Source organism: Devosia sp. UYZn731 (assembly GCF_040546795.1).
GTDB lineage: Bacteria > Pseudomonadota > Alphaproteobacteria > Rhizobiales > Devosiaceae > Devosia.
This window is the reverse complement of the sequence record NZ_JBEPOL010000001.1, coordinates 173,015-634,387: the sequence shown is the minus strand read 5'-3', so window position 1 is coordinate 634,387 and position 461,373 is coordinate 173,015. Positions and strand designations below refer to the sequence as shown.

Annotated in this window: 416 protein-coding genes, 8 tRNA genes and 5 pseudogenes (2 of these 429 only partly in view); 236 read left to right on the top strand and 193 right to left on the bottom strand. The window is 62.5% G+C overall.

Features of this window, described 5'->3' with window-relative positions:
* Positions 1–1,430: the 3' portion of an ABCB family ABC transporter ATP-binding protein/permease gene (locus ABIB57_RS02930; RefSeq protein WP_354038335.1), read on the top strand. 469 nt of this gene lie to the left of the window's left edge; 1,430 of the gene's 1,899 nt are visible here — the last part of the coding sequence; the start codon falls outside the window, past its left edge; it ends in the stop codon at positions 1,428–1,430.
* A 954-nt stretch (positions 1,431–2,384) separates the two neighbouring features.
* Here the strand turns inward: ABIB57_RS02930 and ABIB57_RS02925 are convergent.
* The 11 genes from ABIB57_RS02925 to ABIB57_RS02875 all read right to left on the bottom strand — a co-directional run bounded on the left by ABIB57_RS02925 (position 2,385) and on the right by ABIB57_RS02875 (position 20,606).
* Entirely contained in the window at positions 2,385–2,660 is a 276-nt protein-coding gene (locus ABIB57_RS02925; RefSeq protein WP_354038334.1) for a type II toxin-antitoxin system Phd/YefM family antitoxin, read from the bottom strand.
* Between the two features lie 90 nt (positions 2,661–2,750).
* Positions 2,751–6,116: an efflux RND transporter permease subunit gene (locus tag ABIB57_RS02920; protein ID WP_354038333.1), complete on the bottom strand. Its 3,366-nt coding sequence runs from the start codon at positions 6,114–6,116 to the stop codon at positions 2,751–2,753.
* On the bottom strand, positions 6,113–7,387 hold the full coding sequence (locus tag ABIB57_RS02915) for an efflux RND transporter periplasmic adaptor subunit (RefSeq protein WP_354038332.1): 1,275 nt from the start codon (positions 7,385–7,387) through the stop codon (positions 6,113–6,115). Before ABIB57_RS02915 ends, ABIB57_RS02920 begins: the two co-directional genes overlap by 4 nt.
* A 14-nt stretch (positions 7,388–7,401) precedes the next feature.
* Positions 7,402–7,953 carry a PadR family transcriptional regulator gene (locus tag ABIB57_RS02910; protein ID WP_354038331.1) on the bottom strand — a complete coding sequence of 184 codons (552 nt, stop codon included), beginning with the start codon at positions 7,951–7,953 and terminating at the stop codon, positions 7,402–7,404.
* A gap of 134 nt (positions 7,954–8,087) precedes the next feature.
* Complete coding sequence (cysQ, locus tag ABIB57_RS02905) at positions 8,088–8,927, bottom strand: 3'(2'),5'-bisphosphate nucleotidase CysQ (protein WP_354038330.1); 840 nt, start codon at positions 8,925–8,927, stop codon at positions 8,088–8,090.
* Positions 8,928–8,930: 3 nt separating this feature from the next.
* Positions 8,931–9,803, bottom strand: coding sequence for a carboxylating nicotinate-nucleotide diphosphorylase (nadC, locus tag ABIB57_RS02900; RefSeq protein ID WP_354038329.1), 873 nt, complete (start codon positions 9,801–9,803; stop codon positions 8,931–8,933).
* A 242-nt stretch (positions 9,804–10,045) separates the two neighbouring features.
* Positions 10,046–10,831: an SDR family oxidoreductase gene (locus tag ABIB57_RS02895; protein WP_354038328.1), complete on the bottom strand. Its 786-nt coding sequence runs from the start codon at positions 10,829–10,831 to the stop codon at positions 10,046–10,048.
* 54 nt (positions 10,832–10,885) lie between these two features.
* Positions 10,886–12,148, bottom strand: a complete 1,263-nt coding sequence (locus ABIB57_RS02890; protein WP_354038327.1) for an AGE family epimerase/isomerase — start codon at positions 12,146–12,148, stop codon at positions 10,886–10,888.
* 350 nt (positions 12,149–12,498) lie between these two features.
* Positions 12,499–13,473 carry a class 1 fructose-bisphosphatase gene (locus ABIB57_RS02885; RefSeq protein ID WP_354038326.1) on the bottom strand — a complete coding sequence of 325 codons (975 nt, stop codon included), beginning with the start codon at positions 13,471–13,473 and terminating at the stop codon, positions 12,499–12,501.
* 69 nt (positions 13,474–13,542) lie between these two features.
* Positions 13,543–15,612: an ATP-dependent helicase gene (locus ABIB57_RS02880; protein ID WP_354038325.1), complete on the bottom strand. Its 2,070-nt coding sequence runs from the start codon at positions 15,610–15,612 to the stop codon at positions 13,543–13,545.
* Positions 15,613–15,938: 326 nt separating this feature from the next.
* The gene (locus ABIB57_RS02875) at positions 15,939–20,606 is read right to left on the bottom strand and encodes an NAD-glutamate dehydrogenase (RefSeq protein ID WP_354038324.1); all 4,668 of its coding nucleotides are present in this window, start codon (positions 20,604–20,606) and stop codon (positions 15,939–15,941) included.
* A 423-nt stretch (positions 20,607–21,029) separates the two neighbouring features.
* Here ABIB57_RS02875 and ABIB57_RS02870 point away from each other — a divergent pair, with 423 nt between their 5' ends.
* The 4 genes from ABIB57_RS02870 to ABIB57_RS02855 are packed head-to-tail and all read left to right on the top strand — an operon-like array spanning position 21,030 to position 24,803.
* On the top strand, positions 21,030–22,007 hold the full coding sequence (locus tag ABIB57_RS02870; RefSeq protein ID WP_354038755.1) for a sulfate ABC transporter substrate-binding protein: 978 nt from the start codon (positions 21,030–21,032) through the stop codon (positions 22,005–22,007).
* 3 nt (positions 22,008–22,010) lie between these two features.
* A complete protein-coding gene (gene cysT, locus ABIB57_RS02865; RefSeq protein WP_354038323.1) occupies positions 22,011–22,865 on the top strand; it encodes a sulfate ABC transporter permease subunit CysT in 855 nt (284 codons plus the stop codon).
* The gene (gene cysW / locus ABIB57_RS02860; protein ID WP_299726031.1) at positions 22,855–23,727 is read left to right on the top strand and encodes a sulfate ABC transporter permease subunit CysW; all 873 of its coding nucleotides are present in this window, start codon (positions 22,855–22,857) and stop codon (positions 23,725–23,727) included. The genes cysT and cysW overlap by 11 nt, the downstream gene beginning before the upstream one ends.
* A 47-nt stretch (positions 23,728–23,774) precedes the next feature.
* Entirely contained in the window at positions 23,775–24,803 is a 1,029-nt protein-coding gene (locus tag ABIB57_RS02855; protein ID WP_354038322.1) for a sulfate/molybdate ABC transporter ATP-binding protein, read from the top strand.
* A 291-nt stretch (positions 24,804–25,094) separates the two neighbouring features.
* Here the strand turns inward: ABIB57_RS02855 and ABIB57_RS02850 are convergent, their stop codons facing one another.
* The 3 genes from ABIB57_RS02850 to ABIB57_RS02840 all read right to left on the bottom strand — a co-directional run bounded on the left by ABIB57_RS02850 (position 25,095) and on the right by ABIB57_RS02840 (position 26,605).
* A complete protein-coding gene (locus tag ABIB57_RS02850; protein WP_354038321.1) occupies positions 25,095–25,379 on the bottom strand; it encodes a DUF6894 family protein in 285 nt (94 codons plus the stop codon).
* A 70-nt stretch (positions 25,380–25,449) separates the two neighbouring features.
* Positions 25,450–25,989 (bottom strand): flavin reductase family protein, encoded by a 540-nt coding sequence (locus ABIB57_RS02845; protein ID WP_354038320.1) that lies wholly within the window; start codon positions 25,987–25,989, stop codon positions 25,450–25,452.
* Between the two features lie 10 nt (positions 25,990–25,999).
* Positions 26,000–26,605 carry a superoxide dismutase gene (locus ABIB57_RS02840; protein ID WP_354038319.1) on the bottom strand — a complete coding sequence of 202 codons (606 nt, stop codon included), beginning with the start codon at positions 26,603–26,605 and terminating at the stop codon, positions 26,000–26,002.
* A 157-nt stretch (positions 26,606–26,762) separates the two neighbouring features.
* On the opposite strand from ABIB57_RS02840, the gene ABIB57_RS02835 reads away from it, so the two are divergent.
* The 3 genes from ABIB57_RS02835 to ABIB57_RS02825 all read left to right on the top strand — a co-directional run bounded on the left by ABIB57_RS02835 (position 26,763) and on the right by ABIB57_RS02825 (position 29,063).
* The gene (locus tag ABIB57_RS02835) at positions 26,763–27,371 is read left to right on the top strand and encodes a helix-turn-helix transcriptional regulator (RefSeq protein ID WP_354038318.1); all 609 of its coding nucleotides are present in this window, start codon (positions 26,763–26,765) and stop codon (positions 27,369–27,371) included.
* Positions 27,364–27,828, top strand: a complete 465-nt coding sequence (locus ABIB57_RS02830; protein ID WP_354038317.1) for a group III truncated hemoglobin — start codon at positions 27,364–27,366, stop codon at positions 27,826–27,828. Before ABIB57_RS02835 ends, ABIB57_RS02830 begins: the two co-directional genes overlap by 8 nt.
* A 128-nt stretch (positions 27,829–27,956) precedes the next feature.
* On the top strand, positions 27,957–29,063 hold the full coding sequence (locus ABIB57_RS02825; RefSeq protein WP_354038754.1) for a TRAP transporter substrate-binding protein: 1,107 nt from the start codon (positions 27,957–27,959) through the stop codon (positions 29,061–29,063).
* A 187-nt stretch (positions 29,064–29,250) separates the two neighbouring features.
* Here the strand turns inward: ABIB57_RS02825 and ABIB57_RS02820 are convergent, their stop codons facing one another.
* The 3 genes from ABIB57_RS02820 to ABIB57_RS02810 form a co-directional block, all read right to left on the bottom strand.
* Positions 29,251–30,693 (bottom strand): TRAP transporter large permease, encoded by a 1,443-nt coding sequence (locus ABIB57_RS02820; RefSeq protein ID WP_354038316.1) that lies wholly within the window; start codon positions 30,691–30,693, stop codon positions 29,251–29,253.
* Positions 30,690–31,295, bottom strand: coding sequence for a TRAP transporter small permease subunit (locus tag ABIB57_RS02815; RefSeq protein ID WP_354038315.1), 606 nt, complete (start codon positions 31,293–31,295; stop codon positions 30,690–30,692). Before ABIB57_RS02815 ends, ABIB57_RS02820 begins: the two co-directional genes overlap by 4 nt.
* A 160-nt stretch (positions 31,296–31,455) precedes the next feature.
* A complete protein-coding gene (locus ABIB57_RS02810) occupies positions 31,456–31,896 on the bottom strand; it encodes a hypothetical protein (RefSeq protein ID WP_354038314.1) in 441 nt (146 codons plus the stop codon).
* A 147-nt stretch (positions 31,897–32,043) separates the two neighbouring features.
* On the opposite strand from ABIB57_RS02810, the gene ABIB57_RS02805 reads away from it, so the two are divergent.
* The 4 genes from ABIB57_RS02805 to ABIB57_RS02790 all read left to right on the top strand — a co-directional run bounded on the left by ABIB57_RS02805 (position 32,044) and on the right by ABIB57_RS02790 (position 35,888).
* A complete protein-coding gene (locus ABIB57_RS02805; protein ID WP_354038313.1) occupies positions 32,044–32,616 on the top strand; it encodes an SH3 domain-containing protein in 573 nt (190 codons plus the stop codon).
* Positions 32,607–33,839: a hypothetical protein gene (locus ABIB57_RS02800; RefSeq protein WP_354038312.1), complete on the top strand. Its 1,233-nt coding sequence runs from the start codon at positions 32,607–32,609 to the stop codon at positions 33,837–33,839. Before ABIB57_RS02805 ends, ABIB57_RS02800 begins: the two co-directional genes overlap by 10 nt.
* A gap of 107 nt (positions 33,840–33,946) precedes the next feature.
* A complete protein-coding gene (locus ABIB57_RS02795) occupies positions 33,947–34,714 on the top strand; it encodes a pyrroline-5-carboxylate reductase (RefSeq protein WP_354038311.1) in 768 nt (255 codons plus the stop codon).
* Positions 34,715–34,820: 106 nt separating this feature from the next.
* On the top strand, positions 34,821–35,888 hold the full coding sequence (locus ABIB57_RS02790) for an ABC transporter ATP-binding protein (RefSeq protein ID WP_354038310.1): 1,068 nt from the start codon (positions 34,821–34,823) through the stop codon (positions 35,886–35,888).
* Positions 35,889–36,232: 344 nt separating this feature from the next.
* Here ABIB57_RS02790 and ABIB57_RS02785 read toward each other — a convergent pair whose 3' ends face one another.
* The 3 genes from ABIB57_RS02785 to ABIB57_RS02775 form a co-directional block, all read right to left on the bottom strand.
* Positions 36,233–37,111, bottom strand: a complete 879-nt coding sequence (locus ABIB57_RS02785) for a carbohydrate ABC transporter permease (protein ID WP_354038309.1) — start codon at positions 37,109–37,111, stop codon at positions 36,233–36,235.
* The gene (locus ABIB57_RS02780) at positions 37,104–38,045 is read right to left on the bottom strand and encodes a carbohydrate ABC transporter permease (RefSeq protein WP_502914336.1); all 942 of its coding nucleotides are present in this window, start codon (positions 38,043–38,045) and stop codon (positions 37,104–37,106) included. The genes ABIB57_RS02785 and ABIB57_RS02780 overlap by 8 nt, the downstream gene beginning before the upstream one ends.
* A gap of 72 nt (positions 38,046–38,117) precedes the next feature.
* Positions 38,118–39,413 (bottom strand): extracellular solute-binding protein, encoded by a 1,296-nt coding sequence (locus ABIB57_RS02775; protein ID WP_354038308.1) that lies wholly within the window; start codon positions 39,411–39,413, stop codon positions 38,118–38,120.
* A 232-nt stretch (positions 39,414–39,645) separates the two neighbouring features.
* On the opposite strand from ABIB57_RS02775, the gene ABIB57_RS02770 reads away from it, so the two are divergent.
* The 5 genes from ABIB57_RS02770 to ABIB57_RS02750 all read left to right on the top strand — a co-directional run bounded on the left by ABIB57_RS02770 (position 39,646) and on the right by ABIB57_RS02750 (position 44,624).
* The gene (locus ABIB57_RS02770; protein WP_354038307.1) at positions 39,646–40,875 is read left to right on the top strand and encodes an ROK family protein; all 1,230 of its coding nucleotides are present in this window, start codon (positions 39,646–39,648) and stop codon (positions 40,873–40,875) included.
* A gap of 15 nt (positions 40,876–40,890) precedes the next feature.
* Complete coding sequence (locus tag ABIB57_RS02765) at positions 40,891–41,991, top strand: Gfo/Idh/MocA family protein (protein ID WP_354038306.1); 1,101 nt, start codon at positions 40,891–40,893, stop codon at positions 41,989–41,991.
* Between the two features lie 21 nt (positions 41,992–42,012).
* Positions 42,013–42,654, top strand: coding sequence for a ThuA domain-containing protein (locus tag ABIB57_RS02760; RefSeq protein ID WP_354038305.1), 642 nt, complete (start codon positions 42,013–42,015; stop codon positions 42,652–42,654).
* Positions 42,655–42,886: 232 nt separating this feature from the next.
* Positions 42,887–43,873, top strand: a complete 987-nt coding sequence (locus tag ABIB57_RS02755; protein ID WP_354038304.1) for an oxidoreductase — start codon at positions 42,887–42,889, stop codon at positions 43,871–43,873.
* Between the two features lie 205 nt (positions 43,874–44,078).
* Positions 44,079–44,624, top strand: coding sequence for a flavin reductase family protein (locus tag ABIB57_RS02750; RefSeq protein ID WP_354038303.1), 546 nt, complete (start codon positions 44,079–44,081; stop codon positions 44,622–44,624).
* Positions 44,625–44,648: 24 nt separating this feature from the next.
* On the opposite strand, the gene ABIB57_RS02745 is transcribed toward ABIB57_RS02750, so the two are convergent.
* The 6 genes from ABIB57_RS02745 to ABIB57_RS02720 are packed head-to-tail and all read right to left on the bottom strand — an operon-like array spanning position 44,649 to position 50,291.
* Positions 44,649–45,440, bottom strand: coding sequence for a DUF1684 domain-containing protein (locus ABIB57_RS02745; protein ID WP_354038302.1), 792 nt, complete (start codon positions 45,438–45,440; stop codon positions 44,649–44,651).
* A gap of 15 nt (positions 45,441–45,455) precedes the next feature.
* Positions 45,456–46,199 carry an ABC transporter ATP-binding protein gene (locus tag ABIB57_RS02740; protein ID WP_354038301.1) on the bottom strand — a complete coding sequence of 248 codons (744 nt, stop codon included), beginning with the start codon at positions 46,197–46,199 and terminating at the stop codon, positions 45,456–45,458.
* A complete protein-coding gene (locus tag ABIB57_RS02735) occupies positions 46,196–46,996 on the bottom strand; it encodes an ATP-binding cassette domain-containing protein (RefSeq protein ID WP_354038300.1) in 801 nt (266 codons plus the stop codon). Before ABIB57_RS02735 ends, ABIB57_RS02740 begins: the two co-directional genes overlap by 4 nt.
* The gene (locus tag ABIB57_RS02730; protein ID WP_354038299.1) at positions 46,993–47,841 is read right to left on the bottom strand and encodes an ABC transporter permease; all 849 of its coding nucleotides are present in this window, start codon (positions 47,839–47,841) and stop codon (positions 46,993–46,995) included. The genes ABIB57_RS02735 and ABIB57_RS02730 overlap by 4 nt, the downstream gene beginning before the upstream one ends.
* Positions 47,838–48,785 (bottom strand): ABC transporter permease, encoded by a 948-nt coding sequence (locus ABIB57_RS02725; protein ID WP_354038752.1) that lies wholly within the window; start codon positions 48,783–48,785, stop codon positions 47,838–47,840. Before ABIB57_RS02725 ends, ABIB57_RS02730 begins: the two co-directional genes overlap by 4 nt.
* A 45-nt stretch (positions 48,786–48,830) precedes the next feature.
* A complete protein-coding gene (locus ABIB57_RS02720) occupies positions 48,831–50,291 on the bottom strand; it encodes an ABC transporter substrate-binding protein (protein WP_354038750.1) in 1,461 nt (486 codons plus the stop codon).
* Between the two features lie 367 nt (positions 50,292–50,658).
* Here ABIB57_RS02720 and ABIB57_RS02715 point away from each other — a divergent pair, with 367 nt between their 5' ends.
* From ABIB57_RS02715 to ABIB57_RS02705, 3 genes are all read left to right on the top strand, one after another.
* Positions 50,659–51,084 carry an OsmC family protein gene (locus ABIB57_RS02715; RefSeq protein ID WP_354038298.1) on the top strand — a complete coding sequence of 142 codons (426 nt, stop codon included), beginning with the start codon at positions 50,659–50,661 and terminating at the stop codon, positions 51,082–51,084.
* 1 nt (position 51,085) lies between these two features.
* Positions 51,086–51,613 carry a carboxymuconolactone decarboxylase family protein gene (locus tag ABIB57_RS02710; protein WP_354038297.1) on the top strand — a complete coding sequence of 176 codons (528 nt, stop codon included), beginning with the start codon at positions 51,086–51,088 and terminating at the stop codon, positions 51,611–51,613.
* A 238-nt stretch (positions 51,614–51,851) separates the two neighbouring features.
* A complete protein-coding gene (locus ABIB57_RS02705) occupies positions 51,852–53,684 on the top strand; it encodes a putative bifunctional diguanylate cyclase/phosphodiesterase (RefSeq protein WP_354038296.1) in 1,833 nt (610 codons plus the stop codon).
* A gap of 179 nt (positions 53,685–53,863) precedes the next feature.
* On the opposite strand, the gene ABIB57_RS02695 is transcribed toward ABIB57_RS02705, so the two are convergent.
* The 6 genes from ABIB57_RS02695 to ABIB57_RS02670 are packed head-to-tail and all read right to left on the bottom strand — an operon-like array spanning position 53,864 to position 59,987.
* On the bottom strand, positions 53,864–54,970 hold the full coding sequence (locus tag ABIB57_RS02695; RefSeq protein WP_354038295.1) for a pyridoxal-phosphate-dependent aminotransferase family protein: 1,107 nt from the start codon (positions 54,968–54,970) through the stop codon (positions 53,864–53,866).
* 2 nt (positions 54,971–54,972) lie between these two features.
* Positions 54,973–55,752 (bottom strand): ATP-binding cassette domain-containing protein, encoded by a 780-nt coding sequence (locus tag ABIB57_RS02690; protein ID WP_354038294.1) that lies wholly within the window; start codon positions 55,750–55,752, stop codon positions 54,973–54,975.
* Positions 55,749–56,531 carry an ATP-binding cassette domain-containing protein gene (locus ABIB57_RS02685; RefSeq protein ID WP_354038293.1) on the bottom strand — a complete coding sequence of 261 codons (783 nt, stop codon included), beginning with the start codon at positions 56,529–56,531 and terminating at the stop codon, positions 55,749–55,751. Before ABIB57_RS02685 ends, ABIB57_RS02690 begins: the two co-directional genes overlap by 4 nt.
* On the bottom strand, positions 56,528–57,358 hold the full coding sequence (locus ABIB57_RS02680; protein WP_354038292.1) for an ABC transporter permease: 831 nt from the start codon (positions 57,356–57,358) through the stop codon (positions 56,528–56,530). Before ABIB57_RS02680 ends, ABIB57_RS02685 begins: the two co-directional genes overlap by 4 nt.
* Positions 57,355–58,344 (bottom strand): ABC transporter permease, encoded by a 990-nt coding sequence (locus tag ABIB57_RS02675; RefSeq protein WP_354038291.1) that lies wholly within the window; start codon positions 58,342–58,344, stop codon positions 57,355–57,357. Before ABIB57_RS02675 ends, ABIB57_RS02680 begins: the two co-directional genes overlap by 4 nt.
* 32 nt (positions 58,345–58,376) lie before the next feature.
* A complete protein-coding gene (locus ABIB57_RS02670; protein ID WP_354038290.1) occupies positions 58,377–59,987 on the bottom strand; it encodes an ABC transporter substrate-binding protein in 1,611 nt (536 codons plus the stop codon).
* 157 nt (positions 59,988–60,144) lie between these two features.
* Here ABIB57_RS02670 and pdxY point away from each other — a divergent pair, with 157 nt between their 5' ends.
* From pdxY to ABIB57_RS26810, 3 genes and pseudogenes are all read left to right on the top strand, one after another.
* A complete protein-coding gene (gene pdxY, locus ABIB57_RS02665; protein WP_354038289.1) occupies positions 60,145–60,987 on the top strand; it encodes a pyridoxal kinase in 843 nt (280 codons plus the stop codon).
* 126 nt (positions 60,988–61,113) lie between these two features.
* Positions 61,114–62,184, top strand: coding sequence for an LLM class flavin-dependent oxidoreductase (locus ABIB57_RS02660; protein ID WP_354038288.1), 1,071 nt, complete (start codon positions 61,114–61,116; stop codon positions 62,182–62,184).
* Between the two features lie 78 nt (positions 62,185–62,262).
* Positions 62,263–62,388, top strand: a pseudogene (locus ABIB57_RS26810) (alkanesulfonate monooxygenase); the annotation flags it as partial.
* Positions 62,389–62,508: 120 nt separating this feature from the next.
* On the opposite strand, the gene ABIB57_RS02655 reads toward ABIB57_RS26810, so the two are convergent.
* A complete protein-coding gene (locus ABIB57_RS02655; protein ID WP_354038287.1) occupies positions 62,509–63,750 on the bottom strand; it encodes an acyl-CoA dehydrogenase family protein in 1,242 nt (413 codons plus the stop codon).
* A gap of 203 nt (positions 63,751–63,953) precedes the next feature.
* Between ABIB57_RS02655 and ABIB57_RS02650 the strand changes: the two genes are divergently transcribed.
* Together ABIB57_RS02650 and ABIB57_RS02645 are read left to right on the top strand one after the other, a co-directional pair.
* Positions 63,954–64,328 carry a LysR family transcriptional regulator gene (locus ABIB57_RS02650; protein ID WP_354038286.1) on the top strand — a complete coding sequence of 125 codons (375 nt, stop codon included), beginning with the start codon at positions 63,954–63,956 and terminating at the stop codon, positions 64,326–64,328.
* A complete protein-coding gene (locus ABIB57_RS02645) occupies positions 64,318–64,818 on the top strand; it encodes a LysR substrate-binding domain-containing protein (RefSeq protein ID WP_354038285.1) in 501 nt (166 codons plus the stop codon). The genes ABIB57_RS02650 and ABIB57_RS02645 overlap by 11 nt, the downstream gene beginning before the upstream one ends.
* Before the next feature lie 58 nt (positions 64,819–64,876).
* Here the strand turns inward: ABIB57_RS02645 and ABIB57_RS02640 are convergent, their stop codons facing one another.
* A complete protein-coding gene (locus ABIB57_RS02640; protein ID WP_354038284.1) occupies positions 64,877–65,527 on the bottom strand; it encodes a GntR family transcriptional regulator in 651 nt (216 codons plus the stop codon).
* A 232-nt stretch (positions 65,528–65,759) separates the two neighbouring features.
* On the opposite strand from ABIB57_RS02640, the gene ABIB57_RS02635 reads away from it, so the two are divergent.
* From ABIB57_RS02635 to ABIB57_RS02555, 17 genes are all read left to right on the top strand, one after another.
* Positions 65,760–67,082, top strand: a complete 1,323-nt coding sequence (locus ABIB57_RS02635) for an ABC transporter substrate-binding protein (RefSeq protein ID WP_354038283.1) — start codon at positions 65,760–65,762, stop codon at positions 67,080–67,082.
* Between the two features lie 63 nt (positions 67,083–67,145).
* On the top strand, positions 67,146–68,066 hold the full coding sequence (locus ABIB57_RS02630; RefSeq protein WP_354038282.1) for a carbohydrate ABC transporter permease: 921 nt from the start codon (positions 67,146–67,148) through the stop codon (positions 68,064–68,066).
* Complete coding sequence (locus tag ABIB57_RS02625; protein ID WP_354038281.1) at positions 68,066–68,950, top strand: carbohydrate ABC transporter permease; 885 nt, start codon at positions 68,066–68,068, stop codon at positions 68,948–68,950. Before ABIB57_RS02630 ends, ABIB57_RS02625 begins: the two co-directional genes overlap by 1 nt.
* A 27-nt stretch (positions 68,951–68,977) precedes the next feature.
* Positions 68,978–70,027 (top strand): mannonate dehydratase, encoded by a 1,050-nt coding sequence (locus tag ABIB57_RS02620; protein ID WP_354038280.1) that lies wholly within the window; start codon positions 68,978–68,980, stop codon positions 70,025–70,027.
* A 58-nt stretch (positions 70,028–70,085) separates the two neighbouring features.
* Positions 70,086–71,198 carry a lactonase family protein gene (locus tag ABIB57_RS02615; RefSeq protein ID WP_354038279.1) on the top strand — a complete coding sequence of 371 codons (1,113 nt, stop codon included), beginning with the start codon at positions 70,086–70,088 and terminating at the stop codon, positions 71,196–71,198.
* A 21-nt stretch (positions 71,199–71,219) separates the two neighbouring features.
* A complete protein-coding gene (manD, locus tag ABIB57_RS02610; protein ID WP_354038278.1) occupies positions 71,220–72,431 on the top strand; it encodes a D-mannonate dehydratase ManD in 1,212 nt (403 codons plus the stop codon).
* A 10-nt stretch (positions 72,432–72,441) separates the two neighbouring features.
* Entirely contained in the window at positions 72,442–73,599 is a 1,158-nt protein-coding gene (locus tag ABIB57_RS02605; RefSeq protein WP_354038277.1) for a mandelate racemase/muconate lactonizing enzyme family protein, read from the top strand.
* A 49-nt stretch (positions 73,600–73,648) separates the two neighbouring features.
* Positions 73,649–74,371 (top strand): PQQ-dependent sugar dehydrogenase, encoded by a 723-nt coding sequence (locus ABIB57_RS02600; protein WP_354038276.1) that lies wholly within the window; start codon positions 73,649–73,651, stop codon positions 74,369–74,371.
* On the top strand, positions 74,326–75,501 hold the full coding sequence (locus tag ABIB57_RS02595; RefSeq protein WP_354038275.1) for a PQQ-dependent sugar dehydrogenase: 1,176 nt from the start codon (positions 74,326–74,328) through the stop codon (positions 75,499–75,501). Before ABIB57_RS02600 ends, ABIB57_RS02595 begins: the two co-directional genes overlap by 46 nt.
* A complete protein-coding gene (locus tag ABIB57_RS02590) occupies positions 75,498–76,469 on the top strand; it encodes a hypothetical protein (RefSeq protein ID WP_354038274.1) in 972 nt (323 codons plus the stop codon). Before ABIB57_RS02595 ends, ABIB57_RS02590 begins: the two co-directional genes overlap by 4 nt.
* Positions 76,470–76,946: 477 nt before the next feature.
* A complete protein-coding gene (locus tag ABIB57_RS02585) occupies positions 76,947–78,737 on the top strand; it encodes an ABC transporter substrate-binding protein (RefSeq protein WP_354038273.1) in 1,791 nt (596 codons plus the stop codon).
* A gap of 72 nt (positions 78,738–78,809) precedes the next feature.
* Positions 78,810–79,808 (top strand): ABC transporter permease, encoded by a 999-nt coding sequence (locus ABIB57_RS02580; RefSeq protein ID WP_354038272.1) that lies wholly within the window; start codon positions 78,810–78,812, stop codon positions 79,806–79,808.
* 9 nt (positions 79,809–79,817) lie between these two features.
* Positions 79,818–80,723, top strand: coding sequence for an ABC transporter permease (locus tag ABIB57_RS02575; RefSeq protein ID WP_354038271.1), 906 nt, complete (start codon positions 79,818–79,820; stop codon positions 80,721–80,723).
* A 5-nt stretch (positions 80,724–80,728) separates the two neighbouring features.
* Positions 80,729–81,778: an ABC transporter ATP-binding protein gene (locus ABIB57_RS02570; protein WP_354038270.1), complete on the top strand. Its 1,050-nt coding sequence runs from the start codon at positions 80,729–80,731 to the stop codon at positions 81,776–81,778.
* Positions 81,771–82,775: an ABC transporter ATP-binding protein gene (locus ABIB57_RS02565; RefSeq protein WP_354038269.1), complete on the top strand. Its 1,005-nt coding sequence runs from the start codon at positions 81,771–81,773 to the stop codon at positions 82,773–82,775. The genes ABIB57_RS02570 and ABIB57_RS02565 overlap by 8 nt, the downstream gene beginning before the upstream one ends.
* 66 nt (positions 82,776–82,841) lie before the next feature.
* Positions 82,842–83,813, top strand: a complete 972-nt coding sequence (locus ABIB57_RS02560; protein WP_354038268.1) for a mannonate dehydratase — start codon at positions 82,842–82,844, stop codon at positions 83,811–83,813.
* Positions 83,810–84,652 (top strand): NAD-dependent epimerase/dehydratase family protein, encoded by an 843-nt coding sequence (locus ABIB57_RS02555; protein ID WP_354038267.1) that lies wholly within the window; start codon positions 83,810–83,812, stop codon positions 84,650–84,652. Before ABIB57_RS02560 ends, ABIB57_RS02555 begins: the two co-directional genes overlap by 4 nt.
* Before the next feature lie 65 nt (positions 84,653–84,717).
* Here the strand turns inward: ABIB57_RS02555 and ABIB57_RS02550 are convergent, their stop codons facing one another.
* The 8 genes from ABIB57_RS02550 to ABIB57_RS02515 form a co-directional block, all read right to left on the bottom strand.
* Positions 84,718–86,823 (bottom strand): beta-galactosidase, encoded by a 2,106-nt coding sequence (locus ABIB57_RS02550; protein WP_354038266.1) that lies wholly within the window; start codon positions 86,821–86,823, stop codon positions 84,718–84,720.
* Positions 86,824–86,901: 78 nt separating this feature from the next.
* Entirely contained in the window at positions 86,902–87,777 is an 876-nt protein-coding gene (locus ABIB57_RS02545; protein WP_354038265.1) for a 2-hydroxy-3-oxopropionate reductase, read from the bottom strand.
* Between the two features lie 10 nt (positions 87,778–87,787).
* Positions 87,788–88,564, bottom strand: a complete 777-nt coding sequence (gene hyi, locus ABIB57_RS02540) for a hydroxypyruvate isomerase (RefSeq protein WP_354038264.1) — start codon at positions 88,562–88,564, stop codon at positions 87,788–87,790.
* Positions 88,565–88,575: 11 nt separating this feature from the next.
* Positions 88,576–90,315 (bottom strand): dipeptide ABC transporter ATP-binding protein, encoded by a 1,740-nt coding sequence (locus ABIB57_RS02535; protein WP_354038263.1) that lies wholly within the window; start codon positions 90,313–90,315, stop codon positions 88,576–88,578.
* Between the two features lie 4 nt (positions 90,316–90,319).
* Positions 90,320–91,492: an ABC transporter permease gene (locus tag ABIB57_RS02530; protein WP_354038262.1), complete on the bottom strand. Its 1,173-nt coding sequence runs from the start codon at positions 91,490–91,492 to the stop codon at positions 90,320–90,322.
* Positions 91,492–92,478, bottom strand: a complete 987-nt coding sequence (locus ABIB57_RS02525; protein WP_354038261.1) for an ABC transporter permease — start codon at positions 92,476–92,478, stop codon at positions 91,492–91,494. Before ABIB57_RS02525 ends, ABIB57_RS02530 begins: the two co-directional genes overlap by 1 nt.
* An 11-nt stretch (positions 92,479–92,489) precedes the next feature.
* On the bottom strand, positions 92,490–94,598 hold the full coding sequence (locus tag ABIB57_RS02520) for a family 10 glycosylhydrolase (RefSeq protein ID WP_354038260.1): 2,109 nt from the start codon (positions 94,596–94,598) through the stop codon (positions 92,490–92,492).
* 78 nt (positions 94,599–94,676) lie between these two features.
* Positions 94,677–96,599 (bottom strand): ABC transporter substrate-binding protein, encoded by a 1,923-nt coding sequence (locus ABIB57_RS02515; RefSeq protein WP_354038259.1) that lies wholly within the window; start codon positions 96,597–96,599, stop codon positions 94,677–94,679.
* A gap of 167 nt (positions 96,600–96,766) precedes the next feature.
* Between ABIB57_RS02515 and ABIB57_RS02510 the strand changes: the two genes are divergently transcribed.
* A complete protein-coding gene (locus tag ABIB57_RS02510; protein ID WP_354038258.1) occupies positions 96,767–97,771 on the top strand; it encodes a LacI family DNA-binding transcriptional regulator in 1,005 nt (334 codons plus the stop codon).
* Positions 97,772–97,786: 15 nt separating this feature from the next.
* Here the strand turns inward: ABIB57_RS02510 and ABIB57_RS02505 are convergent, their stop codons facing one another.
* The 7 genes from ABIB57_RS02505 to ABIB57_RS02475 form a co-directional block, all read right to left on the bottom strand.
* A complete protein-coding gene (locus ABIB57_RS02505) occupies positions 97,787–98,473 on the bottom strand; it encodes a hypothetical protein (protein WP_354038257.1) in 687 nt (228 codons plus the stop codon).
* Positions 98,473–99,516 carry an ABC transporter ATP-binding protein gene (locus ABIB57_RS02500; protein ID WP_354038256.1) on the bottom strand — a complete coding sequence of 348 codons (1,044 nt, stop codon included), beginning with the start codon at positions 99,514–99,516 and terminating at the stop codon, positions 98,473–98,475. The genes ABIB57_RS02505 and ABIB57_RS02500 overlap by 1 nt, the downstream gene beginning before the upstream one ends.
* An 11-nt stretch (positions 99,517–99,527) precedes the next feature.
* Positions 99,528–100,370: a carbohydrate ABC transporter permease gene (locus ABIB57_RS02495; RefSeq protein ID WP_354038255.1), complete on the bottom strand. Its 843-nt coding sequence runs from the start codon at positions 100,368–100,370 to the stop codon at positions 99,528–99,530.
* Entirely contained in the window at positions 100,360–101,268 is a 909-nt protein-coding gene (locus tag ABIB57_RS02490; protein ID WP_354038254.1) for a carbohydrate ABC transporter permease, read from the bottom strand. Before ABIB57_RS02490 ends, ABIB57_RS02495 begins: the two co-directional genes overlap by 11 nt.
* Positions 101,269–101,544: 276 nt before the next feature.
* The gene (locus tag ABIB57_RS02485) at positions 101,545–102,780 is read right to left on the bottom strand and encodes an ABC transporter substrate-binding protein (RefSeq protein ID WP_354038749.1); all 1,236 of its coding nucleotides are present in this window, start codon (positions 102,778–102,780) and stop codon (positions 101,545–101,547) included.
* 66 nt (positions 102,781–102,846) lie between these two features.
* Positions 102,847–104,463 carry an FAD-dependent oxidoreductase gene (locus ABIB57_RS02480; protein ID WP_354038253.1) on the bottom strand — a complete coding sequence of 539 codons (1,617 nt, stop codon included), beginning with the start codon at positions 104,461–104,463 and terminating at the stop codon, positions 102,847–102,849.
* Positions 104,460–105,503, bottom strand: coding sequence for a LacI family DNA-binding transcriptional regulator (locus ABIB57_RS02475; RefSeq protein WP_354038252.1), 1,044 nt, complete (start codon positions 105,501–105,503; stop codon positions 104,460–104,462). The genes ABIB57_RS02480 and ABIB57_RS02475 overlap by 4 nt, the downstream gene beginning before the upstream one ends.
* A gap of 105 nt (positions 105,504–105,608) precedes the next feature.
* Between ABIB57_RS02475 and ABIB57_RS02470 the strand changes: the two genes are divergently transcribed.
* Complete coding sequence (locus ABIB57_RS02470) at positions 105,609–106,316, top strand: SGNH/GDSL hydrolase family protein (RefSeq protein WP_354038251.1); 708 nt, start codon at positions 105,609–105,611, stop codon at positions 106,314–106,316.
* On the opposite strand, the gene ABIB57_RS02465 is transcribed toward ABIB57_RS02470, so the two are convergent.
* The 3 genes from ABIB57_RS02465 to ABIB57_RS02455 form a co-directional block, all read right to left on the bottom strand.
* Complete coding sequence (locus ABIB57_RS02465) at positions 106,270–107,232, bottom strand: ABC transporter permease (protein WP_354038250.1); 963 nt, start codon at positions 107,230–107,232, stop codon at positions 106,270–106,272. The two genes, ABIB57_RS02470 and ABIB57_RS02465, sit on opposite strands and share 47 nt — an antisense overlap.
* Positions 107,233–107,243: 11 nt before the next feature.
* Positions 107,244–108,746 (bottom strand): sugar ABC transporter ATP-binding protein, encoded by a 1,503-nt coding sequence (locus ABIB57_RS02460; protein ID WP_354038249.1) that lies wholly within the window; start codon positions 108,744–108,746, stop codon positions 107,244–107,246.
* A 170-nt stretch (positions 108,747–108,916) separates the two neighbouring features.
* Positions 108,917–109,855 carry a substrate-binding domain-containing protein gene (locus ABIB57_RS02455; protein ID WP_354038248.1) on the bottom strand — a complete coding sequence of 313 codons (939 nt, stop codon included), beginning with the start codon at positions 109,853–109,855 and terminating at the stop codon, positions 108,917–108,919.
* Between the two features lie 114 nt (positions 109,856–109,969).
* Here ABIB57_RS02455 and ABIB57_RS02450 point away from each other — a divergent pair, with 114 nt between their 5' ends.
* Entirely contained in the window at positions 109,970–111,415 is a 1,446-nt protein-coding gene (locus ABIB57_RS02450) for a xylulokinase (protein ID WP_354038247.1), read from the top strand.
* A gap of 101 nt (positions 111,416–111,516) precedes the next feature.
* Here ABIB57_RS02450 and ABIB57_RS02445 read toward each other — a convergent pair whose 3' ends face one another.
* A complete protein-coding gene (locus ABIB57_RS02445; RefSeq protein WP_354038246.1) occupies positions 111,517–112,221 on the bottom strand; it encodes a GntR family transcriptional regulator in 705 nt (234 codons plus the stop codon).
* A gap of 76 nt (positions 112,222–112,297) precedes the next feature.
* Between ABIB57_RS02445 and ABIB57_RS02440 the strand changes: the two genes are divergently transcribed.
* From ABIB57_RS02440 to ABIB57_RS02415, 6 genes are all read left to right on the top strand, one after another.
* Complete coding sequence (locus ABIB57_RS02440) at positions 112,298–112,780, top strand: Ldh family oxidoreductase (protein WP_354038245.1); 483 nt, start codon at positions 112,298–112,300, stop codon at positions 112,778–112,780.
* Positions 112,777–114,024, top strand: coding sequence for an iron-containing alcohol dehydrogenase (locus ABIB57_RS02435; protein ID WP_354038244.1), 1,248 nt, complete (start codon positions 112,777–112,779; stop codon positions 114,022–114,024). The genes ABIB57_RS02440 and ABIB57_RS02435 overlap by 4 nt, the downstream gene beginning before the upstream one ends.
* The gene (locus ABIB57_RS02430) at positions 114,021–115,496 is read left to right on the top strand and encodes an NAD-dependent succinate-semialdehyde dehydrogenase (RefSeq protein ID WP_354038243.1); all 1,476 of its coding nucleotides are present in this window, start codon (positions 114,021–114,023) and stop codon (positions 115,494–115,496) included. The genes ABIB57_RS02435 and ABIB57_RS02430 overlap by 4 nt, the downstream gene beginning before the upstream one ends.
* A 67-nt stretch (positions 115,497–115,563) precedes the next feature.
* Positions 115,564–115,758 (top strand): hypothetical protein, encoded by a 195-nt coding sequence (locus tag ABIB57_RS02425; protein WP_354038242.1) that lies wholly within the window; start codon positions 115,564–115,566, stop codon positions 115,756–115,758.
* Positions 115,749–115,994 (top strand): hypothetical protein, encoded by a 246-nt coding sequence (locus ABIB57_RS02420; RefSeq protein WP_354038241.1) that lies wholly within the window; start codon positions 115,749–115,751, stop codon positions 115,992–115,994. Before ABIB57_RS02425 ends, ABIB57_RS02420 begins: the two co-directional genes overlap by 10 nt.
* 242 nt (positions 115,995–116,236) lie before the next feature.
* Entirely contained in the window at positions 116,237–117,199 is a 963-nt protein-coding gene (locus tag ABIB57_RS02415) for an AraC family transcriptional regulator (protein WP_354038240.1), read from the top strand.
* A 186-nt stretch (positions 117,200–117,385) separates the two neighbouring features.
* On the opposite strand, the gene ABIB57_RS02410 is transcribed toward ABIB57_RS02415, so the two are convergent.
* The gene (locus ABIB57_RS02410; RefSeq protein WP_354038239.1) at positions 117,386–117,826 is read right to left on the bottom strand and encodes a hypothetical protein; all 441 of its coding nucleotides are present in this window, start codon (positions 117,824–117,826) and stop codon (positions 117,386–117,388) included.
* Positions 117,827–117,842: 16 nt separating this feature from the next.
* Entirely contained in the window at positions 117,843–118,736 is an 894-nt protein-coding gene (locus tag ABIB57_RS02405) for a hypothetical protein (RefSeq protein WP_354038238.1), read from the bottom strand.
* A gap of 735 nt (positions 118,737–119,471) precedes the next feature.
* Here ABIB57_RS02405 and ABIB57_RS02400 point away from each other — a divergent pair.
* Together ABIB57_RS02400 and ABIB57_RS02395 are read left to right on the top strand one after the other, a co-directional pair.
* Positions 119,472–119,834: pseudogene (locus tag ABIB57_RS02400) on the top strand (hypothetical protein).
* Complete coding sequence (locus ABIB57_RS02395) at positions 119,794–120,525, top strand: phosphotransferase enzyme family protein (RefSeq protein ID WP_354038237.1); 732 nt, start codon at positions 119,794–119,796, stop codon at positions 120,523–120,525. The pseudogene ABIB57_RS02400 and the gene ABIB57_RS02395 overlap by 41 nt, the downstream one beginning before the upstream one ends.
* Before the next feature lie 152 nt (positions 120,526–120,677).
* Here the strand turns inward: ABIB57_RS02395 and ABIB57_RS02390 are convergent, their stop codons facing one another.
* The 3 genes from ABIB57_RS02390 to ABIB57_RS02380 are packed head-to-tail and all read right to left on the bottom strand — an operon-like array spanning position 120,678 to position 122,858.
* On the bottom strand, positions 120,678–121,277 hold the full coding sequence (locus tag ABIB57_RS02390; protein WP_502914335.1) for an NADPH-dependent F420 reductase: 600 nt from the start codon (positions 121,275–121,277) through the stop codon (positions 120,678–120,680).
* A gap of 28 nt (positions 121,278–121,305) precedes the next feature.
* Positions 121,306–122,073, bottom strand: coding sequence for an SDR family NAD(P)-dependent oxidoreductase (locus tag ABIB57_RS02385; protein WP_354038235.1), 768 nt, complete (start codon positions 122,071–122,073; stop codon positions 121,306–121,308).
* Between the two features lie 50 nt (positions 122,074–122,123).
* Positions 122,124–122,858, bottom strand: coding sequence for an SDR family NAD(P)-dependent oxidoreductase (locus tag ABIB57_RS02380; RefSeq protein WP_354038234.1), 735 nt, complete (start codon positions 122,856–122,858; stop codon positions 122,124–122,126).
* Positions 122,859–123,069: 211 nt separating this feature from the next.
* Here ABIB57_RS02380 and ABIB57_RS02375 point away from each other — a divergent pair, with 211 nt between their 5' ends.
* The 3 genes from ABIB57_RS02375 to ABIB57_RS02365 all read left to right on the top strand — a co-directional run bounded on the left by ABIB57_RS02375 (position 123,070) and on the right by ABIB57_RS02365 (position 125,561).
* Complete coding sequence (locus ABIB57_RS02375; RefSeq protein WP_354038233.1) at positions 123,070–123,954, top strand: LysR family transcriptional regulator; 885 nt, start codon at positions 123,070–123,072, stop codon at positions 123,952–123,954.
* 187 nt (positions 123,955–124,141) lie between these two features.
* On the top strand, positions 124,142–124,711 hold the full coding sequence (locus tag ABIB57_RS02370; protein WP_354038232.1) for a carboxymuconolactone decarboxylase family protein: 570 nt from the start codon (positions 124,142–124,144) through the stop codon (positions 124,709–124,711).
* A 4-nt stretch (positions 124,712–124,715) separates the two neighbouring features.
* A complete protein-coding gene (locus ABIB57_RS02365; protein ID WP_354038231.1) occupies positions 124,716–125,561 on the top strand; it encodes a helix-turn-helix domain-containing protein in 846 nt (281 codons plus the stop codon).
* 536 nt (positions 125,562–126,097) lie between these two features.
* On the opposite strand, the gene ABIB57_RS02360 is transcribed toward ABIB57_RS02365, so the two are convergent.
* Positions 126,098–126,589, bottom strand: coding sequence for a cupin domain-containing protein (locus tag ABIB57_RS02360; RefSeq protein ID WP_354038230.1), 492 nt, complete (start codon positions 126,587–126,589; stop codon positions 126,098–126,100).
* Between the two features lie 105 nt (positions 126,590–126,694).
* Between ABIB57_RS02360 and ABIB57_RS02355 the strand changes: the two genes are divergently transcribed.
* Positions 126,695–128,233, top strand: a complete 1,539-nt coding sequence (locus tag ABIB57_RS02355) for a winged helix-turn-helix domain-containing protein (RefSeq protein ID WP_354038229.1) — start codon at positions 126,695–126,697, stop codon at positions 128,231–128,233.
* A 69-nt stretch (positions 128,234–128,302) separates the two neighbouring features.
* Here ABIB57_RS02355 and ABIB57_RS02350 read toward each other — a convergent pair whose 3' ends face one another.
* Entirely contained in the window at positions 128,303–129,196 is an 894-nt protein-coding gene (locus ABIB57_RS02350; RefSeq protein WP_354038228.1) for a LysR family transcriptional regulator, read from the bottom strand.
* 123 nt (positions 129,197–129,319) lie between these two features.
* Here ABIB57_RS02350 and ABIB57_RS02345 point away from each other — a divergent pair, with 123 nt between their 5' ends.
* From ABIB57_RS02345 to ABIB57_RS02330, 4 genes are all read left to right on the top strand, one after another.
* On the top strand, positions 129,320–129,715 hold the full coding sequence (locus ABIB57_RS02345) for a (R)-mandelonitrile lyase (protein WP_354038227.1): 396 nt from the start codon (positions 129,320–129,322) through the stop codon (positions 129,713–129,715).
* A gap of 44 nt (positions 129,716–129,759) precedes the next feature.
* Positions 129,760–130,086, top strand: a complete 327-nt coding sequence (locus ABIB57_RS02340) for a carboxymuconolactone decarboxylase family protein (protein WP_354038226.1) — start codon at positions 129,760–129,762, stop codon at positions 130,084–130,086.
* A 239-nt stretch (positions 130,087–130,325) separates the two neighbouring features.
* Positions 130,326–131,318, top strand: coding sequence for an aldo/keto reductase (locus ABIB57_RS02335; RefSeq protein ID WP_354038225.1), 993 nt, complete (start codon positions 130,326–130,328; stop codon positions 131,316–131,318).
* A 140-nt stretch (positions 131,319–131,458) separates the two neighbouring features.
* Positions 131,459–131,728, top strand: coding sequence for a DUF2312 domain-containing protein (locus tag ABIB57_RS02330; RefSeq protein WP_354038224.1), 270 nt, complete (start codon positions 131,459–131,461; stop codon positions 131,726–131,728).
* 700 nt (positions 131,729–132,428) lie between these two features.
* Here the strand turns inward: ABIB57_RS02330 and ABIB57_RS02325 are convergent.
* Positions 132,429–132,502, bottom strand: a tRNA-Gln gene (locus ABIB57_RS02325).
* A 309-nt stretch (positions 132,503–132,811) separates the two neighbouring features.
* Between ABIB57_RS02325 and ABIB57_RS02320 the strand changes: the two genes are divergently transcribed.
* A complete protein-coding gene (locus ABIB57_RS02320) occupies positions 132,812–134,005 on the top strand; it encodes a Ppx/GppA phosphatase family protein (protein ID WP_354038223.1) in 1,194 nt (397 codons plus the stop codon).
* Positions 133,998–134,735 carry an RlmE family RNA methyltransferase gene (locus tag ABIB57_RS02315; RefSeq protein WP_354038222.1) on the top strand — a complete coding sequence of 246 codons (738 nt, stop codon included), beginning with the start codon at positions 133,998–134,000 and terminating at the stop codon, positions 134,733–134,735. Before ABIB57_RS02320 ends, ABIB57_RS02315 begins: the two co-directional genes overlap by 8 nt.
* Before the next feature lie 170 nt (positions 134,736–134,905).
* Here the strand turns inward: ABIB57_RS02315 and ABIB57_RS02310 are convergent, their stop codons facing one another.
* Positions 134,906–136,357 (bottom strand): MDR family MFS transporter, encoded by a 1,452-nt coding sequence (locus ABIB57_RS02310; protein WP_354038221.1) that lies wholly within the window; start codon positions 136,355–136,357, stop codon positions 134,906–134,908.
* 4 nt (positions 136,358–136,361) lie between these two features.
* A complete protein-coding gene (locus ABIB57_RS02305; protein ID WP_354038220.1) occupies positions 136,362–137,777 on the bottom strand; it encodes an MFS transporter in 1,416 nt (471 codons plus the stop codon).
* A 303-nt stretch (positions 137,778–138,080) separates the two neighbouring features.
* Between ABIB57_RS02305 and guaB the strand changes: the two genes are divergently transcribed.
* The 5 genes from guaB (at position 138,081) to ABIB57_RS02280 (ending at position 143,292) form a co-directional block, all read left to right on the top strand.
* Positions 138,081–139,583 carry an IMP dehydrogenase gene (guaB, locus tag ABIB57_RS02300; RefSeq protein ID WP_354038219.1) on the top strand — a complete coding sequence of 501 codons (1,503 nt, stop codon included), beginning with the start codon at positions 138,081–138,083 and terminating at the stop codon, positions 139,581–139,583.
* Positions 139,584–139,683: 100 nt separating this feature from the next.
* Positions 139,684–140,745 carry a DMT family transporter gene (locus tag ABIB57_RS02295; protein ID WP_354038218.1) on the top strand — a complete coding sequence of 354 codons (1,062 nt, stop codon included), beginning with the start codon at positions 139,684–139,686 and terminating at the stop codon, positions 140,743–140,745.
* A 109-nt stretch (positions 140,746–140,854) separates the two neighbouring features.
* Positions 140,855–141,292 carry an MAPEG family protein gene (locus tag ABIB57_RS02290; RefSeq protein WP_354038217.1) on the top strand — a complete coding sequence of 146 codons (438 nt, stop codon included), beginning with the start codon at positions 140,855–140,857 and terminating at the stop codon, positions 141,290–141,292.
* Positions 141,293–141,439: 147 nt separating this feature from the next.
* Positions 141,440–142,732 (top strand): RsmB/NOP family class I SAM-dependent RNA methyltransferase, encoded by a 1,293-nt coding sequence (locus ABIB57_RS02285; RefSeq protein WP_354038216.1) that lies wholly within the window; start codon positions 141,440–141,442, stop codon positions 142,730–142,732.
* Positions 142,733–142,806: 74 nt separating this feature from the next.
* A complete protein-coding gene (locus ABIB57_RS02280; protein ID WP_354038215.1) occupies positions 142,807–143,292 on the top strand; it encodes a TspO/MBR family protein in 486 nt (161 codons plus the stop codon).
* A 3-nt stretch (positions 143,293–143,295) separates the two neighbouring features.
* Here ABIB57_RS02280 and ABIB57_RS02275 read toward each other — a convergent pair whose 3' ends face one another.
* The gene (locus ABIB57_RS02275; RefSeq protein WP_354038214.1) at positions 143,296–144,525 is read right to left on the bottom strand and encodes an acyltransferase family protein; all 1,230 of its coding nucleotides are present in this window, start codon (positions 144,523–144,525) and stop codon (positions 143,296–143,298) included.
* A 120-nt stretch (positions 144,526–144,645) separates the two neighbouring features.
* Between ABIB57_RS02275 and guaA the strand changes: the two genes are divergently transcribed.
* From guaA to ABIB57_RS02250, 5 genes are all read left to right on the top strand, one after another.
* Positions 144,646–146,223: a glutamine-hydrolyzing GMP synthase gene (gene guaA, locus ABIB57_RS02270; RefSeq protein ID WP_354038213.1), complete on the top strand. Its 1,578-nt coding sequence runs from the start codon at positions 144,646–144,648 to the stop codon at positions 146,221–146,223.
* A gap of 144 nt (positions 146,224–146,367) precedes the next feature.
* Positions 146,368–147,030 carry a 2'-5' RNA ligase family protein gene (locus ABIB57_RS02265; protein ID WP_354038212.1) on the top strand — a complete coding sequence of 221 codons (663 nt, stop codon included), beginning with the start codon at positions 146,368–146,370 and terminating at the stop codon, positions 147,028–147,030.
* A gap of 137 nt (positions 147,031–147,167) precedes the next feature.
* Positions 147,168–148,172 carry a tetratricopeptide repeat protein gene (locus ABIB57_RS02260; protein WP_354038211.1) on the top strand — a complete coding sequence of 335 codons (1,005 nt, stop codon included), beginning with the start codon at positions 147,168–147,170 and terminating at the stop codon, positions 148,170–148,172.
* A 36-nt stretch (positions 148,173–148,208) separates the two neighbouring features.
* A complete protein-coding gene (der, locus tag ABIB57_RS02255) occupies positions 148,209–149,660 on the top strand; it encodes a ribosome biogenesis GTPase Der (protein WP_354038210.1) in 1,452 nt (483 codons plus the stop codon).
* 276 nt (positions 149,661–149,936) lie between these two features.
* The gene (locus ABIB57_RS02250; protein WP_354038747.1) at positions 149,937–151,199 is read left to right on the top strand and encodes a hemolysin family protein; all 1,263 of its coding nucleotides are present in this window, start codon (positions 149,937–149,939) and stop codon (positions 151,197–151,199) included.
* A gap of 225 nt (positions 151,200–151,424) precedes the next feature.
* Here the strand turns inward: ABIB57_RS02250 and ABIB57_RS02245 are convergent, their stop codons facing one another.
* From ABIB57_RS02245 to ABIB57_RS02210, 8 genes are all read right to left on the bottom strand, one after another.
* Positions 151,425–152,030, bottom strand: coding sequence for a GNAT family N-acetyltransferase (locus tag ABIB57_RS02245; protein ID WP_354038209.1), 606 nt, complete (start codon positions 152,028–152,030; stop codon positions 151,425–151,427).
* Positions 152,031–152,049: 19 nt separating this feature from the next.
* The gene (locus ABIB57_RS02240) at positions 152,050–152,784 is read right to left on the bottom strand and encodes an SDR family NAD(P)-dependent oxidoreductase (RefSeq protein ID WP_354038208.1); all 735 of its coding nucleotides are present in this window, start codon (positions 152,782–152,784) and stop codon (positions 152,050–152,052) included.
* Complete coding sequence (gene purF / locus ABIB57_RS02235; protein WP_502914334.1) at positions 152,784–154,274, bottom strand: amidophosphoribosyltransferase; 1,491 nt, start codon at positions 154,272–154,274, stop codon at positions 152,784–152,786. Before purF ends, ABIB57_RS02240 begins: the two co-directional genes overlap by 1 nt.
* A 166-nt stretch (positions 154,275–154,440) precedes the next feature.
* Complete coding sequence (locus tag ABIB57_RS02230; RefSeq protein WP_354038206.1) at positions 154,441–155,091, bottom strand: CvpA family protein; 651 nt, start codon at positions 155,089–155,091, stop codon at positions 154,441–154,443.
* 133 nt (positions 155,092–155,224) lie between these two features.
* Positions 155,225–156,628 (bottom strand): DNA repair protein RadA, encoded by a 1,404-nt coding sequence (gene radA, locus ABIB57_RS02225; RefSeq protein WP_354038205.1) that lies wholly within the window; start codon positions 156,626–156,628, stop codon positions 155,225–155,227.
* 165 nt (positions 156,629–156,793) lie between these two features.
* Positions 156,794–157,918: an alanine racemase gene (alr, locus tag ABIB57_RS02220; protein WP_354038204.1), complete on the bottom strand. Its 1,125-nt coding sequence runs from the start codon at positions 157,916–157,918 to the stop codon at positions 156,794–156,796.
* A gap of 1 nt (position 157,919) precedes the next feature.
* Positions 157,920–159,404, bottom strand: coding sequence for a replicative DNA helicase (locus ABIB57_RS02215; RefSeq protein ID WP_354038203.1), 1,485 nt, complete (start codon positions 159,402–159,404; stop codon positions 157,920–157,922).
* Between the two features lie 175 nt (positions 159,405–159,579).
* Positions 159,580–160,344, bottom strand: coding sequence for a TetR/AcrR family transcriptional regulator (locus ABIB57_RS02210; protein ID WP_354038202.1), 765 nt, complete (start codon positions 160,342–160,344; stop codon positions 159,580–159,582).
* Between the two features lie 117 nt (positions 160,345–160,461).
* Here ABIB57_RS02210 and ABIB57_RS02205 point away from each other — a divergent pair, with 117 nt between their 5' ends.
* Positions 160,462–160,956: an SRPBCC family protein gene (locus tag ABIB57_RS02205; RefSeq protein WP_354038201.1), complete on the top strand. Its 495-nt coding sequence runs from the start codon at positions 160,462–160,464 to the stop codon at positions 160,954–160,956.
* 54 nt (positions 160,957–161,010) lie between these two features.
* On the opposite strand, the gene rplI is transcribed toward ABIB57_RS02205, so the two are convergent.
* The 5 genes from rplI to ABIB57_RS02180 all read right to left on the bottom strand — a co-directional run bounded on the left by rplI (position 161,011) and on the right by ABIB57_RS02180 (position 163,267).
* Positions 161,011–161,583 (bottom strand): 50S ribosomal protein L9, encoded by a 573-nt coding sequence (gene rplI, locus ABIB57_RS02200; RefSeq protein WP_299723272.1) that lies wholly within the window; start codon positions 161,581–161,583, stop codon positions 161,011–161,013.
* Between the two features lie 228 nt (positions 161,584–161,811).
* Positions 161,812–162,066 carry a 30S ribosomal protein S18 gene (gene rpsR / locus ABIB57_RS02195; protein WP_375451642.1) on the bottom strand — a complete coding sequence of 85 codons (255 nt, stop codon included), beginning with the start codon at positions 162,064–162,066 and terminating at the stop codon, positions 161,812–161,814.
* A 17-nt stretch (positions 162,067–162,083) separates the two neighbouring features.
* A complete protein-coding gene (rpsF, locus tag ABIB57_RS02190; protein WP_299752869.1) occupies positions 162,084–162,491 on the bottom strand; it encodes a 30S ribosomal protein S6 in 408 nt (135 codons plus the stop codon).
* Positions 162,492–162,713: 222 nt separating this feature from the next.
* Positions 162,714–163,073 carry a type II toxin-antitoxin system VapC family toxin gene (locus tag ABIB57_RS02185; protein ID WP_354038200.1) on the bottom strand — a complete coding sequence of 120 codons (360 nt, stop codon included), beginning with the start codon at positions 163,071–163,073 and terminating at the stop codon, positions 162,714–162,716.
* Positions 163,070–163,267, bottom strand: coding sequence for a type II toxin-antitoxin system VapB family antitoxin (locus tag ABIB57_RS02180; protein WP_354038199.1), 198 nt, complete (start codon positions 163,265–163,267; stop codon positions 163,070–163,072). Before ABIB57_RS02180 ends, ABIB57_RS02185 begins: the two co-directional genes overlap by 4 nt.
* Before the next feature lie 194 nt (positions 163,268–163,461).
* Here ABIB57_RS02180 and ABIB57_RS02175 point away from each other — a divergent pair, with 194 nt between their 5' ends.
* Positions 163,462–163,818 (top strand): hypothetical protein, encoded by a 357-nt coding sequence (locus tag ABIB57_RS02175; protein WP_354038198.1) that lies wholly within the window; start codon positions 163,462–163,464, stop codon positions 163,816–163,818.
* 122 nt (positions 163,819–163,940) lie between these two features.
* On the opposite strand, the gene ABIB57_RS02170 is transcribed toward ABIB57_RS02175, so the two are convergent.
* Positions 163,941–164,321: a VOC family protein gene (locus ABIB57_RS02170; protein WP_354038197.1), complete on the bottom strand. Its 381-nt coding sequence runs from the start codon at positions 164,319–164,321 to the stop codon at positions 163,941–163,943.
* A 362-nt stretch (positions 164,322–164,683) separates the two neighbouring features.
* Between ABIB57_RS02170 and fabD the strand changes: the two genes are divergently transcribed.
* The 6 genes from fabD to gmk all read left to right on the top strand — a co-directional run bounded on the left by fabD (position 164,684) and on the right by gmk (position 170,294).
* Positions 164,684–165,634, top strand: coding sequence for an ACP S-malonyltransferase (gene fabD / locus ABIB57_RS02165; RefSeq protein WP_354038196.1), 951 nt, complete (start codon positions 164,684–164,686; stop codon positions 165,632–165,634).
* 47 nt (positions 165,635–165,681) lie between these two features.
* Positions 165,682–166,419, top strand: coding sequence for a 3-oxoacyl-[acyl-carrier-protein] reductase (gene fabG / locus ABIB57_RS02160; RefSeq protein ID WP_354038195.1), 738 nt, complete (start codon positions 165,682–165,684; stop codon positions 166,417–166,419).
* A 197-nt stretch (positions 166,420–166,616) separates the two neighbouring features.
* Positions 166,617–166,853 carry an acyl carrier protein gene (locus ABIB57_RS02155; RefSeq protein ID WP_035100440.1) on the top strand — a complete coding sequence of 79 codons (237 nt, stop codon included), beginning with the start codon at positions 166,617–166,619 and terminating at the stop codon, positions 166,851–166,853.
* 37 nt (positions 166,854–166,890) lie between these two features.
* Complete coding sequence (fabF, locus tag ABIB57_RS02150; RefSeq protein ID WP_354038746.1) at positions 166,891–168,153, top strand: beta-ketoacyl-ACP synthase II; 1,263 nt, start codon at positions 166,891–166,893, stop codon at positions 168,151–168,153.
* A 254-nt stretch (positions 168,154–168,407) separates the two neighbouring features.
* Positions 168,408–169,523: an endolytic transglycosylase MltG gene (gene mltG / locus ABIB57_RS02145; RefSeq protein WP_354038194.1), complete on the top strand. Its 1,116-nt coding sequence runs from the start codon at positions 168,408–168,410 to the stop codon at positions 169,521–169,523.
* Positions 169,524–169,652: 129 nt separating this feature from the next.
* On the top strand, positions 169,653–170,294 hold the full coding sequence (gene gmk / locus ABIB57_RS02140; protein ID WP_354038193.1) for a guanylate kinase: 642 nt from the start codon (positions 169,653–169,655) through the stop codon (positions 170,292–170,294).
* 149 nt (positions 170,295–170,443) lie between these two features.
* Here the strand turns inward: gmk and rsmA are convergent, their stop codons facing one another.
* The 6 genes from rsmA to ABIB57_RS02110 all read right to left on the bottom strand — a co-directional run bounded on the left by rsmA (position 170,444) and on the right by ABIB57_RS02110 (position 177,769).
* On the bottom strand, positions 170,444–171,292 hold the full coding sequence (rsmA, locus tag ABIB57_RS02135; RefSeq protein WP_354038192.1) for a 16S rRNA (adenine(1518)-N(6)/adenine(1519)-N(6))-dimethyltransferase RsmA: 849 nt from the start codon (positions 171,290–171,292) through the stop codon (positions 170,444–170,446).
* Positions 171,289–172,296, bottom strand: coding sequence for a 4-hydroxythreonine-4-phosphate dehydrogenase PdxA (pdxA, locus tag ABIB57_RS02130; protein WP_354038191.1), 1,008 nt, complete (start codon positions 172,294–172,296; stop codon positions 171,289–171,291). Before pdxA ends, rsmA begins: the two co-directional genes overlap by 4 nt.
* 49 nt (positions 172,297–172,345) lie before the next feature.
* Positions 172,346–173,260, bottom strand: a complete 915-nt coding sequence (locus ABIB57_RS02125) for a peptidylprolyl isomerase (protein ID WP_354038190.1) — start codon at positions 173,258–173,260, stop codon at positions 172,346–172,348.
* Positions 173,261–173,331: 71 nt separating this feature from the next.
* On the bottom strand, positions 173,332–175,632 hold the full coding sequence (locus ABIB57_RS02120; RefSeq protein WP_354038189.1) for an LPS-assembly protein LptD: 2,301 nt from the start codon (positions 175,630–175,632) through the stop codon (positions 173,332–173,334).
* Entirely contained in the window at positions 175,629–176,699 is a 1,071-nt protein-coding gene (locus tag ABIB57_RS02115) for an LptF/LptG family permease (RefSeq protein WP_354038188.1), read from the bottom strand. The genes ABIB57_RS02120 and ABIB57_RS02115 overlap by 4 nt, the downstream gene beginning before the upstream one ends.
* Complete coding sequence (locus ABIB57_RS02110; RefSeq protein WP_354038187.1) at positions 176,696–177,769, bottom strand: LptF/LptG family permease; 1,074 nt, start codon at positions 177,767–177,769, stop codon at positions 176,696–176,698. Before ABIB57_RS02110 ends, ABIB57_RS02115 begins: the two co-directional genes overlap by 4 nt.
* A 184-nt stretch (positions 177,770–177,953) precedes the next feature.
* Between ABIB57_RS02110 and ABIB57_RS02105 the strand changes: the two genes are divergently transcribed.
* A complete protein-coding gene (locus ABIB57_RS02105) occupies positions 177,954–179,444 on the top strand; it encodes a leucyl aminopeptidase (protein WP_354038186.1) in 1,491 nt (496 codons plus the stop codon).
* 216 nt (positions 179,445–179,660) lie between these two features.
* A complete protein-coding gene (locus ABIB57_RS02100) occupies positions 179,661–180,107 on the top strand; it encodes a DNA polymerase III subunit chi (protein ID WP_354038185.1) in 447 nt (148 codons plus the stop codon).
* A gap of 13 nt (positions 180,108–180,120) precedes the next feature.
* Here ABIB57_RS02100 and ABIB57_RS02095 read toward each other — a convergent pair whose 3' ends face one another.
* From ABIB57_RS02095 to ABIB57_RS02080, 4 genes are all read right to left on the bottom strand, one after another.
* On the bottom strand, positions 180,121–180,993 hold the full coding sequence (locus tag ABIB57_RS02095; protein ID WP_354038184.1) for a DUF4344 domain-containing metallopeptidase: 873 nt from the start codon (positions 180,991–180,993) through the stop codon (positions 180,121–180,123).
* A 41-nt stretch (positions 180,994–181,034) separates the two neighbouring features.
* Complete coding sequence (locus ABIB57_RS02090) at positions 181,035–181,928, bottom strand: DUF4344 domain-containing metallopeptidase (protein WP_354038183.1); 894 nt, start codon at positions 181,926–181,928, stop codon at positions 181,035–181,037.
* A gap of 140 nt (positions 181,929–182,068) precedes the next feature.
* Positions 182,069–183,928: an ABC-F family ATP-binding cassette domain-containing protein gene (locus ABIB57_RS02085; RefSeq protein WP_354038182.1), complete on the bottom strand. Its 1,860-nt coding sequence runs from the start codon at positions 183,926–183,928 to the stop codon at positions 182,069–182,071.
* A gap of 169 nt (positions 183,929–184,097) precedes the next feature.
* The gene (locus ABIB57_RS02080) at positions 184,098–184,913 is read right to left on the bottom strand and encodes a hypothetical protein (RefSeq protein ID WP_354038181.1); all 816 of its coding nucleotides are present in this window, start codon (positions 184,911–184,913) and stop codon (positions 184,098–184,100) included.
* Between the two features lie 200 nt (positions 184,914–185,113).
* Here ABIB57_RS02080 and ndk point away from each other — a divergent pair, with 200 nt between their 5' ends.
* The 4 genes from ndk to ABIB57_RS02060 all read left to right on the top strand — a co-directional run bounded on the left by ndk (position 185,114) and on the right by ABIB57_RS02060 (position 188,464).
* Complete coding sequence (ndk, locus tag ABIB57_RS02075; protein ID WP_354038180.1) at positions 185,114–185,536, top strand: nucleoside-diphosphate kinase; 423 nt, start codon at positions 185,114–185,116, stop codon at positions 185,534–185,536.
* A 2-nt stretch (positions 185,537–185,538) separates the two neighbouring features.
* Positions 185,539–185,745: a tautomerase family protein gene (locus ABIB57_RS02070; RefSeq protein ID WP_354038179.1), complete on the top strand. Its 207-nt coding sequence runs from the start codon at positions 185,539–185,541 to the stop codon at positions 185,743–185,745.
* A 302-nt stretch (positions 185,746–186,047) separates the two neighbouring features.
* Positions 186,048–188,027, top strand: a complete 1,980-nt coding sequence (locus ABIB57_RS02065; protein WP_354038178.1) for a DEAD/DEAH box helicase — start codon at positions 186,048–186,050, stop codon at positions 188,025–188,027.
* Positions 188,028–188,095: 68 nt separating this feature from the next.
* On the top strand, positions 188,096–188,464 hold the full coding sequence (locus ABIB57_RS02060; protein WP_354038177.1) for a pentapeptide repeat-containing protein: 369 nt from the start codon (positions 188,096–188,098) through the stop codon (positions 188,462–188,464).
* Positions 188,465–188,479: 15 nt separating this feature from the next.
* On the opposite strand, the gene ABIB57_RS02055 is transcribed toward ABIB57_RS02060, so the two are convergent.
* On the bottom strand, positions 188,480–188,875 hold the full coding sequence (locus ABIB57_RS02055) for a DUF1801 domain-containing protein (RefSeq protein WP_354038176.1): 396 nt from the start codon (positions 188,873–188,875) through the stop codon (positions 188,480–188,482).
* Positions 188,876–189,123: 248 nt separating this feature from the next.
* Here ABIB57_RS02055 and sugE point away from each other — a divergent pair, with 248 nt between their 5' ends.
* The 3 genes from sugE to ABIB57_RS02040 all read left to right on the top strand — a co-directional run bounded on the left by sugE (position 189,124) and on the right by ABIB57_RS02040 (position 192,742).
* Complete coding sequence (sugE, locus tag ABIB57_RS02050) at positions 189,124–189,438, top strand: quaternary ammonium compound efflux SMR transporter SugE (RefSeq protein WP_354038175.1); 315 nt, start codon at positions 189,124–189,126, stop codon at positions 189,436–189,438.
* Between the two features lie 224 nt (positions 189,439–189,662).
* A complete protein-coding gene (locus ABIB57_RS02045) occupies positions 189,663–190,286 on the top strand; it encodes a hypothetical protein (RefSeq protein ID WP_354038174.1) in 624 nt (207 codons plus the stop codon).
* A 362-nt stretch (positions 190,287–190,648) separates the two neighbouring features.
* Positions 190,649–192,742: a molybdopterin-dependent oxidoreductase gene (locus tag ABIB57_RS02040; RefSeq protein ID WP_354038173.1), complete on the top strand. Its 2,094-nt coding sequence runs from the start codon at positions 190,649–190,651 to the stop codon at positions 192,740–192,742.
* Between the two features lie 240 nt (positions 192,743–192,982).
* On the opposite strand, the gene ABIB57_RS02035 is transcribed toward ABIB57_RS02040, so the two are convergent.
* Positions 192,983–193,747 (bottom strand): sulfite exporter TauE/SafE family protein, encoded by a 765-nt coding sequence (locus ABIB57_RS02035; protein ID WP_354038172.1) that lies wholly within the window; start codon positions 193,745–193,747, stop codon positions 192,983–192,985.
* 406 nt (positions 193,748–194,153) lie between these two features.
* Here ABIB57_RS02035 and ABIB57_RS02030 point away from each other — a divergent pair, with 406 nt between their 5' ends.
* On the top strand, positions 194,154–194,594 hold the full coding sequence (locus tag ABIB57_RS02030) for a glyoxalase superfamily protein (protein WP_354038171.1): 441 nt from the start codon (positions 194,154–194,156) through the stop codon (positions 194,592–194,594).
* An 84-nt stretch (positions 194,595–194,678) separates the two neighbouring features.
* Positions 194,679–195,383 (top strand): glutathione S-transferase N-terminal domain-containing protein, encoded by a 705-nt coding sequence (locus ABIB57_RS02025; RefSeq protein WP_354038170.1) that lies wholly within the window; start codon positions 194,679–194,681, stop codon positions 195,381–195,383.
* A 30-nt stretch (positions 195,384–195,413) separates the two neighbouring features.
* Here ABIB57_RS02025 and ABIB57_RS02020 read toward each other — a convergent pair whose 3' ends face one another.
* Positions 195,414–195,944, bottom strand: a complete 531-nt coding sequence (locus tag ABIB57_RS02020) for a DUF2147 domain-containing protein (RefSeq protein ID WP_354038169.1) — start codon at positions 195,942–195,944, stop codon at positions 195,414–195,416.
* A 239-nt stretch (positions 195,945–196,183) separates the two neighbouring features.
* On the opposite strand from ABIB57_RS02020, the gene ABIB57_RS02015 reads away from it, so the two are divergent.
* A tRNA-Ser gene (locus tag ABIB57_RS02015) sits at positions 196,184–196,276 on the top strand.
* Positions 196,277–196,403: 127 nt separating this feature from the next.
* Here ABIB57_RS02015 and ABIB57_RS02010 read toward each other — a convergent pair.
* The 3 genes from ABIB57_RS02010 to ABIB57_RS02000 all read right to left on the bottom strand — a co-directional run bounded on the left by ABIB57_RS02010 (position 196,404) and on the right by ABIB57_RS02000 (position 199,598).
* Positions 196,404–196,874 carry an SRPBCC family protein gene (locus ABIB57_RS02010; RefSeq protein WP_354038168.1) on the bottom strand — a complete coding sequence of 157 codons (471 nt, stop codon included), beginning with the start codon at positions 196,872–196,874 and terminating at the stop codon, positions 196,404–196,406.
* A gap of 93 nt (positions 196,875–196,967) precedes the next feature.
* Entirely contained in the window at positions 196,968–198,404 is a 1,437-nt protein-coding gene (locus ABIB57_RS02005) for a M81 family metallopeptidase (protein WP_354038167.1), read from the bottom strand.
* A complete protein-coding gene (locus ABIB57_RS02000) occupies positions 198,405–199,598 on the bottom strand; it encodes an MFS transporter (RefSeq protein WP_502914333.1) in 1,194 nt (397 codons plus the stop codon).
* Positions 199,599–200,042: 444 nt separating this feature from the next.
* On the opposite strand from ABIB57_RS02000, the gene ABIB57_RS01995 reads away from it, so the two are divergent.
* From ABIB57_RS01995 to ABIB57_RS01965, 7 genes are all read left to right on the top strand, one after another.
* The gene (locus ABIB57_RS01995) at positions 200,043–201,197 is read left to right on the top strand and encodes a Gfo/Idh/MocA family protein (RefSeq protein WP_354038166.1); all 1,155 of its coding nucleotides are present in this window, start codon (positions 200,043–200,045) and stop codon (positions 201,195–201,197) included.
* An 11-nt stretch (positions 201,198–201,208) separates the two neighbouring features.
* The gene (locus ABIB57_RS01990; RefSeq protein WP_354038165.1) at positions 201,209–202,093 is read left to right on the top strand and encodes a carbohydrate ABC transporter permease; all 885 of its coding nucleotides are present in this window, start codon (positions 201,209–201,211) and stop codon (positions 202,091–202,093) included.
* Between the two features lie 101 nt (positions 202,094–202,194).
* Positions 202,195–203,037 carry a carbohydrate ABC transporter permease gene (locus tag ABIB57_RS01985; protein WP_299727750.1) on the top strand — a complete coding sequence of 281 codons (843 nt, stop codon included), beginning with the start codon at positions 202,195–202,197 and terminating at the stop codon, positions 203,035–203,037.
* A 74-nt stretch (positions 203,038–203,111) separates the two neighbouring features.
* Positions 203,112–204,326 carry an extracellular solute-binding protein gene (locus ABIB57_RS01980; protein ID WP_354038164.1) on the top strand — a complete coding sequence of 405 codons (1,215 nt, stop codon included), beginning with the start codon at positions 203,112–203,114 and terminating at the stop codon, positions 204,324–204,326.
* 83 nt (positions 204,327–204,409) lie between these two features.
* A complete protein-coding gene (locus tag ABIB57_RS01975; RefSeq protein WP_354038163.1) occupies positions 204,410–205,486 on the top strand; it encodes an ABC transporter ATP-binding protein in 1,077 nt (358 codons plus the stop codon).
* A gap of 126 nt (positions 205,487–205,612) precedes the next feature.
* Entirely contained in the window at positions 205,613–206,479 is an 867-nt protein-coding gene (locus ABIB57_RS01970) for a MurR/RpiR family transcriptional regulator (RefSeq protein ID WP_354038162.1), read from the top strand.
* Between the two features lie 280 nt (positions 206,480–206,759).
* A complete protein-coding gene (locus ABIB57_RS01965; RefSeq protein WP_354038161.1) occupies positions 206,760–208,772 on the top strand; it encodes a beta-N-acetylhexosaminidase in 2,013 nt (670 codons plus the stop codon).
* A gap of 160 nt (positions 208,773–208,932) precedes the next feature.
* Here the strand turns inward: ABIB57_RS01965 and ABIB57_RS01960 are convergent, their stop codons facing one another.
* Complete coding sequence (locus tag ABIB57_RS01960) at positions 208,933–210,396, bottom strand: M81 family metallopeptidase (protein WP_354038160.1); 1,464 nt, start codon at positions 210,394–210,396, stop codon at positions 208,933–208,935.
* A gap of 193 nt (positions 210,397–210,589) precedes the next feature.
* Here ABIB57_RS01960 and ABIB57_RS01955 point away from each other — a divergent pair, with 193 nt between their 5' ends.
* The 4 genes from ABIB57_RS01955 to ABIB57_RS01940 are packed head-to-tail and all read left to right on the top strand — an operon-like array spanning position 210,590 to position 213,472.
* A complete protein-coding gene (locus tag ABIB57_RS01955) occupies positions 210,590–210,973 on the top strand; it encodes a RidA family protein (protein WP_354038159.1) in 384 nt (127 codons plus the stop codon).
* Between the two features lies 1 nt (position 210,974).
* Positions 210,975–211,751: an SDR family oxidoreductase gene (locus ABIB57_RS01950; RefSeq protein ID WP_354038158.1), complete on the top strand. Its 777-nt coding sequence runs from the start codon at positions 210,975–210,977 to the stop codon at positions 211,749–211,751.
* Complete coding sequence (locus tag ABIB57_RS01945) at positions 211,748–212,809, top strand: D-TA family PLP-dependent enzyme (RefSeq protein WP_354038157.1); 1,062 nt, start codon at positions 211,748–211,750, stop codon at positions 212,807–212,809. The genes ABIB57_RS01950 and ABIB57_RS01945 overlap by 4 nt, the downstream gene beginning before the upstream one ends.
* 45 nt (positions 212,810–212,854) lie before the next feature.
* On the top strand, positions 212,855–213,472 hold the full coding sequence (locus ABIB57_RS01940) for a hypothetical protein (protein WP_354038156.1): 618 nt from the start codon (positions 212,855–212,857) through the stop codon (positions 213,470–213,472).
* Here the strand turns inward: ABIB57_RS01940 and ABIB57_RS01935 are convergent.
* Positions 213,469–214,374, bottom strand: a complete 906-nt coding sequence (locus tag ABIB57_RS01935) for an N-acetylmuramic acid 6-phosphate etherase (RefSeq protein WP_354038155.1) — start codon at positions 214,372–214,374, stop codon at positions 213,469–213,471. The two genes, ABIB57_RS01940 and ABIB57_RS01935, sit on opposite strands and share 4 nt — an antisense overlap.
* A 260-nt stretch (positions 214,375–214,634) precedes the next feature.
* On the opposite strand from ABIB57_RS01935, the gene ABIB57_RS01930 reads away from it, so the two are divergent.
* The 3 genes from ABIB57_RS01930 to nagA are packed head-to-tail and all read left to right on the top strand — an operon-like array spanning position 214,635 to position 217,605.
* A complete protein-coding gene (locus ABIB57_RS01930) occupies positions 214,635–215,417 on the top strand; it encodes a GntR family transcriptional regulator (protein WP_354038154.1) in 783 nt (260 codons plus the stop codon).
* Between the two features lie 20 nt (positions 215,418–215,437).
* Complete coding sequence (locus ABIB57_RS01925) at positions 215,438–216,448, top strand: SIS domain-containing protein (RefSeq protein ID WP_354038744.1); 1,011 nt, start codon at positions 215,438–215,440, stop codon at positions 216,446–216,448.
* Complete coding sequence (nagA, locus tag ABIB57_RS01920) at positions 216,445–217,605, top strand: N-acetylglucosamine-6-phosphate deacetylase (RefSeq protein ID WP_354038153.1); 1,161 nt, start codon at positions 216,445–216,447, stop codon at positions 217,603–217,605. Before ABIB57_RS01925 ends, nagA begins: the two co-directional genes overlap by 4 nt.
* A gap of 132 nt (positions 217,606–217,737) precedes the next feature.
* On the opposite strand, the gene ABIB57_RS01915 is transcribed toward nagA, so the two are convergent.
* Positions 217,738–218,478 (bottom strand): SDR family oxidoreductase, encoded by a 741-nt coding sequence (locus ABIB57_RS01915; protein WP_354038152.1) that lies wholly within the window; start codon positions 218,476–218,478, stop codon positions 217,738–217,740.
* Between the two features lie 439 nt (positions 218,479–218,917).
* On the opposite strand from ABIB57_RS01915, the gene ABIB57_RS01910 reads away from it, so the two are divergent.
* Positions 218,918–220,396, top strand: coding sequence for a hypothetical protein (locus ABIB57_RS01910; RefSeq protein ID WP_354038151.1), 1,479 nt, complete (start codon positions 218,918–218,920; stop codon positions 220,394–220,396).
* A 294-nt stretch (positions 220,397–220,690) separates the two neighbouring features.
* Complete coding sequence (locus ABIB57_RS01905) at positions 220,691–222,514, top strand: OmpA family protein (protein ID WP_354038150.1); 1,824 nt, start codon at positions 220,691–220,693, stop codon at positions 222,512–222,514.
* 20 nt (positions 222,515–222,534) lie between these two features.
* Here the strand turns inward: ABIB57_RS01905 and ABIB57_RS01900 are convergent, their stop codons facing one another.
* Positions 222,535–223,476, bottom strand: coding sequence for an alpha/beta hydrolase (locus ABIB57_RS01900; protein WP_354038149.1), 942 nt, complete (start codon positions 223,474–223,476; stop codon positions 222,535–222,537).
* Positions 223,477–223,720: 244 nt separating this feature from the next.
* Positions 223,721–225,742 (bottom strand): lytic transglycosylase domain-containing protein, encoded by a 2,022-nt coding sequence (locus tag ABIB57_RS01895; RefSeq protein ID WP_354038148.1) that lies wholly within the window; start codon positions 225,740–225,742, stop codon positions 223,721–223,723.
* Positions 225,743–225,988: 246 nt separating this feature from the next.
* Here ABIB57_RS01895 and dapA point away from each other — a divergent pair, with 246 nt between their 5' ends.
* Positions 225,989–226,864, top strand: a complete 876-nt coding sequence (gene dapA, locus ABIB57_RS01890) for a 4-hydroxy-tetrahydrodipicolinate synthase (RefSeq protein ID WP_354038147.1) — start codon at positions 225,989–225,991, stop codon at positions 226,862–226,864.
* A gap of 7 nt (positions 226,865–226,871) precedes the next feature.
* On the top strand, positions 226,872–227,372 hold the full coding sequence (gene smpB, locus ABIB57_RS01885; protein ID WP_354038146.1) for an SsrA-binding protein SmpB: 501 nt from the start codon (positions 226,872–226,874) through the stop codon (positions 227,370–227,372).
* A 220-nt stretch (positions 227,373–227,592) separates the two neighbouring features.
* Here smpB and ABIB57_RS01880 read toward each other — a convergent pair whose 3' ends face one another.
* Positions 227,593–228,180 (bottom strand): LabA-like NYN domain-containing protein, encoded by a 588-nt coding sequence (locus tag ABIB57_RS01880; RefSeq protein WP_354038145.1) that lies wholly within the window; start codon positions 228,178–228,180, stop codon positions 227,593–227,595.
* A gap of 254 nt (positions 228,181–228,434) precedes the next feature.
* Between ABIB57_RS01880 and rpoZ the strand changes: the two genes are divergently transcribed.
* The 11 genes from rpoZ (at position 228,435) to ABIB57_RS01825 (ending at position 239,299) form a co-directional block, all read left to right on the top strand.
* On the top strand, positions 228,435–228,803 hold the full coding sequence (gene rpoZ / locus ABIB57_RS01875; protein WP_299727592.1) for a DNA-directed RNA polymerase subunit omega: 369 nt from the start codon (positions 228,435–228,437) through the stop codon (positions 228,801–228,803).
* Between the two features lie 304 nt (positions 228,804–229,107).
* A complete protein-coding gene (locus ABIB57_RS01870; protein WP_354038144.1) occupies positions 229,108–231,384 on the top strand; it encodes a RelA/SpoT family protein in 2,277 nt (758 codons plus the stop codon).
* Positions 231,377–231,967, top strand: a complete 591-nt coding sequence (gene pyrE / locus ABIB57_RS01865) for an orotate phosphoribosyltransferase (protein ID WP_354038143.1) — start codon at positions 231,377–231,379, stop codon at positions 231,965–231,967. The genes ABIB57_RS01870 and pyrE overlap by 8 nt, the downstream gene beginning before the upstream one ends.
* Positions 231,968–232,121: 154 nt before the next feature.
* Complete coding sequence (gene acpS / locus ABIB57_RS01860; protein ID WP_354038142.1) at positions 232,122–232,550, top strand: holo-ACP synthase; 429 nt, start codon at positions 232,122–232,124, stop codon at positions 232,548–232,550.
* A 30-nt stretch (positions 232,551–232,580) separates the two neighbouring features.
* Positions 232,581–233,399 carry a signal peptidase I gene (gene lepB / locus ABIB57_RS01855; RefSeq protein ID WP_354038141.1) on the top strand — a complete coding sequence of 273 codons (819 nt, stop codon included), beginning with the start codon at positions 232,581–232,583 and terminating at the stop codon, positions 233,397–233,399.
* A complete protein-coding gene (gene rnc, locus ABIB57_RS01850) occupies positions 233,396–234,103 on the top strand; it encodes a ribonuclease III (protein ID WP_354038140.1) in 708 nt (235 codons plus the stop codon). Before lepB ends, rnc begins: the two co-directional genes overlap by 4 nt.
* Positions 234,100–235,026 carry a GTPase Era gene (gene era / locus ABIB57_RS01845; RefSeq protein ID WP_354038139.1) on the top strand — a complete coding sequence of 309 codons (927 nt, stop codon included), beginning with the start codon at positions 234,100–234,102 and terminating at the stop codon, positions 235,024–235,026. Before rnc ends, era begins: the two co-directional genes overlap by 4 nt.
* Before the next feature lie 4 nt (positions 235,027–235,030).
* Positions 235,031–235,414, top strand: coding sequence for a YkvA family protein (locus tag ABIB57_RS01840; protein ID WP_354038138.1), 384 nt, complete (start codon positions 235,031–235,033; stop codon positions 235,412–235,414).
* Between the two features lie 7 nt (positions 235,415–235,421).
* Complete coding sequence (gene recO / locus ABIB57_RS01835; RefSeq protein ID WP_354038137.1) at positions 235,422–236,132, top strand: DNA repair protein RecO; 711 nt, start codon at positions 235,422–235,424, stop codon at positions 236,130–236,132.
* Between the two features lie 546 nt (positions 236,133–236,678).
* Positions 236,679–238,976, top strand: coding sequence for a DNA topoisomerase IV subunit A (gene parC, locus ABIB57_RS01830; protein WP_354038136.1), 2,298 nt, complete (start codon positions 236,679–236,681; stop codon positions 238,974–238,976).
* Between the two features lie 14 nt (positions 238,977–238,990).
* The gene (locus ABIB57_RS01825) at positions 238,991–239,299 is read left to right on the top strand and encodes a Dabb family protein (protein ID WP_354038135.1); all 309 of its coding nucleotides are present in this window, start codon (positions 238,991–238,993) and stop codon (positions 239,297–239,299) included.
* A gap of 177 nt (positions 239,300–239,476) precedes the next feature.
* Here the strand turns inward: ABIB57_RS01825 and ABIB57_RS01820 are convergent, their stop codons facing one another.
* Genes ABIB57_RS01820 through hemB form a run of 3 tightly spaced genes read right to left on the bottom strand, consistent with a single transcriptional unit; the run spans position 239,477 to position 241,848 of the window.
* Positions 239,477–240,205: an arginyltransferase gene (locus ABIB57_RS01820; RefSeq protein WP_354038134.1), complete on the bottom strand. Its 729-nt coding sequence runs from the start codon at positions 240,203–240,205 to the stop codon at positions 239,477–239,479.
* A 59-nt stretch (positions 240,206–240,264) separates the two neighbouring features.
* Positions 240,265–240,777, bottom strand: a complete 513-nt coding sequence (locus ABIB57_RS01815; RefSeq protein WP_354038133.1) for an RDD family protein — start codon at positions 240,775–240,777, stop codon at positions 240,265–240,267.
* A 57-nt stretch (positions 240,778–240,834) separates the two neighbouring features.
* On the bottom strand, positions 240,835–241,848 hold the full coding sequence (gene hemB / locus ABIB57_RS01810; RefSeq protein ID WP_354038132.1) for a porphobilinogen synthase: 1,014 nt from the start codon (positions 241,846–241,848) through the stop codon (positions 240,835–240,837).
* 97 nt (positions 241,849–241,945) lie between these two features.
* Between hemB and ABIB57_RS01805 the strand changes: the two genes are divergently transcribed.
* The 4 genes from ABIB57_RS01805 (at position 241,946) to ABIB57_RS01790 (ending at position 244,967) form a co-directional block, all read left to right on the top strand.
* Positions 241,946–242,335, top strand: coding sequence for a DUF6163 family protein (locus ABIB57_RS01805; protein WP_299727765.1), 390 nt, complete (start codon positions 241,946–241,948; stop codon positions 242,333–242,335).
* 199 nt (positions 242,336–242,534) lie between these two features.
* Positions 242,535–243,044 carry a transcriptional regulator LdtR gene (gene ldtR / locus ABIB57_RS01800; protein ID WP_299752654.1) on the top strand — a complete coding sequence of 170 codons (510 nt, stop codon included), beginning with the start codon at positions 242,535–242,537 and terminating at the stop codon, positions 243,042–243,044.
* 413 nt (positions 243,045–243,457) lie between these two features.
* On the top strand, positions 243,458–244,663 hold the full coding sequence (locus ABIB57_RS01795) for a L,D-transpeptidase family protein (RefSeq protein ID WP_299727770.1): 1,206 nt from the start codon (positions 243,458–243,460) through the stop codon (positions 244,661–244,663).
* 100 nt (positions 244,664–244,763) lie between these two features.
* Positions 244,764–244,967: a DUF6898 family protein gene (locus tag ABIB57_RS01790; RefSeq protein ID WP_354038131.1), complete on the top strand. Its 204-nt coding sequence runs from the start codon at positions 244,764–244,766 to the stop codon at positions 244,965–244,967.
* A 104-nt stretch (positions 244,968–245,071) separates the two neighbouring features.
* On the opposite strand, the gene ABIB57_RS01785 is transcribed toward ABIB57_RS01790, so the two are convergent.
* On the bottom strand, positions 245,072–245,527 hold the full coding sequence (locus ABIB57_RS01785) for a BA14K family protein (protein WP_354038130.1): 456 nt from the start codon (positions 245,525–245,527) through the stop codon (positions 245,072–245,074).
* Between the two features lie 197 nt (positions 245,528–245,724).
* Between ABIB57_RS01785 and glyA the strand changes: the two genes are divergently transcribed.
* The 4 genes from glyA to nusB all read left to right on the top strand — a co-directional run bounded on the left by glyA (position 245,725) and on the right by nusB (position 248,640).
* On the top strand, positions 245,725–247,029 hold the full coding sequence (gene glyA, locus ABIB57_RS01780; RefSeq protein WP_354038129.1) for a serine hydroxymethyltransferase: 1,305 nt from the start codon (positions 245,725–245,727) through the stop codon (positions 247,027–247,029).
* Positions 247,030–247,037: 8 nt separating this feature from the next.
* Positions 247,038–247,517 carry a transcriptional regulator NrdR gene (gene nrdR / locus ABIB57_RS01775; RefSeq protein WP_299727782.1) on the top strand — a complete coding sequence of 160 codons (480 nt, stop codon included), beginning with the start codon at positions 247,038–247,040 and terminating at the stop codon, positions 247,515–247,517.
* A gap of 96 nt (positions 247,518–247,613) precedes the next feature.
* Positions 247,614–248,087: a 6,7-dimethyl-8-ribityllumazine synthase gene (locus ABIB57_RS01770; RefSeq protein ID WP_354038128.1), complete on the top strand. Its 474-nt coding sequence runs from the start codon at positions 247,614–247,616 to the stop codon at positions 248,085–248,087.
* Positions 248,088–248,145: 58 nt separating this feature from the next.
* On the top strand, positions 248,146–248,640 hold the full coding sequence (nusB, locus tag ABIB57_RS01765; protein WP_354038127.1) for a transcription antitermination factor NusB: 495 nt from the start codon (positions 248,146–248,148) through the stop codon (positions 248,638–248,640).
* 246 nt (positions 248,641–248,886) lie between these two features.
* On the opposite strand, the gene ABIB57_RS01760 is transcribed toward nusB, so the two are convergent.
* The gene (locus tag ABIB57_RS01760) at positions 248,887–249,336 is read right to left on the bottom strand and encodes an outer membrane protein assembly factor BamE (RefSeq protein ID WP_354038126.1); all 450 of its coding nucleotides are present in this window, start codon (positions 249,334–249,336) and stop codon (positions 248,887–248,889) included.
* Positions 249,337–249,492: 156 nt separating this feature from the next.
* Here ABIB57_RS01760 and ABIB57_RS01755 point away from each other — a divergent pair, with 156 nt between their 5' ends.
* The 6 genes from ABIB57_RS01755 to ABIB57_RS01730 all read left to right on the top strand — a co-directional run bounded on the left by ABIB57_RS01755 (position 249,493) and on the right by ABIB57_RS01730 (position 253,919).
* Positions 249,493–250,020 carry a ubiquinol-cytochrome C chaperone family protein gene (locus ABIB57_RS01755; protein ID WP_354038125.1) on the top strand — a complete coding sequence of 176 codons (528 nt, stop codon included), beginning with the start codon at positions 249,493–249,495 and terminating at the stop codon, positions 250,018–250,020.
* Positions 250,017–250,574, top strand: coding sequence for a YceD family protein (locus tag ABIB57_RS01750; RefSeq protein WP_354038124.1), 558 nt, complete (start codon positions 250,017–250,019; stop codon positions 250,572–250,574). The genes ABIB57_RS01755 and ABIB57_RS01750 overlap by 4 nt, the downstream gene beginning before the upstream one ends.
* Before the next feature lie 162 nt (positions 250,575–250,736).
* The gene (gene plsX, locus ABIB57_RS01745) at positions 250,737–251,804 is read left to right on the top strand and encodes a phosphate acyltransferase PlsX (protein ID WP_354038123.1); all 1,068 of its coding nucleotides are present in this window, start codon (positions 250,737–250,739) and stop codon (positions 251,802–251,804) included.
* Positions 251,801–252,778, top strand: a complete 978-nt coding sequence (locus ABIB57_RS01740) for a beta-ketoacyl-ACP synthase III (protein WP_354038122.1) — start codon at positions 251,801–251,803, stop codon at positions 252,776–252,778. Before plsX ends, ABIB57_RS01740 begins: the two co-directional genes overlap by 4 nt.
* A 249-nt stretch (positions 252,779–253,027) precedes the next feature.
* Positions 253,028–253,339 (top strand): integration host factor subunit alpha, encoded by a 312-nt coding sequence (locus ABIB57_RS01735; RefSeq protein WP_299727806.1) that lies wholly within the window; start codon positions 253,028–253,030, stop codon positions 253,337–253,339.
* A gap of 124 nt (positions 253,340–253,463) precedes the next feature.
* Positions 253,464–253,919 carry a MerR family transcriptional regulator gene (locus ABIB57_RS01730; protein WP_299727832.1) on the top strand — a complete coding sequence of 152 codons (456 nt, stop codon included), beginning with the start codon at positions 253,464–253,466 and terminating at the stop codon, positions 253,917–253,919.
* A gap of 188 nt (positions 253,920–254,107) precedes the next feature.
* Here the strand turns inward: ABIB57_RS01730 and ABIB57_RS01725 are convergent, their stop codons facing one another.
* Both ABIB57_RS01725 and ABIB57_RS01720 read right to left on the bottom strand, forming a co-directional pair.
* On the bottom strand, positions 254,108–255,139 hold the full coding sequence (locus ABIB57_RS01725) for a Gfo/Idh/MocA family protein (protein ID WP_354038121.1): 1,032 nt from the start codon (positions 255,137–255,139) through the stop codon (positions 254,108–254,110).
* A 61-nt stretch (positions 255,140–255,200) separates the two neighbouring features.
* Positions 255,201–256,727 carry an MDR family MFS transporter gene (locus tag ABIB57_RS01720; protein WP_354038120.1) on the bottom strand — a complete coding sequence of 509 codons (1,527 nt, stop codon included), beginning with the start codon at positions 256,725–256,727 and terminating at the stop codon, positions 255,201–255,203.
* Positions 256,728–256,848: 121 nt separating this feature from the next.
* Here ABIB57_RS01720 and ABIB57_RS01715 point away from each other — a divergent pair, with 121 nt between their 5' ends.
* Positions 256,849–257,415: a MarR family winged helix-turn-helix transcriptional regulator gene (locus ABIB57_RS01715; RefSeq protein WP_354038119.1), complete on the top strand. Its 567-nt coding sequence runs from the start codon at positions 256,849–256,851 to the stop codon at positions 257,413–257,415.
* A gap of 149 nt (positions 257,416–257,564) precedes the next feature.
* Here ABIB57_RS01715 and purU read toward each other — a convergent pair whose 3' ends face one another.
* From purU to ABIB57_RS01690, 5 genes are all read right to left on the bottom strand, one after another.
* Positions 257,565–258,464, bottom strand: coding sequence for a formyltetrahydrofolate deformylase (gene purU, locus ABIB57_RS01710; protein WP_354038118.1), 900 nt, complete (start codon positions 258,462–258,464; stop codon positions 257,565–257,567).
* 14 nt (positions 258,465–258,478) lie between these two features.
* On the bottom strand, positions 258,479–259,273 hold the full coding sequence (locus ABIB57_RS01705) for a 3-methyl-2-oxobutanoate hydroxymethyltransferase (RefSeq protein ID WP_354038117.1): 795 nt from the start codon (positions 259,271–259,273) through the stop codon (positions 258,479–258,481).
* A 165-nt stretch (positions 259,274–259,438) separates the two neighbouring features.
* Complete coding sequence (locus ABIB57_RS01700; protein ID WP_354038116.1) at positions 259,439–260,662, bottom strand: NAD(P)/FAD-dependent oxidoreductase; 1,224 nt, start codon at positions 260,660–260,662, stop codon at positions 259,439–259,441.
* An 8-nt stretch (positions 260,663–260,670) separates the two neighbouring features.
* The gene (locus ABIB57_RS01695; RefSeq protein ID WP_354038115.1) at positions 260,671–260,982 is read right to left on the bottom strand and encodes a MocE family 2Fe-2S type ferredoxin; all 312 of its coding nucleotides are present in this window, start codon (positions 260,980–260,982) and stop codon (positions 260,671–260,673) included.
* 110 nt (positions 260,983–261,092) lie between these two features.
* A complete protein-coding gene (locus ABIB57_RS01690; RefSeq protein WP_354038114.1) occupies positions 261,093–262,172 on the bottom strand; it encodes a fatty acid desaturase family protein in 1,080 nt (359 codons plus the stop codon).
* 143 nt (positions 262,173–262,315) lie between these two features.
* Between ABIB57_RS01690 and ABIB57_RS01685 the strand changes: the two genes are divergently transcribed.
* The 6 genes from ABIB57_RS01685 (at position 262,316) to iolG (ending at position 269,415) form a co-directional block, all read left to right on the top strand.
* Positions 262,316–263,344 (top strand): LacI family DNA-binding transcriptional regulator, encoded by a 1,029-nt coding sequence (locus ABIB57_RS01685; RefSeq protein WP_354038113.1) that lies wholly within the window; start codon positions 262,316–262,318, stop codon positions 263,342–263,344.
* A 207-nt stretch (positions 263,345–263,551) separates the two neighbouring features.
* Positions 263,552–264,349 (top strand): TIM barrel protein, encoded by a 798-nt coding sequence (locus ABIB57_RS01680; RefSeq protein ID WP_354038742.1) that lies wholly within the window; start codon positions 263,552–263,554, stop codon positions 264,347–264,349.
* 81 nt (positions 264,350–264,430) lie between these two features.
* On the top strand, positions 264,431–265,372 hold the full coding sequence (locus ABIB57_RS01675) for a sugar ABC transporter substrate-binding protein (protein WP_354038112.1): 942 nt from the start codon (positions 264,431–264,433) through the stop codon (positions 265,370–265,372).
* Between the two features lie 82 nt (positions 265,373–265,454).
* Complete coding sequence (locus ABIB57_RS01670) at positions 265,455–266,993, top strand: sugar ABC transporter ATP-binding protein (RefSeq protein WP_354038111.1); 1,539 nt, start codon at positions 265,455–265,457, stop codon at positions 266,991–266,993.
* A 190-nt stretch (positions 266,994–267,183) separates the two neighbouring features.
* A complete protein-coding gene (locus ABIB57_RS01665) occupies positions 267,184–268,200 on the top strand; it encodes an ABC transporter permease (protein ID WP_354038110.1) in 1,017 nt (338 codons plus the stop codon).
* 177 nt (positions 268,201–268,377) lie between these two features.
* The gene (iolG, locus tag ABIB57_RS01660) at positions 268,378–269,415 is read left to right on the top strand and encodes an inositol 2-dehydrogenase (RefSeq protein ID WP_354038109.1); all 1,038 of its coding nucleotides are present in this window, start codon (positions 268,378–268,380) and stop codon (positions 269,413–269,415) included.
* A 147-nt stretch (positions 269,416–269,562) separates the two neighbouring features.
* On the opposite strand, the gene iolB is transcribed toward iolG, so the two are convergent.
* From iolB to ABIB57_RS01630, 6 genes are all read right to left on the bottom strand, one after another.
* Entirely contained in the window at positions 269,563–270,366 is an 804-nt protein-coding gene (gene iolB / locus ABIB57_RS01655) for a 5-deoxy-glucuronate isomerase (RefSeq protein WP_354038108.1), read from the bottom strand.
* A complete protein-coding gene (locus tag ABIB57_RS01650; RefSeq protein WP_354038107.1) occupies positions 270,326–270,562 on the bottom strand; it encodes a hypothetical protein in 237 nt (78 codons plus the stop codon). The genes iolB and ABIB57_RS01650 overlap by 41 nt, the downstream gene beginning before the upstream one ends.
* A 53-nt stretch (positions 270,563–270,615) precedes the next feature.
* Positions 270,616–271,533 carry a myo-inosose-2 dehydratase gene (iolE, locus tag ABIB57_RS01645; protein ID WP_354038106.1) on the bottom strand — a complete coding sequence of 306 codons (918 nt, stop codon included), beginning with the start codon at positions 271,531–271,533 and terminating at the stop codon, positions 270,616–270,618.
* A gap of 188 nt (positions 271,534–271,721) precedes the next feature.
* Positions 271,722–273,569 carry a 3D-(3,5/4)-trihydroxycyclohexane-1,2-dione acylhydrolase (decyclizing) gene (gene iolD / locus ABIB57_RS01640; RefSeq protein WP_354038105.1) on the bottom strand — a complete coding sequence of 616 codons (1,848 nt, stop codon included), beginning with the start codon at positions 273,567–273,569 and terminating at the stop codon, positions 271,722–271,724.
* 181 nt (positions 273,570–273,750) lie between these two features.
* Positions 273,751–275,676 (bottom strand): bifunctional 5-dehydro-2-deoxygluconokinase/5-dehydro-2-deoxyphosphogluconate aldolase, encoded by a 1,926-nt coding sequence (locus tag ABIB57_RS01635; RefSeq protein WP_354038104.1) that lies wholly within the window; start codon positions 275,674–275,676, stop codon positions 273,751–273,753.
* A 137-nt stretch (positions 275,677–275,813) separates the two neighbouring features.
* Complete coding sequence (locus tag ABIB57_RS01630; protein WP_354038741.1) at positions 275,814–276,659, bottom strand: MurR/RpiR family transcriptional regulator; 846 nt, start codon at positions 276,657–276,659, stop codon at positions 275,814–275,816.
* Between the two features lie 130 nt (positions 276,660–276,789).
* Between ABIB57_RS01630 and ABIB57_RS01625 the strand changes: the two genes are divergently transcribed.
* Positions 276,790–277,905: a Gfo/Idh/MocA family protein gene (locus tag ABIB57_RS01625; protein WP_354038103.1), complete on the top strand. Its 1,116-nt coding sequence runs from the start codon at positions 276,790–276,792 to the stop codon at positions 277,903–277,905.
* On the opposite strand, the gene ABIB57_RS01620 is transcribed toward ABIB57_RS01625, so the two are convergent.
* From ABIB57_RS01620 to ABIB57_RS01595, 6 genes are all read right to left on the bottom strand, one after another.
* A complete protein-coding gene (locus tag ABIB57_RS01620) occupies positions 277,902–278,885 on the bottom strand; it encodes a DMT family transporter (RefSeq protein ID WP_354038102.1) in 984 nt (327 codons plus the stop codon). The two genes, ABIB57_RS01625 and ABIB57_RS01620, sit on opposite strands and share 4 nt — an antisense overlap.
* A 1,349-nt stretch (positions 278,886–280,234) precedes the next feature.
* Positions 280,235–282,247 carry an aldo/keto reductase gene (locus ABIB57_RS01615; protein WP_354038101.1) on the bottom strand — a complete coding sequence of 671 codons (2,013 nt, stop codon included), beginning with the start codon at positions 282,245–282,247 and terminating at the stop codon, positions 280,235–280,237.
* A 166-nt stretch (positions 282,248–282,413) separates the two neighbouring features.
* Positions 282,414–283,499, bottom strand: a complete 1,086-nt coding sequence (locus tag ABIB57_RS01610; RefSeq protein WP_354038100.1) for an ABC transporter ATP-binding protein — start codon at positions 283,497–283,499, stop codon at positions 282,414–282,416.
* Between the two features lie 11 nt (positions 283,500–283,510).
* Positions 283,511–284,392, bottom strand: a complete 882-nt coding sequence (locus ABIB57_RS01605; protein WP_354038099.1) for a carbohydrate ABC transporter permease — start codon at positions 284,390–284,392, stop codon at positions 283,511–283,513.
* Positions 284,389–285,285 (bottom strand): carbohydrate ABC transporter permease, encoded by an 897-nt coding sequence (locus tag ABIB57_RS01600; RefSeq protein ID WP_354038098.1) that lies wholly within the window; start codon positions 285,283–285,285, stop codon positions 284,389–284,391. The genes ABIB57_RS01605 and ABIB57_RS01600 overlap by 4 nt, the downstream gene beginning before the upstream one ends.
* A 103-nt stretch (positions 285,286–285,388) precedes the next feature.
* Positions 285,389–286,663 carry an ABC transporter substrate-binding protein gene (locus tag ABIB57_RS01595; protein ID WP_354038097.1) on the bottom strand — a complete coding sequence of 425 codons (1,275 nt, stop codon included), beginning with the start codon at positions 286,661–286,663 and terminating at the stop codon, positions 285,389–285,391.
* Positions 286,664–286,768: 105 nt separating this feature from the next.
* On the opposite strand from ABIB57_RS01595, the gene ABIB57_RS01590 reads away from it, so the two are divergent.
* The 8 genes from ABIB57_RS01590 to ABIB57_RS01555 all read left to right on the top strand — a co-directional run bounded on the left by ABIB57_RS01590 (position 286,769) and on the right by ABIB57_RS01555 (position 296,844).
* Positions 286,769–287,683 carry a helix-turn-helix domain-containing protein gene (locus ABIB57_RS01590; protein ID WP_354038096.1) on the top strand — a complete coding sequence of 305 codons (915 nt, stop codon included), beginning with the start codon at positions 286,769–286,771 and terminating at the stop codon, positions 287,681–287,683.
* Positions 287,684–287,709: 26 nt separating this feature from the next.
* Entirely contained in the window at positions 287,710–289,812 is a 2,103-nt protein-coding gene (locus ABIB57_RS01585) for a CHASE2 domain-containing protein (protein WP_354038095.1), read from the top strand.
* Between the two features lie 10 nt (positions 289,813–289,822).
* A complete protein-coding gene (gene hyi / locus ABIB57_RS01580; RefSeq protein WP_354038094.1) occupies positions 289,823–290,599 on the top strand; it encodes a hydroxypyruvate isomerase in 777 nt (258 codons plus the stop codon).
* Positions 290,600–290,759: 160 nt separating this feature from the next.
* The gene (locus ABIB57_RS01575) at positions 290,760–291,779 is read left to right on the top strand and encodes a LacI family DNA-binding transcriptional regulator (RefSeq protein WP_354038093.1); all 1,020 of its coding nucleotides are present in this window, start codon (positions 290,760–290,762) and stop codon (positions 291,777–291,779) included.
* A gap of 50 nt (positions 291,780–291,829) precedes the next feature.
* Positions 291,830–293,068, top strand: coding sequence for an ABC transporter substrate-binding protein (locus ABIB57_RS01570; protein WP_354038092.1), 1,239 nt, complete (start codon positions 291,830–291,832; stop codon positions 293,066–293,068).
* Between the two features lie 53 nt (positions 293,069–293,121).
* Positions 293,122–294,045: a carbohydrate ABC transporter permease gene (locus tag ABIB57_RS01565; RefSeq protein ID WP_354038091.1), complete on the top strand. Its 924-nt coding sequence runs from the start codon at positions 293,122–293,124 to the stop codon at positions 294,043–294,045.
* Entirely contained in the window at positions 294,042–294,905 is an 864-nt protein-coding gene (locus tag ABIB57_RS01560) for a carbohydrate ABC transporter permease (RefSeq protein ID WP_354038090.1), read from the top strand. Before ABIB57_RS01565 ends, ABIB57_RS01560 begins: the two co-directional genes overlap by 4 nt.
* 22 nt (positions 294,906–294,927) lie before the next feature.
* Positions 294,928–296,844 (top strand): glycoside hydrolase family 127 protein, encoded by a 1,917-nt coding sequence (locus ABIB57_RS01555; protein ID WP_354038089.1) that lies wholly within the window; start codon positions 294,928–294,930, stop codon positions 296,842–296,844.
* An 85-nt stretch (positions 296,845–296,929) separates the two neighbouring features.
* Here the strand turns inward: ABIB57_RS01555 and ABIB57_RS01550 are convergent, their stop codons facing one another.
* The 5 genes from ABIB57_RS01550 to ABIB57_RS01530 all read right to left on the bottom strand — a co-directional run bounded on the left by ABIB57_RS01550 (position 296,930) and on the right by ABIB57_RS01530 (position 302,060).
* Positions 296,930–297,685 (bottom strand): ABC transporter ATP-binding protein, encoded by a 756-nt coding sequence (locus tag ABIB57_RS01550; RefSeq protein WP_354038740.1) that lies wholly within the window; start codon positions 297,683–297,685, stop codon positions 296,930–296,932.
* Positions 297,686–297,696: 11 nt separating this feature from the next.
* Positions 297,697–298,464 carry an ABC transporter ATP-binding protein gene (locus tag ABIB57_RS01545; RefSeq protein ID WP_354038088.1) on the bottom strand — a complete coding sequence of 256 codons (768 nt, stop codon included), beginning with the start codon at positions 298,462–298,464 and terminating at the stop codon, positions 297,697–297,699.
* Between the two features lie 10 nt (positions 298,465–298,474).
* On the bottom strand, positions 298,475–299,623 hold the full coding sequence (locus tag ABIB57_RS01540; RefSeq protein WP_354038087.1) for a branched-chain amino acid ABC transporter permease: 1,149 nt from the start codon (positions 299,621–299,623) through the stop codon (positions 298,475–298,477).
* 1 nt (position 299,624) lies between these two features.
* Entirely contained in the window at positions 299,625–300,653 is a 1,029-nt protein-coding gene (locus ABIB57_RS01535; protein ID WP_354038086.1) for a branched-chain amino acid ABC transporter permease, read from the bottom strand.
* Between the two features lie 66 nt (positions 300,654–300,719).
* Entirely contained in the window at positions 300,720–302,060 is a 1,341-nt protein-coding gene (locus tag ABIB57_RS01530) for a substrate-binding protein (RefSeq protein WP_354038085.1), read from the bottom strand.
* Positions 302,061–302,248: 188 nt separating this feature from the next.
* Here ABIB57_RS01530 and ABIB57_RS01525 point away from each other — a divergent pair, with 188 nt between their 5' ends.
* The 4 genes from ABIB57_RS01525 to ABIB57_RS01510 are packed head-to-tail and all read left to right on the top strand — an operon-like array spanning position 302,249 to position 307,236.
* Positions 302,249–303,877, top strand: a complete 1,629-nt coding sequence (locus tag ABIB57_RS01525; protein WP_354038084.1) for a helix-turn-helix domain-containing protein — start codon at positions 302,249–302,251, stop codon at positions 303,875–303,877.
* A 56-nt stretch (positions 303,878–303,933) separates the two neighbouring features.
* On the top strand, positions 303,934–304,317 hold the full coding sequence (locus tag ABIB57_RS01520) for a response regulator transcription factor (protein ID WP_354038083.1): 384 nt from the start codon (positions 303,934–303,936) through the stop codon (positions 304,315–304,317).
* A complete protein-coding gene (locus ABIB57_RS01515; protein WP_354038082.1) occupies positions 304,301–304,534 on the top strand; it encodes a hypothetical protein in 234 nt (77 codons plus the stop codon). The genes ABIB57_RS01520 and ABIB57_RS01515 overlap by 17 nt, the downstream gene beginning before the upstream one ends.
* Entirely contained in the window at positions 304,534–307,236 is a 2,703-nt protein-coding gene (locus ABIB57_RS01510; RefSeq protein WP_354038081.1) for an ATP-binding protein, read from the top strand. The genes ABIB57_RS01515 and ABIB57_RS01510 overlap by 1 nt, the downstream gene beginning before the upstream one ends.
* Before the next feature lie 113 nt (positions 307,237–307,349).
* Here the strand turns inward: ABIB57_RS01510 and ABIB57_RS01505 are convergent, their stop codons facing one another.
* On the bottom strand, positions 307,350–308,930 hold the full coding sequence (locus tag ABIB57_RS01505) for a DHA2 family efflux MFS transporter permease subunit (RefSeq protein ID WP_354038080.1): 1,581 nt from the start codon (positions 308,928–308,930) through the stop codon (positions 307,350–307,352).
* Between the two features lie 23 nt (positions 308,931–308,953).
* Complete coding sequence (locus tag ABIB57_RS01500; RefSeq protein ID WP_354038079.1) at positions 308,954–310,162, bottom strand: HlyD family secretion protein; 1,209 nt, start codon at positions 310,160–310,162, stop codon at positions 308,954–308,956.
* A gap of 130 nt (positions 310,163–310,292) precedes the next feature.
* Here ABIB57_RS01500 and ABIB57_RS01495 point away from each other — a divergent pair, with 130 nt between their 5' ends.
* Positions 310,293–310,955, top strand: coding sequence for a TetR/AcrR family transcriptional regulator (locus ABIB57_RS01495; RefSeq protein ID WP_354038078.1), 663 nt, complete (start codon positions 310,293–310,295; stop codon positions 310,953–310,955).
* A 50-nt stretch (positions 310,956–311,005) separates the two neighbouring features.
* On the opposite strand, the gene ABIB57_RS01490 is transcribed toward ABIB57_RS01495, so the two are convergent.
* The 5 genes from ABIB57_RS01490 to ABIB57_RS01470 form a co-directional block, all read right to left on the bottom strand.
* A complete protein-coding gene (locus tag ABIB57_RS01490; protein ID WP_354038077.1) occupies positions 311,006–311,992 on the bottom strand; it encodes an ABC transporter permease in 987 nt (328 codons plus the stop codon).
* Positions 311,989–312,963: an ABC transporter permease gene (locus tag ABIB57_RS01485; protein ID WP_354038076.1), complete on the bottom strand. Its 975-nt coding sequence runs from the start codon at positions 312,961–312,963 to the stop codon at positions 311,989–311,991. Before ABIB57_RS01485 ends, ABIB57_RS01490 begins: the two co-directional genes overlap by 4 nt.
* Positions 312,960–314,492, bottom strand: coding sequence for a sugar ABC transporter ATP-binding protein (locus ABIB57_RS01480; protein WP_354038739.1), 1,533 nt, complete (start codon positions 314,490–314,492; stop codon positions 312,960–312,962). The genes ABIB57_RS01485 and ABIB57_RS01480 overlap by 4 nt, the downstream gene beginning before the upstream one ends.
* 88 nt (positions 314,493–314,580) lie before the next feature.
* Positions 314,581–315,618 (bottom strand): substrate-binding domain-containing protein, encoded by a 1,038-nt coding sequence (locus tag ABIB57_RS01475; RefSeq protein ID WP_354038075.1) that lies wholly within the window; start codon positions 315,616–315,618, stop codon positions 314,581–314,583.
* Between the two features lie 72 nt (positions 315,619–315,690).
* A complete protein-coding gene (locus ABIB57_RS01470) occupies positions 315,691–316,605 on the bottom strand; it encodes a sugar phosphate isomerase/epimerase family protein (protein ID WP_354038074.1) in 915 nt (304 codons plus the stop codon).
* A gap of 256 nt (positions 316,606–316,861) precedes the next feature.
* Between ABIB57_RS01470 and ABIB57_RS01465 the strand changes: the two genes are divergently transcribed.
* The 3 genes from ABIB57_RS01465 to ABIB57_RS01455 are packed head-to-tail and all read left to right on the top strand — an operon-like array spanning position 316,862 to position 320,374.
* Entirely contained in the window at positions 316,862–317,656 is a 795-nt protein-coding gene (locus ABIB57_RS01465; RefSeq protein WP_354038073.1) for an SDR family oxidoreductase, read from the top strand.
* On the top strand, positions 317,653–319,173 hold the full coding sequence (locus ABIB57_RS01460) for a mannitol dehydrogenase family protein (RefSeq protein WP_354038072.1): 1,521 nt from the start codon (positions 317,653–317,655) through the stop codon (positions 319,171–319,173). Before ABIB57_RS01465 ends, ABIB57_RS01460 begins: the two co-directional genes overlap by 4 nt.
* Positions 319,174–319,204: 31 nt before the next feature.
* Entirely contained in the window at positions 319,205–320,374 is a 1,170-nt protein-coding gene (locus tag ABIB57_RS01455) for a Gfo/Idh/MocA family protein (protein WP_354038071.1), read from the top strand.
* Positions 320,375–320,382: 8 nt separating this feature from the next.
* Here ABIB57_RS01455 and ABIB57_RS01450 read toward each other — a convergent pair whose 3' ends face one another.
* Positions 320,383–321,195, bottom strand: a complete 813-nt coding sequence (locus ABIB57_RS01450; RefSeq protein ID WP_354038070.1) for a MurR/RpiR family transcriptional regulator — start codon at positions 321,193–321,195, stop codon at positions 320,383–320,385.
* Positions 321,196–321,527: 332 nt separating this feature from the next.
* On the opposite strand from ABIB57_RS01450, the gene ABIB57_RS01445 reads away from it, so the two are divergent.
* The 12 genes and pseudogenes from ABIB57_RS01445 (at position 321,528) to ABIB57_RS01390 (ending at position 335,059) form a co-directional block, all read left to right on the top strand.
* Positions 321,528–322,319 carry a GntR family transcriptional regulator gene (locus ABIB57_RS01445; RefSeq protein WP_354038069.1) on the top strand — a complete coding sequence of 264 codons (792 nt, stop codon included), beginning with the start codon at positions 321,528–321,530 and terminating at the stop codon, positions 322,317–322,319.
* Positions 322,320–322,361: 42 nt separating this feature from the next.
* Positions 322,362–323,465 (top strand): ABC transporter ATP-binding protein, encoded by a 1,104-nt coding sequence (locus ABIB57_RS01440; protein ID WP_354038068.1) that lies wholly within the window; start codon positions 322,362–322,364, stop codon positions 323,463–323,465.
* 9 nt (positions 323,466–323,474) lie between these two features.
* Entirely contained in the window at positions 323,475–324,404 is a 930-nt protein-coding gene (locus tag ABIB57_RS01435; protein ID WP_354038067.1) for an ABC transporter permease, read from the top strand.
* Positions 324,405–324,415: 11 nt separating this feature from the next.
* Positions 324,416–325,296, top strand: a pseudogene (locus ABIB57_RS01430) (carbohydrate ABC transporter permease).
* Between the two features lie 55 nt (positions 325,297–325,351).
* Entirely contained in the window at positions 325,352–326,905 is a 1,554-nt protein-coding gene (locus ABIB57_RS01425; protein ID WP_354038737.1) for an extracellular solute-binding protein, read from the top strand.
* Between the two features lie 73 nt (positions 326,906–326,978).
* A complete protein-coding gene (locus ABIB57_RS01420; RefSeq protein WP_354038066.1) occupies positions 326,979–329,309 on the top strand; it encodes a heparinase II/III domain-containing protein in 2,331 nt (776 codons plus the stop codon).
* A 15-nt stretch (positions 329,310–329,324) separates the two neighbouring features.
* On the top strand, positions 329,325–330,074 hold the full coding sequence (locus ABIB57_RS01415; protein ID WP_354038065.1) for an SDR family NAD(P)-dependent oxidoreductase: 750 nt from the start codon (positions 329,325–329,327) through the stop codon (positions 330,072–330,074).
* A 7-nt stretch (positions 330,075–330,081) separates the two neighbouring features.
* Positions 330,082–331,248, top strand: coding sequence for an SGNH/GDSL hydrolase family protein (locus tag ABIB57_RS01410; protein WP_354038064.1), 1,167 nt, complete (start codon positions 330,082–330,084; stop codon positions 331,246–331,248).
* The gene (locus ABIB57_RS01405) at positions 331,245–332,267 is read left to right on the top strand and encodes a hydroxyacid dehydrogenase (RefSeq protein ID WP_354038063.1); all 1,023 of its coding nucleotides are present in this window, start codon (positions 331,245–331,247) and stop codon (positions 332,265–332,267) included. The genes ABIB57_RS01410 and ABIB57_RS01405 overlap by 4 nt, the downstream gene beginning before the upstream one ends.
* Positions 332,264–333,043 carry a sugar phosphate isomerase/epimerase family protein gene (locus tag ABIB57_RS01400; RefSeq protein ID WP_354038062.1) on the top strand — a complete coding sequence of 260 codons (780 nt, stop codon included), beginning with the start codon at positions 332,264–332,266 and terminating at the stop codon, positions 333,041–333,043. Before ABIB57_RS01405 ends, ABIB57_RS01400 begins: the two co-directional genes overlap by 4 nt.
* Before the next feature lie 14 nt (positions 333,044–333,057).
* A complete protein-coding gene (locus tag ABIB57_RS01395) occupies positions 333,058–334,305 on the top strand; it encodes a glucarate dehydratase family protein (RefSeq protein ID WP_354038061.1) in 1,248 nt (415 codons plus the stop codon).
* A 16-nt stretch (positions 334,306–334,321) separates the two neighbouring features.
* Positions 334,322–335,059, top strand: a complete 738-nt coding sequence (locus tag ABIB57_RS01390) for a ribonuclease activity regulator RraA (protein ID WP_354038060.1) — start codon at positions 334,322–334,324, stop codon at positions 335,057–335,059.
* 99 nt (positions 335,060–335,158) lie between these two features.
* Here ABIB57_RS01390 and ABIB57_RS01385 read toward each other — a convergent pair whose 3' ends face one another.
* The 5 genes from ABIB57_RS01385 to ABIB57_RS01365 all read right to left on the bottom strand — a co-directional run bounded on the left by ABIB57_RS01385 (position 335,159) and on the right by ABIB57_RS01365 (position 342,053).
* Positions 335,159–336,262 carry an ABC transporter ATP-binding protein gene (locus ABIB57_RS01385; protein WP_354038059.1) on the bottom strand — a complete coding sequence of 368 codons (1,104 nt, stop codon included), beginning with the start codon at positions 336,260–336,262 and terminating at the stop codon, positions 335,159–335,161.
* Positions 336,262–338,853, bottom strand: coding sequence for a GH116 family glycosyl-hydrolase (locus ABIB57_RS01380; RefSeq protein ID WP_354038058.1), 2,592 nt, complete (start codon positions 338,851–338,853; stop codon positions 336,262–336,264). Before ABIB57_RS01380 ends, ABIB57_RS01385 begins: the two co-directional genes overlap by 1 nt.
* A 20-nt stretch (positions 338,854–338,873) precedes the next feature.
* Positions 338,874–339,722 (bottom strand): carbohydrate ABC transporter permease, encoded by an 849-nt coding sequence (locus ABIB57_RS01375; protein WP_354038057.1) that lies wholly within the window; start codon positions 339,720–339,722, stop codon positions 338,874–338,876.
* Positions 339,719–340,621, bottom strand: coding sequence for a carbohydrate ABC transporter permease (locus ABIB57_RS01370; RefSeq protein WP_354038056.1), 903 nt, complete (start codon positions 340,619–340,621; stop codon positions 339,719–339,721). The genes ABIB57_RS01375 and ABIB57_RS01370 overlap by 4 nt, the downstream gene beginning before the upstream one ends.
* A 148-nt stretch (positions 340,622–340,769) precedes the next feature.
* Positions 340,770–342,053, bottom strand: a complete 1,284-nt coding sequence (locus ABIB57_RS01365) for an ABC transporter substrate-binding protein (RefSeq protein WP_354038055.1) — start codon at positions 342,051–342,053, stop codon at positions 340,770–340,772.
* 204 nt (positions 342,054–342,257) lie between these two features.
* Between ABIB57_RS01365 and ABIB57_RS01360 the strand changes: the two genes are divergently transcribed.
* Positions 342,258–343,262, top strand: a complete 1,005-nt coding sequence (locus ABIB57_RS01360) for a LacI family DNA-binding transcriptional regulator (RefSeq protein ID WP_354038054.1) — start codon at positions 342,258–342,260, stop codon at positions 343,260–343,262.
* Between the two features lie 114 nt (positions 343,263–343,376).
* On the opposite strand, the gene ugpC is transcribed toward ABIB57_RS01360, so the two are convergent.
* The 6 genes from ugpC to ABIB57_RS01330 form a co-directional block, all read right to left on the bottom strand.
* A complete protein-coding gene (ugpC, locus tag ABIB57_RS01355; RefSeq protein ID WP_354038053.1) occupies positions 343,377–344,498 on the bottom strand; it encodes a sn-glycerol-3-phosphate ABC transporter ATP-binding protein UgpC in 1,122 nt (373 codons plus the stop codon).
* Entirely contained in the window at positions 344,498–345,238 is a 741-nt protein-coding gene (locus tag ABIB57_RS01350; RefSeq protein ID WP_354038052.1) for a tyrosine-protein phosphatase, read from the bottom strand. Before ABIB57_RS01350 ends, ugpC begins: the two co-directional genes overlap by 1 nt.
* Complete coding sequence (locus tag ABIB57_RS01345; RefSeq protein ID WP_354038051.1) at positions 345,238–346,116, bottom strand: carbohydrate ABC transporter permease; 879 nt, start codon at positions 346,114–346,116, stop codon at positions 345,238–345,240. Before ABIB57_RS01345 ends, ABIB57_RS01350 begins: the two co-directional genes overlap by 1 nt.
* A complete protein-coding gene (locus tag ABIB57_RS01340; protein WP_354038050.1) occupies positions 346,106–347,038 on the bottom strand; it encodes a carbohydrate ABC transporter permease in 933 nt (310 codons plus the stop codon). The genes ABIB57_RS01345 and ABIB57_RS01340 overlap by 11 nt, the downstream gene beginning before the upstream one ends.
* Before the next feature lie 62 nt (positions 347,039–347,100).
* A complete protein-coding gene (locus ABIB57_RS01335) occupies positions 347,101–348,399 on the bottom strand; it encodes an ABC transporter substrate-binding protein (protein WP_354038049.1) in 1,299 nt (432 codons plus the stop codon).
* Positions 348,400–348,420: 21 nt separating this feature from the next.
* Positions 348,421–349,305 (bottom strand): metallophosphoesterase, encoded by an 885-nt coding sequence (locus ABIB57_RS01330; protein WP_354038048.1) that lies wholly within the window; start codon positions 349,303–349,305, stop codon positions 348,421–348,423.
* A gap of 156 nt (positions 349,306–349,461) precedes the next feature.
* Between ABIB57_RS01330 and ABIB57_RS01325 the strand changes: the two genes are divergently transcribed.
* From ABIB57_RS01325 to ABIB57_RS01290, 6 genes and pseudogenes are all read left to right on the top strand, one after another.
* Positions 349,462–350,031, top strand: coding sequence for a TetR/AcrR family transcriptional regulator (locus ABIB57_RS01325; RefSeq protein ID WP_354038047.1), 570 nt, complete (start codon positions 349,462–349,464; stop codon positions 350,029–350,031).
* Between the two features lie 1,037 nt (positions 350,032–351,068).
* Positions 351,069–352,082: a glycosyltransferase gene (locus ABIB57_RS01320; protein WP_354038736.1), complete on the top strand. Its 1,014-nt coding sequence runs from the start codon at positions 351,069–351,071 to the stop codon at positions 352,080–352,082.
* 94 nt (positions 352,083–352,176) lie between these two features.
* Positions 352,177–354,387: a UDP-galactopyranose mutase gene (glf, locus tag ABIB57_RS01315; protein WP_354038735.1), complete on the top strand. Its 2,211-nt coding sequence runs from the start codon at positions 352,177–352,179 to the stop codon at positions 354,385–354,387.
* Positions 354,388–354,443: 56 nt separating this feature from the next.
* Positions 354,444–357,561, top strand: a pseudogene (locus tag ABIB57_RS26805) (glycosyltransferase).
* The gene (locus ABIB57_RS01295) at positions 357,558–359,819 is read left to right on the top strand and encodes a glycosyltransferase family 4 protein (protein WP_354038043.1); all 2,262 of its coding nucleotides are present in this window, start codon (positions 357,558–357,560) and stop codon (positions 359,817–359,819) included. Before ABIB57_RS26805 ends, ABIB57_RS01295 begins: the two are co-directional and overlap by 4 nt.
* A 105-nt stretch (positions 359,820–359,924) precedes the next feature.
* A complete protein-coding gene (locus ABIB57_RS01290; protein WP_354038042.1) occupies positions 359,925–360,464 on the top strand; it encodes a biliverdin-producing heme oxygenase in 540 nt (179 codons plus the stop codon).
* Positions 360,465–360,469: 5 nt separating this feature from the next.
* On the opposite strand, the gene ABIB57_RS01285 is transcribed toward ABIB57_RS01290, so the two are convergent.
* Positions 360,470–362,647: a histidine kinase dimerization/phosphoacceptor domain -containing protein gene (locus ABIB57_RS01285; RefSeq protein WP_354038041.1), complete on the bottom strand. Its 2,178-nt coding sequence runs from the start codon at positions 362,645–362,647 to the stop codon at positions 360,470–360,472.
* Between the two features lie 317 nt (positions 362,648–362,964).
* On the opposite strand from ABIB57_RS01285, the gene ABIB57_RS01280 reads away from it, so the two are divergent.
* Together ABIB57_RS01280 and ABIB57_RS01275 are read left to right on the top strand one after the other, a co-directional pair.
* Positions 362,965–364,365: a DUF1800 domain-containing protein gene (locus ABIB57_RS01280; protein WP_354038040.1), complete on the top strand. Its 1,401-nt coding sequence runs from the start codon at positions 362,965–362,967 to the stop codon at positions 364,363–364,365.
* Positions 364,366–364,367: 2 nt separating this feature from the next.
* Positions 364,368–365,594 (top strand): DUF1501 domain-containing protein, encoded by a 1,227-nt coding sequence (locus tag ABIB57_RS01275; RefSeq protein ID WP_354038039.1) that lies wholly within the window; start codon positions 364,368–364,370, stop codon positions 365,592–365,594.
* Between the two features lie 141 nt (positions 365,595–365,735).
* Here the strand turns inward: ABIB57_RS01275 and ABIB57_RS01270 are convergent, their stop codons facing one another.
* Positions 365,736–367,502 carry an SLC13 family permease gene (locus ABIB57_RS01270; protein ID WP_354038038.1) on the bottom strand — a complete coding sequence of 589 codons (1,767 nt, stop codon included), beginning with the start codon at positions 367,500–367,502 and terminating at the stop codon, positions 365,736–365,738.
* Positions 367,503–367,707: 205 nt separating this feature from the next.
* Between ABIB57_RS01270 and ABIB57_RS01265 the strand changes: the two genes are divergently transcribed.
* Positions 367,708–368,394 (top strand): DUF2270 domain-containing protein, encoded by a 687-nt coding sequence (locus tag ABIB57_RS01265; RefSeq protein ID WP_354038037.1) that lies wholly within the window; start codon positions 367,708–367,710, stop codon positions 368,392–368,394.
* Between the two features lie 179 nt (positions 368,395–368,573).
* Here ABIB57_RS01265 and ABIB57_RS01260 read toward each other — a convergent pair whose 3' ends face one another.
* The 3 genes from ABIB57_RS01260 to pdxR form a co-directional block, all read right to left on the bottom strand.
* The gene (locus tag ABIB57_RS01260; RefSeq protein WP_354038036.1) at positions 368,574–368,894 is read right to left on the bottom strand and encodes a DMT family transporter; all 321 of its coding nucleotides are present in this window, start codon (positions 368,892–368,894) and stop codon (positions 368,574–368,576) included.
* Between the two features lie 55 nt (positions 368,895–368,949).
* Positions 368,950–369,405 carry a carboxymuconolactone decarboxylase family protein gene (locus tag ABIB57_RS01255; RefSeq protein WP_354038035.1) on the bottom strand — a complete coding sequence of 152 codons (456 nt, stop codon included), beginning with the start codon at positions 369,403–369,405 and terminating at the stop codon, positions 368,950–368,952.
* Positions 369,406–369,504: 99 nt separating this feature from the next.
* Positions 369,505–370,926, bottom strand: a complete 1,422-nt coding sequence (gene pdxR, locus ABIB57_RS01250) for a MocR-like pyridoxine biosynthesis transcription factor PdxR (protein ID WP_354038034.1) — start codon at positions 370,924–370,926, stop codon at positions 369,505–369,507.
* 110 nt (positions 370,927–371,036) lie between these two features.
* On the opposite strand from pdxR, the gene ABIB57_RS01245 reads away from it, so the two are divergent.
* Positions 371,037–371,657 carry an FMN-dependent NADH-azoreductase gene (locus tag ABIB57_RS01245; RefSeq protein ID WP_354038033.1) on the top strand — a complete coding sequence of 207 codons (621 nt, stop codon included), beginning with the start codon at positions 371,037–371,039 and terminating at the stop codon, positions 371,655–371,657.
* Between the two features lie 237 nt (positions 371,658–371,894).
* Here the strand turns inward: ABIB57_RS01245 and ABIB57_RS01240 are convergent, their stop codons facing one another.
* Together ABIB57_RS01240 and ABIB57_RS01235 are read right to left on the bottom strand one after the other, a co-directional pair.
* A complete protein-coding gene (locus ABIB57_RS01240) occupies positions 371,895–372,428 on the bottom strand; it encodes an invasion associated locus B family protein (RefSeq protein ID WP_354038032.1) in 534 nt (177 codons plus the stop codon).
* A 198-nt stretch (positions 372,429–372,626) separates the two neighbouring features.
* Positions 372,627–373,511 carry an AraC family transcriptional regulator gene (locus tag ABIB57_RS01235; protein ID WP_354038031.1) on the bottom strand — a complete coding sequence of 295 codons (885 nt, stop codon included), beginning with the start codon at positions 373,509–373,511 and terminating at the stop codon, positions 372,627–372,629.
* Positions 373,512–373,769: 258 nt separating this feature from the next.
* Between ABIB57_RS01235 and ABIB57_RS01230 the strand changes: the two genes are divergently transcribed.
* From ABIB57_RS01230 to ABIB57_RS01215, 4 genes are read left to right on the top strand one after another with little or no spacing between them, the layout of a single operon-like run.
* Entirely contained in the window at positions 373,770–374,360 is a 591-nt protein-coding gene (locus tag ABIB57_RS01230) for a TetR/AcrR family transcriptional regulator (RefSeq protein ID WP_354038030.1), read from the top strand.
* Complete coding sequence (locus ABIB57_RS01225) at positions 374,357–374,749, top strand: VOC family protein (RefSeq protein WP_354038029.1); 393 nt, start codon at positions 374,357–374,359, stop codon at positions 374,747–374,749. Before ABIB57_RS01230 ends, ABIB57_RS01225 begins: the two co-directional genes overlap by 4 nt.
* A gap of 32 nt (positions 374,750–374,781) precedes the next feature.
* The gene (locus ABIB57_RS01220; RefSeq protein WP_354038028.1) at positions 374,782–375,594 is read left to right on the top strand and encodes an alpha/beta fold hydrolase; all 813 of its coding nucleotides are present in this window, start codon (positions 374,782–374,784) and stop codon (positions 375,592–375,594) included.
* Positions 375,591–375,812, top strand: a complete 222-nt coding sequence (locus tag ABIB57_RS01215) for a DUF4287 domain-containing protein (RefSeq protein ID WP_354038027.1) — start codon at positions 375,591–375,593, stop codon at positions 375,810–375,812. The genes ABIB57_RS01220 and ABIB57_RS01215 overlap by 4 nt, the downstream gene beginning before the upstream one ends.
* Before the next feature lie 583 nt (positions 375,813–376,395).
* Here ABIB57_RS01215 and ABIB57_RS01210 read toward each other — a convergent pair.
* On the bottom strand, positions 376,396–377,400 hold the full coding sequence (locus ABIB57_RS01210) for an isopenicillin N synthase family dioxygenase (protein WP_354038026.1): 1,005 nt from the start codon (positions 377,398–377,400) through the stop codon (positions 376,396–376,398).
* A gap of 197 nt (positions 377,401–377,597) precedes the next feature.
* Here ABIB57_RS01210 and ABIB57_RS01205 point away from each other — a divergent pair, with 197 nt between their 5' ends.
* A complete protein-coding gene (locus tag ABIB57_RS01205) occupies positions 377,598–378,350 on the top strand; it encodes a GntR family transcriptional regulator (RefSeq protein WP_354038025.1) in 753 nt (250 codons plus the stop codon).
* Here ABIB57_RS01205 and ABIB57_RS01200 read toward each other — a convergent pair.
* Positions 378,347–379,060, bottom strand: coding sequence for a GntR family transcriptional regulator (locus ABIB57_RS01200; protein WP_354038024.1), 714 nt, complete (start codon positions 379,058–379,060; stop codon positions 378,347–378,349). The two genes, ABIB57_RS01205 and ABIB57_RS01200, sit on opposite strands and share 4 nt — an antisense overlap.
* 202 nt (positions 379,061–379,262) lie before the next feature.
* Between ABIB57_RS01200 and ABIB57_RS01195 the strand changes: the two genes are divergently transcribed.
* The 7 genes from ABIB57_RS01195 to ABIB57_RS01165 all read left to right on the top strand — a co-directional run bounded on the left by ABIB57_RS01195 (position 379,263) and on the right by ABIB57_RS01165 (position 386,155).
* A complete protein-coding gene (locus tag ABIB57_RS01195; RefSeq protein ID WP_354038023.1) occupies positions 379,263–380,249 on the top strand; it encodes an isopenicillin N synthase family dioxygenase in 987 nt (328 codons plus the stop codon).
* Positions 380,250–380,265: 16 nt separating this feature from the next.
* Complete coding sequence (locus ABIB57_RS01190; protein WP_354038022.1) at positions 380,266–381,327, top strand: CapA family protein; 1,062 nt, start codon at positions 380,266–380,268, stop codon at positions 381,325–381,327.
* An 86-nt stretch (positions 381,328–381,413) separates the two neighbouring features.
* Positions 381,414–382,397, top strand: a complete 984-nt coding sequence (locus ABIB57_RS01185; RefSeq protein ID WP_354038021.1) for a sugar ABC transporter substrate-binding protein — start codon at positions 381,414–381,416, stop codon at positions 382,395–382,397.
* Between the two features lie 59 nt (positions 382,398–382,456).
* Positions 382,457–383,941 (top strand): sugar ABC transporter ATP-binding protein, encoded by a 1,485-nt coding sequence (locus tag ABIB57_RS01180; RefSeq protein ID WP_354038020.1) that lies wholly within the window; start codon positions 382,457–382,459, stop codon positions 383,939–383,941.
* A gap of 20 nt (positions 383,942–383,961) precedes the next feature.
* Positions 383,962–384,996, top strand: coding sequence for an ABC transporter permease (locus tag ABIB57_RS01175; RefSeq protein ID WP_354038019.1), 1,035 nt, complete (start codon positions 383,962–383,964; stop codon positions 384,994–384,996).
* Position 384,997: 1 nt separating this feature from the next.
* Entirely contained in the window at positions 384,998–385,225 is a 228-nt protein-coding gene (locus ABIB57_RS01170; RefSeq protein ID WP_354038018.1) for a hypothetical protein, read from the top strand.
* A 111-nt stretch (positions 385,226–385,336) separates the two neighbouring features.
* Positions 385,337–386,155: an alpha/beta hydrolase gene (locus ABIB57_RS01165; protein WP_354038017.1), complete on the top strand. Its 819-nt coding sequence runs from the start codon at positions 385,337–385,339 to the stop codon at positions 386,153–386,155.
* Between the two features lie 152 nt (positions 386,156–386,307).
* Here the strand turns inward: ABIB57_RS01165 and ABIB57_RS01160 are convergent, their stop codons facing one another.
* Positions 386,308–388,566, bottom strand: coding sequence for a putative bifunctional diguanylate cyclase/phosphodiesterase (locus tag ABIB57_RS01160; protein WP_354038016.1), 2,259 nt, complete (start codon positions 388,564–388,566; stop codon positions 386,308–386,310).
* A gap of 253 nt (positions 388,567–388,819) precedes the next feature.
* Here ABIB57_RS01160 and ABIB57_RS01155 point away from each other — a divergent pair, with 253 nt between their 5' ends.
* From ABIB57_RS01155 to ABIB57_RS01140, 4 genes are all read left to right on the top strand, one after another.
* Positions 388,820–389,581, top strand: coding sequence for an ABC transporter substrate-binding protein (locus ABIB57_RS01155; protein ID WP_354038734.1), 762 nt, complete (start codon positions 388,820–388,822; stop codon positions 389,579–389,581).
* A gap of 545 nt (positions 389,582–390,126) precedes the next feature.
* Complete coding sequence (locus ABIB57_RS01150) at positions 390,127–391,074, top strand: sugar-binding protein (RefSeq protein ID WP_354038015.1); 948 nt, start codon at positions 390,127–390,129, stop codon at positions 391,072–391,074.
* A 94-nt stretch (positions 391,075–391,168) separates the two neighbouring features.
* Entirely contained in the window at positions 391,169–392,704 is a 1,536-nt protein-coding gene (locus ABIB57_RS01145; protein ID WP_354038014.1) for a sugar ABC transporter ATP-binding protein, read from the top strand.
* Positions 392,705–392,741: 37 nt separating this feature from the next.
* On the top strand, positions 392,742–393,734 hold the full coding sequence (locus ABIB57_RS01140) for an ABC transporter permease (protein WP_354038013.1): 993 nt from the start codon (positions 392,742–392,744) through the stop codon (positions 393,732–393,734).
* Positions 393,735–394,411: 677 nt separating this feature from the next.
* Here ABIB57_RS01140 and ABIB57_RS01135 read toward each other — a convergent pair.
* Genes ABIB57_RS01135 through ABIB57_RS01125 form a run of 3 tightly spaced genes read right to left on the bottom strand, consistent with a single transcriptional unit; the run spans position 394,412 to position 396,659 of the window.
* Entirely contained in the window at positions 394,412–394,795 is a 384-nt protein-coding gene (locus ABIB57_RS01135; protein WP_354038012.1) for a hypothetical protein, read from the bottom strand.
* Between the two features lie 2 nt (positions 394,796–394,797).
* On the bottom strand, positions 394,798–395,745 hold the full coding sequence (locus tag ABIB57_RS01130) for an alpha/beta hydrolase (protein ID WP_354038011.1): 948 nt from the start codon (positions 395,743–395,745) through the stop codon (positions 394,798–394,800).
* Positions 395,746–395,780: 35 nt separating this feature from the next.
* Complete coding sequence (locus ABIB57_RS01125) at positions 395,781–396,659, bottom strand: NmrA/HSCARG family protein (protein WP_354038010.1); 879 nt, start codon at positions 396,657–396,659, stop codon at positions 395,781–395,783.
* A 117-nt stretch (positions 396,660–396,776) separates the two neighbouring features.
* Between ABIB57_RS01125 and ABIB57_RS01120 the strand changes: the two genes are divergently transcribed.
* On the top strand, positions 396,777–397,676 hold the full coding sequence (locus tag ABIB57_RS01120; protein ID WP_354038733.1) for a LysR family transcriptional regulator: 900 nt from the start codon (positions 396,777–396,779) through the stop codon (positions 397,674–397,676).
* A gap of 110 nt (positions 397,677–397,786) precedes the next feature.
* On the opposite strand, the pseudogene ABIB57_RS01115 reads toward ABIB57_RS01120, so the two are convergent.
* A pseudogene (locus ABIB57_RS01115) lies at positions 397,787–398,119 on the bottom strand (NmrA family NAD(P)-binding protein); the annotation flags it as partial.
* Positions 398,120–398,237: 118 nt separating this feature from the next.
* Here ABIB57_RS01115 and ABIB57_RS01110 point away from each other — a divergent pair.
* On the top strand, positions 398,238–399,170 hold the full coding sequence (locus ABIB57_RS01110) for a LysR family transcriptional regulator (RefSeq protein WP_354038009.1): 933 nt from the start codon (positions 398,238–398,240) through the stop codon (positions 399,168–399,170).
* Positions 399,171–399,278: 108 nt separating this feature from the next.
* On the opposite strand, the gene ABIB57_RS01105 is transcribed toward ABIB57_RS01110, so the two are convergent.
* Positions 399,279–400,250 carry an SDR family NAD(P)-dependent oxidoreductase gene (locus tag ABIB57_RS01105; RefSeq protein WP_354038008.1) on the bottom strand — a complete coding sequence of 324 codons (972 nt, stop codon included), beginning with the start codon at positions 400,248–400,250 and terminating at the stop codon, positions 399,279–399,281.
* 63 nt (positions 400,251–400,313) lie between these two features.
* On the opposite strand from ABIB57_RS01105, the gene ABIB57_RS01100 reads away from it, so the two are divergent.
* The 3 genes from ABIB57_RS01100 (at position 400,314) to ABIB57_RS01090 (ending at position 402,222) form a co-directional block, all read left to right on the top strand.
* The gene (locus ABIB57_RS01100; protein WP_354038007.1) at positions 400,314–400,895 is read left to right on the top strand and encodes a TetR/AcrR family transcriptional regulator; all 582 of its coding nucleotides are present in this window, start codon (positions 400,314–400,316) and stop codon (positions 400,893–400,895) included.
* Positions 400,896–401,069: 174 nt separating this feature from the next.
* A tRNA-Pro gene (locus ABIB57_RS01095) sits at positions 401,070–401,146 on the top strand.
* A gap of 104 nt (positions 401,147–401,250) precedes the next feature.
* Positions 401,251–402,222 carry a phosphotransferase enzyme family protein gene (locus ABIB57_RS01090; protein ID WP_354038006.1) on the top strand — a complete coding sequence of 324 codons (972 nt, stop codon included), beginning with the start codon at positions 401,251–401,253 and terminating at the stop codon, positions 402,220–402,222.
* Here the strand turns inward: ABIB57_RS01090 and ABIB57_RS01085 are convergent.
* The 4 genes from ABIB57_RS01085 to ABIB57_RS01070 all read right to left on the bottom strand — a co-directional run bounded on the left by ABIB57_RS01085 (position 402,215) and on the right by ABIB57_RS01070 (position 406,777).
* Positions 402,215–403,501 carry an O-antigen ligase family protein gene (locus tag ABIB57_RS01085; protein ID WP_354038005.1) on the bottom strand — a complete coding sequence of 429 codons (1,287 nt, stop codon included), beginning with the start codon at positions 403,499–403,501 and terminating at the stop codon, positions 402,215–402,217. The genes ABIB57_RS01090 and ABIB57_RS01085 overlap by 8 nt on opposite strands.
* Entirely contained in the window at positions 403,498–405,021 is a 1,524-nt protein-coding gene (locus ABIB57_RS01080) for an undecaprenyl-phosphate glucose phosphotransferase (RefSeq protein ID WP_354038004.1), read from the bottom strand. The genes ABIB57_RS01085 and ABIB57_RS01080 overlap by 4 nt, the downstream gene beginning before the upstream one ends.
* A gap of 76 nt (positions 405,022–405,097) precedes the next feature.
* Positions 405,098–406,225, bottom strand: coding sequence for a glycosyltransferase family 4 protein (locus ABIB57_RS01075; protein ID WP_354038003.1), 1,128 nt, complete (start codon positions 406,223–406,225; stop codon positions 405,098–405,100).
* 3 nt (positions 406,226–406,228) lie between these two features.
* Positions 406,229–406,777: a polysaccharide biosynthesis/export family protein gene (locus ABIB57_RS01070; protein WP_354038002.1), complete on the bottom strand. Its 549-nt coding sequence runs from the start codon at positions 406,775–406,777 to the stop codon at positions 406,229–406,231.
* A gap of 152 nt (positions 406,778–406,929) precedes the next feature.
* Between ABIB57_RS01070 and ABIB57_RS01065 the strand changes: the two genes are divergently transcribed.
* Entirely contained in the window at positions 406,930–409,305 is a 2,376-nt protein-coding gene (locus tag ABIB57_RS01065; RefSeq protein WP_354038001.1) for a GumC family protein, read from the top strand.
* An 18-nt stretch (positions 409,306–409,323) separates the two neighbouring features.
* Positions 409,324–410,358 (top strand): polysaccharide deacetylase family protein, encoded by a 1,035-nt coding sequence (locus ABIB57_RS01060; RefSeq protein WP_354038000.1) that lies wholly within the window; start codon positions 409,324–409,326, stop codon positions 410,356–410,358.
* Here the strand turns inward: ABIB57_RS01060 and ABIB57_RS01055 are convergent.
* On the bottom strand, positions 410,355–410,570 hold the full coding sequence (locus tag ABIB57_RS01055; RefSeq protein ID WP_354037999.1) for a DUF2842 domain-containing protein: 216 nt from the start codon (positions 410,568–410,570) through the stop codon (positions 410,355–410,357). The genes ABIB57_RS01060 and ABIB57_RS01055 overlap by 4 nt on opposite strands.
* A 79-nt stretch (positions 410,571–410,649) precedes the next feature.
* Here ABIB57_RS01055 and ABIB57_RS01050 point away from each other — a divergent pair, with 79 nt between their 5' ends.
* From ABIB57_RS01050 to ABIB57_RS01030, 5 genes are all read left to right on the top strand, one after another.
* Positions 410,650–411,714: a COX15/CtaA family protein gene (locus ABIB57_RS01050; RefSeq protein ID WP_354037998.1), complete on the top strand. Its 1,065-nt coding sequence runs from the start codon at positions 410,650–410,652 to the stop codon at positions 411,712–411,714.
* 149 nt (positions 411,715–411,863) lie between these two features.
* Complete coding sequence (rplM, locus tag ABIB57_RS01045) at positions 411,864–412,328, top strand: 50S ribosomal protein L13 (protein WP_299728107.1); 465 nt, start codon at positions 411,864–411,866, stop codon at positions 412,326–412,328.
* Position 412,329: 1 nt separating this feature from the next.
* Complete coding sequence (rpsI, locus tag ABIB57_RS01040; protein WP_299728110.1) at positions 412,330–412,812, top strand: 30S ribosomal protein S9; 483 nt, start codon at positions 412,330–412,332, stop codon at positions 412,810–412,812.
* Between the two features lie 92 nt (positions 412,813–412,904).
* Positions 412,905–413,537, top strand: coding sequence for an SdpI family protein (locus tag ABIB57_RS01035; RefSeq protein ID WP_354037997.1), 633 nt, complete (start codon positions 412,905–412,907; stop codon positions 413,535–413,537).
* 177 nt (positions 413,538–413,714) lie between these two features.
* Positions 413,715–415,094 (top strand): dicarboxylate/amino acid:cation symporter, encoded by a 1,380-nt coding sequence (locus tag ABIB57_RS01030; RefSeq protein WP_354037996.1) that lies wholly within the window; start codon positions 413,715–413,717, stop codon positions 415,092–415,094.
* 222 nt (positions 415,095–415,316) lie between these two features.
* Here the strand turns inward: ABIB57_RS01030 and ABIB57_RS01025 are convergent, their stop codons facing one another.
* Positions 415,317–416,630: a glycosyltransferase gene (locus ABIB57_RS01025; protein ID WP_354037995.1), complete on the bottom strand. Its 1,314-nt coding sequence runs from the start codon at positions 416,628–416,630 to the stop codon at positions 415,317–415,319.
* Between the two features lie 424 nt (positions 416,631–417,054).
* Between ABIB57_RS01025 and ABIB57_RS01020 the strand changes: the two genes are divergently transcribed.
* From ABIB57_RS01020 to ABIB57_RS00995, 6 genes are all read left to right on the top strand, one after another.
* On the top strand, positions 417,055–418,269 hold the full coding sequence (locus tag ABIB57_RS01020) for an LL-diaminopimelate aminotransferase (protein ID WP_354037994.1): 1,215 nt from the start codon (positions 417,055–417,057) through the stop codon (positions 418,267–418,269).
* Between the two features lie 317 nt (positions 418,270–418,586).
* A complete protein-coding gene (locus ABIB57_RS01015; RefSeq protein ID WP_299728160.1) occupies positions 418,587–419,927 on the top strand; it encodes a homoserine dehydrogenase in 1,341 nt (446 codons plus the stop codon).
* Between the two features lie 30 nt (positions 419,928–419,957).
* Positions 419,958–420,944, top strand: a complete 987-nt coding sequence (glpX, locus tag ABIB57_RS01010; protein ID WP_354037993.1) for a class II fructose-bisphosphatase — start codon at positions 419,958–419,960, stop codon at positions 420,942–420,944.
* Positions 420,945–420,995: 51 nt separating this feature from the next.
* A complete protein-coding gene (locus ABIB57_RS01005; RefSeq protein WP_354037992.1) occupies positions 420,996–421,457 on the top strand; it encodes a cupin domain-containing protein in 462 nt (153 codons plus the stop codon).
* Positions 421,458–421,505: 48 nt separating this feature from the next.
* Positions 421,506–423,296, top strand: coding sequence for a single-stranded-DNA-specific exonuclease RecJ (gene recJ / locus ABIB57_RS01000; RefSeq protein ID WP_354037991.1), 1,791 nt, complete (start codon positions 421,506–421,508; stop codon positions 423,294–423,296).
* Between the two features lie 205 nt (positions 423,297–423,501).
* The gene (locus tag ABIB57_RS00995; RefSeq protein ID WP_354037990.1) at positions 423,502–424,737 is read left to right on the top strand and encodes a class I SAM-dependent methyltransferase; all 1,236 of its coding nucleotides are present in this window, start codon (positions 423,502–423,504) and stop codon (positions 424,735–424,737) included.
* A gap of 116 nt (positions 424,738–424,853) precedes the next feature.
* Here the strand turns inward: ABIB57_RS00995 and ABIB57_RS00990 are convergent.
* The 4 genes from ABIB57_RS00990 to ABIB57_RS00975 all read right to left on the bottom strand — a co-directional run bounded on the left by ABIB57_RS00990 (position 424,854) and on the right by ABIB57_RS00975 (position 426,175).
* Positions 424,854–424,928, bottom strand: a tRNA-Glu gene (locus ABIB57_RS00990).
* Between the two features lie 71 nt (positions 424,929–424,999).
* A tRNA-Glu gene (locus tag ABIB57_RS00985) sits at positions 425,000–425,074 on the bottom strand.
* 71 nt (positions 425,075–425,145) lie between these two features.
* Positions 425,146–425,610 (bottom strand): YcbK family protein, encoded by a 465-nt coding sequence (locus ABIB57_RS00980; RefSeq protein WP_354037989.1) that lies wholly within the window; start codon positions 425,608–425,610, stop codon positions 425,146–425,148.
* A 148-nt stretch (positions 425,611–425,758) separates the two neighbouring features.
* Positions 425,759–426,175: a VOC family protein gene (locus ABIB57_RS00975; RefSeq protein WP_354037988.1), complete on the bottom strand. Its 417-nt coding sequence runs from the start codon at positions 426,173–426,175 to the stop codon at positions 425,759–425,761.
* Between the two features lie 180 nt (positions 426,176–426,355).
* Between ABIB57_RS00975 and ABIB57_RS00970 the strand changes: the two genes are divergently transcribed.
* Both ABIB57_RS00970 and ABIB57_RS00965 read left to right on the top strand, forming a co-directional pair.
* Positions 426,356–426,967: a cold-shock protein gene (locus ABIB57_RS00970; RefSeq protein ID WP_502914332.1), complete on the top strand. Its 612-nt coding sequence runs from the start codon at positions 426,356–426,358 to the stop codon at positions 426,965–426,967.
* 12 nt (positions 426,968–426,979) lie between these two features.
* Positions 426,980–427,468, top strand: a complete 489-nt coding sequence (locus tag ABIB57_RS00965) for a DUF192 domain-containing protein (protein WP_354037986.1) — start codon at positions 426,980–426,982, stop codon at positions 427,466–427,468.
* A gap of 7 nt (positions 427,469–427,475) precedes the next feature.
* On the opposite strand, the gene trhA is transcribed toward ABIB57_RS00965, so the two are convergent.
* From trhA to ABIB57_RS00940, 5 genes are all read right to left on the bottom strand, one after another.
* Positions 427,476–428,162: a PAQR family membrane homeostasis protein TrhA gene (gene trhA, locus ABIB57_RS00960; protein WP_354037985.1), complete on the bottom strand. Its 687-nt coding sequence runs from the start codon at positions 428,160–428,162 to the stop codon at positions 427,476–427,478.
* Between the two features lie 142 nt (positions 428,163–428,304).
* Positions 428,305–428,610: a hypothetical protein gene (locus ABIB57_RS00955; protein WP_354037984.1), complete on the bottom strand. Its 306-nt coding sequence runs from the start codon at positions 428,608–428,610 to the stop codon at positions 428,305–428,307.
* A 48-nt stretch (positions 428,611–428,658) separates the two neighbouring features.
* Complete coding sequence (locus tag ABIB57_RS00950; RefSeq protein WP_354037983.1) at positions 428,659–429,096, bottom strand: VOC family protein; 438 nt, start codon at positions 429,094–429,096, stop codon at positions 428,659–428,661.
* 54 nt (positions 429,097–429,150) lie between these two features.
* A tRNA-Arg gene (locus tag ABIB57_RS00945) sits at positions 429,151–429,227 on the bottom strand.
* Between the two features lie 129 nt (positions 429,228–429,356).
* On the bottom strand, positions 429,357–430,400 hold the full coding sequence (locus tag ABIB57_RS00940; protein ID WP_354037982.1) for a LacI family DNA-binding transcriptional regulator: 1,044 nt from the start codon (positions 430,398–430,400) through the stop codon (positions 429,357–429,359).
* Between the two features lie 226 nt (positions 430,401–430,626).
* On the opposite strand from ABIB57_RS00940, the gene ABIB57_RS00935 reads away from it, so the two are divergent.
* The 9 genes from ABIB57_RS00935 to ABIB57_RS00895 all read left to right on the top strand — a co-directional run bounded on the left by ABIB57_RS00935 (position 430,627) and on the right by ABIB57_RS00895 (position 440,221).
* Positions 430,627–431,862: an ABC transporter substrate-binding protein gene (locus ABIB57_RS00935; protein WP_354037981.1), complete on the top strand. Its 1,236-nt coding sequence runs from the start codon at positions 430,627–430,629 to the stop codon at positions 431,860–431,862.
* 93 nt (positions 431,863–431,955) lie between these two features.
* Positions 431,956–432,888 carry a carbohydrate ABC transporter permease gene (locus tag ABIB57_RS00930; RefSeq protein ID WP_502914331.1) on the top strand — a complete coding sequence of 311 codons (933 nt, stop codon included), beginning with the start codon at positions 431,956–431,958 and terminating at the stop codon, positions 432,886–432,888.
* A 58-nt stretch (positions 432,889–432,946) separates the two neighbouring features.
* Positions 432,947–433,810, top strand: a complete 864-nt coding sequence (locus ABIB57_RS00925) for a carbohydrate ABC transporter permease (protein ID WP_299730962.1) — start codon at positions 432,947–432,949, stop codon at positions 433,808–433,810.
* A 6-nt stretch (positions 433,811–433,816) separates the two neighbouring features.
* A complete protein-coding gene (locus ABIB57_RS00920) occupies positions 433,817–434,905 on the top strand; it encodes an ABC transporter ATP-binding protein (protein ID WP_354037980.1) in 1,089 nt (362 codons plus the stop codon).
* Positions 434,906–435,080: 175 nt separating this feature from the next.
* Complete coding sequence (locus tag ABIB57_RS00915; protein WP_354037979.1) at positions 435,081–435,830, top strand: sugar phosphate isomerase/epimerase family protein; 750 nt, start codon at positions 435,081–435,083, stop codon at positions 435,828–435,830.
* A 102-nt stretch (positions 435,831–435,932) separates the two neighbouring features.
* Positions 435,933–436,718: a sugar phosphate isomerase/epimerase family protein gene (locus ABIB57_RS00910; RefSeq protein WP_354038731.1), complete on the top strand. Its 786-nt coding sequence runs from the start codon at positions 435,933–435,935 to the stop codon at positions 436,716–436,718.
* A gap of 1 nt (position 436,719) precedes the next feature.
* Positions 436,720–437,865: a Gfo/Idh/MocA family protein gene (locus tag ABIB57_RS00905; protein ID WP_354037978.1), complete on the top strand. Its 1,146-nt coding sequence runs from the start codon at positions 436,720–436,722 to the stop codon at positions 437,863–437,865.
* 140 nt (positions 437,866–438,005) lie between these two features.
* A complete protein-coding gene (locus ABIB57_RS00900) occupies positions 438,006–439,058 on the top strand; it encodes a sugar phosphate isomerase/epimerase family protein (RefSeq protein WP_354037977.1) in 1,053 nt (350 codons plus the stop codon).
* Between the two features lie 11 nt (positions 439,059–439,069).
* Complete coding sequence (locus ABIB57_RS00895) at positions 439,070–440,221, top strand: Gfo/Idh/MocA family protein (protein WP_354037976.1); 1,152 nt, start codon at positions 439,070–439,072, stop codon at positions 440,219–440,221.
* Positions 440,222–440,267: 46 nt separating this feature from the next.
* On the opposite strand, the gene ABIB57_RS00890 is transcribed toward ABIB57_RS00895, so the two are convergent.
* The 4 genes from ABIB57_RS00890 to ABIB57_RS00875 all read right to left on the bottom strand — a co-directional run bounded on the left by ABIB57_RS00890 (position 440,268) and on the right by ABIB57_RS00875 (position 442,477).
* Entirely contained in the window at positions 440,268–441,134 is an 867-nt protein-coding gene (locus ABIB57_RS00890) for a TraB/GumN family protein (protein ID WP_354037975.1), read from the bottom strand.
* A gap of 73 nt (positions 441,135–441,207) precedes the next feature.
* Positions 441,208–441,951 (bottom strand): sulfite exporter TauE/SafE family protein, encoded by a 744-nt coding sequence (locus tag ABIB57_RS00885; RefSeq protein WP_354037974.1) that lies wholly within the window; start codon positions 441,949–441,951, stop codon positions 441,208–441,210.
* An 81-nt stretch (positions 441,952–442,032) separates the two neighbouring features.
* Positions 442,033–442,338 carry an ETC complex I subunit gene (locus tag ABIB57_RS00880; protein WP_354037973.1) on the bottom strand — a complete coding sequence of 102 codons (306 nt, stop codon included), beginning with the start codon at positions 442,336–442,338 and terminating at the stop codon, positions 442,033–442,035.
* A gap of 62 nt (positions 442,339–442,400) precedes the next feature.
* Positions 442,401–442,477: transfer RNA gene (locus tag ABIB57_RS00875), tRNA-Pro, on the bottom strand.
* Positions 442,478–442,545: 68 nt separating this feature from the next.
* On the opposite strand from ABIB57_RS00875, the gene ABIB57_RS00870 reads away from it, so the two are divergent.
* Entirely contained in the window at positions 442,546–443,319 is a 774-nt protein-coding gene (locus tag ABIB57_RS00870) for a phosphatase PAP2 family protein (RefSeq protein WP_354037972.1), read from the top strand.
* On the opposite strand, the gene metC is transcribed toward ABIB57_RS00870, so the two are convergent.
* The gene (gene metC, locus ABIB57_RS00865) at positions 443,301–444,449 is read right to left on the bottom strand and encodes a cystathionine beta-lyase (protein ID WP_354037971.1); all 1,149 of its coding nucleotides are present in this window, start codon (positions 444,447–444,449) and stop codon (positions 443,301–443,303) included. The two genes, ABIB57_RS00870 and metC, sit on opposite strands and share 19 nt — an antisense overlap.
* A 254-nt stretch (positions 444,450–444,703) precedes the next feature.
* On the opposite strand from metC, the gene ABIB57_RS00860 reads away from it, so the two are divergent.
* From ABIB57_RS00860 to ABIB57_RS00840, 5 genes are all read left to right on the top strand, one after another.
* Positions 444,704–445,720 (top strand): amino acid ABC transporter substrate-binding protein, encoded by a 1,017-nt coding sequence (locus tag ABIB57_RS00860; RefSeq protein WP_354037970.1) that lies wholly within the window; start codon positions 444,704–444,706, stop codon positions 445,718–445,720.
* A gap of 101 nt (positions 445,721–445,821) precedes the next feature.
* Entirely contained in the window at positions 445,822–447,012 is a 1,191-nt protein-coding gene (locus tag ABIB57_RS00855) for an amino acid ABC transporter permease (protein WP_354037969.1), read from the top strand.
* A gap of 40 nt (positions 447,013–447,052) precedes the next feature.
* The gene (locus ABIB57_RS00850; protein ID WP_354038730.1) at positions 447,053–448,147 is read left to right on the top strand and encodes an amino acid ABC transporter permease; all 1,095 of its coding nucleotides are present in this window, start codon (positions 447,053–447,055) and stop codon (positions 448,145–448,147) included.
* Between the two features lie 3 nt (positions 448,148–448,150).
* The gene (locus ABIB57_RS00845) at positions 448,151–448,951 is read left to right on the top strand and encodes an amino acid ABC transporter ATP-binding protein (protein WP_354037968.1); all 801 of its coding nucleotides are present in this window, start codon (positions 448,151–448,153) and stop codon (positions 448,949–448,951) included.
* 127 nt (positions 448,952–449,078) lie between these two features.
* Positions 449,079–450,104 carry an amino acid ABC transporter substrate-binding protein gene (locus tag ABIB57_RS00840; RefSeq protein ID WP_354037967.1) on the top strand — a complete coding sequence of 342 codons (1,026 nt, stop codon included), beginning with the start codon at positions 449,079–449,081 and terminating at the stop codon, positions 450,102–450,104.
* 18 nt (positions 450,105–450,122) lie between these two features.
* Here ABIB57_RS00840 and ABIB57_RS00835 read toward each other — a convergent pair whose 3' ends face one another.
* From ABIB57_RS00835 to ABIB57_RS00800, 8 genes are all read right to left on the bottom strand, one after another.
* Entirely contained in the window at positions 450,123–450,839 is a 717-nt protein-coding gene (locus tag ABIB57_RS00835) for an alanyl-tRNA editing protein (protein ID WP_354037966.1), read from the bottom strand.
* A 14-nt stretch (positions 450,840–450,853) separates the two neighbouring features.
* The gene (gene cls / locus ABIB57_RS00830) at positions 450,854–452,305 is read right to left on the bottom strand and encodes a cardiolipin synthase (RefSeq protein ID WP_354037965.1); all 1,452 of its coding nucleotides are present in this window, start codon (positions 452,303–452,305) and stop codon (positions 450,854–450,856) included.
* A 619-nt stretch (positions 452,306–452,924) separates the two neighbouring features.
* Positions 452,925–453,968, bottom strand: coding sequence for a cysteine synthase A (locus tag ABIB57_RS00825; protein ID WP_354037964.1), 1,044 nt, complete (start codon positions 453,966–453,968; stop codon positions 452,925–452,927).
* Between the two features lie 152 nt (positions 453,969–454,120).
* The gene (locus ABIB57_RS00820) at positions 454,121–455,530 is read right to left on the bottom strand and encodes a cryptochrome/photolyase family protein (RefSeq protein ID WP_354037963.1); all 1,410 of its coding nucleotides are present in this window, start codon (positions 455,528–455,530) and stop codon (positions 454,121–454,123) included.
* Positions 455,531–455,576: 46 nt separating this feature from the next.
* Positions 455,577–456,035: an SRPBCC family protein gene (locus ABIB57_RS00815; protein WP_354037962.1), complete on the bottom strand. Its 459-nt coding sequence runs from the start codon at positions 456,033–456,035 to the stop codon at positions 455,577–455,579.
* Between the two features lie 114 nt (positions 456,036–456,149).
* Positions 456,150–456,224: transfer RNA gene (locus ABIB57_RS00810), tRNA-Asn, on the bottom strand.
* Between the two features lie 98 nt (positions 456,225–456,322).
* Positions 456,323–456,940 carry a molybdenum cofactor guanylyltransferase gene (gene mobA, locus ABIB57_RS00805; RefSeq protein WP_354037961.1) on the bottom strand — a complete coding sequence of 206 codons (618 nt, stop codon included), beginning with the start codon at positions 456,938–456,940 and terminating at the stop codon, positions 456,323–456,325.
* Positions 456,937–458,124, bottom strand: coding sequence for a benzoate/H(+) symporter BenE family transporter (locus ABIB57_RS00800; protein WP_354037960.1), 1,188 nt, complete (start codon positions 458,122–458,124; stop codon positions 456,937–456,939). The genes mobA and ABIB57_RS00800 overlap by 4 nt, the downstream gene beginning before the upstream one ends.
* 184 nt (positions 458,125–458,308) lie before the next feature.
* Between ABIB57_RS00800 and ABIB57_RS00795 the strand changes: the two genes are divergently transcribed.
* Positions 458,309–458,506 carry a DUF2934 domain-containing protein gene (locus ABIB57_RS00795; RefSeq protein WP_354037959.1) on the top strand — a complete coding sequence of 66 codons (198 nt, stop codon included), beginning with the start codon at positions 458,309–458,311 and terminating at the stop codon, positions 458,504–458,506.
* A gap of 62 nt (positions 458,507–458,568) precedes the next feature.
* Here the strand turns inward: ABIB57_RS00795 and ABIB57_RS00790 are convergent, their stop codons facing one another.
* Together ABIB57_RS00790 and ABIB57_RS00785 are read right to left on the bottom strand one after the other, a co-directional pair.
* Complete coding sequence (locus ABIB57_RS00790; protein WP_354037958.1) at positions 458,569–459,396, bottom strand: metallophosphoesterase family protein; 828 nt, start codon at positions 459,394–459,396, stop codon at positions 458,569–458,571.
* The gene (locus ABIB57_RS00785) at positions 459,393–460,337 is read right to left on the bottom strand and encodes a diacylglycerol/lipid kinase family protein (protein ID WP_354037957.1); all 945 of its coding nucleotides are present in this window, start codon (positions 460,335–460,337) and stop codon (positions 459,393–459,395) included. Before ABIB57_RS00785 ends, ABIB57_RS00790 begins: the two co-directional genes overlap by 4 nt.
* 178 nt (positions 460,338–460,515) lie before the next feature.
* Between ABIB57_RS00785 and ABIB57_RS00780 the strand changes: the two genes are divergently transcribed.
* A protein-coding gene (locus tag ABIB57_RS00780; protein WP_354037956.1) for a Tim44 domain-containing protein crosses the window boundary here: on the top strand, positions 460,516–461,373 show its 5' portion. 105 nt of this gene lie beyond the right edge of the window; 858 of the gene's 963 nt are visible here — the first part of the coding sequence; its start codon is at positions 460,516–460,518; its stop codon lies beyond the right edge, outside the window.

The window sequence follows — 461,373 nt, the reverse complement described above, 5'->3', positions numbered from 1 at the left end:
GCATCGAGACCATCGTGCGGTTCACGATGCTCAACATCGCCCCGACGATCGTCGAGTTCATCATCACGGCGGTGATCTTCATCACCATGTTCGGCATCACCTATCTGGGCGTGCTGGTGCTGACGATCTGGGTGTATCTGCATTTCACCATCAAGGCCTCGAACTGGCGCATCGGCATTCGCCGCGATATGAATGCCAGCGATACCGACGCCAATTCCAAGGCCATCGACAGCCTGCTGAACTTCGAGACGGTGAAGTATTTCGCCAACGAGAAAATGGAGGCCGAGCGCTTCGACAAGGCCATGGCCGGCTACGAACGCTCCGCCATCCGCATCTGGACGTCGCTGGGCTTCCTGAACTTCGGCCAAGCCGTGATCTTTTATGCCGGCTTCCTGATCATCGGCGTGCTGGCCGTGCTCGGCGTCATGAACAAGACGCTGACGCTGGGTGATTTCGTGCTGCTCAACACTTTTTTGATGCAGATCTATCGGCCGCTCAATTTCATCGGCTTCGTCTATCGCGAACTCCGCCAGGGGCTGACCGATATCGAGGAAATGTTCAAGCTGCTCGACCAGAAGCCGGAGATTGTTGACAAGGCCGGCGCCAAGCCGCTGGCGGTCACGGGACCGGTCATTCGCTTCGACAATGTCCATTTCCATTATGATCCGGATCGGCCAATCCTCAAGGGCGTCAGCTTCGAAGTGCCAGCCGGCAAGACCGTCGCCATTGTGGGGCCGACCGGGGCGGGCAAGTCGACGATTTCGCGGCTGCTGTACCGGTTTTATGACGTGACCGAAGGCGCGATCACCATTGACGGGCAGGACCTGCGCGACATTACGCAGGAAAGCTTGCGCGCGGCCATCGGCATGGTGCCGCAGGACACGGTGCTGTTCAATGATAGCATCGGCTACAATATCGAATATGGCCGCCCCGGCGCGACGCCGGAGGAAGTCCACAGTGCCGCCGCCATGGCGCAGGTCGGCCCGTTCATCGAGACGCTGCCCAAGGGCTATGACACGCCGGTGGGCGAGCGTGGCCTCAAGCTGTCGGGCGGCGAGAAGCAGCGCGTGGCGATTGCCCGCACCATCCTCAAGGCACCGGCGATCCTGATCCTGGATGAAGCGACCTCGGCGCTCGATACCAAGACCGAGCGCGATATCCAGTCGGCGCTCGACATCGTCTCGGCCAACCGCACCACGGTGGTCATCGCTCATCGGCTGTCGACGGTGATCAATGCCGACGAAATCCTGGTGCTGCGCGACGGGCTGGTGGCTGAGCGTGGCAATCATATCGTGCTGCTGCAGAAGGCGGGGCTTTACGCGCAGATGTGGGACCGTCAACGCGAGGCCACCGAGGCCGAAGAGCAATTGCTGCGCACGGCCAACGACCCCGATGGTTTCGTCAAGCGCGGGCTGCCGGCGGCGGAGTAGGGGCGTCCCGCGCGGCAGCTTTCGGGCCGTCGCGTGCCATCCGGCCATGGGACGATGTGCTCCTCTGATCGGTTGTTCCGCAGGCGGAACGTGTCAAAGCGCCGTGCGGCTGGCCGGCCCACGGTTTTTGCGAAGACTGCGGCATGCGGCGAGACGTGCCTCATGGTTTTGGTAGTAAGCGAGACAGCGCCTCGCCGCATGCGATGGGGTTTCTGGCCGCTCGAACGTGGCCTCCATTGTTTCAGGAGACGAACGTCGCGCAGGCCCAGGGATCGCGCGACCGCATTCCCCTCCCACCAAACTCTCCACGGCCGTTCGTCGCGAACCCGCAGCCATTGTGGAGATATCGAGGGTGATTATGCCGGAGGATTTTGGGATGGGGGAAAACGGGAGGAAGCAGGATAGATCGGGGCCAAACGACACCCCCTCCCAACCTCCCCCGTCAAGGGGGAGGTGCCTCTACACTCCTGGGGCCAGATCGAGTTTAAGTTATCTGACTAACCACTCGATCCAATTCAACCCACCGGCAGACACCTCCCCGTTGATGGGCAGGGTGGGAGGGGGTGACGGAGCCACTATGTTGCGGTGTGCGGCCACCTGCGGTCGCGGCTAAATCTTGGGATGGGTATACCGGCATCCGCCGGGTGTGGGGAGGCGTTGTGCCCGGCAAGGCGGGGGCAAAGAGATGGATCACCGGGACAAGCCCGGCGATGATGGGTGGAGAGGGGTATGTTTGACAGGGGGCCTTCGGACCTTGGCGCAATCTGTCGAGCGGTGGCTCCAGCACTAAGCTCATCTCTCACTCGGTCGTCCCGCGGGCTTGACCCGCGCGGCACTATCGGTTCGCACCGAATTCAGCGGGAAGGTGAGAGGCCCGCGGGTCAAGCCCGCGGGAAGGACGGTGGGTGGGGTAACACGCTGCACGACGCAATCGGCCGACGACACTGCATCGAGCTAGCCTGAAGAACCGTCTTCCGGGTGTTCGGCCTCGTATCTGGCGAGGGCTTCATAAACGGCACGGCGTTTCTGGACGCTGGCCGCCAAAAGTTTCTTGACGATGGGGCGGACATGCTCGGGGTTCGGCATGCCCACCAACGCTTCATACTGCGCGATGGACAAAACAACCGCTACGTCTTTGCCGTTGTCTTGAATGTGCAATGGCGCCTGCTGGGCAAACTCAAGCACGCGGTCAAATGCACCTGGAGCGTCTTTACCGTCGATTGTTTTCATCACGAGCTCCGGCAAGACAATACGGCTCACGACGCCATAAAAAAAGGCCCGCATTGCTGCGGGCCTCAGACTGCTTGGAGGAGCAGTAACTTATTCGGCGGCTTCGGGGCGGCTGACGACGGTGACGCCGTTGCTTTCCTTTTCCACCAGCCCGGCATCCGAGCTGACGATGTAGCGCTTGGTGCCATCTGCATCGGCCGGGATTTCCACGGCCATGCCGTCGAAGCCTGCCGGGATCGCAGCCGCGGTACGGCGGCGGAACGGGCTGGCGATCCAGTTACCGACGCGGTCGAAGTGGTGCGCGACCCACTTGATCTGACGCCACATCACGGTGGGGGCGGTGACCATCACCGGCACCATGATCAGCGTCAGGGCAGTGGAGACGAACAGGCCCGAGACCAAAGCTGCCGACAGGTGGATGAACCACGAACCCGCAATGCCACCCACCACCACTTCGCGGCGGATGAAGTCGAACTCCACGTTGAACGCCATCGGGATAACACCCAATGCGGTCACCGTGGCGGTGAGCAACACCGGCCGCACGCGTTGCGCGGCGGTTATCAGCATCGCCTTGACCGGCTCGACCTTTTCGTCGCGGTTGTAGTGATTGTAGGTGTCGATCAGCACGATGCCGTTCTTCACCACGATGCCCGCCAGAGCCACGATGCCGAGGCCTGTCATGATCGCCGAGAAGCTCATGCCCGTAATGGTCATGCCCAACAGCACACCCGCCAGCGACATGATCACCGTCGAGAGGGTGACCAGCACCTGGTAGAAGCTGTTGTACTCCAGCAGCAGGATCAGGAAGATCAGGAACATCGCCGCGCCGAACGCCGACACGATGAAGGCGTTGGTATCGTCAACCTGCTCGGCCGCACCACCGTAGACGAGCTTGACAGTGGCTGGGAATTCCTGCGTCGCCTGCCACTTCTTGAGCTCGGCGACCTTTGCGTCCGTCGTCACGGGCTCGCCGGCCGCATTGGTCGGGTTGAGGTTGGCCATGACGTTCATCGCATAGACGCCATTGCGCCGCGAAATATTGGCAACCTTGGGCACCGCGGTCCGCTTGATGAAATTGCTGACCGGCACCAAGCCCTGGGCGGTGACGATCCGCATTGAATCAAGCGCGTCGAAGGTGCGCTCTCCTTCCGGCAGGCGGACACGGATATCGAGTTCGTCAGTGCCGTCATCGGGACGATAGCTGCCGAGCTTGACGCCCGAAGTCACGAGCTGGACGTATGGCGACAGTTCGCGCACGCCGATGCCGTATTTGGCGGCTTCGACGCGATCGATGGTCACTTCCCAGTCGATGCCGGGGGAGGGGCGGCCATCTTCGACGTCGATGGTGTCGCCGAGGTCGTTTTGGACATAGTCGCGGATCTTGGCGACGGCGGGGGCCAGGTCGTCATAGACCGTGCTCTCTACGCGCAGATTGATCGCCTTGCCGGCCGGAGGACCGTTTTCCTGCGCCGCGATCTGCACCTGCAGGCCCGAAATGGGCGCGACGCGGGTGCGGATCTCCTGGAAGATCTGCTCGGCCTTGACGCGTTCATTATAGGGCTGCAGCTGCAGGTTGAACGAACCGATGGTGTCGGCGGGAGAAGCGCTGCCCAAACCGCCGCCGTTCTGGCCACCCGCGAAGGTCATGATGACATCCTGGATGCCCTGCACCTGCAGCAGCTGGTTTTCGACTTCGACCATGAAGTTACGAATCTCGATCGGCGAGTAATTGCCGCGCGCGATCACGTTCACCGTGCCGTATTCCGGCTCGGAGGCCGGGAAGGCCTCGGTGCCGGTCGGGTGGGAGATGTAGCTGTAGAACATCAGCACCACGAGGCCGAACCCGACCGCCAGGGTGATCAGCGGCTGGTGCAGCAGATGCTCCAGCGTGCGCACATAAACGCCGGTGACGCCCTTGACCTTCTTGGGGTCGAACTTGTCCGCGTACATGACGATGTCCGCAGCTTCCTTGTGATGCGGGTCGATCTTGGTCGAGGCGATGATCGCGCCGATGATCGGCATGAAGATCAGGGCGGACACGAGGGAGGCGCACATCACCACGATGACGATGATCGGCAGGTAGCTCATGAACTTGCCGATAATACCCGGCCAGAACAGCAGGGGCACGAAGGCGCCCAGCGTGGTGAAGGTAGCCGAAACCACCGGCACGAACATTTTCCGCGCGGCCATGATGAAGGCCTCCCGCTTGGGGACGCCCTCCATCAGCTTTCGCTCGGCATATTCCACCACCACAATCGGGTCGTCGACGAGCACCCCCACGGCCAGCACCAGCCCGAACATGATCATCATGTTGATGGTCATGCCCAGCATCTGCACCACGAGGAAGGCGATCATGAACGAGATCGGGATCGACATGCCGATCATGATGGCCGGGCGCAGGCCCAGGGTGGCGACGCAGGTGATCAGCACCAGCGCCACGGCGGTCAGAACGGCCGCTTCCAGCGAACGGAACAGGCCCTTGGTCGAGTCAGCCTGATCGACCAGGAAGCTGGTCTGGATGCTGGTCGGCCAATCCTTGGTAAACTCGGAGGTGACGCGGCGCACTTCGTCGGACACGGTGATGACGTTGGTGCCCAGCTTTTTGGCCACGCCCAGGGTGATGGCCGGCTGGCCGTTCACATGGGCGTACTGCGTCGCATCCTCGAACGTGCGGGTGATGGTCGCCACGTCGCCGAAAGTGACGACGGTGTCGCCGCTGGTCTTGAGCGGCAGCGAATAAATGTCCGCGGCATTATTGATCAGGCCGGGAACCTCGACGTTGAACGAGCCCTGGCCGGTATCCAGCGTGCCGCCGGGCACGACCATGTTGTTCTTGGCCAGCGCGTCGAACAGTTGCGCCGCCGTCAGGTCATAGGCTTCGAGCTTGTTCAGGTCGATGGTGACGGCCAGCATTTCATCGCGCGAACCTGAAATGGTCACGCTCTGTACGTCGGGCAGGGCCTCTAGTGCGTCCTGCAGGTCCTTGGCGTTCTTCGCCATCAGGCGCTCGGGCGCATCGCCATAGATGGCAACCGAAATAACCGGCTGGTCGGTGAACGAAATCTCGTTGACGGTCGGCACGGTAGCGTCGTCGGGCAGGTCGCCCACGATGCCGTCCATGGCGGCCCGGATATCGGTCAGCGCCTTGTCTTTGTTGGCATTGACGTTGAATTCAAGGAACACCGAAGCGTGGCCGGTCGTCGAGGTGGTGGAATAGTTCTCCAGCCCGTCGACATCCTTGACACGATCTTCGATCGGCTTGGCCAGCAGGCGTTCCGCATCGCGAGGCGACACGCCGGTCTGGCTTACGGACACGTAGAAATACGGGATATCGATTGCCGGGAAGCTTTCCTTGGGCAATGAGACATAGGCGGCCACGCCGGCCCCGAGCAGCAAGACCATGACGGTCAAGACCACTCGCGGCATACGCAGGATGCGTTCGAGGAAGTTCATCATGATGCTGTACCCTCAGCAGCGGCGACGTTGGTGGCAGTGACGGCCTGGCCGTCATTTACGAATTCCTGGCCGACGGTGATGATGTCGACCTTGGCAGGCAGGCCCAGCACCCACACACCCTGGCGGGTGTCGCTGGCGATCTGCACCGGATAGAACTTGGCCTTGCTGTCCTCTACGGCCCGCACGCCCAGTTCACCGGCGTCATTCAGCGTCAGCACCGACTGCGGCACCAGATGGGCCGGCGCGGTGCCAAGATTGACGGTGGCGGTTGCCGTGAGGCCGTCGCGCAAGGCGCCGTCCTTGTTGGGGATCTCGATTTCGATCGGGAACGAACGGGTTGCCGGATCGGCGGTTTCGGAGATGAAGCTCACCTTGCCGTCGACGGTCTGGCCGGTCACCGTAGTGATCGAGGCGTCGAGGCCCGTCTTGGCCAGGCCAATGCGGCTCTCCGGAACCTGGGCGATGAACACCATCGGATCAAGCTGGACGATGCTGGCGCAGGGCGAACCCATGGCGAGCATCGATCCGGCAGTGGCCAGCGGGTCCTGCACCACGCCGGCGACCTTGGCGACGATCTCGGTGCGATCGAGTTCGGCCTTGGCATTGTCCACGGCGGCTTGGGCCGCAGTTACGGAAGCCTTGGCGGAGGTCAGGGCGACTTCCAGCGGGCGGCTGGTATTGGCGGCTGCCAGACCCTTCTTGCGCAGGTCGGCATTGGTGTCGAAATCAAGCTGTGCCTGAACCTGGCCAGCATTGGCCTGGGCCAATCCGGCATCGGCCTGGGTCACCGCGGCCTGACGCGTGCCCTGGTCGAGCGTGCACAGCAGGTCACCAACGGCAACCTTCTGGCCCTTGGTGACGGCGACGGTATCGATGATGCCGGCGGTTTCGGCAACGGCGCTGACCGAGGACTTGGCCTGGGTGCGACCGCGCAGCGGCACCATGATCGGCATGGCCTGCGCGTTATAGGTGACGGTGCGAACCGACTGCGCCGGCACGGCGGCGCCGGTGGCTTCCTCATTGCGCTGGGCAATGGTCAGGTGGGGATCGATATGGGTGGTGGCCTCCTCGCTCGGAGGGGGCGCCAGCACGCCGGCATCGGCCAGTTGATTGTGGATCGGACCGTCGGCCTTGCCTTCAACCACCGAAATGATCGGGGTTTCGCCCTTGCCGGGGCCGTTTCCGCCAACGACCAACGTGCCGGTGCCGAGCCAAACGCCCGCAACAACCAGGAACACGAAAGCCAAGCCGTAAGATAAAAGTGCACGCATACCCAATTCGCCCCTTATTCAGCCGCGTCTTTTTTTGCCGGTTCGGCTCGCGCTAATGTGATCAAGTCAGTCATGTGGTTGCGCATATGACGTTCCGCAACCTCCATAATCGACAATCCGTAGTTGATAACCCACCTGTCCGATGCACTGACCGTCTCGTCGTTCAGCACGTCGTTGAGTTTTTTCTTGGAATCGAGGGTCCGTTGCAGTTGTTCATGCAACCGATCTTCGACCAGTCCCGCCGGCAACAGATGCGCGAAACGCGCAAACAGCAGGAAGGGACTGCGGAACACTTCTTCGCCCAGAGGTTCGAACAGCGCCTGCGTAAACGCGGTGCGGCCGGCCTCGGTGATGGAATAGATTTTTTTCGACGGCTTGCCGTCCTGCTGCTCGACATGGCTGCTGACAAGGCCGTCATCCTCGAGCTTGGCCAGCGCGGGATAGATCGAGCCGAAACTGGCCTCGACGAAATACGAGCACTCGCCCTCGACACACAACCGCCGGATTTCGTATCCCGTGGCGTCGCCATCATGTAGGATAGACAGGCAAACCGTTCTGACATTCATACAGCAGCACTCCGCCAGACATATGCCGGGCCGTTATATGCTCGTTCTGTATATGTTGGATACCCATCGCGCAAGCGTGTGAGCCATGCGTGTAAAGGACATCGGTTAAGCGAGTGTTGCAGAAACGCTGCCGTTTAACCGACCAGCGCCTGCATTTCCAGCGCCGCCCGAGCGGCCAGATCGCGGCTCGATGCGGCCACGAAATACGGGTTGAGGAAGCGCGTCATCGACTTGCCGTAAGTGAGCCTCTGACCGTCAAGCGTCAAAACGGCACCGCCCGCTGCTTCCAGAACGGCCTGTCCGGCCGCCGTATCCCACTCGCATGTAGGGGTAAACCGCGGATACAGTTGGGCATCGCCCCGGGCCAGCAGGCAAAATTTGAGCGAGGAGCCGACCGAAACATCGCTGCCGATCTGCATCGTGTCGCACAGCGCCGCGAGCGCCGCATGACCGTGCGAGCGGCTGGCCACGATGCGCAGCGGATCGGCGGAGCGCGTCGAAATGGCGTGCTTTTCCACGGCTATGCCGCTCAGGGCGTTGCATTCATAGGCGCCGTGCCGGTCCCCCACAAAGGCCGCGCCAGTCGTTGGCGCCAGCACCACGCCGAGCACTGGCACGCCATGCTCGACCAACGCGATATTGACGGTGAACTCGCCATTGCGCTTGATGAATTCCTTGGTGCCATCGAGCGGATCGACCACGAAATAGCGCTCGCCCAGGATCGGGATATGCCCGGCGGCGGCGCTTTCCTCGGCCAGCACCGGAATGCCGGTGGCGCGCAGGTAATCGAGGATCACCGCTTCGGCGGCCGCATCGGCCTCGGTGACCGGGGAACCATCGGCCTTGTCGACTGCCGCGAAGGGTCGCGCATAGACGTCGGTGATGACCCGGGCCGCAGCGATCGAGGCAGCAAGGCACAGATCGGTCAGCTCTCGCGTGGTGGCGGCTTGGGCGGGGGCGGTCAAAGTGGTCATGGCTCAGCCCCCGATCGTCACATCGAGGCCCAGATCGAGTGGCTTGGCACCCATGGTGATCTGGCTGGTGGAGATGAAATCGACGCCGGTCTCGGCAATCGAGCGCACCCGGTCGAGCTTGACGTTGCCGGAAGCTTCCAGGCGGGCGCGGCCGGCATTAAGGGCGACGGCGTCGGCCAATGTGGCATTGTCCATATTGTCGAGCAGCACGATGCGAGCGCCGGCAGCAAGCGCCTCGTCAAGTTCGGCCAGCGACGTGACCTCGATCTCGATGGCGACGAGATGGCCCGCAAACGTGGCAGCCGCCTGATAGGCGGCGGTGACGCTGCCGGCGACGGCGATGTGGTTGTCCTTGATCAGGATAGCGTCGTCGAGCGAGTAGCGGTGATTGGAGCCGCCGCCGCAACGCACGGCGTATTTCTGGAATGCCCGCATGCCGGGAATGGTTTTCCGCGTGTCGCAGATGCGGGCATTGGTGCCCTCGACGGCGTCCGCATAGGTCCGCGTCAGCGTGGCGATGCCGCTGAGATGGTTGAGGAAATTCAGCGCCACGCGCTCGGCCGACATCACCAGGCGGGCAGGGCCAGCCACCGTGGCGACCACGCCGCCGGCAGCGATGCGCGACCCATCGGTGACTTGCGCCGTGAAGGTGACGCCCGCGCCCACCAGCCGGAAGGCGGCAGCGGCCAGGTCGAGGCCCGCAATGATGCCGGGTTCACGGGCCGACAGTATTGCGGTGGCGGTGGCGCTGAGTGAAAGCGTCGCCTGGCTGGTCAGGTCGCCGGCCAGACCCAGATCCTCGTCCAGCGCCGCCGTAACGGCACGCTCCACCAGGAGGTGGGGAAGTTGGGCAGGAAAGCTGGTCGGGCGGGGCATGGCAATTCTCGGGAACACGCCGCTGATGTACGCGCGGCAAGGGTCGGTTGCAACTGGCGAGGAGGATTGAGGTTGACTGGACCGAACTTCGCCCGAAGCCACACTGCTTCAGCCACGAGCGACATTGTTCTCCGCAGGGTCATTCCCGCGAAAGCGGGAACCCACTCTTACTGGATGTTTGCAGACAGAAGGGGTACCGCTTTCGCGGGAATGACGCCGTGGTTTAAGGCGCGTCCGGAAACCTAGCGCAGCAAACTCTGCCCGCCATCGATCCAGATCGGCGTTCCGGTAATATGACGCGAGGCGTTCGACGCCAGAAACAACACCGCGTCGGCAACATCCTGCGCCTTGCCCTTCGCTCCGTCCGTCAGCGGAATATCCCCGTCGGGAAATTCCACCGGCACTTCGGTGAGCTCTTTGCCGCGCTGCTCGGTATTGTCGGAAATCTCCGACTCGATCGCGCCGGGACATAGCGCGTTGATGCGGATTTTGCGGTCGCCCAGCTCCAGCGCTAGTTGTTGTACCAGCGCCAACTGACCGGCCTTGGTGACCGAATAGGCGCTGGCGCCCGGCGTGGTGAAGGTGCGCGTGCCATTGATCGAGGACACCACGATGATCGAGCCGCCGCCAGCGCGCACCAGATGCGGCACGGCGTGATGAATGGTCAGGTAGGTGCCGCGCAGGTTGACCGCGATGGTTTTGTCCCATTCCTCGGGCTTGAGGCTTTCGATCGGCGCCCAGACGCCATTGATGCCCGCATTGACGACCACGATGTCGAGGCGACCGTAATGGCTGACGGTGCGATTGATCAGTTCGCCCATCGCAGCGTCGTCCGACGTATCGGCGCTTAGCGCCAGCGACTCGCCGCCGGCACTGCGTATTTCGCTGGCGGTCTGGTCGACTTCGGAGGCGGTACGGCTCATCACCACCACATTGGCGCCGGCTTTGCCCAGGGTCAGGGCCGCGGCCTTGCCGATGCCCGAACCCGCGCCGGTCACCAGCGCTACTTTGCCTGTCAGATCGGTCATTGTGCTCTCCGTTTCCGACACTCAACGCGTGAGCGCCGGAAACGTGGCACGGGCTCAGTGCTTGGAGTGATCGGCTTCGATGATCGCCGAGGTCAGTCCGGCCGTGGTCGGATAGAGCGGGATCAGGCAGGCCTGCAGCGCGTGGTAGATGTCGGGCTTGCCGGTGAACAGGCGCGACGCGGGCGTCAGGTCCTCGGCCAGCTCGGAGCGCCAGCCGCCGCGTACATGATCGATCAGGTGGTTGGCGGCAAAATCCCAAAGGCGGCGATACCAGACCTGGAAATACGGATCGCGGTCATGATCGGCCAGGAACGCCGCCGCGCCGATCGCCTCGCTGACCGGCCACCACAGCTTTTCGCGCATCAGCGGCTTGTCGTCCCAATCCAGGTTATAGAAAAACCCGCCATGCTGGGTATCCCAGCCCAGCGCCACAGCTTGGCGGAACAGGTTGCGAGCCGCGTCGGGTAGCCAGGAATATTGCTTCTCAGTCATCAGCCAAAGCTGGAACAGCAGTCGCGACCATTCCAGCCAGTGACCCGGAGTCGTGCCGGCCGGGCGGAACATCTCGGAGCCGAGGTAATTCTTGTCCAACTCCCACTTGTCGTTGAAATGCTCGGCGACGCGGTGGCCACGCGGGACGGCATTTTTGCCGATAATGTGCGCCGCGATGCGCTCGGCCTTGGCCAGATAGGCCTTGTCGCCGGTCGCCTCATAGGCGGCCATCAGCGCTTCGGTCATGTGCATGTTGGAATTCTGGCCGCGATAGTCGCTGATCGGCGACCAATCTCGGTTGTATTCCTCAGATACCGCGCCGATCTTCTCGTCCCAGAACCGCTCATTGATGACCTTGGTCACGTCGGCGATCATCTGGTCGGCCAGCGGATGGCCCGCGAGCTTGGCGCTCGAGGCAGCGAGCAGCACGAAGGCGTGGCCATAGGCCTGCTTCTTGTCGTCGGTGAAGCCGCTGTCGTCGTGGCCCCAAACGTAGCCGCCATATTTGGCGTCGCGGTGCTTGTCCCACAGGTCGCGCATGCCGTGATCGACGATCTCGTCCGAGCCCGGCCGGCCGATCAGGCTGCCAATGGCGAAGCAATGCACCATGCGGGCGGTCACATGAATCTGGCGGATATCGTTGTCGGTATTGAGCGCGTGGCCGTCATCATCCAATTCGTGAAAGCCGCCCTTGGGATTGATCGACGCCTTCTGAAAGAAATCGAACAGCCGATTGGCTTGTCGCGCAAGGAATTGACGATGGAATGGGCGGGCACTCCATGGGCTGGAATTGGTGGCGGGCAGCGGAAATATCTCGTTGGTCATTATGGCTCCCGATCGGCGAAGAGCCGCCGATCCCTGTTTTGACTTCGGTTATAAGGGGCGCGTCGCAACGTTGCAATTTAGGTTCGTTGCTCGCGCTTGCACGCACCGTGTTTTCCCCATCCACCGGGCTTCCCACAACCACCGCATTTCGTTTCCCGCACCCACCGCGTTGCCTTTCCCATTCGCTGCGCTTCGCTTCCCCCAACCGCCGCACTTCCCGCGGACTTGGTCCGCGGGCCGCTCGCCGCATGTGCCGGGTCGAGAGTGACCCGCGGGTCAAGCCCGCGGGAAGGACGGAGGGTGGGGAGGGACGGTGGTCCAGTGGGACAGTGCGTGGGCCGGGAAGGAGACTATCCTTGATGCGAATAAAGCGCGTTGACCCGCTCGACCTCATCCTTGGAGCCGACGATCACGGGGATGCGCTGGTGGATCGCCTTGGGCTGAACCTCGAGAATGCGGCCGTGGCCGGTGGTGGCGCCGCCACCAGCGGCCTCCATGATCAGGGCCATCGGATTGGCCTCGTAGAGCAGGCGCAGGCGGCCGCCCTTGTCGGTGGTCTCGCTATCGAGGGGGTACAGGAAAATGCCGCCGCGCATGAGGATGCGGTGAATATCGGCGACCATCGAGCCGATCCAGCGCATGTTGTAGCGCTTGCCCGCGGGGCCGGTTTCGCCGGCGACGTTCTGGCTGACATAGGCCTTTGTGGCCTCATCCCAAAACCGTTCGCGGGCAGTGTTGATGGCAAATTCGCCGGAGGCGGCGGGGACGGTAATGTTGTCCTGCGACAGCACGAACTGGCCGTTTTCATCCAGCGTGAAGCAGACGACGGCGGTGCCGAAGGTCAAAACCAGGCTGGTGGACGGGCCATAAGCCGCATAGCCGGCGGCAAGCTGTTTGGTGCCGGGCTGGAGTAGGTCGGGACTGCCGGGATCGACGGCGAGGATGGAAAAAATTGAGCCGACAGTGACGTTTACGTCGAGATTCGAAGAGCCGTCCAACGGGTCGCAGGCGACGGCGAAGGCGCCGTGATTCTCCAGGTGAAGGGCTTCATCCAGCTCTTCGGAGACCAGAATCGAAATATCGGCATTTTTGCGCAAGTGCTTGATGAATATGTCGTTTGAAATGACATCGAGTTCTTTTTGCGCCTCGCCCTGCACATTGGTGTGGCCGGCGAGCCCGGTCTGGCCCGCGATGGGCGCCAGCCGCAATACCCCGGCCAATTCGGCGCAGGCGGCGGCAATGGTTTCCAGCACGCCGGATAGCTTGAGGTCCACGCCGTCATTGGCGACAGCGGCGGCGAGCCAGTGGTGCAGGGGCTGGGTCATGAAAGTACTCGCGGGGAAAGATGGCGCCAGTGTCGCGATCATCGCGGCGCTGGCAAGGCCGACTTTCGCCTACTTGGCCCACATGGTGCGGAGCTGCGCGCCGATATCGATTCGGGCTGGCTGCGGCGAGATGCCGGAAATCGAGGCCGGCGTCACCGCGGGCCAGAAGATGTCCTCGAACAGCGCCGTCATGACGCGCGGGATGAAGCGGGTGCGCTGGGCATAGATGTGGCGGTCGCCATGCTTGGCCTGCTGGGTGACGAAGAAGCGCTGGGGCACGATCAGGTGCAGCTCGTCCATGGCGCGGGTCATCGCCACGTAGAGCAGGCGGCGCTCCTCCTCCAGCTCATGGGTCGAGCCGGTGCCGAGGTCAGAAGGAATGGCGCCATCCACGACATTGAGGACGTGCACCGATTTCCACTCCTGCCCTTTGGAGGAGTGGATGGTGGAGAGGATCAGGTAATCTTCGTCGAGCGACGGAACGCCGGCCTGGTCGGAGGTCGCATCGGGCGGATCGAGTGTCAGCTCGGTCAGGAATTTTTCCCGCGACGCATAGCCGGCGGCGATCTGTTCGAGCTGCAGGATATCGGCCTGACGGATCACGGCATCCTCATAGGCGCGCTCCAGGAGCGGCTCATACCAGAGGCGGGCATAGCCCAGTTCCACCGGCCAGCCCGTGTCGCGCTTGGAAAGGCGGCGCATCAGTTCGACAAGTTCGGTCCAGCCCTCCTCGGCGCGCGGGGGCGTGGGGATTTCGCCCAAGGCCCAGATCGGATCGGCGCCGGTCGCCATGGCATCGAGGACGCGGCCGGCGGTGCCGGGGCCGATGCCCGGCAGCAATTGCAGCACGCGGAAGCCGGCGACCCGGTCGCGCGGGTTTTCGGCCCAGCGCAGGATCGCCAGCAGGTCCTTGATGTGGGCGGCGTCGAGGAATTTGAGACCGCCGAATTTGACGAAGGGAATATTGCGCCGCGTCAGCTCGATCTCGAGCGGTCCGGAATGGCTCGAGGTGCGGAACAGCACGGCCTGCGACTTCAGCGTCGCGCCACCTTCGCGGGCTTCGAGAATACGGGTGACCACATAACGCGCCTGATCGGCTTCGTCGCGCACCGTGACCAGATAGGGCTTGGCGCTGGATTGGCGATCGGTCCACAGGTTCTTGGTGAAGCGCTCGCTGGCGAGATCGATCACCGCATTGGCAGCGGCGAGTATGGGTTGGGTCGAGCGATAATTGCGGTCCAGCGTGACGATATCGGCGGGGGGCGTGAACGCCATGGGGAAATCGAGGATGTTGCGCACGGTGGCGGCGCGGAACGAATAGATCGACTGGGCATCGTCACCGACGACGGTCAGGCCGTGGCCCTGCGGCTTGAGGGCAAGCAGCACCGAGGACTGTAGCCGGTTGGTATCCTGGTATTCATCGACCAGAACGTGGTCGAACTTGCCGGAAATACTGGTGGCAATGTCGGCATTGGCCATCATCATCGCCCAATAGAGCAGCAGGTCGTCGTAATCGAGCACGTTCTGGCGCTGTTTTGCCTCCACATAGGCGCCGAACAAAGCGCGCAACTGATCGCCCCACATGGCGCACCATGGGAATGTGGTTTTCAGCACCTCATCGAGATCGCCTTGGGCATTGACCACGCGCGAATAGATGGTGATGCAGGTGCCCTTGGTGGGGAAGCGGCTCTTGGCATCGGTCAGGCCGAGTTCGTGGCGGACCAGGTTCATCAGGTCGGCGGAATCTTCGCGGTCATGGATGGTGAAATCGGGGGTGAGCCCGATTTCGGTGGCGTGCTCGCGCAGGATGCGGGCGCCGATGGCGTGGAACGTGCCAGCCCAGCTCAGTGCGTCGGTCATCACGCCCGAGCCTGAGCCCATCACCTGCGCGGCGATACGTTCGACGCGGCGACGCATCTCGCTGGCGGCGCGGCGCGAGAAAGTCATCAACAGGATACGGCGCGGATCGGCGCCACTGACGATCAGATGGGCCACGCGGTGGGCCAGGGTGTTGGTTTTGCCGGAACCGGCGCCAGCGATGACCAGCAGGGGGCCGGGCGTCGGGTTGCCAATACCATGCTCGACCGCGCGGCGCTGCTCGGGGTTGAGCTTATCGAGATAGGCAGGACTGGCGAGCACGAATCGGACCTGTGGGTGCAAGAGGCCAGATGAGACTATTCCCGTTTTGTTCGCAATGGGTGAAAGGGTGCAGGGGAGCGGCAGCACTTTCGCTGTCGACCATGGATGTCATGTACCGGTTTGCACTGCATATTGCACCTCCACGATCGACGCCTCCCCCTCGAGTGGGAGGTTGGGTGGGGGTGAGGTTTGGCCCCGATATCGCGGCCCGCACACCCCCACCTTGATCCTCCCCCTTGAGGGGGAGGTGTCGACTGACGCATTTCGTCCGTCCCCCCACCCTCATTCCCTCCCCACCAGGGGGAGGGAGGCTCATTCGGCGTTCGTTACGAGGCCTGCGCAATGTCCGCAAGGAGACCCGCAGCCACGGACAGCCGCGATACCGTCAGTGTGCCTTGCGTCAGCTCGCCGACCGATTGTGCCGAGCGGTCGACGGCTGGGGTGCTAGCCTTCCACGCTGCAATCCGCTCGGCGATGCTCCCCTTGCCGGCGGCCAATACGTCGGCGGTGAGGTCGCGCTGCGCGCGCAGCAGGTTGGCCAGAGCGCGATCCAGCGCCATACGTTCGAAACGGTCGGACAGCACCAAAGTCCGGCCCTGCTCGATGACCGGCCAGAGCGAGAATTGCGCCAGCACGGCGAAGAAGGCTTCGGCGGCGTCGGCGACCGGGACATTGCTGCGCTCGCTGACCAGGGCGATATCACTGGCGAAGGACAGCACGCCGAGTTCGGCGATGCGCTGGGCGATGGCGGCGGGGACACCGCTGTTCACCAAAGCCTGCGCGGTGTTGCCGACGGCGGTAGCCAACGGTGCGGGCAGGGCGGTGGCCAGCAGGGTCTTGAGACTGGCGACGGCATCGGCATGGCGCGAGACCAGCGCGGCGAGGCCCTTGGTGACATCGGCGTTGCGCAGGAACCAGAGGGTTTCCTGCCGCAACAGCGCTTCGACGGCGGCGTAGAGCGAGAGCTGGACTTCGCCGCCCACCGCGCCATCGAGACTGTCGATCGCGGTGTTGATCTCGGTCAGGCCATAGATATCGCGGGTGGCGGCATAGGCCAGGGCGATTTCGCCGGCGCTGGCGCTGGTGGCTGAGGTAAGCTCGGTGACAAAGGCGGGGCCGCCGCGGTTGATCATGGCATTGGCCAGCACCGTGGCGATGACTTCGCGGCGCAGGCGATGGGTTTCGACTGCGTGCGGATAGGTTTTGTGCAGCGTTTCGGGGAAATAGCGGAATAACTCGCCCGCCAGATAGGCGTCGTCCAGCTCGCCATCGTTGAGCAGGTCGGCATAGAGCGTCAGCTTGGCATAGGCGAGGAGGACCGCCAGCTCGGGCCGGGTCAGGGCCTTGCCATTGGCGGCGCGGGCATCGAGCGCGGCGTCGGTGGGCAGGAATTCGACGGCGCGGTCGAGCAGGCCACGCGCTTCGAGACGGGCCATCAATTCGCGATGGTCCGGCAATTCGGCGAGGCCGGCGCGTTCGGCCAGCGAGATGGCCAGCGGTTGCAGGTAGTTGTTACGCAGGCAAAGGGCGGCGACTTCCTCGGTCATCGAGGCGAGGAAGGCATTGCGCTGTTCTTGCGTGAAGGTGCCGTCGGCCAGGAGGGGCTGAAGGGCGATCTTGATGTTGACCTCAAGGTCGGAAGAATTCACGCCGGCCGAATTGTCGATGGCGTCCGAATTGATGCGGCCACCGGCCAGCGCATATTCGACGCGGGCCAGCTGGGTGGTGCCGAGATTGGCGCCTTCGCCGACAACCTTGGCGCGGAGCTGGCTGGCGGCGACGCGAACTGCATCATTGGCGCGGTCGCCCACTGAGAGATTGGACTCGCTGCTGGCGCGCACATAAGTGCCGATGCCGCCGAACCACAGCAGGTCCACATCAGCCTTGAGAATGGCAGAGATGACCTCAGCGGGTGTGGCGTGGGCACCGGCCAGACCGAGCAGGGACTGCATTTGCGGGCTGAGCGGAATAGACTTGAGGCTGCGCGGGAAAATCCCGCCGCCTTCGGAAATCGGCGCCTTGTAATCCTGCCAGCTGGAACGGGGCAGCTCGAACAGCCGATGGCGTTCGGCCATGCTCGCCACGAGGTCGGGATTGGGATCGATGAAGATATCGCGGTGATCGAAGGCCGCCAGCAGGCGGATTTCGGGCGACAGCAGCATGCCATTGCCGAACACGTCGCCGCTCATGTCGCCGACGCCGACGACGGTGAAGGGCTGATTCTGGGTGTCGCGATCCATTTCGCGGAAGTGGCGCTTGACCGCTTCCCAGCCGCCGCGCGCGGTGATGCCCATTTCCTTGTGGTCGTAGCCGGCCGAGCCGCCTGATGCAAAGGCATCGCCGAGCCAGTAGCCGCGCTCGACGGCGATGGCATTGGCGGTGTTGGAGAAGCTGGCGGTGCCCTTGTCAGCGGCGACGACGAGATAGGGATCGTTGCCGTCCACGCGCACGGTGTCTTGGGGCGGCACCACATCATTGCCGACCAGATTGTCGGTGATATCGAGCAGGGCGCCGATGAAAATCTTGTAGCTGGCGACGCCCTCGGCGGCGAACGCCTCCCGGGCCATGCCCGCAACCAGGTGCTTGGGCACGAAGCCGCCTTTGGCGCCGACCGGCACGATGACGGCATTCTTGACCTGCTGCGCCTTGACCAGGCCCAGCACTTCGGTGCGGAAATCCTCGGGCCGATCCGACCAGCGGATGCCGCCGCGGGCGATGGCGCCGAAGCGCATGTGAATGCCCTCGACGCGCGGCGAATAGACAAAGATTTCGCGGAACGGGCGCGGGGCGACCATGGCGTCGACCTTGGCGCTGTCGAACTTGATCGAGAGGGCCGGTCGGGCGCTCCCCTCGGCGTCGCGCTGCCAGATATTGGTGCGCAGCGCGCTTTCCACGAGGTTGAGAAAGCGGCGGATGATGGTGTCTTCATCGAGCGACGCCATGGCTTCGAGGGCGGTATCGATCTCGGCGCGGGCGGCGTCGGCATCGCCGGTCTGGCCCGGATTGAGGCGGGCATCGAACAGGGCGATGAGCGCGGCGGCGGCGGATGACTGCGTCACCAGCACCTGAGCGATATAGCGCTGCGAGTAGGAAATGCCGATCTGGCGCAGGTAACGCGACAGGGCGCGGAGCAGGGCGGCATCGTGCCAGCCCAGGCCCGCGGTCAGCACCAGCGCGTTGAGGCCGTCGCTTTCGGCGCGGCCCTCCCAGACGGCGAGCAGACCGGTTTCGACGGCGGGGCCGAGCGCGGCCATGTCGAAGGTCTTGCCATCGGCACGGGCGAGCACGAGATCGTGGATGTAGCGCTCGGTGCCGTCGCGCGGGGTGAGCGTATAGGTGCGCTCGTCGATGACGCGGAAGCCAAAGGCCTCGAGCATGGGGACGCGATCGCTGAGCGGGATGGCGCTGCCGTGGTGGTAGAATTTGAGGCCGAGCGCGCCGTCGCCGCCGGTGCGGTTGTGCAGCTTGATGGCGATGCGGGCGCCATCGGCGAGGGTGCGCAGGATCGCGATGTCTTCGAGCGCCTCGGCGCTGCCGTGGCGGGACTGGTAGGCCTGCGAGAAGGCGTTGCGATAATCGCTGACCGTGGCCGGATCGGCGGCGGCGGCCACCAGCATGTCGCCAAATGTGGCGGTCAGTTCTTCGACACGCGTCTCAAGCTCGGCGCGGCTCGGGCGCGGCGTCGCCCCGGCCACACGGCCGATGATGACGTGCAGGCGCACTAGGTCGCCTTCGGGGAAATGCGGGTAATAGGCCGAAATGCGGCCGTCATATTGCTGGGCGAGGTATTGCGCGATGCGCGAGCGGGCGGCGCTGTCATAGCGGTCGCGCGGCACGAAGACGAGGATGGAGACGAAATTGTCGAAGCGGTCGATGCGCGGCAGCACGCGGACGCGGGGGCGATCGTAGAGCCCGGCAATGGCGGTGGTGAATTCGAGCAACTCGTCGGTGGTGACCTGGAACAGCTCGTCGCGCGGATAGCTGTCGAGGGCACTGAGCAGTGCGCGGCCGTCATGGCCCTGTGGATCGACGCCGGAGCGGCGCATCACTTCGCCCAGCTTGCGGCGGATGATCGGCACTTCGCTGTGCGGGGTCGCCATGGCTTGGGAGGTGAACAGGCCGACAATGCGGAGTTCGCCGGTGGCCTTGCCGTCGGCGCCGTAGAGTTTGACCCCGACATAATCGAGATGCTGGCGGCGATGGACGCGGGCGCGGATATTGGCCTTGGTGATCAGCAGCGGCTCGGCCGAGGCCATGAAATCGGCATGGGCGGGGGTGGATTCGACGAATTCGGCGCCACTGCGCAGCACTTTGAGCGCCGGGTCAGCCATGATGCCGAGGCCGGTTTCGGGCAGGGGCGCTAATTGCGCGCCATCAAGGCGATATTGGCGGGCGCCCAGGAAGGTGAAATTGTTCTCGGCCAGCCAGTCGAGGAACAGCACCGCCTCGTCGCGGGTCTTGGCCGGGGACGCGCTCAGTTCCTTGGCGGCGGCGCGAACGCGCTCCAGCATGTTCTGCCAATCGGCGACGGCGCGGCCGACATCGGCCATGGTGCCGTCCAGCTCGGCCTTCATCACGCCGAGATCGGCGACCTGATCGCTATGGATGTGCAGCACGCTGAGGGCCCGGCCATCGTGGTGGATGACCGGATGGGCGAACAGCCGGATCGTGCCGCCAACGGCGCGGACTGCCGCCAGTGCGCTATCGACGATGAACGGCATGTCCGGCGAGATGATATCGATCACCAGCGGCGCCGACGTGGTCTCCGGCGGCGTCAGGATGACGCTGCTGGCGGCACCGGTGTAGTTGGAGACATGAGCATAGGTGCGCCGCAGCACGGCCTCGAACCAATCGGGGGACAGCCCGGCCAGATCCTCGGCGGCGCTGGCAAGTGTGGCGGTCTTGAGAAACCGGGCGAAGTCCGGCTCAAGGGAGGACAGCGCCTCGGCGCGGCTCAGCACCGCATCGCGGACGGAATGGATAGTCGCCTGCACCGTGATTCTCCCCTTATCATTGCGACGAGTTTGGCGCAGTGACCGCCTGATGTCGCGTGACTTCGTGAGGTAGCCACTTCAGTCGATAGTCTGATGACAGGGCCGGCGCCGCGCCATCTGGAACCGGCCGCGATCCCGCTCGTTGCCAGTTTGGAAATGCCGTGCCGGCGGCAATTAGCCCACTGTTAAGATTTGAAATGAAATTGCGCCGGAATGGTCGAATTGGCCCTCGCGGCGATCATTTTCTGCGGCTGGAGCTGTTTTTGGCAAAGCATTTTCTGCGGAGGGGGATTTGGGGCAGGGGCTGCGCCTTGTAATACCCCACTGTTCAAGTAGTGTTTAGTCATCGGTTTATGGGGAGCTATAGATATGAAAAGCGCTACCAGAATATTCGCCTATGTCGCGCTGGCGGCATCGCTGTCGATGGGCTTTGCCGTCACGGCGCATGCCCAGGAACGCAGCATCATCAACGCCTCCTACGACCCCACCCGCGAGCTCTATGCCGCCTATAACGAGGCCTTCGTCAAGCATTGGCAGGAGCTCAAGGGCGAGACCATCACGGTTGAAGCCACCCATGGCGGCTCCGGCGCCCAGGCGCGTACCGTGATCGACGGCCTTGAAGCCGATGTCGTTACCCTGGCGCTGGAAAGCGACATCGACGCCATTGCCAATTCGCCCGGCGCGCTGATCAAGAAGGACTGGAAGGGCACATTCGAAAACAACAACGCGCCTTACACCTCCACAATCGTGTTCCTGGTCCGCAAGGGCAATCCCAAGGCCATCAAGGACTGGGGCGATCTGGTCAAGGACGGCGTCGAGGTGATCACGCCCAACCCCAAGACTTCTGGCGGCGCCCGCTGGAACCTGCTCGCAGCCTGGGCCTGGGCCAAGGCACAGCCGGGCGGCAGCGATGCCACGGCGCAGGAATTCGTCGCCAGTCTCTATAAGCACGTGCCCGTGCTCGATACCGGCGCGCGTGGTTCGACCACCACTTTCGTGCAGCGCGGCATCGGCGACGTGCTGCTGGCCTGGGAAAACGAAGCCTATCTGGCGCTCGACGAACTTGGCCCCGACGCCTTCGAAATCGTCAATCCGTCGCTCTCCATCCTGGCCGTGCCGCCGGTTGCCGTGGTCGATGTCAATGTCGACAAGAAGGGCACCCGCGATATCGCCGAGGAATATCTGAAGTATCTCTATTCGGCCGAAGGCCAGACCATCGCGGCCGCCAACTACTACCGTCCGTTCCATCCTGAACTGGCAAAGCCCGAGGATATTGCGCGCTTCCCGGACATCAAACTGTCCACCATCGAGGATTTCGGTGGATGGAAAGAAGCCCAGCCCAAATTCTTCGGCGATGGTGGTATATTCGACCAGATCTACACACCAGTCGCGGGCCAGTAGCATATGACATCAACCACCCCGACACGGGATGGTTGGCGATTGAAACAGCCGAGCGTCATACCGGGTTTCGGTTTGACGCTCGGCTTTACGCTCGCCTACTTCTCTCTGATTGTGTTCATCCCCATGGTCGCGCTCGGCATTCGCAGTGCCGGGCTCGGCTTTGACGGGTTCTGGAAGGCCGCGACCGATCCGCGAGTGCTTGGCGCCCTGCGGGTCAGCTTCGTCACGGCGCTGATCGCTGCCGGCGTCAATGTCATCTTCGGCACGCTGATCGCCTGGGTGCTGGTGCGCTATCGCTTTCCCGGCCGGCGCATTTTCGATGCGGTGGTCGACCTGCCGTTTGCGCTGCCCACGGCGGTCGCGGGCATTGCGCTGACCGCCATCTACGCACCCAACGGTATCGTGGGGCAGTGGTTTCCGTTCCGCATCGCCTACACGCCGATCGGCATCGTCATCGCCATGATCTTCATTGGCCTGCCGTTCGTGGTGCGCACCATCCAGCCCATTCTCGAAGAGGTCAGCCGCGAGGTCGAGGAAGCCAGCGCCACGCTCGGCGCGACGCGTTTCCAGACCATTACACGCGTCATCCTGCCAAGCCTGACCCCCGCCATCTTGACCGGGTTTGCGCTGGCCTTCGCCCGTGGCGTCGGTGAATACGGCTCGGTGATCTTCATCGCCGGCAATATCCCCTTCGTGTCGGAAATCGCCCCGCTGCTGATTTATATCCGGCTGCAAGAATTCAACTATGTCGGTGCCACGGTGATCGCCGCGGTGATGCTCATCATCTCGTTCGCGATGCTGTTCTTCATCAACCTGATCCAGGCCTGGAGCCGCAAGAGGTTTGGCTATGGCAACTAAGATCAGACATCTTCACCGCCATCACACCTCCCCGGTCAGCGAAAGCCGGACGGTCCAGGTGATCGCGATCTTCCTGTGCCTGCTGTTCATGGCGCTGTTCCTCATCCTGCCGCTCTGGTCGGTCTTCATCGAAGCCTTTGCCAAGGGCGTCGGGGCGTATTTTTCGGCCTTGGTCAACAAGGACGCCCAGAGCGCCATTCGCCTGACCCTGCTGGTGGCGGCGGTTGCGGTGCCGCTGAACGTCGTCTTCGGCGTCTGCGCCTCCTGGGCCATTGCCAAATTCGAGTTCAAGGGCAAGGCCTTCCTGATCACGCTGATCGACCTGCCGTTTTCGGTGTCGCCGGTGATTTCGGGCATGGTCTATGTCCTGCTGTTCGGAGCTGGCAGCTTCCTGGGCCCATGGCTCAAATCCTATGGCATCGAGGTGTTGTTCGCGCTGCCGGGCATTATCCTCGCCACCATCTTCGTCACCTTCCCCTTCGTCGCCCGCGAACTGATCCCGCTGATGCAGGACCAAGGCACCGGTGACGAGGAGGCGGCGCTGTCGCTCGGCGCCAACGGCTGGCAGACCTTCTGGCGCGTCACGGTGCCTAATATCCGCTGGGGCCTGCTCTATGGGGTGCTGCTGTGCAATGCCCGCGCCATGGGCGAGTTCGGCGCGGTGGCGGTGGTTTCCGGCAAAATCCGGGGCAAGACCACGACGATCCCGCTGCAGGTGGAAATCCTCTACAATGAGTATAATGGCGCCGCCGCCTTTGCTCTGGCGTCGCTCTTGGCCATGCTGGCCCTGTTGACACTGGTGCTGAAGTCGTTTCTGGAATGGCGCTTCGGCGATGAACTCGCGGCCACCGGCCGCCACTAGATGCACACGCGGCCACGGCCGCCACCAGACTTGGGACCAGTCTTTATATGCAAGTTCGCATTGCCAATGTGCGCAAGGAATTCGACCGATTTCCCGCGCTGCACGATGTCTCGCTCGATATCCATTCGGGCGAGCTGATCGCGTTGCTGGGGCCGTCCGGTTCCGGCAAGACCACGCTGCTGCGGCTGATCGCCGGCCTGGAGACGCCGACCGACGGCAAGGTGTTCTTCGGCGATATCGACGCCTCGGAAAAGACCGTACAGGAGCGCAATATCGGCTTCGTGTTCCAGCACTATGCGCTGTTCCGGCACATGACCATTCTGGAAAACGTGTCCTTTGGCCTGAGCGTGCGCCCGCGCGCCACGCGGCCGCCGTCCGGCGAAATCCGCGGCCGGGCCATGGAACTGCTCGATCTGGTGCAGCTTTCGGGGCTGGAGAAGCGCTATCCGAACCAGCTTTCGGGTGGTCAGCGGCAACGCGTGGCGCTGGCGCGGGCCCTGGCGATCGAGCCGGGCGTGCTGTTGCTTGACGAACCCTTCGGCGCGCTCGACGCCCAAGTGCGCCGCGAGCTGCGCAAATGGCTGCGTGAAATGCATGACCGGACGGGGCACACGACGGTGTTCGTCACCCATGATCAGGAAGAAGCGCTCGAACTGGCCGACCGGCTCTGCGTCATGAGCCAGGGCAAGATCGAGCAGGTTGGCTCGCCCGACACGGTCTATGACAATCCCACGTCGCCGTTCGTCTTCGGCTTTATCGGGGAATCCAGCGAGCTACCGGTGACGGTGGAGAATGGCGAACTGTGGTCCGGCGGTCGCGCCATCGGCGTGCCCGCGCCTGATAGCAAGACCGGCGAGGCCCGCCTGTTCTTTCGCCCGCATGATGTCGAACTGGTCGAGCACGAGGCATCGCTGGCGGGGGTGGTGACATCATCGCGCCGCGTCGGCGGCACGCGCCGGGTGGAACTCGAAATCGGTGGTGATGGCCACAAGGTCGAGATCGATTTGCCGTTCGATCATCCGGCTGGGGAGAAGACGCGATTGGCGTTTAGGCCCAAGCGCTGGCGGTTGTTTTAGCTCTCACTTCTCTCTTTGGGGGAGAGGTCGACCGTCTTCGGTCGGGTGAGGGGGCCTTTACTTGGCTCGGTGCTTGGGGAAGGCCCCCTCACCCGACGCTGCGCGCCGACCTCTCCCCCAAGGGAGAGGTGAAAAAGGCCGCCTGTCGGCCCGCTAGACGGCCCAAACCCCCCTTCTATACTTCCCGCGGCTTGATCCGCGGGCCTCTATCAACCCGGCACAAGCGGACAAAGGCCCGCGGATCAAGTCCGCGGGAAGACCGGTGGGTGGGATAATTCGTGTTCCCAGATTCTAGTGCAGCGTCACCGGCTCCACCACCGTCCCAGCCTTGCCCTTGTCCACCGGCTCGGGGCTGGCCCAGAACACCACGTAGAGCAGTTCTTCGCCGCCCTCGTCGGTGATCTCGATGGAGCGGGGCGCCTTGGGGTCGTCGCCTTCGCCCAGCGCGCGGCCGATGATGGCCTGGCCAAGTTCGGCGGCGTGGCGTTCGGCCGCGTCGAGGTCTTCGAGCTCGTCGCCCTTATCGTCGCGGACGACGCCGTCATCGGTGCGGTAGTGGAAATAGTATTTCGGCACGGTAAGCTTCCTGGGAGGAAGGGAAAGCCGCAACGCGAGGGATGGTTGCAACCGGGCCAGTGTGCTCGCCTCAAACCTGATCCGTCAATGTCCGATAGCGGTGGCGATGCCAGATCAGTGGCTCAAGCTGCGGCGAAATCTCGCTATGCACGATGGCGCCGGCGAACAGCACATGCGTGCCGGTCTCGATACTGCCGATCAATTCGCAATCCAGCGTGGCGACGGCGCCCATCAGCATCGGATTGCCCGACGGCCAATTGCCCCATTCGCCATAGGTGAAGCGATCATCGCCCAGCTTGCCCGCAAAGGCATCGCCGATCAGCTCCTGCCCCTGGGCCAGCATGGCCATGGAGAAGCCGCGCGACATCAGGATGAGATCAGCGAGGCGCGCGGTGATGTCGATGGAAACGAGGACTGAGGGCGGCGTGGCGCCCAGCGACAGGGCGGCGGTGACCGTCCTGCCAATGGTTTCGCGTGCATGGGTCGTGGTGATGACGCTGACGGTCGCCGCCATCGACCCCATGGTTTCGCGAAACTCGGCGAGGCGAACCGGCGGGTGGGCCGGTTCGCGCAGGCGCATTTCGGTCAGCGCGAAACCATCCTCGGGCAACACTTGTGCTTTAGGCCTTGAGGTTGGCTTCGGCGAATTCGTAATTGGCCAGCTTGTCGAGGAAGTTGGTCACGTAGTCGGGACGGCGATTGCGGAAATCGACGTAGTAGCTGTGCTCCCACACGTCGAGGCCGAGCAGCGGCTTGCCTTCGCCGGTGGCGAGGGGATTGGAGCCGTTCGGGGTCTTGGCAGTCTTGAGCTTGCCATCCGAGGCCAGCACCAGCCAGGCCCAGCCCGAACCGAACTGCGTGGTCGCGGCGGTCTTGAACGCGTCCTTGAACGCATCGACACTGCCGAAATCGGCGACGATCTTGGTTTCGAGCGAACCGCCCAGCTTGCCACCGGTGGGGCTCAGCGCGTTCCAGAAGTGGATGTGGTTCCAATGCTGGCCGGCATTGTTGAACACGGGCGCCAGATCAGCCTTGCCATTGGCGAAGGCGATGATTTCCTCGAGGCTCTTGCCCTGCAGGTCGGGGTTCTTTTCCACGAAGCCGTTGAGCGCGGTCACGTAAGCTTGGTGGTGCTTGTCGTGGTGCAGCTCAAGGGTTTCCTGGCTCATGCCTTTGTCGGCAAGGGCGGAATGCGCGTAGGTCAGGTTCGGAAGGGTGAAGGCCATGGTGGGCTCCTCTTTTCGTTACGCGGCGAATCTTGCAATTCCCCGCCGGGACGTATAATTCCAAGCCATGGCTTTGAAAACCATCGACACGCCTAAGTCAAGTCAGGGAATGCAAAACACCGCCTGGTCGCCACGCGATCCGGCGGAACGAATTCTCATGGCCCTGAAAATGCATGGCGCGCTGTCTTCGGCACGGCTTGGCGAGATGCTGGGCACGACCGGCGAAGCGGCGCGGCAGCAATTGGTCAAACTCGCCAAAGACGGTCTGGTTGCGGCGAGCGATCAGCCCGGTCCTGTCGGGCGGCCGCTGCAGATTTGGCGGCTGACGGCGCAGGCAGCGACGCGGTTTCCCGATACGCATGCGGCGCTGACGGTGCAGATGCTCGATATCGTGCGCAATACGCTGGGGGAGGGTGCGCTCGATGCCATCGTCGCCGCCCGCGAAACCCAGACGCTGGCCAGCTACGGCGCGGCGATGGAAGACCGCATTAGCCTGCGCGACAAGGTGGCGGCGCTTGCCGATATCCGCTCTGCCGAAGGCTATATGGCGGAATGGCGCGAGGAGCCGGACGGCACGCTAGTGCTGATGGAAAACCACTGCCCCATCTGCGCGGCCGCCGCTGTCTGCCAGGGCTTTTGTCGGGCGGAGCTGGAAGTGTTCCAGACCGTCCTGGGCGCCGAGGTGCGCCGCAATGAGCATATGCTCGCGGGCGCGCGCCGCTGTGCCTATACGATCACGCCGGGCAAGGACGACACGCATGAATGATCCCGTGCGTCCGCCTGTCGGCACGCGGCTGACCCGCACTGGCTGGGAGATTCCCGAGGCGCTGGACGAGCCCATGGTCCGCGCGGTGGTGGATAGTTTTTATGCCAAGGCGCGAAAAGACGATGTGATCGGCCCGGTGTTCAACCGCGTCATCGCCGAGGCGGACTGGCCCGAGCACATCGACAAGATTACCAGCTTCTGGTCGTCCATGCTGCTTGGCACCGGCACCTATGGCGGCCGGCCGATGCCCAAGCACATGGCGATCCCGGAGCTTTCCGACGCGCATTTCTCGCGCTGGCTGGCGCTGTTTCGCCAGACCGCGCTGGAGCTGTGCCCGCCCGATGTCGCCGAGCTGTTTATCGAGCGTTCAGAAAGGGTTGGCCAGAGTTTCAGACTCAATATTGCAGTGCGGCGCGGTGAGGATGTGACCCGCATGGGCCGGTTGCCGCGCGAATAGGCCACTTCGGCAAGAGCCCTCAAGCCACTGTCGTCCTTAAAGATTACCTTGCTGGACAGGATCACGCTGCCGTGTATTCTTTCCCGATCGCCGAGGCGAACGCGCCCGGCAACAAGGGAGGGTTTGTTTTGGATCGTCGCTCGTTTTTCACCAAGGCCGGTGTCGCCGGTGCCGGCGCAGTTGCCGCCACCACCTTCGCCGCGCCCGCCATTGCGCAGAGCCAGCCCAAGGTCTCGTGGCGCCTGGCGTCGTCGTTTCCGCCCAGCCTCGACACCATTTATGGGGGCGCCGAGACGCTTTCGAAATACCTCTCCGAAGCCACTGACGGCAATTTCACCATCGATGTGTTCGGTGCCGGCGAGCTGGTTCCGCCCCTTGAGGTGGCCGATGCCGTGGCGGCTGGCACGGTGGAAATGGCCCATAGCGTCGCCTATTATTTCTGGGGCAAGGACCCGACCTGGGCGCTGTTCGCCTCGGTGCCGTTCTCACTCAATGCCCGCGGCATGAACGCCTGGTACTATTATGGCGGCGGGCTGGAGCTCTCCAACGACTTCTTCGCGCAGCAGGGCATCGTCGCGTTCCCCTGCGGCAATACGGCAGCCCAGATGGGTGGCTGGTTCCGCAAGGAAATCAACACCGTGGCCGATCTTGAAGGCCTCAAATTCCGCGTTGGCGGCTTTGCCGGCTCCGTGTTGCAGAAGCTCGGGGTGATCCCCCAGCAATTGGCCGGTGGCGAGATCTATCAGGCGCTGGAAAAGGGCACGATCGACGCCGCCGAATGGGTTGGCCCCTATGACGACGAAAAGCTCGGCTTCCAGAAGGTCGCGCCCTATTATTACTATCCCGGCTGGTGGGAAGGCGGCCCGACCGTGCACGCCATGATCAACAAGGCCAAATGGGACGAGCTGACCCCCGCCTATCAGTCCCTGTTCAAGACCGCCTCGCAGGCGGTCAGCGCCGACATGCTGGCCAAATACGACTTCGTCAACCCGACCGCGATCAAGAAACTGGTCGGCGCCGGCGCGCAATTGCGTCCGTTCAGCCAGGACATCATGGAAGCCAGCTTCAAGGCGGCCAACGAGGTCTATGCCGAAATGTCCGGCAGCAATCCCGGCTTCAAGAAAGTCTGGGACTCCATCACCGCGTTCCGCAAGGACCACTATTTGTGGGAACAGATCGCGGAGTACAATTATGATCAGTTCATGATGACCCAGCAGCGGGCGGGGACGCTTTAGGGTTCAGGTGGATTGAGGAATTCGGGCCAGTGTGAACAGCGCCGGGCTTCTTCATTTGGCAGGATAGCTCCTCCCCACCATTCTTCCCGCGGGCTTGACCCGCGGGCCATTGGCCGCTTGTGCCATGCCGACGGAGGCCCGCGGATCAAGTCCGCGGGAAGTGCGGTGAATGGGGAGCGAATAGGCGCTAGTTAAAACTCGGCGGCGCGCTCATGTCGAACTTGGGCGGTGGCGTGGTCCCCTCACCTTGTTGGGGCAGAGTGATGTGGATCGTATCCAGATCTACCGCCGGACCATCATTGAGAAACGCTGTCACGAGCCCCGGCCAGACGATCAAAATCGCCACCAGGATCAGTTGCAGCACCAGCCACGGTATCGCCCCGAGATAGATATCGCGGGTCTTGACCGTCTCTCTCGGGGCGATGCTGCGCAGGTAGAACAGCGCGAAGCCGAAGGGCGGGTGCATGAAGCTGGTCTGCATATTGGCGCAGATCATCACGCCGAACCAGACGAGGTTGATGCCGAGCGCCTCGGCCACCGGCGCCACCAGCGGGATGACGATGAAGGCGATCTCGAAGAAATCGAGGAAGAACGCCAGAACGAAGACGAAGAGGTTGACCACGACCAGGAAGCCGATCACGCCGCCGGGCAGGTTGGCCAACATGGCCTCGATCCAGTGGCCGCCGCCGACGCCTTGGAACACGAGGCTGAACACTCGCGAACCGAGCAGGATGAACACCACCATTGCGGTCAGCCGCATGGTGGATTGCATGCCCGACCAAACCAGCTTCCAGCTCATCTTGCCGTTCATCCAGGCCAGCAGCATCGAGCCGGCCACGCCCATGGCGCCGGCTTCGGTGGGTGTCGCCAGCCCGAGGAAGATCGTACCCAGCACGATGAAGATCAGCGCCAACGACGGAATGATGCCGCGCGCTACCTTCTTGGCCAAAGCCCAGCCGTGCAGCGTGCGCGCTTCGGGCGGCAAAGCCGGAACATCCTGCGGGCGGATGATCGACAGCAGCAGCACCCAGCCGGCAAACAGCAGCACTTGCACGATCGAAGCCCCGGTGGCCCCGATATACATTTCGCCCGGCGACACCTGCAATTGCGCGGCCAGCACGATCAGCACCAGCGAGGGCGGGATCAGTTGCGTGATGGTGCCCGAGGCGGCAATGACGCCGGTAGCGTGGCGGACATTATAGCCGTAACGGGCCATGATCGGCAGCGAGATCAGCCCCATGGCGATGACCGAGGCGGCTACCGTCCCGGTAATGGCGCCCAGCACCGCGCCCACCAGGATCACCGCATAGCTGAGCCCGCCGCGCACCCCGCCGAACAATTGTCCGAACCCCTCGAGCAGATCTTCGGCCAGCCCTGATTTTTCCAGGATCACGCCCATGAAGGTGAAAAACGGAATGGCCAGCAGCAGCTCGTTGGAGAGCACGCCGAACAATTGGTATGTCAGGTTGCCGAGGAAGTTGGGCGCGATCAGGCCGAGTTCGATCGCGCCCAGCCCGAAGAACAGGCCGACGGCGGCGAGCGCGAAGGCGGCGGGGTAGCCGGTGACCATAAACAGCACGAGGCCGCCGAACATGAGCGGCGCCATATTGGCGCGGATGAAATCGATCATTGCAGCGGCTTCTCGTAGGCGAATTCGCGCACATAATCTGTGGTCAACGCCATGATGCATTTGATGATTTCGGATATGCCCTGCAGGCCGAGCACCGCAAAGCCCAATGGGATCATCAGCTTGGCCGGCCAGCGGATCAACCCGCCGGCGTTCAGCGAGCCCTCATGGGTGACGTAGGACTGCACGAACCACGGCCAGGTGAAATAGATCATCAGCACGCAGAGCGGCATCAGGAAGAACAGCCCGCCCAGCAGGTCTATCCAGGTGCGCGCCCTCTCGCTGATGGCGCCATAGATCAGGTCGACCCGGACATGCTCGTTCATCTTGAGCGCCCAGGCGCCGCCCAGCATCACCATGGCGGCGAACATGTACCAGACGGACTCTGAAAGCGTGTTGGAATTGGTGCTGTAGAGCTTGAGTAGCCAGCCAAACACACCGCCCCCATAGGTGCGCTCGAACCACAGCATGGCGCCGGTGGAATAGCGGAACAGCGCATTGATGGCGCTGACCGCCGCCGAGAGCAGCACCATCCAGATCGCCACCAGCCCGACCAGGCGGCTGATTTCGTCGATGATGCGGGTAATGCGCAGGGCGAATGCCACGCGATCGTCCTCCCTGATCTCCCTTGGGGTCTATCGCCCCTTGCGGGCAGACTGCCATGGCTGGGGAGAAATGCAAACCGCGATGGCGGATTGTGAACGGCTAAGTGGTCGAGGGCACGTCGATTTCAAACACCGCTTCGCCGTCGCTTTGAGGCGATTGTCAGTCGGCTGAACAGATCACTTCGCCATCGATCTCGACCGGGCCGTCGCGATAGAGGCTGACGTGATAACGGCCGGGGAAGAAGCCGTCTTGTTCCGCATCGGCCTGCGTGGTGATCAGCAATTCGGACGACGAAAAGGCGCCGCTATTGTCTTCGGTATAAAAGCGCAGGTTCAGCACGTTCTCGTCGTACCAATATTGCGTCAGCATCGCATCGGTGAAGACCACGACCGGCTGATCCGCCGCCGGCCCATCAAGGCCCGCCCGCAGTTCGGTGCGCAATTGCAGCAGCGGATCGCCCGAACCATGCGGCACCACGCCCATGATGTCGAAGGCGACATGCTGATCTTGGACGCTGCAGGATAGAGTTCCCGTGGCGGCCGCAGGCAGGATACCGGCCAGCAGCATGACAGCGCTCAAAGCGATAGGGGGCAGATACATGGCGAGGGCCTTCGGTGATGATATCTTGAGCGCCCCTATAATGGGCTCAGGTTGAACCGCCGACACGCCGCTCATTCAGCCTGGGTTCACCCGCAGAGGGCGATGACGAGGACAGTCCCGCCGCACCAGTTTTCGAATAGAGCATTCATGCCCAAGCGTTCTGCCTCCGTCACCGCGCTGCTCGCCGCCATGCTGGTGCTGGCAACAAGCCTTCCCGCTTTCGCCGCCAGCAATATCTGCGACTTCAAGGCGTATGCCGATGGCAGCGACCCGGCCGGTACCAATGTGCGCAGTGGACCCGGTACCGATCACGGCATCATCGGCGTGCTCAAGGCCTATGGCGAAGCAGGCTATGAATGGACCCCGGGGTTCCAAGTTACCAAGTTCGAGAATGGCTGGTTCCAGATCGGCGATGCGCTTGTTGGCCAGTATGGCGACGGCCTGGAGGAAACGGTGTTTAAGGGTCCCGGTTGGGTTTCGGCCAAGCTCGTGGATTTTGACATTCAGGACTGGCGGCTGCGCGACGCACCATCAATTGATGCCCAGGTGACGCTGGAGATGAACTCCGGCACGCCGTGGAGCCTGGATGATGTGCACATCGCCACGGTTCATGCCTGCGAAGGCCGATTTCTTGAGGTGACGCTGGCCAATCCAGCCGGCCAGACCAAGCGTGGCTGGATCACCGACCTCTGCGGAAATCAGGTGACCACATGTTCATGAGGTCCGTCGCCCTTGCTGCCGTAATCATCGGCTTCGCAGCCGCCCCCGCTTTCGCCGCGGCCGTGACTTACGCGGGAACGCGCGGCGACCAGAACATCATCCTCGAACTCACCGAGCCCGAGGATGGTCCAGTGCTCGGCCGCTATACACAGCTATCCGACGGCGCGGACGTGCCGCTGCATTTCGTTGCATTGGGCAAGGACGGGTTTGAGCTGGCCGAGGAAAAGCGGTGTACGCCCCAAATCTGCGTGGTGCCGGAGGACGGCGACTACAGCGCCGCGCCGCTGGGGGCGCACTGGATTCTCCATTATGCGGCCGACCGCTCGACGCTGACCGGCTTCTGGCATGCCGAACCGCCCGGCGCCGCCGTGGTCGCGGTGACGCTGAAGCGCGTCGGCCAGCGGGTCTACGACCGCGAGGACGGCTTCTCCTACGATTATTTCCTTTGGAACGACTATGATGGCGCCCCGATCACGCCCGAAACCACACCCTACGATTATGCCAAGATGCAGGTGGCGCTGACTGAAGGTCCGCTCCAGACCATGAACGGCGCGACCTATCGCGACGTGGTCGATCCGCGCACCAAGTTCACCTTTCCCCGCGTCGTGTCGCTGCCGGGCGGTGGCGATATCGCTCCGGTCAACACCATGCTTGACCAGCAGCGTTGGGCCACCAGTTTCGTCGGCCTGCAATGCCTGGGCCAGGACTATCTCAGCGGTGGCTGGGATACCCGGCGCGTCGGCAATGGCTATAGCCCGCTGGGCGACGTCGACCAGGAAGGCATTTCGGTCGACTATATCAGCGACACCGTCATGAGCATCAGCCAGGGCGGTAGCCTCTATTGCGGCGGCGCCTCGCCCCACAATCACATCGATTATTACACCTACGATGTCCGTGCCGGTGGCGCGCTGGATCTGAGCCGGATTTTAAAGGACTGGGACGCAGCCAGCAACGATCCGACCCAGGCATTGGCGGATTGGGTCATTGCGGCCTATCCGAAGACATCTGATTATGATGCCGATTATGCGGCCGAATGCGAGATCAACGAGAACATCGCCAAGCATCTCGATATCAGCTTTGCCTCGGACGACACCGCTGTGTTCCTGATCGGCGGCATCGACCAGGCCGCCTGCATGGGCGCCATCGTCACCATGCCGCTCGCCCAGATCAGGGACCTGCTGACCGATACGGCGTCCGACTATTTTCCGTCGCTGAACGCCTGAGGAACGAGCCGAACCGTGCGGCATTGCGCATTGAGGAGAACACCGCCAGGCTTGTGAGATTGATTTCAGCACGCATTAAATCCCTGTATTTTTGTAGGAATTTGCCGATGACACTGGGTTTTGTTGGGACAGGTACGATCACCGCTGCAATCGTGCGGGGACTGCGGCGGGACGGGGACGATCGGCCGATCGTGCTGTCGCCGCGCAATGCGGAACTGGCTGCCGCGCTGGCTGCCGGCTTTCCCAATGTGCAGATCGCCGCCTCCAACCAGGATGTGCTTGACCAATGCGATACAGTGTTCATCGCCGTCACGCCGCAGGTCGTCGCCGAGGTGATGGCGGACTTGCGCTTCGAGCCGCGTCACCGCGTCATCAGCCTCGTTGCCACCGTTTCGATGCGCCGCCTGTCGGAATTGGTTGAACCGGCCGGGCGATTGCGCCGCGCAGTGCCGCTGCCCTTCGTCGCCAGTGGGCTGGGGGGCACTTTGCTTTACCCGGCGGACCCGGAGATCGAAGCGCTGTTCGACCGGCTTGGCCGCGCCATCACGCTGGCCAGCGAGGACGATATCGATGTGCTGACCATCGCCAGCGCCACCATGAGCGCCCACTTCGCCATCATGGCCAATATCGACAGCTGGTTGGTGGCAAAGGGCATTCCGCCGGAACAATCGCGGGCCTACCTGACCCAGCTTGGGGTGGGGCTCGCCGCCGCGGCCGCAGCCAATCCCGAAGTGGGCTATGCTCAACTGGTGCGCGACTACGCCACGCCGGGAGGGCTCAACGAGCAGCTACGCCGGCATCTGGATGAAACCGGCGCGCAGCAGAGCTACACCGAGGGGCTGGACGGGCTGTTTGCCCGCGTCAAAGGCCGATGAGGCGAATTAGACGATAGGCTGGTGACTACGCCGTTGATTTTCTGCGTAATCCAAATAATATCTCACCCAATAGACTGGTAATGGCCAGCAGGGCGGAGACGGTTCAATGGCATCTTTGGATTTGCGCAATATCGAAAAGGGCTACGGCACCGTTTCGGTTATCAAGGGCATCGACCTGCATGTCGACGAGGGCGAATTCGTCGCCTTGGTTGGCCCCTCGGGCTGCGGCAAGTCCACCATTCTGCGCATGATCGCCGGGCTTGAAGACATCACCGGCGGCGAGATTGCTATCGGCGATCAGGTCGTCAACGACCTCACCCCGCGCGAGCGCAATATCGCCATGGTGTTCCAGTCCTACGCGCTTTATCCGCACATGACCGTGTCGCGCAATATGAGCTTCAATCTCGAGCTTTCCGGCAAGCCCAAGGCCGAAATCGCCAAGCGCGTCGCCAACGCCGCTCGCATGCTGGAACTGGAACCGCTGCTCGACCGCAAACCCAGCCAGCTCTCGGGCGGCCAGCGCCAGCGCGTCGCCATGGGCCGCGCCATCGTGCGCGATCCCTCCGTGTTCCTGTTCGACGAGCCGCTGTCCAACCTCGATGCCAAGCTGCGCGTGCAGATGCGCGGCGAAATCAAGGCGCTGCACAAGAAGGTCGGCGTGACCTCGATTTACGTCACCCACGACCAGGTCGAGGCCATGACCCTGGCCGACCGTGTCGTGGTGCTCGATAAGGGCGTGATCCAGCAATCGGGCACGCCGATGGAGCTGTATCGACACCCGGCTAATGTGTTTGTCGCCGGCTTTATCGGCTCGCCGTCGATGAACTTCCTCGATGCCAGCATCGTCGGTCCGGGTCAGGCGAAAACACCCGAAGGGGTTGTGTTCGATTTCGTACCGGGCGGGGCGGTGTCAGCGGGGCAGGCGGTCATCATCGGCCTGCGGCCCGAGCATTTGCTGCTGGATGGTCCGGGCACGGTGATCGAGGGCGATGTCGACTATGTCGAGCCCACCGGTGGGCAGACTTTTGTGAATTTGCAGATCGGGGGCCGTGCGATCACCGTAGTGGTCAGCGGCGCCGTGGACGTAGACGCCGGCAGCCGCCTGAGCGTCCGCGCCGGCCGCGAACAGGTGCATGTGTTTGATGCGGCGAGCGGTATGCGGGTCAGCGCTTAAAGCCGCGGCAGGCAGCGCTACGGCACTGCCTTCGCTTCTTCCCCTCCCTTTCTTCCCGCGGACTTGATCCGCGGGCCGTTCACAACACGGCATGCGCTTTGGGAGGCCCGCGGATCAAGTCTGCGGGAAGGACCGTGGTTGGGGCATCGATGCCGCTCACTCGACGAGTCGTCGACGGCAGCAACGTTTCCGAACCCACGGTGTCATTCCGGCGCAGGCCGGAACTATCCAAGATATTTTAGTAGCCGCGAGGTCGCCGAACGAAAGCTCGCGCGTAGTCCTACACCTCGGGATGGGCCCCGGCCTGCGCCGGGGTGACACCGAGATTGGGGCGGCTCTCAAGCCTACTTCACCGCCCCCGCCGTCAGCCCCGCGATGATGTGCTTCTGCGCGGCGAAGAACACGATCACGGTGGGCAGGATCGTCAGCGTGATAAACGCCAGGATCAACTGCCAGTCCGTCGCGAACTCGCCCTTGTAGACCATGATGCCCAGCGGCCAGGGATACTTGCTTTCCGAGTTCAGCATGATCAGCGGCAGGATATAGCTGTTCCAGCTCCCCACGAACGAGATGATCCCAACCGTGGCGATGATTGGTCGGCTCAGCGGCAGCGAAATGTGCCAGAAAAACCGGAAATAGCCCGCGCCATCGACAAACGCCGCGTCGAACAATTCGGTGGGCAGGTTGCGGAAATAGTTGCGGAACAGCAAAATGCTCATGCCCAGCCCGAACGCCACCTGCGGCAGCACCACGCCCCAATAGGTATCGAGCAGGCCAAGGTCGCGGATGCGGATGAACAGCGGCAGGATGGCGGTGGCGGCGGGGAACATCAGCCCCACCAGGAAGTAGTTCAGTAAAAAGTCCGAGCCGAAGAATTTCACATGCGCGAAGGTGAAGGCCGCCATGGCTGCCAACATCAGCGTCAGGAAAACGGTCAGCGCTGCGATCAGCAGCGAATTGCCCATTTGCAGCCAGTAGCGCTGACTGAACAGGATGTCGCCATAGTTGGACCAGATCCATTCCTTCGGGATGCCAAAGGCATTGCCGCGCAGGTCGCCGATAGTGCGGAAGCCACCAAAGGCCGTGGTGAGCAGGGGCACGACGACGATTGCCGCGACGACGATCAGGCAGGCGTAGAGATAGGATTGCGTCTTGGCATTGAGCCGGCGGCCGCCAGTGGGGGCGGTCGCGGCGTCGATCGGTTGTGCGGTCAGCTCAGTCATTTTTCATGAAAACCCGCTTGTAGCTGAACGCCAGGGTGACGCAGATGATGAACAGGATCACGCCCACGGCCGAGCCGAAGCCGACCTGCATGCGCATCACGCCGAACGAGAACAGGAAGGTCACCAGCGTCTGCGTGGAGTTGGACGGACCGCCGCCGGTGAGCGGCATGATCATGTCGAACAATTGCAGCGAGCCGACCACGGCAAAGAAGATCGACAGCCGAACCGTCGAGCCGAGCAGGGGCAGGGTGACGCGATGGAATTTCTGCCAGCCGGTGGCGCCATCGATATCGGCAGCCTCCAGCACGCTCTTGTCGAGCGACTGCAGCCCGGCGATAAACAGCATCATGTGGAAGCCGAAATACTTCCAGACGATGACGGCGAGCACCGCGTAAAACGCCACCTGCTTGTCGGCCAGCCAGAAGGGCGGCGTTTGCCCGAAGGCGCGCGCGATATTGGCCACGAGGCCGAATTCGCCATCATAGACGAAGCGCCAGATCAGGCCCGCGGCCACGTCGGCGAGCACATAGGGCAGGAAAAAGATCAGGCGGAAAAACGTCGCGCCCTTGATGTTTCTGGTGACCATGGTGGCCAGCCACATGGCCAGCGGCACCTGGATACAGATCGAAATCAGGATGATCAGGCCGTTATTGACCAGCGCGTTGCGGAACGCACTCTGCTTGAACACCAGCTCGTAATTCTTCCAGCCGATCCACTGGGTCGGCAGGCCATAGCCGTTCCAGTTGAAGAAGGAATACCATGCGGCTTCCCCCATCGGCAGGATGACGAAGACGGTGAACAGCAATAGCGCCGGCGGCAGGAACAGCACCAGCACCGGCCATTTGCCGCGCATCTGCGAACGCCGGCGGCGGCTAAGCCCGAGAAAGCTGAAGGGACGCGCTGACACGCCGCTCGCGGTAGTGATCTGGCTCATTGCGGCCGGTCGCTCCTGCATAAAACGAAAAACCCGCCGCGCCATCCGAAGACGGCGCGGCGGTGTTCGGGATTACATTTCCATCGAGAATGCGTCTTGGATCTGCTGCAGGGCATCCTCGGGCGAGACTTCGCCCGAGACGATGCCAACGGACATGTCGTTGACGACGCGGCCGACATTGGGGCCCAGGTCCTGGTCCAGGAAGTTCTGATGCCAGGTGGCCTTGGCCATCTGCGCTGCGCTATCGGCCAGCGCCGCATCCTTGACGCCGACATCCGCACCCAGCGTGGTGGGAAGTGTGCCGTTCTTCTCGGCCATCATGCTCATGTTATCCACGTTCGTGAAGAACTTGAGGAAGTCCTCGGTTTCCGGCGGCGCCGCTGTGGACACAACCCAGCCATTGAGGCCGCCGAAGTCGTCGGTGATCACTCCGGCGCCTCCCTCAACGAGGGGGAAGGCAAATCGACCGAGATTTTCGGGTGGCTGGCCCTTGCCATCGGTCGCGGCGTTAGCCTGGGTCTGGGGGGTGGGGGTATCCTGGAAACCCAACAGGATTGCCGCGCGGCCATCAGCGAACACGGCCTGCGTATCGTTCCAGTTGGCGCCAAGATAACCGTCCTGGAAGGGTTCCATTTTGCCCAGGTCCGCCATCAACTGGCTGGCCTTGAGAAAAGCCTCGCCCTGGAAACCTTCGCCACCCTTCGCCGCGTCGAACCCGGCTTTGCCGGCCTCGCGCATAGCGAGGTAGCTCCAATAGAAGTGGAGCGGCCACTTGTCGCCACCACCACCGGCAATCGGCGTGATGCCAGCATCCTTGAGCTTCTGAACGGCGGCCGTGAAATCGGCCCAGGTTGCGATCGTGGTCGCGTCGATCCCGGCTTTTTCGAACAGGGCTTTGCTGTAGAAGAACGACACCAAGCCCGACTGGAACGGCGCAGCATAGACCTTGCCGTCGACCGAGAGGCCATCCACCGCAGCCGGCGAGATGGAATTGCGCCAAGCGCCGCCATCGGCATCCATCGCGGCGGTTATATCGCGAATCTTACCGGTTTCGGACTGCTCCTTCAGCACGCCGCCGCCCCAGGTGTAAAAGATCGACGGCGCATCGTCCGACTGCAGCAGCGTCGGCAGCTTGGCCTTGAAGGCCTCGTTTTCGAGGAACTGGAACTCGATCTTGACGTCCGGATGGCTGGCTTCATAGGCTGCCGCAATATCCTGCCAGGTCTTGAGGCGTTCGGGGTTCTGCTCCAGATGCATCCACTTGATGGTGCTTTCCGCATAGGATGCGGACACACCGGCGGTCAGTGCGATCGCACTCAGCGCGACCATAAACGTACGCCGCGTGGCGCGGCCAAAATGCAATTTCATGGTAATCCTCCCGCATGGACATATTTGTCCTTGATGCGCATTAAATAGGGCGCGGCTTTGTCGATCTGTCAAGGCCCCGCTCGAAACGGTGCGGCATCTGCCGACGAAATTGCCGGATATTGGGCGTTTTGCTCTTGCGTCCCGGCCAAACCCACGGCTACAACCACCGCACTTAATTCGCGTCGCGTTGTAATTGCGGCTGCGAGGGGACGAACCGAGTTATTGCCGCCCGATGAAGACCGCCGACCCCGAATTGATGCGGGCGATCAACCGCTTCCACGTTCTCGATACCATTCGGCGGTTCGGGGCGATTTCGCGCGTCGAGATCGGCGAGCGCACCGTGCTTTCGGCCACCACCGTCTCCGCCATCACCGCCTCGCTGCTCGATGATGGGTTGATTTCCACCCGCCACGAGGGTGACCTGCGCAATAGCGGCAATCGCGGCCGGCCGCGTGTCATGCTGACGCTCAACCCCGAAGCGGCCCGGGTCGTCGGCGCCAAGATCGCCTCCAACCGGCTGGTGTTCTGCGTCACCAATTTCCAGGGCGACGTATTGGCCAGCCTGACTTTGCCGGTGCGTGTGGATCGCTTGCCGGTCGAGGTCATTGCCGATCTGGTCGAGGATGGCGTGCGCCGCTGCGTCATGGACGCGGGTCTGGCGCTCAACGAAATCAAGACCGTAGCTCTGTCGCTGCCGGGCATTATCGAACATGGCACCGGGCGCGTGCGCTCAAGCGCCATATTCCGCGATCCCAACGTGTCGCTCAAGGAAGCCATCCACAAACGGCTCGATATCGACACCATCGTCGAAAGCGACGCCAACGCCATCACCATGGCCGAGCACTGGTTCGGCCGCGGCCGCGACTGCGACGATTTCGTACTGGTGGCCATCGAGGAGAGCCTCGGCCTCGGCGTGCTGCATGGCGGCCAACTGTTCCGCGGCGCCCGCGAACTCAGCCTGACGCTGGGCGACATGATCATGGGCTCGGACCCCGAACACGCCATCAAACTCTCCGAACTCGCCAGTGAGCGCGCCATTCTCGATGGCGACCACGGCGACTCGCGGGTCCGCGACGCCATTCGGCTGGGGCAGGGTATGGGGCGCGTGCGTGGCCTGATCGAAGAGGGCGATAACGAATTGCGCATCGCGGCGGCCCGGGCCGGCTCGGCTTTGGGTATCGCCATCGCCAACCTCGTCGCACTGTTCGCGCCGCCACGCGTGATCCTCGTCGGCTCAACTTTAGCGCTCGGCGATTACCTGCTGGATTCGCTGCGGATCGCCTTCGCCAAGGCTATTCCCGAACCACTCAAGAACGTCGCCCAGATCGTCATCGACGAGGTCAGCGACGAGCTGTGGGCGCGCGGCGCGGCAGCGGTGGCGCTGGGCGAACTTTATGGCTCGCCCTGGGGCACAACCGGCCCGGCGCGGCGCAGCACTGCAATCGAATTCTCAGAAAAATAAGTGGGGAGATCACTCATGGATAAAGTTGGTATCGGCATTATCGGCCTGGGCAATATTTCGGCGGCCTACCTCAAGGCCAGCAAGGATTTCCCCATTCTCGATATCCGCGCCGTCGCGGACATGAACCCGGCGGCCGCCAAGGCGCGGGCCGACGAATTCGGCCTCAAGGCGGTTGGTCTCGACGATATCTTCACCGATCCGTCGATCGATATCATTCTCAACCTGACCATCCCCAATGCGCATGTCGATGTTGGCCTGCGCGCCATCGCGGCCGGCAAGCACGTCTATTCGGAAAAGCCGCTCGGCGTGGTGTTCTCCGAGGGCCAGAAATTGCTCGCCGCCGCCAAGGCCAAGGGCCTGCGCGTCGGTTCGGCGCCAGACACCTTCCTCGGCGGCGCCCACCAGACCTCGCGCCGCATCGTCGATGAAGGCACGCTGGGCCAGCCGGTCGGCGGCACCGCCTATTTCATGTGCCCCGGCCATGAGCGTTGGCACCCCAACCCGGCGTTTTACTACGAAGCCGGTGGGGGCCCGATGCTTGACATGGGTCCCTATTACATCACCGATCTGGTGAACCTGCTCGGCCCCGTCGCCAAGGTCTCGGGCTTTGGCACCATGGTGCGTCCGACCCGCACCATCACCTCCAAGGAACGCAACGGCGAGGTCATCCCCTCCCATGTGCCAACCCATGTTTCGGGCACGCTCGTGTTCGTCAACGGCGCCGTGGTACAGGTGACGATGAGCTTCGACGTCGCCGCCCACAAGCATGTGCCGCTGGAAATCTACGGCACCGAAGGCACGCTGATCGTGCCCGATCCCAACCATTTCGGCGGCCAGATCGAGCTGCTGAAAAAGGGCGGCGAATGGGCCAATGTCGACACCGACATGCCCTATGCGGGCGAGGGCAATTACCGCTCGATCGGGCTGGCCGACATGGCGCACGCCATCGTCTCCAATCGCCCGCACCGGGCCAGTGGAGACTTGGCGCTGCACGTGCTCGAAGTGATGGAAGCGTTCGAGACCTCGTCGCAATCGGGCCGGGTCGTCGACATCACCACGCCGGTCACCCGCCCGGCGCCGCTATCGGAATCGCTGGTCAACGGCCGGCTGGGCTAAGAATATTCTGAGGAGAAGACTATGCGCGAAGCACTGATCGTCTGGGGTGGCTGGAGCGGGCATGAGCCCGAACAATGCGCCGCCATCATCAAGTCCATGCTCGAAGAAGACGGCTTCAAGGTCTATGTGGAAAACACCACCGAGGCTTTTGCCGATCCCTCGATCAAGGACTTGAGCCTGATCGTGCCGATCTTCACCATGAGCAAGATCGAGAAGGAGGAGGTGTCCAACCTCGTCGCCGCGGTGCAGGGCGGGGTGGGTCTCGCCGGCTATCACGGCGGCATGGGCGATGCCTTCCGCGACGCTGTTGATTATCAGTTCATGGTTGGCGGCCAGTGGGTGGCTCACCCCGGCAACATCATCGACTACCGCGTCGATGTCACCCGCTCGGACGACCCGGTCATGGCCGGCATCGAGAGCTTCGCCTATCATTCCGAGCAGTACTATATGCATGTCGACCCCTCCAACGAGGTGCTGGCGACCACGACCTTCAATGGCGATCACGCCTATTGGATCAACGGCGTCACCATGCCGGTGGTGTGGAAGCGCAAGCATGGCGAGGGCCGCGTGTTCTATTCCTCGCTCGGCCACGTCTCTAGCGAATTCAAGGTGCCGCAGATGAACACGATTCTGCGTCGCGGCATGAACTGGGCAGCTCGGTAGAACAATCGTCGAGGGCCCTTCACCTCTCCCTTGGGGAGAGGTCGACCCGCTTGGGTCGGGTGAGGGGGCCTTTACTGGGTGAGGTACCTGGGGAAGGCCCCCTCACCCGGATCGCTTCGCTCTCCGACCTCTCCCCCGAAGGGAGAGGTGCTTCGCCAAAAAACCGGTTCCCTCCCCCTTGTGGGCAGCGCTAGGGTGGGGCTCTGAAGCCGCCCCGCGAGCCCAAATCCCCATGCCCTTCCAAGCCCTCCTCACCGAAAAATCCGATACCGGCGCCATCACCTCCAGCGTCCAGACGCTGGACGAATTTCGCCTGCCGGACGGCAATGTGACGATCTCGGTCGACTGGTCCGGTCTCAACTACAAAGACGGACTGGCGCTGACCGGCGGTGGGGGCATCGTTCGCGCTTACCCCCACGTCGGCGGTATCGACGCCTCGGGCACCGTGCTCGACAGCGCTGACCCCCGTTATGCCCGCGGCGACCAGGTCATCCTCACCGGTTGGCGCGTCGGGGAAACCCGCTGGGGCGGCTATGCGCAAAAATTGCGGCTTGAGTCCGACTGGCTGGTGCCGCTGCCCAAGGGCATGTCCACCCGCACCGCCATGGTGCTGGGCACTGCAGGGTTCACCGCCATGCGCGCCATCGAGCGGCTCGAGGCCAGTGGTCTCACCCCCGGCGATGGCGAAGTGCTGGTGACCGGGGCAGGGGGCGGCACCGGTTCGATCGCAGTGCACCTCCTCGGCAAGCTCGGCTATCAGGTCGTCGCGGTCTCCGGCCGCCCGCACCTGGCGGAGGGCCTGCGGCAGCTCGGCGCGACCACGGTCGTTGGCCGCGACGACGTGATGGGCACGCCGGACAAGCCGCTCGAAAGCGCGCGCTGGGCGGGTGTGGTCGATACGGTCGGCGGCGCCATGCTGGGCAAAGTGCTCAAGCAGGTCAAAACCCACGGCGCCGTTGCTGCCTTTGGCAATGCCGGTGGCATTGAGCTCAACACCACGGTGCTCCCCTTCATCCTGCGGGGCGTCGCGCTGCTCGGCATCGATAGCGTCATGCAACCCTATGCCACGCGCGTCCCGGCTTGGGCCCGTCTCGCCGCGCTCTTCGACCCCACAGCTTTCGAACCCTTCGTCCACGAAATTGGCTTGGCCGAATTGCCCCAGGCCGCGCGCAATATCCTGGCGGGACAGGTGCAGGGGCGGACCTTGGTAAAGCCCTGATGCGCCGGTGCGCCGCAATGTCTATATTCTACTAAAAACATAGACATTGTCGTTTTGTAGATTTCAATTCTAGTGGTCCTCCCCTCTGGGCAAGAGATTTGTCCCAGTCGCGGAGCATTCGCAAAGCGTGCTCTCGCGCGAGACGGGCCCGACGTGGTCGTATTGCCATGTCGCCGCTATGCCTGTTCGAAGGGAAGAAAACTCTATGTCCGTGCTTGATCTGGCTGCCCTGACGCCCTCTTTTGATCCCGGTCTGCTGTCCTCAGTCGACAGCGACAGTTTCAAGGATTCGATGCGCCATCTGGCCGGGGCCGTCAGCGTCATTACGGTGGGCAAGGGTGATGACCGGACCGGGTTCACCGCCACCTCGGTGTCGTCGCTGTCGATCGATCCACCCTCGATCCTGGTCAGCCTGAACCGGAGCTCGTCGTCCTGGCCGACCCTGCAGCGCCATGGCCATTTCGCGGTCAACGTCCTCGCCCATGACCAGCAGCACATAGCCGATCGTTTTTCCGGCCGGGGCGGGATTAAGGGCGCCGATCGCTACCTCGGCGGCCAGTGGCAGGAATTGGTCACCGGCACCCCGGCATTGGCCGATGCCCTGACGGTGCTCGATTGCGAACTGGAAGAGGCCATCGATCGGCATTCCCATTCGATCCTGATCGGCCGGGTTCGCGCCGTCACCACGCGCGGCGACGCCCAGCCGTTGATCTATTGGCACGGCAGCTATCGTCACATCAACGGCCAGTAAGCTCGTGCGTCTCGTCCGCGCTGCCTAGTGCCCCTTTGGGCGCTGCTCTCCCGCTTCGATGCGGATGGGCAGGATGTTTTCGGGTGGCGGCAGCGGGCAGACGGCATGGACCGTGAAGGCGCAGGGCGGATTGAACGCCTTGTTGAAGTCCAGCACGACGGTGTCGTCGGTCAGATCCGCGCCGTAGAGAAAGCGCGAGGCGCCGTAGGTTTCGCTCTTTGAGGTCAGGTCGCGCAATACGAATTGTGGTTTGGCCGCCGTGCCATGGGTGGGCAGCAATTCGTATGTGACCCCATCATGGGTAAAGACGGCCTTGCGGGTGATGGAAACCGTTGTCGGAATGCCCGCCACGGTATCGACATCCATTTGCACGGGCTCATCCAGCTTCACCCACTCAGCGGTCTTGCGCCAGCTTGGGTCGGTCGGGAAATAGGGCAGGCCGGCAAAGTTCACGCGCTCCGGCGCATCGACATCGCGCACGCGCAAGGCGTTGCGGCCATCCATGGTCGTCACTTCAAGGCGCAATGAGCCGAGGGAAAAGCGTGGCGGATTGGCCGGATCGATCTTGAGCACGATGGGCGCGGCGCCAGCTTCAGCGGGCTGGAATGTTACGCCGGTCTGGTCCTGCGTGATGCTGCCGAGCCGGGCGGGACCGGCGGACAGGACGATGTCATTGTCATCGCTTGAGCCGACAGTGGCCGTGCCGTCTTCGAGCCAGAACCGGCCGATGACGTTGAGCCAGCCGTCCTCTGCGGTGAGATGGGCAATGCGCTGCGCCTGCCAGTCCTTGATCGTCGCGTCGTAATCAGAAGCCATGGGATCCACCAAAGTTCAGGCCGGCATGCGCGGAGCGCTGTCGATCAGTTTGCGCGTGTAGGGATGCTGGGGGTTGTCGAGAATCTGGCGGGTCTTGCCGCTCTCGACAATCCGGCCACGCTCCAGAATGACGATGTCCTGGCACAGCGAGGCGACGACGCCGAGATCGTGCGAGACCAGGACCAGCGTCATCTTCAGGCCGAGCGTCTTGAGCAGTTCAACGATGCGGATGCGTGTCGAGAGGTCGAGGGCGCTCACCGCTTCGTCGGCCAGCACCAGTTCGGGGCGCGCCACGATGGCGCGGGCGATGGCGATACGCTGGCGCTGGCCGCCGGAAAATTCATGCGGATAGCGGTTCATCGCGTCGGGCGGCAACCCGACGGAGACCAAAGCTGCTTCGACGGCCTCGCGATGGGGCACGGCGATATCCAGCGATTGCAAAGGCTCGGCGATGATGCCGAACACGTTCTGGCGCGGATCGAGGGAGGAATAGGGGTCCTGGAACACGGCCTGTACCGAGCGGCGATAGGCGCGCATGAAGCCGCGATCGCGGGTGTCCAATGCCTGTTCGCCAAAGCGGATGGTGCCGTTGGTCGGGCGGTTGAGGCCCAGCAGCAGACGCAGCAGCGTGGTCTTGCCCGAGCCCGATTCACCGACGATGCCGAGATTGCGGCCGCGCTGCACCGTCAGGCTGACATCGTCCAGCACCTGCCGGTCGCGGGTGTAGCTGAAGCTGACATGGTCGACGGAGAGGATCATGGCGTGCGCCCCAGCGCTTGATCGAAGGCGCGCGCGGCTTCGACAAGGGTCCTGGTATAGGGGTTCTTGGGCGCGCCGAGCACATCGCGCACAGCGCCTTGTTCCACGGCCTTGCCATTGCGCAAAACGGTCAGCCGATCGACGACGTTGGCGACGACCGGCAGGTCGTGGCTGATGAACAGTAGCGCCATGCCCAGGTCGCGCACCAGGCTATCCAGCAGCTTGAGAATTTCGGCCTGCGTGGTCACGTCGAGCGCTGTCGTCGGCTCGTCGGCGATCAGCAGTTTGGGCCGGCAGGCCAGCGCCATGGCGATCGCCACGCGCTGCCGCTGCCCACCGGAGACTTCGTAGGGATAGGCGGCGGCGATGCGCTCCGGTTGGGGCAGGGCAACGCGCTCCATCAGTTCGAGCACTTCGTTTTTGATGGCTTTCGGGTCGAGGCCCTCGCGGCGATAGCGCCGGCGCAGGGGTTCCTCGATTTGCCGGCCCAGCCGCATCAGCGGATCGAGCGCTGTAAGCGGCTCCTGGAAAATGACCGCCGTGGCGCTGCCGCGCAATTGCCCAAGGCTGCGCTCGGAGGCGCCGATGATTTGCTGGCCGTCCAGCGTGATCGAGCCGCTGGCGACGATGTTGCGCGGCAAGAGGCCGGTGATCGCCATGGCCGTCAGCGACTTGCCGGAGCCCGACTCGCCGATCAGGCCCATGCGTTCGCCCGCGCCAACGGCGAATGACAGGTCGGAGACCAGAGCGCGGCCATCCGTGGAAATCGTCAGGCCTTCGACCGACAACAGGCTCATCGTGAGCCTCGCCGGGTCGGGTCGCCGATGTCGCGCAGGCCATCGGCAGACAGGTTGATGCCGATCACCAGGACCAGCAGCGCCAGGCCGGGTGCGATGGCGCCGAACGGGGCGGTGTAAACCGTGCCTTGCGCCTCCTGCAGCAACCGCCCCCACGACGCATTGGGCGGCGGCGCGCCAAGGCCGAGGTAAGACAGCGAGGCTTCGGCGATCACGGCGAGGCCGAATTGCAGCGCAAAATTGACCAGCAGGGTTGGCCAGATATTGGGCAGCACATGCTTGACGACGATTCTTGGCCACGAAGTGCCGGAGGTGCGGGCGGCGGTGATGTAATCCATGCCGATGACCCGCTTGGCCAGGATGCGCGTCAGCCGGGCCACGATGGCGGAAATGGCGATGCCCAGCGCCACGATCGCCGACCACAGGCTTGCCGTGTCGCTGGCCGCCACCACCAGCATGGCCAGCAACAGGGTAGGGAAGGCGATCAGGATATCGAAGGCCGCCGCGAAGGCGTCGTCGAGCAGGCGGGTTGCGAAGGCGGAGAGCACGCCGAGGGTGACTCCGATGGCCGCGCCAATGGCGACCGCGCCGGCGCCCACCATCAGGGCGATGCGGGAGCCGATCATGATCTGGGTGAACAGGTCGCGGCCCAACCGGTCCGTGCCCGCCCAATGCAGCAGCGATGGCGCTTCCAGCCGGCCGCCAGCAGTGCTCGACGGATCATAGGGCAACCAGACCAGCGTCAGCAGCGCGACGGCAACATTGATGCCCACGAGGATCAGGCCGATGGCGAATAGCCACGAGCGGCGTGACTTGCGAGCGGGTATCGCGGCCACCGCGCTCATGGCGAGCCCACCGCGCGGTCGCGCAGGCGTGGATCGACCAGACGTTGTACCAAGTCGGCGACGAAGCCGATCAACAGCACCAGCAGTGTCGAGACGAACAGCACGCCCTGCACATTGGGATAATCGCGCTGGGAAATGCCCAGCAGCAGCATCGAGCCGAGGCCGGGCAGGGCGAACACTTTCTCCACCACCACCGCGCCGAGGAAGGTCGAGGCCAGCTCGATCCCCAGGATGGAAATGATCGGCACCACGCCGTTACGCACGCCATGGCGCAGCAGTGCCTCGGTGTAGCCAGATCCCAGCGCCCGCGCGGTGCGCAGATAATCGCTGCCGAGCACATCCTGCGTCGCCGAGCGCACATAGCGCAGCAGCGACGAGGCCATGACGATGCCAATGGTCAGCACGGGCAGCGTCAGGCTGCGCAGCGCGCCGAGTGGATCGGCCCAGCCGTGGCGGGGAAACCCGCCCGAGGGAAACAGCCGAATATTGATGGCAAAGGCGGTGACCAGCAGGATGCCGACCCAGAAAACCGGAATGGCGATGCCGAGCTGCGACACGACCGAAATCACCCCGCCATACCAGCGATCCGCCTTGACCGCGGCGACGATGCCCAGCGGCACGGCAAGGACGATGGCGAGTGCAAACGACAGCAGCGTAATGGGAATCGTCACCGTCAGCCGGTCGAGGATTTCAGCACCGACTGGCGCCTGGCTGACGAAGGAGGTGCCGAGATCGAATCGGGCGAGGCTGGAGACGAAGCGCACAAATTGCTCGGTCAGCGGCAGGTCCGAACCGACCTGCGCCTTTGCCGCGGCAATCTGCTGGGCGGTGGCGCCAACGCCCAGCAGGGCATTGGCCGGATCGCCCGGCAGCAGGCGCAGCAGGGCGAACAGCACCACCGAGGCGAGCAGCAAGGACAGGATGAGAATGGCGAGCCGGCGCAGGATATAGCTGAGAATAGGCAGCCCCTTTCGCCGGCTCGCGCGAACTTACTTCGCGGCTTTTTCGATGCTGTAGGCGAAGAACTGCGAGTTCAGCCCATTGACCGGATAGCCGGTTACCGACGATGCCGATACCACGATCTGGGGATAGAGATATAGCCAATCGGAGGCGGCGTCTTCGGCGATCAACTTGTTGGCTTCGAGCAGCTTGGCGGTCTGCTCGTCAACCGTGGCGCTGGCCTCGGACTGCTTGATCAACTCGATGACCTTGGGATTGTTATAGCCCCAATAGAAATCCGGATTGCCGTAGAACACGATATCGCGGTGATTGACGTGTTCCTGCAGCGTCGCGGCGAAATCCAGCGACTGGTAGACCTTGGTGTACCATTCGTTGGCCGTGATGATGTTGATCTCGACGGTCACGCCGACCTTGGCCAGCTCGCTCTTGATGAATTCGGCAACGATCGGATGCGGATCGTAGTCAGGGGTATCGAGCTTGAAGGTGAAGCCATCGGGGTAGCCGGCCTCGGCCAGCAGCGCCTTGGCGCTTGCCGGATCGTAGGCGTCGACGGCGGTCAGGTCGGTGTACCAGGGATCGGTGGGCGGTACGAACGAGCCGATCAGCGTGCCGTATTCGCCCCAGATCGATTGCAGCAGCTTCTTGTCGTCGATGGCGCGGGCGATGGCCTTGCGTACCTTGACGTTGTCGAACGGCGCGACGCGGTCGTTGAACGCCAGGATTTCCTTGGTCGTCGACTGGCCGTTAGTGACGGTGAAGTCGGCATTGTCCTTGAACTGCGCCAGGGCGTCGGGGCTCTGCACCGAGGTGATGATATCGACAGCGCCGGTCAGCAGCGCATTGTTGAGCGCGGTGGCGTCGGTAAAGTAGTTGAAGGTCACCCCGGCATTGGTCGGCGCGGTGCCCCAATACTTGTCGTTGCGGTCGAGCGACAGGGTGGAACCGCGACGCCAATCGGCGAGCGTATAGGGGCCCGTGCCGTCTTCGCTGTCGGCCAGGCTTTTGGCGGTGTCGCTGACGATCCACACATAGCTGAGGTTATAGGGCAGGGAGATCGATTTTTCCGACAGCGTGATGACCACGGTCGCATCGTCCGGCGTTTCGATCTTGGCGATGGTTGAAAGGCTCTTCTTGCGCGAGCTCTTGGAGGCTTCAGCGGTGACGCGCTCGATGCTGGCCTTGACGTCGGCCGAGGTCAGCGGATCGCCGGAATGGAACGTGACGCCAGGCTGCAGCGTGAACGTGTAGGTCAGGCCGTCTTCGCTGACGGTGTAGTCCTTGGCCAGCGAGTTGACGACGGTACCGGCATCGGTTAGCGCGAACAGGGCTTCATAGACATTGCCGTTGAAGGCTTCGTTGATGCCCTGACCAGCGCCCGCGGTGTTGTCGAGATTCTGCGGCTCGTAGAGCGAGCCGATCTCGATGACGGCGTCCTTGTCGAACGCAGCCTGGGCCAACACGGCCGGGCTGACGCCGAGCAGGGCGACCATGGCGGCGGTCGCGGCGATGGCGCGCACGCCAAACTGACGGCGCGTTACGCTGCCGCGGAAAATCGAATTGCTCATCTAAAACTCCTGATCGTGCCGCTCGGGGCGAGCGGGGCGCACGGTTGACGCAACCGCATGGCGCCGTCTGGTGTATCGATACAGTGTCACTTGCTGAATGCCTACTCAACGCCCTGCGTCGCAGTTCCAATTTTTTTAGCTGCAGTAAAATCGATCTCTCGATTCTCCTTCGCTTTTGATAAAGCGGTTCTTTGCGGCGCTTGGCGTGCATCTTTGCCTTGCGCGGACGCGCCCGAGCGACGATCTAAGGCGCTGAGACTACGCAGCTTGCACCATCCGAAAGCTCCCGATCATGCCCAATATCGTCACCCGCCCCACCACTGTCGGCGCCACGCTGGATCATGCCGGACATGGCGGCGTGCAGGCCAAGTCGGGCGCGGCCGCGCGGCTCGCCAATCTGGCCTCCGATGAAGGCTTCACCCCGCTCGAATTCATGGATGCGGCTTTGGCGGGATGCCTCGTGCTGAGCGTGCGCATTGCCGCGCGCGAGCTGGGGCTGCTCGATCGGCTGGTCAAAGTCGATGTCGAGGTAACGCATGAGAAAGCCCACGAGCTGCCCTCGCGGGTGGCCTCGTTCGCCACGAGCTTCGATATCGTGGGAGATTTTTCGGACGAAGAGCGCCAGGCGCTGATTACCGAGGCTCACGCCATCTGCACAGTCGGCAACACATTCGAGCATGGCGCGACCGTCCACGACATCGAACCGGCCGCCGTCTGACATGGCCCGTATTCCCCAACTCGCCTATGACGCCGCCACGCCCGAACACCAGGCGGCGCATGATGAGGAACTGCGTCTGCGCGGCCGCATGACCAATATGAAGCGCACACTTCTGCATTCGCCCGCTGCGCTGCGGGTTTATGGGGAGTGGTTCACGTTGCGCGACGAACTGCGGCCCGTGCTGGGTGATCGTCCGATCTGGATTTTCGCCCATGCCATCAGCCTGGCCTCCGGCAGCGTGGTCGGCACCAACTTCATGCGCCGCGCGCTGCTGCAGGGCGGGGACGATCCCGATGCGCTGGATCTGACCGACGCCGAAGCGCTGCTGCAGCGCCTCGGCACCGCAATCGTCAAAAATCCGAAATCCATTCTCGACGATGTATGGCTGGCGCTCGCCGCACGCTATACCGACAAGACGCTGGTCGACCTGATTGCCTTTGCCGGCCTGATGGTCGCAACCAACCTCTTCACCGATGCCGTCGATACGGAGCTGGACGCCGAATTGCTGCCGTTCATGGCCGGCGCGTAGACCTGGTCCGCAACGCACACCCAGGTTATGGCCGCCTGCCTTGGCACGAAAGAGCGGCGCATCGGCCCGCCCGATCGTCGATTTTCCGCAATCGGAGACGTCACCCGAAGTGCTGACTCATGGCAATGCGCAGGAGCGGTTAATCTTCTGCTGTCACAGCTTATAAAATCTACGATGTCTGCGGCGTGCATACTTTAGAACTATAGGTTAATACGAAGTCTCGGGCTTGAGGTGCAACATGAGTGTCCTGAGCGCATCACTATTGCACCTGCAAACAGAGGTGCTGGAGACTATAGCGCGTGGTGAGTCGCTGGCCTCGACGCTCGGCTTGTTATGCCGGCGCGCCGAAGCCATGGCGCCTGGCACGACCTGCACTATTCTTGCCATCGAAGCGCCGGGGATATTGCACACACTTGCCAGTCCCAGTCTGCCCGCCAGCTTCAGCAAGGCCATCAATGGCCTGCCCATCGGTCCCAAGGTCGGCTCCTGCGGCACGGCGGCGTGGCGCAATGAACCGGTCCTCGTCACCGACATCGAACATGACCCGCTCTGGGAGGACTACAAGGCCCTGGCGATCCCACTGGGATTGAAGGCCTGCTGGTCAACGCCCATTCCAAACCGCGATGGCGGTGTCGCGGCAACCTTCGCGTTTTATTTCAAGGAGGCGCGAGGCCCCACTGAACTCGAACGGCTGATCGTCCAGACCAGCGTGCATCTCTGCTCCATCGCCATCGAGCATGCGGACGCCCAGGCCACCAACCACCGCCTTGCCTATTTCGATACCCTGACCGGCGTTCCCAACCGCTTGCATTTCAACGGGCTGCTGCAGCAGCAGATTGCCAGCGGGACGCCATTCGGGCTGCTGCTGACCGATATCGACCAGCTCAAGATCGTCAATGACACCATGGGCCACGCGGCCGGCGATGCCGTTATCCGCACCATAGCCGAACGCATCCACGCCAGCGACCCGGCACTGACCGCCTGCCGCCTGGCGGGCGACGAATTTGCCGTTATCGTGCCGGCCTGCACCAGCGCCAGCGCACTCGAAGCGACCGCCGGAAAGGTGTTGTCCACGGTCAACGGGCTCATTCTGGCCGCTGGCCACAGCATCGAGCCGCACATCACCATGGGCGGCGCGCTGTTCGACGCTGCGACCCAGGACGCGGACACGCTCTGCCAGAATGCCGATTTCGCCCTGTATCACGCCAAGGCAACCAATCGCGGCGGCTATGTGCCATTCACCCGCGAGCTGCGCACCGCCATCGTCAACCGCATCAACGTGGTGCGCGACGTCGGCCAGGCAATCGCCGATGAGCGGATGCTGCCCTACTACCAGCCCATTGTTCGGCTCGACACCCGCGAGATTGTCGGCCTGGAAGCGCTGGCGCGCATGCGGCGTCCCGACGGGAGCATTGCCTCGGCGGCGGAATTCCACGAGGCGTTTTCCGATCCACGCATCGCCTACCAGCTCACTGGCCAGATGCTGACCCAGATCGCCAAGGACATCCGTCTCTGGCTCGATGCCGGCATCGATTTCCAGCATGTTGGCATCAACGTCACCACCGGCGATTTCGAGCGGGGCGACCTGGAAGAGCGGCTGGTCCACATCTTTGGCGCCATGGGCGTTCCGTTGCGCCACGTGCTGCTCGAGGTCAATGAGGCCGTCTTCGTCGGCGGCAGCGATAACCGCATTCCCAAATCGGTCGATGCCCTGCGCAAGCGCGGCCTGCTCGTTGCGCTCGACGATTTCGGCACCGGTTTTGCCTCGCTTACCCATTTGCTGAGCTTTCCGGTGGACGTGATCAAAATCGACAAGTCGTTCGTCGATCGGCTGACCACCAGCGCGCCCAGTTCGGTTATCGTCGGCGCCATTCTGGACATCGCCCGCAAGCTGGACATGCGGGTTGTCGCCGAAGGTGTGGAGACGGACGAACAGGTCGAAAAGCTCAGGCAACTCGGCGGCATCCTGGGCCAGGGATATCTGTTCGGCCGGCCCTGTTCGGAGGCCGAAACCACGCTCCTGCTACAGAAATTTGCCCAGAAGTCGCCCAGCGCTCAGCGCACGGCATAGCGGCTCGGCGACCGCACGCTTCGCCTCTCGGTCGAGAAAGAACGCAAGCGCAATTTCGACCGGCATTGGCGCAATGTTCGCACGCTGTGCAACCACAATCCCGCGTCGCTGCGCGGCCGTGTGCCAGGCGATTTTTATCTCAACGGCGTCCGCGACGATTTCGACGAAGGCCGCGTGTTCTAGGGCGTCCGATTCACGCGGTAGGCATCTGCCACCGCCTCGGCGGAGGCGCCGATATCGACCTGCTCTCCCAGGCTGGCCAAGGCGCTGCCCAGGGCAACGCCATTGGCCAGAACCTGCTCGAAGCCGGCACCGGCGCCGGTGTGGTTGAGCCGAACCAGGCGCTCGGCAATGCCGCCGACGCCGGCCGAAAGTCCGGGTGAATTGTGCACTGCCGCCAGCACTTGCGAGGCAGCGAGATGATCCGGCAAGCGGGCAGAGGTGACCAGGTTGGAGGCGTCGCCGGGCGCCACCCAAGGCTTCAGGCCAAGCGCGACGAGGCCTGAACGCGTGGCTTCGGCGGCCTGCGCGTGCCGGGCGATCAACGCCGGAAGACCCTCGGCTTCGACCCGGTCGAGCGCCGCTCGCAGCGCCCAGAATTCGAGCGCCGACGGCATGCCGGGCAGGGCGCCGCGACCGGTATCGAGCCAGAGGCGGCGGTGATCGAGCAGTGACAAGATCGAGCCAGCCGGTGCCGCTGCGTGGCCGGCGAGTTTCCAGGCGGCCGGACTGACGCTGATGGCCGAAAGGCCGGGTGATCCGCCCAGCGACTTTTGCGGTCCGATCACGACCACATCCAGCCCGAGCGCATCGGTATCGAGCGTGTGGCCGCCAACCGAAGCGACGGCGTCGATCACAGTGAGAATACCACGCTCGCGCGCCAGCGCCGCGATCTGTTCAAGCGGATTGAGAATGCCGCTGGCGGATTCGGCGTGAACCAATGCCAGCAGGCGAGCAGCCGGATTGGCGTCGAGCGCACTGCGGACGGCGTCCAGCGTCACCGGGAGGCCAGGTTTGGCAATGACGTCGGTGACCTTGGCGCCCGCGCTTCGCAGCCAGCCGCCGAACATGCGGCCATAGGGGCTGGTGACGATGTTGATGGCACCAAGCCCCGGTTGAGCGAGGCTGGTCGCCACTGCCTCCAGCGCGACGATAGCCTCGCCCTGAACGAGCAAGACATCGTTGTTGGTGCCGAGGACCGCTGCGAGACGATCGGCGATGTCGGCATAACCCTCGGCAGGGAACGGTGGCAGGTCCAGCAGCGGGTTGGGAGCAGGGATTGGCATGATCAGTCCTGGGCTGGCATGAGGCGGGGCACGGCAGCGATGAGCGCCTTGCCGGTCGCTGATTGCGGGGCGGCGATCACCTGTGCGGTGGGGCCGGTTTCCACGATGCGGCCATGGTCCATGATGGCAATGCGATGCGCGATGGCTCGAACCACTGCGATATCGTGCGAGACAAAAATGTAGCTGATGCCGCTCTCTGCCTGCAGTTCCACCAGCAGTTTAAGGATATGCGCCCGCACCGAAACGTCGAGGGCGGACACTGCCTCATCAAGGACGATCAGCCGGGGCTTGGTGGCGAGAGCGCGGGCAATGGCGACGCGCTGGCGCTGTCCACCGGAGATTTCGTGAACGGCACGGCTGGCCAGAGCGGCGGGCAGGCCGACGCGGTCGAGCAGGCGGGCAATGGCGGCGGGCCGGCTGGCGCGGTCGGAAAGGCGATGGATGCGCAAGGGATCGCCGATGACATCGGCAACGCTGGCGCGGGGGTTAAGGGCCGCGAGCGGGTCCTGAAACACCATCTGGAAGCGTTTTCGCGTGGCGCGCAGGGCCTTCCCGCGAAGTGCAAACAGGTCGGAGCCTTCGAAGCACAGTGTGCCCATATCGGCATCGATGAGGCGCATGATGAGCCGGGCCAGCGTGGTTTTGCCGCTGCCGGACGGGCCGACAATGCCAAGGGTTTCGCCGGCGTCGACGGAAAAGCTGGCGCCTTCGACAGCGGCCAGCCTCACGCCACCGCGACGGAAGGATTTGCCCAGGCCCTCGGCGGCGAGCAGCGCGGTCATGCGCGCTCTCCGATCAAAGGCGGCGTGGTCAGGTCGATATGGGCGGCAAGCAGGCTCGCGGTATAGAACTCACGCGGATGCCGAGTGATATCGGCGGAGGTGCCAATTTCGACCAGCTTTGCCTGGCGGAACACTGCGATGCGATCGGCGAGGCTGGAGGCAAGCGCGATGTCGTGGGTAATGAACAGCAGCGTCATGCCTTCCTCCGCCACGAGGCTCCGGAGCAGCGCCACGATCTCGGCCTGCACGATCGTATCGAGGGCGCTGGTGGCTTCGTCGGCGATCAACAGGACGGGTCCTGCGGCGATGGCGGCGGCAATGGCGACGCGCTGGCGTTGCCCACCGGACAATTGGTGTGGAAAAGCATGCAACAGGCTTTGTGGGTCGGGCAGTTGCACCCGCGCCAACAGGTCGCGAGCGCGAAGGCGTGCCGCTTTCCAGTCGAGGCCGAGATGCGCCACGGCGCCTTCTGCGACCTGCTCACCGATGGTTAGCACCGGATCGAGGCTGGCGGATGGGTCCTGGAACACCATGCCGATATCGCGGCCGGGCAGGGGGCGGCCGTTTGGCCAGTGGATCTTTCCGATTTGCTCGGCGGATGCGGGGAGCAACCCCGCGAGAGCCAGAGCCAGTGTGCTTTTGCCCGAGCCGCTCTCGCCGATAATGGCCAGCCGTTCGCCGCTATTGATGGTCAGGTTGACGCTATCAAGGGCTGTGACGCTTCGGCTGCCTTGGCGGAAGGCGACGCTCAGGTCTTCTATCGCGGCCAGCGTGGTCATGACCGCACCGCGCGGCGGCTGAGGGCTTCGGACAGCCCTTCGCCGAACAGGTAAACACCGAGCACGGTGACGACGAGTGCTATGCCGGGAATGATGGACAGGAACGGCGCCGAGCGCAGCACGGCGCGTCCCTCGGCGATCATCGAGCCCCAGGTGACGATGTTGGGATCGCCCAGGCCAAGAAAGGACAAAGCAGCCTCGGTCAGAATGGCGCCGGCGACGATCACCGCGCTGAGGGCCAGCACCGGCGCGAGGGCATTGGGGAGGATCTGCCGGAAGGCGATTTCGGCTGGGTGCATGCCGATGACCCGAGCGGCGGCGACATAGTCGCGCTCGCGCAGGGATAGCACCTCGGCGCGGGCGAGGCGCGCTGGGCCGGTCCATGCACCCAATGCAATGGCGAGGACCACAACCGGCAGCGAGGCGCCGATGACGCTGACAAAAGCCAGCGCCAAAAGAAAGCCGGGGACGGTCTGGAAGGCATCGACCACCCGCATCAGCACTTCATCGACGAGGCCACCGGCAAATCCGGCAACCGTGCCGACACTGGCCCCGATGATTATGGCCGCCAGCGTGGCGGCGAAGCCGACCAGGAGGGATGCGCGGGAGCCGTGCACCAGTTCGGCCAGCACGTCGCGGCCCAACCGGTCGGTGCCGAGGGGCAGCGACCAATTGGTAAAGGGCGCGGTCAGCGGGGGGCCGACGATGGACAGTGGATCGCGCGGAAACAGGAACGGTGCGCCCAGCGCGATGACAATCAAGGCGGCCAATACGGCAGCGCCGAACAGGCCTTCGGGCGAACGGGTGAAACGCGCGACCAGACTCATGCGCTGGCCTCGCTGGCACCGACGCGCGGATCGAGCATTGCATAGACCACGTCGACGATCAGGTTGGTGACGATGACCAGCATGGCGCTGATGACGATGATGCCCATGAGCAATGGCGTATCGCGACCGCTGACGGCTTCCTGTGCGAGACGACCAAGACCGGGAATGGAGAAGACGCTTTCGATGACGACACTGCCGCCCAGCATGGTGGCCGATTGCAGGCCCAGCATGGTGATCAGCGGCAGTAAGGCGTTGCGGGCAACGTGGCGCCAGACGATCCGGTGGCGGGACAGGCCCTTGGCACGCGCGGCCAGCACGAAGTCCTGCCGCCAGACCTCCACCATGCCGGTACGCATCAGCCGCAGATAGAGCGCGAGATAGATGAGGGCCAGTGCGCCGACCGGCAGCACTAGGTGGCGAAGAATATCCCAGGCGCGGTCGAACCCGGCTTTGCCCGAAGCCAGCGTTTCGATGCCGGACAGCGGTAGCCAGCGCAGCTGTACGGAAAACACCACGACCAGCACGAGCCCCAGCCAGAAGCTCGGCACCGCATAGAGCGCCAGCGATCCGATGGAAAGCAGCCGGTCACGAACGCTGCCGGGGCGGGAGCCGGCCACGATGCCGAGCAACGATCCGATGCCAAAGGAGAGCGCAACCGCGCTGCCCATCAGCAGCAGCGTATTGGGCAGGCGCTCCAGCACCACATCGAGAATGGGGCGATTGAGCAGGACAGAATGGCCGAAATCGAGATGCGCGATATTCCAGAGATAAAGGCCGAGCCGGGTGAGCGGGGACTGGTCCAGACCCCAATCGGCGCGCAGCGTTTGCACCAGTCCCGCGTCGCCGCCACCGCTTGATGCGAGATAAGCGTCAACGGCGTCACCGGAGGCCAGTTCGAGCAGGAAAAACGTGCCGACGAGCACGATCAGTAGCACCGGAATGCTGCCGATCAGGCGACGGATGACAAGTTTGCCGGAACGCTGCAATGCGTTATTCCAACTGGTGCCGACTTAGCCGATCAGCTCTCGATCCAGGTATCGGCCCAGTTCGACACCGCCCAGCGCGGATTGTTCGAGACATTGTGCACGCTGGTGCGCGCCACCGTGATGAAGCCCCATTCGGCGACGTTGATCAAGGGCAGATCCTCGGCGACCGCCTGCTGGAACTGGTTGTAGAGCGACGTGCGGGCCTTTTCATCGACGGTTACTAAGGCCTCGTCGATCAGCTTGTCGACGGCCGGATTGCTGTAGCCGCCCTGGTTGGAGAACGGTACGCCTTCCGCCGTTGCAGTGCGCACCAGGATGGTGGTGGAGATCGCCGGATCGCCGCGGAACACCGGTGGGGCGACCGCGATATCGAAGGCATGATCGGTGTAAACGGCCTGCTGATGGGCGGCGCTGTCGTTGTTGGCGATCTGTGCGTCAATGCCGACAGCGGCGAGCGCCTGGCGCAGATAGGCGCCGAACTGCGCCGTTTCGTTAAAATAGGGGGCTGGCAGCAGGCGGAGGGTGAAGCGGGTGCCGTCGGCGCCGCGCGCGTAACCCGCCTCGTCCAGCAGGGCATTGGCCTTGTCGACATCGAACTCATATTGCGGCACGCTGACGTCGTAGAATTCCGGCGCATTCTGCGGCACGATGCCCGTGGCGGCCCTGGCGTAACCCAGGAAAATGGTATCGACGACGAACTTCTTGTCGATGGCGTGGGCGATGGCCTGGCGCACCTTGAGGTTGGCCAACTGCTCGGTGCGATGGTTGATCTCGACCACGAGCTGGTAGGTAAGCCCCTCATAGCCGTTGGCAATGACCTCGATGCCCTCGACCTTGCCGATGCGCTCGAGGTCGGCCAGGGGCACGGCCGAGAATGCAGCAAGCTGGATTTCTTCAGCCTCCAATGCGCTCGCCGCAGCGGCCCGGTCGGGAAGCACGCGATAGAGGATTTCATCGAGGTTGGGTTCGCCTTCGCCCCAATAGGTCTCGTTGCGGCTGAGCAGGTAATATTCGCCGGGCTTGTATTCGGTGAACTTGAACGGGCCGGTGCCGACGAGTTTTGCATTGGCCGGATTTTCGGCGATGTCGGTGCCGTCATAGAGGTGCTTGGGCAAGACGCTGGTGGTGGCGGGCAGGGCGTTACGGATGAGCTGGAACGGCGTGGGCTTGGAGAAGCGGAAAATTGCCGTCAGCGGATCGGGGGTGTCGACGGATTCAAGATTAGCGAACACCAGTCGACCCAGATTTTGCAGCGGCTTCCAAACCTGGAGCGCCGAGAAGGCGACGTCCTCGGAGGTGAACGGCTTGCCATCGTGCCAGGTGACGCCCTCACGCAGGGTGAAGGTGGCGGAGAGGCCGTCTGCCGAACCCTCCCAGGCGGTGGCGAGGCGCGGGGCCAGCCCGTTTTCGCCATCGAAGGAGGCTTCGGCCAGCGGCTCGATGACCTTGCTGGAAATGAAGAATACGCCATTGGAGGCCACGATGGCCGGATTGAGATTGCGCGGCTCGGAATCGGCAGCGACGATGAGCCGGCCGCCCTTGACGGCATCTTGCCCGAAAGCCAGACGGGGCAGCGCGGTGGAGGCCAGCAGCGCGGCGCTGGCGCCCAGCAATGTGCGGCGAGAAACGAGAAACTTGCTCATCGGTTATGCCCTTGTGGTGGCTGCGGAATTAACTCTTACTCTAGTCCTCGGGTAGGGTTATGCCAGAGATGGCATTCTAGCCGATGCGGCGTGGGCTAGAAAATTCTGCCGAACCGGCTCAGGTTCGCACCACAGCAAGAAACGTGAACGGCATAGCATGAGCGTCATCTCTATCCAGTCCCAGGTCGTCCATGGCCATGTCGGCAACAGCGCGGCGGTGTTCCCGCTGCAACTGGCCGGGTTCGAAGTGGCGGCGGTGCCGACGGTGCTGCTCAGCAATCACCCGGCCTATCCCAGCGTCAAGGGCCGCGTCATGGATGCAGCTCTGGTCGCGGACCTGCTGGCGGGACTGGAGGACCGCGGCCTGCTGGACAGCACGCGTGTGCTGATGACCGGCTATATCGGCTCGCCGGAAATCGCGGCGGTCGTGGTGGATTTCGTGACACGGGCCAAGGCCCGCAATCCGAACCTGCTCTATGTCTGCGATCCGGTGATGGGTGATTTCGGCCCAGGCTTTTACGTCAAGCCGGAAGTGCGCGAGGCCATTATCGGGCAATTGGTGCCGCTCGCCGACATCCTGACGCCCAACCGGTTCGAATTCGATGCGCTGGTGGGGCGCGCCAGCCCCGATACCAGCGCGCTGGTATCGGCGGCGCGCACTCTGGGCAAGTCCGTCGTGCTGGTGACGGGCAGCCCGGCGGCACAGCAGAGCATCGAGACAATCGCGGTCGAACAAGCTGCAGCATGGCAGGTGGCAACGCCGGCGCTGGTGACCAAAGCCTCGGGAACCGGTGACTTGCTGACCGCGCTCTTCGTGGCGGCGACGCTCAAGGGCAGGGCGACACCCGACGCTTTGGCCGACGCTGTGTCGGGCGTCTTCGCCATCATCGAGGCCACCGTGGCGCAGGATGGGCTGGAGCTTGAACTGGTGCGCCAATCGGGGCTGCTGTTTGCGCCACCGCGGCGATTTGCGAGCAGTCAGGTGTCGGGGGGAAGCTAAGCTTCGTGAATATGTCAGCCAAAATGACGGGACCGGCTTCGAGTTCTTGGTTAGCATGCGCTCGCGAGCGTGGTCCGGTCGACCATCGCGCGTTCGCTTTACGCAACAAGAGCTGCGGTCCATCGCATGAGCGCCAATTCCGAATTCCTCTGGTACATCCCCAATGACACCAAGCCGGGCCATCGCGGTGACGCCCCCAGCGACACCCACAACAGCCTCGATACGCTGACCAGCCAGGCCAAGGCGCTGGAAGATCATGGCTGGAAGGGCGCGCTGATCGGAGCCGGCTGGGGCCGGCCGGACACCTTCACCGTCGCGACTGCCCTTGCGGCGCGCACGACGACATTCGAGCCGCTGGTGGCGATCCGTCCGGGCTACTGGCGGCCAGCGCAGTTTGCGTCCGCGGCGGCGATACTGGACCACCTGACCGGTGGCCGGCTGCGCATCAACATCGTTTCGGGCAAGGACGACTTGGCGGCGTATGGCGATAGCGAGGGCGATCAGGCCAGCCGCTACGCGCGCACGAAGGAGTTCATGCGGCTGGTTCGCCGGCTCTGGACCGAGGAAAACGTGACGTTTGCGGGCGAGCATTTCGGGGTCACCAACTCGACGGTGGCGCCGGCTATCGCGGTGCGCGGCGATCGCCGGCATCCACAGCTCTACTTTGGCGGCGCATCGGACGCGGCCGAGCAGGTCTCCGCCACCGAGGCAGATATCCAAATGTTCTGGGGCGAGCCGCTGGAGGGGGTTCGAGAGCGGATCGAGCGGCTGAAGGCACTGAGCGCGACCCTGGATCGCGACTTGCCGCCGCTGCAATTCGGCCTGCGGATCACCACGCTAGTCCGCGACACGACCGAGCAGGCCTGGGCTGACGCCGAGGTCAAAGTCGCCGAAATGGCCAGAGGGCAGGGCGAGCGTTGGGGCGATCATCGGCGGGTGGTCGCGGTGGGGCAGCAGCGCCTTTTCGATCTGCAAAACCAGGGCGAGGTGCTCGACGACAATCTTTATACCGCGCCGGGCAAGTTCGGCGGCGGTGGCGCGGGCACCACCTGGCTGGTTGGCTCGGCCGCGGATGTCGCCCGGTCGCTGCGCAAGTACCAGGACCTGGGCATCACTCAATTCGTGCTCTCCGACACGCCCTATCTGGCCGAAATCAAACGCCAGGGCGATCAACTGCTGCCGCTGCTGCGAACGTAAGCTGGCGGCTCGCTGCCGAATACGCCGCGCTAGTATTAAATTCCGTCGCGCCTCCCATTCGGACTGCGTTTGTTTTGACGTTTGCGCGAGTATCAGGAGGCGGGGATCGAACTCATCATCGGCTCGGGCTATCCGCATCTGGAGGAAGCTTATCGCGTGGCTGAGTTGCTGTTCCCGGCGCTGGGTTTGCGGCAGGGCGGGCAGCACGCCAGGCTCAGACTAGTAATGAATTCGTCGTTGGCTTTCATGGCCGGACGCAGGTGGCTACCAACCGAGCTTAAGCTCTTAGGAGGGCCGCTAAGCGGACCTCCCGATTTGAAACGATCAAGCCGGCGTCTTTTCCTCTTCCGCCGCGACGCCAATGCCGCCATGGGGGGAGGGCGTGGTGCCGTTAACGGCGAAATCGCCGACGACGCGGTCGTGGTAGATGCGTGGATTGTGCGAGGCGATGGTGCGGGCGTTGCGCCAGTGGCGCTCCAGCGCGTGGCTGCGCTTGGCGGCAGAAGCCCCCAGCGCGTCGAACAGGATGGTGCTGGCGTCCAGGATCAGGCTGGTGATGACCGTCACCGCCTGGCTGACTTCCAGATCGGCATTGCGATCGGCCTCGGTCTGGTGGGCGACATCGTCATCCCGATTGGCCTCGAATGAGCGCTGCAGCGACTCGGCCGCCTTGAGGGCAATGGCGCCGGACGCATAGGCCGCGCCGCGCACCTTGCCGACAACCTGCAGCACCTGCGGGTCCTGCGCCGTGCGCGAGGCGTTGCCGCGGCCATAGACGCGCCTGCGTTCGGCGACGTGCCGCGACAGGTCGCCGGCAGCCGCGCGCCCGACTCCTGCGAGTGTGGCTAGGTGCACGAGCTGGAAGAAGCCGCCCGAATAGCCGAAGCGTGCCGAGGTCGGCTTGAGCAGGTCGTCGCTGATGTCTACGTCCTTGAACCGGGCGGTGCCGCTGGCGCTTAGTGATTGGCCAAAACCGTCCCAATCATCGAGGATCTCGACGCCGGGCGCGCCGGTCGGCACCAAAGCGCCGATTGGATTGCCGTCGCCATCGGCCGCCGCCAGGGCGATCCAGTCGGCGTAAAGCGAGCCGGTGGTGTAGTATTTCTCGCCATTCAGCAGCCAGCCATCGCCATGGCGGACGAGGCGCGTCGAATAGGTGCCGATCTTGCCATCGCCCAGTTCGGAGAAGCCGCTGCCGACCGTCTCGCGATCACCCAGCCGCTTGAGCCAGGCATTGCGCCAAGGGCTGACTGGCGCGTTCAGCACGTCCTCGGTGAAGCCGAAATGGCTGCGAAAGGCATTGGTCAGATTGGGATCGGCTTCCGATAACTCGATCAGCAGCCCGAACTGCTCGGGCAGTGTCAGGCCGAGGCCGCCATTCTCGACCGGCAGGCGCAGGGTCCAAAAGCCGGCCTCCTTGAGCCAGCGCACTTCGTCACGCAACAGGATGCGGTCGATATCGCGGACTACCGCGCGTTCGCGGATGCGGGCGAAGACAGGCCGGAATGGCGCGGCGATGGCGTCGAAGCGAGCGGATGGGCAATTATCTACTAGTTTTATAGACATTTCGTTTTCTTAGATTCCGGTTCTCCCTCGGCCGCTGGCGGCGCAAGCAATTTGTCGTGCGTCACGCCCTTTCGCAACAGGCGCTCTGGCCCGGTTGGGCCCTGCTGTGGTGCTATGGTGGCATGACCACACAGCTTCACGCCCGAACCATGTAGCAGCCCACGCTGGCACGTTTGCCACCGTTGACCTCGTTGCGCGCCTTCATGGCGACTGCTCGCCATCTCAGCTTCATCCGTACGGCCGACGAGCTGCATGTCACCTCGGCGGCGATCGGCCAGCAGATCCGGCAGCTTGAGGATCATCTCGGCCATGCCCTGTTCCTGCGCAATCGAGGCCAGTTGAAATTGACAGATGCCGGGCAGGCGCTAATGCCCGGCCTCACCGCGGCTTTCGATACGGTGTTGGAAACGATGGCGCGGCTGGCCGGCAATACCGATGCCGCCCCGATCCGTATCTCGGTCGTACCGTCCTTCGCCAGCAAGTGGCTGGTGCCGCGCCTGGCCGCGCTGCGAGATAGCGTGCCCGATCTCGAAGTGCTGATCGACGCTTCGACGCGGCTGGCCGAATGTGGCGGGTGAAGACACCGATTGCGTCATTCGGTACGGGCAGGGGGCCTATCCGGGCCTCGCGCCTGTTTTCCGAAGCGGTATTGCCAGTCTGCAGTCCGGACTTTGCCGAAGGCCACGGGCTCATGGCCTCGAGCGCGATGCGTCCTGCCCGGACTGGAAAAACTGGCTGCGGTCAGCCGGCGCCTCCACGCGCATTGGCGATAGCGGCATAAGGGTCAACCAATCGTCGCTGGTGTTGGACGCCGCCATAGCCGGGCAGGGCATTGGCCTGGGCAAGCTGCGTCTGGCGGAGGCCGACCTGGCGTCCGGCAGGCTGGTCAGTCCGTTTGGCGCGCCGCAGGCTGTCGAATTTTCGTACTTCTTCGCCACCAGTCCGCACAAAAGCGGGGTCCGGCGTGTCGAACTGTTCCGCGACTGGCTTGAGGCCGAAGCCGCCACGGTTCAGCCCATACCGCCTCAGTCGCTGCCCGCATCGGTGCCAGCTCTCGCGGCGGAATAGACTGCCTACCGCCTGCCGGCCCGGATGGATCGAACCGGCGCCGAGCGCCGCCGTATCGTCACGTGGTGAGGGTGCGGTGGAGGACACCGCGCAGATGGTTGTCCAGCGCGTCGACGGCGCCCTGGGCGTCGCGTCGCTCCAGAGCCTCGATGACGGCGACATGTTCGCGCATCGACTTGATGGTATTGGCGGGGTCCACCGATTCCGGATTGACCAGCCGTATCAAGTACATTTTCTGGTGCAGCCGCTCGTAGATCACCCTGATCTGCTGATTTTCAAAGGCGGCGATGAAGCTGTTGTGAAACGCCCATTCAAGCTGTCGGACCGGCTCCCGATAGACCGCCGGGTCGGCGACCGTTTCCACAAAATCGATGATGGCGTCATGGTCGGCCCGTGTCTTGGTCAGCCATGACTTGCCGACCGATCGGGCAAATTTGGACAAGCCCTCGCGCTCGAGAATGCCGCGGAGCTGGAAGGTGTTGCCGACGAATTTGACGTCCGGATAAAAGATGGTGAGGCCGATGCGCCGGCGCACGGTGACGAGGCCTTCGGCTTCGAGCAGGGTCGTGGTCTCGCGGAACGGCGATAGCGAAATGCCCAGAATATCGCAGAATTCCTCCTGCTTGAGCGTTTGCCCAAGCTTGAGCCTGCCGTCGACCAGCGCTTCGACGAACGCCAGATAACCGGGATTGTCGATCCCCTGACCCAATGCATACCCCCAATCAGGATTATCGGTAATTCTGCTGCGATAAGCCGTTGACAGGTCTTACGACACGGCTCTAACATTTTCTAGACGCGTTTAAATATATTTAAATAGAACGCGTCAGGCCCGGAGGAGGGTCGCAGTCATCGCCGGATGGTCGCCTGCCGCCGCAGCGACAGCTTCTGGATAGTCTTGCTGAGCAGCCGCAAAGGCGCCAGCTGGGTGGGAGGAAGATTTCATGGACGACAAGCCTAATAGTGCTGCGCGTGGATGGACGCGCCGCCGGGTACTCGGCACCGCCGCCAGCAGCCTCGCTATCGCCGCCGCGGGCAGCTTTGCGATGCCGGCCATCGCGCAGAGCAAGAAGCTGACCTATTGGGGCGGCCTGATTTTCTCGGACGAGGCCAACAAGCTGTTGACCGACACCATCAACGCATGGGGGGCCGCCAATGGCGTTGCCACCGAAGTGGTGATGATCAACCAGAACGAGACCGTGCAGAAGGTCTCGGCGGCGGTCTCGTCCAACACCATGCCCGATGCGCTCGATCTCGGGCTCGACCTGCTGCTGTTGCTGTCGCGCCAGGATCAGTTCATCACGCTCGACGATCTCTACAAGAAGATCGGTGACGCACAGGGCGGGTGGTTCGAAGGCACCGACAAGGCGACCGACACCACCGCCGATGCTGGCGGACGGACCGGCATCCCATTCGGCGTCAACGGCAACCTGCTACTGCGCCGCAAGGATCTGCTGGAGCCGGCGGGTTTCACCGAGGCGCCCAAGACCTGGGACGATCTGGTGGCGCAGGCCGTGGCGGTCAATAAATCCCCGGTTTCGGGCCTTGGGCTGGCGCTGTCCAATGTTGGCGACGCCAACGTGCAGGTCAACGTGCTGCAGTCCTATGGCGGCCGCATTGCCGACGACGCGGGCAAGAAGGTCACCATCAAGTCTGAAGAAACCCGGGCTTACCTGACCTGGCTCAAGGACGCCTGGGACAAGGGCATTTTCCCGCCCGGCAACACCACGTGGGATGGCGCGGGCGACAACCAGGCGTATCTGTCCGGGCAGGCCGCTTTCATCGCCAATACCGGCTCGGTCGGCATTGCCGCCAAGAAAGACGATCCGGAGCTCTACGACGGCAGTGCCTTCTCACCGCTGCCGGCTGGACCCAAGGGCACCATCTCGCCAATCACCCCGCAGACCCGCGCGATCACCAAGAATAGCGGTGCGCAGGACGAGGCCAAGGCGCTGCTCGAACACCTGGCACAGCCCGAATTCATGAACGCCTATTTCAACGTGGCGATCTATGGCCCGGTGCTGAAAAGCCAGGAAAAACTGAGCGCCTTCGATGGCACCAATCCGATCCTGGCAGGCTTGCTCAATCTGGCCAAGGCGGGGACGGCCCCGGCCTATCCCGATGTCTATAACGCCGCCTGGGCCGATCTGTCGTCCAACTTCATCATCCCCAAGATGTGCCAGCGCGTCGTCGTCGACGGGTGGGATTTCGACAAGGCGATGGACGAGGCCCAGACCCAGGGCCAGATCATCTACGACAAGTACTGACCCCGCCAGATTTTATCGACCTCGGGGGGCTTGGCCCTCCAGGGTTCCCTTCCGGGATAGACCATGTCGTTAGTCGCAGAGCCATCAACCAGATCATCACGCCGGCGGCGCCTGCCAACCGGGATGCGTGCCAAGCTGTTCGCCTATGCGCTGGTGGCGCCCGTGGTGCTGCTGATCCTCGGGCTGGTCGCCTATCCGTTCTTTTTTGCCATCTACGTGTCGTTCACCGATCAGGTGGTGGGCAGCGTCGGCAAGTTCATCGGCTTTGCCAACTTCGTCTACCTCTCGAAATCCGCCACCTTCACCGCTGCGATCTGGAACACGGTGATCATCGTGCTGGTTTCGGACGGGCTCAAGCTGGTGATCGGACTGGGTCTGGCGCTGCTGGTGCATCAGGCCATTCCCGGCCGGGGCCTGTTCCGCTCCTTCCTGATGCTGCCCTGGGCCATGCCGGCCTTCGTCGCCTTCCTCACCTGGCGCGTGCTGTATCAGCCGATCGGCGGCGGCATTAATCTGGTGCTGACCAACACCGGCATTTACCCCCATGTCGTCGATTGGCTCGGCCAGCGCCAGACCGCCATGGGCTCGGTGATCGCCGCCTCGGTGTGGCGCGGTTTTCCGTTCTGGTTCATCTCGATCCTCGCCGCGCTGCAATCGGTGCCCAAGGACCTTTACGAAGCCGCGCATATCGATGGCGCTAATGCCTGGCAGCGGTTCTGGGTCGTCACGGTCCCCGGCATTCGCCAGGTCGTGATCGTCACGACGCTCCTCTCCTCGATCTGGACCGCCAATGGCTTCGAGCACGTCTGGCTGCTGACCGCGGGCGGGCCGTCCGACGCCACCATGGTGTTCCCGGTTCTGGCCTATTTCGGCATGCAGACCCAGCGCGTGGGGGAGGCGGCGGCAGTCTCCGTGGCCATGCTGCCGATCCTGGCGATCCTGGTCATCTTCGCTACCTCGCTCATGATGCGGGACGAAGATTGATGACCACGCTCACCGCCACCATCCCGCTCGCCAAGAGCAAGGCCGGCCAGCGCCTCCGCCGCCGGTTCCTGATCGGGCGCGTGTTGAGCTATGCGGCGCTCGCCATCGCCGTGCTGCTGGTGCTGTTCCCGATCTATTGGATGATCATCACGTCGCTCAAGCTGCCGCGGGAAATCTATCGGGTGCCATCGCTGTGGCCCAAGACTTTCACGCTCGACAATTACCAGAAAATCCTCAGCGACGGGCAGTTCCTGGTCGCCATCCGCAACAGCCTGATCGTGTCGTTCACCGTCACCATCATTTCGGTGATTATCTCGTCCTTCGCCGCCTATTCCATGGTGCGGTTCCGCTACCGGTTCCGCGGCTTTGTCGGCCGGTTGATCCTCTTCGCCTATTTGACGCCGAGCTCGCTACTGTTCATTCCGCTGTCGATCGTCATGGCGCAATTGCACCTGGGCAATTCGCTGTTCGGCCTGATCATGGTCTACCTGACCTTCTCGCTGCCGCTCTCAACCTGGCTATTGCAGGGGTATTTCAAGGGCGTGCCGCGCGAGGTCGAGGAGCAGGGCCTGATCGATGGCCTCAGCCGTATCGGCGTGCTGTTCCGCATCGTGCTGCCGCTCTCGGCGCCGGGCATTGCGGCGGTGGCCATCTTCACCTTCACCGGGGCGTGGAACGAGCTGCTGCTGGCGCTGGTGCTGATCACTTCAGAGTCGCAGCGCACCGCGCCGCTGGCGCTCAACTATCTCATCACCAGTGACGTGCTGCCCTGGGGGCCGCTGATGGCCGGGGCGGTCATCTCGTCGCTGCCGCTGATGATCCTCTACTTCGTGGCGCAACGCTTCATGGTGGCAGGGCTGGCCGACGGTTCGGTCAAAGGCTGACTTTTTAGGACTGAGGGACAGACGGATATGGCGATCAGAGTTGCAGTTGGGCAGTTTCACGAGTTGAGCGAGGAGCGCTTGCGCTTTGCCGCCCAGATCGGCGCGACGGGCCTGCAGATGAACAATCCGACCTTGCCGGGCGATGCCCGTTGGGAACAGGCGGACGTGCGCGCGCTCGTCGATCAGGTCGAAGCCGCCGGCCTCAAATTCGAGGCCATCGAAAACGTCCCCACCCATTTCTACCACAAGGCCATGATGGGCCTTGAGGGCCGCGACGAGCAGATCGAGAACTACCAGGCCACCATCCGCGCCGTCGCCCGCGCCGGCATTCCGGTTCTGGGGCTGCATTTCATGCCAAACTCGGTGTGGACCACCGATCGCTCCGGCAAGACCCGCGGTGGCGCCACCGCCCGCCAGTTCGACATGGCCGTGGTTGAGGCCAATGCCGAGAACATGGACACGCTGCGCTCCTTCATGCCGACGACGCTGGGCCGCGCCTCGTCCATGCCGCTGTTCGGCAAGGATAGTCCGGTGATCACCGAAGACCAGATGTGGAGCAACTACACCTATTTCATGAACGCGGTGCTGCCGGTCGCCGAGCAGGAAGGCCTCAAGCTGGCCCTGCACCCGGACGATCCCCCGGTGCCGATGCTGGGCGGAGTGGCGCGCCTGTTCTACAAGCCCGAGAATTTCAAGAAGGCCTATGATCTGGTCGGTCGCTCGGAGGCGTGGACGCTCGACCTGTGCCTGGGCTGCTGCTCGGAAATGCCCGGCGGCAAGGCCAATGTCACCGAAATGATCGACTTCTTCGCCCCCAAGGGCCGGATTTCCTATATCCATTTCCGCGACGTGCAGGGCTCGGTGCCCAACTTCACCGAATGCTTCATCGGCGACGGCAATTTCGATCCTGCCGAGGTCATCGTGCAACTGGCCAAGCTCGGTTTCGACGGCTTCCTGCTCGATGACCATGTGCCGAAGATGGACGGCGACAGCGACTGGAACCATCGCGGTCGCTCGCATGCGATCGGCTATATGCAGGGCCTCGTGCGCATGGCCGAATTCCTCAAGGCCGCCTAGAGTGGCAGCGGTCCGCGCATCGGCGCGGGCCGCTCAATCATGAATATCTGGAGTTCGTATGCCCTCTGTTTTGTTGTATGTCGGCGGCGTCAATCGCGGCATCGGCTACGTCGCCAAACCCGCCGCCAAAGGCATCGCCGCCTTCCGCCTCGATCTCGACACCGGGGCGGCTGTATCGCTTGGGGTCACCGAGGGCATCGATAACCCGACGTTTGTCGAAGTGGCCAAGGACGGAAAATCGCTGGCTGCGGTCAGCGAAGTGGGCGGCTGGAATGAGGGCGTGATCACCGGCTACGCGATCGACGCGCAAACCGGCGCACTCGAATATCTCTCCAAGCAGCCGACGCGCGGCGACTACACTGCGCATTTCAGCCACGACAACTCCGGCCGCTTCGTCGGCATCGCCAACTATGGCGGCCTGCCGGTCAGCGCCAAGCCGAACAAGTCCATCGCCATCTATCCACGCGCTGCCGATGGCACGCTCGGCTCGCTGGTGTCCGAAGCCACCCATACCGGCGCGGGTCCCGATGTCGAACGGCAGGATCGGCCACACGCGCATTGCATCCGCTGGACCGCCGACAACAAGTTCGTCGTCGTCGCCGATCTGGGGATCGACAAGCTGATGGTTTATCGCTTCGACAACCAGACCGGCGCACTGACCCCGCATGGCGAAACCGTACTGCCTCCCGGCTCAGGCCCGCGCCACTTCGTGTTCCACCCGACGTTGCCTTTTGCCTATCTTGTCAATGAGTTGACCTGCACGCTGGCCAGTCTGGCGTTCGACGCCGCCAAGGGTACCTTCACCGTTCTGGCCATCGAGCCGACGCTGCCGACCGGCGATCATCCCGGCAGTTCGGGCTCGGCCATCGGCATCGCCGATGGTGGCAAGCACCTCTATGTCGGCAATCGAGGCCACAACAGCGTCGCCGGTTTCGCCATCGACCAGTCGACCGGAATTGCGCGCTTCATCGGCACCACGCCCTGCGGTGGCAATGTGCCCCGCGATTTCGCCTTCGATCCCACGGGCCAGGTGCTCGCCGTCGCCAATCAGGAAAGCGACCGCATCAACCTGTTCCGCTACGTGCCCGACACCGGCGCCCTGACGCCACTCGGCGCGCCGATTCAGACCGGCACCCCCACGGCCATCGCTTTCCACCCCACGGTTCGCTGACGCGACCACAAGGACTTCGCCATGAAGATCAAAGACATCAAAGTCATCGTCTGCTCCCCGGGGCGCAATTTCGTCACCGTCAAGATCATCACCGACGAGGGGCTTTATGGCGTCGGCGACGGCACGGTGAACGGGCGCGAGCTGTCGGTCGCCTCGTATCTCGAGGACCATGTTGCGCCGACGCTGATCGGCATGGACCCGCTGCGCACCGAGGATATCTGGCAATACCTCTACAAGGGCGCCTATTGGCGCCGCGGGCCGATCACCATGGCGGCGATCGGCGCGATCGACATGGCGCTGTGGGACATCAAGGCCAAAGCCGCCAATATGCCGCTCTATCAGCTGCTGGGCGGCCGCTCGCGCGACAAGGTGATGGTCTATAAGCATGTCGGCGGCCTCGATATTTCCGAGGTTGCCGAAGGTGTCGTCGCCCTGCGCGAGCAGGGGCTGGATGCCATTCGCGCGCAGGTCGCCATTCCCGGCCTGCCGCCAATCTATGGCACCGGTGACTCCACCGATCAGGACGCGTTGCTCAACAAGCGCGTGGTGCCGCATGAGGAAGTCTGGGCCACCCACAAATACCTGCCGCTGGTGCCCAAGCTGTTCGAGAAGGTGCGCGATGCGGTGGGTTGGCACGTGCATCTGCTGCATGACGTGCATCATCGGCTAACGCCAATCGAGGCCGCACGGTTGGGGAAGGATCTGGAGCCATTCCGGCTGTTCTGGCTGGAGGATGCCATTCCCGCCGAGCTGCAGGAAGGCTTCCGCATTATCCGCCAGCACACGACGACACCGTTGGCCGTGGGCGAGGTGTTCAACTCGATCTATGACACCCATACGCTGATCACCGAGCAGTTGATCGACTATGCCCGCGTCACCTCGGTGCATGCCGGCGGGGTCACCGGCCTCAAGAAGATTTTCGATCTGGCCGCCATCTATCACGTCCGCTCGGCCTGCCACGGCCCGCAGGACGTGTCCCCCATTGCCATGGGCTGCAATATCCATGTCGACGTCGCCATTCCGAACTTCGGCATCCAGGAATATTCCGGCTACACCAAGCTGATGCACGACGTGTTCAAATGCGCCTGGAGCTATGATCGCGGCTATCTGCAGCCCGGCGAAGTTGCCGGCCACGGCGTCGATATCGACGAAGACCTCGCCGCCAAGCATCCGTACCAACAGGCTTATTTGCCGGTTGCCCGGCTGCAAGACGGCTCGATGACGAGCTGGTGAGGGTAGGGCAATGAAGATCACCGCCATAAAGCCCTATCCGGTCTGGGTCGGCCATCGCAACCAGCTCATCGTCAAGATCGAGACCGACGAGGGCGTATTTGGTTGGGGTGAAAGCGGGCTCTCCGGGCGCGAAAAGGCCGTGGTCGGGGCCATCGAGCACTACCGCGAGTTTCTGATCGGCCGCGATCCGATGGCCATCGGCGCCATCTGGCAGGAGCTTTATCGCAGCCAATATTTCGAAGGTGGGCGGGTGTTGCTCGCCGCCCAATCGGCCATCGACATCGCGCTGCACGATATCAAGGGCAAAGCGCTCGGCGTGCCGGTCTATGAGCTGCTTGGCGGCAAGCACCGCGATGTCATCCCCACCTTCGCCTCGACCGGCGCGATCAATGGCGAGGAAACCCTCGACGCTGCCCGCGCGCTAATGGAGCGCGGCTGGTCCATCATCCGCTTCTTCCCCGCCGCATGGGAGAACCCCGGCGGCATTTTCGAGCCGCGCGAATCCATCGGCAAAAGCGCCACCTTCCTGACCAAGGCACGCGAGGTCCTCGGCAACGAGGTTGTGCTGGGTATCGACTATCACCATCGCCTGTCGGTCGCGGAGGCTGCCAGCTTCTGCCAGAAAATGCCCTCCGGCACGCTGGATTTCCTTGAGGAACCCATCCGCGACGAGACGCCCGAGGCCTATGAAACGCTGCGCAAGCTGACCGATGTGCCCTTCGCCATCGGCGAAGAGTTCGCCAGCAAATGGCAGTTCCTGCCGTACATCGAACGCGACATCCATCAGTTCAACCGGCTCGACCTGTGCAATGTCGGCGGCTTCACCGAGGCGATGAAGGTCGCCGGCTGGAGCGAGGCGCATTATGTCGACCTGATGCCGCACAATCCGCTCGGGCCGATCTGCACTGCCGCGACCATCCATTTCTCGGCGGCAGTGGCCAATTTCTTCGCGCTCGAAACGCGGGCCAATCCCACCGATCTCTACAACGGCACGCCGACGGCCGAGATGTTCCCGCAGATGCCGATGCTCGACGGTGCGGTGTACAAAGTGCCCGATGGCCCTGGCCTGGGCATTGAGGTCAACGAAGCGGCGCTGACGGCGGCAAGCTTCAAATTCTGGGAGGCGCCGCATCTGCGGCGGCGTGACGGGTCGGTGACCAACTGGTAGCCTGAACGAAAAATGCCGGATCAACCGGCTTGGTAGGGAGGTTCTTGAGATGAAACGTAGCGTTGCTCTTATCGTCGCCCTTTTGTCCATGGCCGCTCCGGTCCTGGCGCAGGACACGCCTGACGCTGTTGTCGCCGGAACCGTACCGTTTCAAATGAAGGTGCTGACCACCGGCCTCGAAGGCCCGTGGGAGCTGACATGGGGTCCGGACGATTATCTCTGGGTCACCGAGCGCACCGCCGGCCGCATCGATCGCATCAATCCTGCCGACGGCAGCAAGACGACGCTGATCGATATCGGCGAAGTCTCCGCGCCAGGCGGGCAGGATGGCCTGCTGGGCCTCGCGCTGCATCCCGATCTGCTCAAGGGAACCGGCAACGACTACGTCTACACTGCCTATACCTACCTCGATGAGGCGCGCGGGGCCGATCCGGTGATTACCGACCCCGCCAGTCCCTACCGCTTCCTCTATACCAAGATTGTCCGACTGACCTATGACGCTGCGACCGACAAGCTGATCGATCCGGTCGATCTCATTGTCGGCCTGCCGGCGAGCAGCGACCACAATTCGGGGCGCATGAAAATTGGTCCCGACGGCAAGCTCTATTACACCATCGGCGATGGCGGCAAAGACCAGCTCGGCAATTGGTGCCAGCCGATCGAGGCCCAGCGCCTGCCCACGACAGGCTCGAAGCCGAGGACTACATCGCCTATCAAGGCAAGTCGTTGCGGCTCAATCTTGATGGCACAATTCCGGACGACAATCCGATGATTGCCGACGTCGTCAGCCACATCTTCACCTATGGCCACCGCAATATGCAGGGCATCGACTTCGCGCCCGACGGCACGCTCTATGCCTCGGAGCAGGGGCCCAAGACCGATGACGAGGTCAATATCCTAGTGCCGGGCGGCAATTTCGGCTGGCCGCATGTTGCGGGCTTCCGTGATGACAAAGCCTACCAATATGCCCGCTGGAAGGATGCCACCACGCCCTGCGAACAGCTCCAGTTCTCCGATATCACCATCGATCCGTCCGTTCCCGTCGAAGACGAAACGAGCTGGACCGAGCCGATGCAGGACCCGCTGGCGACACTGTTTACCGTGCCCAGCGACTGGGATTTCACCGATCCGGTGTGCAAGGGCGTCGATTTCATCTGCTGGCCGACCGTGGCGGCGTCCAGTATCCAGGCTTACATGCCCACCAGCGAAGCCATCCCCGGCTGGGACAATTCGCTGATCGTCACCACGCTCAAGCGCGGCTCGATCTACCGCCTGCCGCTTGCCGCCGATGGCAAGTCGCTGCGCGGGCCGATCGAGCGCTATTTCCAATCCGAAAACCGCTTCCGCGACGTCGCCCTCAGCCCCGACAGCAAGACGATCTATGTGGCAACCGATCCGGGGGGGCTGGCGGAGGCCTTGGCAGGCGGGACCACGACCACGATGCAAAACCCGGGATCGATCCTGGTGTTCAGCTATACCGGCAAGGCTGCGTCGACCACGGCGCCGACTTCGGAGGCCATCATGACCGTGCAGAGCGAAACCCCTGCCGCGGCCGGCCTGCCGCCGAGCTTCACCGCCGCACAGGCCGATCGTGGCAAGATTGCCTACAATGCCAACTGCGTTTCCTGCCATGGCCAGAACCTGATCAGCGCCACCTATGGCACCCCGCTGGCTGGCGAGTATTTTGCCGGCAACTGGAACGGCAAGCCGGTAGGGGACCTCTACCGCAAGGCGCGCGACACGATGCCGCCGTCGCGTCCGGGGACGCTGCCGGCAACCGACTATGCCGACATCATCGCCTATGTGCTGTCGGTCAACGGCCTCGCGGCGGGGGACGCCGAACTGCCAGCCGATCCGGCCGCGCTGGACGACATGACCATCACCACAGGTGCGGCCCAATGAGCGAACACGTCCTCAAATGGGCGCATGGCGAAGCGGTGGTCTTGTCGACCGCTGCGGTGTTGGCCGATTGCTGCTTCGATCTGGGTAGCAAGGCGTTTCGGCCATTTGCCCGCGCGCCCTGGATGGGGACGGTAACCGACATGTCGGTCATCGGCCATCTGCGCGAACTGGGCGGCGATTTCGTCTGCGTGCCGATGGGCTCTGGCGGACCGGCGCCGCAGGCGCCACCCGAATGGGCCGCGCTGATGGACCGGCCGCGCGACTGGCCGATCCACGGACCGGCCGCCGACGAGGAATGGACTATCGTTTCGGCCGATGCCTCCTCGGTGACGCTGGCACTCGACTATCCAGAAACTTCGCCGGTGCTGCGCCTTGAACGCCGCGTCGCGGCCCGACCGGATGCGCCGGCGCTGGACTCGACGCTGACCATCTTTGCGCGCCGGGCGGCACCCATCTCGGTCGGGCTGCATCCGATTTTCCGGCTGCCCGAGCAACCGGGGCGGCTGCGGCTCGAGGCGGAGTTCGATTTCGGGCTGGTGCATCCGCGCCAGGTTGCCGGGGAACAGGAATTTTCCAGCCTGGCCGCCGTGCCGCAGGCCGGCGGGCCGGTCGACCTGAGCCACCCGCCGCTGGGCAGTCAAAAGAACCTCAACGTCCAGCTCTGCGGCATGCGCAGCCCCATGAAGGCCACCTGGCTGGACGAGGGCGCGGGCATTATCCTCGATTGGGACCGTACGCAACTGCCATCGCTGCAGATCTGGCACACCGACCGCGGGGTCGAGGTGCCACCCTGGAATGGGCAGTATCGTGGCCTCGGGCTCGAACCGATCGCGGCGGCGTTCGATCTGAACGACGCCATCTCGACCGGACCCAATCCGATCAACCGGCGGGGCGTCGCGACGGCCATCGATATCGCCCCAGAAACACCCACCATTATTCGCCACAGTGTGTTGGCATTTTCGAGCTGAAGGAGGCTGCTGCGATCACTTTTTTCTCGGCCAGAGCGCGAATTGCAACGTTACTATTTCGCGCGTTGACTCGGGATATCCCTACGGCTAATCATTGATATAATAATAAGAAAATCGGGTTGCGAGGCTGGCGCTAGCAACACTGATATGAGGAGTGCCAGGCCAAATATCGCAATGCGAGTTGCCTGCGATGGTTGGCGCTAGGTGTGTTGTTTTGACTTGAGGTTTGCTTGAGCTGACAAACGTAAGTTTGGCAGATGATGTCTTGCTGGCCGAATTTCTGTCAAATCAGCAAAATTAAACTGAGACGCCGCGATAATATATTCTTGGCGGTCATCAGACGACAAACACCCCAAGCAACATAGCGTTGCAAGGGCAAGGGAGGACGAGGGGCCGCGCGCAAGAGCGGTAATTTCTGAAGCATTCGACGCGTCAAGCGTCTTCATCCGCTGGCAGACAAAGGGAGAGAGCTGTCACATGGTCAAATTCAAACTCGCTACAGCACTAGCAGTGCTGACGCTGGCGTTTACGCCAGTCGCGACGTTCGCGCAGGATGCTGCGCCCGTCGCCGCCACCGAAATCGTGCCCGCCAGTCCGTTGGCGGATGTGCCGCGCAACGAGACGGTCATTCTGGGCTGGGGCGTTTCGGGTGGCTCGTCCATCGGCACGACCAATCCATGGGTTCTGCCCGGCTATACCCATCAGGAAGGCAACAACCTGATGTGGGAGCCGCTGATGTACTTCGGCATCTACAAGAACGAATTCATTCCGTGGCTGGCCGACAGCATGGACTATACCGACGACACGTTCACCGCGTTGGAAATCAAGCTCAACAAGGACGCAAAGTGGTCGGATGGTTCGCCCGTAACCTCCAAGGACGTGGTCTACACGTTCGAAGGCCAGATCAAGTATGAGACGCTGCCCTACCATGTGCAGTTCGCCGAACTGGTCAAAAGCGTCACCGCCAAGGACGATCTCACCATCGAGGTGACGTTCAACGCGCCCGCACCGCGCTTCAAGTTCGAAGTACTGACCGAAAAGTTCGACACCGGTATTCCGATCGTACCGGCTGGTTATCTGTCTGAACAAGCCGATCCGACCAAGGCGCCAGGCCGCGACGCGATCCCCCATTCCGGGCCGTTCGATATCGTCGCCTGGAACACCAACCAGAAGATCTTCAACCTGCGTGAAGACTGGTGGGCCGTCAAAGCCGGCCGCATCGCCGCGCCCGCCGTCAAGCGCGTCGTGGTGGTGAATATCCTCAACCAGCCGATGGATACGGTTGCCCAGCGCATCGTCAACAACGAGTTCGACTCGTCGGTGGACATGCGGGCGCAGATCATCGGCAACATCCTGCAGCAGAACCCCGAGGTTCAGTCCTGGACCGGCACCGAGTCGCCCTATGGTTATCTCGACTGGTGGCCGAACTCGCTGTGGATGAACGACCAGCTCGCACCCTACAGCGATCCGAACGTGCGCAAGGCCATCAGCCTGGCCATCAACCGCGATCAGATCAACGAGGTGCTCTACGAGGGCGCCAAGATCGCCACGATCTACCCGTTCCCGCTCTATCCGAACCTGCAGGCCTTCGCCGACTCGCCTGAAGTCAAGGCCGAGGAAGCCAAGTACGAACCCGGCAAGTACGACCTCGAGGAAAGCGCCAAGCTGATGGAAGCGGCTGGCTGGGCCAAGAATGGCGACGACCTGTGGGAGAAGGACGGCAAGACGTTCGACGCCACCATCCAGGCCTTCGAAAACATCCACGGCGATATCGCTCCGATCCTGGCCGAAATGCTGCGTCAGGCGGGCTTTGAGTCTAACGTGAACTTCGGTACCGACGCCTATCAGAACATGGTCGACGGCAAAGCCGGCCTCTACATGTTCGGCCATGGCGCCAGCCTCTTCGACCCCTTCGAAGCGCTCAACCTCTTCGACGGCAAATACAGCAGCGGCATTGGCTCGTCGGCCGGCAATAACCGGTTCTCGCGCTACTCCAACCCTGAATACGACAAGCTGATCGATGCCATTGCACCGCTCGACTCCAAGGATCCGAAGTTCATCGCCGGCGCCGCTCAGGCTCTCGGGATTTACTGGCGCGACACCATCGACGTTCCGGTCATCCAGTGGCTGCATCGTATTCCGTACAACAACCACTATTGGAAGAACTGGCCGTCCTCGACAAATGTCGGGATGGGTACCAACGGCGCGTTCTGGGCTCACACCGGCATGCTGGTCATCACCGGGCTGCAGCCTTCAGGCGCCAAGTAGTCAGCACTCCGGGGTTACGCGCCGGTGGCGCGTAACCCCTCCTGCCGGCCAAGACCTTTCGGGATCAGTCCATTGAGCTTCAAGATCGTCGTCAAACGCCTGCTGTTTTTCGTCCTGGTCGTTTGGGCCGCCTCGACCATAGTGTTCTTCATACCGCGCCTGTCATCGCGCAACGCCATTCGCGAACGCTTCGGCGAACTGGCCCGCACCGGCGGTTTCTCGCCCGGCGATATCGAAAAAATGATTGCCTCGATGCAGCAGCAGTTCGGCCTCGATAAGCCGATCTTCGAGCAGTACTGGCAGTATCTCGGCAATATCATGCGGCTGGATTTCGGCTATTCGCTGAGCAAATATCCGACCACGGCAACCGAGGTGATCGCCCAAGCGCTGCCCTGGACCATCGGGCTGTTGCTGGTCACCACCGTCCTCAGCTTCGTGCTCGGAACCCTGCTCGGCGCCGTCGCCGCCTGGCCCAAGGCGCCGGGCTGGCTGCGGTCTTTGGCAACGCCATTCATCCTTTTAACCGGCGTGCCGCCCGTCATCATGGGCATCCTGCTGCTGTTCTTCATCGGCTTCCGCCTCAAATGGCTGCCGCTCGGCGGCGCCTATTCGGCGGGCATCGTCCCGACGTGGTCGTGGTCGTTCTTCCTCGATCTGATGCAACACCAAATCCTGCCGGCTTTGGCGCTGATCCTCGGATCGGTCGGCGGCTGGGTGCTGTCCATGCGCGGTATGGGCATTACCATCCAGGGCGAGGACTACGTCAATTTCGCCGAACACAAGGGGCTGACCGGGGGCCGCATTTTCAGGGATTACTACCTGCGCAACGCCCTGCTGCCGCAGGTCACCGGCCTGGCACTGGCGCTCGGCACCGTCATTACCTCGGCGGTAATCGTCGAAGGCATATTCGGCCTGCCGGGCATTGGCACGGCGTTGAACCTTGCCATCCGCGCCAACGACTTCCCGGTGATCTACGGCATCGTGATTTTCATCACCATCGCCATCGCGGCGCTGATGACGATCCTGGAATTCGTCTACCCGCTGCTCGATCCGCGAATTCGGGAAAATTAGGAGCGCATGATGGCAAACATCACCATGGTTTCCCCATCCCCGACGATCAGCCAGCCCAGCAATGTCGTCCTGTTCTTCCGCTATCTGCGGCGTAACAAGGGTCTGGCGCTCGGGGTTATCATTCTCGTCGCGCTGTTCCTGTTCACGGTGATTGGCCTGCTGGTCGTCAATCCCAAGCATGCTTATCCGCTATCGGCCGGCCTCAAGCAGGCGCCGAGCCTGAAATATCCCTTCGGCACCGACTTCTTCGGCCGCGACCTGCTGGCGGCGATGGTGGTGGGCATGTGGCAAACTGCCTTCATCGGCCTGCTCGCCGGCGGCATCGGCACGCTGGTCGGCGTGGTCCTGGGGTTCACCTCGGCCTATTTCGGCGGCTGGATCGACGGGGCGGTTCGCACTGTCTGCCAGATCCTGACGCCGATCCCGGTGCTGCTGATCCAGGTCGTGGTGGCCGGTTCGCTCGACAAGCGCGACGTGACCATCTTCACCATGGCCCTCATTGTGGCCATGCTGGCATGGATGGGACCAACCCTGGTGATCCGCGCCCAGGTGATGACCATGAAAGAGCGGCAATTCGTTGCCGTCGCCAAGCTCTCGGGCGTCAGCGACATGGGCATCATCTTCCGCGAAATCCTGCCCAATCTGCTGCCGTTCATTGCCGCGGCCTTTGTGGGCCAAGTGTTTTCGGCGGTGTTTGCCTCGTTCTACCTGGCCGTTCTTGGGCTCGGGCCGCTGCGTGAGCCACTGCTGGGCAATATCATCTGGGCAGCGCAAAGCCAGGGCGCCTTCTTCAACGGTTGGTGGTGGTGGCCTCTGGAACCCGCCTTCGCGATGATCCTGATCCTGGGCGCGCTGGCCCTGGTCAATATGGGCCTCGACGAACTCGCCAATCCCCGCGTACGCAAGTCGGAATAGCAATGATGATGGACACAAAAGCCGCAGGTGCGCAGGCCGGCTCGCGCAATGCCACCGCGGCGTATGACGCAGGCAGCGCCAAATCCGTACTGCAGGTCAAAGGCCTCGAAGTCACCTACTACACCGACCTTGGCCGGGCCAAGGCGCTGGACGATGTCAGCTTTACCCTCGGCGCCGGCGAAAAGCTCGGCATGGTCGGGGAGTCAGGTTCCGGCAAGAGCACCATGGCCCTGGCCATGATGCGCATGATCAAGCCACCGGGGCGCATCGAAGGCGGCAGCGTTGTCGTCGATGGCACCGACCTGATGGCGCTCGATGACGATACCATGCGCCGCGCGCGTCTCGACAAGATCGCCTATATTCCGCAGGGCGCGATGAACTCGCTCAACCCGGTGACGCGCATCGGCGCGCAGATGGTCGACGCGATCAAATCGCACATGCCACGCGAGGGCCGTTCGGCGATCATGGATCGCTGCATGCACGCGCTGCGGTCCGTCGACCTGGATTCGGGCGTGTTCCGCATGTACGCCCATGAGCTCTCCGGCGGCATGAAGCAGCGCGTCTGCATCGCCATCGGCATTCTGCTCGAGCCCAAGGTGATTATCGCTGATGAGCCGACCAGCGCGCTCGACGTGGTGACCCAGCGCCAGGTGATGGAAACCATCGACCGTGTGCAGGACCAGATCAATGCGGCCGTCATCCTGATCGGCCACGACATGGGGCTGATGGCCCAGTTCGTCGACAAGGTCGCGGTGATGTATGCCGGGCGCCTGGTCGAGGTTGCCAGCGTGCGCGAGATGTTCACCGATCCCAAGCATCCCTATTCGCAGGCGCTGATTTCCAGCTTGCCGAACCTCGACAACAAGGGCGTTTTCCAGGGCATTCCCGGTCTTGCGCCGTCGCTGCTGCGCTTGCCGAGCGGCTGCGCTTTCCATCCGCGCTGTCCCTATGCCGAGGAATTGCAGCGCACGGTGCGTCCAGAATCCGTGACCCTGGCTGGCGGCCGGACCGTCACCTGCCACCTCTATGCGGAGGAGGGCCAGCATCATGGCTAACCTGCTCGAACTCAAGAATGTCTCCAAGGTCTACCAGCGCGGCATCATCAGCCCGCATGCCAATATCGCCCTGCGCGATATCTCGCTGACCCTCAAGGAAGACGAGCCGACCATCATGACGGTGGCTGGCGAAAGCGGCAGCGGCAAAACCACGCTTGCCATGCTGCTGCTCGGCTTCATCACCTCGACGACCGGGGAAATCCTCTATCGCGGCAAGAACATTGCCGGCCTCACCGGCAAGGACCGCCTGGCCTATCGCCGCGAGGTGCAGGCCGTGTTCCAGGACCCGTTTGCGGTCTTCAACCCGTTTTATACCGTCGATCATCTGCTGACCGTGCCGATCAAGCGGTTCAAGCTGGCCCGCAACAAGACCGATGCGCGCAATCGCATGGAGGAGGCGCTCACCGCCGTCGGCCTGCGGCCCGAAGACATTCTGGGGCGCTTCCCGCACCAGCTTTCGGGCGGCCAGCGCCAGCGCATCAATGTCGCCCGCGCCCTGCTGCTCAAGCCCCGGCTGCTGATCGCCGACGAGCCGGTGTCGATGGTGGATGCGTCGCTGCGCGCCAACATCCTGGAAACCCTGCGCAATCTGCAGCGCGACCATGGTGTCTCGATCATCTACATCACCCATGACCTGACCACGGCCTATCATATCGCCAAGTCGATCATCGTGCTCTATCGGGGTGGGGTGATGGAGGCAGGCGACGTCGATGCGGTGATCAAGTCGCCGCAGCACCCTTATACGCAACTTCTTGTGGACTCGATCCCGTGGCCCAATCTGAACCAGCGCTGGGGCGAACACCCGATCATGGCACGCGAGGCCGATGGCGTCAGCACCGGATGCCCGTTCCGCGCCCGTTGTCCCAAGGCGATGGAAATCTGCAAGACGCGCCCGCCGCTGTTCCAAATCAATCCCAGCCAGGCTGCAGCCTGCTATCTGCACGACAAGCAGCCGGAGATCGTGGCCGAGCGGCTTTCCGAACTGCTGCCGGCCTGATCTGATCGTCCTAACTTATGCATCGCCGTCCGCGGCCACGCGCCAGTCTTTACTGAGTGAGGTTTTATGCTCGAAATTGCCGAATTCATTTCCCCGGCGCCGTCCCCGGTGTGGAAGCTTGCCCAGCAGGCGGGCGTCAATCTGGCGGTCGGCGGACTGCCCTTCGATACGCTCCGGCCCGGTGAAACCGTCGGCGATCTGGCCCCGCTCCAGCGCATGAAGCAGGTCTACGAGGATGCCGGTTTCGAGCTGCGCGTCATCGAGGCCCGCCCGCCGCTCAACAAGGCCAAGCGCGGCCAGCCCGGACGTGACGAGGAAATCGCGGTGGTCTGCACCCTGCTCGAAAGCATGGGCAAGCTCGGCATTCCCGTCTGGTGCTACGAGTGGATGACCGACTTCAACTGGGTGCGCACCAATATGGCGACGCCGTCGCGGGGCGGCTCGGTCGTCACCAGCTTCGACATCAACGACGTGCCCGCCGATCTGACCAAGGAGCCGCCGATCGACGAGGAGGCGCTGTGGACCAATCTGGATTACTTCCTGCGCCAGGTGCTGCCCGTCGCCGAGCGGGCAGGGGTCAAACTCTCCATGCACCCGGACGATCCCCCGTTATCGCCGATCCGTGGCGTCGGCCGCATCATGCGTTCGATCGAGAACTACCAGCGCCTGATCGAACTGGTCCCCAGCCCGAGCAACACCATCACGCTGTGCCAGGGCAATTTCACCCTGATGACCGATGACCTGCCGCGTGAAATCCGTAAGTTCGGCAAGAATATCTCGTTCATCCATTTCCGCGACGTGCGCGGCGTGCCCACCAAGTTCGAGGAAACCTGGCACGATGCCGGCAAGACCGACATGCTGGCCTGCATGAAGGCCTATCGGGACATCGACTTCGACGGCGTCTTGCGCCCCGATCACGTGCCGACCGTCGAGGGCGACAGCAATGCCAATGCCGGCTACTCGGCATTCGGCCGGCTTTATGCCATCGGCTATATCCGCGGCTTGCAGGAAGCGGTTTACAGCGGGAGTGCGCAATGAAGATTGCGTTGACCGGAGCCAGCGGCCGGGTCGGCCGCGGCATTGCCGAGCTTGCCGTGGCGCAGGGCCACAGCATCGTGGGCATCGATCGTGTTCCCAAGCACGAGGAATTGCCGGAGGCCGTCAGCTTCATCCAGGGGGAAATGGATGATTATGACGCCCTGGTCGCGGCCTTTGACGGCTGCGACGCGCTGATCCATATGGCGGCCATTCCCTCGCCCGGCCGGCATCCCGATCATGTGGTGCACAACAACAATGTCGTTGGCAGCTATAACGCCCTGCGCGCCGCCGCCGAAAACGGCATCATGCGGATTTGCCAGGCCTCCAGCGTCAATGCCATCGGTCACGCCTATAGCCGGCACCCGCGCTATGACTTTTTCCCGATCGACGAGACGCACGCCAACTATAGCGAAGACCCCTATAGCCTCTCGAAGTGGATCTGCGAGCAGCAGGCCGACAGCTTCGCGCGCCGCCATGAGGGCATGACCATTGCCAGCATGCGGTTCCACTACGTGGTACCGGAGCGGGCCATGGCCGCACGGGTCTATCCCGCCGATGGCCCCAACGTCGACAAGCACCTGTGGGCCTGGACCAACCTCAACGCTGCCGCCGACGCCTGCCTCCGCAGCCTGAATGGCACGTTTACCGGCCACGAAGTGTTCTACATCGTCTCCCCCACGACGACGGTGGAAGTGCCCAGCCTCGAACTCGCGGCGCGCTACTTCCCCGACATTCCCGTCACCGGGGACCTCTCCGGCCTGCGCAGCTTTTTCAGCTCGGCCAAGGCGGAACGCCTGCTCGGCTGGGACCACGACGCGGCGATGGCGCAGGCACAATAGGGCCGACGCCGTCATGAATTTATCGCGCTGGCACACCGATTAAGGTGGCCAGCGCGATGTGTTTTCTAGGCAAGCCGAACCACGATGACGTCACGCGGCGGAATGGTCACGATACCACCCGTCGACGCATCGCCATTGCCCCAGAAGGTCTTGCTGAATGTCGCCGGGCCACTATCGAGCACGACGCTGGTCTGCTGGCTCTCGCGCGTCGGGTTGAGCAGCCAAAGCACCCGGCCGTCGGGGCCATCATGCAGACGGCCCTGCAGCGCGGGGTTGGACAATTTCAGCTGCTGGGTCTTGCCGGTCCAGGCGAGAACATCGGCGAAGAAGGCCAGGTTTTCTGCGTTGCTCTGCCTAAAATAGGCAATGCCCGGATTTGTGCCGACCAGCAGGGTGCGGCCTCGACCGAATGTGTTCTCGACCACTGCTTTCCTGCCATCGACGAAACTGCCGCGCACCGTTCCGGTCGTTGGGGAATACGATTGCAGGAACCCGCCACCCTTGACCGGCTTGCCGTCGAAATCGAAGGCGATCCGGTCGCCGATATCCGGCATGAACTCGACCTCGTCTTCGCGGGCACCGAATACCGCGTCGAGGCCGTTATTGGGCTGGACCGTGCCCACTTTGCCGCGATCGCCGAAATAGCCAGGCGTGGCTTCAGAGATCAGGGTGCCGCCATTCTCGACCCATGCCGCCAATGCCTTGGCGTGCTCGGCGGTCAGCATGATGGGATATGGCGCGTAGATGGTGGCGTAGTCGGCGATGTGGTCGATGTGGACCCAGTCGGCCTGGATGCCGTTGTCGAAGAAGCCGCGATAAGCGCCCCACATCGCTTCGCGATAGGTCTCGGGCTTGTGGTTATGGTTGAGCAGATAGTCCCAGGCCTGCGCCTCGGGGATGACGAGGATGGCGATGTCGCCTTTGACCGGCTTGGCGGCGAATAGCGGCTTCTGCTCGGCGGCATTGGCCCATTTGCCGATCTCGCTGGCCATGTCCGAGCGCGGGGTGCGCGAGCCGTCCATGCCGTATGACCCGAAAGCGCCGAACAGTGGACCATCGAGCAGTGGGCGATAGCGCAGGTTGAGCACGCCAGTGGCGCCGGCTGCGAACGAGGTCATGGTGAGGGTGCGAATATCCTCCGGGTCCATGACGCGACCATCGTCCTTGTCGCGGCCGAGCACCTGGGGTTGCAGCCAGAGCGGGCCGCCGGGGCGTTCGGCATGCCACCACGGCTTGCCGCGTGCGGCGGCACGGGTCAGGTCGGGGCCGAAGAAGTTCTGCCATGGCTTGAACCCGCGCCGGCTGGGCACCCAGGTGAGGCCATAAAGCTCGACCTTGGAGGCGGCGAGCCAGTCGTCCGAGCCGTTGGCCGCCATATTGGGAATGGCACCGCCGACGCCATGAGCGGCGATCAGGCAGTCCTGATCCACGGCCCGGATCGTATCGATCTTGAACTGCATCTGGCCGTAATAATTCTGCCGCTTGAACTCGAGCCAGTCGAGATTTTCGGGGTAGGCGGCGACTTCGGCGGGGGGCTCGATATCCTCCCATTCGGCGTAGGAATAGCGGTACCAGGCGTTGGCGAGGGTTTCGAGATCGCCGTATTTTGCCTTGAGCCAAAGCCGGAAGTCGGCCTTCATGTATTCTGAGTAGTCGACGTCGGCGGCGTAGTTGACCTCGTTCCAGACGTCATAGCCGAGCAGGCCCGGATGGCCCTTGTAGCGCGTGGCCATGGCGTTGAGGAATGCCGCCACCGCTTCCTTGACTTCGGGCGCATTCATGGTGAGGGCACCGGCCCCGCCCCCATTGTTGGAGAAGCCGCCTGTCGAAGAACTGACGCCCATATTGGAGGTCATCGGCCGCCCATCGGCGCGCAGCTGGCGTGCATGGCCGAACTGGCGATAGGCCCAGTCCGGGACGGTATGGGTCAGCTCGGCGATGATGGTTTTGATGCCGTTCTTGGCGGCTAAATCCATCTGGCGGTCATAGTCCTCCCAGTCATAGAGGCCCGGCTTGCGCTCGATCGAGGCCCACATGAACCAGTGACGGAAGACGTTGAGCCCATCTTCGGCAGCGACGCCATAGTCGCGCTCCCAATCCTCGCGGGGCGGGTTGGACTTGCGGAAATAGACCGCGCCGAACGGCACTTGCGGGAGCTTGTCGATGGGCATTTTGCGTTCCTTGAGCAAAGAGGTAGCGCGCGGCGCCAAGGCGCCGTTGCAAAAATGGGATGGGTGAAAGGGGCTGGTTTAGCGATCGAGGCCGGCCAGCGCCTCCAGTGTCAGGATGAGGGCTGAGTGGTCCTTGTCGCCATCGCCACGGGCGATGGCCGCGTTCATCAACTGCTGCGTCGCCGAGGCGTTGGGCAGCGCAATATCGAGCGCCTTGGCGGCGTCGACGGCCAGTGAAAGATCCTTGCGGTGCAGTCGGATGCGGAAGCCGGGATCGAAGGTGCGCTTGACCATGCGCTCGCCGTGCACCTCGAGCACGCGAGAGGCGGCGAACCCGCCCATCAGCGCTTCGCGCACTTTGGCTGGGTCTGCACCCGCCCGCTTGGCGAACAACAATGCCTCGGCGACCGCCGCGATGTTGAGGCCGACGATGATCTGGTTGGCGACCTTGGCGGTCTGGCCATCGCCATTGCCACCCACCAGGGTGATGTTCTTGCCCATGGTCTGGAACAACGGCAGCGCCTTGTCGAACACCGCCTGCGGGCCACCTACCATGATGGTGAGTGCGGCGTTCTTCGCGCCGACCTCGCCACCCGAAACGGGGGCGTCGAGATAATCGCAGCCCAGCGCTTCGATACGTTTGGCAAAATCCTTGGTGGCGACCGGGGAAATCGAACTCATGTCGATGACGAGCTTGCCGGCGGACAGTCCTGCCGCCACGCCATCTGTGCCGAATAGCACCGCCTCGACATCGGGGGTATCAGGCAGCATCAGGATGATGATGTCGCTGGCCGCGGCGACCGCTTTGGCTGACTCCAGCGCCGTGCCACCCTTGTCGACGAGATGCTGCGATGCGTCCTTGACGCGATGCAGCGCGACGCTGTGACCGGCGGCGATCAGATGTTCCGCCATTGGGCGCCCCATGACGCCAAGGCCGATAAAACCGATATTCATAGGACGCTCCTCAAAGATAGGGTTTCATCCAGCCCAGGCTCGCGCTGGTGCCGGCCTTTGGCTTGTATTCGCAGCCGACCCAGCCGTCGTAGCCGAGCCGATCGATCTCGGAGAGCACGAAGCCATAGTTGATCTCGCCGGTGCCGGGCTCGTTGCGGCCGGGATTATCGGCGATCTGGATGTGGCCGATGCGGTCCTTGAGGCGGGCATAGGTGGGGATGAGATCGCCCTGCATCACCTGGGTATGGTAGACGTCGTACTGGATGAACAGATTGTCGGACCCAACCGCATCGAGCAGGCGCTCGGCATGATGCGTGGTCGAGACGTGAAAGCCGGGAATATCACGCAGGTTGATCGGCTCGAGCAGCAGCTTGATGCCGGCGTCGGCGAGGCGGGGGGCCGCATATTTGAGGTTGGCGACTAGCACTGCGTCGCGCTGTTCGGCGGTGGTGCCGGCCGGTGCGATACCCGCAAGGCAGTTGACCTTGTCGCAACCCAGCGCCTGGGCATAGCGAATGGCCGTCATCACTCCGGCCTGAAACTCCACCACGCGATCGGCATGGCAACCAATGCCGCGTTCGCCGCCGTCCCAGTCGCCCGCAGGGAGGTTGAACAGCGCCTGCGTCAAGCCGTTCGATATGAGCGTCGCGGCGACCTCCTCCATGGGGAACGCGTAGGGACCGACATATTCGACAGCCTTGAAGCCATCTTTGGCGGCCGCCGCGAAGCGGTCAAGGAAGGGCAGGTCGGCGTAGAGAAACGAGAGATTGGCGGAGAATTTGGGCACGGAAATATCCTTCAAGCGGTAAAGCGGGTGCGGTGCATCATCCGCTTGTGGCGCGGGTCGGGGTTGGGCACGGCCGATATCAGGCTTTTGGTATAGGGCTGCTGCGGATCGGTGCAAATCTGCTCGGCAGTGCCCATTTCCACCAGCTTGCCGCGATGCATCACGGCGACCCGGTCGCAGAAGTAGCGAACCACCGAAATGTCGTGCGAGATGAAAACGAAGCTGAGATCGAGCCGCTTCTGCAGGTCGAGCAGCAGATCGAGGATCTGGGCGCGGATCGACACGTCGAGCGCCGCCGTGGCCTCATCGGCGATGATGATCTTGGGATCGAGCGCCAGGGCGCGGGCAATGCCGATGCGCTGGCGCTGGCCGCCCGAAAATGCGTGCGGATAGCGCTCCATGGCCATGGGGTCGAGCCCGACGAGTTCGAGCAATTCGCCCACGCGTTTTTCCAGCGCCGCACCCTTGGCTTTGCCGGACACGACCAGCGGATCGCCGATCACTTCCTTGACGGTCAAGCGCGGATTGAGCGAGGCGAAGGGGTCCTGGAACACCAGGCGAACGTCGCGGTGGAAGCTCTTGAGCTGGCGTTTGTTCAGGGCCGTCACATCCACCGGCTCGCCCTGCCCGAAATAGGTGACAGTGCCGCCTGTGGGCTCGACCGTGCGCAGGATCAGGCGGCCAAGCGTCGTCTTGCCGGAGCCGCTCTCGCCCACGATGCCGAGGTTTTCGCCCGGATAGAGATCGAAGCTGACATCGTCCACGGCCTTGATCGCATGGCTGCCGCCGCCGAACCATCCGGCTGAAGCGCCATAAAGCTTGGACAGGTTGCGCACGCTTAGCACCGGTGCGCGTGTGGTGGCGGCTGGCTCGGCATGGGTGGTGGCACGCTGGTTCTGCTCCAGTTTGACGGTCGAGCCGAGCAGGCGGCGTGTATATTCGTGCTTGGCATCGTGGAAAATGGCGTCGGCACTGCCGGCCTCGACGATACGGCCAAAATGCATGACCGCAACGGCGTCGGCGACTTCGGCGACGACGCCCATGTCATGGGTAATCAGCAGCATGGCCATGCCGCGGCTGACTTGCAGGCGCTTGATGAGGTCGAGAATTTCGGCCTGCGTCGTCACGTCGAGGGCGGTGGTCGGCTCATCGGCGATGAGGATTTCCGGGTCCGCTGCCAGTGCCATGGCGATCATGGCGCGCTGGCGCATACCGCCCGAGAACTCGAACGTATAGCGGTCGATCATCTTGTCGGGATTGGGAATTTCCACCTGCCGCAACAGCTCGATGGTTTCGGCGCGCGCCGCTTTCTTGTCCATGCTGCGGTGCAGGCGCAGCGCCTCGACGATCTGGCTGCCGATGGTGTGGACCGGCGACAGCGAACTCATCGGCTCCTGAAAGATCAGCCCGATCCGGCCGCCGCGTATCTTGAGCAGTTCGGGGCTGCGCTCGTTGAGGGTGGCGATGTCGATATCGCCGTGCTTTCCCTTGAGTAGGACACGGCCGGACGCAATGGCACCGTTCTTGTCGAGGATGCGCAGCAGGGCACGAGCGGTGACGGACTTGCCCGAGCCGCTTTCGCCGACAAGGCACAGCGTTTCGCCACGGCGCAGCTCGAAGCTGACATCGCGCACCGCATGCAGCACCTGGGTGCGCAGGCGGAAGTCGAGACTGAGGTTTTCCACCTTGAGCACGACGTCGCCGGCGGCGGCATCGGACTGTCGTTCGGTGATGACGTCTTGCGTTGGCATGGCGTCAGCTTTCGTACGGGTCGGCAGCGTCGCGCATGCCATCGCCAAGGAAATTATAGGCCAGCACGGTCAGCACCACCGCGCCAGCCGGCCAGATCAGCAGCCATGAGGCATTGGCGATGGTGCGCACGTTCTGTGCGTCCTGCAGCAGCACGCCCCAACTGACCACCGGCGCCTTGAGGCCGATGCCTAAAAAGCTCAGCGCAGTCTCGGCGACGATCATGGTGGGCAGTGCCAGGGTGACCACCGCGAGGATGTGACTGGTGAGCGAGGGGAGGATATGCCGGAAAATCAGCCGGCGCTCGCTCGACCCGTCCAGCCTCGCGGCGGTGACGAAGTCTTCGCTGCGCAGGGCAAAGAACCGGCCACGCACTTCGCGCGCCAATCCTGTCCAGCCGAACAGCGAGACAATGAGGGTAATGACGAAATAGACCGTCAGCGGCGACCAGGTCAGCGGGATCGCCGCCGCTAGACCCAGCCACAGCGGAATGGTGGGCATCGAGGAAATCACCTCGATGACGCGCTGGATGATCATATCCACCCAGCCGCCGTAAAAGCCTGAAATGGAGCCGAGCACGACGCCGAGCAACAGGCTGATGCTGACGCCGATCAGCCCGATCGACATGGAAATGCGGGTGCCGTGGATCAGCCGGCTGAGCAGGTCGCGGCCCAGCTTGTCGGTGCCAAGCAGATACATGGTGTCGCTGGTCTTGAGCGGCCCGATCAGGTGCACATCGGCGGGAAACAGGCCCCACAGCTTATAGGGCGCGCCTTTGACGAACAGACCAATCGGCACGACCTGGCTCTCGTCGATAACATACGATCGGCGCAATGACGCCTGGTCCACGCTCATCGTATAGCCGGTGACATGCAACAGGAACTGCTGGCTGCCATCGGGCTGGGTGGCGAACAGGCGCAATTCCTGCGGCGGCGCATTGGTGAATTGCGGCCGCGACGTATCGGGCAGGGCAGGGGCAAGGAATTCGGCGAACAGGCCGATCAGATACAGCATCAGGATGATGACGCCGGCCACGACCGCGACTTTGTTGCGCACGAACTTGGTCCACATCAGCCGCCATGGGCCAGCCGCAGCAGTCTCCACCGGCTTGCCGGCCTTGAGCGCGGAAACGGCAGGCCCGGTTTCCGGCGCCTCGTCGATGAAACTATGGGCTATCATCAGTTGAACCTGATCCGTGGGTCTAAGAGGGCAAGAAGGATGTCCGAAACCAGCATGCCGACCAGCGTCAGCACGCCCATCAGCAGGATGAAGCTGCCAGCGAGATACATGTCCTGGCTGATCAGCGCCCGCAGCAGCAGCGGGCCGGCAGTGGGCAGGTTGAGCACGATGGCGGTGATGGTGACGCCCGAGATGAGCTCCGGCAGCACCCAGCCGATGGCCGAGACGAACGGGTTGAGCGCAATGCGCACCGGATATTTCAGCACCGCTTTGTATTCCGGCAGGCCCTTGGCCTTGGCCGTCACCACATAGGGCTTGTTGAGTTCATCGGTGAGGTTGGCGCGCAGGATGCGGATCAACGCCGCGGTCCCGTTGGTGCCGATGACGATGATCGGAATCCACAGATGCGCCAGCAGATCGACGAATTTGCCCCAGCTCCAGGATGCTTCGGCATATTCGGGCGAGAACAGGCCGCCCACGCTCTGGCCGAAATATTTGTAGCTGAAATACATCAGCACCAGCGCCATGATGAAATTGGGCACGGCCAGCCCGATGAAGCCGAGCAGCGTGAAGCCATAATCGCCCACCGAGTGGCGGCGCATCGCCGAATAAATGCCGATCGGCAGCGATACCGCCCAGACGAACAGCAACGAGGCCAGAGAAATGCCCAGGGTCGAGCCCATCCGTTCCCAGATCAGGTCCGCCACCGGCCGGTTCCATTCGAACGAATAGCCGAAGTCGCCCCTGAACAGGATGCCGCTGATCCACTTCCAGTACTGCTCCCACATGGGCGCATCGAGGCCATAGATCTGGCGATAGCGCTCGATCTGGCCGGGATCGACATTGGCGCCGCTGTCCGCCATCGAGGCGAGCATCGAGGTTAGGTAGTCGCCCGGCGGCAGTTGGATGATCGTGAAGGCGATGATCGACATCCCGATCAGGGTCGGGATCATATAGACCAGTCGCTTAATCACATAGTTTAGCATGGCGGTTCCGCTCAGGCCCAGGTCACGTGGACGACTTCGATGGTGTCGATGGACGGCACCACGATGGTGACCCGGCCATCGGCGACCGTGGTTTCCACATCGCCGCCCGCCACCAGCAGTTCGGCCCGGCAAAACGTCTTGCCGGATGGAATGGCGATGGAAACCTCGATGCGGCCGGCCGGATAGACCTCGCGGATGGGCCCCTTCATCATCATGGGGTTGGAGAGGTTATTGAGTACGACGGCCAAACCGGAGCGGTCTTGGCGCACCGACAGGTCGAGCACGGCGCGGCCGCTGATTTCTACATCTGGCCGCTTGTTGAGCGCCCAGCGCACGGCATTGCCGATGAGCCGCGCATGATCGCCCGCCATTACCTCCCAGAGGATGCCGCCGATGTTCCACGGGATGTAAACGGTCCGGCCTCCCGAGGCGTGTTCGCGGGTGACGACCGCAGCGCCCTTGGGGTCTTCGCGCGGATAGACCTCTTCCATCGGCAAATCGGGGAAGTCCGGCACATAGAGGAAGGGCTGTTCCGCATCGGCGACTGCCTCGACTGCTAAGAGCTTGGTGCCGCCCATGATGCGGTTGGCGCCCTCGAAGCCCTTTGAGATCGGGTGATCGCCGTTGATCGCCACATAGGTGTTCTTGACCGGACCACGCGCGGCCTTGGTCAGGCTGACGCCCAGCAGCGGTCCCAGCGCAATGGCGTTGCGCGGCTTGTTGGTCTCGGTCCGGGTCGAGCTTTCATGGGCGGCCACAACCGAGCCGCCGCGCGCCACATAGGCTTCGAGTGTCTTGACCTGCGCGTCGGACAGGCAGGTGGAATTGGCCAGGATGATGACCTTGAACTTGTCGAGTGTTTCGGACGTCATCGCCTGGTCGGATACCATCTCGAAGGGCAGTTTGGCTTCGATCAGGGCCATGTAGAAGCCCAGATCGTCTGCCTCCGCCGCCCGGCGCGTGTCCTGGCCGTGATGACGCAATGTCGTCGCGGGATCGAGAATGGCGATCTCGGCGATCGGCGTCATGGTGCTGAGCACCGGCTCCAGATCGGCATGCAGCCCGAAGCTGTCGGCGACCGGCTCGACCCAGCGCGTATCCGGCACGACGCCGTTGAACTTGGTGAACCAGGGCAACAGCCCCTGCGTGGTGCCATCGTCGATCCACGCCTGAATTTCGGGTCCGGTGGTGACAGCGTCCTTCCAGCGGTACTCCTCTTCCGGCCCGATCGAGGTGATGAGGATGGCCGGGCGATCCCGGAACGTGGCGCGCATGCGCTTGCCGTTGCGACCGCTCATCCATACCGGCTCGGTGCCGCGACGGCCCTGGTCGTCGACGCAAAGGAACGGGCAATATTTCTCGATGATGTCGAGATCAAATTCGGTCAGCGACACCGAGCCCATATTGGGAATGAAGCTGGTATGCGGCTTGATGGCCTTCATCACCTCGTCCCATTCGACCACGAGACGGCTCAGCACATTGCGGCGCCACGCGGTCCAGGCCAGCCATGCCGGGTTTTCCAGGCGCTCGTCCATCGGCAATTCATGGCCCGAGGCGACGCGGAAATTGGTCTTGCAGCTATTGCAATAGCACACGCCATGGCCCTGCCAGCGGTTGGCGAAGATGGCGTCAATATCGTAATTGGTGGTGATCTCCTTGAGCACCTCGGGCATGAACTTGAAGTTGTAGTCCGAATAGGCGCAGGTCACCCATACATCGGGAAAAGCCCAGTGGCGGCGCTTGTTGCCCGCCTTGTCGACCGCGATCCATTCGGGATGGGCATCGGCCGCGTCCTGGTGGATGGCATGCGGATCGACCCGCGCCATGACATGCATGCCCAGCTTGCGGGCACCGGCGACGAGGTCGCCAAACGGATCGCTGTCGCCAATAAACTTGGAGACGTAGTGCAGCGGCACCTTGGACGGGTAGTACGCCACATAGCCGCCGGCGCTGAGGCAGGTGGCGTTGGAGCGCGTGCGCTTGAACACGTCGACCCAGAAGGCCGGATCGTACTTGATCGGGTCATCTTCGGCCAGGGTGAGCTGGGTCCAGCGCGTCGCCGACCGATACCAGTCGGGCTTGCGGAGATGGTCAGTGGTCTTTGCCTGGGTGTCGAGCATCGCGGGTTCCATTGGGTATGATTGTGCCGTCGCCGGTCCACGAGGGACCGGCGCAAGCCAATGTTTGCGGTGAGGGCCTTAGGCCTTGAAGAACTGCTCGGGACGCGCCGGGCCGGGCGTGGGCCAGCCGAACGAGTTGGGCATGCTGTCGAGCAGGTTGACGACGTCGTTCTTGACCACCCCATAGCCGTCAGCCGGCAGGCTGACGCCAAAGGTGAGGAACAGATCGGCCGCGCCCTGCAGCACCTGGGCCATCAATTCGGTCTGCTTGGCCGGATCTGCCGTCCCGACCAGCGTGCGATAGAGCTCCTGCTGGGCCTTGACCGCCGCGGGTGGCTCGACCGCCGCTTCATTGTCGGGCTGGGTGAAGTAGAGCGACCAGCCCGGCGCATAGAAGCAGTTATTGTTGATCGGCACATAGAAGCGCGCGTCCAGCATGGCGGCGATACCTGAATTGGCGCCGAACTGATGCGCGGTGGCATCGTATTCGCGGCCGCGGCGCACCCGTTCTTCCCAGAGCGAGCGGTCCATGGTGCGCATTTGCGCATCGATGCCGACCGCCTGGAACATCGGAATGGCCAGCTCGAACATGTCGAGGAAGGTGGTGCGGGTCTGGTCGATCTCGAAAATGATCGAGACGCGCCGGCCCTGCTCGTCCTGGCGATAGCCCTCGCCATCCTTGTTGGGGATCAGCGCATCGAGCATCGTATTGGCTTTGGCCTGATCGAACTCGATGAATTGCTTGGCCAACTGCTCGTTGTAGAGCGGATCGCCCTCACGCATCGATGGTTGTGCAGGGGCTCCCTGGCCCACGAATACCGCGTCGATCAATGCCTGCCGGTCGACCGCGAGCGACAATGCCTGGCGGAACTCGATGGTGTTGAACAGCTTGTTCTTGACTGGGTCGAGATGGTTCAGGTTGAGCTGAAAGGCCATCACATTGGCCGCGGTTTCCTTGAGTGTATAGAAGCCGTAGCCACCGCTTTCCTGGCCATCGAACAGCACCGGCTTGTTGGCGGGCGTGCAGATATACTGGTCCATGATGTCGATTTCGCCCTGCAGCGTCTTGAGCAGCAGCACTTCGGGATCGGCGACCATCTGGTAGACGACGCGGTCGAAGTAGGGCAGTTGCGTGCCCTTGTCGTCGACCTTGAAATAATAGGGATTGCGGGTGGCAATGGCGCGTTCGGTGTTTTCGCCCGGAGCTCCATCGGTGAACACCCAGGCGTTCAGCGTCGGCCGCTTGCCGTTCTGATAGAACGTATTGTCATCGAGCATGCCGATTTCGCGCTGGAACAGGGCGATCCAGCTTTCCAGCCCCTGCGCCTTGGCCAGCGTATCGGCATCGGGGTTGTACTTGATGTGGAACTGCTCGAGGTAATGCTTGGGCGTGCGCGTCATCTGGTCCTGCTGGGCCCAAGCGAGCTGCTGCACGAAAAGGCCATTGGGACCGGGGAAGATGACCTTGAAGGTCTGCTCATCCACCACTTCGAGCTTGGCCGCCTCGCCGTTCACAAACCACCAGGCGTTACCGCCGAGGCTGGCTTCCGCGTCGTTGAAGTAGGCGTCGTACCAGAACTGCACGTCGGCGGTGGTGAAGGGCACGCCATCGGACCACTTGTGGCCCTTGCGAAGGGTGAAGGTGTATACGGTGGCCTCGGGATTGACCGACCATGACTCGGCCGTGTTTTCAACAAGGCCCGACCAGTCGGGGTTAAAACGAACCAGCGGCTCATAACCCTGGTAGCGCACCAGCATTGAGAGCGAGCCGCCACCGACCAGAGCGTGGTTCCAGTCGCCACCCTGCTGGCCAGTCCGCTCGAACGGCGTGATGACCAGTGGATTGGCGGGCAAGCGATCGGCGACCGCTGGCAATGTGCCTGCATCCACCTGAGCCTTTAGAAAGGCCGATTCCTGAGCCCGCACCCAGCTTGGGACGGCCAATGCTCCGGCAAAAGCGGAACTCGCGACGATAAAAGCCCGACGGCTGATGCTTACCATTTGATCTCCTCCTGGCTAACCGCCTGTGGACGTTGTTAGCGATGGTGAGCCTGCGACTGTAATTTTGTTAGGTAAAGCGTTATGTTGATATTGATGTCATTCTGTGGATAGAATGAGCTATTGCTCGGGATGTCGCCCGAAGTGGTGGATACCGGTCAGGAGTTCCAATGGCACGCGTCACGTTGTCGACAATCGCCGAAATGACGGGCCTATCGAAGTTCGCCGTGTCCAGGTCCCTGTCCGGCAAGGACGGCGTCAGCGACGGGACGCGGCGCCGCGTGCAGCAGGTCGCCGCTGACCTGGGGTACACCCGCGCGGTCGCCGAGGTTGAGGAGACGGTGCTTGGCGTGGTGTTCCATGATACCGACCTCATCAATTCCGAACTGCATCTGTTGATCCAAAGCGGTTTTCAGGCGCAGGCGCAGCGCCACGGCTATCAGGTGCGCATGTGCTGGACGCATCTGCCGCAGGAAATCGAGGCATTCGCGCGCGGCTGCTCCGGCGTCGCTCTGGTCGGCCCGCATCCCGTGTCGACCATGCAGCGCATTCGCGATCTGGGTGTGCACGTCGTGCGCAATGGTTGGATGGATCCCTTCGATCCGTTCGATATCGTCTCCGGCACCGACCATGAGGGCGGCTCGGCCGTCGCCAACTACCTGCTCGAATTGGGGCACCGCACCATCGCTTACGTCCACGGCACGCCCGGCTATCGCGGTCGCGTCGAACGCTTTTACGGTGTGCGCGAGGTGTTCGAACGATACGACGATGTGAGCTTTCGCGAGATGAAGTTCCAGGCCGAGATGCGCTTCACCGAGCATCTACAAGCGGCCCATGCCGACGGGTTTTTCCCGACGGCCTTCTTTTGCGCCCACGATGGCATGGCGCTGACCGTCGTTTCCGAACTGCTCCGGCTTGGCTACAGGATTCCCGAGGATGCGTCGGTCATCGGATTTGGCGACTACTCGGCTGCAACCCAGATATCGCCCCAGCTGACCACGGTCAAAGTGCAGGGGCGCGAAATCGGGGCCGGCCTGGTGCGTGTTCTGGATGACCGCATCAATGAACGCATGTCGCCCGAAATCCCCCTGCGGCTCCTGTTCTCGGGGCACCTCGTTATCCGTGCCTCGGCCGGGCCGGTTGCCGATGCCTTCCCGAAGTCGATCGCGTTGTGAGGGCTAATGCCGTTGCTACCGAGCGGCAGTGATGGCGGCGACGGATGTTCGCATACTCGCAGGCGTCGCCCCGGTGACGATGACGCCAAGCAGCGGCGCGGCGATCCCGGCGGCGCGGAGGCCCGGCATGTCGGCCGGCGTAAATTTCTTCTGGCTCGGGGCGATGACCGGCACGCCGGCAAGCGCCGCGATGTGGGTATAACGCGCCAGATCGGCCGCGGTCAGCGGCGTGCCGTAGCCGGCGAAGTCCATGATTGAGGCTTCGATCATCGCACCGGGAATGGCTGCCAGCCGTGCGATATCGGCATCGGTGCTGGTGGCGGAGAGGGCCGGCATCGGGCGTAACCGCGACTGCAGCAGGTGCGGTTTCAGGTGATCCATGTAGACGTTGAATCCCTCGAAGCCGAGATCGGCGAGGGCGTCCATTTCGTCAAGCGTGGGCAGGCTCTCCTGGCCGGCCATCACCAGCATGGGTGCGCCGAGTTTTGCGAGGGTTTCGAGGAACCCTCGTTCCTCGGTGAAGCTGCCAAAGGTGGTGCCGGAGGCGCGGTGGTAGGCGTTGAGGTGGACTTTGATTGCCGTGGCACCGCCATCCAGTGCGGCTTGCGCCAAGGCGAGGTCGTGGCGCGGCAGCGAGACGATCACTGGAAACTGGCCGGTTGTAATGGCGCGGTAGAGCGGGGTTTCGGGATAGGTGGACATCAGTTGATCCGGGCGCCGGTGGTGGTGTCGAAGAGGTGGACGTTGGCTGGGTCGGGGCGAACTATGATGGTCTCGCCGGGGCTGGCCTTGACGCGTTCGCGGAAGACGCCGATCGCCTGATGCTCGCCCAGGGTCATGGTGACCTGGGTTTCCGAGCCCATCGGCTCAACCAGCAGGACCGTGGCGGCGACGCCTGCGGGCGAGAGCTCGAAGTGTTCGGGCCGGATGCCGTAGACAGCGTTGCCGGGGGCGAGGCCGGGCGGCAAAGGGAGGGTAATGCCGGCGGCGGCAAAGCCATCGGGGGTGATCTGGCCGCCGATGAAATTCATTGAGGGGGAGCCGATGAAACCGGCGACGAATTGGTTGATCGGGCGGTCGTAGAGATCGAGCGGCGCACCGATCTGTTCGACCTTGCCGGCATTGAGCACGACGATCTTGTCGGCCATCGTCATGGCTTCGACCTGGTCGTGGGTGACGTAGATGGTGGTGACACCGAGGCGCTGGTGCAGGCTTTTGATCTCGCCGCGCATGACGACGCGCAGCTTGGCATCGAGGTTGCTGAGCGGTTCGTCGAACAGGAAAACCTGTGGATTGCGCACGATGGCGCGGCCCATGGCGACACGCTGGCGCTGGCCGCCGGAGAGCTGGCGGGGGTAGCGCTTGAGCAGGGGGACCAGGCCCAGGATGTCGGCGGCCCAGTTCACACGCTCGGTGATCTCGGCCTTGGAGGCGCCGCGATGTTCGAGCGAGAAGCCCATATTGGTCTCGACCGTCATATGCGGATAGAGCGCATAATTCTGGAATACCATGGCGATGTCGCGATCCTTGGGATCTAGCTCATTGACGACGCGGGGGCCGATGGAAATCTCGCCATCGGTGATGGTTTCCAGCCCGGCGACCATGCGCAGCAGGGTGGATTTGCCGCAGCCGGAGGGGCCGACCAGGACGACGAATTCGCCATCGGCAATATCGATATCGACGCCGTGGATGACGGCTGCGTCGCCATAGCTTTTCTTGACGTGGCGGAGGGTAACGGGAGCCATGATTTTAGTCCTTAGCCTTTGAGGCCGGTATGGGCGAGGCCTTCGACGAACTGCTTCTGGGCCACGATGAACACCAGCAGGACCGGCAATGCGGTCATGGTCGCGGCGGCCATCTGGATGTTCCACATGGCGCCGCCGTAAGCGTCGGTGAACTGGGTCAGCGCCTGGGGCAGGGTGAACATGTTCTTGCTCGAGATGAAGACGATGGGTTCGAGATAGAGGTTCCAGCTATGCAGGAACGTGAAGATGGCCACGGCGCCGAGCGCGGGCTTGGCCAGCGGCAGCGCGATGATCCAGAAGATCTTGAAGCGGCCAAGGCCATCGACGCGGGCGGCTTCTTCCAGCTCGCCGGGCAGGGCGATGAAGAACTGGCGCATGACGAAGGTGGCGAACACCGATGGCGCGCCGAAAATCGGCACCAGGATCAGCGGCCAATGGGTGTTGATCATCCCCCATTTGAGGAAAATCTGGAACAGCGGCACGATGGTGACTTCGGACGGGATCAGCAGGCCCAGCAGGACGATCGTGAACAGGAAATCGGCGCCGGGGAATTTGATGCGCGCGAAGGCGTATCCGGCCATCGACGAGAACGCCATGGTGCCGACGGTGACGATGGCAGCGATATAGGCCGAGTTCCAATATTGCTGGGCAAAGGGCTGCAGCTCGAACACCTTGCCATAGGTGGTGAAATCGAAGCGGCGCGGCCACAGGTCTGGCGGGAAGGCGAAGATGTCGCTGATCGGCTTCACCGACGAGGTGATCATCCACCAGGTCGGGAACACGAAGGGGATGAGCAGTACGCACATCAGCCCATAGAGCGCGGTTTTGATGGTGGGCGAGAGATCAGTTTTCATAGAACACGATCCGCTTGCGCAACTGCCACTGGGCAAAGGTGAGAATGGCCACAATGACGAACAGCAGGATCGACAGCGTCGAGCCATAGCCGAAGAAGTGGAACTGGAAGGCCTGCTGGTAGAGGTAATAGACCAGCACGGTGGTGGAGAAGCCGGGGCCGCCTTGCGTCAGCACGGCGATCTGCGCGAAGACCTGGAGCGAGCCGACGATGGTGATGATCGAGGTCAAGAGGATCGTCGGCGAAATCATCGGCAAGGTGATGCGGCGGAACTGCTTGAAGGGCGGCGCGCCATCGACGCGAGCGGCCTCGTAGAGTTCCTTGGGCACACCCTGGAGGGCGGCGAGGAAGAGGATCATGTTGAGGCCGACATTCTTGAAGACCTGGACGACGACAACGGAGATCATCGCCGTGGTCGAATTTCGCAGCCAGTTGGGGCCGGTGATGCCGAACATCTGCAGGAACCCGTTGATGCCGCCATTGTTCTGCAGCAGGAAGCCCCAGACGATGGTCCAGGCGACGAGCGAGACGACAACCGGCGAGAAGAACAGGGTGCGGAACACCACGATGCCGCGCAGTTTCTGATCGAGCAGCACGGCGAGGAGGATTGCCAGGGTCATGTTGAGGACGACGAGGCAGGCCGAGAAAATGGCTGAGGCGATAAGCACTTGGGGCAGGGCGGGATCGTTCAGCAGGTGCTGGTAGTTGGCGGCGCCCTTGAAAGTGAAGGTATTGGCGAGGACGTTCCACTCGTGGAGGGAGTACCAGAACACCAGGGCCAGCGGGATGAGGACGAAGACGATCGTGCCGATGAGCTGGGGGGCGATGAAGGCGTAGCCCGCCACGGCGTCTCGGCGTTCGATGGTCCAGAACGGACGGGTTCGCGGTGGAATGGTCATTGCTTCTTCCTTCTCCCTCCCCCTTGTGGGGAGGGCCGGGGTGGGGGTGACACGCGCGGTGTACGCGAAGATACCCCCACCCTTGATCCCTCCCCACAAGGGGAGGGAGACGACTGCTAGATTGTGGCACGGTGTCCAGCCAAGGCACCGAACGGCTCCTCCCCTTCTAGGGGGAGGTTGGGTGGGGGTTTGGGAGCCCAATTTCGGCAGAAGAACCCCCACCTTGATCCTCCCCCTGGAAGGGGGAGGTGTTGATTGAAAGTTCAGGCAGCCAGATTACATCGCCAGCATCGGGCTGACGCTGTCACACACCGATTTCAGCACGGCCGGCACATCGGCATCCGGCACCCACAGCGCATCCAGACCGGCGCGAACCGTCTGCTGGATTTGCGCGAAGTTGGTGTGGCCGGGGAGGACCTTGCCATTGGCGATGCCCTTGATGACGACGTTTTCGATCTGGTCGGCCGAGAGCAGCGGATTGGTGGCAGCCAGGGTTGTCGAGTTCAACAGGCTGGCGCGAGCGGGCGGGAAGAACTGGGCCAGCTTCTGGCTATTGGCCGGATTGGTCATATAGGCGAGGAAGGCGACGGCGGTTTCGGCATTCTTGCCGGCAGCGAAGACGCCGACGCCGGCCTGGCCCACAACGGAGTAATCACCGGCGGGGCCCTTGGGCAGCGGCACCAGGTCCCAATCGAAGGCGTTTTCCTTGGGCAGGAGCGAGGCCCGGGAGATCTGGGTGACGGTCATGGCGGTATTGCCGGCGAAGAAGTCGATGTCTTCGCCGGGGCCGGGCATGGCCTTGTCGGTGAAGATGGCCTTGTGGATGGCGGTCATGGCGTCGACCATGGCGGGATCGGCAAAGGTGCAGGTCTTGCCGTCGGCGCTCCACGGGGTCGCGCCCCAGCCGTTCCAGATCGAGGCCATGTTCTGCCAGACCTGATATTTGAAGTCGCGCAGGACGAGGCCGGTCTTGCCGGATTTTCCGACCGCCGACGCGGTGGCAAACGCGTTGTCCCAGGTCCATTCGTTGGCGGCGATCAACTCGGCCGGAGTCTTGGCACCGGCGGCCTTGATGACATCGTTGTTGACGAACAGGGCGAAGGGCGAGGTCGAGAATGGGTACGCGTAAAGCTGGCCGTCCTTGGTCCACAGCGCGGTCGCGGTCTGGGTGACATCGGCCATGTCGTAGCCTTCGGTCTTGGTGAAGGCATCGGTCAACGGGGCAAGGGCACCGGAATTGACGAAATCGGCGGCGGTGGATTCCAGAATCCAGGCCAGATCGGGCGGATTGCCGCCGGCAATCTGGGTGGTCAGCGTCGTGGTGTAGCTTTCGAACGGCAGCGGCTCGAAGGTCACGGTGACGTTGGGATGGCTCTCTTTAAAGCCGGCGGCGATCTCGTTGAGCATGGCCAGATGCGCCTCATTGGCGCTCCAGGTAGTCATGCGCAGATTGATCGCGTCCTGCGCCCAGGTGGTGCCGCTCCAGGCGAGGGGCACGAGAATGCCGGCCATTGCGGCGGCGGATTTGAGTGAGGTCAGTTTTGACAATTATTCCTCCTGTTGTCTTTTCTTGGTCGATTAATAGCCGCGCACGTCCGGCCAGCGGATTTCGATGCCCTCGCCATGGAGCCGCGTCTGGAAGTCGGAAAGCTGGGCGTCGTTTTCCTGCACCTGATGCGGTGTGAGCCCGTTATTGAGACAGTGAGCCGCCAAAAGACCGGCGACTTCGCCGACGTTCCACTCGACGGGATGCAGCCGGTAGCAGCCATTGGTGATGTGGGTGGTGCCGATATTCTTGCTGGCCGGCAGCAGGTTTTTGACCCGCTGCGGCAGCAATGCGCCGAGCGGAATTTCGAAGGGCGCCGACTCCACGTCGACATAGTTGTCGCCGCCGGTGGAGGGATGCAGGTCGATGCGGTACATGCCGACGCCGATGCTGTCACGATACTGCTTGGACAGCGCATTGCCATGGATGGCCATGGACACGTCCTGCTCGACGATAGTCGTGACGGCCTTGATGCGGCGGCTTTCGCGGATGTATGGGGCCATGGCGAGGCCATGATCGGTGCCGGTGACGTCGCCCCGCAGGCGCAGGCCACGGAAGCCCTGGCCGCCATCGGTGCGGGGGGCTTCGGTCTGGAGCCAATAGAACACCGAATAGGACAGGTCGGCGGCGGCCTTGAGGTGGCGGGCCTTTTCGTCCTCGGCGACGTCGATAATCGAGCCTTCCATGTAGTCGATCATCGGCCAGTTCACGAGGCAGATGTCCGAGCCATAGGCGCCGGGCACGAAACTGCCGCGCGCGGCGATGCGGCGGAAAGTCCACAGATTGCCATCGCCGGGATTGCGGCGCTGATCGGCATCGACCAGCAGCGGATCGTCATCGGGATTGGGGGTGAACGAGCGCTCGGTGATTTCGAGCGTGCGCGGATGGGGCGCCTTGAAGCCGAGCAGCGGACCGCCCCAGAAGCTGGGCTGGTACTTGCGCCAGAAGTCGTAATTGGCGGGCTTGTCGATGGTCTGGTCGCCGTCGACATGGTCGATGGCAAAGCAGACGGACACGGCCTGGACGTTGTCGGGCTGCGCAGTTTCGGGAGCGCTGGGCTCGCCGGTGTCGTGGCGGCTTTCGAAGCCGGTGACGTATTCGGTGCCGGTCATCGGCAGCAGATCGCCGAGTTCGGTGGCGTCGATGATGTAGGGGGCCGACACGGTGATGTCGGCGCCGGTATGGCGATGGCGCAGGGTGATGGAGCGGACGATGTCGCCGGCCACGTCGGCGGAGACGGGGCGGTAGGGCTGGAGCAGGCGCAGCTTGCCGCCGCCAATATAGGGCATCAGCATGGCATCGATGACGGCGACGCCGACGCGCGGCTCGGCGCAGAGGCGGCTGACGAAGCCGGCGCCGGGATTGAGATCACCCCAGGCGCGGCTGGCGGCGGTCAGCGGGTAATGGTCGCGGTAGTATTGACGGATGCCGTTGCGGAGCTGGCGATAGGAGCGGGTGACGCCGAACTGTTCCACCCAGGAATGTTCGTCGGGTGGCACGGCCTGGCTCGTAAGCTGGCCGCCGAGCCAGTCGAATTCCTCGCTCATGATGACGCTGCGGCCATTGCGCAAAGCGCCAAGGGCTGCGGCGACGCCGCCGAGGCCGCCACCGACGACGAGGATATCTGCGCTGAGTTCTTTTGGGGTCATGGTCTCGTCTTAGGCTTGGTCAAAGGGGCAGGGCCGAGCGTGTCGCCCTCAAGCGGCTCGCAAGGCAGCAGGATCTGCTGGATGGGTTCGTCATGTTCGACGCGACGCACCAGCATTTCCGTCGCGGCGCGGGCCATGGCCTCGCGCGGGATGGAAAACGAGGTGAAGCGGCGGCCGGTCTGTTCGGCGCGGATGTGGTTGCCGAGAACGACGATGGAGAACTGTTCGGGCACCGCGATGCCGCGCTGGCGAGCGAGGGTTTCGACATGGATCGCATCGGCCAATTCGATGAAAAACACCGCAGTTGCGCCGCTGGCGAGCAAGCTTTCGAGGGTTTGCGCGGCTGGTTGGGCGACATCGGGAATGTGGGCGACGAGGTCCAGGCCAGCTATGGCGCCGGAGAATCCGGCCCAGCGGTCGAAGGTGGATTCAGCGCCGTGACTGGGGCCTACATAGGCGATGCGGGTGTGGCCGAGGGCGCGGACGCGATCGACCAGGGCCGCCGTGCCCGAAGCGTAATCGCCGCCGACATAGGGGACCGGGCCGCCAGCGTCATCGCGACGGCCGACGGCGACGAAGGGATAATCCTCGGCCACGAGGCGCGTGAGTTCGTCATGGTCGAATTTGCGGCCGAGGACCAGACAGCCATCGGCGAGACGCAGGCGGGTATTGTTGCCAAAAATCTTGCGCTGGGCGCCGGCGGCAGCGCCGGTCAGCAGCAGCAGATCATAGCCGAGTTCCTGGGCGGCCTCTTCGATGCCGAGCAGGAAGGGCGTGAAAAAGTCGGCCTGCGCCGAGGGAAAAGCTGGCTCGTAGGTAAAGACGCCGAGGATGCGATTGAGGCCCTTGGCCATGCGGCGGGCCACCGGATCGGCGACGTAACCGGTATCGCGGATGGCCTTGTTGACCCTCTCGCGGGTTTCCTGGGGGATGCGGCCTTCGGCGCTGACGGCGCCATTGAGCACGAGCGAAACCGTCGCCTGGCTGACGCCGGCAAGGCGGGCAATGTCGCGCTGGGTCAGGCGTTTGGTCGCGGCCAAAACGATCTCCCGGATCGGGTCTTGACTGCTAATGCGTATTACCAGCTAATGCGTATTAACAGGAGTGAGGGCGGGGCTGTCAAGCCGGATTCGGAGGTGGGGATTTTGACTTTTGCGGAAGCGATGCGGGGAGCCGGAGTTCAGTCTCTGGCGGTGTTCGGCGACAGCATAACGGTTGGCCTGAACGCTTCGGCGCCGGAGAAGGCATGGCCGCTGCAACTGGCGGCGGCTACGAATATTGGGGTTGTGCGCAACCGCGCCGTGTCCGGCACGATCCTGCAGGGCGGCATGATGGCCGACGGTCTACCCCGGCCCGACAACGGCATTGGACGCTATCGCGAGGCACTGCTCAGACCCGATCGGGCCGACGCGCTGGCTGTCCTTTATGGCTATAACGATGCTCGGTACGTCGGCGCCCCCCAGAGCCTGAATGCCGAGGGTTTTCTGCGAGACTATGCCCTTATGCTGGAGGGACTGCTGGCTGCTGGCCTTAAACCCGACCTGATAGCCATCGGCAGTCCACCGTTTCCATCCGAGCGAGGCCTCGCCGTCGGCAGCCCCGGTTTTGCCGAGCAAACACGGGCAGGGTTCGAGCGCTTTGTCGAAGCCGTCAAGGCGCTGGCCACTGAATTTTCGGTCAACTACGCGCCCGTCTACGAGGCGATGTCCCGCTATCCGGACGGCGCCCTCAATTCAGACGACGTCACGCATCCCAACGACGCGGGCCATCGCATCATAGCAGACGCGTTTGCGCGGGCTGCGGTCCCTAGCGCAGGCGCCGCGTATAGGAACTGGTCGACACGGCCAGGATGATGATGCCGCCCACAAGAATCTGGCGGACGTAGCTGTCGACGCTCATCTGGGTGAGGCCGTTGTCGAGCACGCCCAGTACCAACACACCAACGATCGAGTAAAGCAGGCGCGGTTCGCCGTGTTCGCTCAGCGTCGAGCCAAGGAACACAGCGGCGATGGCATTGAGCATCAGCCCGCTGCCCTGCGTCGGGTTGGCGGAAGCGACGCGGCTGGCATACATCACGCCGGCCAGCGCGGCCGAACCGCCGGTCAACGCAAAGGCGATCAGCTTGAGCTTGCGCACGGCGACGCCGCTGAGATGAGCCGCCTCGCTATTGCCGCCGATGGCGTAAAGGCGACGGCCAAAGGTGGTCTGTTCCAGCAGCACCCACACCAGAACGGCGACGATCAGCGCCACGATGGTTAGATTGGGCAGGCTGACGGCGACCCCACCCCAATTGCCCAGCGAAATGCCTTCGCGGGCAAAATTGCCGAACGCCTCGGGGATCACGCGCCCCGAAATGGTCTTGCCGCCGCTGACCACGAATGCGGCGCCGGACAGCATGGTGAGCGTTGCCAGAGTTGCGACAAACGGCAGGATGCCGACGAAACTGATCAGCAACCCGTTAACTGCGCCGCCGGCCAGACCGACGATCAGCGCGATCGATACGGCTGCCCAAATCGGATAATCGAAACTGAACAGGATGGCCGCGACAATGCCGGCAAGGCTCGCCATCGAGCCAATGCTGAGGTCGAAATCGCCCATCACCATGACGATGGTCATGCCGGCGGCGGCCACGATCAGCATGGACATCTGCTGGGAGATGTTGAGCCAGTTGCGCGCCGTCATGAACGTGTCGGGCAGGCTGATCCAGAAGAAAATCAGGATGGCCGCAAAGCCGATCAGGGTGCCGTAGCGTCGCAAAACCGTCAGCATTCGTTTTCCTATCAGCGCCCGTAGCAGAGGTTGAGGAGGCGTTCTTCGTTGAGGCCGGCTGCGGCGACGATATCGGTGATGGCGCCATCGCGCATCACGGCGATGCGGTCGGCCATGCCGATGAGTTCAGGCAGGTCGGAGGAGACCAACACGACGCCCATGCCGCCCGCCGCCATGTCGCGGATGATCGAATAGATATCGAACTTGGCGCCGACATCGACGCCGCGTGTGGGCTCGTCCAGCAGCAAAAGCCGCGGCTTGCCCAGCAGGGCCTTGGCGAACACCACCTTCTGCTGGTTGCCGCCGCTGAGCTCGCGCACGCGCTGGCCGGGACCTGAGGCCTTGAGGCGAACCAGTTCGCCCTGTTCGCTGGCCGCCCGCTTTTCGCGGGGGGGCGTGAGCCAGGTGCGCCAGCGGCTTTGCGCGGCGAGGTGGGGCAGGGTGGTGTTCTCGAAGATTGGCCGCGACAGCACGAGCCCCTCGGAGCGCCGTTCGCGCGGAATGTAGCCAAGGCCCGCGCGCCAGGCATCGGCGGGGCTGCGCGGACGATAGGGCTGGCCGGCGAGCGTCATGGCGCCGCCCGTGGCAGCGAGGTCGCCAAACAGCGTACGCAGCAGATTGCGCTGACCGGCATTGGCGATGCCCGCAATGCCGAGCACTTCGCCGGCGCGGACCTGGAACGAGACGTTGCGGCCCCCGCGAATGCCCAGGTCTTGCGCCGCCAGCACGGTTTCGGCCCGTGGCGCGGCAATGGCCGGGGGATAGGCTTCCTCGACGCGCCGACCAATCATCAGGGTCACCAGGTCGTCATGGGTAATGTCGGCGATCCTGCGGGTGTCGATGCTGCGGCCATCACGAACCACCGTTGCCATGTCGCAGATGGCCATGACCTCATCGAGCCGATGTGACACGTAGAGCACCGAAGCGCCGCTGGCCCGCAATTCACGCAGCACGGTGAACAGCCGTTCGGATTCGCCGCGGTTGAGGGCCGCAGTCGGCTCATCCAGCACGTAGAGCCGAGCCGGCGCGCCGTCATCGCCGATAAAAGCGCTGGAAATCCGGACGAGCATCTGATCGCCTAGCGACAGGCTACCGAGCGGGCGGGATGGATCGATATGGGTAATGCCCAGCTTTTGCAGGGTGTCGCGCGCCGCCTGGTTCAGCTTGCGCCAATCCACGAACAGGCCGCCGCGCGTCGGATACTGACGGCCCATGAAAATGTTCTCGGCCACCGACAGCGCTGGGACGACGTTGAATTCCTGGTGGATGAAGCGGAAGCCAAGGCGATGGGCTTGGCGCGGACTGCCGATCTCCACCGGCTGGCCATCGATCCGGATATCGGCGTGGTCGGGCGCGACCACGCCGGCAAGAATCTTGATTAGCGTCGACTTACCGGCGCCGTTCTCGCCCATCAGGGCATGAATTTCCCCCGGCGCGACGGAGAGGTCGACGCCCTTGAGCGCCGGCACGCCGCCATAGGCCTTGGTCACGTCTTTGAGGGAAAGCAGGGTCATGGTTGTTTGTAAGTTCGGGTGTGCACGGCGCTCTGCACAAACGCTATGTCATACCGGCAAAGGCCGGTACCCATCCCGAGAGTCCAGAGCGGCAGCAAGATCTCGGGATGCGCCCCGGCCTTCGCCGGGGTGACACCGTGGGTGGGGATGAGATCAGCGCCGAACTGGCCTTACTCCGCAGCGTTGGACGCCGTGATCAACTGGGTCGGCACATAGATCGAGCCCTGCTTGATGTCTTCGGCGGCCAGAACGCGCGTGACCACGTCGGCAGTGGTGGTGCCGATACCCTTGAAGTCCTGTGCCACGGTCGCCTCGAAATTACCGCCCTTGGCGATTTCCTCGCGGGCCTGCGGATTGGCGTCGATGCCGGTGATGACGATGCCCTCGTTCTGGCGGCCCGCGGCTTCGATGGCCTGCAGCGCGCCCAGCGCCGGCTGGTCCCATGCGGCCCATACGGCCTTGATACTGCCGGGCTCTGGATTGGCCGCGAGGATGGCTTCCATCTTGGCGCGCGAGTCGGCAATACCGCCGTCCGAAACATCGGGTGTCACGTGGTCGAGTATCTTGATGTCGGGGAAATTGCCGAACACCGCATCGGCCACCACGCCACGAACCTGCACGGGCGGGAAGGCCTCGAACACGAACATCACCACATTGCCGGCCCCGTGGATGCGGTCGGCCACATATGTCGCGGTCTCGGCCGCCATGGCGTAGCCATTGGAGGTCACGTTGGTGACCAACAGGGGATCGGCGCCGGCATCCATGCCGATCACCGGAATGCCGGCATCCTTGGCAGCCTGCAGGCCGGCGGTGACCTGGGTCGGATCGACATTGATGACGATGGCGTCGACGTTCTGGTTGACCATGTCCTCGATGCGGCTGATCACGGCGGCGACGTCGCCTGCGGTGTCGATGACGTTGACGTCCCAATCCTTGCCCTTGGCGGCGGCCTGGAAGGCTTCGACGTAAAACTGCGTTCCGGGCTGCGCCAGATAGGGCGTGATCACGGCAATCTTGGACGCCGCCATGGCGCCCGACGCCGTCAGCGCGAGGGCAGCCAAGGTGGTGCCGGCGAGAAGGGCGCGAACGGCCCGGTTGTGAAGCGTCATTTGATTGTTTCCCCTGCGAGCGGCGCGGTGCAAAGCCTGCCACTGGTTTTCTTTTTCCGCTTGGCACCATATGGGAGTGGTCAGGGGACGACCAGAGATTTTGGGAGCATGGGCGTGGCAAAAATCACCCTGATCGGCATCGACGTGGGCACCACCGCGACCAAGGCCGTGCTGATCGACGAACGGGGCGAACGGCTGGCCGGATTTGCACTGCCCCATCCGACCCAGCGGCCCCAGGCTGGTCATGCCGAGCAGAATCCGGATGACTGGATGAGGGGTGTGCTGGGCGCCTTGCAGACCTTTTCCGCGAGCCACGATCTGAGCAGCCTGCAGGCGATCGGCATCTGCAGCCAAGTGAATACCCACGTTTTCGTCGATGCCGGCGGCGCGCCGCTGCTGCCCGCCATCATCTGGCAAGATAGCCGCTCCGCGCCGGGCGCCGCTGCGCTTGAGGCGCAGACAAATGCCGCGCAGAAAACCGCCTGGTTCGGCGCCCCGATTCCGATCGATGCCAGCCATGCTCTGTCCCGCATGGCCTATGTGCGGCGCGTCCATCCCGATCTCTATGCGCGCACCGCCCATGTCCTGCTGCCCAAGGATTATTGCGTACTGCAACTGACCGGGGCCGTGGTGAGCGACCCAATCTCGGCGGTGGGATTGGTGGATGCGGCCGGCTATGTCGCCGATCTTTTGGCATTGGTGCCCCGAGCCGCCGATGTGCTGCCGCCGCTGGCCAGCTTTACTACTGTTGCCGGCCGCATCAAGCCGGGCCTGCCTTGCGCCGGGACCCCGGTAGTGGTCGGCGCCATGGATGCCTGGGGCGGCATGTTCGGCGTTGGCGTCGTCGCGAATGGCGATGCCATGTATCAGAGCGGCACCAGCGAAATCGCCGGCATCGTCTCGTCCACCATCGTGCCGACGCCGGGCGTCATCCTGTTTCCCGCCTATGAGGGCATCACCATGCATGCCGCGCCAACCCAGACCGGGGGCGCGGCCCTGGGCTGGTTCGCCCAGGTGTTGGGCCGCACGCCGGGCGAAACCGCCGCTTTGGCATCCAGCGCGCAGGGCAGCGTCCCACTCTTCCTGCCGCATCTGCAGGGCGAGCGCGCGCCGCTATGGGATAGCGCCTCGCGCGGCGTCTTCGCCCGGCTCGATCCAAGTGCAGGCGCCGCGGAAATGGCCCTGGGGGTTCTCGAAGGCGTGGCCTTTTCCGTTCGGCTGGCCTTTGATGCGCTCAAGGCTTCGACGTCGGTCGATCCGGGGACCATCAACATTGGCGGCGGCGGCGCCACTTCCGACTTCTGGTGCCAGGTCCGGGCCGATGTCCTCGGAAAGCCCCTCCGGCGTTGCGCCGCGCCAGAATCAGCGGCGCTCGGCGCGGCTATCCTTGCCGGCCAGTCGCAGGACGCTGCGTCGCCCCTTGCCGACGTTGTCCGCCGTCTCGTCCGTTTTGATCGCGCGTTCGAGCCCGACGCCAGCAAGTCCAGTTCCTACCAGGATCGGTTCGGTAATTACGTGGAACTCTACGAAAGCCTTCGTGCCTTCAATGCAGGCTTCTAACCTGCAGAACGGAAAGCTGCTGAACGCTGCACCTTATTGGCGGTGACAAAATGGCTCAGGCCATTCTGTGCGCGCAGCGTTGCTACTTGATAGGTCGGAGATCAGCGTTCGAAGGCGTTGGCGAAGCGGCCGCGCGACCGCTCGATGTGATGACGCATCGCGGTTTCGGCAGCTTGCGGATCGCGGAGTGTCAGGGCCTCGATGATTTGCTGGTGTTCCTGAATGGCATCGGCGGTGACCCGAGCGTGATAGAACAGCCTGAACAGATGAACGTGGGTGTGCAGGTTTGCCAACGTCTCCTGCACAAGTTCATTTTCACTCGCGTGGGCGATCAGGTCGTGGAACTCGCTATCGAGTTGGGCAAAGCGGCTATAGGCCTCCCCCTGTGGCCCCGCTTCCCCGGCCTGCATTTCCGTGGCGAGCTTGACTAGGGCGGCGTGCGCCTCCTCGGTCATGCTCAGTGCGGCCCGGCCCGCGGCGAACGGTTCCAGCAGCAGGCGCAGCTCATAGAGCTGGTGGAGCCGCGCACTGTCTAGCTGGTCGGCGGCGCTGTAGCCGATGAGGTGGGCCTTGACCACCAGTCCCTGTGCCTCAAGCCGCGACAAAGCCTCCCGTATGGGAGTCTGCGAAACGCCGAGTTCTCGCACCAGGCGGTCCACCGAAAGGCGACCACCGGGCGCAATCTGGCGCGACATCAACTGCGAATAGATAGCGTTGTAGACTTCATCGCCAAGTCGCGTGGGACGCTTGAGCTGTGTCGACGGCACCATTCGCTTCTCACTGATGACCAAGATCGCTTCTTCCATACCCGCTATTGACGTGTCTTTGCGATAGCACCATAGTCCGCCCGGCTCAATCAGATATCCGATCGGATTTTATATCTTGCGGGTCCTTGCCGCCGCCCAAATCCGTCAAACCGCCGAACGCGCCTTGGTCAGGGCGGGCGTGCCTGCGCCCAGCGCTGCGGTTCAGGTCGATCTCTGGCTCGACGCAGAACTGCGCGGGGTGCCCTCGCATGGCCTGTTGCGGCTCGAACGGATCGTGCAGCGGATTGAGGCCGGACTGGCCGATCCTCACGCGACGGGTGTCCACACCTGGCAGGGGAGCACTTATCTGACGGTCGACGGACAGCAGGGCCTGGGCCCGATCGTCGCCAATGCCGCGCTGGCCCAGATTCAGGAACGGGCGCGCCATTCGGGCATCGCCGTAGCGGCGGTCGGCAACGCGCAACACATCGGCATGCTCGCCTGGGCCAATCGTGCCGTCCGGCTGAGGGATGGCGTATCCATCGCCGATTCCGTCTGGGCGCGGCTCCAGCACCTCGCCGACGACCCCATTCAACAACAGCAGTACGTCCGATCATGACCCCTATTTTTGCCGCATCGCGCTTGCCGCGCAATCTCGTGTTCGGTGCCGGCCAGCGCGCCGCATTAGCCCGTTATGTGGCGCCGCTCGGCAAGCGTGCACTGCTGGTAACCGACGAGCGGTTCGCCAGCGCGGTTGAGTTCGGCATCATGGTCGATCAGTTGCGCCGGGCGGGTATTGCCGTGGATGTTTATGACCGCACGGTCGCAGAACTGCCGGCTTCCTGCATTGCCGACGGTCTCGATCAGGGCAAGAGCTTTGGTGCCGACGTCATCGTGGGCATTGGCGGGGGCAGTTGCCTGGACGCGGCCAAGATGATCGCCCTGCTGCTCAGCCATGGCGGACAACCGTCCGATTACTATGGCGAGTTCAAGGTTCCCGGACCAATCCTGCCATTGGTGACGGTGCCGACCACGGCAGGCACAGGATCGGAAGTCACCCCAGTCGCGGTCATCTCCGATCCTGAGCGCGCCGTCAAAGTGGGGATCGCCAGCCCTCATCTCATTTCCCATACGGCGATCTGCGATCCGGAACTGACCTATACGTGTCCCCCCGGACTGACTGCGGTGTCCGGTGCCGACGCGTTGACCCATGCCATCGAGGCGTTCACCACGCTGCGCCGGGCCGCAGATGCCCAGACCGTCCACGAGCATGTCTTTGTCGGCAAAAATGCGTTCTCCGATCAGTATGCGCTGCAGGCGATCCGGCTCATCTCGGGAAGCCTCAAGGCCGCGTATGATAACGGTGCAGATTATGGCGCCCGTGAGCGGCTGATGATGGGCGCGACCATGGCTGGTCTCGCCTTTGGGACCGCCGGCACCGCCGCCGCTCATGCCGTGCAATATCCGGTCGGGGCGCTGACCCACACGCCTCATGGGGCGGGCGTGGCGGTCATGATGCCCTATGTCATGGAGTTCAACCGCTCCCACGCCGAGGCAGAGATGGCCGAGATCGCCGACGCGATGGGCGTCTTGAGCACGGGCATGGATCAGCCCGCCAAGGCTTCCGCAGCGATCGATGCGGTGGCCGACCTATTTGCTGCGGTGGGCATCCCCAGAACTTTGAAGGACCTTGGCCTCGGCGAAGACAAGCTGGCTTGGACCGTCGAAGCCGCACTGGGGGCAGTGCGTCTCGTCAAGAACAACCCGCGTCCGCTCGACACGGCGTCCATGACGCAACTCGTCACTGCCGCCTTCGCCGGCGATCGCGCCGCGTTGCGCGGCACAGTCAAGGAACTCGCATGAACAAGCACACATCCTTTATCGGCCTGAGCTTCGATCCAGCCGAGCTGCCATCGGATTTATGGATCGACGGGCAGTGGCGTCCTGGTGCGACCAAGGCCCGGATCGACGTCCTCGACCCATCCACGGGCAGGACGATCACCTCGGTCGCCGATGCGAGTATCGAAGACGCGATGGCCGCCGTGACCGCCGCTCACAAGGCTGGCCCCGGCTGGGCCGCAACGGCACCGCGCCAGCGCGGCGAAATCCTGCGCCGGTGCTTTGAACTCATGATCGCCCGCCGCGACATGCTGGCCGAGCTGATCAGCCTCGAAAACGGCAAATCGCTCAGCGATGCCAAGGACGAAGTCACCTATGCGGCCGAGTTTTTCCGCTGGTTCTCCGAAGAGGCCGTACGCCTCAATGGCGACATCTATACCGCTCCCAGCGGCGCCAACAAGATCGTGGTGGAGCATCAGCCCATCGGCGTATCGATCCTGGTTACGCCCTGGAATTTCCCGGCGGCCATGGCCACCCGCAAGATCGCTCCGGCGCTGGCCGCGGGCTGCACTGTGGTGCTGAAGCCGGCGACGGAAACGCCGCTGACGGCCTATGCGCTGGCCGAAATCTATGCCGAGGCCGGGGTTCCCGCCGGCGTCGTCAACGTCCTCACGACGTCGCGGTCGGGAGCCACAGTCAGCGCCATGCTGCACGATAGCCGCGTGCGCAAGCTGTCCTTTACCGGTTCGACCGAAGTCGGGCGCAAGCTGCTGCATGAAGCCGCCGACACGGTGATTTCCTGCTCCATGGAACTGGGCGGAAATGCGCCCTTCATCGTCTTCGATGACGCCGATCTCGATGCAGCGCTTGATGGCGCCATGATTGCCAAGATGCGCAATGGCGGCGAGGCCTGTACGGCGGCCAATCGCTTTTACGTGCAGGACGGCATTCTGGAAGCCTTTTCCGCCGGACTTGTCCAGCGCATGGCGGCGCTGAAGCTGGGCCCCGGCTATGACGCGCAGACCCAATGCGGACCGCTGATCAATCAGGATGCGGTAGACCGCATCGGCGGGCTGGTCGACGATGCCGTGGGGCAGGGCGCGACAGTGCTGACCGGCGGCAAGGCCTCGGGTGGCGAAGGCTTTTACTTCCCGCCGACCGTGATCAGCAATGTGCCGGCAACCGCTAGCATCAGCCGCGAGGAAATCTTCGGGCCGGTCGCCGCCATCACCAGCTTCGCCAGCGAGGACGAAGCGGTAGCGGCCGCCAACGACACCGAATATGGGCTCATCGCCTATGTCTACACCAAGGATGTGGGGCGCGGCATGCGCGTCTCCGAGCGCCTCGAGAGCGGCATGATCGGCGTCAATCGGGGCCTGGTGTCCGATCCCGCGGCCCCGTTCGGTGGGGTCAAGCAGAGTGGGTTGGGGCGTGAGGGCGCCCATCACGGGATCATGGAATTCTGCGAAACAAAATATATCGCCGTGAGCTGGTAGCCAGCCGGTCCGCTTTTGTGCGCATCGAAACCGAGGACGGCCAGTTCGGCATGGGGAAGCGTCCCCGATGCAGGGTGGGCGCGCCTCCCTCGTCATCATTGCCGCCGACATGGCGCCGTTCCTGATCGGCAAGGATATTTTCGACCACGCCGTATTGCTGGATACGCTCTATCACAAATGCATTAAACTAGGGCCGGAGGGGCGGCCACCGCTGCATTGGCCGGCTCATGGACCCATCCGATTTCCCCTGACGTGGACCTGACACTCCACGCCGCCCTGGGCACGACCCTTGGCGGCGACAGCGGGCTTTCGGTCCATACCACCGGCTTCGGCACGATGACCGCTACTGCGTCCAATACCGTCTGGGGCGAATTTGGCGCTCATGCCGCCTGGGCGATAACGGAAAATGCGACGCTGGACCTCTACGCCACAACCATTGCCGGCCCCGATATCGGCACCAACGCCCATGTGGGTGCCGGCTACCGCTACAAGTTCTAGGTTCTGTGACGTCGACGATGAGGCTCATCTGCCCAAGGTCGAGCAGATGGGCCTCGTGCGTGTGAGGAGGGTAGGGCTCTCGGGTGCCTGGGCGCCCGATTTCTGGCGGAGCGCATCGGTCGGTTTGATGCGACCTCGGTCAGGTTTCATTCATGCGCGGCCAGATAGGAGCCTCCCTATGAACCGGCGATACACGGTCATGATTTCGAGCTAACATCCCGCCCAGTGCCCCAGGTGCCATCTTGCCCGACAAAGTTGTCTTCTCATCGAGTAGCTTGCCGTCGCACCTCAACGAACAGGCCAAGTTTGGCCTGTGGCAAGACATCCACATGGCCGAAATCTGGTCGGTGGACTATTCGATTGCCGACAATATTCCTTTCAATGCCGAAATCGAGGCCCGCGCCGTCGGTGAGGTCAATCTGGGCCGAATGGCCGGCACCATAAAACATGCGTCGCGCAAAGCTCAGCATATCAAGGAAGATAGCCGCGATGGCTATCTGCTGCTGATCAACAATGGCGCGTCCGAAATGGTGGGTTCCCAGATCGGGCGGACCTATGCGATCGCCAGTGGGGAGGCGGCGCTGGTATCGGCATCCGAGGCCTTTGAGATGACCGGCAACGAGAGGAACGTCTGGGGCAACATTGTCATTCCGCAAAAGGTTCTGGCCGGCGCGTTCGCCAGCATCGATGACCTGTTGGCGATGCGTATCGGCGCGGATAACGAGGCCTTGAGGTTGCTGCGCAGCTATTGGGCCATGCTGGAAGGCAACGGACTGACCCTTACGCCAGATCTGGGAGCTCACGCGGCCTCCACCATTGTCGATCTGGTCGGATTGGCGACCGGCGCCAAGGGCGAGGCAGCCGAGCTTGCGGGTCTGACGGGGCTGCGCGCCGCTCGCCTGGCGGCAATTCTCGAAAAGATCCGCGCCAACTACACGGATCCGCGCATCAGCGCGCAAACTGTCGCCAACGAGCTTCGCCTTTCGCCGCGCTATATCCATGATCTGTTGCAGGAAACGGGTCTTGGCTTTTCCGAGCGTATCTTGGAGCTTCGCCTGCTTCGCACCCGCCAAATGCTCTCCGATCGGCGCAACGACGGTCTGCGTGTTGGCGAGATCGCGCTGCTGTGCGGCTTCGGCGATGTCTCCTACTTCAACCGCAGTTTCCGCCGCCGCTTCGGCGGCACGCCAGGATCCATGCGCTGAGACAGGCAGCCGTCCGGCCACTCTCAATTTGAATACTGCCAGGTTGCCGCTCGACATGCGGATCCCCGTCGGCGTGGATACCGCCGGCGTGGGCAGGTTTGGATAAAAGCGAAGTTTATCGTCGGATTATCTTTGCCAACTGCAGATTCTTGCCAACAACACCTGCTTGGTTATTCCGAAAGTTCTTCAAAGCAGAAGCCGAGCAATGAGATCGGTACCGACAGACTGCGCAGTGCAGTTCGCTGAGCTCACAACGCCAAAAACGGGAGGCGGCTGCCCGGCCAGATAGAAGTAGTTGGCCAGCTTGTGCCAATAATAATCCATCTTAGTGAGCATCACGGGTTGGTGTTCATAGACATGTCCGGCATAGACGTAGGCTAGATTTTGATTTCCGGCGCGGTCGGCCATGGCTGATTGATGCCACCCCAGCGGAGTCACTGTGGTGACCTCGATGTGGCAATCGCCTTTATCTGCAACCCAGGTGGGACTTTCGAGGCCATCCTTCGTTGAGATGGCAAATCCGCCTGCCGACAAGGCGCCGAGGAGTGCAGTATCTCCCGGCTGCTCTCTTGGTTGGCTGGATGCATCGCTGCTCCGAGCCTTAAGCCCAAGGCTTGCAACGAGCAAGACGATGAGCGCCAGCTTAGTCCAATGTGATCGCATCGCGCCGAACCGCAAACCAGCCAATGGCCATGATGAGTAGAGTTGTGAGCCAACCGGCAACGCCGGCTCCCACCTCCCCATGGATGAGTTCGTAATGGTCGGGGTAGTAGCCTATCAGACTGATGCGGGTGACGTTGACCACCACCACGAGGGCGCAGGTAAGCGCCCCTAGCCCTATAGTTGCTCGCGACCATTTACCCGAGGTGACATTCACCAGGCCGACGAAGGCCAGGATTGCCAATGAGAGGTTACTGAACGAAGAACAGCCAGGGGCGATCCACATGGCCCCAGACCCATCGGCGAAGGGAACGATATTTCCGCTTCGCCCGGAGCCGACGGCCCATGCGGTGAGCGTGGCATCTACTGCGAGGATTGTGTCGTTAAATACGCTCATAACGATGCGCGCCCAGAACATGGGGATTGTTACAGCGAAAAGGATTGCCGCACCTCGCCGCAACGTGCTGCCGGGCCCAGACCGGACGAGAAGGGAAAGTGCCAGCCCGGAATTGGCCAGCCAACTCAGGTCCGGCACCGGAAGCAACATTGCCACCCCGGCGGCGGCGATGAGGAGCCAATCACCTCTGCTCGACTCAATCGAAGAAGACCGGCCTACAAGCAGGAGGCCCGCACCAAAGCTGAGCCAAACAAAGACGCTGACGTCAAAGGTGTTCATTGCCGCCGACAGAGGTCCCCCTTCGGAAACGGCAGCAGAAATGTTTTGAAAAATGCCGTTCGCATAGCCAATTGCTATCAAACTGCAAAATAGCAAACGGCGCGAAACGTCCCGGTCTGGCGCCAGAGTCAGTACGCCAGAGGCTGGCAGGCGGCTCACCTGCCGAGGCGACCCGGGCGCCGCTTGCGAGACTTGATCCATATGAGGCCGCCGGCCACAGCTAAGATCGGCAGACCGATCCCGGCCACCGGTCCGGGCGCGCCCACCATCGTACCACCTTTAGAGCCGCCTGGCCCAGAGCCAAGGCCAGATCTGTCTCCCCGGTCGGCGTGCTGGACTGCCACGACCGAAGGGGAGCAGCCCGACAAGATAAAGGCCAGCGTTAAAGCGGCAACTGAGGCTCTACTCATAACAAATCCTCCAGATACGCCACAAAGCTGCGCCTGAGTGGCATTGAGATCAATAGATCGACAGACCTACCGCTGAGGCAAGCAATCTACCTATTTCGGCCTCGCGGGACTTACCGGCTTAGGAGGCATTTACCCATATGGCTCGACGGCCTTCGGACCTGACCAGGCTTCAGTGCCGAGTGCCGCCTAACGAGACTTTGGAAAGCGATTGATGCCCCGAGCACCGGTCTGCCAAGGGGCCCGGGGCATGGCGTGTTGCAGTCCCGAAGGCTGGCGGGAGGTCGTGCACCACGTCCTGCAAGAAGGAAATGTCGGCGAAAGCTGCAGAATGCGAGGACTGCATGCCATGGCAGCTATCCACCGCAAGGATCCCAAACCTGCCATTCGCGAGCTGCCCCATGCCGCCAGTCGCCAAACGTCTGCTTCGCTAACGTGCCGAACCGTAAGCGGCCCGACCGATACCCACCCCAATCTGGTCGTGCCGAGCACCTTTTCGGCTGATTGTTAGCCGTGATAAATCGCGGTGATGGGCATCAAGAATTATTTGATCGAAGCAGTTCCGGCACAGGAAAAACCTGTGTCGCGACTGAGCTAGAGCGACAGGGCTATTACGTCGTCCATGGCGATCGAGTGTTGGCCTAGGTCGGCGACCCTAAACAGGCCAGCCGCTGGCAGGACCGCCGCCCGGCGCGGACCTCCTGAGCCTGTTCGACAAGGTTTTTGTTCTCGACATAGAACAGACGTATAGACGGAAGGCCGGATGAGCCGGGTTCCGCGCCTGACAAACGCGGTGGTCTTGCGCTATCGCAGGAGCAGGCTCAACTTGACTGAAGACGGGATCGGCGAGGATGGGGTGGGAAGCACTTGCAAACTGGGGCCAAAACGCTAGCCGCATCGAGCGGCTCACCGGAGGCGTTGCCAATGACGTCTGGAGCGTAAACGTCGGCGGGCGGCTCGCTGTCGCTCGTTTGGGCACCCGCAGTGACGCCGACTTGGCTTGGGAAATCGGCCTTCTCCAACATCTCGACCGACATGGCATGACGGTGCCAGCGCCAATCCCCACATTAGATGGCCGACCATTCGTGAGCGGTCTGGTTGTGATGGAATATCTGGAAGGCGGCCCCCCCGAAACTGAGCCAGATTGGCGGCGCGTTGCCGACACGCTGCGCGAGTTGCATCACCTGACGTGGGGATGGCCACAACGGCCGGGCTGGCGATCATCTACGGATCTGTTGCAGGTCGAACGGGGGACACGCGTCGATTTGACCAGGATGCCTGCCGAAGGCGTTGCTCGCTGCCGGGCGGCATGGGCGCGCCTCGCCGGTCGAGAGACCTGCGCCGTGCACGGTGACGCAAACCCACGCAATATCCTGATGACTTCACACAGGGTCGCACTCATTGACTGGGACGAAGCTCATGCCGATGTTCCCGACCTTGACTTGGAACTCCCTCACAACGCCGCTAATCTTGACCCACAAACCTGGGACATTGCTCAACAAGCGTCCGCTGCGTGGGAAGCAGCGGTTTGCTGGGATGACGACTACTCCAAACAACGGCTCGCCGAGGTACGAGCCGTCTAGTCCGCCGCCCGCTTCTGGCTCAAAGCGGACCGCGCCTTCTCCTCCGGTGCCAAACTGACCTGCCTATACCTCCGTGACGTAGTAGGGCCCGGGTTGCGGAGGTACGCGAAAGCGGATGCCTGCATACCTCCATTTGTGAGAAATCGTGTCCGTCAGGCGAACTTGACCAAGTCCTTGAAGATCAGATGTCCCCAAATCTCGTCGTGCGCCTGCACAAGCAGCCCGCCTTCCGAAAGCCCGCCAAGCTGGATTGGCGCAAATCCGAGACTTTCTGCCAGGGCGCCGACTTTCGACGCTACTGCGGCGTCGTCTGCCGCTAGAAACACGATTCTCCGGCCGCCATGCACTGCCGGAGACTGCTCAAGCAGAGCCGCAGTCAGATGGTTGAACCCCTTGACCACGCTCGCCCCCTGGAAGGCCCGTGCAACGACCTGTGCTGATGGTTGGTGGCCCAAGTCCTCACTGGACACGCCATAGGCATTGGTCACGTCGACGATGATCTTTCCATGCCAGGCGGCGAGCGCGTTGGCGACATCTGCGTGCGATTGAAAGCGGACGGCCAAAAATATGATGTCGGCCTTAACGGCGTCCGCCAATGTTTTGGCAACGACCTTGGGCCCGATCGCAGCCGCATCGGCTGCAAAGGCTTTCGGGTCGCGCGTGGTCGCTACCGATACTTCCATATCGTTGCGGGCAAACGCCCTGGCCAAAGCCTGGCCGATCTTGCCGAAGCCGATTATTGCATAGCTCATCTGCATTCTCCTTCGTTTGTTGTCGGTGTCAGAGCTTGTAGCCGCCGCTCGCCTCAATCGTCTGACCGGTCACCCAGTGGCCGTCCTCGGAAGCCAGGAATGCCACCACGGCGGCGATTTCCGAGGGCTCACCAAAGCGTCCCAGCGCGGTTTGTGCCTCGAAAGCTTTCACGAATTCGGGGTTATTCCGGGCGTCGGCATTTCCGTCGGTTCGCGTCGGCCCCGGCGCCACGGCATTGGCGGTAATGCCACGTGGGCCCAGCTCCGCCGCGAGCGTTTGGGTCAGAGTGTTGATCGCCGCTTTGGCCATCGAATAGACGGGCGCGGCAGTCACTGGCTTTGTCGAAGCAGCGGACGAAATGTTGATGATGCTGCCTCCATTGGCGAGGCGATCAAGCGCGGCCTGAACAATGAAGAAAGGTGCGCGGGCGTATACCGCCATCAGAGTGTCCCAACTGGCGGGGGTGGCGTCTCTGAAGCCAACCCAGCCGGCATTGCCTGCGTTATTGACCAGAATGTCGAGCGTTTTGCTTCCGGTTCGCTTGGTGAACTCCTCGTCGAGTCTCTCGAACAAGGCCGGGACGGTTGCCGGGTCAACGAGGTCCGCGTGGATTGCGAACGCTGCACCGCCGGCCCTTTCGATGGATGCGACTGCCTCTTCAGCATCAGATTTTCCGGCGTTGTAAGTCAGCGCAACTGTCGCACCGTCCTCTGCAAGTCGTTGGGCAATTGCACGGCCAATGCCGCGTGATGCACCGGTCACGAGAGCGGTCTTGCCTTTTTGCGAGTGGTCCATTTTTGTTCTCTTTCTTGGGTATTTAAAAGCAGCAGCGGCGCTCGGGCGCGTCAGACCTGGGCTAGGCCGCCATCGACGGCGATCTCGCTGCCCGTCATGAAGCTGCTGTCCGACGATGCGAGAAAGGCTGCTGCGGCGCCAAGCTCAGCCGGATCACCCATGCGCTGCAGCGGATTCATCAGGCCGAAGGCCCTCACGCCCTCGTCGCCGAGTGCTGACCTGGCCAGTTCGGTCGCCGTAGGGCCAGGTGTCAGGACGTTGACACGGATGCCGCTGCCCTTGAGGTCCTCTGCCCATGTTCGCGCCAGATTGCGCACCGCCGCCTTGCTGGCTCCGTAGGCGCTGAAGGCCGGCGATCCGGTGGTGCCAGCGCTTGAGCCGGTCAGGATGATCGACCCGCCCGGACCCATCAGCGGCAGCGCCTTCTGCACCGTGAAGATCGTGCCCTTCACATTGGTGTCGAAGGTCTCGTCGATATGCGCCGCGGTGATCTCGCCGAGCTTGAGCTGGCTACCCGCGCCAGCGTTGGCAAAGACGATGTCGAGAGTTCCGCGTTCTGCCTTCACCTCTGTGTAGAGCCGATCAAGGTCGCTCTCGTTGGCGACGGAGCCCGCAACCGCGCGGGCATTGGGCCCGAGTTCGGCCACGGCCGCGTCCAGCGCGTCCTGTCGGCGCCCGAAGATGAAGACGAAAGCGCCTTCTTCGATGAAACGCTTTGCCGAGGCAAGGCCGATGCCGGTAGCGCCGCCCGTGATGACGGCTGTCTTCCCATTTAATCTGGTCATTTTATTTGGTCCGTGTTCGTTGCTCGGGGCTTGCCGGGATGGGATTTCTCGACAGCTTCAACATGGGTCGGCCCGAGCGATGCCGCGAGTGCTTACTCGTGCACATCGGTGGTGCGAAAACGATCCAGACTTGGTACGTATGAGTGCCGTGGCCTGCTGGCAACTCCGCCAGACGGGCTCGAAAGCGCAACTTGCGGCGCGGAAATGCACCATGATCGATTGGGATAACGTACGCTACTTTCTGGCCGCCGCACGGGAAGGCTCAGTCCGTGGCGCCGCCCAGCGTCTAGGGGTGAACCACTCTACGGTGTTGCGACGCATCGCCCAGCTTGAGGACCACCTGGGAGCGCAAATGTTCGAAAAGCTGCCGTCGGGCTACCGCGTGACGGCTGTGGGCGCTGAAGTTCTCGAACTCGCGGAGCAAATGGAAGCTTCGTCTCGCCAGTTGGAAACGCGCGTTTTCGGCCGCGACCAGAGCGTGAGCGGACTGCTGCGGGTCACCCTTCCACCACCTCTGGCAGGGCACCTGCTGATGCCGGACTTCGCCGATTTCATACGTCTGCATCCGGATATCGAGATGGAAATCTTACCGTCCGGCGAGTTGGCGAATCTGACCAACCGAGAGGCCGACGTTGCGATCCGGGTTGTCTACAACCGCGAAGATCTGCCGCTTAATCTTCACGGTCACAAAGGCCCTGAGCTATATGGCGGCTTCTACATCTCCCGCGGTCGACTGGCCGAGTGGCAAAAAGGTGGGCCTGATCCAAGATGGATCGCCGTAAGTGGAACTGGAGTTCCAGCCTGGACCCGCGAAGGAGAGGTTCGAACAACCGGAACGCCGTTCAGGACCACCGATTTCGACGCACAGCTGGCAGCGGTACGGCACGGTATCGGAATGACGGCGATGCCGTGTTTTGTTGGAGATGCCGATCCTCTTTTGGAAAGGGTGCCCGGTACCGGCCTATACCTGTATGGGCCGGTTTGGCTCCTCACCCAGGGGGAGACCCGCAAGACCAAGCGAGTGCGGCTCTTCACCGAGTTCGTATCCCACAGACTCGCCGCCTACGCTCCACTTTTTGCCGGGGCGTACAAATGAGCCCAGAATTCCGCTTTGGTGCTGATCGGACATCTACCAGCACCCAGCGCTACGGCCGGTTCCCATCCCCCATCTGGTCGTCATCCGGGGTCGGACGGGAACGTCCAATTCACGTCATTACATCCCGTGTAATTGGCACCATTCTGCGGCGCTCGTAGCTTCCCTTTCATCAACAAGGACCCAAGCAATGAGCACCTATCTCGTTCTTACACGCGAAACCGCACCCGACGATGCATCGCCGGTGCTGGCGCAACTGCAGCAGGCGTTTGGTTTCCTGCCCAATGTCGCCGGCGTAATGGCCGCCTCGCCGGCGCTGATCAAAAGCTTTTGGAGCCTGTTTTCTGGCGTGCATGCGGGCACCTTCACGGATGCGGAACTCCAAGTGCTGCTGTTGACCAATGCTGTCACCAATGGTGCCGAATGGGCGGTGGCGTTTCATTCGGGGCTTGCGCTACACTTCGGCATCGATGGGGCTGACGTTAAGGCTATTCGCGGTGCGCGCCTGCCCGGCCAGTCGCGGCTGGCTGCCTTGTCGACCCTCAGCCGCCGCCTGATCGAGCAGCGCGGCAAACTGACGCCCGCCGAGCAGGTCGAGTTCGTGGCGGCCGGCTTCCGGCCGGAGCAGTTGCTGGAAGCTACGAGCGTCGTCGCGGCATCCACGATTACCAACTACGTCAGCAGCATTGCCCAGCCGCCGGTCGAGGCGGCGTTTGCCGACCATGTGTGGCAGAGTGCCGCCTCAAACAGCCCAGAGTAGGTCAATGCAAGATCGAGCTCATCTGGTCGGCACTTACCCGTTGGGTGATCTCCTGCGGCATTGGCGAACGGTGCGCGGGGCAAGCCAGCTCGATCTGTCCCTCGACACCGGCACGTCGCAGCGCCAGATCAGCTTTATCGAGAGCGGCCGCAGCGTGCCCAGGCGCGAAACGCTGATGGCTCTAGCCGACGCGTTGGACGTGCCCTTGCGCGAGCGCAACGGCCTGCTGTTGGCGGCCGGTTATGCGCCGCTTTTTCCAGAGATACCGTGGGACGACGACGCCATGCGCGCCGTCACCCGTGCGCTGCGGCGCATGCTGGAGCAACAGCTGCCTTATCCCGGCATCGTCATGGATCGCTATTGGAACGTTCTCGATGCCAATGCAGCAACAACGCGCCTCTTTGGCAGCTTCGTCGACCTTGCCGCGCGCCGGCAGAGCCGCAACATGTTGCATCTGCTGTTCGATCCATCCGGCCTTAGACAGCATGTCGACGATTGGCCAACCGTCGCCAAGAGCTTCCTGCAGCGGATCGGTCGCGAAGCGGTAGGGCGGATCAAGGATCAGGAAATGGAGCAGTTGACCCAGACCTTGCTGGCTTATCCGGGCGTCGACAATGATTGGATCAAACCCTCCCCTTCAGCCTCAAGCCTGCCCGTAATTCCAATCGGGCTACGCCACAACGATGGCGTCCTCCGCTACTTTTCGCTGGTTGCGACCGTCGGCACGCCACTGACGGTGGCGGCCGAAGAAATCCGGGTCGAGCTGATGTTTCCGGCTGACGATTGGACCGACGCCCAGCATCTGCGGCTCGTGGGAGATGTTGCGAAAACGACCGGTCAGGGCACTTGACCGCGAAAATGATCGATAAACACGCGAGTGCGCAGCGGCAGGGTGCGCGAAGGATAGACGATCCAGACCGCTGCAGCCGGTGGGTAAATTTCCGGGCAGCATTTTAGGAGCTTCGCTTGCAGCACCGGTGAGCCTGGCGGACGGCAGCAATGACTTTTCGGTACGACCTGAAAAGTTCAAGGCTGCCTTTGCAGCCGACCTCAGCGATGAGAGCGCATCGCTCCTTGCCACAACTCAGCGACCGGTGACTGACGTTGCGCTCAAACAACCACTGGCAGACGCTGCCTGGACAAACCTACCGTCATACTTTGTCTACGGCACTGCCGACATGAGCATTCCGCCGGCCCTGCAGGAGTTCATGACACGGCGCGCGCACACTCCCTGGCGGTAGAAGGCGCGAGTAGCACGAGCCGATGTTGTCCCAGCCTGACAAAGATCCGATGCCATAGACGCCTGCAAGGTTGCCACCCGAGGGTGGCCACCTGCAATTGACGACCCGTCAAAGCTTCGCAAACGCGGGAAATGTCCGCGGCAACTTAGGGACGTGTGACGCCATACGTATTTTCGAGAGCGCCCAATTCAGGTCCCGCCACCAATCCCTGTTTTTCCCAATCAATGAAGAAGTGTTCGTAGCCGCCGGGCAGATAGGTGACGAGCAACTTTCCGGCCGTCTTGGCGATGTATCCATGCGACTGGCCGGCATCGACGCCCAGAAACGTGCCTGGCCCGCCGTCGAAGATTTTGTCGCCCACGTGGAATTCGTAGGTTCCCTCCAGCACATACCAGAATTCTGCGCGCGACGCGTGTATGATAGCCGGACCCGGACCAGCGCCGGCGGCACTCCCCAGGGTTAAAATGCCGAGCAGGCCGTCAGTCTGTTCCTGGGTTGCAATAATTTCATCCGTCGCGCCCTCTGGATGGATCAATTTATGCTGCCCGCCGATCGATATAATCGGTTCGAACGCGTGAGCTGACAAGCAGCCGACGCCCAGTAAAGTCGCCATTGCCGCGATGCGTATAATAATCATGGAAGTGCTCCCAATTGGCCATAACGGCCGACATGGCAGCGAACAGAATTCCTGCGTCCGCGTATTGAAATTCTCCCGAATTAATCCGAAGAATTAGCAGGGAGAATGAAGATGCCTCCAGCCGAGCTGACTTTCGGTCCGTTTTCTTTCGATCGCGAGAGCGCCGTCTTATTTGAATCGGGCTCGCCAGTAGCACTGGGCCGTCGGTCCGCCTGTCTGCTTGCCACTCTGCTCGAACAGCGTGGCAAGGTGATAACCAAGGCCGATCTGCTGGACGCGGCATGGCCGAAAACCGCCGTTGAGGAAAGCAATCTCTCCGTCCAGATCGCGCAATTGCGCCGACGGCTCGGTCGGTCTGCCAGCGGCGCCGATTGGATCGTTACGGTCTCTGGCATTGGATATCGGTTTATCCCCGAGGAGCTCCCGGCTTCATCTGGGTCTGCGCCGATGGGAATGCCGTCTCTGGCCATACTGCCGTTTGAGGACCTGGACCTCGACGGCGAAAGGGCCAGTCCAGTCGATGGCTTCGTTGAAGACCTGACGACGGCGCTCGCACGATTCAAATCAGTTTCGGTGATCGCCCGCCGGTCGAGCTTTCAATTTGGGCGCCCCGCAATGGACGCGCGCCAAGTTGCCCGAAACTTGGGCGCCCGATATCTGGTTGAAGGCAGTACGAGGCACTTTGCCGGTAATCTTCGTACCACAGCTCAGCTGATCGATGGCGTGACTGGCGCTCATCTTTGGGCACAGCACATTGACGTGCCGATAATGTCGGAGCCAGCCGCGACCAGCTCGATGACCGAGTGCCTTGCCGCTACGGTAGAAGCACAGATCCACGCGGCGGAGATACGACGTGCGCGCCTTTCGGGTGACGATAGCGCCCAAGCTTATGACTACTACCTGCGTGGTCGACACAGGCTGCAGTCTTCACGGCCGGAAGACAACGCGGCAGGCTACGGATTTTATCTCAAGGCGCTTGAGCTGGAGCCTAGCAACGTCGAATTCCTGGCGGCAGCGACCGAAGTACTCCAACATCGCCTGGCGGTTGGCTGGGAGAGCTTAACTGGAGATGACCGTGGACTGGTGCTCCGCCGAATAGACCAAGGCACGGATATGATTGGGTTGGATGCGGCGTCGCTCGCATTATTTGGTATCGCCATGATGAACACGGGCGATGAAGACCTAGGGCTTCAAACGGCGCGGCGCGCTGTGGAGATAAATGGCAATAGCTCAATGGCCCTTGTTGTCTCGGGGCTGGCTAACACATGGGCGGGCGACCTTGACGAGGGCCTAGCCTGCTATCAACGGTCTCTGCATCTGAACCCAACCGATCCCATCCAGCGGTTCGCCCTCGACGGGCTCGCGAAGGTAAATTGTGTCCGGGAGAATTTTGAAGAATCGCTGATGTGGGCAAAACGCGCCTTTGCGTTTAATCAGGGCCTTTCCGGCACCTATTGGCACCTCATCGCATCTTCGGCTCATCTCGGCCAAATGGCTGAGGCCACCCGGTATCTCGCCCGTTATCGCGCCGTGTCCCCTGGTGTTACAATATCGAGCATCGAGGCGGGGCAACCTTACGGCAATCGTGATCGCATTCGACCCATGGTCCAGGGGCTTCGACTGGCGGGTCTACCGGAAAACTGAAATCTATGATCCGTGGTTCTCCGGATCTGCCGGTGCTTAACGAGACCCCGGTGAACTCGGGCTCGGCGCCTATGTTCTATAGCGCACGGCATCCAGGAAGAGGGCGAACGCGGGCGAGGCCTGTCGGCGGTGCGGGTAATAGAGGTGATAGCCCTGCAGCATCGGGCACCATTCATCCAAAGCCTGCACCAGACGTCCATCGGCCAGAAATGGGGCAGCGAGATTGTCGGGGACATATCCGAGCCCGGATCCATCGACCGCCGCAGCAATCACGGGCACCGCACTATTAAATGTGAGCTGACCCTCGACCCGAACATTGAGCTTACGGTCCGCGTTCTCGAACTCCCAGGCATAGACCGCCCCAGTGCTAGCGAACCGGTAGTTGATACAGCTGTGGTTGGTCAGATCCTGGGGGCTGTCGGGCGCAGCGCGCCGCGCAAAATAGTCTGGTGAACCGACCACGATGAACCGCCAGTCCGGCCCGATGCGGGCCGCGATCATGTCTTTGCTGAGGGCCTCTCCTAGGCGAACCCCGGCATCGAACCGCTCTTCGATAATGTCGGTGAAGCCGTAGTCTATGATCAGTTCGACGCGGATGTCCGGATACTTGAGCAGGAAGTCTCGCATTTTCGGGCGAAAGATCGTCTCAATGACGTAGTCGTTGCAGGTGACGCGCACGGTGCCGGCGGGCTGGTCTCGAAGCGTGCCCATGGCCGCCAATTCGGCATCGATCTGTTCGAAGTGCGGTCCGACCGAGCGGATCAGCCGTTCCCCTGCTTCAGTTGCCGCCACGTTGCGGGTCGTCCGGGACAGCAGGCGAAGCCCCAACCGCTCCTCCAGCCCTTTGACACTATGGCTCAGGGCCGAAGGCGTAACGCCCAGCTTGGCTGCGGCCTTGGAAAAGCTGCGGTCTCGGGCGACGGCCAAAAAGGCGGCGATTTCGCTGAAATTGTCACTGGCCATTTGTGAAATCTACTCATGACCACATCAAATGACCAGCTCTTATCCGAGCAATGTTGCCAGCCTATCTTCAACATCAAGCGGTGCCGATCTGCTTCGTCGGCTCGACAATGAAGGAAGATCATCATGGACATCGTACGTGCCGGATCGAAACCGTCCGGCAAGGGACCCAGTGATTGGTTCACCGGGACGGTACGCGTCGACCCGCTGTTCAATTCATTCGATGCGGCCCGTGCCCAGGGCGGTCTTGTCACCTTCGAGCCGGGTGCCCGGACGGCCTGGCATACCCATCCGCTCGGCCAGACGATCATCATCACCTCCGGCTGGGGTCGGGTGCAACGCTGGGGCGGGCCCATCGAGGATGTCCATCCCGGCGATGTCGTGTGGTTCCCGCCGGGCGAAAGGCACTGGCATGGCGCCGCGGCCTCGACGGCCATGAGCCATATCGCCGTGCATGAAGTGCTGGACGGCAAGGTCGTCGATTGGCTCGAAAAAGTTTCCGACAGCCAGTACGGCGCCTAGGCCGCCGGCGACCACTGCGAACGCCTCAAAATAGGAATCAACACATGTCCGACACAACCGCTCCGACCAAGAACCCGTTTGCTGATATCGCGCCTGCTTTGGGCCAGTACACCGACGACGTGCTGTTCGGCGATGTCTGGAAACGCCCCGGCCTCTCGCTGCGCGACCGCAGCCTGGTCACGGTGACCTGCCTGATCGCCGGCTACCGCATCAACGAAATGCCCTTCCACATCAAGCGCGCGCTGGAGAACGGCGTCACCAAGGACGAGTTGATCGAAACCATCACCCACCTGGCTTTCTACGCCGGATGGCCCGCTGCAAGCACTGCCCTGGCGATCGCCCGCAAGGTATTTAAGGACGCCGGCGTCTAACCAAAGGAAACTGGCCATGCTCGCAAACATCATGCTGGCGCCGGCGACGTTCGCACCGTCAACAGCGTGCAAGAGACTGCAAACCGTTTTGCCGAATTTCCGCTCGCGAAGGCCGGCGTCCTGGAATTCGATATGATTTCGCTCGGCCCCTTTACGAACTGGCAAATGCTGTTCGCTCGAGCCACCAACTAGGTGGCAGGCACACCCCGTTCCCCGAAACCCACACTCTGAGGACCATCATGCAAAAACGTAAACTCGGAAATAGCGGACTTGAGGTATCGGCGCTCTCGCTTGGCGCCATGGGCTATGGCAAATCCCGCGACATCCCCGATCGCACTGAAATGATCGCCGTGCTGCGCGGGGCTGTTGATCGCGGCATGACCTTCTTCGACACCGCCGAAGTCTATGGCCCGTGGACCAATGAGGAAATGATCGCCGAGGCCTTTCGTAGAATGCGCGACAAGGTGATCATCGCCACCAAATTCGGCTGGGACATCGACCAGAAGACTGGCGAGCATCGTGGCGGCGTCAACAGCCGGCCAGAGCAAATCCGCAGCGCGGTCGAAGGCAGCTTGAAGCGGCTCGGTACCGATTACATCGATCTCTATTATCAGCACCGCGTCGATCCGGATGTCCCGATGGAAGACGTCGCCGGCGTGGTCAAGGATCTGATTGGACAGGGCAAGGTCCGCTTTTTTGGGCTGTCGGAAGCCGGCTCGGCATCGATCCGTCGCGCCCATGCCGTGCAGCCGGTCACGGCCCTGCAGAGCGAATATTCGCTTTGGACCCGGGAGCCCGAAACTGAAATCCTCGCCACGCTTGAGGAACTCGGCATCGGCATGGTGCCTTTCAGCCCGCTCGGCAAAGGCTTTCTGACCGGGAAAATCGACGCGACCACCAAGTTCAGCGACACGGACATGCGTGGAAAAATACCGCGCTTTGAAGCTGACGCGCGCGAAGGCAACCAGCGACTGGTGGATATGCTGCGTCGCATCGGTGAGCAGCATCAGGCGTCACCCGCGCAGGTCGCGCTGGCGTGGCTATTGGCGCAAAAGCCATGGATCGTGCCGCTGTTCGGCACGCGCAAACTGGAGCGGTTCGAGGAAAACATCGGCGCGCTCGCGGTCCATCTGCCGGCCGACAATCTGGCCGAACTGAACCAGAGCAAGACAACCATGCCCGTCGAAGGCGCACGCTATCCCGACGAACATATGCGACGTGTCGGACTTTGAAGCGACAAGACGGACATTCTGACGTGCTCGGCAACGCTGCGGCAGCAGGAGAGGGCTCTCGGGGGGTACGACCTGCCGGGTTAAGCCATTGTTTACCCCCTTCGCCAATATTGCCGGTTTCATTCAACCGAGGAGACAGCATGAGCGACGTGGGTATTGCAGGCGGCCAAATTCGGTCTTTCGTCGAGCGCGTTGAGCAGGTCGAAAGCGAAATCGCTGAGCTGACTGAGGCCAAAAAGGAGATTTTCGCTGAAGCAAAAGGCGAGGGTTTCGACATTAAGGTGCTCAAGGAAATCATCAAAATGCGCAAGCAGGATCAAGATGAGCGCGACGAGCACGAAACGATCTTGGACCTCTACATCCGGGCCATGGACAGCGTTGATACCGAGACTGAATCAAAGGCGGCTTAGCTCAAGTCTCTGAACCGGGGAAGCAAGGTCGGTTTTCATCCAAGGCAGGGCGCCACCAAAATCCTGCCCTCGGGTAGGGGAGCAGGATAGGTTCAGCCAAGGGCACTGAAACTGTGGGCCGTTGGCCGATCGTCATGTCCAAGTTTTCACGGCCCGCCCAAGGTCCAGCGACCTCTTCCCACTCAAAAATGCCGTCTGGATCGAACCCGACCCGCTAATGGTGGGTCGGGTGGGGTTTGAAGGACCACGGCGCTGCGCGCCATTTTGAAATGGAGCCTTGAGGTCGCTTTGACCCCGAACTAGGCCGCTGTCGCCTGCGGCTTGCCCCAACTCCGATGGAGCCGAGGATCAAATCCGGCCTTCTTCGGCGTCAACCCCGGGCTCGGTTGTCTGATTTGAACCGGGTCCACTGGTCTTTGCTGCCGTCCCCTTTTCTTACAGTCCCCGATCAGGCCACCTCTAGCGGCCTCTGGCATCTGGTTACCCCGAGCCGCCTGGCGAGCGGAGCAACCTGCGGGCAGGCCTTCGGGGACCTTGAATGGTCCCGATGGCCTTCTCTTCCTTTCCTAGGCGCCGCCGCCGCTCGCACCGCTTTGGGCCAAACTTCAGCGGCTTGAGCAGCAGGCGGAACGCTCGAAACACGGTCGACGGCGGAAAACGCCGTTGCTCGCTAAACCGTCGATTTTACTAGGATAAATGTTGGCTGGGGAACCTGGATTCGAACCAAGATCGACGGAGTCAGAGTCCGCTGTTCTACCGTTGAACTATTCCCCAAAAGCGCAAGGCGCTTGGGAAGCGGGCGAAAGCGGTGCTTTCGCGGGCGGTCGGTGTGCCGGCCCAGTTGCTTCGGAGCGGCTTTTAGCACATTCGGCGCTCGGTTCAAGGGCTCAGGACGCATTGCCCAACTATTTCGTCATGACAAATCCGGCGAATGTCCATTCCACCGCTAAGCCGCACCCTCGCCCCCGCAGCCAGTGATTGCGCAAAACGGCCCCTTGCTTTACCGTCGATCCTGACACGCAATAAATGTGCGTCGGGCGCGGCCGCCTTATCGGTCGGCGACCGTGCACGCAGGAGACTATCGTGACCGATTCAGATCGGTCCGCTGCCGCGCCATCGTCTGCGAACGATGCGGCATTTCCTTCCCGGGATGGCGAAAGCCAGCCTGGGCGAGGGGCTGGGGCAATCGACGCCCCAAGTCCATCGCCGGAGCAGCGGACGCCACCAGCGCCCCATCCCCACCGCAAGCATCGCGGCCCCGTCTACGCGGCGCTCGATCTTGGCACCAACAATTGCCGCCTGCTGATCGCGCGTCCGCACGATCACGGCTTTCGCGTCCTCGACGGCTTCACCCGTATCGTGCGGCTGGGGGAGGGCGTCTCCACCAGCGGCCGGCTGGGAGAAGCCGCCATGGAACGCACCATGGAAGCGCTGCGCCAGTGCCGCAACAAGCTGCGCGAACACCAGCCCGCCCGCATGCGCCTGATCGCCACCGAAGCCTGCCGTGCCGCCGAGAACGGTCCGGCCTTTCTCGAGCGCGTGAACTCTGAAATCGGGCTTGATCTGGAAATCGTCGATCGCCGCACCGAGGCCGAACTGGCCGTTACCGGTTGTGCCGACCTGATCGATGCAGGGGCAGCCGGTGCGCTGATGTTCGATATCGGCGGCGGCTCATCGGAGCTGGCCTGGCTCGATTTCCGCGGCGGCCGGCCCAAAAGCCAGGGCCGTATGCCCGCGTCGATCCGCTCCTGGCAGTCCCTGCCGGTTGGCGTGGTCTCCATTGCCGAGAAATTCGGCGGCATCGATGTGACCCCGGCTGTGTTCGAAGCGATGGTCGCCCATGTGTCGGATCATTTGCGCCAGTTCCGCGGCCGCGAAAAGCTGCGTCAGATGATCGCCAGCCACCCCGTGCACCTGATCGGCACCTCCGGTACGGTGACGACGCTGGCGGGCTTGCATCTGGGTCTTGAGCGCTACGAGCGCCAGAAGGTCGATGGCTTGTGGATGAAGCGCGCCGAGGTCGATGAGACCATGAAAATCCTGCTCGCCATGCCCTTTGAACGCCGCGTCGCTCATCCCTGCATTGGCCGCGATCGCGCCGATCTGGTGCTGCCCGGTTGTGCCATTTTCGAGGCAATCCGCCGCGAATGGCCCACCGATCGCGTCCGCGTCGCCGACCGGGGCCTGCGCGAGGGCATTCTGATATCGCTGATGGACGCCGACCGCGTCCAGAGTCGGTCGACACGCTACCCGCTGCGGAGAAGCGCCAATGGCTGAAAAATCCCTCGGGACTGGCGGACGCAAGTCCGACAAAGACCTCAAGATCCGCGTCAAATCGGCCAAGGGCCGTAAGGTGTCGTCCACCATGTGGCTGGAGCGCCAGCTCAACGATCCCTACGTGGCCCGCGCCCGCGCCGAAGGCCTGCGTTCGCGTGCGGCGTTCAAAATCCGCGAAATGGACGAAAAGCATCACCTGTTCCGCAAGGGCATGCGCATTGTCGATCTGGGCGCGGCGCCGGGCGGCTGGTCGCAGGTGGCAGCCAAGGCCATTGGCTCCACCGAAGCCAATCCGCTGATCGTGGCCATCGATTACCTGTTCGTTGATCCGATCCCCGGCGTCATCCTGCTGCAAAAGGATTTCACCGATCCGGACGCGCCGCAGGTCTTGATCGATGCGATGGGCGGCAAGAAGGTCGATCTGGTCATGTCCGACATGGCCTGGCCCACCACCGGCCACCGCCCCACTGACCATTTGCGCATCGTCCACCTGATCGAGATCGCCGCCGAATTCGCCATCGACGTGCTGGCCGAAAATGGCATGTTCGTCGCCAAGGTGTTCCAGGGCGGCACCGAGCATGAGCTGCTGCACATGCTCAAGCGCCATTTCCGCACCACCGTCCACGCCAAACCCAAATCCAGCCGCCAGGACTCCGCCGAAGCTTATTTGATTGCCAAGGGTTTCAGAGGGAACGTGGGCAGAGAAGAGACGGGCGACGACGAGGAATAGGGCTGCCGTTTCTGCGGTCAGACGGGCCCCCCACCCAGCCTTCCCCTGAAAGGGGGAGGAGCGCCTCAGCGCTTGAGACTCGATCGCGCTACACTCACCGGACGACTCCTCCCTCTCGAAGGGGAGGCAGGGTGGGGGTGCTCTAAGCTTTCACTGCCTGCGCCCCACGCTCAATGCCCATGCGGTCCCGACGTCAGCTGATATCCCGCATTCTTGGGTAGCCGCGCAAACATCACGGTCGAAATCGCCGTTAGCGCCGCGACCACGAAGAACGCCAGGTGGAAATCTGCCAGCACCAGTTTGCCGCCGCGGATGGCGTTGCTCGCTTCCAGAATCCCGCCACCCAGCGCCACGCCGAGGGCGATGGTCAGCTGCGCGCTCACCTGGCTCATGACGTTGGCCTGGCCGGCATCCTTGTCGTCGATATCGGCGAACACGAAAGCATTGCTGCCGGTCCAAAAGATGGACTGCCAGAACCCTACGAAAACCAGGATCGAAATAATCAGCGGCACCGGCGTGGATGGATCGTAAAGCCCCATCGCCACCAGCCCAAGGGCTGAAATGGCGGTCGAGACGACGAGCGCGTTGCGAAAACCCCAAGTGATAAACAGCCGGTTGGCCACGAACTTGGCGACGATTGCGCCCACCGCGCCGGCAAAAGTCACCATGCCCGATTGAAACGGGCTCAGCCCAAAGGTCAGTTGCAGCATCAGCGGAAACAGAAACGGCACCGCGCCCTGGCCCAACCGGAAAAAGCTGCCCGCCACGATCGAGCTGCGAAAGAACGGAAACCGCAGCAGGCGCAGGTCGAACAGTGGATATTCCGTCGACAGCGCATGGCGCGCGTAAAAGTAGCCCGCGCCGATGCCGATTGCCGTCGCCACCACGCCGACCAGCGGGGGCAGGGCCGGCAGGCTGATCACCGAGGTGCCAAAGGCGAACAAGGCGAACGCCGTCCCCGCGAGCAAAAAGCCCTTCATGTCGATCTTCCGCGGCGCATTGCGGATGGTCTCGGGCAGGAACTTGCTAACCAGCACCACGCCCAAAACGCCGATCGGCACGTTGATGAGAAAAATCCAGTGCCAACTGAGATATGTCGTCAGGAACCCGCCGAATGGGGGCCCGACGATTGGCCCGATCAGGCCGGGAATGGTCAGCCACGCCATGGCATTGACCAGGTCATGCCGGGGCGTTGCCCGCACCAGCACCAGGCGGGCAACCGGCGTCATCATCGCGCCGCCCATGCCCTGCAGGAACCGCGCGCCCACAAAGGCGAACAGCGAGTTGGAAAAGGCGCAGGCCAGCGAGCCCAGCACGAACACCATCATCGCCACCCGGAACACATTGCGCGAGCCGAAGCGATCGGCCATCCACGAGCTGATCGGGATAAAGATCGCCAGCGCCACGAGATAGGCCGTCAGGGCCAGTTTCAGCGATATCGGATCGGTATGAATGTCCTTGGCGATCGCATTGAGCGATGTGGCGATCACCGTCGAATCCATGTTTTCCATGAACAGGGCGGTGGCGAGGATTAGCGGCGTCAGCCGTAGGGCGAGCTTGGAGGGGCGCTTGGCCGTCCCATCATTTGTACCCTCTGCCAGCTCTGGCGTGGTGATGGACATGACTTCACGGCTCCTTCGGCACGACGATGGCCTTTGGCGCACCGATAGCGTTGTGGCCCGAAACATTGCTGCCCGCGTCGGCCGGCAGCAGCAGGTAGAGGATGCCGGCGCAGGCGCTCAATCCGCCGACTACAAAGAACGCCACCTGGAAATCTATCAGCGCCAGGTTGCCGCCATGAGTCAGGCCGCTGATTTCCAGAATGGCGCCAGCGATCGCCACGCCCAGCGCGATGCTGATCTGCTGGGCCACCGCCACGATCGCGGTCGCCTGGCTGGCCTCTTCATTGTCGACATCGGCATAGCCCAGGGCGTTGGAGCCGGTAAAAAAGACCGAGCGTAGGATGCCGCCTAGCAGCAATACCGTCATCATCACCGGGATTGAGGTTTGGGCTGTGAACAGACCTTGCACGCCGATCAGCAGCCCGCCAAAAATGGCAGCAAAGCCCAGGACGCGCGGAAAACCGATCCGGCCATAGAGAAACTGCGAGATGAATTTGGAGGCGATGGCGCCGATCGCCGATACGAAGGTGATCCCGCCGGATTGCAACGGCGTCAGCCCAAACCCCAGTTGCAGCATCAGCGGCAGCAAAAACGGCACCGCGCCCACGCCGATACGAAACAGCGATCCGCCGGTGATCGATGACCGGAACAGCCGGTGGCGCAGCAAGGATGGATCGAGCAACGGGTGCTCGGTACGAACTGCGTGCAGGTAATAGAGGATCGCCGACGTCACCCCCACCGCCAGCGTCAAATAGCCATAGATCAGCGGCAATGCCGGCAGGCTCACCACCGACAGGCCGAACACCACGCCCGCAAAGGCTATACTGGCCAGGATGAAGCCGACCACGTCTATGGGGCGCGGATTGCGAACGTCCACGACCTTAAGGAAAATGCTCGCCATGATGATGCCGAGAATGCCGATCGGGATATTGATCCAGAAGATCCAGTGCCAACTGAGATAGGTGGTCAGGAACCCGCCAAGCAGGGGTCCCGAAACCGGCCCCAGAAGGGCCGGTACCGTGAGCCAGGCCATCGCATTAACCAGTTCGTTGCGCGGTGTCGAGCGCACGAGCAGCAGTCGGCCGACCGGCGTCATCATAGAGGCGCCCAGCCCCTGGAAGAACCGGGAGAACACGAACGTTTCCAGCGAATAGGAGAACGAGCAGGCCAGCGAGCCGAGCATGAACACGAAAATCGCCAGCCGGAAAATGTTCTTGGAGCCGAAGCGGTCGGCCATCCAGCCGCTTAGCGGGATGAAAATGGCCAGCGATACGAAATACGATGTCAGCGCCAGCTTCAGCGAAATCGGCTCGGTGCCGATGTCGGTGGCGATGGCCGGCAGGGACGTGGCAATGACCGTGGAGTCCATCTGCTCCATGAACAGAGCGACCGCCAAAATGAGGGGAGTAACGCGGATCACGAAAAATACCGGGGGAATCGAGACAATGGCTGAGGGGAAAACCAGAATGACTATGAACCTAACTATCGCGGCTGCAAACCCGGAAAGCCGCCTTGTATGGTAGATTTTCCGTGTGGTGGAAGCAGTTTTGGCCGTTTTCCGCAGTGCAACCCAGCTACGCGCAGGCGCAACTGCGCGACGGCTATGCAAAGCCCGGTCACGGTGCTAATGACCCTCGCCAACCTGAACCCGGCGATGCGTCCTCCGTCCGGTTCTTGCATCCAACATTTCTGTTTCTGACAGAAGGCACGGAAGGGTCTGGCCTTGGCAAAGATTATTAGCACTATCACCGGCGACTACGCGCTCACCTTCGATGACGTGCTGCTGCAGCCGGCGCGCTCCGACGTGCTGCCGGGCGAAACCGATATCGCCACTTACGTGACCAAGGATATCGCGCTCAACTTGCCCATTCTGTCTTCGGCGATGGACACCGTCACCGAAAGCGCCATGGCCATCGCCATGGCCCAGGCCGGTGGCCTCGGCGTCATCCATAAGAACCTCACCGCCAGCGAACAGGCCGAGCAGGTCCGCATGGTCAAGAGCTTCGAGAGCGGCATGGTGGTCAATCCCATCACCATCGGTCCCGATGCGACCCTGGCCGATGCGCTCTCGCTGATGCAGCTTAACCGCATTTCCGGCATTCCCGTGGTGGAAAACGGCGGCACCGGCGGCCGCGCCATCGGCAAGCTGGTCGGCATTCTCACCAATCGCGACGTCCGCTTCGCCTCCAATCCCGGCCAGCGCATTGCCGAGCTGATGACCCACGAAAATCTCGTCACCGTGCGCGATGGCGTCTCCAAGGACGAAGCCAAGGTGCTGCTGCACACGCATCGCATCGAAAAGCTGCTGGTCGTCGACAACGACTATCGCTGCGTCGGCCTGATCACCGTCAAGGACATCGAAAAGGCCCAGCTCAACCCCAATGCCGTCAAGGATGCGCAGGGGCGTCTGCGCGTTGCTGCCGCTTCCACCGTCGGCGATAACGGCTTTGAGCGTTCGCTGGCACTCATCGATGCCGGCGTAGATCTCCTCGTTATCGATACCGCCCATGGCCACTCCGTCCGCGTCGCCGAAGCCGTCGAGCGCATCAAGCGCGAAAGCAATTCCACCCGCATCGTCGCCGGCAACGTCGCCACCGCCGAGGCCGTCAAGGCGCTGATCGACGCCGGAGCAGACTCCATCAAGGTCGGCATCGGCCCCGGCTCGATCTGCACCACCCGCATCGTCGCCGGCGTCGGCGTTCCCCAGCTCGCCGCCGTCATGGCCTGTGCGGAGGAGGGTGCCAAACAGGGCGTTCCGGTCATCGCCGATGGCGGAATCAAATTCTCCGGCGACATGGCTAAGGCACTGGCCGGTGGCGCTTCTTGCGTCATGGTCGGCTCGCTCCTGGCCGGTACGGATGAAGCGCCCGGCGAGGTCTATCTGCACCAGGGCCGCTCCTACAAATCCTATCGCGGCATGGGCTCCGTCGGCGCCATGGGCTCAGGCTCTGCCGACCGCTACTTCCAGCAGGATGTCCGCGATCAGCTCAAGCTGGTCCCCGAAGGCATCGAAGGCCAGGTGCCCTATAAGGGCGCGGCCGGCGCCGTCCTCCACCAGCTCGCCGGCGGCCTCCGCGCCGCCATGGGCTATACTGGCGCCCACAATCTGCAGGATTTCCGCGACAACTCCGTCTTCGTCAAAATCTCCGGCGCCGCCCTGAGTGAAAGCCACGTCCATGACGTGACCATCACCCGCGAGGCCCCCAACTACCGAAGCGGGCGGTAAGCGCCTCACCAGCTTCCTCCCTCAAGGGGGAGGAGGTATCGGCTGGCGCGAGTGCTTGCGGACTTGGCGCTCGACACTGCCCACGTGCTAGGCTGCCTCAATGTCCCGCAATCATTCCCATCTTTGGCCCGGTGTCCCGCTCGCGCTGGGTTCCGCGATCCTGTTCGGCGCATCGGCGCCCCTGTCCAAGCTGCTGATCGGTTCTGTCGATCCGTGGCTCTTGGCGGGCATTCTTTACCTCGGCGCCGGCGCCGGCCTCGCCATCGTGCACTGGGGAAGGCCCTTGATAGGCCTGCCCAATGTCGAGGCCGAGCTGCAGCGGAAAGACCTGCCGTGGCTTGCCGCCGTGATCCTGTTCGGCGGCGTGCTGGGACCGCTGTTCCTCATGCTTGGCCTGTCGCAGACCACCGCCGCGTCGGGTTCGTTGTTGCTGAACCTGGAAGGGCTGGCGACGATGGCCATTGCCTGGACGGTTTTCCGTGAGAACGTCGACAGGCGCTTGCTGATCGGCGCGGCGGCCATCCTCGCGGGAGCGGTCCTGCTGTCCTGGAACGGGCAAGTCCTGCGGCTCGATACCGGTGGTCTGCTCATCGCCGCCGCCTGCATGTGCTGGGGCGTCGACAACAATCTGACGCGCAAGCTGTCATCTGCCGATCCCGTGCAGATTGCCATGATCAAGGGCCTCGTCGCCGGATGCACCAACGTCGCGTTGGCTCTATCCCTTGGCGCGACGCTGCCAGGCCTGGGCATGATCTGCGCGGGGGCAGCGCTCGGCTTTCTGGGTATCGGCGTCAGCCTCGTGATGTTCATGCTGGGGCTGCGGCATCTGGGAGCGGCGCGGACAGGCGCCTATTTCTCGCTCGCCCCATTCATTGGCGCCGTGCTGGCGGTGATCGTCTTCCGGGACGCCATCACGGTCCAGCTTTTGCTGGCCGGCCTGCTGATGGGCCTCGGTCGTTGGCTGCATCTGTCGGAGCGGCATGACCATGAGCACATCCACGACGCCATGGAACACGACCACGTCCATACCCATGACGATCACCATCGGCGCGACCATGACGGGGCGGTCAGCGAACCCCATTCCCATAGGCATCGCCACGAGCCGATGCGCCACAAGCATCCGCACTATCCCGACCTCCATCACCGCCATAGCCACGGCTGAACTGCGCGATGCTCGCCTCAGCGCCGCGCAGCAGTCCCACATGCTCGCCGGAACCGATTCCGCTACAACGGCTTAGCCCCATATCCCGAATCTCTCCCGGAGCTCTACTATGCCGCTGACCGCCAAGCTCCTGATCCTATCCATCGCCGCGCAGGTCCTGCTGACCATCGGCATCCTGCTCCTGATGGGCCGCGAGCGTGTCCCCCGCGTCATGTCCGGCGAAATCCGTTGGCAGGATATTGCCGTCGATCGCTCCGCCTATCCGCTGCGCGCCCGGCTGCTCTCCAACAGTTTCGACAACCAGTTCCAGCTTCCGGTCCTGTTCTACGTCGCTGCACTATTGATTCTCTGGACCGGCAGCGTCGGCTGGGTCGATGTTATCCTGGCTTGGCTGTTCGTGGTCCTGCGCTATGTGCACGCGGCCATCCACACCACGTCCAACAGCTTGCTCCCGCGCTTTTCCGCCTATACAGCGGGCATGGTTGTGCTGATCGTCCTCTGGCTCTGGTTGATCTTGCGCCTCGTCATCCTTGCCCCGAGTATCTAGAGATCGCTTGAGAATTCGATCTGGTGAGGTAGATGGGGTGGTTTTTGAGAACCGGAGCGCAGCGTACGGTCAAGTACGTGAGCACCGGAAGCGCAGAAAAGCGCTCCAGATGTCCGGCAGAGTAGAATTGTCAAAGGTCTCGCGAATATGCGCCTCCCAGGTCGTCTCGCCGCCGCCATCGATGTCCTGACCGAGGTTGAAACCCGCAAGCGCCCGGTCTCCGAGGCGCTGAAATCCTGGGGCCTCGCCAATCGCTTCGCTGGGGCCGGCGACCGCGCCGCAATCGGCAATCTGGTCTATGACGCGCTGCGCCGCCGCGCTTCTCATGCCGCGCTGATGGGCGAAGACACCCCCCGCGCGCTGATCCTTGCCGTGGCTGTCCGCGACTGGGACGAGGATACCGTCGCTCTCAATGCCAGCTTCACCGCCGATGCCCATGGCCCCGCGCCGATGACCGAAGAGGAAATCGCCCGCGTCACCGGCCAGCTCAACGACGACACGCCTGGCCATATCCTGGCCGATATCCCCGAATGGCTTGCGCCCTCCCTAGAGCGCGCCTTTGGCGACAACTGGATCGCCGAGGGCCAAGCCATGACCGGCCGTCCATCGCTCGATCTGCGCGTCAATACGCTCAAGTCCCAGCCCGAACGCGTCCTCAAATCCTTGGCGCGCTTCACCCCGCGCGTCACCGCCATCGCCCCCAATGGCGTCACCATGCCGGCCGGCCCCGGCGATGCCCGCACGCCCAACGTCACCACCGACGAGGGCTACCTCAAGGGCTGGTTCGAAGTTCAGGACCAGGGCAGCCAGATCGTGGCCGCTTTGGCTGGTGCCAAGCCCGGCGAACAGGTGCTCGATCTGTGCGCCGGGGCAGGGGGCAAGACCCTCGCTCTCGCCGCCGCCATGGGCAACAAGGGCCAGATATTCGCCTATGACAGCGACCGCAACCGCCTTGCGCCGATCTACGATCGCCTCAAGCGCAACGGCGCCCGCAATGTTCAGACCCGCGCTCCTGCTCCCGGCGCGCTCGACGATCTGGTCGGCAAGATGGACCGTGTCGTCATCGATGCGCCCTGCACCGGCACCGGCACTTGGCGCCGCCGCCCCGATACCAAATGGAAGCTGACCCCCGAACTGCTCGCCACCCGCACCGCCGAACAGTCCGCCATCCTCGAAGAGGGCGCCCGCTTCCTCAAGCCGAGCGGCGTGCTGGTCTACATCACCTGCTCCATCCTGCCCGAGGAAAACGACGACCGCATCGCCGCCTTCCTCGCCGCCCACACCGATTTTGCGCCCCTGTCGCCCGAAGCCCTTTGGCAAACTGCCTTCGGCAAAGCGCTTCCCGAAGACCTCGCGACGGCCGGTTCCGGCATCGCCCTGACGCCCCGCCTGACTGGCACGGATGGATTCTATTTCAACGCCTTATCCCGCACCCCTTAAAGCTGCGCGACAATGTGAACCGAGGCGGCCCATCCTGCGTTCAACCGGGACAATCCTCTGAACGCAGGCCGCCCATGTCCGTCGCTTCACTCGCCGATTACAAAACCCCGCGGCCCTGGCTGATCCTGGCCGCCTTCCTCATCGTGGTCGTCGCGGTCGGCGGCCTGATCGGTACGCAGTCGCTGCCTGGTCCCTGGTACGAGAGCCTGAACAAGCCCGCATTCAATCCGCCCAACTGGGTCTTTGGCCCCGCTTGGCTCACGCTTTATGTGCTGATCGCCATCGCCGGCTGGCGCATCTTCATGATCGATCCGCGCAGTACCGCGATGAAAGTCTGGTACGCGCAGATGGTTCTCAATTGGGCGTGGTCACCAGTCTGGTTCATCGCTCACCAGATCTGGCCGGCCTACGCCATCATTATGGCGCTCTGGCTTGTGATCATCGCCTTCATGCTTATCGCCCGCAGGCTCGACAAGCCGGCATCCTGGCTGTTCGCGCCCTACCTGCTCTGGGTCACCTTCGCCAGCATGCTCAACCTGTCGATTGGCTTGTTGAACTAGCGCTCACCTCTCAGCGGCGAGATTGGTGCGTAGCAGGTGAGGGGTCTTCTTCTCCAGCCCCCTTGCCCAGTTTATCACCGGTCGCTCCAGCTTGCGGTAGGAGAGATCGGCAATAAAGATTGAGATGGCGATGACCGCCAGCGTGCCGGTGATGAAGAGGGTCTGATCATGAGCCCCCAGCAGCAACTGGGGGAACACGAACTTCGCGATCAGTTCGATCGCCAGGTAATGCCAGACGTAAATTCCGAACGAAATCTGCGCCAAATAGCGCACCGCGCGATTATCCAGCAAAAGCCCGATCAGCACCGTCGATGGCGTCACCGCCAGCATTGTCCCCAGCGCCAGCGGTAGCCAGGGAAAGGCGTAAGGCACATCGAGAAACGCAAAGCTCTCGACGCTCCCAACCAGAAACACCTGCCAGATCGTCCAGCCCGTCGCCATCAGCGCGAGCAGCGCCAGCGCATCGAACAGTCCATGCCGATACCGCGCCAACCGCACCTGCAGCCCACCCGTCAGCGCTCCAATGGCAAAAATGGCAAACATCGAGAACGGATTGATCCGCGGCATCCACGCCTTGGCGCCACCCTGCAGGCCATGGTCCCACCCGGCATTGACCTGATCGACCTGCACCAGATTGGCGAACAGCCAATGCGCTCCCAGCGCCAGCGCAATCACCCCAAGCCAAAGCGCCAGTTGCGCCAAGCCATTGCGAACCCGGCGCGCGGCGCGAAACACCAACCAAAATCCCAGCGGCATCAGCACATAGGCCGTCACCTCGAACCCTATCGACCATAGCGGCCCGTTCAGCTCCACCGGAAACAAGGTCGTCCAATGCCAGTCGCTCACCAGCAGCAACCCGGCGCCATAACGTAGCCACAGCCAGCCATCCAGCGGAAACCCGAACACGGCGAAGCTCAGCACGAACGTCACCGTCAGCGCCAGCCAGAACCCTGGAATGATCCTCGCCCCGCGGCGCAGCGCATACACTTTGAGCGACGGCATCGGCTCGCCCCGCTCCAACGCCTGCCAGAACGGCCGCGCCAACAAAAACCCGGAAAGCACGAAGAACATCGCCACGCCCAGCCCGCCGATGACGCCGAAAATCTGCAGCCAACCGAGATAGGTGAAATCCGCCGAAAATCCCATGCGCTGAACCAGATGATGAAACACCACCACCAGGCACGCGCACGCCCGCACGAAATCGGCACCCAGCAAACGGCGGTCGACGTCCATATGGCTTCCTTCGGATCAGCGCGCGCGACGCTAGGGGAACGCGCGGCAAAGTCAAATGCCGCAACCCCCCAATGCAGTGCGGTGCTTGCGCAAAATCGCCTCCAGCGCTAAAGCCTCGCCATGACAGCACATGACGAATCTGCCCACGCGGCCCCCGATAGCATCCTGATCGTCGATTTCGGCTCACAGGTCACCCAGCTCATCGCCCGGCGCATTCGCGAGACGGGCGTCTATTGCGAAATCCACCCCTTCAACAAGGCCAGCGAAGCCTTCGCGGCGATGCAGCCCAAGGGCGTGATTTTCTCCGGCGGCCCCGCCTCGGTCACCGAACCGGGCAGCCCCCGCGCTCCGCAGGAAATCATTGATTCCGGCCTGCCGATCCTCGCCATCTGCTATGGCCAACAGACCTTCTGCCTCCAACTCGGCGGCGTCGTCGAAGGCGGCCATCACCGCGAATTCGGTCGTGCCGATATCGAAATCCTCGAACCCAGCGCGCTCTACGAAGGCATTTGGGACGTCGGCGGCCGCTATCCCGTCTGGATGAGCCACGGCGACCGCGTCACCGAGCTTCCCGAAGGCTTCAAAGTCGCCGCGACCTCGCCCAACGCTCCTTTCGCCATCGCCACCGATGAAGCCCGCAAGCGCTACACCACCATGTTCCACCCCGAAGTGGTACACACTCCCGACGGGGGCAAGCTGCTCGCCAACTTCGTGCACAACATCGTCGGCCTGAAATCCGATTGGAACATGGCGGCTTACCGCCAGAAGATGATCGAAAAGATCCGCGACCAGGTCGGCTCCGAACGCGTCATCTGCGGCCTCTCCGGCGGCGTCGATTCCTCCGTCGCAGCCGTCCTGATCCACGAGGCCATCGGCTCCCAGCTCACCTGCATCTACGTCGATCATGGCCTGATGCGGCTCAACGAGAGCGAACAGGTCGTCACCATGTTCCGCGACCAGTACAATATCCCGCTGGTGCACGTTGACGCCTCCGAAGTCTTCCTGCGCGAACTCGACGGCCAGTCCGATCCCGAAACCAAGCGCAAGATAATCGGCCGCCTGTTCATCGAAACCTTCGAGGCAGAAGCCAAAAAGCTCGGCGGCGCCAAGTTCCTCGCCCAGGGCACGCTCTATCCCGACGTGATCGAGTCCGTCTCCTTCACCGGCGGCCCCTCGGTCACCATCAAGTCCCACCACAATGTCGGTGGCCTCCCCGAACGCATGAACATGCAACTGGTCGAGCCACTGCGTGAGCTGTTCAAGGACGAAGTGCGCGCCCTCGGCCGCGAACTGGGCCTGCCCGAAAGCTTCATCGGCCGCCACCCGTTCCCGGGTCCCGGCCTCGCCATCCGTTGCCCCGGCGGCATTACGCCAGAAAAGCTCGATATCCTGCGCCGCGCCGATGCCATCTATCTCGATGAAATCCGCAAATCGGGCCAATACGACAAAATCTGGCAGGCATTCGCGGTCCTGCTCCCGGTGCAAACCGTCGGCGTCATGGGCGATGGCCGCACCTACGAGTTCGTCTGCGCCCTGCGCGCCGTCACCTCCGTCGATGGCATGACCGCCGATTTCTACCAGTTCGACATGAACTTCCTCGGCAAGACCGCTACCCGCATCATCAACGAAGTCCGCGGCATCAACCGCGTCGTCTATGACGTCACCAGCAAGCCCCCCGGCACCATCGAGTGGGAATAAGGAAAGAGACCGGGGACGTCGAAGTCCGCGATCTCCGGTCTATGGCTCGGGTCCCCCACCTAGCCCCTACAAACAGCGCTCGACACATGTTGACTCACCGGTTTTGTTCGCTATGTTTATAGAACAAAGAGGGAACAAAGATCAGTGCGAAACGACCCGCGCCAGCTCAGTCTCTTCGGCGCTCCGGCCGGCAAGCCGGTGCGTCCACGGGAAAAAGCGCGCCTGTCGCCACACAAGTTCTTCTTCGCTTTCCAGCCACCCGTCGATGAGGCGCTTGCCATATCGCGGCTCGCCGCAACCATTGCATCGCAACACGATGGCGTTCCGCTACGAGCCGATAACCTGCATGTCTCACTGAACGGCGTCGGCGCGTACACGAATGTTCCCGCCGATATTGTTGATCGCGCAATCACGGCGGCCGCCGCCGTCGACTTTGCGCCGTTCGATGTCGTCTTCGATCGCTTCCTGACTTGGAACAATGGCCCCAGGCGGGCCACCGTCCTGCGCTGCAGTATCGGCGAGGCCGAACTGGCCGCGCTTTACACGACCATTTGCACAGCCATGATGCAAAGCGGCCTTCCCGCCGAAGAAGCGCCCGGCACGCCGCACCTGACGCTATTCTACGGTGACGCGGTTCTGCCCGAGCAGCACCTCGCGCAGCCATTCGGTTGGCGCGTCGGCCGGTTCTGCCTGATCCACAGCATTCATGGGACAGGGCGCCACAAACTGCGCGGCGAATGGCTCCTCCGAGGCACACAAGCCGCGCTCGACCCTGACCGGCCGGGCACAACTCACCTGCTGTTCTGACTCCGCCATGGCCCGAACAGCGCGCTTTAGTGTGTATGCCGGCCCAACTCTGCAAACACCGGGAACCGCTGCATTTGCAATATGGAAGCCACGTGCTAAACGTGCGCGCAATTCGGCTCAAGACCATCAGGCACGCCATGTCTCAGGATAATATTTTTCGCGAAGTCGACGAGGAACTGCGCTCCGACCGGATGCGCAATTTCTGGCGTCGGTTCGCGCCCTATATCATTGGGGCCGCGGTCCTGGTCGTGGTCGGCGTCGCCGCCAATGAAGGCTGGACCTGGTATCACGCCAGCAATGCCGCCAAGTCGTCGGACGAGCTTTATGCCGCGTTCGACCTCGCCGATGGCGGCGATATGGCTGCCGCCCAAACCCAGCTCGATACCCTGATCGCCGATGGCTCGGGCAGTTATCCGATGCTGGCCCAGTTCAAGCAGGCCGGCCTCCTCGCTAAGGATGGCAAGGTCACCGAGGCGGTCGCCGCCTATGACGCACTGGCCGTCAGCCTCTCCAATCAGCGCCTGCGCGAACTGGCTCTGGTTCTCGGCGGCACGCTGATGGTCGATGCCGGCACCCTGGCCGATGTGCAGCAGCGCGTGGAGACCATTGCCACCGAAGGTAATCCCCTGCGCAACGCCGCCCGCGAAGCCATGGGGCTGGCCCAGTACAAGGCCGGCAAGTTCACTGATGCCCAGGCCAGCTTCCAGGCCGTCATCGATGATCCGATGAGCCAGAGCACCGTGCGCAACCGCATGGGCTACTATATCGCGGCCCTGACCTCGGCCGGCGATATCGCGCCCGCGCCGGTCGATCAGGCCGCCAAGGACGCCGCCGCTGCCGTTCAGGGCATCGTCGGCGACGACATTGCCGTCACCCCGGCCCCTGCAACTCCTGCGCCCGCGACCGAACCTGCCGTGACCCCGGCTCCCGCCGCGCCGGCCGCCGTTGCACCCGCTCCCGCTGCCGTGGCCCCAGCACCTGCGGTGACCCCGGCACCCGCCCCGCCAGCTCCGGCGCCCGCCGCCCCCTCGATCGATCCTTCTGCATCGGCGCCTGCTGCGCCTGCAACTACGCCGGCCGCGCCTGCCGCCGACGCCACCAAGCCTGCTGCCCCTGCGGAGGCTGAGCCGACCCTCGAATAGGGCCGGCCGCCTTCCCTCTGATCGGATATCTCTGCCATGACCGTCACCGTTGCTATTGTCGGTCGCCCCAATGTCGGCAAGTCCACGCTGTTCAATCGCCTCGTCGGCCGCAAGATCGCCCTGGTGGATGACACCCCCGGCGTCACCCGTGACCGCCGCGAGGCCGAGGGCCACATTGCCGACCTGACCTTCCGCATTCTCGATACCGCGGGCTACGAGGACGTCACCGACGGCAGCCTTGAAGACCGCATGCGCCAGCAGACCGAGCTGGCCATCAAGGAAGCCGACGTCATCCTGTTCATGATCGATGCCCGCGCCGGCGTCGTCCCGCTCGATCAGCGCTTCGCCCAGGTGCTCCGCAAGGCCGGCAAGACTGTTCATCTCGTCGGCAACAAGTCCGAAAGCAAGGCCGCCGAATCGGGCCTGGTCGAAGCCTTCAAGCTTGGTTTCGGCGAGCCCATCGCCTTGTCCGCCGAACACGGCCTGGGCATGTCCGAACTTTATTCCATCGTCTCCCAGGCCATCGATGCCGCCGCCCTGGTGCAGGATGCCCAGGCCATTGCCGATCTTGAGGACATGCCCGAGATTGACGTCGACATCACCGAGGACATGCTGGAAGGCGAGGGCGACGAGGCCACTTTGCGCTGGAATCCCAAGCGCTATCTCAACGTCGCCATCGTCGGTCGACCCAATGCCGGCAAGTCCACCCTGATCAACCGCATGGTCGGCGAAGACCGCGTGCTTGTCGGCCCCGAGGCCGGTATTACCCGCGACAGCATTCTGGTGCCGTGGGAATGGGAAGGCCGCGTCATCAACTTGGTCGATACCGCCGGCATTCGTCGCCGCGCGCGCGTCCAGGAAAAGCTGGAAAAGCTCGCCGTCGGCGATAGCCTGCGTTCCATTCAATATGCAGAAGTCGTAGTGCTGATGCTTGATGCCACCATTCCGTTCGAAAAGCAGGATCTGGCGTTGGCCGATCTGGTCGAACGCGAGGGCAGGGCGCTCGTCATCGCCGTCAATAAATGGGACCTGATCGAGGACAAGAACGCCGCGCTCGCTGCCCTCAAGGAAGCCTGCACGCGCTTGTTGCCACAGATTCGCGGCGTCCCGCTCGTCACGCTGTCCGGCCTTACCGGCAAGAATATCGACAAACTGATGGACGCGATCTTCAAGATCGAGCGCGCCTGGAATTGCCACGTCTCGACTGCGCGTCTCAACCGCTGGCTCGCCGGCATGGTCGAGGGGCATCCGCCTCCGGCGGTGTCGGGGCGCCGCCTCAAGATTCGCTACATGACCCAGGCCAAGACGCGGCCGCCCAGTTTCATCCTCTTCGCCTCGCGCCCCGACGCCCTGCCGACGGCTTACCTGCGCTATCTCACCAACGGCCTGCGCGAAGCCTTCGACATTCAGGGTGCCCCCATCCGCCTCTGGGTCCGCGCCGGCAGCAAGAACCCGTACGACGACGTCTCCAAGCGCAAGCTGGGCTAAGCGCTAACGCCCGATCGGAATAGAACGCTACGCTCTCAAGATTCCTCTCCCCGTCGGGGAGAGGGTGGCCGAGCGAAGCGGAGGCGGGTGAGGGGGCTTGGCGCCGCAAACAAGATGCGCCGAGCAGGGCTGCACCTTTCAACCCCCACCGTCCCCGACATTTTTCTTCCCGCTATAGTGCAATCGCGCCATTTGCCCCTATAACTACAGCGTCCTAAGCGACCCGATGCTGAGTGCGGGGCCGCATAACGTGAAAACACCTTGTTCGTAGAAATCCTGATTGTCGTCGTTCTGACCATCATCAACGGTGCGTTGTCGATGTCCGAATTGGCGGTCGTGTCCGCTCGCCCCGCGCGCCTGCGTGTCTTTGCCGATCAAGGCAACAAGGGCGCCGCCATCGCCATCCGTCTTGCCGAAGATCCCGGCAAATTCCTGTCCTCCGTGCAGATCGGCATTACCCTGGTCGGCGTCCTGTCGGGCGCTTTCTCGGGCGCCACGCTGGGTCTGCGGCTCACCGATTGGCTCGAGAGCGTCGGCGTCGCCCCCAATGTCGCGGACGTCTTGGGCGTCGTCGTCGTCGTGGTCATCATCACCTACCTGTCCCTGATTCTGGGCGAACTGGTGCCCAAGCAGATCGCCCTGCGCGATCCCGAGCGCGTCGCCGCCCGCGTCGCACCGGCCATGCAATTGCTGGCCCAGGTCGGCTCGCCCATCGTCTGGCTCCTCGATATTTCCGGCAAGGCCGTTCTGACAATTCTGGGCCAGCGCGGCGAGTCCGAGGAGACGGTGACCGAAGAAGAGGTCAAGACCATCATCGCCGAGGCCACCACCGCCGGCGTTATCGAAAGCGACGAGCATTCGATGATTTCCGGCGTCATGCGCCTGGCCGATCGTTCCGCCCGCGGCCTGATGACCCCGCGTCTCGACGTCGAAGTGATCGACCTTGCCGATGCGCCTGAAGAAATTCGCCGCACCATCGTCGGCACCCATCGCTCGCGCCTGCTGGTGCAGGATGGCGATGCCGACTCCATCATCGGCGTCGTTGCCATCACCGACTTGATCTCCACCTTCGCCAATGGCCAGCCGCTGGAAATCCGCAAATTCGTGCGCCCGGTTCCCGTAGTGATGGACCACGCCGATGCGCTGGACGTCGTCCGCGCCATCCGCAATTCCACCGTTCACATGGCGCTGGTGGTCGATGAATACGGCCATTTCGAAGGCATCGTTACCTCGGGCGATATCCTCGAAGTCATCACCGGCGTGTTCCAGGAAGAAACCGGCGACGATCCGGCCGTGGTTCGCCGCGAAGATGGCTCCTATCTTGTCGCCGGCTGGATGCCCGTCGACGAGTTTGCCGACCGCCTCGGCGTCGCCATCGCCAAGGACGCCAAGTTCGAAACTGTTGCCGGCTATGTGCTGTCCATCATCAACCGCTTGCCGGCCGAGGGCGAAACCTTCGAACACGGGGGCTGGAAATTCGAAGTCGTCGATCTCGACGGCCGCCGCATCGACAAGGTGATGATGACGCGCCTCGACTAGGCCAACGCGCTTCAATACCTCGCGGGCAGCCCGCCAGATCATCACTCCGGAGCCATCGCCCCCACCAAGCTATCGCCCACCACATGGTCGTCCCCGCGCAGGCGGGGACCTCCGTTTGGGGTAAGCAGAAAATGAGGTCCCGTCGCGCGGGAATGAATTCGTGCGGGCCTGTTCGACCGCTACTGAATCCAGAAGGTCGCTGGGGGCAAAGCAGCCGCCACCGCACTACAGGATCTTCTGTCCCAGCCAGGCACCACTGTGCGTCGCTATCCGCTCGAACCCCATCGCCTGCCAAAAGCCCATGCCGCGCGTGTTCAGCGGGCTGACGCCGACATGCACGCCGGGAACGCCCATGGCTCGCGCCTGCTCGATCCAGCGCTCGAACAGCTTGCGCCCCATGCCGGTCCCCTGCAGCCGGGGCAGCAGGTTCATATGCATATGCGCGGGGAAGGGGCCGACGACCTCATCAGGTGTCTTGTTGGGGTGATGAATGGCGAAACTGCGCTTCTGGTCGGCGGACCAGCTTTCTGGCGTCGAGCCCGATGGATCGGCATATTGCCGGCGCAGCGCCGGCCACCAGTCCTGTTCGAGCTGCCGGTCGAACGCCCGCGTATCCGCAGCGCCGACGACGTAGCCCGCGACGCCCGCATCATCCTCGGCCACGAAGGCCAGCTCCGGCGCCAGCATCGCATAGGGCGCTGAATAGATATGCCCGATCATCCGCCCGTCCTGATGCAGCGGCGACGCATCGCGGCCAGCATCGCCGGTGGCCAGCAAAATTGCATAAAGGCTATCGAGGTCGGCCGCAGCGAAAGGACGAAGCAGGCTCATTCAACATCTCCGCGACCGCTCAAAGCGCCACGAAGCCCTTTTGCGCCACGTCGTAAATCTGCCCATTCTGCGTCAGGTTCGGCGAGACCATATCCACCAGCGCGCCGGCAATTTCGCGCGGCTGCGGCAGCGTATCGGGATTTTCGCCCGGCATCGCCTTGGCCCGCATCGCGGTGCGCACGGCGCCGGGATAGAACACATTGGCCCGCACGCTGGTCTGCTCGAGTTCGCCCGCATAAGCTTTGACCATGGCGTCCACTGCCGCCTTGCTGGCGGCATAAAGACCCCAATAGGGCCGCGCCGACTTGGCCGAAGACGACGAAACGAACACCGCGCGCCCGGCATCGGCCTGGCGCAGCAACAGGTCGGTCGAGCGCAGCAGGCGATAATTGGCCGTCACATTGACCGCCATCACCTTCTCGAACTCCTCCGGCGCCACATGGGGCAGCGGCGACAGTGTGCCCAGCATGCCCGCATTGGCGATCAGGCCGTCCAGCGCGCCCCACCGTTCGAAGATCGCCGCGCCCAGCCGGTCGATGGCGTCGCCATCGCGCAGGTCGAGCGGCACCAGCGTTGCCGACGAGCCCAGGTCCTGGATTTCGTCGTCGAGTTCCTCGAGGCCACCGACCGTGCGAGCGACCGCCACCACATGGGCGCCGCGACGCGCGGCCTCCCTGGCGCTGGCGTAGCCAATTCCGCGCGACGCCCCGGTGACGAGGACGACTTTGCCGGCAAGATCTTGCGTATCAGCCACTAACCGGCCTCTCGAAGCAGGGAAATTTGTTTCGGCTCGTTCTTGGCCCGACCGTTGAGATCGGTCAACTGCGTCGGATAGTCGCCGGTGAAATAATGATCGGTGAACTGCGGCATGAGGTTATTGCGCGGCTCGCCGCCGACGGCGTCATAGAGCCCATCGATCGACAGGAATGCCAGCGAATCGGCGCCGATGAAGCGACACATCGCTTCCAGGTCCTTGTACTGGTTGGCCAATAGCTTCTCCGGATCGGGCGTATCGATGCCATAATAGTCCGAGTACCGGATCATCGGGCTGGCGACGCGGATATGCACCTCGGTGGCCCCGGCATCGCGCATCATCTGCACGATCTTGACGGACGTCGTCCCGCGCACGATCGAATCGTCGATCAGCACGACCCGTTTGCCATCGATTTCGGCACGATTGGCCGAATGCTTGAGTTTGACTCCGAACGCGCGAATCGACTGCGTCGGCTCGATGAAGGTGCGCCCAACATAATGGTTGCGGATGATGCCCAGTTCGAACGGAATGCCACTCGCCTGCGCATAACCGATTGCCGCCGGCGTGCCGCCATCGGGCACCGGCACCACGACGTCGGCCTGGACGGGCGCTTCCTTGGCGAGGTTGATGCCCATGCGCTTGCGCGCCGTATAGACGCTGCGGCCGGCCACCACCGAATCGGGGCGCGCGAAATACACATACTCGAACAGGCAGGGCCGTTCCGGCTCGGGCCGTACCGGCTTGCGGGCTTCGATGGTGATCGAGCCGTCCGGTTGCAACTCGCAGATCACGACCTCGCCGTTTTCGACGTCCCGCACATATTTGGCGCCGATAATGTCCAGCGCGCAGGTTTCGGAGCAGAAAATCGGCTTGCCATCGAGTTCGCCCATCACCAGCGGCCGGATGCCGATCGGGTCACGGGCGGCGATCAGCTTGGTGCGGGTCACCGCCAGCATGGCATAGCCGCCTTCCATCTGCCGCAGCGCATCGATGAAGCGATCGGTGGTCGAGGTGTGGCGCGAACGCGCGATCAAGTGCAGCACCACTTCGGTATCGGAGGTCGACTGGCAGATGGCGCCCGTGGCAATGATCTGCCGGCGCAGCGTCAGTCCGTTGGTGAAATTGCCATTATGCGCGATGGCGATGCCACCCGCTTCCAGTTCCGCAAACAGCGGCTGCACATTGCGCAGCGCCACTTCCCCGGTGGTCGAATAGCGCGTGTGACCGATGGCCATCGTGCCAGGCAGCTTGGCCAGCAAAGCCGGGTCGGTATAGTGGTCGCCAACCAGCCCCATGCGCTTTTCGGTATAGAATTGGCGGCCGTCAAAACTGACGATGCCGGCCGCTTCCTGGCCTCGATGCTGCAGTGCATGCAGGCCCAGCGCCGTCAGCGTCGAGGCGTCGCTATGCCCCAAAATGCCAAACACGCCGCACTCTTCATGCAGCGTGTCGTCATCGATATCGAAAGTGTCGTCGCTCGGATGGTTCACCGGGCTCTCCATTCCAATGCTGCCTCAACTGCAGAAACTGGCGCGCCGCCAGCGGCGGCGCGATGATCCGGCATCCTATGAATTGCCGGTCGGTCTATCGTCGGGCCCATAGTAGCGGGCTTCTGGTCAGTGATGTGGCGAGGAACGGGCCCTCACCGCAATATGATCAAAGAGTAGTCGCCGGTGCGACCGGGGCTGCGGGGGCGGGAACGGTGGTCCCGGCATTGGGCGGAACGCTGGAATCTTCGGTTTCGTCGGTGCCTTCGGCGGCAGCGCCGGTCGGATCCGTGGGATCCTCGGTCAGCCCGGTGCCACCCTTGAGAATTTCCGTGACCTGCTTCTCCAGGTCCGGCGGCAGCATGGCGATCAGCGAATTGCCCATCTGGGTCAGGTGTGGCAGCGACTGCGATTCCTTAGCCCAAGGCGGCAGGTTCGTACCCAGCAGCCAGGTGCCGAAAATGGTGACGACGATGGCGATCAAGAGGCCACGCAGCACGCCGAACACGAAGCCGAGCGTGCGGTCGATCGGCCCGATCTTGCTGTCCACCACGAAATCGGCGATCCGCATGGTCAGCAGATGCAGCACGATCAGCGCGACGATGAAGCTGACGACCACGGTGGCGATATCGGCAACCGTCGGATCGGCAATATAGCCCTGCGCGATCTCCGGATGATACTTCCACATATAGATGGCGATGGCGGCCGAGCCTGCCCATGTCACCAGCGATAGCACTTCGCGTGTCAGTCCCCGCGCCGTGGCGAGGATCGCCGAGATCAGCACAAGCACTCCGATACCAACGTCGAACGCAGTCAGCATGATGGTTTCGCCAGCTCCAGAAGAGGCCCAAAGCCCCATATGGCGCTTCGTTTAGCCGCTTTAGCCGCCGCTGCCAAGGGCGCGCGGGCCCTGCACGGCCAATGTTCCCAGAAAGCATGCAGGCTAGTCACGCTCAGGCCCATTCGTCCACCTTTGCCGCCGGCTTCTGCCCCTTGGCAGCGATCCTGCCCACCAGGTCCGCCAGGTTGGTGAACTCCGACACTTCCAGCCCGCTATTGCGGTCGGCGGCGCTGAGCCGCCCGGTCGACACCGACTTGAACCCCAGCTTATGCGCCTCGCGCAGCCGCAGCGAGCCATGCACCACCGGCCGGATACCGCCCGCCAGCGAGATTTCGCCGAAATACACGGACTCCGAAGGCAAAGGCGAGCCGGTCAGTGAGGAAATCAATGCTGCTGCGACAGCCAAATCGGCCGCCGGTTCGTTGATTTTCAGCCCGCCGGCCACATTGAGGTAGATGTCATTGGCCCCGATCCGCACCCCGCAGCGCGTCTCCAGCACCGCCAGCACCATCGACAGCCGCGAAGAATCCCACCCCACGACCGCGCGTCGCGGCGTGCCGAGCGGGGAGGGCGCCACCAGCGCCTGGATTTCGATCAGCAGCGGGCGCGTGCCCTCCATGCCGGCGAATACTGCCGAGCCGGCCGCGCCTTCGTCGCGCTGATCGAGAAACAGCGCCGATGGGTTGGCGACCTGCTGCAATCCCAGCGCGGTCATCTCGAACACACCAATTTCGTCGGTGGCGCCATAGCGATTCTTGACGCCGCGCAGAATGCGGAACGTGTGGCTCGAATCGCCCTCGAAATACAGCACCGCATCGACCATGTGCTCGACCACGCGGGGGCCGGCGATCTGCCCGTCCTTGGTGACGTGCCCAACCAACACCACGGCCGCGCCGCTCTTCTTGGCGAACCGCGTCAGCGCTTGTGCCGAGGTGCGCACCTGCGTCACTGTGCCCGGCGCGCTATCCACGCGGTCGGTCCACAGCGTCTGGATCGAATCGATAATCACCAGGTCAGGCGGCGGCCCGTTCTCCAGCGTGGCGAGGATAATCTCCACATTGGTTTCGGCGGCCAGCAACACCTGGGCCTCGCCCAGCCCCAGCCGCTGCGCCCGCAGCCGCACTTGGGCGACGGCTTCCTCGCCCGACACATAGACAACGCGCTTGCCGCGACTCGCGAGGGCCGCAGCTGCCTGTAACAACAACGTCGATTTGCCTATTCCAGGATCCCCGGCAAACAGCAGCGCCGATCCCATCACGAAACCGCCGCCGGTCACCCGGTCTAGCTCTGCAATGCCGCTGACGACCCGCGCCGCGCTCTCGGTTTCGCCCGAAAGCGGCACCAGATTGGCCGCCTTGCCGCCCGCCTTGGCCGATTTTGGCCCCGCGCCGACCCCGCTATCGGTCAATTCCTCGACAATGGTGTTCCAGTCCCCGCACGCATCGCAGCGCCCCTGCCAGCGCGACGTGACGGCGCCGCAGGCCTGGCAGATGAAGGAGGAGCGGGATTTGGCCAATTGTCTTCCTGACGCATGCAGCGAGAAGGCGAGAGTGCTGGTGCCATTCCCGCAAAGGCCGAAATCCGTCCACCGCTGGCGCCGCGAGTGGATGTCCGCCTATGCGGGAATGACAGCAGCGATTATGCACATAGCGTTAGCCCTAGCAAGAACAAATAGCGAACACTAGCCGAGATTGCCGTCCCCGACATAATTGCGCGTGTATCGTCCCTTGAGCGAGGTCAAAATCTCGTACCCGATCGTGCCCGCCGCATCGGCCTGGTCGTCCACCCCCAGCGTGGGGCCCAGCACTTCCACGCCCTCGCCGGGCCTTGGCAGATTGTCGCCCAGTTCGGTCACGTCGATGATGCTGGTATCCATCGATATCCGGCCCAGCACCGGGCAAAGCCGCCCGTTGACCACCACTTTGGCGCCCGGCCGCGTATTAGAGCCCGAGGCCGACCGCAGGAAACCATCGGCATATCCGTAGGCGATGATCGCCAGCCGGCTATCGCGCGCCAGCGTATAGTTCGCGCCGTAACCCACCGTTTCACCGGTGCGCGCTTCCTTGACCTGCAGGATCGGCACATGCAGCGTCACCACCGGCGCCATCGGGTTCTTGCGCCCGACAACAGCGCGCCCGCCATAAAGCGCGATCCCGGGCCGCACCATCTGGAAATGATAGTCACGTCCGGTCATCAGCCCGGCCGAATTGGCCAGCGACGCCGGAATGCCCGGAAACTGGGCCATAACCGAGCCGAACAGCGCCAATTGCGTGCGGTTTTTCTCGTGGTTGGGCTGATCCGCACAGGCCAGGTGGCTCATGATCATCTGGGGCGCATAGCCCAGCGTTTCGATGCGCTGTTTGACCAGACTTGCCTCGTTGAGGCGGAAGCCCAGTCGGTTCATGCCGGTGTCGAAATGGAACGCTGACGCATAGGCCTCGTTGCGTTCCAGGCACTTGGCCAGCCACTCCTCAAGCATCGGCATCGAGCCGATGACCGGCATCAGGTTCTGCCGCACATAGAGGTTGGCCGCGCCGGGATAGAGTCCGCCCAGCACGAAAATATGCGCATCGGGCAGGGCGCTACGCACCGCAATGGCCTCGTCCGGCGTCGCCACGAAGAAAAACCGCGCCCCCGCCGCATAGAGCGCCTTGCTCGACGGCGTGATGCCGGTGCCATAGGCGTCGGCCTTGACCACCGCACCCGTGAGCGCGCCCGCGCTGACCTTGTCGAGCGCGCGCCAGTTACGGGCCAATGCCCCCAGATCGATGCTGAGCAGGCCCCCCAGGCCAGACGTGACGCTCATATTACTCCATGCGCTCAGGCAGATAGTCGGCGCGTGCCAAATTGCCGAAGCGCGTAAATTGCGCCTCGAAGGACAACTGCACCGTACCGGTAGGACCGTGGCGCTGTTTGCCGATGATCACTTCGGCCTTGCCGTGCACCTTGTCCATTTCCCCCTGCCACGTCAAATGCTCGGGCGAGCCCTCCTTGGGCTCCTTGTTCTTGAGATAATACTCTTCCCGATAAACGAACATCACGACGTCGGCGTCCTGCTCGATAGAGCCCGATTCGCGCAAATCCGCCAGTTGCGGATGTTTGTCGTCGCGATTTTCGACCTGTCGCGAGAGCTGGCTGAGCGCGATGATCGGCACTTCCAGTTCCTTGGCCAATGCCTTGAGCGTCGTGGTGATTTCGGTCAGTTCCTGCACGCGGTTCTGGCTAGAGGCCTTGGACGAGCCCGACAGCAGCTGCAGATAGTCCACCACCAGCAGGTCCAGCCCCTTCTGCCGCTTCAGCCGCCGCGCCCGCGCCGCCAGTTGGGCCACGCTGATGCCACCGGTATCGTCGATATAAAGCGGCATCTGCGCCATCAGGTTGGACGTATCCACCAGCTTGGCGAACTGGCTTTCATGGATATTGCCGCGCCGAATATCGGACGAGGAAATCTGCGCCTGCTCGGCGAGGATTCGCGTGGCGAGCTGCTCGGAACTCATTTCCAGGCTGAAAAAGCCCACAATGCCGCCGTTGACGGTCTTGCGATGCCCGTCGGGCGTGACGTCGCCCTTCCATTCCTTGGCGACATGGAAGGCGATATTGGTCACTAGCGCCGTCTTGCCCATGGCCGGACGTGCCGCGAGAATGATCAAGTCAGAACGCTGCAACCCGCCCATCAGCCGGTCGAGATCGCTCAACCCCGTTGCGGTACCAGAGAGCGAACCATCGCGCCCATAGGCCTCCCCGGCCATCTGGATCGCGTCTTTCAGCGCTGCATTAAACGGCTGGAAACCGCCGTCGTAACGCCCCTTTTCCGCCAGTTGAAACAGCGCGCCCTCGACCTCCTCGATCTGCTTTTCCGGCGTGACGTCGACTTCGGACTCGTAGGCCGTCGACACCATTTCCTCGCCGATCAGAATCAGCGAGCGGCGCAGCGCCAGGTCGTGGATCATGCGCCCATAGTCGGCCGCGTTCAGCACCGTGGTGGCCTCGGCGGCCAAGCGCGCCAGATACTGCGCCATGGTCATGTCGGCGAGCAGGTTTTCCGGCAGATGCGTCTTGATGGTGATCGGATCGGCGGACTTGCCGGCGCGCACGAACTTGCCGATCACCTCATAGATTTCACGGTGGATCGGCTCGTAGAAATGGATGGGCTCGAGGAAGTCCGAGACGCGGTAAAACGCTTCGTTATTGACGAGCACCGCGCCCAGCAGCGCCTGCTCGGCCTCGACGTTGTGCGGGGCAAGGCGGAAGGACTTGTCCTCCGCCGGATGAAGCCGTGCGATTTCAGCCATCATGTGCCTCGGGTTGAAAAGTTAACGGTTCTTAACCACGGGGGTGGATCACGAGTCTCGACCTACCTGCCGCACAGTTAACGTTGTGCGAACGGCCCCTGTGAACTGTGTGGACAACGGGGAATGTTCGCATTTTGTTTTGCATATGCTCAAGGCAGCAAAATGACCGAGTCGGCTATCCGGCCCGCCGCCGAATGATGAGCGCCTCGATGCCGTCGAGCAACCGCTCAACCCCGAAATTGAACGCGCTTTCGCCCCAGAATGTACCTTCGCGCGTTTCGGTCGTCGCCCGGGCGACACGTACTGTCAGTGGAAACCGCTGCGGATCGACCACGCGTTCGAGCACGGGCATGGCCTGAACCCACCATTCCGCGTCGTCCAGCCCTGTGGAAGCCCGTTCCGCTGCCGCCTGGTTTTCCAGCCGTGCGGCTTGCGTGGTGAGATTGAGCAGCTGCGCCAGCGCCTGGTCCATTTCGAAGTCCGATAGGCCCACACCATCGAGCGGGGCCAGTTCACGCTCGTGCTTGAGCAATTCGTGCGGTCCCATTGGCGAGCGCGCAGGCTGCAGTTCGGCGAGCCACGGATAGGCCTTGTGCAGGGCGCGATTGGCTTCTGCCACCTGCCGCAATCCCAGCCGCCAGTCGACTGCCGTCGGCTCCGTGCCGGCCGGATACATCGCCGCATAGGCGCGGTCCACCATGAGTGCCAAGATTGCCGATTTGCCCGGCGCAAAGCCATAGGCCGCCATCGGGCGGACGCCGAGCCGGCTGGCGATGCTTCGCATCGACAGGGCCTGAACGCCCTCCGCTTGCACCAGGGCAATCGCCGCCACGACGAAATCATTGATGGTCAGGCCTGTCCTGCCCACCGTTCGGCTGTGCGATCCCCACAGAAGCGTAAGGGTTTGTTCGAGGCGGACAGGGTCCTGCTGGGCGGTCACGTGGCTCTCCGCTGCTTGAGCGTCAATAGAGCGTCGCCATCGCGCAGGGCAAGGCCTTTGACGGCTTCATATCGAATCGATACGGTGTATCAATCGCCGTATCAATCGGAGTTTAATATGTCTGTTCAACTATGTCCTCAACCGGAGGCAATATCTCGCCTCGATCAACTCGCCGAGCGCGGCGTCGTCGATCGCGACGCTTCAGTCATCGCCAGTGGGAGCATTGACATCGAGGCGTCCACGCAACGCGTCTGGGCCCTGCTTGCCGACGTCACCAATTGGCCCTCGATCCGTTCCGACGTCGGCGAGGTCTTCTTCGATGATATTCCCAGGCGCGGAGCTGTGTTTACCTGGAGCACCGGCGGCGTTCCGTTGCAGTCGCGCTTCGCTATTGTCGAGCCTGGGAACCGGCTGACCTGGACTACGGTCGCGACCGGACTGGGCGCTGTTCATGTCTACCGGTTCGAGACGATTGAGACGGGCCGCACCAGAATACTTGCCGAAGAGTCCATGGATGCCCCGGCCGCCCCGCAGCTCAACAGTGCCATCTTGGCAGTGCAAATCCGCACTTGGCTCGAGGGCATCAAGGCCCTTGCGGAGCAGGGGGCCTGAAACAAAAAAGGCCGGGCTTTCACCCGGCCTTTCAAATCTAAAGTCGCAAAAAAATCAGACTTCGTCGTCGAAGCGGTCGTCCTGCTGGGCGTCCTTCTGGCCGGCGGCGAAATCGCTGGCTTCGTCTTGCTCGTACTGGATGACGGTGATGTCTTCACCGGCGTCCTGGCGAGACGCTTCGTCGGTGGAACGGGCAACGTTGACCTTGATGGTCACGGCCACTTCCGAGTGCAGGTTGAGCGACACGGTGTGAACGCCGACCGACTTGATCGGGTCTGCCAGGTCGACCTGCGAACGCTGGATGGTGAAGCCATCAGCCTGCAGCGCCTCGACGATATCGCGCGAAGCGACCGAACCGTAGAGCTGGCCGGTTTCGCCGGCCTGGCGGATGATGACCACAGTCTTGCCGTTGAGGCCTTCGGCAATGCCGGCGGCTGCGTTGCGGCGTTCGTCGTTGCGCTTTTCGATATTGACGCGTTCGACGGCAAACTTGGCGCGATTGCCTTCCGTAGCGCGAAGCGCCTTGCCCTGGGGCAAGAGGAAGTTACGGGCAAAGCCGTCCTTGACGGTGACTTCGTCGCCGATCGAACCGGTACGCGCGATGCGCTCGAGCAGAATAACTTTCATAGCAATATTCCTTTGGCTGTCCCACCCTTGGGTGGTTAGGAGCCCCGGACCATCCGGAACCCCAACGATGGCGCGGGTTACACGCCTGGTAGTTGGTCGCTTACGCAGACAGAAAGCCGTTGGGACGGATGAGATAGCGGTGATCGGCGAGAACCGGAGCGGAACGTACTTAAGTACGTGAGCACCGGAAGCGCAGCCGATTGCCGCTAGATCGCCGTCCCAGCGAGCTTACTGGATAGCGTAAGGCATGATGCCGATGAAGCGGGCGCGCTTGATCGCGCGAGCCAGTTCACGCTGCTTCAGCGCCGAAACGGCGGTGATGCGGCTTGGCACGATTTTGCCGCGCTCGGAGACGTAGCGGCTCAGCAGACGCACGTCCTTGTAGTCGATCTTTGGTGCGCCTTCGCCCGAGAACGGGCAGGTCTTGCGCCGGCGCTGGAAGGGACGACGGGCCTGGGCGGTAGTTAGGTCACGAATTGCCATAGCTTTGGGTCCTTATCTTAGAAACGGCGCGGACGGCGTTCGCCGCCGCCAAAACGGTCGCCACCACGATCGGGACGGCCACCGCCATCGCGGTCATCGCGATCGCGCTTCTGCATCATTGCCGACGGGCCTTCTTCCAGCTCGTCAACACGCACGGTCATGAAGCGCAGGATGTCTTCATTGATGCGCATCTGGCGTTCCATTTCGACCACGGCGGCCGACGGAGCGTCGATGTTCATCAGCGAATAATGAGCCTTGCGGTTCTTGCGGATGCGGTAGGAGAGACCCTTGAGGCCCCAATATTCGTTCTTGGTAACCTTGCCGCCATTGGCGGTCAGGATTTCAGTCAGCGACGCGGTCAGTTCTTCGACCTGCTGCTGGGAAACGTCCTGGCGCGCCAGGAAGATATGCTCGTAAAGGGCCATGAATGCGGCTTCCTCAGTGGTTCAACACATGTGCACTTGCTGGCGCGGAGCCTCCTTGAAGCCGGGAAGGGCATCAAAGCAGTCTTGCAAAGAGCGGGAACACGGGAGGCCGGGAATTCACCCTATCTGCTGTGGCTTTCACCAATAGCAAACCCTCCGTTCAGCCCCCGGCCAAACGAATGCTGGCGGTCAAATAGGCCAAAGGTGGGTAAAACGCAAGGGCTAAGCGGCTATGCCGAGTTGCTCAGCGGCCTCGCGCAGCCGACGATCGCGCGTCAGCACTCGTGTCGACCCTTGCAAAACGGCAGCCGCGAGCAAATGCGTATCGACATAACCAATTCCGCGGCTAAAAAGTCCGTGCCGCTCGATGAGATATAGAACGTCTTCAGGCGACGCCACCTTAACGCTTCCTAGGTCCGCGAGGTCAGCGATCGTCTGTTGTCGTGCCTTAAGGCTGCCGAGGGCCAATTCCCCTAGCACAAATGGGTGCATCAATACGTCTCCGTCCGTTACCAGCCGGGCGAAGGTTAAATTGGCCATTCTAAAGTGATCGATCCAGATGGAACTATCGGCAAGGATCATTCTGGTTCTTGCCGGCGCTGCGGAATGTACTCAAGATCGGGCATGCTTCCGCCGAGACGGGCGAGCCTGCGCGCCGCCTCCCTTGCCAGCAAAGTCTTGAGCGCCTCTCGAACAAGGTCGCCTGTTTCGGCAATTCCACTCGATTCCTTCGCTCTCGCGAGCAATTCGTCGTCGATCGTCACTGTCGTTCGCATGTCAACCTCCTTGGCTGTGCATCAAATATAGCATCACTTGATGCGCATTTCCATGCACGCAGGTTCATCGCCTCCGATCACGCGGCTGTGAATTATCGTGAGTTCGACACGATCGTGACACATCTTCGCCCAATTCGGCCTGCTATCCGAACCGAGCTTGAAACTCTCAAGCCCAAACATGTGGGAAATATTGCATGACCATCAAATTTCTTCTGCCCCTCGTTCTCGTGTCCGCCCTGGCTCTGAGCGCTTGCGGCAAGAACGACGCCGATACGACTCCCGCCGCTGCCGCCACCCCGGCTCCCGTCGCCGCTCCGGCCGAGGCCCCGGCAATGGCCCCCGCAGCCGCTACACCCACGCCGGAAGATGCCATGAAGGCAATCCAGGCGCAGGCTGCCACCATGACCGATGCGCAGAAGCAGGAAACCATTGCGGCTGCCCGCAAGGCTGCCGAAGATGCCGGCAAGGCGCAGGGCCTGACCGACGAGCAGATTAAGCAGGCCGCCGACATGGCCGAAACCGCCACCAAGCAGATGCTGGGCGTTCAGTAATTTATTGCTGATGGGAGCGGCCAGTGGGCCGCTCCTTTCCTCTGGACTAAGCCCGAGGTTGTATCAGGACGCGCAGAAAATCGCGATTTGCAGCCCGGCGCCACCAACTGAGCAAACGGCCCCTAGTTCGGTTCGTCGCCGACGGCCAGGATATTGCCTTCTGAATCCTTGAACCAGGCGGCGTGGTAATGGCCCATGGTGGCGATGCCGTTGACGGTTTTCAGCCCCGGCATGTCATAATCCTCGAACTTGACCCCGTGGCGCCGTAAATCCTTCACTTCGGCCTCCACGTTGTCGGTGGCGAACGACAGCAGGGTATTGGGGGCTTTGCCGGCATTGGGCGTCGGGTACAACAGGAAGCTGGTGCCGCCGCCGACTTTGTAGATGCAGCCCATTTCGTCTTCCATTGCGGGCGATAGGCCGAGCTTGTCGTGATACCAGGATTTGGCGCGCTTCATATCAGCGGCCGGGATGGTCGCGTAGGCACGATGGTCTGTGAGCATGACTTCCTCCCTTTCCAGGAATAGAGGTAGGCGTAAAATACGCCTCCCAAACCCAGCTGTAAACGCGATCACGCGGGGAAACCGCGAGGACACTGTTTGGAAATTCGCTCTGGGGAGTCAGATGCCGTGGTGTTCGAGAACCGGAGCGCAGCGTACGTTCGGGTACGTGAGCACCGGAAGCGCAGAACGCCGCGGCAGATGGCCGCCAGAGTAGAATTTCCAAACAGTGTCCAACAGGCGCAGCGTCGGCTTGACATTGTACGCCTGGAACGGGCATGCGGCTGCACACCTTGCGCGCGCTTTACTCCCCGGCGTAATTTCTGGGCCACGCACCGCGCGCCACGCCCGCAACGGAGGTCTTCATGACCCGCTACGCATTTACCTTTCCCGGCCAGGGTAGCCAGGCCGTCGGCATGGGCAAGGATCTGGCCGCCGCCTATCCCGAGGCCCGCGCCGTGTTCCAGGAAGTCGACGAAGCGCTGGGCCAGCGCCTCTCCGCCATCATGTTTGAGGGCCCCGACGATATCCTGCGCCTGACTGAAAATGCCCAGCCCGCCCTGATGGCCGTCAGCCTCGCCATTATCCGCGTGCTGGAGGCCAAGGGCGTTCGCCTGGCCGATCACGCTGCTTTCGTCGCCGGTCACTCGCTCGGCGAATATTCCGCGCTCGCCGCTGCCGGCACCTTCACCATTGCCGATACCGCGCGCCTGCTCAAAACCCGCGGCCAGGCCATGCAGAAGGCCGTGCCCGTCGGCCATGGCGCCATGGCGGCTCTGCTCGGCCTCGATATGGCCACCACCCACGAAGTTGCCGCCGAGGCCGCCCAGGGCGAAGTGTGTGATGTCGCCAACGACAATGCGCCCGGCCAAGTCGTCGTCTCCGGCACTGTCGCCGCCATCGAGCGCGCCGTCGAGCTGGCCAAGGCCAAGGGCGCCAAGCGCGCTCTGCTGCTGCCCGTCAGCGCCCCGTTCCATTGCTCGCTGATGCAGCCCGCCGCCGATGCCATGGCGCAGGCGCTTGCCGAAGTCACCATGAACGCCCCCGTCGTCCCGCTCGTGGCCAACGTGCTCGCCACCCCGATCACCGATCCGGCCGAAATTCGCCAGCGTCTGGTCGAACAGGTCACTGGCGTCGTCCGCTGGACCGAGACCGTCACCTGGCTCACCGGCCCCGGCGGCGTCACCCATCTGGCCGAACTTGGCACTGGCAAAGTGCTGACGGGTCTCGCTAAACGCATCAACGCCGAAGCCGTTGGCACATCGGTCACCACGCCGGCCGATATCGACGCCTTCGTGGCCGCTCTGCTCGCCTGATTCAACGCCTTAACTGCCCGATTCACTTTCTCGCCGAGGACGCTTAAATGTTTGATTTGACTGGAAAACGCGCCCTCGTCACCGGCGCCAGTGGCGGCATTGGCCGCGAGATCGCCAAGGCTCTGGCTGCCGCTGGCGCCCGGGTCGCCCTCAGCGGAACCCGCGTTGGGGCACTGGAGGATACCGCCCGGGAAATCGGCGCCGATTGCCCGATTCTCCCCTGCAATCTCTCCAACCTCGATGAGGTGGATCGCCTGGTTCCTGCTGCCGAAGCCGCTCTGGGTGGCCTCGATATCCTCGTCAACAATGCCGGCATGACCCGCGACAATCTCTTCATGCGCATGAAGGACGAAGAGTGGGACGACGTTATCGCGGTCAACCTCACCGCCGCCTTTCACCTCACCCGCTCGGTTTTGCGCGGAATGATGAAGCAGCGTCATGGCCGCATCATCGGCATCTCGTCGGTTTCGGGCGTCATGGGCAATCCGGGGCAGGGCAATTATGCCGCCTCCAAGGCCGGCCTGATCGGCATGAACAAGGCCTTGGCCCACGAAGTCGCCTCGCGCGGCATCACCGTCAATTCGATCGCGCCGGGCTTCATCGCGTCGGCCATGACCGACGAACTGAACGACAAACAGCGCGAATCCATCCTGTCCACTATTCCGGAAGGCCGCCTCGGAACCGCCCAGGAGGTGGCGGGTTGTGCAGTATTCCTTGCCAGCGACGCGGCGGCCTACATCACGGGCCACACCCTCAACGTCAATGGCGGGATGGCTATGATCTGATAGCCAAACTACTGATAACGCGGGTAATTGCTTGATCGAACGGGCGCATCTGTCTGTGTACGGAGCATTGGTCGACCTTGCGAGCCCGAACCGCGCCCCATAGATTGCGGGGGTGCAAGCCAACACGGCGCTTGAAGATTTGGCGCCACGCCAATAAGAAGCGAAACGAAACCTCGATTTCGAAAAGGGAAGTCAATATGAGCGATGTCGCTGATCGGGTCCGCAAGATCGTTGTGGAACACCTCAATGTGGATGCCGAGAAGGTTGTCGAGAAGGCCAGCTTTATCGATGATCTGGGCGCCGATTCCCTTGACCAGGTTGAACTGGTTATGGCGTTCGAAGAAGAATTCTCGGTCGAAATTCCTGACGACGCTGCCGAGTCGATCCAGACTTTTGGCGACGCCGTCTCGTTTCTGACCAAAGCCGTCGGCTAAGAAACGGCTCTAAGCCTGGGGCCCATTGATCATGGAATTGCGCCGTGTCGTCGTCACCGGTATCGGTCTCGTTACCCCTCTAGGGTGTGGTGTCGAGACGACCTGGGCCAATATTCTCGCCGGTAAATCCGGTGCCGGGCGTATCGAGAATTTCCAGGTCGATGACATAGCCTGCCAGATCGCCGCCCAGCTTCCGCTGGGCGATTATGCGGACGGTGCATACAATCCGGACGAATGGATGGACGTGAAGGATCAGCGTAAAGTTGATCCCTTCATCGTCTATGCCATGGCAGCCGCTACCCAGGCCATCCAGGATGCGGGTGTCGAGCCCAAGACCCAGGAAGACCAGGAGCGCACGGGCGTTCTGATCGGCTCGGGCATAGGCGGCATCAGCGGCATCTACGATGCCTCCATCGTGCTGCACGAAAAGGGCCCGCGCCGCATCAGCCCCTTCTTCATTCCCGGCCGGCTGATCAATCTGGCCTCCGGTTACGTTTCCATCCGGTTCGGGCTCAAGGGCCCCAATCATTCCGTTGTCACGGCCTGCTCCACCGGCGCCCACGCCATTGGCGATGCCTCGCGCCTGATCGCGTTTGGCGATGCCGACGTCATGATCGCCGGCGGTGCCGAAAGCTGCATCAATCGGCTGGCGCTCGCCGGTTTCGCCTCGGCGCGCGCTCTCTCCACCAATTTCAACGATGCCCCCGAAAGGGCCTCGCGTCCCTACGACAAGGACCGCGACGGCTTTGTCATGGGCGAGGGCGCCGGTATCGTGGTGCTCGAAGACTATGAGCGGGCCAAGGCCCGCGGCGCCAAGATCTACGGCGAAATCATCGGCTACGGCCTCTCCGGCGATGCCTATCACATTACCGCGCCATCTCCCGATGGCGATGGCAGCTTCCGCTGCATGCAGGCCGCCATCAAGCGCGCCGGCATCGACCCGTCCGAGATCGATTACATCAACGCCCACGGCACCTCGACGCCGCTCGGCGACGAAATCGAGCTTGGCTCGGTCACCCGCATGCTGGGGGCATCGGCCTCCAAGGTGGCTATGAGCTCGACAAAGTCGGCGATCGGCCACCTGCTCGGTGCTGCCGGCTCGGTCGAAGCGATCTTCTCGCTGCTGGCCATGCGCGACAATATCGCCCCGCCCACCATCAATCTCGACAATCCCTCCGTCGAGACCGCGATCAATCTTGTGCCCCACACGGCGCTCAAGAAGGAAATCAACGTCGCGCTGTCCAATTCCTTCGGCTTTGGCGGCACCAATGCGACCCTGGTCATGCGCAAGGTCGCCTGACTTCGAGCTGTCCCGTAGGGCAAATCGCTCCGGTGGAGCGATTTGAGGCGAGAAGGCCATGAAGAGCTAGGCTCGAATGGCGTGGCGCCGGGTGAGGGGGCTTCTTTCTGGTTCACATGCTCTGGCTTGACAGTGTTTCCGCTTGTCTTTGCTTGGAGCCGTGAGAAGAATGCGCCCGGCCTTGCCATGATTTGGCGCCAATACGATGAAAAGACCCGACGCAGTAATGATCGGGCTTTTGGGGTGACGCAGCAATGAATGATCGCAAGGCCAAGCGTTCGCGGCCCCGCCGCCGCAACGGTTTCATCGAAGTCCTTAACGGCTTCCTGACCTTGGCTATTATGGGCATGCTGCTCGTCGTGGGCAGCGTGGTGTTTGTGGCGTCCCAGTATTATGGCAAGAGCTCAACCCCGCCGGAGACCACTTTCGTGGTCCAAAGTGGCGACACGTTGGGTTCGGTGGCAGAGCGCATGGAAAGCCTCAAGCTGATTTCCAATCGCTACATTTTCGACTTCGGCCGGCGGTTCCTGTCCAATACCCAAGGCACGCTGAAGCCCGGTGAATACCGTATTCCCGCCGATGCCAGCATGTCCGACATTCTCAACGAGCTGCTGCGCGGCAAGGCGATTCTCTACGCCGTGACGGTGCCCGAAGGCTTCACCTCCTTTCAGGTGGTTGAGCGCCTCAACGAGGACAAAAACCTCATCGGCGAAATCACCGTCCTGCCGCCGGAAGGCTCGATCCTGCCCAACACCTACCAGTATAATCCCGGCGATAGTCGCCAATCGGTCCTCGACGCCATGGAAGCGGCGATGAAGACCGAGCTGGCCTCCGTGTGGGAAGGCCGCAACCCCGACCTGCCGCTCCAGACGCCCGAACAACTCCTGGTCCTGGCCTCGATCGTCGAAAAGGAAACCGGCGTCGCTTCCGAGCGCCCGCAGGTGGCCGCCGTCTTCGTCAATCGCCTCAAGCAGAGCATGCGCCTGCAGTCCGATCCGACCATCATCTATGGCATCACCAAGGGCCAGTCGGTCCTGGGCCGTGGCCTGAAGCGCTCCGAGATCGAGGCGAAAACGCCCTACAACACCTACCAGATCGACGGCCTGCCGCCGACGCCGATCGCCAATCCCGGCATCGACGCGCTCAAGGCCGTCGCCAATCCCGATAGCCACGAATATCTCTATTTCGTCGCCAAGGGCGCTACCCCCGACCAGGGCCATGTCTTCGCCGCGACCTATAAGGAGCACCAGGCCAACGTCGCCAAGTTCCGCGCCATCGAGCGCGAACAGGCCGCGACCGATGCCGAAGCGGCCAAGGCCGCGCTGGAGGCCAGCGAGGCCGCGGGCGCTACCGAAACGGCGCCTCAATAGAGCGTTTCCAGGAAAAGTGCGATGCGGTTTTCGGGTTCGGAAACGCGAACAAGCAAGGAGCGTCTTGACCATGTCACCGCGATCGCGCAACTACGCCGCACAAATCGGAATTTCCAATAAGGTCGTGTCGTGATCGAATCTCAACGCCGTGGCGTCATGCTGGTGATTGCCTCGCCTTCGGGCGCTGGCAAATCGTCCATTTCACGCTCGCTGTTCGGGCAGGACCCCAATATCCGCCTGTCGGTGTCCGTCACCACCCGCGCGCGCCGCACCGACGAGGTTGAGGGGACGCACTACTACTTCGTCGATGTCCCTACCTTCGATCGCATGAAGGCCGAAGGCGAGCTGCTGGAATCGGCCAAGGTGCACGACAATTATTACGGTACCCCCCGCGCCAAGGTGGAAGAGCAACTGGCTGCCGGCAACGATATCCTGTTCGATATCGACTATCAGGGCACGCTGCAGCTCTACGAGCGCAGCCGCTCGGACATGGTGACGGTGTTCATCCTGCCACCCACCATCAAGGAGCTGCGCGCCCGCCTCGAGCGCCGCGCCCAGGACAGCGCCGGCACCATCGAAAAGCGCCTGCGCAATGCCAAGCTCGAAATGCAGCACTATAACGAATACGACTACATCATCATCAACGACGATCTCGAAGCCTCGACCCAGAAGGTCCGCTCCATCCTCGCCGCCGCCCGCCTGGCCCGCCCGCGCCTGACCCAGCTCGACCACTTCGTCAAAGACCTGCAGAACCAGATCGACGCGCTCTAACCGCCCCTTAGTTTCCACCGCGCATTCAGTCGACACCTCCCCCTTCAGGGGGAGGATCAAGGTGGGGGCCTTTTGGGCAACTGGCTATATCGAACTACCACTCAGCCGCCCTGGGAAGGGTAGAAGCAGGTCAGACGCCGTGCTCGCAGCTACGCCCGCCTCAACTCCGGCAACGCCTTCGCCATCTGCAAAAACGCCTCCACCGGCAATTCCTCGGCCCGCTCGTCGCCCTTGAGCCCGGCCACGGCCAACAACCCCTCCACGGGCACGCCAGTGGCTTTCAAGCTCTGCCGCACCATCTTGCGCCGCTGCCCAAAGGCCGCGCGGGTGATTTGCTCCAGGTCCTTCACCGCCACGTCGCCGGCAACCGCCTTGGGCACCAGATGCACCACGGCCGAGGTCACGTTCGGCGGTGGCGTAAACGCCTGCCGCCCGACATTGAACGCGATCCTTGCGTCAGTACGCCAGCCCGCCAGCACGCCCAGCCGCCCATAGGCATCGTCATTGGCCTTGGCGCAAATCCGCTCAGCCACTTCGCGCTGGAACATCAGCGTCAGGCTTTCGAACCAGGCCGGCCATGGATCGGTGGTCAGCCAACCGGTGAGCAGGGGGGTGGCGATATTATAGGGCAGGTTGGCGATGATCCGCGTCGGCCCATCGGCCAGCAGCCGATAATCGGTCTCCAGCGCATCGCCCGAAATGACCGTCAGCCGCCCCGGATAAGCCTCGGCAATCTGCGCCAGCGCCGGCAGGCACCGCGGATCGCGTTCGATGGCGATAACTTCGCGCGCCCCCTCGGCCAGCAGTGCCCGTGTCAGCCCGCCGGGCCCCGGACCCACCTCGATAACTCGCACGCCCTCCAGCGGCCCGCTGACCCGGGCGATACGCGCCGTCAAATTCATATCGAGCAGGAAATTCTGTCCCAGCTCCTTTTTCGCGCGCAGGCCATGCTCGGCGATGACTTCACGGAGCGGCGGCAAATCGTCGATCTGGCTCATGCTTCTGCCTGGTTGCGCGTCATCGCGTCGGCCATCTGGATTGCAGCGATGAAGCTGCGCGGCGAGGCCCTGCCGGTGCCCGCCAGGTCGAACGCCGTGCCATGATCGGGCGAGGTGCGCACGATTGGCAGCCCCAGCGTGACATTGACGGCCTCCTCGAAAGCCACGGTCTTGATCGGGATCAACGCCTGGTCGTGATACATCGCCACCACCGCGTCATACTTCGCCCAATAGGCCGGATAGAACAGCGTATCGGCGGGCAGGGGGCCGGTCACCGCAATTCCCTCGAACTGCAATTGCGCTACGGCCGGCCCGACGATCTCCAGATCCTCGCGCCCAATAGCGCCGCCTTCGCCCGCATGCGGATTAAGCCCCGCCACCGCGATCCTGGGCTCGGCAATCCCGAAGCGCAGCTTCAGGTCATAGGCCAACACCCGCACCGTCTCTACGATCAATTCGCGCGTCAGCAGGCCCGGCACATCTTTGATCGGCACATGGATGGTCACCGGAACCGCCCGCAGCCCGCCATGCGCCAGCATCATCACCGGCAGCCGCGCCTTGCCGCCCTGCGCGCACAGTTCAGCCAGAAATTCTGTGTGGCCGGGATGCTTGAACCCGGCATGATAAAGCGCGCCCTTATGGATCGGCGAGGTCACGAGGCCACGGCACACGCCGGTCAGTGTCGCCGCCACCGCCGCCTCGATCGAGCCGATCACCGCACCGGCAGACACTGGGCTGACCTGGCCCGGATGGTCTGGCAGCAATCCTTCGATCGTCACCACGGGCAGGGCGGTCGCAAAGATCGAGCCGGCCTCTTGGGCGCTCGTTGCTGCCATGGCGATATCGAGGCCAAGCCGCTGCGCCCGGGCGCTCAGGAAATCCACCTGCCCGAAAACGCAAAAGGCTGGCAGCGCCAATTCGGCGCGCCGCGCATAAAGCTGCAGGATCAGGTCCGGCCCCACGCCCGCAGGTTCGCCCATGCTGATGGCCAGCGGCTTGTCCAATTCGGCCCTCATGGGTGTCGGTGGCGCCCTTGCCGGACGCGCCGGTCGATCAGTTATAGATGATCTTGGCCTGCTTGCGCAGATTGGCCAGGTATTCGGTGACCTTGCCGCTCAGGGCAGCGCCGCCGGCTTCCTGCTGCATCTGGCCCTTGATGAAGGTCAGGTCCTCGGCCTGCGTCTTCTGGCAGATCGCCAGCATAGACACGCCGGTATCGGTGGTACGCGGCTTGCCGATGCCGCCGACATTGAGCCCGGCCAGTTCCTTGGCCACGGCTTCCGGCAACTGGGTCGCATTGCGGCGGCCGACATCGATCACCGCGACATCGGTATACTTCAGCGACAGGTCCACCGCGCTATCGCAGCCGGCGAACGCGCTGCGATAGCGGTTGGCCTGCGCGGTGCGGGCGCCCGCGCCCTGGCCACCGGGCGCAACGAAAATGACTTCCTTGAGGATGTAGTCGAACTTCTGGTAGTCCGCGAGTTTGCTCTGAGCCTGCTGGTCGAGGTCCAGGTCCGAAACCCGCACGGTGGGCGTGATGGCCGCGTCGGTGATCGCGCCCCAGGCGATTGCCGCCCGCAGCCGGTCGCGCAGCGTGTCCATGCCGACGCCATTGCCTTCCAGCATTTGAACCAGCTTGTCCTTGCTCAACTTGACGTTGCGCGCCACGTCCTGCAGCGCGCTGTCGATCTGTGCGTTGGAGACGGTGATGCCGAGCCGCTTGGCTTCGCTCATCTGCAGGGCTTCGTCGATCAACTGGTCGGTTGCGCCACGCTGGCCCGTCCGGTTGCCTTCCATCGAGAATAGCTTGACGCGCTGCGACACCTGCGTGTCGGTGATGGGCGTTCCGTTGACCGTGACGATAACCGCCGCGAACGACGGCATTGCCGTTGCCATGGTGACCAGCAGTCCCAGGATCATGGCGCCAGCTGCGCGCCCCAAAACACTGTTCGCCATCATCGTCATCCGCCTGTCCATTGTCGTTCCACTCTCAATGCGGTGGGAAACCCGCCCTGTCAATTGCCGAAAAATTGCGGCTAAAATCCGGGCGCGGCGACAGCGCCGGAATAGCCCAGGTCCAGCCCGGCAGGCGCCTTCAGGCGGAAGGTGGCGGTAAAGCGCGTGTCGTCCGGTGACGTATGCGTTGGTCCAGTCCGCGTCGCCGAGCCGCCGATGACCAGATAACCGTCATCGTAGGTGAGCCCAGCGCCGACCTGCAGGAACTGGTTTGAGGTAATGTCCCAATAGGCATTGCCCGTGATCGTCCAGTAGTCGGCCACGGGCACGCCCGCATAAGCGCCGATCTGCTGCTGGTCGATCAGCACACCCAGCGCCGGATTGGCCGCGATATAGGCATATTTCACCCCGGCTGAATAACCCGAATTGGTATAGTCCGCGCCTGCCTCGGCGCGGGTCACGCGGCCTTCGCCCGTATCGGCCTGCACCTTGCCTCCAACCGTAACCCCCTCGATGAACGACCCATAGGCCCCGAGCACCGCATAGGATGGCGATACATCCAGCCCCGAGCCGACACCGACCAGCGTCGGGTCGCTCAGCGAATAGGCATTGGCCCCAGCCAGTTGGAACGACTGCCCGGCGACGAGCTCGACATAGCTGCCATTGGCGAAATTGGCCTGATAGCGCCCCCCGATATTGGCGCGCAGCCCGGTCTCCTGCCGGTCCGTGCCCGAAAACCGGTTATAGCTGAACAGGTTCGTATCATCGAAAACGAAACTCTGGGAATCGTCGTTGGTGATCCCCGGCAGCCCGCTATCCGTGCCGCGATAGACGACCTGAACGATCGGCTCCACCAGATGCACCGTCGAGCCATCGCTGCCCGAAAGCGGGAACCGCACATCCATGGCGGCGATCGGCGTGGCGCTCCACAGCGTCGCGTCGGCCGGACCGATGGCGCTTGCACTGTCGTAATTGGCAATGTCGAGCCGTCCGCCCAGATACGGCGTCGCCACGAACCCGCCGCCGCCGATATACTGGTTCTGCCAACCCGCCTGAAACACGGCATGGTTCTTGTTGCCCGCATAACCGAACTGATAGGGCACGCCATTGGCGCTGGTATTGTAGTCCGACTCCCGCCGCACGCCCAGCAACCGCCCTGTGATCTCCACCCGGCCCATGCCCGGGGCCAGTTCCAGCATCTGCTCGAACCGCACCTTGGGCAGCGCGTTGCCCTGCAGATCCTGCGAATCCCGCGTGACTTGCCCCAGCACATTGAACTGCTGCAGGCGCGCATCGAAATAGGTGTCGTCCGTCAGATGGGTGGCATAGGCCTCGTTGACCGAGGATTCGGCCGTCGAAATCCGGTAGTCCTCAAAATACGCGAAGTCGCTGAATGCCGTGTAAGACCAGCCTGCCTTCCAGTCCTTTGCCGGCACGAAATTGCCCGACGTCTGGATCGCCCCGCGCCACTCGCGCTGCGACGACGTAAAGGTGAATGCCGTCGGATCGAGCTGATACAACCCCGATCCCTTGATCCGGAACGAACCGGCCTCGAACCGCTGCACCCATTCGGCGTCCAGCAGCAGACCCTGCCGGCTGAGCAGGGTAGGGGTCAGGATGACGTCGGTATATTTGCTCGAATAGGCATTGATCGGCACGGCCAGCTTGACGCCGATTTGCTCGCTGTAATCCACCGTCGGCGAGCGCACGTTGGACAAAGCCGACTGGCTGGTGTCCGGCAGCCACAGGTAGGGCAGCCAGGCCACCGGGAAACCCAGCAGCGCCAGGCTCGGCTGCTCCATCGCCAGCGAGCCGTCCTTGGCATTGTAGGTAATCCGCTTGGCCTTCATCGACCAGCCGATCCGCCGCCCCTGCTCATCGATACAATCGCCGCACGGCGAATAGGTCGCGTTTTCCAGCAGCGTCTGCAGGGCCTTGTCGTAATCGGTGCTGTCCGCGGTAATCCGCGCGCCGTCATACGTCGTGATGGTCATGGCGCTGACCAGCGCGCGCTTCATCCCGTCCTTGACCTCGAAATCCTCGGTTTCCAGCACGTTGCCGGAAGGGTCGGTGATCGTTACCGCGCCGATGAAGTGGGAGTCCTGGGTGCTGCGGTTGAACACCAGCTTCTGCCCCTTGATGACGTAGCCGCCATAGCCCAGCACCACATCGCCCGTGGCGGTGATGATGCTGGTAGGCGCGTCGACCTGCAGGTCGTCAGCTTCCACCGAGGTTGGCGCCTTGGGGTCGACCGGCGTATTGAAAAAGTCGGTGGGCACCAGTTGCGCCATGGCGACGCTGCCAAGCATGCACAGCGCCACGGCACTGGCAACGGCCAGGCGCAACGTACTCTTGATGCTTGCCCAGCCCCGTTTACTCACGTACGCCCGTCTTCTTTGTAGAGCAGCACCGTCACGCCGATGACGATGGCCACAAATGCAGGTCCGATTGCCGCGAATGTCGGATCGAGAACGCCAGCAGACCCAGCCCGGTCAGCCATCTCGGTAATCACAAACACGACAAAACCCAGCACGATCCCATAGAGGACCGCCCGACCATATTTATCGGACCTTCGATAACCTGCGGTAAATGCAAATGCAATGAACAGCGAACCGGTTAGTACAAGCGGCATGGCCAGCAGCTTGATCAGCCGCATCGTCGCCGCAGACTTGATGGCATTGTCCGAAACGCCCGCCTTCAACAGCGCCGCCAGTTCAAAAAACGTCATGTCTTCCGTCGAGGACAGGCGCAGATCCAGTTCCGCGGCGGTCGATGAGGTCGACAGTTCATAGTTTTCCACCATGCGCGCCGGCGCATCCGGGCTACGGAAAATCGCTACCGGCAGCACCCAGTGCCCCGGCTTGAGGATCGCTTGTTCGGCCTCGATCCGGCGCCCGGTGGTGCCGCCGATTTGAAACACCGTCACCCCGCCCAGCACGGCGCCACCCGTCTGCATGCCGGTCGCCATCATCACGTAATGCTGATCGCCGCTGCGCTGCTCCAGCCAGATTTCGCCCGGCGGCGTCAACAGCGCCGCTTCGCCCGGTGGTGTGGGTACCAACTCCCGCACCACCAGCGTGCTGGCCGTCTCCACCCCCAGCGCAATACCGAAACTGGCGATCAGCAGCGCCACGGTTGGCGCGCGAACCACCCGCCATATCGATATCCCGCTGGCCTTGATGATGGTCAGCTCATGCTTGGCCTTGAGGTCGATAAGGCCGAGAATCGCCCCCATCAAAACCGTCACCGGCAGTGTCTTAATGGTCCAGCGCATGCCGCTGGCCACCACGCTGAGGATCGCCATGCCGACGCCGCTGTTTTGGGCGATGAAGTTGAAGCGCCAGGTATCCAGCGATTCCACCAGCGCAATGATTCCGTAGAACACGATCAGCGTCACCGCGATCCGGCTCATCACCCGCTTCAGCACCAGCCAGTCGATTCTGGTCATGCCATCACCGCGTATTGGACGCGGCGCGGACGGGCGCGTACGAAGATGATGATCGCCGCAGCCCCCATCATCAGCAGCGCCCCGGTTGCCGGCCCGAGCGGACTGTAGGAACTGACCCCGCGTTCCGCGAAAGCCAGCAGCAAGACCGCCACTTCCATCGGCACCGCGATCCGCCCGCCTCGTCGTCCGCTCGGAAAACCCGAAAGCGCCAGCACCAGCATGCAGATGCCGATAACGCTGAGGGCTTCGTTCATCCGCTTGAGCAACCTGTCGACGACCGGCTCCGGCCAGTCGCCGGTCGCCAACGCATCGCTGACCAGTTGCAGGCTGTCGCGCTCCGCCAGCGGGTCCGGCTGCGCCAGCGGCTGGGACAATTGGTCCACGCTCAGGTCATAGCGCGCGAACGAGATTTCCGAGAACCGGCCGACGTGCTCGGAATATTGCAATGTCCCGTCATGCAGCTCGAGCACATAGTTTTTACCGTCGCTCGAAATCCGCGCGGATTTGGCGATATAGGTGCGCCGCACGGCTGGGTCGCGCCGGTCGTCGGCGAAAAACTCGGTGATCTCGCCCTCGCCGGAACGCCCGCCGATCAGCAGCACCACGCCCGGCGTCACCTGGGTGAAGCGCTTTGGCTTGAGCGTCGAGCTCACTAGGTCCGCCGCCACGCTTGCGGTCAACTGGTTCAGGCCCCGCGTGGCCCACGGATCGAGGAAATTCGACAATAGCAGCACGCACAGCACGCCGATCGCCGCCACCGTCGCGGTCGCGCCAAACAGGCTGCGCAATCCGTCGGTGGTGTGGATAATGTGCAATTCGTGATTGGTCTTCAGCGCCTGCAGGGCCCGCGCCATGCCGATGCCGACACACACGTAGAAAAACACCAGCGCCAACGGCGGCATGGTCAGCAGGCCCTGATAGGCCAGCGTCAGCACGCCCTGGCCCTTGACCGAAACCACGTCGAACGAGCGCAGGCAGTTGACCATCCACAGCAGGCCACACACGACCGCAAACAGGATCAGTGCATCGACGGCAAACAATCTTGCCAGATAGCGGGTCAGTCGCCTCATGTGCTCGCTATGGTACCCAATATGACCTGCCATCATTCGGCCAGTTCGCCGTCTCAAACAAGGACATGTCGACGCCTGCGCGGATTTGCCTTTGCCGTGTTGCGGGATTGACGCGGCCGGCAAAGCCAACAATCCTGAACACCCTGCCCAAGCCACCTGAAGACTGCCCAAGAAGGCCCATTGCATGTCCCAAAATCTGATTATCCACACCGCCGCCCAGTCGGCTGCGGGCGCAGCCCTGACCGTCATCTACGCCGCCGAAGGCACTCCGCCTGCGGGCGCCGGCGCGGAAATCTGGGCTGCGACGGGGCTGGATTGGCAGGCGGTGTCCAATACCGCCGGTTTCAAGGGCCGCCAGGGCCAGGTGCTGGACCTCTTGGCGCCCAATGGCGTTGCCGCGTCACGCCTCCTGGTGCTCGGCACCGGCAAGGCGGGGGAGGGGGCTGCCCTCAATGCCTGGACCGATCGCGGCGGCTCGCTGCTCGGCAAGCTCGGCCCGATGCGCGCCGAAACCGTCGCGGTGATTCTCGATGGCCCCGAGGCGACGCCGGCCGCCGTGGCCGAACTGGCCGCGGGTCTGCGCCTCCGCCATTACAAATTCGACAAATACAAAACCGCCAAGCCCGATGACGCCCCCGCAACCCTGACCATCACCCTCGTGGTCAATGACCAGCCCGCGGTCGATGCCGCCATTGCCGACCGCGCCGCCACCGTCGAGGGCACGCTGCTGGCCCGCGACCTGATCAACGAACCCGCCAATGTGCTCGGCCCGCTCGAATTCGCCGCCAAGGCGGGCGAACTCGCCAAGCTCGGCGTCGAGGTCGAAATCCTCGAGCCCGAGGAAATGGCGCGCCTCGGCATGAATTCGCTGCTGTGCGTCGCGCAAGGCTCGTCCCGCCCGGCGCGCCTCGTGGTCATGCGCTGGCTCGGCGGCAAGTCCGGCGTGCAGCCGATTGCCTTTGTCGGCAAGGGCGTCGTCTTCGATACGGGCGGCATTTCTATCAAGCCCGCCGCCTCGATGGAGGACATGAAGGGCGACATGGGTGGCGCCGCAGCCGTCACTGGCCTGATGCTGGCTCTGGCCACCCGCAAGGCCCCGGTCAACGCCATCGGCGTCATCGGTGTGGTCGAGAACTCGGTCGATGCCAACGCCGTGCGTCCGGGCGATATCGTCAAGGCGATGAGCGGCACCACCATCGAGGTCAACAACACCGATGCCGAAGGCCGCCTCGTGCTGGCCGACGCGCTCTGGTACACGCAGGACCGCTTCAAGCCCAAATTCATGATCAACCTCGCCACCCTGACCGGCGCCATCATCGTCGCCCTCGGCCATGATCATGGCGGCCTCTTCTCCAACAATGACGAGCTCTCCGCCCAACTCCTCAATGCCGGCCTCGCCGCCAACGAGAAGCTCTGGCGCATGCCGCTCGGGCCGGCCTACGACAAGATCATCGAGTCGCGCTTCGCCGATATCAAGAATTCCGCCGGCCGCGCCGGTGGCTCCATCCTCGCCGCCCAGTTCCTGCAGCGCTTCGTCAACGGCGTGCCCTGGGCCCACCTCGATATCGCCGGCACCGCCTTCGGCACCAGCGCCACCGAAATCAACACCTCCTGGGCCTCCGGCTACGGCGTCGCGCTTCTCGATCGGCTGGTCAGGGACTATTATCAGGGCTAGGTTTGGGTCTGTTGCTGTTGTCGGCAGTCGGTTTCTTCACCCTGCTTTAATGAAGGGCCAGATGCGTCAGTCGTCGCCTCCCCCTTCCAGGGGGAGGATCAAGGCGGGGGTCCTTCCTGCCGTTTCGATACTCGCGATCCCCCACCCAACCTCCCCCTTGAAGGGGGAGGAGCCACTCCAACGGAATGGCAACACCTTAATAATGAAGGCAAACCAATGCCCGACGTTCTCTTCTACCACCTCGAACAGCGCCCCCTTGAGGCAGTCATCCCGCAATTGCTGGAGAAGACCCTGGAGCGCGGCTGGCGTGCCGTGATCGAAGTCGGCAGCACCGAGCGCGCCGAAGCGCTCGATGCCCATCTATGGACCTATCGCGACGACAGCTTCCTCGCCCATGGCCTGGCCGGGGAGGACACCGACGCGCTCCAGCCCATCCTCATCACCACCGCCAACGACAATCCCAACGGCGCCGCCGTCCGCTTCTTTATCGATCGCGCCGTGCCCCAGACCGCCGAGGGCTACCAGCGCATCGTCTACATGTTCTCCGGCCACGATCCAGATGCCGTCAGCGAAGCCCGCATCGCCTGGCGCAACCTGCTTGCTGGCAATACCCTGACCTACTGGCAGCAGGAACCCGACGGCCGCTGGGTGAAAAAGGCCTGAGCCGCGCCGGCGCCTATTCGGACTCCTCGGCGCCATCCGACTCGCCCGTGTCCTCCTCGCTCGTGCCTTCGTCGCCCGAGCCGATGATGTCATTGACGTAGAGGTCGTGCATGTCGCCGGTCAGCGTATAGCAATAGGTGATCTGCGCATCGCTATTGCTGTACCAGGCATTGGCGGTATCGCACTGCGTGCCGAGGAACGTGATCGGCCGCGGCAATACGAACTTGGCCGACACCAGCGCCGCTGCATTGTCCAAAATGGCGCGCGACTGCAATTCGTCCTTGTATTGCTCGAAGCCCGGCGCCGCGTCCTCATAAACCACCGTTATCGCCTCACCCGTATGGCCTTCGGTGGCCAGGAACGGCTCCAGCAGCTTGTTCCAGGCCCGCTCCGCATCCGAATAGGTGTACGAACACTCCGCCTGCCCATCGGCGTCCATGTCATAGGCGTCGGCCGTTTCCTTGTAGTCCTCGGGCTTGGCGCCCACCATCATGCAGACCATGGCATAGGCGCGCTGGATATCCAGGCTATGCGAGTCGTAATAGGACAGGTCTTCCACCGTCGCCCGATCGGCTTTGACGGCGTTGAAATACCAGCCATCCGCGCTGTCGATCAAGGCGTTCGCCGACTCATCGAGGTCCGCGGTGTCGTTGAGCATCAGGATGACGGCCAGCGCATCGGCCGCGTCCTCTTCCTTGCCCAGCACCGGCAAGTCCAGCTCATTGACCAGCAGATGCCCGATCTCGTGATACATCGTGTATTCGGCGTCATGCATGGCAAAATCCATGGCGTCGGCCGCGACCTGCTCGTCATCCTGCGCGAACGCGGACGTGCCCAGCAACCCGCAGCAAATCAATGCCGCCGCGGCGGCGCGTGTAAATTTCATTCCTGGAGTCCCCGTATTTCTGGCCCGCATAGCGCGGAAATCTAATTCTTCTGCGATACGCTCGTGCCGGTCGATGTCGGGGCGTTCTTGGATTTGCCCGTGCCCGTGGCGCGCGGTTCGGCCGAAACGTCGCTGGCCGGAATATCGGCCGAATACAGGTCGATATAGTCCTGCATCAGCTCGTAACAGAAGATGACTTCGTCATTGTCCGGATCGTAGAACGCGTTCGCCTCGCCACAGCGCTCCGCATTGAACTTGAGCGGAGTGGAAATGCTGTAATTGGCGCGCACTTCCTCGGCCACCTGGTCGAACACGCCGCTGGCGCGAAAGGCATCGGCCGCCTTTTTCAACTGTCCGCCGGCATCGTGATAAGTCACGGTGACCTTGGTGCCATGGCCGTTCTTGCCCGCGCGCGAGCCGAGCAGGCCCTCGAGACTCCGGTTGACGGTGTAATAATCGTCCGCGCAACTGCCCTGCCGATCGCTGTCGATGGCATATTCATTGGCGATCGGCCGGAACGCCGATTCATTGCTGCCCACCATCAGACAGACGATCTGGAACGCCCTTTGCCGGTCGAGGCTATGGTTGCCGTACAGGTCCTCGTCTTTGATCGTGTCGTTATAGGCCTGGCCCGATAGCAGCCAGCCATAAGCCGCGTCCGCCAGCGCCTGGTCGGCCTCCGGCGTGCCTTTGCGCAGCAGCGTCCAGGTCGCCATGTTGTCTGCCGCGTCCTCTTCCTTGCCCAGCACCGGCAGGTTGAGCTGATGCACCAGCATGTGCCCGATCTCGTGATACAGCACGAACAGGCTGTTATTGGCGGCAAAACGGTTGATCGTGGCGCGTTGCGCCTTGCTCGTCGGCTGTGCAGCTACAGAACCAGCGCCCAGAATAACCGCGAGGAGAACGAGGACCAGGCGGATGCGTGACGCGCGCATGTACTGACTTTCAGCCGGAGTAGCCGGGACCACCAAAGTGCAACGGGGCGTTCGTGTCAACTCACGTCACGCCGCCAAGTTAATCGCTCCTCTCGCCAAGACTAGTCCGCACGGAACAGCGTCCCGTGCGGCCCGTTGCGTCAGGCGTTCTCGGCACTCTCCAGCTCAGCGCTCAGCGCCAGCCACTGCTCTTCGGTCGTGTCGAGGTCAGCGCCAAACCGTGCCTTGTCCTTGCCCAGCGCGATCAGCCGGTCGGCCGGCCCGTTGTAAATCTTGGGATCGTCCAACTGGTTCTGGATCTTCCCGATTTCCACCTTCAGGCGCGCAATCTTGGTTTCAGTGTCTTTGATGCTGGCCTTGATCGGCGCGATCGCCTCGCGCTTGGCCGCGGCCTCCTGCTTGGCGGCCTTGCGGTCTTCCTTGCTGCCCTTGGGCTCCTTGCCGCCCACGATGCTGCGCTGATAGCTGTCCAGATCCTCGTCCAGCACCTTGATCGTGCCGCCCTCGGCGATCCACAGCGTATCGCAGGTGGCTTCCACCAGATGGCGATCGTGGCTGATGATCAGCACCGCGCCTTCATACTCGTTGAGCGCATGCACCAAGGCATCGCGGCTATCGATATCGAGATGGTTGGTCGGCTCGTCGAGGATCATCATCCCCGGCCCGCCGAACGTGATCAGCCCCATCAGCAGCCGCGCCCGCTCGCCACCGCTGAGGTTCTTGGCCGGCGTATCCATGCGCGACTTGGTCAGCCCCATCTGGCTCAACCGCGACCGGCGCTTGCTTTCCGGGTCCGTCGGCATCAGTTCGATAATGTGCTCGAACGGCGTCCATTCCGGCTTGAGCTTGTCCATCTGGTGCTGCGCAAAGTGCGCAATCTCCAGCTTCTTGCCCTTGTTGAACGTCCCGCCCAACGGCTTGATATCACCTGCCAACAGCTTGGCGAAAGTCGATTTACCGTTGCCGTTGACCCCGATCAGCGCGATCCGGTCCTCGGGATCGATGCGCATGTTGATATTGCGCAAAATGGTCTTGTCGCCATAGCCGGCCGACACGCCATCCAGCGAGATCATCGGCGTCGCCGCTTCCGCCTTGGGCTGCTGGAAGGTGAAGGGCGCCGAATATTCGTCGAACATCGCCGCCGGCGGCTTCAGCTTTTCGATCATCTTGATGCGCGCCTGAGCCTGCTTGGCCTTGGTGGCCGAAGCGCGGAACCGGTCCACGAACTTCTGCATATGCGCAACTTGATCCAGCGATTTCTCGCGGCTCTTGTTGTTCAGCTCCATCTGCATGCGGCGGGTGGATTCGAAGGTGTCGTAATTGCCTTTGTAGAAGGTCAGTTGCTTGTGCTCGAGATGGATGATCGAGTTGACCGACTTGTTCAGCAGGTCGCGGTCATGGCTGATCATGAACACGGTATAGGGATAGGTGGCGAGATACTTCTCCAGCCACAGCGTGCCTTCCAGATCGAGATAGTTGGTCGGCTCGTCGAGCAGCAGCAGGTCCGGCTGGCTGAACAGCACGCCCGCCAGCGCCACGCGCATGCGCCAGCCGCCCGATAGCTCATGGGTTGGCCCGTTCTGCCGGTCATGCTCGAAGCCAAGACCCTTCAAAATCGTCGACGCCCGCGCTTCGGCGGTATGCGCATCGATATCGGCCAGCCGCATATAGATTTCGCCGATCCGCTCCGGATCGGTCGCCGTCTCGGCCTCCGCCATCAACGCGGTGCGCTCCTTGTCGGCGGCCATCACCACTTCCAGCACGCTCTCATTGCCGGCCGGCGCTTCCTGCGCCACCGCGCCGATGCGCGCCTTCTTGACCAGCTCGATACTGCCCGCGTCGGGTGCCAGATGGTTCTGGATCAGGTGGAACAGCGTGGTCTTGCCCGTGCCGTTCTTGCCCACGAAGCCGGTCTTGGAGCCGGTCGGCAGCGTCACCGACGCGCCATCGAACAGCTCGCGGCCCTGGATGCGATAGATGAGATTATTGATGGTCAGCATGGCGAGACGATCTGAAAACGAGGAAATTGGTGAAGCCGCAGCGAAAAAGCGCGCGTGCTCGCGAATTACCGTGCTGGATAGAGTTTCAGCGCGCCCTTGGCAACCGCCCGCCGCACATGGCTGCCTCTTGGTCTGACCGGCGCGGGATCACCGCGCCGGTATTTGTTGGTCAGGCGCCTGCAGCCACCGCCGCGCCCAACGCTTGACGCTCCGCGTCGGTAAACTCGATCCGCTCCAGCGCCGCATCCAGCAGGATCATCATCCCGCCCTGCCGGGGCACCGCGCCCAGCAACACACTCTTCTTGCCGTCCGTACCCAGCACAAACGGCCGCTCGCCCCGTTTAAACCCACTATGGGCGTCTTGATACTTCTTGCCGTCCAGCGTGTATTTGGCCGTGTAGGTCGTGCCCATCAGCCCGAAGAACAGCTTGCGCGTGATGGCCACTGTCGCCGGCACCGGCACCAGTTGCACCGGCTCCCTCAGCGTCCGCACAAAACGAGAATCTCGCCGCGCCTTGTTCAACAGCCCTAGCCCCAATGCCAGGAAGCCGGCGCCGATGGCCGCCGCCACGATGGTGCGATTCCACAACATGTCGAGCCCGAGGCTGAGCGTGGCCATGCTCGGATGGCTGGCCGAGCGGATGACGCTGACCTGATAGTCCCCATTGGACGGATCGAGGAACAGATAATGCAGCGACGCCTCGACGTGCTTGCCCTTGATGTCATAGGAAATATCGGCGCCGCAGCTTTCCATGAAGCCGCGATAGGTCGAGCACTCGCCATTGCGAATATCGGCCTCGGGCACTTCCACCGGATCGGCCTGGATAATGAAGTCGCGCACCAGATTGGGCCCGACCCAAATGGCCCCGCCGACAACCAGCGCAAACATGAACAGCGCCAGCACCACGGTGGCCTTTGCCGACCCGATGCCACTTTTCGCCACCAGCAGGGGCCGCGTCGGGAAGGCGTTTGAAATATCGCTCATGAAAGACTCGATGATTGGAAACCGTACAATGGAGACAGCCATCCCATTGTCCGCGCGATTTTGGCAAGGCCGCCCTTGAACACAATTGTAACGATCCGCGCCGGTGCGCCATGCGCTCCACCAGTCTTGCCTCTGTCAAACTCTGACGCTACAAGGCGCGACCCTTACAAAAATGAATCCAAAATCAAGGACCAGTTTCAATGGCTCTCGAACGCACCTTTTCCATTCTGAAGCCCGACGTCGTCCGCCGCAATCTGATCGGCAAGGTTCTCGCCAAGTTCGAGGAAGCCGGTCTGCGCCCCGTCGCGCTCAAGAAGATCCACATGACCCGCGCTCAGGCCGAGGGTTTCTATGCCGTCCATAAGGATCGCCCCTTCTTCGGCGAACTGGTCGAGCAGATGATCGCCTCGCCGGTTGTCGTGCAGGTTCTGGAAGGCGAAAACGCCATCCTCAAGAACCGTGAAGTCATGGGCGCCACCAACCCGGCCAATGCCGCTGACGGCACCATCCGCAAGGAATTTGCCCTCTCGATCGGCGAAAACTCGGTTCACGGCTCGGACGCTCCCGAGACCGCTGCCTCCGAGATCAAGTTCTTCTTCACCGACGACGAAATCGTCGGCTGATCATGCCCTACGTCAACGTCCGCATCCTCGATGACAATGTCACTGCCCAGCAGAAGTCGGACGTGATCGCCGGCATCACCGATGTGCTGGTCAAGGTGCTCGGCAAGAACCCCGACAGCACCTTCGTCGTCATCGATGAAGTGCCGTTGGAAAACTGGGGTTACAAGGGCAAATCCGTCGCCGAACTGCGGAAGCAGCCCAAGGCCTAAGCCTCCAAACTGTCTCCCCTCTCCCCTTGTGGGAGAGGGACAGACCTGACGCGTCCAGCGGAAGGTCAGGGTGAGGGGTTTCTTCCGCAGCCACCAATCGCCCTATCACCGCTGACCCCTCATCCGCCCTTTGGGCACTTTCTCCCACAAGGGGAGAAGGGAAGAGTCAGATGGGCCGCCCGCCGGGCGGCCTTTTTGCTTGTTTGTGCTATACTGCACTTTAATTCTGAGCTCCTTCGCTGCCTCCCGTCGACAAAGGGGAGGGCCGGGTAGGGGTTCTCACCCCACCCGAAAGAACTGCATTGTCACTTCCCGACACTATCATCGCCCCACTCGCCCGCGCCCTTGCCGCCAAGGGCTATGAAACCCTGACCGCCGTGCAGGACGCCGTCATCGCCGATGACGCCGCCGGCCGCGATCTCCTCGTCTCCGCCCAGACCGGCTCCGGCAAGACCGTCGCCTTCGGCATGGCCATCGCCCCCACGCTGCTGGGCGATGCCGAGCGCTTCACCGAACTCGGCGCCCCCATGGCGCTGATCATCGCTCCCACCCGCGAACTCGCTTTGCAAGTGCAGCGCGAACTCGATTGGCTCTATGCCGAAGCCGGCGCCAAGACCGCGTCCTGCGTTGGCGGCATGGACATGCGCACCGAGCGCCGCGCTCTCGAACGTGGCGCGCATATCGTCGTCGGCACCCCCGGTCGCCTGCGCGATCACATCACCAAGGGTGTGCTCGACATGTCGGCTTTGCGCGCCGTCGTCCTCGACGAAGCCGACGAAATGCTCGATCTGGGCTTCCGCGAAGACCTCGAATTCATCCTCGACGCCGCTCCCGAAGATCGCCGCACCCTGCTTTTCTCCGCGACCGTTCCCAAGCAGATCGCCCAATTGGCGAAGACCTTCCAGAACGATGCCCTGCGCATCTCGGCCACCAATTCGGCCGAACAGCACGCCGATATCGACTACAAGCTGATGCTGGTTCCCGCAGCTGAGCGCGAAAACGCCATCATCAACACGCTGCTCTATTTCGACAGCGCCAATACCCTGGTGTTCGCCTCCACCCGCGAAGGCGTCAAGCACCTGTCCTCGCGCCTGCACAATCGCGGTTTCGACGTCGTCACCCTGTCGGGCGAACTCAGCCAGGCCGAGCGCACCAACGCGCTGCAATCCATGCGTGACGGCCGCGCCCGCATATGCGTTGCCACCGACGTCGCCGCCCGCGGCATCGATCTGCCCAATCTCGACCTCGTCATCCACGCCGATATGCCGACCAATCCCGATACGCTCCTGCATCGTTCGGGCCGCACCGGCCGGGCAGGGCGCAAGGGCACCTGCGTGCTCATCGTGCCGATGCATCGCCGCAATGCCGTCCAGCGCACGCTCAAACTGGCCAAGCTCGACGTCACCAACATGGCGCCCCCGACCAGCGCCGATATCGATGCCCGCTACCGCGAATCCATCCTGACCGATGTCGCCCTCACCGCCGCCATCGGCGAGGAAGAGGCACCCTTCGTCGCCGAACTGCTGTCGCGCTACACGCCCGACGCCATTGCCGCCGCCTACCTGCGCCAGCAGCTCGCCGCCCGCCCGACCCCCGAGGAAGTCACCGAGAACGCTCAGCCCGGCAAACCCGGCGACAGCGATCCCCGCGTCCGCGAAAAGTTCGAAGGCGGCACCTGGTTCAAGGTCTCCGTCGGTCGCAAGCACAAGGCCGAGCCGCGCTGGCTCCTGCCCATGCTCTGCAAGGCCGGCAATGTCACCAAGGTCGCCATCGGCTCGATCCGCATTTTCGATACCGAAAGCCACTTCGAAGTCGCCGCCGGCAAGGCCGACGCCTTTGCCAAGTCTGTCGAAAAGAACGGCTCCGGCGAACGCGGCGTCTTCATCACCGCCATCGACGGCCCCGGCGAACGCACCGAAGGCCGTACCCGCCCACCGGCTGCTCAGCGCCGCCCCGAAGGCCCCATCGAACGCTTTGATCCGTCCGCGCCGCGCCCCGAACGTGCCGATCGCCAGTCCCGCTACGGCTCGGGCGGCCTGCAAGCCGATGATTTCGCTGCCCCCGCCACCGGTGCCTGGAACCCTGCTGCCGAAACGACCGAGCCGCGTGCGCCCCGGCCCGATTTCGACAAGCCACGCGCCCCCAAGGTGACCAAGGCCCCGCCGAGCAAGGACAAGGGCAAGCCGAAGTGGAGCGCCGACAAAGCGGCCGGTGCCCCGCCGAAAAAGGAAAAGGTCTTCAAGCCCAAGGACCACAAGGCCAAGCGCAAGCCGCAGGTCTAGTTGCCATCGTTCCAACAACCGACCAGAATGGCCATCGCAAACGCTTTGGCCATTCTGGAGCAACGACAATGGGCGAGAACACCAACCCTTTCGACGGCCAGGTCATGCGCGACGCGCATTACCAACGGGCCGACATGACCGGGTCCAACTTCGATGGGGTCAACCTCACCGAAGCCAAGTTCTATGCGGTGCTCGCGAGAGCGACAGTCACCGATACCGACCTGGGCAATGCGGTGTTCGATGACGTCAATCTCGCCGGAGCGAAATTCAATAACATCAATCTTTCGGGTATCGCGGTAACCGACGCCAACTTGTCCAACGCCACATTTGACGGCGTCTCATTGGCCAATGCGGCGATCACTAACGCCGAGCTGACCGGAATGAGAATAAACGGAATTTTGGTGACCGACCTGCTCGCCGCCTATGAACGCGCATAGTCCAGCGCTGAGCTTCTACCTAGCCTTCTTCCTTGCGTGATAGGTCAGCGCCTGCGCAATCACATGCCGCAGCGCCGCCTCGTCCGGGGCCTCCCCTATAACCACCGCCCGCGTCCCCTGATACGCAAACGCCTCAGGATAAACTTCTCGATACCCATCCACCAGATCGGTCTGGCAATTCACATAGATCGCCGGCTGCCCGCTCGCCGCATCCACATCAATCCGCACCGTCGTCCCGCTGCCGCTTTCCGGTGTCAGATAACTCACCTGACCCCATTTCAGCGTCTCCTCCAGCGCTCCGACGCCCGGTGTGCTCGCCGCAGTCTCGATGATCATTTCCCGCAGCCGTAACAGCCGATCACGCACTGCCACTGGATACGCCTCGAACACCGCCGCAACAGCCGCATCCATCGCCAGCCCCCTCAAGCCCGATCTGCTCTCGGCAGAGGTCTATAGATGAAGGCCCATTCCGCCCCGGTCAAGTTGTCGGGCAAGTCGCTGCCGTCAAAACCGGTTCGCGTGGTTATGCCAATGGGGACCATCTGCTGGTCCTCGCCGCCTCTTCACAATCGTCCCGAGGGCGACTATCTAGCACCTGTCTGGACGGCCAGGCGCTTTCATCTTTTCCTCGGGACGACCCGAAACCACGGAGCAATCCAATGGCATGGGTCTATCTCGCTATCGCCGGCCTGTTTGAAATGGGCTGGGCGATTGGCCTCAAATATACCGACGGCTTCACCCGCCTCACCCCCACCATCCTCACCGTCGGCGCCATGATTATCAGCGTCGTGCTACTCGGCATCGCCCTGCGCGATCTGCCCGTCGGCACCGGCTACGCCGTCTGGACCGGCATCGGCACGGTCGGCACCGCCATCCTCGGCATGATGCTGTTCGGCGATGCCGCCACGGTCGCCCGCTTGGTCTCCATCGGCCTCATCATCGCCGGCATTGCCGGCCTGAAACTGTTTTCCTGACAACGACTTGGCCCTGCCGCCGGATTCAATTTCGGCGGCAGTTGAATCAGTGCGCGAGCCAGTTGACTCAAAACCTGAACCACCAAGGTGTGACAAAAAAGTACGGGTTCCCCACCATCTGCGTCACTCCCGAAAATGTTAGTAGGTCGGCACAAAAAATTTGTTAGATTCCAGCCTATTGAAATGCCGTTCGCGTCACCGGCCCGCATTTTGGAGAGCAGATAGTGCCCTTGCGCTGGCAGGAAGTGGCCGTGCCACTGATCGTGATCGTTTCCCTTCTCATTCTCAAACACATTCCGGGCCTCGAAACTCTGCCACTGGCACGCGCTGCGGGCGTCGTCGCCTTCGCCTATGCGGCCTTTCTGGCGCTGCGCATTGTGCAATCCGAGGAGGCCATCCAGGTCGATGGCTGGGCCGAACTGCGCCCCTCCATGGTCGAGTATTTCGCCTGCTACGGCGCCGCTGCGCTGGCTATCGTGTTGATGTCCGCCGTCATCGTCATCGGCGGCACCAGAATTGTCCCACAAACCCAGATGATCGCCGCCTTCATCGCCTCGGTCAGCCTCGGCTTAGGCGCCGTCGCCATCGGGCTGGGCGGCCTGTTCGTCAAAGTACGCTGGAACAATTCCGCCCTCGAACGCCAATCCGCCTTCGGCAAGCTCACCACCATCGCCTGGTCCGACGTCCGCTCTGTCCGCCCCAATTGGCGCGGCATCACCATCGCTACCCATGATCGCCAGAAGGTAACATTCTCGCAGTTCCACACCGGCGCCGCCGCCCTGGCCCAACACGCCGCCAACCGCGCCCGTCGCAACGCCGAAACCGCAACCAAGGCTTTCGCGCTTTAGCGCCAGCGTTTCCACACCCGCCGTCCTTCCCGCGGACTTGATCCGCGGGCCTCGCTCCACGCGTAATGCGCGACCAGACACCCGCGCATCAATTCCGCTGCCTCGAGTCTGGTGACAGCACCCCCAGCCAACCTCCCCCTCAAGGGGTAGGGGCCACTCCGTGAGTTTGACTCGATCCCGCCAAATGAGTGGCGCCATTCCTCCCCCTCGAGGGGGAGGCTAGGTGGGGGTGCGTTTAGCCCGATGACGACCATCGGCCACTCCCCCCATCACTCCCCTTCATCCCACCCATCACCACAATCACATTTACCCCCCGACCACCCTCGCGTACCTTGCCCCCACAGCAAGCCCGAGCCGCCGCCATGAACAAGCCTATCGTCGCCCGCATCGCCCGTTCGGTCTGTCCGCACGATTGTCCATCGGCCTGCGCGCTCGATGTCGAAATCATCGATGACCACACCATCGGTCGCGTCCGCGGCGCCAAGGACGATCCCTACACCGCCGGCGTCATCTGCGAAAAAGTCGCCCGCTATGCCGAGCGCGTGCATCACCCCGATCGCCTGACCCACCCGCTGCGCCGCATCGGCCCCAAAGGGGCAGGGCAGTGGGCTCCCATCTCCTGGGACGAGGCCCTCGACGAAATAGCCGCCAAATTCACCGCCATCGAAGCCGAACACGGCGCCGAAGCCATCTGGCCCTATTACTACGCCGGCACCATGGGCCATGTGCACCGTGACGGCATCGATCGCCTGCGCGCCGCGAAGGGCTATTCCAACCAATACGACACCATCTGCACCGGCACCGCCTGGCCCGGCTATATCGCCGGCACCGGCATGCTGGGCGGCGTCAACCCCGAACAGATGGCCGAGAGCGACTGCGTGGTCATCTGGGGCACCAATGCGGTGCACACCCAGGTCAACGTCATGACCCACGCCATGCGCGCCAAGAAGGAGCGCAGCGCCAAGATCGTCGTCATCGATATCTACCGCACCGCCACCATGGCCCAGGCCGATCTCGGCCTGATCGTGCGCCCCGGCACCGATGGCGCGCTTGCCGTCGCCGTCATGCATGTGCTGCTGCGTGATAACCTCGCCGACCGCGCCTATATGGAAAAGTACACCGATTTCGGCCCCGATTTCGAAGCCCATCTGGCCACCAAAACCCCCGAATGGGCCGCAGAAATCACCGGCCTGACCACAACCGAAATCGAAGCCTTCGCTCACCTCGTCGGCACCACGCCGCGCTCCTATTTCCGCCTCGGCTACGGCTTCACCCGCCAGCGCAACGGCGCCACCGCCATGCACGCGGCCCTCTGCATTCCCGCCATGACCGGCGCCTGGCAGCATCGCGGCGGCGGCGCCTTCCACTCCAATTCCGGCACCTGGGCCCTCGACAAATCCCGCATCACCGGCCCCCACCTGCAAAAAGGCAATCCGCGCGAACTCGACATGTCTGAGATCGGCCCGATCCTGACTGGCGACGCCAAGGCGCTCAAGGGCGGCGGCCCGGTCAAGGCGATGATCGTGCAAAACACCAACCCCGCCAGCGTCGCCCCCAACCAGAACCTGACCCGCCAGGGTTTTGCCCGCGAAGACCTGTTCCTCGTCGTCCACGAGCAGTTCATGACCGAAACGGCCGAAATGGCCGATATCGTCCTGCCCGCCACCATGTTTCTCGAACACAACGATTATTACACCCGTGGCGGCCATACCCGCGTGCTCTACGGCCCCAAACTCATCGAGCGCCCCGGCCAGACCTGGTCCAACCACGAAGTCATCAATGCCCTGGCCCTTCGCCTCGGCCTCGACGATGACATCTTTCGCACTAAGGACCGCGACGTCGTCGCCGAAACCTTCCGCCGCTCCAACTACGGCAATCTCGACGAGATCGAAAAAGTCGGCTTCGTCGATCGCGAACGCCCCGACGACGTGGCCCGTTTCGCCGCCGGCTTCGCCTGGCCCGACAAACGCTTCCGCTTCGCCCCCAACTGGCAAGGCACCGCCGACAAGAAGGGCTATCTCTGGACCTGCGACCCGGCCGATATGCCGCGCTTCGCCGACCATTGGGACATCATCGAGAACGCCACAACCGAGCATCCCTTCCGCCTCGCCACCAGCCCGGCACGCGGCTTCCTCAATTCCACCTTCAACGAAACCCCCGGCAGCCAGCGCCGCGAAGGCCCGCCCTCGGTCTTCATCCACCCCGACGACGCCGCCGCCAACGCCATCGCCGACGGCGACTACGCCACCCTCGGCAATCATCGCGGCTCCGTCGACCTGATCGCCCGCATCTCCACCGGCATGTCTTTGGGCGTCCTTGTCGCCGAGGGCCTCCACCCCAACAAGGCCCACCGTCGTGGCCAGGGCATCAACACGCTGACGAGCGCCGCCCCCGCGCCGCCCTTTGGTGGAGCGTCATTTCATGACGCCGCAGTGTGGATCAGGAAGGCGGATTAAGGGGAAGCGATCACCGCTTGCCGCTCGCCGCTCAGCTACGCTTGCCCCGCACTCTCCCCCCACTCGATCTTCCCGCGGGCTTGACCCGCGGGCCACTCTCAGCCGACGCCGAACATCGTGAGTGGGGTGAGGGGCCCGCGGGTCAAGCCCGCGGGAAGGCCGGTGGGTGTGACTCGATCGAGTTGGGGAGCGGAGAGAAGCCTCCTTGATGGGTAGGAGGGGTATGCTCGGAGTTCGCCCTCAGGAATAAGCCTTCCAGAAAAAATACCCCGTCATCCCGATCCCATAAATGATCACCCCCGCCCGGATCGCCTCCCTGGGAAACCGGTGCGCATTCCTTGCCGCCACATAGGCCCCGATCGTCACCCCCACCATGGCGATCGAGCCATGATACCAGTCGATCGATCCGCTCAGCGCAAACCGCGCCACCGCCACGATCGCCACCACGGCCGCGATCCACATCTTGAGCCCGTTCATGGCGTGGATATCGCTCATCCCCGCCGTCGCGAGGAACGCCAGCGTCAAAATCCCCAGCCCGGCGTTGAAGAACCCGCCATAGACACAAACCAGCGCCAAGAACGCCAGCAGCAGCATCGTGCCCAGCGCCTTCATCCCGCGCCGCCCGCCACCGCGCTGCGCCATCCAGCCATTGATCTGGTTGCCGAAGGCGAACAACACCACCGCGAACAGCATCAGCCACGGCACGATCACGGAAAACTGCGCATCCGACACCACCAGCAGCAGTTCGGCCCCCACGTAGCCGAAGATCAACGCGACGATGGAATAGACCACCAGCCGATCCTTATGCGCCCAGATCCCCGACCAATACCCGACCGCGCCGCTGACATAGCCGGGCAGGGCCGCATACGTATTGGACGCATTGGCGATCACCGGCGGCACCCCCACCGCCAACAGCGCCGGAAACACGATGAACGAGCCGCCGCCAGCAAGCGAATTCACCGCCCCGCCCAACAACCCCGCAATCAGCAACAGCAGTTCCGTCATTCTTCACCCCGAGGTCCGGGAGGACGACAATATCGCCCACCCACATCCTTGTCGCCCACCCACCGTCCTTCCCGCGGACTTGATCCGCGGGCCGCTTCGCCTGCACGCCGTGTTCAGTATGGCCGTGCCGTAGCATCCCCCGTGCCTAACGCCAATCGACTCCGCCGCCCAACATATTACGCTTATGCTGTCCATCGCCGCGGTGAATGCCCTCGTTGACAAATCCCGTCGCCGCGCTCATTACCCCGCTCAGGTTACTGGCACCTGCCGCTCGCCGGGAGTGATCCCGATGGTGAAGCCAGTTCGTTAAGCAAGAAGTCCAGCATGCTGGTTCCCTTTGCGAGGCGTTTCATGGCAAGGCGAGCCCCATGAATTTGACGCCTCACGCATTGTGAAGGACCTCGTCATGTCGTTTTCCCTCGACACCCCAAGCATTCTAACCCTCAAATCCGAGGCCAAGGCCCTGCGCGACGAACGCGCCAAGGCCGGCACCCCGCTGACCCACGGCGCCGCTCTCGAAGTCATTGCAAAGTCTCATGGATTCCGAGATTGGAACACGGCCCGTGCCGTGCTGCCCGAACGCGTCGCCACCCCGTTCCAGGTCGGCTGGCGCGTCAAAGGCACCTATCTCGGCCACCCCATCAAGGGCCTCGTCGTCGCCGTGCAGCTCATGTCCGACATGCAGCACCACAAGGTCAGCGTGAAACTGGACGAGCCCGTCGACGTCGTCACCTCGTCCCTGTTCTCCGCTTTCCGCAAAAGAGTGACCTCAACCCTTGATATCTATGGCGTTTCTCCCGCGCGGACTGGAAACGGCGAACCCCAAATGCGGCTCACGCGGGAGTAGAAACCGGCGGGCAGGGCACCTGCCTTGCCCTCCATCGTCATTTACCGATAGACTGACGGCATCTTCAGCCAAATGGACCGCGCCATGATCACCCAGACCAAGCCGATAGAAGCCTATTCCCTGCCCACGCCGAACGGGCAGAAGCTGCATATCATGCTGGAAGAGCTTGGCGTTCCATACACTTACCACCGTATCGATATCGGCAAGGGCGAGCAGTTCACGCCGCAATTCCTGGCCATTTCGCCCAATAACAAAATCCCCGCCATCGTCGATCCCGAAGGTCCCGGCGGCACTCCGATCTCGGTCTTCGAATCCGGCGCCATCCTCAAATATCTCGCCCTCAAATTCGGCAAGCTCTACCCCACCGATCCACGCCAGCAGGTCGCGGTCGACGAATGGCTGTTCTGGCAGGTCGGCGGCTTCGGCCCGATGCTGGGGCAAAACAACCACTTCTCGGTCTATGCCCCAGAGAAAATTCCTTACGCAATAAAGCGCTACAGCGATGAAACGCATCGCCTTTTTGGCGTCCTCAACAAGCGCCTCGCCGGCCGCGACTACATTGCCGACGACTATTCCATCGCCGATATCGCCGCCATCGGCTGGGCCCAGAGCGCCGAACGCTACGGCATCACCCGCGAAGAATTCCCGGACTTCTACGCCTGGTTCGATCGCCTCAACGCCCGCCCCGCAGTCGCCAAAGGCCTCGAAATCGGCAAGGTCGCACAGGCCACCAGCCTGGCCGACGATAAGGAAGCCCAGAAAATCCTGTTCAATCAACGCGCTCGCTAAGATAGGTCGCCGCGCCTTCGGGCGCGGTGTCTATTCCTCGGCGACCGGCGGCGGGGCTCGCACCCAGTCTTCGCCCTTGCACACGACGTTGAACAGCACGCAACCATTGAGCCGCGCCACGTCCGGTCCGGTCATTTCGACATAGCCCGAATACGTGTTTCCGTCCTGAGGGTTATAGATTTCGCCGTCATAGATGTTCGGCTTGGTGCTGGGCAGCAGCGTCAGGATTTGCAGTCCCAGCATCGGCCGATTGCGCAATTCCGGATCCTTGTTGCGCATGTCGGTAAACGTCGCCGGGTCCATCGCCTGCGCCGCCGCCAGCTCTTCGGGCGTCAGCCCCACGCCCGGCACGATGATCTTGCTCAGCGCGCCACAAAAGCCCTCGGGGCAGGCGGCTATGGTGATTTCCGAGAGCAGCACGGTCTGCCACACCCCCTCGATGGGGTCGGGCGCAACCACGCCCGCAGTCGGCGCTTGCGCCATGGCGACCACTATCGCACCGGCCTGAACGACCAGCGCCAGCGCCGCCACTCTCAACCCAGCCAGAAGTCCCGTGTGCACCGTGTCAGCCCGCCCCTTGCCGGGCCACGCCGATTCGACGGCGTGGATATCGTCCCGCGATTATGCCCAGGATCGCCTCGGAGCAAAGAAAATTGCAGCAGTAGCTCTCCCGCAGCCCCGACCCGCGGTGCACGGCACCAGCTATCCGGGCGCTCAACCGCTCCGTCTCCCAAGGAAAATAACGTGCTCCGAGAAAAGCTCTTGCACACCCGCTAGGTTCTCATGTACCAGCCCGTCTTGGAGAGGTGGCCGAGTGGTCGAAGGCACGCCCCTGCTAAGGGCGCAGATGGTCAAAAACTGTCTCGAGGGTTCGAATCCCTTCTTCTCCGCCATTCACCCCAGCGAACCGGTCGACCACAATTCGGTTCTCGCTGCGGTGTTATCAGACACCCCAAGTCACTGTACATAAACAAAAAAGCCGGCGCCGTGGCGCCAGCCTTTGACGCCTGCGTCGGGCGCTCAGAACGTTTTGACCAGCGCTTCCAACTGGTCGGCGCACAGGCCCCAGCCTTCATGGAAGCCCATTGCTTCGTGCGCCTTGCGGTCTTCCACGGTCCAATGCAGGACCCGCGCCGTATAACGCGTCTTGCTACCTTCGTCCTTGAAGGTCAGGGTCACGGTCATGAACGGCTTGGGGGAGGGCGCCCAGTCGCCGATATAGGCGTCGGTGAACACCAGCTTTTCGTTCGGCACGATCTCCAGATACTGGCCCGGATTGGGATATTCGTTCCCCTCGGGATCGGCCATCACCAGCACATTCCCGCCGCCGGGGCGCAGGTCGAGATCGGCGCGCACCGTTCTCCATGGCTTGGGCGCAAACCACTGCATCAGCAGGTCCGGCTGCGTCCAGGCGCGATAGACTTTTTCGCGTGGGGCGTCGATCAGGCGTGTCAGGCTGAGTTCGCGGCTTTCGTCAGATGTATCGGTCATTTCAGGTTTCCTTGACTGGAATGGTTGTTCATCTTCACGACGAGCAAGCAAAGAGCCTTTCGACATGTCCCACTGAAATTCCGCGAAAACCCTTCAGCCCCTTGCCCGTGCCGAGGCAATCACCTCCGGCGACCACGCGAAATCCTTGTCGAACGGATATTGCGGAACACCCTTGTGCTTGCGCTCCAGTCGCTCGACGAACTGATCCACAACGCCGGGCGACAGCGCCATCAGGCTCGGATTGGCCAATGGCCCCAGGTCCGGCGACAGGTAGCCCGATTTCACCACCAGGATTTTCGCCGTCCGCGGATCGAGCCCCAGCCGGCTGAAATCCTCGATATTGTGGAACGGCCGCCGCCGTGCCGTCACCACCAGGTCGACACCATCGATCCGCAACACCGCTTCGCGCAGCCGTGGCTCAGCCGCCTCCAGCAGAAACACCACCTCCGCCGTCACCTCGGCCGGCGCGCTGGACGGATCAAGACTTCCCCCGATGCTCGCCTCAATCGTGCCGCCCACGCCAGCGGCGTGAGCCGCTTCGGTCGCTGCCGCATCCATGATTCCGGCGAACACCACGCCCTGGGCGCCCTTGGCCAGCAGCGCGCTCAGCACCTCGGCCCGATCACCGACGCCGCCACCCGTCGGATTGTCCCCCGATTCGGCGATCACCGCCGGCCCGGTAGTCGCCGCCATTGCCCAATCCACGCATTCCTCAATGCTGCCGGTCTTGGGCCCGAACACGAACTGCTCGCGGACATCCCAATAGCCCTGTGCCAGCGTCGTTGCCGCAAGTTCCATCGCCGCTCCATCCGTCCCGGTTACCAGCGCGCAGGCCGTCGCGCGCGGCTCATCCGCCCACACATAGCCTACCTGAAACGAAGCATCCCAGATGCCCGTGGGTTCTTCTGCCTCATGGATGGTGGTGTAAAACGTCCGCGCTGGCTCATCCTGCGTGCTGGTCCGCTCGCCCGGCAGCAGCACCGGAACCGGCGCCCACACCAGGAACGGCCGCACGCCGGTGCGCAGCGCCCGCACGAGCATCGTCACCGAGCGCCGCATCGTGTCCTGAATGTCGATATGTGGCGCCGTCCGATAGGTCGAAAACATGTCCAGATTGTCGACGATCCGCTGGCTGATATTGCCGTGCAGGTCGTAGCTCGCCGCGATCAGCACGTCCGGCCCGACCACGCCGCGCACCGCCGCGATCAAGTCGCCCTCGGCGTCGAACATACCCTCGACGAACATTGCGCCGTGCAGCGCCAGATACACCCCGTCCAGCGTCCCCGCGGCCATGAGTCCGTCGAGGATTTCTCCTTTCCAGCGCTCGTAGATCGCCCGTTCCACTGGCCCGCCGGCAATCGCCCTGGCATGCAGGATCGTCACGAACTCGGCCGGAAAATGCGTCAGGAAATCGAAATAGGCATTCTTGAGCATCGATGGTCCGCGCAGCACGCGAAAATCGGCTTCGCGCGCCAGCACCGGATTATAGGTGCTGCATTCGGTGTGTAGTCCGGCAACGGCAATGCGCATTCAATACACTCCTGAAATTTCAGCTTCCGGATCGCCCGCTGGCTTGCCGCTTGGCTGCGTGCGCAGCCTTCCGGTCAGCGCCAGGCTGATCGCCAGCACCGGCAACAGCGCCGCCAGGCCAATCCGCATTTCAACATGTTCGGCGATAAAGCCGATCACTGGCGGCCCCATCAGGAAACCCAGCAGCGCCACAAAGCTCAGGATCGCCACATTCGCCGAACTCGAGCGGTCAGTCAGGCTTGCCGCCGCGGTCACAGCCAGGGGGAAGCCAACCGACACGCCCAGCCCAATCACCGCAAACCCGATCAAGGCCAGCGCCGTATTGGATGCCACCAGCAGGATCGCGACGCCAATCAACCCGAGCAGGCCTGCGCCACGCGCCAGCGGCACGGCGCCGAATCGCGCTTTGAGCCGATCGCCGCCGAACCGGCCGGCCGCCACCATCATGGCGAACACCGAATAGCCCAGCCCCGCCGCGCCGCCATCGGCGCCGAGCACATCGCGCAGAAACACCGCCGACCAATCGGCCATCGCCCCTTCGGTCATGGTGATGCCGAACACGAAAAAGCAGATCCCCAACAGCGCCAGGCTCGGCAAGCTCCAGGCCAAGCGCTTGCCGGTCTCGCTATGATGCGGCTCCGTCGCCGTGTCCGGCAATTGCCGCGACGCCAGCAATGCAATCGGCAGCACGATGATCGCCACCAGCGGTATCGCCCAGTGCGCTTCAAGCCCAATCGCTGCCAGTGCCGAGCCGATCAGGCTGCCCGTCATGATGCCCAGCGACCAGAAGCCATGCGACGTGCTCATGATCAGCGAGCCGGTGGATTTCTCCACAGCGTCGGCCTGAACGTTCAGCCCCAGCTCGGTGAAGGAAATCGCCCCGCCCGCCAGCATCAGGCAGAGGAACAGGATGATCGGCGTCATCGCCAGCGCCGGCAGGCTCACCGCAATGCTATAAAGCACGAAGCCGATCAGCAGTGTCCGGCGCGGCCCGATCTTGCCGACGATCGGCCCGGCGAATGGCAGCGTCAGCAGCGTGCCACACGGCAATCCCAACAACGCCCAGGCCAGTCCCGCCGGTCCCAGCCCCAGCGTCTCCTGCACATCCGGAATCCGCGGCAACCAACTGCCGAATGCCACCGGCTGCAGGAAAAACGCCAGCATGGTCAGGCGCTGGACACTCAAGAACGACATCTACTTATCCCTGCATTCCAGCGAGCACGATCTGGCTGGGCTTTCACACCCGTTTGGAGTTGAATAGTGGGCAAGGCTTCAAAAACCACAATCCTCCGGCGCGCCTGCAGCGTCGCCGGCCTTGCCATCGTGTTGCAAATTTTCATTCGTGACAGCATCGTCGTCTTCCGATGAAGAGCCCACATCGATACCAATTCAAGCATCATTCGGTGTCGCCCTCGACTTGTCCACATCCATTTGTGCAATAGACCGCCAAAAACCGCCCAGTTTTTCGGCACTTTGCGCAAAAGCGCGCCGTTTTTCAGGGTGGCTTAAATTGGTATTGAAGTTGGTTTGTTTTCGTGTTGACATGACACTGGAGACAATCCTAGTCTTGAAAATAGTTTACATAATTCCTTACCACTCCGTTCAAGAGAGTGGCGGGGCAACAGGGTTACGGCATTCATGCGGGTTGGCATTATCGGTCTCGGCTATCGCCTGGGTTATCTGGCGCGGGTATTCTCCGCTGCCCGTGACGACTTTTCTGTCGTCGCTTACGTGGATGATGCGCCTGCGGGCCTCGACTACACCAAGGAACACGGCGTTTCCGTCGGCAAGGAATACCCTACTCTCGAAGCCATGCTGGATGGCGAACAACTCGACCTGCTGATGGTTGGTTCGCCCAACCACACCCATCTCGACTACATCCGCATCGGGCTGGAACGCGGTCTCAAGATTTTCACCGAAAAGCCGGTCGTGACCTCGGTCGAGGATACCATGGCGCTGGCCGAGCTGATCGCCCAGTACGGCTCCGACAACCTCATGGTTGGATTGGTGCTGCGCTACGCCCCGCTCTATGTCGATCTGCGCAAGGCCCAGGCCGAAGGCCAACTCGGCGACATCACCTCGATTGAAGCGTCAGAACATATCCCGCCTTATCACGGCGCGTTCTTCATGCGCGATTGGCGCCGTTACGAGAAATATTCGGGCAGTTTCATGCTCGAAAAGTGCTGCCACGATCTCGATCTCTATAACGGCGTCATGGGCTGTCGCCCGCGCTACGTTTCCAGCTTCGGTGGCCGCCGCACTTTCGTTCCCAAGAATGCTCCAGCCGCCAACGGCATCAACGACATGGAAGTCTACCATCGCAAGCCGAGCGGCTGGATGGGCAGCGAGAAGGTCTTCGACAGCGACGGCGACATCATCGATTTCCAGACCGCCATGGTGAGTTATGAAAACGGTGCCGCGCTCACCTTCCATACCAATCTCAACGTTCCCGATGATTTCCGCCGCTTTGCGGTGATGGGTGCCAAGGGCATGGCCGAGGGCGATTTCATCCGCAATTTCCTGCGCGTCACCGATAGCCGCACTTCGGATCGCCTGATCGATAACACCTACAAGACAACCGGCCTCAGCCAGCATTACGGCGCCGACGAGCAAATGGCCGCCGATATTCTTAGCCACATGGTGGATGGCGTGCCGCTGCCGGTTTCGGTGGTCGATGCGCTCGAAGCGGGTCTCCTGGCCCTCACCATGGACCAGGCCATGCGCACCAAATCGGTCATCGACATGGGCCCGATTTGGCAGCAGTTCGATGCTGCCCTCGGCCGAAGCAGTTGAGGGAATAGACCATGACCAGCACTCGAAACGCTACCCTGTTCGCTCTCGCTCTGCTGGCTCCAGCCCTTCTCTACATTATCGGCATCGTCGCCTATCCGCTGGTCGATACCATCAATCTCAGCTTCACCAATGCGGCGCTGAAAAAGACCTATGAGTTCGTCGGCTGGGCGAACTACGAAAAGATCTTCAAGAACAACTTCAACGAAGTCATCGTCCGCACCTTCGTCTGGACCTTCTTTTCGGTCTCCATCAAGATGATCGTCGGCACCTTTGGCGCCGTGTTGCTCAATGCCGCCGTGCCCGGTCGCGCGCTGTTCCGCATCCTGACCATGCCCCCCTGGGTCGTGCCCATGGCCATCGGCATTTTCATGTGGGGCTGGATGTATAACGGCCAGTTCGGCATGATTTCCGGCCTGCTGCAGAATTTCCACATCGTGGACGGCCCTATTGCCTGGCTGGCTTATGGCAATACCGCGTTCTGGGCCACCATCGTCACCGACGTATGGATTGGCGTGCCGCTGGTCACCATCTACCTGCTGGCCGCCATGCAATCGATCCCGCGCGATCTCTATGAGGCCGCCTGGACCGATGGGGCAGGGCGCTTCTACCGCTTCCGCCGCATCACCTTCCCGATGATCATCCCCGCTTTGGTGACCATGTCGCTGCTGTCGCTGATCGCCACCTTCAATTCCTTCGACATCATCTGGATCCTGACCCGCGGTGGTCCTTCGGGCTCCACCACCACCATGATCATCGACACCTACAAGACCGCCATCGGCTCATACAAATACGGCGAAGGCGCTGCCCGCGCGGTGATGATCTGCATCTTCCTGTCCCTGTTCTGCCTGGCCTATTTCCGCGTCGTCGGAAAGATCAACACGGGAGAAAAGGCATGACCGACCAGCCCCTGAATATCGCTGCCGAAAAGACCGCCCATCCTGCCGACGATCTGGCCGTGGTTCCCGTCGTCACGAAGCCCGCCAAGGCCGTGCGGGCGATGATCGACCGCTATACGTGGTACGAATATGTCGCGATTTACGCCGGCATCTTCGTCTTCCTGTTTTTCGTGCTGGCGCCCTTCATCGAAGGCTTCATGGTCTCGCTGAAGCCGCTGTCGCGCTTGTTCTCCACGCCCTACAGCTTCTGGCCGGAGCAAGGCTCGCTCACCGCCTATTTCACCATGTGGCAGAGCGTGCCGGGCTTCTGGCGCTATATTCTGAATTCGCTGGGGCTCTCCACGGTCATCACCGTCGTCGTGCTGATCATGGTGGTCCCTGCCGCCTACGCTTTCGCCCGGTTCCCCTTCAAGGGCCGTGGCATCATGCTGGCCGGGTTCCTGGCGGTAAACATGTTCTCCGGCGCCGTGCTACTCATCCCGCTCTACCGGCTGATGCGCTCGCTCGGCTTCCTCAATACCTACTTCGCCATGATCGTGCCCGGGGTGGCCTTCCTCATCCCCTCGGCCATCTGGCTGCTGCGCACCTACATGATGCGCATTCCGCGCGAACTGGATGAAGCCGCATGGGTCGATGGTGCCAGCCGCCTCTACACTCTGCGCCGCGTCATCCTGCCGATCGCCATGCCCGGCATTTCCGTCGTCGCCATCACCACATTCATTGGAGCCTATGCGCAGCAGTTCATCTTCGCGCTGACATTCAACTCCAAGACCGAGTTCATGCCGCTTCCGATCGGGCTGTTCGCCTATTTTGGCCGACAGGAAGTGGTGTGGAACGAGCTCATGGCCGCCAGTTTCGTTGGCATCAGCCCGGTGCTCATTCTGATCGTATTTCTACAGCGTTATCTCGTCGCTGGCCTCACCGCCGGTGCCGTCAAGACATAGGGCACGGCGTCAAAGCCGCGTTCGACAAGGGACTCGCTCCTTCGGGAGCCAGTAAAGCAAGGGAAGGTACAAACATGAAAAATACCAGGATTCTGGGTGGTGCGATGCTCGCGCTGCTTGCTTCGACGGCTTATGCCGCCGCGCAGGACCAGACCATCAGCTTCGTGGAATGCGGCGATACGCTTAGCGCCGTCCACGTCGCCACCATCGCCAAGTGGGAAGCCGCCAATCCAGGTTGGAAGGTCGCTCCCGAGGTTGTTGGCTGGGGCCAGTGCCAGGATAAGGTGACCACGCTTGCCGTTGCCGGCACCCCAGTGGGTCTGGCCTATATCGGTTCGCGCGCGCTCAAGCAGCTCGCGTCGAACGATCTCATCGTCGACATTCCGATGACCGACGAAGAAAAAGCCGGCTACTATCCTTACGTTGCCGATACGGTAACCTTCGATGGCAAGCAGTGGGGCCGTCCGGTCGCATTCTCGACCAAGGCCCTTTACTGGAACAAGGACCTGTTCACCGCAGCCGGTCTTGATCCCGAGAAGCCACCCACCACGTTCGCCGAAGAAATCGCCGACGCCAAGGCGATCTCCGAAAAGACCGACGCAGCCGGCTTCGGCGTTGTCGCCAAGACCTTCGACAACACCATGCACCAGTTCTTGCATTGGGTTTATTCCAATAACGGCCAGGTCATCGATGCCGATGGCAAGATCGTTCTGGACAGCCCGCAGAATCTGGAAGCCCTCACCGCGCTCAAGGACATCGTTCCTTATGCCGAAGAAGGCCCGACCGCCTACGAACAGAACGAAGTGCGCGCCATCTTCCTCGATGGCAAGCTGGGCATGATCCAGGCCGCTTCCGGCGCCCTGAACCTGCTCAAGGACTCCCCGTTCAAGTGGGGCGTCACCACGCTTCCCCAGGGCCCATCGGCCAAGGGTCCCGGCACGCTGCTGATCACCGACTCGATGGCTGTGTTCAAGGGCACGGGCGTTGAAGAAAAGGCCATCGATCTGGCCAAGTTCATCACCAATGCCGAAAACCAGACCGCCTATGAAGCCGAGCAGGGCCTGACCCCGCTGCGTCCGGGCCCGGCTGCCGACGCCATCGTCGCTGCCGATCCCAACTGGAAGCCGTTCTTCGACGGTATCGCTTATGGTGGCCCAGAGCCGCTGCTGACCGACTATCTCGGCCTGCAGAACGTCATGATCGAAATGGTTCAGTCCGTCGTCACCGGCGCTGCCGAACCTCAGGCTGCCCTCACCAAGGCCGCTGCCGATCTCGAGCAGTACAAGTAAGCCTTTCGCTTCCCGCTGCCGCCTCCGGGCGGCAGCGGATCTCATTTTGAACTGTCGGCACGCCCGACCGGAGACTCTGCGCCATGTCCCAGCTCAGCCTCAAGCACCTCGAAAAGTCCTTCGGCGATACCCAAATCATCAAGGGCATCGACCTGGAAGTGTCGCAGGGTGAGTTCGTGGTCTTTGTCGGCCCCTCCGGCTGCGGCAAGTCCACCCTGTTGCGCATGATTGCCGGGCTGGAAGATGTCACCAGCGGCGAGATCAACATCGCGGGCAAGGTGGTCAACGACCTGCCACCGGTCAAGCGCGGCATCGCCATGGTGTTCCAGTCCTATGCGCTTTATCCGCATATGACCGTGTTCGAAAACATCGCCTTTCCGCTGCGCGTCGAAAAGCTGCCCAATGACCAGGTCAAGGAGCGCGTCGCCCGCGCCGCCAAGGTCCTGCAGCTCGATGCCCGTCTCGAACAGCGCCCCGGCACCCTCAGCGGCGGCCAGCGCCAGCGCGTCGCCATCGGCCGCGCCATCGTGCGCCAGCCCCAGATTTTCCTGTTCGACGAGCCCCTGTCCAACCTCGACGCCGCGCTCCGCTCCGAGATGCGTATCGAGCTGATGGAACTGCACAAAAAGCTCGGCTCCACCATGATTTACGTCACCCACGACCAGGTCGAAGCCATGACCATGGCTGACAAGATCGTAGTGATGAATGCCGGCCTGATCGAGCAGATCGGCTCGCCGCTGGAACTCTACCACAAGCCCGACAACAAGTTCGTCGCCAGCTTCATCGGCAGCCCCAAGATGAATTTCATCCAGGGCAAGGCCACCACGTCAGACGGCACCAACGTGACCGTCGATCTGGGGAGCCTCGGCACCGTCACCCTGCCGCGCGCCACCAAGCGCGTTGCCGGCGATACCGTCACCCTGGGCATTCGCCCCGAGCACCTGGTACTCGGCAAGAGCGATTTCACCCTGACCGTCACCCCCAAGATCGTTGAGCACCTGGGCATCCACACTGTCCTCTATGCCGATCTCCCTGGCGGCGAGACCTTCATCGCGCTGTTCGAAGGTGCCCCCGATATCTCCGAAGGCGTTCCCCTCGAACTCGGCTTCAAGCTCTCCTCCGCCCACCTGTTCGACACCGCCGGCCTCGCGGTTTACTAGGCTCGATAGTTCGGTCTATCGTCCCCTCCCCCTTGAGGGGAGGGACAGGGTGGGGGTTGCTCCCAGCAAATTCGATGCTCAATTCGCGTCGGGCTGCACCGCTCCTAGATTAAGAGGCCAAAAAATATGCTCGATATCGTCGGCGTCCTGCAGTCCGAAAAGAGCGAGTTCACCCGGTCCGAGCGCGTGCTGACCGACATCATCCTGCTCGATGTCGAATCCGTGCTGAAAATGTCCATCGTCGACCTCGCCGCCCAGGCCGAAGTGTCCCCGCCGACCGTCACCCGCTTCTGCCGCCGCCTCGGTTGCGATAGCTACGCCGATTTCAAGGTTCGCCTGGCCCAGAGCCGTTTCGTCGGCCAGCGCTATGTGGTGCCCGCCAACGGCCCCAAAAGTGTGCGCGAAATCGCCCAGGGCGTCGTCAACGGCATCCAGTCCACCATCTACGACACCTTCGACCACATCGATTTCGACGCCATCGAACGCGCCGCGGAAACCATCATCAAATCCAGCTTCGTGCTCACCTTCGGCTCCGGCGGCTCGTCCTCGATGGTGGCCACGGAGACGGAAATGCGCCTCTTCCGCCTCGGCCTCAAAGTGGCCTCGTCGATCGATCATCAGGCCCAGTTGATGCGCGCCGCCAGTGCCCCAGCCGGCACGGTGATCATCGCCTTCTCGCTCAGCGGCAATAACCTGCCGCTGGTCAAGGCGCTCACGGCAGCCGGCGAATATGGCCTGCCGCGCATCGTCGTCACCCGCTCGCGCTCGCCCATGGCCGATCGCGCCGATGTGCTCCTGCCCATCGATCGCGCCGAAAACCCCGACATCTTCCAGCCCACCACCGGCCGCTACGCCTTCCTGTCCATGGTCGATATCCTGTCCCAGACCATCGCCACCCGCCTCGGCCCTCCGGCCGTCGCCAGCATGCGGCGCATCAAGCACCAGCTCGTCGTCAACCGCGATGGCGACGACAGTCAGCCTTTGGGGGATTGATGGTGAAACGCAAAACACCCAGCAATGCTTCAGTCGACACCTCCCCCTTCCATGGGAGGATCAAGGTGGGGGTTCTTGTCGCTTAATTTGAGCTCTCCAATCCCCACCCAGCCTCCCCCGGGTAGGGGGAGGAGCCGTTCGGTGGCACTGGCAAGTTGGTGCCGCCATTACATCCGACAGCACTACCTCACACGGGGAGGCTGGGGTCGGGATTGGCTCTGAGGACTAGAACCGAGCCCCACCGCCAATCGCCAAAATCACGCCGCACAGGAATTCGCCCATGACCGCCCCCGCGTTGAATCTCGCCACCATCTGGACCCCGGCTACTGCCACCGAGCCTTTGTCCTATACGATCAAGCTGACCAACAGCGGCACGGCCCCGATCAGCAATTTCAAGCTCGGCCTCAGCGGTCCCGCCCGTATCGACCCGCAGGCAGAAGTCGAAGGCGGCGTGCTCGAAAAGCGCCTCTCCAACCATTCCCTGTTCGCCCCGCCGGCCGGCTACGTCCTCGCCCCCGGCGAAACCTGGACCGTTACCGCACGCGGCCTGTCCTATGGCCTGCGCCACTGGAGCGACGGCGCCAATTCGTCCTATGTGACCCTGGCCGACGGCACTATTCTCCCCGTCATCACCACGCCAACCCATTCCACCGCCGGCAACGCCGCACTGCTCAAGGGCGCCGCGCGCTTCCCAATGCCCGCCAAGACCCCCGTCTCGGTCTCGATCATTCCCTGGCCGAAAAACGTCTCCGTCACCGGCGCCCGGGCCGTTCCCCAGGGCCTCAACCCGCTCCCTGAAGGCGACGATGCCACGAACGCCGCTGCGGCCTTTGCCAAGCTGGTCGATGACCTGTTCCCCGTCGAAGCCCTGGTCCGCCCCGCCTCCGAAGGCGGCATACCAGTCTACTTGAAGCCCAAATCCGGCCTCGGCGCCGAAGCCTACGAAATCGCCTTCGCCGAAGACGCTGTGACCATCTCGGCCACCACCCGCGCCGGCTTCCTCTACGGCCTGATCACCACCGGCCAAATTCTGCGCGGCGCCAAGCAACATCCGAACACCCTGGTCTTCCCCTCCGGCGGCACCATCACCGACGAGCCGGGCCTGGTCTGGCGCGGCACCCATCTCGACGTTGCCCGCCAGTTCTATACCGGCGCCGAAGTCAGTCGCCTGCTCAAGCTGATCGCCTGGAACAAGATGAACCGCTTCCACTGGCATTTGAGCGAAGACGAAGCCTGGCGCGTCGAGATCGACGCCTATCCCGAACTCACCGAGATTGGCGCCTGGCGCGGCCACGGCAAGGCGCTCCCGCCCATGCTCGGCAGCGGCCCGCATCCCACCGGCGGCTATTATTCCAAGCCGGTCATCCGCGAGATCGTCGCCCTGGCCGATAGCCTGGGCATCCAGGTCGTCCCCGAAATCGACATGCCCGGCCATTGCTACGCCCTGCTGCAATCGCTGCCGCAACTGCGCGATCCCAACGAGATTGGCGAATACCAGTCGGTCCAGGGCTTCCCGAACAACTGCCTGAACCCCGCCATGGAAGCGACCTACACCTTTCTGGAAACCGTCATCACCGAGATGCTGGAACTCTTCCCCGGCGGCATTTTCCACCTCGGCGCCGACGAAGTTCCGCTCGCTGCCTGGTCCGGCTCGCCCCTGGCGCTCGACCTCTTGGAAAAGCTCGCCGGCCCCGAAATGCGCAAGAAACACGAGGCCCAGCTTAACCAGCTCGGCAATCACGGCGGCGCCGACGAAATCGAAGACTCCCCCACCGCCATCCTGCAAGGCTATTTCGTCAAGCGCGTACACGAGATCATCGCCAGCAAAGGCGCCATCACCGGTGGCTGGGAAGAAGCCGCCCATGGCGACGCCGTCGACAAGGCCAATTCCTATCTCGTCGGCTGGCGCAATGTTGAAATCAACGCCGCGCTCGCCGCGCAAGGCTACGACATCGTCGCCTCGCCGGCCCAGCGTTACTACCTCGACATGGCCAATTCCGTGTCCTGGTCCGAGCCCGGTGCCGGCTGGGCCGGCTGGTCGGGACCCGAGGAAACCTACATGTTCGAAGCCCGCGAGGGCATGACGCCCGAGGCGCTCAAGCACCTGCTTGGCGTGCAATCCTGCATCTGGTCCGAATCCATGACCGACCGCGCCATCTTCGACCGCCTGGTCTTCCCCCGCATTTCCGCCATCGCCGAATCCGGCTGGACGCTGCCCGAACGCAAATCCTGGACCCGGTTCTCCGACTTCGCCGGCATGATGCCGATCATGTACGGCAATTGGGCGGAGTAAGTTCTTCCTTCACCCTCCCCCTTGTGGGGAGGGACGCGAGATAGGACTTAGCTTGCTAAGTCCGTGATCGAGCAGGGTGGGGGTATGCATCCGCAAACTCAGAGCACGGAAAGAACCCCCACCCTTGATCCCTCCCCACAAGGGGGAGGGTGTCGACTGCTTATTCAGCGGCCCACGGATTCTCCACCATCGGCCAGATCGTCCGCCGCGCCTTGCGATAATCCGTCGTCGCCGGCGTATTCGGATACGGCCGCCCCGCCGAGCAATAAATAATCTCGCTCGCGATCTTCGAGAACGAGTCATAAAAATGGTTCGTCGACTTGATCAGTAAAATCTTGCGCGATGTCGGATCGATCCCCAGCGCCGAAAACAGGCTCGGATCGAAACTCTGCGCCCGCGTCGAATTCAAAATCACATCGATCCCGTCAAAACTCACCCATGCCGCATCCCCGAATGGCGCAAAGCTCTCGCCGAATCGCATCTGCGCGTCCTTGACCAGCCTGCGCACCACCACCCGCTTATCGATCGGCGATCCCGTCTCCGGCGCTGACTTCGCTCCGAACCGCAGGGGAATTTCCGCGCCTTCTCCAGCGGCAAAACAGATCTGCACCGCGATCGGGTCCCAGATTGTCCCCACCGCGACATCCGTCGCCCCGCGCCGGATCAGTTCCGCCAGCAACACCGTTGCGTCCCCAGCCGTCCCGCCACCCGGATTATCCCACACGTCGGCGATCACCACCGGCCAAGTCGTCGCGGCCAGCGCCGTCTCGACGGCCGCGACTTCGTCCACCTGCTTGACCATGAACGTCCCGCGCATCGCGAACAGCTCACGCCCCAGCTTTTCTGCCAGCGCGTCGCCGATATCGGCACGGTCATCGGTCACCACCAGCACCCGCGTGCCCAGTTCGGGCACGTCCGCAGCCATGAAACCGTGGATGACCGAAATCGACAGGATCGCCTTATCGCTCTTTTCCAGCGCAAACATCCGATCCACGAAGCTGCGCATCGGGTCCTTGCTCGTCGGAAACACATCGATCATCCGGCAATCGAACACGCTCATCACCGGCTTGATCTCGCCCCTCAGCGCCCGCACCGCGATCGCCCACAGGTCCCGTGCCCGGTCCACGAAGTCCGTATGCGGAAATTCCTTGAACACCACGAAGAAGTTCGCCGCCGCCACCCTCTTGGCCGTCAGGTGCGAATGCGGATCGAGCTCCGCGCACACCAACACATCCGGCCCGACGATCTCGCGCACCCGGCTCAGAAAATCCCCCTCGGGGTCGTCATACCCCTGCGCCACCATCGCCCCATGCAGCCCCAGTACCACCCCATCTACTGGCAACGCCGACTGCAACTGAACCAGGATCTCGTCGCGCAATTCCTCATAGGTCGTCCGGTTGATCAGCCCCGCCGGATCGGCCCAGGTCGCGGTCCCCTCAATCAACTCCCACCCCTCGCGTGCGCAAACCTCGCGCCCCACCGTGATCGGCGCCGTGCATAATGTCGGGGTCGCCGGATGCTCGCCCGGCCGCGCATACAGCGACGCCTCGAACGCGCGCTTGTCGATGCTGATGGGTGAAAACGTATTGGTTTCCGTGGCCAGGGCGGCGGTAAAAATGCGCAACGGATGAACTCACAATTGGGGATCAAATAGAGCTTGGCGATAATGCGGCGTGGCGTCACGATATCACAGCCAAACCGGGTCAATCACGTAAGGAATTTACAAAAATCACCCCATTTTAGGGGAGAAAAGCCAGTCAAGCCACGATATAGCTGTCATCTACGAAATTCCCTTTCAGAAATCCCATGGAGGTACGATGTCGATCAAGCGTTATGGAGCCGAAAAATCCGGTGCCGGCGGCCAAAACCTGCCCTTCGCCCGCGCCGTCGAAGCCGGCGGTTTTCTCTTCGTTTCCGGCCAGGTCGCCATGGAAAACGGCGAGATCATCAATGGCGGCATTGTCGAGCAGACCCACAAGACCATCGCCAATCTGGTCGCCATCCTCGAGGAAGCCGGCTACGGCCTCGAACACGTCGTCCGCTGCGGCGTGTGGCTCGATGATCCGCGCGATTTCTGGAGCTTCAACGCCGTCTACAAATCTTATTTCGGCGATAATCCGCCCGCCCGCGCCGCCGTCCAGGCCCATATGATGGTCGACTGCAAGGTCGAGATCGAATGCACCGCCTATAAGGCACCATGAGATGAACGCGTTCCTCCGCCTCGACGGTCAAACTGTCCTCATCACCGGCGCCGGCGGCGGCATCGGCCACGCTTTGGTCGCCGCCTTCAAAGCCGCCGGTGCCCGCGTATCCGGCGCCGACCGCGATCCAGCTCTACTCGCCGATCTCGGCCTCGAACACACCCTGGTCTGCGACCTCGCCGACATGGCCGCCACCACCACCGCCACCGAGGCCTACCTTGCCGAACACGGTACTCCCGACGTCGTCGTCTCCAACGCCGGCTTCACCCGCGCCGAAATCCTCGATCAGGTCGATCCCGCTGTCTGGGCCTCAGAAGTCGCCATCAACCTCAACGGCGCCTACGCGCTGACCGCCCCGATCATCGAAGCCATGGCCGCCCGCGGCTCGGGGAGCGTGGTGTTCATCTCCTCGGTCAATGGCCTCGCGCACTACGGCAATCCGGCCTATTCGGCCGCCAAGGCCGGACTCATCGCCTATGCCAAGGCCATTGCGCTCGAGCGGGGCGGGCAGGGCGTCCGCGCCAATGTCGTCGCTCCCGGCTCAGTCCGCACCCCAGCCTGGGATCACCGGCTGGCCGCCAATCCAAACCTCCTGGATAACGTGCTGCCGCACTATCCGCTCGGCCGCCTGGTCTCTCCGAGCGAGGTAGCCGACGCCGTCGCCTTCCTGGCGTCACCCGCGGCCTCCGGCATTACCGGCACCGTGCTTCCGGTCGATGCCGGCCTCACCGCCGGCAACCTTCGCTTCGTCAATGATGTCCTGAAAGCTCCAAAATGACCGACTTTGCCGACATCGACACCCCCGCAGTTCTGATCGATATCGATCGCGTCGAGGCCAATCTCTCCCGCGCCCAAGCCTATGCCGACGCGCATGGCCTGCCGCTGCGTCCGCACATCAAGACCCACAAACTGCCCCGCTTCGCCAAGCGCGCCATTGAACTCGGCGCCATTGGCATTACCGTGCAGAAGCTCGGTGAAGCCGAAGTCATGGCCGACGCCGGCATCACCGATATTTACCTGCCCTACAACATTCTCGGCGCCGAAAAACTCGGTCGCCTGCGCGCCCTCAACGAGCGCATCGCCATCGCCGTCACCGCCGATAGCACCACCACTGTCGATGGCCTCTCCGCCACCTTAGCCAATGCCGAAAAACCGCTCCGCGTCCTCGTCGAATGCGATACCGGCATGGGCCGCTGCGGCGTCCAGTCACCCGCCGATGCCGTGGCGCTCGCCCAATATATCGCCGCCGCGCCCGGCCTCGTTTTCGATGGACTGATGACCTATCCGGCCGCCGGCCAGGTCGAAGCCAACGCCGCCTGGCTTGCCTCCGCCCGCGATGCCCTGATCGCCGCCGGCCTGCCCGCCCGCGTCATCTCCAACGGCGGATCGCCCGATCTATGGCGCGCCCACGAAGTCACCGCCGCTACCGAGCACCGCCCCGGCACCTATATTTATATGGACCGCTCCCAGGTTGCCCGGAACGTCGGCACCTTCGCCGACTGCGCCCTGACGGTTCTTGCGACTGTCGTCAGCCGCCCCACCGAAAACCGCGCCATCGTCGACGCCGGCTCCAAAGCCCTCACCAGCGACACCCTCGGCATGGTCGGCTTCGGCTACATCGAGGCCTATCCCGACGCGATCATCACCGGCCTCAGCGAAGAGCACGGCCACATCGACCTGACCAACTGCCCCACCAAACCTGCCATCGGCGAAAAACTCCGCATCATCCCCAACCACGCCTGCGTGGTCAGCAACCTGTTCGACGAGGTGAACTTGATTTCGGGTGGCACGCTGGTCGAGCGCGTTGTCGTGGCCGCTCGGGGCAGGGTGGACTGACGTCATTTTCTCTGTAGTGGCGTGGGCAACCGGCGGAGTAATCAGGTGGCGCAAGCGTCGGTAGTGGAGCGTTTGGAAGGTCGGTTCACCGCCATGGTCTTGATGGCGGTGTGGCTGCTCTTCTTTGGTGCACCCTTGACGTCGCTGTCGGGCCTCAGAGATGGCGTTTTTATCTCGTCCGACGCCTGGAATGCCCTTTGGCCGCAATCCCTTGCAGTTGGAACCGCAGTCGAGCTTGGGATTCTGCTACTCGCCATCTGTATGTCGCTTGCCGCCTGGCAGCGTAATTACCCTGGCCCCCTGCCCAAAATTGCCAGGAAGATCGTTATGTGGACGCTCATCCCGTTCGCATTGCTTCTGCCGCTCTTGGGGCTAGGTGTGGAGCGCGGCATCGTTCGCGTTTGGGCACATGAAATGGCGCCTACGCTTGGCCGGGTTTCGACAACCGCCGTGGTATCGTCGTATTATCAGCGCAAAGGCGGCAGTTACAGACTCGTCGTGCGAATACCTCCATATGGCTGGCTGCGCTTTAGCGCACCCCATCTCGCTCCAGGAATTATCATCGAGCCCGGTATGGAAATTTCCGTCATCGGCCGTCGCACGTGGGTAGGCGTTTACTATAGTACAGTGGACTGGCCAAAAGACTGGCTGGCGTCGCGCTAGGGTAGGTCGGGAGCAAGGCGCGCCAAAACAGGCCGTAACTTGCCCCCACTTCGTGCCAACAACCCTTCCGCCCCTGCCACGTCCTCCGCCCCCGCCGCCAGCAAAATCGCCACCTTCACCCGTCCACCCGCCGCCTCCAACGCCCGCGCCGCCACGGCCTCCCCCACCCCCGTCACCGCCACCACGATCCGCTTCGCCCGCCCTCGCAGCTTGATATTGTCCGCCAGCACATTGACCATGTACCCGTCATGCACATGGCCGAGATGGATCGCCATCATCGTCGACAGCATGTTGAGCGCGATCTTCTGCGCCGTGCCCGCGCCCATCCGGGTCGAGCCGGCAATCACCTCCGGCGGCGTCGGCAGGCAGATGGCCACATCCACCAATTCGAACAATGCCGCTCCGACATTGTTGGCAATGCCGATGGTTTTCGCCCCCGCCGCGCGCGCGACGCGAACCGAGGTCAACGCAAACGGCGTCTGCCCGCTCGCCGTCAGCGCGATCACGCAGTCGCTGGCCCTGACGCCGGCGCCTTCCATTGCCGCCCGGGCCTCGTCTTCGTCATCCTCCGGGGCGCCGGCCATGTCGGATAGCCCCGCCACCCCGCCCGCCAGCAGGATTTTGATCCGCGCGTTGGGGATGCCGTAAGTTCCCGGCAGTTCCAGCCCATCGGCAAGTGCCATCAGCCCCGAACTGCCAGCCGCCGCGTAAATCAGCTGCCCGCCGGCCGCCACGCAATCGGCTGCCAATTGTGCCGCTGCGGCGATCTCCGGGATTGCCGTTTCCACGACCCGAGCCGCCTCGGCTTGCGCGACGGCCAGAATCCTCAAAGCGTCATGCGGGGCGAGCAAATCTAGCCCCTTGGCGCTGCCATGGGTCATTTCTGTTTGTGCTGTGGCCATGCGAAACTCCTTCTCGTGGATAATGCCAAAAAAATACCACTTGTCCACCGGCTGCCGCTTTTCGGGGCGATTATCCATCCAAACCCCTCAAAAATATCAGGCGCCCCGTGCTTTATGACGCTGTGCAGAAGTCTTCCTTTTACCCTTGGTGAATGGTATTTTATTGGTATTATAACTGGCGCCCAATTTTCCATTGGACGCATTGCCATGCGACGGTTACGCCTCTTATTAGTTTGGCGTTGGAGCGGGGTTGAAGAGTTTTGGCTGATCTGTCCGAGCGTTTTTTTGCCGATCAGAGCGTGGTTCTGCCCTCCGGCGGGCCGCTATATCTGCAGCTCAAGCGCTGGATCGAAGACGCCATTCACTCAGGCCAGATCAATCCCGGCGATGCGCTGCCCTCCGAGCGGGACCTGGCGCAAAAAGTCGATGTTTCCCGCGTGACCGTGCGCAAGGCCGTGCTGCAACTGGTGCGCGATGGCATTCTGGTGCAGCGCCACGGCTCAGGCACTTTCGTCGCCCCGCGCACCCAGCGTGTCGAACAATCGCTGTCGCAGCTCACTTCCTTCACCGACGACATGGCCCGGCGCGGCATGGTTGTTCGTGCCCAATGGCTGGATCGCGGGCTCTATCTGCCATCGCCCGATGAAATGCTGATTCTGGGCCTGACCGCGTCTGACCGCGTCGCCCGCATTTCGCGCCTGCGCCTCACCGGCGATATCCCGCTGGCTATCGAGCGCGCCAGTCTCTCCAGCGAAATCCTGCCCGAACCCCTCGCCATCGTCGACTCGCTCTATAAGCATCTCGACAAGAGCGGCAATCGCCCGGTTCGCGCCATCCAGCGCATTCGCGCCGCCAATCTCGGCGCGGAAGATGCCGGCCTGCTCCAAGTCCCCGAGGGCTCGGCCGGCCTCAATATCGAACGCACGTCCTATCTGGCGTCTGGCCGTGTCATCGAATTCACCCGCTCGATTTATCGCGGCGATACCTATGATTTCGTTGCCGAGCTGCGTCTCGGCGATAGTTCCGGAGGCACCAAGCCTTGACCCTGACCAACCAGACCCACATGCGCGCCGAGATCGAACAGATCCCCGATGTGGTTGCCAATTTCCTCACCCAGAGCGCCGGCACGCTCTCCGCCGCCGCCGCGACGCTCCGCGAGAAGAACCCGTCCGTTGTGCTCACCGTCGCGCGCGGTTCGTCCGACCATGCTTGCGCCTATCTCAAATACGCCATCGAGTTGACCCTGGGCCTGCCCGTCGCTTCGATCGGCCCTTCCATCGCCTCGATCTATGGCCGCGACCTCAAGCTCGATCGCGCCGCGGCCATTGCCATCTCTCAATCCGGCAAAAGTCCCGATATCGTCGGCATGGCGCAGTCCGCCCGCCGCAGCGGCGCCACGCTGATCGGTATCACCAATACCGCCGCCTCGCCCTTGGCTGAAGCCTCGGATTTCACCATCGACCTGCATGCCGGGCTCGAAAAGAGCGTCGCCGCCACCAAGACCTTTGCCACCTCGATTGTTGCGGGCCTGGCTCTGCTCGCCGAATGGAGCGGCGATAAGGATCTGGGTGCCGCCGTCCACGCGCTCCCAGAATCCCTCGCCAAAGCCGTCGCCTGCGACTGGTCAGAATTGGTCACCGCGCTCGATGGCCACAATGCTCTCTACGTCCTTGGTCGCGGCCCCGGCTGGGCCATCGCCAATGAAGCCGCGCTGAAGTTCAAGGAAACGTGCAACATCCAGGCCGAGTCCTACAGCGCCGCTGAAGTGATGCACGGACCCGTGGCCATCGTGACGCCGGGCTACCCGGTTTTGGGTCTGGCCGCGCGTGACGCCGCCGAAGCATCGGTTGCGGACATGGCCCACAAGCTGGCCGGGCAGGGCGCCTTGGCGTTCCTGACCAGCGAGCGTCCTGGCGCCGCCAAGGCGTTACCCTTTGCTGCCACTGGCCACCCGATAACCGATCCGCTGGCGCTGATCGTGTCATTCTATGGATTTGTAGAAGCGCTGTCGCGCCATCGCGGCCTCAACCCCGACGTTCCACCCGCCCTCAAGAAAGTCACGGAAACCATATGAGCGATCTTCTCGCCATTTCCGGCGCCCGCATCTTTGACGGGCAATCCTGGCACGACGATGCCGCCCTGCTGGCCGAGTTCGGCTACGTCACCGGCATCTCCCGGGTCGATGCAGTGCCGGACAAAGCCCGCCGTGTCGTGCTCGACGGCGGCATGATCGTCCCCGGTTTTGTCGACCTGCAGGTCAATGGCGGCGGCGGCGTCCTGTTCAACAACGATCCGTCGCTCGATGGCATCCGCACCATCTGCGCCGCCCACGCGCAATTCGGCACAACGGCACTGTTGCCCACGCTGATCACCGACACCGTAGAGGTCAATGTCGCCGCCATTGCAGCAGGCGCGGCGGCCTATCACGAGCGGGTCCCCGGTTTCATCGGCCTGCATCTGGAGGGGCCGCACCTGGCGGTCTCCCGCAAGGGCACCCACGACCCCGCCCTTATCCGCCCCATGGACGATGCCGACCTGGCACGCATCATTGCCGCCAAAGACCTTCTGCCCAACCTCATCTGCACCGTCGCGGCCGAAACCGTGACGCCCGCGCAGATCGCCGCGCTGGCCGCTGTGGGCATTGTCGTCAGCATCGGCCACTCCGATGCGTCCTATGACGTGGCATCGCGCGCCTTCGATTCCGGCGCCACCATGGCAACGCACCTGTTCAATGCCATGAGCCAGTTGGGCAATCGCGAGCCGGGCGTCACCGGCGCTGTGCTTGATCGGCCCGCGGTCTTTGCCGGGCTGATCGCCGATGGCATCCATGTCCACCCAGCCACCATCGGCAGCGCCCTGCGCGCCAAGCGTGGTCCCGGCCGTATATTCCTCGTCACCGACGCCATGTCGCAGACCGGCACCGACCTGACATCCTTCACCCTGAATGGCCGCACCATTACCCGCAGCGACGGCGCCCTGCGCACCGCCGATGGCACGCTGGCCGGCGCCGATCTCGACATGATCGACGCCGTCAATTTCATGGTAGACCGTATCGGCCTCGACCTGGACGAGGCGATCCGCATGGCATCGCTCTATCCCGCCGAGGCCATGGGCATGGCCTCAAGCCATGGCCACCTGATGGCCAACGCCTCAGCCAGCTTTGTCCACCTCTCCGCCGACCGCCAAGTCCGCGCGACCTGGATCGATGGAGTCGAAGTCTTCCGAGCCTAAATTTGGTATCGACGGAGGTCAGCTCAGGCCGAGTCGAAAATGCCGGTGTTCGAGAACCGGGCGCAGCGTACATCAGTACGTGAGCACCGGAAGCGCAGAATACCGGCATTTGCAGACCGGGCTCAGCTGACCTCAGCCGCGACCGATGTAGGGCATTGTCGTTGCCATGACGGTCATGAACTGCACATTGGCGCTCAGTGGCAGCCCCGCCATATACAACAACCCATCCACCACATTAGCCACGTCCATGCGCGGCTCCGGCATGATCGTGCCATTGGCCTGCAGCACGCCGCCGCTCATCTTGCTGGTCATATCCGTCGCCGCATTGCCGATATCGATCTGCCCGCAGGCGATATTGAAGGCTCGGCCATCCAGCGAGATGGTCTTGGTCAGCCCCGTAATCGCATGCTTGGATGCATTATAGGCCGCGGCGCCTGGCCGGGGCACATCGGCCGAGATCGAGCCATTGTTGATGATCCGGCCACCTTGCGGCGTCTGGTCCCGCATGATCCGGAACGCCTCGCGCGCCACATAGAAGGCGCCGTTGAGATTGGTATCGATCATCTCCCGCCAGGTCACCACGTCGACATCGCCAAACGACACTGCCGGCGCCGAGCGCCCCGCATTGTTGAACACCACGTCGATCTGGCCAAACTCCGCCTTCACGCCCGCGAAAAACTTGGCGACCTCGGCCGGATCGGTGACATCGCACTGTCCCCAATATCCGCCGGTCTCTGCGCTGACCGCTTCCAGTGCCTCGGTCCGGCGCCCGCAAATGGCGGTTTTGTAGCCCGCGGCCGCGAAACCCAGCGCCGCCGCACGGCCGATTCCCGAGCCGCCGCCTGTTATTACCGCCACCTTGGTCGCTGTCATTCTTGTCTCTCCCTTTGGCGCTTTTCGCCGCTTTCGGTCCACTATCCCGACGCAATTGCGCCGTTTGTCGCCACCAATGCCATAGCATCAGAATTCGCGAATGCGCGGCAAAACAGTATGTTTACCGTGCTCGTTAACGGCTAAGGCCTTGCGAACGCGCAGTATTTAACCCCTCGTTCAGCCGGGTTAACAAGAGGTTTCCAAACCTGTGCTGAATCTGCAACAACAACCCTGCAACCATATTATGGCGGCGCCAAAAGGGCTTTTGCATGATTGCGTCCTCGGTAGGCATGCGTAGAGTGGGTCTTGCGAATCCATGCATGGGATCGTTTGTCGGTCGCAACGCGACGGCAACACACTGCACCACGATAGTGTGGTCGCGTTTCGACAAACCGCCGGGTAACCGGCACCAAGAATGACTGACTTTGGAGGTCAAATAATGAAACTCAAGAGCCTTATCCTCGGTACCGTTGCTGCCGCTGGTCTCTCGACCGGTGCTTTCGCTGCCGATCTGGGCGTGCTGACGTCGCTTGACGTTTGCGACGCGCTTGGCATTTCCGGCCTGACGATCTCGTCCGACACCAACTGCCTGCAGATCTCGGGCGGCGTTTCGTATGAATTCAACTGGGGCGACTACCGCCAGGGCAATGTTACGGGTAGCGATCTGATCGTTGCTGTGACGCCAGTTGGTTCCTATGGCATCATCGGTTCGAGCGGCGACGTTGTCGGCGCTGATGGTTTCGAAACCGACTACGACAGCAAGGTCGAAGCCTGGCTGAAGTTTGTTGGCACTGCTGATAGCGATTTTGGTCCTGCCAAGGCAGTTCTCAAGATTAAGTCGGTTAGCCAGACTCGTTTCATCAACGAAGGTGAAGCCGGCGCTGATGGCATTCAGCTTGGCGGCGCTGATAGCTCCGTTGGCGGCGTTGACAACAGCGATTTCTACATCGACGAAGGCTACGTCTCCATCGGTGACTCGACCGTCATCATGGCTGGTAAGAAGTCCTCGATCGCTAACTTCGGTGACAGCGAGCCCTTCAACTTCACCAAGCTGTTTGCTTGGGACGCTGTCGATGACGGCGTTGGCTTCGATGCCGATGGCGATCGCGTCAACTTCACTGGCGAGCATGTCATCCAGGTCGTTTCCGACCTCGGCAATGGCCTGAACGTTGGTGTCGGCCTCGAAAACCTCAATGGCGCAGACTCTGACGGCACTGCTGGTGCTGTTGGTACTCTGACCAACGCACATGGCGCTGGCACCCTGGTTGGCGTGCTGAGCTATGCTGGCGAAGGCATCACTGCCCACGTCACTGGTCTTGCTATCGGCGTTCTCGACGGCCAGGTCGATGCTTGGGGCGTCCACGCTGGTGCCACCGGCACCTTCGACAACTTCCGCGTCCGTGCGGCTGTTGGCTACCTCGGCAAGGACTACACCAGCTTCGGTGGCGCTGAGTCCAACACTCTTCACGCAATGCTGACTGGCGAAGCGACCTTCGACATGTTCACCGTTGCTCTGTCGGGTGAATATGCTCGCGCCGAGAACACGACTGCTGGTACTGAAAGCAACGGTTTCGGTGTTGGTGGCTCCATCGGCGCTGCTATCACCGATGGCGTGAAGATCAACCTCGGCGCTCGTTACTTCAACAACGACCTCGCCGTCGGTGATGAAAACACCCTCCAGGTTGCTGCTCAGCTCGTCGCTGCTGTCTCCGAGACCATCAAAGTCACCGGCGAAGTTGGCGCTTACTGGCGCGATACGACTGCTGTCACCGTGTTCGACTTCAACGATGCAGTGGTTTACGGTTCGGCCGAACTGGCTTGGGCTCCCGGCGGTGGTTTCACCTCCTCCATCAAGGGCCAGGCCACTTCGGAAGGCGCTTACCGCGCAACCTACAAGGCTGCGAAGACCTTCGAATAAGTCTTCTAACGCTTCGACTACGGAAAGGCCCGGCTCACGCCGGGCCTTTTCTTTTGTCCTAGGACTGGATTTGGAGCCCCGGACGTTCAGCGCTATCGGTTCGCTCCCACCGTCATCTCCCGCTCGCTCCCGGTGGTCCAGGGTCTTGACGAGATCATTGGATTGCCCGGGCAAGCCCGCCAATCAGCGGTCCGATACACATGAATCTGCGATGGTTTAACCCGTCCATTTCCGTTCCATCGCGGCCCGAAATGCTCTAGCTTCCCGCCAGTGCGGAAAAGGCCTGGAATCGGAATGATCAAGCTCGTTGTGAAGTGGGTTACGCCTGGCCTGATAACGGTTCTAGGTGGAGCGGCGCTTGCCGCTACCATAAGCGGCGCCAATGCTGCGTCGGATGGCGATGCGCGGACAATCGCGGCGCCGGCGACCCTCGAACTGGCCCAGGCCGGCTCCATCGTCACGGTCCCGTCGCCCATGATCTCCGATTACTGGATGAGCGCCACCCGGCAGTCCGGCGGTGTGATCGTCTTCGATGGCTATGCCCCCGACGACGCCACCCGCAAGCGCCTCTCCGAGACCGAGGGCGCCGATACCAATTTCCTCAAGCTGGGCCGCGGCGCGCCCGGAAATTACCAGGCCGCTGTCGACTTTGGCCTCGCCATACTCGCGCGTTTGAGCGAAGGCCGCTTCGCCCTGGATGGCCAGAACGTCACTCTGACTGGCGTCGCCCGTTCCAGTGCGGATTATACCGCGCTGTCAGAGCTGATTGCCGCCGGTTCGCCCCAAGGCCTCCTTCTGGCCCGTAACGAAATCCAGGCGCCGCCTGCCGCGCCCTACCTGCTCTCCGCCACCAAAACGGCGGATGGCTCGGTCGCCTTGGCCGGCATGCTGCCCAACGTCGCCGCCAAGGCCAGCTTGGCCGTTGCAGAGGGAAATCCCTCTGTGGCCGCAGTGACTTATGCCTCTGGCGAGCCCGACGACCTCATCGTCTCCGCCACCACCGCCCTCGGCCTGTTGAAATGGCTCGATACTGGCACCGCCGCCTTTGACGGCACGAATTGGACCGTCTCCGGCACCGCCGCCACTGCTGCCGACAAAACCGCGATCGAGGCTGCCTTCACCACCCGCCGGCTCTCGGCGTCAGGCTGGACGCTCGATGTCGACGTCGCTGCCGCCGCCAACCCGCCACCAAAAACCAAGCCGGCGGTGACTGTCACCGAGCCTGTCGTGGAGCCGGAGACCACCAAGCCGACGCCGCCGCCCGCCGAAACGACACCCGCCGAGCCGAAACCCGTTGAGCCCGTCGCAACGCCGGAGCCGAGCGAACCGCCGCCCCCCGCTGCCGCGCCCGAAGTCACCAAGCCATCAGTCGCCGAACCCATTACCGCCAAGGTCGACCCCGCCTATGCTTTCGCCGCTAGTCGCGGAGTAGGGGGCGCCGTTACGCTCAGCGGCCAGCTCCCGGCCGATCCGGCTTTGCGCTTCTTCGGCGTCATCACCGGCGCGCCAACCACCGGCGTCACCATCGCCGCCGGTGCACCCGATGACTTCATCATCAACGCCGAGACCGGCATTCGCGGCCTGATGGAGCTGGAAAACGGCCAGCTGCGCTTCGCCACCGGCAAGTGGAGCCTGTCCGGCAAGGCCCAGACCAATGCGGCCCGCGATGCCGTTATGGCCAGCGTTGCCGCATTGCCCGACGGCGCATCCTGGACGATGAACATTTCCGCCCCGCCGCCACTCGATGCGTGTCAGGCCAGCGTCGCCGAATTCTCGACGCGCAACGCCATCCTGTTCCAGTCCGGCGCCGCCGTCATCGCGCCGGAATCCTCCGCGCCCTTAGACGAATTGGCCGGCTACCTGGCCCTTTGCCCCGCGGCAGATGTCGATATCGAGGGCTACACCGACGCCGATGGCGACGACCAGCTCAATTTGGCCCTCTCGGTGGCTCGCGCCGAGGCGGTGATCGATGCGCTGATCGCCCGCAAGATCGCGCCCGAGCGGCTTTACGCAATTGGCTATGGCGAATCCCAGCCCATCGCCGATAACGACACCAGCGCGGGCAAGCGGCTGAACCGCCGCATCGTCATCAAGGTGCTTGAGCACCACGTGGATTAATGATGAAGGCAAGGCGCCGACTACGCCGCCTTGCCCAGCCTCTTGCTGCTGACCGCCATGGCGAATTCCGCCACGGCCTCGATTTCTTCATGCTGGTCGAACAAAGCCGGCGAGCCCTGGCCGGCGATGGTCAGGGCCACCGCGTCCGGCCGGCGCCGCACCATTTCCTCAAAAGTCTCGCGCCGCACCTGATCGGTCAGTTGCGTGCGCAACAGCATCAGCGGCGTCGCCTCGAGCGCGTCGAACAATGGCCATTGCGCTGTCAGCACATCATCGAAACTGAAGGCCTCGAGCGCATCGATCAGCCGTTGATCGTGCAACGGCCATGCCCGCCCGCGCTTGTCGAGAAAATGGCTGCGCGCCATCAGGCTATCGAGCTGGCTTTCGCTGCTGCCGGGATAATCGCCCAGCAGCATTTTGCGAAACCCCGCCGTCACGGCCCTGGCGCCCCGCAGGCTCTCCACATGCTTGAGATTATTGCGCAACCGCACGATGCCGCGCGAATCCGTCACTGGCCCGGCATCGAGCAGCACCACGCCCGCGACCAGCAACGGATGCGCCGCCGCGAGGGTCATGGTCACCTGCCCACCATAGCCCTGGCCGATGAAAGTTGCCCGCTCGATTCCCAGAGCCATCAGCACCGATGCCAAATCGCGAGCATCACGCGGCGAGCCGTAATCGCCGGCATCAGCTCGGTCGCCGCTACGGCCGCGTCCAGGCAGGTCGATCAACACCACTGGCCAATGGCCACCGCCAAGACGCTGAAAATAATCAGTAAATTCAGTGAAGTCCGTCATATTGCGCTGATAGCCAGGCACGCAAACCACCGGTACGCGCCGGCTCGAGAGGGTCCCGCTCACATGCACCGTCGCCTGCAGGTCGCCGTCCCCCAGCGTCACCATCCGCACCGGCAGTGCCGCAAAGCTCGGATGATCGGCCGGAAATTTGCGTGTCTTGAACATGGGCGAACACTCGATTGTCTTGCCATTTAGGATCAGGCCGCCCCGCCGCTCAAGCGCAAACTGCGCTTTGTGGAACGCACGAGCCCGCCACACCACCGTCCTTCCCGCGGGCTTGACCCGCGGGCCTCCATCAGCATCGCACAAGTGGCCAATGGCCCGCGGGTCAAGCCCGCGGGAAGTGCAGTGAAAGGGGATGGATCAAGCTTACTAAGCGAGGGCAAGCAGTGCAAATAGCAGCGCGCCCTCACTCAATAGTCCGCAACGCCTGCGTCATGGTCATACCGCTGTCGCCAAGCCGCTGCCGATACACCAGATAATTCCCCAGCACCCGCTGTACATATTTGCGCGTTTCCTGGAACGGGATCAGCTCGACCCAGACCACCGGATCGACATTGTCGGCGCGCGGATCGCCATAGGCGGCAATCCATTTGCTGGCATTGCCCGGCCCGGCATTGTAGGCCGTCGCCGCCAATAGCAGCGATCCCTCATAACGCTGCAATTGCTTGCCGAGATAGGTCGACCCCAACAGCGCATTGTAGGCTGGATCGCTGGTCAGCCGAGCCGCCGAGTAGTCGACGCCGACATCGCGGGCTGTGTCCTTGGCCGTGCCCGGCATCAATTGCATCAGCCCCATCGCTCCCGATACCGAAACGGCGTCGATCTGGAACATCGATTCCTGCCGCGCAATCGCATAAACCGCTGCCCGGTCGGCCTTCAGCGGAACGTCTGCCGCCAAGCCATCCTTGGGAAAGCTGAACAGATCCAGTGCGAATCCCAGCCGATCCGCATCATTGGCTATGGCGATCGCCAGATGATGCGCGCCGATCTCCTGCGCCAGCCGCGCCGCCAACAGCAATTCGCCGCCGCGCTTCAGCCCCGCCGCGTGGTTGCGCAATAACGGCACCGCCCAGGTGCCGTGCCCATTGGCCGCCAGCAGCTTCACGGCCCGCACCACCTCGTTGGCCGAAAACAGGGTCTCGCTATCCTGCCAGGCGGGCAGGGGCCTGATGCCCGCGCCGGTTTCGCCCAAAGCCGTCCGCGCCAACAGCCCATAATAAACCGTGCCATGCTCCGCTGCCGCGGCATAAGCCGCCTTGGCGCCAATAGCGTCGCCAAGCGCCAGGTCGGCCCGCGCCAGCCAGTAATTGGCTTGCGACACGGTATCGGGCAGCGTCGAATGCGACGCCATCTGGACAAAATGCGCCTTGGCGCTCACCGCGTCCTTGAGGAAGGACAGGGCGATGAAGCCCGCGTGAAAATGCGCCTCCACCATCCGGCCCTCAGGCCCGTTCGTATATCCCGCCGCCGCTTTGTAGGCGAGTTCCGGCTTGCCCACATTGAGCAGCGCCCGCGTCAGCGTCCGCCGCTCATACCACCATTCGGCGGCATCGGGCAGTTCGCCCTTGGCCTTGGCGAGCCAGTCCACTGCGCTATCCCACAGCTCGAACTGCCGCGCCCGCTGCGCCCGCGAGAAAATGAACACCGGATGGCTCTGCATGGCCGGATCGACATTATCCAGCAGCTTCTTGGCGTTCGCATCGTTGCGCGATACCGCTGCCCGCGCCACCACCAGGCTCTTCTGCGTCGCGGTCAAGAACGGCAATAGTCGCTCGCTGGCCGCCGCGCGATCGTTCATCATCAGATGCACCGCCCGCGCCCAATGCGTGCCGCGATCCAGGAGGCCACCCAGGCTGTCCAGCGCCAGTTTTTCCTGGTCCACAGTCAGGAAATTATCCACCCACAGGCTGCGCGCCAGGGTCGTGGCCCGCGCCGTCTGCCCACTGGCGACATAGGCCTGCGCCAGCATGATCTGCGCGTCGACCGTATTGGGCAGGGCCCCGCCCAGTTGCGCGATAACCTCCGCGCCCGCCGGTTTCGCCTTGGTCAGCGACTGCTCCAGCCGCGTCTTATAGACCTCGGCAGAGGCAAAGCCCGGCGCATCGGCGGCAAAGCGCGCAATGCTTGAATAATCGATGTCCGCGCCATGAAAATAGATCGCCGCCCACTGCAGGGCCCGGCGCTCGGTGTCGTTGGGCAATGCCCGCGCCAGCACATAGGCATCCGCCGCCTTGCCACCATCCAACACGGCCAGCGCCGCCCGGAATTCCGGCGATCCCTCAGCGTCGGGCACGAATACGCTCGCGGCCCTGATCGAGCCGGTGGTGGTCATGTCGACAGGGTCATCGGTGACCGCATGCGTGAGTGGGGCAATACTCAGGAAGCCCAAAACCGCAGCGAACACGCTGGCCCGCAGGCGAGTGTCCATAGTGCCGTCCCTGCTGGTACTCGTAACTATCCAGCAAGGGCCCCCATCCTTGCGGTTAACCCAAAGTTACCCCATCTAGGTGAACAATAGGTTTCGCGCCGATGATCCGTGCTGGCTGTGGCGTGCTTGTCCTTGTGATGGCGTCCAACAAAAAGTATGGTGCGCCGCGTTAATCGGCCACCCATATAGGGTTCTGCCATTCCGCCACGGCTGAACTGTGGCATATTCAATGAGGATTTTCCGACCATGCTGAGAGGCTCTATCACGGCGCTCATGACCCCCTTCGTCAACGGAGCGGTGGATGAGAAAGCCTTCTCGGCCTTTGTCGATTGGCAGATCACCGAGGGTAGCCACGGTCTCGTGCCCATGGGAACGACGGGCGAAAGCCCCACCGTGTCCCACGAGGAGCATCGCCGCGTCGTCGAAATCTGCGTCGAAGTCACCAACAAGCGCGTTCCGGTCATCGCCGGTGCCGGCTCCAATTCCACTGCCGAAGCCGTCGCCCTGGCTCGCTTCGCCGAAGAAACCGGCGCCGATGCCGTTCTGTCGGTCGTGCCCTACTACAACAAGCCCAATCAGGAAGGGCTGTTCCAGCACTTCTCGGCCATCGCCGGCGCCGTGGGCATTCCGATCATTCTCTATAGCGTCCCCAGCCGCACCATCGTCGATCTCACCGTCGATACCATTGCGCGCCTGGCGGAGGCGCATGACAACATCGTCGGCGTCAAGGACGCCACCGGCAGTCTCGAGCGCACAACCGCGCAGCGCAACAAGCTGGGCAAGGACTTCATCCTGCTGTCCGGCGACGACAGCACGGCGCTGGGTTTCAACGCCCATGGTGGCCATGGCTGCATTTCGGTGACCGCCAACGTGGCGCCACGCCTGTGCTCGCAACTCCAGGACCTGTCGTTGGCTGGTGACTTCGTGGGTGCGCGTGCCATCAACGACAAGCTGGCCTACCTGCACAAGGACTTGTTCATGGAGCCCAATCCGGCGCCGGCAAAGTATGTCGCCAAACGGCTGAATCTCTGTGCCAACGAACTGCGCCTGCCGCTGGTGCCGATCGGCAAGGCGACGCGCGATGCGATGGATTTTGCAATGGCCCATGCGGGGCTGATCTAGGTAGAGTATGGCCGGTCCCAAGAACGACAAAGCCAAGAACGGCGTCATCAGCCACGGTCTCGTGGCTGAGAACCGTCGCTCGCGCTATGATTATGCCATCGGCGAGACCATGGAAGCCGGTCTCGTGCTGACTGGCACCGAGGTCAAATCACTGCGTCTGGGCAAGGCGCAGATCACCGAGTCCTATGCTTCCCCCGAAAAGGGCGAGCTGTGGCTGATCAATGCCCATATCCCGGAATATCTGCAGGCCAATCGCTTCAACCACGAGGAAAGGCGCCCGCGCAAACTCCTTGTTTCCAAAAAGCAACTCGCCCAGCTCGGCGAGGAAGTCTCGCGCGCCGGCAACACCATCGTGCCGCTCAAGCTGTTCTTCAACGACCAGGGCCGCGCCAAAGTCCTGATCGGCATCGGCAAGGGCAAGAAGAACTACGACAAGCGCGAAACCGAACGCGACCGCGACTGGAACCGCGACAAATCCCGCATCATGAAGAATGGTGCGCGGGAGTAGGGACTTGCTCTCGTGGTTTGAGGCTCGTGGCTCGCAACGCTAGCATCTCACCCTGAGACATCAACGAGCCAACCCCGCTTTCCCACCCACCGCCCTTCCCGCGGACTTGATCCGCGGGCCTTTCTCCATTCGCATTGCGCTGCGAGAGACCCGCGGATCAAGTCCGCAGGCAGGCCGTGGGCGGATGGAGCTTCAAATCGAAGAAGCGAGAAACGCCCCGCTATTCTTCGTCCACCACGGGCGCCACAGGCGAAACCGGCGCCACCACCGGCCTTGTGCTCGGCGGCCGCCCAACGCTCTTGGCCAGTTCGGCCACATCCATGAAAAAGTCCGCCTGCCGCCGCAGGTCGTCGGAAATCATCGGCGTCGAGCTGGTCAGTGTCGACACCACGGTCACGCGCTTGCCCTTGCGCTGCAGTGCCGCCACCAGTGCGGTGAAATCGCCATCGCCTGAGAACAACACCATGTGATCGTAGAACGGGGCCAGTTCCAAGGCATCGACGCACAGCTCGATGTCCATATTGCCCTTGATCTTGCGGCGGCCGCTGGCGTCGGTGAATTCCTTGGCCGGCTTGGTCACCACCGTGAAACCGTTGTAATCCAGCCAGTCGATCAGCGGACGAATGGAGGAGTATTCCTGGTCCTCGACCAGCGCGGTGTAATAATTGGCCCGCAGAAGATACGCCTTGGCGCTAAATTCGGCCAAAAGCCGGCGATAGTCGATGTCCACGCCGATGGCCTTGGAGGTCGCGTACAGATTGGCCCCATCGATGAATAACACGATTTTTTCGCGGGGATCGATCGCCATACGAACTCCTATACGGCCCTGCAGGTCCAAAAACTAAGCGGCAACAATGCCTTGTGCCTTAATAAATTCCGCAGAAGACTTTAACGGGCTATTGGTATTCGCACATTTGAACCATTCTACGCAAGTTAACTCCGCGAGAGGGTGTCACGCCAATGACGCAGGGCAGGGGCATGGTCAGCGGTTAAGCCAAACCTTGTGTCTGTCGGCGCCCTCGTGTAAGGGAACCGTTCATCCCCCAAAGTGTGGAGACGTCCGTGGCCCGCGTCACCGTTGAAGACTGCATTGAAAAGATCGAAAACCGTTTCGATCTCGTACTCATGGCCGCCCATCGCGCGCGCATGATTTCGTCCGGCGCCCAGATCACTGTGTCGCGTGATAACGACAAAAATCCGGTTGTCGCCCTGCGCGAAATCGGCGATGGCGCCATTTCCCCCGATGACCTGCACGAGGATTTGATCCACTCGCTGCAGAAGTATGTCGAGGTCGACGAGCCCGAACAGCACGCCGCGCCGATGATCGAAAACGACAGCAACGACGATTCGCTGAGCTTCGACACCATGAGCGAAGACGAGCTGCTGCGCGGCATCGAAAGCCTTGCCCCGCCGGAACGCCGCGACGACTGAGATTTCGGTCTGTTGAAAATTCAGCACCCTCGGCGCAAGCCGGGGGTGTTTTCGTTTGTGGGCACCATTTTCGCTCCCCCACCGTCCTTCCCGCGGACTTGATCCGCCGGCCACTCTCAACAGGGCATGCGCGACGAAAGGCCCGCGGATCAAGTCCGCGGGAAGGCAAAGGCGGTGCCCAGCACTGAAACAGTCATGCCGCCCCCTTTCCCCCACCACCGAACTCAGTTACTTCCCAATCCCGCCCTTCCCATTTCTCTCCAAAGCGCTAAGCTCGTTCCAAGAGCGAGCGGCACCTAATCCCATGATGCGTCAGTACGAACTCGTCGAACGCGTCCAGGCGTATAACCCTGACGTCGACGAAGACCTTTTGAACAAAGCCTATGTTTACGCCATGCAGAAGCACGGCTCGCAGAAGCGTGCCTCGGGCGACCCCTACTTCAACCATCCCCTTGAAGTTGCCGCCATTCTGACCGAGCTCAAGCTCGATGACGCCTCCATCGCCGTGGGCCTGCTGCACGACACCATCGAGGACACCGACGCCACCCGCGCGGAAATCGATCAGCTCTTCGGCCCCGAAATCGGCGCCATCGTCGATGGCCTGACCAAGATCGAGCGCCTCAACCTGGTCTCGCGCGAGGAGGCCCAGGCCGAAAACCTGCGCAAGCTGCTGCTGGCGATCTCGCAGGATGTCCGCGTCCTCCTGGTCAAGCTGGCCGATCGCCTTCACAACATGCGCACCCTGCAATACATGCCGCCCGAAAAGCGCACCCGTATTGCCCAGGAGACCATGGATATCTACGCCCCGCTCGCCGGCCGCATGGGTATGCAGGACATGCGCAACGAGCTTGAAGACATCTCCTTCAAGATTCTGCAGCCCGATCACTACAACGCCATCACCGAGCGTCTCGACGAGATGCAGGCCGAATATCGCGAGACCATTTCGACCATTTCGACCGAGCTCAGCGAGCGCCTCGCCACCGAGGGCATTTCCGCCCGGGTCAAGGCGCGGGTGAAATCGCCCTATTCGATCTTCAACAAGATCGAGCGCAAATCCATCGCCCTGGAACAACTCTCCGACATGATCGGCTTCCGCGTCATCGTTGGCTCCGTCGAGGAATGCTACCGCACCGTGGGCGTCGTCCACACCAAGTGGAAGGTCGTGCCCAACCGCTTCAAGGACTATATCTCCGTCCCCAAGCATAACGACTACCGCTCGATCCACACCACCATTGTGGGTCCCGGCCGCCAGCGCGCCGAGCTGCAGATTCGCACCGAGGAAATGGACAAGATCGCCGAATACGGCATCGCCGCCCACGCCCTTTATAAGGACGGCGCCTCCGCCGACCTCAACCGGCTGGAAAATGAAAGCCAGGCCTACGGCTCGCTGCGCACCACCATCGGCCACCTGACCGCCGGCTCATCCACCGAGGATTTCCTCGAATATACCAAGCTGGAACTGTTCCAGGACCAGGTGTTCTGCTTCACCCCGCGAGGCCGCCTGATCGCACTGCCACGCGGCGCCACGCCGATCGATTTCGCCTACGCGCTCCACACCGATATCGGCGACACGACCGTCGGCGCCAAGATCAACGGCGCCATCCTGCCGCTTGTGACCCAGCTCCGCAGCGGCGACGAAGTCGAAATCATCCGCGATCAGAACCATCTGCCGCCCAGCAACTGGATCGGCATCGCCGCCACCGGCAAGGCCCGCGCCGCTATCCGCCGTTCCGTTCGCAACGCCGCCAACCAGCGCGCCTTCGCCTTGGGCGAACACGTCCTCTCGATGATGCTGGAGCGCGAAGGCGTTTCCCTCGATGACAGCGAGGCCAAGGCCCTGGCCGAGTCGCTCGGCCTCTCCACCCGCCGCGAATTGCTGATGGCCGTCGGCGAAGGCAAGGTGGGCAGCGAACCGCTGGCCAACGAATTGGCCCGCATCAAGGGCCTGCGCAAGCGTCGTCGCAAGCTGGAACTGCCCGTCGCCGATACCGCCGATGGCTGGTTCGCGCTGCGTTCCACCGACCTGTTCCGCTTCCGCGTTCCCGGCGGCCAGAAGCCCGGCCCGCGCGCCAAGCTGGCCATGCGCCAGCTCGATTTCCACACCGAGGTGCAGGTGTCGAGCGAAGGCGTTGTCCCCGGCGATCGTCTCGTCGGCATCATGCAGCCCGACATGCCGATGCTGGTCTATCCGATCCATTCGGACGCCCTCAACGAAATGCACGATCAGGATGTGGCCTGGGTCGATGTCCGCTGGCATCCAAGCAGCGAGGACAAGCTCTACGCCACCGTCATCACCATGGAGAGCGTCAACAAGCCCGGCTCGCTGGCCCAGATCACCTCGGCCATTGCCGCCTGCGACGCCAACATCAACAATCTTGTCATGCGGATGATTTCGCCCGATTTCCACCAGATGATCTTTGAAATCGAGGTCCGCGACCTTGCGCAACTGACCGATGTTCTGGCAACGCTCAAGCGCAGCCCCGGCCTGTCCTCGGTCCAGCGTGCCGGCGTGCGCGAAGCCGGCATGATTTCCACTTTGGAATGGGACGGCCAGGTCGAACGGAGAAATGACGATGAATAAAGACGAAGTGCTCGCCATCTTCCGCGAATGCGGCGCCATGCTGGAGGGTCACTTCATCCTGTCGTCCGGCCTGCGCTCGCCGGTTTTCCTGCAAAAGGCCAAGGTCTTCCAATACGCCGCCCAGACCGAAAAGCTCTGCAAGGCGCTGGCTGAACGCATCCAGGCCGAAGTGCCCGGCGTCACCAAGGTCGTCTCCCCGGCCATCGGCGGCATCATCCCCGGCTACGAAACCTCCCGCCACCTCAACGTTCCCGCGCTCTACACCGAGCGCCTAGACGGCAAGTTCGAACTGCGCCGTGGCTTCGAAATCTCCGCCGATGACAAGGTTATCGTCGTCGAGGACATCGTCTCCACCGGCCTCTCCATCCGCGAATGCGTCGAAGCCCTGCGCGCCATCGGCGCCAACGTGATCGCCGCCGCCTGCCTCATCGACCGCTCCGGCGGCGAAGCCGATGTCGGCGTGCCACTGGTCTCGCTGATCCAGTTCAAGGTCCCCGCCTATCCCGCCGACCAACTCCCCCCCGAACTCGCCGCCATCCCCGCCGTAAAGCCCGGCAGCCGCGGCATTCAGGGTGTGAAGTGATTTTCCTTGCCATCACCCCCACCCCGCCTCCCCCTGTCAGGGGGAGGAGCCACGCTGGTTGTTTCAGCACCATAGCGCCAAAAACTGGATGGTATTCCTCCCCCTCCCAGGGGGAGGTTAGGTGGGGGTCTACCCCACCAACAGGAGCCACACCATGATCCTCGGTCTCGGCTCCGACCTCATCCAGATCCACCGCATCGCCAACACGATCGACAAATACGGCGACCGCTTCACGCAGCGCTGCTTCACCGAGATCGAGCGCCGCAAGTCCGATCGCCGCGCCCAGCGTGCCGCCTCCTACGCCAAGCGCTTTGCCGCCAAGGAAGCCTGCTCCAAGGCCCTCGGCACTGGCCTTAGTTTCGGCGTTTATTGGCGCGACATGGGCGTCGTGAACCTGCCATCGGGCAAACCGACCATGCACCTGACCAATGGCGCCGCCAAAGCGCTTGCCCGCCTTGTGCCGCCCGGCCATGTTCCCCACATTCACCTGACCATCACTGACGACGCCGGCCTCGCGCAAGCGTTCGTGATCATCGAAGCGCTGCCGGCCAACCAAGTTGACCAGACCCCCGCAACGCTCTAACCGTCTGCAAGCACCGTTTCGGGGATATCAATGAGCCAGTCCGCACCAAAAACCAGCAAGAAGTCGGCGACCAACGAGTGGTGGGATACCATCGTGGTGGTGGTCGAGGCTCTGCTGATCGCCATCGTGCTGCGCTCCTTCCTCTACCAGCCCTTCTCGATCCCGACCGGCTCGATGCAGCAGACCCTGATGATTGGCGATTACTTTGTCGCCAACAAATGGGTCTGGGGCTATGGTAAGCACTCCTTCTCGCTCGGCCGCTACGGCGATTTCACGCTGCTCGATTTCGAACTGCCCATCAATGGCCGTATCTTCGGCCGCGAGCCGAACCGCGGCGATGTCGCCGTGTTTCGCCCGGTGCCGCAGAACATCGAATACATCAAGCGCGTCGTCGGCCTGCCGGGTGACCGCATCCAGATGAAGGCCGGCCGCCTCTACATCAATGATGTCATGGTCGAACGCGAGAAGGTCGGCACCATCATCGATACCGACAGCACCGGCGATGACCGCCAGGTCACGGTCTATAAGGAAACTTTCCCGGAGGGCACGACCCACATCATCCAGGAAATCTCCGACGACGCCCAGCTCGACAATACCCAGGAATACGTCGTCCCCGCCGGCCATTACTTCATGATGGGCGACAATCGCGACCGCTCCGCCGATAGCCGCGTGCTGCAGTCGGTCGGCTACGTCCCCGCCACCAACCTGATCGCCAAGGCCGAAGCCACCTTCTTCTCGATCACCAACAATATTCCGCCCTGGCAGATCTGGCAGTGGCCCGCCAATGTTCGCTGGGACCGCATGTTCCAGAACGTCAATAACTACACCCCGCGCGTTACCGGGCAGTGAGCCAGCGCGCCCGGTCTCATGCAGCTCTGGAACAACGGCTAGGTTATCGCTTCGCCGACCCGGACCTGCTTGACCGCGCGCTGACCCATTCCAGCGCCCTCTCGCCCGCCAAGCGCATCGAGCGCTCCTACCAGCGCCTCGAATTTCTCGGCGATCGCGTGCTTGGCCTGGTTGTCGCCGACATGCTTTATCGCCGCCTGCCCAAGGCCAATGAGGGCGAACTCTCGCGCACCCTCAACACCCTGGTGCGCAAGGAAACCTGCGCCATCATCGCCCGCCAGCTCAATCTTGGCGCGGAAATGAATCTGGGCACCAGCGAAGCGCGCACCGGCGGCGCCGAGAAGGAAGCCATTCTCGGCGACGTCGCCGAAGCCGTCATCGGCGCCATTTATTGCGATGGCGGCCTCGGCAAGGCCTATGAATTGGTCGAGCGCATGTTCGGCGACCAGTTGGCTGAAGGCCATGCCGACCGCGCCGATGCCAAGACCACGCTGCAGGAATGGGCGCAGGCTCGCGGCCTCGAACCGCCCGCCTATATCCAGGCGGCCCGCACGGGCCCCGACCACGCCCCCGAATTCACCATCACTGTAGCGCTCGGCGATTTCCCCGCCCTCAGCGCCACCGGCCCATCCAAGAAAATCGCCGAACACAAGGCCGCCGAGGCCTTCCTCATCGCCCAAAACGTCTGGAAACCCCCCGCATGAACCAATTACCTCTCGTTGAAACCTCCTGTGGCTTCATCGCCCTCGTCGGCGCCCCCAATGCCGGCAAATCGACCCTGCTGAACGCCCTTGTCGGCACCAAGGTGTCGATCGTCACCCACAAGGCCCAGACCACCCGCAGCCAGGTCCGCGGCGTCGTCACCCTTGAGGACAAAAAGGCCCAGCTCGTCTTCATCGACACGCCCGGCATTTTCGCGCCCAAGCGGCGGCTCGATCGCGCCATGGTCGATAGCGCCTGGGGCGGGGCAGGGGATGCCGACATCGTCGCCTTTATCCTTGATGCCGAAAGGGGCTTAGGCCCGGATCTGGAATCTCTTCTGGAGGGTCTGGCCAACGTCAACCACCCCAAAATCCTCATCCTCAACAAGGTCGATGCGGTCAAGCGCGAGCACCTCCTCAAGCTCTCCGAGACCATCAACGAGAAGCTGCGCTTCGAAGCCACCTTCATGATTTCGGCGCTCAAGGGCGACGGCGTGCACGACTTCATGGATTGGTGCGTCAAGCACATCCCGCCCGGCCCTTGGCATTTCCCCGAGGATCACCTCACCGATCTGACCATGGCCATCACCGCCGCTGAGATCACGCGCGAAAAGCTGTTCCTGCGCATCCACGACGAAATTCCCTACAATTCCACCGTCGAGACCGAGAGCTTCAAGATCCAGAAAGACGGCTCCTACAAGATCGACCAGGTCATCTACGTCACCCGCGATACCCACAAAAAGATCGTCCTCGGCGCCGGTGGCCGAACCATCAAGACCATCGGCCAGGAAAGCCGCAAGGAACTGATGGAGATGTACGAAGTCCCCATCCACCTGTTCCTCTTCGTCAAAGTCCGCGAAAAGTGGGGCGACGACCCCGAACGCTACCGCGAAATGGGCCTGGAATACCCCCACGGGAAGAACTGAGCCGATGACCGCCTGGCTTGATCGCGCCAAGCAATGGGCGCGTGCGATCAAGCGCGACGTCATCGCGATCTGGCTGGCCGCGCGCGACCCGCGCACCCCGTGGCCCGCCCGTATCCTCGCCGCCTGCATCGCCGCCTATGCCCTGTCGCCGGTCGACCTGATCCCCGATTTCATCCCGGTGCTCGGCTATCTCGACGACCTGCTGATCGTCCCGCTGGGCATCTTGGCCGTCGTCCGGCTGATCCCCGCTCCGCTCCTGGCCGAACACCGCGCCGCCGCGACGCTCATCGCCGCCAAGCCTGTCAGTCGCATTGGCCTGGTCGCCATCATCGTCCTTTGGCTACTGGCGCTGCTCGCCATCGCCATGTTCTTCACCGATCTGCTATAAGTTCGCCATGGAATGGACCGGCGAAGGCCTGCTGATCGGTGTGCGCCGCCACGGTGAAACCAGCCTCATCGCCGAGGCCATGGTCGTCGGCCGCGGCCGCTGGCTTGGCCTCGTGCGCGGTGGCCGCGCCCCCAAGACCGCCGCCATCTTCCAGCCCGGCAACACCGTCCAACTGGTCTGGCGCGCCCGCCTTGAAGACCACCTCGGCACCTTCACCACCGAACTCCTCACCGCCCGCGCCGCCGACCTCATCGCCGACCGCACCCGCCTCTACGCCAGCCAACTGATCTGCGAACTCCTCCACCTGCTCCCCGAACGCGACCCCCATGACCGCCTCCTCGGCATGGCCCTGACCCTCCTCGACACCGCCCCCGACGGCGCCGCCATCGCCCGCTTCGAACTCGCCGTTCTCGACGAACTCGGCTTCGGCCTCGACCTCACCGCCTGCGCCGCCACCGGCGTCACCACCGATCTGACCCACGTCTCCCCCAAATCCGGCCGCGCCGTCTCCCGCGCCGCCGCCCAGCCCTATCTCGACCGCCTGCTGCCGCTCGCCGCCTGCCTCACCCACCGCGGCAACGCCTCCCCCGACGACATCGCCAACGCGTTCAAGCTCACCGGCCACTTCCTCGACATGCACGTCTGGGGGCCCCGCGATATCGCGGCGCCGTCTGTGCGCGATGCGTTGATCGCCAGCCTAACCCGACACGACCACTGAGGGCGCCTCCAACCCCCACCCATCCTCCCCCTGGCAGGGGGAGGAGTTCGCTCCACCCGTTGACCTGGATTTTGCGCGATCAGCCGGACCTCCTTCTCCTCCCCCTTCCAGGGGGAGGCCGGGTGGGGGTGTGCGAGCCCCCATCCCTTCATTCAATCCCCCTTATCCCCCCTCCCCAAATCCTCCCGTATCCTCTCCCCATTCCCACGCAACACTGCGCGGTCGCGACGAACGGTCGGCGTGGGGACAGCCGGTGGGTTCGGGGTCGCCCGGTCCCGGCGGGCGAAACTCGGCATGTGGGTCTGCGATAATGGCCCATCTGAACCGGACCCGCCCAAAATCCCGGCCCCTGCGGCGAGACGCTGTCTCGTTCTTTTCTACAACCCCTTGAGGCACGTCTCGCCACAGGCCGCATCTCCCACCCGCACGCCTCCGGCGCTGCGGTCAAACCCGCTGAAACCCCTGCAAAACCGTGCCTCAGCGCTGCCTTCCAAAACCATTCCCGCTATAGTCCAATCCTGATTCGTTCTCCCGAGACCTCTCCCCATGGCCGCATCCGATACCCTTCCCCCCGCCGACGATCAGCGCATCGTCGATCTGCGTGCGGCGCTGGAAGAGCGGTATCTGTCCTATGCGCTCTCCACCATCACCCAGCGCGCGCTCCCCGATGCCCGCGACGGCCTCAAGCCCGTGCATCGCCGCATCATCCACGCCATGCGCCTGCTCAAGCTCGATCCGAACCAGGGCTACAAGAAATCCGCCCGTATCGTCGGCGACGTGATCGGTAAATTCCACCCGCACGGTGACCAGTCAATCTACGACGCCCTGGTGCGCCTCGCCCAGGATTTCGCCCTGCGTTACCCGCTGGTCGATGGCCAGGGCAATTTCGGCAATATCGACGGCGATAGCGCGGCGGCCATGCGATACACCGAATCGCGCATGACCGACGTGGCCACGCGCCTCCTCGAAGGCATCACCGAAGACGCCATCGATTTCAAACCCACCTATGACGGTGAGGACGAAGAGCCCGTCGTCCTACCCTCCAACTTCCCCAATCTGCTGGCCAATGGCTCCACTGGCATTGCCGTGGGCATGGCCACCTCGGTGCCGCCGCATAACCTCGTCGAGCTGTGCAATGCCGCCCTCAAGCTGATCTACAATCCCGCCGCGACGACCGAAGAACTGATCCATCAGGACCTGTCGAGCCCGCTCAGCCCCGACGATCTGGTGCGCGGTCCCGATTTCCCCACCGGCGGGCAATTGGTCGAAACCCGCTCGGCTATCGTCAATGCCTATGAAACCGGCCGCGGCTCGTTCCGCCTGCGCGCCGTCTGGGAAAAAGAGGAAAAGGGCAGGGGCGTCTATCAGATCGTTGTCACCCAGATCCCCTACGGCATCCAGAAATCCCGCCTGGTCGAAAAGATCGCCGAACTGCTGCTGGCCAAAAAGCTGCCGCTCCTCAAGGACGTGCGCGACGAAAGCGCCGACGACATCCGCCTCGTGCTCGAGCCGCGCGCCGGCACCGTCGACGCCAATATCCTGATGGAGCAACTGTTCCGCACCACAGATCTCGAAGTGCGGTTCCCGCTCAATCTCAACGTGCTCGACAAGGGCACCGTGCCCCGCGTCATGAGCCTGGGCGATGCCCTGCGCGCCTGGCTTGATCACCGCAAGATCGTGCTGCAGCGCCGCACCAGCCATCGCCTCGAACAGATCGCCAACCGCCTTGAAGTGCTCGAAGGCTACATCATTGCCTACCTCAATCTCGACGAGGTGATCCGCATCATCCGCGAGGAGGACGAGGTCAAGCCGATGTTGATGAGCACCTTCTCGCTCACCGACAATCAGGCCGAAGCCATCCTCAACATGCGCCTGCGCTCCTTGCGCAAGCTGGAGGAAATCGAACTCCGCAAGGAACACAGCGACCTGACCGACGAAAAGGGCCGCCTCGAATTGCTTCTGGCCTCCGACAAGCGCCAATGGGGCGAAATTTCCAAGCAGGTCGAGGCCCTCAAAAAAGCCTATCCGATGTTCGACGCCAATGGCGCCCTGCATCCGCTCGGCGGCCGCCGTTCCATGTTCGGTGATATGCCCAGCGCCGACCATGCCGAAGTCACCGAAGCCTTCATCGAGCGCGAGCCGATTACCGTCGTGCTCTCCGAAAAAGGCTGGATTCGTGCCCTCAAGGGCCACAATGCCGAGGTGGACGAGAAGGGCTTCAAGGCCGGCGACCGCCTCAAGCTCAGCCTGAACGCGCAAACGACCGATAAACTCCTGCTGCTGACAACCGGCGGCAAGGTCTACACCCTGGGCGGCGACAAGCTCCCCGGTGGCCGTGGCCAGGGCGAGCCGGTGCGCATTATGGTCGATATCGAGGAAGGCCAGGACATCCTCGACCTGTTCCTCTATCGCCCCGGCACCAAGCGCATCATCGCCTCCGCCGCCGGCTATGGCTTCATCGTGTCGGAAGACGAAATGATCGCCAATACCCGCAAGGGCAAGCAGATCCTCAACGTCACTGCGCCTGACGAGGCCAAGCTGCTGGTGCCGCTGGCCGGCGACCGCGTCGCCATCATCGGCCAGAACCGCAAGCTGCTGGTCTTCCCGCTAGCCCAGCTCGCCGAAATGGGCCGTGGCAAGGGCGTCCGCCTGCAAAAATACAAGGACGGCGGCGTCTCCGACCTCAAGACCTTCTACGCCGCCGATGGCCTGACCTGGACCGACAGTTCCGGCCGCACCTACACCAAGCCCATGGAAGAGCTCACCGACTGGTCCGGCGACCGCGCCACCGCCGGCCGGCAACCGCCGAACGGCTTCCCGAAAAACAATAAATTCGTCGGCTGAGAGAGCGAAGCGTCATGATCCGCCACTGCGTCTTCTTTAAATTCCGCTCCGATGTCACGCAGTCTGAGCGCGATGGCATCTACGCCCAACTCGGCGCGTTAGTGGGCCCAATCGACGGCCTGCTCTCCGCCAAATTCGGTCCCAACGTCTCCCCAGAAGGCCTCGCCAAGGGCTTCAACGACGGCTTCATCATGGACCTGCGCGACGCGACTGCACGCGATGCCTACCTGGTCGACCCCGCCCACCAAGCCGCCGGCGGCCGCCTCGTCGCCGCCCTCGAAGGCGGCACCGATGGCCTGATCGTGTTCGATCTGGAGGTGTGAAGCGACGCCTGCCTCGCCAATTCGATCACCTATCTCCCCATACTCCGTCCTTCCCGCGGACTTGATCCGCGGGCCTCTCGCAACCCGGAGCATGCTGGAATTGGCCCCCGGATCAAGTCCGGGGGAAGTGCGGTGATTGGGACGCATAGCGCGTGCAGCACCTGCAGGCTGGCGGCTCTAAACGAGAGCGCACCACCCCAGCGGACCCTTCTGCACCTGCAGCGGCTGATAATCCGCCTTATAGGCCATCTTCGGGGAATCTTTCACCCAATACCCGAGATACACATAGCCCAACCCCGCCGAGCGTACCTGCGCGATATGGTCGAGAATGAGGAAGGTCCCCAGGCTCCGATGCGCCAGATCGGGATCATAAAAGCTGTAAACCATAGACAGCCCGTCGGGCATCACATCCGTCAGCGCCACCGCCACCAGCGGTTGGTCCGGGTGATCGCGCAACCGATACTCCACCAGCACCGATTGCACCGGCGTATCCTCGACCATGTATTCATAGTCGACAAAGCTCATCTGGTTCATGCCGCCGCCGGCATGGCGCGACTCCAGATAGCGCTTGAACAAATCGTATTGCTCGCTGGTCGCGATCGGCGACCGCACATCCACGCTCAGATCGCCATTCTTGGCCGCGACCCGCCGAAACCGCCCCGACGGCGCAAACGCATCCGCCACGATCCGTACCGACTGGCAGGCATTGCAGCCCTCGCAGGCCGGCCGATAAATCAGGTTTTGACTGCGCCGAAACCCATTCTCGCTGAGCAGGTGATGCAGGCTCGATGCCCGCCGCCCGGTCAAATGCGTGAACAGCTTGCGCTCCTGCTTGCCCGGAAGATACGGGCACGGCATCGCCGCGGTTAGGAACAGCTGCGTGGTTTCCGGAGTCTGGTCGGTCATCTAAAGCACTGCCATGGCATTGCCACAGTGTAGTCCCGCCGGCGTTCACCCGCAACGCTTCAATAAGCAGGCTCGTTCCGCGCGCGCCAGTGGCGCTCCATCGGCGACCGTCGCACCATCAAAGTGCCCACGATCAGGTCATGAATCATCTGCCGGCGCGGAGTGAACAGAGCCGCCAGCAGCGAGATCGGCCACGAAATCCAGAAAGTGATCCAGAACACCGCTGCATGAACGAACGCCATCGGCCCGTGCAATGGTTGTCCGCGAGTCGGCGTCAGCACGAGGTCCATGGCCTGCATGCCCAGCGTCGCCCGCTTGGCCGAGCCGAGCGTCGCGCCATAGTACAGCACAACCGTGGCCGGAATGACCACGAACAGCGCCAGCCAAGCCAGCCCGAAGGTCAGAAAGCCCGCAACCAGCCCGACCATGCTGAACACCGCGATCAACGCGCCCATCACCAGCACGTCGATGAACCACGCCGCAACGCGCCTTGTCAGCAGCCCCTCGAACAATTCGGGAGCCGTCGACGGATCGGGCAGGGTAGGGCGGGTATTTTGATAGGTCTGGTCCATGCCAATCAAATTGCCACGGCTTGCCCCCTTCGCAAGAGGCTGGGCACAAAAAAGTGGCTACCTGCCCAAGTCCCGCGCCACCTCCAGCGCAAAATACGTCAGCACCCCGTTGGCGCCCGCGCGCTTGAAGGCATAAAGGCTCTCCAGAATCGCCCCCTTGCGATCGATAGCCCCCGCCGCTGCCGCCATCTCGATCATCGCGTATTCGCCACTCACCTGGTAGGCGTAGATCGGGATATTGAACGCGTCCTTGGCCCGCCGCACGATGTCCAGATACGGCATGCCCGGCTTGACCATGACGCTGTCCGCGCCTTCCTCGATGTCCTGCGCGATCTCGCGCAGCGCCTCGTCGGAATTGGCATAGTCCATCTGATAGGTCTTCTTGTCGCCCTTGAGCCGGGCCCCCGAGCCCACCGCCTCGCGGAACGGCCCATAGAAGAACGACGCATACTTGGCCGCATAAGCCATGATCTGCGTCTGCTCATGCCCCTCGCCATCCAGCGCCATGCGGATCGCCGCCACCCGCCCATCCATCATATCCGACGGCGCGATGATGTCCGCCCCCGCCGCCGTCTGCACCAGCGTCGAGCGGATCATCACCTCGATGGTCTCGTCGTTCAGCACATCGCCGTCCCGCACCAGCCCGTCCTGGCCGTCGCTCGAATATTCATCCAGCGCCACGTCGGCGATCAGCCCGATTTCCGGCACCGCGTCCTTGATTGCGCTCAGCGCCCGGCACATCAGATTGTCCGGATTGTAAGCCTCCGCCGCGTTCTCGCTGCGCAGATGCTCCGGCGTATTGGGAAACAGTGCCAGCGCCGGTATCCCGGCGTCCCGCGCCGCCCTCGCCGCCGCCACGCACAGGTCGACGCTAAGCCGCTCCACGCCCGGCATGGTGCGGATCGCCGTCTTCTCGTTATGCCCCTCGATCACGAACAGCGGCCAGATCAGGTCGCTCGGCGTCAGCATGGTCTCGCGCACCATGGCTCGGCTCCAGGCCGTCCGCCGCGTCCGGCGCAACCGGCGGCCGCCCAGGAACTCCATGTCGTGCTTGTTCCACTGCTCGGCCATCGTTCGTCTCCACAAATGCTGTGGCTTCTTACCAGCCGCCGTTCACAGCTTAAAGGCGTAGCTTGTCGCAGCCCCGGCCAAGCGCTAGAAATCCGCCATGGATTTCAACGCACCTGCCATCAGCATCTACATCCGCATCGTCGCCATCATCAGCCTGCTGCTGGGCCTCAACGATGCCGCGCGCCTGCTCGGCGTTAATCTCGGCAATGTCTCGCCAATGGCGACCCTGGGCATGACCGGGTTCGTCTACCTGGCCATATTCTCGCTGACGCGCCTGTTCGCGGCCGTAGGCCTGTGGATCAAGGCGAGCTGGGGCGCGGTGCTGCTTGCCGCCGCCACCTTCATCGAGATGGTGCTTTATCTGATGGGCAATCCCGACATCCGCATGAGCGCCTTCGGCTTTGCCGTACGCCTGCTGCTGCTGGTGTCGATCCTCATCATCTTCGTGCTCGGCGTCCGCCTCCGCCGCGCCCAGGCACATGACTAACAAGCCGATAACGAGGTCTTCAGACCCTGTTTAGGTTACAACTTTATGCACTGGTGTAACGAAGAATAAAGCCAAATTCTCGAACTATTCCAGTAAGATAGTTTTAAGCGTGCGGCTTAGCCCGATCTTAGTCTGGCAGCCGTAGTTTGGCCTCATGAGATGCGAAAAATCGCACAGTCGGAACAACAGTGAGGCTAGAATGGCAATCAAATCCAACGCCGCCGAGGCTATGGTCCCGGAACGTACCCAGAGCTTGAAGCCGCTTTATCTCGAGGCTGTTTCCCGGGTCGAGCGTCTGCATCGTCGCCTGCTCGATCTGATAAAGGACGAGTTCGACCGCATGGGCTGGGACGATATCAATCCCGTCCAGGCGCTGCTGATGTTCAACATCGGCGATGCCGAGCTGACTGCCGGTGAACTGCGCTCGCGCGGTTACTATCTGGGCAGCAACGTGTCCTACAACCTCAAGAAGCTGGTCGAAACCGGCTATATCTTCCAGGAACGCTCGCGCACCGACCGCCGCTCGGTCCGCATCAAGCTGACCCCGAAGGGCGAAGAAGTCGCCGAAGTCATCGATGAGCTCTATGACCGCCACCTCAAGTCCATCGACAAGGTCGGCGGCCTGGGCGACGACGAATTCGACGGCCTCAACAAGGCCCTGGCCCGCCTCGAGCGCTTCTGGGTCGATCAGATCCTCTACAAGCTCTAGGGTCGGTCGGAATTCGGCTCAGCCCGAGTCGAAAAGGTAGGTTCGCGAGAACCCGGGCCGGAGCGTACCTTGAGGTACGTGAGGACCGGAAGCGTAAGGAACCTGCCTTTGCAGACCGGGATCAGCCGAATTGTTGCCTGCACGCCACACCTGAAAGCAAACGCCAGCCTCGCGCTGGCGTTTTCACATTCCTGCCGCAAATCACCCTAAGAGAGGACGTTGAGTGGTTTGAAACCATTTCCCGCATAATCTTGGTTCACAAACCTTTACGGGTTCACAGTCGGTTGACCGACATTGTGACCGGCGGGACGCAATGGTAAAAACTGACAGCTTCGCGGCTAGGCAATTCGGGTGATTTAATGCGGCTCAATCGACGTACTCTCCTCCGCTCCATGGCTTTGGCGGGGGCATCCGTGGCTCTGCCAGCCGGCGCCCGCGCCCAAGAGTCGATTCTCGATATGTTCGGTCGCAACCAGGTGTTGCGCGAAGTCGATCAGGCCGGCAACACCAGCGCGGCCCAGGCTCTGATTGAAACCAACGAGCCGATCCTGTCATTTGATACGGCGTATAATCTCCAACTGGCGATTTCGCAGTACGAGCCCTTCGTGGCCAATGGCGGTTGGGAAGAAATTCCGCAGGAGGCCTACAATCTGAGCGTTGGCAAGAGCGGCAAGGCCGCCATCCAGCTCAAGCGCCGCCTCATCCAGTCTGGCGACATGCCGTTTGTCGACAATGTCAGCGATACCTTTGACCAGACCGCCGATGCCGGGGTCCGAGCCTTCCAGGCGCGCCATGGCCTCATCGTCAATGGTCAGGTCGATGAGCCGACCTGGTACGCCATGAACGTGCCGGCCCAGACCCGTCTCAACCAGCTCTACCTCAATGCCACCCGCGTGCAGACCATGGCCGCGAACCTGTCCGATCGCTATGTCGTGGTCAATATTCCCGCCGCCACCATTGAGGCCGTCAACGGCGGCATGGTCGAGCAGCGCCATACCGCTGTCGTCGGGCGCGTCGAGCGCGCCACCCCGATCATGGCCAGCAAGGTCACCCAGATTAATTTCAACCCCTACTGGCACGTGCCCAAGTCGCTGATCCAGCAGGATTTGACCAAGTACATGCAGGAAGACCCGCAGTACCTCGCCAAGCAGAATATCCATATCTACGACGGCAAGGGCAACGAGATTTCCCCTGAGACCATCGATTGGACCAATATCGGCCAAGCGGTGAACTACATGTACCGCCAGGAGCCGGGCGCTGAAAATTCCATGGGCCATTGCAAGATCAACTTCTTCAATCCCTATGATTGCTATCTGCACGATACGCCCACCAAGGCGCTGTTCGGCGAAAACGCCCGCTTCCATTCCTCTGGTTGCGTTCGCGTCGAGGGCGTCAACCAGTTGGTCAACTGGTTGCTGCGCGACAATGGCGATTGGGATCAGGCCCGCGTCGACCAGACCTTCGAGTCCAACGAACGCCTCGATGTCGATTGCAAGGCTCGCGTGCCGCTGCACACCACCTACATCACAGCCTGGGCTAACAAGCAGGGCACCGTCAGCTTCCGCGACGACGTTTATAAGTTCGATGAGCAGGGCAAGGTCACCTTCGATCAAGCTTAGTCTTTTCGCTTCCCGAATACGCAAACGCCCTCCCATCCCGGAGGGCGTTCGCATTTGGTCGAGACTCGTGCATTCTGGCCTTGGCCGGAGGGCAGGGCAGATGAGCGACGGAGAAGTGCTTTTTGAATTCGTGCAGGTCGGCCAGCAGATGCGCGTCGCCGCCATCCACGTGCCAACTGGCACCGAGGTCATCGTCATCACCCCCGTCGTCGCCACCCGAACCCAGATGCAGCAGGTGGCGCTCGCCAAGCTGCGCAAGAAGCTGGGCGACGCCCCGCTGAAACCCGAGCCGCGCCGGTTCTAGCCGGCCTTGCTATTCGCCAATGACATTTAGTTTGGCGTTCGACGACAAATGGCGACCAACAAAAAAGCCCCGGTTTCCCGGGGCTTTCACATTGCTTCTCGCTACTACAGATTGCACTGGTGGCGACGGCCGTCGTAACCCACATAGGTGTCGCTGCGCGCATCATACGAGCGATAGCGGGCAAAGCACGCCTGGACATGCGAGTTGCCGTTGCCGCCATTGTAGACCCGACCGATCACCCGGTCATTGTTATTATTGGAATTGGCGAGCGCGCTGCCCAGGATGGCGCCGAAGCCAAAGCCGAACAGGCCGCTGGCAATATTGTCCAACCCGCTACGGCGCGAGCGATAGAAGCGGTCGTAATCGGAATCGTGCCAGCCACCGCCATAATAGCTGCGGCAATCGCGGTCGCGCGGATTGCGGTCGCAATAGCTGGTGATGACCCGATCACGCTGTCCGTAACCGAACTGCACACTTTGCGCCTGCGTCGGAACCACACTGGAAATCGCCACGGTGGCGACCAGCGCCAGCGCTGTAAGTCCCTTGCTCAAAACGTTCATTTTGTGTCTCCTGAAGACCCACCCGCGACCGGATATTCCAGTCTCTGCGAAGGCAATGCGCAGATGGTGCTCAGGGTTGCGTCAAACCCTGCGAAATCGCGCCGCGGCGCTTGGATTGGCGGTCGGGTTTGTGCTACAGGCTGCGTCAACACCCCATGCCCAGCACAACATCTCGGGAAAGCCCCAGGAGATCGCCCATGAGCGCTGCAAATTCCCTTCCGCTATTCCCCGAGTTCTTCAGCGCCTCGCTTGCCGATACCGATCCCGAGATCGCCGGCGCGATCGAGAACGAATTGGGCCGCCAGCAGCATGAAATTGAGCTGATCGCCTCGGAAAACATCGTCTCGCGCGCTGTGCTTGAAGCGCAGGGCTCGATCATGACCAACAAGTATGCCGAGGGCTATCCCGGCAAGCGCTACTATGGCGGCTGCCAGTTCGTCGACGTTGCCGAGACGCTGGCCATCGAGCGGGCCAAGCAGCTCTTCGGCGCCAAGTTCGCCAACGTTCAGCCCAATTCCGGCTCGCAGATGAACCAGGCCGTGTTCCTGGCCCTGCTGCAGCCCGGCGATACCTTCATGGGCCTCGATCTGAATTCGGGCGGTCACCTGACCCACGGCTCGCCGGTCAATATGAGCGGCAAGTGGTTCAACGTCGTCTCCTACGGCGTGCGCCACGACGACCATTTGCTCGACATGGAAGAAGTCGAACGTCTCGCCCGCGAGCATAAGCCCAAGCTGATTCTGGCTGGCGGCACCGCTTATTCCCGCTTCTGGGATTGGGCCCGCTTCCGTGCCATCGCCGATGAAGTGGGCGCTTACCTGATGGTCGATATGGCTCACATCGCGGGCCTCGTGGCTGGCGGCGTGCACCCGTCGCCAGTGCCTCACGCCCATGTGACCACCACCACCACTCACAAGTCCCTGCGCGGCCCGCGCGGCGGCATGATCCTTACCAACGACGAGGATCTGGCCAAGAAAATCAATTCCGCCGTGTTCCCCGGCCTGCAGGGCGGCCCGCTCATGCACGTGATCGCCGCCAAGGCCGTCGCCTTCAAGGAAGCGCTGCAGCCCGAGTTCAAGGCCTATGCCGCCCAGGTCGTCGCCAACGCCAAGGCGCTGGCTGAACGCCTGAAGTCGCATGGCCTTGAGGTCGTCTCCGGCGGCACCGACAACCACTTGATGCTGGTCGACCTGCGCCCCAAGAATGCCACCGGCAAGCGCGCCGAACAGGGCCTGGGCCGTGCGTTCATCACCTGCAACAAGAATGGCATTCCCTTCGACCCGGAAAAGCCCTTCGTCACCTCGGGCATTCGCCTGGGCACTCCGGCCGGCACCACCCGCGGTTTCGGCGTCGCCGAATTCCAGGAAATCGGCGATCTGATCGTTGAAGTGCTCGATGGTCTGCGCGAAGCCAATTCCGACGAGGGTAATGCCCTGGTCGAAGCGGCCGTGCGCGACAAGGTTAAGGCGCTCACCGCCCGCTTCCCCATCTACGCGAGCTAGGATTTGTAATGCGCTGTCCCTATTGCGGTAACGACGACACCCAGGTCAAGGACAGTCGCCCCACCGAAGACTCTGGCGCCATCCGCCGCCGCCGCATCTGTTCCGGCTGCGGCGGCCGCTTCACCACCTTCGAGCGCGTGCAGTTGCGCGACCTCACCGTGGTCAAGAAAAGCGGCCGCAAGGTCCCTTTCGATCGCGAAAAGCTCGCCCGCTCGGTCAACACGGCCCTGCGCAAGCGCTCGGTCGATCCCGAGCGCAGCGAGCGCATGATTTCGGGCATCGTCCGCCAGCTCGAATCGCTGGGCGAAGTCGAAGTCACCTCCGACCAGATCGGCGAATACGTCATGGAGGGCCTCAAGGGCCTCGATGACGTGGCCTTCGTGCGCTTCGCCTCGGTCTACAAGAACTTCTCCGCCGCCGACGATTTCCGCTCGTTCCTCAGCGAATTGGCGAAAGACCCAGGCCCCGCCGCAGTCGACGACGACTGATCCAGCCGTCCCTTTCCGTCGCCTATTCGGTTGAAGTTCCCGCTGGGGGCGACTATGGGGTTGATGATCGGCGACTTCCGCAACAAGGACTGACACATGGCCCCGGCAGGCGCGACTTTTCCCATCGATATCGCCTCCGGCGATGAGCAGCATTTCCTGGTCGTCGAGTCGCGTTACGACGCCGACCGGGCCGACGAAGCCCTCAAGGGCGCCAGCGAAGTGCTCGAGACCGCCGGCGCCAGCTACGATGTCGTTTCAGTCCCCAGCGTGCTCGAAATTCCCGCCGCCATCGCCATGGCGCTTGAAGCCGGAGACTATGACGGCTTCATCGCTTTGGGCGTCGTCGTTCGCAACACCACAGTCGCCGTCGGTCATGTCGTGCCCGAAGTCACCCGCGCTCTCCTCGAACTCTCCGTGGTCGATGGCCTACCCCTCGGCAACGGCCTCGTCATGGTCGAAACCGAAGGCGAAGCCCACGGCCAGACCGCCACGGTCGGCAAGAATGTCGGCGGACGCGCCGCGCGGACCGCTCTGGCCATGGCCGCCCTCAAACTGAAATTGAACGCATGAGCATGACGCCGAACACCACTTGCCAGCCCTTGGGCAAGACTATGCAGGAACGCAATTGATGGCCGACGCCCCCAAACGCGATCCACAGGCCAGCCACTCCGCCAATCAGCGCGGCGCCGCACGCCTTGCTGCCGTCCAGGCGCTCTATCAAATGGATGTGGGCCGCGCCACGCTCGAAGACACGCTGGCCCAGTTCGGCGCCTTCCACCTCGGCCGTGAGATCGAAGGCGAGCAATATCTGCCCGCCGATGCCGATTTCTTCCGCCAGATCGTCGCCGGAGTCGCCAAGTTCCAGCTTGATATCGATCCCGCCGTCGATCGCGCCCTGTCGGACGGCTGGCCGGTCGAACGCGTCGACGCCACCCTGCGCGCCATACTGCGCGCCGCCGCGTTCGAACTGCTGCGCCGCAAAGACATTCCGCCCCGCGTCGTCATCACCGAATACGTCGATATCGCCAAGGCCTTCTACGAAGACGACGCCCCCGGCCTCGTCAACGCCGCCCTCGACGCCATCGCCCGCGAAGCCGGCTCGGACCTGACCGAAACGCAGTAAGCGTGCCTGCCGCCGCCCTTCAGCCTCAACCCCCAATCCCACCCACCGCCTTCCCGCGGGCTTGACCCGCGGGCCACCCTCAGCCGGCACAAACGGCCAAAGGCCCGCGGATCAAGTCCGCGGGAAGACCGAGGGTGAGGATAGCTTTGGGTGCGTCTCGTCTTGTCCCCCGGGTCGGGACTGCACACTCACCAAAACAAAAAAAAGCCCCGGTCTCCCGGGGCTTTTTCAATCTCTGCGCTCTGACTAGAACGACTGCAAAATCTGTTCCACGAACGTGCGGTCCTCGCCGAACGACTGGGTGCGCCGCGTCTCCACGGTAACCGCCTTGCCGTCAGCCAGCGAATACACCGCCTTGTCGATGACCTTCTTGTTCTTGTCGAAATAGATCGCCAGCACGGTCCGCGACTTGATCATGTTCATGCCGAACGAGGTTTCCTGAACCTTGGTCTCGACATAATAAAATGCTGTCTGGTCGCCGAACGTATTGGTCGTCTGGGGCGAACCCAACACCAGCGTCACCAGTTCCTGGCTCTGGCCCGGGCGGATTTGCTGCAGCGCGGTATCGGGAATTTCATAGCCCTGGGTCCGCTGGGTCACCAGACTCATGTTGCTCGCGCATCCCGCCAGAACGAGCGCCAGCATGGCAGCGGTAGCGATGGGTGCAAATCGACCGGCAACGATAGACAGAGGCATGAATTTGACTTTCCCGATGGCTCTCGACTATAGGCGTGGCGACAAGCGGCAGCCGCCGGAATGTTTAGCTGCCAACCCACCATCCTGGCAAGCTGGCATTGGCCAAGTTATGAGGCTTGCTGGTGTGATGACCGATCAAGACGCCGAGCGCAATCCATGATCCTGTCCCTGTTCCGCAAGACCACTGCCCCCGAGCCGGTTTACGCCGTCTATCGTGCCATTGTGGCGCAATCCCGGCAGCCCAGGTTCTACGCCGATTGGGCGGTGCCTGATACGGTCACCGGCCGCTTCGATATGATCAGCCTGCACCTGGCCCTGCTGTTCCGCCGCCTGCGCTCCGAAAACGCCGGCCAGAAGGATTTCAGCCAGGCCGTATTCGATCTGTTTTTCAAGGACATGGACCGTTCCCTTCGAGAGATGGGGGCAGGGGACCTCGCCGTCCCCAAGAAAATCCAGAAGATGGGCAATATCTTCTTCGGCCTGCTCGCCGCCCTCAATGAGGCCATGGACCGCAAGGACCTGTCGGCGCTCGAAGCCGTGCTGTGCCGCAACGTTTTCGACGGCGCCGAGGGCCCCCATATCCTTGCCCTCGCCGAATATTTGCTGACTGAGGACGCCCGTCTCGCCACCCAATCCGCCGACACTATCGTCAACGGCGCCATCGCTTTCGAGGCCGCTGCATGAGCCATCATCAGGATACCCCGATTCTCGACGCCATCATTCGCTTCGACCGCCTCCCAGCGTCCGGCCGCGAACTTGAAGTGACGCCCGACACCGAGGCGCTGGCCGCCACGGCTGCCATCCTCAAGATCACCACCGTCGAGGCCTTCCACGCCACCCTGACCGCCGTGAAGCTGCGCGGCGGTATCCGCGTCCAGGGCCGCCTGACCGCGCGTATAGTCCAGCCTTCCGTGGTGACCTTCGATCCAGTGACCCAGGATATCGACGAGCCGGTCGACCGCCTCTTCGTGCAAGGCCCCGACAAGCCGCACAATCCCGCCCCCGGCGCCGAAATCTTCGTCGATCTCGAAGACGAGGACTTTCCGGACCATGTGGACGGCAACGAGGTCGACCTGTCGGCACTGTTGATCGAAACCCTCGCCCTCGCCATCGATCCCTATCCGCGCCTGCCTGGCGAAAGCCTTGATACCATCGGCATCGATCTGGCAGACAAAGAGGAAGGCCCCTTTGCCGGCCTCAAAGCCCTCAAGAACCCGGACGACAAAGACGGCGCGTGATTGCAGCCCCCCTCCAAGGGCTTGCGCCGTGGGGGCGATGAGATATGTTGCGCCAGCGCCCCAAGCGTCGCGCAAAGCAGTGGGAACCGGTTTTTTGCAGGCGTCGATGCGGTTACAAAAGAGTAGGGTCGCACACCCTTGCGGGCCGGACTATTGGCGGAAATGACCGACACAATTCGAATTTCAGTGGATGCCATGGGCGGCGACAATGCCCCTCGTGCAGTGATCCATGGCGCCCATCTGGCGCTCAAGGAACGCAAGAACACGTCTTTCATCTTCCACGGGCGGCAAGAGCTGATTAATCCGCTGCTCGATGAATTTCCCGCGCTCAAGGCCCATTCCATCGTGCGCCATTGCGAAATGGTCATCGCCTCGGACGAAAAGCCCAGCCAGGCCCTGCGCAAGGGCAAGAACGTTTCGTCCATGTGGCAGTCCATCCAGGCCGTCAAGGATGGCGAGGCCGATGTCGCGGTCTCGGGCGGCAATACCGGCGCACTGATGGCCATGTCCACCTTTTGCCTCAGGCCCATGAAAGGCATTTCGCGCCCCGGCATCGCCGCCATCTGGCCGACTTTGCGCAGCGACATCATCGTGCTCGATATGGGCGCCACCATCGGCGCCGACGCCCGTCAATTGGTCGATTACGCCATTCTGGGCTCGGCGCTCGCCCGCGCCTTGTTCGATCAGGATTCTCCCACCATCGGCCTGCTCAATGTCGGCACCGAAGAGGTCAAGGGCCTCGAGTCGATCAAGGAAGCCGGGCGTATCCTGGCAGCCGCCAGCGGCGCCGGCTTCACCTATCATGGCTTCGTCGAAGGCGACGATATCGGCAAGGGTACCGTCGATGTCATCGTCACCGAGGGCTTTGTCGGCAATATCGCGCTCAAGACCGCCGAAGGCACTGCCCGCCAGGTCGCGTCCTACCTGCGCAGCGCTCTCAGCGCCAATTGGATGAGCAAGCTCGGCGCGCTCCTTGCCACCTCCGCTCTCAATGCCCTGCGCCGCAAGATGGACCCGCGCACCGTCAATGGCGGCGTGTTCATGGGGCTCAACGGCATCGTCATCAAATCCCATGGCGGCACTGACGAAGTCGGCTTCAAGAGCGCGCTGGGCCTTGGCTACGAAATGGCCCGCAGCCATCTGATCGACAAGATCACCGAAGGCATGCAGCGCTTCCCCGTCAGCGCCGTGACGGACCTGCCCACACCCGAACCCGAGGCCAGTGCGTGACTCAGACGCGATCCATCATCCGCGGTGTTGGCGGTTATTTGCCGGCCAATTGCGTGACCAATGACCAACTGGCGCAGCGCGTCGAAACCTCCGACGAGTGGATTCAGCAGCGCACCGGCATCAAGCAGCGCTATCTGGCCGCCGATGGCGAGTACACCTCCGATCTTGCCCTTGCCGCCGCCCAGCAGGCGCTTGAGCGCGCCGGCCTCACCCCCGCCGATATCGACCTGATCATCGTCGCCACCACGACGCCCGATTACACCTTCCCCTCGACCGCGACGATCGTGCAGCGCAAGCTCGGCATGCATCATGGCGCCGCCTTCGATTTGCAGGCCGTCTGCTCGGGCTTCGTCTTCGCAGTCGCCACCGCCGACAGCTACCTCAAGAATGGCCTCGCCAAGCGGGCTTTGGTCATCGGCGCCGAAACCTTTTCGCGCCTGCTCGACTGGAACGATCGCACCACCTGCGTGCTGTTCGGCGATGGCGCGGGCGCCGTGGTGATGGAAGTCGAACACGTCGGCGATGACGCCCCCGAACGCGGCGTCCTGGCCTCCAGCCTGCGCTCAGACGGCCACTATTGGGATAAGCTGTATACCCAGGGTGGCCCCTCTACGACGCTCGGCATGGGTTTCGTGCATATGGAAGGCAAGGAAGTCTTCCGCCACGCTGTCGGTATGATTACCGACGTGGTCAATTCGGTCTTTGAGACCACGGGCTATGGCGTTGAGGATCTCGATTGGTTCATCCCGCACCAGGCCAATAAGCGCATTATCGACGGGGCAGGGCACAAGCTGCACATTCCCCCCGAAAAGGTCGTCGTCACGGTCGATCGCCACGCCAATACCTCCGCGGCCTCCGTGCCGCTGGCCCTCAACGAAGCCTTCACCGATGGCCGTATCAAACCGGGCGATCTGGTGATGCTGGAAGCCATGGGCGGCGGCTTCACCTGGGCCGCCTCGCTGATCCGCTGGTAATCGTACGCTTCACCAGATTGACCTCTGGTGTTTCAAGGCGTTAGTGTCATTTCCGAGTGGAGGAACTGGGCTGGAACGAGGCGTCTTACGGCGCGTTGCGGTCAGTCCAGGCACGGAAAACTAGGGAAAAATCCCTGCCGTCGCAGCGCGATTCCTAGGGGAATCGACTGGGGCATTTAATGTGTCAGAGGTGCGAGAGGGTCGCCCGCTGACGGGATTTTAGGCCCTTTGCGCAACACGGGGGTGTCGATGACGCAGAAAACGGTGACACGTGCTGATCTGGCCGAGGCGGTCTACGGTTCCGTCGGATTATCGCGAACCGAATCGGCCGAGTTGGTTGAACGAGTGCTTGAACTGATCGGGGAGGCCCTGATCGACGGCAGCAACGTCAAGCTTTCCTCCTTCGGCTCCTTCCAGGTGCGCTCCAAGAATGAGCGGATCGGCCGCAATCCCAAGACTGGCGAGGAAGTTCCTATCCTGCCGCGACAGGTTCTTGTGTTCAAACCCAGCAACGTGTTGAAATCCAAGATCAACAAATCTATGGTTCGTACTGGAAAATAAGACCTTCTCCCGGAGCCTCGTGCGAAAAAGTGGAAGCCGGTTTTTCGCGTGAACGATACAAGCAGGTGCGGCAAAAGTCGCCGCTTCGCTGTCGGGCGCGCCTGAGGCCGGGCGCATGACCGCCGTGGAAAAATCCCCAGACGCGTTCCGGACCATTTCCGAGGCCGCCGACGAGCTCGAATTGCCGCAGCACGTGCTGCGCTTCTGGGAAACCCGTTTCGCCACCATCAAGCCGCTCAAGCGCGGCGGCGGCCGCCGCTATTACCGCCCCGAGGACGTCCTGCTCCTGCGTGGCATCCGCCACCTGCTTTACGATCAGGGCTTCACCATCAAGGGCGTCCAGCGCATCCTCAAGGACCAGGGCAGCCGCTATGTCATCGCCGTCGGCGAGGGCAAGTCCATCGACGAAATCCTGCCCCTCCTCGAAGCCGCCGAGGCCGCCAGCGACGAGGCCGAACTCGAAGAAGCCGTCATGCTCGCCAATCCCAGCCTCGACCAGGACAGCCGCAACAAACTCTCCGAGGTCCTGCGCGAACTGCTGGAGTGCAAGCGGATTTTGGAACGGGCACGGGAAACCTAAGGGCAGGGCTCTCCTCTTGCCTTACGGCCCCCTCATCCGCCCTTCGGGCACCTTCTCCCACGAGGGGAGAAGGGAAGGAACTGAAAGCTCTCAGTCGTCACCCTCGCCCCTGGTGGGAGAGGGACCGCTTGCGACGCGTTCAGCGGAGCAAGCAGGGTGAGGGGGGTGCCGCACCCTCAGCTACGCAATTACCCCCGCGGCACCACCGCCACCCCACGCTCCGCCGCCTCATAAGCCGCCTCGCACAACCCAATCGTCCTCACGTTGTCCGCCGCCGATACGCTCGGCCTCACCCCAGCCCGATACGCCGCCAATATATGCGCGCAGGTCCGCACGACGCTGTCCTGCACCACGTTCCATGGCGCCTCCATCCAGCCCTTGACCTCCGGCTCCGCCCGCAGCGTCCGCATCACGCCGTCGGCCGTCACCACCACCTGATAGTTGGCTTTGACCAACACAGAGCCCCGTGTCCCCTCCAACTCCAGCAGCACCTGCGGAAACAGGTCCGGCAGCCGCCGCGCCTCATAGGTGCATTCCACCACCGACACCGCTCCGGACTGATGTCGCACCAGCATCGTGGCCGTATCTTCGCCCGCAATCTCCGGCCGCCGCTGCTGCGTCTCCGCCGATACGTGCTTCGCCTCCCCGAGGAAAAACCGCGCCACGTCCAGCACGTGCACGCCCAGATCGTTGATCACGAACTTCTCTTCGCCCCGCAGATAGGGTTGCCTGGTATAGATGTCATGCCCGGTGCGAAAATTGATCCGCGCCCAATTGGCCTCGCCAATCTCGCCGCTGTCGAGAATTTCCTTGGCCATCTGCATCGGCGCCTGGAACCGAAAATTCTCGTGCACCGCCAGCGGCACGCCCAGCCGGTCCGCCAGGTCCCGCATGGCGATGCAATCATCCAGACTGAGCCCAAACGGCTTCTGCACGATAGTCGGCACGCCCGCATTGAGGCACAACTCCACCAGCGGCCTGTGCGAGCGCACCTGCGTCACGATATCCACCAGATCGAGTTTTTCAGCCGCCAGCATCGCCACAGCGTCGCTATAGATGCCCGCAACGATGAACGCCTCCGCCGCCGCCCGCGCCTTGCCCGCGTCCGTGTCGCAAACCGCGACCAGCTTTACGCCTTCGCTGGCCAATTGCCGCCACGCATTGAGGTGATTGCCGGCGAAAAAGCCGCAGCCGATAACGCCAACTCTGGTCTGTGCCATGAAAAAAAAGTCCCCCGCTCATCGAGCAGGGGACACAATTGCCGGCCGGTGGTCAAGAACGCTATTCGCCCGCCACGGGGACCGGCGCCCGCGATGGCAGTTTCACATCCTGCAACAGCAGCGACAGCATGAAGCCCACCGCGAACAGGCCGGCGGCGAAGTAGAACACGCCGGTAAATGCCGATCCGAACACCTGCACCACCTCCTGCGCCGCCGCCGCGGGCAGGGTCGCAATCGCCGCCGGTGTCATCTCCGTCATCGGCGCCGGCATGGTGGCCAGCGTCGCCTCGCTGATCGTGCCTTGCCCACGCAGCAGCCCCGCCGTCAGCAGACCGCCATTGGCGGCCAGCCCCAGCGATGCCCCGATCATTCGGGCCAGTCCGATAGCGCCGGTCGCCGCGCCCACATCGGCCCGTGGCGCCGCCGCCTGCACCGCCGCCATCAATGTCTGCATCTGCAACCCGATGCTGACCGAGAAGAAGAACATCAGCACGCCAATGGCCCAAAGCGGCGTGGCCGCATTGACCTGCGCGAACAGTAGCATCACCACCACGCCCAGCCCCATCGACAGCATCGGATAGGCCTTGTACCGCCCGGTCCGGGCCATCATGTAGCCAGTCCAGATCGAGCCCGCCAAGGTGCCAACCGACGAGGGCAGGAACAGCAGCCCGGCATATGCCGGTGGCAGCCCGGTCACGGTCTGCAGGAACAGCGCGAAATAGTTGAGCATGCCCAGCGTCGCCACGCCCGCCACGATCGACATCAGCAGCGACAGTGCGATGGTCCGGTTGGTCAGCAGCCGCAACGGCAGGATCGGCTCGACCGCGCGCCGCTCCACCAGCACAAAGCCGATGGCCGCAAGGATCGCCAGCGCCGGCAGCACATACAGCAACACCCCGCCATAGCCGCCACCCATCGCCTCTTCTGCCCAGAACACCGTCGCCGTCACCGCACCCGCCAGCAACAGCCCGCCTGCATAATCGATGCTCGGCCGCCGCCCGGTCTTGATGCTCGGCATGCCGAACGCCAGGATGAGGATGACCACGATGCCGACCGGCAGGTTGATCAGGAAGATATATTCCCAGCCGATCGACTGGCTGATCACCCCGCCCGCGGCCGGCCCGACAATGCTGGCCACCGTGAACACCGCCGAGCTATAGCCTTGGTATTTCGCCCGCTCGCGCGGCTCGAACAGGTCCGCCAACACGCCGAACGCCGTGATCATCAGCCCACCGCCGCCCAGCGCCTGCAGCACGCGCGCCGCGATCAGGCTCTGCATCGACCAGGCCATTCCGCAGGCCAGCGAGCCGATCACGAACAGCACGATCGCCGTCATGAACACCTGCTTGCGCCCGAACAGGTCGCCCAGCTTGCCATAGAACGGCATTACAGCCGCAGTCGTCAGCAGATAGGCGGCGCCCACCCAGCTGAACAGATCGAGATTGCCGAGGTCCGCCGCGATAGTTGGCAGCGCCGTGGCGACGATCTGCATATCGAGCACCGCCATGAACATGCCGATCAGCAGCGCGGTATAAATCACCATCTTGTGGCGATGTGACAAATTGGAAAAAGGACTGACGTCCGTCATAACGATCACCATTTATCGTGGAATGGTGTGAAACATGTGACATCAGCATATATATGTCAATGTCATATATATGACTAAGTCCACTATTTTACATTTGCCGCCAAATTGCTATGAGACTCCCATGGACCAACCGATCAAACCGCCGCCCGCATTCTGCGCCCCGCCCACCGAGGAGCATCGCGAACTGCTGCTCGAGCTGGGCATGACGCCGGACGCGGCCCAGGCGACCATCGACATCGATACCTATATGGGCAATTTGCGGCGCTCCATGGCCCGCAAGGAGCTGGGCCGCCTGGCCCTGCGCGATCTGCAATTGGGCATCGACATCACCGATCTGGATATCATCTCCATGATCGAGCACGGCCCCGGTCCCGATGGGGAGATCACCGTCGGCCTGATCGCCGAGCGCCTCGCCGTCGATCCGTCGCGCGCCAGCCGAATCGTCGCGGACGCCGTCGACAAGGGCATCATTCGCCGGGTCGCCTCCCAGTCCGACGCCCGCCGCATTGGCCTGCAGCTCACCGAAGCCGGCCGCAGCCACGCCGAAGCCATCCGCCACTACAAATGGAGCGCCTTCGCCGAAGCACTCGGCGCCTGGCCGGAAGAAGACCTCGTCACCTTCGCCCGCCTCTTCAAGCGCTTCAGCACCGCGGTGTCGGATACGAAGGCCAACAGGAACAAGTCTTAGGCTCGAACTCCGCTAGACCGCAATCCATCCCACCCACCGTCCTTCCCGCGGACTTGATCCGCGGGTCACTCTCAGCTCGGCACATGGTTGAGAGACCCCCGGATCAAGTCCGGGGGAAGGATGCGCAGTGGTTGTGGCTAAACCCAGCGCTACCCGAACACCACCGTCTTATGCCCATTCAGCATCACGCGGTTCTCCAAGTGCAGCTTCACCGCCCGCGCCAACACCCGGCTCTCCACATCGCGGCCCGCCGCCACCAGGTCGTCCGCGCTCATCGAATGCGTCACCCGCGCCGTCTCCTGCTCGATGATCGGGCCTTCATCCAGGTCTGGCGTCACATAATGCGCCGTCGCCCCAATGATCTTGACCCCCCGATCATGTGCCTGGTGATAGGGCTTCGCCCCCTTGAAGCTCGGCAAAAACGAGTGATGGATATTGATGATCTTGCCAAACAGCCGCGTGGATAGCGTGTTGCTCAACACCTGCATATAGCGCGCCAGCACCACCAGGTCCGCCCCGGTCTCCTGCACCAGTGCGATCACCTTGGCTTCCTGCTCGGCCTTGTTGTCCTTGCCCACGGGCCACAGATGGAAGGCAATATTCTCCGCCGCCGCGATCTTGCCGGCGTCCGGATGGTTGGAGACGATCCCCACCACCTCGGCGTCCAGCCACCCCACCCGGATTTGATACAGCAGGTGCAGCAGCGCATGGTCGAACTTGGAGACCATGATCACCATTTTCGGCTTGCGCGACATCGGCGCCAGCGTCGTCTTCATCCCGAACCGCTCGATGGGGGCCCGCAAAGCCCGCTCGATGCCATCGCGATCGACGCCAGCCGGCGCCGTAAACGCCAGCCGCATAAAGAAAATGCCGGTCTGCCGATCCCAGAACTGGTTGCTCTCCGCAATATTGGCGCCCAGCGCCGCCAGTTCGGTCGTTACCGCCGCGACGATGCCCGGCCGATCGGCACAGCTCAGCGTCAGCACATAGCCCGGCTGCTCCAGCGCCGTATCGATATTGGCGGCCTGCGCCACAGCAGCAGAAGTCATCATAGTCTCCAAACTCAATTCAGTTCGGCCAGAAACTGGCGCAATTCATAGGCCTCGATCCCGACCTGATGCCGCGGTTCGGGATAAACCCCGCCGCGCACATCGGCAACATATTCGCTGAACGCCGCCACCCGTTCCTGCTGCAGCCGCTCATACTCGGCCGCAAAATTGCGATACACCTTCGCATGCCGCGGCACATGCCCGGTATTACTGCCCAACACGTCGTCCGCAAACAGATATTGCGCGTCGCAACCCGCCCCGGCCCCCATCGAAATCAGCACCAGCGATGTCCGCGCCGAAATCGCCGCCGCCACCTCGCTCGGCACCACCTCGATTTCCGCCGCAAAGGCCCCAGCGTCCTCCAGCGCCTTGACCTGCTGCCACACCAGCCGCGCCGTCTCTGCCGTCTTGCCGACCGCCTTGAACCCGCCGGTCCACGTCGCCTGGCTCGGGATCAGCCCCGAATGCCCGCATACCGGAATGCCCTCATCCCGCAACCGCCGGACCGTGCCCATCCCCGCCGCGCAATAGACCGCGTCCGCTCCGGCCTTGATCATCGCAAACGCCCCGCGCAGATAATCCTCCGCGGTGACGAAGTCGCCATATTCCAGCCCCGGAATCGCAAAGCAATTCGGCGCCGCATCCCGAAACTCCCGCTGCGCGATCAGCGCCGGCGGCACCGAGATCAAATCCACCCCAGCCCGCTCCGCCGCCTCCGCTTCCGGCAAGCTCATCACCCGCAACATCGACAACTGCCGCTTGCCCTTGAGCGCCCGTAAATCCGCCACCGTCGGCCGTGTTCGACCCATAGACTTTCTCCAATGCTCAAGGCCATCAGTCTGCCACCCTCCCCCTTGTGGGGAGGGAAGCGAGATAGGACTTAGCTTCAGCTAAGTCCGTAATCGAGTAGGGTGGGGGTATGCCTCCGCAACCCGGATGCCAATGACACCCACGGCGGGGCCCACCGCACCAGTTTAGGCGGCCAGCAATCCCTTGAGCCGCACCCCCGGATCACCCAGCGCCGCCACGTCCGGCCTGGCCCCGCGGCCGATCAGCATCTCCGCCAACCGAATATCCCTGGCCACCGCATTGCCCACACCAATCCCGCTCGCTGCCACCAGCCGCCCATCAGCGCTCAAATGAAACAGGATCGACCCCTCCGCCAACTCACGCTCCACCGTCACGGCCCCTTCATCCGCCAGCCCCGCAATCTGCAGCGTCAGCTCATACTGATCGCTCCAGAACCACGGCACGCTGGCCCCGATTTCCCCAGCGCCCAGCATATTGCGCACCGCCAGGTTCCCCTGGTCCTGCGCATTGCGCCAGCTTTCCAGCCGCACCCGCCGCCCGCCATAAATCGCCAGCGGAAACGATGCGCAGTCGCCCGCCGCGAAAATATCCGCATCGTCCGTCGCCAACTGCCCATTCACCGCGATGCCATTGTCGATCGCCAAGCCCGCCGCCTCGGCCAGCCCCACATTCGGCACCGCACCAATCCCGATCAACACGAGGTCCGCGTCCACGCGCGTCCCGCTCGCCAGCGTTACCCTCGCGCTATCCGCGCCGCTCTCGATGCCTGCAATCGCATCGCCGAACACCAGCCGAACCCCACCCGCCAGATGCCGTGCCGCGATCCGCCCGGCAATCGCCTCCGGCACCCCGCGCGACAACAACCGGGGCAGCGCCTCGATCAGCGTTACTTCGGCGCCCCGCGCCCGCGCACTGGCCGCCAGTTCCAGCCCGATGAACCCGCCCCCAACAATGGCGATATGCCGACCCGCGCCTAGCGCCCCGCGCAATCGCTGTGCATCCTCAATGGTCCGCAGATAAACGATCCGCTCGCCCTCGACGCCCGCCAGCCGCCGCGGCGACGCCCCGGTCGCCAGCAGCAATTTGTCATAGGGCAGGGCGCTCCCGTCCCCCATCGCCAGTCGCTTGCCGGCCCGATCGATCCCCGCAACGGTTGCCCCGCCACGAAACGCGACACCCGCCTCCGCCAACCGCTCGGCCGTCGCAATGGTCTTAGCCGCAAATACCTCCGCCACCATCCCGTCCTTGCTCAGCGGCGGCCGCTCATAGGGCAGGTGGGTCTCGCCTCCCACCAAGGTCACGTCGCCGTCAAAGCCTTGCTCCCGCAGCCCCATCGCCGCCCGCGCCCCGGCCTCCCCAGCACCAACGATGACAAAATGCTTGCTCATGCCGGCCCTCACACCTCGACGAAGACCGCCCCGCCCTCAACCTTCACCCGATACGTCCGCAAGTTCACACATACCGGCGCGCCCTTGGCCTCCCCGGTCTTGTAGTTGAACCGCCCGTTATGCTTGGGGCATTCGATGATCTCGTCCATCACCAGCCCATCGGCCAGGCTGACTTGCTCATGCGTGCACAACCCGTCAGTGGCAAAATACTCATCATCCGGGCTTCGATAAATCGCCAGCACGCGCCCGCCACGATCAACGCGGATCACATCCTCCGTCTCCACATCCTCTTCCCCGCACGCCTCGATCCACTCGGCCATACTCATCCTCGTCATGCTGCACCGTTGCGCCGGCTCTATCGTCCCCCCCCCCCCCGTGAGGGGAGGACCAGGGTGGGGGGAATTCTCCACACGAGTGGAGATATCTGCGCCTATGCCGCCACATCGCTATGCAGCTCTTCCCGATACGGCTTCGCCGTCATCGGCAATTCCCGCTTCACAAAATAATCCTCATTGCGCAACTGCCGCAGGAACGCCGGCACCATCTCGCGATACCCGTCCCACATCGAGCTATTCGCCGCCGGCAGGTCATGCTTGATCAGCTCATGCAGCTTTGGCAGCGCGTGATACGGCACCATCGGAAACATGTGGTGCTCCACATGATAATTCATGTTCCAGTAGATGAACCGGCTGATCGGGTTCATCAGCACGCTGCGGCTGTTGAGGCGGTGGTCGGTCACATTATCCGCCAGCCCGCCATGCTGCAGCAGCCCCGTCAGCACATGGTGCCATGCGCCATAAATCCGCGGCCCCCCGATGATCACCAGCGGCAGCCAGGAGCGCGTCAGCAGCGCCCCCGCGATCGTCACCAGGTAGATCGCCGCCCAGATCCGCGCGATCTGCACCACCTTGGCCTGCTCCATCTCGGGGATGAACGTCTTCTCCTCGGTGCTGACCACGCCCGCAGCATTGCGCACCATGTCGGTCATGCCGTGCCATACATCAAGCACGCCCACGAAACTCAACACCACCCGCAACAAATCCGGCGGCCGCATCACCGAAATCTCAGGGTCGCGCCCCACGATGATCGTGTCCGTATGATGCCGCGCATGGCTCCAGCGCCAGGTGACCGGATTGCGCATCATCATGAAGCAGGCGATCTGGTAGACGACGTCGTTCATCCACCGCGTCTTGAACGCCGTGCCATGCCCACACTCATGCCAGCGCGAGTCGCCGCCCGAGCCGTAGAGCACGCCATAGGCGAGGAAGAACGGCACCGCGATCCACGATCCCCACAACCAGATGCCGAGCCCGGCGAACACCACCATCGCGCCGATCCAGATCGCCGTATCGCGAATGGCCGGACCGTCCGAACGCTGCATCAGGGCCTTCATCGCCTTGCGCTCGACATCGGTGTGATACCACTCCGCCGCCGCCAGCCCATTGGCCACCGCCAGGGCGCTGTCTCGACCGATCAGGCTGTAATCGCGACTGGTGGCTGCAATGGTCATGATGTCGTCCCGCCAGAAATCCAGCATACTTGTTCAGAAATGGCTACTCCCGCGCCCTTCCGCTGGCAATGATGGCGTGATAGTTTCTATCATTGCTATCACTGTCCGGAATTCGCAGTGATAGCTTCTAGCAGGACATCGCCATGACCCGCCGTCCCACCGTCGCCGATATCGCTGCCGCCTGCGGCCTCAGTGTCGCCACTGTCGATCGCGTCCTCAACGCCCGTTTGCCGGTGCGCCAGGAAACCGCCGAGCGCGTCTTCAAGGCCGCCGAGCAGATCGGCTACCACGGCACCGGCCTGATCCGCCGCCGCGTCGAAGCCAGCCTGCCGCATTATCGGCTGCACATCCTGCTGCAACGTCCAGATCAGGTGTTCTACGCCGATTTTGCCCGCGAACTGGAACGCGCCGCCCTGGCGCCCACCCTATTCCGTGTGACCGCCACCATCAGCTTCCTCGCCTCGCAAACGCCGTCCGAGATCGCTAATCGCCTTCGCGACGCGGCGCGCACGGCCCAGGTCATTGCCATCGTGGCCATCGATCACCCCGCCGTCACCGCCGCCGTCGCCGAAATCGAGGCCGCCGGAATTCCGGTTTTCGCCCTCCTGTCCGATTTCGCCTCCGGCGTTCGGCGCGGCTATATCGGCACCGACAACACCAAGGTTGGCCGTACAGCCGGCTGGCTCATCGCCCGCTCGGCCCATCCCGGCAAGGTCGCCATTTTCGTTGGCAGCCACCGCTTCCACGGCCATGAACTGCGCGAAATCGGCTTCCGCTCCTACCTCCGCCAGTCCGCGCCCCACCTGACGATCATCGACACTCTGGTGAACCTCGAGGACGTCAACCTTGCACACGAAGCCACCTCGGACCTGCTGCGTCGCCACCCTGATCTTAGTGCGATCTATGTCGCCGGCGGTGGCATGGAAGGCGTCGTCGCGGCCCTGCGCGAAGAGAACATGGCCGGACGTCTCGCCGTGGTGTGCAACGAGATCAACGCCTTCTCCCGCGCCGCACTCGCCGAAAATCTCATCACCGCGCTGACAGCCACGCCCGTGACCGCCATCGCCAATAGCCTGGTCACTCTAGCGGCCACTGCCATGACCGCACGGACCCCAGAAACGGGTGGCCAAACCTTCCTGCCATTCGAGATCTACGTCTCGGAAAATATCTAGGACAGCGCGACCGCACTGTTGCAACTGTTCCAGCGCAGCCAGGAATTTTCGATATTTCCAATCCATTTATGGAATGTATATTCCGCGTTGACAACATAACAGAACCTGTGTTTCATTTGGGCCAAGCGATGTCTGGGTCCATCCGGCGGCTTGTGGGAGTTCGTTTCAGTGTCAGCCAATCCGCGCCCCAGCTTTGCGCTCAATCACATGGTCGCGCCGCAATTGGGCCTTGCCGATTTCTTCGCGCTGACCCGCTCGCTGGGGCTGTCCGGCGTGGAAATCCGCAATGATGTCGCCGGCAATGCGATCCTCGACGGCACCCCCGCCAGCACCGTGAAATCCCTTGCCGCCCAAAATGATGTTTCCATCATTTCCATCAATGCCTTGCAAAAATTCAATCACTGGTCCGCCGAGCGCGCCGATGAAGCCCAAATCCTTGCCGACTACGCCGCCGCCTGCGGCTCCAAGGCCCTGGTCCTTGTCGCCGCCAATGACGGCACCGGCCTTGAACCCGATGTCCGCGTCAGCAATGCCACCGAAGCCCTGACCCTTCTTGCGCCCATTCTGCGGCAGCGGGGATTAGTCGGATTGGTGGAATGCCTCGGCTTTGAGGTCTGCTCGCTGCGCTCCAAGCGCGAAGCGGTCGCCGCCATCAATGCCGCCGACGCAGGCGACGTATTCAAGCTGATCCATGACACCTTCCATCATCACCTGGCCGGGGAGGAGGATATTTTCCCCGACCTGACCGGCTTGATCCACATTTCCGGCGTCGACGATCCGACGATTTCCGTCCGCGACATGCGCGACAGCCATCGGGTCCTCGTCGGCCCCAAGGATCGCCTCGGCAATCTGGAACAGATTACGGCGCTCTACGCCGGCGGCTATTCCGGCCTGCTCTCCTTCGAGCCCTTTGCCGAGGAGCTGCGCACCCTTTCCGATCCGGCCGCTGCCATTAGGAAGAGCATGGATTTTGTCACCAATGGCCTGGCGGCCCGCGCCGCCTGACCCAATAAGAATTCCCGCAAAAACTGGGAAATTCCGGAAAACAGGGGCGCGACCGGACGCCCTCTCTGTGGAGGAGAAAACATGAAGAAGCTCGTATTGGCTACCCTCATCGCCAGCTTGATGAGCGGTTCGGCAATGGCTGCGACCGTCGGCGTCTCGATGGCAGCGTTCGACGATAACTTCCTGACCGTGCTGCGTAATGGCATGCAGGATTATTCCAAGACCCTCGATGGCGTTGAACTGCAGGTCGAAGATGCCCAGGGCGACGTCTCCAAGCAGATGAGCCAGATCCAGAACTTCATCGCTTCGGGCGTCGATGCCATCATCGTCAACGCCGTCGATACCGACGCGACTGCCGCCATGTCGACCCTTGCTTCGGACGCTGGCATTCCGCTGGTTTACGTCAATCGCCAGCCGGTTAACCTCGATACCCTGCCGGCCAGGCAGGCTTTCGTCGCTTCCAACGAAGTGGATTCCGGCACGCTGGAAACCAAGGAAGTCTGCCGCCTGCTGACCGAGGCGGGCAAGAAGGAAGCCAACATCGTCGTCATGATGGGCGAACTGTCCAATCAGGCCGCCCGTCAACGCACGCAGGACGTGCATGATGTGATCGCCACGCCGGAATGCTCCTTCATGAAGATCGCCGAAGAGCAGACCGCCAATTGGTCGCGCCAGCAGGGCGCCGATCTGATGACCAACTGGATGTCGGCTGGCCTCAAGTTCGATGCTGTGATCGCCAACAATGACGAGATGGCCATCGGCGCTATCCAGGCCCTCAAGGCCGGCGGCGTCGACATGAAGGACGTGATCGTGGCTGGCGTCGATGCTACCCAGGACGCTCTGGCCGCCCTACAGGCCGGCGATCTCGACGCCACCGTGTTCCAGAACGCCGCTGGCCAGGGCAAGGGCGCGCTCGATGCTGCCCTCGCGCTTGCCAAGGGCGAAACGGTCGAGACCAAGGTCTACGTGCCGTTCGAGCTGGTCACCTCGGCCAATGTCGCCGACTACGCCGCAAAGAACTAAGCCTCAAATCACCCTTGGATGCGCCGCGTAAACGGCGCATCCTCCCATCAAACAGCCTGGAAACCGGGCAGGGGAGGCAGCTATGGTCAGTCCGCAGACAATGCGTGCCGTCCGCGAAAGCGGCGCTACGCCCCAGTCCGAATTTCTTCTGGAAATATCGCACGCTCGGAAGGAATTTCCCGGCGTCGTCGCGCTGGATGACGTGTCGCTGCAACTCAAGCGCGGCACCGTCCATGCGCTGATGGGCGAAAACGGCGCCGGCAAGTCGACGCTGATGAAAATCATCGCCGGCATCTATACCCCCGATAGTGGCACCGTGCAGTTGCGCGGCAACGATATCCGCCTCAAGTCGCCGCTCGACGCGCTCGAAAACGGCATCGCCATGATCCACCAGGAACTCAACCTGATGCCGTTCATGACCGTAGCCGAGAATATCTGGATCCGCCGCGAGCCGCTGACCCGCTTCGGCTTCGTCGATCACCGCGAACTCAATCGCCGCACCGCCGAGCTATTCGCCCGCCTCAAGATTGATATCGATCCCGAAATTCAGGTCAGCTACCTCTCGGTCGCCAGCCGGCAGATGGTCGAGATCGCCAAGGCCGTGTCCTATGAGAGCGACGTGCTGATCATGGACGAGCCGACCTCGGCACTGACCGAAACCGAAGTGGCACACCTGTTCGCCATCATCCGCGACCTGCGGGCGCAGGGCAAAGGCATCGTCTACATCACCCACAAGATGAGCGAGCTGTTCGAGATCGCCGACGAAGTCTCGGTATTCCGGGACGGCCGCTATATCGGCACCCATGCTTCCACCGACGTCACCCGCGATGAAATCATCCGCATGATGGTCGGTCGCGAAATCACCCAGATGTTCCCCAAGGAAGAGGTCGCCATCGGCGAAGTCGTCCTCTCCGTGAAGGACCTGGCGCTCAAGGGCGTCTTCGAGGACATTTCCTTCGATGTCCGCGCCGGCGAAATCCTCGGCATTGCCGGCCTTGTCGGCTCCGGCCGCTCCAACGTCGCCGAGACCATTTTCGGCGTAACGCCCGCCAGCAGCGGCACCATTTCCATCAACGGTGAAGTGGTCAATATCGCCACCCCAACCATCGCCATCCAGCACGGCATGGCCTTCATCACCGAGGACCGCAAGGAAACCGGCTGCCTGCTCGCGCTCGACATCCAGGAAAACATGCAACTAGCCGTGTTGCAGGACAAATACACAAGGTTCGGCTTCGTCGCTCAGGGCGAGCTTAGCCGCACCTGCGAGGACATGGCCCAGAAACTGCGCGTCAAAACGCCGAACCTCAACGAGCGTGTCGAGAACCTCTCCGGCGGCAACCAGCAGAAAGTTCTTATTGGCCGCTGGCTGCTGACCAATCCAAAAATCCTCATTCTCGATGAGCCCACCCGCGGCATCGACGTTGGGGCCAAAGCCGAAATCCACAAGCTCGTCACCCAGCTCGCCCATCAGGGTGTGGCGGTGATCATGATTTCCTCCGAGCTTCCCGAAGTGCTCGGCATGTCGGACCGCATCATGGTCATGCACCACGGCCGCGCCACCGGCTTCCTCGACCGCGCCGACGCCGATCAGGTCAAGATCATGGATCTGGCGGCGCGATGAGTATGGCAAGCACCCTCACCCGGCCTCCGCTGCGCTCGGCCACCCTCTCCCCGACGGGGAGAGGAATCCTGAGAGCTCAGCAATCCTTCTATTCTTCTCCCCGTCGGGGAGAAGGTGGCCCCCAGGGCCGGATGAGGGTGTCTGCCCTTTCGAAATTATCGTGCCTGCGCCAACCAGCGAGGACCCAATCATGACCACCACCTCCGACAGCCTCGCAACCCCGCGCACCCGATCGCGAAAACTCCCCACCGAGCTTTCCATCCTGCTGGTGTTCATCGGCATTGCGCTGGTGTTTGAAATCCTTGGCTGGATTTTCATCAAGCAGTCGTTCCTGATGAACCAGCAGCGCCTGACCATCATGATCCTGCAGGTTTCGGTCGTCGGCATCATCGCCGTCGGCGTCACCCAGGTCATCATCACCGGCGGCATCGACCTCAGTTCCGGCTCTGTCGTCGGCATGACCGCGATGATCGCCGCCAGCTTCGCCCAGTCCGCCGATTGGGCGCGCCCGGTCTATCCGGCGCTGGTTGGTCTGCCGGTCATCATCCCGCTGGTCATCGGCTTCGCCATCGGCAGCCTCGCCGGGGTGGTCAACGGGTCGCTGATTTCCTACACCAAAATTCCACCCTTCATCGCCACCCTGGGCATGATGGTGTCGGCCCGCGGCGTCGCCAAATGGTACACCAAGGGCCAGCCGGTTTCCGGCCTCACGCCCGAGTTCAACTTCATCGGCTCAGGCATCTGGCCGGTCATCATCTTCCTCGGCGTCGCCCTGATTTTCCACATCGGCCTGCGCTATACCCGCTACGGCAAGTTCACCTATGCCATCGGCGCAAATCCGCAGGCCGCCCGCGTCTCCGGCATCAATATCGAGCGGCATCTGGTCAAGGTCTATGCCATTGCCGGCATGTTGGCGGGCCTGGCGGGTCTTGTCACCGCCGCCCGCGCCCAGACCGCACAGGCAGGCATGGGCGTGATGTACGAACTCGACGCCATCGCTGCGGCCGTCATCGGTGGCACCTCGCTGGCGGGCGGGCAGGGGCGCATCACCGGCACCGTCATCGGTACCATTATCCTGGGCACCATGACGTCGGGCTTCACGTTCCTGCGCGTCGACGCCTATTATCAGGAGATCATCAAGGGCATGATCATCGTCGCCGCCGTTGTCGCCGACCAATACCGCCAGCGTAAACGCAAGAAGGTTTAGTCGGCCTTGGAGTTTCCGCAATCATGGTGTCACCCCGGCGCAGGCCGGGGCCCATCCTGAGATGGATCAACCCGGTGCAAACCTGCAAATACCACAGGATGGATACCGGCCTTCGCCGGTATGACATCGAGTCTGTATAACCCTCGGCGCACTCGCGCTCACTTTCGGAGTCTTCCCATGACTGTTCGCTTCGGCCTTCTCGGCGCCGGCCGCATTGGCAAAGTCCACGCCAAGGCCATCTCGGCCAATCCCAACGCGCGCCTCGTCGCCGTTGCCGATGCCATGGAAAAGGCCGCCAGCGACCTGTCGACGCAATATGGCTGCGAAATCCGCACCATCAACCAGATCATGACTGCGACCGATATCGACGCCGTCGTCATCTGCACCCCTACCGATACCCATGCCGACCTGATCGAGCAGTTCACCAAGGCCGGCAAGGCCATCTTCTGCGAAAAGCCGATCGATCTCGACGTCGAGCGCGTCAAAACCTGCCTCAAGGTCGTGGACGCCGCCGGCGGCACGCTCATGGTCGGTTTCAACCGCCGCTTCGATCCCCATTTCATGGCCGTCAAAGCCGTCATCGACAAAGGCGAAATCGGCACCGTCGAAATGGTCCAGATCACCTCGCGCGACCCCGGCGCCCCCCCGGTCGACTACATCAAGCGCTCCGGCGGCATTTTCCGCGACATGACCATCCACGATTTCGACATGGCCCGCTTCCTGCTCGGCGAAGAGATCGACAGTGTCACCGCCTATGCCTCCAACCTGGTCGACAAAGCTATCGGCGCTGCCGGCGATTATGACAGCGTTAGCGTCATTCTCACCACGGCTACTGGCAAGCACGCCACCATCTCCAACTCGCGCCGCGCCACCTACGGCTACGACCAGCGCATCGAAGTGCACGGCTCCAAGGGCGCCGTTTCCGCCGAAAACCAGCGCCCGGTTTCCATCGAGGTCGCCAACGCCTCGGGCTACACCCGTCCGCCCCTGCACGACTTCTTCATGACCCGCTACACCGAGGCTTATGCCAATGAAATCAGCACCTTCATCGACGCGGTTGAATCAAAATCTGTCGCCAGCCCCAGCGGGTTGGACGGCCTGATCGCATTGGCTTTGGCCGATGCGGCGCTGAAATCGGTCGCCGAAAAACGCGCAGTGAAGGTCAGCGAAGTCACTGGCGTGCTGGCGGATAAGTCGATCTTCCAGGGCCGCTGAGGCTCGGCTCATAGCGCATCTCACCCACCACCTCCTTCCCCCGGACTTGATCCGGGGGCCACTGTCACACGGCGCAAGCGTGAAAAGGCCCGCGGATCAAGTCCGCGGGAAGGACGGTGGGTGGGGAGAGCTTGAGTAGGGGCTGACCTACTTCAACAGCCACTCATGCTCGGCCGCGTTGTGGAACTTCCATGTCCGCACCGGCCCGGCCATGACGTTGAGATAATACAGATCATACCCCGCCGTCGTCGCCACCGGGTGATACCCCTTGGGCACCAGTGTCACGTCGCCGTCCTCGATCACCAGCGCTTCGTCGAGGCTTCGGTCATCGGTATAGACCCGCTGCATGGCAAAGCCCTGCGGAGGATTGAGCCGGTGAAAATACGTCTCCTCCAGGAAGCTCTCTTCCGGCAGGTTGTCGGTATCGTGCTTGTGCGGCGGATAGGACGAGGTGTTGCCGCCCGGCGTGATCACCTCGACCACCAACAGCGAATGGGCCGGATCGGTCTCGGGCAGAATATTGGTGACATGGCGCACATTGGCGCCCTTGCCGCGCACGATCTGCGGGTTGGTGCCCGGCGGAATGATCCGCGCCGGGTAGGTCCCGCGCTGTCCTGGCGCCGAACACACCGCAAGCTCCAGCGCGGTGGTCGCTGCCGCCGCCCAGTTGCTCCCGGCCGGCACATAGACCGCATAGGGTTCACCCTCGAATGGCGTCATGCGCTCCCCGAGTTCACCCAAATCCTTGCCGTCGACCGAAATCCTGGCCTTGCCGCTGACCAATACCAGGCACACTTCGTCGCTGCCCGTTTCCGCGCCCACGGCCTCGCCTGCGCCAAGCTTGTGCAGCGCAAAGCCGACATAGGTCCAGCGCGCGCTGTTCGGCGTTATCGAGTGGACCTTGCCGGTCTTACCCTTGGGGCGGACTCGGAGGTTGGGTGTCGTTGCCATCGTTCGGCTCTTCCTTGGGAAAGGTTATAAAGAAGCTGTAGATCGAGAACAGCAGCGCCGCGCCGACCAGCACGCCCCAGAACGGCTCCCGGTTCCAGATCCATTCCCAGGCGCACCACACCGCCAGAAACGCGGTTACGGCGTAGCGCCGCCATACGGGGCGAAACCAGCTTACGTCATTAGGCTTCAGCAGCACGGCCATTCTCCAGAACCATTGGGCAATGCTCTAGCACATCGGAACGCTAAAATTCACCCCTTCGGGAAGCCCTGCGTCTCCACAGTATATCCCGCCGCGGTCATCACGCGCATAAGTTCGGCGTGGCCGACCTGCGCCATGCGCAGCGGCGGATTTGCGACCGGGTCCTGCTCTGCCTCGACCACGAACCACCCTTCATAGCCATAATCGGCGAATTTCTGCACGATGGCGCCGAAATCCAGCGACCCATCGCCCGGCACGGTGAATGCGCCTAGCGCCACCGCATCGAGGAACGACTGCTTGGTGCGGTCCAGCCCGTCGATCACATCCAGGCGCACGTCTTTGACATGCACGTGGCTGATGCGCTGGTGATGATTGTCGATGGCCCGCAACACGTCGCCGCCGGCAAACGCCAGGTGGCCCGCATCGAGCAGCAGCGGAATGCCCGCGCCCGAATACTTCATGAAAGCATCGAGTTCCGGCTCGGTCTCGACCACCGCCGCCATATGGTGGTGATAGCTCAGCGGCATGCCTTGCGCCGCGCACCATTCGCCAAATTCGGTGACCTTGTAGGCATAGGCCTTCATTTCGTCGTCGCTCAGCTTGGGCTTGGTGGCCAGTGGCTTGGAGCGATCTCCCTGGACCGAACGGCCGACTTCGCCATAGACGATGCAGGGCGCATCTACGGCCTTGAACAGGTCGATCATCGGCGCAATACGCGTCTTGTTCGATGCCAGGTCTTCATCGACCAGCGTGCCGGAAAACCAGCCGCCGCAAAGGGTCACATCGGCTGCCCGCAGGATGGGCAGCATGACCTCGGGATCCTCGGGAAACCGCCGCCCCTTCTCCATGCCGGTGAACCCCGCCGACCTCGACTGCCGCAGGCATTCTTCCAGCGACACGTTATCGCTCAGTTCCACCAGATCGTCGTTCCACCACGCGATGGGCGACATGCCGAGTTTGGCTTTCAATTTATGCTCCGAGTCATATTGCAGCGCTTGGTTCGCAGCGTTTTCAGTCGTCTCCCTCCCCCTTGAGGGGAGGGATCAAGGGTGGGGGTGTCGTAGTTTGCACAAGTTCGACGCTTGCTTGCTGGGCCCTCGACACCCCCACCCCAACCCCTCCCCTCAAGGGGGAGGGGCTCAAGATTCGAGCGATATTACCCCACCCGCTGCGCCTTCAGCGCCGTCATATAAGCCTCCCGCGCCGCGTTCACCTGCGGGCGCTCACTCACCTCCGGCACCGCCACATCCCACCAATGCCCACCCTCATCGGTGGTAATCAGCGGATCGGTATCGATGACGATGACCGTCGTCCGGTCCGTCCCCTCGGTTTCCTGTAACGCTGTTTCCAACTCGCCAATCGAGCCGACCTTGCGCGACACCGCGCCCATGGACGCGGCATGCGCCGCAAAATCGATTCCCGGCAGAGTGACATGGTGGGTGTCCTTCAACAGATTGTTGAAGTTGGCCCCACCTGTGGCCATTTGCAGCCGGTTGATGCAGCCATAGCCCGCATTGTCGAGCACCACGATCGTCAGCTTGGCCCCCAACATGATGGAGGAGGCGATTTCCGAGTTCAACATCATGTAGCTGCCATCGCCCACCATGACGACGACGTCGTCTTCGGGGCGTGCGAGCTTGACGCCGAGCCCGCCGGCAATCTCGTACCCCATGGTCGAAAAACCATATTCCATGTGGTAGCTGCCGGGCCCATGGGCCTTCCACAGCTTGTGCAATTCCCCCGGCAGGCCGCCGGCCGCGCAAACCAGCGTCGCATTCTCCCGCGCCCGCTGCACCGCTCCGATGACCTGCGCGTCGGAGGGCAGTTCGGCATTGGTGGTGGCGGTCGCCCGGTCGGCGGCAATGAGCCACTTGTCCTTGCCGGCCCTGGCCGTATCAGTCCAGGCCGGATCGGCCTGCCAGCCCGTCAGCGCCGAGTTGAGCGCTTCCAGGCCCGCACGCGCGTCGCCGACCAGGGGCAGGGCGCGATGCTTCTGCGCATCGAAGGGCTGCACATTGAGGCCAACGATCTTGAGATCGTCATTCTTGAACAACGCCCACGAGCCCGTGGTGAAATCCTGCAGCCGCGTGCCGATGGCGAGAACCACATCTGCCTGCTCGGCCAGATCGTTCGATGCCGAAGTTCCGGTCACGCCGACCGAGCCCATATTCAGCGGATGATCATGCGGCAGGCTCGATTTGCCCGCCTGTGTCTCCAGCACGGGCACGCCATAGCGCTCAGCAAAATTTCGCAGCGCCGCGGAGGCCTCCGAATATAGCACCCCGCCACCGGCAATGATCACCGGCTTCTTGGCATGCAGCAACGCGGTAGCGGCCGTGGCGAATTCATCGGCGTCCGGCATGATGCGACGAACGCCCCAAACCTTCTCGACGAAAAAGCTTGTCGGATAATCATAGGCTTCCGCCTGCACATCCTGGCACAGCGACAACGTCACCGGCCCGCATTCCGCCGGATCGGTTAGCACCTGCATGGCGCGGCGCAAGGCCGGGATGATCTGCTCAGGCCGCGTGATGCGATCGAAATACCGGCTGACCGGCTTGAAGCAGTCATTGACCGTGGCCGTGCCGTCGCCAAAATCTTCCATCTGCTGCAGCACCGGGTCGGGCAGCCTATTGGCAAAGACGTCACCCGGCAGCAGCAGCACCGGGATGCGGTTCACATGCGCCAGCGCCGCCGCCGTCACCATGTTCAGCGCGCCCGGCCCGATCGAGGTCGTGCAAGCCATGAAACGGCGACGGAAACTGGCCTTGGCGAAGGCTATTGCGGCGTGGGCCATGCCCTGCTCGTTCTGGGCGCGATAGGTGGGCAAAGTGTCCTTGATGCCATAAAGCGCTTCGCCGACGCCGGCCACATTGCCGTGTCCGAAGATCGCGAACACGCCGCCGAAGATCGGCACGGTCTCGCCGTCGATCACGGTTTTCTGCATGGTCAGAAAGCGCGCTACGGCCTGCGCCATCGTTAGTCGAACTGTGTTCTGGCTCATTGCCGCTTTTCCTCAATGTCGTGTGGGGTACCTGCATGCACCCTCATCCGGCCCTGCGGGCCACCTTCTCCCCGACGGGGAGAAGAATAGAAGTCCGCTGCGCCTCTCAAGATTCCTCTCCCCGTCGGGGAGAGGGTGGCCGAGCGCAGCGGAGGCCGGTGAGGGGGCTCCTGTCAGCAGGCTAAGCCGCCTGCTCTTCCCCCAGCCGCTCCCAAATCCGCACCAGCGCGCCGAACCGCGCCGCCATATCCGCAACCGCCTCTTCGTCGCTGATCGTGCCAACCAGCCACTTCCTGGCTGCCTCGGCAAAAATCGTGCGGCCAACGGCAAAGCCTCTGACCGTTCGCGACGACCGCGCCGCAGCGAACCCCGCCTCCAACACTTCCTGTGGTGCTTCCAGTCCCAGCAATACCACACCCCGGCAGAACGGGTCGCGCGCTTCGATCACGGCATCGATCGCCGACCACGTTGCCCGCTCGGCCTGCGGCTCAAGCTTCCACCAGTCGGGCTTGAGTCCGGCGTCGTAAAGTTCGGTCAGCGCGCGCGCCGTGGTGTCGGATTTGAGTTCACCATGCTTGCTGGCGATGATCTCGATTAGGATATCGCGGCCGATTTTACGCGCGGCATCGTGGGCCGCTTGCAACTTGTCGATCTGCTCGGCCTTGAGTGCAGCGGGATCGTCGGGATGGAAGAAGCACAGCACTTTGAGGCAATGCTCGACTGGCCAATCGAGCAGCCGCCCCCCGAGATCCTGGGTGAATTCGAAGCGCAACGGGCGCGAGCCGGGGAGTTCGACTGGCCGGGCCAGCCAGAAGCCCTTGGCTTCGGCGGCGAACAGCGCTTTGCGGCCGTGCTTGTCATCGAGCAGCATGCCAAAACCCGGCCGGCCATTGGCGACGCGGGCGGCGGCCTCCACAGCCAGCACCTTGAAGGCTGCGATGGACTCTTCCTTGGCGCCCGGCATGTCTTCGAGCTGGCTGCGGTGATCGATGGCCAACGCCATCAGCGTCGGCCAGTGCCGGCGGCGGGTGGTGGCCCAATGGATGTGGTTGAGATTGTCATCGTTGCGCAGGGCGCGCTTTGGGCTGCCTTCGGCGAGGAAAGATTCAAGTTCGGTCCAGCTCGGATATTCCGGCGAACACATCAGGCGCGATACCGCGAAAGCACCGCAGGCATTGGCCCAAGTGGCCGCGGTCTTTAGGTCCTCGCCCTTAAGCCAGCCGCGTAGGAAACCGGACATGAAGGCGTCGCCGGCTCCCAGCACGTTATAGACCTCGATGGGGAAGCCCGCGCCGACAATGCCGTCTTCCAGATCGTCGGGGATGGCGCCGTCGTAAACGATGCAGCCCATGGCGCCGCGCTTGAGCACGATGGTCGCTGCGGTCAGCGAACGAATGGTCTTGAGCGCCGCCAGCAGGTTGGCCTCGCCCGAAGCGATCAGCACCTCTTCCTCGGTGCCGACAACGAGATCGCAATCGGGCAGCACGGACTTGTATTTCTGTGACACATGGTCCGACGCGACATAGCGCTCAAACCCTGCCTCGTGGCCTCCCAGACCCCACAGATTGGGGCGGTAGTCGATATCGAAGACGATCTTGCCGCCATGCGCCTTGGCGATGCTTATGGCCTTCTTCTGTGCCGCCTCACTATTGGGGCGCGAGAAATGCGTGCCGGTCACCACGATGGCCCTGGCCGAAGCGATGTGCGCCTCCTCGATATCGGCCTCCGACAGCGCCATGTCGGCGCAATCGGTGCGATAGAAGATCATCGGGGAAACGCCTTCGGCTTCGACGGACAGCAGGACCAACGCCGTCAGCCGCTCCTTGTCGGTGGCTATGCCGGCGGTGTTGACGCCTTCCCGTTCCAGCTGCTCGCGAATGAAGCGGCCCATCTGCTCATTGCCAACGCGGGTTATGAGCGCCGACTTCAGACCCAGCCGAGCCGTACCGATGGCAATATTGGCCGGGCAGCCACCAACGGATTTGGCGAAGCTGCCAATGTCTTCCAGCCGGGTACCGATCTGCTGGCCGTAGAGATCGACCGAGGAACGGCCGATGGTGATGACGTCGAGCAATTTCGTCCCGTTGCTGGGCTGCGCGTTCGTCATTCAAGTCCTCCCGATTGGCGCCGGCGCTCTCGCAGAAATCCAGCATGCTGGATTCCAGCGCCTCTCATTATGAAACATCAGTTCTGGAAATTCGTCAACATGGAATGTACATTCCAAATAAATATGTGGCATTCCATTTAGGTGCCGCGACGCCGTTTTTCGGCAATGCTCACCGTCAACGCCATGGCGAAGGCCATGCTGGCCGAAAGCGAGCGGAAACCGGCGTGATCTGCCTCCACAACCTCGAACCATTCCTTGGAACACTCCGCCAGCGGCGAGAACGCCGAATCGGTGAGCGAAACCACATCGATCCCGCGCGCCGCCATGTTGCGAGCCTGCACCGCGCTTTCCGACGCGTAAGGCGAAAAGCTGACCGCAAAGGCGGCGTCGCGCGGGCTGGCCATGGCGAGCAGATCGTCATCGATCCCGGCGGCTGTGCCGACCAGTTGGCACCGCACTTTCAGCTTGCCGAACGCATAGGCCATATAGCTGCTGATGGGATAGGAACGGCGCTTGGCGATCAGGTAGATGGTCTCGGCGGCAGCCAGGATATCCACCGCCCGCTCGAAAGCCGCCGGATCGACAGCCGCCGACAACGTATCAATCGATCTGTGCGCTGCCGCCGTGAAGCCGTTGAAGATGTTGGTGCTTTCTGCCAGCGCTTGGCCGTTTTGCTCAAGCGTCCGCAACCGGTCTTCATAGGATGACGTGCGTTCGCGCAGGCGAGCGCGGAACAGCAGTTGCAGCCCGGAAAAGCCCTCGAAGCCGAAATGCTGGGCGAACCGCACCAGCGTCGAGGGCTGTACATTGGCCGAGATGGCGATACTGGCGGCGGTGCCGAAGGCAATTTCGTCGGGATGATCCAGCGCATAGGCGGCCACCTGCGTCAGCCGCTTTGGCAACTCGCCCTTGCGCTCCAGGATGACGCTGCGCAACGCGTCAAAATCCTGTGGTGGGCTCACTTTAGCGACGATTTCGGTCATGTCGGGCCTGTCGTACGGGAGCAATACTGTCATAATCCCCAATCCAGCCATTCAATCAAGAGCCCAGCAGAAAGCATATTCCGTTTTTGGAATAAGCGGCATAAGTGTTTCATAACCGCGGGAGGATAGAATGAATTCGACTTTGGGTATCGGCCTGATCGGCACCGGCTATATGGGAAAATGCCATGCGCTGGCGTGGACTGGCGTGCACGCGGTGTTCGGCGAGGGCCCCACGCCGCGTCTTGTACACCTCGCCGAGGTGAACGGGGATATCGCGAACAAGAAGGCGGCCGAGTTCGGTTGCGCCAAGGCGACCGGCAATTGGCGCGACCTGATCGCCGATCCCGCGGTCGATGTCGTGTCGGTCACCACCCCCAATGCCTTCCACGCCGAAATGGCGATTGCCGCGCTGGAAGCGGGAAAACACGTCTGGTGCGAGAAGCCGATGGCGGTTGCACTTGCCGATGCCGAGCGGATGGCGGCGGCGGCCAAGACATCCGGCAAAGTCGCGGTGCTGGGCTACAATTACATCCAGAACCCGCTGATCCGGCATATCGAAACCCTATTGGCCGAAGGCGCTATCGGCACGGTCAACCATGTCCGGCTGGAGATGGATGAGGATTTCATGGCCGACCCGGAGGCGCTGTTCTACTGGAAGAGCGAGGCCAGTTCCGGCTATGGCGCGCTGGACGATTTCGGCGTTCACCCCCTCAGCCTGCTGCTTAAACTGTTTGGTCCGGTTTCCCGGGTTTTCGCTAACCTTTCAAAACCCTACGCGGATCGCCCGACTCAATCTGGGAGCCGCAGGGCGGTGGAGACATTCGATATTGCCAACATACTCTTTGAAATCGGGACGGGGATATCTGGTGTCATGGCGCTGGATCGCTCGGCCTGGGGGCGAAAAGGGCGGATCGCGCTGCAGATTTTTGGTTCCAAAGGCACGATCGTCTACGACCAGGAACGGATGAACGAGCTGCAACTCTACACCGTCAGCGACCGGCCGACGGAGCAGGGGTTCCGGACCATCCTCAGCGCGCCGCATCACGCGCCCTATGACCGGTTCATTCCCGCGCCGGGCCATGGGCTGGGCTTCAACGATCTCAAGATCATCGAATGCCATGAACTGCTCAATGCCATCGAGGGAAAACCGGCCCGCATCATCGACTTTGACGCGGGCCTCGGGATCGAACGCACGGTCCATGCCATGGCGCAATCGCACCATGACAAGGGCTGGGTCAGTCTTTAGGCGGCCTGGGTCGCCCGGCGGGCCCCATCCTTCTGCGCTTCCTGATGGAAGATGTAGGCCGAGGCGGCGATGATCAGGGCGGCGCCGAGCCAGAACCACGGCGTCGGTACCTGGCCGAGCAGCACCCAGCCGAGCAGGGCGGTCAGCGGCACCTTAAGGTCTCCGAAGGGCTGCAGATAGGTGGCGTCCGCCACCTTGTAGGCAAGGCTGAGCAGGTATTGTGCGGCGGCCGTCAGGAAGCCGAGCAGGACGACGAGGCCAAGACCCAGACCGCTCGGGAGCTGGAATGGGAAACCGGTCGCGAGGCCCTGAGGAACCAGGCTTGGCACCAGCCAGGCCGCGAGGGTTGCGACCAGCAGGATCAACAGGTGATTGGGCGTCACCAGAACCAGCAGCGAGATCGTCAGCGTCTCGGGGCTTTCCTCCCGGGAGAGATACTTGGTCAGAACGTCGGTGGTCGCCCACAGAGCTGCGGCTGCGATGGGCACCAGCGTGGTCAGCGAGAACCCTTCGGACCCGATGCCGGAGACGATCAGGGCTCCGGCAAAGGCGACGAAGGCGGCGATCAGGCGGGTGAGGGTGACGCGCTCGCCCAGAAACAGGGTCGAGCCGGCAATGATGAACAGCGGGCCGGTGGCCAGCAACGTCACCATCTGCCAGACCGGGACGCCCGAGGCGAAGCCATAGACGAATACGTGGACGCCGAGGGCGGAAACGAAGGCGCGAATTTCGTGGATCGCGGGATGCCTGGTGCGCAGCTTGCCAATGCCGATGCGCAGGATCAGCGGCAGGGCGAACACAGTGGCGATCAGGTATTGCCAGAAGGCCATGCCGGTCGATGCCATGCTGAAACCGCCATATTCGGTGGGGGTTGGCAGCACGGATTGCAGGATATTGGTGCCTGCAAAGGCGAGGCTGGAGATGATGACGAAGGCGGCGCCGAGCACGGCGCCATTCGGGGAGGAGGAAACCTGGTTCATGATAGTCCTTTCCGTAACCAGCTTCCTCAGGGTTACGGGAAAAGACAAAGCGGCGGTGCAGTGACGGTTACCCGACAGCGCCCAAGGCCAGATCCAGACCCGTTCTCTATCATCCGGACTATACCGTTGGCCCCGGAATCACACCGGATCTGCTGACCCCCACTTGGAACCAATTTGTAATTCTACTGTACCGGCCAACTGACGGCGTTTTCTGCGCTTCCGGTGCTCACGTACCGATGTACGCTCCGCTCCGGTTCTCGAAAACACCGCCATTTGACTCGCTACAGCGAATTTCAAACAGCTTCCACTCGTGGGGCGCTCGCGGGCTTCGGGTCTCCCCGTTACCGCCAGTGGGGAATCGCACCCCGCCCTGAGAACGTTTGCCGACGATGTTTCGCCTGCAGGCTGGAAGATAGGGCGTGCGACTGGTGTGCGCAATAAGACACACGGTTGATACCGTGCGCAGTTCGCGAACGCCGGGAAATGATTTGCTCGTTTTGGACGCGTCGAAGCGCCGCGCGGGGCTGCCGGGCGGTTGCCATTCGAGCGTAGCTCTCATGGCCTTCTCTCCTCAAATCGCTCTACCGGAGCGATTTACCGGGACGGCTCGAAGACTGCGGCATGCGGCGAGACGTGCCTCATGGTTTTGGTAGATAAGCGAGACAGCGTCCCGCCGCATGCGATGGGGTTTCTGGCCGCCCGAACGTGGCCTCCATTGTTTCAGGAGACGAACGTCGTGCTGGCCCAGGGATCGCGCGACCGCATTCCCCTCCCACCAAACTCCCCACGGCCGTTCGTCGCGAACCCGCAGCCATTGTGGGGATATCGGGGGTGAGGATACGCCGGGTTTTGGGGGTGGGGATAAGGGGGATGAGGGGCAGTAATTCGGGGGGCAAGGGGATGCTCACACCGCACTCGGTCTTCCCGCGGGCTTGACCCGCGGGGCACTGTCAGGTCGCGCCGAATTCAGTGGCGTGGCGAGAGGCCCGCGGGTCAAGCCCGCGGGAAGGGCGGTGGGGGACCAGATCGAGGCCGGTCATATGGAGCGGAGTGGCGTTGGTTTCGGCTGGCTCCACTCGGAGGAGAGTTCCCCCCACCCTGGCCCTCCCCTCAAGGGGGAGGGGACGATGGAGCGGGTGGATTGGCGAGGCGATCTGATCGGGGCTTTCATCACCGCGCTCCCACCGGTCTTCCCGCGGGCTTGACTCGCGGGGCACTGTCCGGTCGCGCGGAATTCGGTGGGGTGGCGAGAGGCCCGCGGGTCAAGCCCGCGGGAAGGCGGTGGGGGATCGGATCGAGGCCGACCATCCTGGGGAGGATGGGGCCGCGATGCCGGTGAACAGCCGAAGCTACTTGCCGTTTTCCAGCCACTTCAGGTCTTCGGGCGTCAGCTTGATGTCGAAGGCCTTGATGCTGTCGTCGAGCTCATACAGCGTGCGCGGCCCGATCAGCGGGATGCTGGGGAAGGGCTGGGCAAGCACATAGGCCAGAGCAACGTGGATGGGCGAATGGCCGAGCTTGTTGGCCAGTTCGATCGCGCGGTCGCGGCGGCCGAAGTTCTGCTCGTTGTACCAGACGCGGACCAGTTCCTCGTTGTCGGTCTTGTCGCGACCGGCGCGGTCGGTAAAGAAGCCGCGGGCCTGGCTCGACCACGAGAAATTGGTGACCTGGCGGTCGTTGAGCCAGGTTTTCCATTCCGGGGTCGAGGAGGTGACGCAGCCGGACCAGATCGGGTCGAGCATTTCGGCCAGAGCGAAGTTGTTGGAGAGGGCGCCGGGGCGCTGCTTGCCGGTCTTGTCGGCATAGGCGATGGCCTCGTCCATGCGCGCCATGGTCCAGTTGGAACCACCGAACGGACCGCGAATGCGGCCGGCTTTGACCTCGGCATCCATGGCATCGACGAACTCGCCGACTGGCACATCCGGATTGTCGCGGTGCATGAAGTACACATCGACATAGTCGGTCTGGAGGCGATCGAGCGACTGCGTCAACTGCTTGGCAATGACGTCGGGATAGACCAGCGGGCTATGCGCCCCCTTGCCGATCAGCACCGATTGATCGCGCGTGCCGCGGCTCTTGTGCCAATCGCCAAACAGCTTTTCGGTATAGCCGCTGCCATAGACGAAAGCGGTGTCGAAAAGGTTGCCGCCCTTTTCCCAGAATGCATCGAGCAGGATGGCGCCGGAAGAGAAAGTCTTGAAATCTTCAAAGCCCAAGGCAACCGCCGAGGCCTGCTTGGTGAGGCCGGGGATCGAACGCTTCGGGATGGCGGTGCCGCCCGAGGTGAGGGGGCGGTTCGAGAGCGTATTGATGCGCTTGGCCGGCTTTTCGATGTTGAATTCGATGCCGGCATCGGCGCGCCACTTGTCGAGCACGCGGGCATTGCCCAGGCTATCGGCCCAGCTCATGCCCGGCGCGGCAAATTCATGACGGCCGGCCAAGATCGCTTCGGACGCGCCATCGGCCTCGAAGGCATAGACGTGGCCGGTTTCGTTGACGCTGATGGTTTCGGTCTTGCCGCCCTTGATGACGTCGATGCGGCCCAGGCCCTGATCGCGATTGCCGCCGGCAAACCAGAATTCTGGAACCTCAATGCGGCCTTCCGAACCATGGATGCGCAGGACATTGTCGAGATTGGCCATCACGGCGCACGAGACTTGCGCCACTATGCCGTTTTCGAAGGTCAGGACCGCGGCGGCCCAATCGTCGGTGCCTTCGGCATTGAGCTTGGCTGTGCCAGAGACCTTGATCGGATCGGCGAAAGGTTTGCCCATGGCAGCGCCGGCGATGAAGCGCGACATCGAGACGGGATAGCCGCCGACATCGAGAATGCCGCCTCCGGCCAGGTCATTGGCGAACAGGCGATGCTGGGGCTGGAACTTGCCCATGGAGAAGCCGAAGCTGGACTGGATCATCCGCACTTCGCCGATGACGCCGGAGGCGATCAGCTCGCCCAGCTTCTTCACCTGGGGGTGCAGGCGATACATGAAGGCTTCGCCCGCAAAGGTGCCGGCCTTGCGATGGGCATGGAAAATGGCGTCGATTTCGAAGGCGCTGAGCGCCATCGGCTTTTCCACCAGCACATGCTTGCCGGCTTCCGCGGCCTTGATCGCCCACTCGGCATGGCCGGGATGGGGCGTCGCGATATAGATCGCATCGACGTCCTTGTCGGCCAGCAGCGCGTCATAGCCTTTGAGGATGCGTGCGCCGGGGAAGTCGGTGGCAAGGCCCGGCTTTTCGGGGTTGCGGGTGGCGATGGCGACCAGCTCGGCATGCTTGGAGCCGGCGACGCCGCCCTGGAATGCCTTGGCGATCGAGCCTGGCCCGATAATGCCCCAGCGGACTTTTTTGGTTTCGGTCATGGTGATGGTCCTTCTTTATACTCAAATGTCGTTGCGGTCCGGCAGAGCGCCAGCCGAAATTTATGTGTCGGCGTCATTCCCCCGCACGCGGGAAGCCACTCTCGTGGGCACCGGCCGAAGAATGGGGTCCCGCTTTAGCGGGAATGACGCCGGAGTGTTGGTCGACTTACCGCAGGCGCTGGCCCGCATTGTCGAACAGGTATGAATTGGCGGCGCGGATCGACACGGTGAGGTTTTCCTTGCCAGTCTCGTTGCGCAGTTCCTCGCGTTCGATGATCAACTGCTCGCCGGTGCCGGTATTGGCATAGAGATAGCTGGTGGCGCCAAGATGCTCGGCCACGTCGACATCGACCGCCAGATCGGCGTCGCCGGCGCCGGCCAGCCCGAAATGCTCGGGGCGGACGCCCAGCGTCACGTCGGACCCGATGGCGGGGGAGGCGGTCAGGGGCAGGGTGATGCGGGCATTGCCCTGCTTGGAGAGCGCGATCGTCACCGTGCCGGAGCCGGCCTCGACAACCTTGGCGGCCATGAAGTTCATGCGGGGCGAGCCGATGAAGCCGGCAACAAACTGGTTGGAGGGGTCATCATAAAGTTCGAGCGGTTTGCCGACCTGTTCCACGAGGCCATCGCGCAGCACCACGATGGTGTCGGCCAGCGTCATGGCCTCGACCTGGTCGTGCGTCACGTAGATCATCGTGGTCTGCAGTTCCTTGTGCAGCCGCGCGATCTCGATGCGCATATGCACGCGCAGTTCGGCGTCCAGATTGCTGAGCGGCTCATCGAACAGGAACACTTCGGGATTGCGCACGATGGCGCGGCCGATGGCGACGCGCTGACGCTGGCCGCCGGAAAGCTCCTTGGGCACGCGGTCCAGCAACGGTTCGAGCGCCAGGATGCGGGCGGCTTCGGCGACCTGCTTGGCGATCTGGTCTTTGGCAACGCCAGCGAAGCGCAGGGCAAAGCCCATGTTTTCGCGCACCGTCATATGTGGATAAAGCGCATAGGACTGGAACACCATGGCGATGCCGCGTTTGGACGGATCGACATCGTTCATCCGCTTGCCGCCGATCTCCAGATCGCCGGCGCTGATGTGTTCAAGCCCGGCGATCATGCGCAGTAGGGTGGACTTGCCGCAGCCGGAAGGGCCGACGAAAACGACGAACTCCTTGGCCTTGATGTCTAGGTCGATGCCCTTGATGACCTCGACATTCCCGTAGGATTTGCGCACGGCCTTAAGCGTAAGATGGCTCATGTTCTATGCACCTATTTGACCGCGCCCAGCATGCCTTCGACGAAGCGGCGCTGGAGCAGGAAGAAAATGATGAGGGTGGGCAGGGTCGCCAGCACGGTGCCGAACAGGATCATGCCGTAATCGGGGGTATAGGCCGAGGTCAGCGCCGACAGGATCAACGTGATCGTCTTGTTCTCGGCGGTCTGCAGCACGATCAGCGGCCAGAGGTAATTGTTCCAGTTGGCCATGAACACGATGATCGTCGCGGCCGCGTAGGTGGAGCGCATCACCGGTAGGTAGACGAACAGGAATATCTGCCATTCCTTGAGCCCGTCGATCTTGGCGGCGTCGCGCAATTCGCTGGGGAAGGCTTTGGTGGCCTGCCGGAAGTAGAAGATGATGAAGATCGAGGCCACCGTGGGCAGGATCACCGCCACATAGGTGTTGACCAGCTTGGCCTGCGAAAACATCACGAACAGCGGCACCATCATTGCCGCGAACGGGATGGAGAGCAGCAGCAGCAGCAGCCCGAAGATGCGTTCGCGCACACGGGAGCGGAACATCTCGAAGCCGTAGCCGGCCAGCGAGGAGATCGCCAGCGTCAGGGCCGTGGCGATAACGGCGATGAAAGCCGAGTTGAAGAAAATGCGGGGCGCATCGACTTGCGCGAAGAAGGTTGCGGCATTGGTCAGCAGGGAGCTACCGAGCGTGGCTTTGCCCTTGATGATCTCGGCCGATGGGTTGGTCGCACCCACGACCATCCAGTAAAACGGGAATACCGAGATAAAGGCGGCGATGCTGAGCAGCAGGTAGACCAAGCCGCGGCGGATGAGGCGGTACGGCGCAGCCCCTGTGGCCAAGCCAACTTTGGTTGCGGCCGTGCCGGTATTTTCGGCCATTGTGGTCGATGTCATGCTGACCTCCTCCGGTCACGCGCAACAAGGAATTGCAGGAAGCTCAGAATACCCACGACCACCACAATCACCCATGACACCGTCGCCGAATAGCCGAAGCTGGGCATGAACTTGAAGGTCAGGTTGTAGATGTAGAGCGACAGGGTGATGGTGGAGTCCGACGGTCCGCCATTGCCGGCGGTGAAATTGTAGACCTCGTCGAACAGCTGCAACGTGCCGATTGTGGAGATCACGGTGGTGAACAGGATCACCGGTTTGAGCATCGGGATGGTGAGGTAGCGGAACCGCGCCCAGGCCGGTACTCCATCGATGCGCGCGGCTTCATAGATCGAGCGGTCGATGTTTTGCAGCGCTGCGAGATAGAAAATCATGTTGTAGCCGGTCCAGCGCCAGGTGATGGCGAGGATGATGGCCACCTTGGCCCAGAAAGGATCGCTGAACCAGCCGATCGGCGCGCCGATAAGGTGGACCGCCATCAGCGCTTCGTTGATGATGCCATCGGTGGCGAACATCGACTTGAACACGGTGGAATAGGCGATCAGCGACGTCACGCAGGGCAGGAAGATCGCGGTGCGGAACAGGCCGCGGAATTTCAGTGTCGAATCGTTCAGCGCCACTGCGAACAGCAGGGCCAGCACGATCATGATGGGCACTTGCACGATGAAGAAGGTGAAGGTGTTGCCCAGCGCGCGCAGGAACACCGGATCCTTGGTCAGCCGCATGATATTGGCGAAGCCGCCAAAGCTGAGATTCATGCCCTTGCCGACCTGGAAGCTCATCCAGAGCGACCAGACGATCGGGTAGATCATGAACAGTCCGAGCAGGATCAAAGCCGGGGCGACGAAAGCCCATCCGGTGATCTGATCCCTGCGATCAAGTCGCGCCTGTGCCAATTGTCACCTCCCTGGTGCAGCAACGTCATCACGGCCAATAGGCGCCGGGCGCTTTGGGCGCCAGGCAGTGAAAGCGAGCCGAAGCCCGCTTTCACGCGGCAGATTATTGCATCTGCTGCTGGGCCTGATCGTTGATCGCCTGCAGGGCCGCGTCGACGTCACCGCCGGCGATGATGCCGGGCAGTTGCGCCTGCACGGCGGAGTCGACCTCGGCGGTGAAGGTGCCGTAGTCCACGCTCGGGATCTGGCTCAGCCAGGTGGAGAAGTCCTGCCACACCGGTGCGCCACCGAAGAAGTCGTCGGAGGCCTTGTAGGCGTCGCCTTCACGGGCAGCGAGCAGGGAACCAACGGCACCGCGCTTGATCAGGATGTCCTGGTAGAAATCCTTGTTGCCGGCCCAGACGGTCTTGAGGAAGTCGATGGCTTCGGCTTTGTTCTTGGCGGACGACAGCACATACCAGCTCGAGCCACCCTGGTTGGAGGCGTTGACCGAACCGTCCATGTCGAGGCGCGGGATCGGGGCCACGGCCCACTTGCCGGACTGATCGGCATTGGCCTTGATGGTCGCGGTGATCCAGACGCCGACGGGAACTGCGGCGACTTCGCCCGAGGTGAACGTGCCGGTATATTCAGCCCAGCCGGAGACCGGCTTGACCAGACCCGCTGTGTAGAACTTGGCGTAGGTCTCGATCGCCTTCTTGAGCGCGGCGTTGTCGGTGACATGAAGGCTACCATCGGCATTGAAATACCACTGGCCGGCCGACTGCATCATCATGCGGATGACGCCGGTGTCGTTGAGATCGAGATCGAGCAGCAGATGGCCGGTTTTGGCTTTCACTTCGGTGCCGATTTCGACCAGGCGATCCCAGGTGATGTCCTTGAGGTCGGCGGCCTTGAAGCCGGCCTGCTCGAAATAGTCGGAGCGGTAGAACAGGCCAGTCACGCCGGAGTCGAAGGGCAGCGAGTAGGACTTGCCGTCATAGGTGGCAGCCGCAACCTTGTAGGGTGCGAAGACCGACATATCGATGCTGTCCGACAGCGGCTCGAACGAGCCGGGGAAGGACTGCAGGTACTTCTGCGCGATGTCATCCTGGATCAGCACGATATCGGGCAAGCCGTCGGTGCTCCCGGCGAGCAACTGCGTCTGCAGCTTGGCGCGGATATCGTCCTGGCTGGCGCTGTCGTCGACGTTAAAGGTCACGTCCGGATGGTCGGCAGTGTAGAGGGCGCCGGCCTCACGCATGGTGTCGCCGTTGAATGCCTTGTCCCAGACCCAGACCGAGATTTCCCCGGCCGAAGCGGCTGCGACGCTGAAAAAGCTGATTCCGGCCAGAGCCAGGCCGAGCAGACGCCCGCGCCGCGAAGCGATACGGTTCATTGTAGTCCTCCCTTTTCATTTGCTCTTATGCTGAGCCGTTTCTAAGCTACCTGAATAAGACATGGCGTCCCACTCAATGGGCATGCGGAGTTGGCGGAAAGTAAGATGGTACAAAGGGCTTATTACGAACCCGACGCCAATGGAGTGGAGCGGCTACCGACAATCCTGTCCATGTTTCATGCTTCGCCCCTGGTGATGCGCGCGCCCCATTGGCATGCACAGGTCGAGGTCAACTACATTGTGCGCGGTTGGGCCCACTATCGCATGAGCGGCCACGAAGTGCGCCTGAATACTGGCAATATGGCATTGTTCTGGGGCGGCTTGCCCCATCAACTATACGATGCGTCGGACGATCTTGTGTATGCCGGCGGGCATTTGCCGCTGGTGCATTTCTTTCGGCTGCGGCTGCCCCAGAACATGCAGTCCAAGCTGATGCAGGGGGCAACGCTCATTACGCGGTCCACTGACGCCTCGGACCCGCTGAACTTCGAGCGCTGGAATGCCTATGCGCGATCCGGCGATCCGATGAAGGCCAGCATGGCGATCGATGAACTGCTGCTGCGCATCGAGCGCGTCCGCTTTGACCCTTATGACCTGCTGTCCAGCCCGGACGAACGCGCCAATGCGGTGGATGGGCTCGACCATCATTCATCGCCTGTCGTCGTGCGTATCTGCGATTTCATCGCCGACAATTTCCGCGAGGACATCGACTCGTCCGATATCGCCCAGGCCGCCGATATTCATCCGAAATACGCGATGAGCGTGTTCAAGAAATCGACCGGCATGACGCTGAACGACTATGTGAACCTGATGCGGCTCAGCTATGCCCAGGCGCTGCTGATGCAGGATGACGCCAATGTGCTGCATGTGGCCATGGATAGCGGGTTTGGCTCGCTGAGCGCGTTCAACAAGTCGTTCCGCAAGATTGCCGGCATGTCGCCGACCGATTTCCGTCGTGACGTGCGCACCCGGCCGACCCCAGCGGAGCATCGGCTGGTCCCGGAACGGCAATATAACTGATCGGGCAGGGCAGGCGGCGTCAACTCATGTGGAAACGGCGCCTCTGGGCCTTCCTGTTCGGCTTTTGCATCATTGCCGGGCTGGTGCTGCTGCGCGCTGCCGATCCCTATCCGCTGCGGGTGGCGCGCGAGACCAGCTTCGACTTCTTCCAGCAATTGCGCCCGCGCGCCGCGCCCGACCTGCCCATTCGCATCGTGGATATCGATGAGCGGTCGCTCGCTGAAATCGGGCAGTGGCCGTGGTCGCGCCACACCATGGCGACCCTGACCCAACGCCTGACCGAACTGGGCGCTGCCGCTATCGCCTTCGACGTGCTGTTTCCCGAGCCGGATCGCCTGTCTCCCTCAGCCAGCGCCGCCGGTGGCGTGGATTACGACGCCGAGTTCGCGGCGGCGCTGGCTGGTGGGCCGTCGATCCTGAGTTTCACCGAAAACGGGAACAGTGCCGTGCTGCCGCAGCAGGCCAAGGCCGGTTTTGCCATGACGGGGGCCGATCCCTTGCCGTTCTTGCCGACGCTGACGGGCGCGGCGTTGCCGATGGCCCAGCTTGCCGATGCGGCCACGGGGCTTGGCGTCGCCAGCCTCGATCAGGAGAATACCGGCGTCCCGCGCCGCCTGCCGCTGCTGTGGTCCAATGGAACATCGGCATTCCCCGCGCTTTCGGTGGAGGCGCTGCGCGTGGCCGTCGGCGCCTCGACACTGGTTGTGCTGGGCGACACCACCAATACCGGCACCATCGAGGCCCTGCGGATCGGCGATATCACCGTGCCGACCGGGCCGAGCGGCGACCTGTGGCTGTATTACCGCCATCTTGGGCCCTCGACCTATGTCTCCGCGCGCAATCTGCTGGCCGATGACTATGCCAGCCTCGCGCCGCAGATCGCGGGCAATATCGTCTTCGTCGGCGCCTCCGCCAGCGGCCTGCTCGATGTGCGTCAAAGCCCGCTGGGCGAGCCGGTCCCCGGCGTGTCGATCCACGTGCAGGCGCTGGAGCAGATGCTGACGGGCGTTTATCTCAATCGTGCCGATTGGGTCGGCGGGCTCGAGATTTTGATCTTCGTGCTGAGCGGCATTGCCATCACGCTGGCCATTATTTTCACCGGCCCGCTGATCGGGCTGGGGTTTTCGGTCATGGTCGCACTGGTGACCACGGCGGCGAGCTGGTTCGCCTTTACCCAATACGGGCTGTTACTAGACCCCAGCTTCGCGCTGCTTGGCGCACTGATCGTTTATGCCGCGATGGCGTTCTTCCAGTTTGCCATCACCGATTCCGAGCGGCGACGCATTCGCAATGCCTTCGCCCACTATGTGGCGCCCTCGCTGCTGACGCAGATCGAGAACAATGCCGAAAGCCTGCGGCTGGGCGGCGACGTGCGCGAACTGACGGTAATGTTTTCCGACGTGCGCAATTTCTCCGCCATCAGCGAAAAAACCGCGCCGGCCGACTTGGTGCGAATGCTCAATACGCTGTTCGGGGCGCTAGGCGCGGCGATCATCGAGCAGATGGGCACTATCGACAAGTTCATGGGCGACGCCGTGATGGCGTTCTGGAATGCGCCGGTGGACGTGGAGCGCCACGCATTGCGGGCCTGCCAGGCGGCGTTGGCAATGCGGGAGGCGTTGGGGCAGCTCAACCAGACCAACCTGTCGCAAGGCGCGGAGCCGATCGCCATCGGCATCGGCATCGCATCCGGCCCGGCACTGGTGGGCAATATGGGGTTCGAGGCGCGGTTCGATTATTCCTGTGTCGGGGAAACCGTCAACGTCGCCAGCCGTCTCGAGAGCGCTTGCAAGACGGTGCTTTACGATATCCTGGTGACGCGCGAGACACGCGACGCCGTCGCCGAACTGGCGCTGCTCGATGCCGGGTCCATCGCGCTCAAGGGGATGAGTGAACGAGAGCCAATTCATCTCCTGCTGGGGTCAGAAGGGCTGGCTACAAGCGCGGCCTTTGCCAATCTGGCCGCCTGTCACGACCGGCTGCTGCTGGCGCTGCGGGCAGGGGAGCCGGCGCTGGCCGAGATCGCCGAATGCCGTGCCTTGGCGGCTTTCGATGCGCGGCTACCGGCGTTCTACGATGCTATTGTCACCCGGCGTGCTGACTTCGCGCCGGATATGCCGCTGAACTGAGGATTTCACCATGCCCAGATTTTCCGCCAATCTGACGTTCCTCTATGCCGAATTGCCATTCCTGGAGCGGTTTGCTGCCGCCGCCGCCGATGGCTTTCCGGCAGTGGAATATGTCGGGCCCTATGATTATCCGCCTGAGGTCATCGCCGACCTGCTTCGGCAACACAATCTGCAACAGGCGCTGTTCAATCTCCCGGCCGGCGATTGGGCCGGGGGTGAGCGGGGGATCGGCTGCTTTGCCGACCGGGTCGAGGAGTTCCAGGCCGGCGTCGCGACCGCCATCCGGTATGGCAAGGCCCTGGGCTGCACCAAGATCAACTGCCTGGCCGGCATCGCGCCGGCGGGCGCGGATCGAGCTGTGCTGCACTCGACACTGGTCGACAATCTCAAATATGCTGCGCCGCGACTGGCTGACGCCGGCATCAAGCTGCTGATGGAGCCGATCAACCAGCGCGATATGCCGGGCTTCTTCGTCAGCACCACCGACCATGCCGAAGCCATCATGGCTGATGTCGGTTCGACCAACCTGTTCCTGCAATATGACATCTATCATACCCAAGTGACGCAGGGCGATCTGCTGGCGACCTACGAGCGGCTGCGCGAACAAATTGCCCATATCCAGATCGCCGATAATCCCGGCCGCAACGAGCCGGGCACCGGGGAAATCAACTACGCCAATATCCTGCCGGCGCTCGACCGCCTCGGCTATGACGGCTTCGTCGGATGCGAATACAAGCCGAGGACCACGACCACCGCCGGTCTCGGCTGGATGCAGCCCTATCGCTGACGTGGGCGGGTAATTCTGTCCAATCGGGCCCAGTGACGGCCGAAATCCGACCGGCCGAGTTTTCATGGTCATCTTCATGCATCCAACTTGACGCCCATAATCGAATGTGGAAAAACGTTATCTCAAATGCGCAAACGTTTTCTCATTTTCGTGGCATCCGGTGGAACAGCAGGCTAAAAAGGTTGAGCGCATCCGCATCTACGACGTCGCCCTGGCGGCGGGCGTCAGCGTGGCGACGGCCTCCAAGGCGCTGAACGACACCGGCCGGATGACCGCCGAGACGAGAGAACGCGTCAAGCGCGCGGCGATGGAGCTGGGCTTCCGGCCCAATGCGATGGCGCGCGGCCTGCAGGGCAAGCGCAGCTTCACCATCGGTCTGTTGACCAACGATACCTATGGCCGTTTCACCCTTCCGCTGATGGCGGGCATTTCCGAGGCGCTGGTCGACCATGGCGTGTCGGTTTTCCTCTGCACCATCGAGGACGACCCGGTGCTGGCCAAAATTCATGTCGATGCCATGCTCGACAAGCAGGTCGATGGCATCATCGCTTCCGGCAAGCGCATCGATCGGCGGTTGCCGGTGGATTTGAGCCATTTGCCGGTTCCGGTGGTCTATGCCTTCACCGATGGTCCCGATGATAGCGTGCGCTTCGTGTCGGACGACGCGCAGGGCTCGCGCGAGGCGGTGCAATGGATGGCGGGGCTGGGCCGCGAGAGCATCGTGCACGTCACCGGGCCGGCCAGTTTTGCGTCGGTAAAAGAGCGCGCCGATGCCTATTCGCAAATCGTCGGCGCGGGCGCGGAAATTCTGCATGGCAAATGGTCGGAAGCCTGGGGCCATGAGGCGGTCGCGCAATTGTGGGCTGGCGGCGGCCCCCATCCAGACGGCATTTTCTGCGGCAATGACCAGATCGCGCGTGGCGTGGTCGATGCGCTGCGCGAGCGCGGCGTGGACGTGCCGCGCGATGTGTCGGTGGTCGGGTTCGACAATTGGGAAATCGTCGCGGCGGCAACGCGTCCGCCGCTGACCAGCGTCGATATGAACCTCAAGACCCTCGGCAAGGAGGCCGGGCTGACAGTTCTGGCGATGGCGGAAGGCAAGACAGTAGAACCGGGAATCCGGAAACTGCCATGCCAGCTGGTCGTACGCCAATCCTGCGGAGGAGCAGAAGCAGGCTGAAGTTACGCCATGGGCCGGCGTGTTTGAGGGTCCTAACAGGGAGGAATGAAATGCTTAAACGTCTTTTGCCAACGGCCAGCATCGCGACGCTGTGCCTGGTGTCGAGCGCTTCGGCGGCCGACACCATTAATATGTGGGTGCGCACCGGCATTGGCGCCGCATTCACTGGCGTCGTGAAGGCCTACAATGACAGCCACGAAAACCAGGTCGCGCTGACCGAAGTGCCGTTTGCCGAACTGGTGCAGAAATACGCGACCGCTATCGCGGGCGGGCAGGCGCCGGACGCGTTATCACTCGACCTGATCTATACGCCGTCCTTCGCCGCCGCCGGCCAGCTCGAAGACCTGACCGATTGGGCCCATGGCTTGCCATATTTCGACGCCCTGGCGCCGTCGCATGTCAAGCTGGGCACCTATGAGGGCAAGAATTACGGCCTGCCGCTGTCGGTAGAAACCTCGGTGTTCGCCTGGAACAAGGACCTCTACAAGGCCGCTGGCCTCGATCCCGACAAGGCGCCGACGAGCTGGGACGAAATCGAAGCCAATGCCGAAAAGATCCGGGCCCTAGGCGACGATACCTATGGCTTCTACTTTTCCGGCGGCGGCTGCGGCGGCTGCATGATCTTCACCTTCACCCCGCTCGTTTGGGCCGAAGGCAAGGATATCCTTTCCGAGGATGCGCAGACCGCAACGCTGGACACGCCGGAAATGCGCGCGGCTATCGACAAGTACCGCTCCATGGTGGCCAAGGACCTGGTGCCGGAAAGCGCCGCGACCGATAACGGCACCAACTTCCTCAGCTTCACCAATGGCAAGATCGGCCAGCAAAGCCTGGGCGCCTTCGCCATCGGCACCATGATCAACCAATATCCGGACCTGCACTTCGGCATCGCGCCGATCCCGGGCATTACCAGTGGCACCTCGTCCTTCGCCGGTGGTGACAATATCGTCGTCACCAAGGGCACGCCGCACATGGCCGCGGTGAAGGAATTCATCGAATACATGTATTCGCCCGAGGCTCAGAAGGTGTTCGCCCAGAACGGCAGCCTGCCGACCCGCAGCGATATCGCCGCCGACGTGCTCAAGGGCCTCGATCCGCGCCTGCAGGTAGCGGTCGACGCCATCGCGACCGCCAAGACCCCCTATACGGTGCTGTTCAACGACCTGATCAACTCCAGCAACGGCCCATGGGCGACCTTCATCAACGCCGCCATCTATGGCGACGACGTCGATGCGGCCTTTGCCGATGCACAGGCCGAAATGCAGTCGATCATCGACAACGCCAAGTAAAGCCTCGGCCGGGGGCTTCGGCTCCCGGCCAACTTTCCTTCCGGAGCCACACGATGACCAGTCCCGCTCTCACCTTGGCCGTGCCGGCACGCGCGCGCCGCCGCCGCGCCCGCCTGGGGCAGTGGCAGGGGCTGCTTTATATCGCGCCGGCCATGGCGCTGGTGATCGTGTTCTTCGTCATACCGGTGCTGTTCACCTTCTGGATGAGCTTTCACGACTGGCCGCTGCTGGGCCAGCCGGAATGGATCGGCCTGGGCAATTACGTGCAGATGCTCAAGGACACGCGGTTTCTGTCGTCGCTCCGGTTCACCGCCTATTATACCGTCATCACCACCATCGCGATTTTCATCGTTGCTTTTCCGCTGGCGCTGTTCGTCGAACAGCAGCGCCGCGGAGTGGGGTTCTACCGCACCATATTCTTCATGCCGGTCGTGGTGGGCTTGGCAACGGCCTCGCTGCTGTGGGTGTGGCTGGCCAATGTCGATAGCGGGCTGATCGGCCCGGCCATTCGCATGATGGGCTTCACCGGCAAGAAGGTGAACCTGCTGGCCACGTTCGACAGCGCCTTCTGGACCATCATCGTCATGGTGGTATGGAAGGTCGCGGGCTTCACCATGATCATCCTGCTCACCGGGCTGCAGTCCATCCCCGTTGAACTCAACGAGGCGGCGCGGATCGACGGGGCAGGGCGCTGGCAGCGCTTCCGCCATGTGACGCTACCACTAATGCGCCGCACCATCGCGCTGGCGCTGATCCTCTCGGTCACCGGCTCGGTGCTGGCCTTCGACCAGTTCTACATCATGACCAGCGGCGGGCCGCAGAACCGGATGATTTCGGTGGTCTATTACATCTTCAACCAGTCCTTCGTGTCGTTCCACCTCGGCTATGGCTCGGCGCTCTCGATCGCGCTGCTGGGCATATTGATCGTGCTGAGCGTCGTGCAACTGCGCCTGCTGCGCGTGGGAGACGATAAATGACCGCCACCATGCAAGCGCGCCAGCGTCGCAAGTTCTGGGGCGGGTTCGGCTACCATGCCTTTGGCATCGGCGCGGCGCTGTTCTTCTTCGCGCCATTCGCCTGGACTGGGCTAGCCTCGTTGCGCACCGGCAGCGAAGCGCAATCGCCGCCGCTGCCGCCCTGGCCGACCCACGGCATCAGCTTCGACACCTATGCGGTGCTCGACACCTTTGGCGCCGGCATCTGGCAGCACACGTTCAATTCCATGGTCGTGGCGCTGGCAACTGTGGTGCTGACCGTCATCGTCAGCCTGCTCGCCGGCTACGGCTTCTCGCGGTACCGCTTCCCACTCAAGAACGTGTTCTTCGTGCTGATCATCGCGACGCTGATGATCCCGTTCCAGTCCATCCTGACGCCGCTCTTCATCATCCTCGCCAAGCTGGGCCTCAACAATTCGCTGGTCGGGCTGGTGCTGGTCTACGTGACTCTGCAACTGCCGTTCTCGGTCTTCATGATGCGCAACGCCTTCGATGCGGTGCCGCGCGAAATCGAGGAAGCCGCGCGCATCGATGGCGCCCGCGATCTCACGCTGTTGGTCCGCGCGCTGCTCCCGCTGGTCACGCCCGGCCTCGCCAGCGTGGCGATCTTCGCCTTCCTCAATTCGTGGAACGAGTTCTTGGCGGCGCTGATCCTGCTGTCGGACAACGAGAAATATACCCTGCCGGTGCTGATGACTGCAGTGCGCGCCGGCCGGCTCGGGGCGATCAACTGGGGCGCGGTACAGGCGGGCGTCATGGTGATGACCATCCCTTGCCTCGCCGTATTCCTCATCCTGCAACGCTACTACATGCGCGGCCTGATGGCCGGCGCGGTCAAATAGTCCTAACCATCGGAACCTCAAAATGGCTCAGTCCACTACGCGTCAATTCCGTCCGCTGCCCGTACCGAGCGTCGATGTCGCCGGCTTCTGGGGCGATTGGCAGGAGGCCGTCTGCGACGAGACGGCGGCCATCCTGCTCGACCGCTGCATCGAGGCGCGCATGCTCGAACAGGTCGATGTGGACGCGCCCAATCCGGGCCTGGTCATCCCCATCGTCGGCTGGCTCGGCACGACGCAGATGTTTTGGGATAGCGATCTGGCCAAATCCATCGAGACCATCGCCTATTCGCTCTATCGCAAGCCCAATGCGGAACTGGAAGCGCGGGCGGATGCGATCATCGACCTCTATGAAAAACTGCAAGACCCCGACGGTTACCTCAATTCCTTCTTCCAGCGCATCAAGCCGGAGTGGAAATGGACCAATATGCGGGACTTCCATGAGCTGTATTGCGCTGGTCACATGATCGAGGCGGCGGTTGCCTACCATCAGGCCACCGGCAAGCGCAAATTCCTCGACGTGATGAGCCGCATGGCCGACTACATGGTCAAGCGCTTCGGGCGTGGACCGGGCCAGGTGCGTGGCTATTGCGGACACGAGGAGGTCGAACTGGCGCTGGTGCGGCTGGCGCGCGAAACCGGCAATTCCAGCTATATGGAGCTGGCCAAGTTCTTCGTCGACGAGCGCGGCCAGGCGCCCAACTTCTTCATCGAGGAGGCCATCGCCCATGGCCGCGACCCCAAAGGCGTGCAGGCCAATACGCTGGAATATAACCAGTCCCATATGCCGCTGCGCGACCAGACCAAGGTGGTCGGCCACGCGGTGCGGGCGATGTACATCTATTCGGGCATGGCCGATATCGCCACCGAGTATCACGACGACAGCCTGACTCATGCGCTGGAGGCGCTGTGGGCGGATCTGACGCAAAAGCAGATGTACCTGACCGGCGGCGTCGGGCCGGCGGCTGCCAATGAAGGCTTCACCGACTATTACGACCTGCCCAATGAGAGCGCCTATGCCGAAACCTGCGCCTCGGTGGGCTTGGTATTCTGGGCAAATCGCATGCTGGGGCGCGGGCCGAACCGGCTTTATGCCGACACCATGGAGCAGGCGCTTTATAACGGCGCCATTGCCGGGCTGTCGCGTGACGGCAAGACGTTCTTCTACGAAAATCCGCTGGAAAGCGCGGGCAAGCACCATCGCTGGAACTGGCACCGCTGCCCGTGCTGCCCGCCCAACATCGCGCGGCTGGTGGCCTCGATCGGCTCCTACATGTATGGCGTGGCTGATGATGAAATCGCGGTGCATCTCTACGGCGAGAGCACGGCGCGTGTCGATCTTGCGGGTGGCGCAGTGACGTTGACGCAGCAGACGCAATATCCGTGGGATGGGGCCATTGGGTTCACGGTGACGGTGGACAAGCCGACGCGGTTTGCGCTGTCGCTGCGCATTCCAGAATGGGCCAAGGGCGCGACGATCGCGGTCAATGGGCAGGCGGTGGATATCGGGAGCATCACCGCGAATGGCTATGCTCGGATCGACCGAGAATGGCGGGAAGGGGACCGCGTGCGGCTCGACCTGCCGCTGGTGCCGCGCGCTCTGCGGGCCAACCCGAAAGTGCGGCAGGACGCCGGCCGCGTTGCGGTGATGCGTGGGCCGCTGGTCTATTGCCTTGAGGGCACCGACAATCCCGTGGGGCTGAATTCGATCCTGCTCGGCGATGGCTTGGGCCAGTCGCAGACCGCGACGATTCCCAACTTCAACGGCGCCATCGCCATCGATCTGCCGGTGCTGCGCGAAGTGGCTGAAGGCTGGGGCGACGCGCTTTATAGCGACGCCGTGCCGACGGCCAAGCCGGATACCGCGCGCCTGGTGCCCTATCATCTCTGGGACAATCGCGAGCCGGGCGAAATGCTGGTCTGGCTGCGGGCGACGACTTAGCCGCTTGAGTAAATATCCGACCCTGGGGCGTTCTGGGGAGAGAGACGGCACAATTGCCTTGGGGCGGAAGCCCCAGGGTCGGATTTCAGATCGCCAGGTATTCGTGGCGCAGTTCGGTGTTGTCGAGCACCTCTTGGGCGGTGCCGGAGAAGGCGACTTCGCCGGTATCGAGGATCACGGCGCGGTCGGCCAGCTTGAGCGCCGCGATGGCGTTCTGCTCGACGATGATGGTGGTGATGCCCAGCGTCTTGATCGAATGCAGGATGCGCTCGATCTCCTGCACGATGACCGGCGCCAGCCCCTCATAGGGCTCGTCCAGCAGCAGTAGCTTGAGGTCGCGGGCCAGGGCGCGGGCAATTGCCAGCATCTGTTGCTCGCCACCCGACAGGGTCACGCCCTCCTGTTTGCGCCGTTCGGCCAAGCGCGGAAAACTCTGGTAAATCTGCTCCAGCTCCCAACCATGGCCGGGTGCGACCTGGGCCAGGGCGAGGTTCTCCTCCACCGTCAGCCCGACGATGATGCGGCGGTCCTCCGGCACCAGCTGCACGCCGGCACGCGCGGCCTGGAATGCCTTCATCTGGTGGATGGGTTGGCCATCGAGCCAGATTTCGCCCTGTCGCAATTGTGGGTCATCGGTACGGGCAATGGCGCGGAGGGTCGAGGTCTTGCCCGCGCCGTTGCGGCCGAGCAGCGCTAGAATTTCGCCTTGGCGGATGTCTAGCGATACCCCCTGCACTATATAGCTTTCGCCGTAATAGGCGTGCACATCGCGCACCGAGAAGAATGGACGCGTGGTCTCTACATCGGCGGCGTGGCTCGCGCCGATGATCTGCGTTTCCATGGCGATATCGCTCATTGATGCGCCCCGCCGAGATAGGCTTCCTGCACCTTGGGATTGCCGCGCACTTCGTCGGGCGTACCATCGGCGATGATGCGGCCCTGGGCCAAAACCGAAATCTTGTCGGCCAGCGAGAACACGACATGCATGTCGTGCTCGATGATGACCTTGGTCATGCCGCGGCTCTTGATCTTTTTGAGCAGGTCGATGGTGGTGTTGGTGTCGTGGCGGCTCATGCCTGCGGTCGGCTCGTCGAGCAGCAGCAGGCGAGGGCGCTGAATCAGGCACATGGCCAGCTCCATTCGCCGCTTGTCGCCGCGGCTGAGGCTGCCGGCGAGCATGTCGCGGCGGTTGAGCAGACCGACATCCTCCAGCATGGCCTCGGCCTCGGTGCGGATAGCGGTCTGGCTGTCCAGCGAGCGCATCAGGTTGAGCTTGAACGCGCCGTCGCGCTTGGCGAGGGCGGGGATCATGACGTTTTGCAGCACGCTGAGATCGGCGAAAATCTCCGGCGTCTGGAACACGCGGGCAATGCCGAGCTGGTTGATTTCATAGGGCTTCTTGCCGGTCAGCACCTGGCCGTCGAACACCACGGTGCCGCTGGTCGGCGCCAGCTTGCCGATGCACACATTGAGCAGGGTCGATTTGCCGGCGCCGTTAGGGCCGATAATGGCGTGGGTCTGGCCTTCCTCGATCTGCAGATCGATATCGGCGAGAGCATGCAGCCCGCCGAAGCGCTTGTGGACGTCGGCAACATGCAGGACGACATTGGGAATAGCCATGGGTGTCGTCCTATTCGGCAGGTTGAGTGGACAGCCGGGCGGGCGTCGGCGGCGCGCGGCGGGATTTGTCGAACAGATGGGTAATGCGGCGCACGCCTTCCATGATGCCGCCGGGCAGGAACACGACGATCAGCACGAAGACGAGGCCAAGGGTAAGGTTCCAGCCCTCGCCGACAAACTTGCTGGCGACGGCCACGACGACGTCATGAATGCCTGCGGGCAGGAAATCGAAGAACCGGCTGACGATCTGCTCATTGAAGGCGGAGAAGATGTTCTCGAAGTACTTGATGATCCAGGCGCCGAGCACCGGCCCGATCAAGGTGCCGACGCCGCCGAGAATGGTCATCAACACGACCTCGCCCGAGGCGGTCCATTGCATGCGTTCCGCGCCAGCCAGCGGGTCGGTGACCGCCAGCAAGGCGCCGGCCAGGCCGGCATACATGCCCGAGATGACGAAGGCCGTCAGTGCGTAAGGGCGGGTATTGAAGCCGGTATAGTTCATCCGCGTCTGGTTGGACTTGATGCCGCGCAGCATCATACCGAAGGGCGAGGCGAAGATTTTCTGGGCGATGAAGAAGGCGATCAGCAGGGCTGCGGCGCAGAAATAGAAGCCTTCGAGGCCGCTGAAAGTATGGCCAAACAGGCCGGCACTGGGCAGGCCGGCGGGACGCGGCGCGAGCGCTGAATCGATGACACGCGGGTCTTGCAGATTGAGCTGCAGCGAGGTCTCGCCATTGGTGATCGGGGTCAGCACCGAATAGGCGAGGTTGTAGCACATCTGGGCGAAGGCGAGCGTCAGGATGGAGAAGTAGATGCCGGACCGGCGCAGGCTCAGATAGCCGATGACGACGGCCAGCAGGCCCGAGAGAATGATCGCAAAGGCGATGGCGGGCAGCGCGTCCATGGTCAACAGCTTGAACGACCAGACCGCTGTATAAGAGCCGACGCCGAGAAACGCTGCGTGGCCGAAGCTGAGATAGCCGGTGAGGCCGAACAGGATGTTGAAGCCGATGGCGAAGATGGCGTAGATCGCAAATTTCTGCATCAGGCCGGGATAGGCGGCGCCGAAGGGCTGGAGCCAGACCGGCATGGTGAGCACGACCAGGGCGAAGATTGCCAGCGTAATGGCGTCGCGGCGGGAGGTCAGGAGGGCACTCATCTCAGCTCTCCATCATGCCGCGCCGGCCGATCAGGCCGCGTGGGCGTACCAGCAGGATGATCACTGCTGTCAGGTAAATGATGATCTGGTCGATGCCGGGCAGCATGGCCTTGACCTGCGCCATCGAGGCGAAACTCTGCAATATTCCGAGCAGGAATCCTGCCGCCACCGCGCCGGGCAGCGAGCCCATGCCGCCGACCACGACGACGACAAAGCTGAGCACGAGGAAATCCATGCCCAGGTGATAATTGGGCGGCACCAACGGCGTATACATCACCCCTGCCAGCCCCGCGACTACGGCGGCGAGGCCGAACATGATGGTGAAGCGCCGACCGATATTGATGCCGAGCAGGCCCACCGTCTCGCGATCGGCCATGCCGGCGCGGACCACCATGCCGAAGGTGGTGAAGCGCAGGAAGGCGAATACGGCAGCGATGATGGCGGCGGAAAATACGAAATAAAGCAGTCGCCACCAGGGATAGGTCAGCACATTGGGTCCCATTCCGAGCCACAGACCGATATCGGCGGCGCCGCGCAGCGCGGTGGGCATGGGTTGAGAAATCGGGTTGGAGCCGAAGATCGCCTTGATGACCTCTTGCGCCACGATAGCCAGCCCGAAGGTGACGAGAATCTGCTCGGCATGCGAGCGCTTGTAGAAATGCTTAATGATGCCACGTTCCATCGCGATGCCGATGATCAGCATGACGGGAATGGCCAGAATGATGGACAAGGGCACCGAATACTCGATCATCACTGCGCCGAACTCGCCGAACCAGGTCTGCGCCAGTGGTGTCTTGATCTCGAGCGGCGCGCCCCAGGGCGAGAGTTGGGACGGATCAATGGTCACCGTCTCCATCGTGATCAGCTGGCGAAACGCCACCGCGCAGAAGGCGCCGAGCATGAACAGCGCCCCATGGGCGAAGTTGACGACGCCCAAAGTGCCGAACACCAGGGTCAGGCCCAGGGCGATCAGGGCATAGGCCCCGCCCTTGTCGAGGCCATTGAGCAGCTGTGCGAGGATCGCGTCCATGAACCTACCGGTGGTTTTGCGCGGAAAAGGTCAGGGGCCCGGTCATCGCGACCGGGCCCCGCTTGATCAGCACATGGCCGCTGTATCGGGACCCAGCTCGCCGCCGAAGATCGCGGGATCGTAGGTGACGCTCTCCTTGGAGGCGGTGGCGACCACGTCCAGCAGGTCATACTGGTTGGTTGGGGCTTCCTTGCCCTGCACCACGAGGACATCCTTGAAGCACTGGTGGTCGGTGTCACGATAGAGCGTCGGGCCATTGCCCATGCCGTCGAACTCGAAGCCTTCCAGGGCCTTGATGACTTCGGGCGGATAGAAGGTGCCGGCACGCTCGCAGGCATCGGCATAAAGCAGGGCCTGCACATAGGAGGTGTGGGCGATCTGGCTCGGCGGCTGGCCGTATTTGGCGCCGAACGACTTGGTGAAGGCGGCGCTGGCGGCATCCTTGAGCTGCCAATCCCAGTTCGACGTGCCGTAGACGCCCTTCATGGCTTCGCCCGCGCCCTTGGCCATCAGGTCGGACACCAGCGGCAGCACGATCTCGAACTTTTTGCCGTTGACGGTCTTGTCCTTCATGCCGAACTGCACGGCTTGGGTCAGCGAATTGACGCCGTCGAAGCCGTAATGGTTGAGGATCAGCACGTCGGCGCCGGAATTGAGCACCGGGGTCAGATACTGGCTGAAATCGCCGGCGCCGACGGGGGTGCGAACGGGCGTGATGGTTTTCCAACCAAGCGCCTCGGTGGCGTTCTTCATCGACTCTTCCTGGGTCCAGCCCCAAGTGTAATCGGAAGTCAGGTGGTAGGCGACGCGGTCCTTGCCATAGGCTTCGCCGAGCACCGGGCCAAGCGCGATACCGGACTGGTAGGCGTTGAAGAAGTGGCGGAAGCCGTACTTTTTCTTGTCCTTGCCGGTGGTATCGTTGGAGTGTGTGAGGCCCGCCATGTAGATGACGCCCATCTCCTGGCACAGCGCCTGTTCGGCGATGGCGACCGCAGAGGACGAGGCGCCGCAGATCATGATAGCGCCGTCGCGCTCGATCATGCGCCGGGCGGAGTCGCGGCCGGCATCGGCTTTGGTCTGGTCGTCGCCGGTGACGTAAGCGACTTTCTTGCCCAGAACACCTTTGCCGGTCAAAGACTTGGATGAGAAGCTCGGCAAAAGGCCGCCATCGCCTTCGCCGTTGAGATGCTCGACGGCGAGCGTCAAAGCGCGCTGCTGGTCGGCGCCTTCGTCGGCGTAAGCACCGGTCAGGGGCATGTTGAAGCCGAAGGTGACGGTGTCGCCGGTGGGATTGTTGCAGAATTCCTGGGCCCAGGCGCCCTTGGTGAACATCATGGGCGCAATGCCCGTGCCGATAATGCCGGCCATGCCGGTTTGGAGCAGCCTGCGCCGAGTCAAAACAGCCATCGATTTCCTCCTCTTGGTGCGGGACGGCTGATGCATAGCCAGCAGGTCTCCGCACCGGGAGTATTTGTCCCGCCTGCAAAGACTGGCAATAGGCTGTTGTAATCTCAGAGATATTCTGTAAATTCTTGATCCGAAACCGGTGAACAATAGTCAATTGATTGACAGGTAAGCGGTTTGGAGGAGTTTCCATGCGTGCGCCCATCGGGTTTCGCATCAGTAATCGGCGCAAGGTGCTGGGGATTTCGCAGGCCGCCTTGGCGCGGCTGGTCGGCATTTCGCCGAGCTATCTCAACCTGATCGAGAACAATAAACGCGACATCGGCGGGGCGCTTTTGCAACGCGTGGCGCAGCATCTGGACATCGATATCGACCAGCTTGCTGGACTTCTTGAACAAAAATTGCTGCAGGATCTGGAAGAGGCGTTCGCCGACCCGATGGTGCAGGCACTTCCGTTCCAACCCGACGAGCGACGCGACCTGGTGGCGCAATATCCGGCGAGTGCGGCGGCGCTCTCGCGGCTACATCGAGCCTATGGCGCGGCGATGACGAGCGCCGATGCCTATGCCGATCGGCTACGCAGCGATCCGCTGCTGAGCCAGATGCTGCACCAGATTTTGTCGAGCATCACCGCCGTGCGGTCCAGCGCCGAAATTCTGCAGGATGTGCCCGATCTCGATGATGCCGAGCGGCAGCGGTTTCTGGCGGCGATCGGGCGCGAGACGCTGGCGCTGAGCGATGTGGCGCGCAACCTGATCGGGCAGTTCGATACGGCCAGCCAGACGCGACGGAGTGTTTCACCGGCGCGGGAAATCGATGATCTCATTATCGAGCGCGAGAACTATTTTCCCACGCTGGAGGACGCGGCGGGGATTTTGCGAGCCGAGATCGAGGCGGCGGGGCCGTTCAATGTCGTGACGCTGACGGCGCTACTGGGGGAGCGGTTCGGGGTCGAGGTTGTGTTTGGCGGTGCGGCGGGCAATGTCGGCTCCGATTTTCCGGGGCAATATCGGTTTGATACCGAATCACGGGTGGTGTGGTTCCAGGGGGCGGCGACGCTGGCGACGCGGCAGTTCCAGCTGGCGCGGCTCTATGGGGAACTGGCGGCGGGGAATGTGTTGGCGGAGGCGCTTCAATCGGCGGCGCTGACTAGCCCGGTGGCGCGGCGGCTGGCGGCGCGGGCGATGGGAACCTATCTCGCCGGGGCAATGGTGTTTCCCTATTCGCGGTTTCTGCGCGATGCGGAGGCGGTGCGCTACGATATCGACCGGCTGCGGCAGATTTATCATGCCAGCTTCGAGCAGATTGCCCATCGGCTGGTGACGCTGCGCCGGCCCGGGGAGCAGGGGATACCGTTCGGGTTCCTGCGCTCCGATCCGGCGGGACGGCTGACCAAGCATTTTCCGCTGCCGGGGCTGCTGTTGCCCAATAGTGGGCACGCGTGTCCGCTCTGGGCGATCTATGGCGCCTTCCGCACGCCCGACACGATGGTGCGCCAGATCGTTCGGTTTGCCGATGGGTCGCGCTATCTGTTCCTGGCGCAGACGGTGCAGCGGCGGACGGCAGCGTTCCGCGAGACAGTGGTGCCAACCTCGATCATGCTGGCCTGCAATGTGCTGCATGCGGACCGGACTATCTACAGTGCCGGGCTCGATTTGCAGGACCAATCAGCCGATGTGCCGGTCGGGCCGAGTTGCCGGCTGTGCACGCGGCGGGAGTGTCCCAGCCGACAGGAGGAGGTGATGGCGCCGGGCGGCATGACGGCGGAAATCCGCTCGCCGTTGGTGCCATTCGGGTTTGCGCTTGGCGATCCGGACTGATTGCGCTTTAGTGTCGCCATTCGCGGAGGGGAGACCGCGGATGCAAAGGGGGGATTTTGGCAATCGACGTGTTGATTGCCGAAGATGAGCCGAGCATTTTGGAATCGCTCGAATTCATTCTTCGGCGGGCCGGTTGGAGCGTCAGCGCGGTAACCGACGGCGATGCTGCGCTGGAGGGCGTGCGTCGGCTACGGCCGCGCATGCTGCTGCTCGATGTCATGCTGCCCAAGCGCAGCGGTTTCGACGTGCTCAAACTGTTGCGGGCCGACGTGGCGTTGCAGTCCATGCCGGTGCTGATCCTGACGGCCAAGGGCCAGCAGCAGGATCGGCGCATCGCCACCGAACTGGGGGCCGACGCCTTCGTTACCAAGCCTTATGCCAATGCCGATGTGGTCGGCGCGGTGCGGCAATTGCTGGGCGAAAATGCCGGATCGCCGTAAACTCGAAAGCGGCATGCTGGTGCTGGCGGCGTTCGGCGCGCTGCTGTTCGTGCCGCCACTGGTGTTTGTGTTCAACCAGCGCATCAGCCATTTCGGCATCCCGCAGATTGTCATCTACCTGTTTGTGGTTTGGGGGCTGCTGATTGCCGGTACGGCGCTGCTGACGCATTACCTACCCAAATATATGCCGCCCGATTCCGGCGACGGGGGCGGCTGATGCTGTCGGCCGATTTCGTCATCATCTCGGCCGTGGTCTATGTCGGCCTGCTGTTCGTGCTGGCCTATTTCGGGGACAGGCGAGCGCGGGCCAGCAAGACCTCGTTCCTGCATTCGCCGGCAGTCTATACGCTGTCGATATCGGTCTATTGCACCAGCTGGACGTTTTACGGCGCAGTGGGTAATGCGGCCCGTAGCGGGCTGGAATTCCTGACGATTTATCTCGGCCCCACCATCGTGTTCGTGGGCTGGTGGTTCGTGCTGCGCAAGCTGGTGCGGATCGGGCGGACGCAGGCGATTACCTCGATCGCCGACCTGCTGTCGTCGCGCTATGGCAAGTCCAACCGGCTGGCGGTGTTGATAACGCTGATCGCGGTGATCGGCATCACGCCTTATATCGCGTTGCAGCTCAAGGCGATTACGTCGTCAATTCAGGCGGTTGCCGCCTCCTCCGAAGGTGCGCGCGGAAGCCTGGCCGGGGTTGACGATGGGGCGCTGGCCTTTGGCATCGCGGCGGGCATGGCGCTGTTCACCATCCTGTTCGGCACCCGCAATGTCGACGCCAAGGAGCAGCATCACGGTGTCGTCGCCGCCATCGCTTTCGAGGCGGTCATCAAGCTGACGGCATTGCTGGCCGTGGGGATATTTGTCACTTTCGGGCTGGGTGGCGGCTTCGAGGCGATCTATAGCCGGGCGGCGGCGGCGGGGATCGAAATCTACTCCGACAACACGTTCGGCTCGCGCTTTCTGGCGATGACCATTTTGTCGGGTGCCGCGATCATCTGCCTGCCGCGGCAGTTCCAGATCACCGTGGTCGAAAATTCCAATGAGAACCATCTGCGCACCGCCGGATGGGCCTTTCCGGCCTATTTGCTGCTGATGAGCATTTTCACCATGCCCATTGCGCTCTATGGGCTGACCAATATGCCGGCCGGCGCCAATCCCGACATGTTCGTGCTGACGCTGCCGCTGGCGGCGGGGCAGTCCGGGCTGGCGCTGCTGGCCTTTATCGGCGGGTTTTCGTCGGCCACCTCGATGATTATCGTCGCCTCGATTGCGCTGTCGATCATGGTCTCCAACCACATCATCATGCCCATAGTGCTGCGCAGTTCGAGCGGCATCGGGCAGGGGGACGGGCGAGGGGTGACGCGGCTGCTGCTGATCAGTCGGCGCATCTCCATCGCGCTGATCCTGACGCTGGGATTTTTGTATTTTTCGCTGACCGGCGACAGCGATGCACTGGCGCCAATCGGGCTGATCTCGTTTGCGGGCGTGGCGCAGTTCCTGCCGGCGATTCTGGCGGGGCTGTATTGGCGCGACGCGTCGCTGAAGGGGGCGGCCACCGGGGTGTTTGTCGGCTTTGTGGTATGGGCCTGGACCATGTTCCTGCCCAGCTTTGAGACGGTCAGCCCGGTGGTGGCGCGGCTGATGGTCGAAGGGCCATGGGGCATCGGTTTCCTGCGGCCCGAGCATCTGTTCGGGCTCGATGGGCTCGATCCGCTGGTGCATTCGGTGTTCTGGAGCCTGTTCCTCAACGTCTTCATGCTGGTGGTGGTATCGCTGTTCACCACCCAATCGGCGCTGGAGCGCATACAGGCGACCGTGTTCGTCGACATTTTCCGCCGGGGCGCGGTGCCGCAGGGCAATTTCATCCGGGGCTCAGCGACGGCGAACGATCTCTATTTCGTCGCCGAGCGCGTGCTGGGCGAACGACGGGCGGCTGCGCTGTTCGAAACGGCGGCGCGGGAAAGCGGGGTGGAGCCGGCACAGCTTGATCCATCGCCCGAATTCATCGGGCGGCTGGAGCGCGAACTGGCGGGCTCGATTGGGGCGGCGTCGGCGCATGTCATGCTGTCCAAAGTCGTTTCCGGCAGCGACGTTTCGCTGGAGGAGGTCATGCAGATGGCCGACGAGACCCAGCAGGTGATCCAGTATTCCCAGCAATTGGAGCTGACCTCGGCCGAACTGCGCTCGACGGCGCAGAAGCTGGAGGATGCCAATGCTCAATTGCGCGAACTTGACGGCCAGAAGGACGATTTCCTCAGCCAGGTGAGCCACGAAGTGCGCACGCCGATGACCTCGATCCGCTCGTTCTCCGAGATATTGCTGGAGCCGGGCGATTTGGATGACGGCCAGCGGCAGCGGTTCGTGTCCACCATTCATCAGGAGAGTTTGCGGCTGACCAAGCTGCTGGATGAAATCCTTGATCTGAGTGCGCTGGAGCGCGGCGAGCGGGCGTGGGAGAATAGACCAACCGATGCCGAGGCGGCGCTGGCGCGGGCGCTGGGCGTGTGTGACGCGCTGCTGCGGCAGCGGGGGATGACTGTGGAGCTTGGGCCGCGCACGCGCGCCGCCATGGTCGACGGCGATGCCGACCGGCTGTGCCAGGTGTTCATCAACCTGATTTCCAACGCGGTGAAATACAACGATGCCGAGCAGCCGGTGATGCGGGTTAGCTCGCTGGTGCGCTCGGGGCATTATGTGGTCGACATCGCCGATAATGGCGGGGGCATCGCCAAGGGCGAGCGCAAGTTGATCTTCCGCAAGTTTTCGCGCGGTCGTCATAACGGCACTGATCAGAGCGGGGCCGGGTTGGGGCTGACCATCAGCCGGCAGATCATTACGCGTATGAATGGGACACTGGAACTCGCGCCGAGTGCGCTGCCGGGCGCGTGCTTTCGGGTGCGGTTGCCGGTGATCTGAGGGAGCGGGGCGAGGTGCCGTCGTCGACAGTTTTGCCACTCACTCGATCGGTTCCCTCTCCTCAAGGGGGAGGGAGGCCGTTCGGCGCGTGTGTCGAGATTGAGGTCCCGTCGCTAGTGTCCGCCACCACCGCCGCCAGCTTTGCCGGGCTTCTTCATCAGCAAGGCGAGGACGGCGAGGCCGGCAAAGGCCACCGTCAGGATGAGCAGCACGTCGATCATCGACAGGATGGTGGCCTGCTGGCGCACGATGTTGGAGAGTTGGCGTGTCGCGGCCTCCAGGCCGTTCAGCCCGTTGGCAGTGTTGTTGCGCACCATCTGGTCCATCTGTGCCACAGCGGCGGGATTGGACCAGGTGACATGCTCGGCCAGAACTTCGTAGTGTGTGGCCGTGCGGTTGACGAGGATCGTGTTGATCAGCGCCAGGCCCACTGCACCGCCCAGATTGCGGGTGAGGTTGAACAGGCCCGAACCGCCCTTGAGGCGTTCCGGCGCCAGCGTGCCGAGCGCCAGATTGTTGATCGGCACCATGCACAGCATCATCGAGACGCCGCGGAAAATCTGCGGGATTAGCAGCTCGTTAAAACTCCAGTCGGCGGTGAGCTGGCTCATCGAATAGGTGCCGGCGGCAAAGCCGAGGAAGCCGATCATCATCATGACGCGCAGGTCCATCTTGCTGGACAGGAAGCCGGCAAATGGCGCGGTCAGGAACATGCAGAGGCCGGAGATGAACAACGTTTCGCCGATCATCATGGAGTCATAGCCGCGAATGCGTCCGAGATAGAGCGGGTAGAGGTAGGTCAGGCCATAGAGGCCGATGCCCAGGACGAACGAGAACACCGAGCCGAAGGCGAAATTGACGTTACTGAAGGCGCGCAGGTCAACAATGGGGAATTCGACCTTGAAGGCGCGCCAGAAGAACACGACGCCGCCGACAACCATGGCGATGAACACCATAAGGATGGTCTGGTCGTTCAGCCAGTCATGCGCGGCGCCTTCCTCGAGCACATATTCCATGCCGCCCAGGAACGTGCCCATGGCGAGCAGGCCCCACCAGTCGAACTTGGCCATCAGGCCCTTTTCCGGCTTGTCGAAGTCGATCAGCAACCAGGCGGCGCTGGCGACCAAAATGCCGGGGATGACGTTGATGAGAAACAGCCAGTGCCAGGAGAGGGCGCTGGTCAGGTAGCCACCGACGGTCGGCCCGATGGTGGGCGCCAGCGTGGCGACGAGGCCGATGATGGGGGAAACGATGGCGCGCCGGGAGGGCGGGAAAATCGTGAAGGCGGCGGCGAAGACCGACGGGATCATGCCGCCGCCGATAAAGCCCTGCAGCGCCCGATAGACGATCATCTGGTCGATATTGGTGGCGGTGGCGCACAGCGCGCTGGCAATGGTGAAGCCGGCGGCCGAAATGGTGAACAGCACGCGGGTCGACATGATGCGGCCCAGCGTGCCGGACAGCGGGATCATGATGACTTCGGCGATCAGGTAGGAGGTTTGCACCCAGCCGATTTCGTCCGAGCCGGCGCTGAGGCCGGCCTGGATTTCTGCGAGGGAGGCCGAGACCACCTGAATATCGAGGATGGCCATGAACATGCCGAACACCATCGCCACGAAGGCGAAGATGCGTCGGGCGGGCATGGCATCCTTATCGGCGCTGACCGCCGCGACGTCGACTATTGCGTTTGCCATCGGACCGCTCCCTCATGCCAGCGTCAGTTCGCCGACGCCGGGATGGTGCGGGTATCGGCCTCGACGGTGACGCTGAGACCAGCGCGCAGCTTGCCGGTGGCCAACGCATCGGCGGGCAGTGCGATGCGCACGGGGACGCGCTGCACCACCTTGGTGAAGTTGCCGGTGGCATTTTCGGCCGGCAGCAGGGAGAACACCGAGCCGGAGGCGGGAGCCAGCGACTCGACGGTGCCGTGGATTGGCCCGGCGCCGAGGGCGTCGACAGTGATGGTCACTGCTTCGCCGGGAACCAGGTTGGCGAGCTGGGTTTCCTTGAAATTGGCTTCGACATAGAGCGCGTTGACCGGAACTACGGCGGCGAGGCGCGCGCCGGGGCTGACCAGGTCGCCGGTCTGCACCGCCATGTTGCCGACAATGCCGTCATAGGGCGCGCGCAGCACGGTGAAAGCCATGTCGCGTTCGGCCTTTTGCAGTGTCAATTCCTGCGACTTGATCGCGCCGGCGGCCTCCGCGCGCTGCGCCTGCAACACGCCGATATTGGCCTTTGCGGCGGCGATCTGCGCGTCGCCGGCAGCGATGTTGGCATTAGCCTGATCGAGCGCCGCGGTGGCCTTGTCAAGATCGGCCTGCGAGACAACGGCGCGGGCGGTCAGTTCGGTTGAGCGATCGAAGGCAAGCTGTGCGTTGCGCTGGGCGGCCTGGAGCGCAGTCTTTTGCGCCTCGGCCTGGGTGACGGCAGCGCCGGCGCCAGTGATCTGGGCGTCGATGCGGGCGAGAGTCAGGTGCTGGGTGTCGATGCTCGCCTGGGCCTGGTCACGGGCGATGCGATAGTCGCCGTCGTCCAGCGTCACCAGCGTATCGCCGGCCTTGACGGACTGGTTGGCAACCACATTGACCTGGGTCACATAACCGGTGACCTTGGGGGAAATGGTGGTGATATCGCCAACGATATAGGCGTCGTCGGTGGACACCATGAAGCGGCCGGTCGTGTAATAATTGTTGCCGTACCAACCCGCGCCGGCCAGGGCCAGGAGCGCGATGATCGAAACCACGACCCGGCGGCGGCTGCCGCCCTTGGGCTTGGTGGGGGCAGCGGGAGCAGGCTCGGGGGCATCCACCACGGGGGCAGCTTCGGGCGCTGCCTCCAGCGCCTCAACGGGGGCGGGAGCGGCTGCGGTCTGGGACCGGCGGGCGGCAGGCAAGCGGCGGACTTTGTCGTTATCGTTGGCCATAGCGGGGAACCACAGAGCTTGAATTCGTTAAACCGAACTGTTCGGTTCGATTGACATAGACCTGTCCATATTCCATATCAAGATAAATCGAACCGCTCGGTTCGAACGCCAACCATGCAAGGAGTGCATAGTGACCGACTCACAAACTGGCGCCCCACTTGCTCCGGCAGGCCAGCGTGGGCGCGCCGCGGCGGGGCAGGACCCGGCCAAGCGCGACCAGATTCTCGACGGCGCCAAGAACTGCTTTCTCAAGCTGGGTTTCGAGGCCGCCAGCATGAATGAAATCACCGCCGAGGCCGGCGTCTCCAAAGGGACGATCTATGTCTACTTCCAGAACAAGGAAGAGCTGTTCGCCCACCTGATCGACCGCGAACGCACGGCAATGCTGACCTTCGCCGAACATGAGCTCAATGAAGCCCAATCCACTGCCGAGGCCTTGCAGCGCTTTGGCGTTGCCACCACCACCAAGATGACCTCCGACGTGGTGATCCGGGCGCAGCGCATGGTGCTCGCCGTAACCGAACGCATGCCGGACCTCGCGACGCGGTTCTTCGGCCCCGATCCATTTTCAGCCATCGTCGTGCTCAAGGCGTTCCTCGACACCAAGGTGGCATTGGGCGAACTGCGCATCGAAGATACCGAGCTGGCAGCACGGCAGTTTATCGATCTGTCGATGGCTTCCTCATTCAAGCGGCGTCTCTTCGGCAACTTGCCGCATGAAATGCCTGCCGCAGAAATCAGCCGCGTCGTCGCAAGCGGCGTGGACATGTTCCTGAAGTTTTACGCGGCTTAAGGCCGTCTGGCCAACGCGTGGCGACCCGTTAGCACCACGCGTCCGACCGGCTAACTGTCTTCGATTATCCTCAAGTAGATGGCCGTGACGAGCAGGATCACGAGGCCAAACAGCCCCTGCCGCAGTCCTTCGGGCATTTGCAGCACGGTCAGCAGCGTCGTAAGCACGCGCAGGATGAGGGCGCCGAGGATCGCGGTGGCATAGCTGCCGCGGCCGCCGAAGATGGAGGTGCCGCCGATAATGGTGGCCGCCACCGAGGGTAGCACCAGGGGCTCGAGCAGCGTCAGCGACGGGGTGCGGATGACGCCCACATAGAGCAGGCCGGCAATGGCGGCGAGCAGCGAGGAGGCGACATAAAGCGCCAGGATGACTTGCCAATAGGTCGAGCCCGACAGGCGCGACGCCTTCTCGTTGTCGCCAATGGCATAGACCTGCCGGCCGAATCCAGTGCGCCGCAGCACGAAAATGATCAGCGCCGCGATCGGCACGAACAGCAGAAGCGCATTGGGCACGCCGTAGGTGAGGCCAGTGCCCAGCCAGACGATGAAGGGCGGGATTTCCGAGCCGGAGGCGATGACGGTGCGCTGATAGACCTGCAGGATGCCTGAACCGACGAGGCCCGTGCCGAGTGTCATGATCAGGGGATGCACCCGGAAGATGCCGACGCCGACGCCGTTGGCAAGCCCGATCAAGACTGCGGGCAGCAGTGATAAAGCCAGCGTCGTTGCCGGGTCGTGGTGGCCGATCTGCGTCGCCATGATGAAGGCGGCCATGGTCCCCACGGTGCCAACTGACAGGTCGAGGCCGCCGGTGAGCATGGTCAAGGTCTGGGCGCCCGCCAATAATGCCAGGGGAATGGCGAATTTAATCGTATTGGCAACCCATAGGGGGTTGATGATGCCGGGGCTGAGCAGTTGCAGCACCGCGCAAAGCAGGATCAGCAGCACGATCAGCGGAATGATCGGCTGATCCGCCATGAGGCGGCGCAGACGTCGGCCCAGGTGAGGCTGCGGCAATGGGCTGGCGACTTCGCTCATGTCGATCGCCCCCGCATGGCCAACAAGGCGCCGAACATGACGACGGTGACCATGATCACCCCCTCGATGATGGTGGTGACGTTGGGATCGACCGACAGCAAGGTCAGGTCGGTGCGCACGAGGCGCAAGACGAACACGGCGACGATGGGGCCGACCAGTCCGCCGCGCCCACCGGTAAGCGCCACCCCGCCGAGCACGACCGCGGCAACGCTGGCCAGCAGATAGGGTCCGGGGATCGGTGCGCCGATGCCCGTACTCATGGTCAGCGTCAGTCCGCCCAGTGCGGCAAAGATGCCGCCGATGCCATAGGCGAGAATGCGGGTTCGCGCCACGGGAACGCCGCTCCGGAACGCGGCCAGTTCACTGCTGCCGATAGCGTAAATACTGAGGCCAAGTTGCGAGCGCTTGAGAGGTATCCACACCACGCACACCGCAATTACCACCACAAGCAGCGCATGCGGTATCCAGGCCGACACCGCATCGGGCAGCCCCGGCACCGATAACGACCCCACGACCAGCGCCTTCAGCCAATCGGCGGCGCCGCCGCCCGGCGATGGCAGGATGAGCAGGGCCACGCCTTGCAGCACGAACATCATCGCCAGCGTAACGACGATGTCGGGCACACGGGAGATGGTGATGAGAATGCCGTTGAGCGCGCCCAGCGCGAAGCCGAAGGCGAGCACCAGCGGCACCGCGTAGAGCGCCGATGCCGCGCTCTGGTCCTTCATCAGCAGTGCCGCCGTGACGCTGGTCACGGCCATCATCGCGGCAATCGACAGGTCGATGCCGCCGGCCAGCACGATGACGGTCTGCGCCGCCACGGCGAACGCGTAAGGCAGCGCGGCCTGCGTCAGCGACGCGAAATCCCTCGCGCCATAGGCCGGCTGGATGAAGCGGGTGATCACGAACAGCGCGACGAACAGCACGACGAGCCCGATCACCCAGCTCTGCCGCAGCGAAAAGGCGATCATGGCGCGGCCTTCGGACGGGTTGGGTCGGCCAGGATGCCGAGATCGGCGGCCGTATCGCGCGGCAGGCCATAGGCCGCCCGCGTCAAGGCGAGTTCGTCGGCGATCTCGACCGGCAGCACATCGACCACCCTGCCGCCGAAGATGGCCACCGCCCGGTCGCAGACCAGCTGAATTTCCTCGAGTTCGGATGTGTAGTAGAGGACGGACTTGCCCTGTGCCGCCAGCTCGCGAACCAGCGTGTAGATCTGCGTCTTGGTGCGCACGTCGATGCCACGTGTCGGGTCGAAGCACAGAATAGTCTTGGCGTCGGCGGCGATCCAGCGGGCGATCGTCACCTTCTGCTGGTTGCCGCCGGAGAGCCGCCGCACCTCGCCCTGCGCGCGGGTGTCAATCTGCAGCCGCTCGATGGCGCGCAGTACGGTGGTGCGCTCGTTGCCCATATTGATCGGGCCCCAGCGCCGCACCCCGGCGCTGAAGGGCAGGGCGATGTTCTCGCGCACGGAGCGGTGCATCAGCAAGGCGCCGCTGCGGTCGCCCGGCACGTAGGCGATGCCCCGTTCGATGGCGTCGCGCGGCTTGCCGAATTTCACCGCCTCACCCGCGACCTTGATGACGCCCGCGCTCGGACGGATCGAGCCCGCCAACGCGGCGAACAGCTCGTCCTGCCCTTGTCCTTCAAGGGCGACGACACCGACGACCTCGCCATCATGCAGATCGAACGACACGTCGTTGAGCTTGGTGCCGACGCGCAGGTTGCGTACGCTGAGGCGGGTTTTGCCCAGCGCTTGCGGACGGGCCTCCGCGGCGACCGCCGCGCCGTGCTTGCGCAGAATTCGCTCGCCCAGCATCAGCTCCACGATGCGGTCCTCGACATCGGGCCCGATATCGACGACGCCGACGGTTTCCCCGTCACGCAGGATGGTGGCCCGGTCGCATAGTGCTGAAATTTCCAGGAACCGATGCGAGATAAAGATCACCGATCGGCCGGTCTGGGTTTGCTTGCGCACCACCTCAAGCACTTTTTCCGCAAGATTGGCGGGCAGGGCCGCGGTCATTTCATCGAGCAGCAGGACATCGGGTTCAATGGCCAAAGCGCGCGCGAGATCGAGGACGCGCAGGATCGCCAGCGGCACGTCCCGCGCCATCTCGCTCAGGTCGAGATCGGGCACGCCCAATTCGTGTACCCAGTGGCGGAACGCGTCCACCGGCGTACGGGTCAGCCGCAGGTTGGACAGCACATCGAGATCGGGGATCAGCGAGGGCTCCTGATACACCGAGACCAGGCCGGCACGCCGCGCATCGGCGGGCGAGCGGACCTTCTGCTCGACGCCGCGGATGGCAATCCTGCCGGCGGTCGGACGCAGGGCGCCGGTCAGGATCTTGACCATGGTGGATTTGCCGGCCCCGTTTGCACCCATCAGGGCATGCACTTCGCCGGGCAGCAAGGACAGCGAGGCATTGCGCAGCGCGCGCACCGCGCCATAGGTTTTAACCAGGCCGTTGGCTTCAAGGAGTGGGCTCGTCGTCATCGGCATGGCGAGAAAAAATCCGTGGAAGCGAGCGGGGACGCCAGTGCCTGACCGGCGTCCCCGCTCAACGAGTGTGTGCGGATCGAGTCTATTCGCCTGGGCCCTTGCAGGCGATGATCTGTTCCTTGGTGTAGGTGGTCCAGTCCGGGATCGAGATCGACACCGGCCATTCCTTGTTCAGCGACGGATCGGCGGCAGCCAGCAGGTTGGCCTTGCCCTCCGGGGTGACGTTCTCCCAAAGCACGGGGGTGACGAAGTTGCTTTTTTCCGCGGGGGCCTTGCCGTCCAGCACCTGCAGCGCCAGCGTCACGCCGGCGCCGCCTACGGAACCGGGATTGGTGACCGCTGCGCCGGAGAGGCCGGCGACGGTGTTGAGCTGCTCGACGAAGCCGGCATTGTCGGCGCCAACGACGGGCACGAGCTTGGCGCCGGATTCCGTCAGCGCATCAACGATGACGTTGTCGATACCCGAGGTCCAAATGCCATCGAACGGTACACCCGACGCGATGAAGTCGAGAATCTGCTGCTTGCCCTGGTCCTGCTGCCAGCCGGTGAAAGTCTCGCTCACCACCTTGACGTCGGGGAACTCGGTCAGTGCCTTCTTGAAGCCGGCGTCGCGATCGGTGTCGGCCGAAGCGCCGGCGGCGCCCCGCATATAGACCACGCCGCCCTTGCCGCCCATTTGCGTGAACAGCCACTTGGCGCCCAGATAGGCATAGTCCGACTGATTGTTCTGGATGGTGTAGATATTGGGATCGGTGACCGACTGGTCGACGACGACAACGGTGATGCCGGCGGCCTCGGCTTCCTGCAGGGCGGGCGCGATGCCAGCGGGATCCGACGGATTGACGATGATGGCGTTGACCTTGGCGCTGATCAGGTTGCGGATGTCTTCCAGCTGGCCAGCGGCATCGGTATTGCGGTGGGCGATATTCAGCGAGGCAACCTCGCCGGAAGCCAGGGCCTGGGCCTTGATGGCGCAGATCATTTCCTCGCGCCAGCCGTTGCCTTGCACCGTGTTGGAGACGCCGATCGTGTAAGTGCCGGCGGCAAAGGCCATGCCGGACGACGCCAGAATGGCCGCGCCGGCGAGCAGTGAGATGATTGAAGTCTTTGCAAGTCGCATGGGGTTTCCTCTCCCTTTGTGGCCTTCCGGCCCTTGTTGTCTGCGGTCCTTATGGACTCTCGTTGCAGAATTTCATTTTACCAGAGGCCGCAGCACGCCGCGCGCGAGCAGGAAGCCCCGCTTGACCTTGTCGTCGCTGCCTTCGAATTGCCGGTCCTCGTGCTCGATGATGACCGGCCCGTCATAGCCCGCCCGGTAGAGCTCGGAGAAGAACACAGTCCAGTTCACCTCGCCAAGCCCCGGCATGCGCGGAATCTGCCAGCCGATGCCGGCCGACATGATGCCGCGCTCGTAAAGACCATCGCGGTCGATCAGCAGGTCCTTGGCATGCACATGCAGCATGCGCGCGCCGAATTCGCGGATAAAACGGGCGCCATCGATCATCTGCCAGACCAGGTGGGATGGATCGTAGTTCATCCCCACGTCGGTCCCCCAGGCCTCGAAAATGCGCCGCCAAATCATCGGCGAATAGGCGATGTTGTGGCCGCTCGGCCATTCGCTGGCGCTGAACAGCATCGGGCAGTTCTCGAACGCCAGGGTCACGCCCTTGTCGCGGGCAAAGGCGATGATTTCCGGCCAGACCTTTTCGGCCTCTTTCCAGTTGGCCTCGATCGGCTGGGCAGCATCGCCGCCGACGAAAGTGTTGACCACCGGCAGGCCCATCAGGCTGGCGGCGTTGACGACGGATTTGAGGTGCTCGATCGCCGCCTGGCGGTGGCCGAGGTCGGGATGGAGTGGGTTGGGATAGTAGGCGAGCGCCGAAATGGCGAGCTTCCTGGCTTGCAGCGAGGCGACGATGTCCCTGGCTTCCGAAGCACCGAGGCTAACGACGTCGATGTGGCTTGTGCCTGCATAGCGACGGGTGGCGCCCGACGATCTCGGCCAGCAGGCAATTTCCAGCGCTTCAAACCCGACCGACGCGGCCCAATCGGCCACGTCGACAAGCGGCGTCTCCGCAAAAGGCGCGGTCAGAATGCCGAGCTGCATCGTTGCCTCCCTGGCTCCTTGTTCCACCAGGCCTTATGGCCTTCTCGTTCGGAACCGGATTTCTATTTCTGCCAATATGGACGGCAGTTTTTAGCGCGTCAATCGAGCATATTCTATTTGCGCTTTTGCACGCCAGGCCAAAAAGTCCAACTCTTCCGGGCGGTTGGCCGCTTCTGACCGCGTTTGGCCAGCGTTTGACAGTGTCGATTGGAAATGTAATTCCATATTGCAGCGTTTGAAATTCTGGTTGGATGAGATGGACGTTCGGTTGGACGGCAAGATCGTGCTGGTGACGGGATCGACGCAGGGCGTCGGTGCCAAGATTGCCGCGCTCGCCATCGCCGGCGGCGCTGCCGGCGTGATGGTGACCGGTCGTGATGGCGAGCGGGGCAGGGCGCTGGCGCAAAGCCTCGGCACCCAGCAATGCCCGGTCGAATTCATTGCCGCCGATTTGGGGGAGGCAGGGGCCGCCGATACGGTCGCGGCCGCGACGATCAAGCGGTTCGGTCGCATCGACGCGCTGGTCAATGCGGCGGGCCGCACCGATCGGGCCTCGTTCCTCGATGGATCGCCGGAGCTGTGGGACAAGCTGTTCGCGGTCAACGCCAAGGCACCGTACTTCCTGATGCAGGCCGCCATCCGCGACATGCTCGGCCGCAAGGCGCCGGGCGCCATCGTCAATATCCTGTCGATGAACGCCTATTGCGGCGCGCCGGAACTGGCCATCTATTCGGCCACCAAGGGGGCCCTGACGACCCTGACACGCAACGCCGCCAATGCGCATCTGGCCGACCGGATCCGCGTCAATGGCATCATGATGGGCTGGGCCGCCACCCCCGGCGAAAACCAGATGCAGAGCGCTACGCTCGGCAAGGGTGCCGATTGGGCCGCGCGGGTCGCGGCCAACATGCCGCTCGGGCGCATGCTTGCCGATGACGAGGTCGCCCAGCTCGCGCTGTTCATGCTGAGCGACAGCGCCGGGCTGATGACCGGCGCCCTGGTCGACCTCGAACAGAGCGTGGTCGGCGCACCGGCCCGACGCGGCCCATGAGCGCCTTGCCGCTTGTGGGTGCCGAGCGCCTGACGCCCGCCACAGCAGCGCAACTGCCCGCATCGGTGCAGCGCCCCGCCTACGACCGCACGAAACTCAAGCCGGGCATTGTCCATCTTGGCGACGGCGCTTTCCACCGCTGCCACCAGGCCGAGTGGACCGACGATGCGCTGCAGGCCGCATTCGGCGACTGGGGGATCGTCGGCATCAATCTGCGCGCGCCCGATATCGCCAACGCGCTCGGCGCCCAGTCGGGCCTGTTCTGCCGCGAACTGCGCGAAGATGGCGCCGTTGATCGCCGCCTGGTCGGTTCGGAAATCGCGCATATCTCGGTGCTGGACGAGAGCTACGATCCCTATCGATTGTCGCTACGCGTGGCGCTTGAAGCTGCGGCCGATCCTGCCATCCGGCTGATCACCATGACGGTGACGGAGAAGGGCTATTGCCACATCCCCGCGACTGGCGAGCTTGACCTCGATCATCCCGATATCGTGCACGACATCGCCGCGCCACGCGCGCCGCGCTCCGTCCCTGGTTTTATCCTCGAAGCGCTGACGCTGCGGTTGCAGCGCGAGGCCGGCCCGCTGGCGATCATGAGCTGCGACAACGTGCCCGACAATAGCGCGACGCTGCGGCGGGCTGTTCTCGGGCTGGCCCAGCGCGTCGACGCCGCGATTGGCGACCGCATCGCCCGAGACGTGCATTTTCTCAACACCATGGTCGACCGCATCGTGCCGGCTACGCAGCCGGGCGATATCGAGCGTTTTGCCGCGCAAACCGGCATTGCCGATTTCGGCCTTGTGGTCGGCGAGCCGTTCCGCATGTGGGTGATCGAGGACACACATCGCTGTGCCATGCCAGCCTGGGACCGGGTCGGGGCCCTTATCGTGGATGACGTGCGGCCCTACGAAATCCTCAAGATGCGGGTGTTGAACGGCATCCAGTCCAATGTGTGCCAGCTCGGCCTGCTGTCGGATTTGCAATTCATGTCCGAGGTCATGGGCAGCGAGATATTCGAGACCTTTGCGCGCCGCACCATCATGGATGAAGTGGTGCCTGAACTGCCAAAGGTTTCCGGCATCGACGTGCTGGCATATGTCGAGCAATCGATCCGCCGGCTGAAAAATGGCGACCTCAAGCACGGCACGCTGCAGATTTCGACCGACGGGTCGCAGAAGATCAGGCAGCGCTTGCTCGAACCGCTCCGCGCTTGCCTCGCGGCTGGTCGCCCGGCCAATGGCCTGCTGCTCGGCGTGGCCGGATGGATGTGCTATGCAGGCGGCCTGCACTGGCAGAGCAAGCGCATCGATGTGCGCGACCCCAAGGCTTCGGTGACCACGGAGATCGGTCGCCGCTATGGCAGCGACCCGGCGGGTTTCGTCGCTGAAATGCTCAAGCTTGCGGATATTTTCGGCACCGACCTGACGGACGATGAGCCGGTCAAAGCCAGGCTTGCCCAGTTCGTCGAACAGCTGCGCGCCGCGCCGGCCATCGAAGTCGTCGCGACGCTGATCTAGAGTAAGCCGGTCTGCCAAGGGGGTGGCAAAAATGGTTGATGCACGCAGCGATGCCCGCGCCACGCGGCGCCTGAGGATCGGCATGGTGGGCGGCGGGCGCGACGCTTTCATCGGTGCCGTGCACCGCATGGCGGCGCGGCTCGACGATCGCACCGAACTGGTCGCGGGCGCCCTGTCGTCGGACCCGGAACGCGCGCGTCTTTCGGCATCCGATATCGGCATTGCCGCCGACCGCGCCTATTCCGACTTTGCCGAAATGGCCCAGCGCGAAGCCAGCCGCCCCGACGGCATCGAGGCCGTCATCATCGTGACGCCCAACCATCTGCATGCGCCGGTGGCCAAGGCGTTCTTGGCTGCCGGCATCGACGTCATCTGCGACAAGCCGCTCTCGGCGACGCTGGCGGAGGCCGAAGAGCTTGCCGTCCTCGCAAGGGCCTCCGGCTTGGTGTTTGCCGTGACCTTCAATAATACCGGCTATGCGATGGTCCGCGAAGCCCGTGCCATGGTGGCGGCAGGTCAGCTCGGTACGCTGCGCGTGGTGCGCGTTGAATATATCCAGGATTGGCTGACCCAGCCGATCGATGCCGACGGCCAGAAGCAGGCGGAGTGGCGCACCGATCCAGAGCGCGCCGGCCGCTCGGCCTGCCTTGCCGATATCGGCGTGCACGCCTTCAACCTGGCGCAGTTCGTCACCGGCATGGCGCCGGAGTCTGTCGCGGCAGATCTCACCACCTTTGTTCCCGGCCGCCGGCTGGATGACAATGCCCATGTGCTGCTGCGCTACGCCGATGGCGCCCGCGGCGTGCTGATCGCCAGCCAGGTGTCGCCCGGAAGCGGCAACCGCCTGGCGCTTAAGCTCTATGGTGACAGAGCGGGCCTCGAATGGCTGGGGCACGAGCCCGAGATCATGCGCTTTACCCCGTTCGGCGAGCCGACCCGCATTCTCGTCCGGGGCGGTCCCGGCCTCAGCCCAGCCTCGGCCGACGTGTCGCGCATGCCGTCCGAGCATCCCGAGGGCTACATCGAGGGCTTTGCCAATCTTTACCGCGATGCGGTCGACGCGATCCTGCGGCGGCGGAGCGGAGAGGGGCCTAGCAGTAGCGGGCATGTGCCTAGCGTCGAGGATGGCCTGCTCGGCATGCGGTTCATCGAAGCCGCGGTGAATTCGAGCCTGGCGGGCTCCGCCTGGACCAGGCTTTAGGACCAGTCCTACGCCCGCTCGATCAGCTTTCCCAGGCTGATGATAATCGACTGGCACAAGACCATGGCGGGCACCTGCGAGCGGAAGTGGCCGAGCCGGGCTTCCTTGACGAACAGCGTGTGCGTCCCCAGCCGGGCCACCGGGCTGAGCTCGTTGTCGGTGATCACGAGGAGCGTGCGGCCTTTCTGGTGCGCCGTTTGGGCGATCTCGATGGTTTCGGGGGTGTAATCGTCGAATGTGAGCACCAACAGCACGTCATTCGCATCGACGGCGGCGAGCTGTTGCTCGCGCATCGAGCCGACATTGTCGATCAGGTGGGCGCGTTTGCCGACCCGCGACAGGCTGTAATAGCAGTAGGTGGCGACCCCGTAGGCGCCGCGCGCGCCGAGAATGTGAACCGCGCCGGATTTCGCGAGTACATCCACAAATCCCTGAAGCTGGAGGCGATCCACGTCTTCGCGCAACCGGATCAGCGTATCCATGGCGGCCTGCACGAAGGTGTCGAAAACCAGGCTCGGCTCGTCGAGATGCAACACCCTGGATTTGCTGGGCCGCGGCGCGTCGGCGAAGGACTTCATGCGCTCGTCGTAGGTCATCCGCGGCCCGAGCAGGCGCTGCCGGAACACGCTCTGGAGGCTGTTGAAGCCGGCAAACCCCATTTCCTTGGCGAAGCGGGTGATGGCGGAAGGCTGCACCCCAGCCTGGCGCGCCAGTTCGACGATAGTGTGGATTGCCACGTCCTCGGGATTGTTGACGAAGAAGCGCGCCACCTGCTGCAGGCGGCGGCTGAGCTTGCTCTCGCGCTCGGTCAGCTCGGCCATGAAGGTTGCGAACTCGATCGCCGGCGGTATGTCCTTGGTCTGGTCTGCCAACATGGCTCCTAAAGTCTTGCAGCGACTAAATATTCGCCACGCTCAACGGAATTTTGAGGTCGTGGCCCCTCATGGCATTCGCCTCGTGGAACTATGACTTTATCATCACTACGACGTTTGCATCGTACTTCAAAACGATCGCCGGGATCGCGCCTATTCCACCTCCTGAGGGATCGGTGCCAGCCCCCCCGAGCGGGGACACGGGCCCGGTTTGGGCGTTGACAAGGGATGCGAACAAGATATATCAACAACGAAACTAAGATATCAGTTAGTGGATTGATATGTCTCCTACGAGTGAATTTCCATCACTGCCGTTGTCGGAACTGGTGCGTTCCGATGAGCTGCCATCGGTCGGCAATATGGCCAATCGAATCTACGGCCTGCTGCGCAAGCTGATCGTCGAGGTCAAGCTGCTGCCCGGCCGGGCGCTGTCGGAAAAGGAAATCGCGGCGCTGCTGCATGTCAGCAAGACGCCGGTCCGCGAGGCGATCATCCGGCTGTCGGAGGACGGCTTCCTGAAGGTCGTGCCGCAGGGTGGAACCTATGTCGCGCCCATTGACGTGCAACGCTACATGGAAGCCTGCTTCATCCGCTTCAAGCTGGAAGAGGGCGCGGTGATCGAGGCCACCAAGCGGCACAGTTTCGAGGACATCGCGCGCCTCAAGACCTGCCTTGCCGAACAGCGCACGGCGGCCGAAGACGAGGAATTTACGAACTTCTTCCTGCTCGATGAGGAATTCCATCGCACCATCTTCGCGGCCGCCCGCCTGCCTGGCGCCTGGAGCGTGGTCAATCAGGCCAAGGGCGAAATGGACCGCATGCGCCATCTCAAGCGTGTCTTCGCCGTACGCCGCACCGAACAGGTGATCGGCGAGCACGAGGCCATCGTTGCGGCCATTGAATCTGGCGACGTGGAGGCGGCGCGCGAGGCCGTCGCCAAGCATTTGGGCTCGCTCGAATCCAAGATTGCCGAGCTCTCCAAGAACCCCAAGATCTGGGCCTATATCGAACAGATCAACACCCGCGTGCCCAAAAAGCGCGCTCCGCGTGGGTCCAAGACGGTCGCCGAATAGACCGTCTCCTGAAACTCCAGGGCCCTGAGGAGGAGCCTTTCCATGTCCGCAGTCGAGATCAATGACGTCGTCAAACGCTATGGCGCGCTCGAGGTTGTGCACGGCATCAACCTCTCCATCCAACCCAAGGAATTCGTGGTGCTGGTGGGTCCCTCCGGCTGCGGGAAGTCGACGACTTTGCGAATGGTGGCAGGGCTCGAAGACATTTCGGGCGGCACGGTTTCTATCGGTGGGCGCACGGTCAACAAAGTCGCGCCCAAGGATCGCGACGTGGCCATGGTGTTCCAGAACTACGCGCTCTATCCCCATCTCGACGTGGCCGAAAACATCGCTTTCGGCCTGCGCGTGCGGCGCGAAAAGAAGGACGTCGTCAACAAGGCCGTGGCCGAGGCGGCTCATATCCTGGGACTGACCGACTATCTCAAGCGCAAGCCCGCCGACCTCTCTGGTGGCCAGCGCCAGCGTGTCGCCATGGGTCGCGCTATCGTGCGCAAGCCAAAGGTGTTCCTGTTCGATGAGCCGCTGAGCAACCTCGATGCCAAGCTGCGCACCCATATGCGCGCCGAGATCAAGCTGCTGCACCGGCGCATGGAAGCCACCAGCATCTATGTGACGCATGATCAGGTCGAGGCCATGACCCTGGCTGACCGTATCGTCATCATGAACAACGGCCACATCGAGCAGGTCGGCTCGCCCATGGACGTGTTTCTTGAACCGGCCAATACCTTTGTGGCCAGCTTTATCGGCTCGCCGCCGATGAACCTGATCGACGCGACAGTCTCGATGGTCGATGGCAAGGCGCGCGGCGTGATCGCTGGTGCGGCAGGGCAAAGCCTCGCTATCCCTGAAGCCTTCGCTCGCAACGCAACGGACGGCCAGGCCGTCAAACTCGGCATCCGCCCCGAAGCCATGCTGGTCAACGCGGATGCGAGCGCCGAGGCCGTCGACTGCGTCATCGATCTCGTCGAGCCGCTGGGTGCCGAGGCGCTGCTGCATGGCCGCATCGATGATCATACCTTCATCGCCAAGGCCGAGACCCTCTCGGCCATTCACGATCTCGCCGATATCCGCCGGTTGGGAATCGATACCAGCCGCATGCATGTCTTCGACGCCGAGACGGGTCGAACCCTCAAGACTCTGGCGTGAGGGCAGGCAATGGACAACCGCATTCGCGAATATCTGCGCACGCTCGGGGAAGATCTGAGGCGCGACTGGCAACTCTACCTGCTGCTGGCGCCCATGGTCCTCTGGTTCGCGGTGTTTCTCTACAAGCCCATGGACGGGCTGCAGATCGCCTTCAAGGATTTCTCGATTTTCCGTGGCGTCGCTGCCAGCCCCTGGGTCGGGTTCGCCCATTTCCAGGAACTGTTCAACAACGGGCTGTTCATCCGCGCGTTCTTCAACACCATCATCATCAGCTCAATCGGCCTGATCTTCGCCTTCCCGGTGCCGATCATCCTGGCGCTGATGTTTAACGAGGTGCAGAGCGCGGTGGCGCGGCGCTGGGCCCAGACCGTGGTCTATCTGCCGCATTTCATCTCGGTGGTGATCGTCGCTGGCATCGTCATCAATTTCCTTTCGCCATCGACCGGCGTCATCAACATCCTGCTCAAATGGGTGGGTCTCGAACCCATCTATTTCCTGACCCAGCCCGAATGGTTCCGAACCATCTTCATCGGATCCAGCGTCTGGAAGGAAGCGGGTTTTGAATCCATCGTTTATCTGGCGGCGATCGCCGGGGTCAGCCCGACGCTTTACGAAAGTGCCCGCGTCGACGGCGCCTCGCGCTTTCAGATGATGTGGCGCATCACGCTGCCCTGCATCCTGCCCACCATCATCATCATGCTGATCATCCGCATCGGCAATCTGGTCGAAGTGGGCTTTGAATACATCATCCTGCTGTACCAGCCCTCGACCTACGAGACGGCCGACGTGGTCTCCACCTTCATCTACCGCACCGGCCTGCAGGGCACCCAATACGACCTGGCGACTGCTGCCGGCCTGTTCAACGCCGTCATCGCCTTCGTCCTCGTCTACTCGGCCAACCGGATCAGCCGGAAGCTGTCGTCGACGTCGCTGTGGTGAGGAGAAGATAAATGGCAGCCTTCAATCTCTATACACGTGGCGACAAGATTTTCGGATGGGCCAATGCGGTCCTACTGACGCTGTTCGTGCTCTCGACGCTTTACCCGTTCATCTACATCCTGGCGGTGTCGGTGTCCTCGGGCGCGGCCGTCACCTCTGGCAAGGTCACGTTCTTTCCGGTCGGGCTGACGCTGGCCGCCTATGAGCGGGTGCTGTCGGACAAGATGTTCTGGGTCGCCTATGGCAACACCTTCATCTACACCTTCGGCGGCACGCTGATGAGCTTGGCCATCATGATCCCGGGTGCTTACGCGCTGTCTCGCAAGCGGCTGCGGGGGCGGACATTCTTCAACATCGCCATCGCTTTCACGCTCTGGTTCAACGCCGGCATGATCCCCTTCTTCCTCAATATGCGGGATCTCGGCCTCCTCGATAGCCGCTTCGGCATCATCATCGGCTTTGCCTGCAATGCCTTCAACGTGATCCTGTTGCGCAACTTCTTCGAGGCCGTTCCGAAGTCCTTCGAGGAAGCCGCCAAGATGGATGGCGCCAGCGAAATCCAGCTGCTGTGGAAGGTGTTCATTCCCCTCTCCAAGCCTGCCATCGTCACGGTCGCGCTGTTCTGCATCGTCTCGCGCTGGAACGGTTACTTCTGGGCCATGGTGCTGCTGCGCGGCGAAGATAAGATCCCGCTGCAGGTCTACCTCAAGCGCGTCATCGTCGATCTCAATTCCAACGACGAGTTCGCCTCCAGCCTGCTCAACGCCAGTACTCGTTCGAGACGGTGACGGCCGCGATCATGGTCGCTTCGATCATTCCCGTCCTGATCATCTACCCCTACGCCCAGCGCTATTTCACCAAAGGCATCCTGCTGGGTGGCGTCAAAGAATAACTGCACCACAAGGGAGGAAAATCCTGTGAAAGCATTTCTCAAAGGCGTGTCGAGCATGACCGTCGCGGTCGCCCTGACGGCACCAAATCTGGTCATCCCAAATCTGGCCTGGGCGCAGGAGGCGCCCAAGATTACCGAGGAGCCGCTCGAGCTCACCATCCACTTCCATTTCCGCGACAAATACGTCTACACCGAAGACTGGCCGGTTGAGCAGAAAGCCGCCGAGCTGACCAATATCCACGTTCGCAACGTGGCATCGCTGGCAACGACCAGCAGCCGCGACGCGTTCAACCTGCTGATCGCATCGGGCAATCTGCCCGACATCGTGGGGGGCGACGCGACGGGCGGGCTGAAGGACGATTTCATCCGCTATGGGCTGGAGGGCGCCTTCGTTCCGCTCAATGACCTGATTGAACAGAACGCGCCAAATCTGAAGGCATTCTTCGACAGCCATCCTGCGATCAAGGCATCGATTTCCGGCCCGGACGGCAATATCTACTTCATTCCCTATGTGCCGGACGGGAAGTTTTCCCGCGGCTGGTTCATCCGCCAGGATTGGCTGGACAAGCTGGGCCTGAAGCAGCCTGAAACGCCAGAAGAAGTCCATGCCGTCCTCACGGCCTTCCGCGACCAGGACCCCAACGGCAATGGCGTCAAGGACGAAGTTCCGTATTTTGCCCGTGACGTCGTGGACGCCGTTCGCCTGATCAACCTTTGGGACGCCCGCGTCTCCGGCTCCGAGCGCTATGGCGATTTCGCCACCTATGACGGCAAGGTGCGCCATCCATGGGCCGAAGAGAACTACAAGACCGGCATTTCAAATGTGGCCCAGTGGTACAAGGAAGGGCTGATCGACAAGGAAATCTTCACTCGCGGCTCCCGCTCGCGCGAATTCCTGCTCGGCAACAATCTGGGCGGCATGATGCATGACTGGTTCGCCAGCACCGCCACCTATAATGACGCGCTGCGCCCCACCATCGAAGGCTTCAACTTCGTTCCCATGCTGCCGCCCAAGACGGTGTCGGGCGACCGCTTCGAAGATGCGCGCCGCCAACAGGTGCAGCCCGCCGGCTGGGCCATTTCGGCCACCAACCAACACCCTGTCGAGACCATCAAATATTTCGACTTCTGGTTCTCCGAACAGGGCCGGATCATGTCGAATTTCGGTGTCGAAGGGCTGACCTACGACATGGTCGACGGCAAGCCGCAGTTCAAAAAGGAGCTGCTGACCAATGGCGAGCCGGTCAATGCCCAGCTCTGGGCCGTGGGCGCCCAAGTGCCGCGCGGTTACTGGATGGATTACGACTATGAGCGCCAGTGGACCAACCAGATCGCGCTCGACGGCATCGCCATGTACGAGAAATGCGATTGCCTCAAGGACGAATTCCTGGGGGTCGCGCTCAACGCCGAGGAAAAGGCGATCTACGATCAATACTGGCCGAGCCTGCTCACCTACATGACCGAAATGCAGCAGACATGGGTGCTCGGCGCACAGGACATCAATACCGGCTGGGATGCCTACAAACAGCGCCTGACCGATATGGGCTACGACCAGGTCATCGCGGTCATGCAGACCGCCTATGACCGCCAATACGGCGCCGCGAAATAGCGGCTCCGTCCTCCCGGGTGGCGGCCTCCCCGTCGCCACCCACCCTTTCCCTTGATCAGGAGTTCAGCAGGCGATGCGTTCCTCTGCCCCGGCCAAGCTGCGCAAATCCGTTCTCGATGAACCCCGGCCGGGTTCGTTGACCATCACCTATATGCCCAACGCCGATCAGGCCCCGACGGAGAACCCGCCGCGCTTTTCCTGGCTGCCCGATATCGACGACGGCGCGCGCTATGTGTTGCGTGTCTCCGATGATGCGGATTTTCCCGAAGGCCGCACCAGCGTCCACACGGACCTGGCCTGGAACTTCTTCACCCCCGATGCGGCGCTGCCGCCCGGTCGCCACTTCTGGAGCTATGCCCTTTGGGACGCCAAGGCCGGTGCAGCAGGTTCGGACTGGAGCAGCGTGCGCAGTTTCGATCTGGCCGAGGGTCTGCCGGAAACCCCGGTGCCGTCCATCGCGGCCCGCCGTGCGGTCAGCGATCTGCGCCATCCCCGGCTCTGGATGAACCCGGATGAGCTGGACAGCTTTGCCGCCTTCGTCAAAGCCGATGCCGGCCATGCGGGCTGGGACAAATTCTACGAGAAATCCGTCGCCCCCTGGATCGATCGCCCTATCATCGCCGAGCCAAAACCATATCCCGACAATATCCGCGTCGCGACCTTGTGGCGGCAGATGTATATCGACTGCCAGGAGATCATCTACGCCATCCGCCACCTCGCCATTGCCGGCAAGGTGCTGGGCCGCGCCGATCTGCTGGACAAATCGCGCGACTGGCTACTCGCCGTCGCCCGTTGGGACCCAACCGGGGCGACCTCACGCGCCTATAATGACGAAGCCGGCTTCCGCGTCGTCGTGGCTTTGTCCTGGGGCTATGACTGGCTGCACGATCACCTGACCGAGGCCGAGCGCGAGGAAGTCCGCGCCGTGCTGCTGATCCGGACGCGCGAAGTGGCCAATCACGTCATCGCCCATGCCCGCATCCAGGTGTTCCCCTATGACAGCCACGCCGTGCGCTCGCTTTCGGCCGTGCTGACACCGGCCTGTATCGCGCTCGATGGCGAAAGCGAGGAGGCCACCGCCTGGCTCGACTACACGCTCGATTTCCTCGTCACACTCTATTCGCCGTGGGCCGGCACCGACGGCGGCTGGGCCGAAGGCCCGCATTACTGGATGACCAGCATCGCCTATTTCATCGAGGCGGCCAATCTGCTGCGCAAATATCTCGGCGTCGATCTCTACCGCCGCCCGTTCTTCCAGAATACCGGGGCCTTCCCGCTCTACACCAAGGCGCCCGGCACGCGCCGCGCCTGCTTTGGCGATGACTCGACGCTGGGCGATCTTCCCGGCCTCAAGGTCGGCTACAATGTCCGCCAGTTTGCCGGCGTCACCGGTAATGGCCATTACCAATGGTATTTCGAACGCCTCAAGGCCGACGCCGCCGGCACCGAAATGGCCTTCTATAACTACGGCTGGTGGGATCTCAATTTCGACGACCTGCAATACCAGCACGATTTTGCCCCGGTCGCCGCGCTATCGCCGGCCGATCTGCCGGCCGTCAAATGGTTCAAGGATATCGGCTGGGTTGCTATCCAGAAGCACATGGATGACCCGGCGCGCCACATCCAGTTTCTGTTCAAGTCGAGCGCCTATGGCTCGCTCAGCCATAGCCACGGCGATCAGAACGCCTTCCTGCTCTATGCCTATGGCGAGGACCTGGCGATCCAGTCCGGCCATTATGTGGCGTTCAATTCCAGCATGCATCGCGACTGGCGGCGCCAGACCCGCTCCAAAAACGCCATCCTGATCGACGGCAAGGGGCAATATGCCGACAAGGACAAGGCCCTGGCCCGCCGCGCCGCCGGGCAGGTCACCACGGTCGAAGAAGCTCCCGGCCATGTCCGCATCATCGGGGACGCGACCGAGGCGTATCGTGTCACCAATCCACTTGTGCAGAAAGCCGAGCGCGAAATCCATTTCGTCGATGACAGCTATTTCGTCATCGTCGACCGCGTGGAAGCGGCCGAACCAGTCACGCTGGATTGGCTCTGCCACACCACCAATGCGCCCGACGCTGGCCGCACCAGCTTCCGCTATCACGGCGAGCGGGCCGGCTTTTACGGGCAGTTCGTGTTCTCGTCGGCTGGGTCACCCAGCATCAGCGCGGTACACGGTTTCCCCGAAATCGACCCCGCCGATACGGAGGGATTGGAACAGCACCACCACATCCGCGCCAGCGTTCAGGCGGCCAGGAGCCATGTGCTTGTGACCCTGCTGGTGCCCTATAGCCTCGACGCGCCCAAGCGCATTTTCAGCTTCATCGACGACCAGGGCTTTGCCACCGACATCTACTTCACCGATGTCGATGACCAGCGCTTCAAGCTCACTCTTCCCAAAAAATTCTAGATCAGAGGTTTCATCATGCAGCGCTTTTCCAACAAGACCGTCCTCGTCGCCGGCGCCGGCCGCGATATCGGTCGCGCCTGCGCCCTGCGCTTTGCCGAGGAAGGCGCCAATGTGGTGCTGACCTATAATGGCGCGGAGGAGGGCGCCCGGTCCGCCGTGGCCGAAATCGAAAAGCTGGGTGGCAAGGCCCTCGCGCTCAAGGCCGACCTGACGCAGAAGGCCGCAGTCGATGCCGCAGTGGCCGCCGCCAGTGACCGCTTCGGCGTCATCCATGGGCTGGTGCATGTTGCCGGTGGCCTCGTGGCGCGCAAGACGTTGGCCGAGATGGACGAGACCTTCTGGAACCAGGTGATGGGCGTCAATCTCACCTCGCTGTTTCTCACGACACAAGCGGTATTGCCCAAGATGACCGAAGGCGGCGCCATCGTCGCCTTCGCGTCACAGGCCGGTCGCGACGGCGGCGGCCCCGGCGCCATTGCTTACGCCACCTCCAAAGGCGCGGTGATGACCTTCACCCGTGGTCTCGCCAAGGAGGCCGGACCGCGTATTCGGGTTAACGCAGTCTGCCCCGGCATGATCGCGACAGCCTTCCACGACACCTTCACCAAGCCAGAAGTGCGCGAACGGGTCGCGGGAGCAGCCCTGCTCAAGCGTGAAGGCACCTCCGAAGACGTGGCCGGATTGGTGGCGTTTCTTGCGTCCGACGATGCGGCTTATATCACCGGCGCCTGCTACGACATCAACGGTGGCATGCTCTATTCCTGAGGCAACTATGGCTGTTTCCATCCCGCGCGCCGGGCGAATTGCCATTCTTGGCACCTCGCTCGTGCAGCAAAACCACAATGGTAGCGACAGCCACATCGCCACCTCGGCGCGAGGCTGGATGAGCTGGGCTGAGGTGCTGTCGCATGGCCGCCTGAGCTGTCCGATCCATCACGATCCGGCGGTCGTCCCCGGCTGGGAGCGCAGTAATCAGCCCGGTGTCAGCCGGTTTTTCTCGGGTCTCAATTTCGGTGTCTCCGGCCAGAAGGCCATCCAGATCGAGAGCCGGCTGGAGCGATGTCTCAACGAAGATTTCGACCTGATCGTCGTCGATGCCGGCACCAATGACATGATGGTCGAAACCAAGGAAACCATTGCGGAAATCCGCGCCCGTATCGCCACGACCCTGCTCGCCGCTGGCAAAACGGTGATCCTGCTGCCCATTCTGGCGCGTGGCACGCAAAAATGGGCATCGGGCGGCGCCGAACGCGCCAAGGCACACTGGATCAACCAGATGAGCCTCGATTTCGCCGCCCGCCACGCCAATTGCCATGTCTTCGATTGGAACGCCCCCTGGGTCGACACCGCCGATCCCGACGGCGCGCCCCAGGCCGGTTTCTCCAATGACGGCACCCATTTTTCCGTCACCGGGGGCTTTGCCGTAGGGAAGGCCCTGGCCGCCTATCTTGCCCCGCTCGTCCCTCATGCCGCCCCTCGTCTCGTAGCGCCGGACGACCGCTTCGACGCCATCAACAACCCGCTCGGCAATCTCACCCACGCCCGAGAACAGTCGATCAGGGCAACCGACAGTTCCAACCATGTCCTGGCCGACGACATCGCATATCCCGGCGCCGGTGCCTGGATAACGGCCAGCTGCACCATCGCCGTGCCCGCCCATCATGGCATTGTGGGCCTCTCGCTCGTTCTGACCGATCCAGCGGAGGAGGGGCTGCGATCCATCTCCCTGGCCCCCTTCAAGTCCGACGACGGTCAACTCTGGCCCTATCCGGCCCAAGCGTGGACCGGCCTCTTGCGCGCCCCGTCCATCCGCCTTCGACCGGGAACGGCCCCGCCGACCCTCACCCTCGAAGTGATCCTCGCCACCGACGCCACCCCGCTCCATCTCGATATCGGCGACATCGATATCCGCCCCGTTCCCAGCCCGGTGCGCTCATGACCGCAAAGCCCAAACTGCTGCTCGCCATGCGCGACGAACTGCCCGCTGGCTTCTGCGGAACCGAGGAATGGGCGCGTCTTGAGGCGGTCACGGACATCATTTCGCGCGACGCCTTCACCGATTTCGACAATCCCGCCGGTGCCACCGCCTTGCGCGATGCCGATATCCTGCTCGCCGCCTGGGGCGCACCCCCTTTGACCGAGACGCGGCTCGCCCGCGCGCCCAATCTTAAAATGGTGGCCTACGCCGCCGCCTCGATCCGCACCATCGCCCCGCCACCCTTCTGGCAACGCGACATTCTTATCACCTCGGCAGTCTCTGCCATGGCCGTGCCGGTCGCCGAATTCACCTTCGCCGCCATCATCATGTGCGGCAAGGATGTGTTCCGTATCCGCGATACCCATCGGGAGCAGCGCGGCAGGGGCGGCTTCGGCACTCGCATCAGCATGGACGTGTCGCACCTCGGCAATTATCGCCGCCGCATTGGCATTGTCGGCGCCTCCCGCATCGGCAGGCTCACCGTGGACATGCTGGTGCAGGCCAATTTCGCGGTCGCGGTCTACGATCCCTTCCTCAGCGCCGAGGACGCTGCCGCCATGGGCGCCACCAAGATGGAGCTGCATCCATTGTTGGCCTGGTCCGACACCGTATCGCTGCATGCGCCGGTCCTGCCCGAAACCCACCACATGATCGGCGCGGCCGAATTGGCGCTGATGACTGACAATGCCGTGCTGATCAACACCGCGCGCGGCTGGCTGCTCGATCATGATGCACTGCTGCCCGAAGTGCAGTCCGGGCGGCTGCGGGTGCTGATCGACACGCCAGACCCCGAGCCGTTGCCGCCCGAAAGCCCGTTCTACGATCTGCCCAATGTTGTGCTGACGCCCCACATCGCCGGAGCCCAGGGCAATGAACTGCGCCGGCTGGCCGATTTGGCCATCACCGAAATCGAATGCTTCGTTACTGGCCAGCCGCCGCTGTTCGCGGTGAGCGAAACCGAACTGGACCGCATCGCATGAGCGCGCTGACCCATTGCTTCTCCACCCTCGGTTGCCCCGATCTGTCTGTTCACGAAGCGGCAGAACTGGCGCAAGCCTATGGCATCCAAGCTATCGAATTGCGGGTGATTTCCGGATCGCTCGACATCCCCCAGGCCCTGGCTGCCGAATTCGGTGACCCGGCCGCCTTGGGGCGCTGGCTCGAAAACAGCCCCATCCGCATCGCTGGTTTTGGCACATCTGCACGCCTGTTCGGCGACGGGAACCTTGGCGACCTGGAACAATTCTTGCCTTGGGCGGAAGCCGCCCTCGTGCCCTATCTGCGCATTTTCGACGGTGGCGAAACCCTGTCGGATAGCGACTACGTGCAGGCCGGCGAAAAACTTTCCAGATGGCAGGCCGAGCGCAAGCGACGCGGCCTTACCGTCGACCTCATGATCGAAACCCACGACGCCCTGGCCCAGCCGGCCCAACTCTCCGAGTTCGTGACGCGCCTCCCCACCGCCGCCATCCTCTGGGACGCGCATCACACCTGGGCCAAGGGCGGCGCCGATCCGGTCGCCACTTGGCGGGCCATCGCCCCGCAGGTGGTTCATGTCCACGTCAAGGACAGCGTTCTGCGCGCCGATGGTCGCCACTATGTGCTGCCGGGGCAGGGCGACTTTCCCATGGCTACGCTGCAGCCGTTGCTGGCGTCTGCCGGCCCCATCCCGATCAGCCTCGAATGGGAACGCCACTGGCACAATGAACTGCCGCCGCTAGATCAGGCGCTGCAGGCCGCCCGCTCGTGGTGGTAACCAGGAACAACAACATGCGCATTGCCGAAGTTCGCCTCACGCCCGTGGCCATTCCCGACAAGCCCTTGCTCAACTGCAAGGGCGTGCACCAGCCCTATGCGCTGCGCACCATTATCGAGCTGGTCTGCGACGACGGCACCATTGGCCTCGGCGAGAGCTACGGCAGCATCAAGGCCCTGGCCGGCCTGCGCCGCGCGGCACCCGCGCTGGTGGGGCTCGATCCGTTCCACCTGCATGATCTGCACGCCCGCGTGCTGGCCGCCATTCCCGAAGGCGGCGGCATCAATGCCAAGTCCGCGGTGGCCGATCACAAGGTGACCGACGTCGTGACCTCGGCCTTCGAAGTGCCTTGCATGGATATCCAGGGCAAGCTGCTCAACCGGCCCGTCTCGGACCTGCTCGGCGGTGCGGTGCGCGATCATGTATCCTTCAGCGCATACCTCTTTTTCAAATTCGCCGGCCATCTCGGGCAATCTCCCGACGAGTGGGGTGAGGTGCTCACCCCCGACCAGATGGTCGAGGAAGCCCGCCGCTTCGTTGGCCTGCACGGCTTCAGATCGCTAAAGCTCAAGGGCGGCGTGCTGCACCCCGATCTTGAAATCGAGACCATGCTCAAGCTGCGCGAGGCCTTTCCCGACCATCCCCTGCGCATCGATCCCAATGGCGGCTGGACCGTCGAAACAGCCAAATACATCGCCAAAAAACTCGAAGGCGTGCTCGAATATCTCGAGGACCCCGTCATCGGCATGGACGCCATGGCCGAGGTGGCGGCGGCTACCTCGATCCCGCTCGCCACCAATATGATCGTGCTCGAATTCGACCAGATCGCTGAAGCCTATCGCAAGCGGGCCGTCAAAATCGTGCTGTCGGACCACCACTATTGGGGTGGCATGCGGGCGGCGACCCATCTGGGCAAGCTCTGCCAGGCGCTGGAACTGGGTGTCTCCATGCATTCCAATTCCCATCTCGGCATCACGCTCGCGGCCATGGCCCATGTCGCCGCCGCCACGCCAAATCTGGGCTATGATTGCGACACGCACTATCCCTGGACGGCCATCGACATCCTCGAAGGTCCGCTTTTTGCCTTCAAGGACGGCGCCCTCGCCGTGCCGACAGGGCCGGGCCTCGGCGTATCGCTGGATAAGGACAAGCTGGCAAAGCTGGCGGCTCTCTATGACACCGGCGGCGTCTCCGATCGAGACGACACTGCATACATGAAGCAATTCGACCCAGCCTATGAACGCCGCGTGCCGCGCTGGTAGCGTGAAAGGACCCGACATGACGAACACTACCGATTTCAGCGACGAGACGCGCGACAAGCTGCGCGGGGTGAGCACGGCGACGCTTTGCACGGCTTTGTTCAAGCGCGGCTTGCGCAACCAGTTCATCCAGGATGTGCGGCCAGTAGGGCAGGTGGGCAAGACCATGGTGGGGCCCGCCTTCACCCTGCGCTATATTCCGGCCCGCGAAGATCTCAACCCAATCGAGGTGTTTCGCGATCGCGCTCATCCGCAGCGCAAGGCCGTGGAGGACTGTCCGCCCGGCGCGGTATTGGTCATCGACAGCCGCAAAGACGCGCGGGCGGCCTCGGCCGGCTCGATCCTCGTCACGCGCCTCATGCAACGGGGCGTCGAGGGCGTTGTCACTGATGGGGGATTTCGCGACAGTCCGGAGATCGGAGCCCTGCCGTTTCCCGCCTATCACAATCGCCCCTCGGCCCCGACCAACCTGACCCTGCACCAGGCACTCGACATCAATGTCCCCATCGGCTGCGGCGACGTTGCTGTCTGGCCGGGTGATATACTGGTCGGCGATGGCGAAGGCGTCGTTGTCATTCCCCGTGCCATCGTCGATGAAATCGCCAACGAGGCAGTGTCCATGACGGACTACGAAGACTTTGTCCTCGAACGCGTTCAGGGCGGAGCCTCTATCCTCGGCCTCTACCCCATGACCGAGGCGCGCCATCTCGACGATTTCGAGGTTTGGAAGGGTGCCAAATTTATCGATAGGACCTAGTGGGATCGCCGCCATGCAGCAGTATGTCGATAGCCGTATCGTGCAGCAGGTACGGGCCGCACCGTTTGTTTCTCGTGCAGGGTGCAGAGCCCAACCCTGTCAGGTCAGATAGGCCGCGCGCCAGTTTTCCGAGGCGCCGATTGCGTGACCGGCGGGGTCGAACAGGTGCACGAAATCCTCGTCGAATCCTATGCTCAGAGTGTCCCCAGATTGCGTGCCGCGAATACCGGTCAGGGCGGCGGTGAAGGCCTCGCCTGATGCGAGGGCGGCGTGGATGACGGTCTGCGAGCCGAGCACCTCGGTGCTCTCGACGCGCAGCTTCAGGTCCCCGCGACCGACTATGGCATGCTCCGGACGAATGCCCAGCGTTACGGCATTGCCATCGGCCAGTTCGACCTGGCGTCCGGGGAGTGCGATGCTGGTGCCATCGCCAAGCACGACAGCGAGGAGGTTGCCGTCCCGTCGGATCGTGCCCTTGAGCATGTTCATCGGCGGTGCGCCCAGAAACCTGGCGACGAAGGCATTGCAAGGGCGGGCGTACAGCTCCACCGGCGAGCCCACCTGCTCAACGAGCCCTTCGTTGAGAACGACGATCGTGTCCGCCATGGTCATGGCCTCGACCTGGTCATGGGTGACATAGACCATGGTCGATTTCAGCCGTTTGTGTAGGCTGATCAGCTCGCCGCGCATCTTGACGCGCAATTCGGCGTCGAGGTTCGACAGAGGCTCGTCGAAGAGAAACGCCTTGGGCTCCTTGACGATGGCACGGCCAATGGCGACGCGCTGGCTTTGGCCGCCCGAGAGCTGATTGGGGCGGCGGGCGAGCAGATGCTCGATTTGCAGGATTTCGGCAGCTTTCGCGACGCGGGCAGCGATTTCGGACTTGGCAAGTTTTTGATTTTCAAGGCCAAATTTCAGATTCTGTACAACACTCATATGCGGATAGAGCGCGTAGGATTGGAACACCATGGCCATGCCGCGGGCGGAGGGCAGCAGGTGATCACAGCGTGCTCCGTCGATCTGCACTTCGCCAGCGGTTACCCCCTCCAGTCCGGCCATCATGCGCAGCAAGGTGGACTTGCCACAGCCGGAGGGCCCGACGAAGACGGTAAAGGAGCCATCCTTGATGTCGAGGTCGATTCCGTGAATGACCTCCAGCCCCTGGAAGCTCTTGCGGACGCTTTTGAGTTCGATACCGGCCATCAGAGTGCCTGAAGCTGTTGAGTGGCGCCGACGGCCAGCACCGTGCGGTTGTCGAAAATCTTGGAGGCAAAGCCGGCCACCGATAGTTCGGTCAGTTTGACCGAGCCGCCGAGGACGTCGAAGTTGAGCGTGTCGCCCTTGCGGGTGAGCGTACCAAAGCCAGTGCCGGCCGACCAGAACAGGCGGTAGTCGCCGCCGGTCTGTGGGGCGAAGCTGAGCTTGCCGGAAACGAAGTCGGGGTGGAGGCCGGAGAAGGCGTTGACCAACTGCCAGGCCGACATCGAGCGGGCATAGTACGAGCCGCATTCGATATCGTTCCAGGGATTGCGGCGCGAGCCGTCATGGCGGTCGCGGGCGGCGCGCACGATGTCCATGCCCTCCTCGACCAGGCCATGCATGATCAGGTGCGAAGCCGACATATATTCGATACCGGTCCACACCTCTTCGGCATAGGGGGCGGCGACCATGGGCTGGCGAATGCCCTCGGGATAGGTCGCGATCAGCAGGCCACCTTCGTCCTCGAAGGCGTAGTTGCGACCGGGATTGAAGTGATTGCTCAGGTTGGGTCGGAAGTTGTTGGCGTGGACCGAGGTCAGTGCCGTCTTGACCTTGCTGGCATCGAGGAAGCCACCGATGCCCGCCACTTCGGCGTGCCATTGGCCGAGGATCTGGTCGGAGATGCAGCCTTCGCCCATCTGGTATTTGGCCTCGGAGAACTCGTCGGACCAGTAGGTTTCCATGAAACCATCGGCGAGCACGCCAGCGGTGCGGCCGACATCGAACGGGGTCAGGACGGCCTTGTCCGAGAGATCGATGTTCTGGATGAACCAGCGGCCGTTGAACAGGCGCTCGTTTATGTATTCGGCGCCGGCTTTGCCGAGGCGGGCGGTCGTGTCGGCGAAGTCGGTGTCGCCGACAGCCCCAGCCATTTCGGCGGCACCGAGCAGGGCGGCGACGTACATGGAGGCGAGCCAGGAATTGGGCTCGAACAGTTCCATGTCCAGCGTGTGATGCTGGCGGCCGGACAGGATGCCAGTCTGGTTCGGATCCCAGCGATCAGGGTTCTGGTCGCTCCAGGCATATTCGATGGCGCGCTTGACGTGGGGGAACCAGGTGCGGAGCCAATCGGTGTCGCCGCTGAGTTTCCAGTCGCGGAAGGTCTTGATCACAGCGCCGAAATGGCCATCGGCGCAGGGGCCGATGATATCGAAGCTGGAGCCGAGGGGGAGTTTCTGGCGGAAGGTCAGGCCGCCACTGGGCAGTTGATTGAACTTGAACTCGGTCTCGCGCAGCGTGCGTTCGAGCGCGGGGAACAAGTGTGACAATGCCTGCTGGTAATTCCACACATGGGTGCAACTGCCCTCGCAGGACCCGTCCTGGGTGTGCTGGCCCTCCCAGCCCCAGAGCTCGCCGCCTTCGAGGCGGATGACGGTGGCCGTTCGCAGCAGCGCGAGCGTGGCGCTGGCGGCATCCTTGACCTCGCTGGGAAGGGTGGTGCCGAACAGGCCGTCGCGGAAGGCCACGGTCTGGGTGGCGAGACCCTCCCAGCGGGTCAGCGCGTCGGTGGCGCTGGCGGTGGAGTCGGCCCATTGGGTGGCGTAGAAGTTCTTCCAGCTCGGTGTGGCCTTGTCGGGAATTACGCCATCGGGCTTGGGGCGATAGGCCCAATAGATGTCCCCATGCGCAAAGCTCCAGGAGATTACGAAGCGCACGGTTTTGCGTTTGCCAGCGGCGATGGTAACGCGGGCGCCGAGCGTGCCGTGTTCGGGTTGCATACTCATGTGTTTGGAGGCGCGCGGCTGGTCGTAGTGCCGTTTTGGCAGGCGGCCGGGGCGGGCGAATTCCTTCCAGTAAACGGCGAGGTCATCGAACCACTGGCCGCGGAAATGGTGGTCGGTGTGGTCGACGTCCTCGGCATCGGTGGCGATTGTCAGGTCGCCCTGCTGCGTTTGCGGCAGGTCGGTATCGGACGACGTCAGATGCAGGCTTGAAATGCCGTTTTGCTGCTTGAAGGTGTGCGTCCCGGAATTGGAGAGGTAGTTCCCCAGCGTTCCGGCCAGCGTGTAGGTCAACTCGTCGGCGGTCGAATTGACGATCTCGAATTCGAACATGGCGACGGGCATCGAGCTGTCGCGGTCGTTGTGGGGAATAAAGGGGCTGAGCGTCGTCAGTCGGATATCGCCCGGGAACCGCTCGTCCTTGAAGACGAGGTCGGCGGTCGGGAAGCGGCCGTAGAACTCGACCTCGTTGAAATGCGGTACGCCAACCAGCGTCTGCCGGTTGGCGCCATGGCCAAAACCGTCAAACATTTTTCGCACGGCAGGAGCGCCGGAGGGATTGAGGTCATAGGGCCCGTTGAGGACGCGGGCATCGACCAGCTTGCCATCCTTTTCCGCCTTGATGGCGAAGTGGGAATAGCCGTTATAGCCTTGGATGCCGGGGCGATTGCGGATCGACCAGTCGATCAGCCGCCCACTGCCGGAGATAGAAAAGCCGCCCGAGCCGATGCCGCCGAGTGGGAAGGCCAGATATTTGGTGCGCTCGCCGGTATAGGCGAAGCGCGGTTCGATGGCGGCGAGGTCGTCCCACATGAAATTCCGAAGTCCCTAGGTTAGTTCTTGATGCCCGACATCGTGATGCCTTCGATCACGAATTTCTGGGCGATGAGGAAGAGGAGGATAACGGGCAGCACGGCCATGCTCATGGCCGCCATCACCACCGAAAGGTTGCCGGCGGCCATGTAGCCGCGCAGCACGTCCATGGCGATCGGCAGGGTCATGGACTCATTCTTGCCCAGCAGTACCTTGGCTTGGAAATAGTAGTTCCAGGTCTGGGTGAACGTGATGATGCCGAGCGCCGAAAGGGCAGGGCGCAACTGGGGTAGCGAGATGCGCCAGAAAATCTTGAAATATCCTGCCCCATCCATCAACGCCGCTTCTTCCAGCGCCTTGGGCTGGCTCAGCATGAACTGGCGCATCAGGAACACGCCGAAGCTGGAGGTGAGGTACATCAGCGCCAGGCCGATCGGCTGGTTGAGCAGTCCAAGCTTGGCGTAGCCGAGATAGATCGGCAGGATGGTGACCTGGGCGGGGAACATCAGCCCAACGAGGAAGGCGATGAACAGCCAGTCGCGGCCACGGAAGTTGAGCCGGGCAAAGGCGAAGGCCGCCAGCGTGCAAGTGACCAATTGGCCGATCGTGACCACCAGAGCCACCAGCAGCGAGTTGTAGTAGATCTGCAGGAACGGCACCCGAGACGCCAGCACCTTGGCGTAGTTGACGAAATCGAGATTGTTCGGGAAGAAGCTGGGCGGCAGTTTGTAGGCCTCGGACACGCTGCGGAACGATGTCGCGATCAGCCACAAAAACGGCAGCAGCATGCCGATCGCGAGCAGCGCCATGACCGCAATGATGGCCCGATCGACCCAGTGGCGGGCCGTATTGGTTTGCATCATGCTCATTGCTGCACCAGGCGGCGCGAGGCGAGTTGCTGGATGGCGGTGATGATCAGGATGATGACGGTCATGACCACCGAAATCGCGGCCGCATAGCCGATCTCGTAGCTGCCGAACCCCTCCTCGACGATCAGAATGGAGAGCGAACGTGTCGCATCGCCAGGCCCGCCCTGGGTCAGGATGACGATGGACTCAAACACCTGCAACGCCCCGATTGAGGCATAGACAATGCAGAAGAATACCACCGGGGAAATCCAGGGCAGGGTGATACGGAAGAAACGGCGCCACGCCGGTGTCCCGTCCATTTCGGCGGCCTCGAGAATGTTGGCCGGTACGCCCTGCAAGGCGGCAATGAAGATGACCATGAAGAAGCCGGTATTCTTCCAGACGTCCATGATGATGATCGAGGTCATGGCGTTCTTGCTGTCGGTCAGCCAGCGCACATTGGGCAGCCCCACCAGACGGAGGAAATAATTGATCACGCCCAGATCGTCACCGTAGAAGTAGCTCCATACCACCGCGACGAAGGCCGTGGCGATGATCACCGGCAGGAAGAACGACAGCCGGAAGAAATACAGCAGCCACCCCGGCATGGCCCGGTTCAAGGCTACCGCCAGCACCAGCCCGACGCTGACATTGAAGGTGACCGCGAACAGCGCGAAGCGGAGCGTGTTCCAGAAAATCTGCAGCGAACGCCGATCGGTGAAGAAGCGCGTGAAGTTCTCGAACCCCACCCAGCGCGAGCCCAGCAGCGGGTCGAAGTGGCTGAATGCCAGCACCACCGTCACCAGCACGGGCGCCATCACGAAGGTCAGGTAAAGCAGCGTCGACGGCAGGACAAAGAGATACCCCATCCTTGTCTGGGCGCGTTGCAGCTCGGAGGTGCGTGCGTGGGTGGTGGTCATTCCAGCCGGTTCGGTTCGTTGTGCTGAGACGGCACTCTATCGCCGCAGTCCGCGGTGCCAAATTGCCTGGTTTGGGCAGCGCTTGTTCGAGCCCGCCGCGCTTGCACGCGGCGGGTCGAAACGGCTCGGGAGGAGCCTTTGTTGAGGATCAGCCGGCAGCCTTGAGCCGGGCAAAGGACGCCTCAAGCTCATCATGGGCCTGCTTGACGCCATCCGCGATGCTGACCTCATCGGCCATCATCGAGGTGTAGTAGCGCATGACGATCTTCTCGACTTCCTGGAAGTTGGCCGGCGAGGGCACCGCCTTGGTATCGGCAAGCGTCTCGTAGTAGAGCGCGGCGCTTGGTGGGAAGGCCATGATATCGGGATTGGTCGATGCGGACTGGCGGCTCGGCAATCCGCCGCCGCCGATAGCTTCCTCGATTTGTGTCGCGGCGCTGGTCAGTTCGGCAACCAGTGCCTTGGCGATCTCCGGCTTGGCCGCCGTCTTGGACACCGCATAGCCACCGAAGCCGATGACGGTGGAGTTGGTTTCCTTGCTCGGCGGAATGGCGACGTCCATGTTCATGCCATTGGTTTTGGCGTTCTGGACGATCCAGTGACCGCGGCTGATCATGGCGATCTGGCCGGCGAAGAACTGATTGCCCAGGTCCGGGCCGCTGGCGGGAATCGGCGACGAGCCATCGACATGGATGATGTCGTGCAGGAACTGCAGGCTCTCGGCGACCTTGGGATCGAGCATGTTCGAGCCGGTCCAGTCGGCATTGAGCACGCCAGTGCCATTGGAGAAGAACCATGGCTGGATGAAAAAATTCTGGTTCGGCACTTCGTAGCCATACTGGGTGACGGTGCCCGAAGCGTCCTTGATGGTCAGCTTCTTGGCGACGTCACGGAACTCGTCCCAGGTCCACTTGCCGTCCTTGGGATAGGCAACCCCGGCCTTGTCGAACAGGTCGCGGTTGTAGTTGATCATGATGTTGTTCCAGCCGATGGGAATGTAGGTCGATTTCCCCTTGTAGCTGCCCTGTTCCATCAGGCTTGGCGCGATATCGGCGAACTCCTCGGACTTGGCCAGATCGTCGAGCGGGATGAAGATGTCGCGTGAGGCCAGGGCCTGGAAGCTCTCGATCGCGGTGCCATAAATGTCGGCCGGTGCGCCGGCGTTGAACTGACCCAGCACCTTGGTCACATAGTCGCCCCAGCCCGAGGAAATCGGATCCATCGAGAGTTCGACCTTGATGTTAGGGTATTTGGTGTTGAAGCGCTCAATGGCATGACCGATGGCGGTCGCTTCGGCATCGCCGCCAAACGCGGCAAGCTGCAATGTGCCCGCCTCATCGGATTGCGCCAGCGCGCCCCGCAGGCCAAGCGCGGTTCCTGCGGCAATCGCCGCGGTCGACAGCATAAGGTTGCGCCGTGAAATAGTCAGCATTGTCATCCTCCCTGTGCGCACTCCCGGCGCGATACCGCCTCGCCGGTTTTCCGGTCGAAACGTTTCGTTCGTGTAGTCAAAAAAATCGCGGCTCTGGTTCCCAACGATGCCACGACAGTCTATTTGCTTACACGAAACGTTTCGTATAACAGCATTTCAAAGCATCGCTGACAAGGGGGTGCGCAAGAACGACCTGGGGGAAGCGTGGCCACCATCAAGGACGTGGCGAAGCATGCTGGCGTCGCGATCTCGACGGCGTCGGCAGCGATCAACCGTTCGGCGCCGGTCAGCGACGAGGTGATCGCCAAGGTTGAAGCGGCGGTGCGCGATATTGGTTATGTGCCCCACGCCGCCGCCCAGAGCCTGCGTATGGGCCAGTCGCGACTGATCGGCCTGATCCTGCCCGACATCACCAATCCGCATTTTGCCAACGTTGCACGGGTGGTTGAATCCGTGTGCCTTGAGGCCGGATTCATGGCCGCCGTCTATTCTACCAACGAGGATTTCGATCGCGAGCGGCAGATTCTCAGGATGATGCGGGCGCAACGCGTCGCCGGCCTGATCATCATTCCCACCCGCTCCGACGCTGCCCACGGCGCCCGCCTGGCAGGCGAGATCCATGTGCCTACCGTGCTCCTTGATTCCTACATCGACGGATTGCCCTATGACGTGGTCAAGCTGGACAATGTGGGGGCAGGGCGCCTTGCCACCGACTATTTGCTGGGCCTGGGCCATCGTCGCATCGCCGTCACCACGGGACGCGATAATATCATTACCGGTGGAGACCGCCTCCAAGGCTATCTGGAGGCTCACGCGGCTTTTGGCGTGCCGGTCGATCCGCACCTTCAGATCACCGGCAAATTCCTGCAGGCCGTGGCGCACGACAATACGCTCGCCCTGATGCGTGCCCCCGCGCCCCCGACGGCCATTTTCGCGCTGTCAAACATGATGATGCTTGGCGTGCTCAATGCTTTGCGCGAGCTGAAGCTGTCGGTGCCGGACGACGTTTCGGTTATCTGCATCGATGATTTCGACTATGCCAACATCATGAACCCGCCACCCACGGTCGTCGCGGCGCCGGTAGCCAAGATGGCCCAAACCGCAATCGAACAATTGTTCGAGGAAATCCTCAACAAGTCACAGCCAACCATGGCCGTGCGTGAGTTCGTGCCAGAACTAATCGTCCGCGAGAGCTGCCGACGCCTATAATAGGGAAGCGGCCGCCTTGGGGCCGGAAGCGGCCTGTCGGTTTCCGCCTGCCTGTTGGTCCAGGCGGGCAGGCGATCAATCAGGCCACTCTCTCACTCAGCCGGCAATCGCGGGTCAGGCGGATACCAGGCTGCGTCTGGACTGATTGATTGGTCTATCGCCAACCGGCAGGGCGAGGCGCATGCCGGTGGCGACGTCGAAGACGTGCCAGGCATTGCTGGAAAAATCGAGGAAGACCTGGCGGCCTTCATAGTCCTCGTCGCCGGGCGGCAGGACGACGGCCAGTTCCAGCGATTTGATCCGGCAATAGGCCACGCGCGAGCCGCCGAGTTCTTCGACCAGCTCGACTGTGGCGGGCAGGCCATGGGCGGGATCGAGTGACAGGGCGACCGCTTCGGGCCGCATGCCGAGCATGACCTTGGTGCCGATGCCGAGTTCGGCCGCCGGCGGCAGGTTGAGCTGCGGAGCGATATCGAAGGCGAGATGCCCGTTGGGCTGGACCGTGGCCGGAACCAGGTTCATCGCCGGGGCGCCCATGAAGCTGGCGACGAACAGCGAGGCCGGGTTGCGATAGACTTCGGCCGGCGTGCCGATCTGCTCGACGCGGCCGCCATTCATGACGATCAGCAGATCGGCCAGGGTCATGGCCTCGACCTGGTCGTGGGTGACGAAGATCGAGGTGGCCTTGAGGCGCTTGTGCAGCCGCTTGATCTCGATGCGCATCTGTACGCGCAGCAGGGCGTCGAGGTTGGACAGCGGTTCGTCGAACAGGAACACCGACGGCTCGCGCACGATGGCGCGACCCATGGCGACACGTTGGCGCTGGCCGCCGGACAATTGCGCCGGACGGCGATCGAGATATTCGGTGAGGTTGAGGATGGCGGCGGCCTCGGCGACGCGGCGGTCGCGTTCGGCCTGGGGCAGGCGTGCGATCTTGAGCGGATAGGCCATGTTCTGGCGCACGCTCATATGCGGATAGAGCGCGTAGTTCTGGAACACCATGGCGCAGCTGCGATCGGCCGGATCGATATCGTTCATGACGATACCGTCGATGGTGATGTCGCCCTCGGTAATGTCCTCGAGGCCGGCGATCATGCGCAGCAGGGTGGACTTGCCGCAGCCGGAGGGGCCGACGATGACCACGAACTGGCCATCGGCGATCTCGACATCGATGCCGTGCAGCACCTGCTTGCCGTCATAGGTCTTCTTGAGGCCCGAAAGGGAAAGCTGACCCATCATGCCTCTCCCGTCAGGCGGTCGCGCAACTGCTCGATGGTGGCGGCGTCGAGGCCGACATGCTGGGACAGGTAGGCGTCAGGCGAGCCGTAGGTGCCCACGATATGATTGATGGTGGCGGCCATGGTCTCGTAATTCGAAGCCAGCATCGGGCGGAACTGATCGACATTGCCGCCGCGGCTGACGGCATCGGCGATGATGTCCTCGACCATGGGGGCGATCATGTCAGCGGTGAGGCTATAATCCTCGGCGATCAGTTCCGCCTGCACGCCGGCAATGGCCAGCAGCAGCGCCGAGATGATCCCGGTGCGGTCCTTGCCGGCGGTGCAGTGGAACAGCACCACGCCTTCGGGGGCGTCGGCGATGATGGTCAGCACCTGCTTGATCGCGCCCTGCCGTTCGGCCAACGCCATAACGTAAAGCGCGTAGAGCACGTCGCCATCATGATCGAGACTGGGCGCGAGGCTGTCGAACAGGGAGACGTTATGGTAGGCGACGGCGGGATTGGCGCTGAACGGATTGGGCTGGTGGACCAACTCGCCCGAATGACGCAGATCGATGACGGTGGTGACGCCCTCGTTGACCAGCGTGGCCATGCCATCCTCGTCGAGGCGATGCAGGCCATCGGCGCGCAACACGCGGCGCCAGCGGGTTTCGCCTTCCGCGGTGGCATAGCCGCCCAGGTCGCGAATGTTGAAGGTGCCATTGACCGGCAGGTGGCGCTTGAACGGGGTTTGCATCAGCGGATTCCTGATTTCATGAACGATTGGACGACCTGGCGCTGCAGGACGACATAGATGATGAGGATGGGCAGGCTGGCCATCGTGGATGCCGCCATCAGCGGCCCCCAGGCGGTGCCCTCGGAGGTCATGAACATCTGGATGCCAATCTGGATGACGCTGTTCTCGGGCGTCCGGCTCAGCAGCAGCGGCCAGAAATATTCATTCCAGGTGGAGATGAAGATGAGGATCGCCAGCGAAGCGATGGTGCCGCGCAGGTTGGGGACGAGCACTTCCCACAGAATCCGCCAGGAGCGGGCGCCATCCATGCGCGCCGCCTCGATGACCTCCTTGGGGAAGCCGCGCATCGACTGGGCCAGCAGCATGACAGCCAAGGCCGAGGCGAAGTGCGGCAGGATCAGCGCCACGACGCTGTCGAGCAGCCCCATTTTGGCGACCAGCAGGTAATTGGGGATCATCACCACCTGGAATGGCACCAGCCAGGTCAGGGCAATGGCCGTATAGACCAGCTTGTCGAAGCGGAAGCGCCAGCGGGCGAACGCATAGGCAGCCAGCAGCCCGGTGAACAACTGGACCACGGTCACGACGCTGGAGATTACGACGGTATTGATCAGCATCCGCACGATCGGGATGGAGTTGAGCGCATAGACGTAGTTGTCCAGCGACATAGAGGTCGGCCACAGGCTGGTCTCGAAGGTCGCATTGGCGGGCCGGAGCGAAGTGGCCACCATCCAATAGACCGGCAGCAGGCAGACCAGCGACAGCAGCACCATGACCACGTGGCCGGCGGCGCTGTTGAGGCCGGTATTCTCGGCGGTCTTCTTGCGCAGGCGCGGTTTGGCAAGCCCGATCGGGCGGGCGACGGCTTCAATTGTCATGGAACGAATACCTGTCGGTGAGGCGGAACAGGAAGAAGGCGAGCACGCCGAAGCCGAGGAACAGGATCACCGCCGAGGCCGAGCTCCAGCCCACCGACATGTTGGAAAAGCCGAAATCCCACAGCAGATGGTAGATATTGGTGGTGGAGCCCAGCGGGCCGCCGCCAGTCAGTACGTTGATATAGGTGAAGCTCCACTGCGCCCCGAGCAGGATGGTCATCATCACGAGGAACAGGATCGATGCCGACAGCAGCGGCAGGCGGATATCGCGGATGACTTCCCACTTGCTGGCGCCATCCATGCGGGCGGCCTCGATCAGCGACGGATTGATATTGGCATTGGCGGCCGACAGGATCAGGGTGGAGAAGCCGATCAGCTTCCAGCCGGTAATGGCGATCACCGTCCAGATGGCGACTTTGGGGTCGCTCAGAAATTTAACTGGATCGAAGCCGAAGGTCTTGATGACGACATTGACCAGGCCGTGGCCCGGATCGAGCAACCAGCGCCACACAGCGGCGGCTACGACCGGGGCGATGATCATCGGCACGAAGATGATGGCGCGATAGAGGTTGCGCGAGCGGGCCGGCAGATCGTGGGTGTAGATCGCAATGGCCAGCGGAATCAGCACCGCGAGCGGCAAAAGGCCGACCACGTAGAGCACCGTATTGCGGATGGCCTGCCAGAATTTGGGCAGTCCGAAAATCTTGGTGTAGTTGCTCCAGCCGACCGCGACCGGCTCGGATGTCGGCAGCATGTTCCACTCGTAAAAGCTCAGGCGGAAGGCATCGACCAGCGGCCAGTAGATCCAGACGACGAGGGTGATGATGGCCGGCGCCAGATAGAGCCAGGGCGAAATGCCGCTAGCGCCGGAGCGTCGTCGCGCGGGCCTTGCGGTTTTGAGAGGAAGCCTCGCTTCGCTCATGTTGGACCTCGTGCAAACATGGGAAAGCCGGCCCGCCAGGGAGAGCGGACCGGCTCACTGGATCAGGGCATCAAAGCCTGGGCCTGCTCCTGGGCGGCTTTGAGCGTTTCGGCGACGTCGGCACCGCCGAACACGGCCATTTCGACGCCGTCCATCATGGTCTTGACGATCTGGCGGTAGTTGGGGCCCGGCATCGGATCCCACGGCTCGAGCACGGCGAGCTGCTTCAGGTTCGGCTGCACCAGCGGGTGAGCCTTGACCCAGTCGCCGAGATAAGCCGGATCATCGACGATATCGGTGCGCAGCGGCAGGTAGCCGATTTCGGAGGTGATGACGGTATAGCCGTGCTTGGAGGTGAGGAACTTCATCAGTTCCCACGCGGCGCGCTGCTTGAGCGGATCCTTGGTGTGGATGGTCAGCGCGCTGCCCGAATTGTTCGGACGCACCGGCTTGTCGCCAAAACTGGGCATGGTGGAGGAACGCAACTCGTACTTGTCGGTCGAGCCGGCGATCAGGGCGCCCTGCAGGGCGCTGGTCTGCAGGTACATGGCCAGGTTCCCGGCTGCCATGCTTTCCAGCGTGCCGTTCATGTCGAGGTTTTCGTATACGCCGCTATCGACCAGGTCGCGCAGCATGCTGACGGCTTCCACCGATGCGGGCTCGGCAAACTCGAGGGTCTTGCGATCGCGGGAGATGACTTCGCCATTGTTGGAGCGCACGACGCCCTGGAACAGCCAGTCGGCGGCGCCGGGACCGGTAATGCCGGCCGAGAAGGCCTGCGCGCCGGTCTTTTCCTTGATGATCATCCCGTCGGCCTTGACGGCTTCCCAGGTGGTCGGCGGCTGATCGGGATCGAGCCCGGCAGCCTTGAAGATATCGGCATTGTAGAACAGCACTGGGGTCGAGAAGGTGTAGGCAAGGCCATAGGTCTTGCCGTTCAGCACGCCGAGCTTGAGGCCGTTGGGCGACATGCCTTCGAAGTGGGCGGCCAGTTCATCGGCCGGCACGATGTCTTCGAGCGCCTGGGCGCCGAAATTGGTCACGGCGAAATCGAGGTCGCTGAACACGGTCTGGACCAGATCGACCGGCTGACCGGCGGCGAGATCGGCCTGGATGCGGCTGGCATCGGCCGACGCATAGGGCACGCCGACCACGGTCACATTCGGATTGGCCGCCATGAATTCGGAGATCAGCTTCTTGGTGGCCTCAGCGCCGATACCGGCCGAGGCGAGGTTGTAGTTGTAGAAGGTGATGGTCACGGGCTGGTCGACGGTGGCCGGAATGGCCTGAGCCATGGCGGCGGTGCTGAGGCCGGTCGCAAGCAGAGCGATCGCGCCATTCAGGAAGGACTTGCGGTTCATAAGCTGGTTCCTTGGGACGGTCTATTCGGCCGCGGCAGCGGTCGTGGCGGCGCGCTCGGCCTCGTGGTGCTTGAGCATTTCGGTCATGCCGGCCCAGGTGAAGCTGTTGAGTTCGCGGCGCTCGGAAGGCTGGGGCGCGAAGGTGATGGTGAGGCCAGAAGGACGCACGGTGCCGATGGCAAAGGAGGCGCCCGAAACCATGCGCATGCCTTCATGCAGCCAGGTCACGTCGGTGGCGGCGTGTTGGCCGATGCCAACCACGACTGGAATGCCGTACCAGTTGGACACGCGATCATAGTGGATATGGCCCGACAGGATGCCGATGACGTTCTTGCCGGCAACGGCCTGGCGCAGCGCTTCGGTGTCGGCGAAGCTGAGGGCTTCCCATTCCATATCTGGATTGTCGGTGTCGATGGCCGGGGCGTGGTGCATGACCAGCAGCTTGGGCAGGTCGGCATGCTGATCGAGCTCGTTCTTCAGCCAATCGAGCTGGCCGGCTTCGAAGGCGCCGCCGACCTTGTCGGGAACGCTCGAGTCCAACACGATGACATGGAGGCCATCGATGACTTCGGCGTGGTCGTAGGGGGCGTCGAGATTGTCAGTGCGGCCGAGCATGGACTGATAGAAGCCGTCGCGGCGGTCGTGATTGCCCAGCGCATAGAGCAGGGGCACCGTAACGCCCGACTCGGCCAAGAGGCGCTTGAGCTGCTCATAGCTGCCGATATCGCCCTGATTGGTCAGGTCGCCGCTGGCTACGATGAATTTGGGCTGGGGCGAGAGCGACTTCACGGCGGCCAGGATGGCCGACAGCGTCGTGGTGGTGTCGGAAAAGAGATGGGCGTCTTCGACCAGCGGGTTGCCCACATGCAGGTCGGTCAGGTGAACGAAAGTAAAAAGATCGGACATGGCGTCTTCCTGTTGCCGCGGCCAGATGGATCCGGCCCGATTGGGAGCGTTCACGAGGACTTCGGAATATTCCGTATGGGCCTTGCGAGAGAACAGGGTCATCGGTAGCTTGCGCGTGTGACAGGTGAATGAAGGTTCATTCGGACGATGGATTCGATGCTCGACAAGCGCGAACGCATTCTTGCGGCCGCGGCCAGACTGATCGTGGACAACGGCCTCAAGTGCTCGATGTCGGCAATTGCCGAGGAAGCCAATGTCGCTACGGGCTCGCTTTACAATTACTTTGCCTCCAAGGAAGACCTGGTGCGTGGGGTCTATGGGCGCGTCGCCGAGGTGATGACGGAGCGGGTCGTCGTCGAGCATCACGCGGAAACCGCGCATCGCGATCGCGTCCGCCATTACATCGCGCAATACATCGATTTCATCTGGGAAGACCCGCAGCGGGCGCGGCTGTTCGACTATCTTACCAATAATCCCCTGGTGACGCTCAGCGAGGCGCAGGATATTTTTGGGGCTTTTTCCAAGCATTCCGTGGATATGCTGGCCGCCGCGCAAGAAGCCGGCGTGGTGCGGGCAGGCCCGCCGGCACTGATGTCGAGCTTCGTGCGCGGCGCCATCCGCAACACGCTCAAGCACCGGCGCTTCAATCCCAAGCCCATGGCCCTGGCCGAGCGCGAACACCTGACAGCGATGTGCTGGGACTCGATCGCCGCAAACGGCAGCTGACCTTGGGCCTGTAATGGCTGATAAAAGGCGATTGCACGGCTGCACTCGTTGTAGCCTCCCATGCGGCGCCTCGCACCTGCATGCTTTGAGGGTGGCGCCCTCAACCCCAGAGGGCTGAACAATTTCGGCTGTTTGTCGCCGGAATGAATAGACATTCATTCGTCACGCACGCTCAATATCCAACCCCGACACCGTGCTGGTTGCCATGGTTGCGATCAGCCAGCCGTTACGAAACGCCAGTCATTCGTCTGCAGTCACTCATCCCGAGATCGGGCGTGCAACAGTGCTCTTCATGTAGGTGGACGCTTGTTCTTGGGGCGGCGATCTTTCGGTGAAGGGATCGGCTTATCTGCCAAAATGAGGTGAGAATTGACGGAACCGATGACGTCGGAATTCGGTTCATTTGTACCGTTCGGTTGTTGTCACACCCATCCTCACGGGACGCCCCAGACTGCGCCAGCGGCTGGGGCGTTTTCTTTATTCCCTCAATGGGCGATTGCCACCAGCTTGGTTGGGCTTGGCCCGTTAGCTAGTCGATCCGGGGAATCCGTCAATCCGGCTCGGTTAGACGGTATATCCGGGGGGGCCGGTAGCCTTACGACGGTTGGCTTGTATGCGCGTATAGACCTGGATGAACATCTTCGCGCGCAAGAGATGTGCTGGTTGCGACGATAAACTTCCGCGACCGATGGGCCCGTCCGCACAAGGCTTTGCGTCCCCGATTGTTGCGTGGAACGGGTTAGGCCGTGGAGCGAGTCTAGGTACGCTCTGTTCGGTTTTGTACACGCAACTTCACGCTTAGCTCACCGTTTGACTGCGCAATCTCTCGCAATAGCAAATTCAACCCAGCTGAGCACCCGCGCGGTGCAACGGCGGAGCTATAATGTCAAATCCCTCACGCCTCTCCGGTTGTGATCGGCGACTTAGTCGAGGCACGATCAACTTTCCTCGATAATGACGGCTGGCCACAGAAGGATTGGGTAACCCGCACTCCTTCAGTGGCTGGAGGCTATCTGGAACGTTTGCCGTTGGCTGTTGTGATCTGTGGTTTGGCCGACAGTGCCGAAATCTGGCACCACCATCACGGGCCCTCTATTGCGTCCAGTTTCGACGCGGCGGCGCAGCTGATGCGCCGGGCGTTTCCTTTGCCGGACCGGGATGCACCCTTTCACTCCGAAAGTATGCTGGCCTTTATCCGCGAGCACGGCGCGCCCCGCATTCTCTGCGTCTGGGGACTGGGCGTGTCCGAGGCGCTGCTTGAGGCATGCGCCGATAGCGTCATTATCTACAATTCCATCGACGTGCCCGCGCTGCGCGTCCCGCCTGCAGTCAGTCGGCATTTCGATCTGGTACTGACCGGCGCGCAATGGCAGAGCGATGAGGTCGAAGCCCGCCACCCCGGCATGCCGACCGCCGTCCTGCCGATCGGTCCCGAATTCGCAGCGCCCGAGACCTTCTTCCCCATTGCAGGACCCAAGCCCTATGACGTGATCTACGTTGCCGCCGCCCAAGCTTATAAGCGACACGATATCCTGTTTGACGCGCTGGCGCGGGCCCAGCGACCGCTCAAAGCGCTCTGCGTCATCGGTTATGGCGAGAATGGACAGGCCCTGCGGGAGGACGCTGCGGCGCGCGGCCTCGATGTGGATTTCGTCGGGCCGCCCGGCGTGCCCCATGCCGAAGTCAATCGGCTGATGAACCTTGCCAAGGTCGGAGTCGTGTGCGGCGAGAATGACGGGGCGCCGGCGATCCTGACCGAATACATGCTGGCCGACCTGCCCGTAGTCGCCAATGCAGCACTGCGCTGCGGCCTGCAATACATCCTGCCGCAAACGGGGCTGGTTGCCCCCGCCGACACGTTCCACCAGGCCATCCTCGCCGCGTTGGACAGCGAGCAATTCGCGCCGCGCCAAGCGGTGCTCGATCGCTGGAGCTATCCCCACTCCATGGCCAAGCTGGCCGCCGTGATCGGCGATATCGCGCCAATGGAGGCCACTCACACTCATCCCAACACCATAGGAGGCCAGTTTGAACGAGCAAATCTCGTCTGATCAGTTCGACAGCACCGGCGGTCTCGCCGATGGCCCATTGATCTGCTTTTCCCACCTGCGGTGGGATTTCGTGCTGCAGCGACCGCAGCACCTGATGAACCGCGTCGGCAGGACCCGCCAAGTGTATTTCGTCGAGGAATACATCCCGACCGAGCATCACTCCGCTTATCTCGAATACCATTGCTTCGACGGGACGCAGATTGTCGCCGTGCGGCCACGCCTACCGCGCGATTGGGATGAGCCGCGGCGAACTGCGGCGCTCGCGCAACTGCTGGATGTGATGGTTCGCCTCAACCACATCGTGCGGCCCATCCTGTGGTTTTATAGCCCCGCCATGTTCGCCTTCGCCCGCCACCTCGAAGCCTCGGCCGTGGTCTACGACTGCATGGACGAACTCGCCAATTTTCGCTTCGCGCCACCGGGCCTCAAGGACCTCGAGGCCGAGTTGATGCAGCGCGCCGATCTGGTGCTGACCGGGGGCGCCAGCCTTTATGCCGCGCGGCGTGATCGCCACGACAATATCCATGCCTTTCCATCCGGCGTCGATATCGCCCACTTCGCCACGGTGCGTGGCGGTATAGCGCCGGCCGCTGACGTCGCCGCGCTGCCCGGCAAAAAGCTGGGCTTCTACGGGGTCATCGACGAACGCATCGACCTGAATCTCCTCGCCGAAGTCGCCCACGCCCGCCCGGACTGGTCGCTGATCATGGTCGGTCCCCTGGTCAAGATCGGCCACGCCGACCTACCGTCGGCGCCCAACCTGCATTTCATCGGCCAACGCCACTATGATGAGCTGCCCGCCTATCTCGCCGGCTGGGATGTCGCGCTGATGCCCTTTGCCATCAATGAAGCAACCCGGTTCATCAGCCCCACCAAGACGCCGGAATATCTCGCCGCTGGCCTACCGGTCGTCTCGACCCCGATCGCCGACGTCGTGGCGGGCTATGCCGGTCTCGCCGCGGTGCAAATTGCCGGCACGCCCGCCCAATTCATAGCCGCCTGCGAAACCGCGCTCGCACTGAAGCCGATAGATTATCTCCCCGATGTCGACGACAAGCTCAAAGCCATGTCGTGGGACGAAAGCTTCCGCCGTATAGACGCCCTGTTGAGCGACGCGGTGCAGCGCGAACATCGCATCCTGCCGGCCCCGCCGATCCGCCGGCCCGGCCGCGCCAAGGCTTATGATTACGTCATCGTCGGTGCAGGCTTTGCGGGTAGCGTGCTGGCCGAGCGCCTGGCCGCAGGCTCGGGCAAGCGTGTCCTGCTCTGCGACCGCCGCAATCATGTCGGCGGCAATGCGTTCGATCACTATGATGCCGCCGGCATTCTCGTGCACAAATACGGCCCCCACATCTTTCACACCAATAGCGACGACATCGTCGACTATCTCTCCCGCTTCACCGCCTGGCGGCCCTATGAGCATCGCGTGCTGGCGGCGGTGGGTGAGCTCCGTGTGCCCATGCCGATCAACCGCACCACGCTCAACGCACTCTATGATGCCGATCTGTGCGACGAGGCCTCGGCCCAGGCATTCCTGCAAGCCCGCGCCGAACCGGTCGATCCCATCCGCACCTCGCGCGACGTGGTCGTCAATCAGGTCGGCACCGCGCTCTACCGGACGTTTTTCGAGGGCTATACCCGCAAGCAATGGGGGCTGGACCCGAGCGAGCTGGACAAGTCCGTCACCGCGCGCGTCCCCACCCGCACCAGCACCGACGATCGCTATTTTCTTGATCGTTTTCAGGCCATGCCGCTGCACGGCTACACCGCCATGTTCGAAAACATCCTCGACCACGACAATATCGATCTGCAACTGGGCGTCGATTTCAAGGATCTGCCAGCGGACACGCTGGCGGCACACACCATCTTCACTGGACCCATCGACGAATATTTCGGCCACCGCTTCGGCCCCTTGCCTTATCGCAGCCTGGCGTTCCGCCATGAAACGCTCGACCAGCGCCGGTTCCAGCCGGTGGCAGTGGTGAATTTCACAGATGAGGCCGTGCCCTATACGCGCATCACTGAGTACAAGCACCTGACCGGTCAGGTGCATCGCAAGACCAGCATCAGCTACGAGACGCCACAGGCCGATGGCGACCCCTACTATCCCATCCCGCGGCCGGAAAACGCCGCGCTCTACAAGCGCTACGCCGCGCTGGCGCAGGAGCATCCCGAGGTCAGTTTCGTCGGACGCCTCGCCACCTATCGCTATTACAATATGGACCAGGTGGTGGGCCAGGCGCTGGCGACCTATCGTCGGCTGGCGGAGCCGCAACTGTCTCGTGGGCCGGCGGTGTCCGCGTGAGCCCTTTGATCGTGCTAGCCACCGACAGCCAGGATCCGTCGGGCCTCGGCGAACATATGATCACGCTGGGCGAGGCGCTTTCCGAGCGCTTCGAGATCGTCCTGGCCGGCCCAAACCGCGCGCTCGGCATGGCTTTCCTCGGCCGGGCGGCCCGGCGTGGCCTCCGCATCAAGGCGATCGACCTGGACCGTCTCGACCTCTTCACCCACTGGCTGCGTTCAAGCCGTGCCTCCCTGCTGCATGTTCATGCTGGTATCGGCTGGGAGGGCCACGATCTCGTTCGCCACGGCAAGGCCTCAGCCCTGCCGGTCGTGCGAACCGAACATCTTCCCTACCTCTTGACCAGCCCCGTGCAACAAGCGGCCTACCGCGCCATGCTGCAGTCCGTCGATGCCCGCATCGCCGTCTCGCAAGCAGTGTTCGATACCCACGCGGGGCAGGGCGGTGGACGACAAACCGTCGTCCGCAATGGCATTGCTCACCGCCCCGCCGCCGCGTCCGCAGCGGAACTGCGCGCCACATTCGGCCTTCTGGCTGACGACACCATTGTGCTCACCGTCGCCCGGTTCACACCGCAAAAAGCACACGACGTTCTGGTCGCCGCCGCGCCCGCAGTCCTGCAGCGCAACCCGAAAGCCAAGTTCCTATTGGTCGGCAGCGGTCCGGAACAAGCCAATATCGAGGCCGCCATCGCCAAGCTTGGCCTCGCCGACAGTTTCATCCTCCCCGGCCACCGCGACGATATCGCCGATATGATGGCAATTACCGACGTGTTCGTGCTGCCGTCCCATTTCGAGGGTCTGCCGCTGGCCGTGCTGGAGGCCATGGCCGCCTCGGTCCCCGTCGTGGCGACCACCATTGGCGGAACCATCGAAGCAATCGGCGACGCCCATCCCTTCCTCGTGCCGCCCGGCGATGCGGAGGCGCTTGCCCGCGCTATCCTCCGGGCCACGGCCGAGCCAGAAACCGCGCGCGCTGCGACCGTGGCGGCGGCCGCTCGCCATGCCGAGCACTTCACCGCCGCCCGCATGGCCGCCCAGACCGCCGAGGTCTATGCGCCATGGCTTCCCACCTCATTCACACAAGGCGCCAACTTATGAGCAAGACCCGCATCGGCTTCATCGGCGTCGGCGGCATCGCGCAGCGCCATCTCGGGGTGCTCGAACAATTCGGCGATGTCGACCTCGTTGGTTTTGCCGACCCCGATTTTGACCGCGCGGTCGCGGCGGCATCCCGCTTCGGCGCTAGGGCCTACCCCGATCACACGCCGCTCCTCGACGATGCCAGCCTCGATGCCGTCTATATCTGCATTCCGCCCTTCGCCCATGGCGACGCCGAACGCGCAGTGATTGCGCGTGGGCTGCCGTTCTTCGTGGAAAAGCCGCTCTCGCTGGATATTGATCTGGCCGATGCGCTGGCTCGCGAAATTTCCGCGGCGGGGCTCATTTCCGCCGTGGGCTATCACTGGCGCTATCTCGATACGGTTGACGAGGCCAGGCGGCTGCTCGCGGAGCGTCCAGCTCAATTGCTGTCCGGCTACTGGCTCGATCAAACGCCGCCGCCGCAATGGTGGTGGCACCAAAACCAGTCCGGGGGCCAGATGGTCGAGCAGACCACCCACATCATTGATCTGGCACGTTATCTCGTGGGGGACGTGGCCCAGGTCTTCGGCCTCGCCGGCCACACCGACCGCGCCGCTTTTCCTGGCCTCGATGTGCCCACGGTCAGCACCGCCAGCCTGCGGTTTGCCTCCGGCGCCATCGGCAATATCGGTTCGACCTGCCTGCTCAACTGGGGGCATCGCGTCGGCCTGCATCTCTTTGGCGAGGGCCTAGCGCTGGAACTGACCGATCATGACCTGATGGTCGATGTCGGCGCCGGCCGGCCCGTCCGCCACGCCGAAGGCGACCCGGTCTGGCGTGAGGATCGCGACTTCATCGACGCCGTCAGGGGCGAGGTCAATCGCATCCGTTGCCCCTATGGCGAAGCGCTCGAAACCCATCGCGTGGCGTTGGCGATCACCGCCTCCGCCCAGCAAGGCCGGGCCATCGATATCCTCGCTTCGTCTGGTCGCGCCTCATGAGTGACCGGACCATCCAGTCGCTCGGCATCGAGCGCGAAGGCCAGGCCTACATCATCGACTACGTCGAAGGCCCCCCGCCCGAGGGGCAGGTGCGCCTGCAGACGCTCTATTCCGGCTTTTCCGCCGGGACCGAACTGACTTTCATGAAACACACCAATCCCTATTTTCACTCACGCTGGGATGGCGATCGCGGTGTGTTCGTGGCCGGCGAGCCGAGTCTGAACTACCCCGTGCCGTTTCTCGGCTATATGGAAGTCGCCCGCGTCGTCGACAGCCGTAATCCCGCTTTCACCACGGGGCAGGTGGTTGCCACGGCCTTCGCACACAAAACCGGCCATACCGCCGATCCCGCGCGCGATGTGCTGGTCCCGCTGCCCGATGGCTTCGATCCGCTGCTCGGCATCTTTGTCGCGCAGATGGGTCCGATTGCCGCCAATGGAATCCTGCACGCCGATGCCGAAATTTTCGGTAGCCAGGTGACGCGGCTGGGGCAGGGGGTCGAGGGCCGCCCGGTTCTCGTCATCGGCGCGGGGTCCGTTGGCCTGATGACTGCGCTGTTCGCGCGCCGTGCCGGCGCCTCCGCCGTCGTGGTCGCCGATCCTTCGCTCTATCGCCGCCAGCGCATCGAGGCGCTTGGTCTCGTCGCCATGGATGAAGAACAAGCCTGGCAACATGCGCGCAGCCAGTGGCACAGCGGGGCCGATCGCGGCGCCGATTTCGTGTTCCAAACCCGCGCCCATGCGGGCAGCCTTCACACCGCGTTACGCGCCCTGCGTCCCCAAGGCACGGTGATCGACCTGGCCTTCTACCAGGGCGGTGCCGACGCGCTCCGCCTCGGCGAAGAATTCCACCACAATGGCTTGTCGCTCAAATGCGCTCAGATCAACCGCGTCCCCCGCGGCCTCGCTCACCAATGGGACCGTAAGCGGCTCGCTAACGAAACCATCGCCCTACTGCGCGACGAAGGTGCCGCCGTCATCCGCGAGATGATTACCCATATCGTGCCCTTCGCCGATGGCCCGGCATTCCTGCAGGAACTCGTCGAAACCCGGCCCGAATTCGTCCAGATCGTTTTCAAGGTGGCCGATTGACCAGCGAACCCACGCGGATCCTGTTCGTCTTCGCCTGGCTGGTCGTCGGTGGCGAAGAAACCGAAGTTCGTCTGCTGGCCCAAAACCTCGATCCCAGCCGCTATCGCATCGACGTTGTCGCCTGCTTCCGCAAGCCGGGTATGCCCGACCAGACCCATGCCCAATTGCGCGCAATGGGCGTCGATGTCGACACCGTGCCCTATGAAATGACGTTCGAGGAAACCGTCGCCTATCTGGCACGCAAGGTCGCGACCTATGACCTCGTCGTCTCTTGCCAGAACGTCGCCGATATCTATCCCGCGCTGGAGCGCGCGCACCAGCGCCCACCGCTGATCGAGCATGGTGGCCTTGTCTCCGAAGCTCTGGCCGGCCCCAAGCATTTCACCAATCGCTATGTCGGCGTCTGCCGCTCCATCCGCGACGCGGCCGCCTCTAACATGCCCGGCCGCGAGCACCAGGCCGTCGAAATCCCGTCCATGGTGGACCTGAGCGAATACCGCAAAGACGACCGCGCCGAAATGCGATCCGCTTTGAGCATTCCCGAGGGTATACCGGTCGTCGGCTGGGTCGGCCGTCTCGATGCGAAAAAACGCGTCGAAGATTTCATCGAAGCCGCCGCCATTGTCCACCGCCAGCGGCCCGAAGTTCGCTTCCTCGTCATCGGCGGCCCCGATGCCTTCATGCCCGAGTATGCCGAAAAGCTCGAACTCCTGGCCCTCGCGCGACAACTCGAGGGAACCCTGCGCTTTCTCGGCGACCGCAAGGATATTCCGCAACTCTTAGCAGGCCTTGATATCTTCACCTGGCTCTCGCGCGGCGAAGGCATGCCCCACGTGATCGCCGAAGCCGGCGCCGCCGGCCTGCCTGTCATCGCCACCGCCGACAATGGTTCGACCCAGCAGATCGAGGACGGCGTATCGGGCCTGTTCGTTCCCCATGAGGCACCCGAAGCCGTTGCCGCCGCCATGCTGCGCCTTCTGGACGAACCAGCGCTTGGCCGAGTGCTCGGCAGCGCGCTCCGCGCCAAGGTCGCCACCACCTATAGCGTCACCGTCGTTGTTCCCCAATGGCAGGCCCTGTTCGATGCCGTGCTGGCCGAACAGGCCCCAGCACCGGCACCCGCATTATTCCAGTCCTGGTTTCAGGGCGGCTTCGAGTGTTCCACCCATCGCCTGCGAAACGGCAGGCGGCTCGACATCATCGCGTCGAGCGAACACGACCGCCGCGCCGAGGCCGATTATCGCCAACTTCGGGGCTTCGGCATCGCCACGGTCCGCGACGGCCTGCGCTGGCATCTTATCGAGCCCACGCCAGGCGCGTTCGATTGGTCCAGTTTCCGGCCCATGCTCGCCGCCGCGCAAACCAGCGGCACGCAGGTAATCTGGGATCTGCTCCATTATGGCTGGCCCGATGATCTCGATGTCTGGCAGCCCGGTTTCGTCACCCGCTTCGCCCGCTTTGCCGGCAGAGCCGCGCAGGTGATCAAGGACCATAGCGATGCCGTCCCGTTCTATTGCCCGGTCAACGAGATTTCCTTCACCGCTTGGGGCGGCGGGGACGCACAATATCTCAATCCCTTCGCCCACGGGCGTGGGTTCGAGGTCAAGGTGCAACTGGTCCGCGCCTCGATCGCCGCCATGCATGCCGTGCTCGATGTCGATCCTCGTGCTCGGTTCGTGCATGCCGATCCGGCGATCAACGTTGTCACGGCGCCTGAACGGCCAGGCGATTTCTGGGCGGCCGAGGGGCACCGGCAGGCACAATACCAGGCCTGGGACATGCTGGCCGGCCTGAGTTGGCCACAACTCGGCGGTGCGCCGCACCTGCTCGATATCGTCGGGGTCAACTACTACTTCAACAATCAGTGGATCCATGGCGGCCCCCCGATCGATATCGGCCATGCCCAATACCGCCCGCTGCACCGGCTGCTGATGGAAATCCACGGCCGCTACGGTCGCCCCATGCTGCTGGCCGAAACCGGCATCGAGTTCGACCGCAGAGCATCCTGGTTGGCCTATGTCGCCGCAGAAGCCGATCTGGCGCGCCGCAAGGGTGTGCCCATGGAAGGGCTCTGCCTCTACCCTATTCTCAACCATCTCGGGTGGGATGATGATCGGCCTTGCCAGAATGGTCTGCTGGAGCAAGTGGACGAAGCGGGCACGCGTGGCGTGTATGGCCCGCTCGCTCAGCAACTCAGTGTCTTACAAAATGACGTTCCAGCACCCAAGCTCGAGTCGAGTTGCCCATCGACAACATGACCTCGTAGTTCAGGGATGCGCCGGTCCATCCGACCGGAAGTAGACCCGGACTTCGCGAAACGTGATAACTCGTTACCAGCGGCCCCATGGTCGCAAGGATACAGGATGATTGCTGCCCACGCGCTGCTGCGAGAAGCGACAATTCAAAAGCATGAGCAGGTCGATGCCGCATTTGCCAGGTTCGACCTGAGTGATCGCCGCTCCTACATGAGTTTTCTGAGCGCTCATGCGCGGACGCTTGGCGCCATTGAATTGGCCTTGGCCACGGCGCCCGCCGGCTTCCCACGGTTCCGGACGCGATTAGGCTGTCTTGCTTCCGATCTTGCCGCCCTCGGAGCCACCTGGCCTGAAGCAATGGGCCTAAGTGACCATTTTAGCGCCGCAGCCCTGTTCGGCATGCTTTATGTCGCCGAAGGATCGCGGCTTGGCGGCGGCGTGTTGGCCGCACGCGTTAGTCGGCCCATGCCTACAAGTTATCTCGGCGCTGTTCACTTGAAAGGCGAATGGCGTGATTTGCTGTTCGCGATTGACGCGGCGGCTTTGGATCAACAGCAGATTTGGCACGACGAAATGATCGATGGCGCAAGCCGGACTTTCGATCTCTATATGCAGAGCGCGGCCAAGGAGGGCTTGGCCGTCGCCTGATCCAGTCAAACACCGGTCTCTTCGATCGGTGCGGTGATGACGATCTGCAGGCCAGGACTGGCCTCATTGTAGGCGATTGTACCCCCAAGCCGATCGACCATCGCCTTCATCATCCGCGTGCCAAAACCCGCCCCGGGTTTGTGATCGCCCTGGCCCCTGTCGGCAACGACAAGAGTGAAACGGCTGCGATGCTGTTCGAGGCTCACCGACAGCGGCCCGGGCAAGCCTGCATAGGCATATTTATTGGCGTTAATAATCAACTCGGTCAGCACTAGGCCGATATTGATCGCCCGGTCGGCGGAAATCAGTACCGGGGCGAAATTGGCCGTGAATTGCTTCTGCCAACCATCGCCCATCGAGCCCTGGATATCCTGGCACAGCTCTTCGAGGTAACGACCCAGATCGATAGTTTCAAAATTGTCGTCGCGATACAGGCGCTTGTGAACCAGCGCGACCGCTGACAGGCGTCGCTGCGCCTCGTCGAGCTGCACGCTCAGAACGGCATCGTTGACCGAGCGCGCCTGCATGTTGAGAAAGGACGACACCAGTTGCAGGCTGTTCTGCACACGATGGTTGACCTCCTTGACCAGGTAATCCTTCTGCCGGAGCAGGCTTTCCTTGTCGGCCAGCGTCGCGGCCAGGTCGCGATTGAGGTCTTGCAGGCGCCGGTTTTGCCGCGCCTCGAATACAGCATTGCGTAGTCGGTGAGCAGCTTCAACCTCGGCCAAGGTCCAGGGTCTGGATTTGCCGCGCACGGTTTCGCTCCAGGCCTCGAAAGAGGCCCGGGGCGTGAGCGCAACATTGGGGTCGCGCGGCACCGCCTTATGCGGGTTGCCGGCCCATTCGATGACCTGAAGATGTTCGACCCGAAACCAGATGAAGAGGCTGGCTTCATCGCTCGATATGGCAATGGCTAGTACGCCGCTGGCGCGGTCCTGATACGCCTCCGCAGCCGGGAACAGCGCCGGCAGGGTATTGGTCCGAAATGCTTCGATCCGGGTCTGGCTGTCGAGCCAGGCGGCCAGGTCGAGCACCTGTTCGGGCGTGGGACATATGCCGGTCAGCTCGACCTGCTGGCCGCGGACTGTGGCAAAGCCTTCGGCTCCCAGCATTTGCCGCATGTCCTCACGCGTTGCCGGGTCGGGCTGGTCGAGCGGGCCGTGCCGGTCGAGATGGGCGACGATGGCATCTTCAGCGCTGCGCAGGCGCAGACGTTCGCGATAGTTTTCCGCTTCTTCCTTGGCTCTGATCTGGCGTGACAGGCTGCTGGCCAGCGCGCGGCAGGCGATGCGCACGTCATAGGTCAGGTTGCGAGGGGTCATATTGTGACAGGCCACCAGGCCCCAGAGCACCCCATCCTTGACGATGGACACCGAGGCCGAAGCACCAACCCCCATATTCTTGAGATACTGGATGTGGATGGGCGAGACGCTGCGCAGAGTGACATCGCTCAGGTCGACTAGTTGATGTCCGGCCGTTGCCGGTCGAATGATCGCCGGCACATAGGCGACATCGGGAATGACCCGAACACGATTGCGCACATAAAGTGCCCGGGCCTGGCGCGGGATATCGGAGGCCGGGAAATGATGGTGCAGGAACGAATGAAGTTCTGGCGCCTGGGCTTCAGCCATGACGCATCCGGCATCACTATCGAGGAAGCGATAGATCATGACCCGGTCAAACCCGGTCAGCTCGCGAAACAGCAACGCCGCGTCCTGGCATAAGCTGGTGATATCCGCGGCGCGGGCAAACTTCATGCCGGCGTTGTCCAGCAGGGTCAGCACGCCCCCCGAGGCCGCGGGCTGCTGCGGCGCCGGCTCGAGTTGGGCCAGGATCAAGTCGCTAGAGCGATAAAGCGACACGTCGAATGTTTCCGTTTGGCCACGCACCTGTACGAGGCTTACCGCGCTGGCACTGGAGTGTTCCACCGGCTCAAGGAGGCCACGGATATCCTGCCGCAACAGATCATCTAGAGCTTTTCCGAGCCAGTCCGGTTCCAAGCGTGCCTCGATATCGCCGGCCCCCGCGGTAACCCGCAGCGTACGCTCATCGGCAATCAGCAAAAGGCCATGCGGCTGGATCGAGCCGGGAACATGGATCGGCTCGACGTCGCATAATGTGATATCGGGCTGCTCGGCACGTTGCGCCTCTTGATCGGCGCCGTGGGAGAAAACTGGGGGCACGGGACTACCGGGTTGAGCCCTCCGGTGAGTGACCATCCACAGGATGAGGCACTCCTACCGTCGCTAAAGCAATGGGATGTACAGGCCGCACAGAGCAGCGCGGTGTCCACAAGTGTACGGCAACGCCCAGGCCCGTACCCCATGTCCACCCAACACCGTTATCCCGTGCCCCCACACGATGAGGTTGCCCCGCCGGGCCATCTTACCAAATAGTCATCTGATGGACAGGTCAGGGTCAGTCTCTGACTGGTAGGGTAGGTCTGCAACTGGATTCGCGTCAAATCCGTTGCGTTTCAAAGTCCCAGAAGGACTAGACCATGACGATTTCATCCGCAACCACTGCATTTTCGCGTTTCGGCCTCGGACCGCGCCAGGGAGATCTGGTGGGCCTATCGGACCCCCGCGCCGCGCTATTGGCTGAACTGAACGATGAAGCGGCGGGGCAGGTGGTGGGCTCGGAGCTATCCGACAGCCCCACGCTGTACAAGTCCGTTCGCCTCATTCAGGCCGCCCGCCGCAAGGCCCGGCAAGAGTCTGCACAGTCTGCGGACACCATGCCGATGGACGGGACGTCCACGGGTGCGGGGTCTGTGGAGACGACGACCGGCCTCTCGATCCAGCAGATTGCGCAGGTAGAGGGCAAGGCGCGGTTGCGCGCGGTCAAAAGGGCCGACATCGGCTTCGTGGAGCGCCTGGTGGCGTTCTGGACCAATCACTTCGCCGTCGAGGCCGGCGCCAACCAAGTGGTCCGTGTGCTGGCCGGCGCTTTCGAGCGGGAGGCCATCCGCCCGCATGTGCTCGGCCGGTTCGGTGCCATGGCGTTGGCGGCAACCCAGCATCCGGCGATGCTGACCTATCTCAACAACGCAGTATCGGTCGGTCCTGAATCGCAGCTCGGCGAACGCCAAGTCAGGGGGCTCAACGAGAACCATGCGCGCGAGCTCATGGAGTTGCATACGCTGGGCGTCGATGGCGGCTACACCCAGGCGGATGTAACCTCGCTGGCCAAGGTGCTGACCGGCTGGAGCATCGGTGCACAGCCGCGCCAGGTTGATAGTTATGGTCAGTTTCTGTTTCGCCGACAGGCCCATGAGCCAGGACCGCAAACAGTATTGGGCACAGTGTACCGGCAGCCGGGCCTGGCGCAGGGCGAAGCCGTGCTGGCAGACCTTGCCGCCAATCGTGCCACGGCCCTGCATATTGCCACCAAGTTCGCGCGGCATTTTGTGTCTGATGCGCCCGACCCCGCACTGATCGATCGGCTGGCCACGGTGTTCGTGCAGTCTGACGGCGACCTTAAGGCGCTGGCGATCAGCCTTGTAACCGCCGATAGCGCTTGGTCTGCGCCGGCCAGCAAGTTGCGCACGCCGCAGGAATTCGTCTGGTCGGCGGTGCGGGCGCTCGATCTCGACCTTCCCCCGCGCCGGGTCATGGCCATGCTGCGCGATTTGGGGCAACCGCTGTGGGACCCGCCGTCACCTGCGGGCTTTCCCGACGATGCCGCGACTTGGCTGGCGCCCGATGCCATGACCAATCGGCTGGACGCGGCCGAGCTGATGGCAGCGCAGGCCCAGGGCCCCGACGACCCGCGCGAGTTCGCCCAGGCGGTTCTAGGCGACGCCATGTCGGCGGACACCGCCACCGCCATCCAGCGGGCCGAAAGCCGCGCGCAGGGCTTGGCCCTGATGCTGATGAGTCCCGAGTTTCAGCGGAGATGACCATGGACACCAATTGCCCCCAATATGGGCTGCTGCATCCCAGCCGCCGTATGTTCCTCGCTTCGGCCGGTGCTTTCGTCGCCTGGGCGAGCCTGCCTCGCCATGCCTATGCCGGCACGCGCGACCCGCGCTTCATCACCATCATCCTGCGCGGCGCCATGGACGGATTGGCCGTTGTGCCGCCGATCGGCGATCCTGACTATGCCACGCTACGCGGCGAACTGGCGATCGGCGCGCCTGGACAGGAACAGACGCTGGCGCTGGACGGTTTTTTCGGGCTCAACAACGCGATGCCCGGCCTGCATGCAATGTACCAGGCGGGCGAGGCGCTGATTGTGCACGCCGCGGCGACCCCCTATCGGGATCGTTCGCACTTCGATGGGCAGGATGTGCTCGAAAGCGGCATGCCGGGCGCCAAGCTCAGCGCTAGTGGATGGATGAACCGGGTCGCCGAGGCCATTCCGGTGGGCGAAGGCGTTCGACCGGTGACCGGATTGGCCGCCACGCCTACAGTCCCATTGATACTGCGCGGCGCGGCGCCAACGCTCACCTGGACTCCCCCAGAACTGCGCCCCGCCAGCAGCGACACCCGTGATCGGCTGCTGGATTTATACACCCACCAGGACCCAGCCATGGCCAAAGTCCTGCTGGCTGGGATCGAAACCGATCGGCTCGCAGGCGGTAGCGACCCCATGCGGACCGGCAAGGGGATCGCCGCGGCGTTCGAGCAAATCGCGACCGGCTCGGCGCGTCTGCTGGTGGAGGAGGATGGCCCGCGGATCGCGGCCCTCAGCTATGACGGCTGGGACACCCATAGCCAGGAAGGCGCCGAAAGCGGCCGGCTGGCCGGCCTGCTGGCCGCTCTCGATGGCGCTCTGGGCGCGATCAAGGAGACAATGGCACCCGTGTGGGGTGATACGGTCATCGCCGTCGTCACCGAATTTGGCCGCACCGCAAAGGCCAATGGCACGGACGGAACTGACCACGGCACTGCCACCACTGCTTTCCTGCTGGGCGGTGCCGTCAAGGGGGGGCGGGTGGTGGCCGACTGGCCCGGGCTCAAGGACAATCAGCTGTTCGAGGCGCGCGACCTGGCGCCGACCATCGATCTTCGCGCCGTGCTCAAGGGTGTTCTCCGCGACCATCTGGGGCTGAGCGAAACCGTGCTGGCCACAACCGTTTTTCCTGACAGTATTGGTGTCAGGCCAGTGGATGGACTGGTGGTCTAACGAGCGAAGATGGCGGGCTTGTTGATCGAGGTGACGGAAAACTGCAAACGCCGACCTTCTCCTGCACGACGAGAACCTCGCTAAGGCTGCGTGCACGTCGTGGAGATTTGCGGCCGCGCCGCGCCCCAGTCTGCTGGCACGCTAAATTGCCCAAACCAGCAGCAGCATCGGCACTGAGACCAACACCACGAGGATGGACAGCGGCAGTCCCAAGCGCCAATAATCGCCGAACCGATACCCACCCGGACCCATGACGAGCGTGTTGCATTGGTGCCCGATTGGCGTCAAGAAATCCGAACCGGCGCCAATCGCGACCGCCATCAGAAAGGCCTCCGGACGAAAGCCGAGGTCGGTCGCGAACGTGGCGGCGATCGGCGCCATCACCAGAACGGTTGCGGCGTTGTTGAGGAATGGCGTGACCGCCATGGCGGCAACCATGATGAGGGCAAGCGCCCCATAGGGTGGCAGAACGCTGGCGACACCGGACAGCCAATTTGCGATCAGGTCGGTGGCGCCAGTGGTTCTGAGTGCGTCACTGACGGGAATGAGAGCGGCGAGCATCAGCAGGATGGGCGCATCGAGGTTGGAGTAGACGTCGCGCAGCGGGATGGTGCGGGTCACCACCATCATGACCGCGGCCGCGAAGAAGGCGATGGGAACCGGCACCAGTCCCAGGGCCGTGCTGCCCATGGCCAATGCCAGGATGACGATCGGCACCAGCCCATTGCGGACGCTGCCCAGCTTGAGGTTTCTTTCCACCAGTGGCAGGCAATCCCATTGCCGCAGCAAGTCGGGCAGCTCGTTAAGGTCCCCCTGCAGCACGATCACGTCGCCATTCTGGAACTTGATCTCTGCCAGACGTTCGGTGAAGCGCTTGTCCCGACGGCTGACCGCGAGCAGGTTGAGGCCCGTCATATCGAAGAAGGTCAATTCGCGGGCGCTGTGTCCGATCAGGCTGGAGTGCTCGCCAATGACGGCCTCGACGACACCGGTATCGGCTGATGCGACTTCGGCGTCGCGCCGCTCGGAAAAGGCGAGCTTGCCTTGGGCGACCATCTTGTCGAGGGCTTCGGCCTCTCCCTCAAGCAGCAGCAGATCACCCGCCCGCACGACGAAGTCGGGCAAGGGCGCGCGGCGCTTGCCGGCCGCCGAAATGATGCCGATGATCATCGCCTGGCCACCGCCAAGCGCCTGCACGGCACCGACTGTCTGGCCGACGCTGGGCGAGCCTTCGGGGACCTGTGCCTCCGTGGTGTAGTTCTTGATCTCGATCGCCTGATCCATGGATCGACTTTCGCGCACCCGCTCCGGCAGCAGCTTGTAGCACACGCAGAGAAACACCACGCCCACCAGGGCAAGAGTGGCGCCGACCGGGGTGAAGTCGAACATCGTGAACGGGGTACCGGTCAGGTCCTCGCGCACGCGAGAAACGATGATGTTCGGGGACGTTCCAATCTGCGTCATGAGCCCGCCAAGCAGCGATCCGAAGGACATGGGCATCAGAAAGAGAGAAGGCGAGACGCCTGACTTGCGTGCCATCTGAAAGGCGATGGGGATCATGATCGCCAGTGCACCGATGTTCTTGATGAACGCCGAGAGAATGGTAACGACCAGCACCAGAACGATCAGTTGTGCCCGTGGGGTGGTGACGTTTGGCGCAAACCGGCGGATTGCCACCTCCATGATCCCGGAACGGGCGACGGCAGCGCTGACGACAAGCGCGCTCCCCACGATCACCACGATATCGTCCGAAAGCCCGGAGAATGCTGCATCGGGGGCAACGACGCCGACGGCTACGGCAGCCAGCAATGCCCCCGCGGCAACGAGATCGTAGCGCCATCGTCCCCACACGAAGGCGACCATCATGAAAAAGATGATGGCGAAGGCAAGGATCTGGGGTGTGGTCATCGATAGCGCTCCGTGAGCACGATGAACGCTGTAGCTTCAAAAAGAGCGCTATCGGCGCGGAGGAATATTTCGGCAGCGACCCGTCAGCGACGTGCAACCTTTGAGCGGCGTACTCGCTTCGGCTTGGTGATGGGCGCCATTCGCAGAGCTGGCGAGACTATGGCCGGTGCCCGACAGGCCTATGGAGACAAAAATGGGTCCGCAAATGGACGAGATCGTACCGCTGATCGTTGCACCGACCCTTCCGACTAGTTCGGCGGAAACGACGACGTTGATGACCCACTATTACCGAGCCGAAATGACCCGCATGAACGCCTGGCGGGCCCGCCTCGATCTCACCAGCAATTGGTCGATCACCGTGGTGGCTGCCCTGCTGTCTGTCTCCCTCTCGACGCCAACGGCCCATCATGGGCTGGCCCTGTTCGGAATGGTCATCATCCTGTTGCTGCTGTTCGTCGAGGCGCGGCGTTACCGGTTCTACGATGTCTATCGCATGCGCATCAGGCAGTTCGAGCGACATTACTTCGGGCAATTTTTTGCGGCAGACCCCAAGGGCGGATCCGAGCCTTGGCTTGTTATGCTGGCACAGGATCTTCGGCATCCCAAATTCAGGATTACGTTGATGCTTGCGCTACGCCGTAGACTGCGGCGCAACTACATCTGGATGTTTCTGATCCTGCTCTGTGCCTGGCTTGTCAAGATCGCATCTCCCGACCTGCAAGCTGGCGCCAATCTCGATCCAATGAGCCCTTTCGCGAATGGCCTCACTCATGCGGCCATCGGCCCATTGCCGGGTTGGTTCGTAATGGTCATGGTCGCAGGATTCTATATCGCGCTCTGTGCGGCTTGCCTCAGAGGCAAAGACCGCGGCGGAGACGAAGTCCACGTCTAGTGCGCCCGGGCCGGCTGTACCAAAGCATTCCACGCCACCATCCCGGGTTTAATGCATGCCCCCATAACGAACCGCCGCTAAACCTGCTGCCAGTCAAGCGGGTACCAGTACCGCAACGCGGGCCCATCGCGCCTTAAAAAGGATGGTAATCGCCAATCTTGTCTGCGCTCATCACGTGCTCAGTTCGCCGAGACCAGCTTAAGACCGATGACCCCGGCGATGATGAGCGCGATGCAGAGGATGCGCGGTGGCGAGGCTGCATCGCCCAGGACTGCGATGCCCAGGATGGCGGTTCCGGCAGCGCCGATGCCGGTCCAGACGGCGTAGCCGGTGCCCATGGGCAGGGTGCGCATGGCGAGCGACAACAGGACGACGCTGGAGAGGCCAGTACCGACCGTGAGCAGGGCTGGGATCAAACGCGTAAAGCCCTCGGACGACTTCATGGCGAAGGCGAAGCCGATTTCGAGCAGGCCAGCAATGCTGAGGAAAGCCCATGCCATGGGATAGCTCCGTTGCTTGGTGGGGGTGGCGAGCGCACTGGCGCTCGCCATGGGTTTAGGCGTTCGCGGCAGCGGCTGGCGGGACGCGGAAGGCGATGCCGAGACGGTTGAACACGTTCATCAGGCCGATTGCATAGGTCAGGTCGGCCAGTTCCTTGTCGCTGAACTGGGCGGCGGCGGCCGCATAATCGGCATCGGGGACATGGGTTTCGGACACGCGGGTGACGACTTCGGCCCAAGCCAAAGCTGCGCGTTCGCGAGCGGTGAAGACCGCGCCGGCATCGCGCCAGGCCGGCACGAGAACGAGCTTGTCGACGACGAGGCCGCCCTTGGTGAGGTCGCGAGAGTGCATGTCGATGCAATAGGCGCAGCCATTAATCAGCGAGACACGCAGATAGACGAGGTCGATCAGTTCCTTCGGCAGGCCGGACTTTTGGATGGCGACATAGACTCCGCCCAGGGCCTTGAAGCCTTCGGGGGATGCCTTGGCATAATCGAGACGATTGCTCATGATGACGTCCTGTGTTGGTTGAGGACTGCATCTAGCGAGGTCATGGTCTAGGCTTGAAGGGCCAAGATCGGTCATATGGACTAGGCCATAAACGAGCCGTCAAAGCAATTTGGCGATCCGCTGTCCCAAGGCTTCCGCGCTGCTTTGGGTCACGACATTGGTGAAATTGACCAGCAGTGCGTCGCCACGTCTTTCGTTGATCATCCAGTCTGAGAGCGCTTCGGCGTAAAGGCCGTCGTCTCGCATGCGGGCGACGATCTCGCGGTCGGACTGTTCGCCCTGCAGTCGCAGGATCAGGTGCATGCCGCCGGGTGGAGAGTCGATGCGGACGCGATTGCCGAGAACATTGATCAGCCCTGCAATCGTGGCGGCGCGGCGCTCTGCGTAGAGTTTTCGCATGCGCTGGATGTGGCGAGCAAAATGGCCCTCGGTGATGAAGGCGGTGACGATGGCCTGGGTCAGTGCGGGACTGCCGCCGGTCGACACTTGGCTGACCCGTTCGAAGCGTTCGACCTGGGATTGCGGCACGACCAGGTAGGCGAGGCGCAGGCTGGGCAACAGCACCTTGCTGAAGGTGCCGGCATAGAGCACGCGCCCGTCGCGATCGAGGCTTTTCAGCGCTGGCAGCGGGCGGCTGACATAGCGATATTCGCCGTCGTAGTCGTCCTCGATGATCCAACTCTCGTTACGCGTGGCCCAATCGAGCAGCGCCAGCCGCCGGGGCAGCGACAGCGACACGCAAAGCGGGCTTTGATGGGCCGGCGTCACCACGGCAGCTCGAGCCTTGGGCGCCATCCTGATGGCTTTTACAACCACCATACCATCACCGTCGACCGGCACCGGGACCGGCGCAATATTCATCAGCGCCAGCAGGTCGCGTGTTGGCGGATAGCCGGGGTTTTCCAGCCAGACGCTGTCACCCTCGTTGAGCAGCGCGTGGGCGACTAGTCCGATGGTGTGGCGATAGCCGGAGGTGACGAAGACTTGCGCCGGGGAGCAGGTAATGCCGCGCGATAAATGCAGATAGGCGGCGATCTGGGCGCGCAGGGCCGGGATGCCATAGATGGGGGGATGCACCATATCTGCCGGCTGCATCGCGCGTACGGCGCGGGCGCCGAGTCGGGCCCAGATCTTGCGCGGAAAGGCATCGAGAGCGGGCAGGCCCATCTGGAATGGCAGGACGGAATCGGGCCGGAAACTCGTCTGCGCAGCAAGGCTTTTGGGCGGCGGCAAGGGGGCGGCGATGGCGGTTCCCGGCTTGAGGTCCGGCGTTACCACCGTTCCCGCCTGACCGCGCGCCTGGATATAGCCTTCGGCCGCCAGCAGCCCATAGGCGGTTTCGATGGTGCCGCGGGCCAGGCCGAGTTCCTTGGTCAGGGCACGGGCCGACGGAATGCGGTCGCCCGGCTTCAGCACGCCGCTGGCAATGGCAGCGCGCACGCGGTCATAGATCTGGCGATAGAACGGCTCGGCAGCATTGGGGTCCAATGGTGAAAGCGGGACCGGTTTCGTTGAAGTCATGGCCTAGTCCTGATGTTCGTTCATGGCCCTTCGGTATAGGTCATGGGTTTTGTAGTCCTTGGCCCACAGCGCGTCCAGCACTTGGCGCGGCAATACCCGGAGCCGAGCCGATGAAAACCATCCTGCATGTCAGCTGCAGCCCGCGCGGACAGGACGCCGAGAGCTATCGGCTATCGCAAAAGATTATCGGGCATCTTCAGCGGCAGGAGCCCGCGACGATTGTCGTCGATCGCGTGATCGGCGACGGCCGCTTGCCGTCCGTCGATTCCGACTACGCTCTGTCGCAGGGCTCCGCTGCCGATGTGTCGGACCGGGGTTCCATGATCCTCTCCGAGCAATTGGTGGGCGAAGTGGAAAGCGCCGACGTCATCGTCATCAGCACGCCGATGCATAACTACACGGTGCCGGCGACGCTCAAGACATGGATCGACCATGTCGCCCGCGCGCGCCGTACGTTCGATGTCGGCGCGGCAGGGAAGGTGGGGTTGCTGCGCGACCGGCAGGTCTTTATCGCAATCGCCGCGGCCGGGCGCTTTTCTGGCGAACGCGCCCGTCAACCCGATTTCCTGACGCCTTACCTGCAGGCCATCCTCAACATGATCGGCCTGCACGACCTCACTTTCTTTTCGGTGCAGGGCACTGGCTCAAGCCCGGACAACGTTGCCCGCGCTCGCACCAGGACCGATGAGATTTTGGAAGACTATTTCGACGTGTCCATACCGGGGGCGTAAGCGGAGGAGGGGTGCTCAAACCTACGTTTGCTGGCTCCAACGACACGTCGTCATTCGCCTGTTGCGATTTTGTGGCTGGTCACGAGGTGAATGGGGAGGCATAAAGTGCCATCGTGAGTGTTGTGGGGTGGTTAGCCGAAAGTCGGCTTCTGACAAAATGGGCCGATAGCTGACGGACGGCTGTCGGCACTGGAGATAGCTTCAAAGTGCCTCCGCGTGCCACGCTTTGAAGGGCGTCTATTTGCAGGCGCTGATAAGCTTGTCGATGGCGGCAGTGCTGCCCTTAAGCGATACCGTTCTGGGTGGGAGATCAACTCCCTTGAGTGTCACCTCGACCTCGTGGCCTGCCTTCAACAATGAGACGATGGGACCCCCCATTTCCACATAGGCGGCAAAGGCCCCGTCCATTTCCTCAAAGAGGACGTCGGCGGTAAGGCTTTTCCCATCTGAGGTCAGCACCAAGGTGCTCGAAGCAGGCGGGTTGGCACCCATCCCTAAACCATTACCATTGTATCGGATGTTGCCGCAGAGCAGGCGAAACGCCGGACCAGTTTCCGTTTCGCTTTCACACGACGACGCGACCATAACCGGCCCTCCCTCGTCTTCTTCCATTTGGGCCGACCAGCCACAGGTATCTGCAGCGGGAGCTGGCGTCATTGCAGCAGCTTCGTTCTGTGCGACCACCGAAGTCGCGGCATTGATGAGCGGGTCGGCCAGGACGGGGCTGGCAGACAGAATGGCGCAAAGGCCGAGGGTAAGTGTGAGGCGCATCGTTTGGGCTCCATTGGTTGGTTCCTATGTCAAGCAAATCACATGTCTGGAGGATGAACGAGCCGCCCACGGCAGCTTTCGTGAAACGACCTTTGCAGCTTCAAGGTCCGAAATAGGGTCGGAAGTGGCCACTTGGGACTTGGAAAACGGCCTGCCTGTTGCGTAGAGCCGAAGAGGACAGGCCGCCATCAGAGGGTGCTATTTCAGCGGAAAAAACAGCTCCACGACGACCTCATATGCCGGTACATCGGGGATGAGGGCGAGCCGGCGTTGACAATAGATCGGGAATTCACGGGCTTCCTCGCCGCTGGCGGGAAACCAATCGCGGTAGAGGTAGAGTGCGGCGGGCTCCAGATTGTTGGTATTGCCGGGATAACGCAGCACCGCGCAGCGTCCTCCAGGGATCACGCCAGACTTCACCTGCGTGTCGTGGGTCCCGATCGGCAGGTCGGTCGCGACACAGATGTCCATGCTATAGTCGGCAGGCACCGCAGGTTCTCTTTCGGAACGGAAGACCATGAAACTGGGACTCGTCTCCGGGGTCAGGCCGGCCGCCTTGCGCCAGGCCCTGAAGCGCTGGAAAGTGTCTCCGAGCGTCGCCCGGTCTCCGCGATGCTCCATGATCGCCACAGGCGTCGGGTGCACATCGCGAATTGTCACGTCGTCGGGATCAAAGGTTATCTGCATGAGCTTGTTCCTTGCATTGTCGAGCGGCCCGAAGGCCATGAGCCACGCTCCCCAATCGGGAGATTTTCGGAACGAAGAAGGCGACTGCCCGAACCGTTGTCGAAAGGCGCGGGCGAAGGCATCAGGCGCGTCGTAACCGGCATCCATCGCTATATCGGTGACGCTTTGGGCGTCCGTCGAAGCCAGCCCGTGCGAAGCACGCTTCATTCGGGCGAGTTGGACATAACGGTGTACCGACAACTCGAAGGTCGCCGTGAACTGCCGGTGGAAATGGTATTTTGAGAAAGCGGCGATCCGGCTCAAAGTGTCCAGGTCCAGATCGCCATCAAGATTCTGGCCAATGAAGTCCAGCACCCGCAGCATCCGGGCGTGATAGTTTTGTGGCGCCGTCTTCATCGTCGATTACTCCGTAGCGGGCACCATCTAGTCGCAGAAAGCCATCGGGTGCTCCACCGATCTTGCGGTTGTGGTTGAGCACCGAGCCCGCAGCCACTGCTGCAAAATATCATCGTAGAGAGCATGACCCAACCGGCGCCCTTGTCGCTGTCGAAGGCGCACGTGACCCACATTAAGCCCAGACAATTTTGCCGCTCAGAAAGCTTGACCGCCCCCCATACCTGCCGGTATGTTTGGCCATACCAGTGAGTATGTTCGATGAGTTCGGAACTTCAAGATAGTCGAGAGCGATTGCTTGTTGCAGCGATCAATGTGATCCGCGTGAAAGGATATTCCGCAACGCGGGTCGACGATATCGCCGCCTCGGCAGGGGTCACCAAGGGCAGCTTTTTCCACCACTTTGCGACGAAGGAAGATTGCGCGCGGGCGGCGACCGTTCATTGGAGTGCGCTGTCAGGAACCCTGTTCGCCGACGCGCCGTACCAGCAATTGACAAGTCCTGCCGCGAGGATTTTGGCGTATATTGACTTCCGGATCTCGCTGTTGACCGGCCCGGTGACAACCTACACTTGCTACGTTGGGACGGTTCTCCACGAGGTACATGATACCCACCCCGCTCTGGCTGCCGATAGCGCCGCCTCGATTCTGCAAGATGCCGTGAGGCTCGAAGCCGAACTGACTGAAGCGCTTGGGCCGGGCAGCGACGCGCACAGCCTCGCCATCCACATTGTGGCGACGATCCAGGGAGCGCTGCTCATTGCCACGGCAGAAGGGGGCAGCCACGGCGCGCGTGCCAGCTTGGCTCACCTTCGAAGATACCTTGAGCACTGTCTGGGAGACGCAGCATGACTGATACAGAAGAGCCTACACGGGTCGTGCCCTACATCACGCTATACGGACGAGCGCGCGAAGCGATCGAGATATGGGGACGCGCGTTCGGCGCGGAGGAAGTTGCGGCGTTTGAGGAGGACGGACACCTCCGCCACGCCGAGGTTCGCATCAATGGCGGTCCGGTGTTCCTGACTGACTTCAGCATGGACCCATTGCCTGCCTTCCAGCCCACGCCCAGCATATCTCTACACTTGGAAGTCCCGGACGGCAGCGACTGGATGGGGCGAGCCAAGGCGGCGGGCTGCCTTGTTCTAACCCCATGGCAACTCATGCCACACGGAGGCTTCGGCAGGATGACGGATCCCTTCGGCGTCATTTGGTCGATTTCAAGCAGGAACCGCGCCTAGAGCGCTATCGGACCCTTCATCGGAGAAAGAAAATGAACACACAGGACATTTCTGGCGATGGCGTAAGGGTGACCATTTCAGACGACGGAACCAAGATCGCATATGAGACGCGTGGTGCTGGACCAGCCCTCGTCATGGTTGGGGGCGCTCTGAATGACCGAGGCTCTCAGCGCCCCTATGCGGAGCAGTTGAAATCAACCTTTACGGTTTATACCTATGATCGCCGAGGTCGCGGCGACAGTGGCAACACATTGCCCTACGGCGCCAAGCGTGAGGTGGAAGATCTTGCGGCGGTGATTCAAGCTGCCGGGGGCGCCGCATATGTGTTTGGTCACTCATCGGGTTCGTTCATTGGCTTACTTGCAGCCGCATCCGGCGTTCCGATTATGCGGCTCGCGACTTATGAGCCGCCCTATGCAGCCGACGAAGCCGGCGATGCGCTGAATACGCAGATCATGGTCACGCTTGAGGGATTGCTCGAGGCCGGACAATCCGAGGAGGCTCTTGCGTTCTTCTTCAGCACGACCGGGATGCCACCAGCTGTCATTGAGCAGCAGAAGCACACCCCCCATTGGCCGGCGCTTGTCGCGAAGGCACCAACGCTGATCTACGACTATAAGCTCAAGACTGCCTGCGGCGATGCACGTGTCCCTACCGGCGAGCTTTCGCAGGTCGCCATCCCGGTCCAGGCGATGGCCGGCGGTGCGAGCCCTGACTGGATGCGGGCTTCGTCCAGGCGGGTCGCCTATGCGGTCCAGCATGGCACCTATCTCGAGGTCCCCGGACAGGGGCACATGGTGCCGCCCGAGATCGTCGCTCCTCTTCTCCGGGCGTTCTTCTCGTGAGCGCCGTTCTTGATGCCCGTGCAAAAGCCATGGTGGCGGCCGTCGAACTGAACACGGGCAGAAACGTGGCAGACTTTGCCAAACTCGCAGCCTCCAAAGGGCTGGGGGGAAAAGAAACCAAACCTGGCCCCATCATATCGTGGCTCAAAGAGGACTTTGGCCTCGGACACGGTCAGGCGATGGCAATTGCCCACGCCATCAGGAGCCGGATCGAGTGATCTCCGATACCTGAAGTTGGACCTCGCCGGGTTATAAAACGCCGTTTCGTTTAATCTGGATGGCCTGCTTTTGGCGCGCCGTGCATATCGATCATTCGGCGACGGGCTATCTGATATGGCGACCATTTGGCATGGCGGGTTTGAAACCCGCAATTAAGTTCCAATCGCCGAAAGGGTCGAGGCTGTGTGAAAACTCCTGATCATGTATTATTTGGCACTCCCTCAGAGGCGTTGTTGAAACTGCTGACCGTTAGCACGTGAGGTTTCTGCCCGCCGATCTTGAGGATGGTAGATGCTGACGACCCGTTCGCATCAGCGATGAATTTGTAGACTATCTCGATCTGACCGAACTCAGCTTCGCGCGCTTGGTGTTCAATGCGCCCACAACATCGAGCAGGCCACCCGACCTCTGCCACTTCCCGGAAGCTGCCATTCCTTGATCGGCTCATGGCGACTGTCGTGGGGTGGTTAACGGACTGGCAGCTTGAGGCCCTGCGGATGCGAATATCTGCCGTTCGAACCAGCTGGGAGGTCAGTTGTCCGGCCGGCGGTACTCGCCGGCCGGTCCGCGCACCCTCTAGAGTTATTCAGCGGCGGCCGGTTTTGGCGTCGCGGTGGCGATGGCGTTTTCTTTTTCGTACATGTAGTCGCCGGCCAGAATGGGGTCGTATTCGGTCTCACCCTTACACGTCGGGATGCACTCGATGGTGGTGTCGTAGTTGGGGTGCAGGAAGTAGGCGATCGATTGACGGGGGCGGGGAGGGCCGGAGGTGGTGCCGGGGTTGACGACGCGGTGCATGTTGGAGAGCCAGCGGTCGTTGGTCCAGCGCTGCATCATGTCGCCGATGTTGATGATGAAGCCGTCTGGGATGTAGGGGACGTCGACCCAGTCACCGGCCAGCGTCCGGACCTGGAGACCGCCCGGGGCGTCGGTGGGCGCCAGGATCGTGAGGCTGCCATAGTCGGTATGCGCGCCGGCGCGGAGCTGGCCCGGCAGCGGCGGGGTTGGCTGAGCGGGGTAATAGATCGAGCTGACGATCGAGAAATGATGGTCGATCTTGTCCTCGAACCAGTTCTCCTCAAGCTTGAGCGCGACCGCAAAGATGGACATCAGTTTGCGGGAAAGCGCTTCCATCGCCGCGTAATATGCGGCGCCTGTTGCCTGGAACTCGTCTGTGGCTGGCCACAGGTTGTCGCGATGGAAACGGCGCGCTTCGCTGGTGTTGAACACAGCCTGCGACAGGTCGGTCTGACCGATCATGAAGTACTCGCGCAGGTCGGGCGGCGCTTTCTCGCCTTCCTTGGCGGCCAAACCCGAGGCCGCGAGGCGATGGTAGCCCTGCTGAGTGCCCGGAGCCGCCAAAACCGAGGTCTTGGCATCGACCGGACCTTCAAAGAAGTCCTTGGAGATGGCGAACCATTTCCCGAGCAAATCCAAATCAAAACCATGGCCGGTTATGACCAGGAAGCCGATCTCGCGATTGGTCTTGTCGACCAGTTCGCCCAAGGCCCGCTTGTCTTCCTGCGAGCCGTCGAAGAACGGGCTGATGTCGATGATGGGTACCGTATCCAAACCTGCGGCGGTCATGGCAGCTCCGATTGTGCACAAAATTATGCGCGATCTTACGCATGATCTTGTGCGGCTGACAAGCGTGTGTATTTTGGTCCTCGGCCAATAGACCGGCAGGTGCGTTTGATGCAGGCCGTTGCAGACCGAACGATGAAACCGAACCATGACGGATAGTGGCCGTCGGTCTATGATTGTCGCCTCAGGGAGTTCACGCGTTGACTGATTCACCGAAGAAGATTCAGGCCAAGGCCAAACGCGATACGGCACAGGCTTCGCTGACCCTGCGGCCGGCAGGATTGAATGCCAGCGAGGTCATGCTCTTTCAAAGACTGGTGGATTCAATTGCCGAAAGGCGACTGGCCCCGGGGGCCAAGCTGCTCGAGGATGAATTGGCGGCGACATTTGAAGTGAGCCGCGAGCGGGTTCGTCGAATTCTCCTCGTTGCCTCGCAGTATCGGATCGTCAAGCTCGAACCCAACAAGGGGGCCTCGGTCGCCCGGCCCAGCCAGAAGGATCGCAAGGAAGCCTTCGCCTTGCGCATGCTGCTTGAGCAGCAAGTCGTACGGCTGCTGGCTTCCGTGCCCGTCGCCCGACAGCGGGTCATTGTGGGTGAGCTCCGTGAGCACATAGATGAGGAACGCGCGGCGCTGGCGAACGGCGACCGGAAGCTGCAGATTCGCCTGTCGGGCGAATTTCACCTGAAGATGGCACTGCAGACTGGGAATTCGCTTCTCACCCAGATGCTGCAGGAGGCGGTGACCTTCCTGTCACTGGCCCTGGCCGCCCATGCCTATCACCAGAACCTCGACTGTTCGATCGGGGAGCACACTCAGCTACTCGACGCCATCGCCGCCGGCGACGTGCAAAGGGCCGACGGTTTGCTGGTGGACCACCTCGGTCACCTGGAAGACGACATGGCCTATAATATTTCGGTCGCGCAGGACGACGAGAAAACGCTCGATATTTAAGATATCAGGATGTCCGGCCGCAATAATCGCTCCTCAGGTTTTCCGGCCTGGTCGCGAATGTCCAGTTCCTTCTCCATATCGAAAAGGCACTGGTCCATGACCTTTGCCGCCGCGGCGCTGTCACCGAGTTCGATTGCACCGATAAGCGCCCAATAGCGCGGCGGCGCCGAAGCCAGTCCCCTGGAGGTGCCGTATAGTCCCAGGATCAGTGAGGTGCGCAGGATCAGCCTCTCAAGGGCAATGGAAAGGGCCTCGTTGTGCGCGAGTGCGGCCAGCGAGCGATGGAACATGCTGATGCCGTCGATCGCGAGTTCCCGACGCCCCATGCTCCACTCGCGCTCTCGCTCGACGATGATCGCCTTGAGCATATTGACTTGTCGCGTGGTAATCGTCCGCGTGACTATCTCGGTCGTGGCACGCTCTATGACCTGGCGGGCGGCGAACACGTCCTGGGCTTCTCGAGCTGTTGGCGCCGCGACAAACGCGCCGCGATTTCTTTTTTGCTCGACCAGGTTTTCGAACGCCAGATGTTGAAGCGCGATCCTGATTCTGGCTCTGCTCGTGCCGAACTGTTCGGCCAGCAACTCCTCCGGCAATTTCGTTCCTGCCGCCACTTGCCCGGCCGAGATGGCCCGCCTGACGGCGAGAATTATGCGCGTTTCGGCATCCAGATCCGCTTCATCGCCCCCACCTGCATAAATCTTAGACAAGAAAAATCCCTTTGCCCGCAAAACAGGCGATGTTTGCCTGCGAACTACTCTGGTTTTGTAAACAAAACATAGCGGATCGCCGACAATCCCTGCTTTCCTGACCAGAGGTTCGCTAACTCATTGAAATACAACACTTGGCATAGCGATTGCAATGTTGGTCGCATGGCACCTTGATCGGCCAGATGACGCAGGAGACACCGCTATGACCATGAAGTCTATCCCGCTGATCGATATCTCCCCGTTCCTGGATGGCACCGAGGCCGGCATGGAGGCCGTCGCACGCGAAGTTAAGCAGGCCTGCGAGGAGATCGGCTTCTTCCTCATCAAGGGCCATGGCGTCGACCAGAAGCTGATCGACGCCACCTACCATGCAGCCACCGATTTCTTCCATTTGCCACTGGCCGACAAGCTGGAGATCAAGCAGCCATCGCCGCAGGTTCCGCGCGGTTACACGCCATTCAAGGGCGAAACCCTTTCGGCGAGCTTGGGCAAGGCCGCACCGGCCGACCTCAAGGAAATGATCGATCTGGGACCAGTCGATGTTCCGGGCGGCTCATATTTCGAGGGCCCCCAGGCCGGGCACTTCTTCGACGACAATCTCTGGCCGTCAAAGCCTGCCGCGTTCAAAGACATCATGCAGGCCTACTATCGCCGCATGAACCGGCTCGGCAACGACCTGATGAGCATCTTCGCTTATGCCCTGGATCTGCCGGACAATTTCTTTTTCGACAAGCTCGACAAGAACATCAGCGCCGTTCGACTGATCTGCTACCCCGAGCAGAAGGAGTTGCCCGAGCCGGGGCAACTGCGCGGCGGTGCGCACACGGACTATGGCACGCTGACCATCCTGATGTCGGACAAGGCAGCGGGTGGTTTGCAAGCGCAGCACCGCGACGGCTACTGGGTCGATGTCGTGATCGAACCCGGGACCTACGTCGTCAATATCGGCGACATCATGCAGATCTGGACCAACGATCAGTGGGTCTCAACCATGCACCGTGTGGTCAATCCGCCAGCGGAGCTGGCGGACACATCGCGCCGGCACTCCGTCGTGTTCTTCCACCAGCCCAATTACGACGCCCGCATCGAGACCTTGCCGTCCTGCTACGACGCGGTCCATCCCAGCAAATACCAGCCCATCGCCTACCATGAGCACTGGACGCGCAAGTGGCTGGCCACGAAGAACTAGTGGGCCGGGCGCAGCCATGACCGTGACGATAGCGCTGACTGGCGACATCTGCCCAACCCGCCGACTCGACGTCGGGACGCTCTCGGCTTCCCCGGTATTCTCGGCATTGGCGCGTGCGGATCTAGCCATCGGCAACCTGGAGATGCCGCTGACGGACCTGGGGTTTCCAATAGAAAAGCTCCTGAACATCAGGGCGAGTCCGGAGATCGCGGAGGATGTGGCCAAGCTGGGCCTCGACGTCGTGACTCTCGCCAACAACCACGCCGTCGACTGCGGTTGGTCGGGCCTCGAAGACACTGCCGCCCGTCTTAGGGCGCATGGATTGCCTAGCATCGGCAGCGGGCCAAACCTTGCCGCGGCAAGCGCGCCGTTCTTCGGCAATATCGGGGGCCGGCGCGTCGGAGTGGTCGCGTTTTCATGCCTGACGCCGGCGGGAATGAGCGCCAGCGCTGACCGGCCGGGAATCGCTCCGATCCACATTTCGACGAGCTACGAGATCGACCCGATCTACCAGGCGGAAGAGCCCGGCGATATTGCCGTTGTCACCGTGCGCACGCGCCCCAACGATCGGGATCGGCAATACGCCCTCCAGACAATCGTCCGGGTCAAGGCCGAGTGCGATTTCCTTGTGGTGACCCTGCATTGGGGTTTTGGCTCGGGCGAGGGCCTAGCCGAATACCAGCGGCCATTGGCCGAGGCCATGATTAAGGCCGGCGCCGGCGTGGTGCACGGCCACCACCCCCATGCGATCCACGCGATTGGCTTCCATGAGCGCAAGCCCATTATCTTCAGCTCGGGCACTCTGATCGGGCAGCAGGTTTTCCTGCCCGCCTCCGATCAAGTCCAGCAAATGTGGAGCGAGATGTCCCCCGACGGCTTCGTCAGCGAACTGACGGTCGAGCGGGACGGTGAAACAGCGCTCAGGCTAATTCCTACAACGCTCGACGCAGACCGGCTTCCCGTCACCGCCGAAGGCGAGGTTCTCACCCGCATTCACGAACGTCTCGACCGGCTTTCGCGACCACATGGCGCAACGGTCAGCATGTGCGATGGAGGCCTGCATGTGCGGCCGCTGTGAACGCTGCCCTCTCTCAACAGCCTGCGGACTGTCCGCCCGCATGGCCGATACCCCGGACAATCATTCGGCAGCAAAGGAAATCAGCAATGAATACCTCCTCCATATCTCGGCGCCATCTCATGCAACTGATGGGGGCCGTGACAGTGGCGTCGGCCGCCCTTGGCGCGAGCAAGGCGTTCGGCCAGGACGCCAAGAAGACCATCGCGATTAGCTTTCCGAACGCCTCGGTCATCGGTGCGGTCATCACCGAGCTGGAAGCCTCCAAGGCAAAGGGCGCCGAGTTGGGCTATAACGTGGTCGTCGACGATCCGGGTACCGACCTGAACAAGCAGATCAACACCATCAAGACCTGGATCGAACAGGGTGTGGGCGCTATCGCCGTCAACGCGCTGCAGCCCGACGCCTTCGAAGCTATCGGCAAGCAGGCCATGGATGCTGGCATCATCTGGATCACCTATGGTCAGAAGATCAAGAACCAGCATGCCACCGTGGGTTATGCCCAATACGATGACGGCTTCACGCTCGGCGCATATTCCGGCAAATGGGTCACCGAAACCCAGGGCGGCAAGGCCAAAGTCATCATCCTCGGCTACGAAAAGGGTGTTTGGGGTCAGCAGCGCGGCAGCGGCATCAAGGACGGCCTGAAGTCGACCGCGCCAAACGCGGAGATTGTCGCCGAACAAGATGCGATTAGTCCGACCGAGGGCCTCAATACCACCCGTACGCTTCTGGAAGCGCATCCGGATGCCAATGTGATCCTCGGCGTCGAAGACCCGGCAACCGAAGGCGCGTACAAGGCCTGGATCGCCAGCGGCAAGGACCCGATGGATCCAAACGGCTTCATCGGCGGCATGGACGGCACTGTTCCCGCCCTCCAGTATCTCAAGCAGGGTGGCACAGTTTATCGCGCCTCGATGGCAATCCCGTTAGTGGCCGTGGGCGAAGCCATCATCACCACCGCCGATGACTATATCAACGGCAAGACGCCGGGCGACAAGATCGTGCCGCTGGAGCTGGTGACCGAAAAGTCGCCGCTGGCCGACAGCTATCTGGCCCAGCAGGGCGCTTGATCCAGGATACTGAGGCGGGCCGACTGGTCCGCCTCAACCTGTTGCACCGGGGACTTCGGATGACCTTTGCCGTTTATGGCCTGCGAAAATCCTATGGAGGCGTCGAAGTCCTCAAGGGCGTCGACCTTGAAGTGGCAGACGGCGAGATTCATGCGTTGCTCGGCGCCAATGGTGCTGGCAAGTCGACGCTGATCAAGTGCTTCTCGGGGGCCGTTCAGCCGGACTATGCCGTCATGATGGTCGGCGAGGAGCGCTACGAAAGCTTCACCCCCAAGACCGCGAAGGCCGCAGGTGTTTCGGTCATCTACCAGGACCTGTCCCTGGCGATGAGTCTCGATGTCACCGACAACATCTTTCTCGGTCAAGAACTGCGCAACGGCCCTTTTTTGCGCAAGGCCGACCAACGCAAGGAAGCGGCTCGCTGGCTCGGTCAGCTCGGGTCTGACATCAAGCCGACTGCCTCGTTGTCGCGGTTGGGCAATGCGGGCCTGCAGACAGTCGAGATCGCCAAGTCGCTGCGCAGCGAACCTAAGGTGCTGATCCTTGACGAACCGACGGCAGCCCTTTCGGAGCAGGAGGCCGAGAAGCTGGGCCAGCAACTGCTCGAAATGAAAAGCCATAACCTGCCGGTGCTTTATGTGACGCACCGCCTTGCCGAGGTGTTCGCGCTCGCCGATCGGGTCACCGTGCTGCGGGGCGGCAAGGTCGCGCTACATGGCAAGGTATCGGATTTCAGCTACGATGACCTGGTCAGCGCCATCGTCGGCGAGCGCATCCAGCGCGGACGCCCAACACAGCGCCCACTCAGCGAGGTCGTCGAGCACCCCGCCGTCACGGTGACGAACCTGGTGGCGACCGGCATCGGGCCGGTCGACTTCGAGGTCCGAAAAGGCGAGGTCCTGGGCGTATTCGGCGTTGTCGGCTCGGGTCGTACCGAGCTTGTCGAAAGCCTGTTTGGCAGCATGAAAAGGCATTCCGGCACCGTCACCATCGATGGCGCCGAGGTCGACATCTCCTCTCCGGCACACGCCGTTATGGCCGGGATCGCGCTGGTGCCGTCCGATCGGCTGCGCAAGAGCATCATCGCTGACCTCCCGTCGGGCGAAAACATGCTGCTCGCAGCTTATGGGGCGATCTCGAAATGGGGCTTTCGGCTACCAGCCAGCGAGCGCGAGGCGTTCTTCAAGGCCGTAGAGCGGCTCAACCTCCAGCCCTCACGCATGGATTTGCAGGCCAGGCGATTTTCCGGCGGCAACCAGCAGAAGCTGGTGATCGCGCGCTGGCTGAACGACACCAAGAATTGCCGCCTGCTGATGTTGGACGAGCCGACGCAGGGCGTCGACGTCGGCGCACGGCGCGATATCTACGCCGCCCTGCGATCAACCGCGGCTGCCGGTGGCAGCGTGCTGGTGACCAGCTCCGAGCCCGAGGAACTGGTGCAGATTGCCGATCGGGTGATCGTGCTCACGGCCGGTCGCATCGCTGCGGTGCTCGAAACCGACCAGATCGACGAGTCGCGCCTACTTTCCATCGCCCACCAATGATCAGTTGAGGATCGTCAGCCATGAACGCCCTTGCCATCCCAGTCCCCGGACGCAAACGCGGCAGCTTCCCCGTCGAGCTGTTCATTAACAATATCCTGCTGATCGCGCTGCTCTGCCTGATCGCCTTTTTCAGTTTCCGCAGCGGCTCCTTCCTGACGGTGTCGAACTTCCGGGTGCTGCTGACCAACTACGCCGCCATCGGGATCGTCGCCTCGGTCATGTCGATGCTGGTGATTTCCGGGCATGTGGACATGTCGGTCGGCTCTAATATCGGCTTCTCGGGCATGCTGTCGGCCCTTGCCGTAACCCAGTTCGGTTTGCCGGCGCCCCTGGCCATCATGGTGGGCATTGGTGCTGGGGCCGGCGTTGGCCTGATCAACGGCATTCTCTGCGCCTATCTCCGGTTCAGTCCCATCATCGTCACATTGGGCATGCTGAGCGTACTGCGCGGCGTGACGCTTCTGATCAAGTCAGTCGAAGTGGCCGGGATGGGCGACACCTTCTTCATGATGGGCAATGGCAGCTTCTTAGGGGTGCCGATCCTGCTTTTGGTGGTGCTGGGGGTCTTCCTGCTGGTCGCCGCAGTCATGTCGACCACGATCTGGGGCCGCTATGTCATGGCTATCGGCGTCAACCCGCAGGCGGCCTTTCTCGCGGCCCTGCCGGTTCGGCCGGTGGTTCTGGCGCTATTCATCGCGACAGGCGCAGCGGCCGGTCTCGCCGGCGTGCTGCTCGTCGCCCGCCTGGACGGAGCTTCTCCCGGCTCGCTCGGGTTGCAGATGGAGCTTCAGGCGCTGACCATCATCCTTCTGGGCGGCGTGGCCTTCGCCGGCGGCCGTGGCCGCATCTTTGGCGTGTTCACTGCCTGGGTATTCCTGGCGGTGATGGAAAACGGGCTGACCATCCTCAATGTCCCGCCCTTCGTCCAATTGGTGGCCGCCGGCTCGGCCCTGGTCCTGGCAGCAAGTCTTGACGCACTCGGGACCTATCTCGGGCCCCGGCTTGAGCAGCGCCGTCGCATCGAGCAGCAGATTGCGGCGGCGGTGGCGCGCTAGCATGTCCGACGCAAGCGGCGTGGCCAAGGTTGCGGTTCGCCGGCGCGCGATCCCCGATCGTGCCCTTGCAGCCGGCCGCCATCTTTCCGAGGCCGTGCTTGGCGAGCATTTCCACCTGAACGCCAGTTCCATTCCGCCGGATAGAGACGCGAGTGTCGATATCTGGCACGTGCTGGAGAGCTATGAAGGGCAGCGCGCAGCCTCGAATACCGACGGCATTGCTCGGTAGACAAGGCAAAAATTGTGCATCTTATTGTGCACAATGTTGCCTGCAACACTGAAATCGTGTAGGGTTGTTGTCGCTCACATGAAAGGTCTGGACATGGAACGATACCGAGGGATGGACCGCGAGGCGCTGGACATCGCGTACAACAATCGGGCCGTGGTTCCGGACTGGCAGGGGTACTTGGACCGCTGGGCGGTCAGCGGCGCCAAGACCTACGAAAAGGTCACGCATCGCGATATGCACTACGGCGATGGACCCAGGCAGCGCATGGACCTGTTCCTCCGCGATGAGGCCGATGCACCCACCTGCCTGTTTCTGCATGGCGGCTATTGGCAGTGGAATGACAAGGAAGGGCAGGCCCTCGTCGCTGAAGGCCTGCTCCCCAACGGCATCAGCGCCGCCATCGGCGAATACTCGCTCGCGCCAGATGCGAGCATGACCGAGATTTGCGAGGAGGCTGTTGCCCAGGTGTCCTTCCTGTCCAAGGAACTGGCCAGACAGGGTCGCAACCCCAATAATATCTACCTGACGGGCATTTCGACTGGCGCGCATCTGATGGCACTCGCCCTGGGGCTCGACTGCGTCCGCGGCGCCCTTCTGATCAGCGGTATCTATGACCTGGAACCCATCCGGATTTCGTCTTTGAACGCGCCGATCAATATGGACATGCTGGAGGCCCGGCTGAATTCCCCGCTGCACATGGTTCCGACCCGGGTGTCGCCGCTCATTCTGGCGCATGGGGGACTGGAGAGGCCCGAGATCCAGCGTCAGAGCAAGGATTATTGCGACGTTCTCAACGGGCTGGGCCACGAGGTGGACCTCATGCCGGTGGCCGGAACGGACCACTTCTCGGTTCTGGAAACGCTGATCTCGCCGACGGGGGTGTTGAGCCAGGCCCTCGTCGGACTGGTAGAGCGTACGCGCCTCGCCTAACTTTGGCCGATCAACGCCGTGCCGGCCCGTTCTAGGTCGGCGGAGCCTGCTGAGGTGGTCCAGATGCGCATTCCGGCGCCGTTTGCTGCGCCGGGATCATCGGCAAGTCTCTGGGCCGCGGACATGACCCGCCCACCTCTGGGTGACGTGTATTACATCAGGTCCCGAACGGCAGTACTCGCAATCTGATTGGCCGCTCGCAGCGTTTCACCTGCCATCGCGTTACTATCGATACCAGACGTCATGTCGGGTTCTGGCTGAGGCCGAGAGAAAAGGAAACCCTGAAGATCGGTGCATCCTGCCGCAGCAAGGAAGTCCCGCTGGCCCGGTGTTTCTACACCCTCGGCAGTAGTGGCAAGACCCAGGCTCCGGCTCAAGGCAACAACCGCCGAGACGATTGCGGCGCCGTCGGCCCTGGTACCCAGAAGGCGTACGAACGAACGATCGATCTTGAGCCGGTCGATACCGAACTGGATGAGATGGCTCAGGGAGGAATACCCCGTGCCGAAGTCGTCGAGAGCGATCTGAACTCCGCGCTCGCGCAAATGTGCGAGGGCTGTCTTGACGATGGCCTCGTCCCCGCCCATCAGCGCGGTTTCCGTGACTTCAAGTTCCAGGCGAAATGGCGGAAGGCCGCTCCGCTCCAGAATTTGCATCACCTCATCCGCAAAGCCCAGTATGCGTAGTTGCGTGGGGGAGACGTTGACGGACAGACGGGCACTGTTGGGCCAGCAGGCGGCAGCAGTACAGGCCTTCGTCAGAACGAATTTCCCCAACCGATGGATGAGGCCGCTGTCCTCGGCGAGTGAAATGAATTTGTCGGGTGTCAGCAGCCCGAGTGTCTCATGCCGCCACCGCACAAGGGCTTCCGCGCCTGAAATCCGGTCAGTGTCACCAGCGCGATGAATAGTTTGATAGAACACCTCGAGCCCAAAGGCAGGGACTGCCGCAGTCTGGTTGAAGCGCTCATCCCGGATTGTGTCGACCCCATCCAAGAAGGCCCGAAGGTCGCCTTTCAGTCCTTCGCGCAGTTTAGCGCTTGTATCCATGTTATCGGCGTATTCGACGCAGCGGCCTCGCCCAGATGACTTGGCCTCGTAGAGTGCCACGTCCGCCGCGTGCAAGACCTCGCTCGCCGTCTGGGATGACGTCGAAATAATGGTTATTCCGATCGAACACCCGATATGGGCACTGGCGCGCCCGCCCTGCAGCGAGAACGGTTGGCTAATTTCGTCCACGATCTGATTGCACAGCTCAAGATGGGAGGCGCTTCTTTCGGGATTGTGGGGGAGAAGCAATGCGAATTCGTCGCCGCCAAGACGAGCCAGCGTATCTTCTGCGCCTACTAGAAGCATTACGCGGCTCGCAACCGACTGGATCAGTTCATCGCCGGCTGCATGCCCAAGAGTGTCGTTAACCGCCTTGAACTTGTCCAAGTCGATCAGCGCCACAATGGCAGGAGGAGCGCCCGTCTGCTGTTGAGCAATAGTGTCTTCCAGCCTTTGGGCGAACAATGCTCGATTGGGCAGATCGGTCAGGATGTCGTGCAGGGACTGGTGGCGCGCCTTTTGTTCGCTGTCTTGCAGATCGGCCAGTGTCTTGCGCAGCAAGAAGACAAGCCCGCCGAGCAGGATCGAAATGATCAGTGCCGAGATCGTCAGCGCCGGTATCATGCTGACAACGACCTTGGATCCGGGGAGGTCAGGCGTCCAGATGATGAAGCCGATCGGCTCATTAGTGGCGGTCGCCTCGATCTGAAACGTGACTTCGTTGGCTTCCGGATCGGAGCTTCGCGCGAAGCGAACGCCGTTGAGCCCTTGATCGCGGCTCAGCGCATCCAGTGCGGGCCCGTCGAGATAGCGGTAGGCGATCAAGAAAAGAGGCCGCCCCTGCGTCGACCGATCGACATTGTGGATCGGTATTATCCCGGCGATGGATGGCCGCCCCTGCAGCCGCATGAGTTCGACGGATTCCGATTTTTTGGTGTCGCCGTCATCGCGCGCTCCCAGCGTCATAGCTTGAACGGTGCGTTGCAACATGGGCATGACCAACGGCCTGATCCATTCATAGCGGCTGGCGGTTTCGCTATCGCGCTTGATCGCCATTTCACCGTTGGACCAGACGACGAATGCCTCGTCGTACTTGAAGACCGAGGTCATGATGTCGCCGAACGCCATGCTATCGAAAGCGTCGATTTCTCCCGAACTGGACACGCTGTTGATCGTGCTTGCATAGCCGTCGGCCATCAGACCGAGTTCGTAGGCGACGCTTTGAATTTGACTATCCAGACGGCCATTGACCAGCTGTCGCTGGCGATCGAGCGCTGCCAGATCGCTTTCTCGGCTTGCCCACACCGCTGACGCCAGCACAAGGCCAAGCGTGATCATGCCACCTACGGCGATGAGGGACATTAGGGTGCCGGACGACGTCCATATAGACTTGTGGCGGGGCAATGGGATAATTGGCCATGGGCAGGATGTGGCGACAACGATCCGCTAAAACAATTACCAATCCATTGTTACAAAGAGGCGCAAGTTAACCGCCGGCGTAAGGGCAAAATTCTGTTTTTCGTGTTCTTCTGCACTGACAAGCCAGTGTCTGCATGCTGGAGTGTTTGGTTCAGGAGAGATGCAATTGACGGGCCATCGTTTTTTTCTGCCGATCATGCTGAGTATTGCCGCCGCCATAGTGGCAGGCTTTGGCGCGCAGGTTGCACAGGCGCAAGATCGAACGATCAGAATTGCGATCGAAGGCAAGTTTCCACCGTTTAACTATCTGGACTCTAACGGAGACTTGCAAGGGTTCGACGTGGAGATTGCCAGAGCGTTGTGCGATGCCATGCACTCGCCATGCGAATTGGTCGTTCACGCTTGGGACGACATGATCCCCGGCCTTCTCGACAGCCGCTACGACGCTATCGTTTCTTCGATGTCCATGAGCACCGAGCGCCGCGAAAAGGTGGCTTTCACCGGGCGCTACTATGACAGCCCCACCATATTCATCACCGGCAAAAGTTCGCCTATCCAGGCGTTTGCGCCGCAGGATCTGGCCGGTAAACGTCTAGGCGTAACCTTGGCCACCGCACAGGAGGCTTTTGCGCAGCATTTTTACGGAAATGCTTCCATCGTGGTTTTCGCCGAGTCACCCGAACTCTATCAAGGCCTGGCCGACGGGAAGGTTGACGTCATCCTCGAAGACAAACTCGCTGCGTATGATTGGCTGACCAACACGAAAGCCGGTGATTGCTGCGAGTTTCGGGGGGCCGACATCAAGGACCCGACCTATTTCGGAGGTGGTGCCGGCATAGCTCTGCGGAAAGACGATGTCAGTCTGCTCAACGACTTCAATGGCGCATTGGACGCAATTTCCCAAGACGGCACATATAACATGATCAATGCAAAGTACTTTCCGTTCCCCATCCGGTAACAGAATGTACCCCGCGGCGAGAGGCGGCTTGGACAACGTTCTGCGTTGCCGCACAGCACCAAATGGATTTCGCGTGATCGCCTCCACTAAACCGCCGGCTGGCCCGTAACGCCCACGAACACGCCGTGAGCGAACCTTACCGGCTGTGTCGTTGAGCACGAAGGACACGGCGGCCTGCGCGCAGCGGACGGCCAACGCGATATCGGCCATCGTTACCGGCGCCGTGCGCCCGGCGATGCGGCTTTGGACGTGCCGCACGATTGTGATTTGGTCGCTGGCAAACGGGCGCTCGTACTATCTTGGCTGATCCGCGCACCCTGGTTCTGCATAGCTTCAGGCAGACTCCTCAAGACTAACGCTTAGTCCTGCTCGGTACATAAGGGCAAACGATACAAAAAGGCGCTGCGCTATATCCCGCTTGACTTATATTACTAATAGAACTTAAGTCGCATTGGCAAGACGCTCCAGAGTTCACCCCAAGGTGGCAAGAGCGCGCTCTCGCCGAAGCTACTGCCGTGCAAGGCACGGCTCATGGGAGGACTACAATGAAATATGCAATCAGCTTTGCGGCTGTGCTTGCGGCTGGCATGATGCTGGCCGGCGGTGCTGTTGCACAGGAGAAGCAGAGCCTCGCTTTTGTCGTCAACGGAGCCTCCGATTTCTGGAAGGCCGCCGAGGCCGGCGTGAAAAAGGCGCAGGCCGAAAATCCTGATTTTGACATGTCGCTAAAATATCCCGAACAGGCCGCAGCGGCGGTCCAGCAGCGCCTGCTGGACGATCTGGTTGCCGCCGGCACCGACGCTATCATGGTCTCTGCAATCGATCCGGGCACCTCCACCGAAGCGCTCAATCGCATCGGCAGCCAGATCCCGCTGTTCACCACCGATAGCGATGCGCCGCAGTCCAACCGCGTTGCCTATATCGGCTCGTCCAACGAGCTGGCCGGCGAACAGGCTGGCGAGGCGATGGTCGCGGCTTTGCCTGCTGGCGGCAAGTGCATGGGCTATGTTGGCCTCTTGGGCGCGGACAACGCCAAGGAGCGCATTGCCGGCTTCAAGAAGGCCATTGAAGGCCACAATATCGAGCTGGTCGACGTGCGTGGCGACGATATCGACTTTGCGCGCGCCAAGAAGAATGTCGAGGACACTCTGGTCGGCAACCCCGAAATCACCTGCATGGTGGGCTTCTATTCCTACAATCCGCCCAACATCTATGCGGCGCTTAAGGATGCCGGCCGCTTGGGTGACATCACCGTCGTCGCATTCGACGACGATCCGATCACTATTGGCGCAGTCAAGGACGGCTCGTTTGCCGCCATGGTTGTGCAGCAGCCGTTCGAGTGGGCGTATCAGGGCATGAAGCTGATGGCTGCCTACCTCAAGGGCGACAAGTCCGGCGTGCCGGCCGATGGCCTGATCATCGTGCCGACCAAGACCATCACCGCCGAGGGCGTCGATCAGTATGTCGCCGATCTCAAGGCGATGGCGCAGTAAGATCAATCCATGACGGCGCCCCATCCGGTCGGATGGGGCGCGCGTTTGTCCATTACGATATCGACTGCGCCAAAAACAGTAGTCTTGCCCGACGATGAGCCAAATTTCCGACGTTACCGACACGTCCTTGCCGTTTCTCACTTTGAGCGGCGTGCGCAAGACCTATCCGGGCATTGTGGCGCTCAGCGGGCTCGAGATGAGCGTGCGGCCCGGCGAGGTGATCGGGCTGGTCGGCGAAAATGGCGCCGGCAAATCAACCCTGATGAAAATCCTGGGTGGCGTGATTGCCCCCGATCAGGGCACCATCGTCATCGATGGCGTGACCCATGACGCGCTGACGGTTGGTCAATCGATCAAGGCCGGCATCGCCTTCGTCCACCAGGAACTCAACCTGTTCGACAATCTCGACGTTGCCGCCAATATTTTCATCGGCCGCGAGGATCGAAGTGGCGGCTGGCTTAATCTGGTCGATCACGCCGCTCTGCGCGCCAAGACCTTGCCGCTGCTTAAGCGTATCGGCGCCAATTTTTCGGCCGACGCTCCGGTCAAGTCGCTTTCGCTGGCGCAGCGGCAGATGGTGGAAATCGCCAAGGCGCTGTCGGTCGACGCGCGTCTGGTTATCCTGGACGAGCCGACTTCGAGCCTGCCGCTGGCCGAAACCGACAAGCTGCTCGATGTCATTGCCGGCCTCAAGGCGCAGGGCGTTGCGGTGGTCTTCATCTCGCATCGCCTGCATGAGATCGAGCGCGTCGCCGACCGCATCATCGTGCTGCGCGATGGTGCCCTGGTGGGCGTGCTGAACAGAGCCGAGGCCAATCATGACCGCATGGTCAAGCTGATGATCGGGCGTGAACTGGCGCTGCGCGATTACCAGCCGCCGGCCAATATTGGCGCGATCTGCCTGTCGGCGCGTGGCGTGCGCACTGGCAGCTATCCCGAGCGCAGCATTGATCTCGACCTGCGCAAAGGGGAGATACTGGGCCTGGCGGGCCTAGTCGGATCCGGCCGAACGGAATTTGCCCGCGTGCTGTTCGGCATCGACGAAAGTTTTGGCGGCAGCGTTACGCTTGATGGCACGCCGCTCGTTGTCGCCAATTCTGCAGACGCGGTGGCACAGGGCGTCTTTCTGGTGCCCGAGGATCGCAAGAGCGACGGCATCCTGCTCGACTTCACCATCGCGCAGAACATCTCCCTGCCCAATCTCGAGGCTCATGCCTCCGCCATGCTGGTGTCGGCCAGGAGCGAGGGGGCGGCAGCCGAGATCGAAAAAATCAATCTTGGTATCAAGGCGCCGTCGGTAGCGACACGCACCGGCACACTGTCGGGCGGCAACCAGCAAAAGGTGGTCCTCGCCAAATGGCTGGCGATGAACCCTCGCCTGATGATCCTCGACGAGCCAACACGCGGCATCGATGTCGGCGCCAAGGCGGAGATTTATCGCCTGATGCGGGCTTTGGCCGACCGAGGCGTCGGCATACTCATGATCTCGTCGGACATGGAAGAAGTCATTAGTGTGTCTGATCGCATCGCCGTGATGCATGAGGGCGCCATTGCGGGCGTGCTGGAGCGCGATCAGTTCAGCCAGGAAAACGTCCTATTGCTCGCAGTCGGACGACAATTGGCTTCGTAGAAATCGGGCCGGACACGGCCGCTTCGGGGGGATGGCGATGACGAAGAAAGATATCGGGCTGCTGATCCTGATCCTCGTGGTGGGCGCGGTGGTGACCGTGATCAATCCCCGCTTCCTGTTGCCGATTAACCTCGCCAATACGGCCAATCTGGTTGGCCTGTTCGGCATCCTGTCCATGGGCGAGGCCTTCGTGATCATAACTGGCGGCATCGATTTGTCGGTCGGCTCGGTCATCGCGCTGTTGGGCGTGCTGTTCGTCGATCTGATCGCCAACCGCGGTGTGCCCTGGATGATAGCCCTGCCACTGACCCTCGCCTTCGGCGCGCTGATCGGTCTGGCCCATGGCTTTTTCATCACCCGGATGAAGCTACCACCTTTCGTCGTCACCCTGTGCGGCCTCTTGATCTACCGTGGTGTCGCCCGCTTCTACACCCAGGACGGCACAGCCGGCTTTGCCTACGGGGTGAGCTTTCCCGAACTTGAATTCATCACCGCTGGCCGCAGCTTTGGCGTGCCTAACTCCTTCGTCGCCATGATTATCCTCGCCATCATCATGTGGGTGGTGTTGCATCGCTCAGTGTTCGGCCGCTATCTGTACGCTGTAGGCAAGAATGAGGATGCCGCCAAATATTCCGGCATCCGGACCAGCCGCGTCGTCACCTTTGCGTATGTCATTTGCGGAGTGCTGACTGCGTTGTCGGCAATCTACTTCGCTATGTATACCCGCTCGATCTCCCCCGCCTCGCATGGCAATTTCTACGAACTCTATGCCATCGCTGCGGCTGTTTTAGGCGGCTTCTCGCTGCGTGGCGGCGAAGGCTCCATCATCGGCGTCATACTGGGCACCGTCCTCCTTCAGGAGCTGCAGAATCTGGTCAACCTGCTTGGCATTCCATCGTCGCTTAATTTCGCAGTAATGGGGGGTGTCATCCTCATCGGGGTCTTGATCGACCAGCAATGGGGCACTTTCCGGAACCGCCGCAAAATCATTGATGCAGCTAATGCCATGCCAGAGGCCACACGGAAGTAAGCAGGTGAGGTTGCAGGGCCTTGTAGCGCTGCTCCCCAGTGGCCGGACGCGGTGCTATTCGTGTTATCCCGAATGGTGGCGTCAATGGTCTGACCACATGATTTTGCGGGGCCCATGTCAGACGTTCTTGTCGAACAAGTACACTTTGCTCTGGCCTGCGAAGGCCGAAGAATTACCTCGAGACGTTAAATAATGCACTTTGCCCGCCACCTCGGCGTGCATCATCGAAGGAGGCCACGAACGGCAGCTTTCGGGAGGTCCGAATTTAGGTCTGAACGACCGGAATGGGCGCAAAGCAGAAGGGCAGGGGGGGTATTCATCCATCAGCGGGTTTCGACCCCTTTCTCGACATGCGACTGACGCTCGCAGTATCCGAAAGCAGACATTGCCGTAGACCTAAAGCACGATGCGCATGCCGAATAGGAGTCTTGGAATAATGCGAGCGACAAGCCGCCTTCCAAACGGCGTCAGCACGCCTTCTATATGACTTCCAGCAACCCCGATGTGAGGGTAAGTGATGCCTCCGTCGCAATGCAGTGGCCGGTGCCTGCGATGGACCGGTTGTCAACGGGCCGACGCCGCAGCGGCGAATGACTGAGCTGTGAAGCGGGAGCGGTCCGGTCTGTGGTTAGTACGGGCAACGCCCGAACGCTTGCGGCGGCGCCGAGTTCGGTAGCTCAGTCGACGCCCACCCAGCGCGCGGCGGCTTCAGCCGTGTCCTGGGGGCGGGTGTTGAACGCGATTGCCGCCTTGGGTGCGCCGCGGTGGATGGCGTTGACCACCTTTTCGAAGAATTCCAACCCCTTGGGCGGGATGCGCAGGCCGCCGCCGATCACGACGCAATCATAGGTCACGCTCGCGAGCTGCGCGGCCAATGTTGCGATGCCGCTGTCATCGGGCGTAATCATGCAGATGTCGGCGTCCCAACCGCGCTCGGTCATGGTCGTTTCGGCGATGTCGATGCCCGCCTGGATTTTTGCGGCATCGAAGCCCGGTGGCAGGGAGGGATCGGAGAAGTCCACGGTTTCCGGCTTCTGCCCGACGAATAATACGCGTGTCACGATCAAGCTCCTTTGATTGGGTTGGTGGATACGGCGGCGTCCAGCCGCTGGCGCAGGAATTCTCCGATGGCGTTGACGGACTGCTCTGCCGCAACAAACTGGCCGAGGGAGGACTGGAAGACATGCGCCATGCCTTCCCAGATCGATAGCGTGACCTCCACGCCCGCCGCCTTCGCCCGGTCGGCGTAGCGGGTGGAGTCGGAGAGTAGCACTTCGTTGTCACCGACATCTATGCGGATCGGTGGCAGGCCGTTAAGGTCGGCATGGAGCGGCGACGCCTTGGGAAGTGCTGCATCCTGGCCTTGCAGATACATGTCCGAGAACGCCTTGAGCACGTCGCGCGTGAAGATCGGGTCCGCCTCCGCCCGGGTCTGGTAGCTCTCGCCGGCGGCGGCAAGATCGGTCAGAGGCGACATCACTGCCGCTCCGACGGGCTGCGCCACGCCGCGGGTCTTGTCGGCCGCAAGAATGGACAGCAGCGCCAGCGTCAGCCCGCCGCCTGCCGAGTCGCCGGCGATCACGATCCGTTCGGCGCCCTCGGTTACCAGGCCGTGATAGACGGCAACCGCATCGTTGATCGCTGCCGGATAGGGATGCTCGGGCGCGAGCCTATAGTCAGGGATAAAGGTATCGGCGCCGGCGCGCCGGGCAATCTGGCCCACGAAACTGGTAAACGCCTGGGCCGAGCCAAGCACGTAGCCGCCACCGTGAATGTAGAGCACGCGAGCGCCTTGCTGTGCACCCGCCGGCCGAACCCAGAAGCCCGCGATCCCGCCGACCGTCGCGGCCTCGACCCGGACATCGGCCGCGGCGAGTGTTGCGGCGAACATGCCGTCGAACATCGGCCGGGCTTCGGGGCCGAGCTTGTCGCCCTTATGGGCCGCCGTGGCCTGACGCATCGCGGCAACTGCGGGAGCATCGTCAGGCGAGAGGGGATGGATCGTGATCATGGCGGTCTCCTTTAGTGAGGTGAGTAAAATGGGGTTCAGTTGTTTGCCCACTGGGCAGCGGCGTCCCTGGCAAAAGCGGCGTAGGAGCGAGGGGCGTGGCCGAGCAGTTTGGTCAGTCGGGCGATGTCGTCGGCACTCGCCACCGCGCCTTCGCTCTGATAGCGGCCGAACATCAGACGCAGGTCGAGCGCATGCCAGGCGGGCAGCATGGTCTTGGTGCGCTGCTCCATGATGACAAGATCGTTGCCGCCATGGCGGATGGGGCGACTGAGGGCCTGGCTCCAGATGGTGGCGATACCCTCACCGGTCAGGCTGTCCGGACCGACCAGGGCATAGGTCTCGCGGGGCAGGGGCGTCGCGGCCTGGTCACGGCGAACCAGCTCGATCGCGGCGGCCTCGCCGATATCGCGGATATCGACCATCGAGATGCCTTTGTCGCCGATCGGGGAGGCATAAGTGCCCGTTTTGAGAAGTCCGTCCTTCTGACGAAGGTCGTTCTGGATGAAGTAGGCGGGACGCAGAATGGTAGCCGGTAGGTCGAGTGCCTCGATCATGCGTTCGACCGTGTACTTGCCGGCAAAATGGGGCACGTCGGCATAGGCGTCGCCGCCAAACACCGAGAGATAGACCACGCCTTTGATGCCGGCCTCGCGGGCGACGGTCAGGGCCAGCATGGTCTGCGTCAATTCATCGGCCACATTGGGGGCCAGCAGGAACAGGGTGCTGACGCCTTGCAGCGCCGCGCGCAGCGTGTCCGGATCGGCGAGATCGCCGCGAACCGCCGTCACGCCCGCGGGAAGCTGCGCCGTCTCGGGTGAGCGCGTCAGGGCGCGGACATCGGCATGGCGACTATGAAGCTGGGCGAGCACCTGTGCCCCGATGGTTCCTGTGCTGCCGGTAACGAGAATGGTCATATCGAAATGTCCTTTGTGTCGATGCGCATTGCATCTCCTGTGCACGAAGATAGCCGTTTCACTATCGCTTAGAAGATGCCAATATCGATATTGCTCGTCTCAAAAATGGAACAGTTGATGGACCTACAGGCTTTGTCCGACTTCGATCTCGTCGCCGCTCATGGCGGGTTCGGCCGTGCTGCCCGCGTTTCTGGCCGATCGAAAGCCACGCTGTCGCGGCGGGTCAGTGAACTCGAACGGAGCCTTGGTGTGCGGCTCATCGAGCGGGGGTCCCAGACCCTGCGATTGACCGACGAAGGACGGGCGCTGCATGAGCGGACGCACGGCCTGCTGAGCGAAATCGCCGAGGCGGGTGAGGCAGTGGTCCTTGGCGCGTCCACACCGCGAGGCAGGCTGCTTGTCAGTGCACCGGTGGTGTTCGCGCATGTCGCGATGCCCCGGATTGGTGCGCGGTTTGCGCTGGCCTATCCGGAGGTCCAGCTCGAGATCGTTGCCGAGGACCGCAAGGTCGATCCGGTCGAAGATGGCTACGACCTGATCATCCGGATCGATCCATCGCCGGACGAACGCTTGGTCGGCCGACGTTTCCTTAATGATGAACGCCTGATCGTGGCGCCGCCCGGCATGCCGCGTCCCGTTCGAGGCGTGGATGAAGACGAATCGACGGTGAGGGCCGTTGTGCTCTCCGCGGCATCGCCGGCTGCAGTCTGGCGGATGAAATCGGGAACGGAGGCTGACATGGTCCTGCGGCCGGACCCGATTCTGCGCCTGTCTTCGCTGCTGATGGTTCGCGATGCAGTGCTTTTGGGTGCCGGCGCGGCCTTGCTGCCCAAGCTCCTGGTTGCCGACGACGTCGAGGCGGGCAGGCTTGCCTATTGGGGAACGCATGCTGGCCCGCCCGTCGAAATCTGGGCGTTGCAGAGTTCACGCCGCCTGGTTGGCGCCAAGGTCCGCGCCTTCCTGGAGGTGGTGGAGAGCGCTTTTCCTGAGAAGGTTTTTGTTGCGCCACCGTTATGAGCGGCAACGCGGTTGCCGCCGTCGAGACAGCGCCGGATGCCTTGCATCGAGCCGGCAGCGAGCACCGCATCCTCGATGGGCGCCTTGAGCGCATGGTTGGGAAGGCCGCTCAGCACCGGATGAATGACCGACGAGAACACGACGCGGCGACCGCCGCCGGCGTTCGGCGCATCGACGAATGCCTTGCCCACTTTGGCCTCGTCAGGAAGCATGACGGGTGCGATATAGAAGACGCGGCCGACGCCTTGAAGCGCGGTGGCCACGCTCGCCGGGTCGGTCAAGTCGCCCACCACGATATCCGGGACGCCCGTCTCTCGAACGGCGGATTCGTCACGAGTATCATGGATCATCGCGCGGATATTGGCGCCCCGTCGCGCCAGTTCGGGAACCACCAGGCCCGCAAACTTTCCGCTGGCGCCAACGACCAGGATTGTTCCATCCATCAGGTCAATCCTCGCGTTCCAGAGATACACGAAAGTATCGCACGGGCCAGTTTTCGCATCCAGGGCTAGTTCGTCGCCGATGTTGGACGGACTATGCCGAATAGTGCAACAATGGGGTATGCTTGATATCAAATCCCTGCAAATCTTCGAGAAAGTCGCGTCGCTGAGGAGTTTCACCGCGGCGGCGCATGCGCTTGGCGTGCCGAAATCCAACGTCAGCCGCGCCATTGCCAGGCTGGAGGGCGAACTCGGCACCCGCCTGTTCCAGCGCACGACACGCGAGGTTGCGCTGACCCTGACGGGGCAAGCTCTGCACGAACGCAGCACCGGCATCATCGCAAATCTCAGCGACGCATTGACCTATGTGCGCGATCTCGCCGGTCAACCGCGCGGTCTGCTCAAGATCAGCGCGGGCGTAGGGTTCGGTGTCAATGTGCTCGCCGAGCAGCTGCCCGAATTCCTTCTGCTTTATCCCGATATCGAGATCGGGCTCGATCTGAATAGCCGCCCTGCCGATCTTGTGGCGGAGGCAGTCGATATCGCGGTCCGCATGGGGCCGCTGCAAGATTCTGGCCTGGTCGCAGTCAAGCTTGGCGAGATGCGGCGCTATCTTTGCGCCGCCCCATCTTATCTCGAGCGCAGAGGCAGACCGTCTTCGATCAGTCATATCCCACACTATGACACGATCGAAATGCCCGGGCCGGATGGCAGGCCGAGGCCCTGGACGTTTTCCAGGGGAGGGCAAACTGTGCGCGTAGAGATCAAGCCGCGCCTTTCGGTCAATGAGGCGCTCACCATCAACCGCTTGGTTACGAACGGTGCCGGCCTAGGGATTTTGAGCGGCTATATTTGCGCGCCACAGATCGCAGCGGGCCAGCTTGTGGATGTTTTCCCTGACTGGTCACCACCGCCGGTCGAGGTCAACCTGGTCTTCCCAAGCCGACGCGAACTCTCGCCTGTCGTGCGCGCTTTTGTCGACTATATGAAACAGGTAAGTCGCCCTGGCACTCTGTGGATGGACGATCCGTTAGCCGTCGCATCAACCGCTTGATGGGACTTCTCGTCGGCAACGGTCATTACGGGCTCGCCGTCACTAAGAGGTCGGGCCCATGTAGAGTGCCGCCAGTTTTTATCACCGAGGCTCGAGGGCGGCATGAATTCAGCCGTGGCAGAGGTCTCTCGATACCGCCCAGAGTTGGTCTGCTATATCGGGATCTAGAGCCCACGCCTTTACCCCGTGAGGATGTTGAGCAAGGTCGGCGTCATTGGTCACGGTATAGGCCTCGCGACAGTCGTCGAGATAATGACCGCCCGTGTGGGCAAATTCTGCTGCAACGGCCGCAACCAGAGTTGTCGCAGCGCCCTGTTCGATCGACTTGTACTTGAAGATGCCTGCGGCCGCAGCTGCATCCAGCGATTCCCGTTGCTGCATGGAGAAGTTGCGCTGCAATCCCGTTGCCACGCCGCCAGGATTGACCGCATTGGCGATAATTCCGTCACCGGCCCAGCGTTGCGTCGCGCCTACAGCAAACAGCGCATTGGCAGTCTTTGATTGGGCATAGGCAATCTGCGGGTTGTAGCGGCGACGCTCGAAATGGAGATCGTCAAAGTCGATGCCTGAGCGCATGTGAGCTGTCGAGCTGAGCGAAACGATCCTCGCGCCGTCACGTGCCTTTGCTCCGCGTGCTAGCGCGTCGTGCAGCCCCACGGCCAAAGCGAAGTGGCCAAGGTGATTGGTTGCGAACTGCAGTTCCCAACCTTCGCCTGTGCGCTCAAGTCCACTCGTGACCAGCCCGGCGTTGTTGACCAGGAGATGCAACGGGCCCTCCCAGGCCTCGATGAAAGCAGCCACTGAAGATCTGCTGGCCAGGTCAAGTCGCGCAACCCGGGGCATTGTGCCGCCAGTCTTTCGTTCTATGTCTTCGGCTACCGTGCTGCCGAGGTCAATGTTTCGTACCGCTAGCGTTACTTCAGCCCCGGCTGCAGCCAGTGCGCGGGCCGTCTCAATGCCGATGCCGGATGAGCCTCCGGTAACGATGGCGCGTACGCCCCCCAGATCAACATCACGGATGACGTCGTCGGCAGTGCTGGTCGCGGTGAATGGAGTCGTGATGAGGGCGCCTGTGGTCATGCCAATGACTATACAAACCAGTCAACTATTGTAAAGTTAATTTTTTCCGGTACACATCGGTCCATGAACTCGCCAGACATCCATTCCCCATCGTCAACCAGCATCAGCATCGATCGCCGTAAGGCGGTTTTGGAGTCTGCCCTGGTGACGTTCGCGCGCTTCGGATACCGGAAGACCTCGATGGACGCCGTCGCCCGGGCTGCCAGGATCTCCCGGCCTGGGCTCTACTTTCTCTTCGCGTCGAAGGAGGAGCTCTTTCGAGGTGCGGTCTTTCATGCCCTGCAGGTGGACATTGCCGAGGTAGAACGCATTTTAGGGGCAGCCGACATTCCCATTCGCGAACGCCTTCTGGAAGCGTTCTGCCAATGGGTCGGTCGCTACATTGGCCCCATGGCCAGGGATATTGGGTTAGTGATCGATGACAATCCCGATCTTCTCGGTGACATCGTTACGGTGATGCCGCAGCGGTTCGCCACTCTGATTACAGATGCCATCGCCGCATCGGCGAGCAAAGCGGATCGGGAAATAGGAGCAGCGGTGGCGCAGACCCTGATCAGCACCTCAATCGGTATCAAATATCAGGTTGAAACCAGGCAGGACTACAGTGACCGTCTCGCGCTCGCCATAAGGCTGCTACTGCGCTGAGGATGGACTGACGCCGTACCAGCGTCACTCGACGGACGCAAAACATTGGTGGGACTTTTGGTTGGACTTTTCCCACCGCTTGTCGCTTCCTGGGGTCAAAAATCGCACTTTGTTCCGTTTGGACGAAAATCAGGGTTGCACGAAAAGCCCCGCTTCTCTATGTCTCCGCGCAGTCGGGGCGTAGCGCAGCCTGGTAGCGCATTTGTCTGGGGGACAAAGGGTCGTCGGTTCAAATCCGGCCGCTCCGACCAATTCCCACTCATCGTAGATGACATTCATGTCGCATGGCATATCCCGAGCCATTCGAGATATCGTCATGCACGAAGCTTGAGGGCACAATCCGGATGCCGTTGCATTGAGCATTCCCGGCCTGGTCGGCGCATTGCAGTTATGGTCGGAAACGGCTGCTGGTACGGCGCGCCTGATCAATCATTCCGAAAATCACACCTTCCGCATCGATGCGCCGTTTGGCGAGACCTACAGCCTGCGCGTGCATCGGCCTGGCTACCAGTCGCGCGCGTCGATCGAGAGCGAGCTGGCCTGGCTGATAGCGCTGCGGCGCGATACCAGGCTGCCGGTGCCCAAGCCCATCAAGGGCCGCAATCGTCAGATTCTGCAAGTGTTCGACTCGCCGGGGCATGAGCCGCGGCTGGCCGTACTGTTTGCCTATGCGCCGGGGCAGGAGCCATCGCCGACCAGCAATCTGGGCGAGCTGTTCGTTACGCTGGGCGGATTTGCCGCGCAGATGCACCAGCACGTTGTCGAGTGGCGCCGGCCGGACAGCTTCGTGCGGCAGGTGTGGAGCGCCGAGCGGATTCTGGATGCAGATGGGTTGTGGGGCAACTGGCGGGCCGCGCGGGAGATTACGCCGGCCATTCGGTCGACGCTCGACCGGCTGGATGGGCTGCTGCGCGTGCAACTGGCCGAGTATGGCACTTCGGCGGACAGGTTCGGCCTGATCCATGCCGATATGCGGCTGGGCAATCTGCTGGTCGATGGTGACGATGTTACCCTGATCGATTTCGACGACTGCGGCTTCTGCTGGTTCGCCTACGACTTTGCCGCGGCAATTTCCTTCCACGAGACTCATTTGGCCATCCCAGCTTTGAAGGCCGCGTGGCTGGAGGGGTATACGGCTGTCCGATCGCTTTCAGCTGCCGATCTGGCGGCGATGGATACGATGGTGATGCTGCGCCGCATGGCGCTGCTGGCCTGGATCAGCTCGCATGGCGAAACCAGCCTCGCCCAGACCCATGCGCCGGGTTTTGCCGCCGGGACCGCGCGGCTGGCTGAGCGTTATATGGAAAGCGCGCAACCGCTCAAATGAGCATGGCGTACCGAGGGACGGGGTCGCGTTTGCCGTGGTTGATGGCGCTGGCCACGCCCCAGATCAGGCCGACAAGCAGGAAATAATGCCGCCAGTGATCGCTGTCGATGATGGCCGACTCGCCGACCAGCATTGTGTAGGTCGCGACCAGCGGAATCATCATCAGCCTGTAAGGGGAGGGCTTGGTCAGGCTGGCTATGCCACGCCACAGTGTCAGGATCACCAGGAGATAATAGACGGCGCCGCCACCCCAGCCATAGGCGTGCAGCACGTTGACATAGACGTTGTGCGGCAGCTCGCTCACCCGCATGAAGCTGAATTCGCGCGGTCCGATCCCCAGCGGATTGGCAATCGCCAGCTCCCATGCATAGCCTTGGCGGCCGAAGCGGCCGGTTTCCCCGCTATCATAGTTCTGGCTCGCCGCGCGTGTCTCGAACAGCCTGTTGACCGAAGGAATGCTGAGCAGCCCGCCGAGCGCCACCGCCAGCATGCCCAAGCCCACCAGCGACAGGATCATGATGCGCACCTTTTCGTGCGCCCGCGCCTCAAGCCAGAAGCACAGCACGAGCACGATCAGCGACGAAAACGCGAAGTGTCCCCAGGCGGCGCGCGAGAAGCTGGCGAAGACGCCGATGAATAGCACCATATAGACCGCGCCGGCCCAGAATGCCTTGCGGCTGGTGCCTAGGAGGACGCGCTGCAGGGCATACATTGCGGGCAGGATCAGGAACGGCCCGAACACGTTGGGATCATTGAACATGGCCTTGGCGCGGCCATAGAGCAGGAACGTATCTGCGGAAGGCATCAGCCCCAGATAGGCGAGGGTGCCGATGACTGCGCTGATCAGGGCGGCAGCGGTATAAGCGTTCATCACCAGGCGCATGCGCCGCGCGGTCTGCTCGGCCACGTAATTTGCCACGAAATAGCTGGTGAGCAGCAGGAAGGCGGTGACGATGACGAAGGTGATCTCGTCGGTGATCGACAGCACGCGCGCCTGGAACGCCGAGATCAACGCGAAGGGAATGAAGGCCACGAACATGGCCAGCAGCCCCAGGGTGGAGCGATAGACCCCCATGCCGGCGAGGAAAGCGAATGGCAGCACCAAAAGGAAGCTGACTTCGTAGGGCGACGGCTCGACGAAGACCAGGCAGCCGGTGAAAATCCAGAACCCGACCAGGAAGTCGAACAGCACCTGCACCTTGGTGCGTAGATAAGCGCGGCCGAGTCGCCTGGACCCGATCTTGAAGCTATCGGGACCGATGGTGCCCGCGAGGCTCAATAGGCGTTCGCGTTTTTGGAGACGAGCGATACCGGGGTCATGGCCACGATGTAGAGATCAAGCAGGATGGACCAGTGCTCGATGTAATAGAGATCGTGGTTCACCCGCTGCATGATCTTGTCGATGGTGTCGGTTTCGCCGCGCCAGCCATTGACCTGGGCCCAGCCGGTCATGCCAGGCTTGACGCGATGGCGGGCGAAGTACCCCTCGACGGCCTCGTAATAGAGCTTGTTGTCGGCCTTGGCCTGCAAAGCATGGGGGCGGGGCCCGACGATGGACAGCTCGCCCTTGAGCACGTTGAGCAGTTGCGGCAGCTCGTCGATCGAGGTCTTGCGAATGAATTTTCCGATCCTGGTGACGCGTGGGTCGCTCTTGGTGACGAGCTTGCTGGCCGTGGCATCGAGCATGTCGGTGCGCATCGAGCGGAATTTGTAGATCTTGATTAGCTCGTTATTGAAGCCGTGCCGGTTCTGCATGAAGAACACCGGGCCACGGCTCTCCAGCTTGATGGCGATCGCGGTCGCAAGCATGATCGGGGAGAACACGATCAGCGCGGTCAGCGCTACGATCTTGTCGAACACCCATTTGAAGATCAGGTTCCAGTCCGAAATCGGCCGGTCGGCCATGTCGAACACGGCGACGTCGCCGACATAGGAATAGGCCTTGTTGGTGAATTTGAGCTTGCTCATATGCGCCGATAGCCGGATGTCGACCGGCAGTACCCAGAGCTGGGTCAGCATTTCCAGCACGCGCTTTTCCGCCGATAGCGGCATCGACACGATGACGAGGTCGACCGGCGAGCGGCGGGCGAATTCGATCAGATCGGCGACCTTGCCCAGCTTGGGGCAGCCGGCGACGGTCTCGGGCGAGCGGTCGTCGACGCGATCGTCGAACAGGCCGAGCAGGCGGATATCGTTGGAGGCGCCCTTGTCGATCTGCTGGATCAGGGTTTCCGCATCGTGCCCGCCACCGACGATGACGGTGCGGCGCTTCAGGCGGCCCATATTGGTCCAGTGCCAAACCAGCGAGCGCAGGGCCAGCCGATAGGACACCAGTCCAACGGCGCCGCCCACATACCAGCTCAAGAGCCAGACGCGGGAGACCATGTCCGACGCCTTGAGGAAGAACACGGTGATGGAAAGCACCAGCATGACCAGCGTCCAGCCGATCAGCACCCGGCTGATCTGGCTGAGCAGCGTGCGATAGGCGGTGATGCGATGGGTGCGCGCGGCGTTGAACAGGACGTTGGCAAGGAGGCACGAGGCCAGGATTGCCGGGATGTAGAAAGACGGCTCGCCCAGTTGCACATAGACTTCGTAAATGCCGTAACCCAGTACCGCCAAGAGCACCGCCTCGGCCGCTTGGGCGATGCCGACGATCACGGCGCCCGAATAGCCGCGCTCCATTGGGGCGGCGATAATGGCTTCGGCCTGGGGCGACAGCGTGCGACCGGCGGGACCGGCCTCGGATTGCTTGGAGACGTGCTCCAGCACAGCCTGTTTAGGGTCTACGCGATACATTTGACGCCACCGGTACTCGTACTCGGCGCTATCATCGGTGCAAGGAGTGAAGACTCGGTGAAACCGGGTGTGAGGATTAAGTCGACAGGTTTTGGTAGAGCGCCGCGATATCGCCCGACATACGCTCCAGCGAGAAGGCTTCGGCGATGTGCGCGAGCCGGGTTTTCATCTCGATATGCGCGCCCCTCGGATCGTCGAGGACGGCTTGCATGGCCTCGCGCAGAGCCAGTGGATCGCCGGCGGGGATCAGGCTGGCAGCTGTGGGGCCAAAAATCTCGGGAATGCCGCCCACCTTGGTAGCGATCACCGGCAGTTGAGCGGCTGCGGCTTCGAGAACCACATAAGGCAGGGACTCCGCCAGCGAGGGCACCACGGCGCAGCGTCCGCGGGCGAACATCGCGCGGGCCGGTTGGGCACCTGCCAGTTCGACACGATTTTGCAATTTGAGCTTGGCGATTTGTGCCGTTAGCGCTGCGCGGGCGGGGCCATCGCCAGCCATGACCAGCTTGGCGGGTGTTCCGTCGGGGCGCCGCACCTCGGCCAGTGCATCGATCAGGATGTGAATGCCCTTGAGATCGCGCAATTCACCAACGAAGACGAAGTCCGCCGCATCGTCATTGGCGAGCACGGGAACGAATTCGTCGGGGTTCAGGCCGTTGTGGATCACGGGGCTGGGGCAGGTTGGTTCCTCGATCACGGCGCTATAGGTGCGCCTGGCGAAGGCGCTTTCGAAGATTATCGCCGCCGTCTGCGCCATCAGCTTACGCTCGAGCAGATGGAAAACCTGGCCGGAGCGCGAGTTGGCGGAGAAGTGCAACACGCCGCCGTGAGGAGTGTAGATCGCGATCGGCCGACGTTTACCGATCTTGGCCAGCCGCGCGTAAAAGCCGCCCTTGGCGCCGTGACCATGCAGCACGTCGATATTCAGTTTGTTGACCAGACGGCGCACAGCCAGCGGCGTCACCAGATCGCCGCGGCCCAAGACATGCGGCATGGCGAAGCGGTGAATGCCCAGGCTGGCAAAGGGAGTAAGCGCCGTCAGCCGGCTTTCGGTCTGTGCATCGTTGGCGAGGCTATCGACGACAATGCCGATCTCGTGGCCGTCAGCCGCGAGAGACCGCGTCAGATCGGCGACATGGCGGAACAGCCCACCCACCGGAGCGCGCATGACTTGCAGGATGCGCAGTTTGCGCGCTGGGCCCACCGGCTAGAACCAACGTTCGTTCACGACGATCGTATCGCCGGGATAGATGGGGAAATCGAGGTTGACGACGCCCTTGACCATTTCGTTGCCCTGGCGGCGGTAGACCACGGCATTGTTGCGATCGGCGGTATCGGTGAAGCCGCCGGCAGTGCTAATCGCCGCACGGACAGTCATGCCGTACACATAGGGGAACTGGCCGGCATTGCCGACTTCGCCCTGGATGAAGAAGGGCCGGTACTCGGCCACTTCAACCGAAACATTGGGATTGCGCATATAGCCGTTGGCGAGTGCCGCCGAGAGCCGCGCTGCGGCAACCTTGGTCGTCTGTCCGCGCACTGGCACGGTGCCCACCAATGGGAAGGCGATGGCACCGGCGTCATCGACGCGGTAGGTCTCGGTCAGCTCAGCGTCGCCATAGACGGTCACCCGCAAGGCGTCGCCGGTGTCGAGCTGGTACGGCCCCTTGGTCTGGACAAGATAGGTCGCCGGCACGGTGGCGCAGGACGCCAGCGGCAGCATCAACACTATGGTGATTATGGGCAGCCAGCGCATGAGAATCCAGCTCGGGTTTGATGGCCGGAGTGTCTGCTGGGATGGTTAAGATTTCCCTTAGAGCGGGCGCGTATTGTTGCGATCTGCAAATGCTTTAACGGATTGATTACCACGATGGGGCGATAAATCCCCCGGAACAGGCGAGGTGAGCAATGGCCTACGAATCGCAGGCTTTGCGCGATGCACGAATAGATCTGGGCGCCGTCTTCGGTGCGGTCGTCAAACGTTTGCCCCGCATCATCCTGGTGACGGTGCTGCTGCTGGCTGCCACATTTGCGCTGCTGATGTTTGTGCCACGCATGTATGAGAGTTCCGCCGGCATCCTGGTCGAGCCGCGCACCAACGTGTTTGATACCGCGGGTAATGCGCCCTCGGCGGCGGTCAGTGGGTTGGCGGCGGGCGTCGTCTCCAGCCAGATCGAGCTGATCAAATCGCGCGAAACCCTGCTCAACGTCATCGACCAGCTCGACCTGCGCTCGGTTCCCGAATTCAACGGCAGCGGCAGCGGGCCATCGCCCTTGGGGATCATTTCGCAATTCCTCGGCCGCAAGGCCGCGCCAGCCAATGTGGATGAGACCGTGCTGGCCAACCTGCTCGATCGCATGACGGTTATCCAGGAACGCGACTCGGCGATCATCACCGTGCTGGTGCGGTCCGTCGATCCGGAACTGGCCGCCAAGATCGCCAATGCGGTCGCCAATGCGCATGTGGCGCGCCGCACCGATCTGTCGCTGTCCGACACCGTGGAAGCATCCGGCTGGTTGGGCAATGAAATCGCCAAGCTGCGCGTCTCGGTCACCGATGCGGAAAACGCGGTCGCCAATTTCAAGGTGCAGAACGACCTGTTCGTCGGCGCCAACAATACGAGCCTCGCCGATCAGGACTTGTCCAGCGTTGCCACGCAGATCAGCGCTGCGCAGGAACGCAAGAGCGCGGCCCTGTCGCGGGCCTCGCTGATCCGGGGGCTGCTGGAACGCGGCGCGCCGATCGACGGCATTGCCGACGTGCGCGCTTCGGCCGTGATCCAGCAATTGACGCAGGAAAAGGCGCGACTGCAGGGCGAACAGGCTCAGAAAGCCGCAACGCTGCTGCCCAATCATCCGACGATCCAGGCGCTGGTCGCCCAGATCAACGAGTTGAACAATCAGATTAATATCGAGGGCCGTCGCGTCGCCGAGGGGCTGGAATCGGAAGCGGAGATCGAGGCCAACCTCGAAACCTCGCTGAAGAGCGAACTAACCCGCGCCAAGGGTTCTGCGTCCGCCGCCACCACCAACACCGTCACTTTGGATAGCCTGGAGCGCGAGGCCAAGGCACAGCGCGACCTGCTGGCCAGCTATCTGCAGCGCTATAGCGAAGCCACGACCCGTACCGAGGCGCTGCCCGATGTACGGGTCGTTTCGCTGGCCGCGGCGTCGGTGAGCCCGGCCTCGCCCAAGACGCCACTGATCCTGCTGGCTGTCGGCATAGTCGCCGCTGCGGCCCAGATTGGCCTTGTCATCCTGGGTGAACTGATGTCCGGCCGGGCCATCACCGAAGGCCGCCGCGTTTCCTATGAAGACGAGCCCGAAATGCGACCACAGGACGAGCTTGAGACGGTTCCGTTCATGGAAACCGAGCTCGAGGCCGACCAGCAATGGACGGAGGAGCCAGCGCCGGATGCCGATATCGCCACCCTGGACGATGCCGAGCCCGAGGTTAGGGCCTTCGTAGCGCCCCCCGCGTTCGAAACGCCAGAGGAACTGCTTGCTGCGCCAGCCGAAACGGTGCCGGTAGTGCACCAGGATGCGCCGATGTTCGCCAGCGAACACGATGTCGACAAGGCTGACCGCGCGCGCTTCATCAAGGCAGTTCTGGCCGAGCCGGAGCCTGAGCCGGAACTGACCGAGGACGAGCAGGAGGAGGTCGAACGTGCCGTCGCGCCACCAGTCCGGACCCGGCCGGAGACCGCGTTGCCGCCGGCTCCTGTTGCGCCACGGCCGCAATCCGCCCATACGGCCTTCGCCGACCTGTCCTCCGATCTGGCGCTTGGCCGCACGCGGCTGGTACTGCTCGCGGGGCACCGCTCCAATGTCGAATGCGAAATGCTGGCCGAGGCGCTGGTTGCCGATGCGCTCGACAAAGGGCTCAGCGTGGCCCTAGTCGATGCGGGTAGCGCCCGTCGCTCCGACGATGCCGGGCTGTCCGACCTCAGCACCGACGAAGCCAGCTTCGGCGACGTCGTGCACAAGTCCAGCGACAACAGCTTTGCCGAAGTGCCATGGGGGCAGGGCGCGACCATCGATCGCCGCTCGCCCAAGCCGCTGACGCTGATCGAAGCGCTGGGCGATATCTATGAAGTGGTGGTCCTGATGACTGGCCGGGTCGGCATGACCTCGACACTCCCCCTGTTCGCCGACCTCGAAGGGCGGCTAGTGCTGGTGGCCAGCGATGACGCCACCGACGTCGAGGACCTGCGCCAGCAATTGGCCGATGCCGGGTTTGGGCGCGCCGATATCGTCACCACGCCCGAATTGGTCGCGGCATAATTCAGTCGGGGTCAGCGCGTGCCGTCTCTGAAATACGCCGGCATTCGCGCGATGTTCGAAGCACTGTGGCTGTCCCGCTTGCCGGGGCTGATCCGGGCGCTGTCGTCGTCGCGCGGAGTCATTTTTACTCTTCACAGGGTTCTGCCCGATGCGCCGGCAGAGTTCGCCCCCAATGCCATCCTGCAGGTGCGGCCAGACTTTCTGGACTATTGCATCACCCGGTTAAGGGCGCTGGGTCTCGATATCGTCAGCATGGACGAAGCCGTAATCCGCATGGCTTCGACTGACGACCATGAGCGGCAGTTCGTCGTTTTCACCTTCGACGATGCCTATAAGGACAACCTGCAATACGCGCTGCCAGTGCTGCGGCGGCAGAATAGCCCTTTTACGCTCTACGTGCCGACGGCACTGGTCGATGGCACCGGCGAGGTCTGGTGGCAATCCATCGAGGACATTATTGGCCGCGAAAATGCCATTACCGTGGACGGTGAGCGCTTCGACACCAGCACTACCACGCTAAAACAGGGCGCCTACAATGTTCTCTACTGGCGCATGCGCCAGATGCCGGAGATGGATCGCGTTTCCCTGATGCGCCGCTTTGCCGACGAGCATCGTTATGATCTCGATCAGCAATGCGGTGACCTCATCATGGACTGGGACCAACTGCAGCAGTTCGCCGACGAACCGCTCTGCACCATCGGCGCGCATACCGTGCATCACTATGAATTGGCCAAGCTGCCGGTGGAGCAGGCTCGCAGCGAAATGGCGCAATCCGCCGATATCCTCGAGGCAAAGTTCGGCCATCGGCCGGCGCACATCTCGTATCCCATCGGGGGCCCGGCCTCGGCCGGACCTCGTGAATTCGAGCTGGCGCGGGAACTGGGCTTCCGCACCGGCGTCACCACGCGCCCCGGCGGCATCTATGCGCAGCACAGCCAGACGCCGCAGGCGCTGCCACGTATTTCGCTCAACGGGCTGTTCCAGAAACGGCGCTATATCGATGTTTTCGCGACGGGAACCATCTTCAGCACGCTAGGTCGCATCACTGGCTAGGCGGCCGGCGCGTCATCCTTGGCCATCCAGCGGATGAGGGCCATGGCGGGGAAAATCCAGCCCATGCCAGCGACGCAAAAAAACGGGATCAGCACGAACCACGGCATGCCCTGCAGCAGTTCCAGATAGAGGGTCGTGCCCACGACCAGCCACGCGGCGATCGAGCCGAGGATTAGCAGCACTCCCAAAAATTTGCGTTTGCGCTGCGTCATCATGCGTCATCGCGGCTATTGCGGTTCATAATTGGCGGGCATACCACTGCGCCCCGTCGACCGATACCGGGATAATGCTGTGACGATCGCCCATGATGCCGCACTGATAGAGACTTTGCCCGCCACCGATCGCCTGCGCCCGGTGCGCATCTGGCTCTATGTCGTGGCGGCCGCGGTGCTGTTCATGGTTGTGGTCGGTGGCATTACGCGGCTGACGGAATCCGGGCTGTCCATCACCAGTTGGCAGCCGATTTCGGGCACTATTCCGCCGCTGAGCGATGCCGCGTGGCAGGCCGAATTCGACGCTTACAAGCAAATCCCGCAATATCAGGTCAACAATATCGATATGACCATGGATGGCTTCAAAGCCATCTTCTTCTGGGAATATCTGCATCGCCTGATCGGCCGCCTGCTCGGCGTGATCTTCCTCGTGCCGTTCCTAGTGTTCCTGGTGCAGCGCCGCCTTCCGCGCGCGCTGGCCTGGCCGCTGGCCGGCCTGTTCGTGCTGGGCGGCTTCCAGGGCGTGCTGGGTTGGTGGATGGTTTCGTCGGGCCTGTCCGAACTCACCTCCGTGTCCCAATACCGCTTGGCCGCGCATCTGACCGCCGCCGCGCTGCTGTTCATCGCCCTGGTCTATGTGCCGCGCTCACTGGAGCCGGGCAGGGCGCCCGGCAAGGTCACCGCCGCCAATATCTGGACCGGCGTGATCCTGCTTGTTCTCATCCTGATCCAGATCGCTGCCGGCGCCTTCGTCGCCGGGCTCGATGCTGGCATGGGCTACAACACCTGGCCGCTGATGGATGGCGCCATCATCCCCAATGGTCTGGGCATCATGCAGCCGTTCTGGCGCAATCTGTTCGAGAACGCCCTGACCGTGCAGTTCGTTCATCGCTGCATCGCCTATGCCATCGTAATCTATCTGGCCTTCGCCATCTGGCGCCAATCGCGCAATGGCGGCCTTGATGGCGTCAACGGCTGGCTGCCCCGCATCGCTGCCTTTGTGGTGCTGCAAGCCGTCCTGGGTATCGCCACGCTGCTGTTTTCGGTGCCGATCGGCCTTGCCGTTGGGCATCAGGCGCTGGCCTTCATGCTGGCAGGCCTGACGGTCGCTTACCTAGCGGATATGCGTCGCGCTTTACGGTAACATAATACCGCATCGATAAGACGTTGATTTTGTTGATCTTTATCAACCCACTTGACGGCGCGCGACTCCCTCTCTAAACGGACCCCAACAAGCCGCCAATTCCTTCGAGAACGGGCCGGTAAGCCACGAAAATCTAGGGAATTTCACTCATGAGCACTTACACTGCCAAGCCGAGCGAGATCGACAAGAAGTGGATCCTGATCGACGCTGAAGGCCTTGTGGTCGGTCGCGTCGCTTCGATCATCGCTTCGCGTCTCCGCGGCAAGCATCTGCCGACTTTCACCCCGCACATGGACATGGGCGACAACATCGTTGTCATCAATGCCGGCAAGGTGAAGTTCACTGGTCGCAAGCTCGACCAGCACAAGTTCTATTGGCACACCGGCTTCCCCGGCGGCATCAAGGACCGGACTGCCCGCGAAATCCTCGAAGGCCGTTTCCCGGAACGCGTTCTCGAGAACGCCGTGCGCCGCATGATGCCGGGCGGCCCGCTAACCCGCGCCCAGCTGAAGAACCTCAAGGTCTACGCCGCTGGCGAGCATCCTCATGAGGCTCAGCAGCCCAAGAAGCTCGACGTGGCTGCGATGAACTCCAAGAACGTGAGGGTGAAGTAACATGGCCGAGACCATCAATTCTCTCGAGGACCTCGGGACTTCCACCGTCGCTCCGGCAGTCAACCTGGCTCCGGTCCACGTTCAGAAGCTCGACGCCCAGGGCCGCGCCTATGCCACCGGCAAGCGCAAGAACGCCGTCGCTCGCGTCTGGATCAAGCCAGGCAAGGGTGCCGTGGTGATCAATGGTCGTGAGTTCGCGACTTATTTCGCCCGTCCCGTTCTGCAGCTCATCGTGAAGCAGCCGATCGTCGCGACCGAGCGCACGGACCAGTACGACGTCGTCGTCACCGTCGCCGGTGGTGGTCTGTCGGGCCAGGCCGGTGCCGTGCGTCACGGCATCTCCAAGGCGCTGAACTTCTTCGAGCCGGGCCTGCGCCCGATCCTCAAGAAGGGTGGCTTCCTGACCCGCGACAGCCGCGTCGTGGAACGCAAGAAGTACGGCAAGGCCAAGGCCCGCAAGTCCTTCCAGTTCTCCAAGCGCTAAGCTGTCGAACGATATTTGCAAAGGGCCGGGAAACCGGCCCTTTTCTTTTGCGCTGCGCACAACCAGATAGACCGGGCAATACGAGCCCCGCCATGTTCAACCTCATCACGCGTTTTCACCTGCTGCTTCTGCTCGTGCTGGGCGCCATCACCGCCGTGGCGGTGTTTCGTGTGCCGGCTGACTATGCCTTTCCCGCGCACTGGGCGGCCAGCCAGGCGGACTGGATGTGGCCGCGCAACACAGCGCTGACGGTAGGTCCGGTCATTGCTGTCATCTTGTTGGGTGGCTTTGCTGTCCTCGGCCGCCTGCTGACCAAGAACCATCTTGCCAAGGTGCGCCATATTCTCGATCCGGCGCTGACATTGCTGCTTGTGGTGATCGTCGCCGTGCAACTCGGTCTATTGCTGAACGGCATCGGCTCGGACCTCGATCTGGTTCGCCTTACCGCCATTGCTCTTGGTCTGCTGCTAATCGGCCTCGGCATCGTCTTCGCCGAGGCGGAGCGACACACCTATGCCGGCCTAAGGCTGCCCTGGCCGATTCCAAGGGACAGTCAATGGCGCAAGGTACATCGAGTGACTGGGGTGGCGTTTGGTCTGGCTGGGGCAGGGCTGTTGGCGATGGCTTGGTTCGCGCCCGATCTAGGGCCTTTGGTCATCGCATTTGCGCTGGCGCTGAGCGTACCGCCAGTGCTGGCGGCATGTGCCACTGCATTGTCTCGATAACCGGCTTGGCATGGCATTGCCGTGAAACCGGTTTCGCCAATAGGAATTTCCGCTGTGCTTGCGGCAAACGGAAAACCATGCGCTGCAACTTCTGAGGGGGAAGGGTAGTTTGTGACCAAGAATGAGGCTGGCGGCTTAATTGGTAGGCAGCTTTGCCTTTCCAACCTACAGGTCAACATGTCTCCCACCACACTTTCGTCGGCCGCCAGGCCGACCAGGGCGCCCAAGCCCTTTTATCGTAATTTCGGTTTTCAAGTCCTTGCCGCCATGGTGCTGGGGTTGGTCCTTGGTTATATCGCCCGCAATATCGGGCCTGACGCTTCGGGCGCCGCCAATTGGCTGACCCAGACGCTGTCCACCGTCGGCTCGATCTTCGTATCGCTGCTGCGCGCCTTGGTGCCGGTGCTGATTTTTACCGCCATCGTCGCCTCCATCGCCAATCTGCGTGAGCTCAACAATGCTGCTCGCCTCGTCTGGCAGACGCTGCTGTGGTTCGCCATTACCGCGCTGATCGCGGTCGGCATCGGCATTGCTCTCGGCCTGATCATCCAGCCGGGCCTGCATACCGGTGTGGCCGCAACCGCCGCGCACGCGCCATCGTCGTCCGGCTCCTGGCTCGATTTCCTCAAGGGTATCATTCCCTCAAACATCCTGGGGCTGACGGCATCGACCAGCGTCAAAGACACTGGCGCGACGACCAGCCTGAATTTCAACGTGCTGCAGATCATCGTCATCTCGATCGTGGTCGGCATCGCGGCGCTGCGCGTCGGCCCGTCGGCCGATCCATTCCTGGCGTTCAATCGCTCCTTCCTCAAGATCGTGCACAAGATCCTGTGGTGGGTGATCCGCCTGACCCCGATCGGCACTATCGGCCTGCTCGGCAACGCCGTCGCCGTCTACGGCTGGGATGCGCTGGCTCAGCTCGGCTGGTTCTCGGCGGCCATCTATATCGGCCTCGCCATCGTGCTGTTTGTGGTCTACCCGATCGTGCTGGGCACCAACGGTCTGAACCCGGTCCGCTACTTCCAGGGCGTCTGGCCCGCGGTTCAGCTTGCCTTCGTCTCTCGCTCGTCTATCGGCACCCTGCCGCTGACCCAGCGCGTGACCGAAGAAAACCTCGGGGTGCCGCGTGAATACGCCGCCTTCGCCGTGCCGCTTGGGGCCACCACCAAGATGGACGGTTGCGCCGCGATCTACCCTGCCATCGCCGCGATCTTCGTCGCCCAGTTCTATGGCGTGCCGCTTGGGTTGCAGGAATATCTGCTGATCGCGTTCGTGTCGGTCATCGGATCGTCAGCGACCGCTGGCCTGACCGGCGCCACCGTGATGCTGACGCTGACACTGTCGACGTTGGGCCTGCCACTTGAAGGCGTGGGCCTGCTGCTGGCGGTCGATCCGATCCTCGACATGGGCCGTACCGCGGTCAACGTCGCCGGCCAGGCGCTGATCCCCACCATCGTCGCCAAGCGCGAGGGTATTCTGGATCAGGCCGCCTATGATCGTCACGAAAGCATCGACGCGCTCGATGACTCAGTTGAGGCTGTGCCGGCTGAGTAGGGCGGGGCGATATCCCGAAGACAAAAGGGAGGCGAAAGCCTCCCTTTTGTCTTTGGTGCCTATAGTGCCTCCACGCCCACTGTTCTTCCCGCGGACTTGATCCGCGACCCACTTTCAATCTGGCACAAGCGATCAGAGACCCGCGGATCAAGTCCGCAGGAAGGTCGGTGGGTGTGTAAGATTGCCGGTGGGTGGGAAGTGATTTTGACCGGAAGGAAGCGACTAGCCAACCAGCTTGAGCGCCGGCTTTTTCTTCTTCGGCTTGATCGCGGCGTGGGGGGTGTAATTGGCCATGACCCGCTCGATGACCTTGATGGCCTTGCCGGTGCCGTCTTCGGCATGCAGCTTTTCCGCCAGGGCCGAGGCGTTCTTGCGGTAGGTTTCGTTGGTGCTGAGATCGGCCAGCGCGCCGGCCAGGATTTCCGGCGTCAGCTTGCGCAGGCGGACCGGTTTTGGCCCTGTGCCCAGCTCGAACACGCGGCGGCCCCAATATGGCTGGTCGACCGTCTGCGGCACGACGAAAGTCGGGCGGCCCAGATGCAGGCCCGCCGAGGTCGTGCCGGCGCCACCGTGGTGTACGACGGCCGAAACATACTTGAACAGCTTGTCGTGCGGCGCCTTTTCGATGGCGAAGATGGTGTCGGGCAAATCGCTCGGATTGATCCCGCCCCAGCCGCGTGCGACCACGGCACGGCCGCCCCACAGCTTGACCGCGTCCTTGAGAATCTGCGTGTTGCGTTCAGCCCCGAAGGGCATTGAGCCGAAGCCGATATAGACCGGTGCATCGCCTTCGGAGAGGAATTTCTGGAACTCGGCGGACGGTTGCCAGTTGGACTGGTCCTTGAGCGTCCAATAGCCCGAAACAATAGCGCTCTTGGGCCAATCGCGCGGGCGCGGGGAAATCTCGTCCGAATAGGCATAGAGCGTCGTCAGCGGGGTGCCGTCGGTATTGCGGAAGAAGCCGCCCTTCTTGCGCGATTCCAGGCCCATCAGTTCGCGACGCAGCTTGTTGCGCGGCAGGTTGTAATAAATCTGCTGCACGGTCATCGCCGTATAGGTCAGGCGGTTGAAGGCCGGGCCGAAATCGGCGCCGTAATAGATGCAGAGCGGAAATTCGCTGGTCGAGTTCAATGGCTGCAGCGCCACCATCAGCGCGGGAATGTGCAACGCTTCGGCGATGTCGATGCCGAAACTGGTGTTCATGTTGAGAATCAGCGCGTCGGCGCCCTGGCACATGTTCCAGGCGTGACGGGCCGCGGTATCGACGATCTGCTGACCCTGCCGCAGCAGGGACGGGCCGTTGATCAGCATAGACTGGCTCATCGCGTTTTCGAAACGCGACTGCATCAGGAAGGCCTGGATCGAGGGACCGAGCGAATGAAACTCGATGCCGTGGCTGGTGACCATGTCCTCGAATTCCTCGGAAGCGCCGAGAACCACCGAGTAGCCACGATCCTTGAGCGCCATGGCAAGAGCCAGATAGGGTTGAACGTCGCCCTGCGTGCCAATCGTGACCAGGGCAATGCGCTTTACCATTCAATCCTCACTTGACGCCATTCTGGACGAAGGTCGTAGCCCCCGTGACCATTTACAATGCCCCGCAGTGCATTTATGAACGGCTCTCTCGATAGCTGATTTCCTTACAAAAAACGTGTCCGAAGGGCAATAGACATGCCGTCCCCATTCACTGTTGCTTTGGTTGGAGCCTCGCTCGCCGGCAATCGGATGGCCGCCGCTATCACCGCGCTCGTGCGGGCGAACGCCCGCTAGCTCTTCCCGCGTGCCACACCGGCAGGGAAGAGCCGAACATGATTGTTCCGCTGTCACCACAGCGTTTAACCCGTTCACAACCATAATTCCGCGATAATCGCGCACTCTTGTTCGGAGGCGCAGCGCAGAGTCTGAAGCCAGACAGCGCGTCGCGGCCCCATCCGGTCCGGGAAGGACCACTGAGGATATCATGACCGACGATTTCCACCGCATCCGCCGCCTTCCGCCCTACGTGTTCGCCCATATCGATCCGATCAAGGCCAAGGCCCGCGCCGAAGGCGTCGACATCATCGATCTGGGCATGGGCAATCCGGATATGCCGACACCGGCCCATATCGTGGAAAAGCTGCAGGAAACGGTGAAGGACCCGCGCACGCATCGCTATTCCAGCTCGCGCGGCATTCCCGGCCTGCGCAAGGCCCAGGCGAGCTATTATGGCCGCCGTTTCGGCGTGAAGCTGAACCCCGATACGCAGATCGTCGCGACCTTGGGCTCCAAAGAAGGCTTTGCCAATATGGCTTCGGCCATCACAGCGCCCGGCGATGTGGTTCTCGTTCCCAACCCCACTTACCCGATCCACGCCTTCGGGTTCATCATGGCCGGCGGCGTCGTGCGCTCCATGCCGGCGGATCCCAATGAAGACTTCATGCGCTCGCTGGATCGCGCCGTGCGGCACTCGATCCCCAAGCCGATCGCGCTGGTGCTCAACTATCCGGCCAACCCGACCGCCTACACCGCCAACCTCGATTTCTACACCGAGGTGGTCAAATACTGTAAGGCCAACGACATCTTCATCCTGTCCGATCTCGCCTATTCGGAGATCTATTTCGATGCCGATGCCCCGCCGCCGTCCGTGCTGCAGGTGCCGGGCGCCATCGACATCAGCGTCGAGTTCACCTCGATGTCCAAGACCTATTCCATGCCCGGCTGGCGTGTCGGCTTTGCGGTCGGCAATGAACGGCTGATCGCGGCGCTGGCGCGGGTGAAGTCCTATCTCGACTACGGCGCTTTCACCCCGATCCAGGTTGCCGCCACGGCAGCGCTGAACGGCTCGGACGACGTGATCGAGGACGTCCGCAAGATCTACAAGTCGCGCCGCGACGTGCTGGTTGAAAGCTTTGCGCGCTCTGGCTGGGATATCCCGGTGCCCAAGGCCACCATGTTCGCCTGGGCGCCGATTCCTGCGCAGTTTGCCCATCTGGGCTCGCTCGAATTTGCCAAGCTCCTCATCAAGGAGACCGGTGTCGGCGTGGCCCCCGGCGTCGGCTTCGGCGAATATGGCGACCAGTATATCCGCCTCGCCTTTGTCGAAAACGAACAGCGCATCCGCCAGGCCGCCCGCAATATCAAGAAGCTTTTGGGGAGCAACTCCGGGTCGGGCAACGTGGTGCCGTTGAGCGCTTAGCGTCATGAACGTCCGCTGGATTATCGGGGTGCTCATATTGATCGGGGTGGTTGGCTCTCTCCTCTATTTCAATCAGGCACCCCAACCTTGATAGGTGCTCGCTAAGTCCTATTGACGACTAGGCACTTTCCTATGCAGATGTCGCTTCCATGAGCGACATCCAATCTTTCCGCCAATCCGTTGAATCCTTCATCTCCGCCCGTGGTTGGACACCCACGCGTTTTGGCCGCACGATCGCGGGCGATCCGCTATTCGTGTTCGACCTGCGCGAGGGACGCGAGCCGCGCAGCGATACGCGCATGCGTATTCTCAAGGCGATGCAGGATTTCGGCGAAGCCGCGACCGCGACGCCGTTGCGAATTGGCGTTGCGGGGCTCGGAAATGTCGGTGCGACGCTGGTGCGCATCCTGCAGAAGGATGGGGCCGAGCTGACCAAGAAGCTTGGCCGGCCGTTGATCGTCACCGCCGTTGCCGCCCGCTCGCGCTCGCGCGATCGCGGTATCGATATTTCAGGGCTGGATTGGTTCGATGATCCGGTGGCTTTGGCCAAGTCCGATGGCATCGACCTGTTCGTGGAATTGATCGGCGGCGAGGACGGCCCGGCTTTTGCAGCGGTCAAAGCCGCGCTCGAAATCGGGCGGCCTGTGGTCACCGCCAATAAGGCTCTGCTGGCCAAGCACGGCGTCAAGCTGGCCAAGATGGCCGAGGATTCGGGGGCTCAACTCGGTTTCGAGGCTGCGGTCGCTGGCGGCATTCCGGTCATCAAGACGCTGCGCGAGGGCTTGGGCTCGGCCAAGATCGCCAAGGTCTTCGGCATCATGAACGGCACATGCAATTATATCCTGACGCGCATGGGCAATGAGGACATCTCCTTCGCCGATTGCCTCAAGGACGCGCAGGCGCTCGGTTACGCCGAATCCGATCCCAGCTTCGACGTCGATGGTTTCGATACCGCCCACAAGCTGTCGATCCTGGCGACGCTGTGCTTCGGCTACGAGATTGCGCCGGACAAAATTCATGTCGAGGGCATCACCAAGATCACCCAGCACGACATAAAAGTGGCCTCCGACCTCGGCTACAAGATCAAGCTGCTCGGCATCGCCCAGCGTTCCGACGACGGCATCGAGCAGCGCGTGCATCCCACTTTCGTGCCCAAGGGCAGCGCCATTGCCGGCGTCGACGGGGTGATGAATGCCGTGGCGCTGGAAACCGACCACGTCCATGAACTGCTGCTGGCAGGCCCCGGCGCCGGTGGGCCGCCGACGGCATCGTCGGTGCTGTCCGACATTCTCGACATTGCCCGCGGCACCCGCGTGCCGCCGCTCGGCGTGCCCAGCGATGAACTGCTGCCCTATAAGCAGGCGCCGATGCGCGCACACGAGGGCGGTTACTATATTCGCCTCAATGCCAAGGATGTGCCCGGCGCCCTGGCCGCTATCGCCACGCGCATGGGCGAGCATGCCATTTCCATCGACAGTGTCATCCAACGGCCTGATCTAAAGGCTAAGGATGTCTCCGAGGATGGTGTGCCGACGCGGACGGTGGTGATGATCACCCAGCAAACGTTGGAGGCGAATGTGCGCGAATCCCTTGCGCAGATCGCTGCCGACGGGTTCATAGTCGGCCAGCCGCAATTGATCCGGATCGAGATGCTCTAGAGCTTCGCCCGGAGGCGGGCAGGGGGAAGCATGAGACTCACCAAGGCCGAGGAGAGCCGTAGCGCGGCGCACTTGCATCGCAGCCTGACGCTGGAGCTGGTGCGGGTGACCGAGCGCGCCGCCATCGCCGCGGCGGAATGGCGCGGCAAGGGTAATGAAAAGGGCGCCGACGACGCTGCCGTCAGCGCCATGCAGGCCGAATTGATGCGGGTGCAGATCGGCGGGCGCATCGTCATCGGCGAAGGCGAGGCCGGCGAGGCCGATCAGCTCTATATCGGCCAGGAAGTGGGCACTGGCGACGGCCCCGAGGTCGATATCGCCGTCGATCCGCTGGAAGGCGTTACGCTCTGCGCCAAGAACCAGCCTGATTCCATCGTCGTGCTGGCCATGGCGGAGCGCGGCGGCCTGCTCAACGTTGCCCGCGATGTCTACATGCACAAGATCGCGGTTGGCTCGGACTATGCCAAGGACGTGGTGCATATCGATGAAACTGCCACCGCCAACGTCAAATCCCTCGCCTCCGCCAAGGGCGTGCCCCTGAGCGAAATCACCGCCATCGTGCTTGATCGCCCGCGTCATGCGGGACTGATCGAGGAACTGCGAACCGCCGGCGTCGCTGTCAAGCTGATCAGCGACGGGGACGTGGCTGGCGTCATCCATGCGGTTAATACCGAGGACACCGGCATCGACATCTATCTCGGAAGCGGCGGCGCTCCCGAAGGTGTGCTGGCGGCTGCGGCGCTGCGCTGCATCGGCGGGCATATGCAGGGCAAGCTGATCCTCGACACGCAAGACAAGCGCGAGCGCGCTTATCGCATGGGCATTCACGACGCGAACCGGATTTATGATGTGACCGAACTGGCCGCCGGTGATGTGTTGTTCGCCGCGACCGGGGTGACGGATGGGACACTGCTCGACGGCATTCGGCTGCGGCGCAAATCGGTGGAGACCTCCACTATCGTCATGCGGTCCTGGAGCCAGACCGTACGCTGGATCAAGGCGCATCACGCCCGCTAGGCCTTGACGACGGCTCCGCCTGGGCGGACGGTGCCGGTTTATAGGTGACGCATGGCTATTCCGGGTTCAATATTCACGGTACTTGCCGATCAGGATCGCTTCGAGCGGCCGGTGACCTTCCTGAACGGGCAGTTCAACACCAAGGTGTCGGGAACCGATACCGGTGGCGCTCTCTGCATGATTGACACCGTTCGCACGCGGCGGGGCGGGCCACCGCTGCATTTTCACTATGAGCAGGATGAACTGTTCTTCGTCCAGGAGGGCGACTTCCGCTTCCTGATTGGCGAAGAGCTGTTCGAACTCGGCCCGGGTGACTTCATCTTTGGGCCGCGCCGCATTCCGCATGCCTTCGCCAACCTGAGCGAGACAGGGCGACTGATGATTGCCTTCCAGCCGGCAGGAACGATGGAGGCGTTTTTCGCCGCCGGCCTGCGCGACCCCAACTCGGAGGCATTCCGCGAGCTGAGCCGGGCGCACGGCATGGAGGTGGTCGGACCGCCTTTAGCGCTCTGAGCAGCTTCCTCTCGACCGCCCCTCCCAAATCACCTAGTTCTCTGCTCCATGGTCGAACCCCCGCGCCCTTTTCTTGACGTGACCCGCTCGGCCACTGGCCGTGTGTGGGTCGATCGTCTCGATCCGGCGATGACGCGGACGGCGGCGGCCATAGCCCAGCGGACCAACCACAGCGAAATTCTCGCACGGGTGCTGGCCGGTCGCGGCGTCGATATCGACCAGGCCGATGTTTTCCTGGAACCCACCATTCGCGCGCTGATGCCCGACCCATCGACACTGACGGCAATGGACGCGCTGGCCGAGCGCATCGCCAAGGGGATCGCGGACAATGAATCGGTCGCCTTGTTCGGCGACTACGACGTCGACGGCGCGTGTTCCTGCGCGCTGATGGTGCGGTATCTGGGGTTTTTCGGTCTCGATCCGCAGGTGCATATCCCGGACCGGATTTTCGAGGGCTATGGCCCCAATTCGGCGGCGATGGACAAGCTGATCGATGCCGGCGCCAGCCTGATTATCACCCTGGACTGCGGCACCACCAGCGACGCACCGATCGCCCATGCCCGCTCGCGCGGCGCCGATGTACTGGTAATCGACCACCACCTATCCGACCACGACCTGCCCGACGCCAATGCGCTGGTCAACCCAAACCGGCCCGACGATATTTCCGGCCTGGGCTATCTCTGCGCGGCCGGGGTAACCTTCATGGTCCTCGTTGCGGTCAACCGCGTGCTGCGGCTGCGCGGCGATACGCGAATGCCCGACTTGATGAAGCTGCTCGATCTGGTTGCGTTGGCGACGATTTGCGATGTGGTGCCGTTGATCGGCCTCAACCGCGCCTTTGTGATCCGCGGCCTCGAAGTGGCGCGGCGCGGCGATAATCAGGGCATTGCGGCTCTGGCGCTGGCGGCGCGGGTCAATGGCCCTCTCAATCCCTATCATCTGGGCTTTCTCATCGGCCCGCGCATCAATGCGGGCGGCCGCATTGGCGATGCGGCGTTGGGCACGCGGCTGCTAACGCTGGACGACGAGCATCAGGCGCTGGTCATCGCCGCCCAACTCGACGAATTGAACACCGAGCGCCAGCGCATTGAAATCGAGGCCGTCGAGGAGGCGGCCAGCGTGGCTGGCGCCGAAATTGGGCTGGGCGACGGTCCGCCGGTCCTGGTGCTCGCTTCGGCCAATTGGCATCCGGGCGTTGCTGGCCTGATCGCGGCGCGGCTGCGCGAGCGCTTCGAGCGTCCGGTCTTCGCCATCGCGCTACAGCCCGATGGCACCGGCACCGGCTCCGGCCGGTCCATGCCTGGCGTCGATCTGGGCAGCGCGGTCATCGAGGCGGTGGACCTGGGCCTGATCGTCAAGGGCGGCGGCCACGCCATGGCGGCGGGCGTCACGCTCAAGCCGGGCCAGCTCGGGCCGTTCCGCTCGCATCTGATCGAGCGTCTATCCGTATCCGTCGGCGATGCTCGCGCCGCTACCGCGCTGCCAATCGACGCTGCGGTGACCGCGCGGGGCGCCACGACTGATCTGGTGCACGACATCGAGCGGGCAGGGCCCTTCGGCTCAGGCAATGCCACGCCGGTCTTTGCTTTCCCGGCCCATCGCGCCAAATTCGCGCAGGTGGTGGGCAAGGGCGGCCATGTCAGTTTCACCCTGACATCGGAGGATGGCGCGCGGCTCAAGGCCATCGCCTTCCGGGCTGCTGGCACGCCAATCGGAGATCTGTTGCTGGCCACCGACGGCCAGCATATGCACTTCGCCGGCACCCTCAATATCGATCATTGGCAGGGCCGCGAGCAGGTGCAGTTCCGTGTCACCGACATTGCGAAACCGCGCACCTAAGGCACATTTTGGTGCCTGATGCGGGTGGTTTGACCGTCGCCTCGACTTGAAACTGACGCTTGCATATCCAATTATCAGCGGTAGAGTGCACCCGATATTTTCTGGGAAGCGTTACTATTGTGGCCCGGTGGAAGCGCCACGAAGCTCAAGTCTCGGCGACCGCTCAGCAGCCGCCGCCCACTCATTAGTTGGAATTTGCGGCCTAATGACTAAAACAGCAGTTGATACGAACCGCGGCGGCGTAACGCTGTGGACGCAATTTATATCCCGCGTTGTCGAGTCGGTGGGTGTTCGCCTGCTCGGCCACCCGCGCCACGGCGCCGTCACCGTCATATTCCCCAACGGCCGCGCCCGCACGATTGGTAACCCGTCGACCGGCGAGCATTCGGTCCTGCGGCTCAACAACTTCAAGGTCATCAAGGATTCGATGCGCCGCGGCACGGTCGGTTTCGCCCATGCCTATATGCAGGGTGATATCGAAATCGACGACCTGACCGCGCTGTTCCGCTTTTTCCTGCAGAACCGGGACATCTTCGAAAATGCCAATCCGGGCCTGTTCCGCAAGGCGGCGCAGGATTTCGCCTATCATATGTCGCGACCGAACTCGCTTGAGGGTTCCAAGCAGAACATCGCCGAGCACTACGACCTCGGCAACGATTTCTACGGCCAGTGGCTCGATCCCTCGATGACCTATTCGTCGGCAGTGTTCACCTCCGGCGACCAGAGCCTCGAAGAAGCCCAGCGGGTCAAATATCACCGCGTTGCCGATATGGCGGGCATCACTGAAGGCTCGAGCGTCTTGGAGATCGGCTGCGGCTGGGGTGGTTTCGCCGAAACCGTCGCGCGCGACTACAAGGCCAAGCTGCATGGCATCACGCTCTCGGCCGAACAGCTCAAGTTCGGGCAGGATCGTCTGGCCCGGCAGGACCTCGATAACCTTGCTACGCTGCACTTCGAGGACTACCGCCACACCAAGGGCCAGTTCGACCACATCGGCTCGATCGAGATGATCGAGGCGGTGGGCGAAGACAATTGGCCGAGCTATTTTCAGACCGTCTTCGATCGGCTCAAGGCCGGCGGCACGGCCGCCATCCAGGCCATCACCATCAACGAGGCCGATTTCGAAGGCTATCGCAGTGGGCCCGATTTCATCCAGCGCTACATTTTTCCCGGCGGCATGCTGCTGACCAAGACGGCGATGCAGCAGATGGGCGACAAGGTCGGCCTGGTGCTGGAAAGCACCGAGACGTTCCGCCTGTCCTATGCCAAGACCCTCAAGCTGTGGCGCGACCGGTTCCTCGAACGGTGGCCCATGATCGCCCCGCTCGGCTATGACGAGGAATTCAAGCGCAAGTGGGTCTATTATCTGAGCTATTGCGAGGCCGGCTTCACTGAAGGCGCCATCGACGTCGGGATTTATCAGTACCGCAAGCCGGCTTGATTCGAGGCGGTCTGACCCAATGGTCCAAGGTCGCCAAATTGGCGGCCTTATTTTTTGCCGCCGGCATAGCCGTGACAAAGCTCTTTGCAGTGGCAGGGAAATTGGGAAGGGTTGACTGGTACGCCCACGGGGAATCGAACCCCGCTCTGCACCGTGAGAGGGTGCCGTCCTGACCGATAGACGATGGGCGCATTGGTCATTGAGGTGCCAGTAGTCTTGGCATCTCTGTCGTTAAACGCTTGGCTCTTGGCTGGCAAGAGGGTGGTACGCCCACGGGGAATCGAACCCCGCTCTGCACCGTGAAAGGGTGCCGTCCTAACCGATAGACGATGGGCGCCTAAGCGTTGCGTTCGTATATTCAGCTCATCCCGGATGTGCAACCCATTTCCGACCGCCAAACCGAATTTTTCAACAACCGCTGAAAGTCACCGGGCGCGAATAGCCGCGCGGGCGGTCGCGCACATCGACATGGATGAAGGAGCGGCCAGGATAGCAGCCCAGTCCGCCCACATCATCATTGCGCATGGCATAGGCGATGAGCTGACTTTTATCGATTCCGGGGATGTAGAAATCGGCCGCCATGCACTTCTTGTGGTATGAATTATCCTGGCCACCGGCCGACGAATTATGCTGGTTGTCGCGATACCCCGAATTCATGATCACCTTCTTGCCGAAATGGCCCTCGAAGTCCCAGATCAGGAAACGCAGCTTGGGGCTGATGCAGAAGGCGTTGACGTCCCGGCTCGCCACGAAGGTGCCAAAACTGTTTCCCTTGCCCGAATAGCTGGCGCCGCTGCTGCTGGCAAACATGGCCATGGGCATGCAACCGGTCAGGGCCAGGGTACAGGCGAGGATAAGGGTGATTGATCTCATGGCGGCTTCCGGGACCAATGTTGCGCGAATGCAACAGTCAAACATGGTCGGGTGAAGTCGCTAAAATACGATTGTTTTCGCTAACCGCGCGCTAAGCGGCACGGTTAGCGAAACGTTAGTCATCGGCTAGTGGCTTACCACTTACCACTTACCACTTACCGGTGTTCGGCATCGACAGCCACGGCTCTTGCGGGGGCAGGGTGCCGTCCTGGATCAACTCGACGGAAATGCCGTCCGGCGAGCGCACGAAGGCCATGTGGCCGTCGCGCGGCGGCCGGTTGATCACCACGCCCATATCGGACAGGTGCTGGCACAGGGCATAGATATCCTGGGTCCGATACGCCAGATGGCCGAAATTGCGGCCGCCAGTATATTCCTCCGGATCCCAGTTGTAGGTCAATTCGACCTCGCCGCCGACATCGCCAGGCGCGCGCAGGAAGATCAGCGTGTAGCGGCCCTTTTCATTCTCGCTACGCCGGGTTTCTTCCAAACCCAGGCCCTGGCAATAGAATTTGAGGCTCACTTCGACGTCGGTGACGCGCACCATGGTGTGCAGATATTGCATGCCTGTTCTCCTCTAAATCGCTGCGATAGGCCTACCAACCTGGGTGACGCGGGGCAATCGCTGCCATCCCAAACAAAATCGCAACACCTTCTTAACTTTTGGGTTTGAATCGGACAGAGTGTGCATGTCTTGTGGAGTACCTCGCGGCGGCGAGGCGAGTACGAAAAGGCTTTGGGGAATATGGGGGCCAAGTTTTCTGGCGACGGCGATGAGGCCGGAGGTTTGTCGGGGGAGACAGGCCCGGCAGCCCAATCCGAAAGCGGCGATGCCGGGCTCGATACCATCGAGATCATCGGCGCCATCAAATGGTTCGACGCCGGCAAGGGTTTTGGCTTCATCGTCCCCGATAACGGCATGCCCGATGTTTTGCTGCATGTGACCTGCCTGCGCCGCGACGGTTACCAGACCGCCTATGAAGGCGCCCGCATCGTCGTCGAGGCCCTCAATCGCCCCGGCGGCCTGCAGGCGTTCCGTGTCGTCTCGATGGACGAATCGACGGCGCGCCATCCCGCGCAAATGCCAGCACAGCGCACCCATGTGGTGGTTGAGGCGACCTCCGGCATGGTACGGCTGGAAGTGAAGTGGTTCAACCGCATCCGCGGCTTTGGCTTCCTCTCGGCGGGCGAGGGTACTCCCGACATTTTCGTGCATATGGAAACCCTGCGCCGCTTCGGAATAACCGAGCTGCGCCCCGGCCAATTTGTGCTGGTGCGCTACGGCAATGGCCCCAAGGGCCTTATGGTCGCCGAAATCCGCCCGGATGGTTGGGGCGACGCCCCGTCTTCTCACTAAGGTCTCCATCCGATGTTCCATTCGACCGCCGTCCGCCAGCCTGTGCGCGTCCTGAAGGGGCTTGGGCTGGGCTTGGCTGCCATCATTGCTTTCGCGCCGCTGGCCGCTTGCAGCGACGAGGGTAAGCTGGTGCTGCGCACTGCGAGCGGCGATCATGCCTTCCATGTCGAAGTGGTCGATACACCCGAGGGGCGGGCCAAGGGGCTGATGTTCGTGCAGGACCTGGCCGACGATGCGGGTATGCTGTTTGATTTCAAGGAAGAGCGCCCAGTCTCGTTCTGGATGCAGAACACTTTCATCCCGCTCGACATGGTGTTTGTCGGTGCCGACGGCGTGGTCAAAACCGTTCACGCCAATGCGCGTCCGATGGATACGACCTCGATCCCCTCGGGGGCGCCGGTGCAGTACGTGCTGGAAGTCCCTGGCGGCGTGGCGGCCTCGATCGGGCTGCGGCCGGGCGACACGATGATCCATGATCGCGTTGGTCAAAAGACCAAATAGGCGGGTACTAGAGCCGGCTAATGACCATGGTGTCCAGCACGGCCCACAGGTGCAGGCAGGCGCCGGCCACCACGAAGACATGCCACAGCGCGTTCTGGAATTTCAGCTTCTCCCAGAGATGGAAGATGATCCCGAGCGAGTAGACCACGCCCCCCGCCGGCAACAGCCAGAGCGCCAGCGGCGGCAGCGAATGGGCGAGCGAACTGAACACGAAAATTCCGCTCCAGCCGATAGCGAGATAAAGCGCGATCGCCAGGCGGCCAAAGCGCTCGGGCACGATCAGCTTGAGCGCGATGCCGATCAGCGACGCACCCCATACGAACACCGTCAGGACCATTGCCACCGGGGTGCCGCCAAGTACGGCGAGGAACGGCGTATAAGTGCCCGCGATGAAAAGGAAAATGGCCGCTTGGTCGAGCCGCGCCAGATACATCTTGATCGGCGAAACCGGCCACAGATTATAGGCGAGCGACACGCCCAGCACCGCCACCAGCGAGCCGACATAAACCACCAGGGCCGGCGCTGCCTCGGGTGCAGTATGGGTGATCGCGAATGCGAGAAGCACTGACCCCGCCGCGATGGCTATGATCAGTCCGAGAACATGAACCACCCCGTCAGCCACCAGCTCCGCTGACGTGAATGGCCGCTGCTCGCGGCTCCACCAGGAGTAGCTCTTCGCACGGGATAGGCGCATCATCGTCTCCTTCAACCCCATACTCGGCCTAGGGAGGTCACCAGACTATTGCCGATACAAGGCGATCTGATGGCATCGTAAAGCTGAACGCAACGCATTTGGTGAAGAAGCGGTTGCAGGCTCGGCCCGACAGACCGATGCGCTATTCGCAAGTATTGGGCATATCGAGGCTATAGGTGGTCATGCCCGGCCCCTCTGGTGGCTTGGGAACCAGGTAGACCACCAGGTCGCATTCCTGCGTCCGGATCGTCCATTCCTTGGCTCCATCGGCTCGGGTGCCGGTATTGCCGATCTGCCCGATCGGCGCCTGCCGCAAGGCATCGCCAACCTCGGTGCTGCCCAGGATCGTGTCTATCTGTTCGGCGCTGTCATAAAAGCCCGAAAGCGCCGCGAAAGCGGACGTTGGTGTCAACAGCAACAGGGCGGCGGTGGCGAGGATGAACTTCACGCTTAGTCTCCGGCTAGGGCACCTTTGCCCTGTGTCTTCGTATTGCGCTTAGCTGAGCTCTTGGGCGAGCCCGATGAGAAGCCCTTCAGGTCCGCGAATGTAGCAGAGTCGGTAGGAGTCTTGGTACTGGACGACTTCGCCTACGAGCTGCGCGCCGCGCGTGCGCAGCCTTTCCAGCGTCTCGTCGATGTCGTCCACGGTGAACATGACGCGGAGGTAGCCCAGGGCGTTGACGGGGGCGTTCCGATGATCTGCGACGACAGCCGGCGCAAGGAAGCGGGAGAGCTCAAGCCGGCTGTGACCATCCGGTGTGCGCATCATGGCAATCTCGACATGCTGATCGGCCAATCCGGTGACGCGTCCGGACCATTCTCCTTCGATCGTGGCCCGCCCTTCGAGCTCGAGGCCGAGTTCGCGAAAGAAATCAATCGCCCCTCCGAGATCTTCGACAACGATTCCGACGTTGTCCATTCGCTTGAGCGCCATGTTTCCAATCTCCAAGGTGGCGTTGCAATCTACTAATCAGAAAAGAGAGATTTTTGGCGATCCCGGAGGGACTCGAACCCCCGACCAACAGCTTAGAAGGCTGCTGCTCTATCCAGCTGAGCTACGGGACCGCGGCTCTTGGCAGGGCTCCTTTAGCGCATTTTGCGGCAAAATGAACGCCCTTCTTGCCGGCCAGACCGGGCAGGGGCGCTGATTCTGTTTATCCGCGGATCGGGCTAAGTGATTCTGGGTGCTGGCCTTTAGCTGTGCGGCGGCGGGAAGTGGCGGGCGGTGCTGCTGCGGACGATCATCTCAGAGGTGAGCACTATGCGCAGCGGATTGGCTTCGGCATCGCCTTCGAGGATGTTGATCAGCGTTTGCGCCGCCAATTGCCCGAGTTTTTCGCGTGGCTGTCGCACCGTAGTGAGCGGCGGCGAATAGTGCAGGGCGACGGCGAGATCATCGAATCCGACGACCGAAATATCGCGCGGGCATTCCAGACCCTGCTCGCGCAGGCCAGAGAGGAAGCCGATCGCCGTCTCGTCATTGGCGGCGAATACCGCGCTGGGGCGATTGGCCATGGCCAGATACTGCAGGGCGGCCGCATAGCCGCTTTCCATCATGAAATTGCCGGGGAAAATCCAGTCCGGCAAGACGCTTAGTCCGGCTTCGTCCATGGCCAGCATGAAGCCCGCCAGGCGCTCCTGGCGCAGCACATTGCCGGCCGGCCCGGCGATGTGACCGATTCGGGTGTGGCCCAGATCGATCAGGTGGCGGGTGGCCTGGGCGGCGGCGCGAGGGTTGTCGGTCTTGACGGTGTGGAATGGCGCGTTGGGTATCTCCTCGCAGGCCACCACCAGAGGTACGGCGCTCGGGTCACCCGTCAGTTCCAGCAACTGATCGAGGTCGATCGAGCCATCCAGCAGCAGCAGGCCATCAGCCCGGTGCGACAGGAAGTATTCTCCCAAGCGCCGCGCCGGGTTGGGGCCCGAATAGCGGTTGCACACCAGCACGCCATAACCGCGCAACGCCGCCTCGCGTTCGATGGCATCGAGGATGGTCGAGAAGAATGAATTGCGGATGTCGGGCAACCCGACCAGGATGGTTTTGGACGTGCGTTGGCGCAGCGATCGCCCCGCCTGGTTCAGCGTGTATCCCGTGGCCTGGACGGCATCGGAAATGCGCTCGCGCGTTCCCTCGCTCACCCGCTCCGGATTGGAAAGGGCGCGGCTCACCGTGGCGGTCGAGACGCGGGCGAAGCGCGCAACGTCCTGAATTGTGGGCGTTTTTCTGGCTATACTCATACCTGCCAGCACCCCCTCAGGCTGTCAGCAATGCCAACGGTCTAAATCGATCTTGACACGGCCGCAAGAAGTGTTTGAAACTCATGCAATCGATTGCACTGGCAAAAACCTTGCGATGCAATCGATTACATGCGGCCAGCCGGGGATGCCTCTATAAGAAGGTAACCTAGCGGCTGGCAATTTCGCGGGAGCGTTTCGCTCCATGAGGACGTTGGGAGGACTACATATGAATAAGTTCGCAGTAGCTGCCACGATGGCGGCTGCCTTGATGTGCGGTACCGCACACGCTACCGATCTCGAAGTTACGCACTGGTGGACGTCGGGTGGCGAAGCCGCTGCCGTGAAGGTGTTCGCCGACAGCTTCGATGCCCTGGGCACCGACAAGTGGGTCGACGGCGCTATCGCCGGCGGTGGCGATACCGCCAACCCGATCATCATCAGCCGTATTCTCGGTGGCAACCCGATGGGCGCCACCCAGATGAACACAGGCCGCGATGCCGAGCAGCTCATCCAGGCTGGCCTGATGCAGGACCTGACCTCGGTGGCTGACGCCGAGCATTGGAAGGACGTTATCCGTCCCGCCAAGCTGATGGATTCTTGCATGTACGAAGGCAAGATGTATTGCGTTCCCGTCAACATCCACTCCACGCAGTGGCTGTGGCTGAGCGATGCCGCCTTCAAAAAGGCCGGTATTGCGACGCCTGCGAACTGGAACGAATACGTTGCCGATTTCCCCAAGCTGAAGGAAGCCGGCATCCTGCCAATGGCCATCGGCCAGGGCTGGCCGATCAATACCATGTGGGGTTCGCTCCTGGCTGGTATCGGTGGTCTTGACCTGTTCCGTCAGGTCAACGTCGACAAGAATGCCGACGCCGTCCGTGGTCCTGAATTCAAGGCTGTAGTGCAGGCTCTCGCCGACGTGCGCGATGCCACCGAATCCAATGCCATGGTTCCCCAGTGGAACGATGCCATCAATCTCGTGATCGAAGGCAAGGCTGCCGGTAACGTGATGGGCGACTGGGCTCAGGGGGAATTCGCCGTGGCCAACCAGGTCGCTGGCAAGGATTACGAATGCCTTCCAGGCCTCGGCCTGCATGACGTGGTGGACACCGGCGGCGACGCCTTCTACTTCCCCAAGAACAGCGATCCTGAAGTCACTCGCGCTCAGCTCGAGCTGGCCAAGATGCTGCTGACCCCCGAAGTGCAGGTTGCGTTCAACCTGAAGAAGGGCTCGATGCCAGTGCGTGGCGACGTCGATCTGAACGCTGCCAATGACTGCATGAAGAAGGGTCTCGCCATCCTTGCGAACCCCGACAACGTGCTGCCCACCGGTGACCAGAGCTTCAGCTCCGACACCCAGGGCCAGCTGCAGGATCTCGTGCTCGCATTCTTCGCCGACAAGTCGATGACTGTCGACGATATGCAGGCACAGTATGCCGACATCGTCGCCGCTGCCGATTAATTGGTAGTCCGACCATAGGCTAGGCGTGGCCGGCTTGGGGAAATCCCGGGCCGGCCATGTTTTCCACGCAGGCTCACAATGGGGCATCTATCCATGGCCGACGCGACACTGACTGCGCAAAGCAAACCGGCAACTCGGCCAAGCTTTCTGCGCAACCTGTTACTGAAAAACTTGAGCGCCAAAATCGCGGCGCTCCCGATGATTATCACCGTGCTTGTGGTGTTCGTCGGCTGTAGCGCCTGGAGTGTGTATTACTCCTTCACCAATTCGGGTCAGCTCCCCAGCGGCAAGTTTGTCGGCTTTGCCCAATATGAGCGACTGTTCCATACCGCGCGCTTTATCGGCGCCGCCAAGAATCTGGCGCTTTACGGGGTTATGGCGCTGGTCTTCACCATGGTCATCGGCTTTTTGCTGGCCGTGCTGATGGATCAGAAAATCCGCTTCGAGAATACGTTCCGCACCATTCTGCTCTACCCGTTCGCGCTGTCTTTCATCGTGACAGGTCTGGTCTGGCAGTGGATCATGAACCCCAATTACGGGATCGAAAAGGTCCTGCACGACTGGGGTTTCACCAACCTGCATTTTGACCTGCTGAACAACGGCAACACCGTCATTTATGGCCTGGTCATTGCTGGCCTGTGGCAAGGCACCGGCTTCGTCATGGTGCTGATGCTGGCTGGGTTGCGCGGCGTTGATGAAGAAATCTGGAAAGCCGCCCGCGTCGACGGCATTCCCACCTGGCGCACTTACCTGCAGATCGTGCTGCCGATGATGCGCGGGGTGATCGTCACCACGCTGGTGATCGTTGGTTCAGGCATTGTGCGGCTCTACGACCTGGTGGTCGCGCTGACCCAGGGTGGCCCGGGCTTCGCCTCCGACGTGCCGGCCAAGTATGTCTATGACTACATGTTCGGCCGCGCCAATCTGGGGCAGGGCCTGGCTGCCTCCACCGTCATGCTGGTCACCGTGGCCATCATCCTCATTCCCTGGGCGTACCTCGAATTCGGCCCGAAGAAGAACAAATGACCGGCAGCGTCAGCAAGGGAGGCCAATCGTGGCAGTCGACACTTTAGAGCCGCGCGGCATGCGTCCGCGTCCGTTCTTCACACCCCGCAAAATCATCATCTATTCGCTGCTGTTCTTCGTATCGGTCTACTATTTGTTTCCGATGTACGTGATGATCGTCACCTCCCTCAAGGACCTGGACGAGGTTCGCGGCGGCAACATCTTCGCGCTGCCGGTGCGCTTCACCTTCGATCCATGGTTCAAGGCCTGGAACAGCGCCTGCACGGGTCTGTATTGCGAGGGGCTCAAGGTCGGGTTCTTCAATTCGGTCAAGATCACCGTCCCCAGCGTCATCGTCTCGGTGCTGATCGCCTCGATCAACGGCTATGCCTTGGTCAATTGGCGCTTCAAGGGCTCGGAAGTCTTCTTCGTCATCCTGCTGTTCGGCTCGTTCATCCCCTATCAGGTGATGCTCTATCCGATGGTGATCATCCTGCGCGAACTCAAGATGTTCTCCACCCTGCAGGGCGTCATCCTGATCCACACCATTTTCGGCATGCCGATCCTGACGCTGCTGTTCCGCAATTACTTCGCGTCCCTGCCGCCTGAATTGTTCAAGGCGGCGCGCGTCGACGGGGCCGGGTTCTGGCGGATTTTCTTCCAGATCATGGTGCCGATGTCGCTGCCGATCTTCGTGGTGGCCATGATCTTGCAGATCACCGGTATCTGGAACGACTTCCTGTTCGGCGTGATCTATGCCGGCAACCAGAATTATCCGATGACGGTGCAGCTCAACAACATCGTCAACTCCACGCAGGGCGTGAAGGAATACAACGTCAACATGGCCGCAACCATCCTGACGGGCCTTGTGCCCCTGGCGGTCTATTTCATCTCGGGAAAATGGTTCGTCCGCGGCATCGCTGCCGGCGCGGTGAAGGGATAACCTATTATGGAATCTAGTGTTTCAATCAAAAACCTGTCGCTCGATTTCGGCAGCGTCAAAGTGCTCCAGTCGCTCGATCTGGAAGTGGCCAAGGGCGAGTTCATCGTCCTGCTGGGGCCTTCGGGCTGCGGCAAGTCCACCCTGCTGAACTGCATTGCTGGCCTGCTCGACGTCACCGAAGGGCAGATTTTCATCGGCGGCAAGAACGTCACCTGGTCTGAGCCCAAGGATCGCGGCATCGGCATGGTGTTCCAGTCCTATGCGCTCTATCCGCAGATGACCGTGGAACGGAACCTGTCGTTCGGCCTGCGCGTCGCCGGCATGCCCAAAGCGGAAATTGAACAGCGCGTCACCCGCGCCGCCGAAATCCTGCAAATCCAGCCGCTGCTGGCGCGCAAGCCCGCCAACCTGTCGGGTGGCCAGCGCCAGCGCGTCGCCATCGGCCGCGCTCTGGTGCGCGACGTGGACGTGTTCCTGTTCGATGAGCCGCTGTCAAACCTCGATGCCAAGCTGCGCAGCGACCTGCGCGTCGAGATCAAGCGGCTGCATCATCGCCTGAAGAACACCATGATCTATGTCACCCACGACCAGATCGAGGCGCTGACCCTGGCCGACCGCATCGCCATCATGAAGAATGGCGAAATCCAGCAGCTTGCCGATCCGCACACCATCTACAACAAGCCGGTCAATCTCTACGTCGCCGGCTTCATCGGCTCGCCCTCGATGAACTTCCTCGAAGGCACGCTCAATCCCGCCAACCAGACTTTCGTCGCCGATGATGGCACGGTCGTTCCGGTGGGCACCTACGCCTTCGAGGCTCCGGTCAGCGGCTCGACCAAGGCGGTGCTGGGCGTCCGCCCGGAACACATCCTGATCGGCGAGGAAGCCAAATCCAAGCCGTTCAGCCAGGAAGTCGAGATCGAAATCGTCGAACCGATGGGCTCGGACACCCTGGCCTGGACCAAGATCGCCGGCAAGCCGGTGACGTTCCGCTGCGACAGCGACGTGGTGATCACGACCGGCCAGAAAATCCTGATCGGCTTTGATCCAGCCCGCGGCTCGCTGTTCAACGCCGAGACCACCAAGCGGATTTGATCTTTTCCGCAACGATCCCTGCCGGCGCCCGGGCGCCGGTAGCCATTCGACGGCACAAGCGCGGCCAATGTTACTTTTCACGCAACTGACCTGTCGAACTGGCGCGATAGCGTGCGACTAATCCGCTATCCAAGGCTACCTATGTACTCATATGAACGTTATTCCGAGGCCAAAAGTGACCGAACTGTCCTTCCAGCTCTACAGCGCCCGCAATTTTCCGCCCCTTGATACCGTCCTCGCCAAGCTGAAATCGCTTGGCTATGGCCAGGTTGAAGGCTTTGGCGGGCTCTATGCCGATGCCACCAATCTGGCCGCGTCGCTCAAGGCCAATGGGCTGACCATGCCGACCGGCCATTTCGGCCTCGACATGCTCAAGGACACCTCGGCCACGCTCAAGACCGCCGAGACGCTCGGCATCAAGACCGTGTTCTGCCCCGCCATTCCGCAGGATCAGCGCAAGCAGCCCGAAGCCGGCTGGGTGCAATTGGCCGAAACGCTGGCCGAACTGGCCGTGACCTACAAGAAGGCCGGCCTCGGCTTTGGCTGGCACAACCATCATTTCGAATTCTGGCCCACCGAGACCGGCAAGCTGCCGATGAACATCATCCTCGATACCGCTACCGATATCGAGTGGGAGGCCGATGTGGCCTGGATTGTGCGCGGCGAGAACGACCCGCAAAAGTGGTTCGACGCCTATGGCCAGCGCATCACCGCCGTCCACGTCAAGGACATCGCGCCCGCCGGCGTCTCCGAGGATGAAGACGGCTGGGCCGATCCGGGGCAGGGCACCATGGGCTGGGACAAGCTGATCGGCACTATTCGCGCCAAGACCCGCGCGCAGTATTTCGTTGCCGAACACGACAACCCGTCGGATGTGAATCGCTTCGCCACGTGCGCCATGGATGCGTGGAAGAGCTGGAAATAGAACCGGCTTCCCTCAGAGCGTTTCCAGGAAAAGTGCGCAGCGGTTTTCCGGTTCGGAAACGTGACAAACAATGTGCCTAGAGGCCAACTTATAAGGACCAAAATAATGGATATGTCGTTCCAGATGTTCAGCGGGCGCAATTACCCGCTCGATCAGGTGCTGAAAACCGTCGCCGGTGCGGGCTACAAATATGTCGAAGGTTATGGCGGGCTTGATTACGCCTCCACCGATGGCGGCCTCGGCGGCCTTTACGGCGACCTGCCAGGCCTCAAGGCCAAGCTCGATGCCAATGGCCTGACCATGCCGACCGCTCATGTCGGTCTCGACCTGCTGGAGCAGCCTGAACGCGCCTTGGCGATCAACGAAGCGCTGGGCACCACGGTGTTCATGTGCCCATGGCTGTCGCCCGAGCAGCGCCCCACCGACATTGCCGGCTGGCAGGCTTTCGGCGAGCGCCTAGCCAAGCTTTCCGCCCCCTTCACCAAGGCCGGTATCACCTTCGGCTACCACAACCACGATTTCGAATTCGCCATGCTGCCCGATGGCCGCTATCCGATGGACGTGCTGCTTGAAGCGGCCCCAGACATTTACACCGAAGCCGATATCGCCTGGATCTATCGCGGCAAGGCCGACGCTTTCGCCTGGCTGGAAAAGTTCGGCAAGCGCATCGTCGCCGTCCACGTCAAGGATATCGCCCCCGCCGGCGAAAACCTCGACGAAGACGGTTGGGCCGATGTCGGCTACGGCACGCTGCCGTGGAAGGACCTGCTGAACCACGTCAAGGCCAAGACCGCGGCGCGCTACTTCGTCGCCGAGCATGACAATCCAAACGATCTCGTCCGCTTTGCCACACGGTCCATCGCGACCGTCAATTCTTTCGGAGTCTAACATGGCCAAGACTTATGGCGTCGGCATCATCGGTGCCGGCAATATCTCGGGCGCCTATCTGCGTCTCGCGCCGCTGTTCAAGAACCTTGAAGTGCGTGCCATCGCCGATATCGTTCCGGCCGCCGCCCAGGCGCGCGCCGTCGAATATAACGTGACGGCGCAGACCCCCGACGAGCTGCTGAAAAACAGCGAAGTCGACGTGATCGTCAACCTGACGATTCCATCTACGCATTACTCCGTTTCGCGCGATATCCTTTCGGCCGGCAAGCATGCTTATTCCGAAAAGCCCTTCGTGCTCGACGTCGAAGAAGGCAAGGCGCTCAAGAAGCAGGCCGACGCGGCCGGCCTCAAGGTCGGCTCCGCTCCCGATACCTTCCTTGGCGGCGCCCACCAGCAGGCCCGCTCGATCATCGATAGCGGCAAGGTCGGTCGCATCACGTCGGGCACCATGCACATCATGTCGCGTGGCATGGAGCATTGGCATCCCAATCCCGACTTCTTCTTCCAGGTTGGCGGCGGCCCGATCCTGGATATGGGGCCATATTACATCACGGACCTGATCAGCCTGATTGGGCCGATCAAGCGCGTCACCGCCTTTACCGGCATGGCCAGCCCCGAACGCACCATTTCGACCCCGACTTCCCCGCTGGTTGGCACCAAGATCAAGGTCGACACGCCGACCACGATCCACGCTGTGCTAGAATTTCACACCGGCGCCATCGTTACCCTGGGCGCAAGCTGGGATGTATTCAGCCACGGTCACCACAATATCGAGCTCTACGGCACCGAAGGCTCGGTCTACGTGCCAGATCCGAACTTCTTCAACGGCGATGTCGTCACCACCGACCGCGAAGGCACCAAAACCACGGTGACCCCATGGGATCATCCGTTTGGCGTTCCCAACCAGGACCTCGACAAGCCCGATCCGCGCGCCAATTACCGCAATGCCGGCTTGTCCGACATGATGAATTCGATCGAGACCGGGCATGCGGCCCGGTGCTCGATCGATGTGGCGCTGCACGCCATAGACGTCATGGCGTCGATCCTGAAGGCCGGCGAGATCGGCGAGGTTGTTACGCTGTCCACTACTTGCGAGCGTCCAGCGGCACTTGGTCCTGATGAGGCCCGGGCTTTGCTGCGGACTTGATGTGCGTACCTCATTGACAGGCGTCATGCGCCGGTCAAGATTGAGATCACAATAATGAGCAGGCGGCGGTCACTCGCCGCCTGTTCCATGAAGCGGCAACAGAAGACTAGGCGCCAAGCGCCGACAGAGGAGAAAACGACATGCGCACCATCAAGGGGCCAGCAATCTTTTTGGCCCAGTTCGCCGGCGACGCGGCGCCATTCAATTCCTTCGACGCCATCTGCGGTTGGGCCGCCAATTATGGCTACAAGGGCGTGCAGATCCCCACCTGGGTCGGCAGCCTGATCGACCTGGAAAAGGCCGCAACCTCCAAAACCTATGCCGACGAACTGAGCGGCACCGCCAAGAAGCACGGGCTGGAAATTACCGAGCTATCGACCCATTTGCAGGGCCAGCTCGTCGCCGCGCACCCGGTCTATGACAGCATGCTCGACGGCTTTGCACCAGCATCGGTCCATGGCAATCCCAAGGCCCGCCAGGAATGGGCGGTGCAGCAGTTGATGTGGGCCGCCAAGGCCTCCAAGAACCTCGGCCTGACCGAACACGCGACCTTCTCGGGCGCATTGGCCTGGCCGTTTCTCTATCCGTTCCCCCAGCGCCCCGCTGGCCTCGTCGAAGAAGCCTTCGATGAACTGGCCCGCCGCTGGACGCCGATCCTCAATGCGTTCGACGAGAATGGCGTGGACGTTGGCTACGAACTGCATCCCGGTGAAGACCTGTTCGATGGCGTCACCTTCGAGATGTTCCTCGATCGCGTGAAGAACCACCCGCGCGCCAACATCCTGTACGATCCCAGCCACATGGTGCTGCAGCAGCTCGATTATCTCGATTTCATCGACATTTATCACGAGCGTATCAAGCTGTTCCACGTCAAGGATGCCGAGTTCAATCCGACAGGCCGTCAGGGCGTCTATTCGGGCTATCAGAGCTGGATCAACCGGGCAGGGCGATTCCGTTCGCTCGGCGACGGCCAGGTCGATTTCGCCTCGATCTTCTCCAAGATGGCGCAATATGACTTCGCTGGCTGGGCCGTGCTCGAATGGGAATGCGCCATCAAGCACCCCGAAGATGGCGCGCGCGAAGGCGCCGAGTTCATCAAGAACCACATCATCCACGTCACCGAACATGCATTCGACGATTTCGCCTCGTCGGGCACCGATATGGCGGCGAACCGCAAGATTCTCGGGCTCTGAGGGGAACAAAAATGGCTGAAAACGGCGCAAGGCGCATTCGTCTGGGCATGGTCGGCGGCGGCACGGGGGCTTTTATCGGCTACGTGCATCGCGTCGCCTCCCGCATCGATGGAGACTACGATCTAGTGGCGGGCGCGCTCTCGTCGCGTCCCGACGTGGCCAAGGAATCGGGCCGCAATATCGGGCTGGCCGAAGATCGTATCTATACCAGCTACGAGGAGATGGCCCGCGCGGAGGCGGCCCGTCCCGATGGCATCGAGGCGGTTTCGATCGTCACGCCGAACCATATGCATTTCGGCCCGGCCAAGGCCTTCCTCGAAGCCGGCATCCATGTGATCTGTGACAAGCCGATCACCTCCACGCTGGAAGACGCCCGCGCTCTGGCCGATATCAAGCCGAAGAACGGTGCCAAGTTTCTGCTGACCCACAACTATACCGGCTATCCGCTGATCCGGCAGGCGCGCCAGCTGGTGGAATCGGGTGCATTGGGCACCATCCGCGTCGTCCAGGCCGAATATCCGCAGGATTGGCTCACCGAGGCCGCCGCGGACGACAACAAGCAGGCGTCCTGGCGCACCGATCCCGCCCGCTCGGGCGCCGGCGGCGCCATCGGCGATATCGGCACCCACGCCTATAACCTGCTGCGCTTCGTAACCGGCCTCAAGACTGAGGCAGTCTCGGCCGATTTAACCAGCTTCGTCCCCGGCCGCCAGCTCGACGACAACGTCCATATCATGCTGCGCTTCCAGGGCGGCGCCAAGGGCATGCTCTGGGCCAGCCAGGTGGCCGTTGGCTGCGAGAATGGCCTGCAATTGCGCGTCTATGGCGACAAGGGCGGGCTCGAATGGCGCCAGGATAACCCGAACTACATGTGGTTCACCGAATTCGGCAAGCCCAAGCAGTTGCTGACCCGTGGGGGCGCCATCTCCGGTAATGCCGCTTCGACCATGAACGTGCGCGTCCCCTCCGGCCACCCCGAAGGGTATCTGGAAGCCTTCGCCACGCTCTATAGCCAGTTCGCCGAAGTCATCCGCGGCAACGGCGCGCCCTATGACGGCCTGCTTCCGACCCTGGCCGATGGCGTCGAAGGCATGGAATTCATCGTGGCCTCGGTGCAGTCCAGCAAAGCCGATGGCAAGTGGACCAAGCTCAGCGAGGTTTGAGCTCTGGCCCGAATAAACGCGGGCGTCGCAGCAATGCGGCGCCTTATTATTGCAACCGCTTTACGCTGAAGCCCGACTTTTCCAGCAAGTCGACCACGCTGCCATCGCCCATCAGGTGGCCGGCGCCGACAACGATCAGGTCTTGCTCGTTCTTCGCCAGCATGGTGTCGATCTTTTCTACCCAATTTTTGTTGCGGTCGAAGATCAGCCGCTGGGTGAAGGCGTCATAACCGGCGAGATCGTCGAAGAAGGCCTCAGCCATTTTGTCCGGCGTGCCGTCTGACCAGGCCGTGACCATGTCATTCAGTTGAGAAGGTAATTCGTCGAGCTTGTTGATTGTATCTACGAGCATGTCGACCTGCTCCTCTTGGGACGCGCCAGCCAGGAAATCGAGTTGTTCGTCGGCCGTTTCGAAATAGGCCTGCCGCTCAGCAGGCAGTTCGCGCTGCAGCACGATATCGACGCCGCTATTAGGGTCATAACCCACACTGGCGATCACGGCCGTGGTGATCATCGTGGTGGCAAGCCAGGGTTTCATCGACTGGATGTACCCGATCGGCAGCTTCCATTTCGTAATCGTGGCCCGCAGCGCGGCAACGTCGGCCTCGTCGAGCTGGCTCGACAGGGTGGTACCCAGCGGGTTGAGCCCCTTGGCCATGGCTGAAGTCAGGATGGTCGCCTGCATTGCACTGCCGACATCAGTCTCGAAATAGACCCGGTCCGCATTGGCCAGCGTCTGATCGAAAACGTCAGTCCGCCACGCGACTTCCGGCGGCAGCAGATGGATCGATCCGAACAGCCATATTTTGCTATCGCCGTCGCTGACTTCCCACAGGGCAGGGGCCGCATTGGCCGGAACGGCGGCAGCGAGCAGGGCAGTTGCGACGGCGAGAACGCGGATGGACAGGGTCATGGTGAAAATCCGGTTGGTTGACCGCACTTTGACAGATCACCGTGGGCCGCCAAACCAAAAAGCCGCGAGGCGGCTACAGCCAATGCGCCACGCTGCCCCAGATCAGCGTCAGTCCGGACGCCAGCAGCAATAATAGAATCATGCGGCGGAAGGCCTGCGCGTTGAGCCGGTGAAACAGCAACACGCCCAGCATGGCGGGAAGCGCCAGCGCCGGCGCGATGATCGCGAACATGTGGAGCGCCTCGCCGGTGATGGAGCCGGTGAACGCGTAGATGGTCAGCGTCGTCGTGTGCATGGCGATGTTGAACGCTTGCAGCACGCCGCGCTGCGTTTCCTTGCTCCAGCCTCGCAGATTGGTCCACAACGTCGGCACGGGGCCGGATATGCCGCCAATGCCGCCCAGGAGCCCACCGCCAAAGCCGGCCATTGCGTCGGCGACACGCCCACCGCGCTCCCATTTATAATCGTGCGGCAGCAGCAGCATGACCGGGCAATAGATCAGCAGGAACGCGCCCAGCCCGAACTTGAACATTTCGGGGTCGAACCACGCCAAAAGCACGACGCCAAACGGCACGCCGATCAAGCCGCCGATGAGCAATGGCAGCAGTTTCCTGAGCTCGAACCCGCGCCAGACGAAGGGCAGGGTGACCAATTGCCCTACTAAGGCGCCGAACACAGACATTGGCGCCGCCAATTGCGGCTCGACCGCCCAGGCCCAAACCGAAAGCGCCACCAGCGAAAATGCAAATCCTGAAACGCCCTGCGCAAAGCCGGCCGCAGCGGCGCCGGCAAGGACGATCAGCAGCGCGGCATCCATCGGCAACACTCCAAAAAATCAAAAGCGCCACAATGGCTTGCGGCGCTTGGGTGATTCTTTTTATAGCGAACGCAGATGACGCTAGTGCGTCCAGGGGGTCTTGCGATCGGAGCGGAAATTGTCCGGATAGCTCACCCGCTTGGGCGTCGCATCATGCGCAGGCTGCACCGAATAGGGGATGCCGTTCTTGTGCGCATAAGCCTCGGCGGCTTCGAGCGTATCGAAAGACAGCTTGATCTGCTGGCGCGTGTCGCTCGAGGTCGTGTAGCCCATCAGCGGATCGATGCCGCGGGCCGAGGCCTGCTCGTGCACCAGGATCCAGTCTTTGGACTTGCCCTTGCCTGACTGCATGGCGTTCGGGGCGGGGCGATAAATGCGGGCAGTCATGCGAGGTCCTCAACAAACCTTGTTGCTGCCTGGATCATGCAGCAGGCACGAAGAAAATGCGATGGTCGGAGTACAAAGATTCGAACTTTGGACCCCTGGTTCCCAAAACCAGTGCTCTACCAGGCTGAGCTACACTCCGAGATCGCCGCATCCCGATACCGTGTCCGATCGCAAAGGGCAAGTGCGTGCACGGTTTTACATGCGCTATTGACGCCGCCGCGCCGCCACCCGAGAAAGCTACCGATGATCGATCTGACAAAACCCTGGCCCCTGGGCCTCAATCGCGACACCTGGCTGCTGTTTTTGCTCGGTTTTGTGGTCGCCCTGCTGCTGGTGTCGCAGTTCGACGTGTGGGCATCGCGCGGTGCAATCGGCTGGCCCGAAGCCTGGCGCGCGCCGTTTTTTGCCATCACCGACTACGGCGTGTCCGATTGGGTACTGATTCCCTCCCTTGCCCTGTTCCTGATTGCCGTCTTTGCCGGCCACTTTCTGCGCGGCCTGAAACGGTTGGCAGCCTATGAGCTCTCGATGCTCGCCGGTTATATATTCGTCGGAGTGGGCCTGCCTGGATTAGTGGCAAACCTCATCAAGCGTGTGATCGGGCGCGGGCGTCCCGACATGTTCGAGCAGTTCGGCGCTTACAGCTTCCGCAATGTGGTCAACGACTGGACTTTCCAGAGCTTCCCCTCAGGCCACGCGACAACGGCCATCGGCATTGCCTTCACTGTCGGCTTCCTGGCGCCGCGGCTGTTCTTCTGGCTGCTGGCGGCGGGCATTTTCGTGGCCATCTCGCGGGTGCCCGTGGGCATGCATTACCCCTCCGACGTGTTCGGAGGGGCCTGCCTGGGCCTGATCGGCGCCTACGCGGTGCGTTATTTTTTCGCCAGGCGCCGCTGGATGTTCAAGTTCCGTCCCGACAACCACATTGTCCCGCGGCCATTATGCGCGATCCGCCGGCTCTATCAGCGGGCGCGCGCATAGCGCTCCAGCGCGGCGGCCAGATCGGCCTTGAGGTCGTCCACGCCCTCCAGCCCGATATGCAGCCGCAGCATATTGCCCTCGCGCGTCCACGGCACGGCCGTGCGCAGCTTGCGCGGATTGGCGGGTATGCAGAGGCTTTCGTAGCCGCCCCAGGAATAGCCCATCGTGAAGATATTGAGATGATCGAGGAAGGCCGCGAGCGCATCGCGCGGCGCAGGCTTCAGCAAGATGCTGAACAGGCTACCGGAACCGGTGAAGTCACGCTTGAAGATCGCGTGGTCGGGATGGCTCGGCAAAGCCGGGTGGAACACCGTGTCCACCTCCTTTTGCCCCTTGAGCCAAGTGGCGATCTCCAGTGCGCGCCGCTCGTGTTCCTTCATGCGGATCGCCAGCGTGCGCAATCCGCGCGCCACCAGATAGGCATCGTCACCGGAGGCAAAGAAGCCCAGTAGCTTGCGGGTCCCCTCGACATCGTCCCAGCACGCCTCCGTCGTGGAAATCGTGCCGGCGAATGCGTCCGAATGCCCGACGAACATCTTGGTGCCGGCATGAATGACGATATCGGCACCCAGCTTCAGCGGCTGGTGAAACAGGGGGCTGGCCCAGCTATTGTCCACGATCAGGCGGACGCCCGCAGCGCGGGTCGCCGCCGAGATAGCCGGCAAGTCGTGCACCTCGAAGGTCACTGAACCCGGGCTTTCAGCCAACACGGCCCTCGTGCGCGGCCCGATCATGGCGGCGATACCTGCGCCGATATGCGGATCGAAATATCGTGTCGTCACCCCCATACGGGCGAGAAAGCCGTCGGCAAAGAGGCGTCCGGGCTCATAGGCGGTATCGGTTATCAGCACCTCGTCGCCCGCCTTGACGCAGCTCAGCAGCGCGATGGTGATTGCTGCCAGCCCCGAAGGCACCAGCTTGGTGCGATAGGCTCCCTCCAGCGCCGTGACAATGGCCTCGACGCCCTCGGTAGTCGGATTGCCCGCCCGGCCATAGAGAAAGCGCTGCTCCTGGGCATCGATGTCGGCGAGCGTTTTGAACAATACCGTCGAGCCGCGATAGACCGGCGTGTTGACGAAACCGAACTGTTCGTCGGGTTCGCGCCCCAGATGAGTGAGGAGCGTTTCCATCGACGGCGTCCGTGAATCGCCCGCGTTTTCATCAGTCATCGCACCAGCCTGCCCAAAATCAAATCACTCTCGGTATAAAGCTCAAAAAAGCGACAGCCTTGCTGTCACAACGGCCTATCGGCCCTTGACGCCCGTATCATTAGCCGCTTCGATGGTTATCAGCATCACAACCGCCGTCAAAGCGGTGGTGCAACCGAGAGCCATCAAACAGCGCTCCGGGATAAAGAAACAAGGTCAGGAACAAAGGCAAGACAATGCAAACAAAGTTTCTCGCGATAGCGGCCGCCGCCGCACTTACCTTCGGCGTTACCGCGGCGCACGCCGATACTCTGGCCGACGTGAAAGCCAAGGGCTACGTGCAATGCGGCGTGACCGGCGGCGTCGCTGGTTTCTCGGCACCAGATGCCAACAATGAATGGGCGGGCCTGGAAGTCGACTTCTGCAAGGCCGTTGCTGCTGCCATTTTCAACGATGCGACAAAGGTTCGTTACACCCCACTGACGTCGCAGGAACGCTTCACCGCGCTGTCTGCCGGCGAAATCGATATCCTGTCGCGCACCACCACCTGGACCATGAGCCGCGATACGCAGCTCGGCATCAAGTTCATCGGCACCATGTACTATGACGGCCAGGGCTTCATGGTCCGCAAGGCCGACGGCATCAAATCGGCGCTGGACCTGTCGGGTGCTGCCATCTGCATCGAATCGGGCACCACCACCGAGCTGAATGCGGCTGACTACTTCGCCACCAACAAGCTCGAATTCAACACCGTCGTGTTCGTCGATCAGGACGAAGTCGTGAAGGCCTATGAAGATGGCCGTTGCGACGTCTACACCACGGACGCGTCGGCATTGGCTGCCGAGCGCTCCAAGTTCGCCGTGCCTGACGACCATATCATCCTGCCTGAAATCATCTCCAAGGAGCCCCTTGGCCCGGTGGTTCGCCAGGGCGACGACACTTGGTTCAACATCAATCGCTGGACCTATTTCGCCCTGCTGCAGGCCGAAGAACTGGGCGTAACCCAGGCCAACGTTGACGAAATGCTCGGTTCCGACAATCCGGAAATCAAGCGCCTGCTCGGCGTTGAAGGCGACTTCGGCACGCCGCTCGGCCTGACCAAGGACTGGGCCTACCAGATCGTCAAGCTCGTCGGTAACTACGGCGAATCGTTCAACCGCAATGTCGGTCCCGATACTCCGATCGGGCTTGCCCGTGGCCTGAACGCCCTCTGGAAAGACGGCGGCCTCCAGTACGCTGCGCCGATCCGGTAATTTGAATTTGCCCGGCGCCATCACTGGCGCCGGGTGCTTCGTTACCGGCCGCGGCCAGTATTTCTGGCCTGAATTTGGAGAGCAGGGGGACCGGCTAACCTATGGCAATGCTTGAATCTGCGCGGCAGGGGCCGCCGTCTACAGCCTTCTATAACGATCCTGTGGTTCGGGGGATTATCTACCAGGTCGTCGTAGCCGCTCTGCTGGTCACATTCGTCACCTGGATCGTCCACAACACTTCGATCAACCTGGCGGCCCAAGGCAAGACTACGGGCTTTGATTTTCTGTGGAAGACTGCGGGCTTCCCGATCGACTTCTCACTGTTCCAATTCACCCGCGAGTCGACCTACTGGCAGGCCTTCCTGGTGGGCATCACCAACACGCTGCTGGTGTCGGTCATCGCGATTTTCTTTGCGACGATTATCGGGTTTGCTCTTGGCATCGCCCGGCTATCGTCCAATTTTCTAATCTCGCGGCTCGCCACTGTCTATGTCGAGACCATTCGCAATATCCCGCTGCTGCTGCAATTGTTCTTCTGGTACTTCGCCGTTCTCAAGGCGATGCCGGCGGTGAAGGACTCCTTTGCGCTGCCACTCGATATGTTCATCAACCAGCGCGGCATATTTGTGCCGCAGCCGCTGCCGAATCCGCAGTTCAATTGGATCTATCTGGCGGTCCTGCTCGGTCTGGTTGGGGCATTCCTCATACAGCGTTGGGCCAAGCGTCGCCTGGCGGCGACCGGCAATCGCTTTCCAGTATTCCTGTCCTCGTTAGCACTGATGGTCGTCGTCGTTTTGGTCGTCTGGTTCGTCAGCGGCGCCGCCGTTGCCTTCGACCCACCGGTGCTGGGAAAGTTCAATTTCAAGGGCGGCCTTGATCTGCCCCCCGAATTCGTAGCGCTGGCTTGGGGGTTGAGCATTTATGCGGCGTCCTTCATCGCCGAAACAGTGCGTGCGGGCATTCTGGCGGTGAGCCACGGCCAAACCGAAGCCGCCCAGTCGCTCGGGCTCAAGGATAGTGACCGGCTGCGCCTCGTCGTCATTCCCCAGGCCATGCGGGTGATCATTCCGCCCCTTACCAGCCAATATCTCAACCTGCTCAAGAATTCCTCGCTTGGCGCCGCCATCGGCTATGGCGAAGTGGTGAACGTGTTTGCCGGCACTGCGCTAGGCCAAAGCGGACGCGCCATCGAGGTGATCGCCATGACCATGGCGTTCTATCTGGTGATCTCGTTGCTGACCTCCGCCATCATGAACTGGTACAACGCCCGCGTGGCGCTGGTCGAACGATAGGAGCGCGCAATTGACCGATATTTCCTTCGTTCGCGGTGAAATGACCGGCGCATCGCCGCCACCGAATCCGACATCTGGGCCGGTGGTCTGGATGCGCAAGAACCTGTTCGCCACGCCCTCCGACACGCTGCTGACCTTTGTGGGCCTGTTGTTCCTCGCCTGGATATTGCCGCCGCTCTATGGCTTTCTGATTGGCCGCGCGGTCCCGCCCGGTGGCACTGTCGAGCAGTGCCGCGTGGAAAATGTCGGCGCCTGCTGGGCCTACATTTCCAGCGAGATCGACTTCTTCATCTATGGCTTTTATCCCTCAGTCGAATACTGGCGTGTCAACATCGTCTTCGCCATGCTGGCGCTGCTGATCATCCCGCTGGCCATGCCAAAGGTGCCTTACAAGCGCATCAATGCCATCTTGTTTATCGTCGTGTTCCCCATCGCCAGCGTCATCCTGCTGAGCGGCGGCGTCTTCGGTCTGCGCTACGTGCCCACCGAGCAGTGGGGCGGGCTGATGGTGACATTGATCATTTCGGTGGTCGGCATCTGCCTGTCGTTGCCCCTCGGCATCATCCTGGCGCTGGGTCGACAATCCAGCATGCCGATCATCAAGTCGATCTGCGTCGCCTTCATCGAACTGATCCGTGCCGTGCCCCTGATCACCATCCTGTTCATGGCCTCCATCATGCTGCCATTGTTTATGCCATCCGGCGTGACCGTGGATAAGTTGTTGCGGGCCTTGGTGGGCGTGACGCTGTTCTCTTCCGCCTATATGGCTGAAGTGGTCCGCGGCGGCATGCAGGCCATCGGCCGCGGCCAATATGAAGCGGCAGCGGCGCTGGGTCTCAGTTACTGGAAGCGGATGGGGTTCATCATCCTGCCCCAGGCGCTGAAACACGTCATTCCTGGCATCGTCAACAGCTTCATCGCGCTCTTCAAAGACACGTCCCTGGTCTATATCGTGGGCATGAAGGACCTGCTGGAGGCGGTGAAGACCAAGAACGACGCCATCGAATGGGCTTCTCCCACTCAGGCCATCACCGGCTACATCTTCGCCGCCGCGGTGTTCTGGATGTTCTGTTTTTCAATGTCGCGCTATTCGCAGTTCATGGAACGGCGACTGAATACCGGCCACAAGAGGTAAATCATGTCCATCGAAACCGAACCCACCGCCGGGCAGCCCGTGACCCGCTCCAAGATGCAGATCTCCAAGACCGACGTGGCGATCGACGTCATCGGTATGAACAAGTGGTATGCCGATTTCCACGTGCTGCGCGACATCGATCTCAAGGTGATGCGCGGCGAGCGCATCGTCATCGCCGGCCCGTCGGGCTCCGGCAAATCGACGTTGATCCGCTGCATCAACCGGCTGGAAGAGCATCAACAGGGCCAGATCATCGTCAACGGCACCGAACTGACCAACGATCTCAAGCGCATCGACGAAGTGCGCCGCGAGGTGGGCATGGTGTTCCAGCACTTCAACCTGTTCCCGCACCTGACTATTTTGCAGAACCTGACTTTGGCCCCGATCTGGGTGCGCGGCATCCCCAAGGCCGAGGCCGAGGCGACTGCCATGCATTATCTGAACCGGGTCAAGATTCCCGAGCAGGCACTAAAATTCCCCGGCCAGCTCTCCGGCGGCCAGCAGCAGCGCGTGGCCATCGCCCGCTCTCTCTGCATGCAGCCCAAGATCATGCTGTTCGACGAGCCCACCTCGGCGCTCGATCCTGAAATGGTCAAGGAAGTGCTGGAGGTGATGATTTCGCTGGCCGAAGAAGGCATGACCATGATCTGCGTGACCCACGAAATGGGTTTCGCGCGCCAGGTCGCAAATCGGGTCATCTTCATGGACCAGGGCCAGATCATCGAGCAGAACGAGCCGGAGCAGTTCTTCTCCAATCCCCAGCATGAGCGCACCAAGCTGTTCCTGAGCCAGATCCTGCACTGACCGGCTCCGCGAAAAGCTGGGGCAATCCGCTTGTTGGCTTGACCGCTTCGGGCCAGGGGCAGATATGCTTCGCGCCATGACAGGGCAGGGCAGGTTTGGGCTGAACACAATGCAGGGGTGGCGAGTTATGCTCGCCGCCCTGTTGCTTGTCGTTCTTGTCTTGCCGGCCTGGGCCCAGACGCTCGACGTGCCGTCACCCAAGATTTCGACCTTGCAAACGGTGCGCGACCGCGGCTTTCTGATCTGCGGCGCGACCAATCCGCTGCCCGGTTTTGCCCAGCAGGATGCGGACGGCAAATGGAGCGGCTTCGACGTCGATTTGTGTCGCGGTATCGCGGCTGCCGTGTTTGGCGACCCCGATAAAATCGAGTTTCGCTCGCTGCGCGGCGAGGCCCGCTTCGCCTGGCTGCAGACTGGCGCCGTCGATGTGCTGACTCGCAACGGCGCCTGGAGCCAACAACGCGACACGCTGTACGGCGCCAATTTCGTGGCCCCCACCTTCTTCGACGGCCAGGCTTTCATGGTGCCGCAGTCGCTGGGCATCGTCTCCGCCTATGAGCTTGATAACGTGAGTGTCTGCGTCATCGACGCCGGCGACGAACTGGATCGCATGGAAGAATTCTTCTTCACTAACCAGGCCACCTATTCGGAGGTGGTCTATGAGGACGCGGCCGATCTCGCCATCGCCTATCGCGCGGGGCTGTGCCAGGCGGTGTCTGCCACCGGACGCCAGCTCCAGGCCATCCGCCGCGGCCTTCCTGAACCCGCGACCAATCGCATCCTGCCCGAGCATATTTCCAAGGAACTGCTCGGCCCGGTGGTGCGTACCGGCGATGACCAGTGGTTCGAAATCGTGCGCTGGACCATCTATACCCTGATCAATGCTGAGGAACTTGGTGTTACCTCGCTGAATATAGACTCGCTGGCAGCGACGAGGACAACTGGAGTTCGTCGCCTGCTTGGCCTCGATGGCGACTTCGGCACGGCGCTCGGTCTGTCGCCCAAGTTCATGAGCAATGTCGTCCGCGCCATCGGGAACTACGCAGAACTTTATGACCGCCATTTCGGCCCGCAGACCGGCGCGGCCCTGCTGCGCGGCCAGAATGCGCTGTGGAGCAATGGCGGGCTGCTCTACGCGCCGCCGATCAACTAGGGGCCGCTCCTGCGGATTCTAATCGGCAAAGAACAGGCTTACACGCCTGTTCTGCTTGCCTTTATTTTCAACCTTGCCAATCGACAGCGCGCCGATTTCGCGCGTGTTGCGCACATGCGTGCCGCCGCAGGGCTGCAGGTCAACGGTCCCGATCCGCACCAACCGAACGCGACCTTGGCCCATCGGTGGCTTGACGTTCATGGTCTTGATGAGGTCCGGATTGGCGGCCATTTCGGCGTCGGTGATCCATTTGATGGTCACCTCATGGGCGTCTGTGACCATGGCGTTGAGCTGGGCTTCGAGTTGGGCCAGGTTCTCGGGTGCCTCCGGCATGTTGAAATCCAGCCGGCCCTTGTCCTCACCAATCGAGCCGCCGGTGACCGCAAAGGGCAGCACCACCGAGAGCAGATGCAGCGCCGTGTGCATGCGCATCAGCTTGTAGCGCCGATCCCAGTCGATCTTGGCCGTGACGAGTTCGCCGATGGCGGGCAGCGCGGAGCCTTCGGCCGGGACGTGCACGATGGCGGTCTTGTCGCCCTCGGGATGGATCGCTGTGGCAATAGCAATGCTCGATCCGTCGGCGCGTAGCAGAGTGCCGCTGTCGCCGGGTTGTCCGCCCGAGGCGGCATAGAAATTGGTATGGTCGAGCACGATGCCGCCGGTGTCGGTCAGGGCGGTCACCGTGGCCGGTGTTTCCTGCTGATAGCTGTCATCGCGAAACAGAAATTGCGTCATGGCGTAAAGGTCTTTCAGAGAACTGGCGACAGCAGCCGCGCCGCCTGGGTGGCAAAGCGCATGCGCATCGGTCGGGTTTTGACTTCGTAAAGATCGACCTGGCGGCAATTCTTGAAGTCATCGAGCAGCATGGTTTCCACCGCGGTGATGGTCTTGGGATCGGTGAACCAGAGGGTGATCTCGAAATTGATGGCGAAGGAGCGGTTGTCGAAATTGGCGCTGCCAACGCTGGTGATGCGATCGTCCATCAGCACCACTTTCTGGTGCAGGAAGCCAGCAGTGTAGCGATAGATGGAGATGCCGTGCTCGACCATGGCGTCGGCATGGGCGATGCTGGCCAGCCAGACAATTTTGTGGTCGGGTTCCTCGGGCAGCATGATGCGCACGTCAACCCCGCGCAATTGTGCCGCGTATAGCGCGGTGCGCACGTCGGTATCGGGCACGAAATAAGGGCTGACGATCCATAGCCGCTCGCGTGCCTGCGAAATCGCATCGGTGAAGGCGATGGCGCATTCCTCGAGCTTGTCGGCCGGCCCGCTGCCCATCACCAGAACCGATTGATCGCCGGGCGTCGGCACCAGGGCAGGCGGTGTCGAGGACAGCAGTTCGCCGGTAGCCCAGGCCCAGTCTTCGCGGAACAGCAGCGCACAGCCCAGCGTGGCGGGCCCAGCCACACGGACATGGGTATCGCGCCAACGGCCGAACTTCTTGTTTTCGCCGAGATATTCGACGCCCACATTATGCCCGCCGACCCATGCCACTTCGCCGTCGACCACCACGATCTTGCGATGATTGCGGTAGTTGATCTGCGTCGGGCCGTAAAAGCGCATGAATTTGTGGCGCTGGTTGAAGCCGGCGACCTTGACGCCGGCATCGCGCAACCGGGTGCGGAACCGCTTGGGCATGCCCGTGCTGCCAACGTCGTCGTAGAGCAGGTAGACCTTGACCCCGGCCAGGGCGCGCTCGATCAAGCGCTCGGCCAATTCTTCTCCGAGCCGGTCATCGCGCACGATGTAGAATTGCACGAACAGGTAGGACTTAGCCTTGCTGATGCCCTCGAAAATTGAGTCGAACGTCGCCTTGCCGTCGATCAGCAACTCGACCTCGTTGCCGCTCAGGAACGGGACCTCGGAGACCTTGGTCTGCACCGGCCAGAGCGCGCCGCTGTCGTGATCAATCAGGGCCAGATCCTTGGCCCGTAGCGGCCGGGCCGAGCGGCCGTTGCGAATCCGGTCCGTGGCGTAGTCGTCAAAGGCCTTCCAGCCGAAGATCAAATACAGAAAGGCCGTCGGAAAGGGCAGCAGCCCCAGCGACAGCAGCCAGGCAATCGAGCCCTGCGAGGTGCGCGAGTTCATGATCTCGCGCACGGCACAGACAAAGGCCAGCAGGTAAACCGCCCCGGTAATGGCGGCGACGATGTGCAGATCCCGGACGATCATGCCCAGAATGTATTCGATGCCAACCACGGGCTCTCATCCAGTTTCGTTGCGCGGCACTGTAGCAGCGATGCAGGCAGGGGCAATGGCCCGCGTCCGCTGGGCCGGTGTGGCTCGCGGATGAAAAGACTGCGGCATGCGGCGAGACGTGCCTCATGGTTTTGGTAGTAAAGCGAGACACGTCTCGCCGCATGCGATGGGGTTTCTGGCTGCTCGAACGTGGCCTCCATTGTTTCAGGAGACGAACGTCGCGCTGGCCCAGGGATCGCGCGACCGCATTCCCCTCCCACCAAACTCCCCACGGCCGTTCGTCGCGAACCCGCAGCCATTGTGGGGATATCGGGGGTGAGGATACGCCGGGTTTTGGGGGTGGGGATAAGGGGGATGAGGGGCAGTAATTCGGGGGGCAAGGGATGCTCACACCGCACTCGGTCTTCCCGCGGGCCTGACCCGCGGGGCACTGTCAGGTCGCGCCGAATTCAGTGGGGTGGCGAGAGGCCCGCGGGTCAAGCCCGCGGGAAGACGGTGGGGACCAGATCGAGGCCAGTCATATGGCGCGGAGTGGCGTTGGTTTCGGCTGGCTCCACTATTGGGGAGAGTTCCCCCCACCCTGGCCCTCCCCTCAAGGGGGAAGTAGCGGCTAATTGGCCTATACCGGCTCCACCACCGATGAAATATCGATGGGCGTGCGACCTTCGAGCCATGTCGGCACCGGCAGGCCCTTGTCGTGCAGGAAGGCTGGGTTGAACAGCTTGGACTGGTAGCGGTTGCCGTAATCACAAAGGATGGTGACGATGGTCTTGCCCGGTCCCAGATCGTTGGCCAGCCGCACAGCGCCGGCGATGTTGATGGCGCTGGAACCGCCCAGGCACAGGCCCTCGTGTTCGAGCAGGTCGAAGACGTAGGGCAGGGCTTCGGTGTCGGAAATCTGGTACGGGCGGTCGATCTTGAGGCCCTTGAGGTTCTCGGTGATGCGGCCCTGGCCGATGCCCTCGGTGATCGAATTGCCCGAGGATTTGAGCTCACCCGTGGTGTAATAGCTGTAGAGCGCGGCGCCTTCGGGGTCGGCGAGACCGATCTGCACGTCCGAATTGCGGGCGCGCAGCGCTTCGGCGACGCCGGCCAGCGTGCCGCCTGAACCCACCGAGCAGATGAAGCCGTCGATCCGTCCGCCCGTCTGCTGCCAGATTTCGGGGCCGGTGGTTTCCACATGCGCGCGCTTGTTGGAGGTATTGTCGAACTGATTGGCCCAGACCGCGCCGTTGGGAAGTTCCTTGTTGAGCTTTTCGGCCAGCCGCTGGGAAATCTTGATGTAGTTGTTCGGGTCCTTATAGGGCTTGGCGGGAACCTCGATCAGCTCGGCGCCGTAAAGGCGCAGCGCGTCCTTTTTCTCCTGGCTCTGGGTTTCGGGGATGACGATCACCGACTTGAAGCCCAGCGAGTTGGCGACCAGGGTCAGCCCGATACCGGTATTGCCGGCCGTGCCCTCGACGATGGTGCCGCCGGGCTTGAGCGCGCCGCTCTTGACCGCATCGTGGATGATGAACAGGGCCGCGCGATCCTTGACCGACTGGCCCGGATTGAGAAACTCCGCCTTGCCCCAGATATCGCTGCCGGTCAGCGTCGACACGCGATTGAGACGAATGAGCGGCGTGTTGCCGATTGCCGAGATGAGGTCTTGGTGCTTGGCCATGATATCTTCGTAGCTTGAGGAACCCAATTGGTAGGCGTGCACCAACGCGCCCACAAGGAATAAGTGCCGATCCCAGCACGGCTTTTCCCCGCCACGCGATTTTGCGCAAGTCCCGCCGCGATTGAGCGCCGCCTTCGCAACGCTATTCCAGCCTAGCTGCCCTTGGCTGCCTGCAGGGCGCGTTCGCGGGAAAGCTTCAGATCGACGATCGGGCGGGGATAGGTGTCGCCCAACGCCACGCCGGCGGCCGCCAGCACTTCGGATGGAGCGGCATAGGGCTGCTGAATCCATTTGTCCGGCAGGCTTGCCAATTCGGGTATCCACTGGCGGACGTAGCGCCCGTCGGCATCGAAGCGCTCGCCCTGCACCACGGGATTGAAGATGCGGAAGTAGGGCGCGGCGTCGAGGCCGGAGCCGGCGACCCACTGCCAGTTGCCCGGATTGTTCGCGCTGTCGGCATCGCAGAGGCAATCCCAGAACCATTGCTCGCCCAGCCGCCAATCGATCAGGAGGTTCTTGGCCAAGAGCGAGGCGGTCAGCATGCGGATACGATTCTGCATGAAGCCGGTGGCCCAGAGCTCGCGCATGCCGGCATCGATGAGTGGGAAACCGGTTTTGCCGCGCTGCCAGGCCTGTAGGTCGGCGGGCGCGTTCCGCCACGGGATATCGGCATATTTGGCCTGCATCGGCACGGTGGCGATATCGTCACGATGATAGAGCTGGTGATAGTTGAAATCGCGCCAGGCGAGTTCGGACAGGAACTTGTTGACGGCATCCGCCGTGCCCGGCTCGCGCTGGGCAAGCGCTTGGGCCGCATGCCAGACCTGTCGCGGGCTAATCTCGCCGAAGCGCAAATGCGGGGAGAGTTTTGAGGTGGCTTCGCGGGCGGGGAAGTCACGACCCTGAGGGTAGTCGTCCAGGCGGTCATCGAGAAAATCGGCCAGGATTTTGTGCGCGCCTGCTTCGCCAAAGTGCCAGTGCGGACCGAGCTTGGAGGCCCATTTGGGCTGCACGTAATCGGCGTCGACCGGCTTCGCTCGAACTGCCGGCTTTGCAACGGGCGTTCGCAGCGGCGTGGCGATGTCGGATGCCTTCAGCGCGTTCCAGAATGGCGCATAGACCGAATAGGGATTGCCGGTCTTGGTCTTGATGGTCCAGGGCTCGGCCAGCACGTTGGCGGCGAAGGATTCGACGGTGACGCCTTCCGACTTTAGGGCGTCCTTGATGACCAAATCGATGGCGATTTCCGCGGGGGCATAGCGGCGGTTCCAGAACACGGCATCGGCGCCGATATCCTCGACCGCAGCCTGAATGGTCTGTCGCGCCTCGCCCTTGCTCACGATGAGGCGCACGCCATGCTCGGCAAGGCGGCGGCTTAAGTTCTGCAGGCTATGATGGAGCCACCAGCGTGCAGCGCCTCCCGGCGAGCGCAGGCCGGAGTCTGTTTCATGGATATAAAGCGCGGTAACATTGTCGCCGTGCTTGAACGCAGCGCTGAGCGCGGGATTGTCGCTGAGCCGCAAATCGTTGCGCAGCCAGACCAGGGCAGTGTTTTGCGGCATCGGAGGTCCCCTCTGGGGACCTATACGCTGCCGCCCGTCCGATGGATCACTCCATCAGTTCGGCAAGCTGCTCCAGGGCGGCATTCCAGGCTTCGATCGAGAAGATGCGCGATTCTGGATCGGCATGGGCCAGGCCGCGCTCGATGATCGTGACGCTGGTGCGTCCGTTGGCGACTTCCTTGAACAGGATATCGAGCACGAAGATCAGCTCCTCGCCGGTCTCTTCGTCCTTATGCACCCAGCTCATCACCAGACGCTGGTTTTCCTCGAAGGTCAGGAATTCGCCGGAAACGATGTGCTCGCCGGGATCCTCTTCATCGCCCTCGGTGACGAACTTGTACTCGCCGCCCTCGAACGGATCGACCTCGGCATAATCGGCCTGCCACTGCTCGATCAGCGCCGGATCGGTCCAGGCGGCAAACACGTCTTCGATATCGGCGTCGATAGTCCGCGTCAGCGTGATCTGGCTTTCGCCATCGGTGTCTACACCATTGCCATTGCTCATGCCGGCTCTACCTTCAGAAATGCGGGCCTGTCGCTCTTGTGCAGCAGGATGGCCAAAGCCAGGATTGCGGGGAGGGGATGGTGTGGCGAGCCTTGCTCCAACCAGAAGGACGAATGGCTCCGCGGGTAGGATTCGAACCTACGACCAATCGGTTAACAGCCGATTGCTCTACCACTGAGCTACCGCGGATCACATTCGTGCGCCGTCTTGCGACAGCGAGGTCCATGTAGCGAACTTGATTTGCTTTGCCAAGCCCTGATTGCAGACGGGGCTGTGGGAATTGTCCTTTATGCGCCCGGCAGGGTGCGCGCACGCCGGCCAAGCCGCACCAGATCGCCCAGGGTATTGAGGTTTTCGAATGGGTTGAACGCCGACAACGCCTGCCAATCCTGCGCCAGGGCGTCGATTTCCCCAAGCAGGGCCTTGAGGCTTTTGGGGGCCGTTCCGGCGCGGACGCGGGCGGGCAGGGTGGCGATGGCCGATAGCTGCCAGAGCGCGTGGGGCGGGTAAAATTCGTCGCCCCACTTCGCGTATACGGCGGCATGCGATTCGAGCGCTGCAGTCAGGACCGCGACGAAGTCGGTAGGAAGGAACGGCGTGTCGACGGCGCTCGAGACGATTAGCCCGTCGGTAATGCCGTGCTCCTGCAGCCAGTCCACCGCGGCCGCGAGACCGGGCAACGGACCGCCCAGAGCGGTATTGAGATCGGGCACCCCGATGGCATTGGCCGGCAGCGCCAGCGATCCATGCCCAGTCGCCACCAGCAGAAGGGGCGCTATGGTGCCCAAGGCCGAAGCCACGCGGTCGATCAGCCGGCGTCCGCCAATCTTGAGTTCGGCCTTGCGCACACCACCCAGGCGTTGCCCCTGGCCACCGGCGATGATGACCGCACGGGGCGGGGTCATTTGCCCATGGCCTCGATGGGTTTTTTGACCCCGTAGCGCAGGATGAGCATAAGCGCGATACCGCCCACCAAACCCCAGAACGGCGCACCGACGCCCAGAATGAGAATGCCGGACGCGGTGGTGACGAAAGTCAGGATCGCCGGCAGCCGGGCTTCCTCCTGCACCAAGGCGCCGGTCAGCGCTGCGGCAAGGCTTGAGAGCAACGCCAAGCCCGCCACCGCCTGAATCAGGATGGGCGGCGCTGCGGCGATGAAGGCGGCTGCGAGATTAGCGCCGGGCGCCAGCAACAGATAGACAACGCCGGCCGAGATCGGCGCAGGCCAGCGCTTGGTGCGGTCGGGATGGGCCTCGGGACCGGCGCAAATGGCGGCCGTGATGGCGGCGAGATTGATGCTGTGGCCACCGAACAGCGCGGTGATGGCGCTGCCGATGCCGGTCATGATGAACAGCGGGGCGGGCTTGAGCACGAAGCCGTTGGCCTGCATCACCGCCAGCCCCGGCAGGTTCTGCGACGCCATGGTGACGATGAACATCGGCAGCCCGATGCGCACGATGGCATCGAGCGTGAAGACCGGCATGACCGGCAAGATGCTGGGCCAACTGCCATCCAGCGCGCCGGGCGCCAGATGTGTGGAGAAGGCCAGGGCGATCCCGGTCACCGCCACGGCGATCGGCACGGCATAGCGCCGCGCGAAACGCAGGCCGATGGCCCAGGCGAACAAGACCGGCAGCGCCAGCATCGGCACCTCGCCGACCGCCTTGATGGGGGCCAGGCACAGGGTCAGCAACATGCCGGCCAGCATGGCATTGGCGATGGGAGCGGGGATCGCCGCCACCAATCGCGCAAAGGGCGTGATCAGCCCGGCCAGTATGATCAGCGCCGCCGCGAAGAGGAATGCGCCGGCCACCGCAGGATAGCCGCCGACCGGCTCGCCCACTGTCAGAAGGAAGGCGGCGCCAGGCGTGGTCCAGGCAAAACTCACCGGCACCCTGGTGCGCCAGCTCACCACGATGTTGAGCAGGCCGATGGCGATGCACACCGAAAACAGCCCGGAGCCAGCCTGGTGGGGCGAAGCGCCCGCCGCGGTCAGCGCCGCCAATACCAGCGTAAAGGTGCTGGCATAGCCCACTACCGCCGCCAGTGCGCCCGCCATGATGGGCTGGGCAAAGTCCTTGCGGGCCATGGGCTGGCCTCTTGTTATGTGTTCGCTCACGTCTCGCGCCTCATTTTGGGTCGAGGCAACCTATGCAAACACGTGCAATCGGTGAAGGGGGAATGCTCGCCGGCAAGCTCTTTGTCATGCGGCGAACGGCAACCGCCGTGGCGGATCTGCGTTCCTTACCCACAACACTCACCCGGAGGTCAAAATGGCTGACGTTACCGACGAGAAAATTCGCGAACTCGCTTACCAGCTTTGGGAACGCGATGGCTCCCCGCAGGGCAAGGATGACGAGTATTGGCATGCGGCGAAGGAACTGCTGGCTGACGAGGGCGACGTGAACCCCAGCGACGACGAATCCATTGTCCCTCCGCTGGTGCCTCTTCCGGGCGCGGGCCTCCGGTAACTTGGACCTGATTGACCGGCGCCCTTGAGGCGCCGGTCAAGCTTTGGGCCGGTCGAGAAATCTCAGACCGGCTCCGACTCTTTCTCCCGCGTTACCCATTTGCCGTTGAGCCATTCGCGCACTGTGATCGAAATCCGGTCCGGAACGATCTCGATGATGTTGTAGGCATTGGCCTCGCCGCGCAAGCGCGTGGAGATGGTGGAAGACGCCTGTGCAATCAGGATCGGCGCGACCGCGGACTTCCGCAAACCGGTGGGTTCGCCCTCCTTGGTCGTGCCCTTGGCCTCGTGCTTGCGCACGTAGGACAGGTGGAAATGGCCCGATAGCACCAACCGCACGCCCAAGCCCGCAAAGGTCTCCAGCGCTTCGTCGGCGCGTTTTACCCGCTTGGTTTTCTGCACCATCGGCTCCGTTGGAAACAGCAGCGGGTGATGGGCGACGATCACCCGGACAGCATCAGGCGATGCCTGCGCAAACCGTTGTTCGAGATGCTCCAGCTGGTCGCGCGAAATCGTGCCGTGGCCCCAGTTCCATTCGAGGCGGGCCCGCCTTGCGGTCCGCATGCCGACAAACACCACCCCATCCATTTCCAGCATGGGCTCGAGGTCCTTGGCGATGTATTTCCGATACAGGCCGTAGGGGTTGAGAAACCGGCGCAGGATATTGACGGCGGGCACATCGTGGTTGCCCGGCACCGCAAATACCGGGGCCTGTAGGGTATCGAGGAACGCCCGCGCCTGGACGAATTCTTCCTTGGTGCCGATCTGGGTGAAATCGCCGCTTGCCACGATAAGGTCGGGCTTTTGCCCTGCGATATCGGCCGCGAGACCTGCCGCCGCCTCGGGATCGTGGTGGCCGAAATGCAGGTCCGAGACATGAATGAGCTTCATGGCGTGGCACCGGTCAGCTCTGGCGCCACGGGCGTGCCAACCTCCACGGGTGTCAGCACCGACAGCGCCAAGGGCCTGATGCGGAACTCCAGCGGGGTATGCATCGTCTCGACCTCGCCGTCGAACATGACCTTGAGCAGCGCTTTATGGCTGCGAATGGTCGCCTTGGTGATGCTTTCCACCCGGAGCGCCTCGTCGTCGCGCCACCGGCCCAGCAGCATGCCGCCAGTCAGACGAACGAGATCGGCGAAGGTGAAGTGCTTGAGCACATAGAGCGTCAAGGTTCCCCGGTCGAGATTTTCGCGGTGGAAGAATTGGCCAAAACCCTCGTTATAGGCATTACTGGCCACGGCGATGGCCTGCACCCGCTCAGCTTTAGCGTCACTCATGTCGGTATCGATCACCACGGCGAGGCGGCGAGTTCGAGCGATCCGTCGCAGAAAATAGCGCAACAAGCCTAGCTTGGCCGCCATCGTCTGGTTGCTGCGGATACGCTCGCGCCCAGCCGCTACGGCTGGAATCAAGCCGATCACGACCTTATGCAGGAACACGCGGCCATTGACCTCGCCGACATCGATGCTTTGCGGCGTTGCGGTCACAAGGCTCTTTACCGCCATGGCGAGATCGAGCGGTACCTTGAGATCCTTGGCCAAGGCATTGACGGTGCCGAGAGGCAGGATGGCGAGGCTCTTGGGACTATCGACCAAAGCGGCGGCAAGGGCGGTAATCGTGCCATCGCCACCAGCAGCCACGACGATGTCGGCTGCGCTCGACACGGCGCGGGCCACGCGGTCGGTCATTGGTTGGCTCGGGTCGGCGTCGATTTCCGCCTGCAGACCGTTCGCCTCAAATATTGCCTGCAACCCGGCCTTGGTAACGCCGGTTGCGTTGGCCGTGCCCGCGTTCGCGTTCAGCACGACATGGTAGCGGTGCTCGCCCATGACTTATTCCTGGTTGTCTTGTCACGGACAACGGCGCGGACGGCGGTTTGGTTCAGGGGGGACGGTCGGCCGAATAAATTGTCTTTGTCGGAAGGCATTGTTGCCGGTCGCCACTAAAAATGTGGGGCATCTCTTCCTATGTTCTGTCCCGTCTAATTATTGAACAAGGATGATGCACATGTTCGCCTCCAGGGGCTTTCGACTGGCCAGCCTGTTTGCAATGCTGGTGATGGCTCTCTCGATGGTATCGGTTGACCAAGCCGAAGCCCGGCGTGGCGGCAGCTTCGGCAGTCGCGGCACGCGCACCTTCCAGACCGCGCCCGCAACGCCCACTTCGCCCAACGTCACCGCCCCGGTGCAGCGCAGCATGACGCCCGGCCAGACGAACGCGTCACCGCGCCCTGGTGCGCAGACGGCGCAGCCGCGCTCGATGTTCGGCGGCTTTGGTGGCTCATTGCTGAGCGGCATCATGCTCGGTGGCCTGTTCGGCCTTTTCCTCGGACACGGTTTTGGCGGCATGGCCGGGCTTTTCGGCCTGCTGGTGCAAGGCGTGCTGATCTTCTTCGTCATTCGCTTCGTGATGGGGATGCTGTCGCGCAACACAAGGCAGCCGGCCGCCGCCGGCGCGGGCATGAATTACGCGAGTGGTTCAGGCGGCTCCGGCCCATCGCCGCTGAGCGGCCTTGGTGGCCAGCGCGGCAGCGGCCCTGCGCGGGCGCCGCGTGGCAATCCCGATGAACTTGGCGTCAAGCCGGGCGATCTCGACCGCTTCGAGGACATGCTGCGCGAAGTCCAGTTTGCCTTCGGGCGCGAGGATTATTCGGCGCTGCGTCAACTGACGACGCCGGAGATGATGTCGTATCTCTCCGAGGAACTGGGCGAAAACGCCTCGCGCGGCCTCAAGAACGAGGTGTCCGAGGTCAAGCTGCTCAAGGGCGACGTTGCCGAGAGCTGGCGCGAAGGCAACCAGGATTACGCGACCGCGGCGATGCACTATACGTCCATCGACGTCACCCGCGATCGCGAGAGCGGACGC

Bases quoted from the DNA above. Each gene is read 5' to 3' on its own strand.
- ABIB57_RS02750 (WP_354038303.1), top strand. From the start codon at position 44,079: ATGTCCGTGCTTGATCTGGCTGCCCTGACGCCCTCTTTTGATCCCGGT.
- ABIB57_RS01245 (WP_354038033.1), top strand. From the start codon at position 371,037: ATGAAAACCATCCTGCATGTCAGCTGCAGCCCGCGCGGACAGGACGCC.
- ABIB57_RS02310 (WP_354038221.1), bottom strand. From the start codon at position 136,357: ATGTCCATCACCACGCCAGAGCTGGCAGAGGGTACAAATGATGGGACG.
- ABIB57_RS02335 (WP_354038225.1), top strand. From the start codon at position 130,326: ATGCAAAAACGTAAACTCGGAAATAGCGGACTTGAGGTATCGGCGCTC.
- ABIB57_RS02095 (WP_354038184.1), bottom strand. From the start codon at position 180,993: ATGAAATTTACACGCGCCGCCGCGGCGGCATTGATTTGCTGCGGGTTG.
- sugE (WP_354038175.1), top strand. From the start codon at position 189,124: ATGGCATGGGTCTATCTCGCTATCGCCGGCCTGTTTGAAATGGGCTGG.
- ABIB57_RS01220 (WP_354038028.1), top strand. From the start codon at position 374,782: ATGAACACACAGGACATTTCTGGCGATGGCGTAAGGGTGACCATTTCA.
- ABIB57_RS02590 (WP_354038274.1), top strand. From the start codon at position 75,498: ATGAGCGAACACGTCCTCAAATGGGCGCATGGCGAAGCGGTGGTCTTG.
- ABIB57_RS01670 (WP_354038111.1), top strand. From the start codon at position 265,455: ATGGTCAGTCCGCAGACAATGCGTGCCGTCCGCGAAAGCGGCGCTACG.
- ABIB57_RS00880 (WP_354037973.1), bottom strand. From the start codon at position 442,338: ATGACTGCCCGCATTTATCGCCCCGCCCCGAACGCCATGCAGTCAGGC.
- ABIB57_RS02330 (WP_354038224.1), top strand. From the start codon at position 131,459: ATGAGCGACGTGGGTATTGCAGGCGGCCAAATTCGGTCTTTCGTCGAG.
- ldtR (WP_299752654.1), top strand. From the start codon at position 242,535: ATGGCAATCAAATCCAACGCCGCCGAGGCTATGGTCCCGGAACGTACC.
- ABIB57_RS01980 (WP_354038164.1), top strand. From the start codon at position 203,112: ATGAAAAATACCAGGATTCTGGGTGGTGCGATGCTCGCGCTGCTTGCT.
- ABIB57_RS02030 (WP_354038171.1), top strand. From the start codon at position 194,154: ATGTCGTTTTCCCTCGACACCCCAAGCATTCTAACCCTCAAATCCGAG.
- ABIB57_RS02010 (WP_354038168.1), bottom strand. From the start codon at position 196,874: ATGACCGATACATCTGACGAAAGCCGCGAACTCAGCCTGACACGCCTG.
- ABIB57_RS02660 (WP_354038288.1), top strand. From the start codon at position 61,114: ATGAGCGCCAATTCCGAATTCCTCTGGTACATCCCCAATGACACCAAG.
- nrdR (WP_299727782.1), top strand. From the start codon at position 247,038: ATGCGCTGTCCCTATTGCGGTAACGACGACACCCAGGTCAAGGACAGT.
- metC (WP_354037971.1), bottom strand. From the start codon at position 444,449: ATGGAAACGCTCCTCACTCATCTGGGGCGCGAACCCGACGAACAGTTC.
- ABIB57_RS01825 (WP_354038135.1), top strand. From the start codon at position 238,991: ATGATCCGCCACTGCGTCTTCTTTAAATTCCGCTCCGATGTCACGCAG.
- ABIB57_RS02795 (WP_354038311.1), top strand. From the start codon at position 33,947: ATGACACTGGGTTTTGTTGGGACAGGTACGATCACCGCTGCAATCGTG.
- mltG (WP_354038194.1), top strand. From the start codon at position 168,408: ATGAATGATCGCAAGGCCAAGCGTTCGCGGCCCCGCCGCCGCAACGGT.
- parC (WP_354038136.1), top strand. From the start codon at position 236,679: ATGGCCGCATCCGATACCCTTCCCCCCGCCGACGATCAGCGCATCGTC.
- ABIB57_RS02055 (WP_354038176.1), bottom strand. From the start codon at position 188,875: ATGGATGCGGCTGTTGCGGCGGTGTTCGAGGCGTATCCAGTGGCAGTG.
- ABIB57_RS01100 (WP_354038007.1), top strand. From the start codon at position 400,314: ATGAACTCGCCAGACATCCATTCCCCATCGTCAACCAGCATCAGCATC.
- ABIB57_RS01560 (WP_354038090.1), top strand. From the start codon at position 294,042: ATGACCGCCACCATGCAAGCGCGCCAGCGTCGCAAGTTCTGGGGCGGG.
- ABIB57_RS02105 (WP_354038186.1), top strand. From the start codon at position 177,954: ATGTCCCAAAATCTGATTATCCACACCGCCGCCCAGTCGGCTGCGGGC.
- ABIB57_RS02625 (WP_354038281.1), top strand. From the start codon at position 68,066: ATGACCACGCTCACCGCCACCATCCCGCTCGCCAAGAGCAAGGCCGGC.
- ABIB57_RS02395 (WP_354038237.1), top strand. From the start codon at position 119,794: ATGGGGTGGGAAGCACTTGCAAACTGGGGCCAAAACGCTAGCCGCATC.
- trhA (WP_354037985.1), bottom strand. From the start codon at position 428,162: ATGCGCCTATCCCGTGCGAAGAGCTACTCCTGGTGGAGCCGCGAGCAG.
- ABIB57_RS01160 (WP_354038016.1), bottom strand. From the start codon at position 388,566: ATGTCCCTCATCGCCGTAGGTGGCATGATCACGCTTGGCCTTGTGCTG.
- glpX (WP_354037993.1), top strand. From the start codon at position 419,958: ATGAGACTCACCAAGGCCGAGGAGAGCCGTAGCGCGGCGCACTTGCAT.
- ABIB57_RS01620 (WP_354038102.1), bottom strand. From the start codon at position 278,885: ATGAACCAGGTTTCCTCCTCCCCGAATGGCGCCGTGCTCGGCGCCGCC.
- smpB (WP_354038146.1), top strand. From the start codon at position 226,872: ATGGCCGGTCCCAAGAACGACAAAGCCAAGAACGGCGTCATCAGCCAC.
- ABIB57_RS00935 (WP_354037981.1), top strand. From the start codon at position 430,627: ATGAATAAGTTCGCAGTAGCTGCCACGATGGCGGCTGCCTTGATGTGC.
- ABIB57_RS02260 (WP_354038211.1), top strand. From the start codon at position 147,168: ATGTCTCAGGATAATATTTTTCGCGAAGTCGACGAGGAACTGCGCTCC.
- ABIB57_RS01065 (WP_354038001.1), top strand. From the start codon at position 406,930: ATGGCCTACGAATCGCAGGCTTTGCGCGATGCACGAATAGATCTGGGC.
- ABIB57_RS01760 (WP_354038126.1), bottom strand. From the start codon at position 249,336: ATGCCTCTGTCTATCGTTGCCGGTCGATTTGCACCCATCGCTACCGCT.
- ABIB57_RS02525 (WP_354038261.1), bottom strand. From the start codon at position 92,478: ATGCTAAACTATGTGATTAAGCGACTGGTCTATATGATCCCGACCCTG.
- ABIB57_RS01325 (WP_354038047.1), top strand. From the start codon at position 349,462: ATGCTCGACAAGCGCGAACGCATTCTTGCGGCCGCGGCCAGACTGATC.
- nadC (WP_354038329.1), bottom strand. From the start codon at position 9,803: ATGCCCCGCCCGACCAGCTTTCCTGCCCAACTTCCCCACCTCCTGGTG.
- lepB (WP_354038141.1), top strand. From the start codon at position 232,581: ATGAGCCAGTCCGCACCAAAAACCAGCAAGAAGTCGGCGACCAACGAG.
- ABIB57_RS02785 (WP_354038309.1), bottom strand. From the start codon at position 37,111: ATGACTGAGCTGACCGCACAACCGATCGACGCCGCGACCGCCCCCACT.
- ABIB57_RS01975 (WP_354038163.1), top strand. From the start codon at position 204,410: ATGTCCCAGCTCAGCCTCAAGCACCTCGAAAAGTCCTTCGGCGATACC.
- ABIB57_RS01545 (WP_354038088.1), bottom strand. From the start codon at position 298,464: ATGGCTATTCCCAATGTCGTCCTGCATGTTGCCGACGTCCACAAGCGC.
- ABIB57_RS01030 (WP_354037996.1), top strand. From the start codon at position 413,715: ATGTCTCCCACCACACTTTCGTCGGCCGCCAGGCCGACCAGGGCGCCC.
- rplI (WP_299723272.1), bottom strand. From the start codon at position 161,583: ATGAAAGTTATTCTGCTCGAGCGCATCGCGCGTACCGGTTCGATCGGC.
- ABIB57_RS01965 (WP_354038161.1), top strand. From the start codon at position 206,760: ATGACCGCCCCCGCGTTGAATCTCGCCACCATCTGGACCCCGGCTACT.
- ABIB57_RS00860 (WP_354037970.1), top strand. From the start codon at position 444,704: ATGCAAACAAAGTTTCTCGCGATAGCGGCCGCCGCCGCACTTACCTTC.
- ABIB57_RS01020 (WP_354037994.1), top strand. From the start codon at position 417,055: ATGACCGACGATTTCCACCGCATCCGCCGCCTTCCGCCCTACGTGTTC.
- ABIB57_RS01280 (WP_354038040.1), top strand. From the start codon at position 362,965: ATGACGATTTCATCCGCAACCACTGCATTTTCGCGTTTCGGCCTCGGA.
- ABIB57_RS01720 (WP_354038120.1), bottom strand. From the start codon at position 256,727: ATGACGGACGTCAGTCCTTTTTCCAATTTGTCACATCGCCACAAGATG.
- ABIB57_RS02890 (WP_354038327.1), bottom strand. From the start codon at position 12,148: ATGACCAACGAGATATTTCCGCTGCCCGCCACCAATTCCAGCCCATGG.
- ABIB57_RS01705 (WP_354038117.1), bottom strand. From the start codon at position 259,273: ATGGGTCGAACACGGCCGACGGTGGCGGATTTACGGGCGCTCAAGGGC.
- ABIB57_RS02245 (WP_354038209.1), bottom strand. From the start codon at position 152,030: ATGAGCCTGCTTCGTCCTTTCGCTGCGGCCGACCTCGATAGCCTTTAT.
- ABIB57_RS02515 (WP_354038259.1), bottom strand. From the start codon at position 96,599: ATGGTAAGCATCAGCCGTCGGGCTTTTATCGTCGCGAGTTCCGCTTTT.
- ABIB57_RS02505 (WP_354038257.1), bottom strand. From the start codon at position 98,473: ATGTCCACCTATCCCGAAACCCCGCTCTACCGCGCCATTACAACCGGC.
- ABIB57_RS01995 (WP_354038166.1), top strand. From the start codon at position 200,043: ATGCGGGTTGGCATTATCGGTCTCGGCTATCGCCTGGGTTATCTGGCG.
- ABIB57_RS02350 (WP_354038228.1), bottom strand. From the start codon at position 129,196: ATGGCCAGTGACAATTTCAGCGAAATCGCCGCCTTTTTGGCCGTCGCC.
- recO (WP_354038137.1), top strand. From the start codon at position 235,422: ATGGAATGGACCGGCGAAGGCCTGCTGATCGGTGTGCGCCGCCACGGT.
- ABIB57_RS02085 (WP_354038182.1), bottom strand. From the start codon at position 183,928: ATGCTGACCATCAATAATCTCATCTATCGCATCCAGGGCCGCGAGCTG.
- iolB (WP_354038108.1), bottom strand. From the start codon at position 270,366: ATGGCAACGACACCCAACCTCCGAGTCCGCCCCAAGGGTAAGACCGGC.
- ABIB57_RS01125 (WP_354038010.1), bottom strand. From the start codon at position 396,659: ATGACCATTCTCGTTACCGGCAGCACAGGAACCATCGGGGCACAGGTG.
- ABIB57_RS01470 (WP_354038074.1), bottom strand. From the start codon at position 316,605: ATGCAGCTCGGCATTCTGACCGCGCCTTTTGCGGAGACGCCGCTTGTC.
- ABIB57_RS02280 (WP_354038215.1), top strand. From the start codon at position 142,807: ATGTCCGTCGCTTCACTCGCCGATTACAAAACCCCGCGGCCCTGGCTG.
- ABIB57_RS01015 (WP_299728160.1), top strand. From the start codon at position 418,587: ATGCAGGATTTCGGCGAAGCCGCGACCGCGACGCCGTTGCGAATTGGC.
- nusB (WP_354038127.1), top strand. From the start codon at position 248,146: ATGGCCGACGCCCCCAAACGCGATCCACAGGCCAGCCACTCCGCCAAT.
- ABIB57_RS02340 (WP_354038226.1), top strand. From the start codon at position 129,760: ATGTCCGACACAACCGCTCCGACCAAGAACCCGTTTGCTGATATCGCG.
- ABIB57_RS01230 (WP_354038030.1), top strand. From the start codon at position 373,770: ATGAGTTCGGAACTTCAAGATAGTCGAGAGCGATTGCTTGTTGCAGCG.
- ABIB57_RS00920 (WP_354037980.1), top strand. From the start codon at position 433,817: ATGGAATCTAGTGTTTCAATCAAAAACCTGTCGCTCGATTTCGGCAGC.
- ABIB57_RS01510 (WP_354038081.1), top strand. From the start codon at position 304,534: ATGCTGTCGGCCGATTTCGTCATCATCTCGGCCGTGGTCTATGTCGGC.
- ABIB57_RS02735 (WP_354038300.1), bottom strand. From the start codon at position 46,996: ATGAGCCTGTTGTCGGTCGAAGGCCTGACGATTTCCACGGATGGCCGC.
- ABIB57_RS01525 (WP_354038084.1), top strand. From the start codon at position 302,249: ATGCGTGCGCCCATCGGGTTTCGCATCAGTAATCGGCGCAAGGTGCTG.
- ABIB57_RS01335 (WP_354038049.1), bottom strand. From the start codon at position 348,399: ATGAACCGCAAGTCCTTCCTGAATGGCGCGATCGCTCTGCTTGCGACC.
- ABIB57_RS02870 (WP_354038755.1), top strand. From the start codon at position 21,030: ATGGGCTTTGCCGTCACGGCGCATGCCCAGGAACGCAGCATCATCAAC.
- ABIB57_RS02090 (WP_354038183.1), bottom strand. From the start codon at position 181,928: ATGCGCGCGTCACGCATCCGCCTGGTCCTCGTTCTCCTCGCGGTTATT.
- ABIB57_RS01770 (WP_354038128.1), top strand. From the start codon at position 247,614: ATGGCCCCGGCAGGCGCGACTTTTCCCATCGATATCGCCTCCGGCGAT.
- ABIB57_RS01750 (WP_354038124.1), top strand. From the start codon at position 250,017: ATGAGCCATCATCAGGATACCCCGATTCTCGACGCCATCATTCGCTTC.
- ABIB57_RS02295 (WP_354038218.1), top strand. From the start codon at position 139,684: ATGTCCCGCAATCATTCCCATCTTTGGCCCGGTGTCCCGCTCGCGCTG.
- ABIB57_RS01490 (WP_354038077.1), bottom strand. From the start codon at position 311,992: ATGAGCGAAGTCGCCAGCCCATTGCCGCAGCCTCACCTGGGCCGACGT.
- ABIB57_RS01350 (WP_354038052.1), bottom strand. From the start codon at position 345,238: ATGCAAACCCCGTTCAAGCGCCACCTGCCGGTCAATGGCACCTTCAAC.
- ABIB57_RS02550 (WP_354038266.1), bottom strand. From the start codon at position 86,823: ATGCCCATCGACAAGCTCCCGCAAGTGCCGTTCGGCGCGGTCTATTTC.
- recJ (WP_354037991.1), top strand. From the start codon at position 421,506: ATGGTCGAACCCCCGCGCCCTTTTCTTGACGTGACCCGCTCGGCCACT.
- ABIB57_RS02615 (WP_354038279.1), top strand. From the start codon at position 70,086: ATGCCCTCTGTTTTGTTGTATGTCGGCGGCGTCAATCGCGGCATCGGC.
- ABIB57_RS01615 (WP_354038101.1), bottom strand. From the start codon at position 282,247: ATGACCGAAACCAAAAAAGTCCGCTGGGGCATTATCGGGCCAGGCTCG.
- ABIB57_RS01590 (WP_354038096.1), top strand. From the start codon at position 286,769: ATGGTACAAAGGGCTTATTACGAACCCGACGCCAATGGAGTGGAGCGG.
- ABIB57_RS02175 (WP_354038198.1), top strand. From the start codon at position 163,462: ATGACCATCAAATTTCTTCTGCCCCTCGTTCTCGTGTCCGCCCTGGCT.
- ABIB57_RS00835 (WP_354037966.1), bottom strand. From the start codon at position 450,839: ATGACGCAATTTCTGTTTCGCGATGACAGCTATCAGCAGGAAACACCG.
- ABIB57_RS02655 (WP_354038287.1), bottom strand. From the start codon at position 63,750: ATGTCTATAAAACTAGTAGATAATTGCCCATCCGCTCGCTTCGACGCC.
- ABIB57_RS01365 (WP_354038055.1), bottom strand. From the start codon at position 342,053: ATGCTGACTATTTCACGGCGCAACCTTATGCTGTCGACCGCGGCGATT.
- ABIB57_RS02025 (WP_354038170.1), top strand. From the start codon at position 194,679: ATGATCACCCAGACCAAGCCGATAGAAGCCTATTCCCTGCCCACGCCG.
- ABIB57_RS02650 (WP_354038286.1), top strand. From the start codon at position 63,954: ATGGCGACTGCTCGCCATCTCAGCTTCATCCGTACGGCCGACGAGCTG.
- ABIB57_RS01105 (WP_354038008.1), bottom strand. From the start codon at position 400,250: ATGACCACAGGCGCCCTCATCACGACTCCATTCACCGCGACCAGCACT.
- ABIB57_RS02455 (WP_354038248.1), bottom strand. From the start codon at position 109,855: ATGACGCTTCACAACCGGGCCGTTCGCGCCCTTCTCGCCGGCACCACC.
- ABIB57_RS02375 (WP_354038233.1), top strand. From the start codon at position 123,070: ATGATCGATTGGGATAACGTACGCTACTTTCTGGCCGCCGCACGGGAA.
- ABIB57_RS01150 (WP_354038015.1), top strand. From the start codon at position 390,127: ATGAAATATGCAATCAGCTTTGCGGCTGTGCTTGCGGCTGGCATGATG.
- ABIB57_RS02040 (WP_354038173.1), top strand. From the start codon at position 190,649: ATGAACAAGCCTATCGTCGCCCGCATCGCCCGTTCGGTCTGTCCGCAC.
- ABIB57_RS01485 (WP_354038076.1), bottom strand. From the start codon at position 312,963: ATGATCGCCTTTTCGCTGCGGCAGAGCTGGGTGATCGGGCTCGTCGTG.
- ABIB57_RS02380 (WP_354038234.1), bottom strand. From the start codon at position 122,858: ATGACCAGATTAAATGGGAAGACAGCCGTCATCACGGGCGGCGCTACC.
- ABIB57_RS00980 (WP_354037989.1), bottom strand. From the start codon at position 425,610: ATGAGATCAATCACCCTTATCCTCGCCTGTACCCTGGCCCTGACCGGT.
- cysW (WP_299726031.1), top strand. From the start codon at position 22,855: ATGGCAACTAAGATCAGACATCTTCACCGCCATCACACCTCCCCGGTC.
- ABIB57_RS01970 (WP_354038162.1), top strand. From the start codon at position 205,613: ATGCTCGATATCGTCGGCGTCCTGCAGTCCGAAAAGAGCGAGTTCACC.
- ABIB57_RS01070 (WP_354038002.1), bottom strand. From the start codon at position 406,777: ATGCGCTGGCTGCCCATAATCACCATAGTGTTGATGCTGCCGCTGGCG.
- ABIB57_RS02920 (WP_354038333.1), bottom strand. From the start codon at position 6,116: ATGATGAACTTCCTCGAACGCATCCTGCGTATGCCGCGAGTGGTCTTG.
- ABIB57_RS01515 (WP_354038082.1), top strand. From the start codon at position 304,301: ATGCCGGATCGCCGTAAACTCGAAAGCGGCATGCTGGTGCTGGCGGCG.
- ABIB57_RS02670 (WP_354038290.1), bottom strand. From the start codon at position 59,987: ATGAGCAAGTTTCTCGTTTCTCGCCGCACATTGCTGGGCGCCAGCGCC.
- ABIB57_RS01935 (WP_354038155.1), bottom strand. From the start codon at position 214,374: ATGGCCACAGCACAAACAGAAATGACCCATGGCAGCGCCAAGGGGCTA.
- ABIB57_RS01785 (WP_354038130.1), bottom strand. From the start codon at position 245,527: ATGAACGTTTTGAGCAAGGGACTTACAGCGCTGGCGCTGGTCGCCACC.
- ABIB57_RS01225 (WP_354038029.1), top strand. From the start codon at position 374,357: ATGACTGATACAGAAGAGCCTACACGGGTCGTGCCCTACATCACGCTA.
- ABIB57_RS01585 (WP_354038095.1), top strand. From the start codon at position 287,710: ATGTGGAAACGGCGCCTCTGGGCCTTCCTGTTCGGCTTTTGCATCATT.
- ABIB57_RS01410 (WP_354038064.1), top strand. From the start codon at position 330,082: ATGGCTGTTTCCATCCCGCGCGCCGGGCGAATTGCCATTCTTGGCACC.
- ABIB57_RS00795 (WP_354037959.1), top strand. From the start codon at position 458,309: ATGGCTGACGTTACCGACGAGAAAATTCGCGAACTCGCTTACCAGCTT.
- fabD (WP_354038196.1), top strand. From the start codon at position 164,684: ATGACCCGCTACGCATTTACCTTTCCCGGCCAGGGTAGCCAGGCCGTC.
- ABIB57_RS01170 (WP_354038018.1), top strand. From the start codon at position 384,998: ATGTCCGACGCAAGCGGCGTGGCCAAGGTTGCGGTTCGCCGGCGCGCG.
- rplM (WP_299728107.1), top strand. From the start codon at position 411,864: ATGAGCACTTACACTGCCAAGCCGAGCGAGATCGACAAGAAGTGGATC.
- ABIB57_RS01725 (WP_354038121.1), bottom strand. From the start codon at position 255,139: ATGGCACAGACCAGAGTTGGCGTTATCGGCTGCGGCTTTTTCGCCGGC.
- ABIB57_RS00970 (WP_502914332.1), top strand. From the start codon at position 426,356: ATGGGGGCCAAGTTTTCTGGCGACGGCGATGAGGCCGGAGGTTTGTCG.
- ABIB57_RS01195 (WP_354038023.1), top strand. From the start codon at position 379,263: ATGACCATGAAGTCTATCCCGCTGATCGATATCTCCCCGTTCCTGGAT.
- ABIB57_RS02080 (WP_354038181.1), bottom strand. From the start codon at position 184,913: ATGAGCGATATTTCAAACGCCTTCCCGACGCGGCCCCTGCTGGTGGCG.
- rpsI (WP_299728110.1), top strand. From the start codon at position 412,330: ATGGCCGAGACCATCAATTCTCTCGAGGACCTCGGGACTTCCACCGTC.
- ABIB57_RS01900 (WP_354038149.1), bottom strand. From the start codon at position 223,476: ATGTTCAAGACACGCAAATTTCCGGCCGATCATCCGAGCTTTGCGGCA.
- glf (WP_354038735.1), top strand. From the start codon at position 352,177: ATGAACCGCGTCGGCAGGACCCGCCAAGTGTATTTCGTCGAGGAATAC.
- purU (WP_354038118.1), bottom strand. From the start codon at position 258,464: ATGACTTCTGCTGCTGTGGCGCAGGCCGCCAATATCGATACGGCGCTG.
- ABIB57_RS02910 (WP_354038331.1), bottom strand. From the start codon at position 7,953: ATGAATGTCAGAACGGTTTGCCTGTCTATCCTACATGATGGCGACGCC.
- ABIB57_RS02230 (WP_354038206.1), bottom strand. From the start codon at position 155,091: ATGCTGACTGCGTTCGACGTTGGTATCGGAGTGCTTGTGCTGATCTCG.
- ABIB57_RS00885 (WP_354037974.1), bottom strand. From the start codon at position 441,951: ATGGATGCCGCGCTGCTGATCGTCCTTGCCGGCGCCGCTGCGGCCGGC.
- ABIB57_RS01700 (WP_354038116.1), bottom strand. From the start codon at position 260,662: ATGAGCAAGCATTTTGTCATCGTTGGTGCTGGGGAGGCCGGGGCGCGG.
- ABIB57_RS00965 (WP_354037986.1), top strand. From the start codon at position 426,980: ATGTTCCATTCGACCGCCGTCCGCCAGCCTGTGCGCGTCCTGAAGGGG.
- ABIB57_RS02445 (WP_354038246.1), bottom strand. From the start codon at position 112,221: ATGGAAGAAGCGATCTTGGTCATCAGTGAGAAGCGAATGGTGCCGTCG.
- ABIB57_RS02895 (WP_354038328.1), bottom strand. From the start codon at position 10,831: ATGACCGATCTGACAGGCAAAGTAGCGCTGGTGACCGGCGCGGGTTCG.
- ABIB57_RS02545 (WP_354038265.1), bottom strand. From the start codon at position 87,777: ATGAATATCGGTTTTATCGGCCTTGGCGTCATGGGGCGCCCAATGGCG.
- hyi (WP_354038094.1), top strand. From the start codon at position 289,823: ATGCCCAGATTTTCCGCCAATCTGACGTTCCTCTATGCCGAATTGCCA.
- ABIB57_RS00840 (WP_354037967.1), top strand. From the start codon at position 449,079: ATGCTCGCCGCCCTGTTGCTTGTCGTTCTTGTCTTGCCGGCCTGGGCC.
- ABIB57_RS01395 (WP_354038061.1), top strand. From the start codon at position 333,058: ATGCGCATTGCCGAAGTTCGCCTCACGCCCGTGGCCATTCCCGACAAG.
- ABIB57_RS02465 (WP_354038250.1), bottom strand. From the start codon at position 107,232: ATGCTGACGGTTTTGCGACGCTACGGCACCCTGATCGGCTTTGCGGCC.
- ABIB57_RS01340 (WP_354038050.1), bottom strand. From the start codon at position 347,038: ATGAGCGAAGCGAGGCTTCCTCTCAAAACCGCAAGGCCCGCGCGACGA.
- ABIB57_RS01275 (WP_354038039.1), top strand. From the start codon at position 364,368: ATGGACACCAATTGCCCCCAATATGGGCTGCTGCATCCCAGCCGCCGT.
- pdxR (WP_354038034.1), bottom strand. From the start codon at position 370,926: ATGACTTCAACGAAACCGGTCCCGCTTTCACCATTGGACCCCAATGCT.
- ABIB57_RS01435 (WP_354038067.1), top strand. From the start codon at position 323,475: ATGGACAACCGCATTCGCGAATATCTGCGCACGCTCGGGGAAGATCTG.
- ABIB57_RS00950 (WP_354037983.1), bottom strand. From the start codon at position 429,096: ATGGCGCTCAAGCGAATGGACAACGTCGGAATCGTTGTCGAAGATCTC.
- ABIB57_RS01985 (WP_299727750.1), top strand. From the start codon at position 202,195: ATGATCGACCGCTATACGTGGTACGAATATGTCGCGATTTACGCCGGC.
- ABIB57_RS02575 (WP_354038271.1), top strand. From the start codon at position 79,818: ATGGCAAACATCACCATGGTTTCCCCATCCCCGACGATCAGCCAGCCC.
- ABIB57_RS01555 (WP_354038089.1), top strand. From the start codon at position 294,928: ATGGCTCAGTCCACTACGCGTCAATTCCGTCCGCTGCCCGTACCGAGC.
- ABIB57_RS02370 (WP_354038232.1), top strand. From the start codon at position 124,142: ATGAGCACCTATCTCGTTCTTACACGCGAAACCGCACCCGACGATGCA.
- ABIB57_RS00815 (WP_354037962.1), bottom strand. From the start codon at position 456,035: ATGAGCAATGGCAATGGTGTAGACACCGATGGCGAAAGCCAGATCACG.
- glyA (WP_354038129.1), top strand. From the start codon at position 245,725: ATGAGCGCTGCAAATTCCCTTCCGCTATTCCCCGAGTTCTTCAGCGCC.
- ABIB57_RS01945 (WP_354038157.1), top strand. From the start codon at position 211,748: ATGACCGACTTTGCCGACATCGACACCCCCGCAGTTCTGATCGATATC.
- ABIB57_RS01255 (WP_354038035.1), bottom strand. From the start codon at position 369,405: ATGAGCAATCGTCTCGATTATGCCAAGGCATCCCCCGAAGGCTTCAAG.
- ABIB57_RS01035 (WP_354037997.1), top strand. From the start codon at position 412,905: ATGTTCAACCTCATCACGCGTTTTCACCTGCTGCTTCTGCTCGTGCTG.
- ABIB57_RS01235 (WP_354038031.1), bottom strand. From the start codon at position 373,511: ATGAAGACGGCGCCACAAAACTATCACGCCCGGATGCTGCGGGTGCTG.
- ABIB57_RS01910 (WP_354038151.1), top strand. From the start codon at position 218,918: ATGAAACTCAAGAGCCTTATCCTCGGTACCGTTGCTGCCGCTGGTCTC.
- ABIB57_RS02205 (WP_354038201.1), top strand. From the start codon at position 160,462: ATGTCTGTTCAACTATGTCCTCAACCGGAGGCAATATCTCGCCTCGAT.
- ABIB57_RS00790 (WP_354037958.1), bottom strand. From the start codon at position 459,396: ATGAAGCTCATTCATGTCTCGGACCTGCATTTCGGCCACCACGATCCC.
- ABIB57_RS02275 (WP_354038214.1), bottom strand. From the start codon at position 144,525: ATGGACGTCGACCGCCGTTTGCTGGGTGCCGATTTCGTGCGGGCGTGC.
- ABIB57_RS01690 (WP_354038114.1), bottom strand. From the start codon at position 262,172: ATGACCATTGCAGCCACCAGTCGCGATTACAGCCTGATCGGTCGAGAC.
- ABIB57_RS02620 (WP_354038280.1), top strand. From the start codon at position 68,978: ATGGCGATCAGAGTTGCAGTTGGGCAGTTTCACGAGTTGAGCGAGGAG.
- ABIB57_RS02115 (WP_354038188.1), bottom strand. From the start codon at position 176,699: ATGACCAGAATCGACTGGCTGGTGCTGAAGCGGGTGATGAGCCGGATC.
- ABIB57_RS01290 (WP_354038042.1), top strand. From the start codon at position 359,925: ATGATTGCTGCCCACGCGCTGCTGCGAGAAGCGACAATTCAAAAGCAT.
- fabG (WP_354038195.1), top strand. From the start codon at position 165,682: ATGTTTGATTTGACTGGAAAACGCGCCCTCGTCACCGGCGCCAGTGGC.
- ABIB57_RS01625 (WP_354038103.1), top strand. From the start codon at position 276,790: ATGAATTCGACTTTGGGTATCGGCCTGATCGGCACCGGCTATATGGGA.
- ABIB57_RS01950 (WP_354038158.1), top strand. From the start codon at position 210,975: ATGAACGCGTTCCTCCGCCTCGACGGTCAAACTGTCCTCATCACCGGC.
- ABIB57_RS02635 (WP_354038283.1), top strand. From the start codon at position 65,760: ATGGACGACAAGCCTAATAGTGCTGCGCGTGGATGGACGCGCCGCCGG.
- ABIB57_RS01455 (WP_354038071.1), top strand. From the start codon at position 319,205: ATGGTTGATGCACGCAGCGATGCCCGCGCCACGCGGCGCCTGAGGATC.
- ABIB57_RS01465 (WP_354038073.1), top strand. From the start codon at position 316,862: ATGGACGTTCGGTTGGACGGCAAGATCGTGCTGGTGACGGGATCGACG.
- ABIB57_RS01735 (WP_299727806.1), top strand. From the start codon at position 253,028: ATGACGCAGAAAACGGTGACACGTGCTGATCTGGCCGAGGCGGTCTAC.
- ABIB57_RS01870 (WP_354038144.1), top strand. From the start codon at position 229,108: ATGATGCGTCAGTACGAACTCGTCGAACGCGTCCAGGCGTATAACCCT.
- ABIB57_RS02485 (WP_354038749.1), bottom strand. From the start codon at position 102,780: ATGGCCGGCATTCTCGTGCCCCTCGCCTGGAGCGGCACCACCTGGGCG.
- ABIB57_RS01505 (WP_354038080.1), bottom strand. From the start codon at position 308,930: ATGGCAAACGCAATAGTCGACGTCGCGGCGGTCAGCGCCGATAAGGAT.
- ABIB57_RS02775 (WP_354038308.1), bottom strand. From the start codon at position 39,413: ATGAAATTGCATTTTGGCCGCGCCACGCGGCGTACGTTTATGGTCGCG.
- ABIB57_RS01570 (WP_354038092.1), top strand. From the start codon at position 291,830: ATGCTTAAACGTCTTTTGCCAACGGCCAGCATCGCGACGCTGTGCCTG.
- ABIB57_RS02630 (WP_354038282.1), top strand. From the start codon at position 67,146: ATGTCGTTAGTCGCAGAGCCATCAACCAGATCATCACGCCGGCGGCGC.
- ABIB57_RS02495 (WP_354038255.1), bottom strand. From the start codon at position 100,370: ATGAAAACTGATCTCTCGCCCACCATCAAAACCGCGCTCTATGGGCTG.
- ABIB57_RS00825 (WP_354037964.1), bottom strand. From the start codon at position 453,968: ATGGCCAAGCACCAAGACCTCATCTCGGCAATCGGCAACACGCCGCTC.
- ABIB57_RS02555 (WP_354038267.1), top strand. From the start codon at position 83,810: ATGAAGATTGCGTTGACCGGAGCCAGCGGCCGGGTCGGCCGCGGCATT.
- ABIB57_RS01265 (WP_354038037.1), top strand. From the start codon at position 367,708: ATGGACGAGATCGTACCGCTGATCGTTGCACCGACCCTTCCGACTAGT.
- ABIB57_RS02005 (WP_354038167.1), bottom strand. From the start codon at position 198,404: ATGCGCATTGCCGTTGCCGGACTACACACCGAATGCAGCACCTATAAT.
- ABIB57_RS01400 (WP_354038062.1), top strand. From the start codon at position 332,264: ATGAGCGCGCTGACCCATTGCTTCTCCACCCTCGGTTGCCCCGATCTG.
- ABIB57_RS02435 (WP_354038244.1), top strand. From the start codon at position 112,777: ATGACCCCTATTTTTGCCGCATCGCGCTTGCCGCGCAATCTCGTGTTC.
- guaA (WP_354038213.1), top strand. From the start codon at position 144,646: ATGACAGCACATGACGAATCTGCCCACGCGGCCCCCGATAGCATCCTG.
- ABIB57_RS02705 (WP_354038296.1), top strand. From the start codon at position 51,852: ATGAGTGTCCTGAGCGCATCACTATTGCACCTGCAAACAGAGGTGCTG.
- ABIB57_RS01005 (WP_354037992.1), top strand. From the start codon at position 420,996: ATGGCTATTCCGGGTTCAATATTCACGGTACTTGCCGATCAGGATCGC.
- ABIB57_RS01055 (WP_354037999.1), bottom strand. From the start codon at position 410,570: ATGACGCAGCGCAAACGCAAATTTTTGGGAGTGCTGCTAATCCTCGGC.
- ABIB57_RS01190 (WP_354038022.1), top strand. From the start codon at position 380,266: ATGACCGTGACGATAGCGCTGACTGGCGACATCTGCCCAACCCGCCGA.
- ABIB57_RS01420 (WP_354038066.1), top strand. From the start codon at position 326,979: ATGCGTTCCTCTGCCCCGGCCAAGCTGCGCAAATCCGTTCTCGATGAA.
- cysQ (WP_354038330.1), bottom strand. From the start codon at position 8,927: ATGACCACTTTGACCGCCCCCGCCCAAGCCGCCACCACGCGAGAGCTG.
- ABIB57_RS02830 (WP_354038317.1), top strand. From the start codon at position 27,364: ATGAATGATCCCGTGCGTCCGCCTGTCGGCACGCGGCTGACCCGCACT.
- ABIB57_RS00900 (WP_354037977.1), top strand. From the start codon at position 438,006: ATGCGCACCATCAAGGGGCCAGCAATCTTTTTGGCCCAGTTCGCCGGC.
- ABIB57_RS02605 (WP_354038277.1), top strand. From the start codon at position 72,442: ATGAAGATCACCGCCATAAAGCCCTATCCGGTCTGGGTCGGCCATCGC.
- ABIB57_RS01130 (WP_354038011.1), bottom strand. From the start codon at position 395,745: ATGATCACGATCCATCCCCTCTCGCCTGACGATGCTCCCGCAGTTGCC.
- hemB (WP_354038132.1), bottom strand. From the start codon at position 241,848: ATGGCCGAGCAGTGGAACAAGCACGACATGGAGTTCCTGGGCGGCCGC.
- ABIB57_RS01820 (WP_354038134.1), bottom strand. From the start codon at position 240,205: ATGACCGACCAGACTCCGGAAACCACGCAGCTGTTCCTAACCGCGGCG.
- ABIB57_RS01445 (WP_354038069.1), top strand. From the start codon at position 321,528: ATGTCTCCTACGAGTGAATTTCCATCACTGCCGTTGTCGGAACTGGTG.
- ABIB57_RS02925 (WP_354038334.1), bottom strand. From the start codon at position 2,660: ATGAAAACAATCGACGGTAAAGACGCTCCAGGTGCATTTGACCGCGTG.
- der (WP_354038210.1), top strand. From the start codon at position 148,209: ATGACCGTCACCGTTGCTATTGTCGGTCGCCCCAATGTCGGCAAGTCC.
- ABIB57_RS02690 (WP_354038294.1), bottom strand. From the start codon at position 55,752: ATGACCGCGCTGCTCGCCGCCGAGGGCCTGGGCAAATCCTTCCGTCGC.
- ABIB57_RS02560 (WP_354038268.1), top strand. From the start codon at position 82,842: ATGCTCGAAATTGCCGAATTCATTTCCCCGGCGCCGTCCCCGGTGTGG.
- ABIB57_RS01165 (WP_354038017.1), top strand. From the start codon at position 385,337: ATGGACCGCGAGGCGCTGGACATCGCGTACAACAATCGGGCCGTGGTT.
- ABIB57_RS01530 (WP_354038085.1), bottom strand. From the start codon at position 302,060: ATGGCTGTTTTGACTCGGCGCAGGCTGCTCCAAACCGGCATGGCCGGC.
- nagA (WP_354038153.1), top strand. From the start codon at position 216,445: ATGAGCGATCTTCTCGCCATTTCCGGCGCCCGCATCTTTGACGGGCAA.
- ABIB57_RS02170 (WP_354038197.1), bottom strand. From the start codon at position 164,321: ATGCTCACAGACCATCGTGCCTACGCGACCATCCCGGCCGCTGATATG.
- rpsF (WP_299752869.1), bottom strand. From the start codon at position 162,491: ATGGCCCTTTACGAGCATATCTTCCTGGCGCGCCAGGACGTTTCCCAG.
- ABIB57_RS01665 (WP_354038110.1), top strand. From the start codon at position 267,184: ATGACCACCACCTCCGACAGCCTCGCAACCCCGCGCACCCGATCGCGA.
- ABIB57_RS02430 (WP_354038243.1), top strand. From the start codon at position 114,021: ATGAACAAGCACACATCCTTTATCGGCCTGAGCTTCGATCCAGCCGAG.
- ABIB57_RS01180 (WP_354038020.1), top strand. From the start codon at position 382,457: ATGACCTTTGCCGTTTATGGCCTGCGAAAATCCTATGGAGGCGTCGAA.
- ABIB57_RS01155 (WP_354038734.1), top strand. From the start codon at position 388,820: ATGCTGAGTATTGCCGCCGCCATAGTGGCAGGCTTTGGCGCGCAGGTT.
- ABIB57_RS02760 (WP_354038305.1), top strand. From the start codon at position 42,013: ATGCGCGAAGCACTGATCGTCTGGGGTGGCTGGAGCGGGCATGAGCCC.
- manD (WP_354038278.1), top strand. From the start codon at position 71,220: ATGAAGATCAAAGACATCAAAGTCATCGTCTGCTCCCCGGGGCGCAAT.
- ABIB57_RS02510 (WP_354038258.1), top strand. From the start codon at position 96,767: ATGGCACGCGTCACGTTGTCGACAATCGCCGAAATGACGGGCCTATCG.
- ABIB57_RS01330 (WP_354038048.1), bottom strand. From the start codon at position 349,305: ATGTCCGATCTTTTTACTTTCGTTCACCTGACCGACCTGCATGTGGGC.
- ABIB57_RS02530 (WP_354038262.1), bottom strand. From the start codon at position 91,492: ATGATAGCCCATAGTTTCATCGACGAGGCGCCGGAAACCGGGCCTGCC.
- ABIB57_RS00930 (WP_502914331.1), top strand. From the start codon at position 431,956: ATGGCCGACGCGACACTGACTGCGCAAAGCAAACCGGCAACTCGGCCA.
- ABIB57_RS01425 (WP_354038737.1), top strand. From the start codon at position 325,352: ATGACCGTCGCGGTCGCCCTGACGGCACCAAATCTGGTCATCCCAAAT.
- ABIB57_RS02385 (WP_354038235.1), bottom strand. From the start codon at position 122,073: ATGGACCACTCGCAAAAAGGCAAGACCGCTCTCGTGACCGGTGCATCA.
- ABIB57_RS00785 (WP_354037957.1), bottom strand. From the start codon at position 460,337: ATGGGCGAGCACCGCTACCATGTCGTGCTGAACGCGAACGCGGGCACG.
- ABIB57_RS02755 (WP_354038304.1), top strand. From the start codon at position 42,887: ATGCCCTTCCAAGCCCTCCTCACCGAAAAATCCGATACCGGCGCCATC.
- ABIB57_RS02290 (WP_354038217.1), top strand. From the start codon at position 140,855: ATGCCGCTGACCGCCAAGCTCCTGATCCTATCCATCGCCGCGCAGGTC.
- ABIB57_RS02840 (WP_354038319.1), bottom strand. From the start codon at position 26,605: ATGGCCTTCACCCTTCCGAACCTGACCTACGCGCATTCCGCCCTTGCC.
- ABIB57_RS01905 (WP_354038150.1), top strand. From the start codon at position 220,691: ATGATCAAGCTCGTTGTGAAGTGGGTTACGCCTGGCCTGATAACGGTT.
- ABIB57_RS00820 (WP_354037963.1), bottom strand. From the start codon at position 455,530: ATGCCGCAAAACACTGCCCTGGTCTGGCTGCGCAACGATTTGCGGCTC.
- ABIB57_RS01345 (WP_354038051.1), bottom strand. From the start codon at position 346,116: ATGACAATTGAAGCCGTCGCCCGCCCGATCGGGCTTGCCAAACCGCGC.
- ABIB57_RS01915 (WP_354038152.1), bottom strand. From the start codon at position 218,478: ATGACAGCGACCAAGGTGGCGGTAATAACAGGCGGCGGCTCGGGAATC.
- ABIB57_RS01610 (WP_354038100.1), bottom strand. From the start codon at position 283,499: ATGAGCCATCTTACGCTTAAGGCCGTGCGCAAATCCTACGGGAATGTC.
- ABIB57_RS02720 (WP_354038750.1), bottom strand. From the start codon at position 50,291: ATGGTCGCCCTGCTCGGCGTCAGCCCGGCCGTGTTGGCCCAGGCTGCG.
- ABIB57_RS01405 (WP_354038063.1), top strand. From the start codon at position 331,245: ATGACCGCAAAGCCCAAACTGCTGCTCGCCATGCGCGACGAACTGCCC.
- ABIB57_RS01175 (WP_354038019.1), top strand. From the start codon at position 383,962: ATGAACGCCCTTGCCATCCCAGTCCCCGGACGCAAACGCGGCAGCTTC.
- cysT (WP_354038323.1), top strand. From the start codon at position 22,011: ATGACATCAACCACCCCGACACGGGATGGTTGGCGATTGAAACAGCCG.
- ABIB57_RS00940 (WP_354037982.1), bottom strand. From the start codon at position 430,400: ATGAGTATAGCCAGAAAAACGCCCACAATTCAGGACGTTGCGCGCTTC.
- ABIB57_RS00800 (WP_354037960.1), bottom strand. From the start codon at position 458,124: ATGGCCCGCAAGGACTTTGCCCAGCCCATCATGGCGGGCGCACTGGCG.
- ABIB57_RS01240 (WP_354038032.1), bottom strand. From the start codon at position 372,428: ATGCGCCTCACACTTACCCTCGGCCTTTGCGCCATTCTGTCTGCCAGC.
- ABIB57_RS01450 (WP_354038070.1), bottom strand. From the start codon at position 321,195: ATGGCCGAGCTGACCGAGCGCGAGAGCAAGCTCAGCCGCCGCCTGCAG.
- ABIB57_RS02805 (WP_354038313.1), top strand. From the start codon at position 32,044: ATGCCCAAGCGTTCTGCCTCCGTCACCGCGCTGCTCGCCGCCATGCTG.
- ABIB57_RS02185 (WP_354038200.1), bottom strand. From the start codon at position 163,073: ATGATCCTTGCCGATAGTTCCATCTGGATCGATCACTTTAGAATGGCC.
- ABIB57_RS01415 (WP_354038065.1), top strand. From the start codon at position 329,325: ATGCAGCGCTTTTCCAACAAGACCGTCCTCGTCGCCGGCGCCGGCCGC.
- ABIB57_RS01680 (WP_354038742.1), top strand. From the start codon at position 263,552: ATGGTCGCGCCGCAATTGGGCCTTGCCGATTTCTTCGCGCTGACCCGC.
- ABIB57_RS01440 (WP_354038068.1), top strand. From the start codon at position 322,362: ATGTCCGCAGTCGAGATCAATGACGTCGTCAAACGCTATGGCGCGCTC.
- ABIB57_RS01815 (WP_354038133.1), bottom strand. From the start codon at position 240,777: ATGGACCAGACCTATCAAAATACCCGCCCTACCCTGCCCGATCCGTCG.
- ABIB57_RS01120 (WP_354038733.1), top strand. From the start codon at position 396,777: ATGGACCTACAGGCTTTGTCCGACTTCGATCTCGTCGCCGCTCATGGC.
- ABIB57_RS00890 (WP_354037975.1), bottom strand. From the start codon at position 441,134: ATGACCCTGTCCATCCGCGTTCTCGCCGTCGCAACTGCCCTGCTCGCT.
- ABIB57_RS01755 (WP_354038125.1), top strand. From the start codon at position 249,493: ATGATCCTGTCCCTGTTCCGCAAGACCACTGCCCCCGAGCCGGTTTAC.
- ABIB57_RS01790 (WP_354038131.1), top strand. From the start codon at position 244,764: ATGAGCGACGGAGAAGTGCTTTTTGAATTCGTGCAGGTCGGCCAGCAG.
- ABIB57_RS01460 (WP_354038072.1), top strand. From the start codon at position 317,653: ATGAGCGCCTTGCCGCTTGTGGGTGCCGAGCGCCTGACGCCCGCCACA.
- ABIB57_RS01475 (WP_354038075.1), bottom strand. From the start codon at position 315,618: ATGCGACTTGCAAAGACTTCAATCATCTCACTGCTCGCCGGCGCGGCC.
- ABIB57_RS01185 (WP_354038021.1), top strand. From the start codon at position 381,414: ATGAATACCTCCTCCATATCTCGGCGCCATCTCATGCAACTGATGGGG.
- ABIB57_RS00995 (WP_354037990.1), top strand. From the start codon at position 423,502: ATGACTAAAACAGCAGTTGATACGAACCGCGGCGGCGTAACGCTGTGG.
- ABIB57_RS01685 (WP_354038113.1), top strand. From the start codon at position 262,316: ATGACCCGCCGTCCCACCGTCGCCGATATCGCTGCCGCCTGCGGCCTC.
- ABIB57_RS02800 (WP_354038312.1), top strand. From the start codon at position 32,607: ATGTTCATGAGGTCCGTCGCCCTTGCTGCCGTAATCATCGGCTTCGCA.
- ABIB57_RS00975 (WP_354037988.1), bottom strand. From the start codon at position 426,175: ATGCAATATCTGCACACCATGGTGCGCGTCACCGACGTCGAAGTGAGC.
- ABIB57_RS00845 (WP_354037968.1), top strand. From the start codon at position 448,151: ATGTCCATCGAAACCGAACCCACCGCCGGGCAGCCCGTGACCCGCTCC.
- ABIB57_RS02360 (WP_354038230.1), bottom strand. From the start codon at position 126,589: ATGATTATTATACGCATCGCGGCAATGGCGACTTTACTGGGCGTCGGC.
- ABIB57_RS02745 (WP_354038302.1), bottom strand. From the start codon at position 45,440: ATGGCTTCTGATTACGACGCGACGATCAAGGACTGGCAGGCGCAGCGC.
- ABIB57_RS01480 (WP_354038739.1), bottom strand. From the start codon at position 314,492: ATGACGACGAGCCCACTCCTTGAAGCCAACGGCCTGGTTAAAACCTAT.
- rpsR (WP_375451642.1), bottom strand. From the start codon at position 162,066: ATGGCAATTCGTGACCTAACTACCGCCCAGGCCCGTCGTCCCTTCCAG.
- ABIB57_RS02060 (WP_354038177.1), top strand. From the start codon at position 188,096: ATGGGCGAGAACACCAACCCTTTCGACGGCCAGGTCATGCGCGACGCG.
- ABIB57_RS02180 (WP_354038199.1), bottom strand. From the start codon at position 163,267: ATGCGAACGACAGTGACGATCGACGACGAATTGCTCGCGAGAGCGAAG.
- ABIB57_RS02565 (WP_354038269.1), top strand. From the start codon at position 81,771: ATGGCTAACCTGCTCGAACTCAAGAATGTCTCCAAGGTCTACCAGCGC.
- ABIB57_RS00905 (WP_354037978.1), top strand. From the start codon at position 436,720: ATGGCCAAGACTTATGGCGTCGGCATCATCGGTGCCGGCAATATCTCG.
- ABIB57_RS02765 (WP_354038306.1), top strand. From the start codon at position 40,891: ATGGATAAAGTTGGTATCGGCATTATCGGCCTGGGCAATATTTCGGCG.
- ABIB57_RS01605 (WP_354038099.1), bottom strand. From the start codon at position 284,392: ATGACATCGACCACAATGGCCGAAAATACCGGCACGGCCGCAACCAAA.
- ABIB57_RS02715 (WP_354038298.1), top strand. From the start codon at position 50,659: ATGCCCAATATCGTCACCCGCCCCACCACTGTCGGCGCCACGCTGGAT.
- ndk (WP_354038180.1), top strand. From the start codon at position 185,114: ATGGCTCTCGAACGCACCTTTTCCATTCTGAAGCCCGACGTCGTCCGC.
- ABIB57_RS00855 (WP_354037969.1), top strand. From the start codon at position 445,822: ATGGCAATGCTTGAATCTGCGCGGCAGGGGCCGCCGTCTACAGCCTTC.
- iolG (WP_354038109.1), top strand. From the start codon at position 268,378: ATGACTGTTCGCTTCGGCCTTCTCGGCGCCGGCCGCATTGGCAAAGTC.
- ABIB57_RS01840 (WP_354038138.1), top strand. From the start codon at position 235,031: ATGACCGCCTGGCTTGATCGCGCCAAGCAATGGGCGCGTGCGATCAAG.
- ABIB57_RS02790 (WP_354038310.1), top strand. From the start codon at position 34,821: ATGGCATCTTTGGATTTGCGCAATATCGAAAAGGGCTACGGCACCGTT.
- ABIB57_RS02915 (WP_354038332.1), bottom strand. From the start codon at position 7,387: ATGCGTGCACTTTTATCTTACGGCTTGGCTTTCGTGTTCCTGGTTGTT.
- ABIB57_RS01565 (WP_354038091.1), top strand. From the start codon at position 293,122: ATGACCAGTCCCGCTCTCACCTTGGCCGTGCCGGCACGCGCGCGCCGC.
- ABIB57_RS01375 (WP_354038057.1), bottom strand. From the start codon at position 339,722: ATGAGCATGATGCAAACCAATACGGCCCGCCACTGGGTCGATCGGGCC.
- ABIB57_RS02100 (WP_354038185.1), top strand. From the start codon at position 179,661: ATGCCCGACGTTCTCTTCTACCACCTCGAACAGCGCCCCCTTGAGGCA.
- ABIB57_RS02780 (WP_502914336.1), bottom strand. From the start codon at position 38,045: ATGAGCCAGATCACTACCGCGAGCGGCGTGTCAGCGCGTCCCTTCAGC.
- ABIB57_RS02570 (WP_354038270.1), top strand. From the start codon at position 80,729: ATGATGGACACAAAAGCCGCAGGTGCGCAGGCCGGCTCGCGCAATGCC.
- ABIB57_RS02710 (WP_354038297.1), top strand. From the start codon at position 51,086: ATGGCCCGTATTCCCCAACTCGCCTATGACGCCGCCACGCCCGAACAC.
- ABIB57_RS01695 (WP_354038115.1), bottom strand. From the start codon at position 260,982: ATGGCCGAGTGGATCGAGGCGTGCGGGGAAGAGGATGTGGAGACGGAG.
- ABIB57_RS02460 (WP_354038249.1), bottom strand. From the start codon at position 108,746: ATGACCCTGCTTTCCCTCAAAGACGTGACCAAGGCCTATGGCGGCGTG.
- ABIB57_RS01210 (WP_354038026.1), bottom strand. From the start codon at position 377,400: ATGACCGCCGCAGGTTTGGATACGGTACCCATCATCGACATCAGCCCG.
- dapA (WP_354038147.1), top strand. From the start codon at position 225,989: ATGCTGAGAGGCTCTATCACGGCGCTCATGACCCCCTTCGTCAACGGA.
- ABIB57_RS02695 (WP_354038295.1), bottom strand. From the start codon at position 54,970: ATGCCAATCCCTGCTCCCAACCCGCTGCTGGACCTGCCACCGTTCCCT.
- ABIB57_RS00850 (WP_354038730.1), top strand. From the start codon at position 447,053: ATGACCGGCGCATCGCCGCCACCGAATCCGACATCTGGGCCGGTGGTC.
- ABIB57_RS02070 (WP_354038179.1), top strand. From the start codon at position 185,539: ATGCCCTACGTCAACGTCCGCATCCTCGATGACAATGTCACTGCCCAG.
- ABIB57_RS02390 (WP_502914335.1), bottom strand. From the start codon at position 121,277: ATGAGCTATGCAATAATCGGCTTCGGCAAGATCGGCCAGGCTTTGGCC.
- ABIB57_RS00925 (WP_299730962.1), top strand. From the start codon at position 432,947: ATGCGTCCGCGTCCGTTCTTCACACCCCGCAAAATCATCATCTATTCG.
- ABIB57_RS00895 (WP_354037976.1), top strand. From the start codon at position 439,070: ATGGCTGAAAACGGCGCAAGGCGCATTCGTCTGGGCATGGTCGGCGGC.
- ABIB57_RS01380 (WP_354038058.1), bottom strand. From the start codon at position 338,853: ATGTGGGACGACCTCGCCGCCATCGAACCGCGCTTCGCCTATACCGGC.
- iolD (WP_354038105.1), bottom strand. From the start codon at position 273,569: ATGAGCCAGAACACAGTTCGACTAACGATGGCGCAGGCCGTAGCGCGC.
- ABIB57_RS02855 (WP_354038322.1), top strand. From the start codon at position 23,775: ATGCAAGTTCGCATTGCCAATGTGCGCAAGGAATTCGACCGATTTCCC.
- ABIB57_RS02685 (WP_354038293.1), bottom strand. From the start codon at position 56,531: ATGACCACGCTGGCCGCGATAGAAGACCTGAGCGTCGCCTTCCGCCAA.
- ABIB57_RS02000 (WP_502914333.1), bottom strand. From the start codon at position 199,598: ATGTCGTTCTTGAGTGTCCAGCGCCTGACCATGCTGGCGTTTTTCCTG.
- ABIB57_RS02285 (WP_354038216.1), top strand. From the start codon at position 141,440: ATGCGCCTCCCAGGTCGTCTCGCCGCCGCCATCGATGTCCTGACCGAG.
- ABIB57_RS01140 (WP_354038013.1), top strand. From the start codon at position 392,742: ATGACGAAGAAAGATATCGGGCTGCTGATCCTGATCCTCGTGGTGGGC.
- ABIB57_RS02600 (WP_354038276.1), top strand. From the start codon at position 73,649: ATGAAACGTAGCGTTGCTCTTATCGTCGCCCTTTTGTCCATGGCCGCT.
- ABIB57_RS01535 (WP_354038086.1), bottom strand. From the start codon at position 300,653: ATGGACGCGATCCTCGCACAGCTGCTCAATGGCCTCGACAAGGGCGGG.
- rsmA (WP_354038192.1), bottom strand. From the start codon at position 171,292: ATGAGCCAGATCGACGATTTGCCGCCGCTCCGTGAAGTCATCGCCGAG.
- ABIB57_RS01550 (WP_354038740.1), bottom strand. From the start codon at position 297,685: ATGGAAACGCAGATCATCGGCGCGAGCCACGCCGCCGATGTAGAGACC.
- ABIB57_RS01145 (WP_354038014.1), top strand. From the start codon at position 391,169: ATGAGCCAAATTTCCGACGTTACCGACACGTCCTTGCCGTTTCTCACT.
- ABIB57_RS01370 (WP_354038056.1), bottom strand. From the start codon at position 340,621: ATGACCACCACCCACGCACGCACCTCCGAGCTGCAACGCGCCCAGACA.
- ABIB57_RS02680 (WP_354038292.1), bottom strand. From the start codon at position 57,358: ATGAGTCTGGTCGCGCGTTTCACCCGTTCGCCCGAAGGCCTGTTCGGC.
- ABIB57_RS02500 (WP_354038256.1), bottom strand. From the start codon at position 99,516: ATGGCTCCCGTTACCCTCCGCCACGTCAAGAAAAGCTATGGCGACGCA.
- alr (WP_354038204.1), bottom strand. From the start codon at position 157,918: ATGAGCGTCACGTCTGGCCTGGGGGGCCTGCTCAGCATCGATCTGGGG.
- ABIB57_RS01390 (WP_354038060.1), top strand. From the start codon at position 334,322: ATGACGAACACTACCGATTTCAGCGACGAGACGCGCGACAAGCTGCGC.
- ABIB57_RS01955 (WP_354038159.1), top strand. From the start codon at position 210,590: ATGTCGATCAAGCGTTATGGAGCCGAAAAATCCGGTGCCGGCGGCCAA.
- ABIB57_RS01805 (WP_299727765.1), top strand. From the start codon at position 241,946: ATGGATTTCAACGCACCTGCCATCAGCATCTACATCCGCATCGTCGCC.
- ABIB57_RS02315 (WP_354038222.1), top strand. From the start codon at position 133,998: ATGGCTGAAAAATCCCTCGGGACTGGCGGACGCAAGTCCGACAAAGAC.
- plsX (WP_354038123.1), top strand. From the start codon at position 250,737: ATGACCGACACAATTCGAATTTCAGTGGATGCCATGGGCGGCGACAAT.
- ABIB57_RS01630 (WP_354038741.1), bottom strand. From the start codon at position 276,659: ATGACCGAAATCGTCGCTAAAGTGAGCCCACCACAGGATTTTGACGCG.
- ABIB57_RS02520 (WP_354038260.1), bottom strand. From the start codon at position 94,598: ATGCTCGACACCCAGGCAAAGACCACTGACCATCTCCGCAAGCCCGAC.
- ABIB57_RS01990 (WP_354038165.1), top strand. From the start codon at position 201,209: ATGACCAGCACTCGAAACGCTACCCTGTTCGCTCTCGCTCTGCTGGCT.
- ABIB57_RS02480 (WP_354038253.1), bottom strand. From the start codon at position 104,463: ATGACCCCAAAAGAACTCAGCGCAGATATCCTCGTCGTCGGTGGCGGC.
- ABIB57_RS02585 (WP_354038273.1), top strand. From the start codon at position 76,947: ATGGTCAAATTCAAACTCGCTACAGCACTAGCAGTGCTGACGCTGGCG.
- ABIB57_RS02345 (WP_354038227.1), top strand. From the start codon at position 129,320: ATGGACATCGTACGTGCCGGATCGAAACCGTCCGGCAAGGGACCCAGT.
- ABIB57_RS01385 (WP_354038059.1), bottom strand. From the start codon at position 336,262: ATGGCCGGTATCGAACTCAAAAGCGTCCGCAAGAGCTTCCAGGGGCTG.
- ABIB57_RS02535 (WP_354038263.1), bottom strand. From the start codon at position 90,315: ATGCCAACGCAAGACGTCATCACCGAACGACAGTCCGATGCCGCCGCC.
- ABIB57_RS02810 (WP_354038314.1), bottom strand. From the start codon at position 31,896: ATGTATCTGCCCCCTATCGCTTTGAGCGCTGTCATGCTGCTGGCCGGT.
- ABIB57_RS02425 (WP_354038242.1), top strand. From the start codon at position 115,564: ATGCAGGGTGGGCGCGCCTCCCTCGTCATCATTGCCGCCGACATGGCG.
- ABIB57_RS02035 (WP_354038172.1), bottom strand. From the start codon at position 193,747: ATGACGGAACTGCTGTTGCTGATTGCGGGGTTGTTGGGCGGGGCGGTG.
- pdxY (WP_354038289.1), top strand. From the start codon at position 60,145: ATGAGCGTCATCTCTATCCAGTCCCAGGTCGTCCATGGCCATGTCGGC.
- ABIB57_RS01595 (WP_354038097.1), bottom strand. From the start codon at position 286,663: ATGAACCGTATCGCTTCGCGGCGCGGGCGTCTGCTCGGCCTGGCTCTG.
- ABIB57_RS02885 (WP_354038326.1), bottom strand. From the start codon at position 13,473: ATGACCCAGCCCCTGCACCACTGGCTCGCCGCCGCTGTCGCCAATGAC.
- ABIB57_RS02215 (WP_354038203.1), bottom strand. From the start codon at position 159,404: ATGGCTGAAATCGCACGGCTTCATCCGGCGGAGGACAAGTCCTTCCGC.
- ABIB57_RS02405 (WP_354038238.1), bottom strand. From the start codon at position 118,736: ATGGATCAAGTCTCGCAAGCGGCGCCCGGGTCGCCTCGGCAGGTGAGC.
- pyrE (WP_354038143.1), top strand. From the start codon at position 231,377: ATGAATAAAGACGAAGTGCTCGCCATCTTCCGCGAATGCGGCGCCATG.
- ABIB57_RS02835 (WP_354038318.1), top strand. From the start codon at position 26,763: ATGGCCCTGAAAATGCATGGCGCGCTGTCTTCGGCACGGCTTGGCGAG.
- ABIB57_RS01715 (WP_354038119.1), top strand. From the start codon at position 256,849: ATGGACCAACCGATCAAACCGCCGCCCGCATTCTGCGCCCCGCCCACC.
- mobA (WP_354037961.1), bottom strand. From the start codon at position 456,940: ATGACCCCGCCCCGTGCGGTCATCATCGCCGGTGGCCAGGGGCAACGC.
- ABIB57_RS01260 (WP_354038036.1), bottom strand. From the start codon at position 368,894: ATGGCATGGGCTTTCCTCAGCATTGCTGGCCTGCTCGAAATCGGCTTC.
- ugpC (WP_354038053.1), bottom strand. From the start codon at position 344,498: ATGGGTCAGCTTTCCCTTTCGGGCCTCAAGAAGACCTATGACGGCAAG.
- acpS (WP_354038142.1), top strand. From the start codon at position 232,122: ATGATCCTCGGTCTCGGCTCCGACCTCATCCAGATCCACCGCATCGCC.
- ABIB57_RS02155 (WP_035100440.1), top strand. From the start codon at position 166,617: ATGAGCGATGTCGCTGATCGGGTCCGCAAGATCGTTGTGGAACACCTC.
- ABIB57_RS02740 (WP_354038301.1), bottom strand. From the start codon at position 46,199: ATGATCCTCTCCGTCGACCATGTCAGCTTCAGCTACACCCGCGACCGG.
- ABIB57_RS02820 (WP_354038316.1), bottom strand. From the start codon at position 30,693: ATGATCGATTTCATCCGCGCCAATATGGCGCCGCTCATGTTCGGCGGC.
- ABIB57_RS02355 (WP_354038229.1), top strand. From the start codon at position 126,695: ATGAAGATGCCTCCAGCCGAGCTGACTTTCGGTCCGTTTTCTTTCGAT.
- ABIB57_RS01110 (WP_354038009.1), top strand. From the start codon at position 398,238: ATGCTTGATATCAAATCCCTGCAAATCTTCGAGAAAGTCGCGTCGCTG.
- ABIB57_RS01880 (WP_354038145.1), bottom strand. From the start codon at position 228,180: ATGGCGATCGATCCCCGCGAAAAAATCGTGTTATTCATCGATGGGGCC.
- ABIB57_RS02110 (WP_354038187.1), bottom strand. From the start codon at position 177,769: ATGAGGCGACTGACCCGCTATCTGGCAAGATTGTTTGCCGTCGATGCA.
- ABIB57_RS02490 (WP_354038254.1), bottom strand. From the start codon at position 101,268: ATGACCATTCCACCGCGAACCCGTCCGTTCTGGACCATCGAACGCCGA.
- ABIB57_RS01925 (WP_354038744.1), top strand. From the start codon at position 215,438: ATGCGCGCCGAGATCGAACAGATCCCCGATGTGGTTGCCAATTTCCTC.
- ABIB57_RS01675 (WP_354038112.1), top strand. From the start codon at position 264,431: ATGAAGAAGCTCGTATTGGCTACCCTCATCGCCAGCTTGATGAGCGGT.
- ABIB57_RS02730 (WP_354038299.1), bottom strand. From the start codon at position 47,841: ATGAGCGCGGTGGCCGCGATACCCGCTCGCAAGTCACGCCGCTCGTGG.
- ABIB57_RS01500 (WP_354038079.1), bottom strand. From the start codon at position 310,162: ATGGCCAACGATAACGACAAAGTCCGCCGCTTGCCTGCCGCCCGCCGG.
- ABIB57_RS01540 (WP_354038087.1), bottom strand. From the start codon at position 299,623: ATGAGTGCCCTCCTGACCTCCCGCCGCGACGCCATTACGCTGGCAATC.
- ABIB57_RS02365 (WP_354038231.1), top strand. From the start codon at position 124,716: ATGCAAGATCGAGCTCATCTGGTCGGCACTTACCCGTTGGGTGATCTC.
- ABIB57_RS01080 (WP_354038004.1), bottom strand. From the start codon at position 405,021: ATGTATCGCGTAGACCCTAAACAGGCTGTGCTGGAGCACGTCTCCAAG.
- ABIB57_RS01025 (WP_354037995.1), bottom strand. From the start codon at position 416,630: ATGGTAAAGCGCATTGCCCTGGTCACGATTGGCACGCAGGGCGACGTT.
- ABIB57_RS01635 (WP_354038104.1), bottom strand. From the start codon at position 275,676: ATGACGAACGCGCAGCCCAGCAACGGGACGAAATTGCTCGACGTCATC.
- ABIB57_RS02125 (WP_354038190.1), bottom strand. From the start codon at position 173,260: ATGACGATGATGGCGAACAGTGTTTTGGGGCGCGCAGCTGGCGCCATG.
- ABIB57_RS01895 (WP_354038148.1), bottom strand. From the start codon at position 225,742: ATGGACACTCGCCTGCGGGCCAGCGTGTTCGCTGCGGTTTTGGGCTTC.
- ABIB57_RS02770 (WP_354038307.1), top strand. From the start codon at position 39,646: ATGAAGACCGCCGACCCCGAATTGATGCGGGCGATCAACCGCTTCCAC.
- era (WP_354038139.1), top strand. From the start codon at position 234,100: ATGAACCAATTACCTCTCGTTGAAACCTCCTGTGGCTTCATCGCCCTC.
- ABIB57_RS01270 (WP_354038038.1), bottom strand. From the start codon at position 367,502: ATGACCACACCCCAGATCCTTGCCTTCGCCATCATCTTTTTCATGATG.